413 protein-coding genes, 3 tRNA genes and 1 pseudogene (2 of these 417 cut by a window edge) are annotated in these 456,345 nt (G+C 64.4%); 221 read left to right on the forward strand and 196 right to left on the reverse strand.

The window, feature by feature from the left end; genetic code table 11:
• The 3 genes from acnA to BRA1417_RS0105700 form a co-directional block, all read left to right on the forward strand.
• Window positions 1-1,897: the 3' portion of an aconitate hydratase AcnA gene (gene acnA / locus BRA1417_RS0105690; protein ID WP_027514991.1), read on the forward strand. The gene continues 824 nt to the left of window position 1, outside the view; the window shows 1,897 of its 2,721 coding nt (coding positions 825-2,721); its start codon lies beyond the left edge, outside the window; its stop codon occupies window positions 1,895-1,897.
• A 234-nt stretch (window positions 1,898-2,131) separates the two neighbouring features.
• On the forward strand, window positions 2,132-2,908 hold the full coding sequence (locus BRA1417_RS0105695) for a thioredoxin family protein (RefSeq protein ID WP_027514992.1): 777 nt from the start codon (window positions 2,132-2,134) through the stop codon (window positions 2,906-2,908).
• 597 nt (window positions 2,909-3,505) lie between these two features.
• Complete coding sequence (locus BRA1417_RS0105700) at window positions 3,506-3,874, forward strand: DUF2794 domain-containing protein (RefSeq protein WP_007598853.1); 369 nt, start codon at window positions 3,506-3,508, stop codon at window positions 3,872-3,874.
• A 7-nt stretch (window positions 3,875-3,881) separates the two neighbouring features.
• Here the strand turns inward: BRA1417_RS0105700 and BRA1417_RS0105705 are convergent, their stop codons facing one another.
• The 4 genes from BRA1417_RS0105705 to BRA1417_RS0105720 form a co-directional block, all read right to left on the reverse strand.
• On the reverse strand, window positions 3,882-4,412 hold the full coding sequence (locus BRA1417_RS0105705) for a GNAT family N-acetyltransferase (protein WP_027514993.1): 531 nt from the start codon (window positions 4,410-4,412) through the stop codon (window positions 3,882-3,884).
• A 223-nt stretch (window positions 4,413-4,635) separates the two neighbouring features.
• Complete coding sequence (locus tag BRA1417_RS0105710; protein ID WP_007598855.1) at window positions 4,636-5,427, reverse strand: Bax inhibitor-1/YccA family protein; 792 nt, start codon at window positions 5,425-5,427, stop codon at window positions 4,636-4,638.
• A gap of 270 nt (window positions 5,428-5,697) precedes the next feature.
• On the reverse strand, window positions 5,698-8,268 hold the full coding sequence (locus tag BRA1417_RS0105715) for an ABC transporter permease (RefSeq protein WP_027514994.1): 2,571 nt from the start codon (window positions 8,266-8,268) through the stop codon (window positions 5,698-5,700).
• The gene (locus BRA1417_RS0105720; RefSeq protein ID WP_027514995.1) at window positions 8,265-8,987 is read right to left on the reverse strand and encodes an ABC transporter ATP-binding protein; all 723 of its coding nucleotides are present in this window, start codon (window positions 8,985-8,987) and stop codon (window positions 8,265-8,267) included. The genes BRA1417_RS0105715 and BRA1417_RS0105720 overlap by 4 nt, the downstream gene beginning before the upstream one ends.
• A gap of 55 nt (window positions 8,988-9,042) precedes the next feature.
• On the opposite strand from BRA1417_RS0105720, the gene BRA1417_RS0105725 reads away from it, so the two are divergent.
• From BRA1417_RS0105725 to BRA1417_RS0105780, 12 genes are all read left to right on the forward strand, one after another.
• Window positions 9,043-9,690: an arylesterase gene (locus tag BRA1417_RS0105725; RefSeq protein ID WP_027514996.1), complete on the forward strand. Its 648-nt coding sequence runs from the start codon at window positions 9,043-9,045 to the stop codon at window positions 9,688-9,690.
• A 182-nt stretch (window positions 9,691-9,872) separates the two neighbouring features.
• Window positions 9,873-10,409 carry an RNA 2',3'-cyclic phosphodiesterase gene (gene thpR / locus BRA1417_RS0105730; protein WP_007598862.1) on the forward strand — a complete coding sequence of 179 codons (537 nt, stop codon included), beginning with the start codon at window positions 9,873-9,875 and terminating at the stop codon, window positions 10,407-10,409.
• Window positions 10,410-10,519: 110 nt separating this feature from the next.
• The gene (gene zapE, locus BRA1417_RS0105735; RefSeq protein ID WP_027514997.1) at window positions 10,520-11,704 is read left to right on the forward strand and encodes a cell division protein ZapE; all 1,185 of its coding nucleotides are present in this window, start codon (window positions 10,520-10,522) and stop codon (window positions 11,702-11,704) included.
• Between the two features lie 212 nt (window positions 11,705-11,916).
• Complete coding sequence (gene mdh, locus BRA1417_RS0105740; RefSeq protein WP_007598869.1) at window positions 11,917-12,885, forward strand: malate dehydrogenase; 969 nt, start codon at window positions 11,917-11,919, stop codon at window positions 12,883-12,885.
• A 216-nt stretch (window positions 12,886-13,101) separates the two neighbouring features.
• Window positions 13,102-14,298 carry an ADP-forming succinate--CoA ligase subunit beta gene (gene sucC / locus BRA1417_RS0105745; protein WP_027514998.1) on the forward strand — a complete coding sequence of 399 codons (1,197 nt, stop codon included), beginning with the start codon at window positions 13,102-13,104 and terminating at the stop codon, window positions 14,296-14,298.
• A gap of 4 nt (window positions 14,299-14,302) precedes the next feature.
• Window positions 14,303-14,782 (forward strand): DUF1579 family protein, encoded by a 480-nt coding sequence (locus BRA1417_RS0105750; RefSeq protein WP_027514999.1) that lies wholly within the window; start codon window positions 14,303-14,305, stop codon window positions 14,780-14,782.
• 34 nt (window positions 14,783-14,816) lie between these two features.
• Window positions 14,817-15,701, forward strand: a complete 885-nt coding sequence (gene sucD, locus BRA1417_RS0105755) for a succinate--CoA ligase subunit alpha (RefSeq protein ID WP_027515000.1) — start codon at window positions 14,817-14,819, stop codon at window positions 15,699-15,701.
• Between the two features lie 137 nt (window positions 15,702-15,838).
• Window positions 15,839-18,808: a 2-oxoglutarate dehydrogenase E1 component gene (locus tag BRA1417_RS0105760; protein WP_027515001.1), complete on the forward strand. Its 2,970-nt coding sequence runs from the start codon at window positions 15,839-15,841 to the stop codon at window positions 18,806-18,808.
• Window positions 18,809-18,970: 162 nt separating this feature from the next.
• Window positions 18,971-20,215 (forward strand): 2-oxoglutarate dehydrogenase complex dihydrolipoyllysine-residue succinyltransferase, encoded by a 1,245-nt coding sequence (odhB, locus tag BRA1417_RS0105765; RefSeq protein ID WP_027515002.1) that lies wholly within the window; start codon window positions 18,971-18,973, stop codon window positions 20,213-20,215.
• A gap of 64 nt (window positions 20,216-20,279) precedes the next feature.
• Entirely contained in the window at window positions 20,280-21,029 is a 750-nt protein-coding gene (locus BRA1417_RS0105770; RefSeq protein WP_027515003.1) for an SDR family oxidoreductase, read from the forward strand.
• Window positions 21,030-21,085: 56 nt separating this feature from the next.
• Window positions 21,086-22,483 (forward strand): dihydrolipoyl dehydrogenase, encoded by a 1,398-nt coding sequence (gene lpdA, locus BRA1417_RS0105775; RefSeq protein WP_027515004.1) that lies wholly within the window; start codon window positions 21,086-21,088, stop codon window positions 22,481-22,483.
• Window positions 22,484-22,516: 33 nt separating this feature from the next.
• Window positions 22,517-23,047, forward strand: a complete 531-nt coding sequence (locus BRA1417_RS0105780; RefSeq protein ID WP_027515005.1) for a hypothetical protein — start codon at window positions 22,517-22,519, stop codon at window positions 23,045-23,047.
• A gap of 174 nt (window positions 23,048-23,221) precedes the next feature.
• On the opposite strand, the gene BRA1417_RS0105785 is transcribed toward BRA1417_RS0105780, so the two are convergent.
• Together BRA1417_RS0105785 and BRA1417_RS0105790 are read right to left on the reverse strand one after the other, a co-directional pair.
• Window positions 23,222-23,812: a DUF4337 domain-containing protein gene (locus tag BRA1417_RS0105785; RefSeq protein ID WP_027515006.1), complete on the reverse strand. Its 591-nt coding sequence runs from the start codon at window positions 23,810-23,812 to the stop codon at window positions 23,222-23,224.
• A gap of 100 nt (window positions 23,813-23,912) precedes the next feature.
• Entirely contained in the window at window positions 23,913-24,878 is a 966-nt protein-coding gene (locus BRA1417_RS0105790) for a tyrosine recombinase XerC (RefSeq protein ID WP_027515007.1), read from the reverse strand.
• A 111-nt stretch (window positions 24,879-24,989) separates the two neighbouring features.
• Between BRA1417_RS0105790 and BRA1417_RS0105795 the strand changes: the two genes are divergently transcribed.
• Window positions 24,990-27,200, forward strand: a complete 2,211-nt coding sequence (locus BRA1417_RS0105795; RefSeq protein WP_027515008.1) for a primosomal protein N' — start codon at window positions 24,990-24,992, stop codon at window positions 27,198-27,200.
• A 107-nt stretch (window positions 27,201-27,307) separates the two neighbouring features.
• On the opposite strand, the gene BRA1417_RS0105800 is transcribed toward BRA1417_RS0105795, so the two are convergent.
• Complete coding sequence (locus tag BRA1417_RS0105800) at window positions 27,308-27,817, reverse strand: septal ring lytic transglycosylase RlpA family protein (protein WP_027515009.1); 510 nt, start codon at window positions 27,815-27,817, stop codon at window positions 27,308-27,310.
• A 645-nt stretch (window positions 27,818-28,462) separates the two neighbouring features.
• Here BRA1417_RS0105800 and BRA1417_RS0105805 point away from each other — a divergent pair.
• The 5 genes from BRA1417_RS0105805 to BRA1417_RS0105825 all read left to right on the forward strand — a co-directional run bounded on the left by BRA1417_RS0105805 (window position 28,463) and on the right by BRA1417_RS0105825 (window position 33,570).
• On the forward strand, window positions 28,463-29,023 hold the full coding sequence (locus BRA1417_RS0105805) for a F0F1 ATP synthase subunit delta (protein ID WP_027515010.1): 561 nt from the start codon (window positions 28,463-28,465) through the stop codon (window positions 29,021-29,023).
• Window positions 29,023-30,552 carry a F0F1 ATP synthase subunit alpha gene (gene atpA, locus BRA1417_RS0105810; protein WP_027515011.1) on the forward strand — a complete coding sequence of 510 codons (1,530 nt, stop codon included), beginning with the start codon at window positions 29,023-29,025 and terminating at the stop codon, window positions 30,550-30,552. The genes BRA1417_RS0105805 and atpA overlap by 1 nt, the downstream gene beginning before the upstream one ends.
• Before the next feature lie 153 nt (window positions 30,553-30,705).
• Window positions 30,706-31,581 (forward strand): F0F1 ATP synthase subunit gamma, encoded by an 876-nt coding sequence (locus tag BRA1417_RS0105815; RefSeq protein ID WP_027515012.1) that lies wholly within the window; start codon window positions 30,706-30,708, stop codon window positions 31,579-31,581.
• A 52-nt stretch (window positions 31,582-31,633) separates the two neighbouring features.
• Window positions 31,634-33,076 (forward strand): F0F1 ATP synthase subunit beta, encoded by a 1,443-nt coding sequence (gene atpD / locus BRA1417_RS0105820; RefSeq protein ID WP_027515013.1) that lies wholly within the window; start codon window positions 31,634-31,636, stop codon window positions 33,074-33,076.
• Window positions 33,077-33,162: 86 nt separating this feature from the next.
• Window positions 33,163-33,570 carry a F0F1 ATP synthase subunit epsilon gene (locus BRA1417_RS0105825; protein WP_027515014.1) on the forward strand — a complete coding sequence of 136 codons (408 nt, stop codon included), beginning with the start codon at window positions 33,163-33,165 and terminating at the stop codon, window positions 33,568-33,570.
• A 193-nt stretch (window positions 33,571-33,763) separates the two neighbouring features.
• Here the strand turns inward: BRA1417_RS0105825 and BRA1417_RS0105830 are convergent, their stop codons facing one another.
• From BRA1417_RS0105830 to proB, 10 genes are all read right to left on the reverse strand, one after another.
• Window positions 33,764-34,264: an RNA pyrophosphohydrolase gene (locus BRA1417_RS0105830; protein ID WP_027515015.1), complete on the reverse strand. Its 501-nt coding sequence runs from the start codon at window positions 34,262-34,264 to the stop codon at window positions 33,764-33,766.
• A gap of 63 nt (window positions 34,265-34,327) precedes the next feature.
• Window positions 34,328-34,831: an RNA pyrophosphohydrolase gene (locus BRA1417_RS0105835; protein WP_018459848.1), complete on the reverse strand. Its 504-nt coding sequence runs from the start codon at window positions 34,829-34,831 to the stop codon at window positions 34,328-34,330.
• 75 nt (window positions 34,832-34,906) lie between these two features.
• Complete coding sequence (locus tag BRA1417_RS0105840) at window positions 34,907-36,139, reverse strand: divergent polysaccharide deacetylase family protein (protein ID WP_027515016.1); 1,233 nt, start codon at window positions 36,137-36,139, stop codon at window positions 34,907-34,909.
• A gap of 143 nt (window positions 36,140-36,282) precedes the next feature.
• A complete protein-coding gene (locus BRA1417_RS0105845) occupies window positions 36,283-37,641 on the reverse strand; it encodes a S41 family peptidase (RefSeq protein WP_027515017.1) in 1,359 nt (452 codons plus the stop codon).
• Entirely contained in the window at window positions 37,638-38,969 is a 1,332-nt protein-coding gene (locus BRA1417_RS0105850) for a murein hydrolase activator EnvC (protein ID WP_027515018.1), read from the reverse strand. Before BRA1417_RS0105850 ends, BRA1417_RS0105845 begins: the two co-directional genes overlap by 4 nt.
• 33 nt (window positions 38,970-39,002) lie before the next feature.
• Window positions 39,003-39,485 (reverse strand): 23S rRNA (pseudouridine(1915)-N(3))-methyltransferase RlmH, encoded by a 483-nt coding sequence (gene rlmH, locus BRA1417_RS0105855; protein WP_027515019.1) that lies wholly within the window; start codon window positions 39,483-39,485, stop codon window positions 39,003-39,005.
• A gap of 97 nt (window positions 39,486-39,582) precedes the next feature.
• Complete coding sequence (rsfS, locus tag BRA1417_RS0105860) at window positions 39,583-39,939, reverse strand: ribosome silencing factor (RefSeq protein WP_027515020.1); 357 nt, start codon at window positions 39,937-39,939, stop codon at window positions 39,583-39,585.
• 237 nt (window positions 39,940-40,176) lie between these two features.
• Window positions 40,177-40,821 (reverse strand): nicotinate-nucleotide adenylyltransferase, encoded by a 645-nt coding sequence (locus BRA1417_RS0105865; RefSeq protein WP_027515021.1) that lies wholly within the window; start codon window positions 40,819-40,821, stop codon window positions 40,177-40,179.
• A 20-nt stretch (window positions 40,822-40,841) separates the two neighbouring features.
• A complete protein-coding gene (locus BRA1417_RS0105870; RefSeq protein WP_027515022.1) occupies window positions 40,842-42,137 on the reverse strand; it encodes a glutamate-5-semialdehyde dehydrogenase in 1,296 nt (431 codons plus the stop codon).
• A 187-nt stretch (window positions 42,138-42,324) separates the two neighbouring features.
• Window positions 42,325-43,446 (reverse strand): glutamate 5-kinase, encoded by a 1,122-nt coding sequence (gene proB / locus BRA1417_RS0105875; RefSeq protein ID WP_027515023.1) that lies wholly within the window; start codon window positions 43,444-43,446, stop codon window positions 42,325-42,327.
• Between the two features lie 165 nt (window positions 43,447-43,611).
• Here proB and BRA1417_RS0105880 point away from each other — a divergent pair, with 165 nt between their 5' ends.
• Window positions 43,612-44,577, forward strand: coding sequence for a Bug family tripartite tricarboxylate transporter substrate binding protein (locus tag BRA1417_RS0105880; protein WP_027515024.1), 966 nt, complete (start codon window positions 43,612-43,614; stop codon window positions 44,575-44,577).
• 161 nt (window positions 44,578-44,738) lie between these two features.
• Here BRA1417_RS0105880 and BRA1417_RS0105885 read toward each other — a convergent pair whose 3' ends face one another.
• The 3 genes from BRA1417_RS0105885 to BRA1417_RS0105895 form a co-directional block, all read right to left on the reverse strand.
• A complete protein-coding gene (locus tag BRA1417_RS0105885; protein WP_027515025.1) occupies window positions 44,739-46,373 on the reverse strand; it encodes an alkaline phosphatase family protein in 1,635 nt (544 codons plus the stop codon).
• Window positions 46,374-46,615: 242 nt separating this feature from the next.
• Window positions 46,616-47,656, reverse strand: coding sequence for a GTPase ObgE (obgE, locus tag BRA1417_RS0105890; protein WP_027515026.1), 1,041 nt, complete (start codon window positions 47,654-47,656; stop codon window positions 46,616-46,618).
• A gap of 102 nt (window positions 47,657-47,758) precedes the next feature.
• Entirely contained in the window at window positions 47,759-48,238 is a 480-nt protein-coding gene (locus BRA1417_RS0105895) for a MaoC family dehydratase (RefSeq protein ID WP_027515027.1), read from the reverse strand.
• 130 nt (window positions 48,239-48,368) lie between these two features.
• Between BRA1417_RS0105895 and BRA1417_RS0105900 the strand changes: the two genes are divergently transcribed.
• Window positions 48,369-49,283 (forward strand): DMT family transporter, encoded by a 915-nt coding sequence (locus tag BRA1417_RS0105900; RefSeq protein ID WP_027515028.1) that lies wholly within the window; start codon window positions 48,369-48,371, stop codon window positions 49,281-49,283.
• Window positions 49,284-49,429: 146 nt separating this feature from the next.
• Here BRA1417_RS0105900 and BRA1417_RS0105905 read toward each other — a convergent pair whose 3' ends face one another.
• From BRA1417_RS0105905 to rplU, 3 genes are all read right to left on the reverse strand, one after another.
• The gene (locus BRA1417_RS0105905) at window positions 49,430-50,023 is read right to left on the reverse strand and encodes a GNAT family N-acetyltransferase (protein WP_027515029.1); all 594 of its coding nucleotides are present in this window, start codon (window positions 50,021-50,023) and stop codon (window positions 49,430-49,432) included.
• Between the two features lie 156 nt (window positions 50,024-50,179).
• Complete coding sequence (gene rpmA / locus BRA1417_RS0105910) at window positions 50,180-50,449, reverse strand: 50S ribosomal protein L27 (protein ID WP_007598923.1); 270 nt, start codon at window positions 50,447-50,449, stop codon at window positions 50,180-50,182.
• A 97-nt stretch (window positions 50,450-50,546) separates the two neighbouring features.
• Window positions 50,547-50,939, reverse strand: coding sequence for a 50S ribosomal protein L21 (gene rplU, locus BRA1417_RS0105915; protein ID WP_007604396.1), 393 nt, complete (start codon window positions 50,937-50,939; stop codon window positions 50,547-50,549).
• Between the two features lie 334 nt (window positions 50,940-51,273).
• Here rplU and BRA1417_RS0105920 point away from each other — a divergent pair, with 334 nt between their 5' ends.
• The gene (locus BRA1417_RS0105920) at window positions 51,274-52,419 is read left to right on the forward strand and encodes an ROK family protein (protein ID WP_027515030.1); all 1,146 of its coding nucleotides are present in this window, start codon (window positions 51,274-51,276) and stop codon (window positions 52,417-52,419) included.
• Between the two features lie 417 nt (window positions 52,420-52,836).
• Window positions 52,837-52,926, forward strand: a tRNA-Ser gene (locus tag BRA1417_RS0105925).
• Between the two features lie 44 nt (window positions 52,927-52,970).
• On the opposite strand, the gene BRA1417_RS0105930 is transcribed toward BRA1417_RS0105925, so the two are convergent.
• Window positions 52,971-53,882, reverse strand: coding sequence for a LysR family transcriptional regulator (locus tag BRA1417_RS0105930; protein ID WP_027515031.1), 912 nt, complete (start codon window positions 53,880-53,882; stop codon window positions 52,971-52,973).
• A gap of 113 nt (window positions 53,883-53,995) precedes the next feature.
• Between BRA1417_RS0105930 and BRA1417_RS0105935 the strand changes: the two genes are divergently transcribed.
• From BRA1417_RS0105935 to BRA1417_RS0105945, 3 genes are all read left to right on the forward strand, one after another.
• On the forward strand, window positions 53,996-55,636 hold the full coding sequence (locus tag BRA1417_RS0105935; RefSeq protein ID WP_245286143.1) for an FAD-dependent oxidoreductase: 1,641 nt from the start codon (window positions 53,996-53,998) through the stop codon (window positions 55,634-55,636).
• Between the two features lie 94 nt (window positions 55,637-55,730).
• Complete coding sequence (locus BRA1417_RS0105940) at window positions 55,731-56,711, forward strand: tripartite tricarboxylate transporter substrate binding protein (protein ID WP_027515033.1); 981 nt, start codon at window positions 55,731-55,733, stop codon at window positions 56,709-56,711.
• Window positions 56,712-56,890: 179 nt separating this feature from the next.
• A complete protein-coding gene (locus BRA1417_RS0105945) occupies window positions 56,891-57,751 on the forward strand; it encodes a DMT family transporter (RefSeq protein ID WP_027515034.1) in 861 nt (286 codons plus the stop codon).
• A gap of 18 nt (window positions 57,752-57,769) precedes the next feature.
• On the opposite strand, the gene BRA1417_RS0105950 is transcribed toward BRA1417_RS0105945, so the two are convergent.
• Entirely contained in the window at window positions 57,770-58,705 is a 936-nt protein-coding gene (locus tag BRA1417_RS0105950; protein ID WP_027515035.1) for a LysR family transcriptional regulator, read from the reverse strand.
• A gap of 93 nt (window positions 58,706-58,798) precedes the next feature.
• Between BRA1417_RS0105950 and BRA1417_RS0105955 the strand changes: the two genes are divergently transcribed.
• Window positions 58,799-59,653, forward strand: coding sequence for an NAD(P)H-dependent oxidoreductase (locus tag BRA1417_RS0105955; protein WP_027515036.1), 855 nt, complete (start codon window positions 58,799-58,801; stop codon window positions 59,651-59,653).
• Window positions 59,654-59,673: 20 nt separating this feature from the next.
• Here the strand turns inward: BRA1417_RS0105955 and BRA1417_RS0105960 are convergent, their stop codons facing one another.
• On the reverse strand, window positions 59,674-60,882 hold the full coding sequence (locus tag BRA1417_RS0105960) for an EAL domain-containing protein (RefSeq protein ID WP_027515037.1): 1,209 nt from the start codon (window positions 60,880-60,882) through the stop codon (window positions 59,674-59,676).
• A 545-nt stretch (window positions 60,883-61,427) separates the two neighbouring features.
• A complete protein-coding gene (locus BRA1417_RS0105965) occupies window positions 61,428-62,591 on the reverse strand; it encodes a hypothetical protein (RefSeq protein ID WP_027515038.1) in 1,164 nt (387 codons plus the stop codon).
• A gap of 340 nt (window positions 62,592-62,931) precedes the next feature.
• On the opposite strand from BRA1417_RS0105965, the gene BRA1417_RS0105970 reads away from it, so the two are divergent.
• Window positions 62,932-63,555: a helix-turn-helix transcriptional regulator gene (locus BRA1417_RS0105970; RefSeq protein ID WP_027515039.1), complete on the forward strand. Its 624-nt coding sequence runs from the start codon at window positions 62,932-62,934 to the stop codon at window positions 63,553-63,555.
• 82 nt (window positions 63,556-63,637) lie between these two features.
• On the opposite strand, the gene BRA1417_RS0105975 is transcribed toward BRA1417_RS0105970, so the two are convergent.
• From BRA1417_RS0105975 to BRA1417_RS0105985, 3 genes are all read right to left on the reverse strand, one after another.
• On the reverse strand, window positions 63,638-63,886 hold the full coding sequence (locus BRA1417_RS0105975) for a hypothetical protein (RefSeq protein ID WP_027515040.1): 249 nt from the start codon (window positions 63,884-63,886) through the stop codon (window positions 63,638-63,640).
• 123 nt (window positions 63,887-64,009) lie between these two features.
• A complete protein-coding gene (locus tag BRA1417_RS0105980) occupies window positions 64,010-64,387 on the reverse strand; it encodes an Hpt domain-containing protein (RefSeq protein ID WP_027515041.1) in 378 nt (125 codons plus the stop codon).
• Between the two features lie 158 nt (window positions 64,388-64,545).
• A complete protein-coding gene (locus BRA1417_RS0105985; RefSeq protein WP_198034912.1) occupies window positions 64,546-65,244 on the reverse strand; it encodes a Crp/Fnr family transcriptional regulator in 699 nt (232 codons plus the stop codon).
• Window positions 65,245-65,879: 635 nt separating this feature from the next.
• Here BRA1417_RS0105985 and BRA1417_RS0105990 point away from each other — a divergent pair.
• The 7 genes from BRA1417_RS0105990 to BRA1417_RS0106020 all read left to right on the forward strand — a co-directional run bounded on the left by BRA1417_RS0105990 (window position 65,880) and on the right by BRA1417_RS0106020 (window position 72,346).
• Window positions 65,880-66,302, forward strand: coding sequence for a response regulator (locus BRA1417_RS0105990; RefSeq protein ID WP_197031107.1), 423 nt, complete (start codon window positions 65,880-65,882; stop codon window positions 66,300-66,302).
• 424 nt (window positions 66,303-66,726) lie between these two features.
• Window positions 66,727-69,522 carry a hybrid sensor histidine kinase/response regulator gene (locus BRA1417_RS0105995; RefSeq protein WP_027515044.1) on the forward strand — a complete coding sequence of 932 codons (2,796 nt, stop codon included), beginning with the start codon at window positions 66,727-66,729 and terminating at the stop codon, window positions 69,520-69,522.
• Between the two features lie 30 nt (window positions 69,523-69,552).
• On the forward strand, window positions 69,553-70,026 hold the full coding sequence (locus BRA1417_RS0106000) for a chemotaxis protein CheW (RefSeq protein ID WP_027515045.1): 474 nt from the start codon (window positions 69,553-69,555) through the stop codon (window positions 70,024-70,026).
• Between the two features lie 31 nt (window positions 70,027-70,057).
• Entirely contained in the window at window positions 70,058-70,444 is a 387-nt protein-coding gene (locus BRA1417_RS0106005) for a response regulator (protein ID WP_007598955.1), read from the forward strand.
• A 59-nt stretch (window positions 70,445-70,503) separates the two neighbouring features.
• Window positions 70,504-71,385, forward strand: coding sequence for a protein-glutamate O-methyltransferase CheR (locus tag BRA1417_RS0106010; RefSeq protein WP_027515046.1), 882 nt, complete (start codon window positions 70,504-70,506; stop codon window positions 71,383-71,385).
• 2 nt (window positions 71,386-71,387) lie between these two features.
• Window positions 71,388-71,702, forward strand: coding sequence for a hypothetical protein (locus tag BRA1417_RS0106015; protein ID WP_027515047.1), 315 nt, complete (start codon window positions 71,388-71,390; stop codon window positions 71,700-71,702).
• 140 nt (window positions 71,703-71,842) lie between these two features.
• Window positions 71,843-72,346, forward strand: coding sequence for a response regulator (locus tag BRA1417_RS0106020; RefSeq protein ID WP_027515048.1), 504 nt, complete (start codon window positions 71,843-71,845; stop codon window positions 72,344-72,346).
• A gap of 54 nt (window positions 72,347-72,400) precedes the next feature.
• Here the strand turns inward: BRA1417_RS0106020 and BRA1417_RS0106025 are convergent, their stop codons facing one another.
• A complete protein-coding gene (locus tag BRA1417_RS0106025; RefSeq protein WP_027515049.1) occupies window positions 72,401-72,694 on the reverse strand; it encodes a hypothetical protein in 294 nt (97 codons plus the stop codon).
• 150 nt (window positions 72,695-72,844) lie between these two features.
• Here BRA1417_RS0106025 and BRA1417_RS0106030 point away from each other — a divergent pair, with 150 nt between their 5' ends.
• Window positions 72,845-73,480: a response regulator transcription factor gene (locus BRA1417_RS0106030; protein WP_007604420.1), complete on the forward strand. Its 636-nt coding sequence runs from the start codon at window positions 72,845-72,847 to the stop codon at window positions 73,478-73,480.
• 122 nt (window positions 73,481-73,602) lie between these two features.
• On the opposite strand, the gene BRA1417_RS0106035 is transcribed toward BRA1417_RS0106030, so the two are convergent.
• From BRA1417_RS0106035 to BRA1417_RS0106045, 3 genes are all read right to left on the reverse strand, one after another.
• Entirely contained in the window at window positions 73,603-77,199 is a 3,597-nt protein-coding gene (locus BRA1417_RS0106035) for a PAS domain S-box protein (RefSeq protein ID WP_027515050.1), read from the reverse strand.
• Window positions 77,177-77,605 carry a response regulator gene (locus BRA1417_RS0106040; protein WP_027515051.1) on the reverse strand — a complete coding sequence of 143 codons (429 nt, stop codon included), beginning with the start codon at window positions 77,603-77,605 and terminating at the stop codon, window positions 77,177-77,179. Before BRA1417_RS0106040 ends, BRA1417_RS0106035 begins: the two co-directional genes overlap by 23 nt.
• Window positions 77,606-77,805: 200 nt before the next feature.
• The gene (locus BRA1417_RS0106045) at window positions 77,806-78,522 is read right to left on the reverse strand and encodes a GntR family transcriptional regulator (protein ID WP_027515052.1); all 717 of its coding nucleotides are present in this window, start codon (window positions 78,520-78,522) and stop codon (window positions 77,806-77,808) included.
• 94 nt (window positions 78,523-78,616) lie between these two features.
• Between BRA1417_RS0106045 and BRA1417_RS0106050 the strand changes: the two genes are divergently transcribed.
• The 6 genes from BRA1417_RS0106050 to BRA1417_RS0106075 all read left to right on the forward strand — a co-directional run bounded on the left by BRA1417_RS0106050 (window position 78,617) and on the right by BRA1417_RS0106075 (window position 84,907).
• Complete coding sequence (locus BRA1417_RS0106050; protein WP_027515053.1) at window positions 78,617-79,636, forward strand: ABC transporter substrate-binding protein; 1,020 nt, start codon at window positions 78,617-78,619, stop codon at window positions 79,634-79,636.
• Window positions 79,636-80,397 carry an ABC transporter ATP-binding protein gene (locus BRA1417_RS0106055; protein WP_027515054.1) on the forward strand — a complete coding sequence of 254 codons (762 nt, stop codon included), beginning with the start codon at window positions 79,636-79,638 and terminating at the stop codon, window positions 80,395-80,397. Before BRA1417_RS0106050 ends, BRA1417_RS0106055 begins: the two co-directional genes overlap by 1 nt.
• Window positions 80,398-80,408: 11 nt before the next feature.
• The gene (locus BRA1417_RS0106060) at window positions 80,409-81,266 is read left to right on the forward strand and encodes an ABC transporter permease (RefSeq protein WP_027515055.1); all 858 of its coding nucleotides are present in this window, start codon (window positions 80,409-80,411) and stop codon (window positions 81,264-81,266) included.
• Window positions 81,263-83,002 carry an L-arabinonate dehydratase gene (araD, locus tag BRA1417_RS0106065; RefSeq protein ID WP_027515056.1) on the forward strand — a complete coding sequence of 580 codons (1,740 nt, stop codon included), beginning with the start codon at window positions 81,263-81,265 and terminating at the stop codon, window positions 83,000-83,002. Before BRA1417_RS0106060 ends, araD begins: the two co-directional genes overlap by 4 nt.
• A gap of 10 nt (window positions 83,003-83,012) precedes the next feature.
• The gene (locus tag BRA1417_RS0106070; protein WP_027515057.1) at window positions 83,013-83,732 is read left to right on the forward strand and encodes a ribonuclease activity regulator RraA; all 720 of its coding nucleotides are present in this window, start codon (window positions 83,013-83,015) and stop codon (window positions 83,730-83,732) included.
• Between the two features lie 83 nt (window positions 83,733-83,815).
• Window positions 83,816-84,907, forward strand: a complete 1,092-nt coding sequence (locus tag BRA1417_RS0106075; RefSeq protein WP_027515058.1) for an SMP-30/gluconolactonase/LRE family protein — start codon at window positions 83,816-83,818, stop codon at window positions 84,905-84,907.
• A 203-nt stretch (window positions 84,908-85,110) separates the two neighbouring features.
• Here BRA1417_RS0106075 and BRA1417_RS0106080 read toward each other — a convergent pair whose 3' ends face one another.
• Complete coding sequence (locus BRA1417_RS0106080) at window positions 85,111-87,216, reverse strand: S9 family peptidase (RefSeq protein WP_027515059.1); 2,106 nt, start codon at window positions 87,214-87,216, stop codon at window positions 85,111-85,113.
• A 305-nt stretch (window positions 87,217-87,521) separates the two neighbouring features.
• Here BRA1417_RS0106080 and BRA1417_RS0106085 point away from each other — a divergent pair, with 305 nt between their 5' ends.
• Entirely contained in the window at window positions 87,522-88,958 is a 1,437-nt protein-coding gene (locus tag BRA1417_RS0106085; protein WP_027515060.1) for an MBOAT family protein, read from the forward strand.
• Complete coding sequence (locus BRA1417_RS0106090; protein ID WP_027515061.1) at window positions 88,958-90,064, forward strand: hypothetical protein; 1,107 nt, start codon at window positions 88,958-88,960, stop codon at window positions 90,062-90,064. Before BRA1417_RS0106085 ends, BRA1417_RS0106090 begins: the two co-directional genes overlap by 1 nt.
• Window positions 90,065-90,272: 208 nt before the next feature.
• Here BRA1417_RS0106090 and BRA1417_RS0106095 read toward each other — a convergent pair whose 3' ends face one another.
• The 3 genes from BRA1417_RS0106095 to BRA1417_RS0106105 all read right to left on the reverse strand — a co-directional run bounded on the left by BRA1417_RS0106095 (window position 90,273) and on the right by BRA1417_RS0106105 (window position 94,201).
• Window positions 90,273-91,460, reverse strand: coding sequence for an alanine--glyoxylate aminotransferase family protein (locus BRA1417_RS0106095; RefSeq protein WP_027515062.1), 1,188 nt, complete (start codon window positions 91,458-91,460; stop codon window positions 90,273-90,275).
• A 107-nt stretch (window positions 91,461-91,567) separates the two neighbouring features.
• A complete protein-coding gene (locus tag BRA1417_RS0106100) occupies window positions 91,568-92,308 on the reverse strand; it encodes a thermonuclease family protein (protein WP_027515063.1) in 741 nt (246 codons plus the stop codon).
• A gap of 165 nt (window positions 92,309-92,473) precedes the next feature.
• On the reverse strand, window positions 92,474-94,201 hold the full coding sequence (locus BRA1417_RS0106105) for a hypothetical protein (protein WP_027515064.1): 1,728 nt from the start codon (window positions 94,199-94,201) through the stop codon (window positions 92,474-92,476).
• A 428-nt stretch (window positions 94,202-94,629) separates the two neighbouring features.
• Here BRA1417_RS0106105 and BRA1417_RS0106110 point away from each other — a divergent pair, with 428 nt between their 5' ends.
• Window positions 94,630-95,478 (forward strand): caspase family protein, encoded by an 849-nt coding sequence (locus BRA1417_RS0106110; RefSeq protein ID WP_027515065.1) that lies wholly within the window; start codon window positions 94,630-94,632, stop codon window positions 95,476-95,478.
• A 179-nt stretch (window positions 95,479-95,657) separates the two neighbouring features.
• On the opposite strand, the gene BRA1417_RS0106115 is transcribed toward BRA1417_RS0106110, so the two are convergent.
• The 3 genes from BRA1417_RS0106115 to BRA1417_RS45935 all read right to left on the reverse strand — a co-directional run bounded on the left by BRA1417_RS0106115 (window position 95,658) and on the right by BRA1417_RS45935 (window position 98,254).
• Window positions 95,658-96,545, reverse strand: a complete 888-nt coding sequence (locus tag BRA1417_RS0106115) for an efflux RND transporter periplasmic adaptor subunit (protein ID WP_027515066.1) — start codon at window positions 96,543-96,545, stop codon at window positions 95,658-95,660.
• A 332-nt stretch (window positions 96,546-96,877) separates the two neighbouring features.
• On the reverse strand, window positions 96,878-98,002 hold the full coding sequence (locus tag BRA1417_RS0106120; protein ID WP_027515067.1) for a beta-propeller fold lactonase family protein: 1,125 nt from the start codon (window positions 98,000-98,002) through the stop codon (window positions 96,878-96,880).
• Between the two features lie 120 nt (window positions 98,003-98,122).
• Window positions 98,123-98,254, reverse strand: coding sequence for a hypothetical protein (locus BRA1417_RS45935; protein WP_256379139.1), 132 nt, complete (start codon window positions 98,252-98,254; stop codon window positions 98,123-98,125).
• Between the two features lie 138 nt (window positions 98,255-98,392).
• On the opposite strand from BRA1417_RS45935, the gene BRA1417_RS43630 reads away from it, so the two are divergent.
• A complete protein-coding gene (locus BRA1417_RS43630; RefSeq protein ID WP_155809827.1) occupies window positions 98,393-98,569 on the forward strand; it encodes a hypothetical protein in 177 nt (58 codons plus the stop codon).
• 96 nt (window positions 98,570-98,665) lie between these two features.
• Entirely contained in the window at window positions 98,666-98,788 is a 123-nt protein-coding gene (locus tag BRA1417_RS45940) for a hypothetical protein (RefSeq protein WP_018456612.1), read from the forward strand.
• Window positions 98,789-98,859: 71 nt separating this feature from the next.
• On the opposite strand, the gene BRA1417_RS0106140 is transcribed toward BRA1417_RS45940, so the two are convergent.
• The 10 genes from BRA1417_RS0106140 to BRA1417_RS0106185 all read right to left on the reverse strand — a co-directional run bounded on the left by BRA1417_RS0106140 (window position 98,860) and on the right by BRA1417_RS0106185 (window position 109,868).
• On the reverse strand, window positions 98,860-99,219 hold the full coding sequence (locus BRA1417_RS0106140) for a hypothetical protein (protein ID WP_027515068.1): 360 nt from the start codon (window positions 99,217-99,219) through the stop codon (window positions 98,860-98,862).
• 208 nt (window positions 99,220-99,427) lie between these two features.
• Window positions 99,428-100,345: an MBL fold metallo-hydrolase gene (locus BRA1417_RS0106145; protein WP_027515069.1), complete on the reverse strand. Its 918-nt coding sequence runs from the start codon at window positions 100,343-100,345 to the stop codon at window positions 99,428-99,430.
• A 127-nt stretch (window positions 100,346-100,472) separates the two neighbouring features.
• On the reverse strand, window positions 100,473-101,255 hold the full coding sequence (locus tag BRA1417_RS0106150; RefSeq protein WP_027515070.1) for a 3-hydroxybutyrate dehydrogenase: 783 nt from the start codon (window positions 101,253-101,255) through the stop codon (window positions 100,473-100,475).
• Between the two features lie 34 nt (window positions 101,256-101,289).
• Window positions 101,290-102,462, reverse strand: coding sequence for a patatin-like phospholipase family protein (locus BRA1417_RS0106155; protein WP_035968363.1), 1,173 nt, complete (start codon window positions 102,460-102,462; stop codon window positions 101,290-101,292).
• Window positions 102,463-102,494: 32 nt separating this feature from the next.
• The gene (locus tag BRA1417_RS0106160; protein ID WP_027515072.1) at window positions 102,495-103,292 is read right to left on the reverse strand and encodes an acetoacetate decarboxylase; all 798 of its coding nucleotides are present in this window, start codon (window positions 103,290-103,292) and stop codon (window positions 102,495-102,497) included.
• A 79-nt stretch (window positions 103,293-103,371) separates the two neighbouring features.
• Complete coding sequence (locus BRA1417_RS0106165) at window positions 103,372-104,577, reverse strand: NAD(P)/FAD-dependent oxidoreductase (protein WP_027515073.1); 1,206 nt, start codon at window positions 104,575-104,577, stop codon at window positions 103,372-103,374.
• Between the two features lie 101 nt (window positions 104,578-104,678).
• Window positions 104,679-104,969 (reverse strand): hypothetical protein, encoded by a 291-nt coding sequence (locus BRA1417_RS0106170; protein WP_027515074.1) that lies wholly within the window; start codon window positions 104,967-104,969, stop codon window positions 104,679-104,681.
• 98 nt (window positions 104,970-105,067) lie between these two features.
• On the reverse strand, window positions 105,068-106,027 hold the full coding sequence (locus BRA1417_RS0106175) for an AraC family transcriptional regulator (RefSeq protein WP_198034790.1): 960 nt from the start codon (window positions 106,025-106,027) through the stop codon (window positions 105,068-105,070).
• Between the two features lie 333 nt (window positions 106,028-106,360).
• Window positions 106,361-109,024, reverse strand: coding sequence for an EAL domain-containing protein (locus BRA1417_RS0106180; protein ID WP_027515076.1), 2,664 nt, complete (start codon window positions 109,022-109,024; stop codon window positions 106,361-106,363).
• A 139-nt stretch (window positions 109,025-109,163) separates the two neighbouring features.
• Entirely contained in the window at window positions 109,164-109,868 is a 705-nt protein-coding gene (locus tag BRA1417_RS0106185; RefSeq protein ID WP_027515077.1) for a hypothetical protein, read from the reverse strand.
• Window positions 109,869-110,052: 184 nt separating this feature from the next.
• Between BRA1417_RS0106185 and BRA1417_RS0106190 the strand changes: the two genes are divergently transcribed.
• Both BRA1417_RS0106190 and BRA1417_RS0106195 read left to right on the forward strand, forming a co-directional pair.
• Window positions 110,053-111,090: a LysM peptidoglycan-binding domain-containing protein gene (locus BRA1417_RS0106190; protein ID WP_027515078.1), complete on the forward strand. Its 1,038-nt coding sequence runs from the start codon at window positions 110,053-110,055 to the stop codon at window positions 111,088-111,090.
• A 316-nt stretch (window positions 111,091-111,406) separates the two neighbouring features.
• Window positions 111,407-112,684: a Spy/CpxP family protein refolding chaperone gene (locus BRA1417_RS0106195; protein ID WP_035969147.1), complete on the forward strand. Its 1,278-nt coding sequence runs from the start codon at window positions 111,407-111,409 to the stop codon at window positions 112,682-112,684.
• Between the two features lie 102 nt (window positions 112,685-112,786).
• Here BRA1417_RS0106195 and BRA1417_RS0106200 read toward each other — a convergent pair whose 3' ends face one another.
• On the reverse strand, window positions 112,787-115,234 hold the full coding sequence (locus BRA1417_RS0106200) for an adenylate/guanylate cyclase domain-containing protein (protein WP_027515080.1): 2,448 nt from the start codon (window positions 115,232-115,234) through the stop codon (window positions 112,787-112,789).
• A 269-nt stretch (window positions 115,235-115,503) separates the two neighbouring features.
• Complete coding sequence (locus tag BRA1417_RS0106205; RefSeq protein WP_027515081.1) at window positions 115,504-117,582, reverse strand: AsmA family protein; 2,079 nt, start codon at window positions 117,580-117,582, stop codon at window positions 115,504-115,506.
• 235 nt (window positions 117,583-117,817) lie between these two features.
• Between BRA1417_RS0106205 and BRA1417_RS0106210 the strand changes: the two genes are divergently transcribed.
• Complete coding sequence (locus BRA1417_RS0106210) at window positions 117,818-118,492, forward strand: Crp/Fnr family transcriptional regulator (RefSeq protein ID WP_007599026.1); 675 nt, start codon at window positions 117,818-117,820, stop codon at window positions 118,490-118,492.
• A gap of 204 nt (window positions 118,493-118,696) precedes the next feature.
• On the opposite strand, the gene BRA1417_RS0106215 is transcribed toward BRA1417_RS0106210, so the two are convergent.
• The 4 genes from BRA1417_RS0106215 to BRA1417_RS0106230 form a co-directional block, all read right to left on the reverse strand.
• On the reverse strand, window positions 118,697-121,846 hold the full coding sequence (locus tag BRA1417_RS0106215) for an efflux RND transporter permease subunit (protein ID WP_027515082.1): 3,150 nt from the start codon (window positions 121,844-121,846) through the stop codon (window positions 118,697-118,699).
• Window positions 121,846-122,775, reverse strand: a complete 930-nt coding sequence (locus BRA1417_RS0106220) for an efflux RND transporter periplasmic adaptor subunit (protein ID WP_027515083.1) — start codon at window positions 122,773-122,775, stop codon at window positions 121,846-121,848. Before BRA1417_RS0106220 ends, BRA1417_RS0106215 begins: the two co-directional genes overlap by 1 nt.
• A 158-nt stretch (window positions 122,776-122,933) precedes the next feature.
• Entirely contained in the window at window positions 122,934-123,605 is a 672-nt protein-coding gene (locus BRA1417_RS0106225; RefSeq protein ID WP_027515084.1) for an OmpA family protein, read from the reverse strand.
• Window positions 123,606-123,759: 154 nt separating this feature from the next.
• The gene (locus BRA1417_RS0106230) at window positions 123,760-125,265 is read right to left on the reverse strand and encodes a caspase family protein (protein ID WP_027515085.1); all 1,506 of its coding nucleotides are present in this window, start codon (window positions 125,263-125,265) and stop codon (window positions 123,760-123,762) included.
• A gap of 372 nt (window positions 125,266-125,637) precedes the next feature.
• Here BRA1417_RS0106230 and BRA1417_RS0106235 point away from each other — a divergent pair, with 372 nt between their 5' ends.
• Window positions 125,638-126,444 (forward strand): N-acyl homoserine lactonase family protein, encoded by an 807-nt coding sequence (locus BRA1417_RS0106235; protein ID WP_027515086.1) that lies wholly within the window; start codon window positions 125,638-125,640, stop codon window positions 126,442-126,444.
• Here the strand turns inward: BRA1417_RS0106235 and BRA1417_RS0106240 are convergent, their stop codons facing one another.
• The gene (locus tag BRA1417_RS0106240) at window positions 126,445-126,987 is read right to left on the reverse strand and encodes a MarR family winged helix-turn-helix transcriptional regulator (protein ID WP_027515087.1); all 543 of its coding nucleotides are present in this window, start codon (window positions 126,985-126,987) and stop codon (window positions 126,445-126,447) included.
• Window positions 126,988-127,097: 110 nt separating this feature from the next.
• Between BRA1417_RS0106240 and BRA1417_RS0106245 the strand changes: the two genes are divergently transcribed.
• From BRA1417_RS0106245 to fahA, 5 genes are all read left to right on the forward strand, one after another.
• Window positions 127,098-128,726, forward strand: coding sequence for an FAD-dependent oxidoreductase (locus BRA1417_RS0106245; RefSeq protein ID WP_027515088.1), 1,629 nt, complete (start codon window positions 127,098-127,100; stop codon window positions 128,724-128,726).
• A gap of 42 nt (window positions 128,727-128,768) precedes the next feature.
• Complete coding sequence (locus BRA1417_RS0106250) at window positions 128,769-128,990, forward strand: DUF2783 domain-containing protein (protein ID WP_027515089.1); 222 nt, start codon at window positions 128,769-128,771, stop codon at window positions 128,988-128,990.
• 19 nt (window positions 128,991-129,009) lie between these two features.
• Complete coding sequence (locus BRA1417_RS0106255; RefSeq protein ID WP_027515090.1) at window positions 129,010-129,972, forward strand: MBL fold metallo-hydrolase; 963 nt, start codon at window positions 129,010-129,012, stop codon at window positions 129,970-129,972.
• A complete protein-coding gene (hmgA, locus tag BRA1417_RS0106260; protein ID WP_027515091.1) occupies window positions 129,969-131,315 on the forward strand; it encodes a homogentisate 1,2-dioxygenase in 1,347 nt (448 codons plus the stop codon). Before BRA1417_RS0106255 ends, hmgA begins: the two co-directional genes overlap by 4 nt.
• Before the next feature lie 177 nt (window positions 131,316-131,492).
• Window positions 131,493-132,767: a fumarylacetoacetase gene (fahA, locus tag BRA1417_RS0106265; protein ID WP_027515092.1), complete on the forward strand. Its 1,275-nt coding sequence runs from the start codon at window positions 131,493-131,495 to the stop codon at window positions 132,765-132,767.
• Between the two features lie 123 nt (window positions 132,768-132,890).
• Here the strand turns inward: fahA and BRA1417_RS0106270 are convergent, their stop codons facing one another.
• The gene (locus BRA1417_RS0106270) at window positions 132,891-133,202 is read right to left on the reverse strand and encodes a DUF1272 domain-containing protein (RefSeq protein WP_027515093.1); all 312 of its coding nucleotides are present in this window, start codon (window positions 133,200-133,202) and stop codon (window positions 132,891-132,893) included.
• 75 nt (window positions 133,203-133,277) lie between these two features.
• Window positions 133,278-133,757 (reverse strand): Lrp/AsnC family transcriptional regulator, encoded by a 480-nt coding sequence (locus BRA1417_RS0106275; RefSeq protein WP_027515094.1) that lies wholly within the window; start codon window positions 133,755-133,757, stop codon window positions 133,278-133,280.
• A gap of 121 nt (window positions 133,758-133,878) precedes the next feature.
• On the opposite strand from BRA1417_RS0106275, the gene hppD reads away from it, so the two are divergent.
• The gene (hppD, locus tag BRA1417_RS0106280; RefSeq protein ID WP_027515095.1) at window positions 133,879-134,994 is read left to right on the forward strand and encodes a 4-hydroxyphenylpyruvate dioxygenase; all 1,116 of its coding nucleotides are present in this window, start codon (window positions 133,879-133,881) and stop codon (window positions 134,992-134,994) included.
• A gap of 199 nt (window positions 134,995-135,193) precedes the next feature.
• On the opposite strand, the gene BRA1417_RS0106285 is transcribed toward hppD, so the two are convergent.
• From BRA1417_RS0106285 to BRA1417_RS0106300, 4 genes are all read right to left on the reverse strand, one after another.
• On the reverse strand, window positions 135,194-136,306 hold the full coding sequence (locus tag BRA1417_RS0106285; protein ID WP_027515096.1) for a CaiB/BaiF CoA-transferase family protein: 1,113 nt from the start codon (window positions 136,304-136,306) through the stop codon (window positions 135,194-135,196).
• 210 nt (window positions 136,307-136,516) lie between these two features.
• Complete coding sequence (locus tag BRA1417_RS0106290; RefSeq protein WP_027515097.1) at window positions 136,517-137,317, reverse strand: xanthine dehydrogenase family protein subunit M; 801 nt, start codon at window positions 137,315-137,317, stop codon at window positions 136,517-136,519.
• 13 nt (window positions 137,318-137,330) lie between these two features.
• Complete coding sequence (locus BRA1417_RS0106295; RefSeq protein WP_027515098.1) at window positions 137,331-139,673, reverse strand: xanthine dehydrogenase family protein molybdopterin-binding subunit; 2,343 nt, start codon at window positions 139,671-139,673, stop codon at window positions 137,331-137,333.
• A gap of 83 nt (window positions 139,674-139,756) precedes the next feature.
• Window positions 139,757-140,242, reverse strand: a complete 486-nt coding sequence (locus tag BRA1417_RS0106300) for a (2Fe-2S)-binding protein (RefSeq protein ID WP_027515099.1) — start codon at window positions 140,240-140,242, stop codon at window positions 139,757-139,759.
• A 337-nt stretch (window positions 140,243-140,579) separates the two neighbouring features.
• Here BRA1417_RS0106300 and BRA1417_RS0106305 point away from each other — a divergent pair, with 337 nt between their 5' ends.
• The 5 genes from BRA1417_RS0106305 (at window position 140,580) to BRA1417_RS0106330 (ending at window position 149,204) form a co-directional block, all read left to right on the forward strand.
• Window positions 140,580-142,619 (forward strand): methyl-accepting chemotaxis protein, encoded by a 2,040-nt coding sequence (locus BRA1417_RS0106305; RefSeq protein ID WP_027515100.1) that lies wholly within the window; start codon window positions 140,580-140,582, stop codon window positions 142,617-142,619.
• Window positions 142,620-142,804: 185 nt separating this feature from the next.
• Window positions 142,805-144,838, forward strand: coding sequence for a methyl-accepting chemotaxis protein (locus tag BRA1417_RS0106310; RefSeq protein WP_027515101.1), 2,034 nt, complete (start codon window positions 142,805-142,807; stop codon window positions 144,836-144,838).
• Between the two features lie 351 nt (window positions 144,839-145,189).
• Entirely contained in the window at window positions 145,190-146,677 is a 1,488-nt protein-coding gene (locus tag BRA1417_RS0106320) for an MFS transporter (RefSeq protein ID WP_027515102.1), read from the forward strand.
• Window positions 146,678-146,680: 3 nt separating this feature from the next.
• Complete coding sequence (gene otsB / locus BRA1417_RS0106325) at window positions 146,681-147,502, forward strand: trehalose-phosphatase (protein WP_027515103.1); 822 nt, start codon at window positions 146,681-146,683, stop codon at window positions 147,500-147,502.
• 238 nt (window positions 147,503-147,740) lie between these two features.
• Window positions 147,741-149,204 (forward strand): trehalose-6-phosphate synthase, encoded by a 1,464-nt coding sequence (locus BRA1417_RS0106330; protein WP_027515104.1) that lies wholly within the window; start codon window positions 147,741-147,743, stop codon window positions 149,202-149,204.
• A gap of 49 nt (window positions 149,205-149,253) precedes the next feature.
• On the opposite strand, the gene BRA1417_RS0106335 is transcribed toward BRA1417_RS0106330, so the two are convergent.
• A complete protein-coding gene (locus BRA1417_RS0106335; RefSeq protein WP_027515105.1) occupies window positions 149,254-149,595 on the reverse strand; it encodes a hypothetical protein in 342 nt (113 codons plus the stop codon).
• A 196-nt stretch (window positions 149,596-149,791) separates the two neighbouring features.
• On the opposite strand from BRA1417_RS0106335, the gene BRA1417_RS0106340 reads away from it, so the two are divergent.
• From BRA1417_RS0106340 to recQ, 6 genes are all read left to right on the forward strand, one after another.
• Window positions 149,792-149,881 (forward strand) — tRNA-Ser (locus BRA1417_RS0106340).
• A 350-nt stretch (window positions 149,882-150,231) separates the two neighbouring features.
• A complete protein-coding gene (locus BRA1417_RS0106345; protein WP_027515106.1) occupies window positions 150,232-151,806 on the forward strand; it encodes an amidase family protein in 1,575 nt (524 codons plus the stop codon).
• A gap of 254 nt (window positions 151,807-152,060) precedes the next feature.
• Window positions 152,061-153,362, forward strand: a complete 1,302-nt coding sequence (locus BRA1417_RS0106350) for an O-acetylhomoserine aminocarboxypropyltransferase/cysteine synthase family protein (protein WP_027515107.1) — start codon at window positions 152,061-152,063, stop codon at window positions 153,360-153,362.
• Between the two features lie 12 nt (window positions 153,363-153,374).
• The gene (locus BRA1417_RS0106355; protein WP_027515108.1) at window positions 153,375-154,376 is read left to right on the forward strand and encodes a homoserine O-succinyltransferase; all 1,002 of its coding nucleotides are present in this window, start codon (window positions 153,375-153,377) and stop codon (window positions 154,374-154,376) included.
• A 104-nt stretch (window positions 154,377-154,480) separates the two neighbouring features.
• On the forward strand, window positions 154,481-155,224 hold the full coding sequence (locus BRA1417_RS0106360; RefSeq protein ID WP_027515109.1) for a polysaccharide deacetylase family protein: 744 nt from the start codon (window positions 154,481-154,483) through the stop codon (window positions 155,222-155,224).
• Window positions 155,225-155,471: 247 nt separating this feature from the next.
• Window positions 155,472-157,337, forward strand: coding sequence for a DNA helicase RecQ (gene recQ / locus BRA1417_RS0106365; RefSeq protein ID WP_027515110.1), 1,866 nt, complete (start codon window positions 155,472-155,474; stop codon window positions 157,335-157,337).
• A 227-nt stretch (window positions 157,338-157,564) separates the two neighbouring features.
• Here the strand turns inward: recQ and BRA1417_RS0106370 are convergent, their stop codons facing one another.
• Window positions 157,565-158,578 carry a 1-aminocyclopropane-1-carboxylate deaminase gene (locus BRA1417_RS0106370; protein WP_027515111.1) on the reverse strand — a complete coding sequence of 338 codons (1,014 nt, stop codon included), beginning with the start codon at window positions 158,576-158,578 and terminating at the stop codon, window positions 157,565-157,567.
• Window positions 158,579-158,742: 164 nt separating this feature from the next.
• Here BRA1417_RS0106370 and BRA1417_RS0106375 point away from each other — a divergent pair, with 164 nt between their 5' ends.
• From BRA1417_RS0106375 to BRA1417_RS0106390, 4 genes are all read left to right on the forward strand, one after another.
• Window positions 158,743-159,207 (forward strand): Lrp/AsnC family transcriptional regulator, encoded by a 465-nt coding sequence (locus BRA1417_RS0106375; protein WP_007599137.1) that lies wholly within the window; start codon window positions 158,743-158,745, stop codon window positions 159,205-159,207.
• A gap of 45 nt (window positions 159,208-159,252) precedes the next feature.
• Window positions 159,253-160,413 carry a PLP-dependent cysteine synthase family protein gene (locus BRA1417_RS0106380; RefSeq protein ID WP_027515112.1) on the forward strand — a complete coding sequence of 387 codons (1,161 nt, stop codon included), beginning with the start codon at window positions 159,253-159,255 and terminating at the stop codon, window positions 160,411-160,413.
• A gap of 111 nt (window positions 160,414-160,524) precedes the next feature.
• Entirely contained in the window at window positions 160,525-161,085 is a 561-nt protein-coding gene (locus BRA1417_RS0106385; protein WP_027515113.1) for a carboxymuconolactone decarboxylase family protein, read from the forward strand.
• A gap of 109 nt (window positions 161,086-161,194) precedes the next feature.
• Complete coding sequence (locus BRA1417_RS0106390) at window positions 161,195-161,440, forward strand: hypothetical protein (RefSeq protein ID WP_027515114.1); 246 nt, start codon at window positions 161,195-161,197, stop codon at window positions 161,438-161,440.
• Window positions 161,441-161,482: 42 nt separating this feature from the next.
• On the opposite strand, the gene BRA1417_RS0106395 is transcribed toward BRA1417_RS0106390, so the two are convergent.
• On the reverse strand, window positions 161,483-162,418 hold the full coding sequence (locus BRA1417_RS0106395; RefSeq protein WP_027515115.1) for an alpha/beta hydrolase: 936 nt from the start codon (window positions 162,416-162,418) through the stop codon (window positions 161,483-161,485).
• Window positions 162,419-162,535: 117 nt separating this feature from the next.
• On the opposite strand from BRA1417_RS0106395, the gene BRA1417_RS0106400 reads away from it, so the two are divergent.
• Window positions 162,536-163,423 (forward strand): branched-chain amino acid aminotransferase, encoded by an 888-nt coding sequence (locus BRA1417_RS0106400; protein ID WP_027515116.1) that lies wholly within the window; start codon window positions 162,536-162,538, stop codon window positions 163,421-163,423.
• An 11-nt stretch (window positions 163,424-163,434) separates the two neighbouring features.
• On the opposite strand, the gene BRA1417_RS0106405 is transcribed toward BRA1417_RS0106400, so the two are convergent.
• Window positions 163,435-164,052, reverse strand: coding sequence for a trans-aconitate 2-methyltransferase (locus tag BRA1417_RS0106405; protein ID WP_027515117.1), 618 nt, complete (start codon window positions 164,050-164,052; stop codon window positions 163,435-163,437).
• Window positions 164,053-164,094: 42 nt separating this feature from the next.
• Entirely contained in the window at window positions 164,095-164,691 is a 597-nt protein-coding gene (gene phaR, locus BRA1417_RS0106410; RefSeq protein ID WP_027515118.1) for a polyhydroxyalkanoate synthesis repressor PhaR, read from the reverse strand.
• Between the two features lie 304 nt (window positions 164,692-164,995).
• Between phaR and BRA1417_RS0106415 the strand changes: the two genes are divergently transcribed.
• From BRA1417_RS0106415 to BRA1417_RS0106425, 3 genes are all read left to right on the forward strand, one after another.
• Window positions 164,996-166,174: an acetyl-CoA C-acetyltransferase gene (locus BRA1417_RS0106415; protein ID WP_027515119.1), complete on the forward strand. Its 1,179-nt coding sequence runs from the start codon at window positions 164,996-164,998 to the stop codon at window positions 166,172-166,174.
• A 238-nt stretch (window positions 166,175-166,412) separates the two neighbouring features.
• Window positions 166,413-167,138 carry an acetoacetyl-CoA reductase gene (phbB, locus tag BRA1417_RS0106420; protein WP_027515120.1) on the forward strand — a complete coding sequence of 242 codons (726 nt, stop codon included), beginning with the start codon at window positions 166,413-166,415 and terminating at the stop codon, window positions 167,136-167,138.
• A gap of 129 nt (window positions 167,139-167,267) precedes the next feature.
• Complete coding sequence (locus BRA1417_RS0106425; RefSeq protein ID WP_027515121.1) at window positions 167,268-168,137, forward strand: DMT family transporter; 870 nt, start codon at window positions 167,268-167,270, stop codon at window positions 168,135-168,137.
• 33 nt (window positions 168,138-168,170) lie between these two features.
• Here the strand turns inward: BRA1417_RS0106425 and BRA1417_RS0106430 are convergent, their stop codons facing one another.
• Both BRA1417_RS0106430 and gloB read right to left on the reverse strand, forming a co-directional pair.
• Window positions 168,171-168,593 carry a cupin domain-containing protein gene (locus BRA1417_RS0106430; protein ID WP_027515122.1) on the reverse strand — a complete coding sequence of 141 codons (423 nt, stop codon included), beginning with the start codon at window positions 168,591-168,593 and terminating at the stop codon, window positions 168,171-168,173.
• 37 nt (window positions 168,594-168,630) lie between these two features.
• The gene (gene gloB / locus BRA1417_RS0106435) at window positions 168,631-169,398 is read right to left on the reverse strand and encodes a hydroxyacylglutathione hydrolase (protein ID WP_027515123.1); all 768 of its coding nucleotides are present in this window, start codon (window positions 169,396-169,398) and stop codon (window positions 168,631-168,633) included.
• 108 nt (window positions 169,399-169,506) lie between these two features.
• Here gloB and BRA1417_RS0106440 point away from each other — a divergent pair, with 108 nt between their 5' ends.
• Window positions 169,507-170,253 carry a class I SAM-dependent methyltransferase gene (locus tag BRA1417_RS0106440; RefSeq protein ID WP_027515124.1) on the forward strand — a complete coding sequence of 249 codons (747 nt, stop codon included), beginning with the start codon at window positions 169,507-169,509 and terminating at the stop codon, window positions 170,251-170,253.
• Between the two features lie 71 nt (window positions 170,254-170,324).
• Here BRA1417_RS0106440 and BRA1417_RS0106445 read toward each other — a convergent pair whose 3' ends face one another.
• Together BRA1417_RS0106445 and prmC are read right to left on the reverse strand one after the other, a co-directional pair.
• Window positions 170,325-171,110, reverse strand: a complete 786-nt coding sequence (locus BRA1417_RS0106445) for a DUF4167 domain-containing protein (protein WP_027515125.1) — start codon at window positions 171,108-171,110, stop codon at window positions 170,325-170,327.
• A 462-nt stretch (window positions 171,111-171,572) separates the two neighbouring features.
• Window positions 171,573-172,469 (reverse strand): peptide chain release factor N(5)-glutamine methyltransferase, encoded by an 897-nt coding sequence (gene prmC, locus BRA1417_RS0106450; protein ID WP_027515126.1) that lies wholly within the window; start codon window positions 172,467-172,469, stop codon window positions 171,573-171,575.
• 89 nt (window positions 172,470-172,558) lie between these two features.
• Here prmC and BRA1417_RS0106455 point away from each other — a divergent pair, with 89 nt between their 5' ends.
• Window positions 172,559-172,978: an HIT family protein gene (locus tag BRA1417_RS0106455; protein ID WP_027515127.1), complete on the forward strand. Its 420-nt coding sequence runs from the start codon at window positions 172,559-172,561 to the stop codon at window positions 172,976-172,978.
• Here the strand turns inward: BRA1417_RS0106455 and BRA1417_RS0106460 are convergent.
• The 4 genes from BRA1417_RS0106460 to BRA1417_RS0106475 form a co-directional block, all read right to left on the reverse strand.
• Window positions 172,975-173,673, reverse strand: a complete 699-nt coding sequence (locus tag BRA1417_RS0106460; RefSeq protein ID WP_027515128.1) for an ABC transporter ATP-binding protein — start codon at window positions 173,671-173,673, stop codon at window positions 172,975-172,977. The genes BRA1417_RS0106455 and BRA1417_RS0106460 overlap by 4 nt on opposite strands.
• Entirely contained in the window at window positions 173,670-175,517 is a 1,848-nt protein-coding gene (locus BRA1417_RS0106465; protein ID WP_027515129.1) for an ATP-binding cassette domain-containing protein, read from the reverse strand. Before BRA1417_RS0106465 ends, BRA1417_RS0106460 begins: the two co-directional genes overlap by 4 nt.
• Before the next feature lie 11 nt (window positions 175,518-175,528).
• The gene (locus tag BRA1417_RS0106470; protein WP_027515130.1) at window positions 175,529-176,404 is read right to left on the reverse strand and encodes a branched-chain amino acid ABC transporter permease; all 876 of its coding nucleotides are present in this window, start codon (window positions 176,402-176,404) and stop codon (window positions 175,529-175,531) included.
• A gap of 99 nt (window positions 176,405-176,503) precedes the next feature.
• Window positions 176,504-177,838: a substrate-binding protein gene (locus tag BRA1417_RS0106475; RefSeq protein WP_027515131.1), complete on the reverse strand. Its 1,335-nt coding sequence runs from the start codon at window positions 177,836-177,838 to the stop codon at window positions 176,504-176,506.
• A gap of 250 nt (window positions 177,839-178,088) precedes the next feature.
• Between BRA1417_RS0106475 and BRA1417_RS0106480 the strand changes: the two genes are divergently transcribed.
• Both BRA1417_RS0106480 and BRA1417_RS0106485 read left to right on the forward strand, forming a co-directional pair.
• The gene (locus tag BRA1417_RS0106480; protein ID WP_027515132.1) at window positions 178,089-178,706 is read left to right on the forward strand and encodes a hypothetical protein; all 618 of its coding nucleotides are present in this window, start codon (window positions 178,089-178,091) and stop codon (window positions 178,704-178,706) included.
• Between the two features lie 112 nt (window positions 178,707-178,818).
• On the forward strand, window positions 178,819-179,301 hold the full coding sequence (locus BRA1417_RS0106485; RefSeq protein WP_027515133.1) for a MarR family winged helix-turn-helix transcriptional regulator: 483 nt from the start codon (window positions 178,819-178,821) through the stop codon (window positions 179,299-179,301).
• A gap of 15 nt (window positions 179,302-179,316) precedes the next feature.
• On the opposite strand, the gene prfA is transcribed toward BRA1417_RS0106485, so the two are convergent.
• From prfA to BRA1417_RS0106500, 3 genes are all read right to left on the reverse strand, one after another.
• Complete coding sequence (gene prfA / locus BRA1417_RS0106490; RefSeq protein ID WP_027515134.1) at window positions 179,317-180,402, reverse strand: peptide chain release factor 1; 1,086 nt, start codon at window positions 180,400-180,402, stop codon at window positions 179,317-179,319.
• Between the two features lie 57 nt (window positions 180,403-180,459).
• On the reverse strand, window positions 180,460-182,727 hold the full coding sequence (gene ptsP, locus BRA1417_RS0106495) for a phosphoenolpyruvate--protein phosphotransferase (protein ID WP_027515135.1): 2,268 nt from the start codon (window positions 182,725-182,727) through the stop codon (window positions 180,460-180,462).
• 269 nt (window positions 182,728-182,996) lie between these two features.
• A complete protein-coding gene (locus tag BRA1417_RS0106500) occupies window positions 182,997-184,253 on the reverse strand; it encodes an aspartate kinase (RefSeq protein WP_027515136.1) in 1,257 nt (418 codons plus the stop codon).
• Between the two features lie 150 nt (window positions 184,254-184,403).
• Here BRA1417_RS0106500 and BRA1417_RS0106505 point away from each other — a divergent pair, with 150 nt between their 5' ends.
• The 3 genes from BRA1417_RS0106505 (at window position 184,404) to BRA1417_RS0106515 (ending at window position 186,729) form a co-directional block, all read left to right on the forward strand.
• Window positions 184,404-184,871, forward strand: a complete 468-nt coding sequence (locus BRA1417_RS0106505) for a PH domain-containing protein (RefSeq protein WP_027515137.1) — start codon at window positions 184,404-184,406, stop codon at window positions 184,869-184,871.
• A gap of 14 nt (window positions 184,872-184,885) precedes the next feature.
• The gene (gene ubiG, locus BRA1417_RS0106510) at window positions 184,886-185,659 is read left to right on the forward strand and encodes a bifunctional 2-polyprenyl-6-hydroxyphenol methylase/3-demethylubiquinol 3-O-methyltransferase UbiG (protein WP_027515138.1); all 774 of its coding nucleotides are present in this window, start codon (window positions 184,886-184,888) and stop codon (window positions 185,657-185,659) included.
• A gap of 170 nt (window positions 185,660-185,829) precedes the next feature.
• Complete coding sequence (locus tag BRA1417_RS0106515) at window positions 185,830-186,729, forward strand: EamA family transporter (protein WP_027515139.1); 900 nt, start codon at window positions 185,830-185,832, stop codon at window positions 186,727-186,729.
• On the opposite strand, the gene BRA1417_RS0106520 is transcribed toward BRA1417_RS0106515, so the two are convergent.
• The 4 genes from BRA1417_RS0106520 to BRA1417_RS0106535 are packed head-to-tail and all read right to left on the reverse strand — an operon-like array spanning window position 186,726 to window position 189,203.
• Complete coding sequence (locus tag BRA1417_RS0106520) at window positions 186,726-187,211, reverse strand: DUF1178 family protein (RefSeq protein ID WP_027515140.1); 486 nt, start codon at window positions 187,209-187,211, stop codon at window positions 186,726-186,728. The two genes, BRA1417_RS0106515 and BRA1417_RS0106520, sit on opposite strands and share 4 nt — an antisense overlap.
• On the reverse strand, window positions 187,208-188,086 hold the full coding sequence (locus BRA1417_RS0106525; RefSeq protein WP_027515141.1) for a carbon-nitrogen hydrolase family protein: 879 nt from the start codon (window positions 188,084-188,086) through the stop codon (window positions 187,208-187,210). The genes BRA1417_RS0106520 and BRA1417_RS0106525 overlap by 4 nt, the downstream gene beginning before the upstream one ends.
• Window positions 188,083-188,358 carry a glutaredoxin 3 gene (gene grxC, locus BRA1417_RS0106530; RefSeq protein WP_027515142.1) on the reverse strand — a complete coding sequence of 92 codons (276 nt, stop codon included), beginning with the start codon at window positions 188,356-188,358 and terminating at the stop codon, window positions 188,083-188,085. Before grxC ends, BRA1417_RS0106525 begins: the two co-directional genes overlap by 4 nt.
• A 47-nt stretch (window positions 188,359-188,405) precedes the next feature.
• On the reverse strand, window positions 188,406-189,203 hold the full coding sequence (locus tag BRA1417_RS0106535; RefSeq protein ID WP_027515143.1) for a ComF family protein: 798 nt from the start codon (window positions 189,201-189,203) through the stop codon (window positions 188,406-188,408).
• A 64-nt stretch (window positions 189,204-189,267) separates the two neighbouring features.
• Here BRA1417_RS0106535 and BRA1417_RS0106540 point away from each other — a divergent pair, with 64 nt between their 5' ends.
• A complete protein-coding gene (locus tag BRA1417_RS0106540) occupies window positions 189,268-190,104 on the forward strand; it encodes a methyltransferase domain-containing protein (RefSeq protein WP_027515144.1) in 837 nt (278 codons plus the stop codon).
• 135 nt (window positions 190,105-190,239) lie between these two features.
• Here BRA1417_RS0106540 and mutT read toward each other — a convergent pair whose 3' ends face one another.
• Window positions 190,240-190,650, reverse strand: a complete 411-nt coding sequence (mutT, locus tag BRA1417_RS0106545; protein ID WP_027515145.1) for an 8-oxo-dGTP diphosphatase MutT — start codon at window positions 190,648-190,650, stop codon at window positions 190,240-190,242.
• Between the two features lie 139 nt (window positions 190,651-190,789).
• On the opposite strand from mutT, the gene BRA1417_RS0106550 reads away from it, so the two are divergent.
• Complete coding sequence (locus BRA1417_RS0106550) at window positions 190,790-192,145, forward strand: TadE/TadG family type IV pilus assembly protein (RefSeq protein ID WP_027515146.1); 1,356 nt, start codon at window positions 190,790-190,792, stop codon at window positions 192,143-192,145.
• 51 nt (window positions 192,146-192,196) lie between these two features.
• Here BRA1417_RS0106550 and argJ read toward each other — a convergent pair whose 3' ends face one another.
• Window positions 192,197-193,438: a bifunctional glutamate N-acetyltransferase/amino-acid acetyltransferase ArgJ gene (gene argJ / locus BRA1417_RS0106555; protein ID WP_027515147.1), complete on the reverse strand. Its 1,242-nt coding sequence runs from the start codon at window positions 193,436-193,438 to the stop codon at window positions 192,197-192,199.
• Window positions 193,439-193,541: 103 nt separating this feature from the next.
• Entirely contained in the window at window positions 193,542-194,489 is a 948-nt protein-coding gene (locus BRA1417_RS0106560) for a peptidylprolyl isomerase (RefSeq protein ID WP_027515148.1), read from the reverse strand.
• A gap of 361 nt (window positions 194,490-194,850) precedes the next feature.
• Between BRA1417_RS0106560 and secA the strand changes: the two genes are divergently transcribed.
• The gene (gene secA, locus BRA1417_RS0106565) at window positions 194,851-197,691 is read left to right on the forward strand and encodes a preprotein translocase subunit SecA (protein ID WP_027515149.1); all 2,841 of its coding nucleotides are present in this window, start codon (window positions 194,851-194,853) and stop codon (window positions 197,689-197,691) included.
• A gap of 1,587 nt (window positions 197,692-199,278) precedes the next feature.
• Here the strand turns inward: secA and BRA1417_RS0106570 are convergent.
• Window positions 199,279-199,713: a MarR family winged helix-turn-helix transcriptional regulator gene (locus tag BRA1417_RS0106570; RefSeq protein WP_007604563.1), complete on the reverse strand. Its 435-nt coding sequence runs from the start codon at window positions 199,711-199,713 to the stop codon at window positions 199,279-199,281.
• Window positions 199,714-199,891: 178 nt separating this feature from the next.
• Between BRA1417_RS0106570 and BRA1417_RS0106575 the strand changes: the two genes are divergently transcribed.
• The 7 genes from BRA1417_RS0106575 (at window position 199,892) to BRA1417_RS0106605 (ending at window position 207,467) form a co-directional block, all read left to right on the forward strand.
• Entirely contained in the window at window positions 199,892-201,079 is a 1,188-nt protein-coding gene (locus BRA1417_RS0106575) for a substrate-binding domain-containing protein (RefSeq protein ID WP_027515150.1), read from the forward strand.
• 175 nt (window positions 201,080-201,254) lie between these two features.
• The gene (locus BRA1417_RS0106580; RefSeq protein WP_027515151.1) at window positions 201,255-202,769 is read left to right on the forward strand and encodes an amidase; all 1,515 of its coding nucleotides are present in this window, start codon (window positions 201,255-201,257) and stop codon (window positions 202,767-202,769) included.
• A 96-nt stretch (window positions 202,770-202,865) separates the two neighbouring features.
• On the forward strand, window positions 202,866-203,723 hold the full coding sequence (locus BRA1417_RS0106585) for a branched-chain amino acid ABC transporter permease (protein WP_027515152.1): 858 nt from the start codon (window positions 202,866-202,868) through the stop codon (window positions 203,721-203,723).
• A 4-nt stretch (window positions 203,724-203,727) separates the two neighbouring features.
• Window positions 203,728-204,945 carry a substrate-binding protein gene (locus BRA1417_RS0106590; RefSeq protein WP_007599205.1) on the forward strand — a complete coding sequence of 406 codons (1,218 nt, stop codon included), beginning with the start codon at window positions 203,728-203,730 and terminating at the stop codon, window positions 204,943-204,945.
• Between the two features lie 6 nt (window positions 204,946-204,951).
• On the forward strand, window positions 204,952-206,058 hold the full coding sequence (locus tag BRA1417_RS0106595) for a branched-chain amino acid ABC transporter permease (protein ID WP_027515153.1): 1,107 nt from the start codon (window positions 204,952-204,954) through the stop codon (window positions 206,056-206,058).
• A complete protein-coding gene (locus BRA1417_RS0106600; protein WP_027515154.1) occupies window positions 206,045-206,779 on the forward strand; it encodes an ABC transporter ATP-binding protein in 735 nt (244 codons plus the stop codon). Before BRA1417_RS0106595 ends, BRA1417_RS0106600 begins: the two co-directional genes overlap by 14 nt.
• The gene (locus BRA1417_RS0106605) at window positions 206,772-207,467 is read left to right on the forward strand and encodes an ABC transporter ATP-binding protein (RefSeq protein ID WP_007599215.1); all 696 of its coding nucleotides are present in this window, start codon (window positions 206,772-206,774) and stop codon (window positions 207,465-207,467) included. Before BRA1417_RS0106600 ends, BRA1417_RS0106605 begins: the two co-directional genes overlap by 8 nt.
• A gap of 188 nt (window positions 207,468-207,655) precedes the next feature.
• Here BRA1417_RS0106605 and BRA1417_RS0106610 read toward each other — a convergent pair whose 3' ends face one another.
• The 4 genes from BRA1417_RS0106610 to BRA1417_RS39545 all read right to left on the reverse strand — a co-directional run bounded on the left by BRA1417_RS0106610 (window position 207,656) and on the right by BRA1417_RS39545 (window position 212,012).
• A complete protein-coding gene (locus BRA1417_RS0106610; protein ID WP_245286144.1) occupies window positions 207,656-209,200 on the reverse strand; it encodes a murein L,D-transpeptidase family protein in 1,545 nt (514 codons plus the stop codon).
• Between the two features lie 513 nt (window positions 209,201-209,713).
• Window positions 209,714-210,676 carry an acetyl-CoA carboxylase carboxyltransferase subunit alpha gene (locus BRA1417_RS0106615; RefSeq protein ID WP_007599220.1) on the reverse strand — a complete coding sequence of 321 codons (963 nt, stop codon included), beginning with the start codon at window positions 210,674-210,676 and terminating at the stop codon, window positions 209,714-209,716.
• A gap of 200 nt (window positions 210,677-210,876) precedes the next feature.
• Window positions 210,877-211,848: a site-specific tyrosine recombinase XerD gene (gene xerD, locus BRA1417_RS0106620; protein ID WP_027515156.1), complete on the reverse strand. Its 972-nt coding sequence runs from the start codon at window positions 211,846-211,848 to the stop codon at window positions 210,877-210,879.
• A 17-nt stretch (window positions 211,849-211,865) separates the two neighbouring features.
• On the reverse strand, window positions 211,866-212,012 hold the full coding sequence (locus BRA1417_RS39545; RefSeq protein ID WP_035669499.1) for a hypothetical protein: 147 nt from the start codon (window positions 212,010-212,012) through the stop codon (window positions 211,866-211,868).
• A 184-nt stretch (window positions 212,013-212,196) separates the two neighbouring features.
• Here BRA1417_RS39545 and BRA1417_RS0106630 point away from each other — a divergent pair, with 184 nt between their 5' ends.
• The 3 genes from BRA1417_RS0106630 (at window position 212,197) to BRA1417_RS0106640 (ending at window position 215,360) form a co-directional block, all read left to right on the forward strand.
• Window positions 212,197-212,820, forward strand: coding sequence for a shikimate kinase (locus tag BRA1417_RS0106630; RefSeq protein ID WP_027515157.1), 624 nt, complete (start codon window positions 212,197-212,199; stop codon window positions 212,818-212,820).
• On the forward strand, window positions 212,817-213,965 hold the full coding sequence (gene aroB, locus BRA1417_RS0106635) for a 3-dehydroquinate synthase (protein WP_027515158.1): 1,149 nt from the start codon (window positions 212,817-212,819) through the stop codon (window positions 213,963-213,965). The genes BRA1417_RS0106630 and aroB overlap by 4 nt, the downstream gene beginning before the upstream one ends.
• Window positions 213,966-214,055: 90 nt before the next feature.
• Complete coding sequence (locus tag BRA1417_RS0106640) at window positions 214,056-215,360, forward strand: HlyC/CorC family transporter (protein WP_007599226.1); 1,305 nt, start codon at window positions 214,056-214,058, stop codon at window positions 215,358-215,360.
• A 142-nt stretch (window positions 215,361-215,502) separates the two neighbouring features.
• On the opposite strand, the gene BRA1417_RS0106645 is transcribed toward BRA1417_RS0106640, so the two are convergent.
• Window positions 215,503-215,778 (reverse strand): BolA family transcriptional regulator, encoded by a 276-nt coding sequence (locus BRA1417_RS0106645; protein ID WP_027515159.1) that lies wholly within the window; start codon window positions 215,776-215,778, stop codon window positions 215,503-215,505.
• Between the two features lie 152 nt (window positions 215,779-215,930).
• On the opposite strand from BRA1417_RS0106645, the gene BRA1417_RS0106650 reads away from it, so the two are divergent.
• The gene (locus tag BRA1417_RS0106650; protein WP_027515160.1) at window positions 215,931-216,566 is read left to right on the forward strand and encodes a J domain-containing protein; all 636 of its coding nucleotides are present in this window, start codon (window positions 215,931-215,933) and stop codon (window positions 216,564-216,566) included.
• Between the two features lie 197 nt (window positions 216,567-216,763).
• Here BRA1417_RS0106650 and BRA1417_RS0106655 read toward each other — a convergent pair whose 3' ends face one another.
• Window positions 216,764-217,873: a citrate synthase/methylcitrate synthase gene (locus BRA1417_RS0106655; RefSeq protein ID WP_027515161.1), complete on the reverse strand. Its 1,110-nt coding sequence runs from the start codon at window positions 217,871-217,873 to the stop codon at window positions 216,764-216,766.
• Window positions 217,874-217,948: 75 nt separating this feature from the next.
• On the opposite strand from BRA1417_RS0106655, the gene BRA1417_RS0106660 reads away from it, so the two are divergent.
• Window positions 217,949-219,178: a citrate synthase family protein gene (locus BRA1417_RS0106660; RefSeq protein ID WP_027515162.1), complete on the forward strand. Its 1,230-nt coding sequence runs from the start codon at window positions 217,949-217,951 to the stop codon at window positions 219,176-219,178.
• A gap of 137 nt (window positions 219,179-219,315) precedes the next feature.
• On the opposite strand, the gene BRA1417_RS0106665 is transcribed toward BRA1417_RS0106660, so the two are convergent.
• Complete coding sequence (locus BRA1417_RS0106665) at window positions 219,316-219,975, reverse strand: DedA family protein (RefSeq protein ID WP_027515163.1); 660 nt, start codon at window positions 219,973-219,975, stop codon at window positions 219,316-219,318.
• A gap of 320 nt (window positions 219,976-220,295) precedes the next feature.
• Here BRA1417_RS0106665 and cobS point away from each other — a divergent pair, with 320 nt between their 5' ends.
• From cobS to BRA1417_RS0106700, 7 genes are all read left to right on the forward strand, one after another.
• Complete coding sequence (cobS, locus tag BRA1417_RS0106670; protein ID WP_007599232.1) at window positions 220,296-221,294, forward strand: cobaltochelatase subunit CobS; 999 nt, start codon at window positions 220,296-220,298, stop codon at window positions 221,292-221,294.
• Window positions 221,295-221,306: 12 nt separating this feature from the next.
• A complete protein-coding gene (locus BRA1417_RS41640; protein ID WP_051448276.1) occupies window positions 221,307-221,717 on the forward strand; it encodes an N-acetyltransferase in 411 nt (136 codons plus the stop codon).
• Between the two features lie 4 nt (window positions 221,718-221,721).
• Window positions 221,722-222,258: a DUF29 domain-containing protein gene (locus BRA1417_RS0106680; RefSeq protein ID WP_371259975.1), complete on the forward strand. Its 537-nt coding sequence runs from the start codon at window positions 221,722-221,724 to the stop codon at window positions 222,256-222,258.
• A 27-nt stretch (window positions 222,259-222,285) separates the two neighbouring features.
• A complete protein-coding gene (gene cobT, locus BRA1417_RS0106685; protein ID WP_027515165.1) occupies window positions 222,286-224,187 on the forward strand; it encodes a cobaltochelatase subunit CobT in 1,902 nt (633 codons plus the stop codon).
• A complete protein-coding gene (locus tag BRA1417_RS0106690) occupies window positions 224,184-225,257 on the forward strand; it encodes an esterase-like activity of phytase family protein (protein ID WP_027515166.1) in 1,074 nt (357 codons plus the stop codon). Before cobT ends, BRA1417_RS0106690 begins: the two co-directional genes overlap by 4 nt.
• Before the next feature lie 277 nt (window positions 225,258-225,534).
• Window positions 225,535-226,647, forward strand: a complete 1,113-nt coding sequence (locus tag BRA1417_RS0106695; RefSeq protein ID WP_027515167.1) for an NADH:flavin oxidoreductase/NADH oxidase — start codon at window positions 225,535-225,537, stop codon at window positions 226,645-226,647.
• 288 nt (window positions 226,648-226,935) lie between these two features.
• A complete protein-coding gene (locus BRA1417_RS0106700) occupies window positions 226,936-227,346 on the forward strand; it encodes a hypothetical protein (protein ID WP_027515168.1) in 411 nt (136 codons plus the stop codon).
• A 188-nt stretch (window positions 227,347-227,534) separates the two neighbouring features.
• Here BRA1417_RS0106700 and BRA1417_RS0106705 read toward each other — a convergent pair whose 3' ends face one another.
• The 3 genes from BRA1417_RS0106705 to BRA1417_RS45945 form a co-directional block, all read right to left on the reverse strand.
• Window positions 227,535-227,780, reverse strand: coding sequence for a PilZ domain-containing protein (locus BRA1417_RS0106705; protein ID WP_027515169.1), 246 nt, complete (start codon window positions 227,778-227,780; stop codon window positions 227,535-227,537).
• Window positions 227,781-228,082: 302 nt separating this feature from the next.
• Window positions 228,083-229,420: a DUF2235 domain-containing protein gene (locus BRA1417_RS0106710; RefSeq protein WP_027515170.1), complete on the reverse strand. Its 1,338-nt coding sequence runs from the start codon at window positions 229,418-229,420 to the stop codon at window positions 228,083-228,085.
• A 326-nt stretch (window positions 229,421-229,746) separates the two neighbouring features.
• Window positions 229,747-229,878 carry a hypothetical protein gene (locus BRA1417_RS45945; RefSeq protein WP_007599247.1) on the reverse strand — a complete coding sequence of 44 codons (132 nt, stop codon included), beginning with the start codon at window positions 229,876-229,878 and terminating at the stop codon, window positions 229,747-229,749.
• A 361-nt stretch (window positions 229,879-230,239) separates the two neighbouring features.
• On the opposite strand from BRA1417_RS45945, the gene BRA1417_RS0106720 reads away from it, so the two are divergent.
• The 3 genes from BRA1417_RS0106720 (at window position 230,240) to BRA1417_RS0106730 (ending at window position 231,237) form a co-directional block, all read left to right on the forward strand.
• Window positions 230,240-230,497 carry a hypothetical protein gene (locus BRA1417_RS0106720; protein WP_027515171.1) on the forward strand — a complete coding sequence of 86 codons (258 nt, stop codon included), beginning with the start codon at window positions 230,240-230,242 and terminating at the stop codon, window positions 230,495-230,497.
• A 1-nt stretch (window position 230,498) separates the two neighbouring features.
• Entirely contained in the window at window positions 230,499-230,795 is a 297-nt protein-coding gene (locus BRA1417_RS0106725; protein WP_007599252.1) for a hypothetical protein, read from the forward strand.
• A 163-nt stretch (window positions 230,796-230,958) separates the two neighbouring features.
• Window positions 230,959-231,237 carry a DUF1488 family protein gene (locus BRA1417_RS0106730; RefSeq protein ID WP_007604598.1) on the forward strand — a complete coding sequence of 93 codons (279 nt, stop codon included), beginning with the start codon at window positions 230,959-230,961 and terminating at the stop codon, window positions 231,235-231,237.
• Between the two features lie 15 nt (window positions 231,238-231,252).
• Here the strand turns inward: BRA1417_RS0106730 and BRA1417_RS0106735 are convergent, their stop codons facing one another.
• A complete protein-coding gene (locus BRA1417_RS0106735; protein WP_027515172.1) occupies window positions 231,253-231,633 on the reverse strand; it encodes a hypothetical protein in 381 nt (126 codons plus the stop codon).
• Between the two features lie 139 nt (window positions 231,634-231,772).
• Here BRA1417_RS0106735 and BRA1417_RS45290 point away from each other — a divergent pair.
• A pseudogene (locus tag BRA1417_RS45290) lies at window positions 231,773-231,884 on the forward strand (DUF1488 domain-containing protein); the annotation flags it as partial.
• 633 nt (window positions 231,885-232,517) lie between these two features.
• Here BRA1417_RS45290 and BRA1417_RS0106745 read toward each other — a convergent pair.
• The 5 genes from BRA1417_RS0106745 to rpmB form a co-directional block, all read right to left on the reverse strand.
• On the reverse strand, window positions 232,518-233,024 hold the full coding sequence (locus BRA1417_RS0106745) for a DUF4238 domain-containing protein (RefSeq protein ID WP_027515174.1): 507 nt from the start codon (window positions 233,022-233,024) through the stop codon (window positions 232,518-232,520).
• A 76-nt stretch (window positions 233,025-233,100) separates the two neighbouring features.
• Window positions 233,101-234,984, reverse strand: coding sequence for an ATP-binding protein (locus tag BRA1417_RS39555; protein ID WP_051448277.1), 1,884 nt, complete (start codon window positions 234,982-234,984; stop codon window positions 233,101-233,103).
• Between the two features lie 22 nt (window positions 234,985-235,006).
• A complete protein-coding gene (locus BRA1417_RS0106755) occupies window positions 235,007-235,531 on the reverse strand; it encodes an ABC-three component system middle component 5 (protein ID WP_027515175.1) in 525 nt (174 codons plus the stop codon).
• On the reverse strand, window positions 235,528-236,127 hold the full coding sequence (locus tag BRA1417_RS0106760) for an ABC-three component system protein (RefSeq protein WP_027515176.1): 600 nt from the start codon (window positions 236,125-236,127) through the stop codon (window positions 235,528-235,530). Before BRA1417_RS0106760 ends, BRA1417_RS0106755 begins: the two co-directional genes overlap by 4 nt.
• A 451-nt stretch (window positions 236,128-236,578) precedes the next feature.
• A complete protein-coding gene (gene rpmB / locus BRA1417_RS0106765) occupies window positions 236,579-236,890 on the reverse strand; it encodes a 50S ribosomal protein L28 (RefSeq protein WP_007604603.1) in 312 nt (103 codons plus the stop codon).
• Window positions 236,891-237,496: 606 nt separating this feature from the next.
• Between rpmB and BRA1417_RS0106770 the strand changes: the two genes are divergently transcribed.
• The 5 genes from BRA1417_RS0106770 to BRA1417_RS0106790 all read left to right on the forward strand — a co-directional run bounded on the left by BRA1417_RS0106770 (window position 237,497) and on the right by BRA1417_RS0106790 (window position 244,292).
• Window positions 237,497-238,306 (forward strand): DUF3108 domain-containing protein, encoded by an 810-nt coding sequence (locus BRA1417_RS0106770; RefSeq protein ID WP_027515177.1) that lies wholly within the window; start codon window positions 237,497-237,499, stop codon window positions 238,304-238,306.
• A 607-nt stretch (window positions 238,307-238,913) separates the two neighbouring features.
• The gene (locus BRA1417_RS0106775; RefSeq protein ID WP_027515178.1) at window positions 238,914-242,342 is read left to right on the forward strand and encodes a helicase-related protein; all 3,429 of its coding nucleotides are present in this window, start codon (window positions 238,914-238,916) and stop codon (window positions 242,340-242,342) included.
• A 22-nt stretch (window positions 242,343-242,364) separates the two neighbouring features.
• Entirely contained in the window at window positions 242,365-242,634 is a 270-nt protein-coding gene (locus tag BRA1417_RS0106780) for an RNA-binding S4 domain-containing protein (protein ID WP_084462124.1), read from the forward strand.
• A gap of 132 nt (window positions 242,635-242,766) precedes the next feature.
• Window positions 242,767-243,105 (forward strand): ferredoxin FdxA, encoded by a 339-nt coding sequence (fdxA, locus tag BRA1417_RS0106785; protein ID WP_007599264.1) that lies wholly within the window; start codon window positions 242,767-242,769, stop codon window positions 243,103-243,105.
• Between the two features lie 344 nt (window positions 243,106-243,449).
• Window positions 243,450-244,292 (forward strand): CarD family transcriptional regulator, encoded by an 843-nt coding sequence (locus tag BRA1417_RS0106790; RefSeq protein WP_084462125.1) that lies wholly within the window; start codon window positions 243,450-243,452, stop codon window positions 244,290-244,292.
• A gap of 137 nt (window positions 244,293-244,429) precedes the next feature.
• Here the strand turns inward: BRA1417_RS0106790 and BRA1417_RS0106795 are convergent, their stop codons facing one another.
• Window positions 244,430-244,801, reverse strand: a complete 372-nt coding sequence (locus tag BRA1417_RS0106795) for a helix-turn-helix domain-containing protein (protein ID WP_027515181.1) — start codon at window positions 244,799-244,801, stop codon at window positions 244,430-244,432.
• Between the two features lie 109 nt (window positions 244,802-244,910).
• On the opposite strand from BRA1417_RS0106795, the gene BRA1417_RS0106800 reads away from it, so the two are divergent.
• Window positions 244,911-245,621 carry a glutathione S-transferase family protein gene (locus BRA1417_RS0106800; protein WP_027515182.1) on the forward strand — a complete coding sequence of 237 codons (711 nt, stop codon included), beginning with the start codon at window positions 244,911-244,913 and terminating at the stop codon, window positions 245,619-245,621.
• 37 nt (window positions 245,622-245,658) lie between these two features.
• On the opposite strand, the gene BRA1417_RS0106805 is transcribed toward BRA1417_RS0106800, so the two are convergent.
• From BRA1417_RS0106805 to cyoA, 7 genes are read right to left on the reverse strand one after another with little or no spacing between them, the layout of a single operon-like run.
• Window positions 245,659-246,192 carry a response regulator transcription factor gene (locus tag BRA1417_RS0106805; protein ID WP_027515183.1) on the reverse strand — a complete coding sequence of 178 codons (534 nt, stop codon included), beginning with the start codon at window positions 246,190-246,192 and terminating at the stop codon, window positions 245,659-245,661.
• Window positions 246,182-247,558, reverse strand: a complete 1,377-nt coding sequence (locus BRA1417_RS0106810) for an ATP-binding protein (RefSeq protein ID WP_027515184.1) — start codon at window positions 247,556-247,558, stop codon at window positions 246,182-246,184. Before BRA1417_RS0106810 ends, BRA1417_RS0106805 begins: the two co-directional genes overlap by 11 nt.
• Complete coding sequence (locus tag BRA1417_RS0106815; RefSeq protein ID WP_027515185.1) at window positions 247,530-248,384, reverse strand: SURF1 family protein; 855 nt, start codon at window positions 248,382-248,384, stop codon at window positions 247,530-247,532. The genes BRA1417_RS0106810 and BRA1417_RS0106815 overlap by 29 nt, the downstream gene beginning before the upstream one ends.
• Window positions 248,381-248,773 carry a cytochrome o ubiquinol oxidase subunit IV gene (gene cyoD / locus BRA1417_RS0106820; RefSeq protein ID WP_027515186.1) on the reverse strand — a complete coding sequence of 131 codons (393 nt, stop codon included), beginning with the start codon at window positions 248,771-248,773 and terminating at the stop codon, window positions 248,381-248,383. Before cyoD ends, BRA1417_RS0106815 begins: the two co-directional genes overlap by 4 nt.
• Window positions 248,770-249,399, reverse strand: a complete 630-nt coding sequence (cyoC, locus tag BRA1417_RS0106825; RefSeq protein ID WP_007599270.1) for a cytochrome o ubiquinol oxidase subunit III — start codon at window positions 249,397-249,399, stop codon at window positions 248,770-248,772. The genes cyoD and cyoC overlap by 4 nt, the downstream gene beginning before the upstream one ends.
• On the reverse strand, window positions 249,400-251,397 hold the full coding sequence (gene cyoB, locus BRA1417_RS0106830; protein ID WP_027515187.1) for a cytochrome o ubiquinol oxidase subunit I: 1,998 nt from the start codon (window positions 251,395-251,397) through the stop codon (window positions 249,400-249,402).
• Window positions 251,398-251,408: 11 nt separating this feature from the next.
• Window positions 251,409-252,569 carry a ubiquinol oxidase subunit II gene (gene cyoA / locus BRA1417_RS0106835; protein ID WP_027515188.1) on the reverse strand — a complete coding sequence of 387 codons (1,161 nt, stop codon included), beginning with the start codon at window positions 252,567-252,569 and terminating at the stop codon, window positions 251,409-251,411.
• A gap of 182 nt (window positions 252,570-252,751) precedes the next feature.
• On the opposite strand from cyoA, the gene BRA1417_RS0106840 reads away from it, so the two are divergent.
• Window positions 252,752-254,077 (forward strand): MFS transporter, encoded by a 1,326-nt coding sequence (locus tag BRA1417_RS0106840; RefSeq protein ID WP_027515189.1) that lies wholly within the window; start codon window positions 252,752-252,754, stop codon window positions 254,075-254,077.
• A 173-nt stretch (window positions 254,078-254,250) separates the two neighbouring features.
• On the opposite strand, the gene BRA1417_RS0106845 is transcribed toward BRA1417_RS0106840, so the two are convergent.
• Window positions 254,251-255,642: a M48 family metalloprotease gene (locus BRA1417_RS0106845; protein ID WP_027515190.1), complete on the reverse strand. Its 1,392-nt coding sequence runs from the start codon at window positions 255,640-255,642 to the stop codon at window positions 254,251-254,253.
• Between the two features lie 134 nt (window positions 255,643-255,776).
• Window positions 255,777-256,541, reverse strand: coding sequence for a thermonuclease family protein (locus BRA1417_RS0106850; protein ID WP_371259976.1), 765 nt, complete (start codon window positions 256,539-256,541; stop codon window positions 255,777-255,779).
• A 336-nt stretch (window positions 256,542-256,877) separates the two neighbouring features.
• On the opposite strand from BRA1417_RS0106850, the gene BRA1417_RS0106855 reads away from it, so the two are divergent.
• From BRA1417_RS0106855 to BRA1417_RS0106870, 4 genes are all read left to right on the forward strand, one after another.
• Window positions 256,878-258,083 carry an ABC transporter substrate-binding protein gene (locus BRA1417_RS0106855; RefSeq protein WP_027515192.1) on the forward strand — a complete coding sequence of 402 codons (1,206 nt, stop codon included), beginning with the start codon at window positions 256,878-256,880 and terminating at the stop codon, window positions 258,081-258,083.
• 133 nt (window positions 258,084-258,216) lie between these two features.
• On the forward strand, window positions 258,217-259,005 hold the full coding sequence (locus BRA1417_RS0106860) for an enoyl-CoA hydratase (protein ID WP_027515193.1): 789 nt from the start codon (window positions 258,217-258,219) through the stop codon (window positions 259,003-259,005).
• A gap of 2 nt (window positions 259,006-259,007) precedes the next feature.
• Window positions 259,008-259,769 carry a hypothetical protein gene (locus BRA1417_RS0106865; RefSeq protein ID WP_027515194.1) on the forward strand — a complete coding sequence of 254 codons (762 nt, stop codon included), beginning with the start codon at window positions 259,008-259,010 and terminating at the stop codon, window positions 259,767-259,769.
• A gap of 160 nt (window positions 259,770-259,929) precedes the next feature.
• The gene (locus BRA1417_RS0106870; protein ID WP_027515195.1) at window positions 259,930-262,044 is read left to right on the forward strand and encodes an acetate--CoA ligase family protein; all 2,115 of its coding nucleotides are present in this window, start codon (window positions 259,930-259,932) and stop codon (window positions 262,042-262,044) included.
• A gap of 163 nt (window positions 262,045-262,207) precedes the next feature.
• Here BRA1417_RS0106870 and BRA1417_RS0106875 read toward each other — a convergent pair whose 3' ends face one another.
• Genes BRA1417_RS0106875 through BRA1417_RS0106885 form a run of 3 tightly spaced genes read right to left on the reverse strand, consistent with a single transcriptional unit; the run spans window position 262,208 to window position 265,284 of the window.
• On the reverse strand, window positions 262,208-263,026 hold the full coding sequence (locus tag BRA1417_RS0106875; RefSeq protein ID WP_027515196.1) for an enoyl-CoA hydratase/isomerase family protein: 819 nt from the start codon (window positions 263,024-263,026) through the stop codon (window positions 262,208-262,210).
• 15 nt (window positions 263,027-263,041) lie between these two features.
• The gene (locus BRA1417_RS0106880) at window positions 263,042-264,202 is read right to left on the reverse strand and encodes an acyl-CoA dehydrogenase family protein (protein WP_008133127.1); all 1,161 of its coding nucleotides are present in this window, start codon (window positions 264,200-264,202) and stop codon (window positions 263,042-263,044) included.
• Between the two features lie 17 nt (window positions 264,203-264,219).
• On the reverse strand, window positions 264,220-265,284 hold the full coding sequence (locus tag BRA1417_RS0106885) for an acyl-CoA dehydrogenase family protein (RefSeq protein ID WP_027515197.1): 1,065 nt from the start codon (window positions 265,282-265,284) through the stop codon (window positions 264,220-264,222).
• Window positions 265,285-265,532: 248 nt separating this feature from the next.
• Between BRA1417_RS0106885 and BRA1417_RS0106890 the strand changes: the two genes are divergently transcribed.
• A complete protein-coding gene (locus BRA1417_RS0106890) occupies window positions 265,533-266,318 on the forward strand; it encodes an SDR family NAD(P)-dependent oxidoreductase (RefSeq protein ID WP_027515198.1) in 786 nt (261 codons plus the stop codon).
• Between the two features lie 191 nt (window positions 266,319-266,509).
• Here BRA1417_RS0106890 and BRA1417_RS0106895 read toward each other — a convergent pair whose 3' ends face one another.
• A complete protein-coding gene (locus tag BRA1417_RS0106895; protein ID WP_196236584.1) occupies window positions 266,510-266,782 on the reverse strand; it encodes a GlsB/YeaQ/YmgE family stress response membrane protein in 273 nt (90 codons plus the stop codon).
• Window positions 266,783-266,813: 31 nt separating this feature from the next.
• Window positions 266,814-267,395 carry a YidB family protein gene (locus BRA1417_RS0106900; RefSeq protein ID WP_027515200.1) on the reverse strand — a complete coding sequence of 194 codons (582 nt, stop codon included), beginning with the start codon at window positions 267,393-267,395 and terminating at the stop codon, window positions 266,814-266,816.
• Window positions 267,396-267,553: 158 nt separating this feature from the next.
• On the opposite strand from BRA1417_RS0106900, the gene BRA1417_RS0106905 reads away from it, so the two are divergent.
• Both BRA1417_RS0106905 and BRA1417_RS0106910 read left to right on the forward strand, forming a co-directional pair.
• Window positions 267,554-268,555 (forward strand): 2-dehydropantoate 2-reductase, encoded by a 1,002-nt coding sequence (locus BRA1417_RS0106905; protein WP_027515201.1) that lies wholly within the window; start codon window positions 267,554-267,556, stop codon window positions 268,553-268,555.
• Window positions 268,556-268,591: 36 nt separating this feature from the next.
• A complete protein-coding gene (locus BRA1417_RS0106910) occupies window positions 268,592-268,807 on the forward strand; it encodes a hypothetical protein (RefSeq protein WP_027515202.1) in 216 nt (71 codons plus the stop codon).
• 198 nt (window positions 268,808-269,005) lie between these two features.
• On the opposite strand, the gene BRA1417_RS44650 is transcribed toward BRA1417_RS0106910, so the two are convergent.
• Entirely contained in the window at window positions 269,006-269,638 is a 633-nt protein-coding gene (locus tag BRA1417_RS44650; protein ID WP_027515203.1) for a hypothetical protein, read from the reverse strand.
• Between the two features lie 208 nt (window positions 269,639-269,846).
• Between BRA1417_RS44650 and BRA1417_RS0106920 the strand changes: the two genes are divergently transcribed.
• From BRA1417_RS0106920 to BRA1417_RS0106950, 7 genes are all read left to right on the forward strand, one after another.
• Window positions 269,847-271,364 carry an AMP-binding protein gene (locus BRA1417_RS0106920; RefSeq protein WP_027515204.1) on the forward strand — a complete coding sequence of 506 codons (1,518 nt, stop codon included), beginning with the start codon at window positions 269,847-269,849 and terminating at the stop codon, window positions 271,362-271,364.
• 26 nt (window positions 271,365-271,390) lie between these two features.
• Complete coding sequence (locus tag BRA1417_RS0106925; protein ID WP_027515205.1) at window positions 271,391-272,029, forward strand: RraA family protein; 639 nt, start codon at window positions 271,391-271,393, stop codon at window positions 272,027-272,029.
• 134 nt (window positions 272,030-272,163) lie between these two features.
• Window positions 272,164-273,087 (forward strand): hypothetical protein, encoded by a 924-nt coding sequence (locus tag BRA1417_RS0106930; protein WP_156948619.1) that lies wholly within the window; start codon window positions 272,164-272,166, stop codon window positions 273,085-273,087.
• A gap of 20 nt (window positions 273,088-273,107) precedes the next feature.
• Window positions 273,108-273,479: a cupin domain-containing protein gene (locus tag BRA1417_RS0106935; RefSeq protein WP_027515207.1), complete on the forward strand. Its 372-nt coding sequence runs from the start codon at window positions 273,108-273,110 to the stop codon at window positions 273,477-273,479.
• Between the two features lie 47 nt (window positions 273,480-273,526).
• Window positions 273,527-274,483 carry a tripartite tricarboxylate transporter substrate-binding protein gene (locus tag BRA1417_RS0106940; RefSeq protein WP_027515208.1) on the forward strand — a complete coding sequence of 319 codons (957 nt, stop codon included), beginning with the start codon at window positions 273,527-273,529 and terminating at the stop codon, window positions 274,481-274,483.
• A 97-nt stretch (window positions 274,484-274,580) separates the two neighbouring features.
• Window positions 274,581-274,657 (forward strand) — tRNA-Arg (locus BRA1417_RS0106945).
• Window positions 274,658-274,782: 125 nt separating this feature from the next.
• Entirely contained in the window at window positions 274,783-275,922 is a 1,140-nt protein-coding gene (locus BRA1417_RS0106950; protein ID WP_027515209.1) for an amidohydrolase/deacetylase family metallohydrolase, read from the forward strand.
• Between the two features lie 40 nt (window positions 275,923-275,962).
• On the opposite strand, the gene BRA1417_RS0106955 is transcribed toward BRA1417_RS0106950, so the two are convergent.
• Window positions 275,963-277,108, reverse strand: a complete 1,146-nt coding sequence (locus tag BRA1417_RS0106955; protein ID WP_018452979.1) for an acyl-CoA dehydrogenase family protein — start codon at window positions 277,106-277,108, stop codon at window positions 275,963-275,965.
• A 126-nt stretch (window positions 277,109-277,234) separates the two neighbouring features.
• Between BRA1417_RS0106955 and BRA1417_RS0106960 the strand changes: the two genes are divergently transcribed.
• On the forward strand, window positions 277,235-277,912 hold the full coding sequence (locus tag BRA1417_RS0106960; RefSeq protein WP_027515210.1) for an alpha/beta family hydrolase: 678 nt from the start codon (window positions 277,235-277,237) through the stop codon (window positions 277,910-277,912).
• Between the two features lie 4 nt (window positions 277,913-277,916).
• On the opposite strand, the gene BRA1417_RS0106965 is transcribed toward BRA1417_RS0106960, so the two are convergent.
• Window positions 277,917-278,891 carry a ketopantoate reductase family protein gene (locus BRA1417_RS0106965; protein WP_027515211.1) on the reverse strand — a complete coding sequence of 325 codons (975 nt, stop codon included), beginning with the start codon at window positions 278,889-278,891 and terminating at the stop codon, window positions 277,917-277,919.
• A 154-nt stretch (window positions 278,892-279,045) separates the two neighbouring features.
• On the opposite strand from BRA1417_RS0106965, the gene BRA1417_RS0106970 reads away from it, so the two are divergent.
• Window positions 279,046-279,852, forward strand: coding sequence for an enoyl-CoA hydratase-related protein (locus BRA1417_RS0106970; protein ID WP_027515212.1), 807 nt, complete (start codon window positions 279,046-279,048; stop codon window positions 279,850-279,852).
• 113 nt (window positions 279,853-279,965) lie between these two features.
• On the opposite strand, the gene BRA1417_RS0106975 is transcribed toward BRA1417_RS0106970, so the two are convergent.
• A complete protein-coding gene (locus BRA1417_RS0106975) occupies window positions 279,966-280,850 on the reverse strand; it encodes a LysR family transcriptional regulator (protein WP_027515213.1) in 885 nt (294 codons plus the stop codon).
• A gap of 113 nt (window positions 280,851-280,963) precedes the next feature.
• Between BRA1417_RS0106975 and BRA1417_RS0106980 the strand changes: the two genes are divergently transcribed.
• The 4 genes from BRA1417_RS0106980 to BRA1417_RS0106995 are packed head-to-tail and all read left to right on the forward strand — an operon-like array spanning window position 280,964 to window position 284,973.
• Window positions 280,964-282,328 carry an FAD-dependent oxidoreductase gene (locus BRA1417_RS0106980; RefSeq protein ID WP_027515214.1) on the forward strand — a complete coding sequence of 455 codons (1,365 nt, stop codon included), beginning with the start codon at window positions 280,964-280,966 and terminating at the stop codon, window positions 282,326-282,328.
• A gap of 33 nt (window positions 282,329-282,361) precedes the next feature.
• Window positions 282,362-283,366: an ABC transporter substrate-binding protein gene (locus BRA1417_RS0106985; RefSeq protein WP_027515215.1), complete on the forward strand. Its 1,005-nt coding sequence runs from the start codon at window positions 282,362-282,364 to the stop codon at window positions 283,364-283,366.
• 16 nt (window positions 283,367-283,382) lie between these two features.
• Complete coding sequence (locus BRA1417_RS0106990) at window positions 283,383-284,156, forward strand: ABC transporter ATP-binding protein (protein ID WP_027515216.1); 774 nt, start codon at window positions 283,383-283,385, stop codon at window positions 284,154-284,156.
• A complete protein-coding gene (locus BRA1417_RS0106995) occupies window positions 284,149-284,973 on the forward strand; it encodes an ABC transporter permease (protein ID WP_027515217.1) in 825 nt (274 codons plus the stop codon). Before BRA1417_RS0106990 ends, BRA1417_RS0106995 begins: the two co-directional genes overlap by 8 nt.
• Window positions 284,974-285,081: 108 nt before the next feature.
• Here BRA1417_RS0106995 and gtdA read toward each other — a convergent pair whose 3' ends face one another.
• Window positions 285,082-286,122, reverse strand: a complete 1,041-nt coding sequence (gene gtdA, locus BRA1417_RS0107000) for a gentisate 1,2-dioxygenase (protein WP_027515218.1) — start codon at window positions 286,120-286,122, stop codon at window positions 285,082-285,084.
• A gap of 91 nt (window positions 286,123-286,213) precedes the next feature.
• On the opposite strand from gtdA, the gene maiA reads away from it, so the two are divergent.
• Together maiA and BRA1417_RS0107010 are read left to right on the forward strand one after the other, a co-directional pair.
• Window positions 286,214-286,846, forward strand: a complete 633-nt coding sequence (gene maiA / locus BRA1417_RS0107005) for a maleylacetoacetate isomerase (protein ID WP_027515219.1) — start codon at window positions 286,214-286,216, stop codon at window positions 286,844-286,846.
• Window positions 286,836-287,348, forward strand: coding sequence for a MarR family winged helix-turn-helix transcriptional regulator (locus BRA1417_RS0107010; protein WP_027515220.1), 513 nt, complete (start codon window positions 286,836-286,838; stop codon window positions 287,346-287,348). Before maiA ends, BRA1417_RS0107010 begins: the two co-directional genes overlap by 11 nt.
• 170 nt (window positions 287,349-287,518) lie before the next feature.
• Here the strand turns inward: BRA1417_RS0107010 and BRA1417_RS0107015 are convergent, their stop codons facing one another.
• The 4 genes from BRA1417_RS0107015 to BRA1417_RS0107030 all read right to left on the reverse strand — a co-directional run bounded on the left by BRA1417_RS0107015 (window position 287,519) and on the right by BRA1417_RS0107030 (window position 292,543).
• Window positions 287,519-289,132: a benzoate-CoA ligase family protein gene (locus tag BRA1417_RS0107015; RefSeq protein ID WP_027515221.1), complete on the reverse strand. Its 1,614-nt coding sequence runs from the start codon at window positions 289,130-289,132 to the stop codon at window positions 287,519-287,521.
• Window positions 289,129-290,268 carry an FAD-dependent monooxygenase gene (locus BRA1417_RS0107020; protein WP_027515222.1) on the reverse strand — a complete coding sequence of 380 codons (1,140 nt, stop codon included), beginning with the start codon at window positions 290,266-290,268 and terminating at the stop codon, window positions 289,129-289,131. The genes BRA1417_RS0107015 and BRA1417_RS0107020 overlap by 4 nt, the downstream gene beginning before the upstream one ends.
• A 258-nt stretch (window positions 290,269-290,526) precedes the next feature.
• Complete coding sequence (locus tag BRA1417_RS0107025; RefSeq protein ID WP_027515223.1) at window positions 290,527-291,387, reverse strand: cysteine rich repeat-containing protein; 861 nt, start codon at window positions 291,385-291,387, stop codon at window positions 290,527-290,529.
• Window positions 291,388-291,541: 154 nt separating this feature from the next.
• On the reverse strand, window positions 291,542-292,543 hold the full coding sequence (locus BRA1417_RS0107030; protein ID WP_027515224.1) for an NADP-dependent oxidoreductase: 1,002 nt from the start codon (window positions 292,541-292,543) through the stop codon (window positions 291,542-291,544).
• Between the two features lie 208 nt (window positions 292,544-292,751).
• On the opposite strand from BRA1417_RS0107030, the gene BRA1417_RS0107035 reads away from it, so the two are divergent.
• Both BRA1417_RS0107035 and BRA1417_RS0107040 read left to right on the forward strand, forming a co-directional pair.
• Window positions 292,752-294,047 carry a dicarboxylate/amino acid:cation symporter gene (locus BRA1417_RS0107035; protein WP_027515225.1) on the forward strand — a complete coding sequence of 432 codons (1,296 nt, stop codon included), beginning with the start codon at window positions 292,752-292,754 and terminating at the stop codon, window positions 294,045-294,047.
• 12 nt (window positions 294,048-294,059) lie between these two features.
• The gene (locus BRA1417_RS0107040; protein WP_027515226.1) at window positions 294,060-294,980 is read left to right on the forward strand and encodes an amino acid ABC transporter substrate-binding protein; all 921 of its coding nucleotides are present in this window, start codon (window positions 294,060-294,062) and stop codon (window positions 294,978-294,980) included.
• Window positions 294,981-295,247: 267 nt separating this feature from the next.
• Here the strand turns inward: BRA1417_RS0107040 and BRA1417_RS0107045 are convergent, their stop codons facing one another.
• From BRA1417_RS0107045 to BRA1417_RS0107060, 4 genes are all read right to left on the reverse strand, one after another.
• Window positions 295,248-295,613, reverse strand: coding sequence for a nuclear transport factor 2 family protein (locus tag BRA1417_RS0107045; RefSeq protein WP_027515227.1), 366 nt, complete (start codon window positions 295,611-295,613; stop codon window positions 295,248-295,250).
• Between the two features lie 164 nt (window positions 295,614-295,777).
• On the reverse strand, window positions 295,778-296,128 hold the full coding sequence (locus tag BRA1417_RS0107050) for a RidA family protein (protein ID WP_007599359.1): 351 nt from the start codon (window positions 296,126-296,128) through the stop codon (window positions 295,778-295,780).
• A gap of 134 nt (window positions 296,129-296,262) precedes the next feature.
• Window positions 296,263-297,180, reverse strand: coding sequence for a PHB depolymerase family esterase (locus tag BRA1417_RS0107055; RefSeq protein WP_027515228.1), 918 nt, complete (start codon window positions 297,178-297,180; stop codon window positions 296,263-296,265).
• Complete coding sequence (locus tag BRA1417_RS0107060) at window positions 297,181-298,839, reverse strand: FAD-binding dehydrogenase (protein ID WP_027515229.1); 1,659 nt, start codon at window positions 298,837-298,839, stop codon at window positions 297,181-297,183. It lies immediately after the preceding gene.
• A gap of 292 nt (window positions 298,840-299,131) precedes the next feature.
• Between BRA1417_RS0107060 and BRA1417_RS0107065 the strand changes: the two genes are divergently transcribed.
• The 5 genes from BRA1417_RS0107065 (at window position 299,132) to BRA1417_RS0107085 (ending at window position 303,507) form a co-directional block, all read left to right on the forward strand.
• Complete coding sequence (locus tag BRA1417_RS0107065; protein WP_027515230.1) at window positions 299,132-299,602, forward strand: hypothetical protein; 471 nt, start codon at window positions 299,132-299,134, stop codon at window positions 299,600-299,602.
• 196 nt (window positions 299,603-299,798) lie between these two features.
• Window positions 299,799-299,993 carry a hypothetical protein gene (locus BRA1417_RS0107070; protein ID WP_027515231.1) on the forward strand — a complete coding sequence of 65 codons (195 nt, stop codon included), beginning with the start codon at window positions 299,799-299,801 and terminating at the stop codon, window positions 299,991-299,993.
• Between the two features lie 24 nt (window positions 299,994-300,017).
• Entirely contained in the window at window positions 300,018-300,608 is a 591-nt protein-coding gene (locus tag BRA1417_RS0107075; RefSeq protein WP_027515232.1) for an SCO family protein, read from the forward strand.
• 91 nt (window positions 300,609-300,699) lie between these two features.
• Window positions 300,700-301,635: a transporter substrate-binding domain-containing protein gene (locus BRA1417_RS0107080; RefSeq protein ID WP_027515233.1), complete on the forward strand. Its 936-nt coding sequence runs from the start codon at window positions 300,700-300,702 to the stop codon at window positions 301,633-301,635.
• Between the two features lie 228 nt (window positions 301,636-301,863).
• Window positions 301,864-303,507 (forward strand): lysine--tRNA ligase, encoded by a 1,644-nt coding sequence (locus tag BRA1417_RS0107085; protein WP_027515234.1) that lies wholly within the window; start codon window positions 301,864-301,866, stop codon window positions 303,505-303,507.
• Between the two features lie 150 nt (window positions 303,508-303,657).
• Here the strand turns inward: BRA1417_RS0107085 and BRA1417_RS0107090 are convergent, their stop codons facing one another.
• Window positions 303,658-304,404: a carbonic anhydrase gene (locus BRA1417_RS0107090; RefSeq protein WP_027515235.1), complete on the reverse strand. Its 747-nt coding sequence runs from the start codon at window positions 304,402-304,404 to the stop codon at window positions 303,658-303,660.
• 92 nt (window positions 304,405-304,496) lie between these two features.
• A complete protein-coding gene (locus BRA1417_RS0107095) occupies window positions 304,497-305,150 on the reverse strand; it encodes a helix-turn-helix transcriptional regulator (protein ID WP_027515236.1) in 654 nt (217 codons plus the stop codon).
• A gap of 205 nt (window positions 305,151-305,355) precedes the next feature.
• Between BRA1417_RS0107095 and BRA1417_RS0107100 the strand changes: the two genes are divergently transcribed.
• Both BRA1417_RS0107100 and BRA1417_RS0107105 read left to right on the forward strand, forming a co-directional pair.
• The gene (locus BRA1417_RS0107100; protein ID WP_027515237.1) at window positions 305,356-305,700 is read left to right on the forward strand and encodes a DUF952 domain-containing protein; all 345 of its coding nucleotides are present in this window, start codon (window positions 305,356-305,358) and stop codon (window positions 305,698-305,700) included.
• On the forward strand, window positions 305,697-306,794 hold the full coding sequence (locus BRA1417_RS0107105) for a quinone-dependent dihydroorotate dehydrogenase (RefSeq protein ID WP_027515238.1): 1,098 nt from the start codon (window positions 305,697-305,699) through the stop codon (window positions 306,792-306,794). Before BRA1417_RS0107100 ends, BRA1417_RS0107105 begins: the two co-directional genes overlap by 4 nt.
• 93 nt (window positions 306,795-306,887) lie before the next feature.
• On the opposite strand, the gene BRA1417_RS0107110 is transcribed toward BRA1417_RS0107105, so the two are convergent.
• The 5 genes from BRA1417_RS0107110 to BRA1417_RS0107130 form a co-directional block, all read right to left on the reverse strand.
• Window positions 306,888-308,270, reverse strand: coding sequence for an MATE family efflux transporter (locus tag BRA1417_RS0107110; RefSeq protein ID WP_027515239.1), 1,383 nt, complete (start codon window positions 308,268-308,270; stop codon window positions 306,888-306,890).
• Window position 308,271: 1 nt separating this feature from the next.
• Window positions 308,272-309,006, reverse strand: coding sequence for an MBL fold metallo-hydrolase (locus BRA1417_RS0107115; protein ID WP_027515240.1), 735 nt, complete (start codon window positions 309,004-309,006; stop codon window positions 308,272-308,274).
• A 78-nt stretch (window positions 309,007-309,084) separates the two neighbouring features.
• On the reverse strand, window positions 309,085-309,387 hold the full coding sequence (locus tag BRA1417_RS0107120; protein ID WP_027515241.1) for a DUF6460 domain-containing protein: 303 nt from the start codon (window positions 309,385-309,387) through the stop codon (window positions 309,085-309,087).
• 177 nt (window positions 309,388-309,564) lie between these two features.
• Complete coding sequence (locus tag BRA1417_RS0107125; RefSeq protein ID WP_027515242.1) at window positions 309,565-311,223, reverse strand: cisplatin damage response ATP-dependent DNA ligase; 1,659 nt, start codon at window positions 311,221-311,223, stop codon at window positions 309,565-309,567.
• Entirely contained in the window at window positions 311,220-312,257 is a 1,038-nt protein-coding gene (locus BRA1417_RS0107130) for a ligase-associated DNA damage response exonuclease (RefSeq protein ID WP_035968373.1), read from the reverse strand. Before BRA1417_RS0107130 ends, BRA1417_RS0107125 begins: the two co-directional genes overlap by 4 nt.
• Before the next feature lie 65 nt (window positions 312,258-312,322).
• Here BRA1417_RS0107130 and BRA1417_RS0107135 point away from each other — a divergent pair, with 65 nt between their 5' ends.
• From BRA1417_RS0107135 to pdeM, 4 genes are all read left to right on the forward strand, one after another.
• Entirely contained in the window at window positions 312,323-313,249 is a 927-nt protein-coding gene (locus BRA1417_RS0107135; protein WP_027515244.1) for a methyltransferase domain-containing protein, read from the forward strand.
• Window positions 313,250-313,363: 114 nt separating this feature from the next.
• Window positions 313,364-314,593, forward strand: coding sequence for an ABC transporter substrate-binding protein (locus tag BRA1417_RS0107140; RefSeq protein WP_027515245.1), 1,230 nt, complete (start codon window positions 313,364-313,366; stop codon window positions 314,591-314,593).
• Window positions 314,594-314,686: 93 nt separating this feature from the next.
• The gene (locus BRA1417_RS0107145; protein ID WP_027515246.1) at window positions 314,687-317,251 is read left to right on the forward strand and encodes a ligase-associated DNA damage response DEXH box helicase; all 2,565 of its coding nucleotides are present in this window, start codon (window positions 314,687-314,689) and stop codon (window positions 317,249-317,251) included.
• A 53-nt stretch (window positions 317,252-317,304) separates the two neighbouring features.
• Entirely contained in the window at window positions 317,305-317,976 is a 672-nt protein-coding gene (gene pdeM / locus BRA1417_RS0107150; RefSeq protein WP_051448279.1) for a ligase-associated DNA damage response endonuclease PdeM, read from the forward strand.
• On the opposite strand, the gene BRA1417_RS0107155 is transcribed toward pdeM, so the two are convergent.
• Window positions 317,973-318,836, reverse strand: a complete 864-nt coding sequence (locus tag BRA1417_RS0107155; protein ID WP_027515248.1) for a LysR family transcriptional regulator — start codon at window positions 318,834-318,836, stop codon at window positions 317,973-317,975. The genes pdeM and BRA1417_RS0107155 overlap by 4 nt on opposite strands.
• A gap of 99 nt (window positions 318,837-318,935) precedes the next feature.
• On the opposite strand from BRA1417_RS0107155, the gene BRA1417_RS0107160 reads away from it, so the two are divergent.
• Window positions 318,936-319,847 carry a DMT family transporter gene (locus tag BRA1417_RS0107160; protein ID WP_027515249.1) on the forward strand — a complete coding sequence of 304 codons (912 nt, stop codon included), beginning with the start codon at window positions 318,936-318,938 and terminating at the stop codon, window positions 319,845-319,847.
• Window positions 319,848-319,875: 28 nt separating this feature from the next.
• A complete protein-coding gene (locus BRA1417_RS0107165; RefSeq protein WP_027515250.1) occupies window positions 319,876-320,652 on the forward strand; it encodes an MBL fold metallo-hydrolase in 777 nt (258 codons plus the stop codon).
• A 107-nt stretch (window positions 320,653-320,759) separates the two neighbouring features.
• Here the strand turns inward: BRA1417_RS0107165 and BRA1417_RS0107170 are convergent, their stop codons facing one another.
• The 3 genes from BRA1417_RS0107170 to BRA1417_RS0107180 form a co-directional block, all read right to left on the reverse strand.
• Window positions 320,760-321,530: a TIGR02186 family protein gene (locus tag BRA1417_RS0107170; protein ID WP_027515251.1), complete on the reverse strand. Its 771-nt coding sequence runs from the start codon at window positions 321,528-321,530 to the stop codon at window positions 320,760-320,762.
• Window positions 321,527-322,444 (reverse strand): sulfite exporter TauE/SafE family protein, encoded by a 918-nt coding sequence (locus tag BRA1417_RS0107175; RefSeq protein ID WP_027515252.1) that lies wholly within the window; start codon window positions 322,442-322,444, stop codon window positions 321,527-321,529. The genes BRA1417_RS0107170 and BRA1417_RS0107175 overlap by 4 nt, the downstream gene beginning before the upstream one ends.
• A gap of 351 nt (window positions 322,445-322,795) precedes the next feature.
• Complete coding sequence (locus tag BRA1417_RS0107180; RefSeq protein WP_027515253.1) at window positions 322,796-326,272, reverse strand: tetratricopeptide repeat protein; 3,477 nt, start codon at window positions 326,270-326,272, stop codon at window positions 322,796-322,798.
• A 278-nt stretch (window positions 326,273-326,550) separates the two neighbouring features.
• On the opposite strand from BRA1417_RS0107180, the gene BRA1417_RS45295 reads away from it, so the two are divergent.
• From BRA1417_RS45295 to BRA1417_RS0107195, 4 genes are all read left to right on the forward strand, one after another.
• The gene (locus BRA1417_RS45295) at window positions 326,551-326,655 is read left to right on the forward strand and encodes a DUF2934 domain-containing protein (RefSeq protein WP_245286145.1); all 105 of its coding nucleotides are present in this window, start codon (window positions 326,551-326,553) and stop codon (window positions 326,653-326,655) included.
• Window positions 326,656-326,950: 295 nt separating this feature from the next.
• Window positions 326,951-327,349, forward strand: coding sequence for a helix-turn-helix domain-containing protein (locus BRA1417_RS0107185; protein ID WP_245286146.1), 399 nt, complete (start codon window positions 326,951-326,953; stop codon window positions 327,347-327,349).
• A 180-nt stretch (window positions 327,350-327,529) separates the two neighbouring features.
• Window positions 327,530-328,522 carry an NADP-dependent oxidoreductase gene (locus BRA1417_RS0107190; RefSeq protein WP_027515255.1) on the forward strand — a complete coding sequence of 331 codons (993 nt, stop codon included), beginning with the start codon at window positions 327,530-327,532 and terminating at the stop codon, window positions 328,520-328,522.
• A 40-nt stretch (window positions 328,523-328,562) separates the two neighbouring features.
• The gene (locus BRA1417_RS0107195) at window positions 328,563-329,366 is read left to right on the forward strand and encodes an enoyl-CoA hydratase/isomerase family protein (RefSeq protein ID WP_027515256.1); all 804 of its coding nucleotides are present in this window, start codon (window positions 328,563-328,565) and stop codon (window positions 329,364-329,366) included.
• A 12-nt stretch (window positions 329,367-329,378) separates the two neighbouring features.
• On the opposite strand, the gene BRA1417_RS0107200 is transcribed toward BRA1417_RS0107195, so the two are convergent.
• Window positions 329,379-329,963 (reverse strand): PadR family transcriptional regulator, encoded by a 585-nt coding sequence (locus tag BRA1417_RS0107200; RefSeq protein ID WP_027515257.1) that lies wholly within the window; start codon window positions 329,961-329,963, stop codon window positions 329,379-329,381.
• Window positions 329,964-330,161: 198 nt separating this feature from the next.
• On the opposite strand from BRA1417_RS0107200, the gene BRA1417_RS0107205 reads away from it, so the two are divergent.
• From BRA1417_RS0107205 to BRA1417_RS0107220, 4 genes are all read left to right on the forward strand, one after another.
• Entirely contained in the window at window positions 330,162-330,548 is a 387-nt protein-coding gene (locus BRA1417_RS0107205) for a nuclear transport factor 2 family protein (RefSeq protein ID WP_027515258.1), read from the forward strand.
• A gap of 39 nt (window positions 330,549-330,587) precedes the next feature.
• Entirely contained in the window at window positions 330,588-332,378 is a 1,791-nt protein-coding gene (locus BRA1417_RS0107210) for an acyl-CoA dehydrogenase C-terminal domain-containing protein (RefSeq protein ID WP_027515259.1), read from the forward strand.
• Window positions 332,379-332,448: 70 nt separating this feature from the next.
• Entirely contained in the window at window positions 332,449-333,657 is a 1,209-nt protein-coding gene (locus BRA1417_RS0107215; RefSeq protein ID WP_027515260.1) for an acetyl-CoA C-acetyltransferase, read from the forward strand.
• Between the two features lie 18 nt (window positions 333,658-333,675).
• The gene (locus BRA1417_RS0107220) at window positions 333,676-335,889 is read left to right on the forward strand and encodes an FAD-dependent oxidoreductase (RefSeq protein WP_027515261.1); all 2,214 of its coding nucleotides are present in this window, start codon (window positions 333,676-333,678) and stop codon (window positions 335,887-335,889) included.
• A gap of 71 nt (window positions 335,890-335,960) precedes the next feature.
• Here the strand turns inward: BRA1417_RS0107220 and gstA are convergent, their stop codons facing one another.
• A complete protein-coding gene (gene gstA / locus BRA1417_RS0107225; RefSeq protein ID WP_027515262.1) occupies window positions 335,961-336,575 on the reverse strand; it encodes a glutathione transferase GstA in 615 nt (204 codons plus the stop codon).
• A gap of 126 nt (window positions 336,576-336,701) precedes the next feature.
• Here gstA and BRA1417_RS0107230 point away from each other — a divergent pair, with 126 nt between their 5' ends.
• The 3 genes from BRA1417_RS0107230 to BRA1417_RS0107240 all read left to right on the forward strand — a co-directional run bounded on the left by BRA1417_RS0107230 (window position 336,702) and on the right by BRA1417_RS0107240 (window position 339,366).
• Window positions 336,702-337,199 (forward strand): MarR family winged helix-turn-helix transcriptional regulator, encoded by a 498-nt coding sequence (locus BRA1417_RS0107230; protein WP_027515263.1) that lies wholly within the window; start codon window positions 336,702-336,704, stop codon window positions 337,197-337,199.
• A 99-nt stretch (window positions 337,200-337,298) separates the two neighbouring features.
• Window positions 337,299-338,669: a glutamate--cysteine ligase gene (locus BRA1417_RS0107235; protein WP_027515264.1), complete on the forward strand. Its 1,371-nt coding sequence runs from the start codon at window positions 337,299-337,301 to the stop codon at window positions 338,667-338,669.
• Window positions 338,670-338,781: 112 nt separating this feature from the next.
• Entirely contained in the window at window positions 338,782-339,366 is a 585-nt protein-coding gene (locus BRA1417_RS0107240; RefSeq protein WP_027515265.1) for a PAN domain-containing protein, read from the forward strand.
• Window positions 339,367-339,372: 6 nt separating this feature from the next.
• Here BRA1417_RS0107240 and BRA1417_RS0107245 read toward each other — a convergent pair whose 3' ends face one another.
• The 4 genes from BRA1417_RS0107245 to tldD are packed head-to-tail and all read right to left on the reverse strand — an operon-like array spanning window position 339,373 to window position 342,505.
• A complete protein-coding gene (locus tag BRA1417_RS0107245; protein ID WP_027515266.1) occupies window positions 339,373-339,939 on the reverse strand; it encodes a nucleotidyltransferase family protein in 567 nt (188 codons plus the stop codon).
• Between the two features lie 8 nt (window positions 339,940-339,947).
• Window positions 339,948-340,295: an MmcQ/YjbR family DNA-binding protein gene (locus BRA1417_RS0107250; protein ID WP_027515267.1), complete on the reverse strand. Its 348-nt coding sequence runs from the start codon at window positions 340,293-340,295 to the stop codon at window positions 339,948-339,950.
• Between the two features lie 9 nt (window positions 340,296-340,304).
• Window positions 340,305-341,081 carry a signal peptidase I gene (lepB, locus tag BRA1417_RS0107255; RefSeq protein WP_027515268.1) on the reverse strand — a complete coding sequence of 259 codons (777 nt, stop codon included), beginning with the start codon at window positions 341,079-341,081 and terminating at the stop codon, window positions 340,305-340,307.
• On the reverse strand, window positions 341,078-342,505 hold the full coding sequence (gene tldD / locus BRA1417_RS0107260) for a metalloprotease TldD (RefSeq protein ID WP_027515269.1): 1,428 nt from the start codon (window positions 342,503-342,505) through the stop codon (window positions 341,078-341,080). Before tldD ends, lepB begins: the two co-directional genes overlap by 4 nt.
• Window positions 342,506-342,653: 148 nt before the next feature.
• Between tldD and BRA1417_RS0107265 the strand changes: the two genes are divergently transcribed.
• Together BRA1417_RS0107265 and BRA1417_RS0107270 are read left to right on the forward strand one after the other, a co-directional pair.
• Window positions 342,654-342,878 carry a DUF433 domain-containing protein gene (locus tag BRA1417_RS0107265; RefSeq protein WP_027515270.1) on the forward strand — a complete coding sequence of 75 codons (225 nt, stop codon included), beginning with the start codon at window positions 342,654-342,656 and terminating at the stop codon, window positions 342,876-342,878.
• Window positions 342,875-343,207, forward strand: a complete 333-nt coding sequence (locus tag BRA1417_RS0107270) for a DUF5615 family PIN-like protein (protein ID WP_027515271.1) — start codon at window positions 342,875-342,877, stop codon at window positions 343,205-343,207. The genes BRA1417_RS0107265 and BRA1417_RS0107270 overlap by 4 nt, the downstream gene beginning before the upstream one ends.
• A gap of 11 nt (window positions 343,208-343,218) precedes the next feature.
• On the opposite strand, the gene BRA1417_RS0107275 is transcribed toward BRA1417_RS0107270, so the two are convergent.
• Window positions 343,219-343,764 carry an invasion associated locus B family protein gene (locus tag BRA1417_RS0107275; protein ID WP_027515272.1) on the reverse strand — a complete coding sequence of 182 codons (546 nt, stop codon included), beginning with the start codon at window positions 343,762-343,764 and terminating at the stop codon, window positions 343,219-343,221.
• Window positions 343,765-344,212: 448 nt separating this feature from the next.
• Here BRA1417_RS0107275 and coxB point away from each other — a divergent pair, with 448 nt between their 5' ends.
• The 9 genes from coxB (at window position 344,213) to BRA1417_RS0107320 (ending at window position 351,300) form a co-directional block, all read left to right on the forward strand.
• Window positions 344,213-345,052: a cytochrome c oxidase subunit II gene (coxB, locus tag BRA1417_RS0107280; protein ID WP_007599432.1), complete on the forward strand. Its 840-nt coding sequence runs from the start codon at window positions 344,213-344,215 to the stop codon at window positions 345,050-345,052.
• Between the two features lie 87 nt (window positions 345,053-345,139).
• Window positions 345,140-346,765, forward strand: a complete 1,626-nt coding sequence (gene ctaD / locus BRA1417_RS0107285; protein WP_007605061.1) for a cytochrome c oxidase subunit I — start codon at window positions 345,140-345,142, stop codon at window positions 346,763-346,765.
• 60 nt (window positions 346,766-346,825) lie between these two features.
• Window positions 346,826-347,770, forward strand: a complete 945-nt coding sequence (locus BRA1417_RS0107290; protein WP_027515273.1) for a heme o synthase — start codon at window positions 346,826-346,828, stop codon at window positions 347,768-347,770.
• Window positions 347,767-347,943, forward strand: a complete 177-nt coding sequence (locus tag BRA1417_RS0107295) for a hypothetical protein (RefSeq protein WP_027515274.1) — start codon at window positions 347,767-347,769, stop codon at window positions 347,941-347,943. Before BRA1417_RS0107290 ends, BRA1417_RS0107295 begins: the two co-directional genes overlap by 4 nt.
• Window positions 347,944-347,948: 5 nt before the next feature.
• A complete protein-coding gene (locus tag BRA1417_RS0107300) occupies window positions 347,949-348,599 on the forward strand; it encodes a cytochrome c oxidase assembly protein (protein ID WP_027515275.1) in 651 nt (216 codons plus the stop codon).
• A gap of 78 nt (window positions 348,600-348,677) precedes the next feature.
• Entirely contained in the window at window positions 348,678-349,574 is an 897-nt protein-coding gene (locus tag BRA1417_RS0107305; RefSeq protein ID WP_007599437.1) for a cytochrome c oxidase subunit 3, read from the forward strand.
• A gap of 98 nt (window positions 349,575-349,672) precedes the next feature.
• Window positions 349,673-350,074 (forward strand): DUF983 domain-containing protein, encoded by a 402-nt coding sequence (locus BRA1417_RS0107310; RefSeq protein ID WP_027515276.1) that lies wholly within the window; start codon window positions 349,673-349,675, stop codon window positions 350,072-350,074.
• Complete coding sequence (locus BRA1417_RS0107315; protein WP_027515277.1) at window positions 350,071-350,820, forward strand: SURF1 family protein; 750 nt, start codon at window positions 350,071-350,073, stop codon at window positions 350,818-350,820. The genes BRA1417_RS0107310 and BRA1417_RS0107315 overlap by 4 nt, the downstream gene beginning before the upstream one ends.
• Window positions 350,821-350,934: 114 nt before the next feature.
• Window positions 350,935-351,300 carry a nuclear transport factor 2 family protein gene (locus BRA1417_RS0107320; protein ID WP_027515278.1) on the forward strand — a complete coding sequence of 122 codons (366 nt, stop codon included), beginning with the start codon at window positions 350,935-350,937 and terminating at the stop codon, window positions 351,298-351,300.
• A gap of 64 nt (window positions 351,301-351,364) precedes the next feature.
• Here BRA1417_RS0107320 and BRA1417_RS0107325 read toward each other — a convergent pair whose 3' ends face one another.
• The gene (locus BRA1417_RS0107325; RefSeq protein ID WP_027515279.1) at window positions 351,365-352,705 is read right to left on the reverse strand and encodes a histidine kinase; all 1,341 of its coding nucleotides are present in this window, start codon (window positions 352,703-352,705) and stop codon (window positions 351,365-351,367) included.
• An 85-nt stretch (window positions 352,706-352,790) separates the two neighbouring features.
• On the opposite strand from BRA1417_RS0107325, the gene BRA1417_RS0107330 reads away from it, so the two are divergent.
• The 5 genes from BRA1417_RS0107330 (at window position 352,791) to BRA1417_RS44655 (ending at window position 358,105) form a co-directional block, all read left to right on the forward strand.
• Complete coding sequence (locus tag BRA1417_RS0107330; RefSeq protein ID WP_008541266.1) at window positions 352,791-353,435, forward strand: response regulator transcription factor; 645 nt, start codon at window positions 352,791-352,793, stop codon at window positions 353,433-353,435.
• A gap of 558 nt (window positions 353,436-353,993) precedes the next feature.
• Entirely contained in the window at window positions 353,994-355,412 is a 1,419-nt protein-coding gene (gene thrC, locus BRA1417_RS0107335; RefSeq protein ID WP_027515280.1) for a threonine synthase, read from the forward strand.
• Window positions 355,409-356,698 (forward strand): pitrilysin family protein, encoded by a 1,290-nt coding sequence (locus BRA1417_RS0107340; protein ID WP_007599446.1) that lies wholly within the window; start codon window positions 355,409-355,411, stop codon window positions 356,696-356,698. Before thrC ends, BRA1417_RS0107340 begins: the two co-directional genes overlap by 4 nt.
• Window positions 356,699-356,738: 40 nt before the next feature.
• The gene (locus tag BRA1417_RS0107345; RefSeq protein ID WP_007605081.1) at window positions 356,739-357,326 is read left to right on the forward strand and encodes a GNAT family N-acetyltransferase; all 588 of its coding nucleotides are present in this window, start codon (window positions 356,739-356,741) and stop codon (window positions 357,324-357,326) included.
• A 104-nt stretch (window positions 357,327-357,430) separates the two neighbouring features.
• Window positions 357,431-358,105 carry a hypothetical protein gene (locus BRA1417_RS44655; protein ID WP_035969155.1) on the forward strand — a complete coding sequence of 225 codons (675 nt, stop codon included), beginning with the start codon at window positions 357,431-357,433 and terminating at the stop codon, window positions 358,103-358,105.
• A gap of 200 nt (window positions 358,106-358,305) precedes the next feature.
• On the opposite strand, the gene BRA1417_RS0107355 is transcribed toward BRA1417_RS44655, so the two are convergent.
• The 5 genes from BRA1417_RS0107355 to BRA1417_RS0107375 form a co-directional block, all read right to left on the reverse strand.
• Window positions 358,306-358,791, reverse strand: coding sequence for an ATP F0F1 synthase subunit B (locus BRA1417_RS0107355; RefSeq protein WP_027515282.1), 486 nt, complete (start codon window positions 358,789-358,791; stop codon window positions 358,306-358,308).
• A gap of 5 nt (window positions 358,792-358,796) precedes the next feature.
• A complete protein-coding gene (locus tag BRA1417_RS0107360) occupies window positions 358,797-359,360 on the reverse strand; it encodes an ATP synthase subunit B (RefSeq protein ID WP_027515283.1) in 564 nt (187 codons plus the stop codon).
• A gap of 60 nt (window positions 359,361-359,420) precedes the next feature.
• Window positions 359,421-359,651 (reverse strand): F0F1 ATP synthase subunit C, encoded by a 231-nt coding sequence (locus BRA1417_RS0107365; protein ID WP_007599451.1) that lies wholly within the window; start codon window positions 359,649-359,651, stop codon window positions 359,421-359,423.
• 53 nt (window positions 359,652-359,704) lie between these two features.
• Window positions 359,705-360,454 (reverse strand): F0F1 ATP synthase subunit A, encoded by a 750-nt coding sequence (locus tag BRA1417_RS0107370; protein ID WP_018459993.1) that lies wholly within the window; start codon window positions 360,452-360,454, stop codon window positions 359,705-359,707.
• Between the two features lie 113 nt (window positions 360,455-360,567).
• Window positions 360,568-360,942 carry an AtpZ/AtpI family protein gene (locus BRA1417_RS0107375; protein WP_007599457.1) on the reverse strand — a complete coding sequence of 125 codons (375 nt, stop codon included), beginning with the start codon at window positions 360,940-360,942 and terminating at the stop codon, window positions 360,568-360,570.
• A 376-nt stretch (window positions 360,943-361,318) separates the two neighbouring features.
• On the opposite strand from BRA1417_RS0107375, the gene BRA1417_RS0107380 reads away from it, so the two are divergent.
• Window positions 361,319-361,855 carry a hypothetical protein gene (locus tag BRA1417_RS0107380; RefSeq protein ID WP_027515284.1) on the forward strand — a complete coding sequence of 179 codons (537 nt, stop codon included), beginning with the start codon at window positions 361,319-361,321 and terminating at the stop codon, window positions 361,853-361,855.
• A gap of 170 nt (window positions 361,856-362,025) precedes the next feature.
• A complete protein-coding gene (locus BRA1417_RS0107385) occupies window positions 362,026-362,505 on the forward strand; it encodes a secondary thiamine-phosphate synthase enzyme YjbQ (protein WP_027515285.1) in 480 nt (159 codons plus the stop codon).
• Between the two features lie 61 nt (window positions 362,506-362,566).
• Here BRA1417_RS0107385 and BRA1417_RS0107390 read toward each other — a convergent pair whose 3' ends face one another.
• Window positions 362,567-364,192, reverse strand: coding sequence for an MFS transporter (locus tag BRA1417_RS0107390; protein WP_198034791.1), 1,626 nt, complete (start codon window positions 364,190-364,192; stop codon window positions 362,567-362,569).
• 343 nt (window positions 364,193-364,535) lie between these two features.
• Here BRA1417_RS0107390 and BRA1417_RS0107395 point away from each other — a divergent pair, with 343 nt between their 5' ends.
• Together BRA1417_RS0107395 and BRA1417_RS0107400 are read left to right on the forward strand one after the other, a co-directional pair.
• Window positions 364,536-365,207, forward strand: coding sequence for a response regulator transcription factor (locus BRA1417_RS0107395; RefSeq protein WP_027515287.1), 672 nt, complete (start codon window positions 364,536-364,538; stop codon window positions 365,205-365,207).
• Window positions 365,208-366,305: 1,098 nt separating this feature from the next.
• Complete coding sequence (locus BRA1417_RS0107400) at window positions 366,306-367,337, forward strand: alpha/beta fold hydrolase (RefSeq protein ID WP_027515288.1); 1,032 nt, start codon at window positions 366,306-366,308, stop codon at window positions 367,335-367,337.
• 4 nt (window positions 367,338-367,341) lie between these two features.
• Here BRA1417_RS0107400 and BRA1417_RS0107405 read toward each other — a convergent pair whose 3' ends face one another.
• From BRA1417_RS0107405 to BRA1417_RS0107430, 6 genes are all read right to left on the reverse strand, one after another.
• Complete coding sequence (locus BRA1417_RS0107405; protein ID WP_027515289.1) at window positions 367,342-370,851, reverse strand: PAS domain-containing hybrid sensor histidine kinase/response regulator; 3,510 nt, start codon at window positions 370,849-370,851, stop codon at window positions 367,342-367,344.
• Between the two features lie 149 nt (window positions 370,852-371,000).
• Entirely contained in the window at window positions 371,001-372,230 is a 1,230-nt protein-coding gene (gene hemA / locus BRA1417_RS0107410) for a 5-aminolevulinate synthase (protein WP_027515290.1), read from the reverse strand.
• A 201-nt stretch (window positions 372,231-372,431) separates the two neighbouring features.
• Complete coding sequence (locus BRA1417_RS0107415; protein ID WP_027515291.1) at window positions 372,432-373,493, reverse strand: MBL fold metallo-hydrolase; 1,062 nt, start codon at window positions 373,491-373,493, stop codon at window positions 372,432-372,434.
• Between the two features lie 94 nt (window positions 373,494-373,587).
• Window positions 373,588-375,741, reverse strand: a complete 2,154-nt coding sequence (locus tag BRA1417_RS0107420) for a methyl-accepting chemotaxis protein (protein ID WP_027515292.1) — start codon at window positions 375,739-375,741, stop codon at window positions 373,588-373,590.
• Between the two features lie 164 nt (window positions 375,742-375,905).
• A complete protein-coding gene (locus BRA1417_RS0107425; RefSeq protein WP_027515293.1) occupies window positions 375,906-376,631 on the reverse strand; it encodes an outer membrane protein in 726 nt (241 codons plus the stop codon).
• A gap of 222 nt (window positions 376,632-376,853) precedes the next feature.
• Window positions 376,854-377,174 (reverse strand): hypothetical protein, encoded by a 321-nt coding sequence (locus tag BRA1417_RS0107430; RefSeq protein ID WP_027515294.1) that lies wholly within the window; start codon window positions 377,172-377,174, stop codon window positions 376,854-376,856.
• A gap of 227 nt (window positions 377,175-377,401) precedes the next feature.
• On the opposite strand from BRA1417_RS0107430, the gene BRA1417_RS39565 reads away from it, so the two are divergent.
• Window positions 377,402-377,650, forward strand: a complete 249-nt coding sequence (locus tag BRA1417_RS39565; RefSeq protein ID WP_245286147.1) for a hypothetical protein — start codon at window positions 377,402-377,404, stop codon at window positions 377,648-377,650.
• A 106-nt stretch (window positions 377,651-377,756) separates the two neighbouring features.
• Window positions 377,757-378,059: a hypothetical protein gene (locus tag BRA1417_RS42190; RefSeq protein ID WP_084462127.1), complete on the forward strand. Its 303-nt coding sequence runs from the start codon at window positions 377,757-377,759 to the stop codon at window positions 378,057-378,059.
• A 133-nt stretch (window positions 378,060-378,192) separates the two neighbouring features.
• On the opposite strand, the gene BRA1417_RS0107450 is transcribed toward BRA1417_RS42190, so the two are convergent.
• On the reverse strand, window positions 378,193-378,402 hold the full coding sequence (locus BRA1417_RS0107450; protein WP_007605116.1) for a hypothetical protein: 210 nt from the start codon (window positions 378,400-378,402) through the stop codon (window positions 378,193-378,195).
• A complete protein-coding gene (locus BRA1417_RS44660; RefSeq protein ID WP_198034792.1) occupies window positions 378,399-378,563 on the reverse strand; it encodes a hypothetical protein in 165 nt (54 codons plus the stop codon). The genes BRA1417_RS0107450 and BRA1417_RS44660 overlap by 4 nt, the downstream gene beginning before the upstream one ends.
• Before the next feature lie 339 nt (window positions 378,564-378,902).
• Here BRA1417_RS44660 and BRA1417_RS45300 point away from each other — a divergent pair, with 339 nt between their 5' ends.
• Window positions 378,903-379,172, forward strand: a complete 270-nt coding sequence (locus BRA1417_RS45300; RefSeq protein WP_084462128.1) for a hypothetical protein — start codon at window positions 378,903-378,905, stop codon at window positions 379,170-379,172.
• 18 nt (window positions 379,173-379,190) lie between these two features.
• Here the strand turns inward: BRA1417_RS45300 and BRA1417_RS0107465 are convergent, their stop codons facing one another.
• The 5 genes from BRA1417_RS0107465 to BRA1417_RS0107485 form a co-directional block, all read right to left on the reverse strand.
• Window positions 379,191-380,810: an ABC transporter ATP-binding protein gene (locus tag BRA1417_RS0107465; protein WP_027515297.1), complete on the reverse strand. Its 1,620-nt coding sequence runs from the start codon at window positions 380,808-380,810 to the stop codon at window positions 379,191-379,193.
• A 2-nt stretch (window positions 380,811-380,812) separates the two neighbouring features.
• Complete coding sequence (locus BRA1417_RS0107470; RefSeq protein WP_027515298.1) at window positions 380,813-381,652, reverse strand: ABC transporter permease; 840 nt, start codon at window positions 381,650-381,652, stop codon at window positions 380,813-380,815.
• On the reverse strand, window positions 381,649-382,620 hold the full coding sequence (locus BRA1417_RS0107475; protein WP_027515299.1) for an ABC transporter permease: 972 nt from the start codon (window positions 382,618-382,620) through the stop codon (window positions 381,649-381,651). Before BRA1417_RS0107475 ends, BRA1417_RS0107470 begins: the two co-directional genes overlap by 4 nt.
• Before the next feature lie 199 nt (window positions 382,621-382,819).
• Window positions 382,820-384,370 carry an ABC transporter substrate-binding protein gene (locus BRA1417_RS0107480; protein WP_027515300.1) on the reverse strand — a complete coding sequence of 517 codons (1,551 nt, stop codon included), beginning with the start codon at window positions 384,368-384,370 and terminating at the stop codon, window positions 382,820-382,822.
• Between the two features lie 213 nt (window positions 384,371-384,583).
• A complete protein-coding gene (locus BRA1417_RS0107485; RefSeq protein WP_027515301.1) occupies window positions 384,584-384,895 on the reverse strand; it encodes a hypothetical protein in 312 nt (103 codons plus the stop codon).
• A gap of 177 nt (window positions 384,896-385,072) precedes the next feature.
• On the opposite strand from BRA1417_RS0107485, the gene irr reads away from it, so the two are divergent.
• Window positions 385,073-385,555, forward strand: a complete 483-nt coding sequence (irr, locus tag BRA1417_RS0107490) for a Fur family transcriptional regulator Irr (protein WP_027515302.1) — start codon at window positions 385,073-385,075, stop codon at window positions 385,553-385,555.
• Between the two features lie 7 nt (window positions 385,556-385,562).
• On the opposite strand, the gene BRA1417_RS0107495 is transcribed toward irr, so the two are convergent.
• Window positions 385,563-387,113: a winged helix-turn-helix domain-containing tetratricopeptide repeat protein gene (locus BRA1417_RS0107495; RefSeq protein ID WP_027515303.1), complete on the reverse strand. Its 1,551-nt coding sequence runs from the start codon at window positions 387,111-387,113 to the stop codon at window positions 385,563-385,565.
• Window positions 387,114-387,247: 134 nt separating this feature from the next.
• On the opposite strand from BRA1417_RS0107495, the gene mddA reads away from it, so the two are divergent.
• Both mddA and BRA1417_RS0107505 read left to right on the forward strand, forming a co-directional pair.
• The gene (mddA, locus tag BRA1417_RS0107500) at window positions 387,248-388,033 is read left to right on the forward strand and encodes a methanethiol S-methyltransferase (RefSeq protein WP_027515304.1); all 786 of its coding nucleotides are present in this window, start codon (window positions 387,248-387,250) and stop codon (window positions 388,031-388,033) included.
• A 229-nt stretch (window positions 388,034-388,262) separates the two neighbouring features.
• Complete coding sequence (locus tag BRA1417_RS0107505; RefSeq protein WP_027515305.1) at window positions 388,263-388,685, forward strand: GFA family protein; 423 nt, start codon at window positions 388,263-388,265, stop codon at window positions 388,683-388,685.
• Window positions 388,686-388,733: 48 nt separating this feature from the next.
• Here BRA1417_RS0107505 and BRA1417_RS0107510 read toward each other — a convergent pair whose 3' ends face one another.
• A complete protein-coding gene (locus BRA1417_RS0107510) occupies window positions 388,734-390,293 on the reverse strand; it encodes a winged helix-turn-helix domain-containing protein (protein ID WP_027515306.1) in 1,560 nt (519 codons plus the stop codon).
• A 383-nt stretch (window positions 390,294-390,676) separates the two neighbouring features.
• Here BRA1417_RS0107510 and pcaB point away from each other — a divergent pair, with 383 nt between their 5' ends.
• On the forward strand, window positions 390,677-392,038 hold the full coding sequence (gene pcaB / locus BRA1417_RS0107515; RefSeq protein ID WP_027515307.1) for a 3-carboxy-cis,cis-muconate cycloisomerase: 1,362 nt from the start codon (window positions 390,677-390,679) through the stop codon (window positions 392,036-392,038).
• 113 nt (window positions 392,039-392,151) lie between these two features.
• The gene (locus tag BRA1417_RS0107520) at window positions 392,152-393,408 is read left to right on the forward strand and encodes an aminopeptidase (protein WP_027515308.1); all 1,257 of its coding nucleotides are present in this window, start codon (window positions 392,152-392,154) and stop codon (window positions 393,406-393,408) included.
• Here the strand turns inward: BRA1417_RS0107520 and BRA1417_RS0107525 are convergent, their stop codons facing one another.
• Window positions 393,409-393,963: a hypothetical protein gene (locus BRA1417_RS0107525; RefSeq protein WP_027515309.1), complete on the reverse strand. Its 555-nt coding sequence runs from the start codon at window positions 393,961-393,963 to the stop codon at window positions 393,409-393,411.
• Window positions 393,964-394,198: 235 nt separating this feature from the next.
• Here BRA1417_RS0107525 and BRA1417_RS0107530 point away from each other — a divergent pair, with 235 nt between their 5' ends.
• Window positions 394,199-394,654, forward strand: a complete 456-nt coding sequence (locus BRA1417_RS0107530; protein ID WP_027515310.1) for a cupin domain-containing protein — start codon at window positions 394,199-394,201, stop codon at window positions 394,652-394,654.
• 98 nt (window positions 394,655-394,752) lie between these two features.
• Here BRA1417_RS0107530 and BRA1417_RS0107535 read toward each other — a convergent pair whose 3' ends face one another.
• From BRA1417_RS0107535 to BRA1417_RS0107555, 5 genes are all read right to left on the reverse strand, one after another.
• The gene (locus BRA1417_RS0107535) at window positions 394,753-395,802 is read right to left on the reverse strand and encodes an amidohydrolase (RefSeq protein ID WP_027515311.1); all 1,050 of its coding nucleotides are present in this window, start codon (window positions 395,800-395,802) and stop codon (window positions 394,753-394,755) included.
• A gap of 117 nt (window positions 395,803-395,919) precedes the next feature.
• Complete coding sequence (locus tag BRA1417_RS0107540; protein WP_027515312.1) at window positions 395,920-396,441, reverse strand: hypothetical protein; 522 nt, start codon at window positions 396,439-396,441, stop codon at window positions 395,920-395,922.
• 65 nt (window positions 396,442-396,506) lie between these two features.
• The gene (locus BRA1417_RS0107545) at window positions 396,507-397,322 is read right to left on the reverse strand and encodes an MBL fold metallo-hydrolase (protein ID WP_027515313.1); all 816 of its coding nucleotides are present in this window, start codon (window positions 397,320-397,322) and stop codon (window positions 396,507-396,509) included.
• Window positions 397,323-397,431: 109 nt separating this feature from the next.
• Window positions 397,432-398,958 carry a hypothetical protein gene (locus BRA1417_RS0107550; protein WP_027515314.1) on the reverse strand — a complete coding sequence of 509 codons (1,527 nt, stop codon included), beginning with the start codon at window positions 398,956-398,958 and terminating at the stop codon, window positions 397,432-397,434.
• Window positions 398,955-399,704: an ABC transporter ATP-binding protein gene (locus tag BRA1417_RS0107555; RefSeq protein WP_027515315.1), complete on the reverse strand. Its 750-nt coding sequence runs from the start codon at window positions 399,702-399,704 to the stop codon at window positions 398,955-398,957. The genes BRA1417_RS0107550 and BRA1417_RS0107555 overlap by 4 nt, the downstream gene beginning before the upstream one ends.
• A 263-nt stretch (window positions 399,705-399,967) precedes the next feature.
• Here BRA1417_RS0107555 and BRA1417_RS0107560 point away from each other — a divergent pair, with 263 nt between their 5' ends.
• The 6 genes from BRA1417_RS0107560 (at window position 399,968) to BRA1417_RS0107585 (ending at window position 406,759) form a co-directional block, all read left to right on the forward strand.
• The gene (locus tag BRA1417_RS0107560) at window positions 399,968-400,843 is read left to right on the forward strand and encodes a branched-chain amino acid ABC transporter permease (protein WP_027515316.1); all 876 of its coding nucleotides are present in this window, start codon (window positions 399,968-399,970) and stop codon (window positions 400,841-400,843) included.
• 4 nt (window positions 400,844-400,847) lie between these two features.
• Window positions 400,848-401,999 (forward strand): branched-chain amino acid ABC transporter permease, encoded by a 1,152-nt coding sequence (locus tag BRA1417_RS0107565; protein ID WP_027515317.1) that lies wholly within the window; start codon window positions 400,848-400,850, stop codon window positions 401,997-401,999.
• Window positions 401,996-402,754: an ABC transporter ATP-binding protein gene (locus BRA1417_RS0107570; RefSeq protein WP_027515318.1), complete on the forward strand. Its 759-nt coding sequence runs from the start codon at window positions 401,996-401,998 to the stop codon at window positions 402,752-402,754. Before BRA1417_RS0107565 ends, BRA1417_RS0107570 begins: the two co-directional genes overlap by 4 nt.
• A gap of 4 nt (window positions 402,755-402,758) precedes the next feature.
• Window positions 402,759-403,547 (forward strand): ABC transporter ATP-binding protein, encoded by a 789-nt coding sequence (locus BRA1417_RS0107575; protein ID WP_027515319.1) that lies wholly within the window; start codon window positions 402,759-402,761, stop codon window positions 403,545-403,547.
• Between the two features lie 94 nt (window positions 403,548-403,641).
• Window positions 403,642-405,480 (forward strand): long-chain fatty acid--CoA ligase, encoded by a 1,839-nt coding sequence (locus tag BRA1417_RS0107580; protein ID WP_027515320.1) that lies wholly within the window; start codon window positions 403,642-403,644, stop codon window positions 405,478-405,480.
• A 79-nt stretch (window positions 405,481-405,559) separates the two neighbouring features.
• The gene (locus BRA1417_RS0107585; RefSeq protein WP_027515321.1) at window positions 405,560-406,759 is read left to right on the forward strand and encodes an ABC transporter substrate-binding protein; all 1,200 of its coding nucleotides are present in this window, start codon (window positions 405,560-405,562) and stop codon (window positions 406,757-406,759) included.
• Between the two features lie 183 nt (window positions 406,760-406,942).
• Here the strand turns inward: BRA1417_RS0107585 and BRA1417_RS0107590 are convergent, their stop codons facing one another.
• Window positions 406,943-408,067 carry a lysozyme inhibitor LprI family protein gene (locus tag BRA1417_RS0107590; protein WP_027515322.1) on the reverse strand — a complete coding sequence of 375 codons (1,125 nt, stop codon included), beginning with the start codon at window positions 408,065-408,067 and terminating at the stop codon, window positions 406,943-406,945.
• Between the two features lie 96 nt (window positions 408,068-408,163).
• Window positions 408,164-408,895 (reverse strand): transglutaminase-like cysteine peptidase, encoded by a 732-nt coding sequence (locus tag BRA1417_RS0107595; RefSeq protein WP_027515323.1) that lies wholly within the window; start codon window positions 408,893-408,895, stop codon window positions 408,164-408,166.
• A gap of 387 nt (window positions 408,896-409,282) precedes the next feature.
• Between BRA1417_RS0107595 and BRA1417_RS44665 the strand changes: the two genes are divergently transcribed.
• The 3 genes from BRA1417_RS44665 (at window position 409,283) to BRA1417_RS0107610 (ending at window position 422,187) form a co-directional block, all read left to right on the forward strand.
• The gene (locus BRA1417_RS44665) at window positions 409,283-409,441 is read left to right on the forward strand and encodes a hypothetical protein (RefSeq protein WP_198034793.1); all 159 of its coding nucleotides are present in this window, start codon (window positions 409,283-409,285) and stop codon (window positions 409,439-409,441) included.
• A gap of 181 nt (window positions 409,442-409,622) precedes the next feature.
• Window positions 409,623-419,813, forward strand: a complete 10,191-nt coding sequence (locus tag BRA1417_RS39570; RefSeq protein ID WP_156948629.1) for a VCBS domain-containing protein — start codon at window positions 409,623-409,625, stop codon at window positions 419,811-419,813.
• A 142-nt stretch (window positions 419,814-419,955) separates the two neighbouring features.
• Window positions 419,956-422,187 (forward strand): CHASE2 domain-containing protein, encoded by a 2,232-nt coding sequence (locus BRA1417_RS0107610; protein WP_027515324.1) that lies wholly within the window; start codon window positions 419,956-419,958, stop codon window positions 422,185-422,187.
• A gap of 199 nt (window positions 422,188-422,386) precedes the next feature.
• Here the strand turns inward: BRA1417_RS0107610 and BRA1417_RS0107615 are convergent, their stop codons facing one another.
• Window positions 422,387-423,982 (reverse strand): ABC transporter substrate-binding protein, encoded by a 1,596-nt coding sequence (locus tag BRA1417_RS0107615; RefSeq protein WP_027515325.1) that lies wholly within the window; start codon window positions 423,980-423,982, stop codon window positions 422,387-422,389.
• Window positions 423,983-424,193: 211 nt separating this feature from the next.
• On the opposite strand from BRA1417_RS0107615, the gene BRA1417_RS0107620 reads away from it, so the two are divergent.
• From BRA1417_RS0107620 to BRA1417_RS0107680, 13 genes are all read left to right on the forward strand, one after another.
• Window positions 424,194-425,852, forward strand: a complete 1,659-nt coding sequence (locus BRA1417_RS0107620; RefSeq protein WP_027515326.1) for an ABC transporter substrate-binding protein — start codon at window positions 424,194-424,196, stop codon at window positions 425,850-425,852.
• A gap of 195 nt (window positions 425,853-426,047) precedes the next feature.
• Complete coding sequence (locus BRA1417_RS0107625; RefSeq protein WP_027515327.1) at window positions 426,048-427,001, forward strand: ABC transporter permease; 954 nt, start codon at window positions 426,048-426,050, stop codon at window positions 426,999-427,001.
• Between the two features lie 2 nt (window positions 427,002-427,003).
• Window positions 427,004-427,906 (forward strand): ABC transporter permease, encoded by a 903-nt coding sequence (locus BRA1417_RS0107630; RefSeq protein WP_027515328.1) that lies wholly within the window; start codon window positions 427,004-427,006, stop codon window positions 427,904-427,906.
• Between the two features lie 2 nt (window positions 427,907-427,908).
• Window positions 427,909-428,970 (forward strand): ABC transporter ATP-binding protein, encoded by a 1,062-nt coding sequence (locus tag BRA1417_RS0107635; RefSeq protein ID WP_027515329.1) that lies wholly within the window; start codon window positions 427,909-427,911, stop codon window positions 428,968-428,970.
• Window positions 428,967-429,164: a hypothetical protein gene (locus BRA1417_RS0107640; RefSeq protein WP_027515330.1), complete on the forward strand. Its 198-nt coding sequence runs from the start codon at window positions 428,967-428,969 to the stop codon at window positions 429,162-429,164. Before BRA1417_RS0107635 ends, BRA1417_RS0107640 begins: the two co-directional genes overlap by 4 nt.
• Entirely contained in the window at window positions 429,161-430,576 is a 1,416-nt protein-coding gene (locus BRA1417_RS0107645; protein WP_027515331.1) for an Asp-tRNA(Asn)/Glu-tRNA(Gln) amidotransferase GatCAB subunit A, read from the forward strand. The genes BRA1417_RS0107640 and BRA1417_RS0107645 overlap by 4 nt, the downstream gene beginning before the upstream one ends.
• Window positions 430,573-431,550 carry an ABC transporter ATP-binding protein gene (locus BRA1417_RS0107650; RefSeq protein WP_027515332.1) on the forward strand — a complete coding sequence of 326 codons (978 nt, stop codon included), beginning with the start codon at window positions 430,573-430,575 and terminating at the stop codon, window positions 431,548-431,550. Before BRA1417_RS0107645 ends, BRA1417_RS0107650 begins: the two co-directional genes overlap by 4 nt.
• Window positions 431,551-431,646: 96 nt before the next feature.
• On the forward strand, window positions 431,647-431,916 hold the full coding sequence (locus tag BRA1417_RS0107655; RefSeq protein WP_027515333.1) for a GlsB/YeaQ/YmgE family stress response membrane protein: 270 nt from the start codon (window positions 431,647-431,649) through the stop codon (window positions 431,914-431,916).
• A gap of 260 nt (window positions 431,917-432,176) precedes the next feature.
• On the forward strand, window positions 432,177-433,922 hold the full coding sequence (locus BRA1417_RS0107660) for a type I secretion system permease/ATPase (RefSeq protein ID WP_027515334.1): 1,746 nt from the start codon (window positions 432,177-432,179) through the stop codon (window positions 433,920-433,922).
• Entirely contained in the window at window positions 433,919-435,253 is a 1,335-nt protein-coding gene (locus tag BRA1417_RS0107665) for an HlyD family type I secretion periplasmic adaptor subunit (protein ID WP_027515335.1), read from the forward strand. Before BRA1417_RS0107660 ends, BRA1417_RS0107665 begins: the two co-directional genes overlap by 4 nt.
• A 177-nt stretch (window positions 435,254-435,430) precedes the next feature.
• A complete protein-coding gene (locus BRA1417_RS0107670; RefSeq protein WP_035968381.1) occupies window positions 435,431-436,909 on the forward strand; it encodes an AMP nucleosidase in 1,479 nt (492 codons plus the stop codon).
• A 77-nt stretch (window positions 436,910-436,986) separates the two neighbouring features.
• Window positions 436,987-437,262: a DUF1488 family protein gene (locus BRA1417_RS0107675; protein ID WP_027515337.1), complete on the forward strand. Its 276-nt coding sequence runs from the start codon at window positions 436,987-436,989 to the stop codon at window positions 437,260-437,262.
• 242 nt (window positions 437,263-437,504) lie between these two features.
• Window positions 437,505-438,881: a membrane protein gene (locus tag BRA1417_RS0107680; protein ID WP_027515338.1), complete on the forward strand. Its 1,377-nt coding sequence runs from the start codon at window positions 437,505-437,507 to the stop codon at window positions 438,879-438,881.
• Between the two features lie 21 nt (window positions 438,882-438,902).
• Here the strand turns inward: BRA1417_RS0107680 and BRA1417_RS0107685 are convergent, their stop codons facing one another.
• Together BRA1417_RS0107685 and BRA1417_RS0107690 are read right to left on the reverse strand one after the other, a co-directional pair.
• Complete coding sequence (locus BRA1417_RS0107685) at window positions 438,903-439,991, reverse strand: Zn-dependent alcohol dehydrogenase (protein WP_027515339.1); 1,089 nt, start codon at window positions 439,989-439,991, stop codon at window positions 438,903-438,905.
• A gap of 43 nt (window positions 439,992-440,034) precedes the next feature.
• Entirely contained in the window at window positions 440,035-441,819 is a 1,785-nt protein-coding gene (locus BRA1417_RS0107690; RefSeq protein ID WP_027515340.1) for an acyl-CoA dehydrogenase family protein, read from the reverse strand.
• A gap of 231 nt (window positions 441,820-442,050) precedes the next feature.
• Between BRA1417_RS0107690 and BRA1417_RS0107695 the strand changes: the two genes are divergently transcribed.
• Window positions 442,051-442,752 carry an SDR family NAD(P)-dependent oxidoreductase gene (locus BRA1417_RS0107695; RefSeq protein WP_027515341.1) on the forward strand — a complete coding sequence of 234 codons (702 nt, stop codon included), beginning with the start codon at window positions 442,051-442,053 and terminating at the stop codon, window positions 442,750-442,752.
• A 123-nt stretch (window positions 442,753-442,875) separates the two neighbouring features.
• On the forward strand, window positions 442,876-443,706 hold the full coding sequence (locus BRA1417_RS0107700) for an enoyl-CoA hydratase (RefSeq protein ID WP_027515342.1): 831 nt from the start codon (window positions 442,876-442,878) through the stop codon (window positions 443,704-443,706).
• Between the two features lie 52 nt (window positions 443,707-443,758).
• Here BRA1417_RS0107700 and BRA1417_RS0107705 read toward each other — a convergent pair whose 3' ends face one another.
• Window positions 443,759-444,382 carry a GNAT family N-acetyltransferase gene (locus BRA1417_RS0107705; protein ID WP_027515343.1) on the reverse strand — a complete coding sequence of 208 codons (624 nt, stop codon included), beginning with the start codon at window positions 444,380-444,382 and terminating at the stop codon, window positions 443,759-443,761.
• Window positions 444,383-444,462: 80 nt separating this feature from the next.
• Window positions 444,463-444,666, reverse strand: a complete 204-nt coding sequence (locus BRA1417_RS0107710; protein WP_027515344.1) for a DUF1127 domain-containing protein — start codon at window positions 444,664-444,666, stop codon at window positions 444,463-444,465.
• A gap of 110 nt (window positions 444,667-444,776) precedes the next feature.
• Between BRA1417_RS0107710 and BRA1417_RS0107715 the strand changes: the two genes are divergently transcribed.
• On the forward strand, window positions 444,777-445,676 hold the full coding sequence (locus BRA1417_RS0107715) for a transcriptional regulator GcvA (RefSeq protein WP_027515345.1): 900 nt from the start codon (window positions 444,777-444,779) through the stop codon (window positions 445,674-445,676).
• A 36-nt stretch (window positions 445,677-445,712) separates the two neighbouring features.
• Here BRA1417_RS0107715 and BRA1417_RS0107720 read toward each other — a convergent pair whose 3' ends face one another.
• From BRA1417_RS0107720 to BRA1417_RS0107730, 3 genes are read right to left on the reverse strand one after another with little or no spacing between them, the layout of a single operon-like run.
• Window positions 445,713-446,126: a Rieske (2Fe-2S) protein gene (locus BRA1417_RS0107720; protein ID WP_027515346.1), complete on the reverse strand. Its 414-nt coding sequence runs from the start codon at window positions 446,124-446,126 to the stop codon at window positions 445,713-445,715.
• Window positions 446,126-447,235 (reverse strand): amidohydrolase family protein, encoded by a 1,110-nt coding sequence (locus BRA1417_RS0107725; RefSeq protein ID WP_027515347.1) that lies wholly within the window; start codon window positions 447,233-447,235, stop codon window positions 446,126-446,128. The genes BRA1417_RS0107720 and BRA1417_RS0107725 overlap by 1 nt, the downstream gene beginning before the upstream one ends.
• Before the next feature lie 23 nt (window positions 447,236-447,258).
• Window positions 447,259-448,317 (reverse strand): amidohydrolase family protein, encoded by a 1,059-nt coding sequence (locus BRA1417_RS0107730; protein ID WP_027515348.1) that lies wholly within the window; start codon window positions 448,315-448,317, stop codon window positions 447,259-447,261.
• Between the two features lie 167 nt (window positions 448,318-448,484).
• Between BRA1417_RS0107730 and BRA1417_RS0107735 the strand changes: the two genes are divergently transcribed.
• On the forward strand, window positions 448,485-448,967 hold the full coding sequence (locus BRA1417_RS0107735; protein ID WP_027515349.1) for a CinA family protein: 483 nt from the start codon (window positions 448,485-448,487) through the stop codon (window positions 448,965-448,967).
• A gap of 57 nt (window positions 448,968-449,024) precedes the next feature.
• On the opposite strand, the gene BRA1417_RS0107740 is transcribed toward BRA1417_RS0107735, so the two are convergent.
• The 8 genes from BRA1417_RS0107740 to BRA1417_RS0107780 all read right to left on the reverse strand — a co-directional run.
• Complete coding sequence (locus BRA1417_RS0107740; protein ID WP_027515350.1) at window positions 449,025-449,378, reverse strand: nuclear transport factor 2 family protein; 354 nt, start codon at window positions 449,376-449,378, stop codon at window positions 449,025-449,027.
• A 10-nt stretch (window positions 449,379-449,388) separates the two neighbouring features.
• Complete coding sequence (locus tag BRA1417_RS0107745; RefSeq protein ID WP_027515351.1) at window positions 449,389-450,861, reverse strand: amidase; 1,473 nt, start codon at window positions 450,859-450,861, stop codon at window positions 449,389-449,391.
• Between the two features lie 227 nt (window positions 450,862-451,088).
• A complete protein-coding gene (mbfA, locus tag BRA1417_RS0107750; RefSeq protein WP_027515352.1) occupies window positions 451,089-452,060 on the reverse strand; it encodes an iron exporter MbfA in 972 nt (323 codons plus the stop codon).
• Between the two features lie 62 nt (window positions 452,061-452,122).
• Window positions 452,123-453,274 (reverse strand): alpha/beta fold hydrolase, encoded by a 1,152-nt coding sequence (locus BRA1417_RS0107755; RefSeq protein ID WP_027515353.1) that lies wholly within the window; start codon window positions 453,272-453,274, stop codon window positions 452,123-452,125.
• A 151-nt stretch (window positions 453,275-453,425) separates the two neighbouring features.
• The gene (locus BRA1417_RS0107760) at window positions 453,426-454,295 is read right to left on the reverse strand and encodes an MBL fold metallo-hydrolase (RefSeq protein ID WP_027515354.1); all 870 of its coding nucleotides are present in this window, start codon (window positions 454,293-454,295) and stop codon (window positions 453,426-453,428) included.
• Window positions 454,296-454,420: 125 nt separating this feature from the next.
• Entirely contained in the window at window positions 454,421-455,506 is a 1,086-nt protein-coding gene (locus BRA1417_RS39575) for a serine hydrolase (RefSeq protein ID WP_245286149.1), read from the reverse strand.
• Window positions 455,507-455,531: 25 nt separating this feature from the next.
• Window positions 455,532-456,143 (reverse strand): glutathione S-transferase family protein, encoded by a 612-nt coding sequence (locus BRA1417_RS0107775; RefSeq protein ID WP_027515355.1) that lies wholly within the window; start codon window positions 456,141-456,143, stop codon window positions 455,532-455,534.
• A gap of 183 nt (window positions 456,144-456,326) precedes the next feature.
• On the reverse strand, window positions 456,327-456,345 hold the 3' end of the coding sequence (locus BRA1417_RS0107780) for a fumarylacetoacetate hydrolase family protein (protein ID WP_027515356.1). Its footprint extends 824 nt past the window's final position; 19 of the gene's 843 nt are visible here — the last part of the coding sequence; its start codon lies off the right edge, out of view — the gene reads right to left on this strand; its stop codon occupies window positions 456,327-456,329.

Genomic DNA, 456,345 nt, shown 5'->3' on the forward strand with positions numbered 1-456,345 from the left:
CCTCGTGCTGACCGTGACGCAGATGCTGCGCAAGCTCGGCGTCGTCGGCAAGTTCGTCGAGTTCTTCGGCCCCGGCCTCGATCATCTCTCGGTCGCCGACAAGGCGACGATCGCCAACATGGCGCCTGAATATGGCGCGACCTGCGGCTTCTTCCCGGTCGATGCCGCCGCGCTCGATTATCTCAAGACCTCCGGCCGCGCCTCGGCGCGCGTCGCGCTGGTGCAGGCCTATGCGAAGGCGCAAGGGCTGTTCCGCACCGCCAAGTCGCCCGATCCGGTGTTCACGGAGACACTGACGCTCGACCTCGGCGACGTCGTGCCCTCGATGGCCGGTCCGAAGCGCCCGGAAGGCCGCATTGCGCTGCCGTCCGTGGCCGAGGGCTTCTCGCTCGCGCTCGCCAGCGAATACAAGAAGGCCGAGGAGCCGGGCAAGCGCTTCGCCGTTGACGGCAAGAAGTTCGACATCGGCCATGGCGACGTCGTGATCGCCGCGATCACCTCCTGCACCAACACCTCGAACCCGAGCGTGCTGATCGGCGCCGGTCTGCTGGCGCGCAACGCCGCCGCGAAGGGCCTCAAGGCAAAGCCGTGGGTGAAGACCTCGCTCGCCCCGGGCAGCCAGGTGGTGGCGGCCTATCTCGCCGATTCCGGTCTGCAGGCCGATCTCGACAAGGTCGGCTTCAACCTGGTCGGCTTCGGCTGCACCACCTGCATCGGCAATTCCGGTCCGCTGCCCGAGGAGATCTCGAAGTCGATCAACGACAACGGCATCGTCGCGGCCGCCGTGCTCTCCGGCAACCGCAACTTCGAAGGCCGCGTCTCGCCGGACGTGCAGGCGAACTATCTCGCCTCGCCGCCGCTCGTGGTCGCCCACGCGCTCGCGGGCACCGTCACCAAGAACCTCGCCATCGAGCCGCTCGGCGAAGGCAAGGACGGCAAGCCGGTGTACCTGAAGGACATCTGGCCGACGACGAAGGAGATCAACGCCTTCATGAAGAAGTTCGTGACCGCGTCGATCTTCAAGAAGAAGTATGCCGACGTGTTCAAGGGCGACACCAACTGGCGCAAGATCAAGACCGTCGAGAGCGAGACCTATCGCTGGAACATGAGCTCGACCTATGTGCAGAACCCGCCCTATTTCGAAGGCATGAAGAAGGAGCCGGAGCCGGTCACCGACATCGTCGAGGCCCGCATCCTTGCCATGTTCGGCGACAAGATCACCACCGACCACATCTCGCCGGCCGGTTCGATCAAGCTCACCTCGCCCGCCGGCAAATATCTCAGCGAGCACCAGGTGCGTCCGGCCGACTTCAACCAGTACGGCACCCGGCGCGGCAACCACGAAGTCATGATGCGCGGCACCTTCGCCAATATCCGCATCAAGAATTTTATGCTCAAGGGCTCGGATGGAAATATCCCTGAGGGCGGTCTGACAAAGCACTGGCCCGACGGCGAGCAGATGTCGATCTACGACGCCGCGATGAAGTACCAGCAGGAGCAGGTGCCGCTGGTGGTGTTCGCCGGCGCCGAATACGGCAACGGCTCCTCGCGCGACTGGGCCGCGAAGGGCACGCGTCTGCTCGGCGTGCGCGCCGTGATTTGCCAGAGCTTCGAGCGCATCCATCGCTCCAACCTGGTCGGCATGGGCGTGCTGCCGCTGACCTTCGAGGACGGCACCTCCTGGTCGTCGCTCGGTCTGAAGGGCGACGAGAAGGTCACGCTGCGCGGCCTCGTCGGCGAGCTCAAGCCGCGCCAGAAACTGACCGCGGAGATCGTCTCCGGCGACGGTTCGCTGCAGCGCGTTTCGCTGCTCTGCCGCATCGATACGCTGGACGAGCTCGAATACTACCGCAACGGCGGCATCCTGCACTACGTGCTGCGCAAGCTTGCGGCGTAAGCGCGGATTTGTGAACGGTGGCTCACTGCGAAGTGAGTAGTAGGTTACACGAAGGCGGCCTATCACAAGGCCGCCTTCACGCGTTTGCGGCAGGCTTCAGATGGGCCCGCCCGGCGGAGAACCTCACGGTTTGGACGGTTACTTTGGCGGACGAAAGTGCGAGGCCCGTAAGACTACGGTGACCATCCGGCGGTAAGATTTCCCTCTCACGAGCAACGGTGTGCGGCGTTCGACATGACAACAATGACGGCTTCTCATCTGGTTTCAAGCTGGTCCGGCGCCCTCTGGTCGGGTGCACTTGGTCTCTGTGCGATCGTCGCCGTCATTCGCCCTGCCGAGGCTGATCCCCGCGCCGTTGTCGAATTGTTTACCTCGCAGGGCTGCTCCTCCTGCCCGCCGGCCGACAAGATCATCGGCGACCTCGCCCGCGATCCCTCGATTATCGCGCTGAGCATGCCGATCGACTATTGGGACTATCTCGGCTGGAAGGACACATTGGCCGATTCGCGCTTCTCTGCACGGCAGCGTGCCTATTCGCGCATGCGCGGCGACCGCGAAGTCTACACGCCGCAGGTCGTGGTCAACGGCTCCACGCATGTCGTCGGCAGCGACCGCACCGGCATCGAAAGCGCGATCGGCAAAACCGACACGGGCACTGGTGTGATGAGCGTACCGGTGACGATGTCGCTCGCGGGCAAGCAGATCAACGTCTCGGTGGCCGCGAGCAAGGAGCCGACGGCGTCCCACGGCGAGGTCTGGATCTGCTCGATTGCGAAGTCGGTTCCGATCGCGATCAGCCGCGGAGAAAATCGCGGACAGCAGGTCATCTATCACAACGTGGTGCGCAACCTGCTCAAGGTCGGCGACTGGACCGGCCGTCCGGAAAGCTGGACGGTGCCGATCGAGAACCTCACGCGCGACGGCGTCGACGGTGCTGTGGTCTATGTCCAGGACGGCAGCCGGGAAAAGCCGGGCCCGATGCTGGGCGCGGCGTACACGTCGCTGCATTAACGCGCACACTTCGAATCTTCCGATTCAAGCACACTATCAACCCCTCATGGTGAGGAGCGCGCTCTTGCGCGCGTCTCGAACCATGAGGCCCTGCTGAGGCAGCTCGGCCTCGATCCTTCGAGACGCCGCTTCGCGGCTCCTCAGGATGAGGGGAGGGAGTGTTCTCGCTGATGAGGAAGAAGTCCGTCGAAGCAGAAACATCCCGGCACAAACAAAACCGATACAAACAAAAAAGGACCAACTCGCGTTGGCCCTCCTTGTCGTGCGAACAGACCCGATCCTGACGGCCCCGGGGGGCTGGGGGCTGAGGAATCCGGAACCGAAAGGACCGGGTCAACGCACACAAGTCTTTTCGCAATGCAGGGCGGCAGTCGCTTGGCGGAAAAGCGGCGACACTATGATTCCTGCTAACGATCCCGTGACGGTTTGCCGCGACAGAGTTCCACCGCTGCGTGTGGGCGGATGTGCTTCAGTCCAAGGGCCTTTCAAGGGCCCTTGCGGTGGGGAACAGTTGGCGCGATCATGCAACCGTCATGATCCGCGGTTCCGGGGGCGGTCTTCGCGGACGCGGTCATGCTGATGCGACAGGAGGCGCCTATGAGTCTGTCGGAGGATGCCGATCCGAGCGAACAGCGCGCGGCGGCGCGCCCCGCCGCTTCGAATGCGCAACTGAGCCGGGTGACGTTCAACCGGCTCGAGCTGCACCGTATTCTCAATCTCTACGGCCGGATGGTTGCTGACGGCGAATGGCGCGACTATGCCATCGACTTCCTCAGGGATCGCGCCGTGTTCTCGGTCTTTCGCCGCGCCTCGGAAGTGCCGATCTATCGTATCGAGAAGGATCCGCGCCTCGCGCGCAAGCAAGGCATGTACAGCGTGATCTCGGCGACGGGTCTGATCCTGCGCCGCGGCCACGAGCTGGAGCGCGTGCTCCTGGTGATCGATCGTAAGCTGGCGGTGGTTTGAGGAAGCTTTACTTCTCCGGCACCGTAGTCGCGCCCTCACCAAGATCCCGCTGCATCATCACCGTGTCGAGCCAGCGGCCGAATTTCAGCCCGACGCTGGGATGCGTGCCGATCATCTTGAAGCCGGCCCTGGTGTGCACGCCGATCGAGCCGGCATTGGCGGAATCGCCGATCACGGCGATCATCTGCCGGAAGCCGCGCGCCTCGCATTCGACGATCAGCCGCTCCAGCAGGAGAGCCCCGATGCCGCGGCGGTGGAAGGACGGATCGAGATAGATCGAGTTCTCGACCGTGAAGCGGTAGGCCGGCCGCGGCCGGTAAGCGCCGGCATAGGCGTAGCCGGCGACGCGTCCGTCGAGGATGGCGACGAAATAGGGATAGCCGCCGTCGATCAGCGTACGGTAGCGGCGCGTCATCTCGGCGAGGTCGGGCGGCTCCAGCTCGAACGTTGCGGTGCCCTCGCGGACAGCCTGTTGGTAGATGGCGGTGATGGCGGGAAGGTCGGCCTCAGTGGTGGGCCTGATATCGGGTGCGGACATGGGGCAAGATTAGAGCCTTCCCGGGACGGCTGGAAGAGGCGAACGGCCTCCGCACGTCGTCATTGCGAGCGAAGCGAAGCAATCCAGAAATGCGTCCGTGGAGGGGCTCTGGATTGCTTCGTCGCAAGAGCTCTCGCAATGACGGTGGTTGAGGGAACATCACGCCCAAACAAAAACCCCGGCCTTTCGGCCGGGGCTGGTGTCGTTCGCTCTGGTCTGACGCTTAGTCGCGCTGGCCGAGGAGCTGCAGAAGCAGCGTGAACAGGTTGATGAAGTTCAGGTACAGCGACAGCGCGCCGGTGATGGCTGCACGCTCTGCGATGTCACCGCCGGCCGAGGCGTAGCCGTAGATGTAGTCGTTCTTCAGCCGCTGGGTGTCCCAGGCGGTGAGGCCCGCGAACACCAGCACGCCGACCACCGACACGACGAACTGCAGCACCGAGCTCGCCAGGAACAGGTTCACCAGGCTCGCGATGACGATGCCGATCAGGCCCATGAACAGGAACGAACCCATTCCGCTCATGTCACGCTTGGTGGTGTAGCCGTAGAGGCTGAGCGCGCCGAAGGTCGCCGCGGTGATGAAGAACACCCGCACGATCGAGGTGTGCGTGAACACCAGGAAGATCGAGGACAGCGAGACGCCCATCAGCGCCGCGAAAACCCAGAACAGGATCTGGGCGGTCGAGGGAGCGAGACGGTTGATGCCCGCCGAGATCACGAACACCATGGCGAGCGGCGCGAGCATGAACAGCCACTTCAGGGGGCTGACGAACATCGCGTAGCCGAACGGCGTCAGGAACAGCTTGCCGACGCGGACGGCTTCCGGGGTCGGAACATCCGTCACGGCGGCCATGTAGACGCCGAGCGCGGCAAGGCCTGTGATGGCCAGGCCGATGCTCATGTAGTTGTAGATGCGCAGCATGTAGGCGCGCAGGCCGGCATCGACCGTCGCGGCGTCAACACGCCCGGCGGCCCTGCCGAAAGGAGAAGCGTAATTGCGGTCTAGGTCCGACATGGTCGAATTCCCGTTGGTTGGTCCGGTCCGGCATGAGGGTCGCCATGCCGCCGGTTCGTCAAATTCTATCTCGGATACCGATGTCTGCCGACTAAATTTTGGCTAACAATCGGGACTCCGAACCCACTCGATATGTGGGAAACTAACACATCCGCTGCAACCGTCCACGCGCGGCTGAATGTCGCCCTTCCCTGCAATCCTGGCGAGCGGACGTGGTTAATCGCTGGAATCGTGCGATTCCGCTCCCGCGCAGCCGCCCGCTACCATTTGTCACAAATTCCGCAACACCGTGGCGGGCTTTTTGTTCAACGCCAGCAGCGTGCCGGCGAGACCCAGGCCGACCGTGACGACCAAGGCAGCCGCGACCACGCCGGCTGCGCTGCCGCCCTGCCAGACGAAAGTGAGGGTCATCAGCCGGGTCACGATCATCCAGGCCGCGACGCTGCCGGCGAAAACGCCGAACATTGCGGTGGCAAGCCCGATCAGGAGGTATTCGAGGGCATAGGCGCCGAGCAGCCGCAGCCGGGTCGCGCCCAGGGTCTTGAGGATCACCGCATCGTAGACCCGGTGGCGATGGCCGGCGGCGAGCGCACCGCCCAGCACCAGAATCGCCGAGATCAGAGTCACCGCGCTGGCGCCCCGGATCGCCAGCGCAAGGTTGGTCACGACCGAGCCGACCGTCTCCATCACCTCCCGCACGCGTACGCTCGTCACCATCGGATAGGCGTCAGCGACCTCCTTGATGATCTTGCCGTCGCCGGCCGCATCGCCGCCGGCTTCCGTCAGCGTCGCGATGTGGGTATGCGGGGCGCCCTTGAATGCGTTCGGCGAAAACACGAGGACGAAATTGATACCGAGGCCCTGCCAGTCGATGCTGCGCAGATTGCTGATCTTCGCGGGGATGTCGCGGCCGAGGATATTGACCACGACCTCGTCGCCGAGCTTGAGGCCAAGTCCGTCCGCAATCTTCTTCTCCATCGAAACCAGTGGCGGGCCGGAATAATCGGCGCTCCACCACTCGCCCTCGACCACCTTGGAGCCTTTCGGCAACTCGGCGGTATAGGTCAGGCCACGGTCGCTCTGCAGCACCCACTCGGAATCGGTGCTGGGCTTGAGCTCTTCGGCGCGGACGCCACGGGCTCCGACGATGCGCCCGCGCAGCATCGGTACGTCATCGACCGTCGCGCCAGGGGCGATCTGGCGCAGATATGAGTCGAACTGCTCGGCTTGCGTGCTCGGAATGTCGATGAAGAAGAACGATGGCGCGTGCTCGGGCAGTGCCGCCAGGAACTGCCGGCGCAGATTGCCGTCGATCTGGGTGATGGTGACGAGCACGGCGAGCCCGAGGCCCAGCGACAGCACGACCGAGGGCGTCAGCGCGCCCGGCCGGTGGATGTTGGCAATCGCAAGTCGCAGCATCGGCCAGCGCGTGCGCGGCAGCCGTCGTGCGATCGTCATCAGCAGGGCGGCGATGCCGCGCAGCAGCGCGAACACGATGACAGAGGAGGCCACGAACACCGCGGCGATGCGCTTGTCGAAGGAGAGGCCAATCACCACCGCGATCAGCAGCGCGATCACGACAGCCATGAAGACGAGATAGCTCCAGCGTGGCCGATGCCATTCGGAGCTGATGGTGTCGCGGAACAGGGCGGCCACCGGCACGTCGTGCACCCGCCCGAGCGGCCACAGGCCGAAGGCAAGCGCCGTGAGCAGCCCGTAGACGAACGACAGCGCGAGTTCGTCGGCATGCACCGCCGGCACCACCGGCAGCGGCAGCAGCTTGCCGAGCAGGCCGACGATCGCAAACGGCATGGCGGCGCCGAGCGCGAGCCCGATCAGCGACCCGATCGCGGCGAGCAGGAGCACCTGGGCGAGATAGATGCCGAACACGTCGCGCCCGGTGGCGCCGACGGCCTTGAAGGCCGCGATCACCTCGAGCTTGTGGTCGATATGGGCCTTGACGGCATTGGCGACACCGACGCCGCCGACCAGCAGCGCGGCGAGGCCGACCAGCGTCAGGAACTGCGTGAAGCGGTTGATGTTGCGCTCGAGCTGCGGCGAGGCATTGGAGCGGCTGCGGACCTCCCAGCCGGCCTGCGGCGCGGCGTTGCGGGCGTCCGCGATGAAGGCGTCGGTGGCGCGCTCATCGTTGGCGATCTCCGGCAGCTTCACCCGATAGACCCAGCGCACCAGGCTGCCGGGCTGGATCAGGCCTGTAGCGCGAAGGCCCGCCTCGCTGATCAGGAAGCGCGGGCCGAAGCCGATGCCGCCGGCGAGCTTGTCGGGCTCGGCTTCGACGGCGCTGCGGATCTGGAACGTCGCAGCCCCGACTGTGACGCGATCGCCGGTCTTGAGCGACAGCCGCGCCAGCAGCGTCGGATCGGCGGCCGCGCCGAACGCGCCGTCGCGCTCCGCCAGCAGGTCGGACATCGGCAGCGGCGGCGCCAGCGTCAATTGGCCGAGCATCGGATAGGTGTCGTCGACCGCCTTCATCTCGACCAGCGCCAGCTTGCCCTCGGCCGAGCGCGCCATGCCGCGCAGTGTGGCGGCGCTCGAGACGGTACCGCGCGAACGCAGGAAGGCGACTTCCTCCGGCTTCGCCTCGCGCTGAAACAGGACGAATGACACGTCGCCGCCGAGCAGCGTGCGGCCCTCGCGGGCGAGGCCGTCGCTCAGGCTCGCCGAGACCGAGCCGACACCGGCGATCGCCATCACGCCGAGCGCGATGCAGGCGATGAAGACGTAGAAGCCGCGCAGGCCGCCGCGCAATTCGCGCAACGCATAGCGCAGCGACAGCGCGACGCCGTTGGGCTTCGCGAACGGTTCGGCAGCGATGCTCATGCCGGCGCCGACTGGGTGTCGATCCGGCCCGAGCGCAGGCGGATCACGCGATCACAGCGATGCGCGAGCGAGGAATCGTGCGTGACCAGCACCAGCGTCATGCCGCGCTCGGCATGCTTGCTGAACAGGAGGTCGACGATCTGTTGTCCCGTGGCTTCGTCGAGATTGCCGGTCGGCTCGTCGGCAACGAGGATCGCGGGATCGGGTGCCAGCGCGCGGGCCAGCGCGACGCGCTGCTGCTCGCCGCCGGAGAGCTGCGTCGGATAATGATGCAGACGGTCGCCGAGCCCGACCGAATGAAGCTCTTGCGCCGCGCGCTTTGCGGCGTCGGGATTGCCCGCAAGCTCGAGCGGCACCGCGACGTTCTCCAGCGCGGTCATGGTCGGGATCAGATGGAAGGACTGGAAGACGATGCCGACCTGGCGGCCGCGGAAGCGGGCCAGCGCGTCCTCGTCGAGGGCATTGAAAGGCGTGCCGCTGACCACCACCTCTCCGCTATCAGGACGCTCCAGCCCCGCCATCACCATCAGCAGCGTGGATTTGCCCGAGCCTGACGGGCCGATCAGGCCGATCGTTTCGCTCCGGCCGACGCGCAAGCTGATATCCTTGAGAATGTGAACGCGTGCCGCGCCCGTACCCAATGACAGATTGACGTTGGAGATGGCGATGGTGTCCGCCGAACTGTCGGCGAGCGAAGAGGAAGAGATGCGAGTGTCCATGGTCCGGTCATATGGCAACTCCGCACGCGCGGTCGAGAGGCGTTACGGATTGTTCATGCACATAGCCGTGTTGATGCTCGCTTTGATGACGGTCGCAAATCCGGCGTGGGCTCCGGCATGGGCCGAGGCGGCGAATCCGATCAAGCTGGTGGTTCTCGGCGATTCCCTGAGCGCCGGCCTCGGCCTCCCGGCCCAGCAAGCGTTCCCCGCAAAGCTTCAAAAAGCCTTGCAAGACAAAGGCATAGAGGTCGATATGACCAATGCCGGGGTCTCCGGCGACACCTCCTCGGGAGGGCGTGACCGGCTCGACTGGTCGGTCCCCGACGGAACCGACGGTGTGATCATCGAGCTCGGCGCCAACGATGCGCTGCGCGGCATCGATCCCGATTTGACGCGCACCGCGCTGACCGAGATCGTCCAGCGCCTCAAGGCGCGCAAGATCGCGGTGATGCTGTGCGGCATGCTGGCGCCGCCGAATTACGGCGCGGATTATGCCGCACGCTTTAATTCGATTTATCCGGATCTGGCGAAAAAATTCGGCGTGCCGCTCTATCCGTTTTTTCTTGAGGGTGTCGCGGCCGATGCCAAGCTCAACCAGGCCGACGGCATTCATCCGACCGCGGCCGGCGTCGACATCATCGTCAGGAATATCTTGCCCACGGTTGAGGCATTCATTGGCACGATCGCTGGGCAGCGGCGTTGAAAAGCAGGCAGCGCCGACCGTAATTCCCAGGGTTTTACCGGGGTGAGGCGCGCGATGCTTCGCAGAGTCACACAACTGCGATAGGAATTAAGGTACCGGTGATTCGTCGCCGGCTCTAAAATTTGGATATGACCTTGGGATCTTGCCCTCGGATCATGCCCAAGCATCGGGAGTGCGAAACGATGCCGCGTTTGTTCACTGGTCTGGAAATTCCGGCCGAGATTGGCCAGTCGCTTTCCAATTTGCGGGGCGGCCTTCCCGGCGCCCGCTGGATCGATCCCGAAAATTACCACGTCACACTGCGCTTCATCGGCAATATCGACGGCATGTCCGCCAACGAAATCGCCTCGATGCTGTTTCGCGTCGATCGCAAGCCGTTCGAGGTGAAGGTGCAGGGTTTGCAGAGTTTCGGCGGACGCAAGCCGCGCGCGGTGGTGGCCACCATCGTGCCGAGCAAGCCGCTGATGGAATTGCAGGCCGAGCTCGAGCGCCTGATGCAGCGGATCGGCCTCGACCCGGAAGGCCGCAAGTTCATCCCGCATGTCACGCTGGCCCGGCTGCACGACGCCACCGACCGTGACGTAGCCGATTATCTCTCGCTGCGCGGCTATTTTCCTAGCAAGGCCTTCACGGCCGAACGCTTCGTGCTGTTCTCGTCCCGCGCCTCCACCGGCGGCGGGCCCTATGTGGTCGAGGACGCCTACGAGCTGTGTGAGTAGCGAAGCTCTCGTGCCCCAAACGCTACGCAGCGCGACCGGGACACGGAACGCATAGCGCCCCGCACCAATTCACGGCTTGCAATTTCCGCTCATCTCTGGCGGTAAAGAGCATGCTCTCGACCCCCAGTTCCTCATTCCGCGAGGCCTATCAGGCCCAGATCGCGTCCGGCGCGATCGAGCCCGACGCTGCCCAGGCCGAAATCGCCGACGCCTATGCAGCGCTCGACCAGCGGCTCGCCGATTACAAGCCGGCGCGCAAGCAGGGCCTGCTCAGCCGCCTCTTCAGCAGCGACAAGGACGAGGCGCCGCACGGGCTCTACGTCCATGGCGAGGTCGGCCGCGGCAAGACCATGCTGATGGATCTGTTCTTCCAGCACTCGACCGTCGAGCACAAGCGGCGCGCGCATTTCCACGAATTCATGGCCGATGTGCACGAGCGCATCTACGATTATCGCCAAGACATCGCGCGCGGCGAGATCGCCGACGGCGACGTCATCGCGCTGACCGCGCATGCGATCTTCGAGGAGAGCTGGCTGCTCTGCTTCGACGAATTCCACGTCACCGACATTGCAGACGCGATGATCCTCGGCCGCCTGTTCGCAAAACTGCTGGAGCTCGGCACCGTCGTGGTCGCGACCTCCAACGTCGCGCCTGACGACCTCTACAAGGGCGGTCTGAACCGTTCGCTGTTCCTGCCCTTCATCAGGCAGATCACCGACCACATGGACGTGCTGCGGCTCGAGGCGCGCACCGACTTCCGGCTGGAAAAGCTTCAAGGCGTGCCGATGTGGCTGACGCCGGCAGACACCGAGGCGGACGCCGCGCTCGACCGCGCCTGGTCGAAGATGTCAGGCGGCGCCAAATGCAAATCGCGCGATATTTCGATCAAGGGCCGCATCCTGCACGTGCCGTGCTCGGCCCACGGCGTGGCGCGCTTCGCGTTCGCCGATCTCTGTGAGAAGCCGCTCGGGGCATCCGACTATCTCAGGCTGGCGCACGATTATCACACCATCCTGGTCGACCATATTCCAGTGATGGACATCTCCCAGCGCAACGCCGCCAAGCGTTTCATCACGCTGATCGACACGCTCTATGACAATGCCGTGAAGCTGATGGCCTCGGCCGATGCCAACCCGATCTCGCTCTATCTTGCCAACGAGGGCAACGAGGCCAACGAGTTCAAGCGCACCGCCTCGCGCCTGATCGAAATGAGCTCGGAATCGTATCTGGCGCTGCCCCACGGCCGCAAGGATTCCACCGCCAGCGGATCGACCAAAGGTTTGGTTGAGACCTAAAGGGTCTGGCGGAGACTTAAGTCCTATTTAGTCCTATTTGCCAGCGCTGTCATTCCGGGCTCGGCGCTTCCCAAGCCCCGGAATGACGAGGTTGCGCTTGAATACGCGGCAAGCCCGACAATTGGGCAACCCGTGACTTGAACGGGGGAGGCGAAAGGGATAACCACCCGTCTCAGTTTTCCCCTCCTTACGTGTCTAAAGGACAGGCTCACATGGCGCGCGACAAGATTGCTTTGATTGGCTCCGGTCAGATCGGCGGAACGCTGGCTCATCTCATCGGCCTGAAAGAGCTGGGCGACGTGGTGATGTTCGACATCGCCGAGGGCGTGCCGCAGGGCAAGGCGCTCGACATCGCGCAGTCCTCGCCGGTCGACGGCTTTGACGCGCACTACACCGGCGCCAACTCCTACGAGGCGCTCGACAACGCAAAGGTCTGCATCGTCACCGCCGGCGTGCCGCGCAAGCCCGGCATGAGCCGCGACGACCTCCTCTCCATCAACCTCAAGGTCATGGAACAGGTCGGCGCCGGCATCAAGAAATACGCCCCCGACGCCTTCGTCATCTGCATCACCAACCCGCTCGACGCGATGGTCTGGGCGCTGCAGAAGGCTAGCGGCCTGCCGCACAAGAAGGTCGTCGGCATGGCCGGCGTGCTGGATTCGTCGCGCTTCCGCTACTTCCTGGCCGACGAGTTCAACGTTTCGGTCGAAGACGTCACCGCCTTCGTGCTGGGCGGCCATGGCGACACCATGGTGCCGCTGGTAAAATACTCCACCGTCGCCGGCATCCCGTTGCCCGATCTCGTCAAGATGGGCTGGACCTCGCAGGCGCGCCTCGACGAGATCGTCGACCGCACCCGCAACGGCGGCGCCGAGATCGTCAACCTGCTCAAGACCGGCTCGGCCTTCTACGCGCCGGCGGCTTCCGCGATCGCGATGGCCGAGAGCTATCTGCGTGACAAGAAGCGCGTGCTGGCCTCGGCCGCCTACCTGAACGGCGAATACGGCGTGAAGGACATGTATGTCGGCGTGCCCGTCGTGATCGGCTCCAAGGGCGTCGAGCGCGTCGTCGAGATCGAGCTCGTCGGCAAGGACCGCGAAGCCTTCGACAAGTCGGTCGGCGCGGTGCAGGGTCTGGTTGACGCCTGCAAGAAGATCGCACCCGATCTTCTGGGCCGCTAAACCCAATATCCCCGCCGAAGACCGAAACCCGGTCTTCGGCGGTTTCATTTCCGGGGTCCGCCAAACCTTGTTTAAGGTTGGGGCGGGTCCTGGTCCCCAAGTCCAGAGATAGATGTCAGAGAATCCGGGTTGCAGTTCTTGTGGTATATGGTATGCCAGCCACAAGACTGAGGTGGGCCTACGAGGTCACCGCCCGCGGGTTCAGGGAGCGACCATATGAATATCCATGAGTATCAGGCCAAAGCGCTGCTGAACGAGTTCGGTGTCGCGATCTCCAAGGGCGTTCCGGTCCTGAAGGCGGCCGATGCGGACGCGGCGGCAAAGGCACTCCCGGGCCCGGTCTGGGTCGTGAAGAGCCAGATCCACGCCGGCGGCCGCGGCAAGGGCAAGTTCAAGGAAGCCTCCGCCGGCGACAAGGGCGGCGTCCGCATCGCCAAGTCGGCCGCGGAGGTTGCCGAATTCGCCAAGCAGATGCTCGGCGCCACGCTCGTCACCATCCAGACCGGTCCCGCCGGCAAGCAGGTCAACCGCCTCTACATCGAGGACGGCTCCGACATCGACAAGGAATTCTACCTCTCGATCCTGGTCGATCGCGAGACCTCGCGCGTCTCCTTCGTGGTGTCGACCGAGGGCGGCGTCAACATCGAGGACGTCGCGCACAACAGCCCTGAGAAGATCGTGACCTTCTCGATCGATCCCGCGACCGGTATCATGGGCCATCACGGCCGCACCGTCGCGAATGCGCTGAAGCTCTCCGGCGATCTCGCCAAGCAGGCCGAGAAGCTCACCGCGCAGCTCTACGCGGCGTTCGTCGCCAAGGACATGTCGATGCTGGAGATCAACCCGCTGGTCGTGACCAAGCAGGGCCAGCTCCGCGTGCTCGACGCCAAGGTGTCGTTCGACGACAACGCGCTGTTTCGTCACCCCGAGGTGCTCGCGCTGCGCGACGAGACCGAGGAAGACGCCAAAGAAATCGAGGCGTCGAAATACGACCTCAACTACGTCACCCTCGACGGCAACATCGGCTGCATGGTCAACGGCGCCGGCCTCGCGATGGCGACGATGGACATCATCAAGCTCTACGGCATGGCGCCGGCCAACTTCCTCGACGTCGGCGGCAGCGCCAGCAAGGAAAAGGTCGCGGCCGCCTTCAAGATCATCACCGCCGATCCCAACGTGAAGGGCATCCTGGTCAACATCTTCGGCGGCATCATGAAGTGCGACGTGATCGCCGAGGGCGTCACGGCCGCCGTGCGTGAAGTCGGCCTCAGCGTGCCGCTGGTGGTTCGCCTCGAAGGCACCAATGTCGAGCTGGGCAAGAAGATCATCCGTGAATCCGGCCTGAACGTGGTGCCGGCCGACAATCTCGACGACGCCGCGCAGAAGATCGTGAAGGCCGTCAAGGGAGGCTGAGGCCATGACCCAGGACCATCTCGCTGCATCATCCCCGCTGCCGGAGCACGCGCGACTTGCCGCGTTCGCCGGTGAATGGAATGGCGAGGAGGTGGTCTTTCCGTCGCGCTGGACGGAGGGCGGAATGGCGACTTCTCGCGTCGTGGCCCACATGGATCTCAACGGCTTCTATCTGATCCAGGACTCGGTCCAGACCCGCGACGGCAAGCAGAGCTTCGCCACCCACGGCATCTTCACCTTCGACCGCGAAGACCGGACCTACAAATTGTTCTGGTACGATTCGCTCGGCTACACGCCGCCCTCGCCCGCCTCCGGCGGCTGGGTCGGCAAGACCCTGACGCTGGTGCGCGGCTCGCTCCGCGGCAATGCGCGCCACGTCTATGAAATCATCGACGACGATTCCTATTCGTTGAAGATCCAGTTCTCGCCGGACGCGGAAGGCTGGGCCGACGTGCTCACCGGCGTCTACCGCCGCATCCACTGACCTCTCACTCGTTAGTTTCGCGAAAGCAGACCTCATGTCCATCCTGATCGACAAGAACACCAAGGTCATCTGCCAGGGCTTTACCGGCAAGAACGGCACCTTCCACTCGGAGGCCGCGATTGCCTATGGCACCAAGATGGTCGGCGGCACTTCGCCCGGCAAAGGCGGCGCGACGCATCTGGGCCTGCCGGTGTTCGACACCGTGCGCGAGGCGCGTGAGAAGACCGGCGCCGATGCGTCGGTGATCTACGTGCCGCCGCCGGGCGCGGCCGATGCGATCTGCGAAGCCATCGACGCCGAGATACCGCTGATCGTCTGCATCACGGAAGGTATCCCGGTCATCGACATGGTCCGGGTGAAGCGTTCGCTGGCCGGCTCCAAGTCGCGCCTGATCGGGCCGAACTGCCCGGGCGTCATGACCGCCGGCGAGTGCAAGATCGGCATCATGCCGGCCAACATCTTCAAGACCGGCAGCGTCGGCATCGTCTCGCGCTCGGGCACCCTGACCTACGAAGCCGTGTTCCAGACCACCCAGGAAGGCCTCGGCCAGACCACCGCGGTCGGCATCGGCGGCGACCCGGTCAAGGGAACCGAGTTCATCGACGTGCTGGAAATGCTGCTCGGCGATCCCAAGACCGAGTCGATCATCATGATCGGCGAGATCGGCGGTTCCGCCGAGGAGGACGCCGCCCAGTTCCTCAAGGACGAGGCCAAGCGCGGCCGCAAGAAGCCGATGGTCGGTTTCATCGCCGGTGTCACGGCCCCTCCCGGCCGCCGCATGGGCCACGCCGGCGCGATCATTTCGGGCGGCAAGGGCGACGCCGGCTCCAAGACCGACGCGATGAAATCGGCAGGAATTACAGTGTCGCCATCTCCCGCTCGCCTTGGCCACACGCTTGCCGAAAAATTGAAGGGCTGATTCACTCCTTCGTAATTTTCCGGGCGAAGTTTCGCAGCAAATAGGGTAAATGGTGCCTGTCGCGCTGGTCCTCTGCCGGGGAGCCCAGCGCCAGCGCCGTTTGTTATGCGCGAACCGAAATCGCCAGGAACTCAAGTATGTCTCGCCAAGACGCGAACGCAGCCTTTGCCCTCTCCTCATTTTTGCAGGGCACCAACGCCACCTACATCGACGAAATCTACGCCCGCTACGAGAAGGACCCGTCCTCGGTCGATGCCGAGTGGCAGGACTTCTTCAAGAGCCTCAACGACCAGCCGGGCGACATCAGCAAGAACGCCCAGGGCCCGTCCTGGGAGCGCGCCAACTGGCCGCTGACCCCGCAGGACGATCTGACCTCCGCGCTCGACGGCAATTGGGCGGAAGTCGAGAAGACGGTCGGAGCCAAGATCGCCGCCAAGGCGCAGGCCAAGAGCGGCGACAAGGGCGGCGGCCTCTCCTCCGCCGACCTGCTCCAAGCCACCCGCGACTCGGTCCGGGCCCTGATGCTGATCCGGTCCTACCGCATGCGCGGGCACTTCCACGCCAAGCTCGATCCGCTCGGCATCGAAGCCCAGCGCAATCGCGAAGAGCTCGATCCGCGGACCTACGGCTTCAGCGAAGCCGATTTCGACCGCAAGATCTTCCTCGATCATGTGCTCGGTCTCGAATACGCCAGCTTGCGTGAAATCACCGCGATCTGCGAGCGCACCTACTGCCAGACGCTCGGCGTCGAGTTCATGCACATCACCAACGCGGCGCAGAAGGCGTGGATCCAGGAACGCATCGAGGGGCCGGACAAGGAAATCTCCTTCACCCGCGAAGGCCGCCGCGCCATCCTGATGAAGCTGGTCGAAGCCGAAGGCTTCGAGAAATTCTGCGACACCAAATTCACCGGCACCAAGCGCTTCGGCCTGGACGGTGCTGAATCGCTGATCCCCGCGCTCGAGCAGATCATCAAGCGCGGCGGCAATCTCGGCGTGAAGGAGGTCGTGCTGGGCATGCCGCATCGCGGCCGCCTCAACGTGCTGACCCAGGTGATGGGCAAGCCGCATCGCGCGCTGTTCCACGAGTTCAAGGGCGGCTCGGCCAATCCTGATGCGGTCGAAGGCTCCGGCGACGTCAAATATCACCTCGGCGCGTCCTCGGATCGCGAGTTCGACGGTAACCGCATCCATCTGTCGCTGACCGCCAACCCCTCGCATCTCGAGATCGTCGATCCCGTCGTGCTCGGCAAGGTCCGCGCCAAGCAGGACCAGCACGGCGATCCGCCGGATATGCGCATCTCGGTGATGCCGCTGCTGATGCATGGCGACGCCGCGTTCGCCGGCCAGGGCGTGGTCGCGGAATGTTTCGGCCTGTCGGACCTGAAGGGCTACCGCACCGGCGGCTCCGTGCACTTCATCGTCAACAACCAGATCGGCTTCACCACCTATCCGCGTTATTCCCGTTCGTCGCCTTATCCGTCGGATGTGGCGAAGATGATCGACGCGCCGATCTTCCACGTTAACGGCGACGATCCGGAAGCCGTTGTGTTCGCGGCCAAGGTCGCGACCGAGTTTCGGCAGAAATTCCACAAGCCCGTCGTCATCGACATGTTCTGCTACCGCAGGCATGGCCATAACGAGGGTGACGAGCCGGCATTCACCCAGCCGGTGATGTACAAGAAGATCGCGGCCCATCCGTCGACGCTCGAGCTCTACGCCCGCCGTCTCATCAGCGAAGGCGTGCTGACCGAGGGCGAGGTCGAGAAGGCCAAGGCGGACTGGCGCGCGCGGCTCGATGCCGAGCTCGAAGCCGGCTCCGGCTACAAGCCCAACAAGGCCGACTGGCTCGACGGCAAATGGGCCGGCTTCAAGATCGCCGATCAGGAAGAAGACGCGCGGCGTGGCGTCACCGGCGTCGACATCGCCGCCCTGAAGGACATCGGTCGCAAGATCACCAAGGTGCCGGATGGGTTCCGCGTCCACCGCACCATCCAGCGCTTCCTCGAAAACCGCGCCAAGGCGATCGACGGCGGCACGGGCATCGACTGGGCGACCGGCGAGGCGCTGGCGTTCTGCACGCTGCTCAACGAGAACCACCATGTCCGCCTGTCCGGACAGGATTCGGAGCGCGGCACCTTCTCGCAGCGCCACTCGGTCCTGATCGACCAGGAAGACGAGAGCCGCTACACGCCGTTCAACCATCTCGGTCACGAGCAGGGCCATTACGAGGTCATCAACTCGCTGCTGTCGGAAGAAGCCGTGCTCGGCTTCGAATACGGATACTCGCTCGCCGAGCCGAACACGTTGACCCTGTGGGAAGCGCAGTTCGGCGACTTCGCCAACGGCGCGCAGGTCGTGTTCGACCAGTTCATCTCCTCGGGTGAGCGCAAATGGCTGCGCATGTCCGGCCTCGTCTGCCTCCTGCCGCATGGCTATGAAGGTCAGGGACCCGAGCACTCCTCGGCGCGTCTGGAGCGTTATCTCCAGATGTGCGCGGAAGACAACATGCAGGTGGTCTATCCAACCACGCCGGCGAACTACTTCCACGTGCTGCGCCGGCAGCTCCACCGCGAGATCCGCAAGCCGCTGATCGTGATGACGCCGAAGTCGCTGCTGCGCCACAAGCGGGCGGTGTCGCGTCTCGAGGAGCTCGCGAAGGGAACGACCTTCCACCGCATCCTCTATGACGACGCCCAGATGCTGCCGAGCGAAGCGATCAAGCTCGTTCCCGACGAGAAGATCCGCCGCATCGTGCTCTGCTCGGGCAAGGTCTATTACGACCTCTACGAGGAGCGCGAGAAGCGCGGGATGGACGACATCTACCTGATGCGCGTCGAGCAGCTCTATCCGGTGCCGCTCAAGGCCTTGGTGGCCGAGCTGTCGCGCTTCAAGAAGGCCGAAGTGGTGTGGTGCCAGGAAGAGCCCCGCAACATGGGTGCCTGGCACTTCATCGAGCCCTATCTGGAATGGGTGCTGAACCAGGTGAACGGTGTGAGCCGGCGTCCGCGTTATGTCGGCCGCGCCGCCTCCGCCGCGACCGCGACGGGTCTGATGTCGAAGCATCAGGCCCAGTTGAAGGCGTTCCTGGACGAAGCATTGAGCTGAGAAGTTTTTTGGACGTCGTCATGCCCCGCGAAGGCGGGGCATCCAGTATTCCGCGCCGCTCGTCTTTATCACGAAAGTCACGGCGTACTGGATTGCCCGCCTTCGCGGGCAATGACGTATGAAATTCCCGACCGCATTGGCGATCTCCTTAAGGAAAAGACCATGACTGAAATTCGTGTGCCGACCCTCGGCGAATCCGTCACCGAGGCCACCATCGGCCGCTGGTTCAAGAAGGCGGGCGATGCCGTCGCCGTCGACGAGCCCTTGGTGGAGCTCGAGACCGACAAGGTCACCATTGAGGTCCCGGCGCCGTCCGCGGGCACGCTAAGCGAGATCATCGCTGCAGATGGCACGACCGTCGCAGTCGGCGCGCTGCTTGGCCAGATCACCGAAGGCGCCGCCGGCGCTGCCAAGCCGGCTGCCGCTGCGCCCGCAAAGCCCGCGGCTGCCGCTCCTGCTGCCGCCGCTGCGGCTGCTCCCGCTGCGGCGAAGGCGCCGCCGGCCGATGCGCCGCTCGCCCCGTCCGTGCGCAAGCTCTCGGTCGAGACCGGAATCGACGCCTCGACCGTTCCCGGCTCCGGCAAGGACGGCCGTGTCACCAAGGGCGACATGCTCGCCGCGATCGAGCGTGCGGCCTCGGCGCCGACCCCGGTCAACCAGCCCGCCGCCGCAGTTCAGGTCCGCGCGCCCTCGCCGGCCGATGACGCCGCCCGCGAAGAGCGCGTCAAGATGACCCGGCTGCGCCAGACCATCGCGCGCCGCCTCAAGGACGTGCAGAACACCGCCGCCATGCTCACGACCTTCAACGAGGTCGACATGACCAACGTCATGGCGCTGCGTGCGCACTACAAGGATGCGTTCGAGAAGAAGCATGGCTCGAAGCTCGGCTTCATGGGCTTCTTCACCAAGGCCGTCGTGCAGGGGCTGAAGGATATTCCGGCCGTCAACGCCGAGATCGACGGCACCGATCTGATCTACAAGAACTACTACCACATCGGCGTCGCCGTCGGCACCGACAAGGGCCTTGTCGTGCCCGTGGTGCGCGACTGCGACAACAAGTCGATCGCCGACATCGAGAAGGGCATCGCCGATTTCAGCCGCCGCGCCCGTGACGGCCAGCTCAAGATCGACGAGATGCAGGGCGGCACCTTCACCATCACCAATGGCGGCATCTACGGCTCGCTGATGTCGACCCCGATCCTCAACGCGCCGCAGTCCGGCATCCTCGGCATGCACAAGATCCAGGAGCGGCCGATGGTCGTCGGCGGCAAGATCGAGGTCCGCCCGATGATGTATCTGGCGCTGTCCTACGATCACCGCGTCATCGACGGCAAGGAAGCCGTGACCTTCCTGGTTCGCGTCAAGGAGAGCCTGGAAGATCCCGCGCGCCTGGTGCTCGATCTCTGATTCCTGATGCTCTGCGAGCGCCGTCGCCCTTCGCGACGGCGCGTGTCGAACCATGGAGGCACGCGTGACCGATAGAGTCGTTGTTATCACCGGCGGCAGCCGCGGCATTGGCCGCGCGACTGCGATCGCGGCGGCCGCTCGCGGCTTCCGAATCGTTGTCGGCTATGCCAGCAACAAGCAGGCCGCCGACGAGGTGGTTTCCGCGATCGAAGCCAGCAACGGCAAGGCCATCGCGGTGAAATGCGACGTCGCCGAGGAAAGCGACATCCTGGCGCTGTTCAAGGCCGCGGACGCGTTCGGCACGCTCGGCGCGCTCGTCAACAATGGCGGTATCGTCGGGACCAGCGGCGTGCGCGTCGACGAGATGTCGGCCGAGCGCATCCAGCGCGTCATGGCGGTCAACGTCACCGGCTCCATCCTCTGCGCGCGCGAAGCCGTGAAGCGGATGTCGACCAGGCACGGCGGCCAGGGCGGCGTCATCGTCAATCTGTCATCGGTTGCTGCCAAGCTCGGCGCGCCGAACACCTATGTCGACTATGCCGCGTCCAAGGGCGCGATCGATTCCTTCACCGTCGGCCTCGGCTATGAGGTCGCCGGCGAGGGCATTCGCGTCGCGGGCATCCGCCCCGGCCTGATCGATACCGAAATCCACGCTGCCGGCGGTGAGCCCGACCGCGCCCATCGTCTGGCCCATATGGTGCCGATGAAGCGCGTCGGGACTGCCGATGAAGTCGCCAATGCCATCGTCTGGCTGATGTCGGATGAGGCCTCCTACGTCACCTCAGCCATTCTCGATGTGTCCGGCGGACGCTGACGCGCCGCGCGGACGCTGACACATCCCTCAACGCTAAACTTACGGGACTTTCTCTCATGGCATACGATCTCGTCGTCATCGGCACTGGACCGGGCGGTTATGTCTGCGCGGTGCGTGCAGCGCAGCTCGGCATGAAAGTCGCCGTGGTGGAAAAGAACGCGACGCTCGGCGGCACCTGCCTCAATGTCGGCTGCATGCCGTCGAAAGCGCTGCTGCACGCCTCCGAAATGTTCGAGGAGGCCGGGCATTCCTTCGCCAAGATGGGCGTCAGCGTCTCCGCGCCGAAGCTCGATTTGCCTGCGATGATGAACTTCAAGCAGCAGGGCATCGACGGCAACGTCAAGGGCGTCGAGTTCCTGATGAAGAAGAACAAGATCGACGTGCTCAAGGGCGCCGGCAAGATTCTCGGCACCGGCAAGGTCGAGGTCTCCGCCGACGGCAAGTCGCAGGTGATCGAGACCAAGAACATCGTGATCGCCACCGGCTCGGACATCGCGCGCCTCAAGGGCATCGAGATCGACGAGACGCGCATCGTGTCGTCGACCGGCGCACTGTCGCTGGACAAGGTCCCCGGCAAGCTCTTGATCGTCGGCGCCGGCGTGATCGGGCTCGAGCTCGGCTCGGTCTGGCACCGTCTCGGCGCCGAAGTCGTCGTCGTCGAATTCCTGGATCGCATCCTGCCCGGCATGGACGGCGAGATCGCCAAGCAATTCCAGCGCATCCTGGAGAAGCAGGGCTTTGCGTTCAAGCTCGGTGCCAAGGTCACGGGCGTGGACACTTCCGGCAAGACGCTGAAGGCCACGATCGAGCCCGCCGCCGGCGGCGCCGCCGAGACGCTGGAAGCGGACGTCGTTCTCGTCAGCATCGGTCGTGTGCCGTACACGGAGGGGCTGGGCCTGAAGGAAGCCGGCGTTGCGCTCGACAATCGTGCTCGCGTGCAGATCGATCCGCACTTCGCCACCAGCGTGAAGGGCGTCTATGCCATCGGCGATGTCGTCGCGGGCCCGATGCTCGCGCACAAGGCCGAGGATGAAGGCGTCGCTGTTGCCGAGATCATCGCCGGGCAGGCCGGCCACGTGAACTACGATGTTATCCCAGGCGTCGTGTATACCACGCCGGAAGTATCCTCCGTCGGCAAGACCGAGGAGGAGCTGAAGCAGGCGGGCGTGGCTTATACGGTCGGGAAGTTTCCCTTTACCGCCAACGGCCGCTCCAAGGTCAACCAGACCACCGACGGTTTTGTGAAGATTCTCGCAGATGCGAAGACCGATCGCGTGCTCGGTGTGCACATTATCGGCCGCGAAGCCGGCGAAATGATCCATGAGGCGGCCGTTCTCATGGAGTTTGGCGGCAGCGCGGAGGATCTCGCGCGCACCTGCCACGCGCACCCGACTCGCTCGGAGGCCATCAAGGAAGCCGCGCTTGCAGTCGGCAAGCGGGCCATCCATATGTAGGTCGCGCCCAGCGCCGAATCGGGCGGGAAACACATGCTACGCCGCCTGCTTCAACCGGTCTGGGTCCTGCTTGCGATCATCTTCCTGATCGAAGCCTGGCTGTGGGACCATCTCGAACCGATCGTTGCGCGCGTTGTCGCCATTGTCCCGCTCGCGCGGTTCAAGCAATGGCTGTCGGACCGCGTCGATGCGCTGTCGCCGGCGATGACGCTGATCGTGTTCGCCGTGCCCATCATCCCGCTGTTTCCGCTCAAGCTGGTCGGCCTGTGGCTGCTCACGCACGAATATTGGACCAGCGCGGTCTTCACCATCGTGTTCGCAAAGCTGCTCGGGGTCGGCGTCACCGCCTTCGTCTTCGACGTGACGCGCGACAAGCTGATGGAGATGGCTTGGTTCGAGCGGCTCTATGATCTGGTGCTGAAGCTGCGTGCCAAGGCCGCCGAGCTGGTCGATCCGGTCAAGCGGCGCATCAAGGAGCTGATCGCCGGCAACGGCGAAGGCTGGTCCTCCCGCACGCTCCGCCTGATCCAGCGCTTTCGCAAGAGCGTGCACGAAGCGCGCTGAGCGCTGTTGTTCAGCCTACGTTTCCACCAAATCCTCAGGTGTCGTCCCGGCGTAGGCCGGGACCCATACCCCCAGGGAAAAGTTTGGCGAAGTCTCGTCGTTCGGGACGACTACCATCCGCAATCGCTAAATCACGCGGTATGGGTCCCGGCCTTCGCCGGGACGACGGCGATCTCAATGCAAATGCAGCAGATGCGGCAACCACAGGCCGAGCCCGGTCATGACGAGCCCGGCGATCGTCAGCAGGCCGGCGACATAGGCGAGCGCGATCATGCCGGTGATGATGGTGGCTGAGGCCAGAACGATGCCGATCTGGAAGGCGGCGGACGCCAGCTCGAAGTGATGATACTTCGCTGTCGCCTCGTCGCGCTCATGCTCGGCGTGCTTGGCCTTTTCGGCCAGCTGCTCGGTGCCTTCGCCGGTCTCCGGCTCGGAGCGATAGCGCTGCGCGGTCTTCTGCCAGTCCTCGATCTGCTTCTGCACGGCCACCTTGTTGGCCTCGTCGCTCGCCGCGCCGAGGATGAGCTTGCCCTGGTCGGCCATGGTCTGCACCACGGTGCGGCGGATGCTCTTGGCCTGGAAGAAGGCCCAGAGGTTGGAAGCCTCGACGTTCTTGCTGATCGATTCGGTCTGGGCGCCCTTGCCGAGCGTTTCGGAGATCGCCAGGAAAAGCGCCAGAACGGCAATCAGGAGCGCGATCTTCTTGTTCGAGCCGGACGCGTGTTCGGCGTGCTCGGCATGCTCCATGCTTTCATGTGCGCTCATAAGTCCCTCCTGGCTCGGTTCCCCACGATTGACCGAACCGCGCGCGCCGCGCAAGAGGCATGCGTGCCGAGAGGCTTGCTATGACAGCTTCATGTCAGCATCAGCGCCGCGGATGCGCGTTGGCATAGACTTCCAGCAGCCGCTCGGCATCGATGCCGGTATAGATCTGCGTGGTCGAGAGCGAGGCATGGCCGAGCAATTCCTGGATCGCGCGCAAATCGCCGCCGCGTGACAACAGATGCGTGGCGAAGGAATGCCGGAGCGCGTGCGGCGTGGCGCTGTCGGGCAGGCCGAGCGCGCCGCGCAGCCGCTCCATCGCGAGCTGGATGATGCGCGGGCTCAAGGGCCCGCCGCGCGCGCCGACGAAGATCGGGCCTTCCGCCGGCAGCGCATACGGGCACATCGAAACGTATTCCTGCACCAGTTCGAGCACGTTCTGGAGCACCGGCACCATGCGGGTCTTGTTGCCTTTGCCAGTGACGATCAGCACGTCGCCTTCTCCGGGACGCGGCACCTCGCGGCGCGTCAGCCCCAGCGCTTCGGAGATGCGCAGGCCCGAGCCGTAGAGGAGAGCCATTACCGCGGCATCGCGCGCCAAAATCCAGGTCTCGCGATCCTCGCCGGCGCGCTCGTCGGCGTCCGCAAGACGTTTGGCCGACGCCATCGGCAGCGGCTTTGGCAGGCTCTTTGCGACTTTCGGTGCGCGGATCGCCGAGAGCGCCCCGACCTTGCCCTTGCCTTCGCGCTCCAGGAAGCGGCCGAACGAGCGCAGGCCCGCGAGTGCGCGCATCAGCGAGCGGCCGGCAATATCGTCGGCGCGGCGCATTGCCATGAAGGCCCTGATATCGGTGGCCTCCAGCCCGGCGAAACGCTTCAGCGTCACCCGCTCGCCCCAATGGCCGCAGAGGAAATTCAGGCACTGCCGCAAATCGCGGGCATAGGCTTCCAGCGTCTTCGGCGACAGCCGCCGCTCCGCGCCGAGATGCGACAGCCAGCGCGTCATCTCCTGCGCGATATCAGGGGCGGCGCTGGCGAGCTCGATCTGTGGGGCGGCCGCTTTGCTCATGCGCTCTGGACGTGGTGATTCCACTCAGTATATCGCATCACACTCGTTTATCGTTCGCTAAGGTCGCCTCAGGGCGCTAGCCTTGAAGCCCCGGGTTCCGATTCCTCCTCCATGGATCACACGTCGCGCAGCACCGCCGTTTCCGCCAACGCGACCCGCATCGTCGACGTGCTGGTGCCGGTCGCGCTCGACCAGACCTATTCCTACAAGGTGCCGCGCGGGATGGAGCTGAAGGCGGGCGATATTATCGGCGTGCCGCTCGGCCCGCGCGAGGTGCTCGCCGTGGTCTGGGCCGAAAACGCCAATCCGGATCCGCGCCTGCACAACCGCCTGAAGGAGGTCAGCGAAAAGCTCGACATCCCGCCGCTGAAGCCCGAGTTGCGTGCGGTCGTGGACTGGATCGCCAATTACACGCTGAGCCCGCGCGGCATGGTACTGCGCATGTGCCTGCGGATGGGCGAGAACCTCGGCCCCGAGCGGGTGCGCGCCGGCGTGCGCCTGGTTGGCGATCCCCCGCGGCGGCTGACGCCGGCGCGGCAGCGCCTGATCGAGGTGCTGTCAGACCGGCTGCTGCACGGAAAGTCCGAGGCGGCCAAGCAGGCCGGCGTTTCAGTCGGCGTGATCGACGGCCTCGTCGACGAAGGTACGCTCGCGGTCGAGCCGATGCCGCCGGCTCCGCCGCCGCCGGCCCCAGATCCGGATTTCAGCCGGCCGGATTTTTCGCCGCTCCAGCGCGCCGGGGTCGATGCGATGCGCGCGCTCGCGGCCAACGGCAGCTTTCACGTCGCGCTGCTCGACGGTGTCACCGGCTCGGGCAAGACCGAGGTTTACTTCGAAGCCGTGGCCGAGGCGATCCGCCGCGGAAAACAGTCGCTGATCCTGATGCCGGAGATCGCGCTCACCGGCCAGTTCCTTGATCGCTTCGCGCAGCGTTTTGGCGTGCGCCCTCTGGAATGGCATTCCGAACTGACGCCGCGCACCCGCGCGCGCAATTGGGCGGCGATCTCCGAGGGCAGCGCGCCGGTCGTGGTCGGCGCGCGCTCGGCGCTGTTTCTGCCCTACGCCAATCTCGGTCTCATCGTGGTCGATGAAGAGCACGACCAAGCCTACAAGCAGGACGAGGGCGTGCATTATCACGCCCGCGACATGGCGGTGGTGCGCGCCCATATCGCAAAGGTCCCGATCGTGCTGGCGTCGGCGACGCCGTCGGTCGAATCCGAGGTCAATGCGCGCAAGAACCGCTATCAGCGCATCGCGCTGCCGTCGCGCTTCGGCGGCCAGCACATGCCGCATATCGAGGCCATCGACATGCGCCGCGAGCCGCCGGCGCGCGGCCGCTTCATCTCGCCGCGGCTGGCCTCCGAGATCAGGACCGCGATCGAGCGGCGCGAGCAGGCGCTCTTGTTTCTCAATCGCCGCGGCTATGCGCCGTTGACGCTGTGCCGCGCCTGCGGGCATCGCTTCGCCTGCACCATCTGCGATGCCTGGCTGGTCGATCATCGCTTTCGCCAGCGTCTCGTCTGTCACCATTGCGGTTTCTCGATGCCGCGTCCGCAAACCTGTCCGCATTGCGCGGCGGAAGAATCGCTGGTCGCGGTCGGGCCCGGCGTCGAGCGCCTGCAGGAAGAGGCGGCGGCGCTGTTCCCGGAGGCGCGCACCATGGTGCTGTCGAGCGATCTCATCACCTCGATCGAGACGATGCGCTCCGAGCTGAATGACATCGCGGAGGGCCGCGTCGACGTCATCATCGGCACCCAGCTCGTCGCCAAGGGCCACAATTTCCCGCGGCTCAACCTGGTCGGCGTGGTCGATGCGGATCTCGGCCTGTCCAACGGCGATCCGCGCGCCTCGGAACGCACCTGGCAATTGCTCAACCAGGTGATCGGCCGTGCCGGCCGCGAGCAGGGCCGCGGCGTCGGCTATCTCCAGACCCACCAGCCCGATCATCCCGTGATGAAGGCGCTGATCGCCTGCGACCGCGAAGCCTTCTACGACAGCGAGATCGATTTGCGCGAACGCACGCTCTATCCGCCGTTCGGGCGGCTCGCGAGTCTGATCATTTCTGCCGGCGACCGGCCGAGCGCCGAAGGCTTTGGCCGCCACCTCGTCGCGCTCGCGCCGCGCGATGAGCGCGTGGTGGTGCTGGGCCCGGCGGAAGCCCCGCTCGCGGTCATCAAGGGCCGCTACCGCTTCCGCATTCTGGTGAAATCCGCACGCGGCTTCGACCTGTCGGATTATCTGCGCAACTGGCTGGCCGTATGTCCGAAGCCGAAGGGCAATCAAAAGCTCGAAGTCGATGTCGATCCGCAGAGCTTCTTGTAGGCCACCGCTCTCTCCCCCGCGCTAGTTCCTCGCAATGACGGCGGAGGAACAAACAAAAAGCCCGCCGTCCCCCAAAGACGGCGGGCTTGTTTCACGCGTCGAGCGTCTTAGGAAACCACTTCCGCGGTGACGCGGCCGACGCCGGCGCCGGTGAGGCCGATGGCGCGGGCAGCACCCGTGGAGAGGTCGAGGACACGGCCGCGAATGAACGGGCCACGGTCGTTGATGGTGACGATGACGCTCGAGCCGCCATGGGTGACCCGCAGCTTGGTGCCGAACGGCAGCGAACGGTGCGCCGCGGTCATGGCGTTCTGGTTGAAGCGCTGGCCCGAGGCGGTCCTGCTGCCGGACTCGTTCCCGTAAAAGGAAGCCATGCCGGAGAAGGAACGTCCGGTGCCCTGCGACGGCGTCATCGACGCATTGGCGTTACGCCAATCGGAGGACGTGTTGGCATCGTTTTGGGCCTGGTGGCGGTGATGATGGTGGGAATACCGATGGTGATGCCGGGATTTGGCGGAAGCTTCGGTGGCAGTTCCACCGATAAGGAGAGTTGCGGCAACAAAGGCGATCGCCGTACGCGGCCGGGTCACAGAGCCCAGCGTCTTCAAACAAAGCATATATTGGTCCCTAAGCTAGTATTGCCACATATGTGGCAAGTGGAGCCCCCGTAAGTTTGCGAGCGGGACCGCGTTTCGATTCCTAATGAGGCGTGAATTGGGCAGTAAATCCGTTCTGTGTCTTCATGTAATATCTTGTTACCGGCGGGGATATTCGGCCGATATTCCGTGATATTGGATTTTAACGGTTCGTTAACCTATAGACTACTTTGGAATACTGTAAAACGAAGTCATCGCTTCCCGTGTTTAGAATTGGGTAAGTATTCGGCGAGTGAAGCGGACGCGCCCGGAATCACGCCTCAGCGATCCGTGTTCATGGCCGCTATGCGCTGAGGGCAGGAACCATCGGCCGGCGTCGGCTCGGGGTGGGCTTAAGGGCTGTGGCAATTCCGCGGCGTGGCACGTCGCCGTCGCGTCGTCGTGGAGTGCGACGAACTGGCGACAGAACGTCATGCCTTTAATTTGGCGTCATGTTGCACCTGCGCGCCTGCTATGTTAGCAAAGCCGCGATTTTAACGAGCCCGGCACTTCCGTGCAGGGTCGAAAATCGAAGTCCCGCTTGAATTCCAAGGGCTTGGATCGCTAGGCGCCGCTTCGTGGCGACGGTTTTTCCCTTGCGAGTTTAACAGCAAAAAGAGCACGTCTGTGGCTGCAGAAGATACGTCCGTTTCCGGTGTGTCGGGCCGTTATGCAACGGCCTTGTTTGAACTGGCCCGCGACCAGAAAGTGGTCGACGAGGTCAAAGCCGATCTCGAGAAATTCGAGGGCATGCTGAACGAAAGCGCCGATCTGAAGCGCCTCGTCCGCAGCCCGGTTTTCGCGGCCGACGCCCAGTCCAGGGCCCTCTCGGCCGTTTTGGACAGAGCGGGCATCGCCGGTATCTCCGCCAATTTCCTGAAAGTGCTGACCGCCAACCGCCGCCTGTTCGCGGTGGCTGATGTCATCCGCGCCTATCGCGCCCTGGTCGCCAAGTTCAAGGGCGAGGCAACGGCCGACGTCACCGTGGCGGAGGCGCTCTCGGACAAGAATCTCGACGCCCTCAAGGTTGCCCTGAAGTCGGTGACCGGCAAGGACGTCGCGCTCAACGTGAAGGTCGATCCCTCGATCATCGGTGGCCTCGTGGTCAAGCTTGGCAGCCGGATGATCGATAGCTCGCTTCGCACCAAACTCAATTCGATCAAGCACGCGATGAAAGAGGCAGGCTGATGGACATCCGCGCCGCGGAAATTTCCGCGATCCTCAAGGACCAGATCAAGAATTTCGGCCAGGAAGCTGAAGTCTCCGAAGTCGGACAGGTGCTGTCCGTCGGCGACGGTATCGCCCGCGTTTACGGTCTGGATAACGTCCAGGCCGGTGAAATGGTCGAGTTCGAGAACGGCACCCGCGGCATGGCGCTGAACCTCGAAACCGACAACGTCGGTATCGTCATTTTCGGCGCCGACCGCGAGATCAAGGAAGGTCAGACCGTCAAGCGCACCCGCGCCATCGTGGACGCGCCGGTCGGCAAGGGCCTGCTCGGCCGCGTCGTCGACGCGCTCGGCAATCCCATCGACGGCAAGGGCCCGATCCACGCCGACAAGCGCATGCGCGTCGACGTCAAGGCGCCCGGCATCATTCCGCGCAAATCGGTGAACGAGCCGATGGCGACCGGCCTCAAGGCGATCGACGCCCTGATCCCTATTGGCCGCGGCCAGCGCGAGCTCATCATCGGCGACCGTCAGACCGGCAAGACCGCGATCGCGCTCGACACCATCCTCAACCAGAAGCCGCTCAACGCGCAGCCGGACGAGAACATCAAGCTGTATTGCGTCTACGTCGCGATCGGCCAGAAGCGCTCGACCGTTGCCCAGTTCGTGAAAGTGCTGGAAGAGCAGGGCGCGCTCGAATATTCGATCATCGTCGCCGCCACCGCGTCCGATCCGGCGCCGATGCAGTACATCGCGCCGTTCACCGGCTGCACCATGGGCGAGTACTTCCGCGACAACGGCATGCACGCCGTCATCATCTATGACGATTTGTCCAAGCAGGCCGTCGCCTACCGCCAAATGTCGCTCCTGCTGCGCCGCCCGCCGGGCCGCGAAGCCTATCCGGGCGACGTGTTCTATCTGCATTCCCGCCTGCTCGAGCGCGCGGCGAAGCTGAACAAGGACCAGGGCTCGGGCTCGCTGACGGCGCTGCCGGTCATCGAAACCCAGGCCAACGACGTGTCGGCCTACATTCCGACTAACGTCATCTCGATCACCGACGGCCAGATCTTCCTGGAAACCGACCTGTTCTTCCAGGGCATCCGCCCCGCGGTGAACGTCGGTCTGTCGGTGTCGCGCGTCGGCTCCTCGGCGCAGACCAAGGCCACCAAGAAGGTCGCCGGCAAGATCAAGGGCGAGCTCGCGCAGTACCGCGAAATGGCGGCGTTCGCGCAGTTCGGCTCCGACCTCGACGCCTCGACCCAGCGCCTGCTCAACCGCGGCTCGCGTCTCACCGAGCTCCTGAAGCAGCCGCAGTTCGCGCCGCTGAAGATGGAAGAGCAGGTCTGCGTGATCTGGGCCGGCACCAACGGCTATCTCGATCCGCTTCCGGTCAACAAGGTGCGCGCGTTCGAGGACGGTCTGTTGTCGCTGCTGCGCGGCAAGAATGTCGAGATCCTCAACGCGATCCGCGACAGCCGCGATCTCTCCGACGACACCGCCGCCAAGCTGAAGTCGGTGGTCGAAGGTTTCGCCAAGAGCTTCGCATAAGAGAACGGTCGCAAGGCCGGGCTTCTTGTCCCGGCCTTCCGTGCCTCACTGCATGGAAACGAAGACGTGGATGCCCGGGAGAAGCCCGGGCATGACGACTGGGATAGGCTAGCGGCTTGATCCAAGGGATCGAACCGCCGGGGTGAACGAAGAATGGCGTCACTTAAAGACATGCGCGTCCGCATCGCCTCCACCAAGGCGACGCAGAAGATCACCAAGGCCATGCAAATGGTTGCGGCGTCCCGGTTGCGCCGCGCCCAGCAAGCGGCCGAGGCGGCGCGGCCCTATGCCGACAAGATGAGCGCGGTGATCTCCAACATCGCCAGCGCTGCCGCCGGTTCGCCCGGCGCGCCGGTGCTGCTGGCCGGCACCGGCAAGGATCAGGTTCACCTGCTGCTGGTCTGCACCGGCGAGCGCGGCCTGTCCGGCGCCTTCAACTCCTCGATCGTGCGCCTCGCGCGCGAGCGCGCCCAGTCGCTGATGGCGCAGGGCAAGGAAGTCAAATTCTTCTGCGTCGGACGCAAGGGCTACGAGCAGCTCCGCCGCCTGTACGACAAGCAGATCGTCGAGCATCTCGACCTGCGTGGCGTTCGTCAGCTCGGCTTCGTCAACGCCGAGGACATCGCAAAGAAGGTTCTGGCCCGCTTCGACAACGGCGAATTCGACGTCTGCACGCTGTTCTACGCGCAGTTCAAGTCGGTGATCGCCCAAGTCCCGACCGCGCAGCAGATCATTCCGCTGACCGTGGAAGAAAAGGCGGCGAACGCGCCGTCGACGTCCTACGACTACGAGCCGGAGGAAGACGAACTCCTCTCCGGCCTGTTGCCGCGGAATATCGCGGTGCAGATTTTCCGTGCGCTGCTGGAAAACAACGCCTCGTTCTACGGCGCCCAGATGAGCTCGATGGACAACGCCACCCGCAACGCGGGCGAAATGATCCGCAAGCAAACCCAGATCTACAACCGAACCCGTCAAGCCCAGATCACCAAGGAGCTGATCGAGATCATCTCCGGCGCCGAGGCGGTCTGACGCACGAACCAAACGACGGTCGTTCAAGTAAAGAATTTCGAAGGAGAGCTTCATGGCTACAGCAGCTACCCAGGTCGGTCGTGTCACCCAAGTCATGGGCGCCGTCGTCGACGTTCAGTTCGAAGGCCATCTGCCGGCCATTCTGAATTCGTTGGAAACCAGGAACGGCAACATCCGCCTCGTGCTGGAAGTTGCGCAGCATCTCGGTGAGTCCACCGTGCGCACGATCGCGATGGACGTGACCGAAGGTCTGGTCCGCGGCCAGGAAGTGACCGACACCGGTCAGCCGATCTCGGTTCCCGTCGGTGCGGGCACGCTCGGCCGCATCATGAACGTGATCGGCGAGCCGATCGACGAAGCCGGCCCGATCCAGTCCGAAGGCACGCGCGCCATCCACCAGGAAGCGCCGACCTACACCGACCAGTCGACCGAAGCCGAGATTCTCGTCACCGGCATCAAGGTCGTCGACTTGCTCGCGCCCTACGCCAAGGGCGGCAAGATCGGCCTGTTCGGCGGCGCCGGCGTCGGCAAGACCGTGCTGATTCAGGAGCTGATCAACAACGTCGCGAAGGCGCACGGTGGTTATTCCGTGTTCGCCGGCGTCGGCGAGCGTACCCGCGAGGGCAACGACCTCTATCACGAGTTCATCGAGTCCAAGGTCAACGCCGATCCGCACAATCCGGATCCGAGCGTCAAGTCGAAGTGCGCGCTGGTGTTCGGCCAGATGAACGAGCCGCCCGGCGCCCGCGCCCGCGTCGGCCTCACCGGTCTGACCGTCGCCGAGCACTTCCGTGACCAGGGCCAGGACGTGCTGTTCTTCGTGGACAACATCTTCCGCTTCACCCAGGCCGGTTCTGAAGTGTCGGCGCTGCTCGGTCGTATCCCGAGCGCCGTGGGTTACCAGCCGACGCTCGCCACCGACATGGGCGCGCTGCAGGAGCGCATCACCACCACGCAGAAGGGTTCGATCACCTCGGTGCAGGCCATTTACGTTCCGGCCGACGATTTGACCGACCCGGCGCCCGCGACCTCGTTCGCGCATTTGGACGCCACCACGGTGTTGAACCGCGCGATCTCGGAAAAGGGCATCTACCCGGCGGTGGACCCGCTCGACTCGACCTCGCGCATGCTCTCGCCGCTCGTCGTCGGCCAGGAGCACTACGACACCGCGCGTCAGGTCCAGCAGGTGCTGCAGCGCTACAAGTCGCTGCAGGACATCATCGCCATTCTCGGCATGGACGAGCTTTCGGAAGAGGACAAGCTGACGGTGGCCCGCGCCCGCAAGATCGAGCGCTTCCTGTCGCAGCCGTTCCACGTCGCCGAAATCTTCACCGGCTCGCCCGGCAAGTTCGTCGACCTCGCGGACACCATCAAGGGCTTCCGCGGCCTCTGCGAAGGCAAGTATGATCACCTGCCGGAAGCCGCCTTCTACATGGTCGGCACCATCGAAGAGGCGATCGAGAAGGGCAAGAAGCTGGCGGCCGAGGCGGCCTAAGCTGCGAAGGGCGAGCAGGGAGTAGCGAATAGTCGCGCTGCTCCCGCTCCATTCGCAATTCGCTACTCACCATTCGCAGGTTTCCAATGGCCACCTTCCACTTCGATCTCGTCTCGCCGGAAAAGCTCGCCTTCTCGGGCGAAGTCGACCAGGTCGATATCCCCGGCGTCGAGGGTGACTTCGGCGTGCTGGCGGGACATGCGCCGGTCGTGGCCGCGATCCGGCCCGGCATTCTCACCGTGACCACCGGCGGCAAGCACGAGAAGATCATCGTGCTCGGCGGTATCGCCGAAGTTTCCGACAAGGGACTGACCGTGCTCGCCGACGTCGCGACCTCGCTGGCCGAGCTCGACCGCGCCCAGTTCGCCGCGACCGTCTCGGAGATGGAAGAGGCATTGAAGGAACACGAGGGCGACGAGTTCGATCAGGCCATCGCACGGCTCGACCACTTCAAGAGCATCCAGCACGAGCTCAACAGCACGGCGATGCACTAAGCCCCGGTGCACCGCGCCGGGGCCTAAACTGAAATCCCTGAATAAGTTCAGCGCTCGTCACGAAAGTGGCGGGCGCTGAAACTTTGCGTCGCGACGATTGTGCGCTGCCGCCGATCTCTTCCTCTTTGTAACAGCCACAGCGCATCGCGCCGGTGGTGGCTAGCTCCTGTGCATGGAGTTGTTTTTCGCGTTTTTAGTTTGCGAAGGACGCAAACTGCTGCGCCACCGCACTGTAGACGTGGCGGCGGAACGGCACCACGACGTCGGGGACACGATCGAGCCGCTCCCAGCGCCAGGCGTCGAACTCCGCGGGTTGTCCGTTGCGCGGCGTCAGCGGATCGATCTCGTCATCCTTGCCGGTGAAGCGCAGCGCGAACCATTTTTGGCGCTGGCCGCGGAATTTCGCCAGCCGATGCGTTTGCGGCCCGTCATAGGGCGGGAATTCGTAAGTCAGCCAGTCGGTCTCGCCGAGATAGGTGGCGCTCTTGACGCTGGTCTCTTCCCAGAGCTCGCGCAGCGCGGCGTCGCGCAAATCCTCGCCCTCGTCGACGCCGCCCTGCGGCATCTGCCAGTCCAAGCCCGGCAGGATGATCTCGGGTCCGTCGCCCTTGAAGCGGTGCCCGATCAGCACGCGGCCATAGGCATTGAACAGCGCGATTCCGACATTGGGACGATAGGGTTTTTCAATGCTCACGCGTGGATCTCTCGTCGTCATTCCAGGCTGTGCATTAGCATCAACCTGGACTGGCGACGCGGCCTAATCCTGCGCCAGCGCGGAAAATTCCTTCACCACGCGCTCGTAGACCGGGCGCTTGAACGGGACGATCAGCCCGGTCAGGTTCTTCATCGGCTCCCAGCGCCAGCTCACGAATTCGGCCTTGTGGCCGCCGCCGGGCTTTTCGACGTTGATCTCGCTGTCCTTGCCGGTGAAGCGGACCGCGAACCATTTCTGGCGCTGACCGCGGTAGCGGCCCTTCCAGGTGCGCCCGGCGACCGTGCGGGGAATGTCGTAAGTGAGCCAGTCCGGAACCTCGCCGAGCCGCTCGACCGAACGCACGCTGGTCTCCTCATAGAGCTCGCGCTTGGCGGCCTCCCAATTGTCCTCGCCGGGATCGACGCCGCCCTGCGGCATCTGCCAGACATGGGTGTCGTCGACATGCTCGATGCCACCGGCGCGGCGGCCGATGAACACCAGTCCGTCCTTATTGAGCAACATCACGCCGACGCAGGTCCGGTAGGGCAGATCCTCGTAACGCGCCATTCCGCCAGACCTCTCGCATGCCGTCGGTAAGGCTGAAGCAGGCCCGGCGGGCCTGTGCCGTACCAATCCGTTGATTTAGCTGGATTTTGATTTCAGCATCGCGGTTGTCAATGGCACCAAAAGGATACCTCGGTCGCCCAATGTCTTGGTCCAGGCGCCGATGCGCTCGATCGAGACCGGAAGGGCGGAGGCGGTGCCTACGGCCACGCCGCGTTCGCGCGCCGCCGCTTCGAGCTTGGTCAGGGCGCGATCGATCTCGGCCGGGGTCGGCACCGCGTCGATCGCGATATCGCCCTTGCCGAACGGCATCGCCAGGCTGCCGGCGGCCTGAGGTGCGATGCTGCGGGGCGATGAGCCGTCGTCGAAGAAGCCGAGGCCGCGCCTGGCCGCCTCGCGAATGATCGGCTGCATCGCCGGCTCCGTTGCGATGAAGCGGGCGCCCATGAAATTGGTGAGGCCGGCATAGCCCTGCATCCGGCTCAGATGCCAGTACAGGCGGTCCATGTTCTGGTCGGCACTCAGCGACGTCAGCAGCGTCTGCGGTCCCGGATCGTTGTCCGGGAAGTCATAGGGCTCCATCGGGATCTGGAGGAAGATCTCGTGGCGCTGGGCGCGAGCTCGCTCGGCGAGTTTTCCTGGATCGGAGCCATAAGGCGTGAAGGCCAGCGTCACCGCCGCTGGCAGACGCATGATGGCATCGGTGGTCTTGGCGGCGCCGACGCCGAGGCCGCCGATCAGGATCGCGACCACCGGCATCTTGGCGGCCTTGGCGCGGTCGGCATCCGCCGCATAGACGTTGAACGGCTTGAGGTCGCCGGACATCGCGGGGATCATGCCGTAGCGCGATTTCTCGAGGAGCTTTGGGTCGATGCCGGCCATGACGGGCGGCGGTGCGGAGGCCGAGGCCGCCTCGCTCTTGCCGGCGGGATCGCCGCCGATCACCACGTCGTGGCGCGTGCCGGTGGAACCGTCGATCATGGTGACGGTCTTCTGCTCGCCCGCCTGCTTCGGCGCCTCCTTGGTCTCGTGCTTCGTCTCCTGCTTGCTTTCCTGGCCGTGGCCGGAAGCGGCCGGCTTGTCGTCGCCGGCCTTGTCTACGGCATTGGGTTCGCGGATCGCGAGCCGCGTCATCGGTTCGCCGCCGAGCGGATCCTTGTTGAAGATGGCGAAGCCGGCAAAGCTGACCAGGAACAGGCCGAGCAGGACAGCGAGCAGCTGCATGGCCGTGAACGGCAGCCGCAGCCGGCGTTTCCGGCGCGGCTTGTCCCGTCCAAGCGGGGCGCTCAGATCATCGGCCGTTTCAGTCATGCGCGATCCCGAATCACTCGAGACGACGATACCACGCCGAGGTCAAGCGGCGGCAGGCCGGGATAGGCCGGGGATAGCAGGAGTTCCAAGCAAAAAGGGCGGCTCCGGGGAGCCGCCCTTTCGTCAGATCGCGATGCGCCGACCTAGTTCGCTGCTTTGGGCCTGTCGGCCGTGGCCTTGTTGTCGCCGCCCGGCGTGGGGGCCGCGGAGGCGCTGTTCTTGATGCCGTGGAGCAAATCGTCGGCGAGCTTGAGCGCCTTGTCGTCCTTGGCGTCCGGCGGAACGTAGGACTGCGAGCCGGTCTTCTCGTCGCCGTCGTTCTTGAGATGGCCGCGCAGCGATGCTTCGCCCTTGGTGTCGGTGCGCGACTTCAGCTCGTCCGGAACGTCCTGCAGCACTTCGATGTCGGGCACGATGCCCTTGGCCTGGATCGACTTGCCCGACGGCGTGTAGTAGCGCGCCGTGGTCAGACGCAGCGCGCCGTTGCCGGAGCCGAGCGGAATGATGGTCTGCACCGAGCCCTTGCCGAACGAGCGCGTGCCGACGATGGTCGCACGCTTGTGGTCCTGCAGCGCGCCGGCGACGATCTCCGACGCCGAAGCCGAGCCGCCATTGACCAGCACGATGACAGGCTTGCCCTTGGTGAGGTCGCCGGTATGCGCGGTACGGCGCTGGGTCTCCTCGGCATTGCGGCCGCGGGTCGAGACGATCTCGCCCTTCTCCAGGAAGGAGTCGGAGACGGTGACCGCTTCCTCGAGCAGCCCGCCCGGGTTGTTGCGGAGGTCGATGACGTAGCCCTTCAGCTTGTCGCCGATCTGATTCGAGAGGTTGGCGACCTCGCGCTTCAGGCCTTCGGTGGTCTGCTCGTTGAAGGTGGTGATGCGGATATAGGCGATGTCGTCGGCCTCGATGCGGGCGCGCACCGAACGGACGCGGATGTTGTCGCGCACCAGCGTGACGTCGATCGGATTGTCCTGGCCTTTGCGGATGATCTTGAGCTTGATCTTGGTGTTGACGGGGCCGCGCATCTTCTCGACCGCCTGGTTCAGGGTCAGACCCTGCACCGCTTCGTCGTCGAGATTGGTGATGATGTCGTTGGCCATGACGCCGGCGCGCGAGGCCGGTGTGTCGTCGATCGGCGAGACCACCTTGATCAGGCCGTCTTCCATCGTGACTTCGATACCGAGGCCGCCGAACTCACCGCGGGTCTGCACCTGCATGTCGCGGAAGCTCTTGGCGTCCATGTAGCTCGAATGCGGATCGAGACCGGTGAGCATGCCGCTGATCGCGGATTCGATCAGCTTGGTGTCGTCGGGCTTCTCGACATAGTCCGAGCGCACGCGCTCGAAGACGTCGCCGAATAAATTGAGCTGGCGATAGGTGTCCGCGGTGGCGGCTCGCGCGCTGGAGCCCATGAAGACCGCGCGCGGTTGCGTCACGAACAGCGTCAGCGCCGCACCGGTGGCCGCGCTGAGGAGGATAACTGAAGTCTTGCGCATCATCCGCGAACCTTCTCGCCTTCATTTGCGGCCCACCATGGGCCTGGATCGATTGGAGTGCCGTCTTTGCGGAACTCGACATAGAGCACAGGTTGACTCGCGTTCGTGGCGAGAATGGAGGCGACTTGAGAAGTCGACCCCATGGTCGCGACAGGCTCCCCCGTGAGCACAAACTGACCGATGTTGACCGAAATGCGCTCCATCCCGGCGATCAGCACATGATACCCGCCCCCGGCATTGAGGATCAAGAGTTGTCCATAGCTGCGGAAGGGGCCGGCATAGACAACCCAGCCATCACACGGCGTCGTGACCTGGGAGCCGGGCCTGGTCGCCAGCGAAATGCCCTTCTGGACCCCGCCGAGCCCGTCCGAACCGCCGAAATCCCTGATCTTGTTACCGTTAACCGGAAGAGGCAGCAGGCCCTTGGCCGCGGCGAAGGCCATCGCAGGGGTGGTCCGGGAACGGTCCTTGAAAGCGCCCGGGCCGGTCTTGGCGCTGGCGGCCGCGTTTGCAGCCGCCTTGGCCTCGGCCTGCCTGGCGGCCTCAGCCGCCTTCTCGGCCGCCTTGGCGGCACTTTGCAGATCCTGCTCCATCTTGGCGATCAGCCCCTGGAGATCGCCGACCTGTCGCGAGAGCGCGACGGCGCGCGCATTCTCGGCGTCGAGGTCCTTTTCACGCGACGCCTGCTGGCGCTGCCGCTCGTCGACCAGAGCCGCGAGCCGGGTCTGGTCGTTACGCACCTTGTCGCGGTCGGAGGCGAGCTGGTCGCGCTCGGTCGCGATGGTCTTGCGCAAGGCCACGAGCTCGCCGAGCTCGCCCGCGATCTTCTCGGCGCGGCCGCGCAATTCCGGCACCACGGCTCCGAGCAGCATCGCCGTGCGCAGCGATTGCAGGGCATCCTCGGGCCGTACCAGAAGTGCCGGCGGCGTCCGCCTTCCGGCGCGCTGCAAGGCCGCCAGCACCTCGACGATGTCGGCGCGGCGTAAATCGAGCGAGCTGCGCATCGCCTGCTCGCGGCCGTTCAGCGATCGCAGCCGGGCTTCGGCCTCGTCGATCTTGGTCTCGACGGTGCGCACATTGGCGGCGGTGTCGATCAACTGTTGATTGAGCTGGGTGCGGTCCTGGCCGAGCGAGGTGATCTCGGCCTTGAGCTTGGCCTGCGCTTCCTCCGCGCTCTTCTTGCTGGCGCGCGCGGCTTCGAGCTCCTGCTCGCGCTGCTTGATCGCATCGGGCGCGACGGCCGCAGTCTGCGGCGCAGGCGTCTGAGCTTGCGCGAGGCTTGCGCCGGCAACGCCAGCGATCAGCAGCAGGTTGAGGACAGGCGCTCGCATCGCTTTAGGCAAAGGTGCTCGTTGTGGCGCGGGTCACGCGCGGTGATAGGGGTGGCCGGCGAGAATGGTGGCGGCCCGATAAAGCTGTTCCAGAAGCATGACGCGGACCATTTGATGCGGCCAGGTCGCAGAGCCGAACGCGATCGCGAGCTTGGCCTTACGGCGCAATTCGGGCGAAAGTCCGTCCGCCCCTCCGATCATGAAGATAGTATGACCGGCACCCTCGTCGCGCCAGCGCCCGAGATGCCGTGCGAATACGGTCGAATCCAGATTTTGGCCGCGCTCGTCCAGCGCCACCAAGACCGATTTTTCGGGAACATGTGCGGAGATCGCCGCCGCCTCTTCGGCCATCCGCGTCGCGGTATCGCGCGCACGGCTTTCGGGCAATTCGTGGACGGCGAGCTCGCGGAATCCGAGCTTGCGGCCGGCCTCGTCGAACCGCTCGAAATAGCGCTCGGCAAGCTCCCGTTCGGGGCCCTGCTTCAGCCGGCCCACCGCAATGACGGCTATGCGCATGATATCTTCAGGGGTCGCGTTTTCTGGACCGCGCGCGATCTGCGCGCGCACGACGCTAGCATGCGCGTCAGCCGATTCGAAATCGGCCAGCAGCCTCTCAGATCGCCTTCGCCGCCCCTGGGCCCTGCGTGTACAATCTTTCGAGATTGTAGAACTCGCGGACCTCGGGTCTGAACACGTGCACGATCACATCGCCGGAATCGATCAGCACCCAGTCGCAATTGGGCAAGCCCTCGACGTGGATGTTCTTGATGCCGTTTTCCTTGAGGCCTTTGGCGACGTTCTCCGCGATCGCGCCAACGTGCCGGTTCACCCGGCCGGTGGTGACGATCATGTAGTCGGAGTAGGCCGATTTGCCGCGAAGGTCGATGGTGACCGTCTCTTCCGCCTTCATGTCGTCGAGGCGGGAGAGGATCAGGCTCAGCGTCTTGTCGGCGTCGGGTTGCGCCTTCAAGGCCGCAGCTTTGGTCGATGTTTTACGCGTCGGCTTGGCAACCTTGGGTAAAACAGACTTCGGTGAAGCCGTCTTGGGTGAGGCTGTCTTGGACAATACAGATGTGGTCAGGGACCATTCCTTTCACTGTATCGCGAACGCCGAATCCGGCGCTCACTGGTTACACTACATCATGTGGGGTTAAGGGTTTCAATATGCCAGAGAGCCCGAAGTCCGAACGCGTACGCACAATCTGACTCACTTCGTACCTTTCCAGCTTCCGTCCGGGTTCCGTAAGCCGGTCGACGAGAGATTCAGCTTCATACCTGTCAGGAATACCCAAGCCGGGGCGGCCCGATCCGCAAGCAATGGCGCCTCGTTCTCCGGCATCCGATAGCGCCTGAGCGCCTGGGCGGCGGGAGAGGCGAGGGCACGAAAACTCTGTGGCGGGCGGTCGATGACCGCGATCGGCACCTGATCGGCGATGCGCCGCCAGTGCTGCCAACGATGGAATTGAGCGAGGTTGTCGGCGCCCATGATCCAGACAAAGCGCAAGCCCGAGAGGCGGCGGCGCAAGGTGTTGATCGTATCGATGGTATAGCGCGTGCGAATGACGGATTCGAGACAGCTCACCTCGATCCTGGGATCGTCGGCCATTTCGCGCGCCGCCTGCATGCGCGCGCCGAGCTCGTGCAGAGCGCCGTTCTCCTTCAGCGGATTGCCTGGCGTCACCAGCCACCACACCCGATCGAGCTGGAGACGTTTCAGCGCGAACTGGCTAATCGCGCGATGGGCCTGGTGCGGCGGGTTGAATGAGCCGCCGAGCAGGCCGATGCGCATCCCCGAAGTGTGGGGCGGTATGGCCTGCGCGAAGAAACGTGGCGCGACGAAATTGTTGCTCAATGCCCCGCGCCTTGCGTCGTCTACGGCCGCGTCTGCCCGGTACCGTGAACGCGATATTTGAAGCTCGTGAGCTGCTCGGCGCCCACCGGGCCGCGGGCATGGAATCTGCCGGTGGCGATGCCGATCTCGGCACCGAAGCCGAACTCGCCGCCGTCGGCGAACTGCGTCGAGGCGTTGTGCAGCACGATCGCGGAATCGACCTCGCTCAGGAATTTTTTCGCAGTAGTTTCGTCGGCGCTCACGATCGCATCGGTATGATGCGAGCCGTGGTTCTGGATATGCGCAATCGCGCCGTCGACGCCGTCCACCACCTTCGCTGCGATGATCGCATCGAGATATTCAGTGTCCCAATCGTCCGCGCTCGCGGGCTTGACGCGCGCATCGGTCTTTTGCACGGCCTCGTCGCCACGCACTTCGCAGCCGGCCTCGATCAGCATCTCGATCAGCGGCTTCAGGTTTTTGCCGGCAGCGGCGCGATCGACCAGCAGCGTCTCGGCGGCGCCGCAGACACCGGTGCGGCGCATCTTGGCGTTGAGCACGATCGATTTCGCCATGGCGAGGTCGGCGCTGCCGTCGATATAGACGTGATTGACGCCTTCGAGATGCGCGAACACCGGCACGCGCGCTTCCTGCTCGACACGTGCGACGAGGCTCTTGCCTCCGCGCGGCACGATCACGTCGACGGCGCCGTTCAATCCCGACAGCATCATGCCCACCGCCGCGCGGTCGCGCGTCGGCACCCGCGTGATTGCGGCCTCGGGGAGGCCCGCTTCGCGCAGGCCCTGCACCAGGCAGTCATGGATCGCGCGGCAGGAGCGGAAACTGTCGGAGCCGCCGCGCAGGATCACGGCATTGCCCGACTTCAGGCACAGCACGCCAGCGTCCGCCGCAACGTTCGGCCGGCTCTCGAAAATCACGCCGACGACGCCGAGCGGCACGCGCACGCGCTCGATGGTCATGCCGTTCGGCCGTTGCCAGCTCTCGGTGACGATGCCGACCGGATCGGCAATGCCGCGCACGATGCCGATGCCCTCGGCCATGCCCTCGACCCGCGCCGGCGTCAGCGTCAGGCGGTCGATGAAGGACGAGGTGGCGTTGCCGGAGGCGCGGGCCTCGGTGACGTCCTCGGCATTGGCGGCAAGGATCGCGGCCGCGTTGTTGCGGATCGCCCGCTCCATGGCCTCGAGTGCCCGGTTCTTCTGCTCCGGCGGCGCCAGCGCCAGCACGCGCGCGGCAGCGCGGGCACGGGTACCGAGATCGGTCATCAGCGCCTGAAGATCGGCATTGCCGTCGACGGCTTTGAGGGGGGCGGCCATGGGAGTTTCAACCTTCTGCTAAGGCAGTGTCCTAGCACGGAAATCCCGCTTTTGCGAAGGGCGGGGCGGGTATGGCAGGGCTTCACGTGCCAGACGGCAGCTCGGTCAATGGCCTAGCTCCGGCGTTATGGCCGGGCTTGACCCGGCCATCCACGCTCGGCCCGCGCCTGCTCGGATGCCTTAGCGCCTACCCGCCCATCACCAGATCATCGCGGTGGATCATCTCGGACCTCCCGCTGATGCCGAGGATGGCCATCACATCCGGGGAGGAGCGGCCCTTGATCCGCTCGGCATCGTCGGCATCATAGGCGATCAGTCCGCGGCCGACCTCGCTGGTGTCGGGGCCGCGCACGATCACGGCGTCGCCGCGGGCGAACTGGCCCTCGACCTTGATCACGCCGGCCGGCAGCAGGCTGGCGCCCGCGCGCAACGCCGCGACCGCGCCGGCGTCGATGGTCAGGGTGCCCTTCGGCTCCAGCGAGCCTGCGATCCAGCGCTTTCGCGAGGTGATGGGATTGGCCGGCGTCAGGAACCAGGTGCAGCGGCCGCCATCGGCGACCGCCTGAAGCGGATGCTCGATCTTGCCCGAGGCGATCAGCATATGCGTGCCGCCGGTGGTCGCGATTTTTGCGGCTTCGACCTTGGTGCGCATGCCGCCACGCGATAGCTCGGACTCGGCGTCGCCTGCCACAGCCTCGATCTCCGAGGAGATGCTGTCGACGACGGGAATGAGCTTGGCGTTCGGGTTGTTCTTCGGCGGGGCGTCGTAAAGCCCGTCGATGTCGGACAGCAGCACCAGCAGGTCGGCGCTCGCCATGGTGGCGACGCGCGCGGCGAGACGGTCATTGTCGCCGTAGCGGATCTCGTTGGTGGCGACCGTGTCGTTCTCGTTGATCACGGGGATTGCGCGCCACTCCAGCAGCTTGCCGATGGTGGAGCGCGCGTTGAGATAGCGGCGGCGCTCCTCGGTGTCCTGCAGCGTCACCAGGATCTGGCCGGCGCCGATGCCGTGGGCGCCAAGCACCTCCGACCAGATGCGGGCCAGCGCGATCTGACCGACGGCAGCGGCCGCCTGGCTCTCCTCCAGCTTCAGCGGGCCGCGCGGCAATTTCAGGCGGCTGCGGCCGAGCGCGATCGAGCCGGAGGAGACGACGAGAACGTCACGCCCCTCGCGATGCAGCTTGGCCATATCGTCGGCGAGCGCGGCAAGCCAGGACGCACGCACCTCGCCCTTGTCGGAATCGACCAGCAGCGCGGAGCCGACCTTGACGACGATGCGGCGGAATTGACTGAGTTCGGGGCTGGCCATGTGTGTATGTGGTGCATGTATGTGCTGGAGAGCGGCGCCGGTAAGGCCTGCTTTTGCAGCAGGACGATGGCCGGCGCAAGGCGGCAGCCCGGTAAACGGCGCTTGTCCGGAGCGCCCGTCTGGCTCTAACTGTCGTCAATCAAAATGGGCTCAAAGAGGAAACCAATGGATCGCCGCAACTTCATCGCCGGATGCCTCGGGTTGCCGTTGTTGGCGCAGGTGGGCGGGTCGCAAGCACAGGCCGGGCTGACGAAAATGATCTTCCCGTTCGCGGCGGGAGCGGGCGGCGACACGCTGTGCCGGCTGATCGCGCAGGAGATGGCGCCGGCGCTGCAACGGACGATGGTGGTCGAGAACCGCACCGGCGGTGACGGCCTGATCGGCATCAAGGCGGTGAAGGGGGGAAGCCCGGACGGCAGCATGGTGCTGGTGACGACCGGGCCGACGATGTACCTGCTGCCGATGGTGGAGACGACCCCGAGCTTCGATACCGCAAAGGATTTCGTCCCGGTCTCGCTGCTGGCGCGGTTTGAGTTCGCCGTCGTCATCAGTCCGACGATCGATGCCGCGGATTTCAAGGGATTTGTCGCCTGGCTGAAGGCGCATCCGGACAAGGCGTCGTTCGGCGTGCCGAGCAACGGCACCATCCCGCATTTCATGGGCTCCAAGCTCGAGAAGGATCTCGGCATTGCCATGACGCGCGTGCCCTATCGGGGCAGCGCGCCCATCCTCAACGACATCATCGGCGGTCATGTCTCCTTCGGCATCGTCACATTGGCGGATGCGCTGCCGCAGCATCGCGCTAAGGGCGTGAAGATCATCGCGGTCGCGAGCGCCGAACGTTCGCCGTTTGCTCTGGAAGTCCCGACGCTGAAGGAGAGCGGCATCGATCTCGTCGCCGACGCCTGGTACGGCATGTGGCTTCCCGCCGGCAGCCCGCCGGAATTCGCGAGCAAGCTCGGCGCGGCCGCAAGCGCAGCGCTCGCCAAGCCCGAGGTGAAGGAAAAGCTCACCGCAATCGGGCTGATCCCGGTCGGCAGCAGCGCGGAAGGTCTGACCAAGGAGCTCGCCGCAAACACCGCGTTCTGGCAGCCGATCGTGAAGGCGACGGGATACAAGATCGAGAATTGAGTAGCTGTTTCGTCTCCCTCTCCCCGTTCTTACGGGGAGAGGGCGGGGTGAGGGGCATGCTTCTGCAAAGACGCTGAGAAATGGACTCGCGGAGAGTCCCCCTCACCCGCCGCGCTTCGCGCGTCGGCCTCTCCCCGCAGGCGGGGAGAGGCGAAGAGAACTCACAGCTTCGCGCGCTGCGCGATCCCGTCCTTGATCGACGCCAGCTCTGCCTCATCCCAGATGCCGATCAAAATGCCGCCCTTCACCTGGAGCTGGTTGTCGGCATAGGCCGCGATCTTCTCGCGCGGTGTCGTGATGTGGTCGTTGGGATGCAGCGCCCAGTCGAACAATTCTGCCTGCAGTCGCGCGATGATGCCGGCGCACTCAGGGTCGTCGCCGCGATCCAGAAACTCTTCCGGATCGGTTTCGAGGTCATACAGCATCGGGCGGAAGCCCGAGGCGTGGATGTATTTCCAGCGACCGTCGAACACCATGAACAGGCGGCAGCGTTCGATCGGCTGGTTCAGCTTCAGCCGCACGTCCTGCATGACATAGTCGTATTCGGAGAACGCCACCTTGCGCCAATCCGGCGGGCTCTCGCCGCGCAGCAGCGGCAGCAGCGAGCGTCCCTCGAGGATGTGGCCCGGCACCTTGCCGCCGAAATAATCCACGAAGGTCGGCGCGAGATCGATGGCTTCGACCAGAGCATCGTTGCGCGTGCCACGCGTCGCATCCGCCTCCTTCGAGGGATCGATGATGATGAGCGGGATCTTCGCCGACTGCTCGTGGAACAGGTCCTTCTCGCCCATCCAGTGATCGCCGAGATAATCGCCGTGATCGGAGGTGAACACGATCATGGTGGTGTCCGAGAGGCCGCGCTCCTCCAGAAACTTCATCAGCACGCCCATCTGGTCGTCGATCTGGGTGATCAGGCCCATATAGGTCGGGATCACCTTCTCGCGGGCATCGTCGCGCGCCATGTTGCGGGAGTAGCGCATGTCCATATAGGCGCCGAACACCGGATGCGGATTCTGGCGCTCGCGCTCGGAGCGGATCGCCGGAATCATATCCGATGTCGAATACATGCTGGCGTAGGGTTCGGGCGCGATATAGGGCCAGTGCGGCTTGATGTAGGACAGATGCAGGCACCATGGCCTGCCGTCGGTCTCGGCCTCGCCGATGAAGTCCATCGCGCGTCGGGTCATATAAGGCGTCTCGGAATGCTCGTCCGGCACGCGCGCGGCCTTGTCGGCATGCACGAGCAGCCAGCCGTTTTGCAGGGAGCCGTCCTCGGCCGCACCTGAATTGGCCCAATGCTCCCAGGGATTGGGCGCATCAAACCCCTGCTGACGCAGATATTCGTCGTATTTCGGACGCGGCCGCCCCGTGGGATGCAGGCCGTCGTCACGCTCATAGGGCTCGAACCCGCATTCGGCGACGTGCACGCCGATCATCGATTCCGGCGGGATGCCGAGCGCCTTCATGCCTTCGAGATCGGGCGCCATGTGGGTCTTGCCGACCAGCACGTTGCGCACACCGAGCTTCTTGAGGTGGTCGCCGAGGGTGGGCTCGCCGATCCGCAACGGCCAGCCGTTCCAGTGCGAGCCGTGCGAGCGCATGTAGCGCCCGGTGTAGAACGACATCCGCGAGGGACCGCAGATCGGCGACTGCACATAGGCTTTGCTGAACAGCACGCCGCGCTTCGCCATGGCGTCGATGTTCGGTGTCTTAAGCCGGGGATGGCCGGTGCAGCCGAGATAGTCGTAGCGAAGCTGGTCGCACATGATCCAGAGAACGTTCTTCGCGCGCGCCATACTTTCTCACTCCGGCATTTCGATCTGCCGGATGCTGCGCCATCAATGGCGCGAAGGCAACATTGCGAGCGACGCGCGAGGTCGTGGCTGCACATTCCAGCGTCGTCCCGGCGAAGGCCGGGACCCATAGCCACAGGGAGTAGTTTGGCGAAGACTAGTAGTTCGGTACTAAGACCATCCCCAACCGACAGATCACGCGGTATGGGTCCCGGCCTTCGCCGGGACGACCGTGGGGAGAGCGATCAAACCGACCACGGCTCCGCTTCGGCCGCGCTCTTCGCTTTCGCAGACACCGGGCTCTCGCCGATCACATCCGCCAATGCGCGCAGCGCTTCCTGCACGCCGTCGCCGGTGGCGGCGGAGAGCAGCAGCGGCGTCTTCTTGGCGGCGCGCTTCAGCCGCTCCTTCTGCTTCTTCAGCTCGTCCGGCTCGACTGCGTCGATCTTGTTCAGCGCCACGATCTCGATCTTGTCGGTGAGCTGTCCGGCATAGGCGTCCAGCTCCGTTCGCACGGTCTTGTAGGCCTTGCCGGCATGCTCGCAGGTGGCATCGATGAGATGCAGCAGCACGCGGCAACGCTCGACATGGGCAAGGAAGCGGTCGCCGAGGCCGACGCCTTCATGCGCGCCTTCGATCAGGCCGGGGATGTCGGCCAGCACGAATTCGCGGCCGTCGGCATTCACGACACCGAGCTGCGGATGCAGCGTGGTGAAGGGATAGTCGGCGATCTTGGGCTTGGCCGCGCTGACCTTGGCGAGGAAGGTCGATTTGCCGGCATTGGGCAGGCCGACGAGACCGGCATCCGCGATCAGCTTCAGCCGCAGCCAGATCCAGCGCTCCTCGCCGGGCTGGCCGGGATTGGCATTGCGCGGCGCGCGGTTGGTCGAGGTCTTGAAATGCGCGTTGCCGAAGCCGCCATTGCCGCCTTCGGCCAGCACGAATTTTTCGCCGACCGTGGTGAAATCGTGGATCATGGTCTCGCGATCTTCGTCGAAGATCTGCGTGCCCAGGGGCACCTTCAGCACGATCGACTTGCCGTTGGCGCCATGGCGGTCCGAGCCCGAGCCGTTCTCGCCCTTCTGGGCCTTGAAGTGCTGCTGGTAGCGATAGTCGATCAGCGTGTTCAGCCCGTCGGCGACCTCGATGATGACATTGCCGCCGCGGCCGCCATTGCCGCCGGAGGGGCCGCCGAATTCGATGAATTTTTCGCGGCGGAACGCCACGCAGCCGTTTCCGCCGTCACCGGAGCGGATATAGACCTTTGCTTCGTCTAGGAATTTCATGGGCCATAGGTAGGCCAGCCGGTCCCGCGCGGCAACCCGGATAGACCCGCAAATCGGCCGAATTTCCGCGATTTTGGGGCGTGCTTAACCCCGGGAACGACGTTAGTTGGGCCGGCGCCGGATCAGGAATTTCTGCGTGCCCTCCAGCACCAGCTCCTTGCGCTGGTTGAACACGGTGCTTTTGAGCGTCACCGTGCCGGTCGAGCGTCCCGGCACCAGCTCAATGACCTCGAGCGCGGGATAGATTGTGTCGTCGGCGAACACCGGTGTGAGGAACCGGCTGGATTGCTCGAGGAAGCCGACCAGGGAGTCCTCGACCATGAACGGAAACAGGCCCGCGCCGGGTGCGGTGTGGATCAAGGTCTGGAAACCGTGGGCGAGCAGATGCGGCATGCCGCGGCTGCGGCAATACTCCACGTCGTAATGCACCGGATGAGTGTCGCCGCTCGCGGTCTGGAATGCCGCGAACACCGCCGTCGTCTGCGTGCGGCTCGGCAGCACGAAGCGCTCGCCGACCACGAAATCCTCAAACCAGCGTTGCGCCGGGATCATGCGATGACGGGCCGGGTCGAAGTCGGTCATGGCTAAGCTCTTTCCTGGCTCTTTTGTTCGCGTGGCGCCCATCGCTACGCGACGCGAAGACTGCGACAATCCGTTCAATTCGTCCAACGCGGGCTTGTCCCGACGGCCTGCGTCATTACAACGGCGCTCAATGCCCCTTTTCAAAAATCTCTCGGCCTATGACGAACGCTCGGCGCGGCTGGCCGGGATTGCGCTCATGGTGTTGTCGATCTTCATGTTCTCGTTCGGCGATGCCATGGGCAAGTTCCTGGTCGGGACTTATTCTGTGGGGCAGCTGCTGTTCCTGCGCGCCTGCGCGGCGCTGCTGCTGCTGTCGCCGCTGGTCTGGCGGCAGCGTCACCAGTTCCTGCAGCTGGAGCGGCCGGGCCTCCAGCTCTTTCGCGTCGTATTGTCGACGCTGGAAGTGGCGGCCTTCTTCCTGGCGACGGTCTACCTGCCGCTCGCCGACGTCATCACCTATTATCTCGCAGGCCCGATCTTCGTCACCGCGATGTCGGCGATCTTTCTCGGCGAGAAAGTCGGCTGGCGGCGCTGGACCGCGATCCTGATCGGCTTCTGCGGCGTCCTGATCGCGCTGCGGCCCTCGGCACAGACGGTGAGCCTGCCGGCGCTGATCGCGCTGGGCGGCAGTCTTTCCTTTGCAACGCTGATGCTGATCACGCGCAGCCTGCGCAAGACGCCCGACATCGTGATGGCGTCGTCGCAATTCGTCGGCACGTTCTTGCTGGGTGCGGTGCTGTCGGCATTCCACTGGGTGCCGCCGACACCGGGCAGCCTCGTGATCTTCGCGCTGGCGGGATGCGTCTCGGTCACCGCGCTGTTCTGCGTCAACCGCTCGCTCAAGCTCGCGCCGGCCAGCGTCGTCGTGCCTTATCAATATTCGATGATCGTCTGGGCGGTGATCTTCGGCTTCGTCGTGTTCGGCGACGTGCCCGAAATCGCCACCATCGTCGGCGCCGCCATCATCATCGGCGCCGGGTTCTATATTTACTTGCGTGAGCGCGATCTCGGGCGCGGGGAGGTGGATGTGAATCCGCCGGCGTAATATTCCGCTGTCGTCCCGGCGAAGGCCGGGACCCATACCCACAGGGTGCAGTTTTGCGAAGACTCGGAGTGGGAGTCTTTGCGTCACGAACAGTCGTGGTTATGGGTCCCGGCCTTCGCCGGGACGACTCGCGGTAAGAGTTGGGCCTACCTCACCCTTCGCGCACTGCTCCAGCTCTTCAGCGACGCCCACACACCGCGCGACAGGCGAAAGCAGTCGACCGGCGTCGACGAGCCCAGCGCCAGGAAGCGATGCAGCTGGACGCCGCTCCACTGGAAGCCGCACTTCTCCAGCACGTTGCGCGAGGCCGGGTTGGTGACGCGCGCGCCTGCATAGAGATGATCGTCCTCGAACTCCTCGAAGAAGAAGTCGATCGCGCCGCGCGCGGCCTCGGTGGCAAAGCCCCGGCCCCAATGCGCGACGCCGAGCCAATAGCCGAGCTCGGCATTGCCGGGCGTCGAGCGGTCGATGCCGACCATGCCGATGGGGCCGCTGTCATGCTCGATCAGGAACACCGTCTCGCCGCCGGGCGCGGCGGTGGCGCGGATGAAGGCGACGGCGTCGTCCTGCGAATAGGGATGCGGGAGGCGCCTCGTGTTTTCGGCAACGCGAGGATCGTTGGCGAGGAGGGCGATGGTCCTGACGTCGGCGAGGGTCGGCCGCCGCAACGTCAGCCGCTCGGTGGCGACGACGCTGGGTCTCGCCTCCCGCAAGGTCACGCTCGAAAAATCCTGCAACATGTCCGGCTCCGTCGAAGTCACTCAAGTGAAAAGTGAGCACGCAAACGAAAGGGGAGGCCGGTTTCCCGCCTCCCCTGGAGCCTTCGATCTCTTATGATCTCAAGGACTCCGCCGGTTCGGTCTGGGACCCGGCGGACTCCAAATTTGATCCACCGTCTATTCAGCCGCCTCTGCGAGCGGGAGCACCGAGATGAAGGTGCGGCCGTTGGCTTTGGCCTGGAACGTTACGCGGCCCTCAACCTTGGCGAACAAGGTGTGGTCCGTGCCCATGCCGACATTAAGGCCGGGATGCCAGGTGGTGCCGCGCTGACGCGCAATGATGTTGCCGGGAATCACAACTTCCCCGCCGAACGCCTTGATACCGAGGCGCTTGCCCTTGGAATCGCGACCGTTGCGCGATGAACCGCCTGCTTTTTTGTGAGCCATGGCTCGTCTCCGAAATCCTGAGTATTTCTAGATCAATTCCTTGACGGAATCATTTCACAATTTCTCACGCATCACTTCGTGATGATGCGTGATCAAATTATGCGGCGGCCTCTTCGGTCGTGGTCTCCGGCTTGGCGACCTTCTCCCGCTTCGGACGCGGCCCCTTGGTGGGCTTGGCGCCGTCCGTCAGGATCTCCGAGATGCGCAGCACGGTGATCTCGTCGCGATAGCCGCGCTTGCGGCGCGAGTTCTTGCGGCGGCGCTTCTTGAACGCGATGACCTTGGGACCGCGCTTGTGGTCGAGCACCTCGACCGCGACGGAGGCGCCGGCGACCGTGGGCAGACCCAGGATCGGCGTGTCGCCGCCGACCAGGAGAACTTCATTGAGCTGCACGATCGAGCCGACTTCGCCTTCGATCTTGCCTACTTCCAGGACATCATCCGGAACGACGCGGTACTGCCGGCCGCCGGTTTTGATGACTGCGAACATCGTTGTTTTCCTTCGTGTTCATTCCCGGCCTCGCGACATAGTGTCGGGGCCGGCTTTTTGTCAGTCGCTATGGGTTTATGCGAGTTTTGTGCGGGCGGGAGTTATCCCTTTGAAAACCCACGCAAAAACAAGCGGCGCGAGAAACGCCCCGCGCCGGTTGCGGGATTTATAGCCGCTGATCCCCCGGAGTCAAGGAAAAGCCGGCGAAAACGGCCCGGATTTGAAGCATTTGGGCCCGATCCGGCCCCGCAGGCGAATTTCGGCTTGCGCCGCAACCAACAGGTTCCCCCGCCGTTGTCCCGGCGAATTCAGTCACACGGGCAAGGGGCTTACCATGGCGACAGACGAGCTGGTCAAGACGACGACGGGCATCGCCCATCACGGCGCCGAGCGGCTGCCGTCGGTGGATATCGACAGCTTCAATATCGAGATGAAGGACGAGGATGGCTTCATCGGCGACCGCGCCAGCAAGGGCGCGTTCAGGGAGATCCTCGAGCGCTGGCGCAAGCCGCTACGCAAGTCCGGCGAGGACCCGTTCGGCAAGGAGCCGTCGGACGAGATCAGCAAGAAGACGCTGGACGCCATCCTGGTCGGCGATGACACCGAGGCCTGGGCGGTGGTGCATAGCGCCATCGAGGACTTCGCCCAGGAGCTCGCGTACGTCACCCGCCGCTTCCTCAAGTCCAAGGCCTGGGCCAAGACCGAGCGCATCGTGGTCGGCGGCGGTTTTCGCGATTCCAGGCTCGGCGAGCTCGCGATCGCGCGCACCGAGATCATCCTCATGGCCGAGGATTTCAAGATCGACATGCTGCCGATCCGTCATCATCCCGACGAGGCCGGCCTGATCGGCGCGCTGCATCTGGCGCCGTCATGGATCTTCGAGGCCCATGACAGCATCCTTGCCGTCGATATCGGCGGCACCAACATCCGCTGTGGCTTGGTGGAGACCAGCTGGAAAAAGGCAAAAGACCTGTCGAAAGCCAAGGTCGTGAAGGCCGAGCTGTGGCGTCATGCCGACGACGAGCCGACGCGCGAAGGCGCGGTGAAGCGGCTCACGAAGATGTTGAAAGGGCTGATCACCGAGGCCGAAAAGGAAGGCTACAAGCTGGCGCCGTTCATCGGCATTGCTTGTCCCGGCGTGATCAACGCGGACGGCTCGATCGAGAAAGGCGCGCAGAACCTGCCGGGCAATTGGGAGAGCAGCAAGTTCAACCTGCCGGCGAGCCTGCTCGAGGGCATCCCTTCCATCGGCGAGCACGACACCGCGATCCTGATGCACAATGACGGCGTGGTTCAGGGCCTCTCCGAGGTGCCGTTCATGCAGGACGTCGATCGCTGGGGCGTGCTCACCATCGGCACTGGGCTCGGCAATGCCCGCTTCACCAACCGCCGCAAGGACAACGGCAAGGACAAGGATAACGGCAAAGACGGGGATTCCACGGGCAACGGGAAGAAAAAAGCCAAGAGCGACAAGGAGTAACCTTGACTGGTTAGGTTAAGGACCGGATTGCGTTGCGGTGCACGGGCCGCACGCTACGGTCGGAACCGTCGCCTCACCTGGCCGGCGAAGCCGCCCTTCCCAGCCAGTATTTCAATGAGCGGCACGGGACCGCCAGTGTTTACCGCGTCTGGCGGTCCCACCCCGCCTTTTGCGGGTACCAGTGATTCGGGCACCGACCTGCCGCATCGGGCTCGCGCCGGGTCAGCGGCGAACGGCTCAGGCCAATTCCGCGCAAACCGCCGCCGAAATCCGTGATCGCCCCTGATCATCACCGTGACATCGTGGGTCCAGCCGGAAAACCGGCCCGATTTTCGCGCTCCCAGCCTTGTCTGGCCCGCCATCCTCGCCTATTAACGCCCGAACCACAGGGGCCCTGCTCCTTACTTGGCGCCTTCAGGAGAGGTGGCAGAGTGGTCGAATGCACCGCACTCGAAATGCGGCATAGGTGCAAGCCTATCGGGGGTTCGAATCCCTCCCTCTCCGCCAACATCATCCGCCACAACAAAACGGCTTACAGAAAGCTCGGTAGATCAGTCTGATCTTGCCGGCTCTCGCTCCGCCAGCACCGCCCGCGCCGTCGCCACAAACGCCTGCGCGGCTGGCGACAACGTCCGACCCTGGCGCTGCAGCAGCGACACCGGGCGGGTGATGGCAGGGCGTATCAGCGGCTTTGCGATCAGAGTCGGAAATTGATCCGCCGGCAGCATCGTCGCAGGAAGGATCGCGAGGCCGAGACCCTGCGCCGTCATGGCGAGTGCGGTGTTGATCAGCGTCACTTCATAGGTTGGGTTGAGGTGCTTGCCCTGGGTGCCCAGCGCCTGATCGATCTGCATGCGAATCCGCGTCTCGCCCCGCATCGCGATCGTGGGCATCTGAGCCAACTCGTCCCATGTCAGCGAGCGGCGTGCCGCGAAGTCGGCGGTGCGCCGGCCGATGGCGCTCAGGCGGCCGCGGGTCAGCGTCTCGATCGTCAGCTCCGCGAATTCTCCCTCGACGCTGCCGATCGCGAACTCCGCATCCGTCGCGCTCAGACGCGGAACGAGATCGTCGGCGGCGACGTCACGCATGTCGATTTCGATGTCGGGATAACCTGCCCGGAATTTAGCGAGTACCGGGGGCAGCAGGGCCGATGCGGTACCGGCTGAGGCGAGAAACGCGACCCGGCCGGCGCGCGCCTGCGCCAGGTCGCGCATGCGCCGCGACAGGCCCAGCGCATCGCCCAGCATGCGTTCGGCGGCATGAACTGCCTCGTCAGCGGCCAGCGTCGGCTGCACCGAACGCGTGGAGCGATCGAACAGTTTGACGCCGAGCTGCGCTTCGAGCTGCTGGATCAACAGGCTCGCCGCCGATTGCGTGATTCCCAGCTCGCGCGCGGCCCGCGTGATGCTGCGCGTCCGGTACACGCCGGTGAAGGCCTGCAATTGCCGCAAGGTGACGTTCATAGGCAAAGCTCATGAATTGATGAGTTCTTTCCGGCTTATCACATAAGCGAGCATGCAATAAAATGCATGCCGTGGACGGTGAAGCCGCGATCGCCAAGGGATCGGAAACGAACATGAGAACACAGGTGCTGGTGGTGGGCGCCGGGCCCGTCGGATTGACCGCGGCGATGGATCTGGCTTCCCGTGGGATCGACGTCGTGGTCGCGGAGATCCGCCATGCCGGCGATCCGCCCAGCGTCAAATGCAATCACGTCTCGGCGCGTTCGATGGAGATCTTCCGCCGGCTCGGCGTTGCCGCAAAGCTGCGCGACGCAGGCCTGCCCGCAGATTTCCCGAACGACTGCTCCTATCGGACCACAGCGACCGGCATCGAGCTGTGCCGCATCGACATTCCCTCGCGCGCGCGTCGCTACAGCGCCACCGGTGGCCCCGATACCTGGTGGCCGACGCCCGAGCCGCCGCACCGGGTCAACCAAGTCTATCTCGAGCCGATCCTGTTCAGCCATGCCGCCGCTCAGTCGCGCATCACCATTCTGGCGCGCACGGAAATCACGGACATCGAGCAGAATGACAACCATGTGGTCGCAATGGCGCGCGACCTCGACCGCGGAAGCTCGCTCCGCATCGAGGCCTCCTTTGTGATCGGTTGCGATGGTAGCCATTCCCTGGTTCGCAAATCGATCGGTGCCAACCTGTCCGGCACGCCGGTGATCCAGCGCGTGCAATCGACCTTCATCGAAGCGCCGCAGCTTAAGGAGCTGATGGGCGCGCACAAGCCAGCCTGGATGGTGCTCTCGCTCAACCCGCGACGCTCAGGCACGACGGTGGCGATCGACGGTCGTGACCGCTGGCTGATCCACAATCACCTGAAGCCAGACGAGCCCGAATTTGATTCGGTCGATCGGGACTGGGCCATCCGCGCCATTCTCGGTGTCGACGAGCGCTTCGAATACCGCGTCCTCAGCAAGGAGGACTGGGTCGGCCGCCGGCTTGTCGCCGATCGCTTCCGCGACCGCAGGGTCTTCATCTGCGGCGACGCCGCGCATCTGTGGATGCCATATGCGGGCTACGGCATGAATGCGGGCATTGCGGACGCCGTCGACCTGTGCTGGCAGGTGGCGGCGCATCTGAACGGGTGGGCGCCGGCTTCGATCCTCGATGCCTACGAGGCGGAGCGTCAGCCCATCACCGAACAGGTGTCGCGCTTTGCCATGGAGCATGCGATGAAGATGATGGCGCAGCGTGGCGGAGTCTCCGCGGAGATCGAGGACGACACGCCGCGCGGCCACGCGGCGCGCGCAGCGCTGGCCAGGGCGGCCTACGATCTCAACGTGCAGCAATATTGCTGCGCCGGATTGAACTTCGGCTATTATTACGATGCCTCGCCGATCGTTGCCTACGACGGCGAGACGCCGCCGGCCTACGCGATGGGCAGCTTCACGCCCTCCACGGTGCCGGGCGCTCGCGCGCCGCACCTATTTCTGCGGGACGGGCGATCGCTCTACGATGCCTTCGGCGCCGGCTACACTTTGCTGCGGTTCGATCCGGCGATCGATGTGGCGCCATTGAAGTCTGCCGCAGAGCAGCGCGGCATTCCGCTCGCGCTGGTCGACATCGCGCCGGACGAAGCGAACGGCGCGTATGCCGAGAAGCTGGTGCTGGCGCGGCCCGATCAGCACATCGCCTGGCGCGGGCAGGCCGCGCCCGCGGACCCACAAGGCTTGCTGACGCGCATTACTGGCGCTTCGGCGTAAGGCGATTTGAAGCGGACGGTCTCGCGGCGAAGTCCGTCAGGACGTGGTTTACAAAGTCGTGGTTCACAAACAAGAACGCACCGGGGAGGATAACGTGTTTCACGTTGTAAGCCGCCGCATTTTGGCCGTGCTGACGGCCGCGAGTTTCGCCGTGCTGCCGCTGGAGGCGGGCCGAGCGGCCTATCCCGAGCAATTGATCAAGATCATCGTGACCTTTCCGCCCGGCGGCAGCGCCGATACCGTCATCCGCGCGCTCGAACCGCTGGTCACTGCCGAGCTCAAACAGGGTCTCGTGATCGAGAACCGCGCGGGTGCTGGAGGCAACATCGGCATGGCCGCGGTCGCGCAGGCCAAGCCTGATGGCTATACGCTCGGCGTCGCGCCGGCAGGTAGCCTGACGGTGAATCCGCATCTCAATTCGTCGATGCCGTTCGATCCGAAGGATCTTGCGCCGATCACCCTGCTCGCGGAAATTCCCTTCGTGCTGGTTGCGTCCACGAACGTGCCGGCGCATACGGTCACGGAAACGATCGCGCTCGCCAAGGCCAAGCCGGGCGCGTTATCGATCGGGCATGGCGGCAGTTCGACGGCCATGCACTTGACCGCGGCACTGTTCACGCAGAAGACCGGGATCGCGATGGAGCTGGTCCCCTATCGCGGGACCGCGCCCGCGACGGTCGACGTTCTCGCAGGCCATGTCCCCTTCGCGGTGCTGGATATCCCCGCATCGAGGCAACTGATCCTCGAAGGCAAGCTCAACGCCATCGGTGTGTCGTCTGCCCAGCGTCTTTCGTCCTTGCCCGATGTGCCGACACTCGCCGAGAGCGGGATTGCGGGTTTCGAATCCGTTGGCTGGTTCGGGCTGGTTGCTCCGGCCGGCACGCCAGCCGATATCGTCGGCCGGTTGAACGAAGCCTTCGGAAAAGCCCTGAAGGACCCTTCGGTGGTCGAGAAGATCCGGACGCTTGGCGCAGAGCCTGCACCGACCTCGCCCGAGCAGTTCAGCCGCTTCATCCAAAGCGAAAGCTCGAAATGGGGCAAGCTGATCAGTGAAGCGGGCATCAAGGCGAATTAAGTATAGCCCAGCCAGACGATTCCGCCCCGCGTAAGTCATTGATCCTACAGCCGCCGTCTACTGTGCATGGGGTTGTTTTCGCGCTTTTTTGTTGTCGGACCCCGGAAGGCTTACAGGTAATCGTCGCGACACCGGCTGGCCTCTCCAGTTGGATCACCACCGACAAGGGCGAGACAAACATGCAATCTTCCGCCACGGGCTGGGGCAACGGGCTTCTCGGCGTCATCATCTTCAGCGGCTCGCTGCCGGCGACGCGCGTGGCGGTCGGCGGGTTCTCCGCACTGTTCCTGACCTCGGTGCGCGCGGTCATCGCGGCGCTGATCGGCCTGGCCGTGCTCGGCCTGCTCCGTCAGGCGCGGCCTCAGCGGAAGGATCTCGTCTCGCTCGCCATCGTCGCCATCGGCGTCGTGGTCGGCTTTCCCTTGCTGACGGCGCTTGCGCTCCAGCACATCACCTCGGCGCATTCGATCGTCTTCATCGGGCTCTTGCCGCTGTCGACCGCGATCTTCGGCGTGCTGCGCGGCGGCGAGCGGCCGCAGCCGATGTTCTGGCTGTTCGCGGTTCTGGGCAGCGCCACGGTCGCGGGCTTTGCGCTGTCCAACGACGGCACCGCATCGCTCACCGGCGATCTCTTGATGGTCGCTGCGATCGTGCTGTGCGGGCTCGGCTATGCCGAAGGCGCCGCGCTGTCGCGCCGGCTCGGCGGCTGGCAGGTAATCTCCTGGGCGCTGCTGCTGTCGCTGCCGCTGATGGTGCCGGTCGCGATCTGGAGCTGGCCGTCGACATGGAGCGGCATCGATGTGCCCGCCTGGATCGGGCTCGCCTACGTCTCGGTCTTCAGCATGTTCGTCGGCTTCATCTTCTGGTACCGCGGGCTTGCGATCGGCGGCATCGCCCGCGTCGGCCAGTTGCAGCAGCTCCAGCCGTTCTTCGGTCTCGCGCTTGCAGGCCTGCTTCTGCACGAACCCGTTGCCTGGAGCATGATCGTCGCGACCGCGCTGGTGGTCGCATGCGTCTTCTTCGCGCGGCGGTTTGCCTGAGGCCGAATGGATCTGGCCTTACGTCTTGCCCGGTTGCGGCTTTTCAATGCCCGGCAGCTGCGCGATTCCCTTGGCGAGAAAATCGACCAGCAGCCGTACCCGCGCGATGCCGGACCGCTCCGGAACGAGCAGCATGTTGAGCGGAACGGAAGGCGGCGCGTAGTCTTGAAGCACGTGCTCGAGCTGGCCGGAGGCAAGAAGGTCGTCGACGAGCCAAAGATGGGCCGGCGCGATGCCTCGCCCGGCCACGAGCGCCTCGCGTGCGGCAAGTCCGTGATCCACCCGCAGCCGCCCTGCGAACGGCACCACATGGCGGCCGCCGCGGCGCCCGTGCAGCACGAGCACGTCGCTGCCGGCGATGTTCGACATCCTGACACCCTCATGGCTGGCGAGATCCTGCGGGCGCGTGGGCCTGCCACGCGAGGCCAGATAGCCCGGTGCGGCCACAAGCACCCGCCGCGACTGACCAAGCAGCCTGAGCTTCATCGAGCTGTCGGTGAGCGGCCCCAGACGCAGCGCAATATCGACACCTTCCCGCACCAGGTCGATCCGCTCGTCGGTCAGGCTGAGATCAACCGCCACGTCCGGATAGCGGTCCTGGAACGCGAAGATCAAACGACTGACGTGGAGCACGCCGAAAGCGGCGGTGCAGGAGACGCGTACCGTTCCGGCAGGCGCGCCGCGTGTGCTGCGCGCCTCGTCGCCCGCGAGTTCGACCAGGCGCAGGATCTGCACGCAGTCGGCGTAGTAGCGGCGCCCCTCCTCCGTCATCGTCACGCTGCGCGTGGTCCGCGTGAGCAGCGGCACGCCGACGGCCTGCTCCAGTTCCCGAAGGTGCCGCGTCACTGTCGACTGGCCGAGACCAAGCTCGCGGGCGACCGCGGACAGGCTGCCGCGCTCGGCGACCCGCACGAAGCTGCGCATGCGTTCGAGCGTCACGTCCGATCTATCCATATTTCGGCATGATCCTATCCATTGGCGACAACTACCGAATTGCAGCCGTGGACGCTACCTGGTGGCTCGAAATCATCAACCAAGGAGCTGATCATGAAAGTGTTGATCGTCTTCGCGCATCCCGAGCCGCGCTCCCTCAACGGCTCGCTCCGCGATGTCGCCGTCAGAGAACTTGAGGCTGAGGGACACGAGGTGCGGGTGTCAGACCTTTACGCCCAGGGATGGACATCCGAGGTAGGCCGCGCCGATTTTCCGCTGCTGCCGCCGGACGCGCGGCTGGCGCCGGCCGCCGCCTCCAAGCAGGCGTTCGAGTCGGGCACACTCACCGCGGACGTCAAGGCCGAGATCGAGAAGCTGCTGTGGGCGGACGTTCTGATCCTGCAATTCCCGCTGTGGTGGTTCAGTATGCCGGCCATCCTCAAGGGCTGGGTCGACCGCGTGTTCGCCTACGGTTTCGCCTATGGTGTCGGCGAGCACAGCGACAAGCGGTGGGGCGACCGTTACGGCGAAGGCAGGCTAGCGGGCAAACGCGCAATGCTGATCGTGACCGCCGGTGGCTGGCAGGAGCATTATTCGGCGCGCGGGATCAACGGGCCGATCGACGACCTGCTGTTCCCGATCAATCACGGTATTCTCTATTATCCCGGATATGACGTGCTTCCGCCGTTCGTCGTCTACAAGGCCGACAAACTGGACGAAGCCGGTTTCCAGGCGACCGCCGAACATTTGCGCGAGAGGATGCGAACGCTTGCGACGACATCGCCGATTCCCTACCGGCGCCAGAATGGCGGCGATTATTTGATTCCGAGCATGCAGCTCCGCGCGGGGCTTGAGCATTCCGGCGCGACCGGTTTCGCGCTTCACGTCGAGCAGGCCGAGGCACGCAGCCCGAGTGGTGCGGCGAGCTCCATGCGCTCGACGATGGATCGTTGCGCGGCAACGGCGTAATCCGTCGCGCGCGAGCGACATCACCCCATCACCGTCCGCGTCAGCGTGCTCCGCGCAAACTTCTTCAGCGGCATCGGCTTGCCGAACAGAAAACCCTGCACGAGGTCGAAGCCGAGCTCGTTCGCGGCGACCAGGTCGGCGCGGCTCTCGACGCCCTCGGCGACGGCGCGCACGCCATAGCCATGCGAAAGCTCGACGATGTGGCGGCACACCGTGCGCTTGAGGCGATCGGTGCCGCTGCCGGTGACGAAGTGCCGGTCGGCCTTCAGCTTGATGAAGGGAATTTTGCCCAAGTCCATCAGCGACGGCCAGTTGGCGCCGAGATTGTCGACCGAGAGGCCGATATTGTGCAGACGCAGTTCGCGGGCGACCTCGACCAGGAGATCGAGGTCGCGGATCGCCTCCTCGCTGTCGATCTCGATCGTCAGCCCGCCGAACGCCGGATGCGTCGGCATGCGGCGGCAGAGGTCGCGCACGGCCTGCGGCTCCTTCAGATATGACGCCGGCAAATTGATCGCGAGGTCGACCGGGCTCTGCTGCTCCAGCAGATAGTGCCAATCCTGCATGGCGCGCTCGATCACGAATTCGGAGAGGTCGCGCAGATTCGGGTCGTGCTCTTCGGGGATGAAATAGGCCGGCGGCACTACGCCCCAGGTCGGATGCCGCATCCGCACCAGCGCCTCGGCGCCGTTGCGGATCAGCGTGCGCGCGTCGATCTTGGGCTGGTACCAGAGCTCGAGCCAGCCGGCGTGGAGGGCCTCGCCGACATGCACGGCCGGGCTCGGCGCCGGCTCCTCGGGCAACAGCATGGCGACGCGGTCGCGCAGTGTCTCCGCGGCAAAGGGCGTGGTCAGCGGCGGCAGCATCTTGAGGCCGTATTCCTCGCCGACCTGCTGCACCGCCCTGACGATGATCGACTCGCGGGCGCCCACAGTCAGAACCCTGCCGTCGAAGGCCTCGCGCACCAGCGTCTCCAGAAATGTGCCGGGCTCGATGCCGTCGGCGGCGATGCCGAGCAGGATCAGGTCGGGCAATTCGCTCGTCAGCACGCTCTGCAGCTCCTCGGCGCTGGCGCATTCGGTGGTGACGAAGCCGAGATCCTCCAGCACTTCCGCGAGAAACGCGCGAAGATGGCGCTTGCCGTCGGCGACGCATGCGCGCGGCTTCACCTTTCGCCGTCCGAAGGTCTTCGGCCTTCGTTCGGCGAGTTCTACAATTTCGTCGTTCATCGCAAGCACTCCCGTTCCGTGCCGGTGTGTTAGCGACGTGAGCAGTTTCAAATATGGAAGGCTTCAGTCGATTGTCGAATTATCTGGGTAACGTTAAAGCACCCATCATGTCTAAAATTGTCCGGGTCTCGTTCGAGAAGTTTTTACCCCTGCCCGCGCATCGGGCGCAGGGTTGCGACAATCACGGGAGATTTCGCGACGTGCAGTAAGGCTGCATGCGCGCGCACTGTCCTGCAATTGGACCAAGCCGCGCGCGCCTCGCCCAATTGAATAATGGAGCGCCTCAATTGCGCGTCAAGCGCGCATTTTTCCCGGTTCGCTCGTGACGGTTCTGCGACAATGCGTCGGTGCGCGCTGGCGCCAATGTGAAGCACATCACAAGCGGATTGCTGCACGTGCGCTATTGCTCTGGGCAGCCGGTGGTGGGCTGTCGAGGATCGCAGCAATGACGTCGCGGCGAATAATGTATTGGTGGTTCAGGTTCGTGCTGTCAGGGCGATTTCTCGATCGCTTCCTGTGCCTGCCGCGCGCGCATTAGCGCGGGATCAGGTTTGGCCGATCAGCTTGCGCAACGCGGCCGCGCCGTCCTCGATCGCATCGCGTCCCTTCCAGGCCAGATAGGACAGCTTTCCACCGAGCGTGTCGTGGCTGCGCAGCCGGCGCGAGCCGAGAATGTGGCCGACGTTGGAAGGAAAGCGGCTCACCTCAGCGGCCACCAGCGTCGCGATCGCGTCCATCAATTGCTGGAGGCGAATGCCCCATTCGCAATGCTCGATGCCGTCGATCCGCACCTTGAGCGCATATTCGGTGTCGTAGATCTCGGCGAGCAGGTCGCGTGCGATCAGCACCCGGTTGTGCCGGAGCGCGATGCGCAAGGCGAGGCGCCTGTCGTCGAGCTGGTCGAGCACCATGTGAACGACGCAGGCATAGGGCGTGGCGGCGACATCGGCGGCGCTCTTGCTCGCGGCGGCCTTGGTGGCAAGGCGCACCAATTGCCAGAACGTCTTCAGCCGCCGCGCCACCAGCGTCAGCGCGAACGGCAGCGCCTCGGGATGGGCCTTCTTGAAGCCGTCCAATCGGGCGGTGATCTGGTCAACCTGGCCGTCGTCGAATTTCGCGATCTTTTCGGGCAGCTTTTCGTTGAACTTCGGCAGCGCGGCGCCGGCGCGCAGCACGTGCTGCATCTTCTTCACGTCGTCGAAGGCGGTGCGCGATGCCGTATATTGCGCGAGCTTGCCGCGCGCGAACTCGGTGCTCTCCGCTGACGCGAGGGTGCTCTCGAGAACCTTGACGACCTTGATCTGGAAGGTCGATGCGATCTTTTGCACTTCCTTGTGGTTGTTGGCGGCGACCTGGTCGCTGATCGCCTTGATGTAGTCGCGCGCCATGGTCGGCAGCAGGTCGCGGCAGATCCACTCCCAGATCGGGGTGAGGGTGTTGCGCGAGATCCGCCCCATATTGGCATGCTCGGGCGCGCCGTCGATCAGGAGCAGCTCGAGCGGCGCAAAGAAATGACGCGAGGGACTGGTGGCGCGCGCCTGGCTCGATCCGTCCTTGCGAAATTCGGCGCGCAACCGGGACTGGAGGTCGGACGAGCCCGGCATGTCGATGCCGCACAGCTCAAGCCGTTCGAGTTCGCTGAGCAGGCAGCTGCGCGACAGCGGCGTCAGCTTCTGCAAGAAGTTCGATAGCTGGTCGATCTCGTTCATGGCACGCAATCTTCCGCAACGATTCCAGCAGGCCTATCGGCTGCATGCATGGAGGCATTTGCGCGCTCTCAGTTGCGACATAGAGAAGCAAGCCGCCGTTAATATATCTGTAAAATCCGGCGCCGGAGGTATTCGGCGCGGATCGGATCGTTAAGAACGCTTCGGGTCATCCGCCCAGGATTTGAGCAGATTCATCAACCTAAGAATGTTGAGGGTCGTTGCTACTCAAGCATAAAGTGTGCCTGTGCCGGGGTTTCAGCATAAAACTGCCGAATTCACCGTAGTCTTACGGAGCGAAAAGTTAACCACAGATCGCGTCGGGTTCCGCTAAACGAGTGACATGGGGTCACAGAATGACACGGCCACTGATTCGCGGCCGTCGGAATGGTACGAAAGCAACGCCGCTCCGACTGAAGAGCTCGATGTCGTCCGTCTGAACGCCGCCCGCGCCAAGGCCGCCGACGAAATGGCCGCCGCCATCGCCCGCGAGCTCAATGGTCCCCTCACGGCGCTGCTGCTTTACATGGGCGAGATCAAGCATCACAGCGATCAGCTGGCGCCGGTGACGGGCGACCGTGCCTATTTGCAGCGGGTCGTGGAGAATGCGCTGGTGCAGACCGAGCGGGTTTGTGGCCTCGTCAAACAGCTTGCCGGTTCTACCACGGGTGGCCTGCCGATCGCGTCCAGGGCCGAGGACGCGCAATCGAAGCTCGCGCGCGCACCACAGCCGCAGCGCCTGCCGAGCGCCGAAATGCTCGGCCTGTCAGGCCAGAAGCGGCTGACCAAGCGCGAGCGCGAGGTGCTGAGGCTGATCAGCGAGGGATATTCGAACAAGCAGGGTGCGCTCCGGATGCAGATCAGCCCGCGCACCTTCGAGAGCCATCGCGCCGAGGCGATGCGGAAGCTCGGCGCGCGCAACACGGCGGACCTCGTCCGTGCGGCGCTGCTGCATTCGATCGACTGAAGGCTCTTGCGTCGGGTCACCCGCCGGCGACGAAGGCGAAGCGTGAGACGTCCCTCGAAAGGACCCGCGGCTCCGATCGTGCTCAGAAATAATCTTCGGAGAAGGGACGCGTGCGCGACGAGGGCCGCAGCGGCTTGAGCTCTTCCTTCGGTGCGTTGGGAATGATCGTGATGGTCCAGCGGGGCGGCATGCTCGATTCCTGCTCCAGCACCGAGCGCACGAAGCCGGTCACCGTCTCCTCGCCAGCGGCCACCGTTGCCATCCGGCCGTTGAACTGTGCGATGCGGAAGCGACGAACTTCTTTCTGGTCCGCGGTCTCGTAGGTGAACATGGAAACCCTCCTGGTTTCCGGCGACTATCGCTGCCTATGATTAGCCATCTGTGAACATCCCAAGCCGTAGAAGTACGGCGGGCATGCACGCGTGAGTGGTTACGGCATTTTCGGGCGAGCGCGTCAGCCCGACGGCTCCTGCGCGCGCCCGGCGGAATAGGCCGCGTCCATCAAGTCCAGGAGGTCGCGAAATCCGGCCTCGCCGAGGCTCTCCGTGGTCTTCTCCAGCCGCAGCGCCAGCGCCGCGAGCCTGACATAGCCGAACGTCCCGGCCGCGCTCTTCAGCGAATGCGCTTCGCGCGCGATCCTGCCGTGATCCTGCGCGAGCGCGAGCGTGCGGAACAATTGCAGGCGCGCGCAGGTGTCGCTCCAGAACACGTCGCGCACTTCGCAAGCACCATCCTTGCCGATCTCGCGCACCAGCGCCTGGTACGCGCCCGGCTCGCGCGCGGGCTCGGCATCAAGCGCTATCTGCGCCGGCGCGACGGTGACTTCGAACATGGTGTGGCCTGCCTTGATCACGATTGGTTTGCCGCCGGCCCGTACAGGCGCGCGCGGCACGTTGCGTGTCTACGGCATCCGGATTTCAGTTCCGGTAGCAGGACAATCCGTGTTTGCGGGCCGGGATTAGCGGCCGGTTTACCACGCCGCAACGCCGGTCAGCGCGGGCCGAGCAGCCGGTCATACTGCGCCTTCACGGTGGCGTAGCATTCGCACGCCGTCTGGCGCAGGCCGTCCAGGTTGAGGATCTGGATGTGTCCGCGGCTGTAGTGAATGAAATTCGCCTGCTGCAAGGTATTGGCGACCAGCGACACGCTGTTCCGCCGAGCGCCGATCATCTGCGCCATCGCCTCCTGGGTCAGCAGCAGCCGGTAGTCGCCGGAGAGGTCATGGGTGTGCAACAGGCAGCGCGACAGCCGCGCCTCCACCGGATGGGCGGCGTTGCATCCCGCGGTCTGCTGCACCTGCGCGTAGACCGCCAGCCCATGACGCGTGAGCAGCGTCCGCAGGGTGCCGCTCTGGTCGGCCGCGACACGCAGCCGATCGAGGTCCATCATCGAGGCAGAGCCGGGAACCAGCACGATGGCCGTGTTCAGCGCGCAGGCATCCCCCATGGTCGAGAGCGTTCCGAGCAGGCTGTCGCGGCCGATCATGGCGACTTGCACGTGCTCGCCCCTGGCGAGCTCCACCACCAGCGAGATGACGCCGCGATGAGGAAAGTAGGCGCGCTTGAGCGTTTCGCCGGTCTCGACCAGCACCGCGTCATGCGGCAGATCGCCCGTACGCAGGTGCGGGCGGATCAATTCATAATCGTCTGCCGACAGCGCGGACAGGAAGCCGTTGGAGGAACGCACCATCGTTTCCAAAGTCGCCTCCCGTCTCCCGGACCAGCGTGCCGTAGCACGCGAAACTGCTTGCCGCCCGGGCAAGTTCCATCATGTTCCCGCCGGGATATAATGGCAATTGGGACAAGTTGTCCGATTGGAGTCAGCGCCGCTGCACGTGGCCTCGCCAAGACAGATTCCCTGACCATTTCCACGGTATCGAGCTGGCAACCCAGCAGGTCCAGATCGGCCGGCTGGAGCATCGGTTCGGGGGTGTCGCGGTCATGGTTGCTCCGATCCGTTTCGAAGTGATCCGCGCCACGTCTGGTTCGTCATCTGGTTGCGCGGCAGTAAACCTTATTATAAAGGTTGTGTCACTCTGCGTATACCCGTTGGGGGGCAGACAAGCTGGCCCATTTGCGGCGGAAATGAGAATGGCACGCTGATTCGCTCATGAGCCTGCGCGCCAGCCCTGCGAGGGTTGCGCAGGTAAAAGCGGCAAGGGGGCCTTCATGGGCCGGAAGCATTGCATCGCGCCGCGTCCATCGTCTTCCCCGCTCCGCCAACGACCTTCGCGACCGTCCATGTCTCGAGCAAGGGAGAAAGGCGTGCCCCACCGTTCGGTCATTGAATCGCCGAAACAGGAAGCTCAAACGGGGACAGAAGGTCTGCGCCATATTCTCGTCGTCGACGACGACCCGATGGTCTGCATGGCCATCGAGGTCTATCTCCAGCGTAACGATTTTCGGGTGACGATCGCCGAAGGAGGGGAAGCCGGACTTCGCGCGCTCGAACACGAGCAGTTCGATCTGATGATCATCGATATCTTCATGCCGCACATGCGCGGGTTCGAATCGGTTCGGATTTTTCACGAGCGGGCGCCGGCCGTTCCGCTGATTGCGATGTCCGGCTACGCGTTCGCAAATCTGAATTCGCCAGCTCCTGATTTCCTCCGGATGGCGCTGGAGCTCGGTGCGGCGCGCTGTCTGCGCAAGCCGTTCACGCCGCACGCGCTGCTCGCCGCCATCACCGATTGCCTGGCGGAACACCGTCCGCACGGCGACCTCGCCTCGGCCGCGCGCCTGGGTTAGCGCGGCACTGACCGCAGTGGACGCCGGTAACGGTTCGTTTACCGCAGATGCGGGTCTTGCGTATCCCGGCAAAGCACCAAGCGAAAGCGGCGAGACCGCCCCGGACTGCAGGCGGCTCGATCAATTGCGCGAAGACCGCGCATATCGTCCTTCACGAGCAGGGCTTTCCCGCGCGCCTGGTCCCGCTGTTATCGGCACGTTCACCTCACGCGTCTCGCCGTTGCGGCGTGGTGCCGGTTTTGCCGAAAAACGCTGTCGCATGCGGTCGAACGGCAAACTTGTCTTCAATATCCGTATTAGCACGGAGGATGAAATTAACGGGACCGTGAAAGGGGATGTCTAACGATCCAAGGCAGGGACTTCCGTTCATGCCAAGCGCGGCTCGGGCGTCCAGGTCCAGATCCAGGTCAGTAAGGCGTAGCTCATGGATGATCTGTTGCGGGAGTTTTTGACGGAAACCAGCGAGAGCCTGGACACCGTGGACAATCAGCTGGTGAAGTTCGAGCAGGAGCCGAACAACGCCAAGATCCTGGATAACATCTTCCGCCTGGTCCACACCATCAAGGGCACCTGCGGCTTCCTCGGATTGCCGCGCCTGGAAGCGCTGGCGCATGCCGGCGAGACGCTGATGGGCAAATTCCGTGACGGCATGCCGGTGACCGGGCAGGCGGTGACGGTGATCCTGTCCTCGATCGACCGCATCAAGGAAATTCTGGCCGGGCTGGAGGCGACCGAGGCCGAGCCCGAGGGTACCGACCGCGACCTCATCGACAAGCTGGAAGCGATGGTCGAGCAGGGCATGGCGGCCATGGCGGCCGGCGCCGTGGCTGCTCCCGTGGCCGAAGCGCCGCCGCTGGTGCCGGACGCGCCGGCTGCGGTGGAAGCCGCGCCGTCCTCCGGCGTGCTGGCCGACCCGAGCCTGGAGCGTCCGCTGCGTCCGGGCGAAGTCTCGCTCGACGAGCTCGAGCGCGCCTTCCGCGAGACCGCGATCGAAGTCCCGGTCCCCGTTGCCAAGGCTGAAGTCAAGGCCGAGCCCCAGCCTGCCGCTGAAGCCCCGGTGCCTGTTGCCAAGGACGCTGCCAAGGAGACCAAGGCGCCCAAGGACAAGGCCGCGCCGAAGAAGTCGATCGCCGACGAGGGCGCCGGCGAGGGAGCCAGCATCGCCAACCAGTCGATCCGCGTCAACGTGGATACGCTGGAGCATCTGATGACCATGGTCTCCGAGCTGGTCTTGACCCGCAACCAGCTGTTGGAGATCTCCCGCCGCAACGAGGACACCGAGTTCAAGGTGCCGTTGCAGCGGCTGTCCAACGTCACCGCCGAGCTGCAGGAAGGCGTCATGAAGACGCGCATGCAGCCGATCGGCAATGCCTGGCAGAAGCTGCCCCGCATCGTTCGCGACCTCTCGAGCGAACTCGGCAAGCAGATCGAGCTGGAGATGCACGGCGCCGACACCGAACTCGACCGCCAGGTGCTCGACCTGATCAAGGACCCGCTCACCCACATGGTGCGCAACTCCGCCGACCATGGCCTGGAGACCCCCGCCGAGCGTCTCGCCGGCGGCAAGGGCGAGCAGGGCACCATCCGCCTGTCCGCCTATCACGAGGGCGGCCACATCATCATCTGCATCGCCGACAACGGCCGTGGCCTGAACACCGACAGGATCAAGGCCAAGGCGATCTCCTCAGGGTTGGTCACTGAGGCCGAGCTCGAGAAGATGAGCGAAGCCCAGATCCACAAGTTCATCTTCGCGCCGGGCTTCTCCACCGCGGCCGCCATCACCTCGGTGTCGGGGCGTGGCGTCGGCATGGACGTGGTGCGCACCAATATCGACCAGATCGGCGGCACCATCGACATCAAGTCGGTCGCCGGTGAAGGTTCCTCCGTCACCATCAAGATCCCGCTGACGCTCGCCATCGTCTCCGCGCTGATCGTGGAAGCCGCCGGCGACCGCTTTGCGATCCCGCAGCTCTCCGTGGTCGAGCTGGTGCGGGCCCGCGCCAATTCGGAGCACCGCATCGAGCGCATCAAGGACACCGCGGTGCTCAGGCTGCGCAACAAGCTGCTGCCGCTGATCCACCTCAAGAAGCTCTTGAAGATCGACGACGGCGCCGTCTCCGATCCCGAGAACGGCTTCATCGTGGTGACGCAGGTCGGCAGCCAGACCTTCGGCATCGTCGTCGACGGCGTGTTCCACACCGAAGAAATCGTGGTCAAGCCGATGTCGACGAAACTGCGTCACATCGACATGTTCTCGGGCAATACCATCCTGGGCGACGGCGCGGTCATCATGATCATCGACCCCAACGGCATTGCCAAGGCGCTCGGCGCCGCCGGCTCCTCGGCCCATGACATGAACAACGAGAACGGGACGCACAGCATTGGAAGCGGCGAGCAGACCACCTCGTTGCTGGTGTTCCGCGCCGGCTCGTCCCAGCCCAAGGCGGTCCCGCTCGGGCTCGTCACGCGCCTCGAAGAGCTGCCGGCCGACAAGATCGAGTTCTCGAACGGCCGCTACATGGTGCAGTACCGCGAGCAGCTGATGCCGCTCGTCGCCATGGAGAGCGTCACCATCGCGAGCCAGGGCGCCCAGCCGATCCTGGTGTTCTCCGACGACGGCCGCTCCATGGGCCTCGTCGTCGACGAGATCATCGACATCGTCGAGGAACGGCTCAACATCGAGGTCGGCGGATCCTCCTCCGGCATTCTCGGCTCGGCCGTGATCAAGGGCCAGGCCACCGAAGTGATCGACGTCGGCCACTTCCTGCCGATGGCGTTCTCCGACTGGTTCACCCGCAAGGAGATGAAGCCGTCGCTGCATTCGCAATCGGTGCTGCTGGTCGACGATTCGGCGTTCTTCCGCAACATGCTGGCCCCGGTGCTCAAGGCGGCCGGCTACCGCGTCCGTACCGCGCCGACCGCGCAGGAGGGCCTGGCTGCGCTGCGCGCGCAGAGCTTCGACGTGGTCCTGACCGACATCGAGATGCCCGACATGAACGGGTTCGAGTTTGCCGAGACCATCCGCTCCGATAGCAATCTGGGTGCGATGCCGATCATCGGGCTCTCCGCGCTGGTGTCGCCGGCGGCGATCGAGCGCGGCCGTCAAGCCGGCTTCCACGACTATGTCGCCAAGTTCGACCGTCCCGGTCTGATCGCGGCGCTGAAGGAACAGACCGCGGGCGCCGCCGGTGCCTCCGAGCTGAGCCGCGCAGCCGCCTAAACCCAGCGGGATGGATCAGGAGATACGCACATGACCAAGAAGACCCAGTCCGGCGAAGGCGCCATGGTCGAATACGTCACCGCGATGATCGGCGGCCAGCTGTTCGGTCTGCCGATCTCCCGCGTCCAGGACGTGTTCATGCCCGAGCGCGTCACCCGCGTGCCGCTGTCCTCGCGCGAGATCGCGGGCGTGCTGAACCTGCGCGGCCGCATCGTCACCGTGGTCGACATGCGCGCCCGGCTCGGCCTGCCCAAGCCCGAGGACGGCAAGATCCCGATGGCGGTCGGCGTCGACCTGCGCGGTGAATCCTATGGCCTCCTGATCGACCAGATCGGCGAAGTGCTGCGGCTTGCCGAGGACGGCATGGAAGAAAACCCCGTCAATCTCGACCCCCGCATGGCCAAGCTCGCCGGCGGTGTCCACCGTCTCGACGGCCAGCTCATGGTCGTCCTCGATGTCGACCGCGTCCTCGAGCTCAAGACCGAAGTGCAATTGGCTGCGTGAGCCCCAAAAACATCGAAGCCGGAGAACCAAGATGAAGACGTGTTTGGTGGTCGATGATTCCAGCGTCGTGCGCAAGATCGCACGCCGGATCCTAGAAGGCCTGGAATTCGAAGTCACGGAGGCCGAGGACGGTTCCAAGGCGCTCGAGGTCTGTCAGCACAAGCTGCCCGACGCTGTGCTGCTGGACTGGAACATGCCGGTAATGGACGGCTTCGAGTTCATGGGCCACATGCGCCGCCTGCCGGGCGGCGACCAGCCCAAGGTCGTGTTCTGCACCACTGAAAACAACGTGGCTCATATCGCTCAGGCGCTCAGCGGCGGCGCCAACGAGTACATCATGAAGCCCTTCGACAAAGACATCATCGCCGACAAATTCGCTGAAGTCGGATTGATTCCGGTCGGACAAGCCATGGTCTGAGTGTCTGGCGGAGTGTTCCGGCCAGAGTGTTCCCAGTACAGCTTCCGAGAGGCCTATCCGTGACCCCGACCGAGTATGAGTATCTGCGTAAGTTCCTGAGGGATCATTCCGGGCTCGATCTGTCCGCAGACAAGCAATATCTGATTGAAAGCCGGCTGTTGCCTTTGGCGCGCAAGGCCGGCATCTCCGGCATCGGCGAGCTCGTGCAGAAGCTGCAAGGCGCTGGCTCGGGCGCGCTCGTCACCAGCGTGGTCGAGGCGATGACCACCAACGAGACCTTCTTCTTTCGCGACAAGGTCCCGTTCGATCATTTCCGCGACACCATCATGCCGGAGATCATCAAGGCTCGCGCCGGCCGCCGCAGCGTGCGCATCTGGTGCGCCGCCGGCTCGACCGGGCAGGAGCCCTATTCGCTGGCGATGAGCCTGAAGGAGATGGGTGCGGCCCTGACCGGCTGGCGCGTCGAGATCATCGCGACCGACCTGTCGCAGGAGGTGCTCGAGAAGGCCAAGGCCGGCATCTACAGCCAGTTCGAAGTGCAGCGCGGCCTGCCGATCCAGATGCTGATGAAATATTTCAAGCAGACCGGCGAGACCTGGCAGATCAACCCCGAGCTCCGGGCGATGATCCAGCACCGGCAACTCAATCTGCTGCACGATTTCGCTCAGCTCGGCACCTTCGACGTCATCTTCTGCCGCAACGTGTTGATCTATTTCGACCAGGACACCAAGATCAGCATCTTCAACCGGCTGGCTCGTCAGATCGAGGGAGACGGCTTCCTGGTGCTGGGCGCGGCCGAAACGGTGGTCGGGCTGACCGACACGTTCAGGCCGATTCCGGAGAAGCGCGGTCTCTACAAGCCGAACGACCCGCGCGCTGCGGCCGCCAAACCGGCTCTTGCCGGCGCAGCACCGCGCGTAGCGGTCATGGCGGGACGATAGGCATGGCCGAGGATGGCAAGGGCGCGGAACGCGTGACGTTCAGTCGCGGCTATGATGTCTGCATCATGGCCATCGACGGCACTTGGCGCCGCGACTGCAAGCTCAACGCGATCTCCGACACCGACGCCGTCCTGACGGTGGAAGGCTCGATTCAAGGCTTGAACCTGAAAGAGTTCTTCCTGCTGCTGTCGTCCACCGGCCTTGCCTACCGCCGCTGCGAACTGGTGCGCGTCAACGGCGTCGAAATGGACATCCAATTCCTGCGTGGCAAGAACCGGAAGAAGCGGGCCGTCGGTGGCCGTGACGAGGCGGCGTGATCTTCACCTGGTCTCGTCGCCGTTTTCCGCGACGTTGGTTCACATTTGCTGAAACAACCGACTGAATTTGCCGTCGCGGCTTTACGTCGCCTAAGCGCGAGCCGTGTATGCATTGCCGGTCTCAATCTCAGGATACCGCAATGCCCAGAAGCTCTTTCTCACCTCTCCCGTCAAACCTGCCCGACGGCGCCGAGCGGCGCGCACTTCAGCTTCTGGTGGTCGACGACGACGCCACGCAGCGCAGCCTGATCACGGTCGCGGCCAAGCAGGCCGGCCACGAAGTCACCGTGGCGCCGTCCGTGGCCGAAGCGATCGAGAAACTCCGCACTGCGCGCTTCGACTGCGTGACACTCGATCTCGTGCTGGAGGATGGCGACGGCATCGACGTGCTGGGTGAGATGGCGAAGGCGAAATTTGGCGGCGCCGTGATCGTCGTCAGCGGCATGGATGGCAAGCGCCGCAGCGCCGCCCGCAGCTTCGCCCGTTCCGTCGGAATCGAGCTCCAGAGCCTGCCCAAGCCGCTGGATCTCGCCGCGTTGCGCATCAGCCTCGCCAATCTCAGCAAGACCGCAATGGGCCTGCCGGCGATCCACACCTGGGGTGGTGTCGCCACCGACGCGATCGTGGAGCGACACCGCGCCTGAGCCGCGGGCCTGCCATGCAGTGAAATGCGGTCGTCGCGCCGCAGCAGCCGCGATCTATACCGTGCTGCCGGTTTCCGACAGGCAATTAACGGCGTGGCCAAGAAGGCCCGCTCGGCAGGCGTCGAGAGCGGCGATCGCCATGGCATACCGGGGTGTGACGTCGTCGAGCACGAAAACGTCGGCGGAACCTTCCGGATCGCTGCCGTGTTCTTGATCCATGGCTGTGGCGGTCCGGCGCGTGCTGGTCTCGATCTGCGAGATCAGCATGCGAAGGTCAGCCGCAATCAGCTCACGGCTCTCGACTTTGGGAATTGCGGCGAGAGGCGGCGTAGCGGCCCAATTTAGCATGGATATTCTCCGTCCTCTGCAATTAGGCGCCTTGCCGCTACTTGTGCGTTAAGTCCATGTCCCGTACTAATACGGTGGGCCGAATCCGCGCCGAACGCCATAACGGTTGGGGCGGACGCGAGTCCTTCATGCCAACCGGATGTGTGGCACATGGCCGAACAAAGCTCTCGCGGTGAAATCTTCGTGGTCGACGACGACGCTGCCGTTCGCGACACCTTGTCGATGGTGTTGAAGGCGGCGGGCTATGAGGTGATCTGTTTTGCGGACGGCGCAGCATTGCTCTCCGTCGCGCGAAGCCGCACACCTGCAGCGGTCCTGCTCGACGTGCACATTCCCGGCAAGTCGGGCCTCGACATTCTCAATGAGCTGCACGGGGAAGACTATCCGGCACCGATCTTCATGATCTCTGGACAGGGCGATATCGCGATGGCGGTGGGGGCCATCAAGAGCGGCGCGCTCGACTTCATCGAGAAGCCGTTCCGCGGCAGCGAGATCGTCGGCCGGCTCGACGAGGCGATCGGTGCCTATGCACGCAGGCAGTCGGAGAACGCGGCGCCGAAGTTCGGCTCGCTGCACTTCCCCGGGCGCGAGCCGTTGACGCGCAGGGAGCGCGAGGTGCTCGAGCAGTTCGCCGCCGGCGCCTCCAACAAGGAGGCCGGCCGCACGCTCGGCATCAGCCCGCGCACCATCGAGGACCACCGCGCCAACATCATGAAGAAGCTCGGCGCGCGCAACGCCGCCGATTTGATCCGCATCGTGATGACCGCGGCCCAGCGCGCGTCGTAAATTCCGTGGGTGACATTACGTAGCCCGGACGAGCGAAGCGACATCCGGGACTTGGCTCGTAGTGTTCCCGGGTATCGCTTCGCTCACCCGGGCTACGGGTTCTCAACCGGCCCGACGCGCTATCAACTGGCCAGTGCCTTGCGGATGGCCCGCGCCAGATCCGATTTGCGATAGGGCTTCGCCAGCAGCAGAACGCCCGAATCCAGCCGGCCGTGATGGATGATTGCGTTCTCGGTATAGCCGGACGTGTAGAGCACCCTGAGATCGGGGCGCGTTCTCTGCAGTTCGTCGGCGAGCTGACGTCCGTTCATCTTGCCGGGCATGATGACGTCGGTGAACAGGAGGTCGAACGGCTTTCCGGCGGCGACGATTGCGAGCGCCTCCGCGGCGTTCGCAGCCTGCAATGTGATGTAACCGAGCGAATGTAGCTGCGCCAGCACGTAGTCGCGCACCAGCCGGTCGTCCTCGACCACAAGGATCGTCTCGTGTCCGCCCTCAATGCTCGCCGGCGTCACGCTGTCGCCGACCAACGTCGGCGTCTTGCCGGGCGGCAGATACATCTTGATCGTGGTGCCGTGGTCTTCCTCGCTGTAGATCTTGATGTGGCCCGCGGACTGCTTGATGAAGCCGTAGACCATCGAAAGCCCGAGTCCGGTGCCCTTGCCCGGTCCCTTCGAGGTGAAGAAGGGGTCGAACACCCTGGCCAGCATGTTGGCGGGAATTCCGCTCCCGGTGTCGCTCACGGCGATCATCACGTAGTGGCCCGGCGGGACGTCGTTGACGCTGGCATAGACCTCGTCGAGATAGGCCGCACCCGTCTCCACGATCAGCTTGCCGCCACCGGGCATGGCATCGCGGGCATTGAGCGCGAGGTTGAGGATCGCGGTGGTGAGCTGGCTGGGATCGACGATCGCGACGCAGTTCTCGTCCTCGAACACCGATTCGATATGGATCTGCTCGCCCAACGTCGGCCGCAACAGTTTCGCGGTGTCGATGATCAGTGCGTTGACGTCGATCTCGCGCGGCTGCAGCGGCTGCTTGCGCGCAAACGCCAGCAGATGCTGCGTCAGCTCGGCGCCACGCCCGGCGGCCTCGTCGATCATCTTCGTGATCGCGGCGAGCTCCGGCTCATTGGCCACCGCGTCGGCCAGGATCTCGATCGTCCCGGTGATGACGGTGAGGATGTTGTTGAAGTCGTGCGCCACGCCGCCGGTGAGCTGGCCGACCGCCTCCATTTTCTCTGCCTGGCGGATGCGCTCGTCGGCCGCGATCTTGTCGGTCAAGTCGCGGTAGAACGAATTGAAGAGAACGCCTTCGCGTCTCCGGAGCGCCGTGACGCTGAGCTCGGCCCTGAATTCCTTGCCGTCGCGCCGCCGCACCAAAAGTTCGCGCCGTGGATTGGCTAGCGATTGTTGCTCGGATTCGAGAAAGAGCCTCAGTCTGGCCCTGACGCTTTCGCGCTCACTGGGGGCGACGAAAAGCTCAATCGCATTCTTGCCGATTGCCTCCTCACGCGTCCATCCGAAGAGCTTCTCGGCCTGCGAGTTCCAGCTCAGGATGGCACCGGTGTGGTCTGTCTGGGTGAAAGCGTCGAGCGAGGTCTCGATGATGTTGCGCGCAAGCTGCTCGCTCTCCCGCAAGGACTCCTGTGCAAGCCTCGCCTCCGTCATGTCGCGCCCGACGAAGAAGAAGCGCTTGGCCTGGGCGGACCAGCTGGCGAGCCAGGACAGCCAGACTTCGTGACCATTCTTGTGGAAGCAGCGGGTGTCGGCGAGCCTCGGACGTTCGCCGCGCCGCAGCGCGCGCATCTCGTCGCGCGACCGGTCGAGATGGTCCGGATGAATGAAATCGGCGCCGCTGCGGCCGATCATCTGCTCCGGCGGGTAGCCGAGAATGGCCTCGCTGCTCGGACTGATCTGCGCGATGTAGCCGCGCGCATCCATCACCATGATCAGATCCTGCGAGGTGTCGAAAAGTTGCCGCCGTTCCTCGAGCTGCTGCTGTAGCGCCCGCTCGTCCCGCCGCGCCTCGGTCAGGCTGCGCGCGGTGCCGGAGGCGCCGATGATCTCGCCCGACGGGCCCTTGATCGGCGACAAGCTGAGTGAGATTTCGACCGGCGCGCCATCCTTGCGCAGGCGCACCGTCTCGAAGCGTTCGATCGCTTCACCTCGGGCGAGCCGCTGCAAATAGTCCTTGCCTTGCTCGCGTCGGTCGGGCGGGACGATGATCGAGGTGGATTTCCCGATCGCCTCATCCGCCGAATAGCCGTAGAGGCGTTCGGCGGCGGCATTCCAGCCGGTGATGACGGCGTCGAGCGATTGCATCACGATCGCGTCGTCGGAGGATTCGACGGCGGCGCTGAACAAGCGCTCGCGCGCTTCATGATGGCTTCGTGCGGCCTCGGTGCGGCGGTGCTCCTCGATCTCGCGTTCGAGAGCGGCCGTCTTCGCTCTCGTCTCCTCGACCATTTGGGCGAATGCCCTCGCCAGCACGCCTGTCTCTCCGCTTGCATCGACGGGAATATCGGCGCGCCGTCCGCTGCCGATCGCCTCCACCGCCGCGGTCAAACGCCCGATCGGCCGCGTCAATGAGCGCGCCAGCAGCACCGCAAGCAAGGCTGCGGCAAGGACGGCAAGCAGCCCCACCAGCGAGGAGGTTTTTTGAATGGCCGCCGGAACGCGGCTGAACACGGATGCGGGGGCCGTCTCGATGATAGCCAACCACTCCTTGCCGGCCAGCAGTGCCGGTGCAATCGCCGCTCCGCTCGGCCGGCCAGACCGGTCGCTCGTAAGCTGCGTGGATCCTTGCGGCTGGCCGGCCCGGGCTGCAAAGAAAGGAAAGTCCCGGCGCCAATCGTTGGCGTTGCCATGCAACGTACCGAATTCCCGCGCGCGATCCGGATGGACCAGATAGTCGCCACGCGAATTCACGACATAGATGTCTCCTCCTGCGCTCGCGGTCGAACGAACGCGGTCGAGCGCGGGACGCATGTCGATATTGGCGATGATGATGCCGAACGGCTTGCTATCAGGCGTGAACAGCGGCGTCGCGACGCGCAACGTCGGAATGTGAGGGTCCGTGGTTCCTCCCTGCCGGGTGGCGAGATCGATGGGCGAAACATAGATGTCGCCCGGCGCCAGTCGAATCGTCTCCTGGAAGTAGGTTCGTTCGCTCTTGCGCTCGAGTTCGCCGTTGGGAACAATCCGTGCTGCTCCGTTCGGGCCGGCGCGATCGACGCGGACCAGTTCGCGCTGGTCGTCGTCAAGGCCGATGATTCGAAATTGCCCGTAGCTCGGTTTTGCGTCGATCTCGGCTGCGAACCGCGTTGCGATACGCTCGCGCCAGGTTTGCTCCGAAACGCCGTCGACTGCATCGATGCCTCCACCGATATGGGCGCGGATCAGGCCATTGATGGCAGCGGCGGAGCGATAACCGAGCAGATCGCCACGGGCGCCGGCAACGTAGGATTCAAGATGGGTGGCCAGCAGGCTCGACTGGGCTTCAATCCGTTCCAGGACCCGCGGAATGACGGCCTGGGTGATATTGCGATAGCCGAGCCAGCCGACTGCGGCCACGGTGACCGCCACCAGCAGGATCATCGCGATTGCGAGCCGCGTAGCGAGTGTCATGGGGAAATGTGCACCGCTTCCTGAATGGCCGTGCCCGGGCTCGGTTGGAACAGAATGAAGGTTCTTGTCATCGGCGGCCGGTGCTGACATCCGGATTCCTCACCGATGCCGTCCGCGCCGCGTTCAGGCAGCCGGCGACCGCGGCGAGCAGCGCGTCGGCCCGGAACGGCTTCTGCAGGCTCGCCACCGCGCCGAGCTTGGTCGCCATCTTGAGGAAGTCCGGCTCCGCATGGGCGTCCGGCGTGAACGAACGGCCGGAAATGACGACGATCGGAATCGCCGGCTGCAGCGCCCGGATGTGGCGCATCGTCTCCAGGCCGTCCATGCCGGGCATGAAGATGTCGAGAAACAGCAGGTCGAACTGGCTGGCCTCGAACAGCGCAAGTCCCTTGCGGCCGTCTCCGGCGACGGTGATGTGATGACCGGCCCTCTCCAGGAGCAGCCGGATTGTCATCTGCACGGCCGGGTCGTCATCCACGATCAGGATGTTGGCCACGTCTGGTATCCTCCCGGGCCGGATGGGGTTTCCCAGCGACCGCAAATCAAACCATCAACTCTGAAATTGTTGCGCGGATTGCATCCGGCCTGCAAGCACTTCGCCGTCGATCTGACGATTGCTCGCGAAAGGCGAATCGGCTGCGTCAACTTATGCACGGTGACGTGCACAAGTGCTCGCGACGACCGCGCGCCATAGGCTTAGTCGGTCAAATATTCCGGATAGTGGCTCCGGATCGTATCGAGCTCGCTCAGCGTGCCCGACAGATGCTTGCGCAGATGCTGTTGCGCAGCATCGGCGTCGCCGGCTTCTATCGCGCGCGTGATCAGCTTGTGGTGGCGCACAATGTTCTGGGCCTTGCCGGGTGAGGGCAGATGCAGCCGACGCAGCCGGTCGATATGTCCGCTGCGGCTGCGCACCAGCGTCCAGAGTTCCTGCTTGCCGGCCGCGGCATAAAGCTGCGCGTGAAAATCATTGTCGCCGGCGATGAAGCTCTCGAAGTCTCCGGCCTTGGCGAATTGCTGCTGCAGCGCGATCGTATGGTCGAGGCGTATGACCAAAGCGTCGTCATGTTGCTCCGCGAGCAGCCGGACGATTTCGAGTTCCAGTGCCTGGCGCAGGAAATGGGCCTGCTCGGCCCGACCGACGTCGACCCGGCTGACGACGGTGGCGTGCTGCGGAAACACGTCGACCAGCCCTTCTTCCTCCAGCCGCATCAAGGCGTCGCGGATCGGCGTCGAGCTGACGCCGAATTGTGCGGCGAGATCCGTGCGCGACAGCGGCGAGCCCGGCGGCAGTTCGAGCGCGAGAATGGCGTTGCGCAGCCGCTCGAACACTTGCGGTGCGGCCTGCCGGGCCCGGTCGAGCCGCGCGCCGGGGCGGGCAGCCGCGCGGGGCGCGGGTTGGGCTGTTTCCATGCGAGGGCTCCGGCCGGCCTTGCCTTCGATACACTAATGCATTAGTGCATCAGCGAGATCGCTCGTCAATGGCGGCCGGAGGAAACGAACAACAATGATCAAGCAATTGCAGTGTGGCCTCACGGCCGTCGCCCTGATCGTCGCCACGGCGCTGGCGGTGTCGCCCGCGAAGGCGCAGCAAAAATCCGAGATCTCGCTGTCGCGCCAGCCCGGCATTTTCTACATGCCGAGCCACATCATGGAAAAGCGCAAGCTGATCGAAAAACACGCAGCTCAGCTCGGGGTCGCCGGTGTCACCACCAAATGGGTCACCTTCTCCGGCGGCGGTGCGCAGACCGATGCGCTGCTCGCGGGCGGCGTCGACATCCTCAACACCGGCACCGGCAATTTGCTGCTGCTGTGGGACCGCACCCGCGGCGGCGTCAAGGGCATCGTCGCGACCTCGGCGCAGCCGATGACGCTGATCAGCCGCGACGCCAACATCAAGTCGATCAGGGATTTCGGCCCCAGCGACAAGATCGCCGTGCCGACGGTGAGAGTTTCGACCCAGGCGATCGTGCTCCAGATCGCCGCCGCGGAGGCCTTTGGTGCCGACCAATGGTCGAAGCTGGACGTCAACACGGTGCAGCTCGGCCATCCCGACGCCTATGCGGCGCTGTCCAATTCCAAGCACGAGGTGCACACCCATTTCTCGATCCCGCCGTTCACCTTCCTCGAGCTGAAGAACGTGCCGGGCGCGCATGTCGTGCTGTCGTCGCCTGACGTGATGGGCGGCCCGCTCAGCCAGGCGCAGTTCTTCACCACCACGAAGTTCGCCGACGCCAACCCGAAAATCATCCAGGCCGTGCGCGATGCGACCAAGGAAGCGCAGGATCTGATCCGCAGCGATACCAGACAGGCGGTCGAGATCTACAAGGAGATCACCGGCGACAAGACCGCGGTGGAAGAGCTGCTCGACCTGCTCAAGGAGCCCGGCATGATGGAGTGGAATCTCGAACCGCAGGGCACGATGAAATTCGCCGCCCATCTGTTCAAGACCGGAACGCTGAAGACCCAGCCCAAGGCCTGGACCGATTACTATCTCCCCGTCGCCCACGACCTGAAGGGCAACTGATGGCGCTGCTCGACGTCAGCTCCGTGACGCTGCGTTACAAGACCTCCAGCGCCGTCGTCACCGCCACGGAAAGGGTCAGCTTCACCGTCGACAGGTCCGATCGCTTCGTGCTGCTCGGGCCGTCCGGCTGCGGCAAGTCGACCCTGCTCAAGGCCGTCGGCGGCTACATGGCGCCGAGCGAGGGCCGCATGACCATCAACGACCGCGAGATCCACGGTCCCGGCGCCGATCGCATGATGATCTTCCAGGAGTTCGACCAGCTGCTGCCCTGGAAGAGCGTGCTGGCCAACGTGATGTTTCCGCTGCTGACCGCCCGAAAATTGTCGCGCAAGGACGCCGAAGCGCGGGCGCGGGCCTATATCGAGAAGGTCGGCCTCACCCGCGTCGTCGATGCCTATCCGCACACGCTCTCCGGCGGCATGAAGCAGCGCGTCGCGATCGCGCGCGGCATGGCGATGGAGCCGGACATCCTGCTGATGGACGAGCCGTTCGCCGCGCTCGACGCGCTGACGCGCCGGACCTGCCAGGACGAGCTGCTCCAGCTCTGGAGCGAGACCAAATTCACCGTGCTGTTCGTGACCCACTCGATTGCGGAAGCGATCCGCATCGGCAATCGCATCCTGCTGCTGTCGCCGCATCCCGGTCGCGTCAAGGCCGAGGTGGTCGACGTCGACAAGGTCTCCAGTGACGATGGCAGTGCCGGCCGGCTGGAGAAGGAGATTCACAATCTCCTGTTCGCCGCCGAAGCAACGGCGCATTGAGGGAGCCTTACATGGGCGAAGCCAGAATCCTGCTACGTGAGGCGCCGGTCGCCGGCAGCGCAGCCGAAGTCGAGCGCAAGCTGAGCGTGCTCGAGCTGTTGTGGAACGATGGGTTCGTCCGCAAGACCGTCATCATCCTGTTCCTTGCGGCGGTCTGGGAGGCCTACGGTCTCACCCTCGACAATCCCCTGCTGTTTCCGACGCTGCACGACACGATCCTCACGCTCTACGATCGCGTCAAGGACGGCACGATTCCCATGCGTGCCTGGGCTTCGCTAAAAGTGCTGTTCATGGGCTATTCGGCCGGCATTGCGCTCGCCGCGATCTTCACCGTGCTCGCGATCTCGACCCGCATCGGCACCGATTTCCTCGAGACTGTCACGGCGATGTTCAATCCGCTGCCGGCGATCGCGCTGTTGCCGCTCGCTTTGATCTGGTTCGGTCTCGGTAACGGCAGTCTGGTGTTTGTGCTGATCCACTCGGTGCTGTGGCCGGTCGCGCTCAACACCCATTCCGGCTTCAAGAGCGTGTCAAACACGCTGCGCATGGTCGGCCGCAATTACGGCCTGCGGGGATTGCCGTACGTAGCGAAAATCCTCATCCCCGCCGCGTTCGGCTCGATCCTGACCGGCCTCAAGATCGGTTGGGCCTTCGCTTGGCGCACGCTGATCGCCGCCGAGCTGGTGTTTGGCGTTTCGTCCGGGCAGGGTGGGCTCGGCTGGTTCATCTTCGAAAACCGCAACCTGCTCGACATACCTGCGGTCTTCGCCGGCCTCTTGACGGTGATCATCATCGGGCTTTTTGTCGAGAACCTGATCTTCCGCGCCATCGAGCGGAACACCGTGCAGAAATGGGGCACCCAATCATGACCAAGAAGAAACTAACGCCCGACCAGCTCCGCAGCGCGCGCTGGTTCGCACCCGACGATCTCCGCTCGTTCGGCCACCGCTCCCGCACCATGCAGATGGGCTACGCGCCGGAGGAGTGGAAGGACCGCCCGATGATCGCGATCCTCAACACCTGGTCGGACGCGCAGCCCTGCCACATGCACTTCAAGTCGCGCGTCGACGACGTCAAGCGCGGCATCCTGATGGCCGGCGGTCTGCCGCTGGAGCTGCCGGCGCTGTCGCTGTCGGAATCGCTGCTCAAGCCGACCACGATGCTCTATCGCAATCTGCTGGCGATGGACGCCGAGGAGCTGCTGCGCAGCCATCCCGTCGACGGCGTGGTGCTGATGGGCGGTTGCGACAAGACCACGCCGGCGCTGCTGCTGGGCGCGACCTCGATGAACATTCCGGCGATCTATCTGCCGGCAGGCCCGATGCTGCGCGGCAATTGGAAGGGCAAGACGCTCGGCTCGGGCTCGGACGGCTGGAAATACTGGGACGAGCGCCGCGCCGGAAAAATCTCCGACAAGGACTGGCTCGACATCGAAGCCGGCATTGCGCGCAGCTACGGCACCTGCATGACCATGGGTACGGCTTCCACCATGACCGCGATCGCGGAGGCGATCGGCATGACGCTGCCGGGCGCCTCCTCGATTCCCGCGGCAGACGCTAACCACATCCGCATGGCCTCCGAATGCGGCCGCCGCATCGTCGAGATGGTCTGGGAAGATCTGACGCCGAAGGCGATCCAGACCCGCAAGGCGTTCGAGAACGCGATCGCAGTGGCGATGGCGATGGGCTGCTCGACCAACGCGATCATCCATCTGATCGCGCAGGCCCGCCGCGCCGGCCTCGACGTTGGCCTCGACGATTTCGAGATTGCGAGCCGCAAGGTGCCCGTCATCGCCAACGTGCGGCCGAGCGGGGATGCCTACCTGATGGAGGATTTCTTCTATGCCGGCGGGCTGCCGGCGCTGATGAGTCAGATCAAGCCGCATCTGCATCTCGACTGCATCACCGTCACCGGCAAGACCGTGGGCGAGAACATCGATGGCGCCGAGGTTCACAACGACGACGTGATCCGCTCGATCCACAATCCCATCTACAAGGAAGGCGCGCTCGCCGTGCTCAAGGGCAATCTCGCGCCCGACGGCTGCGTCATAAAACCCTCCGCCTGCGCGCCGCGCTTCCTCAAGCATACCGGGCCTGCGCTGGTGTTCGACGATTATCCGTCGATGAAGAAGGCGGTCGATGATCCCGATCTCGACGTCACCGAAGACCACATTCTCATCTTGCGCAATGCGGGGCCGCAGGGCGGACCGGGCATGCCGGAATGGGGCATGCTGCCGATCCCGACCAAGCTCGTGAAGCAGGGCGTCCGCGATATGGTGCGGATCTCCGATGCGCGCATGAGCGGCACCAGCTACGGCGCCTGCATTCTGCACGTCGCCCCCGAATCCTATGTCGGCGGGCCGCTGGCGCTGGTGCGGAACGGCGACCGCATCACGCTCGATGTCGCCGCCCGCACCATCAATCTCGATGTGTCGGAGGCGGAGCTCGACAAGCGCCGTGGCGCCTGGAAGCAGCCCGAGCGCCGCTTCGAGCGTGGCTATGGCTGGATGTTCACCAAGCACATCAAGCAGGCCAATGACGGCTGCGACTTCGACTTCCTCGAGACCGATTTCGGCGCGCCGATCGGCGAGCCCTCGATTTACTAGAGAGCGTGACATGACCAAACTCACCGAAGCCACCCGCACCAAGCTCAAATCCGTCTCCACCGCCACCGTCGCAACCGCGTTGTTCAAGCGCGGCCTGCGCATCCAGATGATCCAGGATGTGCACCCGCTCAGTGCCAACCAGCCGACCATGGTCGGCGAGGCCTTCACGCTGCGTTACATGCCGGCGCGCGAGGATCTCAACACCATCGAGGTCTTCAAGGACCGTTCCCATCCGCAGCGCAAGGCAGTCGAGGATTGCCCGCCAGGCAGCGTGCTGGTGATGGACAGCCGCAAGGACGCACGGGCCGCTTCCGCCGGTGCGATCCTGGTCACGCGCTTGATGAAGCGGGGCGTCGCCGGGGTCGTCACCGACGGCGGTTTTCGCGACTCGGCCGAGATCGCCAAGCTGGGTATCCCCGCCTACCACCACCGCCCGAGCGCGCCGACCAATCTGACGCTGCATCACGCCATCGAGATCAACGTTCCCATTGGCTGCGGTGATGCGCCGGTGTTTCCCGGCGACGTCATTCTCGGCGACAGCGACGGCGTGATCGTAATTCCCGCGCATCTCGCCGAGGAGATCGCCAACGAGACCTTCGAGATGACCGCGTTCGAGGACTTCGTCACCGAGGAAGTCAACAAGGGCCGCGGCATCTTCGGTCTCTATCCGGCGACGGACCCGCAGACGCTCACCGACTTCGCCGCATGGCGGAAGGCGAACGGCCGCTAAGCCCGCGCGCCGGCAGCAAATCTTACCAAGAAAACAGGCCGGCCGCAGCAAGCGCCGGCCTTAAATCACCCGGGGAGGATTCCATGAATTTCACACGACGCAATCTCTTGGCTGGCGCTGGCGCGGCGGCGGCTTCCACGTGTCTCGCCCGCGTCGCCGGTGCCCAGTCGTTTCCGTTCACGCCGAACCAGCGCTATCCCGATCCCGCCATCCAGATCCTCGATCCCGGTTTTGGAAAATACCGACTCTATTCCTCGACGCTTGAGCAGGTCGCAACCGGCATGCGCTGGGCCGAAGGCCCCGCCTATTTCCCGGAAGGCGGCTACCTGCTGTTCTCGGACATTCCCAACAACCGGATCATGAAGTTCGACGAGAAGACCGGGCAGACCAGCGTGTTCCGTGCCAACGCCAACTACGCCAACGGCAATGCGCGCGACCGCCAGGGCCGCCTCGTTAGCTGCGAGCACTCGGTCACCCGTCGCATCACCCGCACCGAGAAGGACGGCAAGATCACCGTGCTCGCCGACAAGTTCGAGGGCAAGCGGCTGAATTCGCCGAACGACATCGTGGTGAAATCCGACGACAGCATCTGGTTCACCGACCCGCTGTTCGGCATCAACGGCGAGTGGGAGGGCAAAAAGGAGAAGGCCGAGCAGGCCACCACCAACGTCTACCGCATCGCCAAGGACGGCAAGCTCACCGCTGTGCTGACCGACCTCTTCAATCCGAACGGCCTCGCCTTCTCGCCGGACGAGAAGAAGCTCTACGTCGTCGAATGGAAGGGGACGCCCAACCGCAGCATCTGGAGCTACAATGTCGGTGACGACGGTTCGCTCAGCGGCAAGACCAAGCTGATCGACGCCGCCGACCAGGCCTCGCTGGACGGCTTTCGCGTCGACCGCGACGGCAATCTCTGGTGCGGCTGGGGCTCCAACGGTGCGCTGCAATCCGAGCCGACCGAAATCGCCGGCCGCAAGGTGTATCAGCTCAAGGGCAAGTCGGAAGATCTCGACGGCGTCATGGTGTTCAGCCCCGAGGGCAAGCCGCTCGCCTTCATCAAGCTGCCCGAACGCTGCGCCAATCTCTGCTTCGGCGGCCCGAAGAACAATCGCTTGTATATGGCCAGCAGCCACTCGGTGTATGCGCTGTATGTGGAAGCGCACGGGGCGGTGTGAGGGAGATTGTGGGACGGTAACTCGTCCCACAATCTCCGTCGTCGTCCTGGCGAATGCCAGGACCCATTACCCCAGGGAGGAGTTTGGCGAAGACTCGGAGTCGTCGTGTTTTCGCGCGGTACTGACACCGATCTCTATCGGATAGATCACGCGGTATGGGTCCTGGCTTTCGCCAGGACGACGATGGGGAGGCATATGAGCGCCTACACCCCGGCCTCCGCCATCCCCGCTGCCCACAGCGCGAACGCATAGACGATCGCGACTTCATCCAGCCGGTTGAAGCGTCCCGAGGCGCCGCCATGGCCGGCTCCCATGTTGGTGCGGAGCAGGACCGGGCCGCCGCCGCTCATCGTCGCGCGCAGGCGCGCGATCCATTTGGCGGGCTCCCAATAGGTGACCCGCGGATCGGTCAAGCCGCCCATCGCCAGGATCGCCGGATAGTCCTTCGCCGCGACATTGTCGTAGGGCGAATAGGACAGGATGGTGCGGAAATCCTTCTCGCTCTCGATCGGGTTGCCCCATTCCGGCCATTCCGGCGGGGTCAGCGGCAGGGTGTCGTCGAGCATGGTGTTGAGCACGTCGACGAACGGCACTTCGGCGACGATGCCGGCGAACAATTCGCCGGCGCGGTTCGCCACCGCGCCCATCAGCATGCCGCCGGCCGAGCCGCCATGGCCGACGATGCGCTTTGCGCTGGTGTACTTCGTATCTATCAGTGCGCGGGCGCTGGCTGAGAAATCGTCGAACGAGTTCGTCTTCTTCTCGCGCTTGCCGTCGAGATACCAGCCCCAGCCCTTGTCGGCGCCGCCGCGGATATGGGCGATGGCGTAGACGAAGCCGCGATCGACCAGCGACAGCCGGTTGGCGCTGAACGAAGCCGGCATCGCCATGCCGTAGGAGCCGTAGCCGTAGAGCAGCAGCGGCGCTGCGCCATCGAGCGTGAGCCCGCGGCGATGCAGGATCGAGACCGGCACCTCGGCGCCGTCATGTGCCTTCGCCATGATCCGCGTGGTGACGTAATCGGCCGCATTGTGGCCGGATGGAATCTCCTGCCGCTTGCGCAGGGTGCGCGTGCGCTTGACCATGTCGTAATCATAGACTTCCGACGGCGTCGTCATCGACGAATAGGAAAAGCGCAAATTCGTCGTCTCGAACTCGTAGGAGCCCATCGTATCCAGCGAATAGGCCGCCTCGTCGAACGCGATGGCGTGCTCCTCGTTCGAGGCGAGATCGCGGATCACGACCGACGGCAACGCATTGGCGCGCTCCAGCCGCACCATATGGCCGGCATAGAGATCGAGGTCGATGATGTAGATGCTCGGGCGATACGGGATCAGATCGCGCCAGTTCTTGCGCTCGGGTGAGGCGAGCGGCGCGGTGACGATCTTGAAGTCGATGGCGTCGTCGGCGTTGGTGAGGATGAACAGTTCGTCGCCACGGTCGGCGAGCGAATATTGCACGCCTTCCTCGCGTGCCGCGACCAGGCGCGGCGGTGCCTCGGGGTTTGCGAGGTCGATCAGCCGCTGCTCGGAGGTTTCGTGGTCGCCGCCAGCGATCACGCAGAAGCGGCCGCTGGTGCTCTCGTGCAGATGGGTGAACCAGCCGGAATCCTGCTCTTCGTAGACCAGCGTGTCGTCGGCCTGCTTCGTGCCGAGCTTGTGCCGCCATACCTGCATGGGGCGATGATTGTCGTCGAGCTTCACATAGAAGAACGATGTCGCGTCGCTGCTCCAGACCACGCCGCCGTCGGTCTCCTCGACGACATCGTCGAGGTCCTTTCCGATCGCCCAGTCGCGCACGCGGATGGAGAAATATTCCGAGCCCTTGGTGTCGGCGCTCCAGGCCTGCAGCCTGTGGTCGTTCGAGTGCCGGCTGCCGCCGAATTTGAAATAGGTGTGGTCCTTGGCGAGCGCATCGCCGTCGAGCACGATGTGGCCCTCGCCGCCATCGCGCGGCATGCGGCCGAACAGCTCGTGCTGGCCGCCTTCGCGGAACTTGCGGAAATAGGCGAAGGGACCATCCGGCGACGGCACGCTGGAATCGTCCTCCTTGATCCGCCCCCGCATCTCGCGCACCAGCGTCTTCTGGAGGGCTGCGGTATGGCCGAGCAGGCTCTCGGTATAGCTATTTTCTGCGTCGAGATATTTGCGGATGTCGGGATCGAGCACCGCGGGGTCGCGCAGCACCTCCTGCCATTTCTCGTCCTTCAGCCAGGCATAGTCGTCGGTCACGGTGATCCCGTGCCGCGTGAAGGAATGCGGCCGGCGCGGCGCGACGGGGGGCTGGGAAGGTGTTTTGGCCTGTGTCACTCGATCCTCATCATGTCACGTTCGCGCAGCGCTCTTTCTTCACCTCGCCCCGCTTGCGGGGAGAGGTCGAATTCGATCGCAGATCGAATTCGGGTGAGGGGATACAGGTCCCTCGACAGATCTCATCCGCGGAGAGAGCCCCTCACCCCGACCCTCTCCCCGTAAGAACGGGGAGAGGGAGAAGCTGCACCGCCTTATATCGTCCCGATTTCATGAATTGCCAGCGCGACTGCGCCATTCGCCGGGTTGTTGATCGGTCCCTTCTATGCTTTAGGCTTCCTAATCCCCGCCGCCGGTCCAGCCTGATGCTGTTCAATTCCTACCCGTTCATCCTGCTGTTCCTGCCGGCCGCGCTCGCGGGGTATTTCTGGCTCGGGCGGCGCAGCAATCTGGCCCCGGTGATCTGGCTGGCGGCGGCCTCGCTCACCTTCTATGCCATCGGCAACTGGCAGTTCGTGGCCCTGTTGCTGATATCGATCGCCTTCAACTACGGCATAGGCCATCTCCTCATCGTGGCGAAGCTTGCTCCGTCGCAGCGAAAGGCCGCACTTGCCCTCGGCGTCGCCGGCGACCTTCTCGTGCTTGGCATCTTCAAATATGCCGGCTTCGTCACCGAGAACATCAATGCACTGGCCGGCACGCATTTCGCAGTCCACATCCTGCTGCCGGTCGGCATCTCCTTCTACACGTTCACCCAGATCGCGTTCCTGGTCGATGCCTGGCGCGGACAGGTCGCAGCCTACGCGTTGCCGCACTATGCGCTATTCGTGACATACTTTCCGCATCTGATCGCGGGACCGATCCTTCATCACAAGGACATGATCCCGCAATTCGAACGGGAGGAAACGAAGCATCCGCATGCGCATCTGATTCTGTGCGGCCTCATCATCTTCGCAATCGGCCTGTTCAAGAAGACGTGCCTCGCCGACGGCATCCAGCCGCTGGTCGCGCTCGCCTTCGATGCGCGCGCGCCGAGCTTCGACCAGGCCTGGCTCGGTGCACTCGCCTACACCTTCCAGCTCTATTTCGACTTCTCCGGCTATTCCGACATGGCGATCGGGATATCGCTGATGTTCGGCATCTTCCTGCCGGTCAATTTCAACTCGCCCTACAAGGCCACTAGCATCGTCGAGTTCTGGCGGCGCTGGCACATGACGCTGTCGCACTTCCTGCGCGACTATCTCTACATCCCGCTCGGGGGCAACAGGCGCGGCCGCGTGCTCCGTTACGTCAATCTGCTGATCACGATGCTGCTCGGCGGGCTCTGGCATGGCGCGGCCTGGACCTTTGTCATTTGGGGCGCGCTGCATGGCGCCTATCTCTGCGTCAATCACGCTTTCAATGCGCTGGTGCCGAATGTTCCGAAGTTGCTTGCGCGCCCAACGCGCGTCGCGGGGGCCGTGCTGACATTCCTCGCCGTCGTTATCGCCTGGGTATTCTTCCGCGCCGAACGGGTCGATTGGGCCATGCGGATTCTGAATGCGATGGCCGATCCCGGGAACATCGTGTTCGGGCGCGAGGAGATTGGGGCGTCGGTGATGGTCGCAATTTATGCCGCGCTGGTCTGGCTCGCGCCGAACACGCAAGTAATCATGGGATACGACCACGCCAATCGCAGGGTCGGCGACGGCCTGATGGCCGGACGGATGCGGCCGCTGGTCCTCTATGGTGCGTCGCTGGTGCTTGCGTTCGGGATTTTGGGTATCCAGAGCCACAGCGAATTTATCTATTTCCGGTTCTGATGCGCGGCGCGTTCACACATCCAGGGCGTCTTCTCCTTGCGAGCATCGCGTGCGTGCTAGGCGCGGCTGCGCTCACCTATGTCATCGATCCCCTGCAACTGTTCCGGCCCTCGCGCCTCGTCGCGCCGTTCTATTCCGAGGACACGCGCGTGCAGAATGCTGGGCTGATCCGCAGCCAGCCGTTCGACACCGCCTTCATGGGCACCTCGCTCGCGATCCATTTCCGTCAGAGCGACATCGACCATGCGCTTGGCGTGCACTCGCTCAAGCTGGCGATGACCGGCTCCAATTCGCGCCAGCAGGGCTTTGTACTCGAGCAGGCCATCGACCGCGGCGCAAAGCGCGTGATCTGGGCGATGGACGATTTCATCTTTGTCGATGCGGCCGACATCGAGACCGATCCTTATCTCTCCGCCGATCTCTATCGCGGGACGGCAAAGGGCATCGCGTCCTACCTGTTCAGCGCGGCAATGGCGAAGGAATCCCTGTTCGCATTGCTGCGGTCGGTTCCGCCGCTGCGGCAGCCGCTGACCCGGGCTGCGCCTTTTCTGCCCGTCAAGTTTGCGCTTGACGACGTCGACGACATCTATGCGCTGCCGCGCGATATCGACGTCGCGCGCGCCTACAATGCGAAAAGGACGCTCGCGGCCTTCACCTATATCACCGATCCCGTACGCAGCCGTTTTCTCGGCGAAGGCTATCGTTACGACGCGATGGTCCGGCATTTCGAGCGTGACGCCGTCGACCTGATCGCGCGCCATCCGGACGTGACCTTCGACATCTACTTCCCGCCTTATTCGATCCTGCAATTCGTCGCGATGCGCGACGCGTCGCCTGCGACGCTGAAGATCGTCACCGATCTCACCGCCGTCATGGCGCAGCGCCTGACGCAGCTTCCCAATGTGCGCCTGTACGATTTCCGGGCGATCAAGGACGTGACGCATAACCTCGACAATTACGGCGACGTCATCCACCATTCGCCGGTCGTCGATGCGAAGGTGCTGTCGTGGCTGGCGCACGGGGAACATCGGGTCGATCCGAAGGCGCCGCTTGCGTCATTGGACGAGTTGAAGGCGCAGGTTGAAGCGTATCGCGTGCCGCGGTGAAGCTTGGGCGGCTGCGAGGCTCGGAGTGACCACAAACTCCGCTGTCGTCCCGGCGAAGGCCGGGACCCATAACCCCAGGGAGGAGTTTGGCGAAGATTCGCAGTTAAAGCTCTTTCCGCGGTACGGACACCGTGCGTCACGGATGGATCACGCGGTATGGGTCCCGGCCTTCGCCGGGACGACAGCGGAGCGGGTTACACAGGCTGACTTACACCGCCACCTCTTCGCCGAGATACGCGACCGCCGCTTCGAGCCCGCCTTTGCCGTGCGGGATCTTCAGCGCGTTCAGTCCGACCTCGATCACGCCCAACGTGCCGAGCAGCATCGGGGCGTTGACGTGGCCCATATGGGCGATGCGGAAGGCTTGTCCCGAGAGATCGCCGATGCCGGTGCCGAGCACCACGCCGCACTTCTCCTTGCAATAGCGTTGCAGGATTGCCGGATCGTGGCCGTTGCTCATGGTCACCGTGGTCACGGTGTTGGAGCGTTCGCTGGCTTCCGCGACGTTGAAGCCGAGCACCTGGCCTTCGGACCACGCGCCGACCGCGCGGCGTGCGGCTTCGCCGAGCAGGCTGTGGCGGCGGAAGGCGTTCTCCAGGCCTTCCTCGTGCAGCAGGTCGATCGCCTGGCGCAGCGCGAACAGCAGATGGACCGGCGCGGTGCCGGCATATTTGCGATAGTGCTCGCTGCCCTCGCGCTCGCTCCAGCTCCAATAGGGCGTGCTCATATTGGCCGTCTTCTGGACCTCGAGCGCACGCGCGTTGGCCGCGACGAAGCCGAGGCCGGGCGGCGTCATCAAGCCTTTTTGTGAGCCCGACATCGCAACGTCGATGCCCCATTTGTCCATCTCGAACGGCATGCAGCCGAGCGAGGCGACAGTGTCGACCATGTACAGCGCCGGATGGCCGCTCGCCTTGATCGCCTTGCCGATCGCCTCGATGTCGTTCTGCACGCCAGACGCCGTGTCGACCTGGACGACGACGACCGCCTTGATGGTGTGCTCCTTGTCGCGGCGCAGGCGCTCCTCGACCTCGTGCGGCCGCACCGCGCGGCGCCAGTCGCCCTTGAGCACCTCGACCTCAGCACCCATCAGGGACGCGGCATTGCCCCAGCCGATCGCGAACCGTCCGCTTTCGAGCACCAGCACCTTGTCGCCGCGCGACAGCACGTTGCTCAGCGCCGCTTCCCAGGCGCCATGTCCGTTGGCGATGTAGATGTAGGACTTGCCCTTGGTGGCAAACAGTTTCGAGATGTCACTGAGCAGGCTCTCGGTCAGATCGGTCATCTGTTTGGAGTAGATGTCGATCGCCGGACGATGCATCGCCCGCAGCACCTCGTCGGGCATATTGGTGGGCCCGGGGATGGCCAGAAATTCCCGGCCCGCGCGAACGGTCATTGCTGTTGGTCCTTGTTGCCTGAGAACAGGATGGTGGGTCGCTGATTCACACTTTTACGCGGCGCTGCGGTGCAAGAAAAGGCCGGAAAACGCAGGTCTGACGTGGGTTATCTCTTAGTCTCGCGGCAGCCCGCATCTTCGGCTTCCTCCACCGAGCAGAACCAGCGCGTGCCCTTGCTGATCTTCATCTTGATCTGCGCATACCAGCGGCTGGTCGGCCGGTGATAGATGCATTCGCCGGCGGAGTTGACGTTGCCCTTGATGGTGCAGTCCGGCGAGGGCGCGACCGGGCCCGAGGCCGAAGCGAGCAGGATCGCATGCGCACCGTCGGGCGGCTTGGTGGCGCCGAGGATGATGGTCTTCTTGTTGCGCACGCGCCAGTCCCAGGGCGCGATGAAGGCGCCCTGCCACATGCCGGCCTTGGCCTCCCGCGCGGCCTTCTCGTCCGGCTCATAGTCGTGCGACATGCGGGTGTAGGCCAGCGCCCAGCCTGTGCGCACCAGCCATTTCTGGATGTCCTCGCCGCCGACATCGCAGCGCGCCACGGTGCGGCCGCGCCGGTCGATCGATCTGGCATGGCAGACCCAGCTCTTGCCGTCGGCGTATTTGGCGAGCTCGTCGCGGGCCGCGATGCCGCAGGTCCAGCGCTCGCCCTTGTTGTTGAGGCAGAGCTGGTCCACCGCGGGCGCGTCGATGCCGCCGAGCCTGATCCGCGTGTTGCCGATCATCACGGCGTCGCCGGCGCGAACCTTTGTGGTGCCGGTGATGTCGGCAGCCTCAGCCGGCGACGGCAAGCCGGTCAAGGAGAAGCCAAGCAATGACAGCGCAATCAGGAATTTTCGCAACATGCCGGTCCGCGTGTGATGAAATTGCGATAGACCTCGCAATTGTGGTCGGCTTTTGTCCGCCCTGCCAGCATATGCCTGCCAGTTGGGCTTTCAACTTACTGTCATCTTTCGTCTCCACGGCGGCAGAAATGGTGGGTTACGCTTCGCTAACCTGCCCTACGAAACCTATCCCCGCGCCATCGCCCGCTTGGCCACCGCCAACCCCATCAGCACGAACGCCGACGTGACCTCCGGACCGCCGACCAAAATCCGCGTCGGCGTCTTCATCTTGTTCCATTCATAGGCGCGGAACGGGCCGCGGCGGCCGCCTTCGCCGAGGCTCGCGACGATCACGTTCAGCGCCGGCGCAAAGGCGCGCGGGTCGGCGCCGAGATGGCCAAGCGCCATCAGGGCGAGCGCTGCGTCGAACACGTTCATCTCGGCGGCCATCAGCTCGCCCTTGACGTAGGAGAGCACGCGGTGGCGGATGAAATCGAAATCGCCGTCGGGATCGATGATCGCCTGCGCCGCCAGCGGCAGCGCCAGGAAGGCGGCGTAGCAGCGGCCGAAATAGGCGCTGTAGAGCTCCGGCAAATAGTAGATGTGCGAGCGCGGATTGGCGAAGGCGCCGCTCGCCGCCAGCCGCTTCTGGAAGCCGATGATGCGATGGACGGTGGCAAGCCGCGCCGGCGTCTCCAATACTTTCCAGCGGGTGAGGTTGCGGAAGCTGACCTCGAGAATATCGAGATTGAGGGTCGGATCGAGATCGTTGCCATAGGGCCGCTCGCCCTTGAGGTTGTCGATCCAGGTCGCAACCCCGCCCTCGTAGTCGATATTGTCGTTGATCGGCACGGTCACGCGCGGCTCGTTGATGCCGGCGCGCACCTGATAGCATGCGTAGAAATCCAGCAGCGGCTGGTCGAGGATCGGATCGGTGCAGCCGGCTTGCATCGCCGCGGAGACCGAGCACGCCGTGGTGTCGCAATCCGGCACGTAGACGCCGAAACCGAGGTCCTGCTTGATCTGGGCGAAGTAGCGCGAGAAGCGCGGATGCGGCGCCGGCGCGAGCGCGGTGATGACGTTGAACCGCGCGCCGTCGATGCCCTCGACCTCTTCGCGGCTGATGTTGACGCAGAAATCGACCATGTCGGCAATTGCGCGCTCCGCCGCCGTCTTGTCGGCGAGCGAGGCCAGCCCGGTCTCGACGTAGCTCAACAGCGCCTCGATGAAGAACGCGTCGTAATAGGCCGAGCGGTGGCGGATCTGCACCGGCTCCCACATCGGTTCGGCAATCCCTCGCCAGGGCGGATTGACGACGGCGCGCGCCGGTGATCGCGCGATGAAGACACGGGCGAGGTTGAACAGCAGCGACGAGTTCTTGTAGCCGCGCGCGTTGAGACCCGTGAGCGCCATGGTCAGCTCGCGGCCGCGGAAATCGGGATCGCCGATCAGGTTGAACGCGGCGTAGGTCGGCAGAAAACCATTTTTGCGGTACGAGCCCAGCAGATGCTGCGCGCAGTCGCGGATCACGCCGTCGATCTGCGATTGTTGCGGCATCGCGCCGGTGAACGTGGCCGGCGGCGGCCTGGGATGGTCCAGCGCGATGCTGTCGACGAGATCGGCGACAGGCTGGCCGACCGCCGCCCAATCGGGCTCGGCCTCGTCGCGGGCGCGCACCAGCGCCTGGCGCAGCCGGGCCAGTTTCCCCTCGTCGCGCAGCTCGGGCAGTCCGGCCCGGCGCAGCAGCACCCGCAACGCGGGATTGCCGAGCGCGGTCTTGTAGAACTTGGCCAGATGCGGATCGCCGCTGGCCGCAACAGACAGTACGGGATCGCAGACGTCGTAAAGCGAGGGGCCGTCCTTCCGCGCCGTCAGCGCCCGGCAGGCGGCGCCCGCAAAATATTGAAAGCTCATGAAATACCTGGTCGCGGGAATTTGGCCGGGGGCGCCGGCCGGCACGCTCCCAGCCGCGCGCCACCCCCCCTGCAAGTCGTTGAAAAAGCTACCCGGATTCGCAGGAAATACAAATGTGATGACGGTCACAGAAAAAGCCGGCACGAAGCCTGCATAATCAGCCTCCGGAAGGCTACGGGGACGCAAAAAAATCACACATTGGGCGGCCCAAATTAATTCATGTCTTCAGAGACTTAGCTCAAATTTTCGGCGATCTATTGCGGGGGAGGCGATATCCGGTTAAGGGTTTGTTTGGTGCGGCGCCGCAAATTGCGCGCAATTCGGGGGCACACCCCCGGCCAATCCCTCAAACCCAAAGACGCTATCGCGCTACTCAAACAGTGTGCGCGTGCTTGGCTGGTCTTTGGCACTGACAGGAATGACGCGAGATGAATGTAACGCAGCTCGACATTTCCCGACGCACGATCGCGGTGGCCGCAGCCCTCATCGGCACGGTCTCGCTCGTGATCGGCGCCCATGCTGCCCTCAACATGCGGGCGCTCGATGCCGCCAAGGCCGTTTCGACCGACCAGGTCACCGGCTCGATCGGCCAGGCCTCGCGTCTTGCCCTCGTCATCGGCAATGGACATTACCCCGACGCCAGCGCGCCGCTGACGCAGTCGATCAACGACGCCCGCGCGCTGTCCTCGTCGCTGCGCAAGAACGGTTTTGACGTCGACATGGTGGAAGACGCGACCAAGGACGACATGGTCCGTGCCGTCAATCGCCTGAAGTCCCGGATCAAGCGCGACACCGTCGTCATGCTGTTCTTCGGCGGCTACGGCGTGCAGGCCGGCCGCGAGAGCTACATGCTGCCGGTCGATGCCGTGATCTGGAAGGAAAGCGATGTCCGCCGTCACGGCGTCTCCATCGAGGGCGTGCTCGACATGATGAAGGAGCAGGGCGCCAAGGCCAAGCTCGTCGTGGTCGACGCCTCCCGCCGCAATCCCTATGAGCGCCGCTTCCGCTCCTACAGCCACGGCCTCGCGCCGATCAGCGCGACCGACAATGCGCTGATCCTCTCCTCGGCTTCGCCCGGCAAGGTCGTCGACGACGGCAAGGGCGAGCACAGCGTGCTGGTCAGCGAGTTCCTCAACAACCTCAATGCGCAGGGCAGCGCCGAAAGCGTCTTCAACAAGACCCGCCTTGCCATCTCCCGCGCCAGCGAAGGCGATCAGGTCCCGACCGTCTCCTCCTCGCTGCTCGAGGACGTCCATTTCGGCGAAGCCGGCGGCTAGTTTTTCCTAGCGCTGGTAGGGTGGATTAGCGAAGCGTAATCCACCCTACGATCTACGTGCTCAGCGCACATCTGCCTCTCCACCGTCATTGCGAGCGCAGCGAAGCAATCCAGAATCTTGCCGCTGAAAGATTCTGGATTGCTTCGTCGCTTTGCTCCTCGCAATGACGATCGTGGCGATTACTTTGCCGCTTCCGTAGCCATCACCGTGCGCACCGGATCGCCTTCGCGCAGAAGCGCGCCGGCGCGGGCGACGACGATATCGCCTTCGTTGAGGCCGTCGCGGATCTCGATATTGCCGCCCGACATCAGTCCGACCTCGACCCGCTTGGTCTCGACGCGGTTGCGGCGGATCACCTGCACGACGGTGCCGGCGGAGGAATACTGCACCGATGTCAGCGGCACCGCGACGTTGCAGCTCTGCCCGGACTTGATCAGCGCGCGGCCGCTCGCATTCAGCAACAGCCGCTTCTGCGAGGAGATGCCGATATAGACCATGCCCTGCTGGATGTTCGGCTCGACCGTCGGGCCGATGCGGCGCACCTTGCCGTCGATGTCGCCGGCGCCGGCGATGCGCACCGTCGCGACCTGGTTGACCGCGAGCTTGCGCATATCGCTGGTCGCGACCAGGGCGACGAGATCGTACTCGCTGCGCGCCACGATCGTGAACAGCGCCTCGCCCTTGGCGGAGGCGAGATTACCGATCTGCGCTGTCGACGTTGCGATCACGCCTGCGACGGGGGCGGTGACCTGAAGCGTGCCGCCCTCGGGCAGTGCGAGCCGCGCCAGCACCTGGCCGGCGGTGGTGGTGTCGCCGGCTTCCGCCAGCACCTCCGTCACCTTCAGGCCGGGCCGCTCCGGCCGCACCGAGCTTGCCTCGCGCGCAAGGATGGTGCCGGTGCCCTCGACGATGTCGGAGAAACAGGATTTTGCGACCTTCAGCACCGTGACCGCCGGCCCCTTGGGCGCGTCGTCATCGGCGGCGGCAGCGGGCTGTGCGGACAGCAACAGCAGTCCGGCGAGCGCAACGAGATGTCTGGAAACAGAACGCGCAGGCAATGAACGCATGGGTCATTCCGGTTGGGGCCTTGACGGCCTCATCGTTAGCAGAAGCGATCGCTGCGAGCCAATGGCACATCAGGGCCGGCCGGATGGGAATGCCGCCGCAGCACGGGCGGCGCGATGCCGCCCGTTGATTTAGTCTTCGGGACCGGCGCCAAGGTTCGCTGTCTTCCACCGTCCCCGGCGGCCATCCTTCGAGACGCCCGCCTGCGGCGCGCCCTCAGGATGAGGTCAGGCTTGGCAGCGCGATATCAGACCCTCATGGTGAGGAGCCCGCCAAAGCGGGCGTCTCGAACCATGCAGGCCGAACTCATCCCGCAGTCTCCAAAGGAGCCCCCTCACGGCAGGCTCAAGAACTCCACCCAGTTCGGCTTCTTGCCGGTGGCGTAGGATTTCAGCTTGGCGAGTGCGCCGCTGCTCTGGTCAATGGCATAGACCGTCATGCTGTCGGAGAGCTCGCCCACTGCGGCAAGGTAGCGGCCGCCGGGATCGATGTGGAAGCCGCGCGGCTGCTTCTCGGTCGGCACGCTGCCGATCGTCGTCAGCTTGCCACTTGTCGCATCGACCTTGTAGGCGGTGAGCGTGCTGGTGGTGCGCTCGCAGGCGTAAAGGAAACGGCCGTCGGGGGTGACGTGGATGTCGGCGGCCCAGGGCTTTTCGGTAAATCCTTCTGGCAAGGCGCTGGTGCGCTGGATCTCGTCCCATGCGCCCCCCTTGGCCTCATAGGCGAACGCCGCGACGTCGCCGTTCAGCTCGTGGAGGAGATAGACGAACTTGCCGTTGGGGTGGAACACGAAATGCCGCGGCCCCGATTTCTCCGGCACCTTGTGAGCCGCCGGATCGCTCGGCGTGAGCGTGCCGGTCGTGGCATCGAACGCGAAGGCCAGGATCTGGTCGGAGCCGAGATTGGTTGCGAACGCGAAGCGGTTGTCGGGCGAGGGCAGGAAAGCATGCGCGTTCAGCCCGGTCGGGATCACCTGCTTCGGCTCGCCCACGACGCCGTTGGCGAGCAGCGGATTCAGCGCGACCTTGTTGCCGCCATAGGAGGCGCTGAACAGGAATTTGCCGCTACGGTCGATGGCGATATTGGCCATGCTGTCGGCGAGCGGGCCGTTGCCGAGATGGCTGAGCTGGCCCGTCTTGGGATCGATCGCAAAGCTCACCGCGAGAAACGGCTGCGAGCGGACACCGGCGATCAGCACGCGATGATCGGGCGTGATCGCGAGCGGCGTCGAGGAGCCGGGCTTTTCGACGCCGGTGAAGGCGGCCGTCTGCACGGGCGTCATCTCGCCGTTCTCGGCCATCTTGAACACGCTGATGTCGTTGCTGTCGGCGTTGCCGACATAAGCGAAGGTCTCGGCCATGCCGGCGCGGACTCCAGAAATGAGGATGAGGAAAGCGAGCGTGGTGGTAATCGCGGCGCGGGGTATGCCGGATCTGATGCGTCGGGTCGGTCTCAGCATGGGGTCCTCCTGGATGCCTGTGCGGCATTTGCCGTTTTGCCGGGAGGATAGCGGCAGCCGCCCCGCCGCACCAAACTCCAATTGGGATCGATCGATGCCGAGATGGTATCGGTCGGAGACCTACCGTATCGCCGCTGTGCGGGAGGGCAGATGGCGCCCGGGCGGGGTGTGGGGCGGCCCGAGCACGGTCCACACGGTGACCGCGAGCAGCGCGCAGGTCAGGATCGTCCAGGCGACGAGTGGCTTCCGCATCAGGCCGTATCCGTCAGTCATATGAATGAGAATGCTCCCGGGGGCGGGCCTGGCGATCGTGCACTGCAAATCGCGGCGATCCTATGAACTCGTTCACAGCCGAACCGAACCAATGCCGCGCGAGCGCATTGAACCGGCATGCCCCGTGAAAACGATCTCGAAGGTAAGCCCGACATGGGCGGCAAGCATGGCGGTCAGGCCGGCCAGCCCAAGCTGCCGCCGCGCCCGCGTCAGGGCGAGCGCGACGAGGACGTCGTGGCAAAGCGCCACACCGGCCAAACCGATCCCAACTCCGCGCCGACCAAACCAAAATAGCACCTCGCCCGCGCCGCCCGCGCGCTGGGAACGGCAGCCTCGCCTTGCCGTTACCCTGATGCCGCGGGAGGAGCAGATCGAAACGGAGGCTGGCACGTGTTTTGGATTTATTGGGACACCGCCTGGTCGCTCATCATCAGCGGCATCATGTTCGCCACCATCGTCGCCCATCCCGACTCCGAGTTCGTCGAGATCCACGCGGCCAAGCAGGTCAAGTGAGCCCGCGCCGGCAAGGTTCGACGGCGCATGTTGGATGCTGCGCCGCGCCCGGGACATCAGAATTCAAAATCTCACGTCATGCTGCCCGGAATGAAGCAGCGGATCTTGGCGCGGCCGTTGACGTAATACGGCCAGACCATGGTGCGGCCGGCGCGGTTCGGCTCGGTGATCACGGTGTCGTCGGGCACCTCGATCCAGTCGCCCAGGAGTCTGACGCGATAGTGTCCGTTGCTCGTGTCCCAGTCGACATCGTCCAGCGCCGTGCCATCGGCGTCGGCACAGCAGGGACCGCCGCCCTTGCTGTGCAGGCTCTCGAACCAGCCCTTGAGGGGCGAGTTCGCGTAGCGACCGTCGTCGCGGGCCTGCACGGATGGGCCGATTAGGACAGCAACCGCTACGAGAGTGATCATCCTGAATGCCGCGATCGCCATGTCGCCTCGCTCGATCTCGCGCGCGCACGAGCGCAGACGAGGAGCCACCTGCGCTGCACGTGACGCAATGCTGGCTGGCGCCCGCTGATCGGGTTCCAGCCGTCTCGCAGGGCAACCGCGAGGGTCGATGTTTGATCCTATTTTCAAGGGCGCGGACTCATCGATGCCACCAGTCCGCGCCCTGCTTCGGCTCTAGCCCGGCAAGCGGTCAGTAGTCCCAGAACACCGGCACCCAACGGAAGGCGTCGCCGTCGGCTGCCACCCGGCCCACGGACGGGAACGGCAGGTGGGTCGCCACCAGCATTTCGCCGGTCTCGGCAAGCTGTCGCAACAGACGGACGCGAACGCGCGCGGCCTCCTCGGGGTCGTGTTCGAAACCGTTGTGCCAGTCGGGTTGCTCGAACCCGACGGCAAACACGGCATCGCCGGCGAATGTCAGCGCGTCGTCGTCGGCCGCCATGCGAACCACGCTGTGTCCGGGGGTGTGACCGCCGGTGCGACGGGCGACGACGCCTGGCGCAATCTCTTGGTCGTCATCGAACAGCCGCAACTGACTGCCGTACTCCTTCAGGAACTGCTTGGCGGTCGATCGCAGCGCGTCCGGAAACCCTTCCGGCATGGCGGTGCGGGAGAAATCAGGCGCTTCCCAGAACTTGACCTCGGCGGCCGCAACGTGGATCCGCAGGTCCTTGCGCAGCTGCTGCTTCACGCCGTCGACCAGCAGGCCGCCAATATGGTCCATGTGCAGATGGGTCAGCACCAGATCGGTCACCGCCGAAAGATCGATGCCGGCGGCCGCCAGGCGCCTGATCAACTGCCCGGCGCGCGGCAAGTTCAGGTTCGGGTCCGAGCCCAGTCCGGCGTCGATGAGGATGGTCTTGCCGCCGCTGCGGACCATGACGGCGTTCAGCGCCCAGTCGAAAGCATCCTGCGGCAGGAACATGTCGTGCAGCCAGGTCGCCCGCACCGCCGGGTCGGCGTTGTGCGCGAGCATCTTGGTCGGCAGCGGCAGCACGCCGTCGCTGACCACCAGCACGTCGATCTCGCCGATCTTCAGCGCGTAGCGCGACGGAACGAGCTCTTCGGGTCCCGATGACACGGGATACGAGGTGTTGTGCAGATTCATGTTGGTCTCCTGTTCAAGGGCTAGGCGCTTGGTTGGTGTTGACTCTGGCTGGTCCTGGTTGAGCAGGCCGCACCGCCAGGGAGAGCGCGGCCGTCATCGCTTGGTGGGTTAGAGGCTCGTCACGCGCTCATTGCGCGGTCCAACCGCCATCGACGGAGATCGTCGTCCCGGTGATCTGGTCGGCCGCGGCCGAGCACAAGAAGGCGACGGTGCCACCGATCTGCTGCGGGGAGGCGAAGTCCAGCGACGGCTGTTTTTCGGCGAGGAGCTCTTCGGCCGCTTGCTTCTGGCTGATGCCTTTCTCCGCCGCGATGTCGCTAATCTGTTTCTCCACGAGCGGCGTGCGCACCCAGCCGGGACAGACCGCGTTGCAAGTGACGCCGCTGCCGGCGGTTTCAAGGCCTACCACCTTGGTAAGGCCGACGAGGCCATGCTTGGCCGCGACATAGGCTGCCTTGTGGGTGGATGCGACGAGACCATGCGTGGAGGCGATGTTGACGATGCGGCCCCATCGCTGCTTTTTCATCGGGGGCACGGCTGACGCGATGCCGTGAAATGCGGCCGACAGATTGATGTCGAGAATGGCCTTCCACTTGGCGGGCGGAAACTCCTCGACCGGTGCGGTGAACTGGATGCCAGCATTATTGACGAGGATGTCGAGCCGTCCGAATTTTTTGATGGTCGCCTCGATCATTCCGCGCACGGCCTCACCATCCGACATGTCGGCGCCGTCATACGCGACGCGGACGCCGTCCTCGCGTTCGATGCCGCTGCGGATCTTCTCGATCTCCCCCGGATCGCCAAAACCGTTCAGGACGATATCGGCGCCGAGCCTCGCCAGCTCTCTTGCGATCCCGAGGCCAATGCCGCTGGTCGATCCGGTGACGATCGCTACCTTGCCTTTCAACATGAAGAACTCCTTTCGATGATGGTTGCCGGCGACGTCAATCGCGGCGGTGAATGTCGTGGGTGACGATGCCGAGTTCGGAAGGCGGCCGCTCGAGGCGCCGTCCGTCGGCCAACGTGCGGCGGATGTCGTCCCGTCCACTTTGCCAGTGCGCGCGCATCGCCTTCGGTCCGAACTCGTAGTCCTTGGAGTGACCTTCGTGGAGCCTGGACTGGTAGATCAGGTGGATGATGTTGTGGGAGCGGTGACGGGCGAGCTCGGCGATGGCGCGTATTTCGGGATCGTTTCTTGCGGCCTCCGGCAATCTGTCGATCGTCTGCTGCAGCGCCTGACGCATCTCCTGCATCCGCAGCGCCTGGTCGGTCACGGCGCGGGTGCGACTGGAATACTGGATGTCCTTCTGCCGGCTCGAAACCTCCATCATGTCGTGCGGCACGCGGCCCCGCGCCGACCATAGATCGATCTGGAACGTCAGCGTGTCTTTCGCATCGCCCGACAGCACGCGGGAGAGAGGCGTGTTGGAGACCACGCCGCCATCCCAGTAATGCTCGGAGTCGATCTCGACGGCGGGAAATCCGGGCGGCAGCGCGCCCGAAGCCATGAAGTGTTTCGGACCGAGCCGCCGCTCGGCTGTGTCGAAATACGTGAGATTGCCCGTGCGGACGTTGACCGCGCCGACGCTGACGCGCACTTCGCCCGAGTTCAGCCGGTCGAAATCGACGAGCTGTTCCAGCGTCCGCTGCAATGGCGCCGTGTCATAGAAGCTGGTCGCGGCGTCGCCCGAGAAGGGCGACCACAAGGGCGAGGGGAAGCGCGGCCTGAAGAAGCCGGGCTGGCCCTGGAACAGCGCGCGCATCGCGGCAAGCGTGTTGTGCACGGAGTTGAAGTCGAACGCGAAGGGTAGCGCACTGGCCAGTCCCTCGCCGGCAGGCCATTCCACCGGCGTTGCGCAGATCGTCTCCCAGAACTCGCGCAGCCGCGCCACGCGCTCGTTCTCCGGGGAGCCCGCGATGATCGCGGCGTTGAGCGCGCCGATCGAGATGCCCGCCAGCCAGTTCGGCCGGATGCCGGCCTCGTGCAAGCCTTCGTAGACGCCTGCCTGGTAGGCCCCGAGCGCGCCGCCGCCCTGCAGCACCAGCGCAACGACATCGTAAGGCAGCGGATTGATCGGTCGTGCAGAATCGATTTGTTCGCGTGTCACGTTGAACATGGCGACTACTCCTTGCAATGCGACCTGGTCGGTCAGCCCGCGTGTGTTTCGGTCAGGATTTCAGATCCGGCTCCACGCGATCGCGCCGCCGCGGGCCGCTCCAGATAGTCGTGCACCACGGTGCCTAATCCGAGCGTCAGGTCGGCAACGATATGCTTGGCCGAGAGCACCTGAAGAACCGGCAGCTCGGCGACCGGCGCGAGCGCGTGGGAGAAGAGATCGAGCGCGGCGGGGCCCGTCCATGCGCCTTTCACCGTCACGTCTTCGAGATGGAAGCGCACCAGCTCGCAGATGCGCGCGGTGCCGTCGACGTGCGGGATGATCTTCAGCAGGAAATTGGGCGCGATGAGCTTCCGTGCTTCGGTGGAAAGATCGAGGGCGCGATGCTTGTAGCCCATGGTGCCGGTGGCGATGCGTACCGAGCCGTAGTCCAGCGTGCCGACCAGCGTATCGGTCTCGACGGCCAGCTTCGGCTGGGCCAGCTTCTTGGGAAAGCCCCACAGCTCGCGGCCGCCGGCGATCGGCGGATGATCGTTGAGGAACATCTGGTGGACGAAGCTGCCGGTCTGGCCGCGGAAGGACACCGGGATGATCTGGCCGCTTTCCGTGTAGTCGCCAAAGCCGGTGGAATCGGGCATGCGAATGAATTCGTAATTCACCACAGGCTCGGTCAGCTCCAGCGGCTCCGGCACAATCCGGCGCAACGCCTCCGGGTCGGTCCGGTACTGGATGATGAAATATTCGCGGTTGATGAAGCGATACGGGCCGGGCGGGAAAGCCGGGTTCGTCAGCGGCATCGCGAACGCGAGGTTGCGGATCTGCTGGTTCATGCTGTGGGCTCCTGAATGATCGGTCTGCAGTGGATGGCCGCGCCCCCCGCGGGAGCGCGGCCATCATCCCGTGGGGCGTCTAGACTTCGGTCACGCGTTCCGGATCGGCCGACGCGAGCGCCAGGGCGCGCTCCGCCTTCGGCGGATAGATCCAGACGGTGTTGATCTCACGCTTGGTCTTCTTGGCGACGTCGCCGACCAGCTCGACCTTGCGCTCCCATCCGCGTGTGAACAGCGCGCCGGCTTCGCCGAGGTCGAGGCAGGTGACGTAGGCCTTCTGGTGGTAGGGCTTGGTCGGAACGCCGAGCAATTCGGCCGCGGCATTGTTGCCGGCAAAGGCGCCCATCCGCGTGGCGTGCTGGCACGACATCAGTGCGTAATTGCCCTCGTCGTCGCAGGCGGCGCGTGCTGCGTCGCCGGCCGCGAAGACACCCTGAACGCCTGACACCTGCAAGCAGCGATCGACCAGCAACCGTCCGAAATTGTCGCGCTCGGCGGGAATCTGCCCGGTCAGCGGCGCTGCACGCATGCCCGCCGCCCAGATCACCGTCTCGGTTTCGATGTGTTCACCGCTGGACAAGGTGACACCGGTCTCGTCGAGCGCGGCGACGCCGGCACCGAGCCGTGTCTCGACGCCAACCTTCCGCAAGGCTTCCTCGATGACGGGGCGGGCGCCTGCACCCATGTCGGGTGCGATCGCAGTGTTGCGATCGACGATGACGACGCGAGTCCTGGCATTGGGGCCCAGGATTTCGCGCAGCCGCGTCGGTATTTCGGTGGCCGCTTCGATCCCGGTGAAGCCGCCGCCGGCGATGACGACGGTGTCGCGTCCGTTCACGGCAGGCCGCTCCGCGAGGCCATGCAGATGCTTGTCGAGCGCAACGGCATCGTCGAGCGAATCGACGCTGAAGCCGTGCTCGGCGAGGCCCGGAATGTTCGGACGGAATAGCCGGCTGCCGGTGGTCACGACCAGGCGGTCGTAGGACAGCGTCTTTCGCGAGCCCTTCGCGGGCGTGATCTGCACCGTTCGGGCCTCGGTGTTGATCGTCTCGGCGCTGCCCTGGATGTAGTCGACGTCGATCGCCTCGAGGAGCTCGAGCAGCGGGGCCGTCAGGGTTTCCGGCTTGGGCTCGTAGAGCCGCGGACGGACCACCAGCGTCGGCTCCGGTGAGACGACCGCGATCTGCAGATCTTGCGGCGAGACGCCCCGGATGTCGCGCAGTCGCGCTGCGGAAAGGGCGGCGTACATGCCGGCGAAGCCGGCGCCGATGATGACGAGTCGCATGGATTTTCTCCTTGGTTGCTGTTCGAAAACCGCGCGCGAGCGCGCTGCTGCGTTGAGGGCAGCGTCCGGCGTCGGCGCGTGGGGTGGGTTGGATCGCTGGCTTAGGGCGCGATGCAGCGTGCCATCACCGATCTCGGCGGCTGGCCGTAGCCCAAGACGACGGGCTGAAGCTCATTTCGACTCCAGTCCTGATAGGGAAGCCCGGCGCCATTTCGGATCATGACGGAAACGGGCGGCCGTGCCGGGTGCAGGGTGTAGGCCGGAATTTCCACTTCCTCGCCCGTCGCCGACGTGAAGCGAACGGCCAGCGAGAGTCCGTACAAGGTCGCGGTCGCGAGGCTCCGGCGGCGTGATGAGATCAACCGTCGGCTGACGAAGTTTTTCCAGGTCATCTTTGGTCTCCCTCGATTGGTCTGGACATGGAGATGATGTAGCCGACCCGATTTGCCGTTGCCCCAGCGCGATTGCCGTCGCTGTCGAGAGATTGCTGCTAACGCATGCGCCTGCGCCAATCGCTCGGCGTCTCGCCCGTCAGCTTCTTGAATGCCGCGGCGAAGGCGGTCTGCGAGGAGTAACCAAGCGCCGCGGCGACCGAGACGATCGATTCGTCGCTTTCCCGCAGCATGTTCATGGCCTGCTCGAGCCGGTGCTGGCGTAACCAGGCATGCGGCGATAGCCCGGTGCTCTCCTTGAAAGACCGGCAGAAATGGAAGCGCGATAGCCCGGCATCGGACGCCAGCGCATCGAGCGAGACGTCCGCTTCGCTATCGGAGCGCAATCGTTCGATTGCACGGAGCAGGACCTTCGGCGCCAGCCCGCCCATGGTCGGCTGGAACGTGGTTGGCGATCCCGCATGCGCAGCCAAAAGGCGCGTGGCCAGAAGATCCGTGAGCTGATGCCGGAACAGCGCATCAAGGGCGCCATGGCCCTCCAGCGAATCCGCCGCGCTCAGGAGCAGTCGGGACGTGATCGTGTCGGGATGCGCCGTTCGCTCAATCAATTCGGCGGGCCCGGCGGTCCCGGCCTCGCCGGCGACGCGCTGCAGCGTTGCGTCGGGAAGGTAAAGCTGCACGACGTCGACGGGCTTCGGAATGTCCCATCGGGAGCTCGACCCTTCCGGAACGATGTTCACGACCCCCGGACGAAACGTGCCGATTGCGATCGATTTTCCCGAGCGCCGCTCCATGCGCTGCATCACGCCTTTATGCGCCATGATCACGTGGTGGCGCATGGGCTCGACGACGTCGTGCAGCGGATCGTGCTTCCAGTGCGCGATACCGGCACCGGAGGAGTCCAGCGCCATGCGAAGCGGCTCGGTCCCGAGCACGCGCGCCATCTCCGCGTCGGCGGCGCGCCGCTCGGACGTCGAGCGGTCGCCGGGCTGTGCGTCGGGTGCGGGCGGCAAGCCCTTGTGCGAGGGAGTGCGCATGAGTGCAGTGTTCCCGGTCATGGTGTGGCTCCTGCTGATCAGCTCGGGCTTTCGATCAGGCGTCCGTATTTGTACGGAATGGCACGTGTTCTATGCGCCGCGGTTGCGGTGCGTATTTCCTGAACCCGCCACGCTTTGTCCGATCCTGCTCCAAGCCGGCCCGCGCTTTCGCGAACGCACGGCGGGCGGACGGGGAGGAGAAGTGCTTCTGAGAAAAGGGGGCAGGCCGCCACACCGCCGCCACATCGGTGTCGCGATCGGGCACGCTCGTGGCGCGGGACGGCCGAAAATCGAAGTGGACAAGCCTGGTCCGGAAATCCTCCAAAGGGAGGGACCGGGACGACCGGGGCGCCGCTAGGCCGCGGCCGCCTGTGCCGACAACAGCAGCTTCAACTTCGCCGCCGGCACGGCCGGGCTGAACAGCCAGCCCTGCATCTGGCTGCATCCGAGCTGGAGCAGCACCGCGCGCTGCGCTTCGGTCTCGACGCCTTCCGCGGTCGTCGCCATGTGACGGGCGGCGGCCATGTGCACCACCGCCTGCACGATCGGCGAGGAATCTTCCGACTGACCGATGTCGCTGATGAAGCTGCGGTCGATCTTGATCTTGTCGAACGGGAAACGATGCAAATAGCTCAGAGACGAATAGCCGGTGCCGAAATCGTCGAGCGCGATGCGCACGCCGAGCTCGCGCAGCTGTTGCAGGATCGTCAGCGCCTCCTGGTCGTCGCGGATCAGGACAGTCTCGGTGATCTCGAGCTCGAGCCGTCCGGGGGCGAGACCCGACTCGGCGAGCGCGGCTGCGACCTTCAGCGCCAACGTCCGCGAGCGGAACTGCACCGGTGAGACGTTGACCGCGATGTGGATGTCGCCGGGCCAGGAGGCGGCCTCGGTGCAGGCCTGCCTCAGCACCCATTCACCGATCTCGCCGATCAATCCGGTCTCTTCCGCAACCGGGATGAAATCGGCGGGCGAGACCATGCCGCGCTCCGGATGGTGCCAGCGCAGCAGCGCTTCGCAGCCGGTGACGACGTTGGCCGCAAGATCGACCAGCGGCTGATAGTGCACCTCGAACTCGCCACGGGCCAGCGCCTGCCGTAGATCGAACTCGAGCTGGCGGCGCAGCCGCGCCTTGGCGTCGTATTCGGGCGCGAAGACGCGGAAGGTGCGGCGGCCCTCGGATTTCGCCGCATACATCGCGAGATCGGCGCGCTTGAGCAAATCGTCGAGATTGTCGCCGTGGTCGGGCGCGATCGCGATGCCGATGCTGGCATCGGTCGGGATTTCCTGGCCATTGTAGTTTACGGGCGCGCGCAGCGCCTTCAGGATCTGCTCGGCCAGCGCCGTCAGCTCGGCCTCGTCGCGGGTGCCGGCCTTGACGATTGCGAATTCGTCGCCGCCCAACCGCGCCACCATGTCGTTGCCGCTGATGCAGGCGCGCAGGCGGTTCGCGACCTGGCGCAGCAGCTCGTCGCCGACCTCGTGCCCAAGCGAATCGTTGACGCCCTTGAACTCGTCGACGTCGATATAGAGGATCGCGAACGGCTTGCCCTGGGCAAGCTCCGCGACGCGCCGCTCCAGATGGCCGCGCATCAGCACGCGGTTGGGTAGGTCGGTCAGCGCGTCGTAATGCGCCATATGCGCGATGCGCTCGTCGGCGCGGATGCGCTCGGTGACGTCGTCATGGGTCGCGAGCCAACCGCCGGCGGCACCGGGCTGGTTCTTGATCTCGATCAGGCGGCCATCGGAGGTCTCGACGATCGTGCTCTGCGTCTGCCCGGCATTGCCCAAAATGCCGTCGCAATAGGAATCGACGTCGCCGTGGAACGAACCCGTGTCGTGGCGATGCTGGATCACGTCGCGGAAATACGCGCCGGGCTTCACCACGTCCGCCGACAGTCCGTACATCTCGATGTAGCGCCGGTTGCAGACGATCAGCCGTTCGTCCTGGTCGAACATCAGGAGGCCCTGCGTCATCGTGTTCATCGCGGTGTCGAGCTGGTGCTTCTCCACGGCGAGCCGACGGGTCATCTGGCGGAAGATGAGATAGAGCGTGAGCACGAGCAGGCCGATCGACATCACGGCTACGGCCACGAAGAATTTGGTTTGCGTGTGCCATGTCGCCAGCGTCGCATCCAGCGACCTGGTTGCAACCACGACCAGCGGCTCGCCGGTCAGGAGGCGTGCGGCGACGAGGCGATCCTTGCCGTCGATCGGACTTGCGAGCTGGGTCGTGACGAAGGTGCGCTCGAACACCGCCACCTGCTCGGGCGTGCCGTTGCGGAAATTCTGCCCGATCATCGCGTCCACATGCGGAACGCGCGCGAGCAACTGGCCGTTCTGGTGGTGCATCGCGATCGAGGAGTCCTCGCCGAGCCCGCTCGAGGCGAAGAAGGATTCGAGCTGGTCCGGCGCGATTGCACGCGAGACCAGCCCAAGGAATTCGCCGTGGGGGCCGGAGACGCGGCGCGCGAACACGATCGCCGGCCCGCTGCCCAACCGTCCGGGCACCACCTCGACCTCCTCCTGCGAAGCTGGATCGTTCTTGAGGCGATTGAAATAGCCGCGGTCGGCGACCGAAACATCGGCGACCGGCCAGCGCCGCGACGAGTTGATCAGCACGCCCTTGGCGTCGAATAAATTGGCGCCGGCGACGTCCGACCAGCCGCTGGCTCTGGCGCGCAGCACTTCGTGCACGGCAAGCGTGCCCATCTCGCTGCGGAAGACATCGGCGGATTCGATGCCATGGCTTTCGAGCTCGGCGATGATGCTCTTCTGCAGCACCGCGAAGTCCTCGAACTCGCGGTCGAAATGGCGGGCGAGCAACCGGACCGCGCTCTCCAGGCTGTCGCGGCCGCTTTCGATCGCATTCTGCCGGAAGCGGTCGACGGTGAGCGCGGTGCCCACAGCCATTGCGGCCATCAGCACGAAGCCGCCTGCGATCAGCCATGTCAGCGGCGCGCCGCGCCAACGGCGCAGCAACGCGCGCATGCGCGCGCTCCATCGGATCGATGTGCCCATGCAGCCCTCCCGTGGGATGCAAGATGCGGCAAAACCGACAAGACCACGTTACCAGTAAGGGTTAGGAAAACATGAATCGGAATGGAATCAGAGGGTTGGTTCCATCGCTTGTCTGAAGGCGCGGTGGACCATGGTTCCCTCAGCGTCGGATTTCCCATCTCAACGCTTCCGCATTGGTCTTGGCGAACATCGCCGGCACGTCGAAGGTCCCGGTCTTGAGATCATAGCGGCAGCGCCAGTCGGCCAGCCCCTTCACGGCGACGTTCTTCGGATGTTTGTCCATTTCACCCGATAGCGAGATCACGAGGTAACGGTTGTCCGGCCAGTGCACGCCGAGCCCGCGATAGGCTTCTTCGGTGCCTTTCACGAGATTGGCCGAGATGTGGTAGTCGAGCTTCATCTTTCCGGTGTCCGGGCGGCTGTGGAAATAGGCCCAGGCCAAGTCGCTGAGCGAGGTCTTCGTCGCGCTGACGAAGGCGCCTTTCTCGAGACGGTAGAGATACAGGTCCTGCTCGCCGGAGCCGGTCTTCTGCATCCGCACCAGCCATTGCGAGTCGGGCGTGAAGCGGAAGCCGGCCGGATAGCCCTGCTCCGGCGTCAGCTCGGTCATCGCTTCGCCGTTCCGCGCCCAGACCTGCCATTTGATGTCGAAATCCCCGTCGTCCTTCTTGTACTGCTCGAGCCGGGTGGCTTTGTCGGGCGAGGTGAAGGCGAGTTCGGCATCGTCGGTGAGAGCGAAGCCAGGCGGCGGGCCGGACGCGGCGCGCGCCGGAGTTGCGGCCAGGATGAGGGCAAGCACCAGCCCAAGTACCGGCAATTGTGCGGGACGGCAAAATGCGTTCACGGGGAAATTCCTCGAGAAAAATGCCGCGGTGCGGCCTCGAGCATTTGACGCTGGCGGGGGTGCGCTGGTTCATCCCCGACGCCGGCGCATCATCCCATCGACCGTCTTGCTGCCGTGGCCAAAACGGCGCAACTTGCCGCCTCGATTGATTTGCCAGGTTCTTCCTGATCAAGGTTCGTTTCCGATGGTGACCGCGACCAAGGCCTTCATTGCATTCTGTCTGCTCGCGGTGGGCGGCACCGTGCTCGTGATCGGCCCCACCGAGCTGCGCCGCCTGCTGCCGATGGGGGCGAAGACCGACACCGTGGTCGCCGCCAAGCCGGAGGCTAAGGTCGAACAGAAGGTCGAACCCAAGCCGGAACTCAAGCCGGAAGAGCCAAAACTCGCCGCGGCCGCGCCGCCGGCACCAGCTGCATCTCCGGCGCCGGCCCCCGAGCCGAAGGCGGGTGCATTGGCTGAAACCCAGAAGCAGGTCACGGCCGCGCTTGCCGATCTTGCACCGGTCAAGCCGCCGCCGGCGGTTGCCGATAGCGGCCCCCGTTTCGACGTCGCACGCGTCGACGATCACGGCGAGGCAGCGGTGATCGCGGGCCAGGCGACGCCGGGCGCCAAGGTCGAGCTGCTGCGCGACGGCAAGCCGCTCGACAGTGTGGTGGCGGATGCCTCGGGCCAATTCGTGATGACGCCGCCGCAGCTTCCCGCCGGTTCCTACGAGCTGACCCTGCGGGCGAAATCGCCTGACGGCACCGTCACGCAATCCGGCCGCAGCATGCCGGTGGTGATCGCCGAAGCCGCGCCGCCGCCCGCGCGCCCTGCACCGGTCGCGAGGCAAGAGGTTAGACAAGAGACGAAGCAGGAAGCGAAGGCCGAGAAGCCCGACGACAAGTCGGATGTGGTGGCATCGGTCTCGGACCGGCCCGCGGCCCGGCCGAGATTGATGGGCGCACCGAAACCAAAGGGCGGGTCGGGGGTCATGGCGCGGACGCCCGCGGCCACGACCGTTGCATCGGCCTCACCGGCGGACGTCGTCGGCGGTGCACCGGCGGAAACAGGCGGCAGCCGGGTGATCTCCCGCGGCGACAGCCTGTGGGCACTGAGCCGGCTCGCTTACGGCGACGGCGCCCGCTTTGCCGTGATCTACAACGCCAACCGCGCCAAGATCCACAATCCCAATCTGATCTATCCCGGCCAGACCTTCGTGGTGCCGCAAAAGGCGGAGTGAGGAGAGCGCTTCGCCGCGCGCCTGCGGCCATCCTTCGAGACGCCCGCCTGCGGCGGGCCCTCAGGATGAGGGATGAGTCTGCGGCGGCATTTCAACGCAGGCGGATGTGCTGCCAAGCCTCATCCTGAGGAGGCCGCGAAGCGCTCGTCTCGAAGGACGAGGCGCTCGCTCGGGCGCAGCCGAGACGTCCTGAGCAAATACCACGACGCTTTGCCATGTGCGCTTCCGGAACATTTGGTTCCCTCGCGCGTCATTGTGATGCGACGCGATGCGCGCTTGGCGCCGGAGGAGGGCCAAGGTGGACAGGTCAGTGGTCATGTCGAGATCACGCTTGCGACCCAGGCTGGGGCTCGCGCTAACAGGCGTCGTGATTCTGGCGGTGCTGTTGCCAGGTCGCGCCGAGGCGCAGTTCGGCTTCCGCGGCGGCCCGCTCGGTGTTGCGCGCTTTGCCGTCGGCCACATGATCGGCATGTCGCGCTTGCGCCATGCCCGCATGGCGGTGCGGGGCAGCCGATACCGCTCCGCAGCACTGAGGTCGCAAGATCCTCGCGGCGCAGAGCGCGGACAAACTGCCAATCCTTACGTCCTCCGGGCCGCGATGACGGCGCAAGCCGCGCTGGCGGGCTGGCACGGCGGCCGCCGTCCGCAGGGCTGGTGGCGCCATCCCGACGGCAGCTACGGCTGGGTCGGCCCGGTGTTCTGGCCGTTCGCGCATGACGATCTCACCACTGCAATCATCCTCGGCGATACGACCAGCCTCTCGCTCTACGGCTATGGCGACATCTATGCCGCGATCTTCGCACCCTATGCGGCCACCGAGCTTGCTGCCTACACCGCGCCGCATGGCCGGCGCGGACGGCGAGTCCCGACCGCGGAGACGGTCTGCGATGCCAGCGACACCGGCGGCCTGCCGGTTGATCGCATCGCCGCTATCGTGCAGCCGAATGAATTGCAGCGCACAGCGCTCGACGAGCTCGCGACCGCGTGGGCATCCGCGCGCGACACCATCCGCGCCGCGTGTCCAACGCAGGTCCCCGCGACGGCCATGGAGCGCCTCGGCCTGATGCGCGAGCGCATCGAGGCCATGATCAAGGCGACGGACGCGGTCGCGCCCGCGCTGACAAAGTTCGTCGATCTCCTCGACGACGAGCAGAGAGCCAAGCTCGATAGCCTGGCCAAGGACCGCCGCGCCGCGCTTGCAGCGCTCCAGCAAAAGAATCCCCAGGCGGCATCGGCCTGCCAGGCGGACAGCGATCCCCGCTACGACGAGAAGCTGCAGCGCCAATACGAGCAGCTCGTGCAGCAGCAATGGCCCGCGGCCGAGATCGCCTCCACGCTCAAGCTCGACGACACCGCCCGCGCCCGCCTCGACGTGCTCCAGGACACCTCGCTGCGCACCATGGAAACGCTGAGCGCCTGTCCGTCACAACCAGCAGCGACACCGCAGGCACGCCTCACTGCCGTGAAGGCGCGGCTGGAGACGATGCTGCAGGCGGTGAACGGCGTCACTGACGCGCTCGACGATTTCGAGGCGGACCTGAGCGACGAGCAGAAGGCGGGGCTCGAGGCGATGGGGCCGAAGCGCGGGGCGTGATCACCCGCACCGCCTCCAACCAATTCCGTACCCGCGTAAGTCATTGATCTTGCAGGCCCCGGCTACTGTGCATGGGGTTGTTTTCGCACTTTTTTGTTTGGACTACCCTCTTCGCCTTGCCGCGGCGGCATCCACCACGTTCTCCACCTCCTCGCGCCACGACAGGATCTCCATCGCGAGCACGGGGTGGTTGAAGCCCTTGAGCACGAGATCGTCGAGCGCGCGGGCTTCGACCCAGGGCTCGACCATGCCGTAGACGCGGCGGCTGACGACGACCTGGCCGGCCTTGGCTTCGTCGCAGAGGCGGGAGGAAAGATTGGTGACGCTGCCGATCGCGGCATATTCGAGCCGCTGCTCGAAGCCGATCTGGCCGAGCGTGGCGTAGCCCATGGCGACGCCGACACCGAAGCCGAGCGAGTGGCCGCGGTTCTTCCACTTCTCGGTCAATTGGCCAATCACATCGCGCATCTCGACCGCCATCTTCACCGCGCGCTTGGTGTGGTCGGCAAATTGAATCGGCGCGTTGAACAGGATCATCACGCCATCGCCGGCAAAGCGATCGAGCGTGCCTTCATAGCGGTGGATCAGCTCGCCGAGCGCGGCGTGATATTCGCGCAGCACATTCATTGCCTCTTCAGGCTCGGTCGCCTCCGTAAACGAGGTGAAGCCGCGCAAATCGCAGAACACGACGGTGACCTCGCGGCGATGGCTGTCGAGCAGCGCGTCGTGGCCGTCGGACGAGGCGATCAGCTGCGCCACTTGCGGCGCGAGGAAACGTTCGAGCCGCTTGATGCGGCCGATCTCGCCGAGTTGTTTCTCGACGCGCTCTTCAAGCGAGCGATTCCAGTTGCGCAGCTGTTCGGTCTGCTCCTGGAGCTTGGCGGCCTGCTGCTGCACGGTTTGGTGCGCAGCCGCGAGCTCGCGGCCCTTGTGGTCGACCTCGGTGAACAGCCGCGCATTGCGCATCGCCAGCACGGCCTGGTTGGCAAAGGTGCGCATCAGGCCGATGATGCTGGCGGCGAACTCGCCGCTGGCGCGGCGCAGCACGACCAGCGAGCCGAGCGTGCCCTGCTGGTCCACCAGCGGCACCACCAGCACCGAATGGAAGCCGGCCTCGATCGCGACATCGCGCAGCGGCTGCTCGGAAGCCTGGTCGAGATCGGCAATCGCGATCGGCTCGCCGCTCCCGGCCGCATCGCTCAGGATATCCTGGCCTTCGTCGATCGTGACATGGGCGCCGTCGGCGGATTTGTCGATCCCGTTGGCCTCGACCAGATTGAAGCGGCGCACCTGCGCGTCATAGCCGTAGATCAGCACGGCGTCGGCATGGGTGATCTCGATCGCGCGCGCGGCGATCGTTGGCAGCACGGCGTTGAGATCGAGCGAGGCTGCGACCGCGCGGCCGACCTCTTCCAGCACCTTGAGCTCGTTGATCGACTGCGCGAGATCGCGGGTGCGCTCCTCGACCTTGGTCTCCAGGTCCGAATAGGTCTCCTGGATCTGGTCGGCCATGCGGTTGAACTGGCCGGCGAGATCTTCCAGCTCGTCGGCGGTGTGCACCTCGATGCGATGGCTGAAATCGCCCTCGCCGAGCTTGTGCGCGCCGTCGCGTAGCGCCGTGATCGGGATGATCATGCGGCGCGCCAGAAGCGTGCCGGCGAGGATCGCGACCAGCAGGCCCATGCCGATCAAAAGCGCAATGCGCACCAGCTGGTCGCGGATCGGCATCAGGGCCTGCGTGGTCGGCTGCTCGAACATCACGCTCCAGCCGAGCTTCGGCACAATGCTGGCGGCGCTCATCACTGCATGGCCGTTGAAGTCGGTGCCCGAACTGTCGGGCTCGTGGCCCGGCGCGACCGCAGCCGCGACCTGCGGCAGCTTCGACAAATCCTTGCCGACCTCGGGGCCCTTCGACGACGTCGCCAGCACGCGGCCGCGCGGATCGACCACATAGGCGAAGGCAGCCTTGCCGACCTGGGCGTCGGAGAGGTACTCGGAGAGAAAGCTGAGGTCGAGTTCGGCCACTGTGACGCCGGCGTTGAAACCGGAATGCGCCACCGAGATCGACATGAACGGCGTTCGGTCGGAGAACCAGGCCGGCGCATAGCTGACGCCGCGGGCGACGGTGTCGGTGAAGCGCATGTCGCGGGAGAGGTCGGCGTTGCTGCCGGTCGTGGTCGACTGGCGCGAGACGCGCAGCACCTCGCGGCCGTCGCCGTTGAGCTGAAACAGCTGAGTGACGACCGCGACCTGGTGCAGCAGCTGGGCGTAGTCGGCGCGGCGCTTCTCGAGCGTGTCCTGGCTCGCCCGCGTCACCCAGCTGATCTGGCGTTCGAGCTCGGAGATCGACTGCTCGATCCGCCGCGCGGCAGCCTGCGCCTTGTCCTCGAGACCGTCGGTCAGCTGTGTCTTGGTGGCGCGGTAGGAGATCCAGCTCTCCATCGCGCCGTTGACGGCGAGCACGAACACGACGAGGCCGACGAGAGAGACGACGTATTTGGCGAACAGACCCTCGCGCAGAAACCGTGTCTTGTCGTTCGCTCCTGCCATCCCGATCCTCTCGCGCCGCCATCGGCGCCGGCGCTACGGGCCTGACGGACCCTGCGAGCCTTCTAGCACAATTTAGTCCAACGGACTGTGAAGGGGCTGGTCGGGCCGCCTGACCGGCCGGTGTGGTTACCCGCCTGGACGCTGGGCAGGCGGAAGCATGGTGAATTGTCGCAGTCTCATCCCTTTGGAGGAAGCCGCCGCCGGGCCAGCCGATGTAAGGGGATGGCTTGGCAAGGGAGGGCTGGGAGTCCAGCGCTTTGGTCCTGCAATCATCGATTAAAGAGCTGCCGCAGCACGTCGTTCATCGGCTGGCTGTCCTGCTGCGCCGCCGGCGGGTCCTCCAGGCCGGGGGACGCCGGCGAAGCTTGCGGCATCAGTGTGGATGGCGCTGCAGGCAGGCTGCGGCTGCGGCCGGTGGCTGTGCCTGTGCCGGTGGCAGTCCCAGTGCCGTTTCCCGCGCCACCGGAAAGTCCCTGCTGGATCAGATTGCCGATCGCCTCGCCCAAGGGGCCGCCGAGCGGGTTGTTCTGTCCGGGCTGCTGGGTTTGCGGATTGGCATTGCCGGTCGCATTGCCGCCACCCGGCGCGGCGGTCCCTCCGAGACCAAGGCTACCCAGAATATTGCCGAGCCCGGCCCCATCAGCGCCGAACAGCCCCTTGCCCATCTCGCGCAGCTTGGCATAGGCGGCGTCCGGATTGTCCAGCATGCCGGCCATGTCAGGATAGATCCGCGGCTGCGACCAGGTACCCTGGATCATCACGGGGATGCCGAAGCCGACCGGCTCGGCGGCGCGGCCCTGGCCTTCGGTCGTCATCACCAGCTTCGGCTCGACGCGAAAGCCCATCATCTTGGTGTCGAGTGCGATCGTGCCGGCGCCGGTCACGCGGACCAGCGGTCCGGTCAGGTTGAGATCGGTCGTCACCGCCTGGCCCTTGTCGATCCGGAACGACGCCGAGAGCTGCGACAAATCCGTGCTCTGCTCCCGACCGTTGTCCTGGTTTGCCTGCCAGCCCGACAGCGTGCCCGATGTCAGCGAGCGGATCATCTGTGCGACGTTGATGCCGCGAATGGCGCCGTCCTGGAAATTGACGAAGGCCGTGCCCTGCATGTTCGCCATCAATGCGCGCTGGCTGGTGCCGGCGCTGCGCAGCGCAAGCTTGGCCTGCAGCTTGCCGTCGATCCGGTCGAATTCGGCGAGGCCTTGGAGCAGCGGCAGCGCGCGCACGCCGGCGAGGTCGGAATGCATCGCAAAGCTCGGCGCGCCGCTGGTCGCATCCAGGATCAATTCGCCCGAGACCTGGCCGCCATAGGCGCCGAGATTGGCGGTGCCGGCCTTCAGCACGCCGCCGGCGAGTTTTGCATCGACCGCCAGCGGCGCGAGACGCGCATCGCCGATCACCGCCTCGTGCGCGGAGATCCTGATTTGCGCATCGACATAGTTGAGCGCGGACACGTCGATCGGCGCATCGCTCCAGGGTTGCCCGGACGCGCCTTCCGGCGATTTCGCCAGCGGAATCGCGAGCCGCTGGAAGTCGAGATCGACCTTGACCAGAGGCTTGCTCGCGATATCGACCGAGGCCCAGCCGTTGAACGCGCCATCGCCGAGCGTGCCGCTCACGCCGTTGATCATCACGACATCGCCGCTCAGCCGCATCTCGGCATGACCCGCGAGCCGGGACTTCAACACGTCCGGCATGTCGATGGCGAAATCCACCGGAATGGTCGGTCGGTCGGCCGGCGGCGCCGGCGTGGTCGCCTTGATGTCGAACTTGGTCGGATGCTCGCCGACCCGTGCGGTGCCGGTGATGCTGATCTTGCGGTCGCGGCTGACGATCGCATCGGCATTGACGGCGCTGATGCGGCTCTCGACTCGATCGCGCACGCGCGCGAATGCGATCTCGCCATCGGTGACCTTGATGCGGTCGATGGCGGCGCCATCGGTATCGAGCGCGACCGGCTTCGACGTGCCGCCGGCATTCGGCAGTCGCTCACGCAGCAGCGGCTGGTAGAGCACGGGATGGGTGACGACGAGCTCGCTGATCTTCGGACGGCCCGACCAGACGCTCGAGAGCGACATGTCGGCCTGCACGCTGTCGATGGTCAGGCGCGTGATGCCGCTGCGGTCCTTGGGGTCGGCAAGCGTGAGGTCGTTCAGCGTCACGTTCAGCGTCGGCCACAGGCTGATTCTGATGGTGCCGTCGATCGACAAGCGATAGCCGGTCGCGCTCTCGACCCGCGAGGCAATCGTCGACGTCAGGAAGCCCGAGGGGATCCCGACCACCAGCAGGAGTGCGATCACGATGACGATTGCGGCCACCGCCGCGCCGGCGAATTTCACGGCTCTCATGTCGACTTTCCAGCGGCGAGCGATGGGCGTCGAATCCGGCACATGACCGTCATTTCCACCCGTCCTTTGCGCCTGAGTTTATCCCGGGACGGGAAGCGGCTCCAAGCACGTAAAAATAGTCTGGGGGTGCTGCAAAGTTATGTGACTTATGGCACACTTCCCCGGCGCGGTTTTACGCGATCCTGATGTTGATGGTTCCAAGCGATTTGCCAACGAAATTCACAAGGACATTGAAATGAGCAAGCAGGCCGAATTTGCGGTCATCCTCAAGATGAATGCGATGTTCGCCGATCTCGGCGCAGACGAGCTCCAGCGGCTGGCGAATCTCTGCCACACCCAGCATCTGGGCAACGGCGAGGTGCTGTTCCAGAAGGGCGACGCGGGCGATGCGCTGTTCGGCGTCCGCCGAGGCCAGGTCCGTATCGAGACCGGCGCCTCCGACGGCAGCCGCCTGACGCTGAACTTCATGGGGCCGGGCGACCTGTTCGGCGAGGTTGCGGTGCTGGACGGCCAGAGCCGCACTGCGGACGCCACCGCGGGCGAAGCCAGCGAGCTGTTCGTCTTGCGGCGCGAAGACTTTCTCGCCTTCCTCGAACGCGAGCCGAAGGTCGGGATCAAGATCATCGCGCTGCTGTGCCAGCGCATCCGCTGGCAGAGCGAGCGCATGGAAGAGTCCATGCTCCAGCCGCTGCCGGTTCGCCTCGCGCGGCGCCTTTGCGCGCTCGCCGCCGATTTCGGTTCGGAGGTGCACATCTCGCAGGAGCAGCTCGGCGTCTTCGTCGGCGCCGCTCGCGAGAGCGTCAACCGCCAGCTTCAGGCCTGGCGCAAGGAAGCCATCCTCGATCTCCAGCGCGGCCGCATCCTGCTGCGGAACATGACTAAGCTGACGGCGATCGCGCGGAACGAGTAGGGGGCCGTTAGGCTGGGTCGCTACAATCGGGGCGAAGGAGTTCGTCAGAAGAGTCCCAACTCGCGACCCACGCTTTAACGGCCTCGATCGGCACAGCACGACCGGTACGTCTGAATGCTTGGTAGCGAAGACGATCCTCCGCTATGTCGGGTTCGCGGATGGCGCTCGCTGGACTGCCTTGTGTACTTGACGCTTGTGCCATAGCTACTCCGCCGCCGGGTGCACGATGCTCCTCGGCGCTGGTGCCGCTCCCGCCGGCGCAGCTTCGTGGTGACCGGCGCCCTCGGCATCTTCGCTGTGCACGACCAGCCGCTTGGCGAAGCGCCAGATCAGGGCGCCGAGATCGTCCATCACCATGAACATCGCGGGCACGAACACCAGCGACAGGATGGTCGAGAAGATCAGGCCGCCGATCACCGCGAGTGCCATCGGCGAGCGGAACTCGCCACCCGCGCCGACCGCGAGCGCGCTTGGCATCATGCCCGCGGCCATCGCGATCGTGGTCATCACGATCGGGCGCGCGCGTTTCATGCCTGCGTCGATCATGGCTTCCTCGCGCGGTGTGCCGGCGTGAATGGACTCGATGGCGAATTCCACCAGCATGATCGCGTTCTTGGTGACGATGCCCATCAGCATCAGGATGCCGATCCACACCGGCGTCGTGAGCTGCTTGCCGGTGACCAGCAGGGCCGCGATCGCGCCGCCGATCGAGAGCGGCAACGAGAACAGAATGGTGATCGGCTGCAGGAAGGTGCCGAACAGCAGCACCAGCACGGCGTAGACCATCATCAGGCCCGCCGTGATCGCGGTAGCAAAGCCTTCGGACAGTTCGTTCAGGCTTTCGGCATCGCCGGAGGGTGAGACCTTCACGCCCTTCGGCCGGCTCTTCATGACCGGCAGGTCGTAGATCTTCTTGGTGGCGTCGCCGAGCGCGGCGGAGCCGACAAGATCGGCCGCGACGGTCGCCTGTCGCTCGCGATCGTAACGGTTGATGCTGGTCGGACCTTGGTCGAGCTTGACGTCGGCGATGACGGAGAGCGGCACGCCGCCCTTCTCGCCGTGCTCGCCGAGCGGCACGCGCAACTGTTCGAGTGTCTTCAGATTGCCACGCGCGGCATCCTCGAGCTGCACGCGGATCGGCACCAGACGGTCGCCGACGTCGAACTTGGCGAGCGCGGGGCCGACGTCGCCGATGGTGGCGACGCGGATGGTCTGCGACAGGCTTTCGGTCGACACGCCGAGCCGTGCGGCGAGATCGGCGCGCGGTTCGACGCGCAGCTCGGGCCGCTCCAGCGTGGTTTCCGAGATCACGTTGGAGATGGTGGGAATCCGCTTCATCTGCGTCGCGAGCTCGCTGGCGACGTTGTTGACGATGTTGGCGTCTGCGCCGGTCACGACCAGCGAGATGGCGCGCAGGCCGTTCTCGTCGAGGAACCAGAAGCGGATGTCCGGGATGTTCTCCAGCTCCTGGCTGATCGAGAATTCGAGCTCGCGCTGGGTGATGTCGCGGCTGTCCTTTGGCGTGTAGTTGATGATCAAAGCGGCGCGCCGGACTTCCTGGGTCCCCGGTGGAACGCGGCCGCCGTCGACGAAGATGCTCTTCACCTCGGGCCGCTTGCGCAGGCGCGCAACGATGTCTTCGGTGACCTTTTCGGTGTAGGCGAGCTGGGTGCCCGGCGGCAGCTCGAGGGCAACCAGCGAGCGCGAGCTGTCCTGCGCCGGCAGGAAACCCTGCGGCAGCAGCGTGATGCTCCAGATCGAAGCGGCGAAGACGCCGAAGCCGGCCAGCACCGTGATGAAATAGTGCTTCACCGACCAGGCCACGAGCCTGTGATAGGACCGCAGCACGCGGCCGGGCGGTGGCTCCTGGTGATTGCCATGTTTGAGGAAGTAGGCGGCGAGCACCGGCGTGACGAAGCGCGCAGCGAGCAACGAAAAGAACACCTGCACCGAGACGGTGATGCCGAACTGCTTGAAGAACTGTCCGGCGATGCCCGACATGAAGCTCGCGGGTGCGAAGATCGCGATGATCGTCAGCGAGATGGCGATCACCGCGAGGCCGATCTCGTCGGCGGCTTCCAGGGCGGCACGATAGGGCGACTTGCCCATGTTCATGTGCCTGACGATGTTCTCGATCTCGACGATGGCGTCGTCGACCAGAATACCTGTCGACAGCGTGATGGCGAGGAAACTGACGAGGTTGAGCGAGAAGCCGAGCAGGTCCATCGCCCAGAACGCCGGGAAGATCGACAACGGCAGCGAGATCGCGGCGATGATGGTGGCGCGCAGGTCGCGCAGGAACAACAGCACGATGACGACGGCGAGGATGGCGCCTTCGAACAGGGTCGAGATTGCCGCGTGGTAATTGCCGTTGGTATATTCGACCGAGGTGTCGATCACCTTCAGGTCTACGTCGGGATAGGTAGCCTTGAGCGTGTCGATGCGCTTCTGCACGGCCTCGGCGACCTTCACGTCGCTGGCACCCTTTGAGCGCTTGATGCCGAGCGCGACGATCGGCTCGCCGTTGAAGCGGGCGAAGGTGCGGCGGTCGGCGATGGTGTCGGTCACGGTGCCGAGATCGTCGAGCCGGACCTCGCCGCCGCCGAACAGCGGAATCATGGTGCCGGCAAGGTCACTCAGCGTCTTGGCGCCAGCGAGGGTGCGGATCGCCTGGTCGTTCTTGCCGATCTCGGCGCGGCCGCCGGCAACATCGACATTGGTGCCGCGCAGGCTCTGGCTGACATTGACGGCCGTCAGCCCCATCGACTGCAGGCGGTCGGGATCGAGCGAGACCAGGATCTCGCGCTCGACACCGCCGATGCGCTCGACCTGGGCGACGCCGCGCACGCCCTGCAGCGCCCGCTTGACCACGTCGTCGACGAAATAGGAGAGCTGCTCCGGCGTCTTGCCGGGCGAGATCGCGGCGTAGGTGACGATCGGCAGGCCGATGACGTCGACGCGCTGGATCAGGGGCTCGGTGACGTTCTGCGGCAGGTTGGAGCGCACGCGCGTCACCGCGTCCTTGACGTCGTTGAGCGCGCGGTCGGTGTTGGTTTCCAGCGCGAACTGGATCGTCGTCACCGACAGGCCGTCGGTGATCTGCGAGGTGATGTGCCTGACGCCTTCGACACCGGAGACGGCGTCTTCAACCGTCTTGGTGACCTGGGATTCGAGCTCGGCGGGTGCCGCGCCGAACTGCGACACCGCGACCGAGATCACGGGAATGTCGGCCGAGGGTAGCCGCGTCACCGCGAGCTTGGTGAAGGACACCCAGCCGAGGATCAGGAGGATGATGGAAAAAACGACCGACGGCAGCGGATTGCGAATCGACCATGCCGAGATATTGAGAGCCATCAGCGTACCCGCGTGCGATCGAGTTCATCGGCGAACATGGTCTTGATCTGGTCGCCGTCATGCAGCGAAGAGCCGGCGTCGGCGACGACGATTTCGCCGACGTTGAGGCCTTCCAGGATTTCCGTCGCGCTGTCCGACGACAGCCCGACCCGTACCTTGCGCGTCTCGACAATGTTGCCCTTGACGACCTGCACGGTGAGATGGTCGATCGCGGTCTTGGGAACCGCGACGCCGCAGCTTCGCTTGGCGTCGATCGAGGCGCGGGCGAACACGCCGACTTTCAGCGAGGGATTGTTGGTGACACTGATGCGCACGCGGCCGAGCTGGGTGGCGCGATCGATTTCGGGCGCGACCAGCCTGACCCGGCCGATCAGATCGGGCGCGTCGTCGCGGCTGATGCGAACGGTCGCGCCGGAGCTGAGCTTGGCCATGTGCACTGCGGGCACCTGCGCGTCCAGCTCGATCTCGTTGTTGACGGCGATACGGAACATCGGGCCAGCCTGCGGCGAGGCCGGCGCGCCGACGATGGTGCGGACCTCGGTGACGAGCCCCGGCGCAGAGGCCTTCAGCGAAACCGGACCTTGCGGGCCGGGCCGCTGCGGCTGGCCCGGGATCTGGGGCGGTGCGGTCAGGCGCGCCAACTCCTGATTGTCGGTGACGAGGGTGCCCTCGGTGACGAAGAGGTCGGTGACCCTGGATCCCTCTTGGTCAGCGACGACCACGGCTTCGCGGCGCGGCACGAAGAAGCCGGTCACCCGGACCAGGTCGGAGAAGCAGGCGTTGGTCGACTTGGTCACGATGACCAGCGCCTCGCTCGGCGTTTCCTTGGGCTCGGCGCGATGCCGGTGCTCGAATAGATAATAGCCGACGCCGAGCGCGACGACGAAGACCACCGTTCCGGCCGGCTTGAGATATTGGGAGAGGTTCATTGCCGGATCGTCCTGGCCTGGCTCACGGCCATCCGCGCGCGGCCCATGGAGAGCGTTTTCCTGAAATAAAGCAGCGTCCCGCAAGCCTGCGGGACGCGCGGTGGAAGCGAGACTTTACACCACATCACGACTTGTCACTTCAAAGGATTACGTCGTGCTCACTTCGATGCGGTGGTCTTGTTTTCCATGTTGACGACCTGCACGCGACGGTTGACCTCTGCCATCGGCTGGGCGGGGTCCTTCAGCTTGCTCTTGCCGTAGCCGACCGTGACGAGGTCGGTCGCGGAGATGCTGTATTTGTCGACCAAATAGCGCTTGATCGAATCCGCGCGGCGCTCCGACAGATCCTGATTATAGCTCTCGCCGCCGGCGGCGTCAGTGTGGCCGGCGACCACGAAGGTCGAGCCCTTCAGGTCGGGGCTGGTCAGCGCACGGCCGAGCGCCTGGACCGAGGCAAGCGATTTGGCGCTGATATTGGCCGAGTTGTAGTCGAACGTGATTTCCAGATCGATGTTCGGCTTGTCCTTGGCCGCCGACGCGATTTCTTCACGTTCGGTCGACGACAGCGAGCGTGTCGAGCGGCCGCGCACGGACTGGATCAGCTTGGTCTCCGTCGCACTCGGTGCGGGATCGGCCTGCGGAGCGATCGAGAGGCCGCGGGTCAGCGGCTTCTTCGGCGGCGGCGCCAGCGCGCGGACGATCTCGTCCTCGGTGACGTTCTTGCTGTTGCCGTCGTCGCCGGCGAATGCCAGCGGGATCGTCAGCGACAGTGCGGCGCCGACGGTGATGATGGACAGGATTGCGGTAAGTCCCTTTGCAGCCAATCTCATAGCCAGTCCCTCCTGCGCAGCCAGCTCGCGTAGTTCCAAAATCCTGCAGTAAGCCGCCCCGAAAAGGCGGGCGCGGCATCCGTTCAATTAGTCAATTAGTCTTCGCCGGGCCGCCGCGGGTTCGAGGCACATCGGCCCCGATCCAAAAAAAATATCAACGCACTCCGTAGCTTGCGAATTCCTGAACAATGTTCGGGTCCATCGCCTTGGCATTGGCGATGTCGAGCGCGCCTTCCTGGGCCGAGCCGTTGCGCTGCTTGGCGATCCCGCGTCCGAACAGCGAGGAGGTCAGGCGCGGATTGATCCTCAGGGCGGCCTCGAAATCGGCGATGGCGTTCTTGACCGCCCCCGATTTCAGATTGACCAACCCCCGGCTGTCCAGCGCGTCGACGAAGTTCGGCCGCAGCCGCAGGGCCTCGTTGCAGTCCTTCAGCGCGCCCTGGAGGTCGCCGACCACGGTGCGGGTCCAGCAGCGGTTGTTCAGAGCCTCGACGTCCTTGGGGTTGATCCGAAGCGTCTCGTCAAAATCCTTGATGGCCAAGCTGTAGGCGCCCTTGCTGGCATAGACCTGACCGCGCCGGTAAAGCGCGTTCACGTCATCCGGATTAGCCGCGATCTTGGCGGTCAGCCCCTTGATGGTGGGGTCCTCGGCGAGGGCGGCCGCACTCGGCCCGCTCTCCATGCTCGGAGCGGTCGCGGGATCGGCCGGAATCACAGGCGGAGGCGGCGGCGGTGCGGGCGGCAAGGCAGCCTCGACCTGCGGCTTCGGTGACGGAGCGGGCGCGGCCACCGTGTCGGCCGGTTTCGGCGGCGGAGGCGGTGAAGGTGCGGGCGGAGCCGGCGGCGGGTTGTTGGCGACGACCGGCGGCGGCGCGGGTGGCGGGGTCGTTGTCGGGCGCGACCCGCCGGCCCCTGGAATGAACGAGAAATCCTCGGCCAGTGAAGAGGATATCCACGGCACCTGCTCGCCCCGGGAGGCACGGGTGACGCCCATCTTGGTGCGGTTCAGCGTCTCCTCGGCCATCAGGTCGGGGACGCGGATTTCCTTGAGGAGTTCCTGGACGAACAGGCTGTGCTCGCCGCCGGCGTCCGAAACTACCGAGGCCAACGCCGCCGAATACATCACCAGCGTGCCGTTCGGCGCGATGACGGGGGTGAGGCCGGCCGAGAAGCTGCGGAACCGGCGCTCGAACGGATTGCGCCTGGAGGCGTCGACCAGCGCGATCTTGACGCCGGCGCCGCGGGTGTTGAGCTCGCCGAGCACGGTTTCGAGGCTGATTCCGTCGCGGCGCACGTCGGATTCGGTCCAGATCTGCGCATCGATGGGCAGCAAATAGCTCTGCCGCGCGGACTGGATGCCGAAGCCGCTGAAGAACACCAGTGCCACCGACCCCGGCTTGATCTTGCCGTAGAGCTTGTCGAAGGCGCGGCGCATGCCGTCGCCAGTCAGGTTCTCACCGGTTTCCACGGAAAAGCCGTCGCGCTTGAGCTCGTCGGCGACGTCGCGCGCGTCGTTGAGCGGTTCCTTCAGGGGAGCGTCGGCGTCCGGATATTTGGCGTTGCCGATCACAAGCGCAAAGCGATCGCCGGCCGCAATCGACGGAGCGGTCGGGATGAGCGACACGAGCAAGGACAGAACGAAAAGCAGGCGAATTTTCATAATTAGCGCGATCCAGCCAAAAAGGCGCCGTTTCCAGCTTGCGCCGCGGCGACCTTAACTTACGCAATGTGCATTATCAAACCGGGGAAGGGGGGCGTCAACCGCTTGCGGATTCGGCGCGATCGCGACAATTGACCGCGACGCATGGGCATGTTGCGGGGGAATAAACGGGCGGTCACGATTGCACGCGATGCATTCTGGTTGTCATTGCGGCTGCACGTTAGGGCAGCCATGGCGACAACAATGTGATTGGTCTCACATTGCGGACGGGCCTCCTTCGCAACCTCAGGTGTTTGACCTTTGCGGTGGACGATGGCTTGTTGCGATCAATCGCCCCTGAAGGTGCATCCACAAAAGAGCAAGATCAAAATCATGGGAAACGCCTACGAAATCTACGCCCTGCGCTATGCGACGATGTCACCGCGCACCCCCAACATGAACTTTCTCGCGCCCGACCCGCATGACAGCGCGGCGCAGGACCTCGACTATTTCGTCTGGCTGATTCGCGGCAACGGCCGCGACATCCTGGTCGATACCGGCTTCAATGCCGAGGAAGCGTCCGCGCGGGCCCGCAAGCTGACGCTCAATCCGGTCGACGCGCTGGAGCGCTTTGGTGTCGCGGCAGCGGGCATTCGCGATATCATCGTGACGCATCTGCATTACGACCACGCCGGCAACCTGGACCGCTTCCCGAACGCGCGCTTCCATCTCCAGGAGCGGGAGATGGCCTACGCGACGGGGCGCTGCATGTGCAACGGACTGCTGCGACATCCGTTCTCGGTCGAGCACGTCACGCAGATGGTCCGCCATGTCTATGGCGAGCGCGTCAATTTCTATTCCGGCGACGGCGAGGTCGCGCCCGGCGTCACCGTGCACCGCGTCGGCGGCCATTCGGATGGCTTGCAGGTGGTGAGGGTCGAGACCGCCCGCGGACCGGTGGTGCTCGCGTCCGATGCCGCGCATTATTACGCCAATCTCCAGCGCAGAAGCCCATTCCCGATCGTCTACAATGTCGGCGACATGGCGGTTGGCTGGGAGACGATCGAGCGTCTCGCCGGCCATCCTGACCGGTTCATTCCCGGCCACGATCCGATCGTGACCGAGATCTATCCGCGCGCCAGCGACGACGGCGATGTCTGGGCCCTGCATTTGCCGCCGTCGCGATCGTTTGCGAAGTGATCAATACGCCTGCTTGGCGTCGGCCTCTTCACTGGTCTGGATCAGGTCGAGGCTCTGTTCGATCTTGCCGAGCAGCGTCGATAGCTGTTTGCGCTCCTGCGCAGAGAGGCAGGCGAGGATCTCGTCTTCCCGCCGCAGCAATTGCGGAAACAGCTCCTCGTAGAGCGTGCGGCCTTTCCTCGTCAGTCGCAGGCGGAATTCGCGGCGGTCGGCTTCGTTCTCGACGCGCTCGATCAAACTCTGGTGCAGCAACATGGTCACCGCGCGGCTGATGGTGGATTTGTGCGTGCGGGTGCATTGCGCGACGTACTGCGCGCTGCAGGCATCGTTGCGGAAGCCGAGCGTCGCGATCACGCGCCAGGCCGGGATGTCGAGGCCGTGACGTTCCTGATATTCGACCGAAAGCGCGGCGCTGACCTCCGCCGCGAGCCGGTTGAGGCGGAACGGCACGAACCTGAACAGGTCCAGCCGTGTTTTGGGCCGCGCTGAGGCCTCATCGGCCTCGTGTGTCTTCAGCGCGATGTCGCTGGATGTCCTCGCCAAGGAGAGCGCTCCGAATTCCAGTTGACGGCCGGCCGGCTCCGGTCCAAAATAGTTGCACGTGAGACTATCTAGCAGATCAGGCCTCTCCTGACCAGAGCCGAGGTTAGCGCATGGCGCAGGCCAATACGCATCAGGCCAAAACCCAGTTCGGCTATCGCCGCCACCCCGATCAGGATCGTCCCGGGCAGGGCGCGGCCGAGCATCCCGTGGTGATCGTCGGCGCGGGCCCGGTCGGGCTATCACTGGCGATCGACCTTGCCCAGCGCGGCCAGCACGTCGTCCTTCTGGATGATGCCGACCGCATCGGCGAGGGCTCCCGCGCAATCTGCTTCTCGAAACGGTCGCTGGAATATTGGGACCGGCTCGGCGTCGGCGACCGCATGGTCGACAAGGGCGTGGTCTGGAGCGTCGGCCGCATCTTCCACGGCGAGCAGCAGCTCTACCAGTTCAATCTGCTGCCGGAGGACGGTCACAAGCGGCCGGCCTTCGTCAACCTCCAGCAATATTACGCCGAAGCCTATCTGGTCGACCGCATCAGCGAGCTGTCCGAAATCAATCTGCGCTGGCGCAACAAGGTGACGGCGCTGGAGCGCCGCAACGATTCCGTCGCGCTGACGATCGAGACGCCGGAGGGCGCCTATCGCCTGCACGCGCAATATGTCGTCGCCTGCGACGGCGCGCGCTCGTCGCTGCGGCAGATGGTCGGCGCCGACTTCGCCGGACAGGTGTTCGAAGACCAGTTCCTGATCGCCGACGTCAAGATGACCGCGGAATTCCCGACCGAGCGCTGGTTCTGGTTCGATCCGCCGTTTCATGCGGGACGTTCGGCGCTGTTGCACCGACAGCCTGACGATGTCTGGCGCATCGACCTTCAGCTCAATCGCTATGCCGACCCGATCGTCGAGAAGAAGCCGGAGAACGTGCGGCCGCGGATTGTGCGCATGCTCGGCCACGACAAGTTCGAATTCGAGTGGATCTCGCTCTACAAATTCCAGTGCCGGCGGATGGACCGCTTCGTCCATGGCCGCGTGATTTTTGCAGGCGATTCCGCGCACCAGGTCTCGCCGTTCGGCGCGCGCGGCGCCAATTCGGGACTCGAGGACGCCGAAAATCTCTCCTGGAAGCTCGACCGCGTCCTGCGCGGCGCCTCACCCGCGAGCCTGCTCGAGAGCTATCATGTCGAGCGCAGCGGGGCAGCCGACGAGAATATCCGCGAATCCACCCGCTCGACCGATTTCATGGCGCCGAATTCGCATCAGGAGGCGCGGCTGCGCAAGGCGGTGCTGTCGCTGGCCAAGGAAACGGAGTTCGGCAAGCGCATGGTCAATGGCGGGCGGCTCTCGGTGCCCTGTAGCTATGACTCGCCGCTGTCATCGCCCGATGCAGATGCGTGGCGCGGTGGACCGCTGCCGGGTTGTTCGATGCTCGATGCCCCCGTTGCGACACGCGCGGGCGAGCAAGCCTATTTGACCGATGCGTTCCGCAAGGGTGGAACGGATTTCACCTTGCTGTCGTTCAGCAACGGCGCGGCGATTGAGGCGCCTGAAGGCGTGAAGGATATTCGTATCGGCAGTGAGGATGGCCTCGCAGATCCGGCGGGGCTCACCGCAAAGCGCTATGATGCGGAACCAGGCTCAGCCTACCTGCTCAGGCCGGACGGCTACGTTGCGGCGCGCTTCCGCCACCCCACGCGCGCTGGCGTTGCGGCAGCGCTGTCGCGCGCGCAGGGCTTGAATTGAGGATTGGCTTGAATTGAGGATTGGCTTGAATTGAGGATTCGCATGCCGCTCTCGACCAGCTCCAACTTCGCGCGGCCCGACGATGCCTTTCGCGCCATCGTGGAGGCGCATCGTGGCTTCACCGACGAGCAAAGCGCCGACTTTGACGCGGCGCTGGTGCTGATTCTCGCCAACCATATCGGCGATATCGACGTGCTGCGGGAGGCCATCCTGCTCGCCAAGCGGCGCATGATCGACGGCCAGCAACAGCAACAGCAACAATAATGTCCAAAGGAACGAACTGATGGCGAAGAACTTCGCATCCACCGGCGACCTCTCGGAGAAGAAGATCACCTTCTCGGAGATCGGCACCGATCTCTACGCCTTCACCGCGGAGGGCGATCCGAACACCGCGATCATCGTCGGCGACGACGGTTGCCTGGTGTTCGACGCGCAGTCGACGCCGGCGATGGCCAACAAGGTGATCGAGCGCGTCCGCACCGTCACCGACAAGCCGATCAAATATGTCGTGCTGTCGCATTATCACGCCGTGCGCGTGCTCGGTGCCTCCGCCTACAAGGCGCAGGGCATCGTCGCCTCGCAGGAGACCTATCGCCTGATCGAGGAGCGTGGCCAGCAGGATTGGGATTCCGAGTATGGCCGCTTTCCGCGCCTTTTTCAGGACGCATCGAGCATTCCCGGCCTGACCTGGCCGACGCTGACCTTCGAAGGCGAGATGTCGATCTATCTCGGCAAGCGCGAGGTGCGCCTGATGCAGCTCGGTGCCGGCCACACCTCCGGCGACATCGTCGCCTGGGTGCCCGATGCCGAGGTGATGTTCTCCGGCGACCTGATCGAATACCACTCGGCCTGCTATTGCGGCGACGCGCATTTGCGCGAATGGCCGCTGACGCTGAACGAGATCCGCAACTTCAATCCAAAGGCGATCGCGCCGGGCCGCGGCGATGCGTTGAAGGGTGTCGCCACGGTGCGCGAAGCCATCGCGATGACGCGCGACTTCGTCACCTCGCTCTATGGCGCCGCTGAAATCTCGGTCGCCAGGGGCCGCACGCTGAAGGAATCGATGGCCGCGACGCGCGAGGTCATGGATCCGAAATTTTCGAGCTTCGCCATCTACGAGCACTGTCTGCCGTTCAACGTGTCGCGTGCCTACGACGAGGCGTCGGGAATCGACGACCCCGTGATCTGGACCGACAAGCGCGACCAGGAGATGTGGGCCGCCCTGCAAGGAGGAGGATCATCATGAACATCAATACCTCGCCCGATCAGATCATTCGCAGCACAGCCCAGGTCACACCGGGCTACATGTCCGGCTTCGGCAACAGCTTTGAGACCGAGGCGCTGCCCGGCGCGCTGCCGATCGGACGCAACTCGCCGCAGCGCTGTGCCTACGGGCTCTATGCCGAGCAGCTCTCCGGCTCGCCCTTCACGGCGCCGCGCGGCAGCAATGAGCGCTCATGGCTCTATCGCATTCGCCCGTCGGTGAAGCATTCGGGACGCTTTATCCAGGCCGATGCCCGGCTGTGGCGCACTGCGCCGTGCCATGAGCAGGAGATCATGATCGAGCAGCTGCGCTGGGATCCGGCGCCGATCCCAAAGGAGGACATGACGTTCCTTCAGGGCGTGCAGACCATGACGACCGCCGGCGACGTCAACACCCAGGCCGGCATGGCCGCCCATGTCTATCTCATCACCAAGTCGATGGTGGACCAGCACTTCTACAATGCCGACGGCGAGCTGATGTTCGTGCTGCAGCAGGGCAATCTTCGCCTCGTCACCGAGTTCGGTCGCATCGATGCCGAGCCCGGCGAGATCGCGGTCATCCCGCGCGGCGTCAAGTTCCGGGTGGAGATTCCGAACGGGCCGGCGCGCGGCTATCTCTGCGAAAACTACGGCGGCGCCTTCACGCTGCCGGAGCGCGGGCCGATCGGCGCCAATTGCCTTGCCAATGCCCGCGACTTCCTGACGCCCGTCGCTCACTACGAGGACAAGGACACCCCGACCGAGCTGTTCGTGAAATGGGGCGGATCGTTGTTCAAGACGCAGTTGCCGCACTCGCCGATCGACGTCGTCGCCTGGCACGGCAATTATGCGCCGTACAAATATGATCTGCGCAGCTTCTCGCCGGTCGGCGCGATCGGCTTCGATCATCCCGATCCCTCGATCTTCACCGTGCTGACCTCGCCGTCGGAGACGGCAGGCACGGCGAATATCGATTTCGTGATCTTCCCCGAGCGCTGGATGGTCGCCGACAACACCTTCCGCCCGCCGTGGTATCACATGAACATAATGAGCGAGTTCATGGGCCTGATCTACGGCGTCTATGACGCCAAGCCGCAAGGTTTCGTGCCGGGCGGCATCAGCCTGCACAATTGCATGCTGCCGCACGGGCCCGATCGCGACGCCTTCGAGCACGCCAGCAATGGCGAGCTGAAGCCGGTCAAGCTGACCGGCACCATGGCCTTCATGTTCGAGACCCGCTACGCGCAGCGCGTCACCGCACACGCCGCGAATTCCGCGACGTTGCAGGACGATTACGCGGATTGCTGGAAGGGCCTGGAAAAGCGGTTCGATCCGAGCAAGCCGTGACGTTCTTCCCCTCTCCCCCTTGCGGGAGAGGGTGGATCGCCGCATTGCGGCGAGACGGGTGAGGGGTCTGTCTCCGCACATGAGCCTCTCGCAGTATCAATTGTCGATGCAACCCCTCATCCGGCGCTTCGCGCCACCTTCTCCCACAAGGGGAGAAGGAAAAAGGACTGGCGAAAAGTGACAACCCACCCCAACGACCCCAGCCTCCGCTCCTTCATCGACGTCGATCCCGCCTCCGACTTCTCGATCCAGAACCTGCCTTACGGCGTGTTCTCGACCGCGGCCAATCCGACGCCGCGCGTCGGCGTGGCGATCGGCAGCTACGTGCTCGATCTCTGGGAGATCGAGCAGGATTCGCGGCTCGACGTCGGCCCGCTCGGCGTGTTCTCGACGCCGTCGCTCAATGCTTTCATGGCGCTGGGGCCAAAGGTCTGGGCGAAGACGCGGGCGCGGATCAGCGAGCTGCTGCGCCACGATCATCCAGAACTGCGCGACAACGAGGAGCTGCGCAAGCAGGCTCTGGTACCGATGCGCGATGCGAAACTGCATCTGCCGTTCGCGGTCTCAGGCTACACCGATTTCTATTCGTCGAAGGAGCACGCCACCAATGTCGGCGTGATGTTCCGTGGCAAGGACAACGCGCTGCAGCCGAACTGGCTTCATATGCCGATCGCCTACAACGGCCGTGCCTCGACCGTCGTGGTCTCCGGCACCAAGGTGAAGCGGCCGCGCGGGCAGCTCAAGCCGCCGAATGTGGAGGCGCCGAGCTTCGGACCGTGCAAACGGCTCGATTTCGAGCTGGAGATGGGCGTCGTGGTCGGCCAGCCCTCAGCCATGGGCGGCATGCTCACGGAGCAGCAAGCCGAGGAGATGATCTTCGGTTTTGTGCTGCTCAACGACTGGAGCGCGCGCGACATCCAGCAATGGGAATATGTGCCGCTTGGCCCGTTCCTCGCCAAGGCGTTCGCGACCTCGATCAGCCCGTGGGTGGTGACGCGCGAGGCGCTGGAGCCGTTTCGCCTGAGCGGGCCGGCGCAGGAGCCGGTGCCGCTCGACTACCTCAAGCAGGGCAAGCCGCAGAACTACGATCTCGAGCTCGACGTCTCCTTGCGTGCCGCCGGAGCCAACGCGCCAGCCGGTATCAGCCGTACCAATTTCAAGTATATGTACTGGTCGTCGGTGCAGCAGCTGATGCACCACGCCTCCTCCGGCTGCGCCATGAATGTCGGAGATCTCCTGGGCAGCGGTACGATCTCCGGCCCAGAGAAGAACCAGCGCGGCAGCCTGCTGGAGATCAGCTGGAACGGCACTGAGCCGGTCGAATTGCCCGGCGGCATCAAGCGGTCATTCCTGGAAGACGGCGACAGCCTCGTCATGCGCGGCTGGTGCCAGGGCCAGGGCTATCGCGTCGGTTTTGGTGAGGTCGAGGGGACGATTTTGGCGGCGGAGTAGGGCCGAGCTCTCGCCATATTCTCCGTCATTGCGAGGAGCCCTTGCGACGAAGCAATCCAGACTGCTTCCTCGGAGACAGTCTGGAGTGCTTCGCTTCGCTCGCAATGACGGCGGGGAGACAGCTCACCGCTTCTCCGGCGCGACATCGCGTATCCTCGCGCAATGCGCCGCGACGTCCTCCAGGCTGTACTTCAGATGCACCCGCTTGTCCGACGGCGCCTGCTTGGTCGTGCACACGCCCGGTCGCCATTCCCGCGTTGGCCTGATCGGGCGCGGCGCAAAAGCGCCGCCGCAGTTCGGGCAGACGTTGGAGAGTTTCGTCTCCACGCAGTCCGCACAGAACGTGCATTCATAGGAGCAGATCCGCGCATCGGTTGCGTTTGGCGGCAGGTCGCGGTCGCAATATTCGCAGTTCGGTCGAAGCTGGAGGGCCATGGCTCAGTCTCCGCAGATTTGGCGGCGATCATCGCAGATCGCGCGCGCAGCGCGAATGCCGGATTTCCCTCGATTTCAGCCGGGTTTGATTTCTTTCAGCGGCAGACGCGTGCTTTCCTTCAGCCTGTCGAGCACGATCGATGAGCGCACATGCGCCACGCTCTGGTGCGGCATCAGCACGTCGTTGACGAGATTGGAGAGACTCTTGAGGTCGCGCAGCACGGCTTTCAGCACATAGTCGGCGTCGCCCGTGAGCGAATAGGCCTCCTGGATCTCGTCGATTCGATTGACCAGCGTTCGGAAGCGCTTCGCATTGTCCGGCGAGTGGGTTGCCAGCGTTACCTGGATGAAGGCGACCACGCCGAAGCCCAGCGCTTCGCTGGAGAGATCGGCATGGTAGCCCGAGATCACCTTCTCCTCTTCCAGCCGCATCCGTCGCCGCGAGCATTGCGAGGCCGAGAGTCCCGCGAGGTCGGCGAGCTCCTGGTTGGTGAGGCGGCCGTCGTCCTGGAGTGCGGCAAGGATCTTGAGGTCGAAGGCATCCACCAAAGTCATGCGCGGTTTGCCCTTTTTCTGCACAGATCGTGCGCAAGATAGCCAAATGACGTCCCGTTTGCACGCTCATTGCAGGCGCCATGAAGGATAGTTCATGGCAGCAGCAATTTGGGAGAGCGCCATGGGTCCGTTTCCGCACGATGCACCGCCGGCCACGATCAGTGCCGACAATCCGATGGGCACCGACGGGTTCGAGTTCGTCGAATATGCGCATCCCGATCCGGAACAGCTGCACGCCCTGTTCAAGCTGATGGGCTATGCGCCCGTCGCGCGCCACAGAACGAAGAGGATCACCGTCTATCGCCAGGGTGATATCAACTACCTCGTCAACGAGGAGCCCGGCACCCACGGTCACAATTTCGTCGCCGCGCACGGCCCCTGTGCGCCGTCAATGGCGTTTCGCGTCGTCGATGCGAGGAAGGCCTATGACCGCGCGATTTCGCTCGGCGCCGAACCTGCCGATGTGTCATCCGCGCAGAAGACGCTCGATGTCCCCGCGATCAAGGGCATCGGCGGCAGCCTGCTCTACTTCGTCGATCGCTACGGCGCCAAGGGCTCGGCCTATGACAGCGAGTTCGAATGGCTCGGCGCGCGCGATCCGCGTCCCGCCGGCGCCGGCCTGTTCTACCTCGATCACCTCACCCACAACGTCCATCGCGGCCGCATGGATGTCTGGACCGGCTTCTACGAGAAGCTCTTCAACTTCCGCCAGATCCGCTTCTTCGACATCGAGGGCCGCGCCTCAGGCCTGTTCTCGCGGGCGCTGACGAGCCCCGACGGCAAGATCCGGATTCCGATCAACGAGGACGCCGGCGATTCCGGCCAGATCGAGGAATATCTGAATATCTATCGCGGCGAAGGCATCCAGCACATCGCCTGCGGTTGCCGCGACATCCACCGCACCATCGAGGGCCTGCGCGAGGCCGGTCTGCCTTTCATGCCGGCGCCGCCAAACACCTATTTCGAGCGGATCGACGCGCGGTTGCCGAAGCATGGCGAGGACGTCGCGCGGCTTCAGAAAAATGGGATCCTGATCGACGGCGAAGGCGTGGTCGACGGCGGCCAGACCAAGGTGCTGCTGCAGATCTTCTCGGCCAACGCGATCGGCCCGATCTTCTTCGAGTTCATCCAGCGCAAGGGTGACGACGGCTTCGGCGAAGGCAATTTCAAGGCGCTGTTCGAATCGATCGAGGAGGATCAGATCCGGCGTGGGGTGTTGAAGGTGGATGCGGCGTAGGCGCGCTACCTTAAGGCACGCCGCGACGTCAAAAGCAGCCGTCGTCCTGGCGAAAGCCAGGACCCATTACCCCAGCGAGCGGTTGTTGGGCGAACTGGTAACTCCGAGTGTTCGTCAAACCACGTTTGGTGGCTATGGGTCCTGGCCTTCGCCAGGACGACGGTGGAGTGTGGTGCGGCAGTGGAAAATCTTGCAGCCCCTAACGCCCGACTTGCCACGCCTTCGTCACCGCGCCGATCTCCGCCCCTTCCGGCTCGCGCACCGCTGACGGCGTCCGCGAAAAGCGCGGCGCCGGCGCCGGCTGCTTCACGCCGTGACGCTCGACAAACACCTGTCGGGCGACCATGTGCGGATGCTCGGTCGCTTCCGACATGGTCAGCACCGGCGCAAAGCAGATGTCGGTGCCTTCCATGATCTTGCACCAGTCCTCGCGCGTCTTGCTCTTGAACACCGTCTTCAGTTTTTCCTTCAGCGCGGGCCAGGCCTTGCGGTCCATCTGTGCGTCGAAGTCGGCGTCGGTCAGGCCGGCGTGCTCGCGCAGCAGCGCGTAGAATTGCGGTTCGATCGAGCCGATCGAGATGAAATGGCCGCAGGCGCATTCGTAGACGCCGTAGAAATGCGCGCCGCCGTCGAGGAAGTTCTCGTTGCGGCCTTCGGTCCAGCGGCCGAGCGTGGTCATGTCGAAGAAGAACGACATCAGCGATGCCGCGCCGTCGCACATCGCGGCATCGACGACCTGCCCCTTGCCTGACCGCGAGGCTTCCAGCAGCGCCGCAAGCACGCCGACGACGAGGTAGAGCGCGCCGCCACCGAAATCGCCGACCAAATTGAGCGGCGGCACCGGCGCTTCCTTGGTGCCGATCGCGGCAAGCGCGCCGGTGATGGAGATGTAGTTGATGTCGTGGCCGGCGGCACTGGCGAGCGGGCCTTGCTGGCCCCAGCCGGTCATGCGGCCGTAGACCAGCTTTGGATTGCGCGCGAGCACCACGTCAGGGCCGAGGCCGAGCCGCTCCATCACGCCGGGACGAAAACCCTCGACCAGCGCGTCGGCATTCGCAAGCAGATCGAGCACCTCCGCGATCGCCGTCTTGTCCTTGAGATCGAGCTCGACCACCTTGCGGCCGCGGCCTGCGACCGACTTCATGCTCTTCCTGGCGCCGACACGATCGAGCGTGACGACATCAGCGCCCATGTCGGCCAGCAACATGCAGGCGAACGGGCCGGGTCCAATGCCGGCGAATTCGACGATGCGGAAGCCTGCAAGCGGGCCGGAGGCGCGAACGGAGGAGTTTTGGGCTGATTGATCGAGCACGTGTTTGTTTCCTCGGATCCAAGGCGCATATTGCCGATGGTCGGCAAGCACCAAGGCGTTCCTCTGCGGGGCGAGTTAATTGACCGATTAACTTTTCTCGCCTTCACGCCAGCGAGGCAAGCGCATTTCATCGGCACGGCCAAAGAAAAACGGCGCGCACCGAAGTGCGCGCCGCGGAAGATTTGTGTTGAGGCGCTAAAGGCGCGATGATCAGCGTGCGGCAGCCACCGCGCGCTGCGCCATCACCTTGATCAGGTTGGCGCGGTACTCCGCCGTGCCGTGGATGTCGGCCAGCAGATTTTTCGCCGAAATGCTCACGCCGTCGATCGCCGACGGTGACCAATTCGCCTTCAGCGCCGCTTCGATTGCCGCGACCCGCATCACGCCGCTTTGCGAGGCGCCGGTGGCGGCCACCCGAACCTCGCCCGATTTCGTCTGCGCGACGAACACGCCGGTCAGCGCGAAGCGAGACGCAGGGTGGCGCATCTTTTCGTAGCCTGCTTTCGCCGGAACCGGGAACGACACGGCGGTGATGAGCTCGCCGTCTTCCAGCGCCGTCGTGAACATGCCCTGGAAGAAATCATCCGCCGTGATCGACCGCTTGTTGGTCTTCACGGTGGCGCCGAGCGCGAGCAGCGCGGCGGGAAAATCCGCGGCGGGATCGTTGTTGGCGATCGAGCCGCCGATCGTGCCGCGATACCGCACGGCGGGATCGCCGAGCACCGAGGTGAGATAGGCGATTGCGGGAATCGCTTTCTTCACATCGGCATTCTGCATGATGTCGAAATAGGTCGTGCCGGCCTTGATGGTCAGCACGTCGCCCGAAAGCTCGACGCCCTGCAGCTCCTTGATCTTGCCGAGGTCGATGACGTCGGACGGACTGGCGAGCCGCTGCTTCATGACCGGCAGCAGCGTCTGGCCGCCGGCGAGGAACTTTGCTTCGCTGCTCTTGGAAAACAGGGCGACGGCTTCGTCAACCGAGGACGCGCGATGATAAACGGTCTGGTACATCTTCGTTCCTCCCTTAAGCCGCGTGGATCGTGCGCCACACCCTGTCCGGGGTTGCGGGCATTTCCAGATTGTTCTTGCCGATCGCGTCCGTGATCGCATTGATCACGGCCGCAGAGGCGCCGATCGCGCCGGCCTCGCCGCAACCCTTGATGCCGAGCGGATTGCCGGGGCACAGCGTCGTGGTGTGGGAGAGATTGAACGAGGGAACGTCGTCGGCGCGCGGCATGGCGTAGTCCATGAACGAGGCCGTGACCGGCTGCCCGTTGGCGTCGTAGATCGCGTGCTCGAGCAACGCTTGTCCGATGCCTTGCACGAGACCGCCATGGACCTGGCCTTCGACGATCATCGGGTTGATAAGCCGACCGAAATCGTCGGCCGCGACGAAGTTGACGAAGGAGGTCTTGCCCGTACCGGGATCGACCTCGAGCTCGCAGATGTACGTGCCGGCCGGGAAGGTGAAGTTGGTCGGGTCGTAGAAGGCGCTCTCCTTCAGGCCCGGCTCCATCCCGTCAGGCAGATTGTGCGCGGTGTAGGCCGCGAGCGCGACCATCGGGAAGGCGATCGCCTTGTCGGTCCCGGCCACCTTGAACTCGCCGTTCTCGATGACGATGTCGCCTTCCGAGGCTTCCAGCGCATGCGCGGCGATTTTCTTGGCTTTGGATTCCATCTTCTCCATCGCCTTCAGGATCGCGGTGAGGCCGACAGCCGCGGAGCGCGAGCCGTAGGTGCCCATGCCGAACTGCACCTTGTCGGTATCGCCATGGACGATCGAGACCTGGCTGATGGGAACGCCGAGGCGTTCGGCTACGAGCTGGCAGAACGTGGTCTCGTGACCCTGGCCGTGGCTGTGCGACCCCGTCAGGACCTCGATGGTGCCGACCGGGTTGACGCGGACCTCGGCGGATTCCCAAAGGCCGACGCCGGCGCCCAGGCTGCCGACCGCCTTCGACGGCGCGATGCCGCAGGCTTCGATGTAGCAGGACACGCCGATGCCGCGCAGCTTGCCGTCGGCCTTCGCCTTGGCCTTGCGCCCGGCAAAGCCGGCATAGTCGATCGCCTTCATCGCGGCGTCGAGCGAGGCGTTAAAATCGCCGGTGTCATAGGCCATGATCACGGGCGTCTGGTGCGGGAACTGGGTGATGAAGTTGGTCCGGCGCAGCGCGGCCGGATCGACCTTCAACTGCCGCGCCGCCGTCTCCATCAGACGTTCGATCAGATAGCTCGCCTCGGGGCGGCCGGCGCCGCGATAGGCGTCGACCGGCGTGGTGTTGGTATAGACCCCGACCACCTCGGCATGAATCGCCGGGATGTTGTATTGGCCCGACAGCAGCGTCGCGTAGAGATAGGTCGGCACCGAGGACGAGAACAGCGACATGTAGGCGCCGAAATTGGCGTAGGTCTTCACCTTCAATCCGGTGATCTTGTTGTTGGCGTCGAACGCCATCTCGGCATGGGTGACGTGGTCGCGGCCATGCGCATCGGTGAGGAAGGCTTCGGTGCGGTCGCCGGTCCATTTCACGGGACGGCCGACTTTCTTCGAGGCCCACAGCGCCACCATTTCTTCGGGGTAGATGAAGATCTTCGAGCCGAAGCCGCCGCCGACGTCGGGTGCGATCACCCGCAGCTTATGCTCGGGTGCGATGTTGTAGAACGCCGACAGCACCAAGCGGGCGACGTGCGGATTCTGCGACGTCGTGTAGAGCGTGAAGTGCTCTTCCGCGGAATCGTAATCGGCGATCGCGGCGCGCGGCTCCATTGCATTCGGCGCGAGGCGGTTGTTGGTGACGTCGAGCTTCACCACGTTGGCGGCCTTGGCGAAGGCAGCATCGGTGGCGCCCTCGTCGCCGATCACCCAGTCATAGACCTGGTTGCCGGGAGCTTCGGGATGCAGCTGCGGCGCGCCGGACTTGATCGCGGCGTGGACGTCGGCGACCGCGGGCAGCTCTTCGTAGTTCACGACAACGGCTTCGGCCGCGTCGCGTGCGAGATTTTTGGTCTCGGCGATCACGACTGCGACGGCCTGACCGACGAAGCGCACCGTCTCCGGCGCCATTGCCGGCCATGCGCCCATCTTCATGGGGCTGCCGTCCTTGGAGGTGATAGCCCAGCCACAGATTAGGTTGCCGACCTTGTCGTCGACGATTTGCTGACCGGTCAGCACGGCGACCACGCCCGGCATCTTCAGCGCCTCGGAGGAATCGATCCCCTTCACCTTGGCATGCGCGTGCGGGCTGCGGATGAAATGGGCATGGGTCATGCCCTGCAATTTGATGTCGTCGACGTAGCGGCCCTTGCCGGTAATGAAACGCTTGTCTTCCTTGCGCACGACGCTCGCGCCAATGCCTTCAACACCCATGTCTGGTCCTCCCGACCGGAATTTATCTTGACCGCGCTTTCCCTCGAAAGCGGCGGCGATCGTTCTTGTTCGAGGCGGGCCGCTTACTCGGCCGCCTGCGAGACCTTCATGCGGCCTGCCGCGTCCAGCACGGCTTTGACGATGTTGTGGTAGCCGGTGCAGCGGCAGATATTGCCTTCGAGCTCGTGGCGGACGGTGGCCTCGTCGAGCTGGCCACCATGGCGGTGCACGATGTCGATGGCCGACATGATCATGCCCGGCGTGCAATAGCCGCACTGCAGGCCGTGATTGTCGCGGAAGGCCGCCTGCATCGGGTGCAGTTCGTCGCCCTTGGCGATGCCTTCGATCGTCGTGATGCTGGCGCCGTCGGCCTGTCCCGCCAGCATGGTGCAGGATTTGACCGCCTTGCCGTCCATATGGACGACGCAGGCGCCGCACTGGCTGGTGTCGCAGCCGACATGGGTTCCGGTGAGGTTGAGGTGATCGCGCAGCAGCTGAACCAACAGCGTGCGGTCCTCGACGTCAACGGCAACAGCCTTGCCGTTCACCGTCAGTTTGACTGTAGACACGTTGAAGTCCTCCCGGGGTCGATTTTGATTGTTTCTAATTAGAGACAGCGACCCGGAACTTTGCAACTACGATTTTGGTCGCCCGCGTCATGGAAAAGTCATTGATTCAGAATGGCCAGCGCTGATTGAGGAGGCCGAGTCGACCGGATCGGGCGCGGCGCCGGGCCGCGGCTGGGATGCCAGCCTCTGTCTAAGGGGTCCGCCCTGGCCGATAGAGCCTGAAACTCTGCGGGCGCACCGAATTTACCGCCCCTTATCGATTCTGCCTTAGTTTTGCGCAGCCAGGTCAGGGGGCGGGGCGCCACCGGATCTCGGCTGAATGAAAATGGGGGTGGGAATGTCCGGGCGTATCGCGTTGTCGTCGAAGCGCACAATAATGCCGGCCCTCAGGTTCCGCGCCAAGATCATCCTGGGCTTTGCCGCCGTGCTGGTAATCTCCGCCGGCAGCATGGCTTTCTCCTATTTTGGCTTCGAGCGGGTCTCGTCCGGGGTCGGGTCCTACCGCAGCAGCGTCACCGAGGCCGATCTCGCCCGTAATATCGACCGGGAGCTGCTGGCCTATCGCTCGGCCGTCAAATATTTCGTCGTCACCGGCAAGGAGGACGACGCCAAGACGGCGCTGGACGCCGAGACCAGCCTGAAGAGCGCCATTGACCAGGCGGTCAAGAGCGCCAAGAAGCCGGCGCGGCAGGAAAGTCTGGGCAAGCTCGCCAAGGAGTTTTCCAACTTCTCCGCGACCTTCGCAAAAGTCCTCCAGGCCAAGCGTGACAGTGCGCTGCTGGTGCAGAACCAGCTCATGCGCAACGCCAACCTCCTGAAATACAAGCTCGACGACATCGGCAACAATGCTTCCGATTCCGAGGCGCAGGCGATCGAGTTCGGGACCAAGCAGGTCAACGCCCAGTTCCAGACCGCGAACGCGGCAGCGACCAATTTCGTGCTGACATCCGACCAGGCGACCGCGACCAGCGCGCTGGCGCGGCTGAAATTCGTCGAGAACTCGCTCAACGCGGTCTATTCCATGGACGACAAAATCGTCGCGGGCCTGAAGGACGCCAAGGATTTGCTCGGTGCCTATCGGGCATCGCTGGAGAAGCTGATCGCCAATGCCAAGATGGTGGACGATCTCGTCACCGAGATGAGCGGTTCGGCCGGCGCGATCCTTCAGGGCGCCACCGCCATGAAGGCGGACCTCGTTGCCGAACAGCAGCGGCTGGAGTCCGAATCGGAAGCGACCATCGGGAAGACCGAGCAACTGGTGCTGATGCTGGCCGTCGGCGGCACGCTGCTCGGCGCGATCCTCGCCTTCCTGCTCGGCACCGGCATTTCGCGTCCGATGATCGCGATGTGCAAGGCGATGCGCGAGCTTGCCTCGGGCAATTTCGACGTCGTGCTGCCGGGCCTGGGGCGCAGGGACGAGATCGGCGAGATGGCCGGCGCGGTCGAGGAATTCAAGGTGCAGGCCGTGGCCAAGGCCGAGCGCGATGCCGCCGCCAACGAACTCCAGAACAGGGAGCAGGCCGCAAGCCGTCGTTCCGAGCTGATTCGTTTCGCCGACGATTTCGAGAGCGCGGTCGGCGCCATCGTCTCCAACGTCTCGGCTTCCGCCGTGCAGCTGGAATCGGCGGCCTCGACGCTGACCCGCACCGCCGAGACCACACAGAGCCTGTCGAGCCAGGTCGCCGACGTCTCCGAGCAGGCCTCCAGCAACATGCAGTCGGTCGCGACCGCGACGGAAGAGCTCTCGGCCTCGGTCGAGGAGATCGGCCGCCAGGTCCGCGATTCCAGCCGCATTGCCGAAGCTGCCGTGGTGCAGGCAAAGGAGACCGATAACCGCATCGGCAAGCTCTCGCATGCCGCCCAGCAGATCGGCGAAGTCGTCAAGCTCATCACGGCGATCGCCGAGCAGACCAATCTTCTGGCGCTCAACGCGACCATCGAGGCGGCACGCGCCGGTGAAGCCGGCCGCGGCTTTGCAGTGGTCGCCAGCGAAGTGAAGTCGCTCGCGAGCCAGACGGCGAAGGCCACCGACGAGATTTCCTCCCACATCACGGGCATGCAGGGCGCGACGGCCGAATCAGTTGCAGCGATCAAGGAGATCGGCGCGACCATCGGCCAGATCTCGTCGATCTCGACGTCGATTGCGAGCGCGGTGGAGCAGCAGGGCGCGGCGACCCAGGAAATCGCGCGCAGCGTCCAGACCGTCGCACAGGGCACTCAGACCGCCGCAACCGACATCGGCCAGGTCAATCGCGGCGCCGCTGAGACCGGCTCGGCCTCGGAAGAGGTGCTGCACTCGGCCAAGACGCTGTCATCCGAAAGCACCCGCCTGCGCGCCGAACTCGACCGCTTCATGGGCAATATCCGGGCAGCGTAGGGGCATTCCCGTCAATGTCGTCCTGGCGAAAGCCAGGACGACGAGACCCTGCGTCACGTAACCGCCGGTTGCGGCGCCACAAATTTACCGCAGCTTATCCTTTGCCATTTACCGTGCTCACGCGTCAGGAAGCGGGCTGCTTTCGGGCTGCGCCTGGGTTTCCGCGAATGGAATGGGGTGGGGGAATGCCCGTCAAGTCGAAGTCGACCACATCGAAGCTGCTCACCTTGCGTTTTCGCGCAAAAATTATCCTCGGCTTCGTGGCGGTGCTCGCCATCCTGGCCGTCAGCATGGCTTTCGCTTATTACGGCTTCGAACGGATCCAGGCCGCCGTGGCCTCCTACCGCTCCAGCGTCGCCGAAGCGGACGTTGCGCGGACGGTCGATCGCGAGCTGATCGCCTATCAGGGGTTGGCGCGGGCCTACACGCTGACCGGCGCGGCGGATGATGAGACCGCCGCCAAAGCGGCCGAAGAGAATTTGAGGGCCGCGATCGCCAAGTCTGCGGCGGCCACCACGGGCGCCGCGCGCCGCGAGCAGGTCGGCAGGCTCGAGGCCGACTTCAAGAGCTTTACCAAGGTGTTCGGCGAGATCATCACGTTGACGCGCGAGAACGGCAAGATCGCGACGGATGAGCTCAACAGCGTCGGCAACAAGATCCGCTTCAAGTTCGACGATCTTGCCGATACCGCGGCATTGGCGGGCCTGAACTCGGTTCAGGGCACGGCCAAGGACATCACATCGCAATATCTGGCGGTCTCCACCTCGGTCAGCGCCTTCGTCGCCAAGCCGGAGCCGAAGACCGCCGACGGCGTGATCGCCCGCATCAAATTTCTGGAGACCTTGCTGGTCTCGATCTATGCCAACGACCAGAAGATCACCGACCGCGTCACCGAGATCAGCAATCTCCTCAAGCAGTACCGCGCCTCCTTTTCAAAGCTGACCGAGAATGTGAAGGTCATCGTCAAGCTCAACGGCGACATGACCAAGACGGCCGCGTCCATTCTCAAGCTCTCGGGTGAGCTGCGCTCGGAGCTGACGGCGGATCAGCAGCGCATCGAAGTCAACGCCAATGCCACCATCAGCGAGACCGAGCGGCTGATGCTGATGATGGCGCTGGGTGGCCTTGCTGTCGGTGCTGCGCTGGCCTTGATGCTGGGCAATGGCATTTCGCGTCCGATGATCGCGATGTGCAAGGCGATGCGCGAGCTTGCCTCGGGCAATTTCGACGTCGTGCTGCCGGGCCTGGGGCGCAGGGACGAGATCGGCGAGATGGCCGGCGCGGTCGAGGAATTCAAGGTGCAGGCCGTGGCCAAGGCCGAGCGCGATGCCGCCGCCAACGAACTCCAGAACAGGGAGCAGGCCGCAAGCCGTCGTTCCGAGCTGATTCGTTTCGCCGACGATTTCGAGAGCGCGGTCGGCGCCATCGTCTCCAACGTCTCGGCTTCAGCCGTGCAGCTGGAATCGGCGGCCTCGACGCTGACCCGCACCGCCGAGACCACCCAGAGCCTGTCGAGCCAGGTCGCCGACGTCTCCGAGCAGGCCTCCAGCAACATGCAGTCGGTCGCGACCGCGACGGAAGAGCTCTCGGCCTCGGTCGAGGAGATCGGCCGCCAGGTCCGCGATTCCAGCCGCATTGCCGAAGCTGCCGTGGTGCAGGCAAAGGAGACCGATAACCGCATCGGCAAGCTCTCGCATGCCGCCCAGCAGATCGGCGAAGTCGTCAAGCTCATCACGGCGATCGCCGAGCAGACCAATCTTCTGGCGCTCAACGCGACCATCGAGGCGGCACGCGCCGGTGAAGCCGGCCGCGGCTTTGCAGTGGTCGCCAGCGAAGTGAAGTCGCTCGCGAGCCAGACCGCGAAGGCCACCGACGAGATTTCCTCCCACATCACGGGCATGCAGGGCGCGACCGCCGAATCAGTTGCAGCGATCAAGGAGATCGGCGCGACCATCGGCCAGATCTCGTCGATCTCGACGTCGATTGCGAGCGCGGTCGAGCAGCAAGGCGCGGCGACGCAGGAAATCGCCCGCAGCGTCCAGACCGTCGCACAGGGCACTCAGACCGCCGCCACCGACATCGGCCAAGTCAACCGCGGCGCCGCCGAAACCGGCTCGGCCTCGGAAGAGGTGCTGCACTCGGCCAAGACGCTGTCATCCGAAAGCACCCGCCTGCGCGCCGAGCTCGACCGCTTCATGGGGAATATCCGGGCAGCGTAAGTATCGCCGGATGCCAGGCGCCTGCGGCTGAAATCCTCGCTCTCGCCTCTCACTCCGCTGTCATCCGGGATCCGCGCTGTCAGGCGCTTCGCTCGTCCGGCACGACGGGCGGGGATGCTTCCTTGCGCGCGGCTGAGCGAGAATGTGTCGTCTTTCTGATCTGGGCCATGCGCTAACTCTTTGTGATACCGTCGGAAAGCAGCGGCGCGAACCGCTGTTGCGGCTGGAACCTGCCCTCGCCGCAGACGTTGTCGCAGGTGGCAGGCGGAATGCCGCACCCCCTTGATCGGATCGCCCCCGTCCACGTCATGTGAACCGGGGCCATGTCCATTGGTCAGATACAACAACGCGATGGAATTGCAGCGAAGCCCAGCGCCGAACGATGGACCAGTGGTCTCCACGGCGGTCGCAGCCGACCGCATCATCGAAACCAGCATTCCCGCACGACTTGACGCGCTGCCGTGGAGCGGCTTTCACACCCGCGTCGTGCTCGCGCTCGGCATCACCTGGATTCTGGATGGCCTCGAGGTGACGCTGGCCGGCGCGCTCTCCGGCGCGCTGAAGCAGAGTCCCACCCTGCATTTCTCCAATCTCGATCTCGGCGTTGCCAATTCCGCCTATCTCGCGGGCGCGGTGCTCGGAGCGCTCGGTTTCGGCTGGCTGACCGACCGGATCGGCCGCAAGAAGCTGTTCTTTATCACGCTCGCGCTCTATCTCTCCGCGACGGGCGCAACCGCTCTGTCATGGGATGTCGCGAGCTACGCGCTGTTTCGCTTCCTCACCGGCGCCGGCATCGGCGGCGAATATACGGCGATCAATTCGACCATCCAGGAACTGGTGCCGGCGCGCTATCGCGGCTGGACCGATCTCGTCATCAACGGCAGCTTCTGGATCGGCGCCGCGATGGGCGCCGTGGCGGCCATCGTGCTGCTCGATCCCGCGGTGATCGGCCCCGATCTCGGCTGGCGCCTCGCTTATCTCATCGGCGCGGCCATCGGCCTCGTCGTGCTCTTGATGCGGATGTGGATTCCGGAGAGTCCGCGCTGGCTGATGATCCACGGCCGTCCCGACCAGGCCCACGCCATCGTCGACGAGATCGAGCGCTCGGTGATCGGACACGATCAGGACACGAGCGACGGGCGCTTCGCCAAGATCCGCCTGAAAATGCGGAGTCACACGCCGATCCGCGAGGTCGTGCACACGCTGTTCTCGGTCTATCGCCAGCGCGCGATGGTCGGCCTCGTGCTGATGATCGCGCAGGCTTTCTTCTACAACGCCATCTTCTTCACCTTTGCGCTGGTGTTGACCGATTTTTACGGCATCAGCGCCGATCATGTCGGCTGGTATCTGCTCCCCTTCGCCGCCGGCAATTTCCTCGGTCCGCTGCTGCTCGGCCGCCTGTTCGATACGCTCGGCCGCCGGACCATGATCATGTTCACCTACGGGACGTCGGGCCTGTTGCTGGCGCTGTCGGGTTATCTGTTCTCGATCGGCGCCTTGAGCGCGCAAGGGCAGACCATCGCCTGGATGGTGATCTTCTTCTTTGCCTCGCCCGCCGCGAGCGCCGCCTATCTCACCGTCAGCGAGACTTTTCCCTTGGAAGTCCGTGCGCTCGCGATCGCCGTGTTCTACGCGGTCGGCACCGGGATCGGTGGCGTGATCGGCCCCGCGTTGTTCGGGGCGCTGATCGACACCGGGTCACGCACGAGCGTATTCGCAGGTTATTTGCTGGGGGCCTTCCTGATGATCGCGGCCGCGATCGTGGCGTGGCGCTATGCCATCTCGGCGGAACGCAGATCGCTCGAAGAAATCGCGCGGCCGCTTGCTTCCATGGAGTAGACTATGAAATCGGAATTGGCTGAATTGGATCAAGAGCGCACCATGGTCGACGATGAAGCGCCCGACGCGGTGCCGGTGCCTCACGCACTCGTGCCGCATCTCAATGAAACGGCGATCCTGCTCGACATCGACGGTACGCTGCTCGACCTGATGCCGACGCCGCGCGAGGTGTGGGTGCCGCCCGGATTGTCGGAAACGCTGAACCGGTTGACCGAGCGCACCTCGGGCGCGCTGGCGATGGTCAGCGGCCGTTCGCTCAACGACATCGACCTGATCTTCGCGCCCGATGTCTTTCGCGCCGTCGCCGGCCACGGCGCGGAAATGCGGCTTTCGGTGGACAACGAAGCCGATGCCGTCAGCGCGCCGCCGCTGGACAAGGAGTTGAAGCGGCGGCTCGCGGCGGTCGCCAAGCTCAGTCCCGGCATTCTGCTCGAAGACAAGGGCTATTCGCTGGCGCTGCATTACCGCCTTGCGCCGCATGCGGAGAAAGCGATCTATGAATCCGTTTCGCTGATCCGCGCCGACTTGCCCAATGCGCCGATCGAGGTGCTGCCCGGCAAGTTCGTTTGCGAGATCAAGCATTCCGGCTTCACCAAGGCGACCGGCGTGCGCGAGTTGATGAAGCACGAGCCTTTCAAGGGGCGTCGCCCGATCTTCATCGGCGACGACGTCACCGACGAGACCGTGTTCGCGATCATGCCCGACATGAACGGGCTCGCCTTCTCGGTCGGCCGCCGCGCCATGGGCGTCAACGGACACTTCGATGCCCCGAATGATGTGCGCACGTTCCTTGCGCGCCTGCTCGACGACTCAAGGTTGGAATAAGGCGCGGACATCTCGGAGCCACATATCGCGCGTGTAATTCGCCAGCGCGTCCGCTTCATCTTGCGCGTGCCACGGTTCCAAAGCCGACTTTGTGTAGCGAAATCGTCAGGTTGCCTGGAGGTAAACCGGTTCCAACGCGCACGCCCGATTTTGGTTTCAATTGGTGCAAAGGATGATCAGGAACCATATTGATGAACGGCAGTTAAATGGGGTGGAATGAAACAGGAGGGGACGACCTGTGAACTTAGTCGTCGTTTCGAATCGCGTCGCACGCGGCAAGCCCAATGAGCCCATGACGGGCGGTCTCGCGGCGGCCTTGTTACCCGTCGTGGAACATTCGGGTGCGATCTGGGTGGGTTCCTCGGGCCGTGTGCGTGACGGTCATCAAAAGGAGCCGTTCGCCGAGATCGAAGCACTGGGTTCGGGCGCGATCGCGACGCTGGATCTGCCGGCGGCGCACTATGGCGGCTATTACGAAGGCTTTGCCAATTCGGCGCTGTGGCCGGCGCTGCACTCGCGCAGCGATCTGATCCGCGTCTCGCGTGACGACTATGTCAGCTATCGCGAGGTCAACGCCTTCATGGCGCGCGCTTTGATGCGCTTCCGGAAAGCACAAACGGCGTTCTGGGTGCAGGATTATCATTTCCTCGCGCTCGGCGCGGAGCTGCGGGACCTCGGCGTCGACGATCCGATTGGCTTCTTCCTTCATACGCCATGGCCGGTCGCCGCGGTGATGCAAGGCGTGCCCAATCATCGCGAGCTGATCACGGCGATGCTGGCCTATGATCTGATCGGCTTCCAGACCAATGACGATTGCCAAAATTTCCTCGGCTATGTCGCGAGCGAACTCGGTCTCGCCGTCGAAGACGGCGTTGCGATCTCGCAGCATGGCCGAACGCGCTGCGAGGTCTTTCCGATCGGCATCGATGCCGAGAAGTTCGCGCAATACGCGGCGAAATCGGCGTCGCATCCGGACGTGTCGCGGCTGCGCCGCAGCCTCAATGGCGAGCGGCTCGCGATCGGCGTCGACCGGCTCGACTATTCCAAGGGCCTCGTCAACCGCATCAGCGCGTTCGACCGGCTCTGGACCGATCATCCGCACTTTGCGCGCAGCATTTCGCTGTTGCAGATCGCAAATCCCTCGCGCGGTGCCATCGAAGCCTATGGCAATTTGCAGAACGAGGTCGCGCGGCTCGTGTCCGACGTCAATGGGCGCCATGGCGAGGCCGACTGGACACCCATCCGCTATCTCAACAAGGGTTTTAGCCAGGCCGTGCTCGCGGGTCTCTACCGCACCGCGCAGATCGGCGTGGTGACGCCGCTGCACGACGGCATGAACCTTGTCGCCAAGGAATACGTCGCCGCGCAAAACCCGGCCGATCCCGGCGTGCTGGTGCTGTCGAAATTCGCCGGCGCGGCCAACGAGCTCGACGCCGCGCTGCTGGTCAATCCGCATGACATCGACGGTATGGCGCGCGCGATCGCGGTCGCGGCTGCGATGCCGCTCACCGAGCGCAAGATGCGCTGGGATGCGATGATGAAGAAGCTGCGCGGCCACACAATCCAGCAATGGTCGGCGGATTTCGTCGCCGAACTGGAGAAGTGCCGGACGGAGAAGGCCGCAGTGGCGCCGCTCGCCAACCAGCCGCCGCAGGCGTTGCGCTGGCTCAAGTCGGCGATCTCAGGCGTGCGGCTGATCTAGTCTCCTTCTCCCCGTTCTCTAAGGGGAGGGCAGGGCGAAGACGAGAGCCTCAATAGCAATACGACACGCCTTCCAGAATCGCGCACTGCCGCTTGTTCGGCGCGTTCGGATCGTCGAGCGGCACCATGCCCTTGCCCTGGCCGACGAACACGCCGGGCCCGACATGCACCGAGCTCTTGTTGCCGATGATGACGCTTTGATGCGGCGTCGCGCTCGAGCGGGTGCCGTCGGGCCAGAGGATGGCATCGCCCGAAAGCATCCCGCGCCGTCCGTCGTCACAGCTGACGTCGACCCCTTGCCGGGTGCAGACCTGTGCGTCGGCCGATCCGGCGAAGGCGGTGGCAAGGGCCGAAATCAGGCTCAGCGCAGCGACGGTGTTGCGGATGGTCATGGTGCCCCCGGACGTGTTTGACGCTCTTGAGTGAATCGTCGCGTCAAACCGGCCGCCGGTTCAGCGAGCGGGCCATTACGAGCGTTGGCGTGGCGCCTGATATTGTCTATAAAATACAATATCTTACGGAAAAATCACCCGATTTCCCCGCGATCCCTTGCAAAATCACCGGCGCCCCTTCAAGAGAGTGCGCTCCGGAGAGATGGCCGAGTGGCTTAAGGCGCACGCTTGGAAAGCGTGTGTGCGGGAAACCGTACCGTGGGTTCGAATCCCACTCTCTCCGCCATCAGCCCCGTGTCCGGCCAATCTATACCTCCCGTACCTCGCGCCCGTCCGCGACACCCTTCATCGGTGGTCGCTGCCGCCATGGCGATGCGGCCGCGCAGGCAGATGCTCTAGTTTGTCGCTGTCCAAATAGCCGCGTCAAAAAGCTAGTCGCGATGCGGAAATCTCGGCGGCTAGTTCGCTACGTCATTCAATCAGCATGAGGGTCATGGGAAGACCCAAAGCTCATGAGCGTCTCTCGCGCGCCGTCGGCCGCGCCAACGCGTCGCGACAGCGCGGCATGCAGAAACGCGCCTGTACACGGTCATGGAACCTCCATAACTTCCGCGGCGCAATTTGAGGAGATGCGACGTGGCGAAGAAGACGGTGACCAGGAAGAAAACTGCTGCAAAGAAAGCAGCGAAGACCTCCGGCAGGAAAAGCGCCGTTCGCAAGGGCAAGGTTGCGAAGGCTGCAACCAAGCCGGTCAAGAAGGCCGCCGCGCGCAAATCGTCCGCACCGCGCCGTCCCAAGGGCCCGGCCTGGCAATGGTCGGCAGTCGAGACCGCAGCCGCAATCCGCTCCGGCGCCATTTCCGCGGTCGAGACCGTCGAGGCGCATCTCGACCGCATGCGTGCCGTCAATCCGAGGCTGAACGCCGTCGTCGTGGATCTCTCGGAGGAGGCGCTGGCCGCCGCGCATGCGGCCGACAAGCGGCGCGCGAAGGGCGGCGAACTCGGCCTTCTGCATGGCGTACCGATCACGATCAAGGAGAATGTCGACTACGAAGGCCGTCCGAATTTCAACGGCGTTCCCGCCAACAAGGACCTCATCGCGCCGTCGGATTCGCCCGTAGTACGCAACCTGAAGAAGGCCGGTGCGATCGTCATCGGCCTCACCAACACGCCGGAATTCTCCTTCCGCGGCTTTACCGACAATCCCTTGCACGGGCTGACGCTCAATCCCTGGGATCCGGATATCACCTGCGGGGGCTCCTCGGGCGGTGCGGGTTCGGCCGTCGCCGCCGGCATCGGCACCATCGCGCACGGCAACGACATCGGCGGCTCGCTGCGCTGGCCGGCGCATTGCAACGGCGTTACGACCATCAAGCCGACACAGGGGCGTATTCCCGCGTTCAACGCAAGCGCAACCGCCGAGCGGCCGATGCTGGCGCATCTGATGTCGGCGCAGGGGCCGCTCGCCCGCCACGTCGCCGACGTCAGACTCGCGCTGGAGGTGATGAGCCAGCGCGATCCGCGCGATCCCTGGTGGGTGCCGGCGCCGCTGGCGGGGCCGAAGCCGAAGGGGCCGATCAAGGTCGCGCTGGCCAGGATACCTGAAGACATGGAGGTCGATCCGCACGTCGCGGCGGCGTTGCGCCAGGCCGCCGATCATCTGGAGCGTTCCGGCTATCGGGTCAGCGAGGTCGACGTGCCCGATATCGACGGCGTCTGGCAGACCTGGTGCGACATCATCACCAACGAGACGATGGTGATGCAGGAAGCCGGCATGTTGAAGGTGACGTCCGAAGACTTCCACAAGGCGTGGGGCGGCATGAAAGCCAAGGCCAATTTGCTCGACCTCAAGGCCTGGATGCAGGCGACCGCCGCGCGCAACGGCCATATCCGTGCCTGGCAATTGTTCTTCGAGGAGTATCCGGTAGTACTGGCACCGACCACGGTGAAGCCGATTCCGGGCCCGCGCGAGGACACTGTCAGCCCCGAGCGCGTGCGCGAGATCTTCTGGGGCGAGATCCGCTTCATCTCCGCGATCAACGTGCTGGGGCTGCCCGGCGCCGTGGTGCCGGTGACGCTGCACGATGGCAAGCCGATCGGCGTGCAGCTCATTGCCGGGCGTTATCGCGAGGACCTCGCACTCGATGCGGCAGCCGCGATCGAGAAGCGGGCCGGCGTGCTCGCCCATCGCCTATGGGAACAGATGGACTGACAGGGCAGCGAAGGTTTCACCTTCTCCCCTGCACAAGGGGAGAAGGAAAGCCACTCAGCCGGCGGCGCAAAACTTCATTAATCCAATTTGACTCGAATTTTAGCCAATTCCCCAACAACCGTTAGGGTTACTTCCTCGATCTCTAGACGAATTATTGTCCGCTTTACCACCCGCCTCTAACAGAGGGACGGCGGACAACGCACATGCCTCATACAGGCCAATAAGTGCGGCCCGCTCCACGCGGAGGTGGCACGATGCGCAATGAGACGATCGCTATTCACGCCGGCTACGAGCCCGAAGCCACCACGCACGCGGTTGCCGTGCCGATCTACCAGACCGCGGCCTACGCCTTCGACAGCGCCGATCACGGCGCGGCGCTCTTCAATCTCGAGACCGAAGGCTATCGCTACAGCCGCATCGCCAATCCGACCAGCGCGGTGCTGGAGAAGCGTATCGCCGAGCTCGAGGGCGGCGTCGGCGCGCTTGCAGTCGCGACGGGACAGGCCGCGCTGCATTTCGCCTTCGTCAATGTCGCCGATCACGGCGGCAACATCGTTTCCGTGCCGCAGCTCTACGGCACCACGCATACGCTGCTCTCGCACATCCTGCCGCGGCAGGGCATCACCGGCCGCTTCGCCGAGAGCGACAAGCCCGAGGCGATCGAAAAGCTGATCGACGAGAACACCCGCGCCGTGTTCGCCGAAACCATCGGCAATCCCGCCGGCAATGTCTGCGACATCGAAGCGCTGGCGAAGATCGCCCACGCCCATGGCGTGCCGTTGATCGTCGACAATACCGTTGCAACACCCATCCTGCTCAAGCCGTTCGATTACGGCGCCGACATCGCGGTGCATTCGCTGACGAAGTTTCTGGGCGGCCACGGCACCACGCTCGGCGGCGCCATCGTCGACTCCGGAAATTTCCCCTGGGCCAAGCACGCCGATCGCTTCCCCGGCTACAACAAGCCGGACGCCTCCTATCACGGCCTCGTCTATGCCGAGCGCTTCGGCCGCACGGCCTATATCGAGCGCGCGCGCAGCATCTATCAGCGCACCATGGGTTCGGTGCTGTCGCCGTTCAACGCCTTCCTGCTGCTTCAGGGTATCGAAACCGTCGCGCTGCGCATGGAGCGCCACTGCGAGAACGCCCGCAAGGTCGCCGAATTCCTGCGCAAGGATCCGCGCGTGGCCTGGGTCAACTACACCGGTTTCCCGGACAGTCCCTATTATCCGCTGGTGCAGAAATATCTCGACGGCAACGCCTCGTCGCTGTTCACCTTCGGCATCAAGGGCGGGATGGAAGCCGGCAAGTCCTTCTACGATGCGCTGAAGCTGATCACGCGCCTCGTCAATATCGGCGATGCCAAGTCGCTGGCCTGCCATCCGGCCTCGACCACGCACCGGCAGATGTCGGCGGAGCAGCAGCGGGTCGCCGGGGTGCTGCCGGAAACGATCCGCTTGTCGATCGGCATCGAGCATTGCCAGGACATCATCGAGGACCTCGACCAGGCGCTGGAAAAGGCCTGCCCGTCCGCGCGCCTCCAGGCCGCGGAGTAGGCGGCGGCGCCGATGACGATCCTGATCGACAGGGATCAAGCCATATCGAGCCCGGCGCTGGTGCCAGGAGCGGGCGATCTGGCGCGCGAGCACGGCGGCACCGAGCTCACCATCGGCTTGATCAACAACATGCCGGATCCGGCGCTGAAGGCGACCGAGCGGCAGTTCATGAAGCTGCTGCAAGCCGCGGCAGGTCCGCGCCGCATCCGCTTTCACTGCTTCTCGCTACCCTCGGTCAAGCGCTCGCCGGAAGCGAGATGGCATGTCGAGAGCGAATATTCGGACCTCACCGAGCTGAGGCGCCACAAGTTCGACGGCTTGATCGTGACCGGCGCCGAGCCGGTTGCGCCCGAGCTCGACCAGGAACCGTATTGGCGCGACCTCACCGAGCTGATCGACTGGGCCAAGGTCAACACGCGCTCGACAATCTGGTCGTGCCTCGCTGCGCATGTCGCGGTGCTGCATCTCGACCGCATCGAACGGCGGCCGCTCGCCACTAAATGTCACGGCATTTTCGACTGCGACGCCGTGACCGGCGATCCGCTGACGCGGGCCGCGCCTGCTCCCCTCAAGGTTTCGCATTCGCGTCTCAACGAGATCGCCGAGAGCGACCTCGCGCAGGCCGGCTACCAGGTGCTGACGCGTTCGGCAAAGGCCGGCGTCGATATCTTCGTCCGCCAATATGCCAGCCGATTCGTGTTCTTCCAGGGCCATCCGGAATACGACGCGTTGTCGCTTCAGCGTGAATATCTGCGCGACATCGGCCGTTATCTCGCGCGTGAGCGCGACAATTATCCGCATTTGCCCGTCAGCTATTTTGACGGTTCGACGGAAGAGAAGCTGGTCCGTTTCGAGAAACAGGCCAGGCACCAGCGGCACCCCGCGCTCAGTAACGAACTGCCGGCGCTGACTTTGCGTGCCGATATCGCCGCGGGCAGCGCCGCGGCGGCATTGTTCCGGAACTGGCTGCAATATCTCGGCGCGGGGACCGACGCGTCGGTGCTCGCGCGTTAGGGCGGGACGACGGGGTCGATATTAGGACTAACGAAGTGTGAAGCTTGCCTCGAGCAGCGCACGAATGCTTCAGTGAGGGGCGGGGCAGACAGGAAATGCGAGTCGTGTGGTCGGCACTCCAGGGACGCGTGAGCAATCGGCTCGCCCGGCATTTCCGCGCCGCGCCGCACCGGCTGCCCGTGCATGCGCCCATGGTGAGCTTCACCTTCGACGATGCCCCCGATAGCGCTGCAGGCGAGGGCGCCGGGCTTCTGGAGCAGCATGGCGGCCGCGGTACGTTCTATCTCGCCGGCAGCCTGGTCGATCGTCCCTCGGACCATTGGCACGGCCTGTCGAACGACGCGATCGTGCGGCTTCACCGGGCCGGACACGAGATTGCCTGCCATACCTTCTCGCACCTGAGTGCGGTCAATCTCGACGAGACCACCATGGCCCGCGAGATCGAGCGAAACCGCAGCCATTTTCGCGGCATCGATTCCTCGATCACGCTGGAAAATTTCGCTTACCCCTATGGCATCGCGTCGGTGTGGCGCAAGCCGCAGCTCGCCAAGACCTTCCGTTCGGCGCGCGGCATCCTTCCCGGCGTCAATCGCGACGTCATCGATCTCCAGTTCCTGCGGGCCTCGCCGCTGGTCGATTGCGAGATCGATAGCGCGGGCGTCGATCGCTATTTCGACGAGGCGGTCGAGAGCGGTGGATGGCTGATCTTCTACGGTCATGACGTCGCCAACGCGCCGAGCCCGTATGGCTGTACGCCGGACCTGATGCGCCATGCGCTGCGGGCGGCCGGGAAGCGCAACATGCCGATCGTGACGGTCGCGGAAGCGCTGCGAAGGATCGGGGCGTAGCTTTCTTACCTCGCCCCGCTTGCGGGGAGAGGTCGAGTTCGATCGGAGATCGAATTCGGGTGAGGGGGTACAGGTTCATCGGCAATCTCAGATGTGGAGAGAAGCCCCTCACCCCGCTCCCTCTCCCCGTAAGAACGGGGAGAGGGAGCGGAAGCAGCGGTGTAAGTCCCCCAAACAGCCTTGCCACGCCTGCGCGGTCATGCGACTGGCCTTGTGACGAATCTCACGGCCTCACCCCGACATGCCCATGTCCTCTCCTTCCACCGCTCCGCTGCCTGCGCCGGCCCACGGCCGCGATGCGCTGTCGGTGCTGCGTTCGGTGTTCGGCCTGCCCGGGTTCCGCGGCGCTCAGGGCGAGATCATCCGGCACGTCACGGACGGCGGCAATTGCCTGGTGCTGATGCCGACCGGCGGCGGCAAGTCGCTGTGCTATCAATTGCCGGCGCTGCTGCGCGAAGGCTGCGGTGTCGTGGTGTCGCCCTTGATTGCGCTGATGCGCGAGCAGGTCGCTGCCATGCTCGAAGCCGGGGTCAACGCCGCCGCGCTGAACTCGTCGCTGACCCCGCAGGAAGCCTCCGACATCGAGCGGCGCCTGATCGCGGGTGATCTCGACCTGCTCTATGTCGCGCCGGAGCGACTGGTGACGCCGCGCTGCCTGGCGCTGCTGGCCCGGGCGAAGGTGGCGCTGTTCGCGATCGACGAGGCGCATTGCGTCTCGCAATGGGGCCATGATTTCCGCCCCGAATATGTCGGCCTGTCCATCATCGCCGAGCGCTTTCCCGACGTGCCGCGTATCGCGCTGACCGCGACTGCCGACGAGTTGACCCGCAAGGAGATCGTCGAGCGGCTTCAGCTTGCAGACAGTCCGCACTTCGTCTCCAGCTTCGATCGTCCCAATATCCGTTACGAGATCATCGACAAGCGCAACGCGGTGTCGCAGCTCAAGGATTTCATCCGGGAGCGTCACGCAGGGGATGCGGGCGTCGTCTATTGCCTGTCCCGCAAACGGGTCGAGGAGGTCGCCGCCGCGCTCGACGACGCCGGCATTGCGGCGTTGCCCTATCACGCCGGGCTCGACGGCAGCGTGCGCTCGCGCAACCAGGACCGCTTCCTCAACGAGGACGGCATCGTCATCGTCGCGACCATTGCCTTCGGCATGGGCATCGACAAGCCCGACGTGCGCTTCGTCGCGCATCTCGATCTGCCCAAGAGCATCGAGGCCTATTACCAGGAGACAGGGCGCGCCGGCCGCGACGGCAAGCCGTCGGCGGCCTGGATGGCCTACGGTCTCTCGGACATCGTGCAGCAGCGCCGCATGATCGACGAGTCGAGCGGCTCCGAGGAATTCAAGCGGGTCTCGATCGGCAAGCTCGACGCGCTCGTTGGCCTTGCCGAAACGCCGCACTGCCGGCGCCGGCGGCTGCTCGCCTATTTCGGCGAGATCGTGATGGGCGAGGGCTGCGGCAATTGCGACAATTGCCTGACGCCGCCGAAAATGCGCGACGGCAAGGTGCTGGCGCAAAAACTGCTATCCTGCGCCTATCGCACCGGGCAGCGTTTCGGCGCGATGCACCTCATCGACGTGCTGATCGGACGCCTCACGGAGAAGGTGACGCAGTTCGGTCACGACAAGCTGACGGTGTTCGGCATCGGACGCGAGCTCAACGAGAAGCAGTGGCGCACGGTGCTGCGGCAGCTTGTGGCGATGGGACATTTGCTGAGTGACAGCGAAGCTTTCGGCGCGCTGAAGCTGACGGAATCGTCGCGCGGCGTGCTACGGGGCGAAACGGAAGTGTGGCTGCGCGAGGAAGCGCCCGGCGCCCGGATCCGATCAAGCCGCGCCAAGTCCCGCCGCGGTGATCTGGCGCCGGCGGCCGATGCGCCGCAGGGCGATGTTGATCCCGAGCTGCGCACGCGGCTACGAGCGTGGCGCTCGGATATTGCCCGCGAACGTGGCGTGCCGGCCTACGTCGTGCTGCACGACGCCACCATCGACGGCATCGTTCGCGCATGGCCGACCACGCTGGATGAGCTGCGCAATGTGCCTGGGATCGGCGACAAGAAGCTCGAGCATTACGGCGACGAGCTGCTGCAGATTGTCAGGACACGGTAGGGCGCGTTGGCGGTTGTTAGCGCGCCAACTCTCTCCACATCGTCATCCCGGACAAGCGCAGCGAAGTGGAGCGCAGATCCGGGATCCATACCGCGTGATTTGTCTTGGGGCACGCGCGACGACGCTCTTCGCCAAACTGCTCCCTGGGGTTATGGGTCCCGGCCCCCGTGCGCAATTGCGCACTAGGCCGGGACGACAGCGGTGAATGAGGCGCGAGGCGGGCAACCTCAGCCGTTCCTGAACGCATACCCGTAGCCGTTCAGCGCCGGCGCGCCGCCGAGATGCGCGTAGAGGATCTTTGCGCCCTTCTCGAAATAGCCCTTCTGCGTAAGGTCGATCAGGCCCTGCATCGACTTGCCCTCGTAGACGGGATCGGTGATCATGGCTTCGAGACGCGCGGTGAGGCGGATCGCCTCCTTGGTTTCTTCCGACGGCACGCCATAGGCGGGATAAGCATAATCCTCGATCAGCACGACGTCGTCGGCGACGAGGTCCTGGCCGAGTTCGACGAGCTTGGCCGTGTTCTGCGCGATCGAGAGCACCTGCGCCTTGGTCTGCGCCGGGGTGAAGGAGGCGTCGATGCCGATCACCTTTCGCGCACGGCCATCGGCGGCGAAGCCCACCAGCATGCCGGCATGGGTCGAGCCGGTGACGGTGCAGACCACGATGTAGTCGAACTTGAAGCCAAGTTCGGTTTCCTGCTTGCGCACTTCCTCGGCGAAGCCGACATAGCCGAGGCCGCCGAATTTGTGCACGGAGGCGCCGGCGGGAATCGCATAGGGCTTGCCGCCCGCCGCCTTCACCTCCTCGATCGCCTCCTCCCAGCTCTTGCGAATGCCGATGTCGAAGCCGTCGTCGACCAGGCGCACGTCGGCACCCATGATGCGCGACAGCATGATGTTGCCGACGCGGTCATAGACGGCGTCCTCGTGCGGCACCCAGGCTTCCTGCACCAGGCGGCACTTCATGCCGATCTTGGCCGCGACGGCCGCGATCATGCGGGTGTGGTTGGACTGCACGCCGCCGATCGAGACCAGCGTGTCGGCGTTCGAGGCGATCGCGTCGGGGATGATGTATTCGAGCTTGCGCAGCTTGTTGCCGCCATAGGCGAGCCCGGAATTGCAGTCCTCGCGCTTGGCATAGACCTCGACATTGCTGCCGAGATGCTTCGACAGCCGCTCCAGCTTCTCGATGGGCGTCGGACCAAAGGTCAGCGGATAGCGCGCGAATTTTTCAAGCATCGTCAGGTCATCCCGATTGGCGTCAATGTCTGCGTAAAACGCTAGCATCGCTCTGCAAAAAGGTGCTTTCAAATATGGCGGGTCTGTTGCGCGCGATCTTGCGATAACAGCGCCAATACGTGCTATTCCTTCCGGAACAGATGTTCATCACGGAATTTTCTTCCATGTCCGCCCGCCTCGATCGTATCGACCTTAAGATGTTGCGATTGCTGCAAAATAACGGCCGGCTCAGCAACGCGGAGCTGGCCGAAACCGTCGCCATCAGCCCCGCCACCTGCCATCGCCGCACCCAGCGGCTGTTCGAGCACGGCTTCATCGCCGCCGTCCGCGCCATGGTCGCGCCGAAGAAGGTCGCCAAAGGCACGCTGGTGATGGTCGGCGTCGTGCTCGACCGTTCGACGCCGGAAAGCTTTGCGATCTTCGAGCAGGCGATCACCAGGCTGAAATTCGTGCTCGACTGTCACCTCGTCGCTGGCGACTTCGACTATTTCCTCAAGATCCGCGTCGGCGACATGGAGGACTTCAACCGCATCCACGGCGAGCAGCTGATCGCGCTGCCCGGCGTGCGCCAGACCCGCACCTTCTTCGTGATGAAGGAAGTCGTCGACAACGCGCCGCTGGAGTTTTGAGCGGAAGCTATTGATGCGCGATCGGCATCATGAGAGGTTCAACTGATGCAGCCATTCCCCTTCCGCCACCTCAATGCGGCCGGACCGGCCTATCGGCGCGGATGGGTCGACGAGGCGGTCGCCGCGATCGAGGCCGACCAGTGCCGCACGGCCGACACGCATCTGATCCGGCTGATCGTGCCGGCGCTATCAGGCATCGACATCTATCTGAAAGACGAGTCGACGCATCCGACCGGCAGCCTGAAGCACCGGCTGGCGCGCTCGCTCTTTCTTTACGCGCTCTGCAACGGCCACATCCGCGAAGGCACGCCTGTCGTCGAGGCCTCGTCGGGATCGACCGCGGTGTCGGAAGCCTATTTCGCGCAGATGATCGGCGTGCCCTTCTATGCCGTGATGCCGCGCACGACCTCGGCCGAGAAGATCGCCGCGATCGAGCATTACGGCGGTAACTGCCATCTGATCGACGACGGCCGCGCGCTGTATGCGGAGGCCGGCGCGCTGGCCGCACGGCTGGGCGGCCACTACATGGACCAGTTCACCTTCGCGGAGCGCGCCACCGACTGGCGCGGCAACAACAACATCGCCGAATCCATCTTCACGCAATTGCAGGGCGAGCCGCGCACGCTGCCGGACTGGATCGTGATGGGCGCGGGCACCGGCGGCACCTCGGCCACCATCGGACGCTATTTGCGTTATCGCCAATATCCGACACGGCTGTGCGTCGCCGATGTCGAGCATTCCGCTTTCTTCGACTGCTTCAGCTCGCAGGACCGCTCCCATGTTTGCGACCGCCCCTCGCTGATCGAAGGTGTCGGGCGGCCGCGCTGCGAGCCCTCCTTCGTGCCGGGCGTGGTCGACCGCATGATGAAGATCCCGGATGCGGCGACGATCGCGGCGATGAACGTGCTATCGCGCCGGCTGCGCCGCGCGGTGGGGGGCTCTACGGGCACCAATTTCCTGGCGCTGTGCCGGCTCGCCTCGGACATGCGAAAGGCGAATCAGATGGGATCGCTGGTGACGCTGATCTGCGATTCCGGCGAGCGCTACCGGCAGACCTATTATGAGCCCGCCTGGCTGAAAGCGCGCGGTCTCGATCCAGCGCCGTTCGAGGCGGCCTTGTCGTCGTTCCTCGATACAGCGCAGCCACTGGCGCTTGAGTTCGAAGACGTCACGAATCCGCAGAACTTGCGAAATCCTGAGGCCTGATAGCTGGCGCTTCCCCGCCATTTGCAAGATTGCACGGCCGTCACGGCAACTTCACTTGCCTTGCGCGCGCGTGCGGGCGAGTTTCGCGGCTTCTCAACGAGGAGACCTGCCGTGCGCCTTCCGATTCTCGATCCGAAAAACCTGAGTGCCGAACAGAAGCCGCTCTATGACGACATGCGAGCGGGTATCAAGGACCACTTCAAGGGCTTTGTGAACATGCGCGACGATGGCGCGCTGCTCGGGCCCTGGAATCCCTGGATCCGTGAGCCTCGCTTCGGCAAGCCGGTGTGGGAGCTGGTCAAGGCGATCGCGGCGAACCCGCTGCTGCCGGCGCCGGTGCGTGAGGTCGCGATCCTCGTCACCGGCTCGCATTTCCGCTCCGGCTACGAACTCTATGCGCATGTGCTGGTCGCCGAGCAGCGCGGCCTCTCCGACGAGAAGCTCGCGACCATCGTCGCCGGACAGCGGCCGGTCGATCTCACCAAGCAGGAAGCGGTCGCCTACGACGTGGCGTCCGCATTGGTCAGCGGCGGCGTGCTGCCGGAACTGACTTATCGGGCCGCGGTCAAGGAATTCGGCGAGCACGGCGCGGCCGAACTGTCCTATCTCGTCGGCGTTTACTGCATGGTGTCGGTCACGCTGAACACGTTCGACGTGCCGGTGCCGGACTGACCGCGCTGCCCAGCTGCTGGACTGGACGGAAGCGTCACGGTACCCTGCCGCCGCCATGGCGACGCATCGCCGGTCACGATCGAAGTGCAATGAAGAGGGAACGACAGCCATGGACACGTCACGCCGCATCCTGCTCGCCGGACTGGCGGGACTCGCCGTTGCGCCGGCCGCCGCTGGAGCCGCGCCCTCGACCGCAGCCGATGACGTGACGGTCGCCGAAGAGCGCTTTGCGCGCATGATCGCGGCTGCGCATGCGCCCGACGTCACCTGCGTGCGACAGGCCGAGCGTTATGCGGACGCGCATTGGCCAAACTACGTCGCGGCGGCGCGTTCTGTCATCGAGGCGAGAGCGTGAGGCATTCTCTTTCCTCTCCCGTTGCGGGCAAGACCAGGAGCTTCACGTCCCCACCGCCCGCCTGACCTGCTCACCGATCTGCGACAGCACGAGCTGCGCCTGCGGCAGAATTGCGCCCATGGCGTGGAAATTGTGGACCATGCCGTCGTGGCAGACGTGCTCGACCGTGACGCCGGCGGCGAGCAGCTTGCGCGCATAGGCATTGCCCTCGTCGCGCATCGGGTCGAACTCGGCGGTGTGGATGATGGCGGTCGGCAGGCCCGCAAGCCGTGTCCCGCGCAGGGGCGAGATGCGGGGATCGGCAGCGTCCAGCGTCTCGGGCAGATAGTCAGCGAGATCGGCTTCGATCGTGACGCGGTCGATCAGGTGCCCCTCGGCGAACGCCTCGCGCGAAGGCGAGGCCTCCTCGAAATCCAGCACGGGGCAGATCAGGCATTGCGCGACGATGGAGAGCCCAGCTGTCTGCGCCGCCTCCTGGCACACGACGGCAGCGAGCGTTGCTCCGGCCGAATCGCCGCCGATCACCAGACGCCCGGCGTCGATGCCGAGCGATGCGGCCTCGCGCGCCACCCATTCGGTGGCAGCGATCGCATCGTCCACGGCTGCGGGGAATTTGTGCTCGGGCGCCAGCCGGTAGTCGACCGAAACGAGACGGCAGCCGGTCGCATGTGCCAGCGCCGCCGCGATGCGGTCATGCGTGGCAATGCTGCCGGCAACCAGCCCGCCGCCGTGAAAGAACACGAAGCCGGGCGCGCGATCATCGGCGCCTGCCGGTGAATAGAGGCGATAGGGCAGCGCGCCGCCGGAACCAGGCAGCATGCCGTCGGACGTCGTCACGCCAGGCGCATCGGCGCGCGCAAACTGCATCAGCTTTGCCAACGATTGCCGCCGTGCCTCCACGCTGGGCCGGCTCCGTGCCAGCGGCGCAGCCGCAGCCATCATGGTCAACAAACGCTTTGCGAGCGGATCGAGCGGCATGGTGCTTCCTTTCCCCTCCCGGGAGGGTAACTCACCATTTTCCCGCAGGGAATCATTTAGAAATTGCGCCCAATAGTGGCGCTATAATGCGGCACCACGCCAAGGGAGAGGCCGGTCATGGCCGAGATCAAAAAGCCCATCGCATATTCGCCGAGCTGGACCTTCTTCGAGGGCAAATGGCATGACGGAAATGTGCCGATCATGGGTCCGCGCACGCATGCGGCCTGGCTCGGCTCGGTGGTGTTCGACGGCGCGCGGGCGTTCGAAGGCGTCGCGCCCGATCTCGACCGCCACGTCGCCCGCGCCAATCAGTCCGCGATCAACTTTGGGCTGAAGCCGGTGGTCGATACCGGAACCTGGATGACACTCGCAAACGAGGGCATCGCGCGCTTTGCGCCGAAGACCGAGCTCTATGTCCGTCCGATGTACTGGGCGCGGAACGGCTCGGGCGGCGGCGTGCTGTTCGATCCCGAGACCACCGATTGGTGCCTGTGCATCTACGAGGCGCCGATGCCGAAACCCGTCGGCAACGCGATCACGCTGTCGCCGTTCCGCAGGCCCACCGCCGAATGCGCCCCGGTCGAGGCCAAGGCCGCCTGTCTCTATCCGAACAATTCGCGCGCGCTTGCCGAAGCCGCCTCGCGCGGCTTCCAGAACGCGCTGATGCTAGACATGCTCGGCAACGTCGCGGAGTTCGGCAATTCCAACGTGTTCATGGCCAAGGAGGGCGTGGTCTACACGCCGGTGCCGAACGGCACCTTCCTCAACGGCATCACCCGCCAGCGCGTCATCAGCCTGCTTCGTGCCGACGGCGCCACCGTGGTCGAGAAGACGCTGCATTACGCCGACTTCCTCGCGGCCGACGAGATCTTTTCTACGGGCAATTTCGCGAAAGTCGCGCCGGTGATCCGCATCGACGATCGCGAGCTGAAGCCGGGCCCGCTCTACATTCGGGCGCGCGAGCTCTATTGGGACTTTGCCCATGCGGTGAAGCTGGCGGCTTGATCCGCGCTGTCCTAGCTGCGTCGCTTGAACCGGCTGAACTGAAACGCCTGCGTCGAATTCCACGGCGTGTGGTGTGCCTCGTTGCGCGTTTCGACCAGCTCGAAGCTCGGCCCGAGCTCCGCCGCAAGGCTTGCGCTGTCATGACGCTGCACCGGCAGGCCGCTGCACGTCTCGGGACCGTCGAGCGCAAACGTCGCAATGATGACGTGGCCGCCGGGCGCAACCGCCGACCGCAGCCGCTCGATGTATGCGGTCCTGTCGCGGGAATCGGTCAGGAAGTGAAACGCCGCCCGATCGTGCCATAGGTCGTATGTCTTTGCCGGGTGCCATGTCGTGGCGTCGGCAACGATCCAGTCGACGGTTGAAGCGGCTGCGCCGATTCGCTTCTTGGAAGCGTCAAGCGCTTTGGCAGAGAGATCCAGTACAGCGACGTCGCGATATCCCTCCAGCAGGAGAGCATCGACCAACCGCGATGCGCCGCCGCCGACGTCGAGGATGGCAGCCTCGCTGCCTGGATTGGCCGCTCTGATCATCGCGAGCGAAGTCGCCGGACTGTTCTGAAACCAGCTGACCTCGGCTTCGCCCTTGATGGCGTAGACATTGTCCCAATGGGTGCTTCGGTCGGACATGGCGCGTCCTCCGGCTTGGGGGAGCCGGCGCAGAGGGACGATCTACTCGTCCTTCTTCGACATCCGCTCGAGGCGTTCCTGCATGTCCTTCATCTGCTGGCGCAGATCGTCGATGTTGCTGTCCTTCGGGGCTTCGGCGGTCGGCTCGGGCGCCGGCTCCGCGGAGCCCGCGGGGCGGGCCGCGCCGGGCGCGAAAGGCTTAAACATCGAGAAGGTCTGCTGGAACAGCTCCATGTTGCGGCGGACCTGTTCCTCCAGCGGCGCAAACGGGGTTCCGGACAGCGAGGTGGCGATCTGCTTGCGGAACTTCTCCTGCTCCTGCGTCAGCGACGCGATGGCCTGCTCCAGATATTTCGGCACCACCATCTGCATGCTGTCGCCGTAGAAGCGGATCAGCTGGCGCAGGAAGGTGGTCGGGAGCAGATTCTGGCCGGCCTTGTTCTCCTGCTCGAAGATGATCTGGGCAAGCACGGAGCGGGTGATGTCGTCGCCGGTCTTGGCGTCGTAGACCAGGAAATCTTCGCCGTCCTTGACCATGGAGGCGAGGTCTTCCAGCGTCACGTAGGTGCTCGTCCCGGTGTTATAGAGCCGGCGGTTCGCGTATTTCTTGATGGTGGTGGGTTGGTCTGATTTCGCCATGGGCTCTCACTTGCAAGACGCGGAGAACGGGAACCTGACGGGCTATGCCGCAGGGCGGGAAGAGTACGCAACGCAACAAAATAAGCATTTTCAAGGGGGTCACGCTACCGTTTTGTGCGCCACGGTTAATCGGGCAGCAAAAACGTGCTTGCGAAAGCGCCAAGAACGCTATTTTGAATGCGCTGCGGGATGAATTCGGCCGCCGGCCGATTGACATGCCTCAACGACGTTAACAGGATGCCGTCCGAGACTGGCGAGCCGTTTCCCCAGCCCCGTCTGCCCCCATACAACCCAGGAGATGCCCATGTCAGACGATGTCGTCATCGTCAGCGCCGCCCGCACCCCGGTCGGAAGCTTCAACGGAGCGTTCGCAACCCTTCCCGCCCATGATCTCGGGGCCATCGCCATCAAGGCCGCGCTGGAGCGCGGCGGCATCGAGCCCGGCCGGGTCTCCGAAGTCATCATGGGCCAGATCCTGACCGCCGCCCAAGGCCAGAACCCGGCCCGTCAGGCCTCGATCAATGCCGGCATTCCGGTCGAGAGCCCGGCCTGGGGCGTCAACCAGCTCTGCGGCTCGGGCCTGCGCACCGTTGCGCTCGGCTATCAGGCACTGCTCAACGGCGATTCCGAGATCGTGGTCGCCGGCGGCCAGGAATCCATGAGCATGGCTCCGCACGCCCAGTATCTGCGTGGCGGCGTCAAGATGGGTGCAGTCGAATTCATCGACACCATGATCAAGGACGGTCTGTGGGACGCCTTCAACGGCTATCACATGGGCAACACCGCCGAGAACGTCGCGCGGCAGTGGCAGATCACTCGCGCCCAGCAGGACGAGTTCGCGGTCGCCTCGCAGCAGAAGGCCGAAGCCGCGCAGAAGGCCGGTAGATTCAACGACGAAATCGTTCCCGTCACCATCAAGGGACGCAAGGGCGATGTCGTCGTCAGCGCCGACGAATATCCGCGCCATGGCGCAACGGTCGACGCGATGGCGAAGCTCCGTCCGGCCTTCGAGAAGGACGGCACGGTCACCGCGGGCTCTGCGTCGGGTATCAATGACGGCGCCGCCGTCGTGGTGCTGATGACCGCCAAGCAGGCCGCCAAGGAAGGCAAGAAGCCGCTCGCGCGCATCGTGTCCTGGGCGCAGGCGGGCGTCGATCCGAAGATCATGGGCTCGGGCCCGATCCCGGCCTCGCGTGCCGCGCTGAAGAAGGCCGGCTGGAACGTCGGCGATCTCGACCTGATCGAGGCCAACGAAGCCTTCGCGGCGCAGGCTTGTGCCGTCAACAAGGATCTCGGCTGGGATACTTCGAAGGTCAACGTCAACGGCGGCGCGATCGCGATCGGCCATCCGGTCGGTGCCTCCGGCGCGCGCGTGCTGGTGACGCTGCTGCACGAGATGCAGAAGCGGGATTCGAAGAAGGGCCTCGCCACGCTGTGCATCGGCGGCGGCATGGGTATCGCGATGTGTGTGGCGCGCGACTGAGATAGTGACGCGCAATTTCGCGTGCGCTGCACGCGTGGCTGAGTGCGTTGCACGCGATTAAAAAGGCAGCGGTTGCAAATCAAATATTCTTCGCAACCGTACAAGCCTCGACTAAAGAGAAACGCCCGGCTCGACGCCGGGCGTTTTGTTCTTGATGTCCGTCAAACGTCCCCCATAATCCGCACTTAAAAACAATCACTCAGAAACGTCCGAAGAGTCCAAGGGAAGGAAATACGATATGGCACGTGTTGCATTGGTGACGGGTGGTACGCGGGGCATCGGAGCTGCGATCAGCAAGGCGCTGAAGGCGGCCGGCTACAAGGTTGCGGCGAGCTATGCCGGCAACGATGCGGCGGCGGAGAAGTTCAAGGCCGAGACCGGCATCGCGGTCTACAAATGGGACGTCAGCAGTTTCGATGCTTGCGCCGAGGGCGTGAAGAAGGTCGAGGCCGAGGTCGGACCGATCGACGTCCTCGTCAACAATGCCGGCATCACCCGCGACACCGCCTTCCACAAGATGACGCTCGAGCAGTGGAACGCCGTCATCAATACCAACCTCGGTTCGCTGTTCAACATGACGCGTCCAGTCATTGAAGGCATGCGTGCGCGCAAGTTCGGCCGCATCATTTCGATCTCGTCGATCAACGGCCAGAAGGGACAGTTCGGCCAGGTCAACTATTCCGCGGCGAAGGCCGGTGACATCGGCTTCACCAAGGCACTCGCGCTCGAGAACGCCAAGGGCGGCATCACCGTCAACGCGATCTGTCCCGGCTACATCAACACCGAAATGGTGCAGGCCGTGCCGAAGGACGTCCTGGAAAAGAACGTGATCCCGCAGATCCCGGTCAACCGGCTCGGCGAACCGGAAGAGATCGCGCGCGCGGTCGTGTTCCTGGCGGCCGACGAGGCCGGCTTCATCACCGGCTCGACGCTGACCATCAATGGCGGCCAATACCAGGCCTGATGACGCCAATTCTCTCCGCTGGACGTCGCTGAGCCAAATGCCTGTAGCTTCAGGCGCAACAAGGCGATAGTGAAGACGAAAATGCCCGGCCTCGTGCCGGGCATAAGCGTCCTCAGAGCCTTTTGATCGATGACTCCCCGCACCGCAACGCTGATCGGATTGACCGCGATCCTGATGTGGTCGCTGCTGTCGGTGATGACGGTGGCGACCGGAAGGATCCCGGCTTTCCAGCTGGCTGCGATGACGTTCGCAATCGGCGGTCTCGTCGGCCTGCTCACCTGGATCGGCCGCGGCGAGGCGGCGAAAAGTCTGCGTCAGCCGCTTGCCGTGTGGACCGTGGGTGTCGGCGGACTGTTCGGCTATCACGCGCTGTATTTCCTCGCGCTGCGCTTTGCGCCGCCGGCTGAAGCCGGCCTGCTGAATTATCTGTGGCCGCTCCTGATCGTGCTGTTCTCGTCGTTCCTGCCGGGCGAGCGGCTTGCCGTGCATCACGTCGTCGGCGCCGTGCTCGGCCTCGTCGGCACCGTGCTGCTGTTCGCCGGGAACACCTCCGGCTTCACGCAGGGGCAATTGCCGGGATTGGCCGCAGCCTTCATCGCAGCGTTCGTGTGGGCGACCTATTCGGTGTTGTCGCGGCGATTGAAGGCGGTGCCGACCGATGCGGTCGCGGGATTCTGCCTCGCTACCGCGGTGCTCGCCGCGCTGATGCATAGCCTGCTTGAAACCACGGTATGGCCGGACACGACCTTGCAATGGCTGTCCGTGATCGCGCTCGGCATCGGTCCGGTGGGTGCTGCGTTCTACGCCTGGGACATCGGCATGAAGCGCGGCGACATCCGCGTGCTCGGCGCCGCGTCCTACGCGACGCCGCTACTCTCGACCGGCTTCCTCATCGCCGCCGGATTCGCCAATGCCAGCGCCAACATCACCATCGCGGCGATCCTGATCGCCGGCGGCGGCCTGATCGCCGCGAAGGACATGGTGCTGCGGAAGCGGTAGCGTCATTGCCGGTGCAAGCCGAAGCGACGGGCCTTAGGGCTCCCAGCCCTTCGGCGCGAGCTCGAACTTGGCGAACTCGAATGCTGGCGCCACGGTGCAGCCGACCAGGGTCCACTCGCCGGTGGTCTCTGCCGTCTGCCAGGCATCCGCCGGCACGATCGCCTGTGGCCGCTCGCCGTTCAACAGGTCCGAGCCGAGCCGCACCTCGTGCTGAGAGCAGCCGTCATGGGCGATGCGCAGCGTGAGCGGGCTGCCGGCGTAATAGTGCCAGCTCTCGACAGCATCGATGCGGTGCCAGTGCGAACGCTCGCCGCGCGCCAGCAGGAAGTAGATCAGGGTCGAGCGCGCGCGGCCGTTGGTGTCGGTGGTCTGATCGCGAAACGTCTCGCGATAGTGCCCGCCTTCGGGATGCGGTCGGAGTTCAAGGCGCGCGATGATCTCGGCTGCGGTCGGCATCGATTCCCGTCAGGATTTGATCTTCAGGACTTGCTCTTCAAGACTTGTTCTTGCGCTCGCGCAGCTCGCCGAACACCGCGGTGGCATCCGCGCCCTTCATGTGCAGCCTGGCTGCGATCGACGGTTCATCGGCGCGCAGGAACACGTTTGTCCGCTTCTCGTCACCAAGCAGCGAGGGAATGGTCGGCTTGTTCTCGGCCCGCAGCCTCGCCACCTCGGCCGCGCGCGCCTGCAGCGCCGCATTGTCGGGGTCGACGGTCAGCGCGAACTTGACGTTGGACGCCGTGTATTCATGGCCGCAATAGAGCTTGAAGTCGTCGGGCAGGGCACGCAGCTTCAGAAGCGAATCCCACATCATCGGATAGGTGCCCTCGAACACGCGGCCGCAGCCGATCGAGAATAGCGTGTCGGCGGCGAACAGCGCTTTCTCGGTGTCGAACACGTAGGAGATGTGGTCGAGCGTGTGGCCGGGCGTCTCCAGCACGCGCCCCAACAAGCTGCCGACCTTGACGATTTCGGCATTGGCGACACGCAGGTCGACGTCCGCGATTTTGGTGGTCTTGTCATGCGGCGCGACGACGCGGCAATTGTATTTCTGCTTGAGTTCGGCGACCCCGCCGACATGATCGCCATGATGATGGGTGATCAGGATGTCGGTGAGCTGCCAGCCCTCGCGCTCGAGCGCCCTCACGATGGGGCCGGCCTCCGGCGCGTCGATCGACGCCGTCGCCTTGGTTTCCACATCGTGGATCAGATAACCGAAATTGTCGTTTAAACAGGTGAAAGTACGAATTTCGGCGGCCATGTCATCTCCATCGCGCTCAGCTCCGTCAGACAAATATGGCGTTAACGTTGCGCAGGCAATGCAATATTCCGCGCGCGGGAGCCACCGCGTGCATGTTACATTGCGATCATGACCATTGATGTCGTCGACCTCCGCGAGTTCTACTCCCGTCGCCTCGGGATTGTGGCGCGGCAAATGATCAATCGCGGTATTCGGGAGCGCTGGCCGCGCGTCGATGGCCAGAGGGTGCTCGGCTTCGGCTATCCCACGCCGTATCTGGGGTTGTTCCGCGAGGACGCGGAGCGCTGCATCGCCTTCATGCCGTCGGCCCAGGGCGTCCTGAAATGGCCGACGGGACGGCCGGCGCTCGCCTCGCTGGTGGACGAGTTCTCGCTGCCGCTTCCCGACGCCGCGGTGGATCGCATCCTGCTGGTCCACGCACTGGAAATGTCGGACGATCCGGCCGCGCTGCTGCGCGAGGCATGGCGCGTGCTGTCGCCGTCCGGTCGCGTAATTGCGGTGATCCCGAACCGGCGCGGGGTGTGGACCCGCACCGACAGCACGCCGTTCGGTCACGGCCGGCCCTATTCGCGCTCGCAGATCACCGACCTGTTGCGCCAGACCTGGTTCACCCCGACCGCCTGGGGCGAGGCGCTGTTCATGCCGCCCTATGCCGGCGGCTGGGTGCTGAAATCCGCGCAGATGTGGGAGCGCGCCGGCGCGGCGCTGTCGCTGCCTTTTGCCGGCGTGCACATCGTCGAGGCGACCAAGCAAGTCTACCGCGCGATCCCCGCCAAGCGCGAACGGGCGCGGCTGATTCCCTCACTGGCGAAGCCGGTGCTGGTACCGTCCTCGACGACCGCGACGCGCAGCTAAAAACAAACCGTCCCGGACAGGCCGGGACGATTCAGGTTAGGGTATCTGGCGCAGGATGTCCGGCGAAAGGTTTACTCGCCGGGGGCCACTTCGTCGCTCGAGGCGGCCGGAGCGGCTTCGCGCTCGGGGCGCGGGCCATTCGGGCGGCGCCGCCGCCGCGGAAAGCGCTCGCCACCACCACCACCTTCGAAGCCGGCCTGGCCGGGTGCGCCACCGCTCACCTGCGGCTGCGGACCGGTGATGAAAGAGGGCAGGCGATCGACGCTGACGGCGTCGGCGACGACGGGCTGGGGCTGGTTCAGCGGGAGCGGTTGGGGCTGGGGCTGATATTGCGGCTGCGGACGATGGTCGCGTTCGCGATGCTCGCGCGGCTGCTGGTTGTCGCGCTGATAGTGGTTGTCGCGCGGCTGATGATCACGCGGCTGATGATCGCGCGGGCCGTCGCGGTCGCGGGTGAACGGCGGTGGTGGCGGCTGTGGGACAAAACCCGGCTCCTGGCCGAAGTTCGAGAAATTCTCGCCGTCGTCCTCGCCGTCGTCGCTGCTGTTGCTGATGGGCTCGTCGCCGCGTGGCTGCTGGTTCTGCCGGAACTGTTCCTGAGCCGTCGCGATCAGGCGAAAATAATGCTCGGCATGCTGGTAGTAGTTCTCGGCCGCAACAGGGTCTCCGGAGGAGCGCGCGTCGCGCGCGAGCTGGAGATATTTTTCAGCAATATGCGAAGCCGTGCCGCGGATCTTGATGTCGGGTCCGTTGGACTCGTAAACCCGGGTCATCGGGTTCTGGCCGCGCCGGTTATTATTGTTGTTATTGTTATTATTGCGGTTGCGCATCCGCTGCTTGTTCTGACCGTTTCTCATGTCCTGCCTTTAATTCCAGCCCTAAAGGTTGCACGCATTACTGATTGCCGAGAGTGACCTGATGACAGCGGTTCACATCGCTTGCGCGCAACCGCACGCAAGAGCGGATTGATCCCTGCCGATGTTCGTCGACCGTCGCGTTCAACAAAAGACGCGTTCCCCACCGCCAGCATCCATCGCCAGCGAACCCATTCATATCGCCTGCCGAAACAAGCCCTGCTTTGTTGCGTAAGTCTTCAAGCGCAATATCAGGCTTTCGTTCACGTTGCGGTCGGTAAGCAGCGCAGCTCAAATGGCCATCGCGCTCAACAGGACCTGCGGCTTGGAACCTTTATCAGTAAGCTCTCGCCCGAGAGCCCGGCTTTCGCCCGTAAGTCTACGGGGCCGGCACCGATGTGTTGATCGGAAGGTAGTCGTTCCCAAGGGATATTCCAAGAGGTTTTTTGCAGCCCAATCCGGCTTTTATGAGGGCATTTTCCGGGCCGAAACCGCCCGCGGGATGCCCGCCAGATCGGCCTTGGGCGGCCTGTCCACGACCAACGCGGCAGCAATCATCAAGGTTTCAATATTTCGGGCCTGGCCCTGTCCGGCCTCGACGATCAGTGCTCCGCCGGGGGCGAGACGTTCAGCCGCCTGCGGGATCAGGGCGCGATAGGCGTCGTAACCGTCATTGCCGCCGTCGAGCGCCAGATGCGGATCATGCTCGCGTACCTCGATGTCGAGTTTCGGAATTTCGGCCGACGGGATGTAGGGCGGGTTCGACACGATGAGGTCGAACGGGCCGCGGAGCGCCGTTGCGTAGGAGCAGGCGACGAAGCTGGCGCGGTCGGCGAGGCCCAGAGCCGCGGCGTTGTCTCTCGCGGTCCTGAGCGCGGTCAGACTGAGATCGGTGCCGACGCCGAAGGCGCCGGGAATTTCGTGCAGGAATGCGAGCAGGATGGCGCCGGAGCCGGTACCGATATCGGCGATGCGCGGGCGCTGTCCCGATCCCGTGAGCCCACGAAAGATTTCGAGCGCGAGCTCGACCACTGTCTCGGTATCGGGACGCGGCACCAGGGTCGCCTCGGATAGCTGAAACGGCAGGCCCCAGAATTCCCGAGAGCCCAGAATGCGGGCGACCGGCTCATGCGCGAGCCGGCGCTGCGCATATGCTTCCAGCCGCGCAGCCTCTTCGGGTGCGAGTTGCCGGGCCGCCTGCGTCACCATGCCGGTCAAATCAAGCCTCAGCGCAGCCCCGACGAGCAGGCGCGCATCGAGAGCGGGCTGCTCGATGCCGGCCGATTGCAGCCTTGCTGCAAGCGCGCGCCGCGCACTCTCGATGTTATGTCCGGGATCGAAATCTGTCGCCAATGGAACCATCCTGCCTGGCATCGTGGATAGGCCGGGCGGCTTGCTTGCGTCAACGGAAAGGAGCGCGTCAGATTGCGCCCCGCAATGAAGGAGGGTCCATGACGCCCTACGACGATCAGAACGTCTTCGCAAAGATCCTGCGTGGCGAGATCCCCTGCTTCGAGGTTTTCAGGGACGACCGTAGTCTCGCCTTCCTCGATATCATGCCGCGCTCGCCCGGGCACACGCTGGTCGTTCCCCGGGCGCCGGCGCGCGGCATCCTCGACATCGCGGATGACGACCTCGCCGCGGTCGCCCGAACCGCCAAGCGGATCGCGATTGCCGCGATGAAGGCGTTCGACGCCGAGGGCATCATCCTTCAGCAGTTCAGCGAGCCGGCCAGCGGCCAGGTGGTCTTTCACCTGCACATGCACGTCATGCCGGTCAGGGCCGGAATCGAGCTGCTGCCGGCGCAGACGCGCAAGGAGGACATGACGGTGCTCGCCGCTCACGCCAGGCGAATGATCGCCGCTCTCTAGACGCCGAGATAGCGCTGGAGCAGCTCCGGCTGGGCCTTGAGCTCCCGCGCCGGCCCCTCGTGCACGATGTGTCCGTTGTTGATGATGTAGATCCGCGTCGCCAGCGCCAGCGTCGCCGCCAAATTCTGCTCGACCAGCACGATGGTCTGGCCGGCGGCGGCGAGCTCGCGGCAGGCCTTGACGAGATCGTGAACGATGACGGGCGCGAGCCCCTCGAACGGCTCGTCCAGCAGCACGATCTTGGGGTCGCGCACCAACGCCCGTGCGATCGCGAGCATCTGCTGCTCGCCGCCGGAGAGCTCGGTGCCGCGGTTGTTGCGCCGCTCCTTCAGCCGCGGAAACATTTCGTAGATCCGATCGAGCGGCCAGCGTTTCGGTGCGGTGATGCCGGCGAGGACGATGTTTTCCTCCACCGACAGGCTGCCGAAAATGCGGCGCTCCTCGTGCACGAGCTGCATGCCGGCCTGGGCGATTCTGTGGCTCTTTCGCCCGGCGATATCAATGCCGTCGAACTTCACGCTGCCGCTACGCGGCGTCACGACGCCCATCAGGCTCTTCAGGGTCGTGCTCTTGCCGGCGCCGTTGCGGCCGAGCAGCGCCACCACTTCGTGACGCGCGACGTGCATGGCGACGTCGAACAGGATGTGGGAGTCCCCGTAATAGCTGTTCAGGCCGTTGACCTCGATCAGGCTCATGCGGCGATCTCTCCGTGAACTCCGCCGAGATAGGCTTCCTGCACGGCGGCGTTGGCCTTGATTTCCTCCGGCGTGCCGTCGAGCAGCACCTTGCCTTCCTGGAGCACCGTTACGCGTTCGACCAGCTCGAACAGCGAATCCATGTCGTGGTCGATGATGATCATGGTGCGCCCTCGCGCGATCGATTTGAGCAGCTTGACGGTCTCGACACGCTCTCGCGGGCTCATGCCGGCGAGCGGCTCGTCGAGCAGCAGCAGGCGCGGCGAGGTGGCGAGTGCGAGCCCGATTTCGAGCCTGCGCTTCTCGCCATAGGCGAGCTCGGACACGGGCGTGTCGGCACGACGAGTCAGGTTCACCAAAGCGAGCGTGTGCGCCACCTGCTCCGTCAGGCCTTGGACGCTGGAGAGCTTGCGGAATAGGTCGAGCCGGAATTTCCCGCGCAGCTCGGCCAGCGCTGCGATCGTCAGGTTCTGACGCACCGTCAATCCGGTGAAGAGCTGGTTGACCTGATAGCTCTTGGTGAGGCCGAGCTGGCAGACCTCGGTGACCTTCAATCCCGTGATGTCGCGCCCCTCGAACACGATCTGGCCGGAGCTCGGCGCGATCTCGCAGGTCAGCATCTTGAAGAAGGTCGATTTGCCGGCGCCGTTGGGGCCGATGATCCCGCGCAGCTCGCCTTGATTGACGCTGAAATCGATGTCGCTGTTGGCGACGAGGCCGCCATAGCGCTTGGTCAGGCCGGTGGCTTTCAAGATCGGCCCGGAATAGGCGGGATGCGCGACCTCCTTGGCCTGCATCGGCGCCGGTGGGGGTTGCAGCGTGGCCCCGGCGTCAGTGGCCTCCTGCTCCATCTCCGCATCCGTCTGCTTTCGCTTTCCCGAGACGAGGCGGTAGAGATCGGCAAGACCGCCGATGATGCCGCCGCGCAGGAAGCAGACCAGCAGCACGAACACCACACCCAGCACCAGCTTCCAGGCCGCACCGAGCCCGAGCGCGGACTGGAGGAAGTCCTGAAGGAAGAGCCAAACGGTTGCGCCGACCAGCGGTCCGAACAACGTGCCCCTGCCGCCGATGGCCGTCTGCATCACGAGCTGGCCCGACGTGTCGAAGGTGAAGGCGTCGGGCGGCATGAAGGCCTGGAGCACGCCGAGCAGTCCGCCGGCGAAGCCCGCGTAAGCGGCTGCGATTACGAAGGCGGTCAGCTTGTAGCCATGGATGTTGTGGCCGACCGCAGTGGCGCGTAACGGATTGTCGCGGATCGCACTCAGAATTGCGCCGACCGGCGAACGCACGATCCTGAGGGCGATGACGACGCCGACGAAGTAGCACAACGCGATGAACTGATAGAGCGACCAGCCATTGGTGAAGTGGATGGTGGTGAAGCCGAGATTGAAGCTCGGTGTCGGCACGCCGGGCAGGCCGTTCTCGCCGCCGGTGAAATCGGAAAGTGGATTGAACTCGACGAAGAAGAACACCTCCGCGATCGCCACGGTGATCATCGCGAAATAGATGCCGGTGCGGCGCAATGCGATCAGGCCGATCAGATAGCCGGTCGCGGCCGCCGCGATCATGCCGATGATCAGCGCGCCCAGCACGTTGCCGAAGCCCGCGCGGGTCAGCAGGTAGGCGGCGACGAAGCCGCCGGTGCCGTAGAAGGCGGATTGGCCGAACGAGAGCAGGCCGGTGAAGCCGAACAGGATGTCGAAGCCGAGCCCGAACAGGCCCCAGACCAGGATCCTGTTCACGGTGTTCGGCGCGAAGCCGAGATGAGGCAGCACGAAGGGGGCTGCGATCAAGCCGATTGCAGTCAGGGCTTCGATCAGGAAGGGGCGTTGCTTGAGCATCAGGTGATCGCTTACTCGCGGCCCTGGACGCCGAGCAGGCCATGCGGTCGTACCACGAGTACGAGCGTCATCGCCGCAAACAGCATCACATAGGCATAGCCGGGGTTGAACATGGAGGTGACGCTGATGATCTCGCCGGCGATCAGGCCGCCGAGAATTGCGCCGGGGAACGAGCCGACGCCGCCGATCACCACCACCACGAAGGTCTGGACCAGGATGTCGTCACCGATGCCCGGTGTCAGCGACACCACCGGCGCATTGACGATGCCGGCAAAGCCGGCGGCCATTGCGCCGATGCCGAACACCACCATGAAGACGCGATAGACATTGATGCCGAGCGAATCGACCATCACCGAATCCTCGATGCCGGCGCGCACAATCATGCCCAGCCGGGTCCGGTAGAGGACGATGAAGAGTGCGCCGAGGGCGACCGCAACGATGCCGACGACGGCGAGGCGGTAGGTCGGATAGAACATGAAGCCGAGATTGGTGATGCCCCGGAACAGGGCCGGCGGTGGCACCAGCTGCGACTGGCTCGAGAAGATCAGGCGCACGAGCTCGACGAAACAGATGCCGAGCCCGAAGGTCACGAGCAGCTGATCCTCGTGCGGGCGGTGATAGAAATGGCGGATGATGACGCGTTCCATGAGAACGCCGAGCAGCATCACGAACAGCGAGCCCGCGATCACCGCAAGGATGAAGGACTCCGTGTATTGATAAGCGACGAAGCCGGCATAGCCGCCGATCATGAACATCGCGCCGTGTGCGAGGTTGAGCACGCCGAGCGTGCCGTAGATGATGGTCAGGCCGGAGCTGATCAGCGCGAGCAGGGCGCCGAGCGCGAGCCCGTTGAAAAGCTGTGAAACGAGGTTGGGCCAACTCATCATGCGACAATCGCTGTTGTGGCGCGCGATGTTGCGCGTCAGAAAAGGGCGACGCCGCGGGACCGGAGTGCAGTCCGCGGCGTCACAGGAGTTGGCGAGATCTCAGCTGTAGTCGCCGAGATGGCAGCCGAAGGCGTCCGGCTTCTGCATCAGGCCTTCACCCGGCACGATCTCGACGACGTCGTACCAGTCTTCCTTGTTCTTCATGTCCTTCTGCTGCTTGCCCTTGACGATGATCACCGGCCGGACGCATTGGTGATCCTCGGGACGGTAATGGACGTCGCCGACCAGCGAGGGGATCGTCTCGCCCTTCTCGTAGGCCTTGATCACGTCGGGCGGGCTGAAGCTGCCGGCCTGCTCGCACATGTGCGCCCAATGCGCGAAACTGACATAGGCGTTCTCCGCGCCCCATTCCGGCTTGTAGCCGTACTTCTTCTCGAAGGCTTCGTTGAACATCTTGGCGAGCGGGAATTTGTCTTCGATGGTCCACCAATAATCGGTGGCGGCGTAGACGCCCTGCATCAGGCCGCCGGTCTCGCGCGCGATGAAAGGCACCTGGTAGGGGACGACCAGCTTCATCTTGTCGAGCACGCCGAACTGCTTGGCCTGTTGCGTCGACAGTACCGCGTCGTGGCCCCAGTTGACGTTGATCAGCACGTCGGCGCCCGAATTGGCGACGTTCAGCAGATAGGAGGAGTAGTCGGGTGCGCCGAGGGGCGCCACCTGGTTGGTGGTCGTCGTCCAGCCCGCTGTTGCGAGGAAATCCTGCATGGATTTGGTGACGGTGTGGCCGTAGGTGTAATCAGGCGTGAGATACGCCGCCTTCTTGCCCTTGCCGAACTCACGTACCATCACCGGGCCGATCGCTGCAGCCGCAGTCTGGCCGTAGAAGTTCTGGCGAAAGCCGTAGCGAACGCAATCCTTGCCAGTGGTGTCGTTCGAGCCGGAAATGCCACATACGAAAATCACATGTTCGCGCTGGGCGAGTTTGTTCAGCGCGACCGCAACGGCGCTCGATGTGCCGCCGGTGATCATGATCGCCTTGTTCTCGCTGATGAAGCGCTGCTGCGCCTGCACCGCCTCGTTCGGCTTGGCCGCGGAATCGGCGACGCCGAACTTCAGCTCCTTGCCGAGCACGCCCTTGCTGGTCTTGGGCGAGATCTTCTTGATCAGCTCGTGGCCTTCATTGATGTGCTCGATCGCGAGCTGATAGCCCTTGAGCTCGTCTTCACCCTGCACGGCATAGGTGCCGGTGCGCGGCACCGAGATGCCGATGAAGGCGGTAGAACCCGAGACTCCCGCGGGGTAGGAGCCGATCGCCGGCTTGTCCTCGGCAAACGCCGGCATCGCCGGCAGCATCGAGCCGCCGATGAGGCCCGCGGTGGTCTGAAGCAGGCCACGGCGCGAGAGGCCGCGGCGGATGAGATTGTCAGTCATGATCGTTTCCTCCGAACATCGTTCTTTTTGCAGGCAAAGCACGACCTGTCCGGCGGCAGCCGACCTCTAGGGCCTGCCCGCGCCGGGCACGTCACATCCGCGTGTAGCTCTTGGACGTAAGCATTGCTTGTGAACACCTTCTGTCAATTTCGTCTTTGGTCGAACGCCGAAAATTATCTCGTGAAAACATATCGCATCACGATATATATTAGCCTTTGTGAGTACGAGGCTGGCGGGTTCGGCGAGAGAAATGGCGCGGCAGACGACAGTGGCGGGTACCCGGAAGCGACGGTCGTGGCCGCAAGGTGCGGAGCGGCAGGAGGCGGCGTGGCCGGTGGAAGAGGCGAACGGGCAGCGGGCGACACCGCAGTCCGGCGATGCCTCGCGCATCCCCGATCCGCGCACCTGGCCGGCCGGCCGGCGCGGGCCCCTCGTCGGCCCCGTTCAGGCGAAGCGCGCACCCGGTCCGATGCAGAAGCTGAGCGTGCGCGCCCAGAACGTCCTCAAGGAACTCGCGGTCGAGCTCACTGCCGAGCAACCGCCGAAGGGGAATTGGTCGCCCTCGCGCGAATTGCTGCTTGCTCTGACAGCTGAACGCCTCGCCACCGCGCGCAATTGCGGTCCTCACACGATGAGGGAGATCATCGACTGGGCGCAGGGCTGCGGCGTGACGATCAAGCCGGTGATCCCACCCGGCGGCTCGCTGTCGCAGATGTGGGCGGAGATGATTACCAATGCATCCGCCGGTACCTTGACCAGCTCCGAGATTGCCGGCGCGCTGCAGCGCTCGATCCGGCGGAAAAGCGTCCGCATCCCGATCGCGTTCCAGGTCATCCTGGTGAAGATCCTGCTGTCCAGCTTCGAATAGATCGACGGATAGCTGTGTATCCGGAGTTCCCGCTGGTTGGTCCCCGCGCTGCTGCTTGCTACTTTGGCTGGGCTGCCCGCGTTGCCGAGTGGCAAGAACGGAGGGGCACGGCATGGTTCGGGCGAAGAAGGCGCAGCCGTCCACGGCGGCGAAGCCTGCGGGGCCTTCACGCGGCCACACAATGCGCGACTCCGACTATGCTGGGCTGGCGCAGTTCCGCTACCAGATCCGAAGCTTTCTGGCGTTCAGCGAGGCAGCCGCAGCACAGCAGGGACTGACGCCGACGCAGCACCAAGCGCTGCTTGGAATCAAGGGCTTTGTGCGTCCGGGTCCCGCGACAGTCGGTGATGTCGCCCGATTTCTGCTGATCCGGCATCACTCCGCTGTGGAACTGATCAACCGCCTCGCGAAACTCGGGCTGGTCAGCCGCATTGCCGACCCAGAAGACGCCAGACGCGTGCATCTCAAGCTGACGAAAAAGGGTGAGCAGAAGCTCCAGGCGCTTTCCCGGAAGAACCTCGAGGAACTCCGCCGCGCCGCGAGCCCGGCATTGAGTCGGCTCCTGAAGTCGTTCCGCGCCTCCAGCGGGGCCTGACGCGAGGTCAGATCCTCACGCCGCCGCGCCCTGAGCGGCGAGCTGCGCGGCCTGATGCTCGGTGGTCAGCGCGTCGGTCAGTTCGCCCAGCGCTTCGCCCGCCATCACCTGCGGCAGCTTGTAGAGCGTCAAATTGATGCGGTGATCGGTGACGCGTCCCTGCGGAAAATTATAGGTGCGGATGCGCTCGCTGCGGTCGCCGGAGCCGACCTTCTCCTTGCGCTCGGCCGAGCGCGCCGCGTCGAGGCGTTGCTGCTCCGCGTCGTAGATGCGCGAGCGCAGGATGTTCATGGCGGACGCGCGATTCTTGTGCTGCGAGCGGCTGTCCTGCATCATCACCACGATGCCGGTCGGGATGTGGGTGATGCGGATCGCCGATTCCGTCTTGTTGACGTGCTGGCCGCCGGCGCCTCCGGCGCGCATGGTCTCGATCCGCAAATCATCGTTCCGGATCTCGACGTCGACCTCCTCTACCTCGGGCATCACCGCGACGGTGGCGGCGGATGTGTGGATGCGCCCCTGCGTCTCGGTGTCCGGCACGCGCTGCACCCGGTGCACGCCGGACTCGAATTTCAGCTTCGAGAACGCGCCGCGGCCCTGCACCTCCGCGATGATTTCCTTATAGCCGCCGACGCTGCCTTCGCTGGCCGAGATCACCTCGACCTTCCAGCCCTGCAGGGCCGCGAAGCGCTCGTACATCCGGAACAAATCGCCGGCGAACAGCGAAGCCTCGTCGCCGCCGGTGCCGGCGCGGATTTCCAGCACCACGTTGCGGTCGTCCATCGCGTCCTTCGGCAGCAGCGCGACGCGGATCTTCTGGACCAGCTCCTCGATCTTCTGCGTCAGCTCGCCGCGCTCGGCTTCCGCCATGGCGCGCATCTCCGCATCGGTCGCGGGATCGGCGATCAGTGCCTCGGTGTCGGCGAGCTCCTTGGCGGCCGAACGATAGGTCTTGACCGCTTCGATCAGCGGCGTGAGCTCGGCGAGCTCACGCGTGATCTGCACATAGCGTTCGGAAGCGAGCTGACCGAGCGATTCGGCCTCCAGCGAGGCGTGATGCGCGAGCAGGACGTCCAGTTTGGCTTCGGGGAGTGACGACATCGGTTCAGGCTCAAAATGCGGGAAAGGGCGAGGCGGCGGGAAGGGGCGACAGGCCCGCTACAACGCCAGGCCTTCGGCCTCGGCAAATTCCGTCAGCTTCTGCCGGATCGAGACGCTGCCGGCGGGCGCGTCCAGCAACGGGCCGAGCATCGCTTCGGCTTTCTTGGCGTCGAGATCGATCACCATCGCTTTGACCGGGCCGAGCGCGGTGGCAGAGAGCGACAGCGAGCGATAGCCCATCGCGATCAGCGCCAGCGCGCCGATCGGCTTCGACGCCATCTCGCCGCAGAGCGACAGCGATTTCTTCGCGGCTTGCGTCTTGCTTGCGATGTCGCGCAGCGCGCGCAGGATCGGCGCCGACATGGTGTCGAAGCGCTCCGAAACTTTAGCGTTGCCGCGGTCGACCGCGAACAAGAACTGGAACAGATCGTTGGAGCCGACCGAGATGAAGTCGACCTTCTTCAGGAGCTCGTCGAGCTGGTAGAGCAGCGCCGGCACCTCGACCATGGTGCCGATGTCGATTCTTTCAGGCAACGTGTGGCCGTGCTGGCGCAGATAGGTCAGCTCGCGTTCGACCAGCGCCTTCGCCGAATCGAATTCACCCACCTCCGAGATCATCGGGAACATGATGCGCAGCGCGCGGCCGCCGCCGGCGCGCAGCAGTGCGCGGATCTGGCCGCGCAACAGGCCGGGACGGTCGAGCCCGAGCCGGATCGCGCGCCATCCGAGCGCGGGATTCTCCTCGATCACCGCTTCCATATAAGGCAGCGCCTTGTCGCCGCCGATGTCGAGGGTGCGGAAGGTGACGGGCTTCGTACCGGCGGCATCCAGCACGGTGCGGTAGAGCGCGAGCTGGTCGCTGGTGCGCGGCAGGCTCTGGCCGACCATGAATTGCAGCTCGGTGCGGAACAGGCCGATGCCGGCGCTGCCGGTGTCTTCGATATGCGGCAGGTCGATCGCGAGACCCGCATTGATCATCAGCTCGACCTTCTGGCCGTCTTTGGTGACGCAGGGCAGGTCGCGCAACGCCAGATACTGCGCTTGGCGGCGGGCGCGGAAGCGCACGCGCTCTGCGAAGGCCGCTTCGACCTCCTGCGATGGGCGCACATAGATCATGCCGGAGGTGCCGTCGACGATGACGGCGTCGCCGGGATCGGCGATACCAGGCGCGTTCGGGACTTCGCCGACCGCGGGAATGCCGAGCGCGCGCGCCACGATCGAGACGTGGGAATTGGCGGTGCCTTCCTCCAATATGATGCCGCGCAGGCGCTTGCGGTCGTAGTCGAGCAGCGCCGCCGGGCCCATCGCGCGCGCGATGACGATGGCATTGTCGGGCAATTGTTCGCGTGACGGCGCGTGATCCTGGCCGACCAGCTGCCGCATCAGGCGATAGCCGAGATCCTCGAGATCATGCAGCCGGTCACGCAAATAGGGATCGGTCGAGCGCAGCATGCGCGCGCGGGTGTCGGATTGCACACGCTCGACGGCAGCTTCCGCCGTGAGGCCGGTGGCGACCGCCTCGTGCAGCTTGTGCGACCAGCCCTGGTCGTTGGCGAACATGCGGTAGGCTTCCAGCACCTCGCGATGCTCGCCGCCTTCCGCGACGTCGCCGCGCTCCAGCATGCGGTCGAGATCGGCGCGCAGCTTGGCGAGCGCGGTGTCGAGCCGCTTGATCTCCTTCGGCAAGTCCTCGGCGATGTAGTCCTTGATGACGACGCGCGGCTCGTGCAGCACGACATGGCCGAGCGCGATGCCTTCCGACAGGATGGCGCCGACCTTCTGCGACGAATGGCGCGCCGCGGGCTCATGGCCCGGCTGGGCCAGCGCAGACAGCTCGCCGGAGGCGATCAGCTCCGCCAGCACCATCGCGGTGGTCTGAAGCGCCTCGAGCTCCTCCTCGACATAGTTGCGCTTGGCGCGGTTCTGCACCACCAGCACGCCGAGCGTGTTGCCGGCCCGCAGGATCGGCACGCCGAGGAAGGAGTGGTAGATCTCTTCGCCGGTCTCCGGGCGGAACGAGAAGGCCGGATGGCTCTGCGCATCGCTCAGGTTGAGCGGGGTTGCCTCGCTGGCGACCAGGCCGACAAGGCCCTCATGGGCGCTGAGCACGGTGTGGTGCACCGCCTCGCGGTTGAGGCCTTCAGTGGCATAGAGCTCGAGCGTGTTGTCGACGCGCAGCACATAGACCGAGCACACCTCGGCCACCATGTTGGCCGCGATCAGCACCACGATCTTGTCGAGCCGCTCCTGGGCCGAGACCTGCTCCGCCATGGTTTCGCGGAGCCGTCTCAACAAGACGCGGGGACCTCCCGACGCGCTCCGCATGAACCGTCAATCTCCTCCGTCTGCCGGGGCCGAAAGGACCCGCGGCGGCTCGCCCAGAAATCCAGAAAAACAACAAATTTGCTCGTCCGTCGCCAGCCCCGGCGGTTGCCTGGGCCGAATCAGCACCGCCTCAACTGGGGCACAGTTTCTGGCAGCCCACCCTGTTCGCCGTATAGCGAATTGGGGCTTGTTTTGCCAAGCAAAACGCCTGCCAAACGCGAAAGTGTGGAGACCTCAGCGTTTGCTGCGACCGCTAAGAGAAAATTAGCCTAAGCCTGATCGAGACCGTAGAGCGTATGCAGGGTGCGCACCGCAAGCTCGGTATAGGCGGTGTCGATCAGAACCGAGAATTTGATCTCGGAGGTTGTAATGGCCCGGATGTTGATATTCCGTCCTGCGAGGGCCGAGAACGCCTGGGCGGCAACGCCGGCATGGCTGCGCATGCCGCTGCCGATCACTGATATCTTGGCGACATCGGTCGCGGTGTCGAGCCGGGCATAATTGATCTGGCTCTTGGCCGCGGTGATCGTCTCCTTGGCCCTGGTGTAGTCGGCGGCCGGGACCGTGAAGGTGAGGTCGGTGGTCTTGCCGTCCTCGGAGACGTTCTGCACGATCATGTCGACGTTGATGTTGGCATCCGCGAGCGGGCCGAAGATCGACGCCGCCACGCCGGGCTTGTCCTCGATCTGGCGGACCGAGATCTGGGCCTCGTCCTTCGAAAAGGCGATGCCGGTGACGACGTGGCTTTCCATGATCTCCTCCTCGCTGCAGATCAGCGTGCCGGGCGGCTGGTTGGCATGCGGGTCGATGTCCTCGGGCTTGTCGAAGCTCGAGCGGACGAAAATCGGCATGTTGTGGACCATGCCGAGTTCCACCGAGCGGACCTGGAGCACCTTGGCGCCCTGGGAGGCCAGCTCCAGCATGTCTTCGAACGCGATCTTGTCGAGCCGGCGCGCCTTCGGCACGATTCGCGGATCTGTGGTGTAGACACCGTCGACGTCGGTGTAGATGTCGCAGCGGTCCGCCTTGACGGCGGCGGCGATTGCCACGGCCGAGGTGTCGGAGCCGCCGCGGCCAAGCGTGGTGATGCGGTTGGTCTCGGGGTTGATGCCCTGGAAGCCGGCGATCACGGCGACTTCCTTGCGTTCCCTGAAGCGCTTGATGATCTCGCTGCCGTCGATGCCCTCGATTCGGGCCGAAGCATGGGCGTCGCTGGTCGTGATCGGGATCTGCCAACCCTGCCAGGAGCGGGCCTGGATACCCATGCCCTGAAGCACGATGGCAAGCAGGCCAGACGTCACCTGTTCGCCCGAGGCGACCACGGCGTCGTATTCGCGCGCGTCGTGCATCGGCGAGGCCTCGGTGCACCAGGCCACCAGCTCGTTGGTTTTACCGGACATCGCCGAGACGACCACGGCCACTTCATGGCCGGCGTCGACCTCACGCTTCACATGGCGTGCGACGTTGCGGATACGTTCGATGTTGGCGACGGATGTGCCGCCGAATTTCATCACGAGGCGGCTCATGACGACGCGTGCATTCCTTCATAAGGATCAGTATGGTGGCCCGCACTGGACGGGCCTCGCGGACACCGACCGCGCGTATACATAGCGGCGGGGCCGGGGGCAAGCGGGTTCCTGCGGGGCAGGGTGCGGGGTAGTGGGTTAACCGAGATCATGGCGCGCTATATCGACGAGATCCTGCAGCCTGGCGAGAAGGTGCTGTATTCGACCAATGCGCACTGGATCTTCTATTTTCCGGCGATCCTGGCCTGGATCGTGGCGCTGGTCCTGTTCGTCCTGTCCCGGCAAACCATCGTCGAGGGGCTTGTCCTGCTCTGTCTCGTCGCGGCCGGCCTGGTGGCTCTGGCGGCGCTGTACTGGACCGTGAAGGGCTGGTTCCATCGCTTTACCACCGAGACCGACGTGACCAATTTGCGGGTCGTGCACAAGACCGGCTTCATCAAGCGCCGCACCTTCGAGATGGCGCTGGACAAGGTCGAGAGCGTCGATGTGAATCAGACCATTCTCGGACGTATTCTCAACTATGGCGATGTGACCATCAATGGCGTGGGGGAAGGTCGCGAAACCATCCGGACCATCGCCTCGCCGCTCGCCTTCCGCAGTTCGATCACCACGCGGTAGGACCGCGCGTAACCATGAGCATGCAGCAAGATACTTCCGCAACCGCAAGCCCGCAGCCGGGCTCGACCGTCGACGCCGCCGAGATCGCGAAATTCTCAAAACTTTCGGCCGAATGGTGGGACCCCAACGGCAAGATGGCGCCGCTGCACCGGATCAACCCGCTGCGGCTCGGCTACATCCGCGACGCCGCCTGCCGCAAGTTCGAGCGCAATTTGCGCAGCCTCAACTGCCTCGGCGGTCTGCGCGTGCTCGACATCGGCTGCGGCGCCGGCCTGCTCTGCGAGCCGCTGTCGCGCCTGGGCGCGCAGGTCATCGGCGTCGATCCGTCGGTCAGCAACATCGCGGCCGCGAAGCTGCATGCCGACAAGGCGCATCTCGCGATCGACTATCGCTGCACCACGGTTGAGGAGATCGACCCGCGCGAGCGCTTCGACATCGTGCTGGCGATGGAGGTGGTCGAGCACGTCGTCGACGTCGGCGTTTTCCTGAAGCGCTGCGCCGCGATGCTGAAGCCGAACGGCCTGATGGTGGTCTCGACGCTGAACAGGAACTGGAAGAGCTTTGCGCTCGCCATCGTCGGCGCCGAATACGTCCTGCGCTGGCTGCCGCGCGGCACCCACGAGTGGAACAAGTTCGTCACCCCTGATGAGCTGACGAAATACCTGCTCGACAACCGCTTGGTGATCACCGAGCAGACCGGCGTCGTCTACTCACCCTTCGCCGACAAATGGACCCTCTCGTCAGACATGGACGTGAACTACATGGTGGTGGCGGAAGGCATGGTGTGAGGCCGCGCCGCTTCCAAACATTCGGCGTCGTCCTGGATCTGCGCTTCGCTTGTTCAGGACGACGGTTGAGTTCGGCGAAAGCATCGCTCCTATGACGTGGGCGTGATTGACCTGCTTGAGTCCTGGCGGCACGTTGGCCGCAATCATTTGGCCCTCCCACCCATTTCCCCATGTTCACCATCGCCAGCCTCTGGATTCCCTTCACCGTCATTGCCGCGCTCGGCCAGGTCGCGCGCAATGCGATGCAGCGGTCGCTGACGAAGCCGCTGGGGACCTGGGGCGCAACCAATATCCGCTTCCTGTTCGGCTTTCCGTTCTCGCTGCTGTTTCTCGCGGTGGTGCTGGCCGCCACCGGCGATCATCTCGGCATGCCGCCTGGTGTGTTCTGGCCCTGGCTGCTGCTCGGCGCGCTCAGCCAGATCGTTGCGACCGGCCTGATGCTGCTCGCCATGAACGACCGCTCCTTCGTGGTGACGACGGCTTATTTGAAAACCGAGGCGATCCAGACCGCCATCTTCGGCTTCGTCTTTCTCGGCGATCACCTGACCTGGCTCAAGGTGCTGGCGATCGTGATCGCGACAATCGGTGTCGTCATCACCGCGCTGCGGCCCGGTGGCGAGAAGAGTTTTGCCGAATTGAAACCGACGATCACCGGCCTCGTCGCGGCGGCAGCGTTCGCGTTATCAGCGGTCGGCTTCCGCGGCGCCATCATCAACGTGCCTGATGTCTCGTTCGTGACGGCGGCATCGTTCACGCTGGTGCTCGGCCTGTTCGTGCAGACGCTGATCCTTACCGTCTACCTGCTCTGGCGCGCGCCAAAAGTGCTTCAGGGCATCCTCTCGATGTGGCGGCCCTCAATGCTCGCCGGCTTCATGGGCGCGTTCGCCTCGCAGTTCTGGTTCCTGGCGTTCGCGCTGACGGCCGCCGCCAATGTCCGCACCCTCGCTTTAATCGAGGTGCTGTTCGCGCAAGGCGTGGCGTACTATTCGTTCAAGCAGCCGATCGCGCCGCGCGAGATTCTTGGCATCGCGCTGATCGTGGTTGGCGTCGCAGTGCTGGTGGGAGTCTAATTCCGATCTTCCGGCAGCGTCGGCAGCGGAGAGACCTCGATGCCTTCCTCGATCAGCGACTTGGCCTCGTCGGGTGAGGCCTCGCCGTAGATCGGACGGTGCGCCTTGTCGCCGTAATGCATCGCGCGGGCTTCATTGGCGAATCGCTCACCGACATTGTCGGCGTTCTTCACGATGTGATCGCGCAGCTCTTTGAGCTTGGCACGCAGCTCGCGCTCCTGCGCCATCAACAGCGAGGTCGGTGCGGATTGCGCAGCCTCGGGCGTGGTCGTCGTGGCGGTGGGCTCAGGCGGCGGCGTGGCGCGTCCGCGGCCCTTCTTGCCGACGATGCGCGGCGCCATGATCGCCTTGTCGACCTTGGCCGAGCCGCAGATCGGACAGGTCACGAGCTTGCGCTTCACTTGAGAATCGTACGCGGCCGAGCTCTGGAACCAACTCTCGAAGTCGTGGCTCCGGTCGCAGCGGAGCGCGTAGCGGATCATGCCGATCCCCGCACCAGGTGCAGATGGTCCGGCCCCGCCTTGGGGTCGGCGACGCCGAAGCGGCGTCCGTGCTGGAGCGAGGGGATCGCGCGGCGCGCGATCTCGACCTTGGCGGGATCGATTTTCGCCATGATGATGCCGGGCTCGACATCGCCCTCGGCGAGGATCTCGCCCCAGGGATCGATGATCAGGGAATGGCCATAGGTCTCGCGCTTGTTCTCGTGCAGGCCTGCCTGCGCCGCGGCGAAGATGAAGCACCCGGTCTCGATCGCGCGCGCACGCAACAGCACGTGCCAATGCGCTTCACCGGTCTTGCGGGTGAAGGCCGAAGGTACCGTGATGAAGTACGCGCCGCTTTCGGCCAGCGCGCGGTAGAGCGCGGGGAAGCGCACGTCATAACAGATCGTCAGCCCGACGCGGCCCCAGGGCAGGTCGGAGATCACGGCCGTCTCGCCCGGCTGGTAATTGGCGGATTCGCGATAGCTCTCGCCGTCAGGCAGCTCGATATCGAACATGTGGATCTTGTCGTAGCTCGCGAGCACATTGCCCTCGGGCCCGATCAGGAACGAACGGTTGACCGCTTTCTCGTCCGAAAAGCGCAGCGCCAGCGAGCCGACATGGATGTGGATCTTCAGTTCCGCCGCGAGCGCCCGGTATGCCTTCAGCGAGGTGTCGTCGTCTTGGCTCTGGAGGTGCTCGAACAGGGCCTTGCGGTTGAGCTGCATCATGTTGCTGACTTCGGGCGTCTGCACGTAGTCGGCGCCATTGGCCGCAGCCTGGCGGATCAGCCGGGTGGCCTGCGCGAGGCTCGGCTCCGGCATCAGGCCGGTGCGCATCTGCACCATCGCCGCCGTGAAGGTCCTGTTGTCGGTCATGACTCCGCCTTGACGCTTTCGAGCATGGCGTCGAGCTTGCCTTCACGATCGAGCGCGTAGAGCTCGTCGCAGCCTCCGACATGGGTTCCGCCGATCCAGATCTGCGGGAAGGTCGAGCCCTCGCCGGCGCGATCGTACATCTCCTGGCGCCAGGACGTGTTCTTCGCGATATCGAACTCCGTGAAGGTCGCCTTCTTGCGGGTCAGCAGCGACTTGGCCGCGGAACAATAGCCGCAGCCCGGCCTCGTGTAGATCTCGACAGCAGCGGTCATCTTGTCTGGCGCTTTCATGTCATGAATTCATTGAATTATATGGGACTTCACCGGCTCTCGACAACCCGGGCAAAGACCAGCACGTCCACTTGCGCCGCCTTGGCCCGGAGCAGGGCCCGCGCACAGGCATCCAGCGTCGCACCCGACGTCAGGACGTCGTCGATGAGGACAATGCGCCGACCCTGGACGTCCGCCTGACGGTCCGGGGATACCTGGAATGCGCCCTGCACATTGGTGGCGCGCTGGGCCCGCGACAGGCCGATCTGCTGCTCGGTCGCGCGTACCCGCCGTAGCACCTCAGCCTTCACCTTCACCCCGCTCTGCCGCTCGATGATCCGCGCCAGCGCCCCGGACTGGTTGTAACGGCGGCGCCAAGCCCTTCGCCAATGCAGGGGAACGGGCACCAGCATGTCGGCGCCGGTGAGCAGCTCGCCGCCCGCGCGCGCCATCCAGCGGCCCATGGCGGGCGCTAAATCCGTGCGGTCCTGGTATTTCAGCGCATGCACCAGGGTCCGCGCGACGTCGTCATAACGCACGGCGGCGCGCGCCCGCTGGTAGGCCGGCGGGCTCGCGATCGCCTCCATCGACAGCATGTCGGGGCCGGGGTCGTACACAAAAGGAATGCCGAGCCGCGGGCAGTAGGGCCGTTCGATGAACGACAGCCGCACCCAGCACGCCGCGCACACGCCCTCGCCGTCGACCGGCTCGCGGCACGACACGCACAGCGTCGGCAGCGCGATGTCGAGCGCAAGCCGTGCCGCACGTGACAATGCGTGCTGGCCAGCCGTCCATGCGGCGCGCAGGGGGGCGGCGATGGAACGAGAAGGGGCGGCGTCGGATGCCATGGCCGAAAGCTAGCGCCGCACGCACCGGATTGCCAGAACCGTCGCGATGGGCGTAACCAGCGCCATGGCTCAAGACCCGCAAACCCCACCCGCTTTGTTCGATCGTGCTTTGTTGCACGCGCGACAGCGCCGCGCGCAGGCGCAAGGTGCCGTGTGCTTCCTGCTGGATCGGGTCGCCGAGGACATGTCCGACCGATTGGCCGCGGTGATGCGGGAGTTTCACACGGCGGCCGATCTCTGGACGCCCGGCGAGGGCCTCGCGCGGCTGCCCTCGATCGAGCGCATTGAGCTCGATGCGTCCGGTGCGGAGAAGCTGCCCTTTGCGCCGGAAAGCCTCGATCTCGTGGTCTCGGCGCTGGCGCTGCAATTCGTCAACGATCTGCCGGGTGTGCTCGCGCAAATCCGCCGCGCGCTGAGGCCGGACGGGCTGCTGCTGGCGGCGATGATCGGCGGCGACAGTCTGACCGAGCTGCGCCAGGCTTTTGCCGCCGCCGAGGCCGAATGCGAGGGCGGCGTGTCGCCGCGCGTCGCACCGTTTGCGGATCTGCGCGACGTTGGCGCGCTGTTGCAGCGGGCGGGGTTTGCGTTGCCGGTCACCGATGTCGACCGCGTCGTGGTGCGCTACGCCAACGCGTTCGCGCTGATGCAGGATATCAGGCGCATGGGCGCGGCCAATGTGCTGATCGAGCGGCGACGCACGCCGAGCCGGCGATCGACGCTGCTGCGGATGGCTGAAGTTTATGCGGAACGCTTTGCCGATGCCGACGGCCGCATCCGTGCGACATTCGACATCATCTGGCTCTCAGGCTGGGCCCCGCATGCGAGTCAGCAGCAGCCGCTCAAGCCCGGATCAGCGAAGGCGAGCCTGGCGGAAGCGGTGAAGAAGGCGGGGAAAGAGTAATCCTCATGGTGAAAAGAGTAATCCTCATGGTGAGGAGGCGCGTCAGCGCCGTCTCGAACCATGCAGGCCCGGCTCTCATCCGCAGCCATCCTTCGAGACGACCGCTGCGCGGTCTCCTCAGGATGAGGTCTGAGCTCACATCAGCAGATCAATCAAATGCGGGATCAGCGGAATGTCCGCGGGCGGCATGGGATAGTCGCGCAGTTTGTTGGCGCGAACCCAGGCCAGGGTCTGACCTTCGCGTGGCGTGACCTGTCCCTCCCAGCGCCGGCAGATGTAGAGCGGCATCAGGAGGTGGAAGGTCTCGTAGCCGTAGCTCGCGAACGTCAGCGGCGCCAGGCAGGGTTCGGCGACGGTGATGCCGAGCTCCTCATGGAGTTCGCGGATCAGGCTCTGTTCCGGCCGCTCACCGGGCTCACACTTGCCGCCGGGAAATTCCCAGAGGCCGGCCAGCGTCTTGCCCTCGGGGCGCTGCGCGATCAGGACGCGGTTGTCGGCGTCGACCAGCGCGCAGGCCACCACCAGCGTCAGTTTGAGATCAGCCATGCCTGGAATGTCGCTCGCTGAAGGTCTTTCGCAACGGACCGTTAACCCTGATATGGCCCCGGTTTCCGAGGTCTCCATAAGTCATATTTAATCCAGGGTTCCTAGAGTGGAAACGCCGAAACCATTCCGGGCCAGATCCATGCGCGCTGAGTGTCGTCCCACCTTCCGCCGGTTCCTCCGCGACCGGCGCGGCAATGTCGCGGTAATCTTCGCAATCTGCTGCGTCCCCCTGATCACGTTCATCGGCGCCGCGATCGACTACTCCCGCGCGACGCAGGTCCGGTCGAAGCTTCAGGGCGCGGCTGACGCGGCCAGCGTCGGTGCGCTCGCCAAGGCCTCGCCGGGGTTTGTCGCCGCGGGCTCGATGACCACGGACGGCACGATCACGGTTGGCGTCAACGACGCCCAGAAAATCTTCGATGCCAATCGAGCCAACCTGACCGGCTATACGCTCAACAGCGTCACCCCGACCGTCGTCAAGACCGGCTCGACCATCAACTCGACCGTCTCGTTCACCGCCACCATCAACACCATGTTTCTCAGCCTGATCGGCAAGACCACACTGACCATGAGCGGCACGTCGTCGTCGACGGCCAATATGCCGCTCTATGTCGACTTCTATCTCCTGCTGGACAATTCTCCGTCGATGGGCGTCGCAGCGACACCGACCGACATCACGAAGTTGCAGGGAAAGACGGGTGGATGCGCATTCGCCTGTCACGACACCACAAAGGCGGCCGGCACAAGCAACTACGACATCGCCAAGGCAAACGGCATCACGACTCGAATTGACGTGGTGCGCCAGGCGAGCGCGAACTTGATGGACACAGCCCAGAGCACGCAGACCTATTCGAACCAGTTCAGAATGGCGATCTACGATTTCGGCGCTTCGTCAGCGACGATCGGATTGAGAAATCTGTTCGCGCTGTCGTCGAGCCTGAGCTCCGCCAAGACGGCGGCGGGAAACATCGACCTGATGGCGGTTGCCGGTCAGAATGACGTGTATACTATCGACAAAGATACTCCCTTCACTACTATTTTTCCCGCAATCAATAGCGCAATCGCCTCGCCTGGAGCAGGTACGTCCGCGTCACCGCTAAAATATCTGTTTTTTGTATCCGATGGGGTCGCTGACGAAGCCAACTCGGGCATGACGATGTGTAGTGTCTCGTCTTCTTCGTATCCTCTCGCGTCATCGAACCGCTGTCAGTCGCCGATCAATCCGGCGCTCTGCACGACCATCAAGAACCGCGGGATCAAGATCGCGGTGCTGTACACGACATACCAACCGCCTACTGACGGCTGGTACAACACATGGATATCGCCCTTTAACCCCGGGCCGTGGGGGCCGTCTCCGAACAGCAAGATCGCGCAGAACATGCAGAGCTGCGCTTCGCCGGGATTCTATTTCGAGGTTAGCCCCACCCAGGGCATTTCGGAAGCGATGAACGCGCTGTTCAAGAAGGCACTCGCGGATGCGCGGATCTCGGGGTGATTTTGATCACCCCGCCCCCTTGCGGGTCAAGAGGACTCACCGCGAGTCCGGCTACGACCTGTAATCCCCGTTGATCGCGACATACTCCTTGGTGAGATCGCAGGTCAGCACGCGGTCGCGGCCCTTGCCGAGGCTAAGCGAGACCTTGATCGCGATCTCCGGCGCCTTCATCGCTTCCGACACCTGCGCCTCGTCATAGGACGGATCGCGCGCGCCGTTCTTGGCGACGCGGATGCCGTTGAAGGAGATCGAGAGCTTGTCGCGGTCGGCCGGCTCGCCGGCCTTGCCGACCGCCATCACCACGCGGCCCCAATTGGCGTCTTCGCCGGCGATCGCGGTCTTCACCAGCGGCGAGTTCGCGATCGACATCGCGATCTTGCGCGCCGAGGCCTTGGTCTTGGCGCCCTCGACGGTGATCTCGACCAGTTTGCGCGCGCCTTCGCCGTCGCGGGCCACCTGCTCGGAAAGATTGGCGAGCACCTGGTTGAAGGCCTTGACGAAGGCTTTCAGGCGCGGGTCGCTGGCGCGGCTGATCTTCGGCGCGCCGTGTTCTGCGGCAGCACCGGTGGCAAAGGCCAGCAGCGTATCCGAGGTCGAGGTGTCGCCGTCGATCGTGACCGCGTTGAACGTGTCCTCGACGCCGCTCTTGAGCAGCGCCTGCAGCGCGGCAGGCGCGATCGGTGCGTCGGTGAAGATGAAGGACAGCATCGTCGCCATATCGGGCGCGATCATGCCGGCACCCTTGGCCATGCCGTTGATGGTGACCTCGGCCTTGCCGAGCGTCACGGTCGCGGTCGCGACCTTCGGGAAGGTGTCGGTGGTCATGATCGCCTTGGCGGCGGCGAGATAATCGCCGGCCTCGGCGGTTTCCGCGAGCCGCCCGAGCACGCCGTCGAACTTGGTCGCATCCAGCGGCTCGCCGATCACGCCGGTCGAGGCCAGGAAGATCTCCCCCTCGGTGCAACCGACGGCCTTGGCCGCGATCTTGGCGGTCAGTGCGGTGGAGCTGCGGCCGGTCTTGCCGGTGAAGGCATTGGCGTTGCCGGAATTGACCACCAGCGCGCGCGCCTTGCCGCCCTTCAGCTTGGCGCGGCACCATTCCACCGGCGCGGAGGGGCATTTCGACTTGGTGAAGACGCCGGCGACCGCGGTGCCCTTGTCCATCACCGCGAGCAGCACGTCGGTGCGGTTTTTGTAGCGGATGCCGGCCTCGGCCGTCGCGAGACGGACCCCCGCGATCACGGGCATGTTCGGAACGTTCTTCGGGGCGAGGGGAGAGACGGAGGAGGACATCGCGGGCGCCTTGATGGGATCTGGATATGCAGATGCCCGGCGCGGGGGCCGGGCATCACAAAGGCTTAGATACTCTTCACGTCACCGAAGCGACAGCGAATTCTTACTTCTTCGCGGGCGGCGCCATCTTGCTGTCGGACGGCTTCGCATCGGCAGGCTTGGCATCGGCAGGCTTGGCCGCATCAGCCGGCTTGGCGTCCTTTGCCGCATCCGCCGGCTGGTCCAGCCGCTCGACCTTGGCTTCCGCGCGCAGTTTGGCGACGTAATCGGCCTGGGCCTTGCGGGTGACATACTGCTCGATCTGCGCCTTGACCTGCTCGAAATCCGGCGCCTTGCGGTTGCGCTTTTCCTCGACCTTGATGACGTGCCAGCCGAACTGCGACTTCACGGGGTCGGAGATCTTGCCCGGCTCGAGCGCGAAGGCGATCGCCGAGAATTCCGGCACCATCTGCTCCTTGGTGAAGAAGCCGAGGTCGCCGCCGTCGGCCGAGCCCGGATCCTTGGACTTCTTCTTGGCGAGTTCGGCGAAATCGGCGCCCTTGTCGAGTTCGGCCTTCACCGCCTTGGCCTCGTCCTCGGTCTCGACCAGGATGTGGCGGGCGTGCACTTCCTGCTCGCCGGTGATCTGCTTGGAGGCCTCCTCATAGACCTTCTTCATGGCATCCGGGGTGGTGGCGGCCTTGCCCTCGCCGGCGAGCAGGCTGTCCATCAGCAGGCGGTTGCGGGCGAATGCGAGCCGCTTCTTGAACTCCTCGCCGTCGGCGAGCTTCTTGTCCTCGGCGGCCTTGCCGACGATCTTCATGTCGATCAGGAAGGACAGGACGTTCTCGTCCTTGGTCGCCGGGTCCATCTGGGCGAGGCTCGGCCCGAGTTCCTCTTCGGCCATGGCGACGTCGCTCTTCTTGATTTCCGCGCCATTGACCTTCGCCAGCACCGGATCGTCGGCAGCCCGGCCGGGACCCGCGATCAGCGCCAGCGCAAGGCAGCCCACGAGGGCGGTGGCGAGGCCGAAGCGCAGGCCGGTTTTGGTTACCGGGAACGAGGTGGTCATGGAAAATCCTTTTGTTGAAGCAGGGGGCTGCTCGAGCGGGGCGGACACTCGCCCAATTCAGGGGGCCTTGGCAACGCGAAAAGTCTGTCAAAATGATGAATTAGCCGCAATGCACCCGCCGTTGACAAGGCCCTGACCGGGCCATATCTCTGCCCGGTCGCGTCCATGCGATGGCGTTTATTTTGCTGCGTTTTTAGCCGTTGAACCCAGACTTGCCCTACTCCCACCCATATGGCGGATGGACCCCCCGCAGTTCGGGCTCCGGCGCCCGGCAGGCGTCACGGTGAGTTGATAGGCAGGCGGGTGACAACCTCTTGGCTGCAACGCGAACGCGGTTGAATCGCGAACACAGGAACTAAGCATGATCGGCGCGCTCGCCCGCAAGTTTTTCGGCTCCGCCAACGACCGGCGGGTGAAGGGATATCAGTCCCGCGTCAACGCGATCAACGCGCTGGAGCCCGAGGTCTCGAAACTCTCCGACGAGGCCCTCAAGGCCCGCACCGTCGAGTTCAGGAAGCAGCTCGCCGAGGGCAAGACCCTGGACGACCTTCTGGTCCCCGCTTTCGCCACGGTCCGCGAAGCCGCCAAGCGCACGCTCGGCCAGCGCCATTTCGATGTCCAGTTGATCGGCGGCATGGTGCTGCACGAGGGCGACATCGCCGAGATGAAGACCGGCGAAGGCAAGACCCTGGTCGCAACGCTCGCGGTCTATCTCAACGCGCTCGCCGGCAAAGGCGTCCACGTCGTCACCGTCAACGACTACCTCGCCCGCCGCGACTCCGGCTGGATGGGCCAGATCTACGGCTTCCTCGGCCTGACCACCGGCGTGATCGTGCACGGCCTCGACGATTCCGAGCGCAAGATGGCCTATGCTTGCGACATCACCTACGGCACCAACAACGAATACGGCTTCGACTATCTGCGCGACAACATGAAGTACCGGCTCGAGGACATGGTCCAGCGGCCGCACTTCTACGCGATCGTCGACGAAGTCGACTCCATCCTGATCGACGAAGCGCGCACGCCGCTGATCATCTCCGGCCCGCTCGACGACCGCTCCGACTTCTACAACACCATCGACGGCTTCCTGCCCAAGCTCGACAAGTCCGACTACGACGTCGACGAGAAGCAGCGCACGGTGACGCTGACCGAAGCCGGCATGGAGAAGATCGAGACGCTGCTGCGCGATGCCGGACAGCTCAAGGGCGAGTCGCTCTACGACGTCGAGAACGTCTCCGTCGTGCACCACATCAACCAGGCGCTGCGCGCCCACACGCTGTTCACGCGCGACAAGGACTACATCGTCCGCGACGACGAGGTCGTCATCATCGACGAGTTCACCGGTCGCATGATGCAGGGCCGCCGCTATTCGGAAGGCCTGCATCAGGCGCTGGAAGCCAAGGAGCACGTGCAGGTCCAGCCCGAGAACCAGACGCTGGCCTCGATCACCTTCCAGAACTATTTCCGGATGTACGAAAAGCTCGCCGGCATGACCGGCACGGCGCTGACCGAAGCCGACGAATTGTTCGACATCTACAAGCTCGAGGTCGTGGAGATCCCGACCAATTTGCCGGTCGCCCGTCTCGACGAGGACGACGAGGTCTATCGCACCCAGAACGAGAAATACGCCGCGATCCTCGCCGAGATCGAGCGCGCCAATGCGCGGCTGCAGCCGGTGCTGGTCGGCACCGCCTCGATCGAAAAGTCGGAAGTGATCGCCGAATACCTCAAGAAGCACGGCTATCGGCAGATCGATTTCGGCAACGAAAATTCGATGCAGAAGCTGTACGCCGCGGCCCGCGCCGGCAAACCGGCCAAGCTGTTCGCGGTGCTGAACGCGCGCTTCCACGAGCAGGAAGCCTACATCGTCGCGGAAGCCGGCGTGCCCGGCGCGATCACGATCGCGACCAACATGGCCGGCCGCGGCACCGACATCAAGCTCGGCGGCTCGCTGGAAATGCGCATCCAGCAGGAGGCCGCTTCGATCGAGGACGAGGCCGAGAAGGCCTTGAAGATCGAGCAGATCAAGGCCGACATCGAGCACTTCCGCGAGATCGTGCTGAAGGCCGAGGAAGAGGTCGAGATCGAGCCGGCGAAGGGTTCGAAGCCGGCCAAGACCGTGAAGAAGCCCGGCGGCCTCTACATCATGGGCTCCGAACGCCACGAATCCCGCCGCATCGACAACCAGCTCCGCGGCCGTTCCGGCCGTCAGGGCGATCCCGGCCGCTCCAAATTCTTCCTGTCGCTGGAAGACGATCTGATGCGCATCTTCGGCTCGGATCGCCTCGACAGCATGCTGCAGCGTCTCGGCCTGCAGGAGGGCGAGGCCATCATCCATCCCTGGATCAACAAGGCGCTCGAAAAGGCGCAGCAGAAGGTCGAGGCGCGCAACTTCGACATCCGCAAGAACCTGCTCAAGTTCGACAACGTCCAGAACGACCAGCGCAAGGTGATCTTCGACCAGCGCGTCGACCTGATGAAGGACGACAGCGTCGCCGAGACCGTCGCCGACATGCGCCACGCCTTCATCGACGACCTCGTCGCCAAGCACGTGCCCGAGCATGCCTATGCCGAGCAGTGGGACGTCGCGGGCCTGAAGGAAGAGCTCAAGCGCGTGCTCGATCTCGACCTGCCGGTCGAGGACTGGGCGAAGGAAGAGGGCATCGCCGACGAGGAGCTGCTCACGCGCATCGAGACCCGCGCCGACGAGCACATGGCCGCAAAGGTTGCGCAATGGGGTCCCGACGTGATGCGTTACGTCGAGAAGACCATTCTGCTGCAGACGCTCGACCATCTCTGGCGCGAGCATCTGATCATGCTCGACCATCTGCGCCAGGTCATCGGCCTGCGCGGCTACGGCCAGCGCGATCCGTTGCAGGAGTACAAGACCGAAGCGTTCAACCTCTTCCAGGAGATGAGCGCGCATCTGCGCGAGGCTGTGACGGCGCAGCTGATGCGGGTCGAGATCGTGCCGCCGGAGCAGGAAGCCCCGGTGCTGCCGCCGATGGAAGCGCACAAGTTCGATCCGAACACCGGCGAGGACGAAATGGCGCTCGCCAGCGTCACGCTCGGTGCGCAGGCCACCGACGCCGCGTTGCGCGATCCCAAAAACCCGGCGAGCTGGGGCAAGATCGGCCGCAACGAGGATTGCCCGTGCGGCTCAGGCAAGAAGTACAAGCATTGCCACGGGCGGTATGCGTAGCGCGTCGGTTGCTCGGGTACACTAGACGTCCGGTCGTTGGGGTCGGGTGTCGGAGCCGGGGCGCGATCTTCGAGTGCGGCAACCAACTCGAATAGCCAGCCACTGAAGCTCGGATTCCAGACGTCTCCGTGACTGGCTATGACGTCAGCCGGGGTGCTCGCGACTATAAGCGGATTGAAGGGTTGGAAGGTCTGCCGGACCTTGTTTCTTCCATCCTTGCTCAGCTTGTCCGTCTCCTCCCTGCGAACCCTTTTGAGGCAAAGGCCGGCCCTGTCAAAGCTTTCGGAAATACCCGCTGGGCCGATCGGATCGCAGTTCGTCCCGTTGGACCGCTCCAGCGTATGTGATCGGTAAGATCTGTAATTGCCGATCGTTGTTTTTTCACGCGCGGTATTTGCGAGGTCAAGCCACTGTCCAACAGGAAAAGCCACTCTTGTCGCCCAATCGGCCTCCGATGAGATGACGACCATCAGCGGCTTCTGCTTCGATGTGAAGTTCTCGCCTGATCGCGTAAGGTCATCCAGGACAGTGTAGCGCGAAGCCTCGAATGCAGGATTCAAGAGGATCACGGCATCCGCCACACCCCGAAACGGTTCGTAGTCGCCGCGGCTATATCCAGGATGCGAAAATGCTGCTTGGTTGACGAGCCCTTGCGCCGTTGCCGAATAGAGCATTCGCGCTCCAAAACTGTGGCCTATCGCGATGAACTGGTCGTGTCCGTTTTTCCGGACGACCGCGCCAATCGAGCTGACGATCTTAGTTACCGCGCCGCCTTGTGATATGCGGTCAGCGTCCGCCTTCTTTACCCAAAATGACAGGCTTTCTAATGGTTCCGGCAAATCTGTGGAGGCGTTCCAACTAACGTAGATGCCGACCACATACTTTTCGCCCCTGTGCTTCTCTATCAAGCGATCAACGAGTTCTCCAAATTTCACCCTGTCGTCGTCGTCCTCTTTCGCGCCGTGCTTCCAGCCGTGAATGTAGACGACAGCTAGTTTCGGCAACTTGGGTGCGCTGTGATCATACTCTGCCGGGGAATGCCCAATCTGATCGTCCCGTCCCCAATTCAGCTCATATAGAACGTCGGCCAACTCGCATCGTTCAACGAACTCGCCGAGATTCGTGAGCCTTATGATCTTCAGCGAGGATGTTGGCCGCATCGTAAGACGGGGATTTCCAAACGAGCCGTCGCTCTTGCAGTGCCATTGCTCTTCACTCGCCGGTAGTTGGTTTCGATCGAAATAGACGGGAGCGAATAAATATCCGGCAATGATGATAAGCAGTGCCAGCGATAGCTTTCGGCTGCGAATAAATGAATGCAATGAAAACGGAGATTTCATAGGACTTCTCCCACACAATCTCAAAAACACAAAACAACCCTGGATTGCTTCAAATGTCAAGCCCAACGGCATGTATCGGCGATGGACGTGGGCGCGCGGCGACGCGCGGTACGCCCAGTGCAGGACCTCGATGCCTCGGGTTGCCGCTAGCCACGTGGCGGCGAATTTATCTGCTGCAAATGGGCTGGGTGCATCTACGCGACTGCTTTCGCCAGCTAGAGCCGTTGAAGGTTTGCTCGACCACGCCTCAATTCGAGCTGTCGATCAAGCTCTCCAGCAGCCGTTTCAATTCGCTGGTCGATTTGTCGCCGTAGCTCTCCAGGATGTGCTCCTCCTGGTCGACCGCGAGCGAGTTGAGCTTCTTGCTCAGCACCTTGCCGCGATCGGAGATGAACATCAGGACCTTGCGGCGATCATTCGGGTCCTGCACGCGGTAGACCAGCGTGTCCGAGACCATGCGGTCGATCATCTTGGTCAGCGTCGGATGGTTGAGCAGCACGGCATCCGCGAGCTCGCCCATCGAATGGCCGTTGCCATCCGACAGGACTTTCAGGATGCGCCACTGCTCGACGGGCACGCCTTCCTTGCTCAACCGCAGTTCGAGCTGCCGGTTGATCTCCCGGTTGGCTTGCGCGAGCAGGTAGGCGAGGTGTTCGGTGATCGGGGTGTTCGATTTTGCCACGGCTAAGACTTTGTCTTGACCCAAATGAGTGAATGTCTTGCAATCGATGCTGCATCTATATGCACTTCAATTCTTGAATATTCAATATTTTCAAAATAGGATATTGCCCAACAATAGGGCGGGTGCCGCGGCCGCCTCTCGAATGAGCTTTCAAGTCTGGTATCAGACAGGAGTTGGCGTGCGCGCGACGGTAAACTTCCCGGCTCACGGCGGTCCGGCGTTACCGCCGTCCCTGCTGTTCAGGAATATGTCGCCCGCGGCAGCGGATTTCGACCTGTCGCCGGCTGACGCGCATTTCATGAAGCGCCGCGGCGCACACAACAAGCTCCGCGTCGGGGGCTTTATCTGCTGCACCGGCTCGCCCGGCGTTTGGGGCCCGTGCGCGACAAGCAGTGCGCAGCTCGCGGTCGCCGAGATCAACAAGCGCGGCGGCATTCTCGGGCGCGAAATCGAGCTTTCGATCTACGACGCTGGCGGCCCGCTCGACGGGATTCTGAGCCGCGCCGAGCAGGCGATCGCTTCGGATGAGATCGATCTCATCGTCGGCTTGCACACCAGCGCGGTGCGTGTGGCGCTGCGCAAGGTCACCACCCGCCACAGCATCCCCTACATCTACACGCCCGTCTACGAGGGCGGCGAGCAGACGCCGGGTGTCATGGCGATCGGCGAGACGCCGCGCTGGCAGAGCCGCCCCTCGATCCACTGGCTCGCCGACGTCAAGAAGGCGGCGCGCTGGTACCTGATCGGCAGCGACTATGTCTGGCCTTGGCAATCGCACCGCGCGGTGAAGCGCTACATCAAGGAGGCCGGCGGCCATGTCGTCGGCGAAGAGTTCGTTCCCCTCGGCGAAGACAACCACGAGCCGCACCTGGAGCGCATCCGTGCCGCGAGGCCGGACGTCGTCCTGATCTCGTTGATTGGCACCGACAGCATCACGTTCAATCGCGCGTTCGGCGAATGCGGCCTCGGTGCCACGACGCTGCGGCTGGCCGGGGCGATGGACGAGACCGTGCTGCTCGGAATTGGCGCCGACAACAGCGAGAATCTGTTCTGCGCCTCCGGCTATTTCCCCGGCATCGGATCGCGGGCCAACGACGACTTCCAGAGCCGCTATCGCGCGATGTTCGGGCCGAACGGCCCGCCGATCGGCTCGCTCGGTCAATCCAGCTATGAGGGACTGCGCTTCCTCGAGGCCGTGGCGAACAAGGCGGGCACGTTGGCGATGGGGCCGATGCTCGCGGCCGGCCGCAACATCGTCTATGGCGGCGCGCGCGGTCCCGTCACCGTCAGGAACGGTCACACCCGGATGCAAATGTATCTCGCCGGGGCGGATGGCCTCGACTTCAAGCTGATCAAACCGATCTGATGCGGGCGCGGCCATCTGCAAACGCCCGAATCCAAAATAATACTTGAAAAGGAAAATATTTCCGTCTGTAATATCGAGGCGAAGCCGATGGGCCCGCGCCGTGCACGCGCGCCCATGAGGCTCCAATGCCAGGGATTCCAATTCCAGGGATCAAGAAGCCTTTGAGGAGAGCGCCGTGACAGTTGTCCTTCCCACGCCAGCCCAATTGCGCAGTGTCGCCGACCAGTGCGGCCTTTCGCTGACCGACGACGATGTCGCCTCGTTCCGCGGCCTGATGCAGGGCTCGATCGAAGCCTACAATCTGGTCGGAGCCATGCCGGACGAGGTGCCGGAGGTCAAATATCCGCGCACGCCGGGCTATCGGCCCTCGCCGGAAGAGAACCCGCGCAATGCCTGGTATCGCAAGTCGACCGTGAAGGGTGCGGCGAGCGGCAAGCTCAAGGGCAAGACGGTCGCCCTGAAAGACAACATCATGCTCGCCGGCGTTCCCATGATGAACGGCTCGGCGACGCTCGAAGGCTACGTGCCCGATTTCGACGCCACCATCGTCACCCGCATGCTCGATGCCGGCGCCGAGATCGCCGGAAAAGTCCATTGCGAATCCTTCTGCATGTCCGGCGGCAGCCACACCAATGCGGTCGGCGCCGTCCACAATCCGCACAAGATGGGCTATTCGGCCGGCGGCTCGTCGTCAGGCTCAGGCGTCGTCGTTGCGCTCGGCGAAGTCGACATGGCGATCGGCGGCGACCAGGGTGGTTCGATCCGCATGCCGTCCTCGTTCTGCGGCACCTATGGCATGAAGCCGACCTGGGGCCTCGTGCCCTACACCGGCATCATGCCGATCGAGGTGTTCGTCGACCACACCGGCCCGATGACGGCGACCGTCGCCGACAACGCCCTGCTGCTGGAGGTGCTGGCCGGTGACGACGGCTACGATCCCCGCATCAAGGCGCCCAAGGTCGAGGAGTACACCAAGGCGCTCGGCCAGGGCGTCAAGGGCATGAAGATCGGCATCCTCAAGGAAGGCTTTGAGCAGGCGACGGCCGAAGCTGCCGTGAACGAGAGCGTGCGCGAGGCCGCAAAGCGATTCAAGGATCTGGGCGCCACGGTCGAGAACGTATCGATCCCGATGCATCTCATGGGCCCCGCAATCTGGACGCCGATCGGCACCGAGGGCATGACCCAGACCATGATGTATGGCGACGGTTATGGGCTGAGCCGATCCGACCTCTATTCGACGACGTTGATGGACTTCCATCGCGGCTGGCGGCGGCAGGCGGATTCCCTGTCCGAGACCACAAAGCTGTTCCTGCTGCTCGGCACCTACATCAACAACACGTTTGGCCCGCGCTATTACGGCAAGGCGCTCAACATTTCCCGACGCCTGACCGCGGCTTACGACAAGGCCTTCAAAGACTACGATTTGCTGCTGCTGCCGACGACGCCGATGAAGGCGACGAAGCTGCCGGAGCCCACGGCCAGCCGCGAGGACTATGTCGCGCGCGCGCTGGAGATGATCTCCAACACCGCGCCGTTCGACATCACCCATCATCCGGCGATGTCGCTGCCCTGCGGCATGGTCGACGGCCTGCCTGTCGGCCTGATGCTGGTCGGCCGCATGTTCGAGGAATCCACCATCTACCGCGCCGCGCATGCCTTCGAGCAGATCGGCGACTGGAAGAAAATGTGAGCGAGGGACTCATGCAGACGGGCGGACCAGAGCGTTTTCAAGCGAAGTGGATACCGGTTCGCGTCAAGAAAACGCGTCAAAACAAGAACGCATCATATGGCTAACGCGTTCGTCGCGGTATTCGAGATCCTGAGCTTTGGCGCGATCATCGTCCTGATCGTGCTGGGGCTCGGGATCATCGCCAGCATGATGGGCATCTTCAACTTCGCGCAGGGCGAGTTCGTCCTGCTCGGGGCCTACATCACTTATCTCGCCTACGCCAAGGGCCTTCCGATCTGGGCCGGCATGGTCGCCGCCCCCTTCATCGTCGGCGCGCTCGGCTTCGTGCTGGAGGCGCTGATCATCCGACGCTTCTACGCAGCCCCCATCGTCGCCATGCTCGGCACCTATGCGCTCGGCCTGATCATCCGCGAATCCGTTCGCGGCCTGATCGGCGGCTTCTATCTCACCGTGCCGGAGCCGATCGGCGGCTCGATCGACATCGGCGCCATGCATATCTCGGCCTGGCGCTTCACCATCATCGTCATCACGGCGCTGGTGATGGGTGGCTGCTATCTGCTGCTGGCGCGCACCAGCTTTGGCCTGCGCGTGCGCGCCACGCTGGAAAATCCGTCGCTGGCACGCGCCTCCGGAATCTCCACGCCGCTGATCTACGGCGCCACCTTTGCGTTCGGCGCGGCGCTTGCCGGCCTTGCCGGCGCGCTGATCGTCCCCGTGTTCAGCCTGTTCGCCGATCTCGGCCTGCGCTTCCTGATCCAGGGCTTCGTCGCGGTGATGGTCGGCGGCGTCGGCTCCTTCATCGGGCCGGTCGCGGGCGCCGGCGTCATCGGCACGCTCAGTGCCGCGCTGCCCTGGGTGATGGCGCCCGTCGTGGCCGATGTGCTCGTCTTCGTTCTCGCCATCGTCTTCATCAAATTCCGGCCGCAGGGCCTCATTGCTGGAAAAGGGGTTTAGTCACATGTCCGATCGCACTCAGCTCTCCCGCCGCCGCTTCCTCTCGAATTTCGCCTTTGCCTCCGGGGCGGTTGCAACCGGGGTCGGCAGTTGGGTGATCCCGGCGCCCTGGGCCAATGCGGCCGAAGCCCCGATCAAGGTCGGTATCGCCACCGACCTCACCGGGCCGATCGCCTACGCCGGCAATGCCGACGCCAACGTCGCCAAGATGGTGATCAAGGAGATCAACGCCGGCGGCGGTCTGCTCGGCCGCCCGCTCGAGCTCTATATCGAGGACACCGCCTCGAACGAATCCGTCGCGGTCGGCAACGTCCGCAAGCTGATCCAGCGCGACAAGGTCGACATGGTGCTGGGCGGCATCACCTCGTCGATGCGCAACGCCATCAAGGACCCGATCGTCGCGCGCGGCAAGACGCTCTACATCTATCCGCAGCTCTACGAAGGCAAGGAGTGCACGCCCTATCTGTTCTGCACCGGGCCGACGCCGGCGCAGCAGTGTGACGAGTTCATTCCCTGGCTGATCAAGAACGGCGGCAAGAAGTTCGCGCTGCCGAGCGCCAACTACGTCTGGCCGCACACGCTCAACGTCTACGCCCGCAAGGTGATCGAAGCCAACGGCGGCGAGGTCGTGTTCGAGGAATATTATCCGCTCGACCAGGTCGACTTCTCCTCGACCGTCAACCGCATCATCTCCAACAAGGTCGACGTCGTGTTCAACACCGTCATCCCGCCGGGAGTCGGCCCGTTCTTCAAGCAGCTCTATGAAGCCGGCTTCCTCAAAAATGGCGGACGGCTGGCCTGCGTCTACTATGACGAGAACACGCTCAACATCAATCAGGCGGCCGAGATCGAGGGTCTCGCCAGCTGTCTCGATTATTTCAAGGTGCTGACCAAGGAGAACCCGTTCGACGCGAAAATCCAGGCGGCCTACGAGAAGGATTTCCCGGGCAACTTCCTGTTCGCCGCCGGCAGCGCCGCCACGGGCACCTATCGCGGGCTGAAGCTGTGGGAAGCCGCCGTCAAGGAAGCCGGCAAGATCGACCGCGAGTCCGTCGCGGCTACGCTCGACCACGCCAAGATCGCCGAAGGCCCCGGCGGACCGGCCGAGATGGTCCCGGGCAAGCGGCATTGCAAGATGAAGATGTACACCGCGGTCGCCAAGGGCGGGAATTACGAGATCGTCGGACGCAGCGACGGGCTCGTCGATCCCAAGGAGTGTTAAGCTGGAATGCTGAAGTCGATGGGCGCAGTGAAACAGGCGATCCCCGCCGAGATATGCGGGGAGGCGGACGTCGCCATGACTGAGCACGGACCAACGAAGCAAGCCGCTTCGGGCCGAAAGGTCTTGCCGATCGTGGAGGGCGTCGTGCTGCTCGCGGCGCTGTTCGCGCCGCTAGTGCTGCAGGACTATCTCACGGTGTTCGCGACGCGTGTGATCATCCTCGCGCTGTTCGCGCTCTCGTTCGATTTGGTGTGGGGCTATGCCGGCATCATGAGCTTCGGCCAGGCGCTGTTTTTCGGTTCGGCCGGCTATGGCGTGGCGCTGCTCGCGCGGGACCTCGACATCACCAACATCTTCCTGGTGCTGCCCGCGGGCACCATCATCGGGCTCACCTTTGCGCTGCTGCTGGGCGGCTTCCTGCTGCTGGGACGGCATCCCTCCAGCGTGATCTTCGTCTCCCTGGGCACGCTGACCGGATCCTACGCCGCCGATCGGCTTGCGCGCGGCTGGTACTATCTCGGTGGCCAGAACGGCATCCCCTCGATCTCCTCGATGACGCTCGGCAGTTACGAGTTCTCGGAAGGGCCGCCGTTCTATTATCTCGTGCTTGGCCTGCTCGTCGTGGTCTATCTCCTCTGCCGCTTTCTGGTGCGCTCGCAGTTCGGGTTGGCGCTCGCGGGATTGCGCGAGAACGAGCAGCGCATCGCCTTTTTCGGCTACAAGGCGCAGCACCTCAAGGCGATCATTTTTGCGATCGGAGGCGCAGTGGCCGGCCTCGCCGGCAGCCTCTACGCCTTCCACGAAGGTTTCGTCTGGCCCAACATGGTCGGCGTCGTGGTCTCGACCCAAGTGGTGCTCTATGTGCTGTTCGGCGGCTCCGGCACGCTGATCGGCGCCGTCATCGGTGCCGTCATCGTCGAGGGCGTCAGCTTCTGGCTCTCGGACAATTACCGCGAGGTCTGGCCGATCATTCTTGGCGTGCTGCTCCTGCTGGTGATTCTGTTCCGGCCGCTCGGCCTGATCAGCTTCGTGCTCGGCGAGCGCGAGCGGGTCGGCAGCTTTGGTGGCAAATCCAGGAAGACCGGGAAGGAGAAGCGCAATGCCGCTCCTTGAAGCCACCGGCGTCAAGAAGATCTTCGGTAAGCTCACCGCGCTCGATGGCGCCGCGCTGACCGTCGGCGAGAACGAGTTTCACGGCCTGATCGGCCCGAACGGCTCCGGCAAGAGCACGCTGATGAAGTGCATTGCGGGCGCCGAGGCGCCCACGCAGGGCAAGGTCTCCTTCGTCAACACCGACATCACCGCGTTCACGCCGACCGAGCGTGCCCGCGCCGGCATGAGCCTGAAATTCCAGATCACCAGCGTACTGCCGACGCTGACGCTGTACGACAACATCCTGCTCGCGCTGCAGGCGCAGTCGTCGCTGTTCGACCTCGTGTTCTCGCGCACGCGCGGGCTCCTGCACGATCAGGTCATGACCATGCTGACGCAGTTCCGCCTTGCCGACCGCGCTTTCGATGCGGCCGCGGCCCTGTCGCACGGCCAGCAGCAATGGCTGGAGATCGCGATGGCGCTTGCCGGCAAGCCGAAACTTCTGCTGCTCGACGAGCCCACCGGCGGCATGAGCCTGGAGGAGCGCCGCGTCACCGGCGAACTGTTGCAGCCGATCAAAAAACACTGCTCGCTCGTGATCGTCGAGCACGACCTCGATTTCATCCGCGACATCTGCGATCGCCTCACCGTGCTCGACCAGGGCAAGGTGCTGGCGTCCGGCACGGTGTCGGAGATCCAGGCCAACAAGGCCGTCCAGGAGATCTATTTGCGCCGTGCCTGAATTTTTGGACATCAAGCATCTCGACGCCGGCTATGGCCGCAGCCAGGTCCTGTTCGACGTCAATCTCGGCATTCCCTGGCGCGGCGGCGTCGCCGTGCTGGGCCGCAACGGCGCCGGCAAGACCACGCTGATGAAGACGATCGTCGGCGAGCTGCCGGCGTGGAAGGGCGAGGTTGCCTTCGACGGCCGCGACATCAGCCGCCGCGCGACCCAGGAGCGCGTGCGCGCCGGCATCGGCTACGTGCCGCAGGAGCATTCGGTGTTCGCGCGCCTGTCGGTGCGCGACAATCTCGCGGTCGGCTCGCTCGCGAGCAGAAAAGCTGACGCCGTTGACCACGTGCTGACCATCTTCCCAAAGCTCGGTCAGCGCCTCGACCAGCCCGCCGGCACGCTTTCCGGCGGCGAGCGCAAGATGCTCGCCATCGGCCGTGCGATGCTGGGCGATCCAAAACTGCTTCTGCTCGACGAGCCGACCGAAGGCGTCTGGATCGGCGTGATCGAGGAGATTACCGAGCGCCTGATCGAACTCGCGAAAACCATCGCCGTCATCATCGTCGAGCAGCACCTCGACCTCGCACTGCGCGTCGCCGATTACGCCTACGTGCTCGACCGCGGCCGCGTCGCGCTGCAAGGCGAGGCAGGCGAGGTGAGGGGCAATCCGGAGCTGCTGCGGTATCTGGCACCGTAGGAGAGCGCGCGTGAAGCGCGTCGCTCTCACACCGAATTCGGCTGTCATGCCCCGCGAAGGCGAGGCATCCAGTACGCCGCAGCTTCTCGATCGATAAGGGGTGCCTCTGGAATACTGGATTCCCCGCCTTCGCGGGGAATGACGGCGTCAGGCTGGGATGGATCGGAGAGATTAAGCGGAGCGCCCGCTTACTTCACCGCCCCAAACCGGCTGTCGAACGAGTTCGACTGCACCACCGGCGCGGCGCCCATGATCTGGGTCGCTTCACCTGCGCCATCCGACACCGACGGCTTCAGCGTAGGGCGGGTCGCCGCGAGGCGGGTGTCGGGCTTCGCTGGTTCGGCGGGCTTGGCGACGGCAACGGCCGGCTTCGGCGCATCCTTCGCTGCATCCTTGGACTTGTCGTGTCCCGGCACGAACCGGGTCACCGCGGCCTTCAGCCGGGACGCTGCGGTGGGCGGCGTCGTGGACGTCGCGGCCGGGGCGACGGATGCCGTTGCCTGCGGCGGCGGCGTGGTCGCGGTGGCGTCGGCGTTGCCCATGCCCATCTTGCGGCCGAGGTTGGAGAAGAAGCCGGATTTCTCAGGCGCAGCTGCGGAGGCGACGCGGGCGTTGGCGGCGGGCGCGCTGACAGCGACGACGGGTTCTTCCTGCGGCGATGGCGCGGCTGCATCGAGATTCGGCTTCGGCGGATTGACGTGTCCCGGGATCGTGCCCGGCGCCTTCGCCATCGCCAGCATCTGGAGCGTGGTACCTTCGGCGCCCTCCGACAGGCCAGTCGAACCTTCCGGAATCTTCGCGGCGAAGATCTTGTTCATGCCGCCGTCGATGCCGGTGTTCATGCGCGCAACGGGCGTGCCGCGCGAAACCAGCTTGCTGTACTCCGCCTGGTCGCGCGCATCCTTCTCGCGCACGGCGCTGGCGATCTCCTCGGGGATCACATAGGCCGGGCACTTTGCGGACGCGTCGAACACCGGATCGCGCTTGGCGTCGGGCGTCTTCGCCGCGTCGAACACGTATTTCTTCTCGCAGAAATCGACCTTCGGCTCCTGCCGCGTCACCTCGAAATGATCATAGCCTTCCTTGATCATCTTCCAGAACGGCATGTTCGGATTGTTCCGGTGCTTGGCCATGTTCACCGGAGTCATCTTGAACGGATAGGCTTGCAGCTGGAACGCCTTCTGGCCGCCGAAGAAGGATTCGCGTCCGAGCGAATAGATCTCGGCGATCTGCTCGTCCGTCATCGCGTAGCAGCCGCGCGACGAACAATCGCCATGCACCATCAGCTGCGAGCCGCTGCGGCCCAAAGCCTTGTCGAACGCGTTCGGATAGCCCGTGTTGAACGACAGATAATACGCCGACTGCGGATTCATCTGGCCCGGATTGATCGAGTAGAATCCTTCCGGCGCCTGACGGTCGCCTTCGCGCACCTTCGGGCCGAGGTCGCCCGACCAGCGACAGATCGGATAAGTCTTGAGCAGCGCGAACTGGCCGTTGCGGGTCTGCTTCCAGACCTCGAGCTCGGCCTCCTGCTTGAACAGGCGCACCAGGATCGGTGATTGCAGATCCATGTTCTTCTCGACCATCGCGGCGAGAAGTTTCGGCGGGACCGGCTGGTTGGCCTTGGCATTGGTCGCAAGCGAAACCTGGTCGGTATCGCAGCCGGCCAGCACAAAGCTGGCGGCAAGCGCCACCGAAACCAGAAACGCGCGAGCAAGCGAACGAGAAATCAAGATGGACCCCACACCGTCCAGGGCATCGCGCGCAAACCCCAATCTTGAAGCATGATCCGACCGGAGACCCGGACCCGTCGCGACGGGCTTTTTCGCAATCACGCTCCAGCGCTTATGCCCTGAAGCCATTGATTAAAATTCTAACCTCTGGGTCATGTGGTCGCAACCCGAACGGGGATCACGAGCCCGTTGGCCCAAAGGCGTGGTCAACGAAGACTTAAACTGGGCTGAAACTTGGGCCTTCCGGCCAGACCGGTACAGAGATCGCTGATTTGGGCAAAAAAAGGGTTAACGCGGGGTTACCGGGGGCGCTACGGGACGGTTTGGCCGGCCTCAAATTCAGCGTCGTTCTGGCGAAAGCCAGGACCCATTACCCCAGGGAGGCGTTTGGCGGAGATCAGTCGTTCGGTGCTCCCATCGACCGCAATCGATGGACCTCGCGGTATGGGTCCTGGCTTTCGCCAGGACGACGGAGGAGGAGTGACGCGTCCGACGGCCCAAAACCCGCCCGAATCAGCCCAGTTTCCGGCCGATATCGAGGAATTTCTGCCGCCGATGCTTGCGGATGGCGTCGCCGTCGAGACCCCGGAGCTCGTCAAAGGCTTTGGCGATGGCGTCGCCCGTGGTGGCGATCATGGCGGCGGGGTCGCGATGGGCGCCGCCGACCGGCTCCTTCAGGATGCTGTCGATCACGCCGAAGCGGAGCATGTCCTGGGCGGTGATCTTCATGTTGTTGGCGGCTTCCTGCGCCTTGGAGCCGTCGCGCCAGAGGATCGAGGACGCCGCCTCCGGCGAGATCACGCTGTAGATCGCGTGCTCCAGCATCAGGACCTTGTTGGCCGTGGTGATGGCAATGGCGCCGCCCGACATGCCCTCGCCGGTGATGATGGCGACGTTCGGCACGGTCAGCGCCATGCAGGCATCGGTCGAGCGCGCGATCGCCTCGGCCTGGCCGCGCTCTTCCGCGCCGATGCCGGGATAGGCGCCGGCGGAATCGGCGAGCGACAGCACCGGCAGGCCGAACCGCTCGGCCATCTCCATCAGCCGCACGCATTTGCGATAGCCCTCGGGCCGCGCCATGCCGAAATTATGCTTGATGCGGCTCTCGGTGGAATCGCCCTTTTCCTGGCCCATCACGCAGATGGCCTCGCCGCGGAAGCGGCCGAAGCCGGCCACCAGCGCCTCGTCCTCGCCGAACTTGCGGTCGCCGGCGAGCGGGGTGAACTCGGTGATCAGGCCCTTGATGAAGTCGTTGAAATGCGGCCGCTGCGGATGCCGCGCGACCAGCGTCTTCTGCCACGGCGTCAGGTTCAGATAGAGGTCGGCCATCGCCTGCGCCGCCTTGTCCTCGATCCGCCCGATCTCCTCGGCGATATCGCTGCCGGAGGCCGCAAGCGTCCGCAATTCATCGAGCTTGGAATCGAGCTCGGCGACGGGCTTTTCGAAATCGAGATAGCTGCGCATCTGGTCTGGCATCAACTCAATATAGGGAGAACGGGGCGAGGCGGCGAAGCGGATTCGATGTCGCGACAAGAAATGTAGGTTCGTCAATGATTTGGCCTGTGTGCTCGCTGGGAGCACAGGCCAATCATCGTGAGGCCCCGGCTCTTTCTGCGGAGATGTGGCCGAAGTCAAGGCGGTTTCGGGCTGCGGCCTGTAGCCGGGCTACAAGAGACTCATTTCTCCGCCAGCGGGTGCAGGTCGCGGACCAGGCTCTTCAGCCGCTCCTCGACCACGTGGGTGTAGATCTGGGTGGTCGAGATGTCGGTATGGCCGAGCAGCGTCTGCACGATGCGCAAATCGGCTCCGTTGTGAAGCAGATGGCTGGCGAAGGCGTGGCGCAGCACGTGGGGGGAGACCAGCCGGGCCTGCAGCCCCGAGGCGACCGCAAGCTCCTTCAAGTCGCGGGCAAAATGCTGTCGCGTCAGATGCCCGCTCTCGCCGAACGAGGGGAACAACCATTTCGAGGCCGCTACGCTATTCTTCTTGTCTGTCTTTCCGGCCTCCGTCGCCGCCAGATAATCGGCCATCGCCTGGCGCGAGGCCTCGTTGAGCGGTACCAGCCGTTCCTTGTTGCCCTTGCCGCGCACCACGATCATGCGGGCGTCGCGCTTCGCGGCCGTGCGCGGCAGTGCCACCAGCTCGGAGACGCGCAGGCCGGTGGCGTAGAGCACCTCGAGCAGGCAATAGAGTCTCAGGGCGCGCAGCCGTTTCGAGGGCGAGGCGTCTTCCGCCTCGCTCAATTCCTTGGCGCGGCGGAGCATGCGGTCGACATCCGCAATCGACAGCACTTTCGGCAGGCCGCGGCCGCGCTTCGGGCCGGACAGGATTGCCGCGGGATCATCGGTTCTGATGCGTTCGTTCAGGAGGAAGCGATAGAGATGCCGCAACGCCGACAGCCGTCGCGCGATGCTGGTGGATTTGAAGCCGCGCGTGTCGAGATCGGCGAGATAGTCGCGCAGCGTCTGTGTTTCCGCGTCCGCGAATGCATGGCCGACGCGGCCGAGAAACTCGGAGAAGTCGGTGAGGTCGCGGCGATAGGCATCGAGCGTATTGGGGCCGGCGCCCTGTTCCGCCGCGAGCATGTCGAGGAACAGGCCGGTGAGTTGTGTGTCTGAGGGCTTGCTGGCGGAAGATCTGGCACGCATGCCCGGCAGCCTAGCTGCTATTTCTTGAGAAACTTATCCGGCGGGATCGTCACCGTCATTTCCCGCGGCTTGGGATTGACGAAGTTCGCCAGCGCGAAGACCACGCCATAGACGATGCCGGCGATCACGGCGACGACCGTCAGGAAGCGGAACAGGCTGGGCATCGGCAGGATCTCGGCGGGGGTCTCGGTCAGGGGCTTGGCGGGCAAATTAACCAATGAAATCATCCAACACGTTCGCCGTTTCGTGGCAAGAGTCCTCTGGCGAGGGCCCCTGCGGGGTCGTATAGGTGGCCAAAGGATGCCGCCTTTGGCGGCAGATCGAGCGAGACCCATTCGAGCGAGACAAATGCCCGACGCCGCGTTGCCGATCCAAGCCTCGCCCGAGGCCGACATCCTGTCGGCGCTGGGGACGCGCTCGATCGTGCTCGTCGGCATGATGGGGGTGGGCAAATCCACCATCGGCCGCCGCATGGCTCTCCGGCTCAAGCTGCCCTTCGTCGATGCCGACACCGAGATCGAGGCCGCGGCCGGCATGACCATACCGGAAATCTTCGAGCGCCACGGCGAGCCGCATTTCCGCGACGGCGAGGCCCGCGTGATCGCGCGTTTGCTCGACGGCGGTCCCATCGTGCTGGCGACCGGCGGCGGCGCCTTCATGCGCGAGGAGACGCGGGGCCGTATCGCGGCGAAGGCGATCTCGATCTGGCTCAAGGCCGATCACGATGTCATCATGCGCCGCGTGCGCCGGCGCGCCGACCGTCCGCTGCTCCAGACCGCCGATCCCGAAGGAACCGTGACGCGCCTGCTCACCGAGCGCGAGCCGGTTTACGGCCATGCCGACCTCACCATCGCCTCGCGCGACGTGCCGCACGACAAGATCGTTGAGGAGACCATCGAGACGCTACGCGCGCATCTTTGCGGCGAACGGGCGTCCCCGCCACCAGCCGACGTCGCGAGTGCCGCACGATGACCGCGCCTTTGAAACATTCCGATCCCGTCAACGTCGAGGTCGCGCTGGAGAATCGCGCCTATGACATCGTCATCGGCCGCGGCGTGCTGGCCTCGCTCGGCGAACGCGTCGCGCGCCTGCGCCCCGGCGTACGCACCGCGATCGTGACGGATCGCACCGTCGCGAAATACTGGCTCGAACCCGCCGAGGCATCGCTCGCAGCCAGCGGCATTGCGACATCGCGCATCGTCGTCGAGGAAGGTGAGATCTCGAAGACCTATGCCGGTCTCGAAAAGGTCAGCGAAGCCCTGATCGCCGCGAAGATCGAGCGCAACGATCTCGTCATCGCGCTCGGCGGCGGTGTGGTCGGCGATCTCGCCGGCTTTGCGGCGGCGATCCTGCGCCGCGGCGTGGATTTCGTGCAGGTGCCGACCTCGCTGCTGGCGCAGGTCGATTCCTCCGTCGGCGGCAAGACCGGCATCAACTCGCCGCAGGGCAAGAATCTGCTCGGCGCCTTCCACCAGCCGATGCTGGTGATTGCCGACACCGCCGTGCTCGATACGCTGTCGCCGCGGCAATTCCGCGCCGGCTATGCCGAGGTCGCCAAATACGGCGTGCTCGGCGACGAGGCGTTCTTCGCCTGGCTCGAGAAGAACCATGCCGACATCTCCAAAGGCGGTTCGGCACGCGAGCATGCGATCGCGACCTCCTGCCGCGCCAAGGCCGGCGTCGTCTCGCGCGACGAGCGCGAGACCGGCGAGCGCGCGCTGCTCAATCTCGGCCATACGTTCGGCCATGCGCTGGAAGCCGCGACCGGCTTCTCCGACCGCCTGTTTCACGGCGAGGGCGTTTCGATCGGCATGACGCTGGCCGCGCAGTTTTCGGCGAAGCTCGGCATGATCGGCGACGCGGACGCCGCGCGCGTCGAGCGCCACCTCGTTGAGGCCGGCCTGCCGACGCGCTTACAGGACATCGCGGGCTTCGCGCAGGAGGGGCTTGCCGATGCCGACGCGCTGATGGCGCTGATGGCGCAGGACAAGAAGGTCGTGCGCGGCAAGCTCACCTTCATTCTGCTGGAGGCTGTGGGACGCGCCGTGATCGCGAAGGATGTCGAACCGGCTCCGGTGCGCGACTTCCTCAAGGACAAGCTCGCCCACAAGGCGTGACACGCGGTTGAACGGCGCTAAAGCGTTTTCGAGCGAAGTGGGTACCGGTTCGTCAAGAAAACGCGTCAAAACAAAAAACCAGAGTGGTTCATGGATTGGCTCGGATTCACCATCGTCATTCTCTGCCTGCTCGTCTCCGGCTTCTTCGCCGCGAGCGAGACCGCGTTGACCGGCGCCTCGCGCGCCAGCATGCTGCGGCTCTCCAAGCAGGGTAATCGCGATGCCGACGTGGTCTCGCAGCTGCTCGACATGCGCGAACGCCTGATCGGCGCGCTGCTGCTCGGCAACAACATCGCCAATATCAGTGCATCTGCGCTGGCCACCAGCATCTTCACGGCCTGGTTCGGTGACGTCGGCGTGCTCTATGCCACCGGCTTGATGACCGCACTGGTCGTGATCTTCGCCGAGGTGCTGCCCAAGACCATCGCGATCAACGCGCCCGACCGCATGGCGCTCGCGGTGGCGCGCCCGATGCGGCTGACGATGTACGTGCTGGGGCCGCTGCTGCGGATCGTGGAAGTCATCGTGCGGCTGTTGATGCGCCTGTTTGGCCTTGCCGGTGAGCATCAGGCGATCCTGTCGCCGACCGAGCGCCTGCGCGGCGCGGTCGACCTGCTGCATCATGAAGGCAAGTTCGAGAAGCACGACCGCGACATGCTCGGCGGGCTGCTCGATCTGCGCGAGCTCCAGGTCTCCGACGTCATGATCCATCGCACCGAGATGACGATGATCAACGCCGACCTGCCGCCGGAGGATCTGGTGCGCGAGGTGCTGGCGGCCGAATACACCCGCATCCCGTTGTGGCGCGAGAAGCCGGAAAACATCATCGGCGTGCTCCACGCCAAGGATTTGCTGCGCGCGATCCGCGCGGCCGACGGCGAGACCTCGCGCATCGACGTCTCCACCATCGCGCTGCCGCCGTGGTTCGTGCCGGAGATGCGGCCCGTCTCCGAGCAGTTGAAAGCGTTCCGCCGTCGAAAAACCCATTTCGCGCTGGTCGTCGACGAGTACGGCGAAGTGGAAGGTCTCGTGACGCTGGAAGACATTCTGGAAGAGATCGTCGGCGATATCTCCGACGAGCACGACGTCGTGGTCGCGGGCGTGCGCGCCCAGCCGGACGGCTCGGTCGTCGTCGACGGCTCGGTGCCGATCCGCGACCTCAACCGCGCCATGGACTGGCACCTGCCCGACGAAGAGGCAACGACGGTCGCCGGCCTCGTCATTCACGAGGCGCGCTCGATCCCCGACCGCGGCCAGAGTTTCACCTTTCACGGCTTCCGCTTCCGCGTCCTCCGCCGCGAACGCAACCGCATCACCGCACTCCGTATTTCACCGGTGCCGCGCGAGACGGAAATGGAGGAAGCCAAGCGGCGGCGGGCGGGGACGTCGTTTTGACGCGGTCGCTGTCATCGTCCGCCTTGTGCGCGCTTGCGCACTGGGGCGGACGATCCAGTACGCCGCAGCGGCTCGATTCTAGCCGCGCCGCCTCGGAGTACTGGATGCCCTCCTTCGCGGGCATGATAGCCGTATCGGCGAGCTAGCTCCCGCCTTCTCCCGGCGCTTGCGCGTGGATCGCCAGCGCGTGCACGCTGCCGGAGAGTTCCGCGGCGAGCGCCGAATTTATCATGCGGTGGCGATCAACCCGGCTCTTCCCTTTGAAGGCGGAAGACACAATATAAATGCGGAAGTGCGTCTCGCCGCTCGGCCGATGGCCGGCGTGGCCCTCATGCAAATGTGACTCGTCGACGACTTGCAGGCTTTCCGGCGTGAAAGCTTCCTGCAACTTGTTGCTGATAGTGTCTCTGATGGCCATCTGGGTCATTACGGTGCGAGATCGCTCTCCGTATTGCATAGGCCGCCTCGGGCGGTCGTTCAAGGACGCCTCAGCATAGTTTCGGCTATGCTTTTCAGCTAATTGCAATGTCAAGACTTGAAGGTTTTTGCATTGCGTAGTCAAAGTCAGCCATGCCGATCGATTCATCAAAGTTCTTCGACTCCATCCGGATCAAGCCGAAAGGCAAGCAGCCGGAAGTGAAGCCGCGCGACGCCGTGGTCAATTGCGAATGGACCGGGTGTCAGAACAAGGGCGCGCATCGTGCGCCTAAGGGTCGCGACAATCAGCGTGAGTACTGGCACTTCTGCCTGAATCATGTGCGCGAGTACAACCAGAACTACAATTTCTTCTCCGGCATGAATGCCGACGCCGTCGCGCGCTATCAGAAAGATGCGCTGACCGGTCATCGTCCGACCTGGAAGATGGGCGCCAATGGCGGCGTCAAGAAAGGTGCGGAAGCCGAGATTGACGGCGCCTTCGATCCGTTCAGCATGTTCCAGGAGCTCAACGGCCGCACCGGCTGGCGCGCCGGCCCGCAGGCCGCGCCCAAGGCCGAGACGCGCAAGATCATGAACGCCGAGCGCAAGGCGCTCCAGGTGATGGGCCTCGGCCCCGAGTCCACGCTCGCCGACGTCAAGTCCAAGTACAAGGCGCTGGTGAAGCAGCACCACCCCGACGCCAACGGCGGCGATCGCTCCACCGAGGATCGCCTGATCGAGATCATCAAGGCGTATAATTATCTGAAGACCGTGGTGCGCGAGGCGTAAGCCTCTAGCCAAATTCTCCGCTGTCGTCCCGGCGAAGGCCGGGACCCATAACCCCAGGGAGAAGTTTGGCGAATACTCGCAGTGAACAGGTCTTCACGCGGTACTGACATCTTCTATTTACCGATAAATCACGCGGTATGGGTCCCGGCCTTCGCCGGGACGACGGCGGAGCCATTGGCCCCGCCGTCATGCTCCCGCTATACGCCACTAGCCTCGGCCTCCGGCATCGCCCCCACATATGACGAGCTCGGCCGGATCAGCCGCCCCGTCCGCTGCTGCTCGCGCGCATGTGCCGTCCACCCGGCGGCGCGCGCCACCGCGAAGATCGGCGTGAAGGCCTGCCTCGGGATCGCCAGCGCATCGAGCAGGATCGCGGTGAAGAACTCCACATTGGTCTCCAGCGGCCGGTCCGGATTCTTCTTGCGCAAGGCGGCGCGGATATAGGCTTCGACCTCGCCGGCAAAGGGCAGGTCGGCGCCGTCCGAGGCCAGCGCCTCGATCGCGGTCTTGAGCACGTCGGCGCGCGGATCGCGCACGCGATAGACGCGGTGGCCGAAACCCATCATCCGCTCGCCGCGGGCGAGTGCTGCGTCCACCCAGGGCTGGATGCGTTCGCGCGAGCCGATCGCGTCGAGCATTTCCAGCACCGGCTCCGGCGCGCCGCCATGCAGCGGGCCCGTGAGCGCGCAATAGCCGGCGGTGACGGCGGCAAACAGGTCAGCCTGCGTCGAGGCCACCACGCGTGCGGTGAAGGTCGAGGCGTTCATGCCGTGGTCGCTGGCCGTGACGAGATAGGCGTCCAGCGCCGTGACCTCGCGTGGTTCAGGAGCGCGCCCGTGCAGCATGCGAAGCGTATCGGCGGCCTGGCTCACGTTCGGATCGGGCGCCACGGGATCGAGACCCCTGGCGCGGCGGACGAGCGCGCTCGCAATCACCGGGAATGCGCCGACGATCGTCGCCTCATGGGCGAGACCGTGCTCGGCGCGAAGTCCCGCGACCGCCGCGCGAAACCCGTCGACGACGCCCATGCCGCGTGTTGCCGGCAGCAGTTCGTCCAGCCGCGCAAAGGCGCGCTCGCGTGCGACGCCCAGGCTCGCGCGTACATTGGCTTCGCTCAGCGTGGTCATGCTGGCGCCGTTCCAGAGCCGGGCGGTGACGCCCTCAAAGCTCGACTGGCTCGCCAATCGGCCGACATGCTCGCCGGCGATGATCAACTCGCCGCGCTCGCCGTCGACATGGCTCAGCACGGTTTCGGCCGCGGGAACGCCGTCCAGCCCGATCTGGCTTTTGGTGAGGTGGATGTTCATGGCCCAAATCTCCTTTGCACCAGCCAAAGGTCAGGCCTCTCGACAGATTGATCAATCTTGATTACATAAATCAATATGAAAAATTCGGAAGGTCTCTACCTCTCCGCCCGGGAAGCCGCCGCCGAGCTCGCGATCTCGCCGGCCACGCTCTACGCCTATGTCAGCCGCGGCCTGGTCCGCTCCGAGCCGACGCCGGACTCGCGCAAGAACCGCTATCGGGCCGAGGACGTCCGGGCGCTGAAGGAGCGCCGGGTGCCGTCGCCGGAGCCGCGCGGCCTGCGCAGCTTCGATGCCGATCTGCCGGTCATGGACACGGAGATCTCCACCATCACCGAGGACGGCGCGATCTATCGCGGCGTCAATTGCGTCGATCTCGCCGAAAACGACACGCTGGAGCACACGGCGACGCTTCTGTGGGACGTCTCCGGCGTCGATCCGTTTGCGCCCGATAATCAGCCCGCGGTGTCCGATGAGATGCGCCTGATCGCGCAGGCGGCACGCCGCGCCGCGCCGATCGATCGCGCCATTGCCGTGCTGGCGCTCGCATCGAGCGCCGATCCCCGCGCCTTCACCCGCGCGCATGATGGACGCGCGATGGTCGGTGCGCGCATCGTCCGACTCCTGGTCGCGACCATGCTCAATACGGAGCCGTCCGCCGAGCCGCTGCACCAGCAGATCGCGAGGGCCTGGGCGCCCGACAACAAGCACGCGGCCGATCTCATCCGCCGCGCGCTGGTGCTGCTCGCCGAGCATGAATTGAACGCGTCCACCTTCACGGCGCGCTGCGCGGCCTCGACCGGCCTCAATCTATATGATTCCGTCATCGCCGGCCTCGCCGCGTTGAAGGGACCGAAGCACGGCGGTGCCGGCGTGCTCGCCTCGCAGCTTGTCAAGGCGCTGGTCGATCGTGACGTCGAGCCGATGGTCCGCGAACGCGTCGCGCTCGGCGAACGCTTTGCCGGCTTTGGTCACGGCGTCTACAAGCGGGGCGATCGGCGCGCGCAGTCGCTCCTGAATGCCCTGGCCCGCGCCGGCGCACCGCGCAAATTCACCAAGGAGGTGCCGGAGCGGATCGCGGAGGCGACCGGCGAGCTCGTCAACATCGACTACGCGCTCGCGGTGCTCGTGCACGCGTTGCGCTTGCCTGCAGGCAGCGAGCTCGCTTTGTTCGCGATGGCCCGCAGCGTCGGCTGGATCGCCCATGCGAGCGAGCAATTGCAGTTCGGCAAGCTGATCAGGCCGCGGGCAAGGTATGTGGGACCGGCGCCGGGGCGGAGGGCGGGGGTTGCGGATTCCAAGCGATGATCAAAAAACCTCATGGTGAGGAGCGCGGAACGCGCGTCTCGAACCATGCAGGCCCGGCTTTCGCCCGCGGCCATCCTTCGAGACGCCCGCCGTTGGCGGGCCCTCAGGATGAGGAAGGTGGACTTGGATACGGTCGATCACCCCCGCGGCTTCGCCACCGCGACGCCGACGCCATTCCGGCGGCGATAGATCCAGACCGCCAGGCCCAGAACGATCGCGATGCCGGCCACGCTCAGGATCCAGATGTGCTTGCCGACATGTCCATGGTGGTGCAGCCCGGCATATTCGTGCAGGGCCGAGACCGCCAAAACACCCGGCAGCACATGCGCCGGTGCCCAGAGCAGGATCGCCGGGACGTTGATGGCATAGAAGCGGGCCGGGGGCATGCCCAGCGCGCCCGCGGTGACGGGGACGAAGGCACGGATCGGCGGCACGAAGCGGGCGAAGAACACCGCCCAGGTGCCGAAGCGGTGGAAGAAATTCTCGCTCTGCTCGACCACGCGCGGATAATTGGTCAGCGGCCAGGTGTTGAGGATCTCCCGTTGCTGCCGGTGCCCGATCCAGTAGGCCGAACCGTCGCCGAGCACTGCGCCGAGCGCTGCCGCCAGCAAGACCCATTGAAGCCTCAGCTCGCCGCCCGGGACCAGGGCGCTTAGCGCCAGGATGATGGTCGAGCCGGGGATCACCGACCCCACCACCGGAACCGCCTCCAGCAGGGCCGCCAGGAACAGGGTCAGATAGGCCAGCCACGCATGGGCCGAGACGAATGAAATGAGGGGATCGAGAAAGGACGTCACGTCGTCTCTGTGGTGGGATTGGGCCTTATGGATTGGCTTGGGGTTCGGACCCTACATCGGACCCTACATAAGTAACGAGCGCCGGTAAAAGTGCCACCGGCGTGGGCAGGACCGCGCCCTTGGCACGAAATTCAGGCGTGATTCGCAGGGCAGCCTTCCAAAAATCGCGTTCCTTGCCTATCTAAATGAAAAGACAACGGAACTTTGATTGGGGGGCGGGCTTCTGCCCGCACGTTGTCTCTGATAGGTTCGCAACAGCACCCAGCCGCAGCCAACGTGCAATAACTGGTCTCGGGATCGCCCGGGACCTCGGAGGATTGATGACGACCGCCGCGATGTCTAAAGTTGAGGAAGTTTCCGGTTTGCCCGACATGAAGGTGTCGGTGCGCCAGGTGTTCGGGATCGACAGCGATCTCGAAGTCCCCGCTTATTCCGAAGTCGATCCTCATGTCCCCGAAGTCGATTCCGATTACCGCTTCGATCGCGCCACCACGCTCGCCATTCTCGCCGGCTTCGCCCACAACCGCCGCGTCATGGTCACGGGCTATCATGGCACCGGCAAATCCACCCATATCGAGCAGGTCGCCGCGCGGCTGAACTGGCCCTGTGTGCGCGTCAACCTCGACAGCCACATCAGCCGTATCGACCTCGTCGGCAAGGACTCGATCGTGGTCCGCGACGGCAAGCAGGTCACCGAATTCCGCGACGGCATCCTGCCCTGGGCGCTCCAGCATAACGTCGCGCTGGTGTTCGACGAATACGACGCCGGCCGCCCGGACGTGATGTTCGTGATCCAGCGCGTGCTGGAAGTCTCCGGCCGGCTGACGCTGCTCGACCAGAACAAGGTGATCAAGCCGCATCCGGCATTCCGCATGTTCTCGACCGCCAACACCGTCGGCCTCGGCGACACCTCGGGCCTCTATCACGGCACCCAGCAGATCAACCAGGGCCAGATGGACCGCTGGTCGATCGTCACCACGCTGAACTATCTCAGCCATGACGAGGAAGTGGAGATCGTGCTGGCCAAGGCCAAGCACTATCGCACCACGGAGGGCCGCGACATCGTCAACAAGATGGTTCGCCTCGCCGATCTCACCCGCAACGCCTTCGCCAATGGCGATCTGTCGACGGTGATGAGCCCGCGCACGGTGATCACCTGGGCCGAGAATGCCGACATCTTCAGCGACATCGGCTTTGCGTTCCGGGTCACCTTCCTCAACAAATGCGACGAGCTCGAACGTCCTCTCGTCGCCGAGTTCTACCAGCGCTGCTTCAACGCGGAGCTGCCGGAATCGGCGGTGAACGTGGCGCTCAGCTGAGAGTTTGAGACGGTGGAAGTCCGAATCGAGACGACTTACGGCGCGACGAAAAAATTCGCCGCGGCGGGTCTCGAGGCCTTCAACCGGCAGCATCAGACGGGCAGCCCGCCGAAATCGTTTGCGGTAACGGTCAGGGAGAATGAAACTGCTCGGGCCGCCCTGGTTGCCGAAGGTGTAGGTCAATGGATGGTCTTCACCCTTCTGTGGGTTGAGGACCAATATCGGCGCCGCGGCTTTGGCACCTCGTTGCTTCGCGCGGCAGAAGCCGAATCGAAGAAAAGGGGTGCGGTTGGCGCTCTGGTCGACACCTATTCGTTCCATGCGCCGGCCTTCTACAGGATGAACGGATATACCGCCTACGGGCAAGTCGATGATTTCCCCGAAGCCGGAATGACTTGGTTTCGATTCAAGAAGGCGCTTTGATCGATTGGCAGCGTTGGATTCTGCAAAGAAAGCGATTGCGATGAGCACGACCAGCAAAGTCCGATCCGGGCCGAAAGAACCATCCGCCGTGTCCGCCCGCTACGAGGACGATCTTTATGGCTGGGCTGAAGCTCAGATCGCGCTGCTGAAGGCCGGCCGTCTAACCGAAGTCGACGCGGGGAATATCGCTGAGGAATTGGCTGACGTGGGGCACGATCAATATGACAAGCTGGAAAGCGCGTTGGGCATCCTGATGATGCACCTTCTGAAATGGGACCATCAGCCGACGCATCGATCGCGAAGCTGGGTCAACACCGTGCACGAGCAGCGAAAACGCATCGTGCGCGTCCTGCGCAAGAACCCAAGCCTCAAGTCGCGCATTCCCGAGGCGACCGAAGAGGGTTACGAGGATGCACGTGATGACGCTGCGGCTGAAACCGGGATCGCCAAGAAGCTTTTCCCGAAAGCCTGTCCCTATGACTGGTCCGAGATCACGACGCGCGTCATCGAATTTGAAGATCTCCGGTCGCCGGAAGAGTAACATGATGCTGGAGCTTCGGCCGATCCCATGACCACGTCCAACTCCAAATTCCGCAACACCAAGGAAGCTCCGACCGAGCCGTTCAAGCGCTCGGTGGCGTCCTGCCTGAAGGCGATCGCCAAGGCGCCCGAGCTCGATGTCAGCTTCGCCGCCGAGCGTCCCGGGCTCGCGCCGGGCAAAGCGCGGCTGCCCGAGCCCGCGCGAAAAATGACTAGGCGCGATGCCGCGATCGTGCGCGGCCACGCCGACTCCATCGCGCTCAAGCTCGCCTGTCATGATCCAAAGGTGCATCGCAAGCTGATGCCGGGCAATCCGCAGGCGCGCGGCGTGTTCGAGGCGGTGGAGCAGGCGCGGGTCGAGGCGATCGGCGCGCGGCGCATGGCGGGCGTTGCGAAAAATCTCACCGCGATGCTCGACGACCATTTCCATCGCGGCAAGTTCGACGAGATCACCGATCGCGCCGACGCGCCGCTCGCCGACGCGCTGGCGATGCTGGTGCGCGAACGCCTGACCGGCATGGCGCCGCCCACGGCCGCCAAGAAGATGGTCGATCTCTGGCGTCCCATTCTCGAAGACAAGATTGGCAGGCGGCTCGACCGGCTCGATACCGTGGTCGAGGACCAGACCAGGTTCGGCGATGCCGTGCATGATCTGCTGACGGCGCTCGAGATCGGCGACGAGCGCAGCGCCGACAGCGAAGACAATGACGAGAACGACGAGAACCAGGACGGCGACAACGATCAGTCCGGCGCGGAAGGCTCGCCCGATTCCGACGCCGCACAGGAGATGAGCGCCGACCAGGCGCAGGCCTCGAGCGAGGAGATGAGCGAGAGCGCGATGGAGAGCGCGCAGGCCTCGACCTCCGACACCTTCGACGACGGCGAGCTCGGCGACGACGAGACGCCGGGCGAGGCGACGCGGCCGAATTCGCATGGCAAGAATGAGCCGCGCGGGCCGGAATATCACGCCTTCGCGCCGAAGTTCGACGAGGTCATAGCCGCCGAAGACCTCTGCGACCATGACGAGCTGGAGCGGCTGCGCGCCTATCTCGACAAGCAGCTCGCGCATCTGCAGGGCATCGTCGCCCGTCTCGCCAACCGGCTCCAGAGGCGCTTGATGGCGCAGCAGAACCGCGCCTGGGAGTTCGATCTCGAAGAGGGCATTCTGGACCCCGCGCGGCTGTCGCGCGTGGTGACCGATCCCTATCACCCGCTGTCCTTCATGCACGAGAAGGAGGCGACGTTCCGCGACACCGTGGTGACGCTGCTGCTCGACAATTCCGGCTCGATGCGCGGGCGCCCGATCACGGTCGCGGCGACCTGCGCCGACATCCTCGCCCGCACGCTGGAGCGTTGCGGCGTCAAGGTTGAGATTCTCGGCTTCACCACGCGCGCCTGGAAGGGCGGGCAATCGCGCGAGGCGTGGCTTGCCGCCGGCAAGCCGGCCAGTCCCGGCCGCCTCAACGATCTCCGCCACATCATCTACAAGTCGGCGGACGCCCCGTGGCGTCGTGCGCGAAAAAATCTCGGCCTGATGATGCGCGAGGGGCTGCTGAAGGAGAACATCGACGGCGAGGCGCTCGACTGGGCGCACAAGCGACTGCTCGGCCGGCCTGAGCAGCGCAAGATCCTGATGATGATCTCGGACGGTGCGCCGGTTGACGATTCCACGCTGTCGGTCAATCCCGGCAACTACCTCGAACGGCACCTGCGCCACATCATCGAGGAGATCGAGACCCGCTCGCCGGTCGAGCTGATCGCGATCGGCATCGGCCATGACGTGACGCGCTATTACCGCCGCGCGGTGACGATCGTGGACGCCGAAGAGCTCGGCGGCGCCATCACCGAAAAACTCGCCGAACTGTTCAGCGAGACCAACACCGCGCCCACGCAGCCGGCCAACCGCCCGCGTCGCAAACTGCATTCGTGAGCAACAATCGATCCCGCCGCAGCTTTATCGGCCACGCGGCGGCGGGATTTTCCACTCTCGCACTGTCTCGCCTGGCGCAGGCACAGCCCGCGCCGAAGCCGGCGCTGATCGAGCACGCCGTCGCAGCCCCCGTCGGCATCGAGGTCAACGCGCGGCCGATTCCCCATTTCGAGCCGCGCGACCGCGCGCGCACGCGGTTCGGTTCGCTGGACTATCGCGGCGGCCTGGTGCTGACCTCGCCGCATCGCGGCTTCGGCGGCCTTTCTGGGTTCCGCTTCCTCGACAGCAAAGGCGAGCGCTTCCTCGCGATCTCCGACCAGGGCACCTGGTTCACCGGCCGCATCCGCTATTCCGGGCGGAGCATGACCGGTCTCGACGACGTCGTGGCCGCGCCGGTGCTCAATGCGGAGGGGCGGCCGATCACGGAGAAGCGGCTGTGGTACGACACCGAGGCGCTCGCGCGTGACGGCGACCTCGTCTATGTCGGGCTCGAGCGCGTCAACCAGATCATGCGGTTCGATTTTGCGAAGGGCGGCACAAGCGCCCGCGGCGAGGTGCTGCCGACGCCGCCCGCGGTGCGCAAGCTGCCCTACAACAAAGGGCTCGAGGCGCTGGTGTTTGTCCCCAAGGACATACCGAAGGGGCAACCGCTGGCGGGCACCTTGATCGCGCTGTCGGAAGGCGGCTTCGATGCCGACGGCAATCTGATCGGCTTCTTGATCGGCGGCCCCACGCCGGGCCAGTTCAGCATTCGCCGCACCGACCAGCAGCTCATCAGCGACGCCGTGCTGCTGCCCTCGGGCGATCTCCTGATCCTCGAACGCAAATTCTCCTGGTTCACCGGCGTCGATATCCGCATCCGCGCGATCGCCCTGAAATCGATCGCGCCGGGCGCATTGGTCGACGGCCCCGTGCTGTTCACGGCCGATCTCGGCCACGAGATCGACAACATGGAAGGCATCGATGCCCACGTCACGGCCGACGGCGAGACCGTGCTCACGCTGGTGTCGGACGACAATTTCTCGATGCTCCAGCGCACGCTGCTGCTGCAGTTCGCGCTGGTGGAGTAGTTGTCGTCCCGGCGAAGGCCGGGACCCATACCGCGAGGTCCATCGAGTGCCGGTGGTGCTAATCCCGAACGGCCGGTCTTCGCCAAACTCCTCCCTGTGGTAATGGGTCCCGGCCTTCGCCGGGACGACGCCGAGGGTGTGACGACAGCGTGCGCCAAACCCGTACCGCAATGCATCCCCCGCGAGCCGCCATTCCCGCCGCGCGGCTGGCAATCGGCGCATCGCTCACTACACTCTCTCCAACTCCCGCCCTCCCTCCCTTTCGGAACTCCCCCGCATGAGCGCCCTGTTTTCCCCGATCAAGCTGCGCGGCCTGACTTTGAAGAACCGCGTCGTGGTGTCGCCGATGTGCCAATATTCGGCCGAGGACGGCGTCCCCACCGACTGGCACTTCACCCACATCAACAATCTCAGCCTGTCGGGCGCGGCGATGTTCTGCATCGAGGCGACCCATGTCGAGGCGATCGGCCGCATCACGCCGGGCTGTCTCGGGCTCTACAGCGATGCCGCCGAGGCCGCGCTGAAGCAGATCCTCGCCTCGGTGCGGAAACATTCCTCGACCGCGGTGGCGATGCAGCTCGCGCATGCCGGCCGCAAAGCCTCGAGCGCGCGGCCCTGGGACGGCGGCCAGCTGATCCCGCCTGACCAGGGCGGCTGGCAGACGGTGGCGCCGTCGGCGCTGCCGCACAAGGAGGGCGAAGCCGCGCCGCTGGCGCTCGACGCCGCGGGTCTCAAGCGCATCCGCGACGCCTTCGTCGATGCGGCGAAGCGCGCCGACCGCATCGGCATCGACGCGATCGAGCTGCACGGCGCCCACGGCTATCTCCTGCATCAGTTCCTGTCGCCGATCTCGAACAAGCGCACCGACGACTATGGCGGTAGCTTGCAGAACCGCATGCGCTTCCCGCTGGAGGTCTACGACGCGGTGCGCGCGGTGTTCCCGCACGACAAGCCGGTCGGCATGCGGGTGTCGTCGACCGATTGGGTCGAGGGCGGCTGGGATCTGGCGCAGACGATTGAGTTCGCCAAGGCGCTGAAGGCGCGCGGTGTCGACTGGATCGATGCCTCCTCCGGCGGCGTCTCGCCGCTGCAGAAGATCGCGCTCGGGCCCGGCTACCAGGTGCAGTTTGCCGAAGCCATCAAGCGCGAGACGGGTTTGCCCACCATCGCCGTCGGCCTGATCACCGAGCCGAAGCAGGCCGAGGAGATCGTCGCCTTCGGCAAGGCCGATATGGTCGCGCTCGCCCGCGGCTTGCTCTACGACCCGCGCTGGGCCTGGCACGCCGCAGCCGAACTCGGCGGCGAGGTCGAAGCCCCGCCGCAATACTGGCGCTCGCAGCCCTCGACGCAGAAGGCGCTGTTCGGCAAGACGACGTTCGGGGCGCGGTGAGGAAAGCAGGTGTGGTGCGAGGACCGCGCCACCTGTGTCGTCCCGGCCTAGTGCGCAATTGCGCACGGGGGGCCGGGACCCATACGCCGAGGCCGCGGTGACAGCGCAAGAAGGTCATTGCCTGTCTTAGCCAAACCGAATTCGGTGGTTATGGGTCCCGGCCTTCGCCGGGACGACGGGGAGAGGGAGGCAACATCCCGCCTCACGCATCCGTAACGCCCCTCACCTTCCACCCCCGCCAAATCTGGCCTAACCTCGCGCGCGTCCAACTCCTCGCGGAGGCCCGCCATGCGATTTCGTGTTCGAAAAGCTGCCCACGTCATCGAGCGCGTGGGGCTTGCGATGGCGGGCGCGGCGTGCGGGCTGTTTGTCGGCGCTTATGTGGGATCGGCGATCCCCGCGCTCACCACCGAGGGCTTCCTGCTGCTGATGATGGTGCTGGGCTTCGTCGGCTTCTATCTCGGCATCGACACGCCGCAATTGCCTTTCGACGAGGCCCACGGCGACATCGACGCCGCGGAACTGTTGAGCTCCGCCGGCACGCTCTGCGCCACGCTCACCGCACTCGCCTCCGTCGCCATCATCGTGCTCCGCCTTGAGCCGCACATCGCCTGGAGCTGGTTCGCCTTGTTCGGCTGGATCGCGGGGGTGGCGATGCAGATCGTGGCGGGCGCGAAGGCGCGGATGCGGAAGCCGTGAGACGAGATAGCGGCGCGACAATCTCCGCTGTCGTCCCGGCGAAGGCCGGGACCCATACCGCGTGATCTATCGGTGGTGGACGATGCTAATCCCGAACGACAAGCCTTCGCCAAACTGCTTCCTGTGGTTATGGGTCCCGGCCTTCGCCGGGACGACAACGTAGGAGGCCAGGCCAGCGCGCCTCGCTTCTAAAACACCACGCCCACTTTCGAGCCGCGCTTCCACGCTACGCGGCAGCGCTTCTTGGTGTTGACGTGCAGCAGCTCGAAGCGATCGGGAATCTTCACCTGCCCGCCGAGATCGACGCAGGCCCCGCCCGGCGAATAGTCGATCAGCGTGCAGGGGATCACCGGCGCGCGCGGGTCAGTGATGATCTTGGCCTGGCGGGACACGAGGCCCGCGGGTTTGACGCGGGCATGTCGTCGCGGATGCATTGGCACTCTCCTCCAATTTCCGCGGATGGCGCGGGTGGTCTGGGAGATGATGCCAAGGAGTTGATTCGATCCGGCTAAGGCGGGGCGGAGAATTTTAATGAAAAGTATCGGCGAATGGAGAAAGCGGCGGTAGCGGGGTGGGGCGGTGCGCATTTTGGCGTCGTCCCGGCGAAGGCCGGGACCCATAGCCACCGAATGCGATTTGGCGAAGATTGGTCATTGCCATCTCGCGCCATAACTTCTGCTGAGGAGTATGGGTCCCGGCCTTCGCCGGGACGACACCTTTTGGGGCACAAACCACCTCACCCCACCACGATCTCCCCCGCCTCCGCCGCCATGCCCACATGGGGCGGCACCGGCATCGGCACGGTCACATACTCCTTCGGCAAATTCACCGGCCGATAGCCCGGCTCCACTGCCATCCGCTTCACCACGCTCTCGTGCACATGCGCGCCTTCGGGGATGAGGCGCGGTTCGCAATCGGGGATGTACAGCCCCATAAACACCTTCCGCTCCGGCCATTCCTTGTACGTCGCGCTCTTCGGCAGATACTCCAGCACGCGCCACACCGCCGTCATCGAATCATGCAGCTCGCCGGTCTTGCCGGTGTATTCAGGCGGCACGTATTGGAACGGCGAGTTCTTGCGCTGGATGCCCCAGGCGAGCTGGTTCACCGTGCGCGGGTTGAAGTTCAGCCCGGCCTTGGTCGCCTCCTCGATCATCCAGAGCAGCGGATATTTGGACTCGCCGCTCTCGACTTCCGGATAGCCGCCGCCGACGTCGCAATGCACGCCGGCGAACCACACCTGCAGGATGTCCTGCGGCTCCTTCTTGTGGTCGGGCACGAAGCGATTGCGCCAATACTCCTGCGGCTCCTCATACTGCTTGAGGCGGAACATGCAGCGCCGCTCGTCGATCGCGATCGCCTGGCGGAAGATGTTGACGCTGGGATTGCGCAGCGTGAAGGCGAGCTCCTCGAAGCTCGGCAAATAGCCCCGGTCGGCGCGCGGCACGATCACGCTCGCCACCGTGTCCCAGACGCCGATGAAGTGGATGGTCGGCCAGCGCGACGAGGTGATGCGTGCGAACTGCGCGGCGAGATCGAACTTGTTTTTCGGCAGCGGCCCGCTGTCGTCAAAACCCTCATCGATGAGGTCGCTGACATCGTTGCCGCGCCCGGTGCCGGAATATTGCTTGTAGGCGACGAGGCCACTGCCCGCGAGGTTGGCCTGCTCCGGCGAGATCAGGCCGATCTTGTGGATCAGCCCCGCCAGCACCCGCACCGTATAGGCGCCGCGCGAGAAGCCGAACAGATAGATCCTGTCGCCGGGCGCGTAGTGCTGAACCAGAAAGCAATAGGCCGACAGCGTGTTGTCATCGAGCCCGTAGCCCGTGGCGAGCCCCAGCACCAGGTTGACGTTGGCTTTCCAGCGGTGCCACGTCGACGGCTCCGTCACCGTGCCGACCCCGGGATCGTAGAACACCATCTGCCGTGGCTTCGTCTTGTCGGTCTTGCGCAGGCAGCGATAGAGCTTCAGGACGTTGGAGATGTTTTCGGAGATCTCGTTGCCGGTGCCGTCACAGCAGATGACGAGATTCTTCGGCTCGGATGTGTGGTCGGCGTTGCGCTCGTGCTCCACGGTACTCCCCTCCCGCTGATGCTACCCGGGCGAGTATAGCTGAAAAGCGCGGGGAGAAGGAGATGGTGATGGATTCCGCGCGGCGCCAGTGTTTTGGGTGATTGGGCCGCAGACTCCGCTGCACCTCTCCCGCCTGCGGGAGAGGTCGACACGCCTCGGGCGATGCGAAGCATCGTCCCGAGCGCGGCGGGTGAGGGCTCTCTCCTCTTGGGGGTTCTCGCTTGCGGAGACACCCCCACCCCAACGCTCTCAGCGCGAGCGCAGTTCGTCGCGGCCCGCAAGCGGGAGAGGGGGCGCACCTCATTCGCGGTCGGCGTTGCCGCCCGCTACTTCTTCTTCTGACCGATCTCCGGCTGCCACGCCGCATCCTTGCGGCTTGGCGCGGCGGCGCTGGTCTTGATCTTGTCTTTCTTCGGCTTCTTGGTCTCGCGGTTGCTGCGTTGCTGTCCCTTGGCCATGACGTCGTCTCCTCCTGGGTTTCGAGTTCGTCCGCGTGCGAGATCGGCGCTGCAATGGTCGCTTGGGCAGGGCGACGAAGTACTTCTACCCGAGCCATTGAAGATCGCCGCGGCGCACACGAGGCGCGAAAGATGCAGCGCAACATCGACGCGCGGCAATTGCGTGAGCTGCGCTGACGTGGTCGAGCGTACGCCCGCGCCCTGCAGATGGCGAGGACTAAAACGCCGCGCGCGAGCGCCGCGCTTGCGCCTTAAGTCCCGGCCCGCGCTGACATAAGGCTGGCTATTGCCGCGCAAGGAGCGCATGGTCGCGACCAGCTGGCGTCGGTTGGGGCCCCTTCTTTGCGAAAGGCAGGCGCGCATGACCATCCGCTCGCGGCGAGAAACCATCACCTTCAAGCATCCATTCCACATCCGCGGCCTCGAACGCGAATTGCCGGCCGGCGCCTATGAGGTCGTCACCGACGAGGAGATGATCGAGGGCCTGTCCTTCGCATCCTATCGCCGCGTCGCCACCATGATCACGGTGCCCTCCGAAGGCGTGCGCGGTGCGACGGAGATGCTGTCGATCGGCTCGGTCGACCTGGCGGATGCCCAACGTATCGACGCGAGTGCCTGAAATGACTGACATCCCGGTCGATCTCGACAGCCACCGCGGCATGGCCGCCCAGAAGGCAACCGATCTGCGCCGCGCGCTGGCCGATGTCGAGGCCCAGGTCAGGGAGCTGCGCGAGCGCGAGGCCGAGCTCGAAAACCGCATGATGTCGGTGCCCGCCACGTCCTGGCCCGAGGCCGCCGTGAAGGCCCGCCATCTGCTCAACCTCTATGCCGCGAGCCTACCCGCCGAGGACACCCGCCACCGCGCGCTGGTCGCCGCCCTGTTCGACGATTTCGCAAGGCTCAACGGCGACGGCTGAAGGCGAGCCAACTCGCGCAGACACAGGCGTCGTCCCGGCGAAGGCCGGGACCCATAACCACCGAAGCGAATTGTTGTGCACCCTCGTGCCGCAGCCTGCTTCGACAACGCTGACCGCCGTCCCCGTGCAATTGCGCACGACGCGCGGACAAAGGAATACCCCCATGACGCTCACCAGCAGCCGCTTCATCGCCCACGACCAGGACCGCGGCATCGTCCAGTTCTCGATGCAGGACGGCAGCAAAGAGATCGCCTGCGCGATCTCGACCTCCGCCATGGACGACCTCGAACGCGGCCCGCGCGCCAGGCCCAGCGAGCGCGAAGAGCAGTTCACGCGCCTGCGCGAGCGCATCGAAGCCTGCACCGGACGCAAATATCAGGCGACGGAGTTCGAAGGCACGCCGCCGGGGATCGTGCTGCGGAGCATTGATTTTCGGGGGTAGGGGGCGCGACGACGCCTACTTCGGCGGTTCCTGGGGCTTGCCCTGGAATTGAATGTTGCACTTCTTTGCGATCGAGGCCTGCTCGACCGCGATCAACTGTCCCTTCATTTGGGCGAGTTCGGCCGCAGCCTGTTTGTCGCCGCCGACCAGGAACGCCGCGGGCCAGAACACAACGACGGCAACGCCCGTCGCGACCTGATCCTTGGTGCGCTGGCTGTCTTGAACGCCGGAGAGGGTCGCAGCTCTGGCGGATACCGACTGCGCCTCAAGCGCGAGCTGTTGGCAGTTGTACTGCTGATACTGCACCGGCGAGACGTAAGCCGCCGAGATGTCAGATGAAGACGACGCACAGCCAGCAAGAGCGGTCGCAAGGACCGCCAGGCTCAAATGACGCATTAGAAGAATCCCCCCGGAAAGGCGCACAGAAGCGCAACCAGTGCGGGAGATCAATAGGACCTTGGCTTAGCTAGTAGCACTACGGGGTGGCTCGTTGCGCGGCGGCAAGTGCGTCCGGCCCAACGACGACAAAGCCTAATTCACCCACCTGCGCGAGCGCATCGAAGCCTGCGTGGAACGGGTATCAGGCGACGGAGTTCGAAGGCACGCCGCCGGGGATCGTGCTGCGGAGCATTGATTTTCGGGGGTAGGGGCGGGGCCGTGTTGAGCTGCGAACATGTTGTTGGCGTAGTGTGGTGCCGAGACCCCTCTACTTTAGAGGCTTAGGCTCGCGACGCCTTGTCCACGTTGAGATCGTCATTCCTTTCTGCGGCGCCTCGCCGCGAGGTGCATCGGTTGCCGAAGCCTTCGAAATTGGAGCGGCTATCTTCGCCGACTGTTCCTTTTCTTGTGCCGCACGGTCGAACTTTGCCGCGACTTGTCGGTAATGCTTGAAAGGTACCTTACCGGAGCTCACCTCCTGCGTCTCCATTCGGTAGTTACGGTTCTTCTCTACAAAGGCACTAACCCAACTCTGAGCATCAGAGTAGAACACGGTATCTTCAGCGGATCGAACGAGTGACCTGTTGATTTCGATCGCCTCTTGCCGAGAAATGTGCCGTTTTACATACGAGAAATTCTCAAAACTAAAATCGGGATCGCTGTGGTTGGCGGTGGGCTTGATCCTGACCGCTAGCGTAGGCGTCAAAGGAACAATTCGATTTAGGATGAATTGGTTTTCGATTGCTCGTTCGCGACTGGAAAGTCACTTGTGAAGAATGGGCAGTCTTTGTTGTTGTTGATAAGGATTTCCCAAGAAGAGTTTCCGAATGCGGCAACGTGACTCAGGATCGAGGCAATGCCGACTGCTTGTGCACTTTCCGATCCACAACGACCTTGATACCTCCGCGGTCTAGCAATTCGGTCAGGCTATCGCCCGCTAGTTCGCTAGGTGGCGGTTCGAACGCTGCTTTAGCCTCAGCGGCTTTTGCCATTGCCTCGATATGCTCTTCAACCAGATTTGCGTTCATGCGCATGGCGGCCGGAGTGCATGTCAGTAGATAGCTTAGGAAGTCTGCAACTACGTATATCGCTTCGTTGTTAGGCTTTCCTGTCTCTAGAAGTGTAACGGCAGCATTGTATTTGCCTTCAATGGTTTTTAAGAACTCTTCAATTGCTCGAGGCTCGCTCAGGAAATCATTCGTATTTCCTTCGTCGGTTCGGCACACATCGTTCGATCTTGGTGTAAAGGTTTTAAGGTCGCTTTTGCGCGTCGCGTGCATGAGTTCATCGAGCGACGGCGAATAGAAGCGCTTCAGATGAACCTGCGAAACATAGTGATCTAGAGCCATTTTCTGTCCAGTCGAATAGCTCTTGCTTGATCTTGATCGGTTGTCCGATTTCCAGGCGCGTTCTGAACGCCGGCGTTCAGTCGAGTTTGATGCCGATTGTCTTGTCCACGTTCGTTGAGAATGCGCCCACCGTGTACGCTTCATCTTCAAGTTCGGGCTCGATCATGGCAGTAGCGAATATGATCTGATGTTCCACTTTGCTTTCTTTTGAAACTCGCAGAATCTGCAGTTGAAAATTCTGGCTACGAATGGCTTCGACACCCATATTCTCATGACTATCTATCATGCAGAAGCGCGGATGGCGGAAGAATGGATTCTTTGTTGCCGCGGCCAGGAAGCCTAGAAAGAAGCTGCTCCGCAGAATTGTCCTAGAACTGGCTGAGAAGTAGCTTTCGTTGTCGACGGTTATTTGATTGCCTTCAAATGTGAAGTTCACGCTTCTTGGGTCTTCAAACACGTCCTGTCGCCTTAGGTCCTGGACGAGTAGCTTCTTTACCTCGTCAGCGATCAACGTGTAGGCCTTCGCAAGGGTTGAGGCCTGCTGAGCTCGCAGTGTGTCGTTGATGTTGCGTAACTTTGTTATCGCTGCTTGGAGCTCCGACTTGCGGTCCGACAATTGCCGAACTGTCGCCGCCAGCTGTGCTTTTTGATCCAGATCCTCAATTTGCCGCTGCAAGTATCCAGACCGGCGATGAAGTTCTCTAAGCTTCTCGCGATCATTCGTTGATGGTAAGGATCGGAGGGCGGAAAGTCGGCGTGACGCGTCTTTCCACTTGATCTCTGTATCTTTGATTTCTTGGTCCACCGTCCGTGCTCGGTCTTCGCGCCTACTTTGCAAGAGGGTAGATTGCCTGATTTGGAGTGACGTATCCATTATCAACGCGGCTATTCTGCTGCGAGTGTGCTCTGATTCAAAAGGTGTTTTGCAAAGGTGGCACGCATGCTTTGCGAGCTCGCCATCGATCGGAGAATAGCAAGCAGGACAACATTGAAATCTTACCTCACCGATGTGATCGACGACGGCGGAGGAATCGCGTAGTGCCTCGAGTTTGTTTTTCAAGGCGGCCAAAAATGCATCCGAGTCCGCAATCGTAAGGGCTAGCGCGTCTCGATCTTGCTTTAGTCGTATCAATTCGCTTTGTAGCGTTTGAACAGCTTTATAAGCTTTTTCTTGCTGCGCAAGCGTCAGCTTATCGTTCTTAGTTGATGTGTAAAGCTTCTGTTCTGCCTCCTCGATGAGGCGCTGCGTTGCTGTTTGCTCTTGCTCGAGTGACGTTCGCTGAGCGTCAATCCACTCAAGCGTGAATCCCTGGTCTGCCTTTCCAAGCACCGAAAACAGGCTGCGAAGTTGCCCGTTTATGGTGTCGAACTCTTTCGAGAGTTCACGTATCTTTTGCTCGTTGTCATAGACAGCGCTGTCGTAAGCCCCGCACAATAATCGTCCCACGGTGTCTCGCAAGTCCGCTCGGTCGAATGGAACGGCCCTGAAGAGCTGCTCTACCGGGCTGAGTTGATCTGCATAAAGTAGGCGAAGAATCTGGTGCATTGTAATGTGCCCGGATAGATCGCTTGAGACCTCGGGGATTCCCAACAGGCCGAAAATGGCTTGCGAGAAGCTCTCTCGATTTTCGCCGCTCCTGTACGGATATCTGATCCACTGCGATCTGGGCGCCTTTATCGAATCGAGATAAGAGCCGCCAAATATTTCCATTGGCTGCATAGTGGAGGCTTCGGAGACGTCGCGGCTTAGCGTGGCTTTTTTTCCATTCAAACTGACTTCAAGGACGACTCTCGAACAGAGTCGAGCGACTGTGCTCCAGTCGGTAAGGTCGCCACCAAGCCCGTAGAATATGAAGTTAAGTACCGTAGATTTGCCTGAGGAGTTCTCTCCGCGCACGATATTTACGCCCGCATGGAACGCTGCGTCGTAAACGATTGCTTCTGAACGGTAGACGACCATTCGTGTTACGATTAATGTTGGCTCATACCGTATCATAGCGATACTCCATAAGCCCGGTTCGCGCTTTCAGGCCATTTAGTCCATCGGACAACGTGTAGTGTTCGGCCAGCGTACGAATGAACTCCAATAGATTGGCTTGAGCGGCGTTTAGTTCTTCGGCACGAGCGGAAATTGCCTCGGGCACCTTTGCGGCGGAGGTTTTGAAAATGTCATCCAGAAAGGCGTCCTTATCGATGTAGTTGTTGGCGGCTAGGGTTTCGATTGCGGCCAATTGCAGAGGGTGCATGCGTTCGAACAGGAGGGGTGGATCGGGTTGCTCGCCGTACGGCGTAAGGTGCGCGTACTCTTCAGAGAGTTTTTTGAAGTGTTGGTGGCTTTGCGCAAGTCGAATCAAGCGAATTCGAAATGGGAATAGCAGGTAGAAATCCAGAATTCGAACGTGGTCGATGGGAAGAGGCCCTGCGACTTTCAAAAGCGGTAACAAGCGTATAAGCCGGAATACGGCGTGAAATGGATCGAGCGAGGGTTGAAACACAAGCTGGCTCATTTGTGCCACCGCACGAAGCACTGCTCGGCCAGCCAGTAGACCATGCCAAGGGCCGTGTTGTGATCTATTTCAAAGACGCTGGCTCCGCATTCGCTGACGGTCGGTTCGACAATTAGTTCGTTCACGAGCGAGTTTACCTGCGCAACTCCCAAGACTGGAATTTGAGGCAAGATAATATCGTTGAAGTGCCGCTCTGCTCGCGCAAGAAGATAGACAAAGATCTGCTGGGCAGATGCGTAGAGGGACCACTGATGAAGAAGTTTGACGAACATCTCCTTCATTTCGATGGCATCGTAGTAGTTAGCCTCGCGGCCGGCATATTTCAGCTTAGCTTCAAGGCCTACGACTCCATCGAGAGCTTTATTCCGGTGATATCTCTGCAGCTTCTCGATTGTGTTTTGTGCCCTTTGATCGTTCTTTAGTTCCTCATCCAGTCTCTGTAATAGTTGCTCAACGATTCCGGCAGCCCGTGGGGCCGATCTCTCACTCAAGTTGTTAGTGATGTTATAGATGTCGCGTCCGGCAATATGGCCTTCCGCCGTGGCATTGGATTGGTCAACCGAAACAGCAACTGTTCCGCCATGCTCAATCGGCATTTGGGCGACTCATCGTCGGTTATTGATCGTGGTGTTGTCACGCCCGGCAAGATTGCCTCCTGCGCGTGCCCCACTCTGGTCAACTATTGATCCAGCTCCTGAGAGTTGGTTCTTGCGCGACATGCGCAAAGTTAGCCACGATCCGCCAGCACCCCCGGCCACGAGGCCGCCGATGAACGCTCCAATCTCCTTTGCATGATTGAGCAAGAAATCGATCACGTTTCCCCCGCAATGCAATTAATGGAATCAGCGACACAACCCAGAGTATGATTCTTGATTATCTTATCGCGGGACGGAATCCATCAAATAATGCCGATTAGCCACTCAATCTTTCGGCTGATAAGGCGCACCGCACAAAAAACGGCCGGATCTTCCGATCCGGCCGCAATGCAAAACTCTTCCGGCTAACCCTACGCCTCGCGACGCAAGCCCTCGCCCAATTCGAAAATTCTTAGCTCGCCTTCTTCGCCGGCGCGGGGGTCGGGCCGACCTTCTTCTGGATGGCGCGCTTCAGCTCGAGGGCGCGGGGCGACAGCACGGCGGCCTTGGCCTTGAGCAGGAAGGGATCGAGGCCGCCATTGTGGTCGACGCTCTTGATCGCGTTGGTGGAGACGCGCAGGCGCACGTTGCGGCCCAGCGCTTCGCTGATGAAGGTCACGTTGACCAGGTTCGGCAGGAAGCGGCGCTTGGTCTTGATGTTGGAGTGGCTGACCGTGTGGCCGACCTGGGGGCCCTTGGCCGTCAATTCGCAGCGGCGAGACATGGCAAAATCCTCAATCTTTCCCAACGATGTGCGGCCGCCATTCGGGGCGCCACGGGCAAATTCTCTGTCCTTGCAGGGAGCGGGCGGACGTATAGGGGGGAAGCGGCGGGACGTCAAGGTTTTGGCTGCTGCTTTCGCCTCTCCCCGCCTTCGGGGAGAGGCCGGAATGCGCGCGATCAGCGCGGATTCCGGGTGAGGGGGAGCCTCCGCGAAGGCGCTGCGGGTTTGAGTATACTCAATTCTCACCTCCTCCGGGGAGAGCCCCCCTCACCCCGACCCTCTCCCCGCAAGCGGGGCGAGGGGGAAGAGGTGGCGGGGTGAGGTGCGCGCTTCTGACCCGCCCCGATCACCAAAACGGCAATGATTATCGCGCCTTACCATCACATAAAGGGCGTATTCACGCCCGAAGAGTCCGGTGGAGTTCCGGACGCGGAGTGGCCCGGACGCATTGCTTGGCGCGGTTTTTGACTTAAGTAACAACCGTTCGCGCCCCGATTGGATTGTTTCGTGCTCACAACGCCTCATCTTGCGCCCGACTTGCGCTCAGCGGAGCGGCGCGCAAGGAATCCACGCGCAAGTCATCCGCGCTCTGCCGGCGGCTGGGTCATGGCGGCCCTGTTCGGGCTGGTTTTGGCGTGGGCGGCGGAGCCCGCGGCGGCGCAAGGCAAGCTCGAGGCGCAATACGAGGCGACGCTGGCGGGCATTCCGGTCGGCAAGGGCGCCTGGAACATCGACATCCAGGACGACGTGTTCGCGGCCGCGGCCTCCGGCGGCACCTCGGGGCTGCTGAAATCCTTCGCGGGCGGGTCCGGCACCGGCGCCTCGCAAGGGCGTGTGGTCAACGGCGCGCTGGTCGCGACCGGCTACCAGGCCTCCACCACCACTTCGAAGAAGACCGAAGAGATCCGCATCACGCTCGACAAGGGCAATGTGAAGGATTTTGCGATTCTGCCGGAGCCGCCGGTCGATCCCGACCGCATCGTCGTCACCGACGCGCATCGCCGCGGCGTCTGGGACCCGATGACGGCCTCGCTGGTGCGCGTATCCGGCACCGGCGACGTGCTGTCGGCGGACGCCTGCCACGGCAGCGCCGCCGTGTTCGACGGCCGCATGCGCTACGAGCTCAAGCTCGATTTCAAGCGCATGGAGAACGTCAAGGCGGAGAAGGGCTATCACGGCCAGGTCGTGGTCTGCTCGCTCTATTTCGTGCCCATCGCCGGCTACATCCCCGACCGTCCCGTGATCAAATATCTCGCCGCCCAGCGCAACATCGAGGTCGCGTTCGCGCCGATCGCCGGCACGCGCATCCTGGTCCCGTTCTGGCTGAAAGTGCCGACCCCGCTCGGGCCGGCCATGCTGGAGGCGACGAGCTTCATCACCAGCGCCCAGCCGCCCAAGGTCGCGAAGACGCAGTAGGCCGGGCGTCCCGCGCCGACCTACCCTTTTTAGCAAAAATAAACGTGAATGATTTCAACGACATGCCTACTGTGCATGGGGTTGTTTTCGCGCTTTTTGTTTGGAGGGGGGCGAGAACCTGGAATCCGTTTGACTCCTCCCCGATTCTGATTCGACTCCGCGCCGTCCCCAGCTTTAACGATTCCGCCACCGAAACGTCGCTTGTGCGGCGGGGCAAAACTCCATCTAGTGCAAACCCAATAAGCCTCCCGCGACATCTTGCGTGAACGGAACAGGACTCAAGGGGGAGTCACCGATTCGGCCGCGATTCGTTCTCAACTCGTTCCGAAGCTTAAAGCCAACGGGAAAAGCGTCGCAAAGTGAGACAGTTGCGCGGGATTTGGGAAGCTCTCTCGTCCCCCTCGCCCCGTTCTTACGGGGAGAGGGTTGGGGTGAGGGGCTGCTGCCACGGAAGCGGTGACAGACGGACTCGCGGAGAGTCCCCCTCACCCGGCGCTTCGCGCCGACCTCTCCCCGCAAGCGGGGCGAGGTGACTTCCAGGCCCTTCGCGCCACCGCCCCAAAACAGCACTGACATTCGCCCCAATCGCCATTACCTAATCCCCCAGATGCCTTTTTCCTCCTCCCCCTTCGCTTCCGAGCGGCTTCCCGGCGCCGGCGTCACTGCGGTGCTTGGTCCCACCAACACCGGCAAGACCCATCTCGCCATCGAGCGGATGCTCGCGCATCCCTCCGGCATGATCGGGCTGCCGCTGCGCCTGCTGGCGCGCGAGGTCTACAACAAGATCGCCGCGCGGGTCGGGCCCGATGCCGTCGCGCTCGTGACCGGCGAGGAGAAGATCAAGCCGAAAGCGCCGCGCTATTGGGTCTCGACCGTCGAGGCGATGCCGCGCGATCTCGACGTCTCGTTCCTCGCCGTCGACGAGGTGCAGATCGCGTCCGATCTGGAACGCGGCCACGTCTTCACCGATCGCATCCTCAACCGCCGCGGCCGCGACGAGACGCTGCTGCTCGGTGCTGCCACCATGCGTCCGATCATCGAGCGGCTGCTGCCCGGCGTCTCCATGATCACGCGGCCGCGTTTGTCGCAGCTGGAATTCGCCGGCGACCGCAAGATCACGCGGCAGCCGCGCCGCACCGCCATCGTCGCCTTCTCGGCCGACGAGGTCTACGCCATCGCCGAGCTGATCCGCCGCCAGCACGGCGGTGCCGCCGTGGTGCTGGGCTCGCTGTCGCCGCGCACCCGCAACGCGCAGGTCGCGATGTTCCAGAACGGCGAGGTCGATTACCTCGTCGCCACCGATGCCGTCGGCATGGGCCTCAATCTCGACGTCGACCACGTCGCCTTTGCCTCCGACCGCAAGTTCGACGGCTACCAGTTCCGCCGCCTGACGCCGTCCGAATTCGGCCAGATCGCCGGCCGCGCCGGCCGCGCCACCCGCAACGGCACCTTCGGCACCACCGGCCGCTGCGCGCCGTTCGAGCCCGAGCTCGTCAACACGCTGCAGAACCACACCTTCGATCCCGTGAAGGTTTTGCAATGGCGCAATTCGAAGCTGGATTTTGCTTCCCTCGGCGCGCTCCAGGTGTCGCTGAACCTGGCCCCCGGCCACGACGCGCTGACCCGCGCGCCCATCGCCGAAGACATGCGCGTGCTCGACCACGCCGCCCGCGACGCCGAGGTGCGCGATGTCGCACATGGCAAGGATGCGGTGGAACGGCTGTGGGAGGCCTGCCAGGTCCCGGATTATCGAAAGCTGTCGCCGGCCGCCCATGCGGAGCTCGTCACCACGCTCTACGGCTTCCTGATGCGGAAGGGCTGCATCCCCGACGCCTGGTTCAGGACCCAGATCGACCAGGCCGACCGCGTCGACGGCGATATCGACACGCTGTCGGCCCGGATCGCGCAGATTCGCACCTGGACCTTCGTCGCCAACCGCCCCGACTGGCTGAAAGACCCCGAACGCTGGCAGGGGATCGCCCGCGAGGTCGAAAATAAATTATCGGATGCGCTCCATGAACGCTTGACTGAGCGTTTCGTTGATCGCCGGACCAGTGTATTGATGCGCCGCCTGCGGGAGAACACGAGCTTGAATACGGAAATCGGCAAGACCGGCGAAGTCATCGTCGAAGGCCATGTCATCGGCCGCCTCGATGGCTTCACCTTTGCACCGGATGCGGCGGAAGCCGGCTCCGATGCGAAAGCGTTGCAGGCTGCAGCGCAGGCCGTGCTCGCCGGCGAGATCAACGCGCGCGCCGAAAAACTGGGCAATGCGCCGGACGAGCAGTTCGTGCTGACCTCGGAAGGCATCATCCGCTGGACCGGCGACGCCGTGGCGCGGCTGTCTGCCGCAGAGGACGCGCTGCATCCGCGCATCCGCATCATCTCCGACGAACGCCTCACGGGCGCCCCCCGCGACAAGGTGCAGGCCCGGCTCGAGCTCTGGCTCAAGACGCACATCGAAAAGCTGCTCGGGCCGCTGTTCGAGCTCAGCAAGGCCGAGGACGTCACCGGCATCGCCCGCGGCATCGCCTATCAGCTCGTCGAGGCGCTCGGCGTGCTGGAGCGCCCGAAGATCGCCAACGAGCTGAAGGACCTCGACCAGCCCTCGCGCGCGACCTTGCGCAAATACGGCGTCCGCTTCGGCGCCTATCACCTCTATTTCCCCGGCCTGCTCAAGCCGGCCGGGCGCGCGCTGGCCGCGCTACTCTGGGCGCTGAAGCAGGACAATGTCGATCCCTCCGCGCTGTCGGGCGCGCAGCATCTGGCGAGCTCGGGCCGCACCTCGTTCCCGGTCGACAAGCAGCTGCCGCGCGATGCCTATCGCGTGCTCGGCTACAAGCAGGCCGGCGAGCGCGCCGTGCGCGTCGATATCCTCGAGCGCCTGGCCGACCTGATCCGTCCGGCGCTGGCCTGGCGCGAGAACGCGTCCGGCGAAAAGCCCGCCGGTGCATTCGACGGCCGCAGCTTCGTGGTGACGCAGGCGATGACCTCGCTCACCGGTTCGGCCGGCGAGGATTTTGCGTCGGTGCTGCGTGCGCTCGGCTATCGCATGGACAAGCGCCCGCCGTTGCCGGCGAAGCCCGCCGCGGTTGTTGCCGAGACGCCTGTTGCTGAAGCCTCCAGCGAAGAGACACCCGCAACCGAAACGCCGGTCGAGGACGCCGCCGCGCCCGCGGACACCGCGATCGAAGCCGCCGCCGAGCCTGTGACCGTCGAAGACGCGCCCGGCATGGAGCAGCATGACGAGCCCGCGCCTGAAGAGCCGGCGCTCGAAGCGTCCGTCACACCGGAAGACGCTCCCGGCATCGCGCCGCCTGCGGAAGAGGCTGCGGCACCCATTGAAGCTGCTGAAACCGCTCCCGCTGAAGCTGTCCCCGCCGAAACCGCGCCTGCCGAAACTGCTGCAACCGAAGCCGCTGCGTCGGCAGATGCGGCAGCACCCGTGGAAGCCGCGGCCACGCCCGCCGAGCCCGAGCTCATCGAGGTCTGGCGTCCCGCCGGCCGTCACGACGATCGCAAGCCGCGCCACGAGCGCCACCGCAACCAGCGTCACCAGCCGCGTCCGCAGGCGGCTGCTGAAGCCGGCGCTGCGCCTGCCGAAGGCGAAGCCGCGCCTGCCGCCGACGGCGAGAAGCGCGGTGAGCGTCATCGCCATGGCGGCGGTCATCGTCGCGATTCTGGTCGCGATGGTGGCAGGGATTTCCGCAAGCCGCGCGAAGGCGGCGCCGAAGCCGCGCCGCGTCCCGAGGGACGCGACGACAAGAACCGCCGCTTCGAGGCCAAGAATGGCGGCAACAAGGACCGCGACAACAAGGATCGCAACAAGGGCAAGTTCGGTGGCGGCGATCGCGACAAGGGCCGCGACAACCGTGGCCGCGACCGCGACAAGGGCCGCGACCGCCAGGGCGGGCCGTCGTTGCGTCCCTACGCATCGAGCACCACCCCGCGCGAGCGCGATCGCCCGGTCGATCCGAACTCGCCCTTCGCGAAACTCGCTGCGCTAAAGGAGCAGCTGTCAGGGCGTAAGGAGTGAGCCCACGACCGAGCGGCAGCGCATCGACAAATGGCTATGGCACGCGCGGGTGGTGAAGGCGCGCACCTCCGCTGCCGAGCTTGTCGAGTCCGGCCATGTCCGCGTCAACGGCGCACGCGAGAAGTCGCCGGGGCATGCGATCAAGATCGGCGACGTGCTCACCGTCGCGCTCGATCGCACCGTGCGCGTCTTGAGAGTCATCGCCTTCAACGAGCGCCGCGGCGATGCCGCCTCGGCCCGTGTGCTCTACGAAGAGCTCAGCGAAGGCCATCCGAATTCTCAGCGCAATTAATTGCGTTTTGAATTCATTTCTTGGTCGATCAAGCGCATAAAGCCGTCATGATCGGCCGTTCCTGAGCTTGCGGCGCCGGGCCATCCGCGCTACGCAAGCCGCGACTTTTAAAAGAGCTTTTCGGAGCGTTGGATGACTTACGTCGTCACTGAAGCGTGCATCAAGTGCAAGTACACCGACTGCGTCGAGGTCTGCCCGGTCGACTGTTTCTACGAGGGCGAGAACATGCTCGTCATCCATCCTGACGAGTGCATCGATTGCGGCGTGTGCGAGCCGGAATGTCCCGCCGATGCCATCAAGCCTGACACGGAACCGGGCCTGGAAAAGTGGCTCACGGTCAACGCCGACTACGCCAAGAGCTGGCCGAACATCACCCAGAAGAAAGAATCACCTGCCGACGCCAAGGATTTCGACGGCATGGAGGGCAAGTTCGACAAGTATTTCTCGGCGAACCCCGGCTCCGGCGACTAATTCGGGTCAAACTTAACCCTATTAGCGGCGTTATCGCCGAAAACCAGCCCTTAAGACCCCTAAATCATTGATTTTTGCGGGAAATGTGCTATATTGGGCACATTGAGCCGAACCCTGGTTAGCCCCGTCGGCCCCATTGGGTTCCCGTGAAACCAAATGTCGAACAGGGGCGTGGCAGTTTCCGCGCGCAGGCTGTGTCACAGAAAACGCGTAAAAAGAGTACTTCAGCGAAGGCTTCCCATAAGGACGCCAAGAAAGTCGCCGCGGCCAGCCGTAGCGCATCCAAGGGTCGGACCGCGACGAAGGCGCCGGCTGCAAAGTCCTCGAAGAACAAAAGAAGCGCAATGCCTAACAAGACTGCCAAGCCGGCCGCGAAAGCGACCGTTGCCAAGCCTGTTGCCGCCAAGCCTGCCGCCAAGCCCGCTGTTGCAAAGACGCCCGCTGCCAAGGCTCCCGCTGCCAAGCCCGCCGCGCCGAAGGCTCCTGTTGCTGCTGCTCCCGCCAAGGCTCCTGTCGCTGCCGCCAAGCCGGCCGTCAAGCCCGCGGCTGTTGCGCCGAAGGTCGAGGAAAAGAAGGTCGTGACCCAGCGTCAGGGCTTCAAGGCCAACGAATTCGTCGTTTATCCCGCTCACGGCGTCGGCCAGATCCTGGCCATCGAGGAGCAGGAGATCGCCGGCGCGAAGCTCGAGCTGTTCGTCATCAACTTCATCAAGGACAAGATGACGCTGCGCGTGCCGACCGCCAAGGTCGCCAATGTCGGCATGCGCAAGCTGTCGGAGCCCGCGCTGGTGAAGCGTGCGCTCGAGACCCTCAAGGGCCGTGCCCGCGTCAAGCGCACCATGTGGTCGCGCCGCGCGCAGGAATACGAAGCGAAGATCAATTCGGGCGACATCGTCGCGATCGCGGAAGTCGTGCGCGACCTCTATCGCTCCGAGTCGCAGCCGGAACAGTCCTACAGCGAACGCCAGCTCTATGAAGCCGCGCTCGACCGTCTCTCCCGCGAGATCGCGGTGGTGCAGCACTCGACCGAGACCGAAGCGGTCAAGGAGATCGAGGCCCAGCTCGCCAAGAGCCCGCGCCGCACCGGCGCCAAGTCCGAAGCCGCCGAAGGCGAGGCCGATGCGGACGCCGAGGGCGATAGCGACGAGACCGATGGCGGCGCCACGGTCGCCGACGAGGCCGCGTAAGCCTCTCGCGCGTTCATCGCAACAGATCAAAAGCCCGGCCGGTTGGCCGGGTTTTTTGTTTTGGAGACGCTGATCGCTCTGGTTCGGGGACGGTCAGCGGGCCGAATTTCTTTGAGCCTATGCGATCCTAAACGGGATCAAACCCGCGATGCGCTTCCCGAAGCGCCGCGCCCGGTCTCGCGGCCGTCTCCACCCGCGCTAGTCGCAACCGTCGACCACCAGGCGCCCAACGCATCGATCAACGGCACCAAGGTGTGGCCGGCGGCGGTCAGATCGTACTCGACCCTCAACGGGTATCCGTCGAATTCCGTGCGGGTCACGATTCCGGCGTCCTCCAGTTTGCGAAGCTCGAGGGCGAGCATCCTGTGCGAGATGGTCGGATTGTCCCGACGCAAGTCGCTGAACCGTTTGGTGCCCTGCTTCAAATAGTAGATCAGAAGCGTAGGCCACCGGCCGCTCAGGACCTGCATCACTTCCTCGATGGGACATCTCGAAACGAGGTCTTTCATCGGCGGACTCCAGGTTACAAAAATGTTCGCAATTTACTTGATGGAGCGAGCGACTAGGGTTCGGGACCGCTGCGCAGCGTGATCATCAGAAATCACGGAGAATAGATCGATGGACCCCATCCTACTCTACGGCTTCCCGATGGGAAGCTCCATCGGACTCGTTGCAGCTCTTGAATGGCTTGGCAGGCCATATCGCCTGTGTCGCGTCGACATGCTGGGCGAGATGCTGAGCCCGTCATACGCCAGGATCAATCCGGGACACGAGACGCCTGCACTCATCACGGACCAGGGCGATGTGCTGACGGAAACCATGGCGATCGCGGCTTGGCTCGAAGCCAGGGATACCGAACGGCGCATAAGCTTTGATCAGTTGTCGCCGAAAGCCGATCGCATGCATCAGCTGATGGCGTTCGTGAATACCGGTTTCACCGGCGCGTTCGCGCCGCTTTGGGTCGCAATGGAAGGCGTGGCGATGGACGACGCCATGCGCTCGGCCTTGCGGGAGTTCGGAAGGAGAAAGGTGATCGAACGTCACGACAAGCTCGAAGCCATGATCGAGCCGGCGAGGTTCCTGCTCGCCGACCGGCCGACCCTCGCCGACGCCTTGCTGGCAGGTGTGGCGCGCTGGCTCGACTTCCACGCCATCGCGGACAGGAGCCGCTGGCCAAAGCTGTCGGCGCTGCGCCAACAACTCGAGGCCAATCCCGGGGTCATCTACGCCACCGCTGTGGAGAGCGGGAGCAATGATCCGGGAGCAGGATCGTGTGCAGGCCATATCGCGCTGGCCGACGTCATCGCGCGATATGGCAAGCAAGCCTAACCAGCGGAGAGGAGGAGCGGCTTCGATCCGCTCCTCCCTACTTCACCGGCCGCTTCTCGAGCTTCCGCGCCAGCGTACGCCGGTGCATTCCGAGCCGTCTTGCGGCTTCCGAGATGTTGAAATCGGTCTCGATCAGGGTCTGGTGAATGCGTTCCCATTCCAGCGTCTTGATCGATGTCGGCCGGGCGTCGAGCGCGACCTCGGCATTGCCTGCGGCCTTGTTGAAGGCGGCTTCGATGTCGTCGGTGTTCGACGGTTTGGCGAGATAGTGGCATGCGCCGAGCTTGATGGCTTCGACCGCGGTGGAGATGCTGGCAAAACCCGTCAGCACCACGATCAGCATCTCCGGATCGTGCGTGTGCAAGAGCTCGACGCAGGCCAGTCCCGAGGCGCCGCCGAGCTTGAGGTCGACGACGGCATAGCCGAACGATCGCTCCTCCAGAACTTTCCGCACCTCCTCGATCGAGGCGGCGAGCACGACCTCGTAGTCGCGGCGCTCGAACGAACGTTTCAGGGTGCGGGCGAAGCCGGCATCGTCCTCGACGACGATGAGCGAACGGTCAGGCGTCAAAGCTGCCTCCGATCGCGAGCGTTGCGAGCGGCAGCGTGAGGCGGACCGTGGCGCCGCGCTTCCTGTGGTTCTCGGCGGTCACGCTGCCCCCTAACTTGCGCACCACGTTCACCACCAGGAACAGGCCGAGCCCGCCGCCGGCGCGGCCCTTGCTCGACTGATAGGGTTTTCCGATTTGGGCCAGCATCTCGGGCGCGAAGCCGGGGCCGCGATCGCTGATCGACAGTACGAGATGATCGCCCTCGCGCCCGGCAACGAGCTCGACCCAGTCGCGCGAGACCTCGTAGGCGTTGTCGAGCACGTTGAAGATCACCTGCTTTAGCGCGACGTCCGAGACGATTGCGACGTCTTCGCCGAAGGTGTTGACGAAATACAGCGTGCGCGCCGAGCGCGCGTCGCGCCACTCTTCCACCAGCGCGGTGACGAAAGCCGCCACCGTCGTCGGCGACGATCCTTCGCCGCGGGCTTCGCCCGCCGACACCAGGATGCCCGTCACGATCGACTTGCAGCGTTGCAGTGACGTCTCCATCTCCGCCAGGTCCTCGGCCAGCTCCTGATCGGCGGCGAGGTCGGGCATGCGGCGCCAGTCGCCGAGGATGACCGAGAGCGAGGCGAGCGGCGTGCCGAGCTCGTGCGCCGCGCCGGAGGCGAGCAGGCCCATGCGCACGATATGATCCTGCTCGGCGGCATGCTGGCGCAGCGCCGCCAGATGCGCGTCGCGCTCGCGCAAATTCCTGTTGATGCGGGTGACGAATACCACCAGCAGCACGGCGTTGAGCACGAAGCCCAGCAGCATGCCGGCAACCGTGAGCGTGTAGGTCTCGCTCAGCGGGTTCGGCGGCAGATCGAGCGGCCGGTAGGCCACGGTCAGCCAGACGAAGCTCGCACAGGTCAGCGCGACCAGCGACCAGGTCGAGCGGCCATCGAGCAGCACCGCGCCCAGCGTCACCTGGAGCAGGAACAGCGAGGTGAAGGGATTGGTGGCGCCGCCGCTGAGATAAAGCTGCGCGGTCAGCGCGGCGACGTCCAGCATGAGGGCGACCAGCAGCTCGTTGTTGGTGATCGCGGCGCGATGGCGCACCCAGACCAGGCTGGAGATATTGAGAAATATCAGGGCGCCGATCACCGCGCCCATCCGGGTGAGCGGCAGGGGAATGCCGAGCCAGACATGCACGCCGCCGATGGTCACGATCTGGCCGACCACTGCGGTCCAGCGCAGCTGGATCAGCAGCGCCATGTTCTTGCGGTTGGTCTCGTCGTCGGTCGGCGCAGCGCCGATCAGCTCGCTGCGCGCGTCCGCCTGCGATTGCAGCGTGACGGCGTCATGCGTCCTTTCGTCAGGTGGGCTCGACGATCGTTCCAGCATCTGATCCCGTCCTGCGGGCGACAGCATCGGGGCCGCCGGCCGCTTCGTGGACGAAGCCGCTCCAGGGCTCCTTGCGACGGAACAGCCCGCCGCCGAATGTGACGATAAGTCTGCCGGTCAGCATGAACGCCAGGGCAAACCACGTCAGCGCGTAGATCAGGTGGTTATTGGGAAAGCTGATCACGGTCAATCCGCCGATTGGGCCGCCGCCGGATTGTGATCGAGCGCCGGCATCGATGAAAAAGGGCGCGACGTGATCGAGGCCGCGTGCCGCCGCAATCGCGGCAACATCCCGCGAGTACCAGCGATTGTGCTCCGGCACGTTGGTTCTGAGGAATCCGCCTTTTGGCTCCGTTACGCGCAACAGGCCGGTGATCTCGACCTGGCCTTGCGGATTGCCGTCCCGGCGCGTCGAGGCGTCGCGCCGGTCGGACGGCACGTAGCCACGGTTGACCAGGACCAGCGTGCCATCGCTACTCTGAAGCGGTGTCAGCACCCAATAGCCCGGGCCTTCTTCGGTGACGGCCTGAACCAGCGTCTCGCGGTCATGCAGGAACCGGCCGGTGACGCTGACGTGCCTGTATTCGTCGTTCGCGGCGGAGACGGTGGGCCATGTCGCCGGCGAGGGGATCGGCTGGGCCGGGGCATGAACGCGCTGCTCGACGCGATCGATCAGCGCCAGCTTCCAGGCGCGGCGCTCGACCTGCCAGACACCGAGCGCGATCAGAAGTGCAAAGGCCGTGAGGGAGAGGACCGTGAGCCATGAGGACGAGTGCGCAGCGTCGCGCCCGTTTGCCTTGCTGGTCACGGTCCCGGTCTCTGTCATTTCATGCCGGTCATCTGGTGGATCGGCATCATGTTGCTGTTGAGGTGGTTCATCACCCACAGCGAACCTGACAGGGCGATCACCACCATGACGATGGTGAAGATCAGAGCCATCATGCTCCAGCCGTTCTCGGAGGTCGTGTTCATGTGCAGGAAGTAGATCATGTGCACGACGATCTGCACGACCGCGAAGGCCATGATGACGAGCGCGGTGATCTGCTTGCTCGGAAGCGCGCCGCTCATCACCAGCCAGAACGGGATCGCGGTAAGCACGACCGAGAGCACGAAGCCGAGCATGTAGGTCGAGAACGAGCCGTGCGCATGGGCTTGGGCGTGGCTATCGCCGTGGTGATGATCGCCCGCATGGGCGGCGTGAATATCGGTGTTCATCGCAGAACTCCCAGCAGATAGACGAAGGTGAAGACGCCGATCCAGACCACGTCCAGGAAGTGCCAGAACATCGACAGGCACATCAGGCGGCGGCGATTGGCCTCGATCAGGCCGAACTTCCAGACCTGCACCATCAAGGTCACCAGCCAGATCAGGCCGCAGGAGACGTGCAGGCCGTGGGTGCCGACCAGGGTGAAGAAGGCGGACAGGAAGGCGCTGCGCTGCGGCGTCGCGCCCTCATGGATCATGTGGGCGAACTCGGACAGCTCGATGCCGATGAAGGCGGCGCCGAACAGCCCGGTGATCGCCAGCCAGATCTGGGTCTGCGCGATCTTGTTCTGCTGCATCGTCAGCATCGCAAAACCGTAGGTGATCGAGGACAGCAGCAGCATCGAGGTGTTGACCGCGACCAGCGGCAGCTCGAACAGATCCTTCGGCGCGGGACCGGCGGCGTAGTTGCCGCCGAGCACGCCGAAGGTGGCGAACAGGATCGCGAAGATGAGACAGTCGCTCATCAGATAGATCCAGAAGCCGAGCGAGGTGCTGTAGCCTTCCGGATGCGGGTGTTCGTCGGCGAGGTAGAACACCGGTTCGCCGGTTTGCGTGGGATTGACAGCGACAGTCATTTACTTGGCTCCGGCGAGCAGTTTGGTGCGCGCGTCTTCGGCCCGGATGACGTCCTCGGCCGGAATGTCGAAATCGCGGTGATAGTTGAAGGTGTGACCGATGCCGACGGCGAGCATCGCGATGAAGCTCGCGGCCGCCAGCCACCAGATGTACCAGATCAAACCGAATCCCATCGCGGTAGCGAAGCCGGCCAGGATGATGCCGGTGCCGGTGCTGCTGGGCATGTGGATCGGCTTGAACCCGGTGAGCGGGCGTTGATAACCGCGCCTCTTCATGTCCCACCACGCATCATTGTCGTGAACGACGGGAGTGAAAGCGAAGTTGTAGGCCGGCGGCGGCGAGGAGGTCGCCCATTCCAGCGTGCGCGCATCCCAGGGATCGCCGCTGACGTCCTTGAGCTGCTCGCGCCTGAGGAAGCTGACGGCGAACTGCATCAGCATCGAGAGGATGCCGAGGAAAACCAGGAAGGCACCAATGCCGGCGACGATGAACCAGATCTGCAGGCTCGGGTCGTCGAACACACGGAGCCGGCGGGTCACGCCCATCAGGCCGAGCACATAGAGCGGCATGAAGGCGAGATAGAAACCCGTGACCCAGAACCAGAACGACAGCTTGCCCCAGAACGGATCGAGCTTGAAGCCGAACGCCTTCGGGAACCAGTAGCCGATACCGGCGAACGCGCCGAACACCACGCCGCCGATGATCACGTTGTGGAAGTGCGCGATCAGGAACAGGCTGTTGTGCAGGACGAAGTCGGCCGGAGGCACCGCGAGCAGCACGCCGGTCATGCCGCCGAGCACGAAGGTCAGCATGAATGCGATCGTCCACATCATCGGCAGCTCGAAGCGGATGCGGCCGCGATACATCGTGAACAGCCAGTTGAACATCTTCGCGCCCGTCGGGATCGAGATGATCATCGTGGTGATGCCGAAGAAGGAGTTGACGCTGGCGCCCGACCCCATCGTGAAGAAGTGGTGCAGCCAGACCAGGTAGGACAGGATGGTGATGACCACCGTGGCGTAGACCATCGAGGTGTAGCCGAACAGCCGCTTGCCCGAGAAGGTCGAGGTCACTTCCGAGAAGATGCCGAAGGCGGGGAGAACCAGGATGTAGACCTCGGGATGACCCCAGATCCAGATCAGGTTCACGTACATCATCGGGCTGCCGCCGAAATCGTTGGTGAAGAAGTTGGTGCCGACGTAGCGGTCGAGCGAGAGCAGCGCGAGCACGACGGTCAAAACCGGAAAGGAAGCGACGATCAGCACGTTGGTGCAGAGCGCGGTCCAGGTGAACACCGGCATTCGCATCATGGTCATGCCCGGGCACCGCAGCTTGACGATGGTGCAGATCAGGTTGATGCCGGACAATGTCGTTCCGACGCCCGCGACCTGCAGCCCCCATATGTAATAGTCGACGCCGACATCCGGACTGTAGCCGATGTTCGACAACGGCGGATAAGCGAGCCAGCCGGTGCGGGCGAATTCGCCGATGAACAGCGAAGCCATCACCAGCACCGCGCCGCCGACCGTCATCCAGAAGCTGAAATTGTTCAGGAACGGGAACGACACGTCGCGCGCACCGATCTGGAGCGGCACGACGAAGTTCATCAGGCCGGTGACCAGCGGCATCGCCACGAAGAAGATCATGATCACGCCGTGGGCGGTGAAGACCTGGTCGTAGTGATGGGAATTGAGATAGCCCTCCGAACCGCCGAAGGCGAGCGCCTGCTGCAACCGCATCATCAGCGCGTCGGCGAAGCCGCGCAGCAGCATCACGATGCCGAGGATCATGTACATGATGCCGATGCGCTTGTGGTCGACGCTGGTGAACCACTCGCTCCAGAGATAACCCCAGACGCGGAAATAGGTCAGGCCGGCAACCATGATGAGGCCGCCGGTCGCAACCACGGCAAAGGTGCCGACGACGATCGGCTCGTGCAGGGGCAGCGATTCGAAGGTGAGCCGGCCGAAGATGAGCTTGAGAAGATCAGGAGACATGCGGGATCTCTTTACGAATCTGACTTCGGACGTTGTCCGAGGAAGAAGGACGAGGACTTCAGCGGCGTGAAACTCGGCCGCTTCAGGCCGACGCCGAGCAGCGGCGCGGTGTCGACAGGTGCCGTGATGGAGGCGGTGGTCCTGCCCTGCGGCGCCTCGGGCGTGCAGGTGCCGGCGACGAAGCTCGGCTCCGGCCCAAGCGCCGTGCCGCGGCGGGCGTACTTGTCGTAAGCCAGCGGCAGGGTGTTGTTCAGACCCTCATGGCCGAGACCGCCCTTGGCGTCGATCGCCATCATCTCGCTCTGGCACATCTTGCCGGTCTCGACGCACATGTTGAGGATCAGGCGGTAGAGATCGGAATCAACGGTGCCGTAGCGCCGCACCGGCTCGTTCTGGCTGGGTTTTTCGAGCTGGAGATATTCGGCGCGGCCGAGCGAGCCGCCGCCGGACTTGGCGCTGGCGACCCAGGCGTCAAAGCCCTTGTCGTCGAGGCCCTGGAAGTTGAAGTGCATGCCGGAGAAGCCGGCACCGCTGTAGTTCGCGGAAAAGCCCCGGTAGGTGCCGGCATGGTTCACGACGGCGTGGAGCTTGGTCTCCATGCCCGGCATCGCGTAGATCTGGCCGGCCAGCGCGGGGATGTAGAACGAGTTCATCACCGAGGACGCGGTGATGCGGAAGTTGATGGGGCGATCGACCGGAGCTGCCAGATCGTTGACGGTGGCGATGCCGTAGTCCGGATAGATAAAGAGCCACTTCCAGTCGAGTGCGACGACGTCGACCTCGAGCGGGGCCTTGGACTGGTCCACGGCGCGGTCGGCATGGATGCGGCCGAGCGTGCGATAGGGGTCGAGCAGATGCGTGCCCATCCAGGTCAGCGCGCCCAGGCAAACGATGATCAAGAGTGGCGCCGACCAGATCACCAGCTCGAGGCTGGTCGAGTGGTCCCATTCCGGCTCGTAACGGGCGTCGGTGTTGGACTGGCGGTAGCGCCAGGCGAACAGCACCGTCAGCGCCATCACGGGCACGACAATCAGGAGCATCAGGACGGTGGAGATGATGACGAGGTCGCGCTGTTGCGCTGCGATATCGCCGGCCGGCGCCAGCACGACGTAGTTGCAGCCGCTGAGCGCAACCGCCAGGGGTAGCAGCGCCAGGATCTTGAAACGGGACACGGGCCGAGCCTTATGAGAATGAGTTTCTTTTGCGGGGCCAAGGGGTAGCTGCGGCGCAGCAATCCGGACATTGGACAATTTGTCCAATGTTGCAGTGCGGGATGTTACGCCAGACAGGGCTAAATTGCCTGGCGCCTTGCCGGGCGGTCGGCTTTGGTTTTCAGGACGTTAAGGGCGCACGAATGGCGACGGCACAGACCCCCGCAATGGCAGACCACTCGGGCGAGCACGGCCACGACCAGGCCAGTCCCGGCGAGATCGCTATCGGCGTCATCATCGGCCGCACCTCGGAATTCTTCGACTTCTTCGTCTTTGCGATCGCCTCGGTGATCGTCTTCCCGCGCCTGGTGTTTCCGTTCACGAGCGAACTGACCGGCACCCTCTATTCCTTCATGATCTTCGCGCTGGCCTTCATGGCCCGGCCGATCGGCACCGTCATTTTCATGACGGTCGACCGCGGGTACGGCAAGACGGCCAAGCTGATCTCGGCGCTGTTCCTGCTCGGCACCGCCACCGTCGCGATCGCGTTCCTGCCCGGCTATCACGAGATCGGCGCTGCGGCGATCTGGCTGCTGGCGCTGGCGCGCATCGCACAGGGTCTGGCCTGGGGCGGCGCCTGGGACGGCATGGCCTCGCTGCTGGCGCTGAACGCGCCGCCTTCGCAGCGCGGCTGGTACGCGATGGTGCCGCAGCTTGGCGCGCCGCTCGGTCTGATCGTGGCGAGCGGGCTGTTCGCTTATTTCGCCGGAAATCTGTCGGCCGACGATTTCTTCGATTGGGGCTGGCGCTATCCGTTCTTCGTCGCCTTTGCCATCAACGTCGTGGCGCTGTTCGCGCGCCTGCGCATGGTGACGACGGAAGAATATGCCTCGCTGTTCGAGACCCGCGAATTGCAGCCCTCGCGCATCTCCGAGACGGTGGCGCGCGAAGGCCAGAACATCATGCTCGGTGCGTTCGCGCCGCTGGCGAGCTTCGCGCTGTTCCACATGGTCACGGTGTTTCCGCTGTCCTGGGTGTTCCTGTTCACCCGCGAAAGCCCGGTGCGCTTCCTGATCATCGAGATCGTCGCCGCCGTGTTCGGCGTCGGCGCGATCGTGCTCTCCGGCGTGATCGCCGACCGCGTCGGCCGCAAGTCGCTGCTGATGGGATCGGCGATCGCGATCGCGATCTACAGCGGCTTCGCCCCGCAACTGCTCGATGCCGGCGCGTTCGGCGAGACCATCTACATGGTGATCGGCTTCATCCTGCTCGGGCTGTCGTTCGGCCAGTCGTCGGGTGCGATCGCCTCGAACTTCAAGCAGGCCTATCGCTACACGGCCTCGGCGCTGACCTCCGACATGGCCTGGCTGTTCGGCGCCGGCTTTGCACCGCTGGTCGCCCTGTTGCTTGCGACCAATCTCGGCGTCATCGCTTCGGGTGCGTACCTGCTGTCAGGCGCGTTCTGGACATTGCTCGCGCTCTGGCTCAGCGGCCAGCGCGAGGCCGGAGATATGGACGCGGGCGGTTAGGGCTCATCCCAATGTCGTCCTGGCGAACGCCAGGACCCATTACCCCGACAGATTATGTTGCAGCCATGCTGGAGCAACCAGCGTGCCCATTCCGGTAATCTGTGATTATGGGTCCCGGATCTGCGCTTACGCTTGTCCGGGACGACGGCGGAATTTGCCGAGCTATCGCAGCCTCAATCCGCCACGACCTTCACGCGATCTCTTACCTTCACCTGCGCGTTGCGATCGAGCCCGTTGAGCACGCGAAAACGCTCGGCCGGGTGATCGACGCCGGCCATGCGGTGGGAGAGCGATTCCACGGTGTCGCCGGGCTGCACGGTGATGACCTTGATGCGCAGCGGGCGCGCCGCCTGGATCTCCTCGAGCGTCAGGCGGCGGAATGAACCGACGGTCTCGCGCGCATTGCGCTCGCTCTCGGTCGACTTCTGCCGGGCCGCGAAGATGAAGCGGTAGACGTCGCTGCCAAAGCGCAGCGCATAGACCTTGAACTGCCACTGGTCTCCCTTTGCGGTGGCGGACGCAGCCGGAAAACCGTTGATGGTGATGTCCTCGGTGGAGGCCTTCTCGACGCCCTCCATCCAGCCGGAATTCAGGTAATCGCCGAGCGACTGTTCGGCCGGCACCCGCACGACGTCGAAACGCATCGCCTGCGAGCCGCCGTCGCGCACGCCGATCACGGCCTGCGCGGTGTTGTCGAGCGTGAAATTGTCCGGCGCTTGGAAGGTGAAGCCGAGCTTCGGATGCAGGAAGCGCCGGCCGCGGACAAAACCTTCGCTGGGGTCTTCGCCGTAGACGAGATTGTCGATCGCGGCGAGATAGGTCTCGCGGTCGCGCTCGCCGCCCTCTGGCGCTGCGTATTGCCGCGCGATGGTCTGCGCGTTCTGCACGCGCTCGGGAGTTGCCGGATGCGATGAGGTGAAATCCTGTGCGCGCGGATCGAGCGAGGTCTTGCCGACCTTCAGCTCGGCATTGCGCTCCATCGCCGAGAGGAATCGGGCAGCACCATAAGGATCGAAATGGGCCTTGGCGGAAATCCCGACGCCGACGCCGTCGGCCTCGAACTCCTGATTGCGCGAAAAGCTCGCCATGGTCAGCTTGGTCTTGGCGAGCGCGAGCGCGGTGAGATCGGGATCGTTGCTCATGTCGGTGACGACGCGGGTGACGATCGCGGCCTGGCGGGCCTGGTCCTCGCGCATCGCGGCGTGCTTGGACAGCACATGCGCCATCTCGTGGCTGAGCACGGAGGACAATTCCGAGGTGTCGCTCGCCAGCGCAAGCAGGCCGCGTGTGACATAGAGCTGACCGTTCGGCAGCGCGAAGGCGTTCACCGCGCCGGAATTGAGGATCGTGACCCGGTAACCCTGGTCGGGGCGGTCGGAGGCGGCGACGAGCCGGTCGACGGTCTTGGTGACCAGCGATTCGAGCCTGGGGTCATCGTAGGTGCCGCCATAGCTCGCCAGGATGCGCTCATGCTCCTTCTCGGTGGCGGGGGTCTGCGCGACGGCCGGCTTCGGCTTGGGCATCGCTATGGTCGGCGGGGCCGCCGCGGTCTGAAACCGGCCCATATCGCCGCAGCCGGCGAGGGCTGAACCCAGCACGAGGCATAGCGCAGCCGACGCTGCCCGCAGGCGGCGGCGTTCACCTCGTCCGTGCCGTCCTAGCACCCCATTCACGTCGCTTAACCCGTGCCTGGCCCCTTTTAGGGCCTTACCCCTGTCGGCTCGTTTGCGCCCAGCAACTCGATTTGTCCCACGAGGCGTATATCGATACGCGGCCCCGTATTCCCCTCAGCCCAGCCCCGGACACGAATACGCTTATTTTCCAGAGACTTAAGGGCTATACCGGCGCTTTCGAACGCGGGTACCATGCGCTTTGAAATAGTCACGGCGAAGCCGCGTGTCCAGTTTCGGCCGAAGTTGAGGTAGGTCATTGCCCCAGCTTGCCGGACCGACAGGACTTTGCCTTCGACCACCACAAAACGCCCGATCCCCGCCAAAATATCGTCCGGACTTTCCGCGTTTTTTATGGCCGACGGGTCAGCCCAGCTGCCCTTTTTTTGGCGCCTCGCCTCGGCCTCCGACGCCATCAGGGCGGCCGCGCAGTCCTTATCGGCGATCTCGGCGGAGACGATGGCATCGCCCTGGGCGAGGAGCATCGCCTGCACGGAGATGTCACTCTCGCCGACAAAGACCAGCGCGCCTTGGCGACCATAGCGGTCGGGCGTGTCGTCGGCGCTGCGCAGGATCACGTCGCGCCCCACGAGCAGCGAGGTCAGCGCCTGCTTCGTCGTTGCGGTCGGCTCGATGCCGGTCAAGCGGATTTCCCGGCCGTCATCGAGACGCAGACTGCGCGCATCGATCGCGGTGACGCGGCCTTCGCCTTGGGACTCGAACTGGCATGGGCTCGCGAATGCGCTCTGACTCGCGATGAGAAGAATTGCGATCAGGTGAAGCCGTTGGATCACGTTGCCCGGTGAGGTTGCGTACGCGCCAGTCTTAACTCAAGCGCGGCGTGTCGCGAAGAGCCTTCCTCAGGCAGTCATTGCGAGCGCAGCGAAGCAATCCAGAATCTTTCCGCGGGGGGGACTCTGGATTGCTTCGCTGCGCTCGCAATGAAGTAGAAACATTGACCCGGACCGAGCCATTCCGTTTTGCGGAAAACGCGCGATACAAGCACGACCTGCGTCGCAGCTCGCGCTTGCTGCGCTCTTGTGCATGCGGCATGATTGCGGCAACGCTTTTAACCAAGAGCAATAACCAAGCCGCCATCAGAGTACGGCGCGATAAGGGAGGTCTTTTCCATGAAGCATATTTTGTTGGGAATTTTTGCCGCAGCGGTTGCCCTGAGTGCAAGCGCCGTGCAGGCCCAGGACAAGCCGCCACTGAAGATCGGCGGCATCCTCGACATGTCGAGCCTCTATGCCGACATCACCGGCCCCGGCAGCGAGACCGCGGCCAAGATGGCCGTGGAGGACTTTGGCGGCGAGGTGCTCGGCCGCAAGATCCAGGTGCTGGCTGCCGACCATCAGAACAAGGCCGATCTCTCCGCCAACATCGCCCGCGACATGCTCGACAATCAGGGCGTCGAGATGATCTACGACGTCGCGGCCTCCGCGACCGCGCTCGCCGCTGGCGAGATCGCGAAAGTGCGCAACAAGATCATCATTTTCAACGGCCCGGGCTCGATCCGCCTCACCAACGAGGCCTGCGGTCCCTATACCATTCACTACGTGTTCGACACCTACGGCCAGGCCAATGTGACCGGCCTTGCGGCCGTGAAGTCGGGCCTCGACAGCTGGTACTTCCTCACCGCCGACTACGCCTTCGGCCAGGATCTGGAAAAGGACACCAGCGCCGTCGTGACCAAGACCGGCGGCAAGGTGCTCGGCAGCGTGCGCCATCCGCTCAACACGTCGGATTTCTCGTCGTTCCTGCTCCAGGCCCAAGCCTCGAAAGCAAAGGTGATCGGGCTCGCGAACGCCGGCGGCGACACCGTCAACGCCATCAAGCAGGCGGCCGAGTTCGGCATCACCAAGGGCGGCCAGAAGGTCTCGCCGCTGCTTGCCTTCGTCACCGACATCGACTCGATCGGGCTCGAGACGGCCCAGGGCCTGCTGCTGGCGGAAGCCTTCTACTGGGACCTCAATGACGACACCCGCGCGTTCTCGAAGCGCTTCACCGAACGCATGAAGCGGCCGCCGACCTCCGCGCAGGCGGGCGTCTATTCGTCCGTGACGCATTACCTGAAAGCCGTGAAGGCGGCCGGCACGACGGATTCTGCCGCTGTCATCAAGCTGATGAAGGAAACGCCGATCAACGACTTCTTCGCCAAGAATGGCAAGATCCGCGAGGACGGCCGCATGTTGCACGACATGTATCTGTTCGAGGTCAAGAAGCCGTCGGAATCCAAGGCTCGCTGGGACGACTACAAGCTGCTCGCCACCGTGCCCGGCAGCGAGGCGTTCCAGTCTCTGGAGCAGTCGCGCTGCCCGTTGGTGAAGAAATAAACCTCGTCATTGCGAGGAGCGAAGCGACGAAGCAATCCAGGCTGTCTCCGCGGAAACATTTCTGGATTGCTTCGCCTCGCTCGCAATGACGAGTGTGGTGATAGACTAAGCAAAACAACAAGGGAGACGTCCCATGAACGACATGGTCCTGCAAAAGCTCGAAAGCGGGCTGCTCACCATCACCATGAACCGGCCCGAGCGGAAGAACGCGCTCAACCCGGATATGGTCGCCGGGCTGGTCGTGGCGGCACGGCGCGCGGCTGATGATCCGGAGGTGCGTGCGGTCTTGTTCAAGGGCGCGGGCGGTAGCTTCTGCGTCGGCGGCGACGTCAAGTCGATGGCCGAGGGCCGTGCGCCGCTGCCGTTCGAAGTGAAGATGGCGAACCTGCGCCGCGGCATGGAAGTGTCGCGCATCCTGCACCAGATGCCAAAACCCGTGGTGGCGCAGCTCGATGGTGCTGCGGCCGGCGCGGGTCTGTCGATGGCGCTGTCGTGCGACCTCCGCGTCGCTTCCGAATCCTGCAAAATCACCACCGCCTTCGCAAAGGTCGGCTTCTCCGGCGATTACGGCGGCACCTATTTCCTCACCCAGCTGCTCGGCAGCGCGCGGGCGCGCGAGCTCTATCTGACCTCGCCGGTGCTGACCGCGAAAGAAGCGCATGCGATCGGCATGGTGACGAAGGTCGTCCCCGACGCCGAGATCGACAGGGCCGCGCACGAGCTCGCGCTGTCGCTGGCGCAAGGACCCTCGATCGCGCTCGGCTTCATCAAGCGCAACATCAACAACGCCGAGCATCTCGCGCTGGAGGATTGCTTCGATGGCGAGGCAATCCACCACACCCGCTGCAGCGATACCGAGGATCACAAGGAGGCGGCAAAGGCGTTCGTCGAGAAGCGCAAGCCGACCTTCAAGGGCGCATGACCATGGCGCCCTATATGCGGTTGCGGCAGATCTGCCTGGTCGCGCCGCAGCTCGCGCCCGTGATCTCTGACATCGCGGACATCATGGGCCTCGCTGTCTGCTACCGCGACGGCAATGTCGCGAAGTACGGCCTGGAGAACGCGCTCCTGCCGGTCGACACGATCCTGCTGGAGGTGGTCGCGCCGTTCAAGGACGGCACCACGGCCGGCCGCTTCATCGAGAAGAGCGGCGGGCGCGGCGGCTACATGGCGATCTTCTGCTGCAACGATCCCGACGAGCGCGGTCGTAACGCCAACGCGCTGGGCGTACGCACCGCCAACGTCATTGACCACGCGCCCTATCATGGCGTGCAGCTCCATCCTCGCGACTGCCGCGCCGCCTTCATCGAGTTCAACCACACCGAAGGCAGCGACGACATTTTGGGGCCGTATCCACCGGCGGGGCCGGACTGGCAAAAATTCATCCGCAAGGACGTGACGCAGGCGTTGACGAGCGTGGAAATCCAGAGCCCGGACCCGCAAGGGCTGGCCGAGCATTGGGGCAAGATCATCGGCGTTGCGCCGAGCGGCGATGCTGACGGTGGGGCCGAGCTGAAGCTGCCCAATGCGAGCTTTCACTTCGTCAAAGGCGCCAGCGAAATCATGAGCGCGCTGGAGTTTCAGGTGACAGATGTGGCCCAGGTGCTCCATGCCGCCAAGGCCAAGGGGCTCGCGGTGGCGGGCAACGAGTTCTTGCTCGGCGGGGTAACATTCCGCGTAAGTTGATGCTTGCTTGTGATCCGTCACCCTGAGGTGCTCGCCTCTTTGGCGAGCCTCGAAGGGCGACGGCCGCCGGTGGGGCCGCTCATCCTTCGAGGCTCGCCGTACGGTGCTGCGCACCGCGCAGCTCGCACCTCAGGATGACGGTTGAGAGCCAGGATTAAACATGCCGCATCCGCTCGATAGCTTCTTCGCTCCCGCCGGCATCGCTCTGATCGGCGCCTCGCGCGATCACGAGAAGATTCCGGGCCGGCTGCTGTCGATGTTGCGCAAGAACGAGTATCCCGGAAGGATCTATCCGGTGAACCCGAACTACGCCGAGATCGACGGCCTCGTCTGCTACAAATCGATCACCGACATCGGCGCGCCGATCGATCTGGCAATCATCCTCATCCCCGCCCGCGCGGTGCTCGCCGCGCTCGAACAATGCGCTGCCGTCGGCGTGAAGAACGCCGTGATCATCTCCTCCGGCTTTGCCGAGGAGGGCGGCGAGAGCGCGGCGATGCAGGACGCGATCGCGGCGTTGGCGAGGCGGACCGGCATGCGGATTTCCGGTCCGAACGCCGAAGGCTTTTTCAGCCAGAAGCAGCGCGTGGCGGCGACGTTCAGTCCCGCCGTGGACGTCAAGCCGGGCGTGACGCCGCTGGTCGCCACGACGAAGCGGATCGGCATCGTCGCGCAGAGCGGCGGCATCGGCTTTGCCTACTATCACCGTGCCAGCGCGCTCGGCATTGCCGTGAGCTATGTCGTCAGTGCTGGCAACGAATCCGATCTCGGGGCGGGCGAGTTCCTGGATTACCTGGTGCAGGACGCTTCCACGGACGTGATCCTGCTGTTCATCGAAGGCATTCGCGACGTCGACAGATTTCTCGCGGCAGCGCGGCGGGCAGCCGAGCTGAGGAAGCCAGTCATCGTCACGAAGGTCGGCCGCTCCGGCGCCGGGATGCGCGCGGTCGCCTCGCACACCGCGAGCATGGCCGGATGGTCGGCGGCCTACGACGCGGTGTTCGCCAAATATGGCTTCATCGTCTCCAACGATCTCGACGAGGCGCTGACGATCGCAGCCGTGCTTGCGAGCAATCCGTTGCCGAAAGGCGATCGTGTCGCCGTGGTCACCGTCTCCGGCGGCGCCGGCATCTGGGGCGCCGATGCCGTGGCGCTGCAAGGCCTGCAGGTGCCGGAGCTCTCCGAAAAAATCCAGGCGGAGATCAAGGCGCTGATGCCGTCCTACGGCACGGCGCGCAACCCGATTGACGTCACTGCGCAGGGTGTGACCTCGGGCGGCCTTCAAAAGAGCGTCGATGTGCTCACCGCGTCCGACGAGATCGACGCGGTCCTGGTCGTGCTATCGCTGTCGAGCGAAGTCCGCAAGCCTTTCAAGGAAGCCGAGCTGACGCCGGCGCTGGCCCCGCAGCGCAAGCCGGTGGTGTTCTATTCCTACACGGTGCCGTCCGATTTCGCGCGGCGCGAGCTTGCCAAATCCGGCGTCGTGGTGCTCTCGGGCCTCACCCATGTCGGCGTCGCGATGCGGCAGCTCGTCGATTATGCCCGTTTCGAGCTGCCGAAGCCGACGGACGAAGCGCGGCCGCCGGCGCGCGATCTCTCCGTCCATCTGACCTCACCGGTTCTATCCGAGGCAGATAGCAAAGCATTGCTCCGCGCCGCCGGCATCGCGCTGCCGGACGAGGTGCTGGTGAAGGACAAGGGCGAACTCGACGACGCCGTCGCCCGCATCGGCTTTCCGCTGGTTCTGAAGATCCAGTCGCCGGACATCGCGCACAAGAGCGAGGTCGGCGGCGTGCGCGTCAACATCACCACAAAGGGCGAAGTATTTCTCGCGTTCGAGACGCTGCTCAACAACGCGCGCAAGCACAGGCCTGAGGCGGCCGTTCAGGGCGTGCTGGTCTGCCCCATGGCGAAGCAGGGTGTCGAGATGATCATCGGCACGATGACCGACAAGACGTTTGGGCCGATGGTGATGGTGGGCCTTGGCGGTATCACGACCGAATTGTTCCGCGACGTCATCTATCGTCCGGCGCCGGTCGGCGCGGAAGAAGCCGGCGCGATGCTGGCGCGCTTGAAAGCCGCGCCGCTGCTGAGCGGATTTCGTGGGGCGGCGATGGCGGATGTTGCGGCCGTGTCGCAGTTGATCGCCGATATCTCGGTGCTTGCGTCACAGCATGCGACGGAGATCGCGGAGATCGAGCTCAACCCGGTGCTGGTGCACGCGGAAGGCCAGGGCGTGACGATCGTGGATGCGCTGGTGGTGGGGAGGAAGTAATCCCTCTCCCCTTGTGGGAGAGGGTGGCTCGCCGCGAAGCGGCAGACGGGTGAGGGGTCTCTCTCCGCGCGTACAAGCGCGAGAGAATTGCTTGCGGAGGCAACCCCTCATCCGGCGCTTCGCGCCACCTTCTCCCACAACAAGGGGAGAAGGAAGAAAGGAGCTACCGCCCCCTGAAATTCGCGACGCGCCGCTCCTCCGTGGCCTTCACGCCTTCCTTGAAATCTTCCGTCGCGCGCAGGCGGGTCTGCTCCTCGAGCTCGTGATTGGTCGCCGCCATGACGCGATCGGCCAACCCGGCGCGCATCGTGGCGCGGGTGGAGACGAGGCCGAGCGGGGAGCATTCGGCGATTTCGCCGGCGAGCTTCAGTGCGGCCGCCTTGACCTGGTCCTGCGGCACCAGTTCGTTGGCGAGGCCGCATTTGAAGGCCTCTTCGCCGGTGACGCGGCGGCTGGTGTAGAACATCAGCTCGGCGTTGTTCTTGCCGATCAGCTCGGGCAGCGTCACGGTCAGGCCGAAGCCGGGATGGAAGCCGAGCTTGGTAAAGTTCGCGGAGAAGCGCGCTTCGGGGCAGGTGACCCGGAAGTCCGCCGAGACCGCGAGGCCCAATCCGCCGCCGATGGCAGCGCCCTGCACGGCGGCGACGATCGGCTTCTTGGCGCGGAAGATGCGCACCGCCTGGATGTAGAGATGGTTGATCGCGCCGAGGCTGTCGGCCGGATCGCCCTTGGCCGTCTTATCGGCTTCGCGCGCCTCTTGGGCCTGCCGTGCCGGGTCCTGGAAATTGGCGCCGGCGCAGAATGCCTTGCCCTGCGCCGACAGCACCGAGGCGCGAATCTCGATGTCGCGATCGAACTCGTCGAGCGCGTCCGCGATCTGGTTGATCAGCGAAATGTCGAAGAAGTTGAGCGGCGGGCGGCGGATCTCGATGGTGCCGACGTGACCCACTTTTTCGACGCCGATATCTTTATAGGTGCTCATGATGTCCTCGAATGATTAGCGCAAACCAAGCCCGCGGGCGATGATGCCGCGCAGCACCTCGGTGGTGCCGCCCTGGATGGTGAGTTTCGGCGCGGTCTTGATGGCGAAGTCGAGCTGCCGCTCCAGCGTCTCGCGGTTGGTCGCGGTCTCCTCGACGAAGGCGGCGAGATCGCGCACGCGGTGCGGCAGCTGCTGCTCCCACACCGTGCCGATGTCCTTGACGATAGACGCTTCGACGACCGGCTCCTTGCCGGCTTGCAGCATGCCCGCGACCGAGACCGACATGCGCCGCATGGTGTGGAGCTGCGCCACCAGCCGGCCGATGCCTTCGGCGCTGCGCGTGTCCGGATTGGGACCAACGGCGCGAACCAGCTCGGTCAGCACGTAATAGGTCTCCAGAAAGCGCTCGGGGCCCGAACGCTCATAAGCGAGCTCGCTGGTGGCCTGCTTCCAGGCGCCGTCGACTTCGCCGAGCACATGATCGTCGGGCACGAAGAAATCGGTGAAGACGACCTCGTTGAACTCGTACTGGCCGGTGATCTGGCCGATCGGGTTCACCTGGATGCCCGGCTGCTTCATCTTGACCAGGAACTGGGTCAGGCCGTGACGTCGGTTTTCCTTGGTCGGCTGCGACGTCCGGAAGATCGCGATCATGTAGTCGGCGATGTGCGCCGACGAGGTCCAGATCTTGGTGCCGTTGATGAGATAGCCGCCGTCGGTCTTGGTCGCGCGCGTCTTCGCGGCGAACAGGTCCGAGCCGGAGTTCGGCTCGCTCATGCCGATCGCGAAGCAGATCTCGCCGCGGCAGATGCGCGGCAGGATGTCCATCTTGATGTGTTCAGGCGCGTACTTGATCAGCACCGGCCCGCTCTGGCGGTCGGCGACGAAGAACCGCCGCGTCGGCGCGTTGGCAACGCGCATCTCCTCGGTCACGACGTAGCGCTCCAGGAAGGAGCGCTCCTGGCCGCCATATTTTTTCGGCCATGTCATGCCGAGCCAACCCTTGGCGCCGACCCGGCGGGAAAATTCCGGCGCGTCGGTGTCTTCGCGGTTGGGCTTGTGCGGATCGAAGGTGCCGGCGGCGATTTCCTCCGCGAGGAAAGCGCGCACTTCCTTGCGCAATTGCTCGCATTTCTCGGGCAGGCGGATCGGATCGAAACGGAGGGCAGCGGTCATTGTTGTCTCGTCCCTGATCAGCGCGAAGCCACGAGCGGCCACAATTCGTCGGCGCCGCGGTTGGCAATGAGCTTGCCGAGCTCGACGGCCCAGTGGCTTTCCGAACCGAAATCGTCGCGCCAGGCCAGCGCCCGCAGCGAGTAGCGGTGCAGGATGTGCTCCAGGGTGAAGCCGATCGCGCCGTGGACCTGGTGCGCGATCGCGCCGCCCTTTTCCGCGGCTTCCGAGCAGCGGATTTTTGCCGAGGCGGCTTCGAGATAGACCGCGTCGTCGAACGATCTTGCGTTGGCGATGGCATCGGCGGCCGAGGTCGCCGCGGCAAGGGCGGCAGCCGACTCGCCGGCGAGGCGGGCGAGGTTGTGCTGCACCGCCTGAAATTTGGAGATCTTCTTCTCGAAGGCGACGCGCTCGTTGGAATAGCGCACGGAGATGTCGAGCATCGATTCCAGCGCGCCCGCGATCTGAAGGCTGCGCGCGACGCCGCCCATCAGCATCATTGTGGTCTGGTCGAAGCCCTTTGGGGCGGGTTTGATGGTGACGGGCTGGACCTTGTCGAGCGTGACGGTGTCGCTGTGGTCGTAGCCGACATTGAGTCCGGTCTCGATCCGACCCCTGCCCGCATCGACCAGCGCGATCGAGGCGCCGTCCTTGCCGTGGGCCAGCACCGCGAAGTGCTTTGCCGCCTTTGCGAAGGGCACGCCGCGGGCGCGGCCGGAGAGCGCGCCGCCGGCGTCGCGGGTGATGCGATCCTTGGGCGACGCCGGCAGCACCGTCATCTCTCCTTCGGGGGATGCGATCTTCGCCTGCGCCAGCAGCCAGCCGGCCAGCATGGTCTCGGCCAAGGGAACCGCGACGGCGAAACGGCCGGCGGCGTTCAGCAGCGCAAAGCCGTCGGCTAGGCTCGCGCCGGAGCCGCCGAGATCGTCGGGCACCCAGGCCAACGGCAAGCCGGCTTCGCTCAGCGCCTGCCACAGCGGCGCCTGCCATGAATCCTTCTTGTCGTTGTTGACGGTCTGCGGATCGGCGAGATCGGCGAAGATTTTCTCCGCAGTCTCGACGACGATATTGTCACTCTCCGCCACAGCGTTCCCCGTGTTTTGCCATTGGCGCTTCCCGCCCCGTGGGCGGACGCGCAGGTTCTTCTTGCGCCCGATGATCCGAAAAAGCCATGGCCCTGACAAGCGCTGATCGCAGGTCAACCTGCGGCGCGGGCATGGGCGCAAGGGACTATAGAAGGCTAATTCCGCTTAGCGGAGTTTGCTCGATTTGCAGGGCGCGGCAAACTCGCTAAACAGAACGTCGATATTCAATCAAGGGGAAGGAAATCCGGATGGCAAAGGACAGTTTGTGCGCAATCGTGACGGGGTCCGCCTCCGGCCTGGGTGCTGCGACCGCGGAAATTCTCGCACGGAGCGGGGCGCGGCTCGTCATCAACTATTCCTCGAGCCAGAAGGAAGCGGAGGCGACCGCTGAGCTGTGCCGCAAGGCGGGCTCACCGGAAGTTCTAGTCGCGCAGGGCGACGTCTCGAAGGATGACGATTGCCGCAAGATCGTTGCGGCAGCTGGCGGCTGGGGCCGGCTCGACGTGCTCGTCAACAATGCCGGCACCACCAAGCATGTCGCTCATGCCGATCTCGATGGATTGTCGGCGGAAGATTTCCAGCGCCTGTACGGCGTCAACACCATCGGCCCGTTCCAGATGGTGCGCGCGGCGCGCAGCCTGCTCGAGGCCGGCGCCAAGGCCTCGGGGCGGCCGTCGGCCGTGGTCAACATCTCCTCGGTCGCCGGCATCAGCGGCGTCGGTTCGTCGATCGCATACGCCGCGAGCAAGGGCGCGCTCAACACCATGACGCTGTCGCTGTCGCGCGCGCTGGCGCCGCTGATCCGCGTCAACACGGTATGCCCGGGCTATATCGATACGCCCTGGTTCACCAAGGGCCGCGGCGAGGCTGGCGCCAAGCAGGTACGCGACAGCGTCGTGGCGAAGGTGCCGCTGAAGGTCGCATCATCGGCGGAAGACATCGCGCAGCTCGTCTGCTTCCTGGCGTTGCCGGCCTCCAGCAACATGACCGGCGAGGTCGTGCGCATGGATGCGGGCATGCATTTGGTGACGTGAAGTCGCGCGGCTAGCGCGGCAAATACAGGCGTCGTCCCGGCGAAGGCCGGGACCCATAACCACCGAATTCAGTTTGGCGAAGACTGGCAATTCCCGGTTTCGCGCCTCACCACCTGTTGTGGTTATGGGTCCCGGCCTTCGCCGGGACGACACCGAACTTGTGGATCGGCCACACCGCAAAACGAGTGTGTTCACCCCTTGATCACACCGCTCGCCACCAGCCGGTGCCAGATGAACAGCACCACGACGGCGCCGATGGTGGCCATGATGAATCCCGCGCCCTGGTCGGGACTGTAGTGCCCGATGGCCTGGCCGATGAAGGTCGCGAGAAACGCGCCGGCGATGCCGAGGATGGTGGTGAGGATGAAGCCGCTCGGATTGTTCGGTCCCGGCGCCAGCCAACGCGCGATGAGGCCGGCGACGAAGCCGACGACGATGATCCACAACAAGCCACCCATGCTCATGTCCGTGCTTCCCTCGTTTGACTAAACTAAATCAGACTCTGCCCGCGATCTCATGCTCGGTCGGCAGCCGTCCGTCCGGCGTCAGATGGTCGACCACCTGCGGCAGATACTGGCTGAGGCCCGAGAGCAGCTCATCACGCGACAGGCCGCTTTGGGCGGACAGGCTCTCGATCTGGTCGGCGCCGAGCGCATTGGCGAGGTCGCCTGGTGCGATCGCCTTGTTCTCGCCCTTGCCGACCCAGGTATTGGCAGCGTCGCCATGACCGCTCTGCTGGAGCTGGTTGAGGAGATCGCCGAGCCCGCCGCTGAGCACGCTGCCGGCCGCGCCGCCCGCGAGCAGGCCGCCAAGGCCGCCCTTCAACAGGTCACCGAGGCCGCCGCCAGCGCCTGCATTCACCGACGGGGGGAGATGCGTCGGCGTCGGTGCCGGAGACGGCTGCGGCGCGCTGCCGCTCTGGTTGCCGCTCAAATGCTTGAAGGCCTTCCAGGCGAGCAGGCCAAGCAGCGCCATGGTCATGGGCGACATGCCGCCGCTGGATGACGATTGTGAACTCGGCGTGCTTGGGCCGCGCGGGCCGTTCTGCATGCCGTTGAGGACGTCGAGCAAACCCATGGCGTTCTCCTTTGGCGCTTTCTTGCCGGTAACAAGCCCCGTTCGAAAACATATGAGCCTGTCATGACGGTTACAAGGCGATTGCGCCGCAACTGCGGGAATGGGCAGCAGGCACAGCCTCTGCTATCGAGGGAAGATCGTTGAGGGGGCAAGCCAAGGTGATGACGGATCGACCGATCGTGGTGGCCGGCGCAGGCGCCATCGGATGTTTCGTCGGCGGCACCCTGGCGGCTGCCGGCCGCCGCGTCGCGTTCCTGGTGCGGCCGCGGGTGAAGACCGAGATCGAGCGGTTCGGCCTGCTTCTGACCGATTTCGACGGCTTGGAGACGAAGCTCGACCCGGGCCGACTCGCGCTGTCGGAAGATCCCGCGATCTTTCACAGCGCCGGCATCGTGCTGGTCACGGTGAAGAGCGCCGATACGGCCGGGGTTGCCGACCAGATCGCGCAGCATGCGCCGCAGGACGCCGTCATCGTCTCGCTGCAGAACGGCGTCGGCAATGTCGCGGTGCTGCGCGAGCGCCTCGGCGACCGCCGTGTGCTCGCCGGCATGGTGCCCTTCAACGTGGTCGGGATGGGCGAGGGCCGCTTCCACCGCTCGACCTCCGGCGACATTCATGTCGGCGAGGATGATGCGAACACGGCCGCAGCGCTGTCGGTGCCGGGGCTCGCCATGCGCGCGAGCCGCGACATCACCGGCGTGCAATGGGGCAAGCTGATCATCAATTTGAACAACGCGCTCAGCGCCCTGTCCGACATGCCGCTCGCCGCGCAATTGGCGAACCGCGACTGGCGAAGGCTGTTCGCCGACCAGATGGCGGAAGGGCTGGCTGCGATGAGGGCCGCCGGCATCACACCAGTTTCGGCGACGCCGATCCCGTCGTCCTGGACGCCCACCTTGCTGAGGCTGCCTGATCCGATTTTCAACCTGATCCTGGGACGGACCATGAAGATCGATCCCGAGGCGCGTTCCTCGATGTGGCAGGATTTGAAGCAGGGCCGCAAGACCGAGATCGACTATCTCCAGGGCGCGATCATCGCGCTCGCCGAGCAGAACAGTGTCGACGTGCCGCTGTCGCGCCGCATTGTTGCGGTGATCAAAGAGGCTGAGGCCGCGGGCAAAGGTCCACCGCGGCTGACGCCGCAGCAGATTCGCGGGTAACGCATGAGTGCAGGCTGTGCGACGGGAGGAGCAACGATGAAGCGTCGTCTGATGATCGGATTCGCGCTGGCCGTGCTCTGCGTCGCGTCCTCAGTCGCGGAGGCCCGGCCGCCGACGGTCACGAATTCGCCTGGCTATGACAGGCGATTGCAGGAGAGCAGGTCGCAGTTGGGCAGTTCTCCGACAACAACGGCACCGGTGAATGCGCCGGTTGCAACTCCCAAGCGCAGCAAGAAGAAGCACACGAGCTGAGGCGCGGCTTTGGGCGTGAGCTGGACGGCTGAGACCACATCCTCAGCCGTCGTCCTGGCGAAAGCCAGGACCCATAACCACCGAATTGGATTTGGCGAAGACGCGTGGTTACCGGTCTCTCGCCACAACTACTCCCTGTGGCTATGGGTCCCGGCCTTCGCCGGGACGACCAGCGGAGCTTGTAGCTGCTGCCGCAACTCAGCCCTTCTTCGCGGGCTTGCTCGGCGTCGGGCTGAACAGCTTCTTGATATCGTTCAAACCATCCGACAGCCGCGGCCATTCGCAGGAGAACGAGCCCTTGGTGCAGGGTGCGCCCTTCGGCCGCGGCCGCGCGTCGCCGATGGCGGCCTGCTGGACTTTCGGCCGCTCGACCGGCACGGGCACGCGCTCGACCTCGGTTCGCAACGCGACCCGCTGGAGCTGCTGCAGCTGTTGTTCCTGCTGCTCGCGCTGCTGGCGCGCGGTGGCCTGCGCGGCTTCATTGCTGCGGCGCTGATTGGCGAGATAGGCGGTGTAGGCTTCGTCGATCTTCTTCTGCTCCTCCGGCGTCGGATTGGGGCCGGCGATGTCGAAGGTGCGATCCTGGAGGAAATCGTAATAGGAATAGCCGCCACCTGCCTTGCGCCGGCCGGCGAATTTGGCGTTGCAGTCGGCAAGCGCAGCCGTCTTCTCGGATTTGGTCGTGGCTTTCTCGGCGGCGTCGGCGCAGGCCTCGAAGTCAACAGGCGCGCGCTTCCACCATTGTGCCTGGGCATGCGAGGGCGCCAGCAGGAAAAATCCTGCTGCGGCAACCACAAGCGCCGCACGACGCGATGCAACTACGTCCGACATTCTACGAGAGCATTCCTTGCAAAACTCAACCCGAACTGAGTCGGGCTGATTTTTGCCCCTTTATGGCCTACTTGTCACCCATGGAACCCGGGAATTTCATGGCTGCGATGCTGACATTTTTTGCTTGACGTGGCGCAGGAGTCACAGCGTCACTTCATCCTGCGGTCGCCTCATTGGCGACGCCAAGAAAACGAAGTGGAAACGCCTGATGCTGCTGCCCCTGTCCGACGTGCCACGCTGGTACGCCGAGCGCAAACCGCAAGGCACGATCGCCGTCCGTCACGGGCAGGATACGCTGACATGGGACGCGCTGGAGCGCGGCGCCAATCGGCGCGCGCGGGCGTTCATGGCCAAGGGCGTCAAGCCCGGCGACTTTGTCGCGATCGGTTTGCCGAACGGCAATGCGTTCTTCGAGACCTCGTTTGCGGTGTGGAAATGCGGAGCGACACCGACGTCGCTGTCATGGCGGCTGCCGCGCGGCGAAGCCGCCGCGGTGCTCGATATCCTGAAGCCGGCGCTGGTGGTCGGCGGCGAAGCCGACTGGAACGCGCCGAACCGTCTGCCCGCGGATTTCGTGCCGGAAGGATTTTCGGACGATCCGCTCACCGCACCGGTGGCGCGCTATTGGAAAGCCATGACCAGCGGCGGATCGACCGGCCGCCCGAAGGTGATCCTCGATCACCAGCCGGCGGTGATCGACACGGCCGCCGCGCCGCCGCTCAATATTCCCTTTGGGGTCTCGCTGCTCAATCCCGGCCCGCTCTATCACAATGCGCCGTTCATCGTGTCGCACTACGCGCTGTTCACCGGCGGCCAGCTCACCGGCCTCGTCAAGTTCGACGCGGAGGAGGCGCTGCGGCAAATCGCGCGCGAGCGCGTGCAATGGGTCAATTTCGTCCCGACCATGATGCACCGGATCTGGGCGCTGCCGGAGCACGTGCGCAACGCCTATGATGTGTCGAGCCTGCAAACCGTCTTCCACATGGCAGCTCCGATGCCTCCCTGGCTGAAGGAGAACTGGATCGCCTGGCTCGGACCCGAGCGAATCTGGGAGCTCTATGGCGGCACCGAGCGACAAGGCTCCTGCATCATCTCCGGCACGGAATGGCTGACGCACAAGGGTTCGGTCGGTAAGATCGGCGAGATGGCGCGCTTGCGCATCATCGGCGAGGACGGCAACGACGTCGCGCCGGGCGAGAGCGGCGAGATCTATTTCCTCAACAATGACGGCAAGGATGCCACCTATCACTATCTCGGCGCCGAGCCGAAGCGCCGCGCGGACGGCTGGGAATCGCTCGGCGATATCGGCAGGCTGGATGCGGAAGGCTACCTTTATCTCGGTGACCGCCTCGCCGACATGGTGTTGCGCGGCGGAGCCAACATCTATCCGGCCGAGGTCGAGGCCGCGGTCTCCGAGTGCCCCGGCGTACGCTCCTGCGTGGTGGTGGGATTGCCCGATCCGGAATTGGGCCAGCGCGTACACGCCATCATCGAGCCGGAGGGCGATGCGGACGGTCAGACCATCGCCGACGGCATGGCCGATTTTCTCAAAGACAGGCTCAGCCGCTACAAGCACCCCGAGAGCTTCGAGATCGTCACCGCCCCGCCGCGCGACGATTCCGGAAAAGTTCGCCGCACCCTGTTGCGCGACGAGCGCGCGGCGTGGATGAAGGAGGGGCGCGCCTTCCGAATTCGGCCGGCGAAGGCGCGGGCGGACGCCGATTAAGAGAATTCACGGGAAGGACTGAGATTATGACCATCACCATCGCTGCGAACGCTGTGCCGAAGCCGCCGGCCGAGATCATCGAGGGTTTTCGCGGCGCGCCGACCTCGGTCATTTCGGACAATCTCGGCCGGCTGCCGGGCGCAGTGGGGCTAAAACCCTATCATCGCGGTGCCAAGCTGGTGGGCACGGCCTTCACGGTCCGCACCCGTCCCGGTGACAATCTCGCCATCCACCGCGCGCTCGAGCTGGTGGGCCCCGGCGACGTCATCGTGGTCGATGGCGGCGGCGATGAGACCCGCGCGCTGGTCGGCGAGATCATGAAGAACATCGCGCAGTGGCGCAAAGCCGAAGGCTATGTCATCGACGGTGCGATCCGCGACGTTGTGGCGTTCGCGGCCGATGACTTTCCCTGCTATGCCCGCGCGGTGATCCACCGCGGCCCCTACAAGAACGGCCCCGGCGAGATCAACGTGCCTGTTTCGATCGGCGGCAGCGTGATCTCGCCCGGCGACATCGTCGTCGGCGACGAGGACGGCGTGGTGTCGTTTGCCGCCGCCGGTGCCGCGGCGCTGCTGGACGCCGTGCGCGCCCAGGTCGCGCGCGAGGAGGAGACGCTGAAGGCGATCCGCGAGGGCCGATATCAGGGCTCGTATGGCAAATCCTGATCCGCGCGAGGCTTAGGTCAAAGCAATGGTCGAATCGATCGCACGTCGACGTTGGCCATTGCCTCTTTCGAAACTGAGTTCACAACTTTGTTTCGGTCAGACTTGCTTCGTGCTTTTTGCTGCTGGGGATACAAGTGACGAGGAATTACGCGATCGTCCTGCCTAGCTTCTTCGTTCTGTTGGTCACTGGAAGCAACGAGGTTGGTTCGTGGAAGATGCCGCTTTTTGGCTCCGGCCGCAGGGCAGCGCCCATTTTCAATCGCGATCGCGTCACTGATAATCATCTGGCAGTCAAGGCCGCTTCGACCGATACAGAGCGACGACTAACTGAAGGGGTTTACGCAAAAGCCAACGGTCTCCCCCGAGGTGAGGTGGAAAAGCGCTTTGCGGCAAGTGGAGTCCTGCGATGTCCTGGTGGAGATAGCAGCGCTCAAGTGACTGGTGCGCGCGACGTGATTACCACGGCGGCTCACGCGTTTCGCGACCTTTGCAAACCCCATACGGCACCTGACAAGTGCATCTTCGAGTACTATCTCGGAGCCGAGAGGCGTACCATTCCTCTGTCAGCGACCCTATGGATGGGCACATGCGTTGAGAGTGCGCCCAAGGCGATTGTCAGCGATTGGGCAGTGGCAAAGCTCGAGTCGGCCGCGGAGGTGAAGCCTTACGAGATCAATGAACGGACTGAAAGTGTGGTCGCGTTGGAGCGTGTCCTGGCGGTTGTCGGTTACGACATCGAAGCCACGGGAAAGAGGGACAGGTACGGCCCATTCAACAAGACGATTCAAGAGTGCCAGATACGCGACGTAAGGGACTGGTCGATATTCGAAACGAGCTGCGAGTTCACAGTAGGGGCATCAGGTAGCGCTTTGTTTCGTCTGTTGGACGGTCGAATGACTCTGTTCGGCGTCCTTAATGGAGACTATCACGACAAAGAATATTGCCCACGAGGCAGCTGCGAGTTCAAGAGCCGGCATTGGTCGAGCGTGTATGTTACCGTGAAGGGTGAGTTCAAGGACCGCCTTCTGGCCGCCGTGAGCCAGTCTGCTGCAAAATAAAGCGTAAAGGGGAGGATGGCGTGAGCCAGAAGGACGAATTCCACAATCTCGACGATACCGGCGACGGGCTGTTTCGCGAACTCGCGGCAGGCGTGACCACGCGCATCTTCTCCGGCGAGCAGGCGATGCTGTCGGTGGTGACGCTGGCGCCGCATGCGCAAGGCACGCTGCACCATCATCCCGAGGAGCAATGGGGCGTGCTGCTCGATGGCTCCGCCATCCGCGTCCAGGGTGACGAGGAGATTGCCGTGAAGAAAGGCGACTTCTGGCGCACGCCGGGTAATGTGCCGCACACCATGCGCGCCGGCCCCGACGGAGCCCGTGTGCTGGACATCTTCAGTCCGCCGCGGCCAGAATACAGAAAAGCGGGATCCGGTTTCGGAATGACCTAAAGCGCCAAGAGCAAAAGCCGGGCGCGAGAAAACAGGGGAGGGATACCATGACGATCACACGACGGACGCTGCTCGCAGCGCCGGCTATTCTCGCGATGAGGCCGGCGTTGGCGCAGGCTTCGAAAATCACGCTGGTGGTGCCGTTTCCGCCGGGCGGATCGACCGATGCGATGGCGCGGCTGCTCCAGAGCCATCTGCAAACCAAGCTCAACCGAATCGTCATCGTCGAGAACAAGTCGGGCGCCGCCGGCGCGCTCGGCGCGGCGCAGGTCGCCAAGAGCCCGCCTGATGGATCGACGTTCCTGGTCACCTTCGATTCCCACGCGGTGATCCCGTCCATCCTCGACAAGCCGCCGGTCGATGTCGAGCGCGAGCTGATGCCGGTGTTGCTGGTCGGCACTGCGCCTTACGTGATCGCCGCCGGTGCGGGCCGTCCCTACAAGAGCTTTGCCGACGTGGTGGCGGCCTGCAAGGCGACGCCCGGCGCGGTGAAATATGCCTCCGTCGGCATCGGCACGCTCGGCCATCTCGCCATGACCGTGCTCGGCAACAAGGCCGGCGTCGAGATCATGCACGTGCCCTATCGCGGCGGTGGCCCCGCGATGAACGACGTGCTCGGCGGCCATGTCGACCTGATCGCGGGATCTGCGGCGCTGGTCGCGGCCCAGCTCGGCACCAACATGCTGCGTCCGATCCTGCAGCTCGGCCGCGAGCGGCTGCCCGGCCTGCCGGATACGCCGACCGCGATCGAGGCGGGCTTTCCGGATTTCGAGACGCTGGCCTGGTGGGGCATCTTCGCGCCCACCGGCACGCCGCCGGACATCGTCGCAGGCCTCGCGACCGCGTCCAAGGAGATCCTGCGCGAGCCCGCGACCGCCGCCCAGCTCAAGGAGACGCAGCAGATGACGCTGCTGCTCGAGGATGGCCCCGCCTTCAAGACCTTCTTCGACAAGCAGGTCGCCATTTGGGGCAAGGTGGTCAAGGACAACAATATCCGGGCGTGAGATGGCCGGCAGCCCGCCGCATTGAGCAACGCGGAGGGCTTCCGATCCCGCCTCCGCTTTGATATGAAGCCCCGGTAACCCGCTCCGCGGGTTCCGCGGTCCCGTAGCTCAGCCGGATAGAGCGACGGTTTCCTAAACCGTAGGTCGGAAGTTCGAGTCTTCCCGGGATCGCCAGTTTTTCAGTGAGCAATCGTTGCGTTTGCCACGCTTGTCGGCGCAAAAATTGCTAGAAGCGCGAAGCTTCCTTCCTGGCCCGGACTGACTGCCGGCCCGCCTCACCGCACCATCCGGAGACCACAATGCCCTTCGACTTGATCCTGCGCGGCGGCCGTGTGGTCGATCCGTCCCAGAAGCTCGATGCCGTGACGGATGTCGCCTTTGCCGGCGGCAAGCTCGCTGCGATCGGCAGTGGGCTGAAGGCTGATCCGGGCACCGACGTGCGCGACGTCTCGAAGTTCATCGTGACCCCGGGGCTGATCGATCTCCACACCCATGTCTATTGGGGCGGCACGTCGCTCGGCATCGACGCCGAGGAATTTTGTCGTCTCTCCGGCGTTACCACTGCGGTCGATACCGGCAGCGCGGGGCCTGGCAATTTCGCGGGCTTCCGCAAGCATGTGATCGAGCCGAGCCAGGTCCGCATTCTCGCTTATTTGCACGTCTCGCATGCCGGCATTTTCGGCTTCTCGCACCGGATCATGGTGGGCGAGAGCGAGGAGCTGCGGCTGATGAATCCGATCGAGGCGGCCAAGGTGGCCGATGCCAACCGCGACCTCATCGTCGGCATCAAGGTGCGCGTGGGTTTGCACTCCTCGGGCACGTCGGGCGTCGTGCCGCTCGATATCGCGCTCGAGGTCGCGAACGAGGTCGGCATGCCCTTGATGGCGCATATCGATCATCCGCCGCCGAGCTACGAGGAGGTGCTGGCGCGCCTGCGCCCCGGTGACGTGCTCACCCATGCGTTCCGGCCTTTCCCCAACACGCCCGCGACCGCGCAGGGCACGGTGAAGCGGGCGGTGCTCGACGCCCGCGAGCGCGGCGTGCTGTTCGACATCGGCCACGGCAAAGGCTCGTTCGCGTTCAAGACCGCACGTGCCATGCTCGCCAACGGCTTCTATCCGGACACCATCTCGTCCGACATCCATCAGCTCTGCATCGACGGCCCGGCGTTCGACCAGGTCACGACCCTGTCGAAATTCCTGTGCATGGGCATGCCGCTGTCCGACGTCATCGCAACCTCCACTGTCAATGCCGCGATGGCGCTTCGGCGCCCCGAGCTCGGCAGCCTCAAGCCGGGCAGCGTCGGCGACGCCACGCTGATCTCGGTGAGGGAAGGCCAGTTCGACTATGAGGACGTCGTCGGCGAGCACCTGATCGGCGACCGCAAGATCGTCTCCGAAGGCGTCGTGATCGGCGGCCGCTGGTGGCATCCGAATTGAGCGGCAGGCCGCTCACGGCGGCCTGATTACAGCGATTTGATTACAACGACCTGGCGATCAACAGCTTCATGATCTCGTTCGTCCCGCCATAGATTTTCTGGATGCGGGAATCGATGAAGATGCGCGAGATCGGATATTCCTGCATGTAGCCGTAGCCGCCGAACAGCTGGAGGCATTCGTCGGCGGTCTCGACCTGCTTCTCCGAGCACCAGTATTTCGCCATCGACGCCGTGACGGTGTCGAGGTCCTTGGCGACCAGCCGCTCGATGCACCAGTCGACGAAGACGCGCGCGATCATCGCTTCGGTCTTGCGCTCGGCCAGCTTGAAGGCGGTGTTCTGGAAATCCATCAGCGGCTTGCCGAACGCCTTTCGCTCCTTGGTGTAGTCGACGGTGAGTTTTATCGCGCGCTCCATCGCGGCGACCGCGCCGACCGCGAGCGCGAGGCGCTCCTGCGGCAATTGCTGCATCAGTTGCACGAAGCCCTGGCCTTCCTCGCCGCCGAGTAAATTGTCTGGCGGGACCGCGACGTTGTCGAAGAACAGCTCGGACGTGTCGGAGGCATGCAGGCCGATCTTGTCGAGGTTGCGCCCGCGCTTGTATCCATCCGCGCCCGACGTTTCGACCACGATCAGCGAAATGCCCTTGGCGCCGACATCGCCGGTGCGCGCGACCACGATGACGAGATCGGCGGCCTGGCCGTTGGTGATGAAAGTCTTCTGTCCGTTGATGACGTAGGAATTGCCCTGTTTCCTGGCGGTGGTCTTGACGGCCTGCAAATCCGAGCCGGTGCCGGGCTCGGTCATGGCGATGGCGCCGACCATCTCGCCCGAAGCCATCTTCGGCAGCCAACGCTTCTTCTGCTCCTCCGAGCCGTAATTGAGGATGTAGTGCGCGACGATGGCGCTGTGCACGGAGACGCCTGTCGTCAGCTCCGGTACCGTGCTCTCGAGGTCGTCGAGCACGGCGGCATCATAGGCGAAGGTGGCGCCCAGGCCGCCATATTCCTCCGGCACGCTTGCCAGCAGCGCGCCCATCTCGCCGAGCCCGCGCCAGGCAAAGCGGTCGACCATCTTCTGCTCGCGCCATTTTTCGGCATGCGGGGCCAGATCCTTGGCAAGGTATTTCCGGAACTGGTCGCGGAAGATTTCGAGCTCTTCAGTCATCCAGGAGGAGCGGTAGGACATGGAAACCTCGGTTGATGCAGTGTTCCGGCTTGGTAGGCCAGTCGGCAGCGGCAATTATTGTGTTTTCAGGCTGCGCCGGTGACGCTACCAAGGCGGCCGGAGTAGCGGCTGTCGGAATGGTTGATTGTGGCTGTGAAAACTCAAGAGCTCAAGCTCGACATCGCGCGCATCGGCACGGTGTCCGCGATCCTGATGCAGCCGCATGATGCGCGCGCCTGCTACGTGCTGGCGCATGGTGCCGGTGCAGGGATGCGGCATGCATCGATGGACAAGATTGCGGAGGGACTCGCCGCTCGCGGCATCGCGACCTTCCGCTTCAATTTTCCCTACATGGAGAACAAGCTGGGCCGTCCCGACCAGCCGGCGGTCGCCCATGCCACGATCCGCGCAGCAGTCGAGGAAGCCGCCCGGCTCTGCCCCGGTGTGAAGCTCGTCGCGGGCGGAAAATCCTTCGGCGGGCGCATGACCTCGCAGGCGCAGTCCAAGACTCCACTGCCTGATGTCAAAGGGCTCGCCTTCCTCGGTTTTCCCCTGCACGCCGACAAGAAGCCGTCGACGGAGCGCGCCGAGCACCTGGCCCGTGTCGAGATCCCGATGCTATTCCTGCAAGGCACCCGCGACGGGCTCGCCGATCTCGGCCTCCTCAGGCCGGTCATCGCCGCTCTTGCCCCGAAGGCGACGCTGCATGAGATCGAAGGCGGCGATCACTCCTTCGCGGTGCTGAAAAAGTCCGGCCGCAGCAATGAAGAGGCGCTGACGGAGGTGCTTGATGCGCTCGCGGCCTGGATCGACAAGCTCGCCTGAAATCTCACGACGAATAAAGCCCTTTGTCGCGCGCTTTCTGGATCGCGAGGGCGGCGATCAGGTCGAGCGTTGGCGTGGACAGGCCGGCGGTGCGCGCGAAGGCTTGGGGCGCCTTCACCAGGACGTCGATCTCCATGGCGCGGCCGAGCTCGTAATCCTGCAGCAGCGACGGCTTGTGATTGGGGGCGGGGCCGCTGCGTGATACGCGCTTGACCTCGGGTATGAAGTGCTGGGCGATCTCGTTGGCCTCGTTCAGCATCCGCGGGATGACCTCGGCGAACGCAGGATCGTCGCGCACGCCGCGCGCGGTCTGGCCGGTGAGCAGGCACAGCACCGACAACGACATGTTGGTCAGCAGCTTTGACCAGATCGCCTCGCGGATCTCGGCGACCGGCGGCGATTCCAGCCGCGCGTCGGTGAAGACACTGCGGAGCGTCGTGATGCGCGCGCAATTGCGATCGTCGCATTCGCCGATCAGCAGGCGGTTGCGGTCGGGCGTCAGGTTCTGCACCACGCCGGGCGCGATCACCTCGTTGGAGGAGAAGACCACGCCCCCGACGATCCGCTCCTTCGGGATGCAGGCGCGCAGGCGTCCGCCCGGGTCGAGGAAGGAGATGTCGGGCGGGGTCGGGTGTCGCGGCGGCAGGCCGATCGCGTACCACCAGGGAATGCCGTTCTGCGCGAACACGATGGCGGTGTCGTCCTGCAGCAGCGGCTTGATGCTGGAGACCAGCCCCTGGAGCGCGGTGGCCTTGAGCGTCGAGATCACGACGTCCTGCGGGCCGAGCTGGGCCGGATCGCCCGACGCGTTCACCTTGGCGGAGACCTCGGAATCGCCGACGCGCAGCTTGAGGCCGTTGGCCCGGACTGCCTCCAGGTGCGCGCCGCGCATCACGCACGAGACCTCGTGGCCGGCACGGGCCAGCCTGACCGCGATATGGCTGCCGACGGCGCCCGCGCCGAAAATGCAGATGCGCATGTGATGTCCGTCCCTGATCCCTTAATGCCGACCCGCGGCAGCATGACATAAGCCGCCATGCGATGGACGCGGCTGCCCTACGCTCGAAAGATATGGATCAAGGTGCGGAGCCTCGGTCATAGTGCGCGCCAAACAAACTAGCGGAGGAACACCGATGACCGACAGCCCCGTCCTGTGGACCCTCGATGCGCGTGGGGTTGCGACCGTCACGTTGAACCGGCCCGAAGTGAACAATGCCTATGACGGCGCGTTGATCGGGGGCGTGCTCGCGGCCATGGACGATCTCGGCAGCAAGCCCAACCTTCGCGTCGTGGTGCTCAAGGGCAACGGCAAGCATTTCCAGGCCGGCGCCGACCTCAAGTGGATCAACGGCGTGCGGCCGCAATCGAGCGAGGCGAACGAGGCGGCGTCGCGGGCGACGTTCGAGGCGGTGCAGCGGCTCAACACGCTGCCGGTCCCGACGGCCGCGCTGGTGCAGGGCGGCTGCTTTGGCGGCGGCACCGGCGTGATCGCGGCCTGCGACGTCGTGATCGCGGCGGACAACGCGCTGTTCTCGATCACCGAAGTGCGCTGGGGCCTGACGGCGGCCATCATCATCCCGCAGCTCTGCGATGCCATCGGCGTACGGCAAGTCCGCCGCTACGCGCTGACTGGTGAGCGTTTCGGCGCCGAGGACGCCCGCCGCATCGGCCTCGTCCACGAGGTGGTGCCGCTCGCCGATCTCGAGGTCGCCGGCGCCAAGGTGGTCGAGCAGTTGCTTGCCAACGGACCGCAGGCGATGGCCGAGACCAAGCGGCTGGCGCTGGAGAGCTCGTTCGGCGGCATGGCGGTGGACGATGCCGCTTACAAGCGGCTCGTGCACCTGCATTCGCTCAAGCGCCAGAGCGCGGAAGCCGCGGAAGGGCTGGCGTCGTTCGCCGAGAAGCGCGCGGCGAATTGGGGGAAAGCTGAACGCGAGTAGCCCCTGATGGAGCGAAGCGCAATCCGGGGCGGACCAACCGAGTCGAGTCTCCTGACTGCCCTCGCGTGGCACGAACCCGGATTACGCTTGCGCTCCATCCAGGCTACGGACTTTTACAGCGACGCCGCCAGTGACGTTTTCAGTAGGGTGAGCAGCGCCTGCACCGCGGCTGCATTGCGTCGCCGCTCGGGGATCGCCGCCTTCACCCACAATTCCGGAATCGGAAACTCGCGTAGCACCGGCTTGAGCGCGCCGTCGCGCAAGGCGTCCGCGACGAGATAGTCCGATATCAGCACGATGCCGTTGCCGGCGATGGCGCTGCGCGCCAGCACTTGGCCCTCGTTGCAGGACAGCAGCGGGCTGACTTGGACGCTGATGCGGCCGCGCGGCCCGTCAAAGATCCATTCGGGGCCAGTCGGCAGAAAGCTGAGACAGCGATGCTCGACCAGATCACGCGGATGTTTTGGCGTGCCGTGTTTCTTCAAATAGGCAGGCGAGGCGCAGAGCAGCCGCTTCAGCGGGCACAGGGGCTCGTCGACGACACCGCCAAAGGAATGCGGGAAGGCGCCGATGGCGATGTCAAAGCCTTCGGTGACGGGATCGACCGGACGATCGAACAGCACGATATCGAGCTTCAGCCGCGGGTTCTGGGTCTGGAAGGCGGTGAAGACGTCCGCAAGCCGCGCGACCGTCAGCGAGGTCGGCGCCTTGATGCGCAGATGATCGACGAGATCATGGCCCTTCTCGCCCATGCGCGACAGCAGATCGGTGGCGTCGGTGACGACGCCGCGGGCGCGATGCACGTAGCGCTGGCCGGCCTCGGTCAGCCGCAATTGCCGGGTCGAGCGGTGAAACAGCGGCGTGCCGATGCGCGCCTCCAGCTGCGTGACGCGCTTGGCCACCACCGACGTCGAGACATTGAGTTTTCGCGCGGCCGCGGAGAAGCCGGCGGCGTCGGCGGTCGCGAGGAACGCCTGCAAGTTCACCAGGATGTCCATTTCGACCTTTCGCGATTCGAGAAAGCTGATCGTCTATTTTGGCGGATTGTAGCTCGGTCCGAGTTAATTCATAGTCCGGCCCAAGCAAGAGACTTTCAGGGACAGGACGCGCCATGCAGGCCACGACGATCGAAGAACCGGCACGCCATGTGCCGCTCTACGGCGAATATGAAGTGGTCGTGCTCGGCGGCGGTCCGGCCGGCATCGTGGCGGCGGCCTCAGCTGCGCGCGCTGGGCGGAAGACGCTGCTGATCGAGCGCTACGGCTTTCTCGGCGGCATGGGCACTGCCGCAGGCGTCACCAACTTCTGCGGCCTGCACGGCAATGTCTATGGCCAGGCCCACCGGCTGGTGCAGGGCATGGCGTCCGAGCTGCTGGCGCGGATCAACCATTTGAACGGCCTCAACGCGCCGCATCTCATCCTTGGCAAGGTCTTCGCCCAGGCCTACGACACCGCCGCCTACAAGATCGCGGCCGACCAACTGCTCGCCAGTCACAAGGTGCACATTCTCTTCCACGCGCTCGGTGCCGGGGTCGTGATGGGCGCTAACAGCCGCATCGATGCGCTGATGGTCGAGACCAAGGCGGGCCGACAGGCGGTGCGATCGGAGATCTTCATCGATTGCTCCGGCGACGGCGATCTCGCGGTCTGGGCCGGCGCGCCGTTCGAATTCGGCGACGAGCACGGCCATCCGATGTATCCCTCGATGATGCTCCGCCTCAACGGCATCGATCCCGCGAAGGCCGGCGATGCCTGGCGCACCATCCCGCAATTGATGGAGCAGGCCACCGCCGCCGGCACCCACACATTCCCGCGCAAGAGCGCGATCGTGCGGCCGCAGAAATCCGGCATCGAATGGCGGGTGAATTTCACCCAAGTGGCGCGCGAGGACGGCCATGCCATCAACGGCATCGAGCCTGACGATCTCACCCGTGGCGAGATCGAGGGCCGCAAGCAGGCGCTGGCCGCGTTCGAATTCCTGCGCACCGTGCCGGGCTTTGAAAAATCCTACATCGTCGATCTGCCGCCGCAGCTCGGCATCCGCGAAACCCGCCGCATCACCGGCGGCTATCAGCTCAGCGGCGAGGACGTGCTCGGCTGCGCCTCGTTCGAGGATTCCATCGGGGTCAATGGCTGGCCGATCGAGGCCCATGTCCCCGGCGACGTCGTCTTCACCTTCCCGCCGATCCCGGAATCGCGCGGGTATAACGAGCTGCCTTACCGCATGCTGGTGCCCGAAGGCGTCGACAATCTTCTGGTCGCCGGCCGCTGCGCCTCGATGACCCATGAGGGCCAATCGGCGGCGCGGGTCTCCGGTGCCTGCTTCGTGATGGGCGAGGCGGCCGGTTCCGCCGCAGCGCTGGCGCTCTCCGGAAACCGGATCCCGCGTGACATCCCCGTTGAAAAGCTGCAGGAAACGTTGAAACAACAGGGCGCCTTCATCGGACGGGACCAGCCCGTGCCCGAGGGCCTGTAACCGACTGCAAGATAACGACGGCGAGGAAACGAAATGACCGGAATTGTGCGGCTCGCGCTAGCTGGCCTTATGGCGATCACAGCGATGGGCACGGCCCGAGCCGAGGACGCGCTGAAGGCCAGGATCGGGGTGCTCAGGCTATCCTCCTCCGCGCCGGTCTTCATCGCGCAGGACAAGGGCTATTTCCGCGAGGTCGGCCTGGACGTCGAGCTGAAATTCTTCGATGCGGCGCAGCCGATCGCGGTGGCCACCACCTCAGGCGACATCGATTTCGGCGTCACCGCCTTCACCGCCGGTCTTTACAATCTCGCCGGCAAGGGCGTGCTCAAGGTGATCGGCGGCATGAGCCGCGAGAAGGCCGGTTATCCCCTGATCGGCTATTTCGCCAGCAACAACGCCTATGCGAGCGGCCTGAAGACGCCGAAGGATCTCGCCGGCAAACGCGTGGCGATGACGCAGGTCGGCTCCTCCTTTCACTATTCGCTCGGCCTGCTTGCCGACAAATACGGCTTCAAGCTCGCCGACGTGAAGATCGTCCCGCTGCAATCGCTGTCGAATGCGGCGGCCGCGCTGAAGGGCGAGACGGTGGATGCGGCGCTGCTGCCGATCTCCACCGCGCGAAAGCTGATGGATGACGGCGGTGCGAAGTTTCTTGGCTGGGTCGGCGACGAGACACCCTGGCAATTGGGCGCGGTGTTCGCCTCGCCGAAGACGCTGACCAACAAGGTGCTGGTGACGAAGCTGCTCGGCGCTTTGGCAAAGGCCGACCGCGAATATCACGACGTCATCCTTGCCGCGATGAAGGACGGCGTCGCGCCGATCAATGACAAGACAAAGCCGCTGCTGGAGATCATCGCCAAATATACGAACCTGCCGGTCGAGCAGGTGGTCGGCAATTGCGCCTATATCGATCCCGACGGCAAGCTGGATGTGAAGAACGTCGACAATCAGATCAAATGGCTCCAGGAGCAGGGTTTTGCCGACAAGGGCTTCGACGCGAATGCGATCATAGCCAAGGAATTTGTGAAGGCGGATTGAGAGTAGAACGCAGCCTATGGACCTGATCGCCAACCACATCACCCATCGTTTCGGCGAACTCGCCGTGCTCGACGACGTCTCGTTCACCGTCAGCGCGGGCGAGGTGGTGGCGATCGTGGGGCCCTCGGGCTGCGGAAAGAGCACGCTGCTGTCGATACTGGGCGGGCTGTTACTGCCGACCTCCGGCGCGCCCGAGCTGCGTGGATCGCCGCCGGCGGACAGTCTCAATCCTCTCACCTTCGTGTTCCAGGACTTCGCGCTGCTGCCCTGGGCCAATGTGGAGGAGAACGTCGAATTCCCGCTGCTGCACACCCAGCTCTCGGCCGTGCAGCGCCGCGCGCTGGTCGACGATGCCTTGCGCCGCACCGGCCTGACCGATTTTCGCAAAACCTATCCAAAGCAGCTGTCCGGCGGCATGCGCCAGCGCGTCGGCATTTCGCGCGCGCTCGCGGTCCGGCCGGCCATTCTCTTGATGGACGAGCCGCTCTCGGCGCTGGATTCGCAGACCCGCGAACTGCTGATGGAGGATTTCGTCCGGCTGCTCGCCGATGGCGGCATGGGCGCGGTCTATGTCACGCATAATCTCGAAGAGGCGGCGCGGCTTGCCGACCGGATCGTGGTGCTGTCGCGGCGTCCAGGCCGCATTCGCGAAGTCGTGGCGGTGCCGATGACGCGCACTGAGCGCGGTGACATTGCAGCCCGTGAAAAGCTGCTCGCGCTTCAGAACCAGATCTGGTCGCTGATTCGCAACGAGGCGATCGATGCCGAGCGCGAGGTTCAGCATGCTTGATCGCGCTCCGGCGGGACCATCTGCGAAGGATGAAGCGGTCCGACGCGTCCGCTTTCGCGGCGCCGGCTTCGTGCCGGCGAGCAGCCGCTTTGGCGGCTGGATCGCGCTCGCGCTGGTCATTGCGATCTGGCAGGCGGCCGGCAGCACCGGCCTCGTCAATCCGCTGTTCCTGCCGCCGCCATCGGCGATCGCGCGTGCGATCTACCAGCTCGCGATCTCGGGCGCGCTGTGGCAGCACCTTTCCGCGTCGCTCCTGCGCATCGGTGTCGGCTGGCTGCTCGGCACGGCGGCCGGTGTGGCGGTTGGCTTTGCCATCGGCCTGTCGCGTCTGGCGCGCAGCGTCGGCATCACCTTCATCTCGGCGCTGTTCCCGATCCCGAAGATCGCGCTGCTGCCGCTGTTGATCCTCTGGCTCGGCATCGGTGAAGAGCCCAAGATCGCGACCATTGCGCTCGGGGTGTTCTTCTCGACCGCGATCTCGGTCTATAGCGGCGTCGACGCCGTGCCGCGCAACCTGATCCGCATGGCGCAGAGCTTCAACGTGCCGTTCGCCACCATCGTGCGCAAGGTGGTGTGGCCGGGCGCGCTGCCCGCGATCCTCGCCGGCTTCCGCATCACGTCGTCGGTGGCGCTGCTGCTCGTCGTTAGCGCCGAGATGATCGGCGCGCAGTACGGCATCGGTGCGTTCGTGCTGCAGGCCGGCAATTTGATGCAGACGGATCAGCTGCTCGCGGGCGTGGTGATTCTGTCGGTGTTTGGGTTGATGGTAGGGCGGGTGATCAACTGGCTGGAGATGCGGCTGTTGCACTGGCGATGAGGTTTACTCCGTCGTCGCGAGCGCAGCGAATCAATCCAGACTGTCGCCGTGGAAAGATTCTGGATTGCTTCGCTGCGCTCGCAATGACGATGCTACCAGCAGCGCACCTCACGCATTCCCGCGATCTTCCCGAAACAGATCCAGCTTCTGCTGCACGGGCCGATCCGAGAAGCTGAACAGCACCGCGTCCATGTCAGCCTCGTGCGTCACCCATTGCCAGCTCGGCACCACGAACAAATCGCGCGGGCCCCATTCGAAGGTCGCGTCGCCGATGCGGGTGCGGCCGTGGCCTTCGATCGGACAGAACACCGTTGCGTCTGTCGCGCGATAGCGCGCGGTCTTGAAGCCCTTCGGCAGCAACTGGATGAAGGTGCCGATGGTCGGCATCGCGAAGTCGCCGGTCTCGGGGTTGCTGAACTTCAGCTTCAGCCCGTGACAGGCGTCCCATTCCTGGCTCGTGCGGGCTTTCTCCAGTGCCTCGCGCGTGTAGGCATAGGGATAGCTGAAGATCGGCGAGGTCTTCGAGCTCCGCTTCACGTCGACCGGCAGCAAATTGTGGCCGTAGCGCGCAAAGCTGTCGCCGGCGGGCCTTGTAATCTTCTGCTGGTCCTCTTTGGAGCCTTCCGCGAAGGAGCAATCGAAGAACTGCACCAGCGGAATGTCGAGACCGTCGAGCCAGAACATCGGCTGATCGGTCTCGTTGGAATGATCGTGCCAGGTCATCGAGGGCGTGATGATGAAGTCGCCGGGCTCCATCGCGGTGCGCTCGCCGTCGACCGCGGTGTGGGCGCCCTTGCCTTCGAGCACGAAGCGCAGTGCCGATTGGCTGTGCCGGTGGGCGGGCGCGACGTCGCCGGGCACCACCATCTGCACGCCGGCATAGAGCGACGTGGTGATTTTCGACTGCCCGCGCAGGCCGGGATTCTCCAGCACCAGTACGCGCCGCTCGGCTTCTTTCGCCGTGATCAGCTTGCCGGCTTCGGTCATGTAGTCGCGGATGATGTCGAACTTCCACAGATGCGGCCGGCAGGCGCTCTTCGGCTCCGGCGTGATCAAATCGCTCATGACGGTCCAGAGCGCGGTGAGATTCTCGCCGTCGATCTTCTTGTAGAACGCCTCGCGTTCCGGCGTCTTGGTCACGGCTTCCATGGTGCGGCTCCCGTCGTTTTGTTGATTGACAGTATACTTACGATCTAGGTAGCGTCAACGTGCCGAACAAGAATGAAACGGGAGGGTTCCGATGAAGCTGCACGGCTATTTCCGCTCCAGCGCCGCCTACCGGGTACGGATCGCGCTGAACCTCAAGGGCCTCGGTGCCGAGCACCTGCCGCATCACCTTCGCGAGGGCGAGCAATGCGCGCCCGCCTATCTCGCCATCAATCCGCAGGGCCTGGTGCCCGCGCTGGAGAACGATGCGGGCGCAGTGCTGACCCAATCGGTCGCCATCATCGAATGGCTCGACGAAACCCATCCCAACCCGCCGCTGTTGCCGAGGGATGCGTTGCAGCGCGCCAAGGTGAGGGCGTTCGCGTTGGCGATCGCCTGCGACACTCACCCCGTGCAGAATCTGAAGGTGCTGGCGCGGCTACGCGAGCTCGGCCTGGCCGAGGAGAAGGTTCAGGACTGGGCGGCGTGGGTTAACCGCGAGGGGCTCGCGGCCTGCGAGACGCTGATCAGAAACGAGCCGGGCCCGTTCTGCTTCGGGGATGCGCCGACGCTCGCCGATCTCTGCCTGGTGCCGCAGCTCGCCAATGCGCGCCGCTTCGGCGTCGACGTCTCCGCCTATCCGCGTCTGCTGAAGGCGGAAGCTGCGGCCAAGGCGCTGCCGGCGTTCGTCAACGCCGCGCCGGAGAAGCAGCCCGATGCCGAGTAAGCCTGCCCCTCCGATCACGATAGACGCGGTCTACGCCGCGCCGGGCTATCTGTTCCGGCGCATGCAGCAGATCGCCGTCTCGATCTTCATGGAGGAGTGTAAGGCGTTCGATCTGACGCCGGTGCAATACGCGGCGCTGATCGCGATCCACACCCATCCCGGCATCGACGCGACGCGGCTGTCCGCGGTGATCGCCTTCGACCGCTCCACGCTCGGCAGCGTGATCGAGCGGCTTCAGGCCAAGGATTTCGTCGAGCGCAGGCCGGCGCCGGAAGACAAGCGGATCAAGCTGCTCTATCTGACCAAATCAGGCGCGGCGATCCTGCGTGACATCATTCCCGCCGTCGAACGCGCCCAGGCGCGGATGCTCGAGCCGCTCAAGCCTGCGGACCGCAAGGCGTTGATGGGGCTCCTGGTGCAGCTCGTCGATCTCAACAACGAGGCATCGCGGGTGCCGCTCCGGGCGGAGGACGCGCGGGAGCATCTGGGGAAGGCGGGGTGAGGGGGGCGTCAAATACCGCCGTCGTCCCGGCGAAGGCCGGGACCCATAACCACCGAGTTTGGTTTGGCGAAGACAGGCAATGACCTTCTAGCGCCACACTGCTGCCCCGGCGTATGGGTCCCGGCCTTCGCCGGGACGACACTGAGGGCGCGGCGGCCGAGTGCGGAGGCTTACATCCGCAACAACGCCTGCCGGTCGATCTTCCCCGTGCCGGTCTTCGGCAGCTCGTCGATGAAGATCACCTCACGCGGATATTTGTACGGAAGCAGCTTGCCCTTCACGTAATCCTGCAGCCTGCGGGTCGCTTCGCTTTGATCGGCCGCGCGGCTGTTCATCACCACGACCGCCTTCAGGGTCATGCGCCGGTCCGGCAGCTCGGCGGCGAACACCGCGCATTCGCGGATGTCTGGATGGTCGGAGAGGCACAGCTCGACCTCGAGCGGGTAGACCCACTGGCCGGATATCTTGATGAGATCGTCGGCGCGGCCGCGGAAGAAGTGAAAGCCGTCGGCATCGCGCACGAAGCGGTCGCCGGTGTAGATCCAGCCGCCTTCGCGGATGGTCTCGGCGGATTTGTCCGGCCGGTTCCAGTACAGCGGCGTGTTGGAATCGCCGCGTACCCACAAGATGCCTTCCTCGTCGTCGGCGACATCGCGGCCGTCCTTGTCGCGCAGCGCGACCTCGTAGCCGGGCACGCGCAGGCCGGCCGCGCCGAGCTTCTTCCGCTCGATGCGGTTGGAGAGATAGATGTGCAGCACCTCGGTCGAGCCGAGGCCTTCGACAATCTCGAGACCGGTGAGCGTCTTCCAGCCGTTGAAAACGTCGGCCGAGAGCACCTCGGCGGCTGAGAGCGCCATGCGCAGCGACGAGAAGTCGGTCTTGTTCGCACCCTCGGCCTTGGTCAGCGATGTATAAAGCGTCGGCAGGCCGAAGAAGACCGTCGGCTTGTACTGCTCAATCGCCGAAAAGATCGCCGCAGGCTTCGGCTGGCCCGGCAACAGCAGCGTGGTCGCGCCCGCCGAGAACGGGAAGGTGATCGCGTTGCCAAAGCCATAGGCGAAGAAGATTTTTGGCACCGAGAAGCAGATGTCATACGGCGTCAGCTTCAAGACGTTCTGCGCAAAGGCGACCTCGCTATAGGCCATGTCGTGCTGGAGATGCACGATGCCCTTGGGCCGGCCGGTCGACCCGGACGAGTACATCCAGAACGCCATCTCGTTGCGATGCGTGTCGGCCTCCGCGAGCTCAGTCGGAAATTGCGGGAGCCAGCCTGCGGCGGAAACGGCGTTCGGCGCGGCGTGATCGCTCGCCGGGCCATTGACGACGATCAAGGTGTGCAGGCTCGTGTCCTTGCAGGCCTCAGCGTTGAATCGTGCACAGAACTCGGCATCCGCCACCGCGACAGAAGCGCCGGAATCGGCGAGATAGAATTGCAGCAGATCCGGCGGCGTCAGCGTGTTGATCAGCAATGGCACGAAGCCGGCGCGCACCGCGCCGAAGAACGCGGCCGGATAGGCCGGGGTATCGTCGAGGAACAGCAGCACGCGATCGCCGCGCTTGAGGCCGAGCGAGGCAAAGCCGTTACCCCAGCGGCAGGCTTCCGCGCAGAGTTCGGCGTAGGTGCGCGTGCCCGCGGGGCCAATGAGCGCGAGCTTGTCGCCGCGGCCTTTGCCGACATTGTCGAACAGCACGCGGCTGGCATTGTAGACCTGCGGAACGGAAAAGCCGATCTCGCGCGCGCCCGCGCTGTCGGCGGGCACCTGGTCGTTAATCTGCCCGCTCATGCCTCGTCCCCACCGTTCTTGGCGGCTTCGTAGCGCGCCATGAAGGCCGGCGACATCGCGCGCAGGCGGGAGTCGTCGATGCGGCCTGAGCGGGTGATGTAGCTGTAGGCAAAGTCCATCAAGCCCTGCTGCATGTGCTGAGCAAAGTGCTCGTACCAGAAAGCGCTGGTCCGCGCGGCGTTGACGAGCTTCTGCACCACCGGCTTTCGCGCGGCCTGGTAGCGATGCAGGGCGGTGGAGAGATGGGCATCCGATTCCAGCGCCTTGACCAGCGCAATGGCGTCCTCGATCGCGAGCCGCGTGCCCGAGCCGATCGAGAAATGCGCCGAGTGCAGGGCGTCGCCGAGCAGCACCATGTTCTTGAACGACCAGTGCTCGTTCCAGACCCAGGGGAAGTTGCGCCAGACCGATTTGTTGGAGACCAGCGAGCGGCCGCCGAGCGTGTCGGCGAACACCTCCTCGCAGACTCCTTTGGACTGCTCCACGTCCTTGTAGGCGAAGCCATAGGCCTGCCACGTCGCATGATCGCATTCGACCAGGAACGTGCTCATGGTCGGCGAATAGCGGTAGTGATGGGCGTTGAAGGCGCCGCGGTCGGTCTTGACGAAGGTCTGCGACAGCGTGTCGAAGCGCTTGGAGGTGCCGTACCAGACGAACTTGTTGGAGGAGTAGGACAGCGAGGTGCCGAAATCGCCCTCGAAGGCGCGGCGCACCAGCGAGTTCAGACCGTCGGCGGCAACGATCAGATCGTGGCCGTTGAGCTGGTCGATGGAGTGGATCGGCGTGTCGAAGCGCGGGGTGACGCCGGCATCGAGCGCGCGCTGCTGCAGGAATCGCAACAGCTCGAGCCGGCCGATCGAGGAGAAGCCGACACCGTCAATGGCCACGCTGTCGCCGCTCAGGTTCAGCGTGATGTTCTCCCAGCTCTCCATGTGCGGCGCGATTGCGTCGACCGTCTCGGGGTCGTCGGCACGCAAAAATTCCAGCGCCTGGTCGGAGAACACCACGCCAAAGCCCCAGGTCGCGTCGGCCGGGTTCTGTTCGAACAGGTCGACCTGATCCTCGGGGTGACGCTTCTTCCAGAGATAGGCGAAGTAGAGCCCACCGGGGCCTCCGCCAATCACGGCGATCCGCAACGTCTGTCCTCCCTGATTGACAGTATACTTACTATCTAGGGGTAGACTAATGTGCTCCGGCTTCCCGCGCCAGCGGAATTATCGGCAAAGCGCGGGCGCGCCGAAGCTCGTGCCCGGACGCGCGTTTGGCGCGTGTCCGAAGCAGTGAGTGCGAAGCATAGCCAAACCGCGCTGGCTTGGCCATCCGCACGTCAGACGCCGCACTTTGCTCAGCCGCCGTTCACCACGGTAGTGCAGCCGCCGGATGGCCACGCTCCTCTAGCGTGCAGCGAACGGCGCCAGCACGTCCTTGCAGGCGGGCGACAACGACGCGGCGTTGCTGGCAACGCATTGGATGATCCGACCGCCACCTGGCGCCACGCTGCCGCACAGCGTGCGGACATCCTCGCGACATGCGGACTGGACGATGAACAGCTCTTCGCGTGGCCGCAGCGGGCGCAGCACGATCACGGCAGGTGCCGCTGCCGGTGCTGCCGCCGCCGCAGGAGCTGCGCCCGCAGGTGCCGCCGTTACTGCCGCGCCACCGCCGCCGGCCGCGGCGCTCACAGCCTTCTCGCAGGCCGGCGAAACCTTTGCCTTGTTCTTCTCCAGGCATTCGAGCGCAGGCGCGCCGCCAGGCGGCACGCTGGCGCACACCCTGGGATAATCGGCGCGGCACGCGCTCTTGACGGCAGCGACCTGCGCGCTGCTCGGCTGTTTGGCCGCCGCGGCTGCTGCCGCCGCCTTGGGCGCGGCCGCGGCAGCCGGCTTTGCGGCGGGAGCGGATTCAGCCTTCGGCGCGGCAGGCGTGGACTCCGCCTTGGGTGCAGCCTCTTTGGGTGCAGCTTCGGCCTTCGGCGCGGCTTCGGCCTTCGGCGCCGCAGCAGGCTCGACGGCGCGAACGGCGGTTTGGCATCCGGAGGACAGGCCCGACATGTTCTTCTGCAAACATTGATACGCCTCCACACCGCCCGGCGTGACGCTCGAACAGTGCGCCATGAAGTCCGAGCGGCATGCGGAGCGGATCGCGCTCTTCTGCGCCTCGGTCGGTGTTTGTGCGAACGCGCCTGCTGCAGTTGCGAAGAGAGCGGCCGCCAGCAACGCCCCGCGTGTTGACGCATGTTTCAACGTGTTGAACATCTGAGTGAATTCCTGCCCTGTCGGCAACGCCGACGTTTTTCAAATCTGATGCAAACGCAATCATCGCGAGTGATGCCTCGCGAGCGATATCTTTGGCCGCTTTGGCTGCTACCGCAAGGAGATATGCGAGCGAAATTGCGACGTAACTAGGTCGTCAGAGCTTGACCATCCGCTTGCCGCGGTTCTCGCCCGCAAGCAATCCGATCAGCGCCTTCGGTGTATTCTCGAGGCCGTCGATGATGTCCTCCTGCACCTTCAGCTTGCCGGATGTGACCCAGGCCTGGAGGTCGGCGAGCGCGCGCTGGCTTTCCTTCATGTAGTCCATCACGATGAAGCCCTGCATGACGAGCCGCTTCACCACGATCAGACCGGGCACGCCGCGCGGGCCGTGTGCCGAGGGCGCGCCATCATATTGCGAGATCGCGCCGCAGCAGGCGATGCGGCCGTAATTGTTCATCTGCGGCAGGCAGGCTTCGAGAATGTCGCCGCCGACATTGTCGAAATAGACGTCGATACCCTTCGGAGCTGCCGCGCGCAGCGCCTTGAACACCGCGCCGTCCTTGTAGTCGACGGCTGCATCGAAGCCGAGCTCGGAGGTCAGCCAGTTGCATTTGTCGGCGCCGCCGGCGATGCCGACCACGCGGCATCCCTTGATCTTCGCGATCTGCCCGACGATCGAGCCGACCGAGCCCGCGGCCGCGGAGACCACGACCGTCTCGCCCTCTTTGGGCTTGCCGATCTCCAGCAGGCCGAAATAAGCCGTGAGGCCGGCGATGCCGAAGACGCTGAGCAGATGCGTCATCGGCTCGAGCTTCGGCATCTTCGTGAGGTGCTTGGCAGGCACTGCCGCCAACTCCTGCCAGCCGGTGTCGCCGAACACGATGTCGCCCGGCGCAAGCCCCGGCGCCTTCGAGCTGACGACCTCGGCGATGGCGCCGCCGGCCATCACGCTGTTGGCTTCGACTGCTGAACGATAGGTTGCGCCGTGCATCCAGGCGCGGTTGGCGGCGTCGAGTGAGATGTATCGCACGCGCAGCAAGGCCTCGCCGTCCTTCGGCTCGGGCACCGCACCTTCGACCAGCTTGAAGTGCTCGGGGCCGAGCTTGCCGCTGGGCTTTTCCACCAAAAGAATCTGACGATTGACGCTGCCGCTCATGATGTTTCCCCTCGGTCGTTTGACGATTATTGATGCAGCTGCCGCAAGAAAAACGTGCAAGCCGCTTTCGTTGTGCGCTGCATGAAGGCTAGATCGCGGGCGCCAGTTTCGCAACGGGAACATCCGCCCCGACGGTCGCACGCCAAGCGTGTTGCGCAGCCGTCATATCTGCGACATCATGAAGCGGTCGGTGTAGCGGGGGTGTTCAATGTCGAACAGGTTTACGCAATTCATTCTGGTGGCGATGGTGCTCGGCATCATCATGGGCGCGGCGATCTACAATTTCCTGCCCGATACGCGGGGCGATTGGGCCTCGTCCATCAACCTGATCGCCGTGATTTTCCTGCGCCTGATCAAGATGATCATCGCGCCGCTGGTGTTTGCGACCCTGGTCGGCGGCATTGCTCATATGGGCTCGGGCTCCAAGCTCGGCCGCATCTTCGCCAAGACCATGGGCTGGTTCGTCAGCGCCTCTTTCGTCTCGCTGATGCTCGGCCTCGTGATGGTCAATCTGCTCCAGCCCGGCGCGAACTTCCCCGGTACGCTGCCTGACAAGGCGCAGTCGACCGGCCTGCCGGTTTCCGCCTTCTCGATCGAAAAATTCCTGACCCATCTGATCCCGACCTCGATCGCGGATGCGATGGCGCAGAACGAGATCCTGCAGATCGTGATCTTCGCCGTGTTCTTCTCGGTGGCGATGGGCTCGATGCCCGAGCGCTCCAAGCCGATCCTGGCGCTGATCGACGATATCGGCCACATCATGCTCAAGGTGACAGGCTATGTGATGCTGTTCGCGCCGTTCGCGGTCTGGGCCGCCATCACCGCGACGGTTGCCAAGAACGGCCTGCTGGTGCTCTGGAAGCTCATCGTCTTCATGGGTGGCTTCTATCTCTCGCTCGCGCTGCTGTGGGGCATCCTGGTGGTCGTAGGCTTCATCGTGATCGGGCCGCGCTACGCCCATCTGCTGAAGCTGATCCGCGAGCCGCTGATGATCGCGTTCTCCACCGCGAGCTCCGAAGCGGCCTATCCGAAAACCCTGGAGGGGCTGAACAAGTTCGGCGCCTCGTCGCGGATATCGAGCTTCGTGCTGCCGCTCGGCTATTCCTTCAATCTCGACGGCACGATGATGTACTGCACCTTCGCGAGCGTCTTCATCGCGCAGAGCTACCACATCGACATGCCGCTCGGCACCCAGCTCGCGATGCTGGCGACCCTGATGATCACCTCGAAGGGCGTCGCCGGCGTGCCGCGCGCCTCCCTCGTCGTGATCGCCTCGACGCTGTCGCAGTTCGGCATCCCCGAGGCGGGGCTGTTGATGATCATGGGCATCGATACCTTCCTCGACATGGGCCGTAGCGCCACCAACGTGATCGGCAACACGCTCGCGACCTCGGTCGTGGCCAAGTGGGAAGGCGAGCTCGGGCCCGAGCACGAGCTTGGACCGGCCGATGCCGTGCCGGGGGACATGATCCCCGGCGAAGTGCCTGCGATGGCCGGCCATTGATCGGAGTGCATCATGCGCCTTTCAATGGCGATATCGGGCGGCCTGTTGCTGGCAGCGTGCCAGCTGGCCACGGGTGCCTCCGCCCAGACCGGTGGCAGCGAAGGGCTTAGCCCGACGCTGTCGGCGATCAAGACCGCGCACACCGTGCGGCTCGGCTATCGCGAGAGCTCGCCGCCGTTCTCCTTCCTCGACCAGGCCAACCGGCCGATCGGCTACAGCCTCGAGCTCTGCGAGGCTATTGTCGAGGAGATCGGTGTCGAGGTCGACGATCCCAATCTCAAGATCGCCTACGTCAAGGTCACCTCGGATGACCGCATCGACGCCGTGCTCCAGAACAAGATCGACCTGGAATGCGGCTCGACCACGGCCAATGCCGAGCGCGGCAAGCGCGTCGCCTTCTCGCCGCTGATGTTCGTCGCCGGCACCAAGCTGATGGTGCCGAAGGCGTCCAGCGTCCAGTCGCTGACTGATCTGAAGGGCAAGACTGTCGTGGTGACGAAGGGCACCACCAACGAGCAGGCGATCCAGGCGGCCGACAAGAAGTCCTCGTTGGGGCTGACCATCGTTGTCGGTGCCGATCACGAACAGTCATACCAGATGCTCGTCGACGGCAAAGCCGATGCGTTCGCGACCGACGACATCCTGCTGTCCAGCTTGATCGTGCGCCACAAGGCACAGGACAAGTTCCGCGTCACCGGCGATTACCTGTCCTACGACCCCTACGGCATCATGTTCCGCAAGGGCGAACCGCAACTGACGGTCGTGGTCGATCGCACCTTCCGCAAGCTCGGCTCCAACCACGACCTCGTTCCGCTCTACAACAAATGGTTCACCGCACGGCTTCCGACCGGCGAACGGCTGAACGTGCCGATCTCGCTGCAGCTGGAGGAAGCCTTCAAGGCGATGGACGATTCCGCGAGCGCGAATAACTAGCGCCTGCCCGAAAAAGGCAGGGCTATCGCATATGACGTCTCAGCGGCGCGTGAGCGAGCGCCTCGTCCTTGGAGACGACCGCTTCGCGGTCTCCTCAGGATGAGGCTCAGCTGCATCCGTCTGCGTTGAATGCTGCCGCATACTCATCCCTCATCCTGAGGGCCCGCCGCAGGCGGGCGTCTCGAAGGATGGCCGCAATCGAGCTTTCAGCCATATGCGATTGCCCCGCCATACAAGGGAGAGGGCCTGGCAAAGATCAGCGCGTGCTCACGCGCCTGCGGGCACCTGGTCCAGAAATCCCGTGATGCTCCTGATGCGGCCGTCCTTCAGCACGGCGAAATCCGTCCCCTTGATCGGGCTGTCGATGCCATCAGGACCAAGGCCCCAACTGAAGCGGACATGGTCGCCGTAGCCGTTGGGCTCGCCGATCAGCTTGAACTTGAAATCGGGGAAGCGCTGCTGCACGCCTGCGATCAGCGCATCGACGCCGTCATGGCCATCCCCCTTCATCAGGGGGTCGACATAGCTCGCATCCGCCGTCCAGTTCTGGCTCAGCAGTTCGCGCCGGCGGCCGGCTGCACGCTCGTTCCAGAGATCGATGTAGCGGCGGGCGATGATGATGGGGTCGGTCATTGTCGTCTCCTTCGATGGCGCCGTGTCGTTCGGCTGACCTGACTATCGAAGGTTTGCGCGCGCTGATCGATTACCTCGGAGGTCATGCGCATGATCCGGGAAAGTGTGAAGCGGTTTCCCGATCAGATCATGCGTCGACAAGCGCGCGCAAATGTCGCGCCAACTTACTTCGCCGCGGTGACCATGATTTCGACGGTGTATTGGGCTGCCGCGAGCTTGGCTTCGACGGTGGCGCGTGCCGGCGTGTTGCCGGGCGAGACCCAGGCGTCCCACACCGCGTTCATCTCGCCAAACGTCTTCATGTCGGTGATGTAGATCGTGGCCGAGAGCAGCTTCGACTTGTCGGTGCCGGCCTTGGCGAGATGGCTGTCGATGGTCGCCAGGATGTCCTGGGTCTGCTTCGTCACACTTTCGCCGGCGGCGTTGTTGGCGACGACTCCGGCGAGATAGACGGTGTTGCCGTGCACGACGACCTGGCTCATGCGCGGGCCGGTTTCAAGACGCTGAATGCTCATTGGGAGATCTCCTTTGAATGGTGGCCCTGTCTAGCGCAGCGGCCTGCCTCGTGCCACCCCAGGCACGCATGCGTTACCAGGCACGCATGCGTTGCCGGGCACGCATGCGTCGTCGGCGATGCCCGAGTTGCACTTCAAGGAAACTGGCCGAAGAACGTCCAGATCGTCTCGGCGGCGTCGATGTCGCCGTTCTGCGATCCGAGCAAGCTGGCGGCGACCTTCGGGAAGCGGGCATCCGGAGAAAATCCGGGCATGCGGTGACCGCCTTGATTGATGCGATAAAGCACGACGTCGTGCCCTCCAGGACAGCGCGAGGAGATCCGTGTCACCGTGGACTGGTCTGCAGGCGCCCTGTCGGGCAATTCGGTCGTGTCGGCACTATCGGTCTCGCAGCCGTTGAGCTTGCGCCAGAACGCAAGCGTCTCGTCGGTGGACCAGAACCCGTCTGCGGCGTAATAGTTCGATCCGCGGCCGCCCTCGTAGGGGACCAGCGGATCGGCGGTGCCGTTCATCAGCAGCATCGGCAGCGACCGCGACGGATGGCACGTCACTGCGGCCTCATCGGTGAGGTTCATGCTCACGCTCGCAGCGGCAGCAAACAGATCGGCCCGGGCGCAGACCAGCGTCATCGCCATGGCGCCGCCATTGGAGATGCCAGTGACATAGACGCGGCGAGGATCGGCGGTGCCGCTCGCCACCTGCTTCTCGACGAGCTTTGCGATGAAGGCGACGTCGTCGGTGCCGGCGGGCGGGCCACGGAGCGCCGGTCCCGCCTTGGTCCTCGCATCGGCCCATGCGTGGTTGAGGCCATCAGGAAAGACCACGGCAAACCCTTCGCGCTTTGCGACCTGCGGCCACGCCGTCCGCGTCATCATGTCGGCGCCGCGCTGGGTCTTGCCGTGCAGCACGACCACGAGCGGCACGAGCCGCTTCGCCGGTAGTTGCACAGTGTAGGACCGCTTCACGCCGTCGATGTCGATCGTATCGGCGGACGCAGCCGAGGCGGCGGCCAAAGCCGCAACAAACGCCGCGATGCGCATCCGCCGCATCATCTAGCCCACGGCTTTCGCCGCGGCCCGGCCTGCATTGCAACCGGAGAACAGGCAGCCGCCGAGGAACGTACCTTCCAGCGAGCGATAGCCGTGCACGCCGCCGCCGCCGAAGCCGGCGGCTTCGCCCGCTGCATAGAGGCCGGGGATGACGCTGCCCTCCTCGCCGAACACGCGCGAAGAGAGGTCGGTCTCGAAACCGCCCAGCGTCTTGCGCGTGAGGATGTTGAGCTTGACCGCGATCAGCGGCCCTTGCGCGGGATCGAGGATGCGGTGCGGCGAGGCGGTGCGGATCAGCCTGTCGCCGATATAGCGCCGCGCATTGTGGATATTCATCACCTGCGCATCCTTGACGTAAGGATTGGCGATCTCACGGTCGCGCGCCTCGATCTGCATCCTGATGTGCTCGAGCTTGAGGAGCTCGCTGCCGGCCAGCTTGTTCATGGCCGCAACGAGATCCTCGATCTTGTCGCGCACGATGAAGTCGACACCATGGCTTTTGAACGCTTCCACCGGCGCCGGCGCGCCCTTGTTGGTGGCGCGCTTGATGGTCATGCGCCAGCTCTTGCCGGTGAGGTCGGGATTCTGCTCCGAGCCCGACAGCGCAAACTCCTTCTTGATGATGCTCTGGGTCAGGATGAACCAGGAATAATCGTACCCGGTGGACATGATGTATTGGAGCTGGCCGAGCGTGTCGGAGCCGGGAAACAACGGCGCCGGCAGGCGCGTGCCGCTGGCGTCGAACCACATCGAGGAGGGGCCGGGCAGGATGCGGATGCCGTGGCGCGGCCAGATCGGTGACCAGTTCTGGATGCCTTCGACATAATGCCACATGCGGTCGCGGTTGATCAGCCGCGCGCCTGATTTCTCGGTGATGCCGATCATGCGGCCGTCGACATGCTCGGGCACGCCGGAGATCATGAATTTCGGCGGCGTGCCGAGCCGCTTCGGCCAGTTCTGCCGCACCAGCTCGTGATTGCCGCCAATGCCGCCGGACGCGACGATTACGGCTTGCGCCTTCAACGCGAACTCGCCGACGACATTGCGCGACGAGCTCTTGCCGCGCTCGACATTATCCGGGGCGAGAATGGCGCCGCCGACGCCGTCCACCGTGCCGTTGGTGATCGAGAGCGCGTCGACGCGATGGCGGAACCTGAAGCTCAGCCGGCCGCTTTTGACGGCCTCGCGCGCGCGGCGCTCGAACGGCTCGACGATGCCGGGCCCGGTGCCCCAGGTGACATGAAAGCGCGGCACCGAATTGCCGTGGCCCATCGCATCATAGCCGCCGCGCTCGGCCCATCCGACCACGGGGAAGATGCGATGGCCCATCGCACGTAGCCAGGCGCGCTTCTCGCCGGCCGCGAACGCCACATAGGCCTCGGCCCATTGCCGCGGCCAGAAATCCTCGTCGCGGTCGAAGCCGGCGGTGCCGAGCCAGTCCTGCATCGCAAGGTCGAAGGAGTCCTTGATGCCGAGCCGGCGCTGCTCCGGCGAATCGACCAGGAACAATCCGCCGAACGACCAGAACGCCTGGCCGCCCAGCGACTGCTCGCCCTCCTGGTCGACCACGATCACGCGCTTGCCGGCATCCGCGATCTCGGTTGCGGCCACGAGCCCCGACAGTCCTGCGCCGACAACGATGACGTCAGTCTCTTCAGTCATCCGTTCGGCCATATGCTTCCCCCTTCATGTGTTTCCCCTCCACAGGTTCCCCCCTGTAGTTGCCCGGATTGAAGCCGGCGGTTGCAACTGAGATCAAGAGGATGGCGCGTAAGACATCGTTAACTTGTTCCACTTCGGGAAAAAGACCGGCTGAGTGCAGCGCCGGCGCAACACTGGATTTGAATTTGTTTTGAGCGAGCCGGCATGCCTAGACAAAACCGCGGTTACGACGGACCCTAGCAGGGCATCACCACCTGACACACAGATTCGAATTCGACTGGGGCGGGGGCCAATGAAGTTTCTGACGGGGTTGCTTGCGGCGGTTCTCCTGATCGCGAGCATGGGCGCTTCTCAGGCAGTGGTTCGGATCGCGGATGACCGCGGCGGCCGGATCGGAACCTACGTCGACAAGTACCAGGACCTGCGACAGTCGGGCGACACCGTCATCATCGACGGTCTCTGCGCCTCTGCCTGCACCATCGTCCTTGGCGCCATCCCGCCCGACCGCATCTGCGTGACGTCGCACGCGACACTGGGCTTCCACGCAGCGTGGGATTTCGGCAGCAACGGCCGCGCCGTCACCAATACCGAGGCGACCCAGATGCTCTATGCGATGTATCCCTCGCAGGTGAAACGCTGGATCAATCAGCGCGGCGGCCTTACCCCGCATATGCTCTTCCTGAAGGGCAGGCAGCTCCAGGCCATGTACAAGCCCTGCTACCTCGACGCGCAGGCCTCCGCCAACAAGCCGTCGCCGCGGTAGGCCGCGGCAGGCGCTCGCTTCGTCTAACGCTGAATTTTCGTCATGGCCGGGCTTGTCTCGGCCATCCACGTTCTTGGCCCGGGCGAGATGACGGAGATCCTCCTCACCACGTGATCTCCGGCCGCCAACTGCGCTTGCCCGGCTCGGCCCCAGCGCCTATTTGAACGGGAGGGAACCCTTCACCCCGAACGTTGTCATGGCTCAACCACTGCACCCCGCCCATCCTGTATCGGACAATTCGCCCACTGCCGGCCGGATGCCGTTCGTGGTGCTGTTGGCGGGTGCTGGCGTCGGCGGCCTGGTCGTGCTCGGCGTGCTCGCGCTCTGGTTCCACTACGGCAGCCAGGTGTTCTTCGAAATGATCAGGACCGGTTTCGCCGCCTGCTTCTGATCCGCGACAGGAAGTTTTCCGCCCATGAACTCCACCGCCCGTCCGCTGGTGATCGCGATCGCCTTCGCCGCAAGCCTCATCTTCGGGCTGCTGATCGTATTCTGGGCCATGGGCGGGGTCAGCAAGGTGGCGCAGCCGGCGGCGATCGGCGGCCCGTTCCAGCTCACTGACCAGAACGGCAAGGCCGTCACCGACAAGAACCTCAAGGGCAAGCCGACCCTGATCTTCTTCGGCTACACCCATTGCCCCGACGTCTGCCCGACCTCGCTGTTCGAGATCTCGGAAGTGCTGCGCGCGATGGGCAAGGACGCCGATAAGGTCAATGCCGTCTTCATCTCGGTCGATCCCGAGCGCGATACGCCGGCGGCGATGAAGGATTATCTGTCGAGCTTCGACCCGCACCTCGAGGGCCTCAGCGGCGATCCTGCCGAGATCGCCAAGGTGATCACCTCCTACCGGGTCTACGCCAAGAAGGTCCCAACCAAGGACGGCGACTACACCATGGACCACACCGCGCTGATCTACCTGATGGACCGCGACGGCCGTTTCGTCTCGCCGTTCAACCTGAAGCGCACACCGGAAGAGGCCGCAGTGGAGTTGAAGCGGTATCTGTAGGCTCCCTATTAGCCGCAATCCGCGCTCGCGTTCCCGGCCGGATGGGCTATAAGGCCCTCCGATCCCAACGAAAATCGTTCATTTTCAGCCGATGGCTCCATCGCAACAGGCGAAATCGTCCAAATCCGCCCGTGGCTTGCTGACCGGGCTGGTCGTCGGCGTCTGCCTGCTCGCTGCTGCGCCGCGCGCGCAGGCGCAGGCGCCGGCCAAGCAGCCCCCAACGGCGCCGCAAGCCTCACCTCAGGTCGCGCCGCAAGCCGCCCCGCAGGCCGTACCGGGCTTCTGGGACCCGCGGCGGCGGCCGGAGCGGCCGGACCTGTCGCGCCTGACCGTGATCCGTTTCCTGACCGAGACGGATTATCCGCCGTTCAATTACACCGGCGCCGACGGCAATCCGGCCGGCTTCAACGTCGATTTCGCACGCAGCCTGTGTGAGGAGATCAAGGTCACCTGCACGGTGCAGATGCGCCGCTTCGAGACACTGGTCGATGCACTCGCCTCCAACCGGGGCGACGCCATCATCGCCTCGATGGCGGTGAGCCCGCAGCTCCGCGCCCGGGTCGACTTCACCGATCCCTATTACCGCGTGCCGGCGCGCTTTGCTTCGCGCAAGGACGCGGTAATGCCGGAGATCCGGCCCGAATATCTCGAAGGCAAGAAGGTCGGCGTGATCGCCGGCTCCGCGCATGAAGCCTATCTCAAGGCGATGTTCACAGACGCCGAGCTGCACCCCTATCCCAACGACGACGCCATGCGCGCCGCGCTTCGCAAGGGCGAGGTCGATTTCATCTTCGGCGACGCCATCGCGCTGGCGTTCTGGATCAACGGCACCGATTCCGGCGATTGCTGCGCCTTCTCCGGTGGTCCCTTCGTCGAAAGCCGCTTCTTCGGCGAAGGCATCGGCATCGCCGTGCGCAAGGGCAACGACGTGCTGCGCCAGGCCCTGAACTGGGCGATGTTCCGCGTCTGGGAAAAGGGCCGCTACACGGATTTGTGGCTGCGGTATTTCTCGGTGAGCCCGTTTTAGCTCTTCGCCTCTCCCCGCCTGCGGGGAGAGGCCGGAATTTGCGAGAGCAAATTCCGGGTGAGGGGGAGTCTCCGCGAGTCCGTCTCTCACCGTGATTGCGGAAGCAGCCCCTCACCCCAACCCTCTCCCCGTAAGAACGGGGCGAGGGAGTAAGAGCGGCGAAGGCCGCACCACCTTTTTGCATTCTGCCCGGAAATCGCTATTTTCCGCGGCCCGGAGGCCCCTTAGATGTCCGTTATCGATCTTGCCGCGAACCCGAGCGATCTGCGTGCGCTCGCCGAACAATCCAACGCCTGGCCGTTCGAGCAGGCGAAGGCCATTGTCGCGCGGCTGAAGAAAAGCCCGAAGGACGAGGTGCTGTTCGAGACCGGCTACGGGCCATCAGGCCTGCCGCATATCGGCACCTTCGGCGAGGTCGCGCGCACCTCGATGGTGCGGCACGCCTTCCATGTGCTGACCGAGAACAGGATCAAGACGCGCCTGCTCGCGTTCTCCGACGACATGGACGGGTTTCGGAAAGTGCCCGACAACGTCCCCAACAAGGAGATGCTGGCCGCGCATCTCGGCAAGCCGCTGACCCGCGTGCCGGATCCGTTCTCCAACGAGTACCCGTCGTTCGGGCACCACAACAACGCGCGGCTGCGCGCCTTCCTCGATCATTTCGGCTTCGACTACGAATTCGCGAGCTCGACCGACTATTACACGTCCGGCCGTTTCGACGCGACGCTGCTCAAGATGCTGGCTGCCTACGACAAGGTGATGGCGATCATCCTGCCGACGCTCGGACCCGACCGCCGCGCGACCTATTCGCCGTTCCTCCCGATCAGCAAGACCACAGGCGTCGTACTCCAGGTGCCGATGATCCGCCGCGACGTTGCGGCCGGCACGGTGACCTATCTCGATCCTGATACCAACCAGGAAGTCGAGACCCCGGTCACCGGCGGCAACGTCAAGTGCCAATGGAAGGCCGATTGGGCGATGCGCTGGGTCGCGCTCGGCGTCGATTACGAGATGGCCGGCAAGGATTTGATCGACTCGGTCAAACTCTCCGGCGCGATCGCGAGGGCGCTTGGCGCCACGCCGCCCGAAGGCTTCAACTACGAGCTCTTCCTTGACGACAAGGGCCAGAAGATCTCGAAGTCGAAGGGCAACGGGCTGACCATCGACGAATGGCTGCGCTACGCCTCGCCGGAATCGCTGTCGCTGTTCATGTATCGCGAGCCGAAGGCGGCCAAGCGGCTGTATTTCGACGTCATCCCGCGCAACGTCGACGACTACCAGCAGTTCATCGACGGCTTTGCCAAGCAGGACGCCAAGCAGCAGCTCGGCAATCCGGTCTGGCATGTCCACAGCGGCCATCCGCCGAAGTTCGATATGCCCGTCACGTTCCAGCTCTTGCTGACGCTGGTGTCGTCGTCGAACGCGGAGAATGCCGAGACGTTGTGGGGTTTCATTGGCCGCTATCGACCCGGGGTGAGCCCGCAGACGCATCCCAAGCTCGATGCGATGGTCGGCTATGCCATCAATTATTATCGCGACTTCGTCGCGCCGACGAAGACATTCCGCGAGCCGACCGAGACGGAGCGCGCGGCGCTGCAGGATTTGCGGGATGCATTATCGCAGCTTCCGCAGGACGCCTCGGCCGAGGACATCCAGAACGTCGTCTACGAGATCGGCCGCCGCGAGCCGTTCCTCGACGAGGTCAAGAAGGGCAAGGACGGCCGTCCCGGCGTGACACTCGACTGGTTCAACATGCTCTACCAGGTGCTGCTCGGCCAGGAAAAGGGCCCGCGCTTCGGCTCCTTTGTCGCGGTGTATGGCGTGCAGAACGCGGTGAACATGATCGACGGCGCGCTGGCGCGGAGCGCGTGAGTCCAGCACTCACCGTCATCGTCCGCGAAGGCGGACGATCCAGTATTCCAGAGACCGCCGTGCTCAACCGAGACGCCGCGGCGTACTGGATTCCCCGCCTTCGCGGGGAATGACATCGAGCCAGATAGCTAAGTCGCAGGGTGCCGCAGCTCAGATCGACCGCAGCACGTAGCGCCGGTTGTCCTTCTGCACCGGGCGTGCGTTCATCGGGTAGAGCTTTGCGAACGCGGCGACATCGATGGCCGACACCTGGATCGGGTTGGTCAGCAGCAGCCATTCGACCACTTCTGAGCAGGGCGGCGTCGTCAGCGAGCCGGGATAGCGGAAATAGCTGAGCTTCGTGGGCAGCATGGCGTGGGGATCGATGGTCGTATCCGCCTTCACGGCGGGACCTTCGGCGGCCGGCATGGTCTTGACGATCTTGGCGAAGGCCGGGTTCGGCCTGCCCTCGGCCATCAGCACGCCGACCACGGCGAGCCCGCCGGCCTCGTTGCGATGGACGAAATGCGCCTCCATCGGAAAATTCTTGCCGCCGATCATGTGCTCGCTCGGCCGGTGGAAATGCACCTGGAGCAGCTTGTATTTGACGTCGCCGAGCGTGAGCGTGCTGCCCTCGGCGAAGTTGAGCTGGATCGTATGCCCGTTGTTGACGATGGTGTCGGTGCTCTTGCCCCAGTTCAGCTTCAGCGCAGGCAATTGCGATTTCACCGTCGCCTCGATGTCGATCGGCGATTGTTGCAGGCCGACCGCGCAGGCCTTGTTGGCCGCGTCGAGATCGCCCCATTTTGCGCCGGCGCCTTCATAGCTCCAATGCGCACCTTCGGCGGCGAAGGCCGGCTTGCAGAGCGGACAAAGCGCAAGACCCGCGAGGGCCTTCAATGCGTGACGGCGATTCATTATATTCCCCCTGACATGACTTGCTTGGCAATGAGTGGCCGCAACCTATGCGAGAGAGATGCTGAGTCGCAAGGACGCCAAGCGAGACCCGATCACTGGCTTGCCCACACGATCCGCGCGATCCAGCCGACCTCGCTCGCCGCCATCCTGCGTTCGGCCTGGGAGGCATCGAGCGGCTGCAAATCCAGAGCCTTTGCCGTGCGGCGCTTCAGCGTCGCCACCGTCAGCTCGCCCGCCTTGCTCTTCACCACGACGCGATCCCCGTTGCGGATCGGCGCGCGGGGCGCAACCAGGATGATGTCGCCGTCGCGATAGGCGGGCGCAAGCGCTTCGCCGGAAATCTGCAGCGCGAAGCTGTTGTTGTCCTCAGCGGCGGGAAGGGCAAATTCGGTCCAGCCCTTGCCGATGGGAAGGCCGGACTCGTCGAAGGCACCGCTCGCGCCCGCCAGCGCGAAGCCGAGCAGCGGCACCGAGCGGCCGCCGCCTGCCTCGTCGGCGACCAGCCTTGCAAAGGTGTCGATCGAGGAATCTGCCGCCGCCAGCGCTTTCGCGATCGATTCGGTCGAGGGCCAGCGCTCGCGGCCGTCGGAGGTGACGCGCTTGGACTTGTTGAAGGTGGTGGGATCGAGCCCGGCGCGCTTGGCGAGGCCTGACGGCGACAGGCCGGCACGCGCCGCCAGCCGATCCAGCGCGCCCCAGATCTGGTCGTGGGTGAGCATCCTCTGCGCTTTGGCCTGCCTGACCATGGAAGGTCCAGCCCGTCGCAACTCAGGAAAACTATCCTCAAATCAATCGGTTTTCCGTTTTCGGTGCAAGAGGCGGTGTCTAAGTCTTGAGTTCGGCAGGGGTGGCCTTTACGGTCCCGCCCGGGATTTAACGACCCACGAGAGACGAAAATCCCCAGGAGACTCAAAGAGCTGTCTCCAACGGGCAAACAGGGCTGCGTAAGCGGTGGTCAAGATCTACAAAATCTGTCCGGCCTCGGCCTGGCGCGAGGCGGAGCGGCAGGGTGTCTACCGCGGCAGCGCGGACGATTCGCGCGACGGATTCATCCATTTCTCGACCGCCGCCCAGGTTCCCGAGACCCTGCAGAAGCATTATGTCGGGCAGCGCGCGCTGTTCCTGGTCGAGGTCGACGGCGATGCGCTCGGCAGCGCATTGCGCTGGGAGCGTTCGCGCAATGAGGAACTGTTTCCGCATCTCTATGGCGAGCTCGATCTTGGCGCTGTGCTTGCGGTGATCAACCTCAATACGCGCTCCGACGGCGGTCACGACGTTCCGGAGCTTGCCCCGTGATCCGCGCTTTCGACGCTCTCTCGCTGCCGGTGTTGCGCTGGCTCGATCCGGAGGATGCGCATCGCCTCGCGATCCAGGGCCTCCGCTTCCTGCCGCCGGGCAAGCCGCACGCTGACGATCCCAAGCTTGCGGTGCGTGCGTTCGGGCTCAACTTCCCCAATCCGATCGGCATGGCAGCGGGTTTCGACAAGAGCGCCGAAGTACCGGATGCGCTGCTGCGGCTCGGCTTCGGCTTCGTCGAGATCGGCTCGGTGACGCCGAAACCGCAAAGCGGCAATCCGCGGCCGCGGCTGTTTCGTCTGGAGCGCGACGAGGCCGTCATCAACCGCATGGGCTTCAACAATGACGGCGCGGAGACCGCCCTGCGCCGGCTCGCGGCGCGCGCGCAGCACGGCGGCATCGTCGGCGTCAATGTCGGAGCCAACAAGGATTCGCCCGATCGCGTCAACGATTACGTCAAGCTGATCGAGACCTTTGCGCCGGTCGCGAGCTATTTCACCGTCAACGTGTCCTCGCCGAACACGCCGGGCCTGCGCAATCTGCAGGAAGGCGCGCTGCTCGACGATCTCCTCGCCAGGGTGATCGACGCGCGCCAGCGGGTGCGTGAGAGCGCCGGCGACACGCCGGTGCTGCTCAAGATCGCGCCGGATCTGAGCCTCGCCCAGCTCGACGACGTCGTGCAGGTCGCGCGCTCGCGCCGGGTCGACGGCATGATCGTGTCGAACACCACGATCGCGCGGCCGAGCACGCTGCGCGAGGAGATGCGCGCCAGGGAGCAGGGCGGCCTGTCCGGCCGGCCGCTGTTCCGGCTGTCGACGCGGATGGTTGCCGAGACCTATGTGCGCGTCGAGGGCGCATTCCCCCTGATCGGCGTCGGCGGCGTGGATTCGGGCGGCGCCGCGCTGACGAAAATCCGCGCCGGCGCGAGCCTGATCCAGCTCTATTCGTCGCTGGTCTACAAGGGCCTCGGCCTCGTCGACGAGATCAAGCGCGACCTCGCCTCGACGCTGTTGCGGACGGGGCGGGATTCTCTCTCCGAGATCGTCGGCTCCGACGCCGCCACGCTGACGGCGGAAGACTGGCCCGGGATGTAGGCGGTTTTCTTCACCTCGCCCCGCTTGCGGGGAGAGGTCGGATTGCATCGAAGATGCAATCCGGGTGAGGGGGACTCTCCGCGAGTCCCGCCCTCACCGTCCCTGCCGAGACTCCCCCTCATCCCGACCTTCTCCCCGCAAGCGGGGAGAAGGAGAAGAAAGAAACGTCTTCCTGTACAGCGCCGGATAGCGCGCCGCCTGCAAGCCGCCGCGCGAGACATAGGAGGCGATCAGCGCGCCCCACAGCCCGGCATTGCCGAACGATTGCAGCGCCCACCAGGTGCCGAGGAAGATCGCGAGCGAGGCCAGCATCAGATTGCGCATCTCGCGCGCCCAGGTCGCGCCGATATAGATGCCGTCGAAGCCGAAGGCGAACACGCCGGGAATCGGCGCGAGTACGACGAACGGCAGGAATTCCCGCGCGCCGCGACGGACGCTTTCGCTCGCCGTCATGACATCGATCAAATTCGGCCCGAACAGCGCGAACAGCGCGGACACGACCAGCGCGAAGCCGAGCCCCCATAGCAGCACCAGCCGGGTCGAATCCGCAAATCCCCTGGCGTCGCGTGCGCCGAGCGTACGGCCGCAAAGCTGCTGGGCTGCGTTGGCAACACCATCGAGGAAGAAGGCGCTGACCAGCAGAAAGTTGTTGAGCACGGAATTGGCGGCCAGCGTGACATCGCCGGCCCGCGCGCCCTTGGCGGTGAAGAACAGAAACACGGCGATCAGCGCCGCGGTGCGGATCAGGATGTCGGAGTTCACCGCCAGCAGCCGCATCAGCTTGGCCCGGTCGAACAGCTCTGCGTATGGCACAGCGAACCCACCGTCCTTATAGCGGCGGCAGACCATCATCGCGAGCCCGAATCCGGCCGCTTCAGACAGCAGCGCCGCGATCGCAGCACCCGCGATGCCGGTGTTGTAGACCAGCACCAGCAGAATCGTCGCCGCCGCGTTGACGAGATTGATGACGACCTGGAGCGCGAGCGCCGGATTGGCGCGAGCCTGGCCGACCAGCCAGCCGAGGATGACGTAATTGGCGAGCGCCAGCGGCGCCGACCAGATCCGGATCACGAAGTAGGTTTTTGCCGCGCGCGTGACGCCCTCGCTGCCGCCCATTAGGTCGAACAGCACGGCCGCCAGCGGCAGTTGCAATGCAATCAGCGCGACGCCGATCAGGCCAGCGACGATGAAGCCGCGCACCAGGATCGCGGTCAGCTCGCGCGTCTCGCCGGCGCCGAGCGCCTGCGCCGTGAAGGCGAGCGTGCTCATGCGCAGGAATCCGAACAGCCAGAACAGGCAGTCGAAGATAACGGATGCTATGGCGACGCCGCCGAGCAGCGCGGCGTCGTCCAGCCGTCCGATCGCGGTGGTCGAGACCACGCCGATCAGCGGCGTGGTGAGGTTGGCGACCATCGCGGGGCCTGCGATGGCGAAGACCTGACGGGAGCCGATCTTCAAGTGAACGGGTGCGTGCATGTCAGAACACGAGCACCATGCCGTCTTCGGCGGCGAGATGGGCGATGTCGTCGAGGCGCGACAGCACGTCTTCGCTCATATGGGTGAGCACGAGGCGTTTTGCGCCGATTTCGGGAAGGTGCTGTTCCAAGGTCTTCAGGCTGAGGTGATTCTTGACCACCTTCTCGTACATATAGGCCTCGACGATGAAAAGGTCGGCGCCATGCGCCAGCGGAATGAGCGTCTCCGTCCATTCGGTATCGGCGCTGTAGGCCAGCGTGCGGCCCTCGGCTTCGATGCGATAGGCGAGAAACGGTCCGCCGGATTCGCCGTGCACGACCCGGTAGGGCGTCACCGTCACCGCGCCGAAGCTTTGGCTCTGCTCGGGCGCGAGCTCGACGACGGACAGCTCGAAGCGCTGTTTCGTCTTCGAGGAGTGCTCGAACAGAGCCTCCATCACCGCACGCAGCCGCGTCTCGATGCCTTTCGGGCCGGCGATCGTGAGCGGCCGCGTCCGCCGCGAGAATTGCGCGTCGAGCAGGACAAACGGCAGCCCGGCAAAATGGTCGCCGTGGAAATGCGTGATCAGGATGAGATCGATCTCGTTGCGGTCGATCTCGAGCCGCTTCAGCGCCGGCAAAGCCGACGCGCCGCAATCGATCAGGAAGTTGGCTTCGCGCCCCGAGACGTGGAAGCAGGTGTTGAGCCTGCCGCCCGATCCGAAGGCGTCGCCGCAGCCGACAAAGCGCAATTGCATCGGCTGCTGGCTCCCTAGAGCATGATCCGGAAAAGTGTGAAGCGGTTTTCCGACAAGATCATGCTCAAAACTAACGGCTTACCTGCGCGGCGTGCCGAAAACGCGCATCAGCAGCCAGATCGGGATCACGATGACAGCGCCGAGCAGGAAGTAGCGCCACAGCCAGTTCACGGTGTCGAAGCCGAGATCCCACAGCCGCTGGAACAGAAGACGAATGCTGTAGATGATATTCCAAGGATCGAAGCCGATCGCCGCCAGCACGACGCCGACCAGGATCGAGAGCAGCACCAGGCGAAACGCGACCGCCAACGGCGAGCCGCCGAGAAAGCGGTGCAGGCCGTCACTGCGGCCGGCCGGCAAATCTCTGACGTCGTGGGCCATCTCAAACTCCTCAGGGGATTCGACCCTATCATAGGGCAAGGCGGGGGACATGGGGAACCCGTGAGGGGGCGTCAATCGGCTTACGGGATTTTAATGCGGGCAAGGATGCCGCGGGCTCCCTAACCTCTCCCGCGCTTGTCCGCCGAAGCCTTGGCGGAAGCGGGAGAGGGAGCGCACTCACGCCTCAATCTCCGCCGCCTCCGCTTTCAGCATCTTTTCCAGCGTTTCCAGCCGGTCGGCCTCCCGCGGCGGCTTGTCCCAGCGCAAGCGGCTGATGCGGGGAAAGCGCATCGCGACGCCGGATTTGTGCCGTGGTGAGCGCTGTAGCCCCTCGAAGGCAACCTCCAGCACCAAGCCCTTGTCCGGCTCGTGTACGACGTGGCGGACGGGGCCGAATTTTTCGGTGGTATTGCGACGCACGAAGCGGTCGATCTGGAGCAGCTCTTCGTCGGTGAAGCCGAAATAGGCTTTTCCGACCGGCACCAGCTCGTCACTGCCCGCGCCTGCGGTCCAGACGCCGAAGGTGTAGTCGGAATAGTAGGACGAGCGTTTGCCGTGGCCGCGCTGCGCATACATCAGCACGGCGTCGATGATGTGCGGATCGCGCTTCCACTTCCACCACTGTCCCTTCGGCCGTCCCGGCAGATAGAGTGCGTCGCGCCGCTTCAGCATCACGCCTTCGACGGCGTCCGCGTCTTCGCCCGCACCAGCGCTCGCGGGATCGGCGCGTGCGGCGGTCAGCGCCTCCCAGCTTGCGAAGGGCACGGTGGGCGAGAGATCGATGCGGGGATCGTCGAGCTTGCCGATAAAGGTCTCCAGCCGTTCGCGGCGCTCCGCGAACGGTAGCTCGCGCAAATCGTTCTCGTCGTCGCCGAGCAGATCGTAGGCGCGCAGATGAATTGGAAACTCCTTGATCAGCTTCGGAGACACGAGCTTGCGGTTGAGCCGCTGTTGCAGAACATTGAAACTCTGCACGCGCCCTTCGCGCAGGATCAGAAGCTCGCCGTCGATGGCGCCGGGCAGCCGCAACGATGGAACGAGATCCGGAAAGCTTCCGGTGATGTCCTCGCCAGTGCGCGAATAGAGCCGCGCGGTGATGCGGCCGTGCTCGTCGCGGCCGGCCACCGCCTGCACGCGGATGCCGTCCCATTTCCATTCGGCGATGTAGTCGGCGGGATCGAGCGCGGCGAAATCGGTGTCTTCGATCGCATGTGCCAGCATCACCGGGCGAAACGGCGCGGGATCGCGATTGACCGGCTTGTCGCCGCGGCCTTCCAGCCAGGCGAACAGGTCGAGATAGGGTGGCGCGAGACCGGGCCAGATCAGCTCGACCTCATGCGGGTCCTTGTCGCCGAGTGCCGCGGCTGCAGTCTTGGCCAGGCGCGCGGAGATGCCGATGCGCAACGCGCCGGTGACGAGCTTCAACAGCGCCCAGCGGCCAGTCTCATCTAGCTCGTCGAGCCAGCGCTCGAGCTGTTTTGGCAGCTCGGTCTTGCCGAGCGTGCGCAGGGTGGTGACGACCTCGGTGAGCGTCGGGGGCGGTGGGTTGTTGTGGACACCCACGGCCTTCGGCCACATCAGCGCGATCGTCTCGGAGAGATCGCCCACATAGTCCCAGGATAGGCCGAACAAGACCGGGTCAGTTCGCTGGGCGATAAGATCGCGCAGCAGAGAAGGTTTTGCGTGCTTGAAGCTCAGCGCGCCGGTCAGCGCGGCCAGCGCGTAGCCGCGATCGGGATCGGGGACCTCGCGAAAATAGCTGGTGATCAGCCGCAGCTTGTTGTTGCGGCCGGGCTCGTAGGCGAGGCGGTCGAGCAGTTCGGCGAAGCGGTTCATGCTTCGGCCTCGTCAGCGAGCGGCGTCTCGGTCTCCTCCTCGTCGCCGTAGCCGACCAGATCGAGCGGCCGTGCCCGCAAACCCTTGCTTTGGCACCAATGCACCAGCGCGTCTTCCTGGCCATGGGTGACCCAGATCTCGCCGGCGCCGGTCGCTGCGATCGTGGCGGTGAGGCCGTCCCAATCGGCGTGATCCGAGATCACCAGGGGCAGCTCGATGCCGCGTTGGCGCGCGCGGGCGCGCACCCGCATCCAGCCGGAGGCGAATGCCGTGACGGGATCGGGAAACCGCCGGGTCCAGAGATCGGACGTCGCAGAGGGTGGCGCCAGCGTGATGGTGCCGGCAAGCGCCGCCTTCTTCACGCCCTTCACCGGCCGCAACTCGCCGAGCTCGATTCCGCGGCTCTGATAGTAATGCGTGATCTTCTCCATCGCGCCATGCAGATAGATCGGCGCATCGTAACCCGCCTGGCGCAGCAGCGCGATCACGCGCTGCGCCTTGCCGAGCGAATAGGCGCCGACGAGATGCGCGCGCTCCGGAAACAGCGCCACCGACGCCAGCAGCTTCTTGACCTCGTCGGCGGCATCGCCATGGCGAAACACCGGCAGTCCGAACGTCGCCTCGGTGATGAAGACGTCGCAGGGCACCAGCTCGAACGGCGTGCAGGTCGGGTCAGGCGCGTCCTTGTAGTCGCCGGAGGCTACGATGCAGGTGTCCTTGCAGCTGACCGCGACCTGCGCCGAACCGAGCACATGGCCGGCCGGATGAAACTTCACGCTGACGTCGCCGAGCCGGATCTCCTCGCCATAGCGGATCGCCTGCGTCGAGCCGGCAAAATTCTCGCCATAGCGCAGCCGCATCATGTCCAGCGTTTCCTGCGTCGCCAGCACCGCGCCGTGGCCGGCGCGGGCATGGTCGGAATGGCCGTGGGTGATCACGGCCCGCTCGACCGGGCGGACAGGGTCGATATGGAAGCCGCCCGGCTTGCAGCATAGGCCGGCGGCAACTGGCAGCAGGATGTCTTGCGGACGCATGCCTGTTATATAGGTTGCGACCCCGCATCTTCGAGTCACCCGCCCACTTCGCTTCCTGGTTCCCAATGCCCCTGCGCCTGTTCCTGACCTCCGGCGATCTCGTGGCCGACCGCCGCTTCGAGTTCGCGCGCGACCTCCAGCTCAAGGGCGATCTGGCGGCCGCCGCCGACCTGCTGGAGCAGACCGTCGAGCTTGCGCCGAATTTCACCTCGGCCTGGTTCACGCTCGGCGAAATCCGCGCGCAACTCGGCGAGCGCGACAAGGCGATTGCGGCCTTTCGCAAATCGCGCGAGTCCGACCCCAGCGATCAACATGGCGCCCATTTGCATCTGATACGCCTCGGCGACGCGCAATTGTCCGAGATGCCCAAGGCCTATGTGCAGGCCTTGTTCGATCAATACGCGCCGCGCTTCGAGCACGTGCTGATCAACGATCTCGGCTATCGCGCGCCGTCGCTGATCTTCAAGGCGGTGGTGGCGGCCCGCGTCGCCGCGAAGAAGCCCGCCCTGTTCAAGCGCGCCATCGATCTCGGATGCGGGACCGGGCTTGCGGCCGCCGCCTTCGCAAAACAGGTCGACCAGTTCATTGGCATCGATCTGTCGCCCGGCATGGTCAAGGAGGCACGCGCAACCGGGCTCTATGCCGAGCTCGAGGTCGCCGACATGATCGAAGGCCTGCGCAGCAGGAGCGATGCGAGCACGAACCTCGTCGTCGCTGCCGATGCGTTCGTCTATCTCCCCGATCTCGCCCCGGTGCTCGGTGAAGCCAGGCGCGTGCTCGCGCCCGGCGGCGTGCTTGCGTTCACGCTGGAGACCCATGACGGCAGGGGCATCGTTCTCGGCGAAGGCCTGCGCTATGCCCATTCGGCGGAATATGTGCGCGATGCGATGGCGCAGGCCGGCCTCAAGCTCCTCACATTGGAGCAGGCCTCGCCACGCACCGAGAACAACGAGCCGGTGCGCGGCCTCGTCGTGGTCGCCGAGAAAACTTGAGTCTAGGCGCTATATGCGGCGCTTTAAGCGTCATTGCGTCGCAAAGCCGTGACTTCCCACTTGCGAGCCGTGCAGCGATGCCAGCACAATGCGCGCACCAGGGAGAAACGAATAATGACGAAGAATCCATCGCGGCGCGATTTCAGCGCCGCCGCGCTCGCCACCATCGCGGCATCCACCTTGCCCGCGCCCTCCGTCTGGGCGGCGGAGAAGAAATACGATGCGGGGGCCAGCGACACCGAGATCAAGATCGGGCAGACCGTGCCGCATTCCGGCCCCGGCTCGCTCTACGGCGTGCTCGGGCGCATCGGCGAAGCCTATTTCCAGATGCTGAACGAGAAGGGCGGCATCAACGGACGCAAGGTCAAATTCCTCACCATGGACGATGCCTACAGCGCGCCGAAATGCGTCGAGGCGACGCGGCGCCTGGTCGAGCAGGAGGAGGTGCTCGCGCTCTACGGCTCGCTCGGCACCGCGCCGCAGACCGCCGTGCACAAATACCTAAACTCGAAGGGCGTGCCGCAGCTGCTGCTGAACACCGGCGCGTCGAAGTGGAATAACCCGAAAGAGTTCAAATGGACGATGGCGGGCCTGCCGCTCTATCCGACCGAAGCGCGCATCCTGGCACGGCACGTCGTCAGCGTGAAACCGAACGCGAAGGTCGGCATCCTCTACCAGAACGACGATTTCGGCCGCGATTTCCTCGGCCCCTTCAAGAAGGTTCTGGAAGATGCCGGCGGCACTGCCAAGGTGATCATGGAGCAGACCTACGATCTGACCGATCCGACCGTCGATTCCCAGCTCATCAACCTCTCGAAATCGGGCGCGGACGTCTTCTACAACATCTCCACCGGCAAGGCGTCGTCGCAGTCGATCCGGAAAGTGGCCGAGCTCGGCTGGAAGCCGCTGCAGCTGTTGTCGGCCGGCTCGACCGGCCGCTCGATCCTCAATGCCGCGGGCCTCGAGAACGCCGCCGGCATCGTCGCCATCCGCTACAACAAGGAAGTCGGCCTGCCCAAATGGGAGAAGGACCCCGACGTGATGGCGTTCGAGGAGCTGCGCAAGAAGTACACGCCGGCGATCGATCAGGACAACACCATCGCCTTCGCCGGCTACGGCCAAGCCGTCACCATGGGCGAGATCCTGCGCCGCTGCGGCGACGAGCTTACCCGCGCCAACGTGCTGAAGCAGGCCTCCAACCTCAAAGGCTTCCACTCGCCTTATTTCCTCGACGGCGTCACCTACGACTACACGCCTGACGATTACACGCCGATGAAGACGCTCTTCATCTCCACCTTTACCGGCAAGGACTGGGACATCTCCGACAAGCCGATGTCGGAGTAGAGGGCGCACCGCTGTCTCTTCCTCTCTCCCCGGCGGGGAGAGGGGAAGTACACCCCCTCGACGAACCCACCCCCACGGCTTACCTGTGATGCCGTGCCGCCCCGCATCCGCAAAATCCCGGCCGCGCCTGCCGCGCTGCTGCCCGACCACTTCAAGGCGTGGTTCGCCGCCCGCGGCTGGACGCCGCGTGCGCATCAATTGGCGCTGCTGGAGAAGGCGCGCGAGGACCGGTCCGCACTGCTGATCGCGCCCACCGGCGCCGGCAAGACGCTGGCGGGATTTCTGCCGACGCTGTTGGAGCTGAGTTCTGCGCCCAAAGCTTCGGCGAAATCGGTGATCTCCACCGGCCGCAGCCTGCAACGGACCGGCGGCCTGCACACCCTCTACATCTCGCCGCTCAAGGCGCTCGCCGTCGATATCGCGCGCAACCTCGAGCGTCCCGTCGCGGAGATGGGGCTGCCGATCAAGATCGAGACGCGCACCGGCGACACCCCAACATCGCGGCGGCAGCGGCAGCGGCGCTATCCGCCGGACATTTTGCTGACGACACCGGAACAGCTCGCGCTGCTGCTGTCCTCCGACGACGCGCCGTTCCTGTTCTCCTCCTTGAAGCGCATCGTGCTCGACGAGCTGCATGCGCTGGTGACGTCCAAGCGCGGTGATCTTCTGTCTCTTGGGCTCGCGCGGCTGTGGCGATTGGCGCCGCAGATGCGCGCCATCGGCCTGTCGGCGACCGTGGCCGAGCCGGAATCGCTGGCGCGCTTCCTGGTGCCGCAGCCCGGCGGCAAGGAAGCGGCGGCCGACATCGTCATCGCCGGTGGCGCGGCAGCGCCGCTGGTTGAGATGATGGACACGCGCGAGCGCCTGCCCTGGGCCGGCCACAGTGCGCGTCATGCGCTTCCCGAGATCTACGAGCTGATCAAGGCCAACAAGACCACGCTTGTTTTCGTCAACACCCGCAGCCAGGCGGAGATGCTGTTCCAGAATCTCTGGAGCATGAACGACGACAACCTTGCCATCGCGCTGCATCACGGCTCGCTCGACGTCGCCCAGCGCCGCAAGGTCGAGGACGCGATGTCGGCGGGCAAACTGCGTGGCGTGGTCTGTACCTCCTCGCTCGATCTCGGCGTCGACTGGGGCGACGTCGACCTCGTCGTCAATATCGGCGCGCCCAAGGGTTCCTCGCGCCTGATGCAGCGCATCGGCCGCGCCAATCACCGGCTCGACGAAGCCTCACGCGCGGTGCTGGTGCCGGCGAACCGCTTCGAGGTGCTGGAGTGCCGCGTCGCGATCGACGCCATCGCCGAGAATGCGCAGGACACGCCGCCGCTGCGGATCGGGGCGCTCGACGTGCTGGCCCAGCACGTGCTCGGCTGCGCCTGCGGCGAGCCGTTTTTCTCCGACGAACTCTACGACGAGGTGCGCACCGCCGCGCCCTACGCCGATCTCACGCGGCAGGATTTCGACGACGTGGTCGATTTCGTCGCCTCCGGCGGCTACGCGCTGAAGACCTATGAGCGCTTCGCCCGCATCAAGCAGGACAAGGAGGGGCGCTGGCGCGTCGCCAATCCCAGGGTGCGGCAGAGCTACCGCATGAATGTCGGCACCATCGTCGAGGACGACATGCTGAAGGTGCGGCTGGTGCGATCGCGCGGCGGCGGGGCGGGGTCGACAGGCGTGATCTCGCGCGGCGGCAGGCTGCTCGGCGAGATCGAGGAAGCCTTCATCGAGGGCCTCAGCCCGGGCGACACCTTCGTATTCTCGGGCGAGGTGGTGCGCTACGAAACCCTGGTCGAGGACCAGGTCTATGTCTCGCGCGCCAACGACAAGGACCCGAAAGTGCCGTCCTACATGGGCGGCAAGTTTCCGTTGTCGACATATCTTGCCGAACGCGTTCGCCGCTTGCTCAACGACGGGCGCGCGTGGGGCGCCTTGCCGGAGCAGGTGCGCGACTGGCTGTCACTGCAAAAGGACGTCTCGCGCGTGCCGGCGGTGCGCGAGCTGCTGGTCGAGAGTTTTCCCCGCGCCAACAAGCATTACATCGTCTGCTATCCCTTCGAAGGCCGTCTCGCGCACCAGACGCTCGGCATGCTCTTGACGCGGCGGCTGGAGCGCGCCCGCGCCCGGCCGCTCGGTTTCGTCGCCAACGAATATGCGATCGCGGTCTGGGCGCTCGGCGACATGTCCTCCATGATCCGGGACGGCAGGATCGACCTCGACGCGCTGTTCGATCCCGACATGCTCGGCGACGATCTCGAAGCCTGGCTCGCCGAATCAGCGCTGATGAAGCGCACCTTCCGCAATTGCGCGATCATCTCCGGCCTGATCGCGCGCCGTCATACCGGCGAGGAGAAGAGCCGCCGCCAGGTGCTGTTCTCGACCGATCTCGTCTACGACGTCTTGCGCAAGCACCAGGCCGATCACGTGCTGCTGCGCGCCGCGCGGGCCGATGCCGCCACTGGCCTGCTCGATCTGCGCCGCCTCAGCGACATGCTCACCCGCATCCAGGGCCGCATCACGCATCGGGAACTCGACCGCGTCTCGCCGCTGGCCGTCCCCGTGATGCTGGAAATCGGCCGCGAGTCAGTCTATGGCGAAGCTGGAGACGAGCTCCTGGCGGAGGCCGCCGACGAGCTCGTCAAAGAGGCGATGGGATAACAGCAGGTTTTGACGTGACGGCAGGCGCGCTGGGTTCAGGGGATATCGAGGACATGCGCGTTTCGAATGTCAGCATCAGCAGCGTGACGTTCGCGGCCGATCTTTCCGGCGCGCTGTTCTGGGAAGAGCAGCGCCTGCTCGTCGTTTCCGATCTGCATCTGGAAAAAGGTTCCAGCTTCGCCATGCGCGGCGTGCTGCTGCCGCCTTACGACACCATCGCGACGCTTGGCCGGCTCGCTGCTGTCATCTCCCGCCATAATCCGCGCGTGGTCATCGCGCTCGGCGACAGTTTTCACGATCGCACCGCGCATGGACGGCTGTCGGCGGAGGATCGCGACGCGGTCGCCGCCTTGCAGGCCGGCCGCGACTGGATCTGGATCTCAGGCAATCACGATCCGGCGCTGCCGCGTGATATCGGCGGCACCGTCGCCGACGAAGTCGCGATCGGTCCGCTCACTTTCCGCCACGAGCCGACCGGCGCGAGCGGCGAGATCGCCGGCCATCTCCATCCCAAGGCCCGCGTCTCCGCGCGCGGCCGCTCGATGGAGCGCCGCTGTTTCGCCTGTGACGGGATGCGCGCCGTGATGCCCGCCTTCGGCGCCTATGCCGGCGGCCTCAGCATCCGCGATGTTGCGTTTGCAAAGATCTTTCCAAAGAACGGTTTTGTCGCGCATCTGCTCGGCGACCGCCGCGTCCACGCGATCGCCGCGTCGCGGTGCAGCTAAGCCGCCTTCGCCTGCACATCGTCGCAAAACTCCGCGAGTCGATCCGCCAGCCGCAGCGTCGCGGGGCTTGCGCCGGGCGCAGCCATCAACGCGACTTCGGTCCGGTTGATCGGCGCAAAGCCGTCCTTCGCCGTCAGCACGCGATGGTCGGACTGGATCGCCATCTCCGACAGGATGCTCAAGCCCATGCCGGCGGCGACCGCGGCCTGGATGCCGGCGAGGCTCGATGAGGTATAGGACATGTGCCAGATGCGGCCCGCGCTTTCCAGCGCATGAATGGCGCCGGCGCGGTAGAGGCAGCCGAGCGGAAAGCCGATCAACGGCACGGAGGCGACATCGGCGTGGATCGGATGGCTCTTGCTGGTCACCCAGTGCACCTGCTCTGGCCACACCGCAATCGCGCCCTTCGCGCCGGCCTCGCGCTTGTAAAGCGCCAGGTCGAGCTCGCCGCGATCGAGGTCGCGCGACAGGTTCTTGCTCTGATCGGCGCGCACATCGAGCCGCAGGCCCGGATGCGAGCGCGAGAAGGCGCCGAGCAGTTTCGCCAGCCGATACGCCGCAAAATCCTCGGGGATGCCGAGCCGGATCGCGCCTTCGCCGTCGGGCTGGCGCAGCACGTCGCGGGCCTCTTCCGCAAGCGACAACAGCCGCCGCGCATAGGACAGCAGCCGTTCGCCGGCTTCGGTCGGGCGTACGTCCTTGCCGTCGCGATGCAGCAGCACCTGGCCGACATCCTCCTCCAGCCGCTTGATCTGCTGGCTGACGGTCGATTGCGTGCGATGGACGCGCTCGCTGGCGCGCGTGAAGCCGCCGGCATCGACCACCGAGACGAAGCTGCGCAGGAGCTCCAGATCGAGCATGGCCGTCTCCATTTAAAAATCCACTGGCTGGAAGTTAATCATTTAATTTCCAAATGACAAGCCGGCTCCCTAGATCAAGGGCTCAGGAGAATGTCCCTCATGTCGCTCGCCCCCTCGCTTGCCGTTCCCCGCAGCCGCTTCAACACGCTGCCGCTTGCGATCGGCCTGTTCTGCCTGCTCTGGAGCTACGCCTTCGTCGCCGGCAAAATCGGCGTCACCCATTGCCCGCCGCTGATCCTGCTCGCCGCGCGCTTCTCGCTCGCCGGCATTTTGATTCTCGGTGCCACGCTGGCCCGCGGCGACGACTGGTCGCTGTCCTGGCGCGATGCCGCGATCTTCGCCGTGCTCGGCGTCGCCAACAACGCGCTCTATCTCGGCCTCGGCTACACCGGGCTGCAATCGGTTTCCGCCGGCCTCGGCGGCCTGATCGTGTCGGCCAATCCAGTGTTCACGGCGGGGTTCGCCGCGCTGCTGCTCGGCGAAGGCATGACCTGGCGCAAGGCGAGCGGCCTCCTGCTCGGGATCATCGGCGTGACCTTGGTCGTCTGGCACCGCCTGTCGGTCGGCACCGACTCGCTGCACGGCATCGTGTTCACGCTGGCCTCGCTCGCCTCCCTCGTCGCCGGCACCATTTTGTTCAAGCTGCTTGCGCCCAAGGGCTCGCTGTGGATCGGCAATGGCGTGCAGAATCTCGCCGCCGGCATCGTGCTGACGCCGGTCGCGCTGACCTTCGCCGACGTCCATGCCATCGACGTCACGCCGGGCCTGATCGGCGCCTTCGCCTTCCTCGTGCTCGGCGGCTCAATCCTCGCCTACTGGCTCTGGTTTCATCTCCTGAAAGTGTGTGGCGCGACGGCTGCCAGTGCCTATCATTTCCTGATGCCGCCGCTCGGAATGCTTTTCGCGTATCTGGTGCTCGGCGAGCATGTCGAGGCGCGCGATCTACTCGGCATCATCCCGGTCGCACTCGGCATCTATCTAGTGACGCGGCCCGCCAAGTCCGTCTCGTAACAAGTCCGTCCCGTAAGAGGAGTCCATCATGCCCATTTCCATCACCCTGATCGGCGGTCCCACTGCCCTGATCGAGATCGATGGCTTTCGCCTGCTCACTGACCCGACCTTCGATGACGCGCACACCGCCTATCAGCTGCCGCATGTAAAACTGGAGAAGACGATGGGACCCGCGCTGAAGGCCGACGCAATCGGCCCGGTCGACGCGGTCCTGCTCAGCCACGACCAGCATTCGGACAATCTCGACAATTCCGGCCGCGACTATCTGCTTAAAGCGCCGCGCGCGCTGACGACCGAGGCCGGCGCCAAGCGCCTGGGCGGCCATGTCGAAGGCCTCGCGCCATGGAGCACGGCGCATCTGAAAGATCGTGACGGCAACTCGCTGGCGATCACCGCCACGCCCGCGCGTCACGGCCCGGCCGGCATCGAGCCGCTGTCGGGCGACGTCATCGGCTTCGTGGTGTCGTCGAGCCGCAAGGATACAACTTCGGTCTACATCAGCGGCGACACCACCTGGTTCGACGGCGTCGCCGAGGTCGCGCGCCGCTTCAAATGCGGCGTGGTGATGCCTTTCGCCGGCGCCGCGCAAACGCGTGGGCCGTTCCATCTCACCATGGACACCAATGACACCATCGAGACCGCACGCGCCTTCCCCGATGCGATGATCGTGCCGGTGCACACGGAAGGGTGGGCGCATTTCCGCCAGAACAGCGAGGATCTGCGCAAGACGTTCGATGTGCTGGGCTTCGGGACCCGGCTGCGATTGCTGGAGCCCGGCGTGCCGACGGTGGTGCAGGCGCCGTAGCCCCAACGTCGTAGTTTTGCAGTGTCGTGGTTTTCTAACGTCGTCCTGGCCTTCGCCAGGACGACAGCGGAGAACGCGTCGTGCACCTGGGCCCGCAATGACGAAGGTCAATCCTTCCTGAACACGATCGAGGCCATCCAGCCCGTCATCAACGCCATCGCCGCCGTAACCAGCCCGTAGATCAGGCCGTTCTGCCGCGCCGTCGTCGCGACGAACTGCTCGAAGCCGACCTTGACGATCTCGAACGCGGTCTCGGTCTTGCCGATGAACGCGCCGTCGGCAAACAGCTTGATCTCCACATCATAGGTGCCGATCGGCACCTCCGCCGGCAGTGGAATGCCGGTGCGGAACAGGGTCGGTGTCAGGAACGTCACCGCGCTCGGATCCTCGCGGTAGAGACCGCGCTGGGTTCGTAGGCGGATGAAGGCGGAGCGGAACGCGTCGTTCGGCACCACGTCGGCATAATCGCCGCTGACGCGCTGGGTCAGCAGCACGTTGTTGAGCCCGATCTGCTGGCGCCGCGCGATCTCGGGCGAGGTGATGACATCGAAGGAGCGGTTGGCGAACAGTGCGAGATAGCTCGGCACCTCCAGGAACTGGCGGTAGTCGGTGTTGATCCAGATCCCGAAAGTGCGCTCCTTGCGCCGCGTCACCATGTCGGCGCGCGGGCCCATCACGGTGACGACGAGATCGTAGGTCTTGCGGTCGGCGGGCGTGGAGGCGTCCTTCTCGACCGAGCCGAACAGCACCAGCTCCTCGCCGGAATAGTTCGGCGTCACGGTGACGCGATGGTTGGAGACCGACACGATCAGCCGCTCGGCGCGTGCGACGGAGCCGAGCAGCACAACGAGCAGGACCGCGAGAGCTGCGCGCATCATCCGTTCACCCCCAGCTCGCGGATGGTGAAGAGGTCTTCGGGCCGGATCACCAGCTCGATCGCGAAACGAACGCCGACCGAGAGGATCAAGAGGCCGAGCAGCAGCCGCAGCTGCTCGCCACGGATCTTCTGGCCGGCGCGTGCGCCGAATTGCGCACCGGTGACGCCGCCGACCATCAGGATCAGCGCCAGCACGGCGTCGACCAGGTGGTTGGTCACGGCATGCAGCAAGGTCGCAAACAGCATCGTGACCAGCGTCAGGACCATCGAGGTGCCGATCACCGTCGAGGTCGGCACCCGCAGCAAATAGATCATGATCGGCACCAGGATGAAGCCGCCGCCGATGCCCATGATGGCGCCGATGAAGCCGATCACGATGCCGACGATCACGACCGGAATGACCGAGAGGTAGATCTTGGAACGCTTGAACCGCATCTTCAGCGGCAGGCCATGAATCCAGTTATGGGTGCGTCGTGGCGCCAGCGCGCCGCGCCGGGTCCGCATCAAAGCGCGCAGGCCTTCGGAGAACATCAGGCTGCCGACGGTGGTGAGCAGCACGACGTAGGACAGTGCGATCATCAGATCGAGTTGCCCGAGCGCGCGCAGCTGCGTGAAGGTCCACACCCCGAGCGCCGTCCCGGTGACGCCGCCGCACAACAACACGCTCGCCAGCGCTGGGTCGATCGCGCGTCGCCGCCAATAGGCGAGTGCGCCGGAGAAGGATGAGGCCGCGATGTGGCTCGCGACGGAGGCGACCGCGACCGCCGGCGTGATGCCGATGAAGATCAAAAGCGGCGTCATCAGGAAGCCGCCGCCGATCCCGAACATGCCGGAGACGAAGCCGACCGCGGCGCCCATCGCCAGCACGAGGAAGACGTTGACCGGAAGATCGGCGATCGGGAGATAGAGCTGCATCGAGAGACCACGCTTCCCGCGAGACGGATCGATTGCGCGGAATGCTCGCAGGAGGGCAGAACGATTGCCGCGTCCCTCAATAGCGGAATTCGGCGGCGGGCGGGACCAGGAATTTCGGGCGTGGTGAATGGCTGCGGTGAGAGCGTGATGAGATTGGGTTCGCTACCCGCAAGGACAAAGGTGCGCTCCCTCCCCCGCTTGCGGGGGAGGGTTGGGGAGAGGGTGTGGCCGCGGGCGAGAACCCCCAAGAGGTGAGAGCCCTCACCCGGCGCTACGCGCCGACCTCTCCCGCAAGCGGGAGAGGTGCACCGAGCCCGCGGCTCGCTTGGTTCGATCTAAAGCTATTCGGTTCTAGCGCACCGCCGACGCCGCGCGCTTGGCGGCAACCGGCTTCGGCGCAGGCTTCGCGTTGGCCTGCGGGGCGCTGTCCCAGCCGCCGTTCGGGGCCGCAACATTGACGGCGTCGTCGGGCTGCGGCTCGGCGCTGAAGGTCTGGATCGCGAGCTTGGCGGCGGCGAGCGATTGCGGGTCGAGCCGCTTGGCGACGTCGTCGCGCTTGGTTGCTGCGTCGGCGTCACCCTGGGCGGCGGCGAGGGTGAACCATTTGTAGGATTCGGCGAGGTTCTGTTCGACGCCGATGCCGCGGGCATAGAGGATGCCGAGGTTGAACTGGCTGTCGGCGACGCCGCGATCGGCGGCCTTCCGGAACCACAGTGCCGCGCTCTTGTAGTTGGCGCCGCGTCCGCCGCCATCGGCGTCGAGCACCGCGAGATTGTGCATCGCCTTGGCGTTGCCGCGCTCGGCCGCCTGCGTGTAGTAGCGGCGGGCGATGTCGGCGTCCTTCTTCACGCCGAGACCCTTTTCGTAGAGTGTCCCGAGGCGGAAGGTGGCGGGCACCACGCCGGCCTGCGCCGCGCGGTCGTACCATTTGGCGGCTTCGTCGTAGTTTGCGGCGACGCCCTTGCCCTCGGCAAAGCGCACGCCAATCTCGTAGGCCGCGGTCGCATCGCCCTTCATCGCGGCGGTGCGCAAGCCGGGGCCACCGATGCCGTCAGGCAGCTTTTCGGTCGGCGGCACCTGGATCATCGCGAGTTTCGCGCGGCTCGTGCCCGACAGCGCGCCGGTGACGTCGCCGGAGGCCGGCTGCGGCGCTGCGGCAGGCACCGGCGGAATTTCGACCGAGGCCGAGTTGCCCGAACTGGCGGCGGGCGCCGGCGCGGCATTGTTCTGGGATTGCCGCCCGATCGGGGTCGGCGAGGTCATTGACGGTGTGACCTGCTCAGGCGTGGCGGGCTTGTTCTCGACCGGCGGCGGTGCCTGCGGCGCGGGTGCGGGCGACGAATTCTCCATCGCCTGCGGCGACGGCGACGAGCTGCCGCCATCGAGCAGGTTCATCGCCATCTTGAAGGTGCCGAGCACGATCACGACCACGCTCGCGCCGACCAGCAGCGAGCGGATCTTCGAGGTGATGGTCGAGCCACCTTCCTGGCCCTTGTCCTTGGCGCGGGCGATTGCAGCCTTGGCGCCACGGGCCGGCTTCTCGGGCGGCTGCGCGGCGGCGGCCTGCGCGGCGCGGCGCGCGGCGGCGATGAAACTCGACGACGACACCGGCTCCTTGGGCGCGGCCGGGATTTCGCTGATTGCGCTTTCGGACGCGGCGATGCGCTCGGACGGCGTGGCGATGCGTGCACCCGGCCGTGTGCCCGGCTCGAGCGGATGATCCGGCGGCAGTTCGGGCGCAAGCGCGGCGCGCGTGGGCGCCGTATGCGGCTCCAGGATTTCGCTGATCGCGCGTGGCGGAACCGGCGGTGCCATCGGCATCTGCGGCGGCATCGGCGGCGGCGCTGCCGGCGCGGCGGCATGGAATTCGCGCGGCGCGGCCGCGAAGGCGGCGTGCGCCGCCTGCGCGGCGGCCGGATTGGGCAGCTCGGGCTTCGGATCGTATTTCGGGTGCTGCTGTTGCTGCGGCCGCGGCTCGTGCGCCATCGGCGCGGGCTCCATGGGAGCGGCCATCGGCATCGGCATCAGCTGCGGCGCAGGGGCGGGCGGTGCGGTGCGCACATTGCGAAGATCGCCCTCGATCATCGAGAGACGATCGACGACGTGACCAAGGGCGTTGTGGACGGCTTCCAGCGAATCCTGGGTGGTCCGGTTGGTCTCGGCCTGGCTGAAGCGGATGTCGGAGAGCTCGCGCTTGACCAGATCGACCATGCCGGAATCAGAAGGCGGCGTGGAGTTGCGGCTCTCGGCCAGCGCCGAATAGGTCGCCTGCTGCCGCTCCAGGTGGCGCAGGATGTCGTGCAGCCCGTCCTCGACGCGGCTGAAATTGCCGTTGCGCGGATCGGAGGCGGCCTCGAGCCGCTCCAGCAGATACGAGACCCGCTGCTCGAGATGAGCAAAGGTCGAAGCCGAATCGTTGCCGACCTGCATGCGATCGAAACGGTCGGACAGGGCGCGGATCGCGCTTTCGAGATGCTCGCTGCTCTCGGATGGCCGAGGGCGCTCGCGCGTTTCCAGAGCGGCGGTGAGCGCCGCGATGCGCTGCTCCAGCACCGCAAAACTGTCGCCCTGGCCGGACGCGCGGGTGACCTGGTCGACCTTGGACGACAGCAGCTGCACGTCGTCCGAGAGCCGTGCCAGCGCTTCGTTGGAGGCGACGTTGGAGACGATGCCGCGCAGTGCCGAGATCGCGCCTTCGAGCTGGCGGACCGTCGAGGGATCGTCATTGGCGCGCAGGATCAGATCGAGCTTGGCGCCGAGATTGCGGATCGCCTCGTCATAGCCGGTGAGCTGCTCGGCCGGCGTCAGCGTGCGGAGCACCTGCTTGATCTCGGACAGCGCGTGCTCGATGCCGGACAGGACCTGACCGTCGGTCCCGTTGGAGCGGGTTTCGTCGATGCGCCGATGCAGCGAGCGGATCTCGTTCTCGATCGATTCGATCGCGCGGCGCGGCATCGCCTCGGTGATGGCGTTGCGGATCTCCGCAAGCTCGCTGCGGAAGGTGTTGATCGCCTGTTCGGTATTGTCAGGCCGCTGCAGCGATTCGATCTGGCTCGTGATCTTGAGCAGATGGCGCTCGAGCGCAGAGAAATCCGGCCCCGGCTGCGGTGGCGGCGGAGCATAGGCAGGCGCGGATGGCGCCATCGGGGGTGCGTAAGGAGCTGCCGCAGGCGCGATCGGCGGCGCGGCGCGCGGCGGCATCTGCCGGGGCGTAAAGCCGTCGAGCTCGCTCTGCCGTGCCGTGATCTCGGCGACGGCAACGTCGAACGACGCGGGGCTCAGCGGTGGTGAGTTGCGATAGACCTGTGCTGCCGCGCGCTCGACCGCATCGGCCTGGCGCTGGCGCGTTTCAACGGGGGCCTGTCGCGGTGCGGGAGCCTGCTGCGGCTTCGAGATTTGCGACAGCCGGGCATCGAGCCGCGAGATCGCGTCGTTGAGCTGGCGCGCAACGCCCTGCTCGCGCGAAACGTCTTGTCGCGGAGTATCTTGTCGTGAAGGATCTTGGCGCGAAGAATCTTGGCGCGGCGCGGGTTTTGAAATCCGTTCGATCTGCTGGGTGATGGCGTCGAGCCGCTGGTGGATGTCGGCGACTTCGCGGCTTTCCTGGCTCGGCACGTGACTCGGGACTTGGCTCGGCAGTTGACTCGGAACGTGCTGGGCTTGCGGACGCTGGTCGTAAAGTCCGCGAAAGTTCGGCGGGGCGGTCTCGCCGAGCGTGGAGTTCAGCCAATCGTTGAGTGACATGCCGGCGCGACGCGCAGCAGCTTCGGCCCGCTCCCGGACGGATGGATCGATGCCGTCAACACTCCACGATACGCGCGAATTCATGACTCTGTCCGGTTCCGACTCCGGCGCCCCACCCGGCGCCTCCAGTCTCCCCTCGCGTGCCGGTTGAAAGACAATCGGATTTGGCGCGGGTCGTCTGCCTCGAAAACCGACTTTTGTCTGTTACGGTAAATAACGGGTTAAGGAACCCGTTGACGGTGTCTTAAAGTTGGGCGGGGCGCTGTGCTCCCCAGCCCGTCGGATGCGATCGGAATCTCGCAATGCCAGGAACTCTCCGGTGCTAGTAGCTCGGAACTTCAGCGAGCAAAGGATGGCTCAGATTGGCTGGTCTGACCGAACAAGAAGTTCGCAAACGCGCTTATGAGATCTGGAAAGGTGCCGGCGAGCCCAGCGGGAAAATGGACACCTTGCTGGTACTAGGCTGAAAGCAACTTCTCGCCGGACGCTCGGAGCAAGGCGAGGCGCCGCCCGGAATGACCGACAATTTGCCGGTCTAGGTGCTGTACCCAAACCGTCAATGACATTGGACTTAGATCCCGATCGGTGTCCAAAGAGACGCGGCAGGAGTTTGTGACACCCTTGTCGGTTATCGCATAGGGCCTTAATTCCTGCCCAGGCGACACCGGCGAAGGAGATCAGTCCATGCAGCGGAAAAGTTGGGCCTCGTACGAGTGCCCCATGGCCCGCTCCGTTGACGTCATCGGCGACTGGGGCAGTTTGATGATCCTGCGCCAGGCCTTCGGGGGCACGACCCGATTCGACGATTTCCAGAAGGAGCTGGAGATGTCGCGGAATCTGCTGACCGCCCGACTGAAGAAACTCGTCGCCTCTGGCATTCTCGAACGCCGGCCCATCGCCGAGGAAGCGCGGCGGCACGAGTACGTTCTGACCGAGATGGGCGAGGATCTCTTTGCGACCATCATCGCACTCCGCCAATGGGGCGACCGATGGCTATTCCGGCCCGATCCGCCTCCCATTCGAATGCTTGACGGCATCGACGGCAGCGAACTGGAGCCGATAAAGGTTCGCTCCTCCCTTGGGCGCGAGATCACGCTTGGCGATATTCGCTTGCGCCCGCGCGCCACGGCCAAGCAGAAGGCTCGGGCCGGCAATCTCTAGAGCTTTTTCGGCTCTAGAGTCTCATTTGACGCGTTTTCTTCACGCGAACCGGCCTCCATTTCGCTCGAAAACGCTCTAGTTCACGGCGCCGCGACGGGGGCTTGCCAACAATCATTCATGCGCGTAAAAGTTCAATAATGAGACTAACGGGTCAGGCGACCTAGCGCGAGGAGAATGAAAATGCGGGCAGCGTACATCACCGGCTACGGCGACAATTCGGTCGTCACCTACGGGGAGGTCAGCGACCCCGTCCCGGGCGCCGACGAGGCGCTGATCGAGGTTCGTGCCGCCGGTGCGAATCCCGTCGAGATCGCCATGCGCCAGGGTCTGTTCCATGCCGCCTTTCCATTCACCTTTCCGCAGGTGATGGGCTACGACGTCGCGGGCGTTGTTGTCTCCGCGCCCTCGGGTGCGGCGTTCAAGGCAGGTGACGAGGTTTACGCGCGCCTGCCTAACCGGCGTCCCGGCGCCTATGCCGAGCGCGCAGCCGTTCCACTGAATCTCCTGGCCCACAAGCCGCGCACCCTTTCCTTCGAGGAGGCGGCGAGCCTGCCGACCGTCGCCTTGACCACCTGGCAGGCATTTGTGGAGCGCGCCCGGCTCAAGGCCGGCGAAAGCATCTTGATCCAGGCAGGGGCGGGCGGCGTCGGCGCCTTCGCCATCCAGCTCGCCAAGCACCTGGGGGCCTACGTCGTTGCGACCGGCGGACCGAACAGCCAGACGTTCATGGCCGGGCTAGGAGCGGACCGCACGATCGACTACACAACCGAAAGCTTCGAGGCTGCCGGGCCGTTCGACGTGGTCTATGACGGTGTGTGCGGTCCACTGACCGAGCGTGGCATCGACACCCTGCGCGAAGGCGGCCGCTATGTCGGTCTTGTGCGCACCGCCGACGCCCAGAGCTATCGCGAAATCGGCTTCCCGCCTCCCGTGGCCGAGCAAGCTTCGGCGGCCGTTCGACCGTTCATCGCGCGCGCCGCTGCCCGCAAGGCGGAGTTCCACGGCCCTCTCACCCGGCCGGACGGCGCTCAACTGGCGGAGATCGCGGCCCTGATCGACACCGGCGCCATCCGCGCTTCCGTGAGCGCGGCCTATGGCTTCGACCAGCTCGCCGCCGCCTACGAGCTTCTGGCCGGCCGACATACGCGCGGGAAGCTCGTCATCGTCCCCTGAGGCAAGGCTCCTTCAACAAGTCCGCGGAACGGAGGCAACCATGAGCGACATCCCCAGCAGGATGAACATCGACAAGTCCACGCCGGGATATTGGCGCGTGACCTTCAACAACCCGCCGATCAACGCGATCGACGATCGCACCTACGACGAGTTCTACGACCTGGTGGAGGAGATCGACGCGGACGATGCGTTGAAGGTCGTGACCTTCGAGAGCGCCAACCCGGACTTCTTCATCGCTCACTACAGCACAGCCGAGCCCCGCAGCCGGTTCGGCGCGCCACGCTGGATCGAACCGGCCACCAAGCTGGCTCAGAGTAACGTCCTCAGCATTGCAGTGATCCGCGGCCGGGCGCGCGGCGGTGGAAGCGAGTTTACCTTGGCCTGCGACATTCGCTTCGCCAGCAAGGAAAAGGCGATCTTCGGCCAGCCAGAGGTCGGATGCGGCCTCATCCCAGGCGGCGGGGCGCTTCAACGCCTGCCGATCCTGGTGGGCCGCTCTCGCGCCATGGAGATCATCCTCGGGAGCGACGATTTCGATGCAGAGACCGCCGAACGATACGGCTGGATCAACCGCGCCATCCCCGAGGCCCAGCTTGATGAGTTCGTCGCGAATTTCGTGCGGCGCATCCTGTCGTTCGACAAACAGGCGCTGAGCACCTGCAAAGCGACGATCAACCAGCACGGGCTGCCGGACCCCGCTCAGCTGCAGGCGACGCAGGACGCCTTCTTCAAGACGTTCGGCTGGCCAGGCGCCGCAGAGCGCATGTCGAAGCTGCGCGCGCGAGGCATTGGGTCCGCCGGCGACTTTGAGCTGAACCTCGGTCGCGAAGTCGGGAATCTTTAGACGACAGCGGCCTCAGCCCTCGCGCTTGCCATCCTCGAGCGGCACCACGGTGCCGCTTGCGCTCATCGCCGACAGGGCCTCGAGCGCCTCTTCGCAGAAATCAGCCACCATCTGCTCGTGCCGGGCGCCGAGCTGAAGCAGCAGCAGGTTACCGAGGTCGAGCACGCCGGACGCGGCCCCTTCCGGGAAGCGCTTCTTCAGGATGCGCTCGTAGTTCTCGTGGCGATCGCGGTGGTGCTCGAGCCGGGCCATCAGGTCGGTGCGCATGGGCTCGAGGCCGATGCTGTCCAGCGCGTGCAGCCGCACCAGGAGGTCGTCCTTGATGGAGGGGGGCGTGCTTGGCCGCGCGGCCCAGTGCCGCAGCGCTGTTCGGCCCTCCGGAGTCAGCGTATAGATCAGTTTATTGGGTTTGCCGGTCTGCACGACCTCGCGGCCCTGGATGTAGCCACGGTCGCGCAGCTTGGAGAGCTCGCGATAGATTTGCTGGTGGTCGGCCTTCCAGAAGAAGCCGATCGAGGAATCGAATGTCTTGGCGAGCTCGTAGCCCGTCATCGGACGTTCCGTCAGGCATGCGAGGATTGCGTCGCCCAGTGCCATGACCGGTCCTCCTGTTATCGACCTTGACCAATTGGCTTGACTTTATGCGCATCGGCGCATATGCGTCAATGTGCATATGAGGCGACCCAAAAACGAGGGCAAACACCGCCCCGAAAACCCCAATGGAATCAACCTTCGCGCTACTGTGCATGGGGTTGTTTTCGCGTTTTTTGCCCAAGCCTTTAGGGAGGCAGCTGAATGACCGGCCTCGAGTCCTGGTACGGCTACATGAAGTCGCATGACCGGGCAGCGCTCTGGGACCTGCTCCATCCCGACGCCGTCTTCGAAAGCCCCGTCGTGCATTCGCCGCAGCGCGGACGCGACATCACCTTCAAATATCTGGCCAGCGCCGAGAAGGTGCTTGGCGGTCCCGGCTTCATTTATGTCGGCGAATGGAAGAGTGAGAGCGGCGCCGTGCTCGAATTCAAGACCATGATCGACGGCATCGAGATCAACGGCGTCGACATCATCAGCTTCGACAACGAGGGACGCATTACGCATTTCAAGGTGATGGTGCGGCCGCTCAAGGCGATCAACATGCTGCACCGTCTGATGGCGGAACAACTCGCCGCCGCTCAACCCTAAGCCAACACCATCACTTAAAAGGCCTGCCGGGAGACCACCATGCCGATCTACAAAGCCCCCGTCGAAGATGTGAACTTCCTGCTCAACGACGTCTTCCAGATCGACCGCTACGACAATCTGGCCGGCTTCTCCGATGCGTCGAGCGACGTGCGCGAGGCCATTCTCGGCGAAGCTGCCAAGCTCGCCGAAGAGGTGCTGCAGCCGCTCAACCGCGTGGGCGATCTCGAAGGCTGCAAGCGCGCCGATGACGGCAGCGTCACCACGCCCAAGGGATTCAAGGAGGCGTTCAAGCAGGTCGCCGAGGGCGGCTGGCTCGGTCTGTCGGCGCCGACCGAGTTCGGCGGCCAGGGTCTGCCGGTGACGCTGAGCCAGGCGGTCAACGAATTCCAGATCTCCGCCAACATGGCGTTCTCGATGTATGGCGGCCTCACCATGGGCGCGACCGCGGCGCTGATCGTCCACGGCACGCCGGAGCAGAAGCAGACCTACGTGCCGAAGATGGTGGCGGGCGAGTGGACCGGCACCATGAACCTGACCGAGCCGCATTGCGGCACCGACCTCGGCATGCTCCGCACCAAGGCGGTGCGGCAGGCCGACGGCAGCTTCAAGATCACGGGCACCAAGATCTTCATTTCGGCCGGCGAGCATGACCTCGCGCCGAACATCATCCACCTCGTGCTTGCCCGCATCGAGGGCGCGCCCGCCGGTATCAAGGGCGTGTCGCTGTTCGTGGTGCCGAAATTCATGGTCAATGCCGATGGGTCGGTGGGGCAGCGCAACGGTGTGGTCTGCGGCTCGATCGAGCACAAGATGGGCATCCACGGCAATTCCACCTGCGTGATGAACTACGACAACGCCGTGGGCTGGCTGATCGGCGAAGAGAACAAGGGCATGCAGGGCATGTTCGTGATGATGAACGAGGCCCGCCTCGGCGTCGCCGTGCAGGGTCTCGCGCAGTCGGAAGTGGCCTATCAGAACGCGGTCGCCTATGCCCGGGATCGCATCCAGGGCCGTTCGCTCACGGGTGCCAAGGCGCCGGACAAGCCGGCCGATCCGATCCTCGTGCATCCCGACGTGCGCCGCACGTTGCTGTCGATCCGCGCCTTCAACGAGGCCGCGCGCGCCTTCGTGATGTGGACTGCGCTGAAGAGCGACGTCGCCCATCGCTCCGAGGATCCCAAGGACCGCCAGGCCGCCGACGATCACATGGGCCTGATGACGCCGGTGCTGAAAGGCTTTCTCACCGATTACGGCTTCGCCAATGCGGTGCAGGCGCAGCAGATGTATGGCGGCCACGGCTACATCGCCGAGCAGGGCATGGAGCAATTCGTGCGCGATGCCCGCATCGCCATGATCTACGAAGGCGCCAACGGCATCCAGGCGCTCGACCTCGTCGGCCGCAAGCTGCCGCGCGACGGCGGCCGCGCCATCATGGCGTTCTTTGGCGAGGTCATGGCCTTTGCCAAGGAGAACGGCGGCGACGAGGCGATGAAGCCCTACGTTACTCCGCTGTCGGCTTCCCTCGGCCACCTCCAGCAGGCCACCACCTGGCTGATGCAGAACGCGATGGCCAAACCCGACAATGCAGGCGCCGCCGCAACCGATTACCTGAATCTCTTCGGCTTCGTCGCGCTCGGCTATATGTGGGCGAAGATGGCGAAGGTGACGCAGGCCAAGATTGCCGAGAGCGGGACCACGCCCTATCTCTCGACCAAGCTCGTCACCGGCCGCTTCTTTATGGAGCGGATGCTGCCGGAGACCGCCGCCAATCTCGCGCGCATCCAGGCCGGCTGCGCCACCATCATGGAACTGCCGGCGGAAGCGTTCTGAAGATTTCCGCCCCACGAATGATAGTGACCGCGCGGCGGTCGTAACCAATAACTGCAATCAGGAGGCTCCCATGGCAGATGCCTATATTTACGACCACGTCCGCACCCCGCGCGGCCGCGGCAAGGCGGACGGCGCGCTGCACGAAGTCACCGCGCTCGCGCTCGCGACCGTGCCGCTGAAGGCGCTCAAGGACCGCAATAACCTGCCGGAAGATTCCGTCGATGACGTTATTCTCGGCGTGGTCGATCCCGTCGGCGAAGCCGGCTCCGACATCGCGCGCTTTGCCGCGCTGAAGGCGGGCCTCGGCGAAGCGGTGCCGGGCGTGCAGATCAGCCGCTTCTGCGCCTCCGGCCTCGATGCCGTGAATTTTGCCGCAGCCCAGGTGATGAGCGGCCAGCACGAGCTTGTGATCGGCGGCGGCGCGGAATCGATGAGCCGCGTCGGCATCGGTGCCTCCGGCGGGGCCTGGCCGATGGACCCGTCAATGGCAGTGCCGGCCTATTTCATGCCGCAGGGAATCTCGGCCGATCTGATCGCGACCAAATACGGCTTCTCCCGTGACGACGTCGACGCCTATGCGGTGCAAAGCCAGCAGCGTGCGGCGAAGTCCTGGGATGAAGGCCGCTTCGACAAATCGGTCGTCCCGGTGAAGGACATCAACGGCCTCACCATCCTCGCCAAGGACGAGCATATGCGTCCTTCGACGACGATGCAGTCGCTGGCGCAGTTGCAGCCGGCGTTCACGATGATGGCGCAGATGGGCGGCTTCGATGGCGTCGCGGTGCAGTCGCATCCGGAAATCGAGCGCGTCAATTACGTGCACCACGCCGGCAATTCGTCGGGCATCGTCGATGGTGCCGGCGCGGTCTTGCTCGGCAGCAAGGAAGCCGGCGGCAAGTACGGCCTGAAGCCGCGCGCAAAGATCCGCGCATTTGCCAATATCGGCTCCGAACCCGCGATGATGCTGACCGGCCCGGTCGACGTCACCGAAAAGCTGTTCGCGCGCTCCGGCATGAAGAAGTCGGACATCGACCTGTTCGAGCTCAACGAAGCCTTCGCCTCCGTCGTGCTGCGCTACATCCAGGCCTTCGACATCGACAACGCCAAGATCAACGTCAATGGCGGTGCGATCGCGCTCGGCCATCCGCTCGGCGCGACCGGTGCCATCATTCTCGGGACCGTGCTCGACGAGCTCGAGCGCACCAACAAGTCGACCGCACTGGTGACGCTGTGCATCGGCGGCGGCATGGGCACCGCCACCATCATCGAACGCGTCTAAGGGTAGGGAGCAACCAGCATGGCTTACAAGAATTTCAAGGTTGAGACCGATTCCGACGGCATCGCGCTCGTCACCTGGGACATCCCGGGCCGTTCGATGAACGTGCTCGACGAGACCTCGACCAGCGAGCTCGACGCGATCGTCAAGGCGACCACGGCGGATGCTACGGTTAAGGGCGTCGTCATCACCTCCGCCAAGGAAGCGTTCTGCGCGGGTGCCGATCTGTCCATGCTCGAGGGCATGAACCAGTCCTACGCAAAGGTCTTCAAGGAGCAGGGCGAGACGGCGGCGAACCAGATGCTGTTCGAGCAGAGCCGGCGCTTCTCGCAGGTGCTGCGTTCCATCGAGACCTCCGGCAAGCCGTGGGCGGCGGCGATCAACGGCCTCGCGCTCGGCGGCGGTTTCGAGATCACGCTGTGCTGCCACTATCGCGTGGCGGCGGAGAATCCCAAGACCCGCCTCGGCCTGCCTGAGGTCAAGGTCGGCCTGTTCCCGGGCGCCGGCGGCACGCAGCGCGTGCCGCGCCTGGTGCCGCCGCAGGACGCGATGACGATCCTGCTCAAGGGCGATCCGGTCACGATCGAGAAAGCCAAGGCACTGAATCTGATCCACGCCATCGTTCCCGCCGCCGATCTCGTCAAAGCGGCAAAGGACTGGATCAAGGGCGGCGGCAAGGCCGTCGCGCCCTGGGACGAGAAGGGCTTCAAGCTGCCGGGTGGCCCGGTGTTCTCCAAGGCCGGCATGATGATGTTCCCGGCCGGCAACGCGATCTATCGCCGCGAGACCTACGACAATTATCCGGCCGCGCGCGCGATCATGAGCTGCGTCTATGAGGGCCTGCAGCTGCCGATCGACGCCGCATTGCGCGTGGAATCGCGCTATTTCACCTCGGTGCTGCGCTCGAAGGAAGCGGCCGCGATGATCCGCAGCCTGTTCCTATCGATGCAGGAGCTCAACAAGGGTGCACGCCGTCCGAAGGATGTGCCGCCGACCAAGGTGAAGAAGATCGCCGTGATCGGCGCCGGCTTCATGGGCGCGAGCGTCGGCTATGTCTCGGCCCGTGCCGGCCTCGACGTCGTCCTGATCGATCGCGACCAGGAGAGCGCCGACAAGGGCAAGGCGCATGCGCAAAAGGTGATCGAGGAGCAGATCAAGAAGGGCCGCGCCAAGCCCGGTGACGCAGAAGCGCTGCTCGCCCGCATCACGCCGACCGCGGACTATTCCGCGCTGAAGGACGTCGATCTCGTCATCGAGGCCGTGTTCGAGGACCGCAAGGTCAAGGCTGATACCTTTGCCAAGGCGCAGGAGCATATGAAGCCGGACGTGATCTTCGCGTCCAACACCTCGACGCTTCCGATCACCTCGCTGGCGGAATCCTTCAAGGACCAGGGCAGGTTCGTCGGCATCCACTTCTTCTCGCCCGTCGAGAAGATGATGCTGGTCGAGATCATCCAGGGCAAGAACACCGGCGATCTCGCGATCGCGACCGCGCTGGACTACGTCCGGCAGATCGGCAAAACGCCGATCGTCGTCAACGACAGCCGCGGTTTCTTCGCCAATCGCTGCGTCGGCCGCTACGTCGCCGAAGGCAACGAGATGTTCCTCGAAGGCGTGCCGCCCGCGATGATCGAGAACTGTGCCAAGATGGCCGGCATGCCGGTCGGCCCGCTCTCGCTGTCGGACGAGGTCGCGCTCGACCTCGGGCTCAAGATCATGAAGGCGACGGAAGCCGATCTCGGCCCCAATGCCATCAATGCCGATCAGAAGAAGCTGATGGTGGAAATGGTCGAGAAGCAGGGCCGTCTGGGTCGCAAGAACAGCAAGGGTTTTTATGACTACCCCGAGAAGGGCAAGGGCCAGAAGAGCCTGTGGCCAGGCTTGTCCGCACTGCAGCCCAAGCAGCTCGATCCTGATACGCTCGACGTCGAGGAGCTGAAGCAGCGCTTCCTGGTGGTGCAGGCGGTGGAAGCCGCGCGCACGGTGGAGGACCACGTCATCACCGATCCCCGCGAGGCGGATGTCGGCTCGATCCTCGGCTTCGGCTTCGCGCCGTTCACCGGTGGCACGCTGTCCTACATCGACTTCATGGGTCCCAAGAAGTTCGTCGAACTTTGCCACAAGCTGGAAGCGAAATACGGCTCGCGCTTCACCCCGCCGAAATTGCTCGAAGAGATGGCCGCGAAGGGAGAAACCTTCTACGGCCGCTTCGCTCCGAACAAGGCGGCGGCGTGATTCTCTGAACCCCTAGCCGGGATGAAAAATACGAAAGGCCGGATTCTCGATCCGGCCTTTCGCATGTGCGCTCAGGCAGCCTGAATCAGCCCTTCTTTCTTCATCGCTTCCTGCACCTGCGGCCGCGCCGCGACGCGGGTCTTGTAGGCGGCAAGGTTTGGCATCGCCGAGAGGTCGAACTTCATCCGGTCGCCCCAGGTCAGCATCGTGAAGAGATAACCGTCGGCGACCGTGAACTGCTTGCCCATGAGGTAGTCGCGGCCGGCGAGCTGGCTGTCGATGTATTTCAGCTTGCCCATGACGCGGTCCTTGAAGAAGGCCTTGGCCTCGTCGTTCAGCGTCGGCGCGAACATCGGGCCGAAGCTCTTGTGGACCTCCGAGGTGAGGAAGTTCAGCCATTCGAGCAGCTTGTAGCGCTCGGAGCTGCCGTGGGCCGGCGCCAGCGCCTTTGCTGAGGCCTGATCGGCGATCATCTGGACAATCACCGGGCCTTCGGTCACGATCTCTCCGCTATCGAGGCCCAGCGCAGGGACCTGGCCCTTGGGGTTCAGCTTCAGATAATCCTCACCGTTTTCGAGCTTCTTGGCCCGGATATCGACCTTGACCAGTTCATAGGGCAGGCCGGCTTCCAGGAGCGCGATATGGGGGGACAGCGAGCACGCACCGGGCGAATAGTACAATTTCATGGAATTTCCTCCTCTTTTTGCTTGGTTCAGGCGAAAGACCCACTACATGCATCTGCTTGAAATAGTCAAGATTGATGCAGGTGCATCGAATAGGGTAAGAGACGGGCGACGAGCTTGAGCGGGACCATGAAACGCAAACCATCGACCGAGGCGACTTCCGCCTGGATCCGCTTGATGCGGGTGCAGAGCCGCGTGCTCAATTGCGTCGAGCAGGACCTGAAGAAGGCCGGCTTCCCGCCGCTGGCATGGTATGACGCGCTGCTCGAACTGTCACGGGCGCCTTCGGGCGAACTCCGGCCGGTCGAACTCGAACGGCAGATGCTGATCCCGCAATATTCGACATCGCGGCTGATCGACCGCCTGGTCGACGAAGGCCTCGCCTCGCGGCGCGAATGCAAGATCGACAAGCGCGGCCAGTTCGTGGAGATCACGGAAGCCGGCCGCGAATTGCAAAAGCGGATGTGGGGCGCCTATTCGGCCGCGATCGAGAAATATGTCGGCTCAAAGCTGTCCGATGCAGATGCCGTGAAGCTCAGCGGTCTGCTCGACCGTCTGGGCTGCTCGTGCGGCGAGATGAAACTGCCGCCCATCGTCCACGCCAACGAAACCACGCCGTCGCGATGAGCGCGCGGCACACTAGCTCGTCCGTGCGCCCGATGGGTTCGCGGACCATCCCGTCACCCGCGCGCCTTCGGTCGAAGCGCCTTTTGATTAGAGTTTGATATGGCGCGAGACCAGATCGATATGACGCCGTTGCAATCGCGCGACGAGCTCGTCAAGTGGTTCGAGGAAGGTTGCAAGGACCCGTCCGAATTCCGCATGGGCACCGAGCATGAGAAGACGCCGTTCACGCTCGAAGGCCACCGCCCGGTGCCCTACGAAGGCCCGCGCGGCATCGGCGCGCTGCTCGAAGGCATGAAGCTCCTGCTCGGTTGGGAGCCGATCATGGAGAAGGGCAACATCATCGGCCTCTACGACGTCACCGGCGGCGGCGCGATCTCGCTGGAGCCCGGCGGGCAGTTCGAGCTTTCGGGCGCCCCCGTCGAGAACGTGCACCAGACCCAGAGCGAGCTGATGGCGCATCTGGCGCAGGTGCGCGAGATCGCAACGCCGCTCGGCATTGGCTTCCTCGGGCTCGGCATGACGCCGTCCTGGTCGCGCGCCGACATCCCGGTGATGCCCAAGGGCCGCTACAAGATCATGACCAATTACATGCCGAAGGTCGGCCAGTACGGCCTCGACATGATGTACCGGACCTGCACGGTCCAGACCAATCTCGACTTCTCCTCCGAAGCGGACATGGTCAAGAAGCTGCGTGTCTCGCTCGCGCTCCAGCCGGCCGCAACCGCCTTGTTCGCCAATTCGCCGTTTACCGAGGGCAAGCCGAACGGCTTCCTCTCCTTCCGGTCCGAGATCTGGCGCGACACCGACAACGCGCGCGCCGGCATGATGCCGTGGGCATTCGAGGACGGCATGGGCTTCGAGCGCTATGTCGACTACGCGCTCGACGTGCCTATGTATTTCGTCAAGCGCGATGAGGATTACATCGACGTCTCCGGCTCCTCGTTCCGCGCCTTCTTCGATGGCCGCAACAACAATCTGCCCGGGGAACGTCCGACGCTGTCCGACTGGGCCAACCATCTTTCGACGATTTTCCCGGAGGTGCGGCTCAAGCGCTATCTCGAGATGCGCGGCTCCGATGGTGGTCCTTGGGGCCGTCTGCCGGCGCTGTCGGCGTTCTGGGCCGGGCTGCTCTACGACGATGTGTCGCTGGATGCTGCCTGGGACCTGGTGAAGCACTGGAGCGCGCATGAGCGTCAGGCCCTGCGCGACGACGTGCCGCGCTTCGGCTTCAAGGCGCGGATCAAGGACCGCTATCTGTTCGAGATTGCCAAGGAGTGCCTCGTTCTGGCACATGCGGGCTTGCGCCGGCGCGGCCGGATCGACCAGCTCGGCCGCGACGAGACCAGGCATCTGGAGCCGCTCGATCGCATCATCGATTCCGGCCGCACGCCGGCTGAGGAGATGCTCGACAAGTTCAACGGTCCCTGGAACGGTTCGGTGGAACCAGCCTACGCGGAATACGCTTTCTAGACCAAGGGCCCAACGATCGGGACCCGAGCCGTTCATCGCCCGTACAGGTTTGCGGCGATCAAATGGCCGGCTGAAAAACCCGAGCGTCGTCAATAACTCGAAAGCTGTTCCGATGGGGAAGGGCCGCCTGGCCGTCATGGCAAGGGTCCTGACAAGGGTCCTGGCAAGCGTCCTGGCCTGCGCCGCGCTGCTTTTGCTCGTGTTTGCGAGCTGGCCTGCGCGCGCCCAGACGGCGTTCGATCGGCCTGGCGGAGACTATTTCAGCACCCCGGTCACGTCGGGCGATCCCGAGGATTGCGCGCTGCTGTGCGAGCGCGACCGCCGTTGCCGCTCGTGGAGCTTCAGCTATCCTGATGTCGAAGGCGGCTCGGCGGTGTGCTGGCTGAAGAACACGGTGCCTGCGCGCGTGCCGGGAAGCTGCTGCATCTCCGGTGTGCGTGGCGCCGGCGTGATCGAGCCGCGTGTCGAAGGCGTGGAGACCTCGATCGACCGCCCCGGCGGCGATTTGCGCAATTTCGAGATGAAGGACGGCGAAGGCGAAGAAGGCTGCAAGGCCGCATGCACCGCCGACAACAAATGCCGCGCCTTCACCTATGCCCGCCCCGGCTACACCGGACGCGAAGCGCGCTGTTTCCTGAAAAAGGAAATCAAGCCGCCGCGGCGGAAGGCGGGGTTCACGTCGGGCGTGGTGAGATAGCTCGGATCATTCCGGCGCAATCACCGTAAGCTCCGGCCACAACGCCCTCCATCTCGCGGCCTTCACCGCGTAATTCGCTGCGGAGAAATTCGGGCCTGGATTGGGGCGCGCAATCAAGCCCGCGACGTCATCGAAGCCGTGCGGCGCATAAACATCGAAACCGTTGTCCGTGCGCCGCACGCCCACTTGGGTGTTCTGTGTGAGGAAACGGTCGATGCCGTCAGTCGAGCACGACAGCGGCGGATAGGGCAGGCCGTGCTTGGCCGGGTACCACAGATGCACGCGTGCCTGGTTGCGGGTCTCGATCTTGACGCCGAGATGATCGAGGCGCGCTTGAAGCTTGCGGATCACGACGTCCTCCGCGTCCCAGGAGGTGTCGGGGTCGAAGTAGAAGACGTCGTAATCGGCGATGCCGTGATCGATCGCGCGGCCGGTGAGCACGTTCCAGACCGATTGCACGAGACATCCCGAGACCAGCCACGCATCGGGCAGCGCGAGCTGGTGGAGCTCATCGAGGAGCGCGACGTTGATCGGGTTCTTCAGCGCCAGCGCGAGGAAGCGGGCCTCATCCATGATAGTCGTCACGCGCTCACGCGTGCATCATAATCCGCTCGCGCCGCCTTCGAAGCCAGCGTGCGCCAACGCCGCCGCAGCAGCGGCTCCACGATCGCGCGCTTTGCCTTGGACAGGCGGATCAGCACGATCGGGTAATCGGCGTAGTGATCGGTGAAGTAGAAGGTTTTCGGCTGGCTCTCAACCAGCATCGTGCGCTCGTCGATCGGGACGTTCGGCATCACCAGGCTGTCGCCATCTTCCTTCAGACGCGCCAGCATCTTCCTCCGCACCTTCAGTGCAGGCGTCCCGTAGGAGGTGCCGTCCTCGACCTCCGGCCACGTCAGTGCGAATTTTCTGACGTCGTCGAAGGTCATGAGGTCGGTTCAATGCACGGCGGTGAAAAAACGCGCCATGCGAAATCCGGACAGCCAGGTCCACACCGGCTGGCCCCGGATGCCGAGATCCCAGGATCCGAGCACGGCATCCGCGCGGCCGACCAGATTGTCGATCGGCAGCATGCCGACGCCGCCGGAGCGCAGCGGCACGCGGCTGTCGGCGGAGTTGTCGCGGTTGTCGCCGAGCACGAAGAGATGGCCGGCCGGCACCGTCACTTCCTGCGTGTTGTCGAGCGGACCGTTGTCGCGCATCTTGAAGATCAGGTGCGAGACGCCGTTCGGCAGCGTCTCGACATAGCGATAGGCGGGTTCGCTGCCGCCATTGTCGTCCTCGGCGGCGCCAACGCCGTCCGGCTTCAGCTCGGCGGGGCGATCATTGACGAAGAGCTGGCCCTGGCGCAGCTGGATGCGGTCGCCGGGCAGACCCACGACGCGCTTGACCCAGGCCTGCGAGCGGTCGCCGGGCCAGCGGAACACCACGACGTCGCCCTGCTTCGGCGTCTCCGCGAACACGCGGCCGCTCTCAGGCAGGTTGATCTGGATCGGCAGCGACGAGGTGCCGTAGCCGTAGGGGAATTTCGAGGCGATCAAGGCGTCGCCGATCAACAGCGTCGGCTCCATCGAGCCCGACGGCACGTAGAACGGCTCGGCCAGCGCACCCTTGGCGATGAACACCGCGGCGACGATACCGGCGAGCTGCACGAGCTGGCCTGCCCAGCCGCTGCTCTTCCGCTTGGTAGTGACAGTTATCTTCTCGACACTCATCCGCCTGTTCCACCCACCGTAATGCGTTCCATCAACAGCGACGGCTGGCCGACGCCGACCGGCACGCCCTGACCGTTCTTGCCGCAGGTGCCGATGCCGGTATCGAGCGCGAGGTCGTTGCCGATCATGCGGATGCGATGCAGGTCGGTCGGCCCGTTGCCGATCAGCATGGCGCCCTTCAAGGGCGCACCGATCTTGCCGTTCTCGATCTTGTAGGCCTCGGTGCACTGAAACACGTATTTGCCCGAGGTGATGTCGACCTGGCCGCCGCCGAAATTCGCGGCGAAGACGCCGTTCTTCACCGACGCCAGGATCTCGGCCGGATCGCGGTCGCCCGAGAGCATGTAGGTGTTGGTCATGCGCGGCATCGGCACATGGGCATAGCCCTGGCGGCGGCCGTTGCCGGTCGGTTTCATGTTCATCAGGCGCGCGTTCTGGCGGTCCTGCATGTAGCCGACCAGGACGCCGTCCTCGATCAGCACGGTGCGGTTGGTCGGCGTGCCCTCGTCGTCGATCGACAGCGAGCCGCGGCGCGAGGCAATGGTGCCGTCGTCGACCACGGTCACGCCCTTGGCCGCGACCTGCTGGCCCATCAGGCCGGCAAACGCAGACGTCTTCTTGCGGTTGAAGTCACCTTCGAGGCCATGGCCGACCGCCTCATGCAGCATCACGCCGGGCCAGCCGGCCCCGAGCACGACGTCCATCTCGCCGGCGGGGGCGGGAATCGATTCCAGATTGACGAGGGCCTCGCGCAGCGCGCCGTCGGCGGCGTCGCGCCAATTCTTGCTTTCGATGAATTCGGCGTAGCCGGCGCGGCCGCCATAACCCTTGCTGCCGCTCTCCTGGCGGTCGCCCTGACCGGCGACGACGGAGACGTTGACGCGCACGAGCGGGCGGATGTCGCGATAGCTTTCGCCGTCGGGCCGCAGGATCTCGACCACCTGCCAGGTCGCGCCCAGGCTGACGCTGACCTGCCGCACCCGCGAATCCTTGTCGCGCAGGTAGGCGTCGATCTCGGCGAGCAGTTTGACCTTGGTCTCGAAGCCGGGGGCATCGAGCGGATTGTCGTCACTATAGAGCCGCACGTTGGTATGTGCAGGAGGCGCGGCGAAGCTGCCGGAATAACCGCCGCGCACGGCCGCGACCGCGTCCGCGGCGCGAATCAGCGCCGGCAGCGACATGTCGGAGGAATGCGCGTAGCCGACCGCGTCGTCCTTCACGGCGCGCAGGCCAAAACCCTGCGAGGTATCGTAGGTCGCCTGCTTCAGCCGTCCATTGTCGAACATCAGCGCTTCGGTCTGGCTGTACTCCAGGAACAATTCGCCGTCGTCGGCACCGGCAAGCCCGCGCGCGAGCTCGTTGCGAACCTGGTCGCGGTCGAGATTGGCGCGGTCGAGCAGGGAGGTTGTGGCAGGGTTGGTCATGCGTCCGTCCATTATCGGGGGATGTGAGGCAAGATAATGGTTTCCCGGCAGTTCCGCGAGGGGCTTGGCCGTCACATTACCGAAACGATAGGAAGGGTCGGAAGCAAGGGGCCCTGACGCGGGTGCCGATCGATGCTATGCTAGTTTCATGAATTACCGAGAGATCATCTCGATCGAACCCGGCAAGCGTGGGGGGCGACCCTGCATCCGCCGCATGCGGATCGCTGTGGCAGATGTGCTCGGCTGGCTGGCTGCTGGCCAGACCCACGCTCAGATCCTCGACGACTTCCCCGAACTGACCGAGGACGATATCCGCGCTTGCCTGGCCTATGCCGCCGACCGCGAGAGGCGATTGGTGACCGCACCGATATGAGGCTGCTGTTCGATCAGAATCTCAGCTTCAAACTTTGCCAGATGATCGCCGACCTTTTTCCGGATTCGAATCACGTCCGGTCTCATGGCCTGTCCGAAGTCGCCGACCGTGCGCTTTGGGAGTTTGCAAAGGCAAATGGTTTTGCGATTGTGACCCAGGACGTCGATTTTGCCGAGCTGGCGGGCCTGTTGAGCGCTCCACCCAAAGTGATTTGGCTTCGGGCTGGCAATCAAACGACCGCGACGATTGCGGCTCTGCTTCGCCGGCACGCGCAGACAATTCAATCTTTCGAGAGCGATGATAGCGCTGCGTGCCTTGAGATTTATTAAGCCGGTATAGCCTACGGCAGCTTGTCATATCCCTCGCCGAGCCCGTTCAGGCTGAGCGGGAAGCCGATGCCTTCTTCCGGGGTCTCGAAGATGATGAAGGTCGCGGTCTTGGCGGTGCGGAGCTGGCCGAGCAGCTTGTCGTCCATGACGACCTCGGCGACGCAGCCATTGGGCAGGCAGCGGACAAAGCCGGCGCGGCCGACATCCTGGTTGTCGAGCTTGAGGCCGAGGCCGGAGGGCAGGAGAACGCCAAGGGGGGCGACGACCCGCATCAGGCGGCTCTTCTGGTCGGCGGTCTTGAGAACGATCACGGTCAGGCCGGCGTTGGAGCGGTCTTCGGCCACCACGCTCTGGATCAGGGCGCATTGCTCGGACTGGGCGCCCGGCGGGGTGTCGCAGCGGATCTGCCAGTCGCCATGGACGGAGCGCACCGCGCCCTGCGCATGGGCGAGGCCCGGAAGCGCTAGGACGACGACCGCCGCCAGCAGGGCAGCCAGCATCGTGGGGCCGCCAGCCTGGCTTTTAGCCCGCCTTGCCATGGATCTCGAAAACCCCATCGGGTCGGTCCCTCTGCTCGCCTGGGTCGCTCGCGCCAGGCGGACTGATACGGGAATGACGGCGTCTTGAAGGCGATTCGCAAGCAAATTCCACGCCGCCACGGCCGCCGTCGCCCGCACGAATCAGGTTCCTGTGCGGCTGTCCGCCAGTGCCTACCGCGGGCAATTCCGCTGTCAAGCGGCAGCATCCCGGGAAATGGTATTTTTGTCTGATGTTACTAGGAAATATCTTGCGGGTGATGGCTGACAGACGAGGCTCAAGACTGCATTGCGATAGATCAAGAATTATGGTTTGAGAGGCTTGATTTCGGCGTTCTAGCGATCTGGCCCCAATTCCTCTTAGAGGTATTCTTGCGCGGCGGTTTGTCAGACGGGGGGATCGAATAAAGCGTTTCCCGAAAATAGGGGAATGCACTTGGGGTGATTTCGTTAGGGGAGCGCGAACGGCATGAAGATGTCGATGGGCCCGGTGGGCCGGCACTTGCTGGGATTGGCCGTGGCGGGTCTGACGCTGGCGACGGGCGGTGCGGCATTTGCCGAGCTCGGGCAGCCGGCTGCGTGGGAGTGGACGCTTCAGCAGTCCGGGTCCCCGGTGATGGACAACATCGTCTGGTTCCACAATTTCCTGTTCGTGCTGATCACGCTGATCACGCTGTTCGTTCTGGCGCTGCTCGTGATTGTGGTCGTCAAGTTCAACGCGCGAGCCAATCCGGTGCCGTCGCGGACCACGCACAACACGCTGATCGAGGTGGCGTGGACTCTCGTTCCGGTGCTGATTCTGGTCGGTATCTCGGTGCCGTCGTTCCGCCTCCTGTTCCTCGAACTCGACGTGCCGAAGGCGGATCTGACCATCAAGGCGACCGGCAAGCAGTGGTACTGGTCTTACGCCTATCCAGATAACGGCAAGTTCGAGTTCGACTCGCTCATGGCCCAGGACAAGCAGCCCCGCCTGCTCGGCGTCGACAACGAGATGGTGGTGCCCGTCAACAAGGTGGTCCGGGTTCAGGTGACCGGGGCTGACGTGATTCATGCGTTTGCGCTGCCGTCCTTCGGCGTCAAGATCGACGCCATTCCGGGCCGTCTCAACGAGACCTGGTTCAAGGCCACCAAGACCGGCATGTTCTACGGCCAGTGCTCGGAATTGTGCGGCAAGGACCACGCCTTCATGCCGATCGCCATCCGCGTGGTGAGCGACCAGGAGTTCGCCTCCTGGGTCGAGACGGCGAAGAAGAAATACGCGAGCGGCGGCACCAGCACCTACGCCTCCACGGCCGGCCCGACGCAGTAAGCGCCGGGCGAAGGGTTCGAGGAAACTGAAAGCGACATAAGGCGGGACCTCCAGAGGTCCGATCGGGACGCAAGGCAGGATTAGAAAATGGCAACGAGCGCAGCGGCACACGGCGATCACGCGCAAGACCACGGACATGACGAGCACGCCCATCCGACCGGATGGCGGCGCTACGTCTATTCGACCAACCACAAGGACATCGGCACGATGTACCTGATCTTCGCGGTCATCGCCGGCGTCATCGGCGCCGCGATGTCGATCGCGATCCGTGCCGAGCTGATGTATCCGGGCGTGCAGATCTTCCACGAGACGCACACCTACAATGTGTTCGTGACCTCCCACGGCCTGATCATGATCTTCTTCATGGTCATGCCCGCGATGATCGGCGGCTTCGGCAACTGGTTCGTGCCGCTGATGATCGGCGCGCCCGACATGGCGTTCCCGCGCATGAACAACATCTCGTTCTGGCTGCTGCCGGCGTCGTTCGCGCTGCTGCTGATGTCGACCTTCGTCGAGGGCGAGCCGGGCGCCAATGGTGTCGGCGCCGGCTGGACCATGTACGCGCCGCTGTCGAGCTCGGGCCATCCGGGCCCGGCCGTCGACTTCGCGATCCTGTCGCTGCATTTGGCGGGCGCCTCGTCGATCCTCGGCGCCATCAACTTCATCACCACCATCTTCAACATGCGCGCGCCGGGCATGACCCTGCACAAGATGCCGCTGTTCGTGTGGTCGATCCTGGTGACGGTGTTCCTGCTGCTGTTGTCGCTGCCGGTGCTCGCCGGTGCGATCACGATGCTGCTCACCGACCGCAATTTCGGCACGACGTTCTTCAACCCCGAAGGCGGCGGCGATCCCGTGCTGTTCCAGCATTTGTTCTGGTTCTTCGGTCATCCCGAAGTGTACATCCTGATCCTGCCCGCCTTCGGCATGGTCAGCCAGATCGTCTCGACCTTCTCGCGCAAGCCCGTGTTCGGCTATCTCGGCATGGCCTACGCCATGGTCGCGATCGGCGGCATCGGCTTCGTGGTGTGGGCGCACCATATGTACACGGTCGGCATGTCCTCGGCGACGCAGGCCTATTTCGTCGCCGCCACGATGGTCATCGCGGTCCCGACCGGCGTGAAGATCTTCTCGTGGATCGCCACGATGTGGGGCGGCTCGATCGAGTTCCGCGCGCCGATGATCTGGGCGGTGGGATTCATCTTCCTGTTCACCGTCGGCGGCGTCACCGGCGTGGTGCTGGCCAATGCCGGCGTCGACCGCGTGCTGCAGGAGACCTACTACGTCGTCGCGCACTTCCACTACGTGCTGTCGCTCGGTGCGGTGTTCGGAATCTTCGCCGGCTGGTACTATTGGTTCCCGAAGATGTCGGGCTACATGTACAATGAAGGGCTCGCCAAGGCGCACTTCTGGGTCACCTTCATCGGCGTGAACCTGGTGTTCTTCCCGCAGCACTTCCTCGGCCTGTCGGGCATGCCGCGTCGCTATGTCGATTATCCCGACGCGTTCGCGGGCTGGAACCTGGTCTCGTCGGTCGGCTCCTACATCTCCGGCTTCGGCGTGCTGATCTTCCTCTACTGCGTGATCGACGCCTTCGCGAAGAAGGTGCCGGCTGGCGACAATCCGTGGGGTGCAGGTGCGACCACGCTGGAATGGACGCTGCCCTCGCCGCCGCCCTTCCACCAGTTCGAAGTGCTGCCCCGCGTGCAGTAAGCCAACGCTCGCGGCGCCCGTGACGGGCGCCGCAGCTCGACAACGAAGCGAGTCAGTCTAGTGTCCGTCCTCGACCACAATGCCATCGACCTCAATCCCCGCATCTCTGAAGCGGAGGTCGGCGATTACATCGCGCTCCTGAAGCCGCGGGTGATGTCGCTGGTGATCTTCACCGCGCTGGTCGGAATGGCGATGGCGCCCGGGCATTTCCACCCGGTGCTGGCCTTCACCTCGCTGCTCTGCATCGCCGTCGGCGCCGGCGCGTCCGGGGCGCTCAACATGGCGCTGGAAGGCGACATCGACGCCAAGATGTCGCGCACGGCGAACCGGCCGATTCCGCGCGGCCGCATCACCCGTCCCGAGGCGATGACCTTCGGCATGACGCTCGCCTTCTTCTCGGTGATGACGCTCGGCATCCTCGTCAACTGGATCGCGGGCGCGCTGCTCGCCTTCACCATCTTCTTCTATGTCGTGATCTACACGATCGGCCTGAAGCGCTGGACCGCGCAGAACATCGTGATCGGCGGTGCCGCCGGCGCGCTGCCGCCGGTGGTGGCCTGGGCCGCGGTCACGGGCACGGTCGACGTCGAGCCGCTGCTGCTGTTCGCCATCATCTTCTTCTGGACGCCGCCGCATTTCTGGGCGCTGGCGCTGTTCCGCTCCGACGACTACGCGCGCGCCGGCATTCCGATGCTGCCCAACGTCGCCGGTCCCGACGCGACGCGGCTTCAGATCCTGCTCTACACCATCGTGCTGATCGCGGTCGCGGCTGCGCCCTGGGCGCTCGGCTATTTCGACGCCATCTACGGCATCGTCTCGCTGATCCTCGGCGCCGGCATGCTGGCGTTCGCCATCAACGTCTATGTCCGTCGCGAGCGCAGCCAATCGCTGCGGGCGACCCGCAAGCTGTTCGCGTTCTCCATCCTTTATCTGTTTGCGCTGTTTGCGACCTTGCTGGCCGAGGTCCTGTTCCGGGCGCTTGCGCCGATGGTAGGGGGCGCATGATCGTAGGAATGGCCGACAAACCCGAGAGAGATGGAATCGTCCTCACCGAGGCGCAGAAGAAGAGCCGTCGTCAGCGCTCGATTGCGATCGCACTCGCGCTCGGCGTGCTCGTGGTGCTGTTCTTCGCCGTGACCATGGTCAAGGGGCCGGCCGTGCTCGTCCGGCCGATGTAGGAAACATGGATCAGAAGCCGATCATATCGCGGGATCAGAGCCGGACGGCCACCAAAGGCCGCAGGCCTGCCAAGGGGCTTGGCCGCGACGCGGTGGTCGCCTCGATCTGCGGCGGCGTGGTCGCGCTGATGGTCGGCGCCTCCTACGCGGCGGTGCCGTTCTACAACTGGTTCTGCCGCGCCACCGGCTTCAACGGCACGACCCAGGTCGCGACCTCGGCGCCGGCCAGCGGCCCGATCGCACGCAAGATCGCGGTGCGCTTCGATTCCAACGTTGCGCCCGGCCTGCCCTGGAAGTTCGAGCCCGAGCAGAGCGAGATCGAGGTCAATATCGGCCAGGTCGTGACCGTCTTTTACACGGTGACCAACCAGGCCGCGCGGACCACCGCAGGCCAGGCCGCCTACAATGTCGCGCCGCTGACGGTCGGATCCTATTTCCAGAAGATCAACTGCTTCTGCTTCACCGAGCAGACCATGGCGCCCGGCGAGAAGCGCGAGATGCCGGTCGTGTTCTACGTCGATCCGTCGATTGCCGACGACCACGAGAACGATGGTCTCAACACGATCACGCTGTCCTACACGTTCTATCCGGTGAAGGATCCGGTGGTGAAGCCGCTCGCGGCCAGCGAAGACGACAAACGCAAGGGAAATCTCTGATCTCCGGGCTCACGCGCCGGGATTGGAAATAAGGGGATAAGTGCCTGACAGGCACGGGATTGAGGAGCGAGACCGCAAATGGCAACGGCGCACACCAAGCATCACGACTACCACCTGGTCGATCCCTCGCCATGGCCCGTCGTCGGCTCCATCTCAGCCTTCATCATGGCGGTCGGCGCGATCACCTGGATGCACCACATGTTCTCGGCTGCGCCGATCATCTTCGGTGTCGGCACCGTCGGTGTGCTCTACACCATGGCGAGCTGGTGGGGCGACGTGATCAGGGAAGCCCAGTACAAGGGCGACCACACCCGCGTCGTGCAGCTGCATCACCGCTACGGCATGATCCTGTTCATCGCCTCGGAGGTGATGTTCTTCGTCGCCTGGTTCTGGGCCTATTTCAACGCGGCGCTCTTCCCGGCCGACGCCGTCCACGCCACTCGTGATGCGGTGTTCGGCTGTGGTCTCGGGACCGCGGCCGGCGCCTGCGCCGTGCCGGGCACGTGGCCGCCGCACGGCATCGAGACCTTCGATCCCTGGCATCTTCCGCTCCTCAACACGCTGATCCTGCTCACCTCCGGCACCACGGTGACCTGGGCCCACCATGCGCTGCTCGAGAACGATCGCCAGGGCCTGAAGTACGGCCTGATCCTCACCGTCGTGCTCGGTGCGCTCTTCACCTGCGTGCAGGCCTATGAGTACAGCCACGCGGCCTTCTCCTTCGGCGGCAACGTCTACGGCGCGACCTTCTTCATGGCGACCGGCTTCCACGGCTTCCATGTGCTGGTCGGCACCATCTTCCTGCTGGTGTGCCTGTTCCGCGCCTATGCCGGCCACTTCACGCCGACCCAGCATCTCGGCTTCGAGTTCGCCGCCTGGTACTGGCACTTCGTCGACGTGGTCTGGCTGTTCCTGTTCCTCTGCATCTATGTCTGGGGACACGGCGCCGAGACCATGGCCCACGGCGCGCACTGAGCGGGCTGACTTCGGATCGAGAAAGGGCGGCCTCGGGGCCGCCCTTTTGCTTTTTGCGCGCAGGGGTTTCGGCAGAAACTGTGATAGACCCTGTCGTCATGAACAAGGCCGACGACACGTCCGACCCGCAAGCCACCGTCCTGCAGAGCGCGCTGCGCGGGCTTGCCTGCAAATGCCCGCGCTGCGGCCAGGGCAAGCTCTATGCGGGCTTCCTGACGCTTGCGCCGTCCTGCGAGCGTTGCGGCCTCGACTATGCCTTCATCGATTCCGGTGACGGTCCGGCGATCTTCATCATCATGCTGGCCGGGGCGATCGTGGTCGGCTGCGCGCTCGTCGTCGAGGTCAAGTACCAGCCGCCGTACTGGCTGCACGCGGTGTTGTGGCTGCCGCTGATCCTCGCGACCACCCTGCTGCCGTTGCGCGCGATGAAGTCGCTGCTGATCGCACTGCAATTCCACCATAAGGCGGCGCCGGGCCGGCTGGTCGACCGCGCGAAATGAACGAGACCGCGCGCAAGCCCCGCGTGGCCGGCTTCGCGCTGTTCACGCTATTCCTGACCGCGATCTGCGTCGTGCTCGGTGTCTGGCAATTGCAGCGCCGCCTCGCCAAGCACGAGCTCATCGCCGCACTCACAGAGCGCCTCGCGGAGGCGCCGGTCGCTCTGCCGCCGCCGGCACAATGGACCGCGCTAAGTCCCGCGCGCGATGAATTCCGCCGTGTCAGCTTTACCGCGACCTACGCGCCCTTGCCTGATGCGATGGTCTATTCCCCCGGATCCGCCGTGCGCAAGGATGCGTCGGGCCCCGGCACCTGGGCATTCCTGCCGGCGCGGCTGCCGAGCGGCGAGACGGTGGTGATCGATGCGGGCTTCGTCGAAAACACCATGCAGGATCGCAGCGTCGAGGATCGCGCGGTCAAGAAGCTCGTCACGGGGCAGGAGGTCTCCTTCACCGGCTATCTGCGCTTCCCCGAGACACCTGGCTGGCTGACCCCGGCGGCGAACCGCGACAAGCGGCTGTGGTTCGTGCGCGATCACGTGGCGATCGCGAGCACGCTGGGCTGGGGCGCGGTCGCGCCGTTCTATGTCGATCTCGAGCAGCCGGCGCCCGAGAACGACATTCCGCGGCCGGGGCCGCTCGACGTGCATCTCAAGGACGATCACCTGCAATACGCCATCACCTGGTTCACGCTTGCAGGCGCCGTGCTCATCGCCTTCGCCGTGTGGGCAAGAGGGCGGCGGGGTTGAGCTCCGTAGATCCACCTAGGGAACCCGGTATCGCCCGGGGTTTACCATTCAGCGCACATTCACGAGTGTGGTCCTAAGCCGCCATCGTTTTTTCGCGGCAGACAGGATTGCAGCGTGAGCGATTTCGACCAGATGGGAATTGTCGTCGACTGGGTGGATGCCTGCAGGAAGGGCGACCTCGCGACGCTTCTCGACCTCTATGCGGACGATGCCCAGGTCGAATGCACGTGCAACGGCACGCAGCACTATCGCGGCCGGAGCGAGCTCGAAGCCTATTGGCAGCCGCGGCTCAGCGCTTTCTCGTCGGCCGGTTTCGGGCTGGAGGAAATCCATCCTGCGCCCCACGGCATCGATCTCGAATATTCCGTCGCCGGCGCGCTGCGCATCCGCGCCTCGTTTTGCTTCAGCCCGGACGGCAAGATCCGCGCCACGCTGTGCGAACCAGCGCGACAGAACGCGCAGCTTGGCTGTGCTTGCTAGAGACTCCAGATTCTTGTTTTGACGCGTTTTCTTCACGCGAACCGGTATCCACCTCGCGAAAACGCTAGCCGGTGACCGGCGCCTCGCGTGCCGGTTCGACGGGAAGGCGGCAGCGCACATAGGTCCGGTCGTCCACGCGCAGCAGTGACAGCGATCCGCTGAGCGCGCGCACGCGCTCGTGCATGCCGGTCAGACCTCGGCCGAAGATGTTGCCCTCGGGAAAGCCGCCGCCGTCGTCGGAAATCTCGATGACGACCGCCTCGCCGGCGAAGGTCGCCTGCACATGGGCATTGCTGGCGCCGGCATGACGCAACACGTTGGTCAGCGCCTCCTGAATCACGCGATAGACGGTCTGAGCCAGCGGCCCGTCGATCCCGTTGAGATCCGGATCGATCGTGTCCGTCAGGTCGACTGACGGCGCCTGCTTGCGAAAATTCCGGAGCAGCGTCTGCACGGTGGTCTCCAGACCTAATTCCTCGATGTAGAGCGGTCGCAACCGGTCGAGGATGCGGCGGTTGGTCTGCTGGAGCGCCTCGACCGATTGCAACACATCCTGCGCCGAACTGCCGGGATTTCCCGCCCGGGGCGAGGCGTCGGCCAATGCGATCGTGCCGGCGCGGATGCTGAACAGCAGCGGACCGAGTTCGTCGTGCAGTTCGCGCGCGAGATCGCGCCGCTCGTCGTCCTGGAGCGACACCAGGCGGTGCAGCAAGTCGCGATTATCCTGGCTCAATTGCGCCAGCGTTTCGGCCAGCGCATTGGCCTGTTCGCAGCTTTGCCGGATTTCCGGCGGTCCTCCGGCCGGGATCGGCGTTGCGTAGTCGCCGCGTCGCATCCGCGTGAGCCCTTCGCCGAGATCTTGCAGCGGGCGCAGGGCCGATCCCGCGAAAACATAGGCAATGGTGCCGGTGAGCACCATCAGCACGGCAACCAGGACGGTCAGCGCGAGAAAGCCGATCCACTTCTCGAACAGGTCGGCCGACAGGTCCGGCCGGAAGACGAGATCGCCGACACGCTTGTCGCCGATGGTCACCGGAGCTGCCGCCTCCATGTCCGGAATGGTGAGCAGGTCGACAAACCAGTGCGGGACGCCATGCGGCTTGCGCGGGCCGTCCCTCGCTGAGGATGCGGGACCCATCTCCGCGGCACGGAATTGGATATCGGAGGAGTTGTCCAGGGAATGGACAAAGGCGTCGAGCGTCTGCCGCGGATTGTTCGAGGTGCGCAGGGTGTTGTTGAGCGCGGCGGCAACGGTCTGGATCGAACGCCGCCCCGGCTCGTTCTCGTCCGCCAATTGGTCGGTCGCGAAGATTTGGAGCAGCACGCCGCTCATGATCAGCGCGGCGAGGAAGCTCAGGCCGAGCGGCAGAAACAGTTGGGTTCGGAACGAGAGGCGTTGCCACATTAGGTCAATTCTAACGCGCATCGGTCGGATTTGCTCTTTCCATTTGTTCCCGTCGGTTTATGAGTCGAAAAACTAGAGAGTTACAATGCAAGATACTGCCAAGCCGGCGACCCGCGTCCTGATTGTCGACGACCATCCCGTGGTACTGTCCGGTTGCCGCACCCTGTTCGCCTCCGACCATTCGATCCGGATCGACGAGGCGACCGACGCCAAATCCGGGCATCGCGCCTATGTCAGCAAGCGGCCCGACGTCACTGTGATCGACATCAGCCTGCCCGACGTCTCCGGCTTTGAACTGATGCGACGCATTCGCAAGGACGATCCCGACGCCAAGATCATCATGTTCAGCATGAACGACGATCCGGCCTTCGTGGTGCGGGCGGTGGAGCTGGGCGCGCAGGGCTACGTCTCCAAGGGCGACGATCCCCGGATCCTGCTCAAGGCTGTGCGCAAGGTGGTTGCGGGCGACAATTTCATCTCACCGCAGCTCGCGGAAGCCGTGACGTTTTCCGGCGCGGCGATCAAGGCCAATCCCGCCTCGCAGATGACGCCGCGGGAACTCGAGATTCTCCGCCTGCTGGGGCGAGGCGACAAGATCGTCGAGGTCGCCGAGGCGCTCGGTATCTCCTACAAGACCGTCGCCAACACCACCTCCCTGCTCAAGCAGAAGCTAGGTGCCAAGAACCATTCCGACCTGATCCGGATCGCGGTGGAAATCGGGATGAACTGACGCCCCGTGGGGCCGAACCGGCTGCTCCAGGATGCCGCCGGTTCGGCGGGTGGACCGGTCTCGGCGCTCAGCCGGGCAATGCATGGATAGCGCCGACACCGTCCGCCGACACAATGAGCCGCCTCCTGGTTCGTTCCTGAACCGTCTCGTCGTTCGGGAGATATTGGCAATCCGTGACGCGAAACCGCGTGCGAACGTTCGCCAGCGCCGAAACGGGTCGGGAAAAATAGGAACATTTTCTCGCACATCCCGTTTTGACCCTTGACGATCTCGTGACAGGCGATGAAAGCTTGCGCGAACAGTTTTTGCGGGTCGGTGACCCCAAGAGGCCAAACCGGTCTGCACACAACGACAGACCTTCCAAGAGAGGGCTGCGGCATTGCCGCAGCCCTTTTCATTGGCAGCGCTTTTCCTTGGATGGCTCCAGGGCGCGAAGCGGTTTCCTGATGCCGCAAAACACTTTATGGTGGCTCAAAGCCTCTGGCTGTTAACAAGTAATTTCGTAAAATCAAAGGCTTGCGGATCGAGTCCAGGCTCGGCCGGCCTTTGGAGGGCAGTTTGACTCGTTATATCTCGACCCGGGGCGAGGCCCCCGAACTCGGCTTCTGCGACGTGATGCTGACCGGGCTCGCCCGCGACGGCGGCCTGTATGTGCCGGCCATCTGGCCGCAACTCTCGACTGACGCCATCGCCGGCTTCTTCGGTCGTCCCTATTGGGAGGTCGCGGTCGAGGTGATCCGCCCCTTCGTCGCCGGCGAGATCTCGGACGCCGAGCTCGGCCGCATGGCGAACGAGGCCTACGCCACTTTCCGCCATCCAGCGGTGGTGCCGCTGCGCCAGATGGCGCCGCACCAGTTCGTGCTGGAGCTGTTCCACGGCCCGACGCTCGCCTTCAAGGACGTGGCGATGCAGCTGATCTCGCGGCTGATGGACCACGTGCTCGCCAAGCGCGGCCAGCGCACCACCATCGTGGTCGCGACCTCGGGCGACACCGGCGGTGCTGCGGTCGACGCGTTCGCAGGGCTCGAAAATGTCGATCTCATCGTGCTGTTTCCGCATGGCCGCATCTCCGAGGTGCAGCGGCGGATGATGACGACGACGGGCGCGGCCAACGTCCATGCGCTCGCCGTCGAGGGCAATTTCGACGATTGCCAGGCCATCGTGAAGGCGATGTTCAACAATCATCGCTTCCGCGATGTGACCTCGCTGTCCGGCGTCAATTCCATCAATTGGGCGCGCATCGTCGCCCAAGTGGTCTACTATTTCACCTCCGCCGTTGCGGTCGGCGCACCCGCGCGCGCGGTGGACTTCGTCGTGCCGACCGGCAATTTCGGCGACATCTTCGCCGGCTATGTCGCCAAGCGCATGGGTCTTCCGGTGCGGATCCTGGGCATCGCCGCCAACGTCAACGACATCCTGGCGCGCACGCTGAAGACCGGGATCTACGAGGTGCGCGAGGTCCACGCGACGGCGTCGCCGTCGATGGACATCCAGATCTCCTCGAATTTCGAGCGGCTGCTGTTCGAGGCTGGCGGGCGCGATGCCGCCGGCGTGCGCCGTCTGATGGAGTCGCTGAAGCAGTCCGGCCGCTTCGTGCTGCCCGATGCGACGCTGGCCGCGATCCGCGAGGGATTCGACGCAGGCCGGGCCGACGAGACCGAGACCGCGGCTGCGATCCGCGCCGCCTGGCGCGAGGCGGGCGAGCTGGTCGATCCTCACACCGCGGTCGCGCTTGCGGTCGCCGACCGCGACACGACGGACAGGACGGTTCCCAGCATCGTGCTGTCCACCGCCCATCCGGCCAAATTCCCCGATGCGGTCGAAGCGGCCTGCGGCCAGCGGCCGCAACTACCGGCCTGGCTCGATGGTCTGATGACCAAATCCGAACACATGAAGGTGATGAAGAACGACCAGGCCGAGGTCGAGCGGTTCGTGCTGTCGGTCAGCCGCGCCGCGAAACAGGGAGTTGCCGGATGAGCGTCGAGATTTCCAAGCTTGCGTCCGGCCTGACTGTCGTCACCGACAAGATGCCCCATCTCGAGACCGCGGCGCTCGGCGTCTGGGCCGGCGTCGGCGGGCGCGACGAGAAGCCCAACGAGCACGGCATCTCGCATCTCCTGGAACACATGGCGTTCAAGGGCACGACGAAGCGCTCCTCGCGCGAGATCGTCGAGGAGATCGAGGCGGTGGGCGGCGACCTCAACGCCGGCACCTCGACCGAGACCACGTCCTATTATGCGCGGGTGCTGAAGGCCGACGTGCCGCTCGCGCTCGACGTGCTCGCCGACATCCTGGCCAATCCCGCCTTCGAGCCCGACGAGCTCGAGCGCGAGAAGAACGTCATCGTGCAGGAGATCGGCGCGGCGCAGGACACGCCTGACGACGTCGTGTTCGAGCACCTCAACGAGCTCTGCTATCCCGACCAGCCGATGGGTCGCTCGCTGCTCGGCACTGCGAAGACCTTGCGTGCCTTCAGCCGCGACTCGCTGCGCGACTATCTGTCGACGCATTACCGCGGGCCGGACATGGTGGTGGCGGCAGCCGGGGCGGTCGATCACAAGCAGGTGGTCGCCGAGGTCGAGCAACGCTTTGCCAGTTTTGAGGGGACAGCGGGTCCCAAGCCGCAACCCGCACAGTTCGGCAAGGGCGGCACCAAGGTGGTGCATCGCGAACTCGAGCAGGCGCATCTGACCTTGGCGCTGGAGGGCGTGCCGCAGACCGATCTGTCGCTGTTCTCGCTCCAGGTCTTCACCAACATCCTCGGCGGCGGGATGTCGTCGCGGCTGTTCCAGGAGGTGCGCGAGAAGCGCGGCCTCTGTTACTCGATCTACTCGTTCCACGCGCCCTATACCGACACCGGCTTCTTCGGCCTCTACACCGGCACCGATCCGGCCGATGCGCCCGAGATGATGGAGGTCGTGGTCGACATCATGAATGATTCGGTCGAGACCCTGACCGAGGTCGAGATCGCGCGGGCCAAGGCGCAGATGAAGGCGGGGCTGCTGATGGCGCTGGAGAGCTGCTCCTCTCGTGCCGAGCAGCTCGCCCGCCATGTGCTGGCCTATGGCCGGCCCCAGACCGCCGAGGAGCTGGTGGCCCGGATCGACGCCGTCAGCGTCGAATCGACCCGTGATGCGGCGCGTGCGCTGCTTTCGCGCAGCCGCCCTGCGGTTGTCGCATTGGGCAGTGGCAGGGGTCTGGACACGGCGGTGTCTTTTGCGGAAGGATTGACCCGGGCACGCGCCAAGGCGCGGCTGCATTAGGAGCCGCGCACGGGTTGATCCGCCCCCGGGAAGCATCACCATGGCCCTCTTCCGCCTGCCATCCAGTGGACCCGCCGCTCTCGCGCCGCGCGGCAACGGCCTGTTGCTACGCGCGCCGCAGATGTCGGACTTCCTGCAATGGGCCCATCTGCGCGAGTCCAGCCGCGATTACCTGACGCCCTGGGAGCCGATCTGGCCGTCGGATGATCTCACCCGCTCCGGTTTCCGCCGTCGCCTGCGCCGCTATTCCGAGGACATCGCCGCGGACCGGTCCTATCCCTTTCTGATCTTCCGGGAGCTCGACGGCGCCATGGTCGGCGGCATCACGCTCGCCAATGTCCGCCGCGGCATCGTCCAGGCCGGCACCATCGGTTATTGGGTCGGGAAGCCTCACGCCCAGCGCGGCTACATGACGGCCGCGCTGCGGGTGCTGCTGCCGACGCTGTTCGGCGAGCTCAATCTGCACCGGGTCGAGGCCGCCTGCATCCCGACCAATGCGCCGTCGATCCGGGTGCTGGAGAAGTGCGGTTTCTCCCGCGAGGGGCTGGCGCGCCGCTATCTCTGCATCAACGGGATCTGGCAGGACCATTTGCTGTTCGGCCTGCTGCACGAGGATTTCCGCGGCTGAGCCGTTCGTGGATGTGACCAAAGTCTCCTGTGTGCCTGCCTTGGGTTCGCCGGTTTTGACGATATAACGGCGCAAGCCGGCCGGTGATCGGCCGGGATGTCGTCATGGAGTATGGGGCGTTGAGGGTGCAGGAGCTTCGGTCATCGCGGAATGCGTTGCGGCGGGGGGCAGCGGTCGCGCTGGCGTTGTCGGTTGCGCTCGTCTCCGTCTCGCCGGCCGCGGCGCAGTCGCTGACCGATCGATTCAAGGGCCTGTTCGGCGGCAAGTCGGACGAGCCGGCCCAACCCAAGCCGGCGCCTGCGCCAGGCCAGCCGGCGGCTGATGACGATCTTGACTGCCCGCAGGTCACGGTGCGTGCCGGAGCCTCCACCTACGCGGTCGGTGCCACCGGCAAGCCGGCCGTCGGCAATGAGATCCGCTTCCAGGCCACCATCACCAAGATGGCGCGCGAATGCGCCCGCAATGGCGGCGACGTCACGGCCCGGATCGGTATCCAGGGCCGCGTCATTGCCGGTCCCGCCGGCGCGCCTGCGAGCGTGGAGGTACCGCTGCGCGTCGCCGTGGTGCAAGGCGGCGTCGGCGAGAAGGTGATCGCTTCCAAGGCCTACCGGACCACGGTCGGAATGTCGGAGGGCGGCAGCGTCCCCTTCACCTTCGTGGCCGAAGATCTGGTCTATCCGATGCCTTCGGCCAAGGACGCCGATAGCTACATCTTCTATGTCGGCTTCGATCCGCAGGCGCTCTCGCCCGAGCCGAAGGCGCGGGCGAAGAAGAAGTAGCCACGTAAAGATAGTCGTCATGCTCCGCGAAGGCGGGGCATCAAGTACGCCACGGCTTCTCGATCCATCAGGGCTGTCTCTGGAATACTGGATCGCCCGCCTTCGCGGGCCATGACATCAGATTTGCCGATGCCGTGCCCGCCAAACAAAAAAGCCGGCGCTCATCGCGCCGGCTTTTTGATGGGTGAAGGCGAAGCCCCTCAGTTCAGCTTCTGCCGAACCTCGGTGATGCCCTTGGCGAGCAGATCGTCGGCGACCTGGCCCTTGACCGACTGCGACAGGATCGTGGAGGCGGCCTGAACGGCGGCTTCCGCGGCTGCGGCGCGAACATCGGCCACCGCCTGGGCCTCGGCGAGCGCGATCTTGCCCTCCGCGGTCTTGGTGCGGCGAGCGACGAAATCTTCCACCTTGGCCTTGGCCTCGATTGCGATGCGCTCGGCTTCGCTCTTCGCGTTGGCGATGATGTCGGCGGCCTCGCGTTCGGCCGAGGCGGTGCGCGCCTTGTAGTCGGCGAGCACCTTGGCGGCTTCCTGCTTGAGGCGCGTCGCGTCGTCGAGCTCAGCCTTGATGCGATCGGCGCGATGGTCGAGGGCAGTCATGGCCTTCTTGAAGACCCCGAGATAGCCAAACCCGACCATCAGGATCACGAAGGCGATGGCGACCCAGGTTTCAGGATCGAAGAACATATCGATTAACCCTTCAAGGACGCATCAACGGCGGCATTGACCAACGCCGCGTCCGGAACCACGCCGGTGAGCTGCTGCACGATGGAGCCTGCCGCATCGGCCGCGATGCCGCGGACGTTGCTCATGGCGGTCGCACGGGTCGAGGCGATGGTCTTCTCCGCCTCGGCGAGCTTGGCCGCCAGTTGCTCTTCCAGCGCCTTGCGCTCGGCGTCCGCCTGCGCATTCGCCTTGTCGCGGGATTCGTTGCCGATGGCCTGCGCGCGCGAGCGTGCCGAAGCAAGCTCGCTTTCATAGGCCTTCAGCGCCGCTTCGGACTGGTCCTTCAGCTTCTGCGCTTCGGCGAGGTCGCCCTCGATCTTGTTCTGACGCGCCTCGATCGCACCGCCGACGCGCGGCAGAGCGAGCTTGGACACGATCACGTAAAGCGCGACGAAGAAGATCGCGAGCGACACCAGCTGCGAAGCATAGGTGCCGCTCTCGAACGGCGGAAAACCGCCACCGTGACCGCCTTCGGCCCCGGTGTGCGCGCCCGCCGCCGGACTTTTCGCCCCGCCATGACTTTCAGCCATGGATTACTCCTGTTGCAGCCATGCGCGTCGCTTCGGTCGAAGCGGCGCGAAAAATCGTCCTCAGAGCGGAACGAACAGCAGCAGCAGCGCGATCAGCAGCGAGAAAATGCCGAGCGCTTCGGTCACGGCGAAGCCGAAGATCAGATTGCCGAACTGGCCCTGAGCGGCCGAGGGGTTGCGAACGGCTGCGGCGAGGTAGTTGCCGAAGATCACGCCGACGCCGACGCCCGCGCCGCCCATGCCGATGCATGCGATGCCCGCGCCGATAAGTTTTGCTGCTGCCGGATCCATTTTAGACTCCTTGGAAGAAAGATTGGGTTTTGGGTGGAAATTCCCCGGACCGCTCAGTGTCCCGGATGAATGGCGTCGTTGAGGTAGATGCAGGTCAGGATCGCAAACACATAGGCTTGCAGGAACGCGACCAGAATCTCGAGAGCGTACAGCGCGACCGTGAGCGCCAGCGGCAGCACGCCGCCGACCCAGCCAAGGGCGCCGAGCGAGAAGCCGAGCATGGCGACGAAGCCCGCGAACACCTTCAGCGCGATGTGGCCGGCCAGCATGTTGGCGAACAGACGGACGCTGTGGGAGACCGGCCGCAGGAAGAACGACAGGATCTCGATGAACATCACCAGCGGCAGGATGTAGCCGGGGACGCCGTGCGGCACGAAGATCGAGAAGAATTTCAGGCCGTTCTTGGCAATGCCGTAGATCAGGACCGTGAAGAAGACCAGCAGCGCGAGTGCGGCGGTGACGATCAGATGGCTCGAGATCGTGAAGGTATAGGGGATGATGCCGACCAGGTTCGAAACGCAGATGAACATGAACAGCGAGAAGATCAGCGGAAAGAACTTCATGCCTTCCGCGCCGGCCGTCGAGCGGATGGTCGAGGCCACGAATTCGTAGGAGATTTCGGCGACCGACTGGAGGCGCCCCGGAACCAGCTGCGTGCCGCTGGCGAGCATCAGGATCGAGATGATCGCGACCGCCACCAGCATGTAGAGCGACGAATTGGTGAAGGCGATCGTGTGGTTGCCGATATGGCCCAGGGTGAAGAGAGGCTCGATGTTGAACTGGTGGATCGGATCGATTTTCATCAGCGCGGCATCTCTTGGTCTGCCGGGCGATGCCGGCGGGTCTCGGTCTGCCGGTTGGCCCGGCCCGTACCGGCACGAGCCGGCACGATCATTCCTCTCCTGGTGTGGACCGCCTAAGAACCACCGCGCCTGTTTTGACCCGCGCCTGCCGTTCTCACCACATTCACCACGCCGGCGACGAAGCCCAGCAGCAGGAACACGATGAATCCGAAAGGCGACGTCGACAGCAAGCGGTCGAAACCCCAGCCAATCCCCGCTCCGACAACGACCCCGGCGACCAACTCGGAGGATAACCGGAAACCAAGCGCCATCGCCGAGGCTCTGGCCGCTCTGTCCTCACCGTCACCTGCGGGTTGCTCGGTCTTGACGTGGCGGCCGCGAAATTCGGACAACCGCTGATCAAGATTTCCGAGCCGATCGGAAAGCGCAGCTTCCTCGGGCGATCTATCGCGATCTCCATTCTCGCCGTGTCCCGTGCCCTGTGTCATGCAACGAAGACCCGAAACGCCGCGGCTGAATGGAAATTGCGCCCGCCACCCTCAAAAGCCGCGCGGACCATACTGATGGCCCATAATCAAGTCAAGCCAAGTCACGATTGTGTCCATTCCCGTTATGTATATGATTTCTTTGGAAATATCGACGCGGGCGGCAGCGCTGCACACAGCGTGACGCCGCACCGCAGCAGGTCTCCGCTTGGTCGGCGGATGCCGTCGCCATTTCGCCCGGCTGCCGGGATCAAAGGGGGCGCCGCGATCGTTCATGTCAAAGGCGCGTTTTGGGCGACGGATCGCCTCGCCGGGGTGTAGAATTGGCGAGAAGTGCCACCTTTGGAAGTGCTACCTGCGCATCGTGGCGGAGAACGCGATGAGACCAGCGAATTCATCCACAGCATCATGGCTTGCGGCGGCGTTGTTCGCCGCGGCGATGGCGGTCAGCGCCGGCGGCCTGGCCGCGCAATCCGCGCCCGACAGCGAACACGGCCGCTACAGCATGACCCCCATCCCCGAGGGCGTGCTGCGGCTCGACAGCCGCACCGGCACGGTGTCGACCTGCACCCGGAGCGGCGCCGGCTGGGCCTGCTACGCGGTGCCCGATGAACGTGCCGCGCTCGACGCCGAGATCGGCAGGCTCCAGGCAGAAGTCGAGACGCTGAAGGGACGGCTTGCGGCGGGGCCTACCGTTTCGGGTAAGATCGATGAGGCGCTGCCGAAATCCGATCCGTTCAAGAAGGTGGAGCCGCAAGCACGAGAACCAAAGGCCGCCGAGGGCGAGCGCAGGATCGAGATCCCGCTGCCGAGCGACCAGGACGTCGATCGCGTGATGTCATTCCTGGAAAAGGCATGGCGCCGGCTGATCGACATCGCCAACCGCGTGCAGAAGGACGTGTCGGGGAAGATTTGAGCGGGCCCCTCGATGTCGTCTTGGCGGAAGCCAGGACCCATACGCCGCAGCCCCTCTGTTTTTCCCAGTGTGCGTGGCCGACTTCTCGTCATCACGAGCATTTGGGGTAATGGCTCCTGGCTCGCGTGCGCAATTGCGCACTAGGCCAGGACGACATAACGGGAGTCCTCATGACATCAGGCAAATCCGTAACCCGCTCAGCACCATCGACTGTGCAGGCCACCACCGTCGCATGGTCGCTGCTCACCGTGCAGACCTCAGGCTGCGGCTTCATCGATCTCACGACCGAAGCCGCGAAGTTCATCGAGGACGTTCATGCGCGGGACGGCGCGCTGACGCTGTTTATCCGCCACACCTCTGCGTCGCTGACCATCCAGGAGAATGCCGATCCTTCCGTGCTCGTCGATCTCACGACGGTGCTGGCGCGGCTCGCGCCGGACGATGAAGATGCAGGCTGGACTCACGACACCGAAGGTCCGGACGATATGCCGGCGCACATCAAAACCATGCTGACAGGGACCTCGTTGCAGGTACCGGTCCTGGGTGGCGCGCTTGCGCTGGGCACCTGGCAGGCGATCTATCTGATCGAGCATCGCACCCGCCCGCATAGGCGCGAAATCGTGCTGCAATTCATCGGCTGCGATCAGTAGGGCCAAAACAAAACCGGCCGCGGAGACCGCGGCCGGTTGGTGTTGTCGATCGGTGCGTCGATCAGGTCGACTTGATATCGACGTCCTTGGTCTCCGGCAGGAAGAACAAGCCGATCACGACGGTAATCGACGCGAAGATGACCGGATACCAGAGGCCCGCATAGATATCGCCGGTCGAGGCCACGATGGCGAAGGCGGTCGCCGGCAGCAGGCCGCCGAACCAGCCGTTACCGATGTGGTAGGGCAGCGACATCGAGGTGTAGCGGATGCGGGTCGGGAACAGTTCGACCAGCATCGCGGCGATCGGGCCGTACACCATGGTGACGAAGAGCACCAGGACGAACAGCAGTCCGACGACTGCGGCTACCTGCGGACGGAAGATGTCGAACGGATGCGCCATCTTCACGATGCCCGCATCGCCGGCCTTCGGATAGCCGGCTCCCTGCACGGCGGCGAGGACCGCCGGATTGCCGTCCTTGGCGTTGGCGTAGGGAACTTCCTTGCCGTTGACCATCACCTTCACGCCGGAGCCTGCCGCACCCGGCGAGGTCGAGTACTTGACCGACGACTGCGACAGATAGGCACGTGCGGTGTCGCAAGGCGAGGTGAAGACGCGGGTGCCGACCGGGTTGAACAGGTCGCCGCAGCCTGCGGGATCCGCCACCACGTCGACCTTGACCGACTCGATCGCCTTTTCCAGCGCCGGGTTGGCGTTGGTGGTGATCATCTTGAAGATCGGGAAGAAGGTCAGCGCCGCGATCAGACAGCCGCCGAGGATGATCGGCTTGCGGCCGATCCTGTCGGAGAGCATGCCGAACACGATGAAGAAGCCGGTCCCGAGCAGGAGCGACCATGCGATCAGCAGGTTGGCGGTGTAGCCGTCGACCTTGAGGATCGATTGCAGGAAGAACAGCGCATAGAACTGGCCGGTGTACCAGACCACGCCCTGGCCCATCACGCCGCCAAGCAGCGCCAGCAGCACGAGCTTGCCGTTCTGCCAGTTGCCGAAGGCTTCCGTCAGCGGGGCCTTCGAGCTCTTCCCCTCGTCCTTCATCTTCTGGAAGATCGGGGATTCGTTGAGGCGAAGCCGGATCCAGACCGAGACGCCGAGCAGCAGCACGGAGACCAGGAACGGAATACGCCAACCCCATGCCGCGAACTCGGGTTCGCCGAGCGCGGAGCGCGTGAACAGGATCACCAGCAGCGACAGGAACAGGCCGAGCGTCGCCGTGGTCTGGATGAAGGAGGTGTAGTAGCCGCGCTTGCCGTTCGGAGCATGCTCCGCGACGTAGGTGGCAGCACCGCCATACTCACCGCCGAGCGCCAGGCCCTGGGCGAGACGCAGCGCGATCAGGATGATCGGGGCCGCGATGCCGATGGTCGCAGCGTTGGGCAGCAGGCCGACGATGAAGGTCGACAGACCCATGATCAGGATGGTGACGAGGAAGGTGTATTTGCGGCCGACGATGTCGCCGACACGACCGAACACGATCGCGCCGAACGGGCGCACCAGGAAGCCCGCCGCGAAGGCCAGCAGCGCGAAGATGTCGCGGGTTGCCGGCGGATAGGCCGAGAAGAACTGCGCACCGATGATGCCGGCCAGCGAACCGTAGAGATAGAAGTCGTACCACTCGAAGACGGTACCGAGCGAGGAGGCGAGAATGACGAACCGTTCGTCCTTCGTCATCCCTCCCGCGCCTGCTTGAGACACAGCCATTGTCGACATGTTGAGTCGCTCCCCGAAAAATCGTTTCCTCGCGCCCTGGATGTCCGGTCATGCCGGATCAACCCAAGCCTTGCCCCCAAGGTAACATTGGCGTGAAACCCGCCCCAATACGACTTTCGGCCTTTCGCACTGACGCGCACCTGACGTCGCGGGCGTTCCATTCGGCAACATAGTGCCGGCCTGTGGATTAACCCCGTTGCCGCAAAGGGATAATGTCCACTTGCATGCCACGGCTGGTCGGGAAACAATTGACCAAGGCCCCGCGCCGGCCTACTGGCCCGGTGCGATTGCCAGCAAGAGAACGATGAACGCTCCCTCGACCCATCTCGTCATTGCCGATGACCATCCATTGTTCCGCGCCGCGCTGCGGCAGGCGGTGGCGGGCGTCCTGAGCTCGGCCAAGATCGACGAGGCTGGATCGTTCGAGGATCTGACCAAGCTCTTGGAACAGACCTCCGACGTCGACCTGATCCTGCTCGACCTCTCGATGCCCGGGATCTCCGGCTTTTCAGGCCTGATCTATCTGCGCGCGCAATATCCGGCGATCCCGGTGGTGATCGTCTCCGCTTCCGACGACAGCGCCACGATCCGCCGCTCGCTTGATTTCGGCGCTTCCGGTTTCATTCCGAAGCGGTTCGGCGTCGAGACCTTGCGCGACGCGATCCTCAAGGTGATGGAGGGCGACGTCTGGGTTCCCGCCGACACCGATCTGTCGGCGGTCGCCGATCCCGACATGACGCGCCTGCGCGACCGGCTGGTGACGCTGACGCCGCAGCAGGTCCGGGTCCTGATGATGCTGTCGGAGGGGTTGCTCAACAAGCAGATCGCCTATGAGCTCGGCGTCTCCGAGGCCACCATCAAGGCGCATGTCTCGGCCATCCTGCAAAAGCTCGGCGTCGAAAGCCGGACCCAAGCCGTGATCGCCGCCGCAAAGATCGCCGGCGGCCAGTGGAAGCAGGGCACCCCGACGGGGTGAGCATGGAGCGAGGGCCTCTCGCAGCCTGTAGCCCGGATGGGCGAAGCGACATCCGGGACCGCGAGTGCGGCTAGCTAGCAAAAACTCCGGATATCGCTTCGCCCATCCGGGCTACGGGACCGCATCTGTGTCGCGCGTCTGTCAATCCGTCGCCGCAAAAATATTCCGCTTTACCGAAATTCGGTTTTGGCGTATGTGTCGTCCATCCCGGCTCATCCTTGAGGGGCGATCTTGTGGTCGTCATGTTCGCGAGCCGGGCTTGCGGTGGACGCGGTAGCGTTCGGGTGCGAGGAATCGGGCAGGGCGGATTGCTCTCCGTGAGCCCAAAACTTCGTTCCGACGAGCGGCGCTGCTAGGCTTCGTCTCGTCTGTAAGTTTCCGGCTCCGTCGACAGGGCTGGGAAAACTGCGGCGAAATGGCGGGCCGTGCGTACGGCAAAACCGTGTGGTCCTGGCCGTCGTTGCTACGGTCAAGCCCTGGCGAATGCGGCATCTGCGTCAACCGGCGCTGTGTCGGTGAATTTCGCGAAGGCGAGGGAGGCCAAAAGGAACTCGGCTCCCGGGAGAGCACGGCATAAGCCGTCCAACCATCGCGCAGGGAAGGCCGAGTGATTGGCTACACCTGTATGCTGCTGTGCGGTTTCCTTGCGCTACATCTTCGCGCAGCGGACCGCGGGTGCCAGCCGGCACCCGGCCTTCCCTGCGCCCTCTTGGCCAAGAGAGTGGTGTGACGAAGCAAAGCTCGGGCGAAATCAGCCGCGAGAACGCGAAGGCATGTCTGCCGCCTCGCGCTCGGTGTCATCGTCCGCGCAGGCGGACGATCCAGTATTCCAGAGCCGCCTGTGATGGAATCGAGACGCCGCGGCGTACTGGATTCCCCGCCTGCCGCCTACGCTAAAGCTTCGGCGCCTCTGGACCTCAACCCCCGGCGTAGCCGGGTCGCGGGAATGACAGCGCTGGTTGGAGAAACAGTTTGCCGCCTCACAATCGGGGCGCAGGTGCGGGAACCGCAACCTCACAGCCTCTCACAACTCCAAGCGGGTGTTTCGCGGTCCCTGCTGCTAGTCAGTGTACGACCGATCAACGAGGGAGCAGCACCATGAAACAGACCATCGATCAGCACCGGCGCCAGTTTTTCGGTGTCGCCGCGGGAACCGTCGCCGCCGGCCTTGGCGTGGTCGGCCTCGCCCGCGCCGAACCGGAAGCGCCGCGTCCCGCCGCAACGAACGCGTCGTTCGGTGCGATCAAGCAGATCGATGCCGGCGTCCTCCACGTCGGCTACGCGGAGGCGGGTCCTGCGAACGGCCCCGTCGCGATCCTGCTGCACGGCTGGCCCTACGACATTCACGCGTTCGTCGACGTCGCGCCGATCCTGGCAAAGGCCGGCTATCGCGTCATCATTCCCTATCTCCGTGGTTACGGCTCGACCCACTTCCTCTCCGCCGAGACGCCGCGCAACGGCGAACCTGCAGCAATGGCCGTCGACATCATCGCACTGATGGACAAGCTCGACATCGAGAAGGCGGTGGTCGCTGGCTTCGATTGGGGCGCACGCACCGCCGACATCATCGCCGCGCTTTGGCCAGAGCGCTGCCGCGCGCTGGTGTCGGTCAGCGGCTATCTGATCTCCAGCCAGGCCGCGGGCAACGCGCCGCTGCCGCCGTCGGCCGAGCTGCTGTGGTGGTACCAGTTCTATTTCGCGACCGAGCGCGGCCGCGCCGGATACGAGAAGTACACGCATGATTTCGCAAAACTGATCTGGAAGCTGGCCTCGCCGCAGTGGAAGTTCGACGACGCCACTTTCGACCGCAGCGCGGCGGCGCTGGATAACAAGGATCACGTCGCGATCACGATTCACAATTATCGCTGGCGGCTCGGGCTCGTCCAGGGCGAAGCCAAATACGAGGAGCTCGAAAAGAAACTTGCGGCGGCTCCGGTGATCGGCGTCCCAACCATTACGATGGAAGGCGACGCCAATGGCGCGCCGCATCCCGATCCAAGCGCCTATGCCAAGAAGTTCTCGGGCCGGTACGACTACCGCCTGATCACCGGCGGCGTCGGCCACAATCTGCCGCAGGAAGCACCGCAAGCTTTTGCCAAGGCCGTGATCGACGCCGACGGCGGTGCCTGACCCGCTATTCCGCCGCCACCATCTGCTGCGTGCGCCACTGGCCGAGCAGGGCGCGGAGCGAAGCCGGCTTGACCGGCTTGTTGAGCACCGCGACCTTTTCGTCGCGGGCCGCCATTTGCACGGCGGGGCTGCGGTCGGCGGTGATCAGGATCGCGGGGATGCCGTCACCGAAGCGGCGGCGGATGTCGCGGATCGCCGCGATGCCGTTGCCGCGGTCGAGGTGATAATCGACCAGCAGGCCGGTCACGCGACGGCCGGCAGTTTCGATCGCGGCGATCGCGCCCTCGGGATCGGCGACCGCGATCACTTCGGCGTCCCACGCCTTCAGCAGCGTGCGCATGCCGTCGAGGATCGCGGCGTCGTTCTCGATGCAGACGATCAGGGTCCCCGAGATCGAGGTGCGTGCGAGCGGCGTTGCGCTGGTCACTGCCGCGGTGTGGGTGATCGCCTTCGCCGTCGGCACCGTCACCGAAAAAACCGAGCCGCCGCCGACATTGGAATCGATGGCGATGTCGTGCTTGAGCACGCGCGCCAGCCGCTCGACGATCGACAGGCCAAGGCCGAGGCCGCGGGCGATCCGCGCGCCCTGCTCGAGGCGGTGGAATTCCTTGAAGATCTCGCTGCGCTTGACCGTGGGAATGCCGACACCGGTGTCGTAGACGCAGATCTTCAGCGAGGCGCCGCGGCGGCGGCAGCCGACCAGCACGCGCCCGCGCGGGGTATATTTGATCGCGTTGGAGATCAGGTTCTGGAGCAACCGTCGCAGCAGGAGACGGTCCGACTCGACGGGCAGCGAGCACGGCACGAAGACGAGCGCCAGATTCTTGGCGCGTGCGATCGGCGCGAACTCGATCTCCAGCGAGCGCATCAGATCGGCCATCTTGAAGCTCGAGATCGAGGTCGTCATCGCGCCGGCGTCGAGCCTGGAGATGTCGAGCAGCGCGCCGAGGATCTCCTCGATCGCCTGGAGCGATTCGTCGATGTTCTCGACCAGCCGCGTCTCCTCGCCGCTGTGCTGGCGCTCGACCAGGCTCGTGACATAGAGCCGCGCCGCGTTCAGCGGCTGGAGAATGTCGTGGCTGGCGGCGGCGAGAAAGCGCGTCTTGGAGATGCTGGCGTCTTCGGCCGCGCTCTTGGCCAGCGCCAGCTCGGAATTCAGCCGGGTCAGCTCCTCGGTGCGGTCGCGCACCCGCTTCTCCAGCGTCGCATTGGCGCGCTCCAGTGCTTCGGCCGCCTCGAAACTGGGCGTGACGTCGGTGAAGGTGATGACGAAGCCGCCGCCGGGCATGCGGTTGGTCAAGATCTCGATCACCATGTGGCGGTCGGGCAGGCGCTCGAGATAAGGCTCGCCGTCGGTGGTGTAAGCCACCAGCCGGCGCTCCAGCATGGCCTCGCGCTCGATTGGATCGGCCGGCTCGCTCACGCCCATGAATTCCAGGATTTCACGGAGCGGCGTGCCGAACTGGATGAAATGCGGGGGAACGTTGAGGAGATCGCCGAACTGCCGGTTGGAGCAGATCAGTTGCAGATCGGCATCGAACACCGCGATGCCCTGGCGCACATGGTTGAGCGCGGTCTGGAGGATCTCGCGGTTGAAATGAAGCGCCGCATGGGAATCGTCGAGCAGCTTGAGCGCAGCCTTCGCCGACACCGTCCGTTTGCGCAGCAGCAGCGACATCACCAGACGCGAGGAGGCCGCACCGATCGAGGAGGCGATCAGGTGCTCGGCATGCTGCAGCAGCTCGAAATCGGCGGGCGCCCCGGACTCCAGCCGCACATTGCGCCGCGCGGAGAATGCCTCGAACGAATGCCGCGCGCGGTCAGGCCCGAGATATTGCGCCACCGTGGTCTGGATGTCCTGCACCGTGACGGTGGTGCGCCAGCGGCGGAAATTCGGCGAGATCGGCGCCAGCGTGTTGGGGACGAACAGATCGGCTTGCACCAGCTCGATCGACGACGGCCGCCGCGCCAGCGACAGCAGCACATAGGTGAGGATGTTGAGCGACAGCGACCAGACCACGCCGTGCATCAGAGGCGACAAATCGGCGCCGAACAGCGCCTGCGGCCGCAGTGCCTCGATCCCGAACGGGCCGTGCTGGAGCAGGAGGATGCCCGCCGTCGAAGTATCCATGAAGCTCGGGATGAACAGCGTGTAGAGCCACACTGCGAACCCGACCAGCATGCCGCCGATCGCCCCGCGCGCGGTCGCGCGTCGCCACAGCAGTCCGCCGAAGAAGCTCGGTGCAAGCTGGGCGATGGCGGCAAAAGAAAGCAGGCCGATCGCCGCGAGCTGGGTGTTGCCGAGCGCGCGGTAGTAGAAATAGGCCATCACCATGATGGCGAAGATCGCGAGCCGGCGCGAGCGCAGCAGGAAGTCGCTGAAATCGGCGCCGCCGGTGCGCCCCTCGGGCCGTCGTTGCAGCACCAGGGGCACCACGAGATCGTTCGAGACCATGATGGAGAGCGCGACGCATTCGACGATCACCATCGCGGTCGCCGCCGACAGCCCGCCGACGAAGACGGCGACGCTGAGCAGATCCGCGCCGCCCTCCATCGGCAGCGCCAGCACGTACATATCAGGATCGGCGGCGCCGAACGGGAAGCTGACGAGGCCGGCGAACGCGATCGGGATCACGAACAGATTGATGGCGACGAGATAGAGCGGGAACAGCCAGCGCGCGCGGCCGACCTCGGCGTCCGAGGAATTCTCCACCACGCTGACGTGGAACTGGCGCGGCAGCAGCATGATCGCGCACAGCGACAGCAGAGTCATGGTCAGGAAGTTGCCGATCGACGGCGAATAGTTGATGACGCGCACCGCCTCGGGCGTCTTCATCGCGCGCTCGATCAGTTCGTGCGGCGAGAACATCCAGAACGTGACGAAGATGCCCGCGGCGAGGAAGGCGACCAGCTTGATGATGGATTCGGTCGCGACCGCCAGCATCAGGCCGTGCTGGTGCTCGGTGGCGTCCGTCTGCCGTGTGCCGAACAGCACAGCGAAGGCCGCCATCGCCAGTGTCACCATCAGCGCCACGTCGCCGACGATCGGGATGTGGGAGAAGGCCTGGTCTTCGCTCAGGATGGTTTCGAGCGAGGAGGCGACCGCCTTGAGCTGGAGCGCGATGTAGGGCACCGAGCCGATGATGGCGATCAGCGCGACGGTTGCCGCCACCGCCTGGCTCTTGCCGTAGCGCGCGCCGATGAAGTCGGCGATCGAGGTGATGTTGTGGGCCTTGGCGAGCTGGATCACGCGGCGGAGCACGCCGGCCCCTAACCCGATCATCAGGATCGGGCCGACATAGATCGCGAGGAAGTCGGTCGAGGTGCGGGTGGCGAAGCCGACCGAGCCGAAGAAGGTCCAGGAGGTGCAGTAGATCGCCAGCGATAGCGGATAGATCAGCCCCGAGGCGCGGCCGCGCCCGGCCCGCGAGCGGCGGTCGCCATGGCTCGCCACCAGGAACAGAAAGCCGATATAGCCGAAGGCGGCGGCGATCACGCCCCAATCGTGCAGCATGGCGAGCGTGCTTCTCCCAGGGCGCGCGCACTGGCCGCGCCCGATCTCATTTTCCCTGTAAATCTAGCGCGTCGGACGGCCGCAGGCGACAGCGAAATGCCGTGCGGGTGCGGGAACTGGGAGTGTCGTTAAGCAGGGCGACCCGAAGCCTACTCCGCCGCCAGCGACTTCTCGCGCAGCGGCAGACCGAGGCGATCCCACACCTGCAGCAGGGCTTCGGCGAGCTGATCGATCAGGCCGTCGTCGTGATAGGGCGAGGGCGTGATGCGCAGGCGTTCGGAGCCCTTGGCGACCGTCGGATAGTTGATCGGCTGGATGTAGATGCCGTGCTGTTCGAGCAAGAGGTCGGAAGCCTGCTTGCACTTCTCGGCATCGCCGATGAACAGCGGGACGATATGGGTGTCGCTCGACATCACCGGCAGGCCGGCGGCGTTGAGGATCGCCTTGACCCGGGCGGCGCGGTCCTGGTGACGCTCGCGCTCCCAGCTCGACGTCTTCAGATGCTTGATCGCGGCGGTCGCGGCCGAGCAGATCGCCGGCGGCAGCGCGGTGGTGAAGATGAAGCCAGATGCATAGGAGCGCACCGCGTCGATGATCTGACCGTTGGCGGCGATGTAGCCGCCGAGGCAGCCGAACGCCTTGGCGAGCGTGCCCTCGAGGATGTCGATGCGATGCATCACGCCGTCGCGCTCGGCGATGCCGCCGCCGCGCGGGCCGTACATGCCCACGGCATGGACCTCGTCGACATAGGTCATTGCGCCGTACTTCTCGGCGAGGTCGCAGATCTTGGCGAGCGGGGCGATGTCGCCGTCCATCGAATAAAGGCTCTCGCAGGCGATCAGCTTGGGCCGGCTCGGGCCCGCAGCCTGCAACAGCGCTTCGAGATCGGCGAGGTCGTTGTGGCGGAACACGACCCGCTCGCAGCCGGACTGGCGGATGCCCTCGATCATCGAATTGTGGTTGAGCTCGTCCGACAGGATCAGGCAGTTCGGGATGAGCTTCGCGATGGTCGCGATGCCGGTCTGGTTCGAGACGTAGCCGGACGTGAAGAGCAGCGAGGCTTCCTTGCCGTGGAGGTCGGCGAGCTCGGCCTCGAGCTGCACCAGCGGATGATGCGTGCCGGCGATGTTGCGGGTGCCGCCGGCGCCGGTGCCGACGCGGGTCGCGGTCTCGACCATCGCGCCCACCACCTTCGGGTGCTGGCCCATGCCGAGATAATCGTTCGAGCACCAGATCACGACGTCGCGCCTGCCCTTCGGCGAGTGCCAGAGCGCATGCGGGAACCGGCCGGCGATGCGCTCGAGATCGGCGAACACGCGGTAGCGCCGCTCGGTGTGGAGACGATCAAGGGCGGAATTGAAGAACTGGGCGTAATCCATCGTCAAACCTGCAGCGGAACCGACCAAAGACCCGCATATCCTTAGAGCTTTTCCAGCTCCAATGTCTATGCGCTATCCCACATTTGGACCTGCGGGGCATTTGGGCAAAATGCCCTATCGTGCGATTTGAAACTTGATCCGGATCAAGTTCGCGCGAGATGCAATGTTGCTCTGCACCATCCGGTGAATTGAGCGCAGCCCTCAGGTCGTCCTGAACTGCAGCACGCCGTCTTTCATCTCCGCCGTCAACCGGCCTTCCACGATCATGTAGTTGACGTGGGCGACCAGTTCGCCGGCGGCGAAACCCATCTGATGTTCGTCCAGCACGTGCTTGTTGAACACCACGGGCACCAGGGCGCGCGAGGTCTGCGGCACCTCGCGGCAGGCTTCCGCGATCAGGCGGCAGCGCTCCTCGTGGTGATCGGCGAGCTGCTTGATGCGGGTCTTGAGCCCGTAGAACGGCACGCCGTGGCCGGGCAGCACCAGCACGTCATAGGGGAGAGTCGTGGTGAGGCTGGCGAGCGAGGCCAGATATTCGCCGAGTGAGTTCTGGTCGGGTTCGACCGCCCACACGCTGACGTTCGGCGAGATCTTGCTCAGCACCTGGTCGGCCGAGAGGAACAGCTTGTCGTCGGCGCAATACAGCATCACCTGGTCGAGTGCGTGACCGCCGCCGGTGATCACCTTGAAGCGCCGCGTGCCGATCACGACGTCCTCGCCATGCGAGATGCGGCGGTAGGACGGCGGCAGCACCGAGACGCGCTTGAGATAGTCCTGGCCGCGGCCGAGCAGTTTTTCGGTGAGCGACTCGTCCATGCCGTGGCGGCGGAAGAATAGCCGCTGTGCTTCCTGCCGCTCCTCGGTGCCGCGGTTCTGGTGATAGACCGATTGCAGATATTCGACCTGCGACATCACCAGCGGGCAGTTGAACCGCTCGACGATCCACCCGGCCAGACCGACATGATCGGGATGGGAATGGGTCACGATCAGGCGCGTGATGTTGACGCCCTTCAGCGGCCCGTCGAACAGCTTCGTCCAGGCTTCGATCGTCTCCTCATTGCCGAAGCCGGCATCGATCATGGCATAGCCGTCACCATCGGCGAGCAGGTAGATGTTCACATGGTTGAGGCGGAACGGCAGCTTCAGCCGCGCCCACAACACGCCGGGCTTCACCTCGACGACCTGTTCGGGGCCGGGATGCTGTTCCCAAGGATAGCGCAGGGCGTCGGCGGAGGACTGCACGGTGTCGGTCTTTGCGTTCATCCTACCGGCTTAAACCCACCTCTCCCGCCGCGCCAGCCGAAAAAGAACGCTGGCGGGCCCGCATAGCGGTCATTCCGGGTTACGGAACGGCGACTTACGCCGCCCGCATGTTGTTGAGGAACGCGTCGATCTCTCCGCGCAGTATGTCGGCCTCGCGGCGGAGCGCGTCGGAGGCGCCGAGCACTTCGTTCGCCGCTGCGCCGGCCTCCGCCGAAGCCGTGGAGACGCCGACAATGTTGCTGGAAACCTCGCTGGTGCCGCCGGCGGCATGCTGGATGTTGCGGGCGATCTCGCGGGTCGCCGCGCCCTGTTCCTCGACCGCGGCGGCGATCGTCGTGGTGACGTCGTTGATCTCGCCGATGATCCGGCCGATGCCCTGGATGGCGCCGACGGCCGAAGTCGTCACCGACTGCATGCTGGCGATCTGGCTGCGGATCTCCTCCGTCGCTTTCGCGGTCTGGCTCGCGAGGCTCTTCACCTCGGAGGCGACCACCGCGAAGCCGCGACCGGCTTCGCCCGCGCGCGCCGCCTCGATGGTGGCGTTGAGCGCCAGCAGATTGGTCTGCGAGGCGATGGTCTGGATCAGGTCGACCACGACGCTGATGCGGCTCGCGCTGTCGGCGAGGCTCTGCACGGTGGCGTCGGTCGCGCCGGCTTCGTCGACCGCTTTCCTGGCGATCGCGGCCGAGGTCACGACCTGCTTGCTGATCTCCTCGATCGAGGACGAGAGCTGCTCGGTGCCTGACGATACGGTCTGCACGTTGACCGAGGTCTCTTCGGCTGCGGAGGCAACCGCGTTCACCAGCGCATTGGACTGGTCTGCCGTGGTCGACATGCTCTGCGCAGTCGTCTGCATCGAATTGGCCGACTGCGCGAGATTGTCGAGCGCGGAGCGCACCGTACTCTCGAATCCGGCGATCTTCGCCTCCATCTGCGCGGCACGCTCGGCCTTGGCGACGCGATCCCTGTCCTGCTCGCTCGCAAGCGCCCGGGCTTCGATCATGCTGTCGCGAAACACCGTCAGCGTTTCCTTCATCGCGCCGATCTCGTCGTTCTGCCGGGAGCGGACGATCTCGGTGTCGAGGTCGCCGGCCGAGAGCAACTGCATGGCGCGTTGCAGCTCGCGAATGCGGCGCAGGATGTTGCGCCCGACATAGAGCCAGACGAACAGCGCCGAGCCGACCAGCGTCAGTGCGCCGAGTGCCAGCATCGCGGTGGTCGCGAGCGAGATCTCCTGCCGCGCCTGGAAGGTCGACGCGTTGGTCTCCTTCTGCACGCCCTCGACCAGCTGCTGCACGCTGATGCCGAGGCCGACATTGAGCTTGCGGGTCTCGTCCAGGATGGTCTGGCCGTAGTCGATGGCGTCGAGCTCTTTCTGGCGGATCTTGAACACGCCGGTCTTGCCCTCACCGAAGGCGAACAGCTTTTGCACCGTGTCGCGCACCGCCTGCATCGAGGCCATGTTCGGCAGGTCCTCGAGGTTCGACTTGACGCGGTCGCGCGTCGCCTTGAACTCCTTCTCGATCGCCTCCAGCGTATCGCTGTTGTTGGCCGACAGCGCCGCCATCATGTCGGCAGCCATCAGATTGCCGTTGGCGGAGATGGTCGCGACCTGGGAGACGGTGCGGGCGGCTTCGGTGGCATCGTCGGCGGAAACTTCCGCCGCGCCGAGGATCGCGTTCAGGCGCGTTTGCGCATCCAGCATGGCAGGACCGGCCGCACCGACGAAGGTGAGCTGCGCCTTGCGGAGCGCTTCATATTGCTTGTCATGCAGTGCGCCGGTATCCAGCCGTTCGCGCGCGGCCGACACCAGGCTCTGGGTCGCCTCGTCGATGCTCTTGGCAGTGTCGCGCAACGCGGTTGCGATCTGCTTGTCGGCGCCGAGCTCGATGATCTCGCCGAGCTTGGCCATGGCGAGCTGCTGGATCTCCTGCACCTTCTTGGTGCGTTCGTTCAGCGCCTCATCGGACGGCGACGCCAGGAGGCCCGGCCCCTGTGCCGCGAGCGTTGCGCTTTGCGATGCGAGTTGAAGGCTGGCGGAAAGGCGCGGGATGTCGCGGCCGCTCAGGTCCATCATGGTGCTGCCGAGATGGTTGAAGACGAAGCCGGCGCCGGCTGCAATCACGAGGCCCATGCCCGCGATCACCGCGAAGGCCGTGAACAGGCTGCCGCGCACGCCCCATGTCGGCATTTTGAAACGAGGCCGGATACGACCAAGTAAACGGCCAAGGCCCAGACGGATCGCCATCGAAATTCCCCCACGCGTGATCTTTATGTTTTCGCCGCGGAGTATCCTCGGGCCAGGTTAAAAAATCGCAAGTCGCTCAATCGGTTGCGCGCGTTCCGCACAGCGAAAAAAGAAAGGCCGGCAACGATGCCGGCCCTTCATCATGATAAGGACTTGGTAACCGTTCAGTAGCGCGCGACCGCCGAGTTGGCCCAGTTGAAGCGGTAGTTGACGCCCGCCTTGATGGTGTGGTCGTCGGTGGTGAAGTTACCGGTGCCCGCCAGCGGACCGCCGGTGAAGTGCGCGTCGCCGAAATTGTAGTACTGGTACTCGGCCTTGGCCGACCAGTTCGGGGCGAACATGTATTCGAGGCCGGCGCCGACGGTGTAGCCGTTGCGATGATCGCCCGTGATGACGAAGGCCGCCGGCACGCCGCCAACAGTGACCTTCTCGTTGTTGTCCGAATAGGCGTAGCCGCCCTTCACATAGAGCAGGCCCGGACCCCAGGTGTAGCCGACGCGGCCGGTGATCGAGCCGAGACCACGCTGGTCGTTGGTGTAGGCGACGCCGCCCGGGAACACCGCGCCGACGCTGCCGGAGAGCCAGGAATACTGGCCTTCGACGCCGACAACGAAGTTCGGGTTGAACTGCCAGTCCGCACCGGCCTGCAGGCCGCCGAGGAAACGGCCGTTGCCGTTGTTACCGGTGGAGAGGCCGCTGAAATTGTTGTCGCTGGAGAACGCGCCGCCGACATGGCCGCCGATGTAGAAGCCGGTCCAGTTGTAGATCGGTGCGGCATAAGCGGGCGCGGGCGTCTTATAATAGTTGCGGTTACCGAGATCGGCACCGACCGCCGGCGCAGCAGCGCCCACCACGAGCAGCGCAACGGTCGCAAACAGAATCTTCTTCATCGTCCAAACTCCAACACTTGGTCCCCGGCAGGCGCGCTTTCCGCGCCGTCGTTGGTTTTGCAGATAGCTCGCTTTTGACGAAAATGCTGTCACATCCATGGCACAGCGGCAGCCAACGTAACTTATTGGGCTGTAAATGGTTTTCGTACTTAATGGCGACTTAAGAAGCGGTGAAGGAAGGCTTAACTCGGCGCTATCAGGGTAACTTGCGCGCGCATCTCGTTAACCAAGACGGCGCCGCGCCTCATCGCGCATCTGTTCGCGGAATGCAGCGCGCTTTGCGGGCCGGTCTTCCTCGCGCACGTCATGACGATCGAAAACGTCGAACTTCTCCAGGATCGGATAGCGCTCGTTCGCCATCGCGAGCACGCGCAGCACCTTGGTCGCGGACGGTGTCGGGCCGCTCACTTCCCAGCGCCGGATGGTGTCGGCGCCGCCCTTCTCCGGCAATCCGCAAAGCCGGGCCATGTCGGCCGCGGTGAGCTTGCGCTCGAGGACGTCTGAGAGATCGTTGCGGAGTTGCTTCAGTTCGGGACCGGTCATGTCGCCTCAATACGCGAAGTCGATGAGGTGAATGCACTAGCGCTGATTCGGGTCCATCCGAAGGCGGGGCATGCGAGCGGGCGGGCGTGCTAGTCTCCCGCCCGCCGGGCTCAGCCAGGAAAGGAAAACCGCATGCCGGTGTTCAAGCTGCCTCTGTCGGGGGACGTCGTTCAATCCATAACCCGATCACGTCGTTCTTCAGCCCGGCCGGCGGCCAGTTCGGTCTCGTGAACATCACGGTGGGCCAATCGGCGCCCGATGTCGAGAAGGACCTGCTGTCGGATATCGGCAGTTACGGCAAGCAGAACGGTCAGGTTGCGGATGCGCTGCTCGTGGTCATTGAGCAACTGGAAGCGCTCGGTGACAGTGCACTCGGCGACGACAAGGCAGTCGCGGCTTTCAAGGAGCTGATGCACTCGGTTGCGACCGTCAAGGAGCGCCACAACCGCAAGGCCTGTCGTCCGCGGCGGCGCTGATCATGCCGGCGACCGGTCCGCGGCACCTTCGCCCGCGCACGAAGTTATGAATGGGGTGCCCATGGAAATCCGCCGCTGAATGACCAGATGCCAAGGGGGCCGCAGAATGAAGGGATCTGCCGTGAGCATCAAATCCGCCATTGCCGCCCTCGTCACCATCGGGCTGCTTGCCGCGCCGTTCGCGGCTGAAGCCAAAAAGCACCGGTCAATCCGATCTTACAGCACCGGCGTGGTGGCTCCGAATTATGGGAGCGCCGGATCGTTGGTAGCACAGCCCAGAGCCTACGGATCGAGCGGACAGTCGGTCGGGACGGTCACGGCGCCATCGATCGGTACGTATAATTGGCCATCCGTCGGCGTGACCAACGCAGTCCCGACCTGGAACAACACCAACCCGCCCATCCGGTAGGCGCGCCTGTCCGGCGAGCCAATCCCGGTCTCCGCCTGCCGGTCGCAATGCCAGAGAAGATCAAGCGCGACCAGCAATGATCATGGCGGTGGACCAGGCATTTCGGATCGTTCAGGGAGAGCGCAGCCCGATCCTAAATTCCCCGGCCGGCCTGTTGGCCGATCACGCAGCGCCATCCGGCGAGACGCTCGGCCGGATGCTGGTTCATCCATTCGGCGAGTTGCGGCGCGCCCATCAGGCACGATTGCATCGAGACGTCGGCGAAGTCGGATGTGGTGACGGTTTGCTCATGACAGTTCGCTGGAGAGGCGAGGTTGCAGAGCACGGCGATGATCTTGATCACGCGAGGTTGCCTCCGTCGCTGCGATGCGCAGAGGCTCCGCTTGATCTCTCGCTCACCGGATCAGTCGGCGGGAAGATGCTGTCGTAGATCGCGCGCGCTTCCTGGATGAGGCGAATGCGCTCACGCTCGGATTTCGAGACAAACTCAATAACCTGGCCCATGTCGGCTCCAATAGATCCTCAATCCATCATCACATGATGGAAATCATTTCATGCGGATGTGGGGTGCCGGCTTCGGCTTTGCAGCCGTGCTGGCGGTCACGAGGGATAAAAAGCCCGTGAGTATTCCGTTCCTGAAGTGGAGCGGGATACCTTCAGCGATGCGCCGGTCTCACGGCGCATCTGATCGGGCCGTGACCGCTTCGCAGCATCGTGAGGACGAGTTGAGCCCCGCTGGATGATGGCATTGCGGCACATTTTCTCGCGCGTGGAGTTGTAAGGTCGCACTCAGTGCACGCGAACGGCATTGCGATTGAGAGACCGCGCCCGAAAGGATCAGCCATGACAACAACGAAACGCTCCATTGCTGCACTCATTGCTCTCGGATTGGCTGCAGCGCCACTCGCTGTCAACGCACAGACATCCGCGAGGGGTACACCAGGCAGCACGAGCGGACGCACCGGAGCGCCGGTACAGCAAGGGACTATCGGAAGTTCCGGGCAGACCGTCGGGACGGTGACAGCGCCGTCGATCGGAACGTCCAACCAGCCATCGGTCGGCGTAACAAACTCAGTCCCTACCTGGAACAACACGAATCCCAGACCGAAGTAGAAACCGCGATCGGCTGACTTAAGCCGCCGGCGCGCGCTCGCTCTGACCCGGCACCGCCGCGAGCAGCTCGCGCGTATAGGGATGTTCGGGCATTGCGAAGAGCTGCGCGGTAGGTTTCAGCTCGACGATGACGCCGCGCTGCATCACGGCGATGCGGTCGCAGATTTGCGCCGCCACGCGTAGATCGTGGGTGATGAACAGCATCGAGAGGCCGAGGCGGGCCTTGAGGTCTTCGAGCAGCCGCAGGACTTGCGCCTGCACGGAGACGTCGAGCGCGGAGACGGCCTCGTCCGCGACGATGATCTCGGGCTCGAGCGCGAGCGCACGCGCAATGCCGATGCGCTGGCGTTGGCCGCCGGAGAATTCATGCGGATAGCGCTCGAGCGCGCCGGCATCGAGCCCGACCATCTTGAGGAGATCGCGGGCGCGGTCGAACGCGACTTTCGGATCGGTGCCGGCCGCGATCGGGCCGTCGGCAATGATATGACCGACCTTGCGGCGCGGATTGAGCGAAGCGAACGGGTCCTGGAAAATCATCTGGATGCGGTGGCGCTCGGCGCGTAGGGCCTTGCCCGCGAGCTTTGTGAGATCGGTCTCGCCGATCCGCACGGTGCCGCGATCGGCCTCGATCAGCCGCATCACGAGCCGGGCCACCGACGATTTGCCGGAACCGGATTCGCCGACGAGGCCGAGCGTCTCGCCCTTGAAAATCGTGAAGTTGACTTCGCGCGCGGCATCGACGCGGCGGTCCTCGCGAAACCAGCCGCCCGAGGTGACGTAGGTCTTGTCCAGTCCGATCACCTCGACCGCCTTGGCCTGGTCGTCGAGGGCGCTGCGGGCGGGCGGGTCCATCGAGGGCACGGCGGCGAGCAGCGCCTTGGTGTAGTCGTGCTGCGGCGCGTTGAAGACCGCCGAGGCGGGGCCTTCCTCGACCACCTTGCCATGGCGCAACACCACGACCTGGTCGGCGATGTCGGCGACCACGCCGAAATCATGGGTGATGAACATCACCGCCATGTTGCGATTGCGCTGGAGGTTACGGATCAGTTTCAGGATCTGCGCCTGCGTGGTGACGTCGAGCGCGGTGGTCGGCTCGTCCGCCACCAGCACCGCCGGTTCGAGCGCGAGCGCCATCGCGATCATCGCGCGTTGGCGCTGGCCGCCGGAGAGCTGGTGCGGATAGGCGCGCACGATGCGCTCGGGATCGGGGAGGCCGACCTCGCGCGCGAGCGACAGCGCCTTTGCGCGCCGCTCCCTCGGCGTGAGCAGCCCGTGCGCCTCGAACATCTCCGCCATCTGGTCGCCGATCCGCATCAACGGATTGAGCGCGGTCATCGGCTCCTGGAAGATCATCGCGAACCGGCGGCCGCGTAGATCGCGCCAGCCGTCGTCATCGAGTTTGAGCAGGTCGCGGCCTTCGAACTGGATCTCGCCGGAGGTGACGGTGACCGTGTCAGGCAACAGGCCCATCAGCGCATGCGCGCACATCGATTTGCCCGAGCCGGATTCGCCGACGACGCAGACGATCTTGCCGGGCCGCAAATCGAGCGAGACGCCGTCGACCGCGAAGGGACGTTCGGCGCCCTTCGGCAATGCGATCCGCAAGTTCTTGATGGAGACGGCGGGCGGTGCGGTCATGATCAGCGGCCCTCCCGCGACAGCCGCGGATTGAGCGCGTCGTTGAGGCCTTCGCCGATCAGATTGAGGCCGAGCACCGAGATCAGGATCGCGACGCCGGGAAACACGGTGATCCACCAGGCCTGGCGGATCACGGTACGGCCGGCACCGACCATGTAGCCCCAGGAGATCAGATTGGGATCGCCGAGGCCGAGGAACGCCAGCGAGGATTCCAGCAGGATCGCGGTCGCCACCATGAGCGAGGCCAGCACGATCACCGGCGACAACGTGTTCGGCAGGATTTCGCGCAGGATGATCCAGGTGTTGCTCTGGCCCGTGACCACCGCGGCCTGGACGTACTCCCGCGTGCGCAGCGACAGCACCTCGCCGCGGACGAGGCGCGCGACCGGCGGCCAGCTTACCAGCGCGATCGAGGCAACGATCGAATAGATCGAGGGCTGCAGGATCGCGACCAGCACGATCGCGAGCGCAAAGCTCGGAATGGTCTGGAAGAACTCGGTGAAGCGCATCAGGGCGTCGTCGACCCTGCCGCCGAAATAGCCGGCCATGGCGCCGATCGGCACGCCGACGACCAGCGCCACCAGGGTGGAGACCATGCCGACCAGCAGCGAGACGCGTGCGCCAAAGATCATGCCGGCGAACACGTCGCGGCCGAGTGCATCGGTGCCGAGCGGCACGGTCGCGAGCGTGAACGGCGGCAGGAACGGCCGTTGCACCATGCGCCAGGGCGAGTTCGGGAACAGCATCGGACCGAACAACGCGACCGAGATCGCAAGGAGCAGGATGATGAGCCCGATGATGCCGCTCGGGCTCCTCAGCATCGATTTCCAGAACTGTTTCATGTGGTGAATTCGATGCGCGGGTCGACCAGGCGATAGACCAGGTCGGTGATGAGGTTGAAGATCAGGACCATGGCGGAGCAGATCACGAAGACGCCGAGCAGCAGATTGTAGTCGCGCTGGAGCAGGGCGTCGTACATCAGGCGTCCGATGCCGGGCCAGGCGAACACGGTCTCGGTGATGACGGCGCCGCCGATCAGGGTGCCGGAGTGGACGCCGGCGAGCGTCACGACGGGGAGCAGCGCGTTGCGCAGGACGTGGCGACGCTGGATCACGGCATCGGACAGGCCTTTGGCGCGCGCGGTCTTGACGAAGTCGAGACGCTTCACCTCCAGCATCGAGGCGCGCGTCATGCGGGTATAGGTCGCCATGAAGAACAGACCGAGCGTCATCGCCGGCATGATCAGGTGCTTTGCCACATCGACGGCATGGGCAGGGCCGGAGAGGTTGGCGCCGACCGTCTCGTAGCCGAAGCTCGGCAGCCAATCGACAGTGACCGAGAACAACAGGATGCCCATCAGCGCCACCCAGAAGATCGGCATGGCGTAGAAGATCAGCGCGAAGATCGTGATGGCGGTGTCCAGCCAAGTCCCCGCGAAGCGCGCCGCGAAGGTGCCGAACAGGATGCCGAGCACCAGTGAGATCGCGAACGCCGTCAGCGTGAGTAGAAGTGTCGCCGGCAGCCGTTCCAGAATCAGCTTGGCCACCGGCGCCTGCTGGCGGAAGGAGAAGCCGAGGTCGAGCATCACGACGCCCTTGACGTAGACGAAGAGCTGCTCGGGCAGCGGCTTGTCCAGGCCGAACTTCTCCCTGAGCTGCTGGACGAAAATCTGGTCGCTGGCGCCGGCCTCGCCCGCCATCACGACCGCGGGATCGCCGGGCGCGAGCCGGATCAGGAAGAAATTGAGGACGACGATCGCAAGCAGGACGATCACGCCCTTCGCGACACGCTGAGCGACAAAGGAGAGCATTGTTAGGTGGCGATCAGATCAGGTTGAACGCAGCGGTAGTTGCGGTGCGCCCCCTCTCCCGCTTGCGGGAGAGGGTGGGGGAGAGGGTATTTCCGCAGAGGGATTGCCAAGTGGAGAGAACCCTCACCCGCTACGCTCTTCGAGCGTAGCGACCTCTCCCGCAAGCGGGAGAGGTAAGGGAAGCCTGGAACGCCTGCGCTCACTTGTCGAGCCATGCGTCCTTGAAGCCGTCATTGACGCCGATCCCGGTCGTGATCAGGTTCTTGACCTTGCAGCGCATGATGGTCGGGAATTGCAGCTCGAGCATCCAGGCCACCGGCACGTCCTCGACCAGGATCTTCTGCGCCTTCTCGTAGATCTCCTTACGCTTCGAGTCGGGCGTTGCCACCGCGCCGTCGGCGAACAGCTTGTCGATTTCCGGGTTGGAGTAACCCTCGACGTTGTTGAACACCTGGCCCTTGGCGATAGCGCTGGAGACGTAGTTGCGGCCGACGCCGAGTGCGGGATCGCCGTACTGGTAGAGATAGGTAAAGGCGATGTCGTAATCCCAGTCGCCGATCTTCTGGTTGCCGCCGGCGACGTCGGTGGCGATGGTCTCGATGTTCATGCCGACGTCCTGGAGGTTCTGCTTCACGGCTTCACCCCAGCGCTGCCAGGTCTCGCCATAGGCGAGCGGCAGAAGGCGGATCTTCTCGCCCTTGTAGCCGGCTTCCTTCAGCAGCGCCTTGGCCTTGGCGGGATCGTAAGGGTACTTCGGCACGTCGTCGGTATAGTATTTGATGGTCGAGGCCGACGGGCCGGTTGCGACCTTGCCGAGCCCGTTCCAGATCACGTCCTTGGCGAAGTCGCGGTCGATCGCAAACATGACCGCCTGCCGCACCCGCTTGTCGGCGAGCGGACCCTGGCGGTTGTTGAGCCACAGCCAGGCCAGCGGCGAGAAGAACTCCCAGCCGGCGCCGGTGACGCAGGTGTCCTTCAGCTTGGAGAGCCGGGGCACGTCGAAATTCTCGACCGAGCCGCCGGGCAGCACGTCGACCTTGCCGGTCTCATACGCCACCGAGCGCGCCGCGGCATCGGGAATGATCTGCCAGTAGATCTCGTCGAGATAGGGCTTCCCCTTCTCGTAATAGTTCGGGTTCTTGACCAGGCGGATGAATGAGCCCTTCTGCCATTCCTTGAACATGAAGGGGCCGGTGCCGACAGGGGCGTTGTTGTAGGGATTGGTCTTCCAGTCGGTGCCTTCATAAAGATGCTTCGGTACCATCGGCATCGACCCGACCTCGAAGATGCCGAGGAACGGGCCGAACGGCTGCTTCAGCGTGAACACCACCGTGTAGTCGTCGGGCGCCTCGACCTTGTCGACCTGTGCGAGATTGTTGCGGGCCCGCGCATGCGTCTGTTTCAGCATCTCGAGGGAGAACAGCACGTCGGCGGCGGTAAAGGGTTTGCCGTCATGCCAGGTCACGCCCTTCCTGAGCTTGAACGTGTAGGTTTTTGCGTCCTCGCTGACACTCCAGCTCTCGGCGAGCTCCGGCTGCGGTTCGAGCTTGGGGCTGTAGCGAAGCAGGCCCTCGAAAATGTTGCCCGACACCATCTGCACCGGGCCGTTCTGGACCATCGCCAGCATCAGGCCGGGCGGCTCGGGCTGAATCACGGCATTGATCGCTCCACCCGCTTTCGGCTCTTCTGCCAGCGCCGGGGCCGCGAGGCCGCAAGCCAGGAGGACGCCAAGCAACACTCGTTTTGACATGTCGTATCTTTCTCAAGCGAGACCAGCCGCAAACGCTTCGCACGTCGTGGCGCGCAAAGCTACGGCCGGCCCATCCCAGTCCCCATCCGGGATCGAGGCTCACACGGTCTCATTCGGCGCCGCAAGATGAAAGTCTCGACAATGTTCGCACAAAAAATGCACAGCGCGTCCGGTTATGGCGTCTGGCGGCCAAGACGGCGCCGCCGCGCCGCTTCACGAGGGCCGCAGCGCCCGTTGCAACTCGGCAAGCGCGTCCGCGAGTTGCTCCCGGTGCGCGATGTCGTCCTTGGGGATGGCCGCGACACTGCCGGCGAGTTCGCGCAGGATCCCGGCGAGCAGGCCAAAATTGAGGTGCAGGTGCACCGATTTGCGTTCGTCCGCCGTGCCCGGATGCTGCAGCACCAACGCAACGCCGCTGCCGTCGAGACGTGCCTCGAACCGCGATGAATGCCCGAACGTGCCGACATAGAACTTGTCGGGATATTCGAGCGCGATCTCTGCCTTGTCGGGAACCGGCTTGGACATGTGAGCCTCATTGATGTCAGGCTATTCTGGCCGGGAATAAACTCGACCGCCTTGCGATAGGTCAGAGGCGGGCTCGTTCCGGATTTGATCAGGATCAAAGCCGGGCTGCCGCTTCTGCGATCTGATGGCAGGACGCGTGAAGCCCCGCGTGCCCGGTCAACTGCGAGTGCATCGGCGATGAACGTCCACTCCACCCCACCCGAAGCGGATTCAGACGATATCGCCATCTCCTTCGCGGACGAGGCGTCGGCACGTTGCGCGCAATTGCTCGGCGAAGCCGGCCTCAGGCTGACGCGCCACCGCCTGGCGCTCGGACAAATGCTGTTCCTCTGTCCGCATCGTCATGTGACAGCCGAGGGGCTTTATGAAGAAGCGACGGCCGCCAATCTGCGGCTGTCGCTTGCGACCGTCTACAACACGCTGAACCAGTTCACCGAAGCCGGCCTGTTGCGCCGGATCGCGGCCGACGGCATCAAGTCGTTCTTCGACACCGATACGTCCGTGCATCCGCATTTCTACCTCGAAGGCGAGGATGTGCTGGTCGACGTCACCGACGGCCTGACCTTCACCAAGATGCCCGAGGCGCTCCCGGGGCACGAAATCGCGCGGCTCGACGTCGTCGTCCATCTGCGCCGGAAACGCGACGCAGGCTCGGTATGAGGATCGTCTAGCGCAAGCCCGCCCGCCGGAATCCTTCCAGATAGTGCTCGCGGTCGGCCTCGTTGGCCCACGGCAATTGCGTCGAAATCCAGTGCAGCGAGATGTTGGGCTGGGTACGGCGGAGCTCGCCCAGCGCCATCTCCGCAAGCACGGCGTCGCCGGTCATGCCGGCAGAAACCGCGAGCACGCGGTAGGCGCCGGTGAGATCGCCGCGGTGGCGGATTGCCTCGCGCGCGAGCGCGATGGCCTCGCCGTAGCGCCGCTCGGTGAAGCGGGCATAGCCGGCGATGCCGTGATAGATCGCCAGGGATGGATCGCGCGGCGAGAGCCGCATTGCCCTCTGCGCGGCCTCGAATGAATCCTTCGGTCGCCCGGCATAGGACAGCGCCAGTGCGTAATAGCCCTGCGCCAGCGAGAAGTTCGGATTGAGCGCGAGCGCCTGCTCGAACTCGGACAGTGCGTCCGCAAGCCTTCGCGTCGAGAAGTAGACGCTGCCGAGCGCGGCGTGCGCCCAGGCATCCTCGTGGTCGCAGCGCACCGCGGCGAGCGCGGCGGCTTCGGCCACCGGCGCCACCAGCGCAAGCTCGACCCAGCCGAGATGCACGCCAAACATGTGGTTCGCCGCGAGCACCGACAGCGCCTGGCCGTAGTTCGGGTCGATCCCGATCGCGCGTTCCAGCAGCGCCCGCGCGGTCTCGTGATCCCGCCGCGTCACGCGCCAGTAATGCGACAGCGCCCGCATCAGGAGATCCCAGGCATCCAGGCTCGCGGGGGGCTTGCGATGGGCGCGAAAACTTTCCGCCGCATGAATCTGCGGCTCGATCGCCGCCGCGATCGCGTTGGTGATCTCGTCCTGCACGGCGAACACGTCGATCAGCTCGCGGTCGTAGCGCTCGGCCCAGAGATGGCTGCCCGTCGTGGCGTCGTTGAGCTGCGCGGTGATGCGCACACGGTTGTCCGACTTGCGCACGCTGCCTTCGACCACGTAGCGCACGCCGAGTTCCTCGGCGATCTGCCGGATGTGGACCGCGCGTCCCTTGTAGGTGAAGGACGAGTTGCGGGCGATCACCATGAACCAGCGCTGCTTCGACAGCGCGGTGAGGATGTCCTCGCTGATGCCGTCGCCGAAATAGTCCTGTGCGGGATCGCCGCTCATGTTCTCGAAAGCGAGCACCGCGACCGCCGGACGGTCCGCCAGGGCGCGCGGCAGGACAGCGACGGGTTGCGCAGGCGCCGTTGCGGCTGCCACTTCTTCCCGGACTTCGCCGACGAAACGAAAGCCCTTGCGCGGAATGGTCTTGATCAGCCGCTGGCTCGCACCGTCGTCGCCGAGCGCCTTGCGCGCGGCGTTGATCCGGCTGTTCAGGGCGGAATCAGAGATGATCCGATCGCTCCAGATCTGGCTGATCAGGTCATCCTTGCTGACAACGCGGGTGCGCTGCGCCACCAGATAGAGCAGGAGATCGAACACCTGCGGCTGCAACGGCACGGCGGCGCCGCTGCAGGTGAGTTCCCGCAGGTCGCCGTCGAGCACGTTGTTTTCAAAGCGAAATCGCACGTTTCTGTCGTCTCAAGCAAAAATCAAAGTCGTCTCAGGCGAAAATCAACCGTCCGCGAAAGTCTTGAGACCTCCGGTGCGGCATGGTGCAGCGACCAATGAAGTGCCGGCGTTTTGGCACAACGGAGCTGTTTATGACCCAAATTGATCATCAGGTTCATCCTATCGGCCCGGTTGCGGGCTCACGCATTTTCAAGTTCATCGCATTTCTGTACGGAATTGCGGCGTATCTCGTGTTTTTCGTCACCATTCTCTACGCCATCGGCTTCGTCATGGGGTTGGTGGTGCCGAAGACCATCGACACCGGGACGGATACGCCCGTGGCCGAAGCCGTCATCATCAATCTGCTCCTGATGGCCCTGTTCGCGGTCCAGCACAGCGTGATGGCGCGGCGGCAATTCAAGGCCTGGTGGACGCAGTACGTCCCCAAGCCGGTCGAGCGCAGCACCTATGTGCTGTTTGCGAGCCTGTCATTGCTGCTCCTGTTCTGGCAGTGGCGTCCGCTGCCCGCGGTCATATGGGACGTCGCGAACCCGGATCTTGCTGTGACGATCGTCACGCTGTCGCTGGTGGGCTGGGTCCTGGTGTTCACCTCGACCTTCATCATCAATCACTTCGAGTTGTTCGGCTTGCATCAGGTGACCAATCATCTCGTCGGCAAGGAGGCGTCGCCGCCGCGCTTCAAGACGCCGCTGCTCTACAAGTTCGTCCGTCATCCGATCTATCTCGGCTTCATCATCGCGTTCTGGGCGGCGCCGGTCATGACCGCGGGCCATCTGCTGTTCGCCGCCGTGACCACGCTCTACATCTTCGTCGGCATCGCGCTGGAGGAGCACGACCTCATCGATCTCTTCGGTGACGAGTACCGGCAGTACAAACAACGGGTCTCGATGCTTATTCCCTGGCGCAAGTCGGTATAGCTTGCGCGTCGTTCGGCCGCGTCCGCCGAAAGGAGGATGCGCGGCGGCGCCGAGGCGCGTATCGGAGCTTGCCGGACGCAACCTTCAACGTTTCTCGGGGTGAATCCCCTCATCCCGACGCTATCAGTGCGAGCGAAGCTCGTCGCGACCCCCGCATTCGTTTTTGCCGAGTTATCGGCAAACAGGAGCGGGGAGAGGAATCTAATCAATCATCAACGGAGACGACCTAATGAAACATGTTGGAAACTGCTTCTGTGGCGCGGTCACGATCGAGGTCACAGGCGCGCCGGAGGCGATGGGCTATTGCCATTGCAGCTCGTGCCGCTCGTGGTCGGGCGGGCCGGTGAACGCCTTCAGCCTGTGGAAGCCCGAGGCCGTGCGCATCACCGAAGGTGCTCAGAATGTCGAGACCTTTGCGAAGACGCCGCTCAGCCAGCGCAAATATTGCAAGAAGTGCGGCGGCCATCTCATGACCAACCATCCGCCGCTCGGCCTGGTCGACGTCTTCACCGCCACCATTCCCACGCTCGCCTTCGCGCCCGGCGTCCACGTCAATTACGCCGAGACGGTGCTGCCAATGCGCGACGGCCTGCCCAAGCTCAAGGATTTCCCGGCCGAATTCGGCGGCAGCGGCGAGATGATGCAGGAGTGATGCGCTTTCTTCTCTCCTCTCGCCGCAAGCGGGGAGAGGAGAGATTCGCTATGTCATCCCCGCGCGCCGCAATCCCTCGAGGTAATGTTCGCGATCCTCGTCCCGCAGCATCGGCAGCTCGCGCGTGATCCAGGCCAGCGAGATGCCCGGTTGGGCGCGGCGCAAGCCTTCCAGGGCGGAAGCCGCGCGCGCAGGATCGCCCGACATTCCGGCGGCGGCCGTCAGCACGCGATGCGCGCCGACGAAATCGGCGCGCTGCCGCATCGACTCGCGCGCCATCTGTGCGGCGCCTTCGTAATCGCGGCCGATGAACCGGGCATAGGCCGCAACGCCGCAATAGATCGCCGCGAGCGGGTCGCGCGGGCTCAACCGCAGCGCGCGGCGCGCAGCGACATCGCCGTTCTGCCATCGTCCCGCGTAACACAGCGTCACGCCGTAGAAGGCATGCGCCATCGCAAAGTTCGGATTGAGGTTCAGCGCCAGCTCGAATTCCGCCAGCGCGTCGTCGAACCGGCGGCGGAATAGATAAGTATAAGCCAGACCATGATGAGCCCAGGCATCCTCGCGATCGGCCTCAACCGCCGCGAGCGCGGCGCGCTCGGCGACCGGCACGGTCGGGGCCATGTCGGACCAGCCCATATGCGCGCCGAAGATGTGGCTGGTCGCGAGCAGGCCGAGTGCCTTGCCATAGGCGGGATCGAGCGCGACGGCCTTTTCGAGCAGTCCCTGCGCGGCCGCATTGTCCTCGCGGGTGATGCGCCAGTAATGCGACAATGCGCGCATCACGAGGTCCCAGGCATCCAGACTTCCCGGCGGCTTCTGCTGGGCGCGAAAACTCTCGGCGGTATAGAGCTGCGGCTCGATCGCGGCGACGATCGCTTCGGTGATCTCGTCCTGCACCGCGAAGATGTCGGCAAGCTCGCGGTCGTATCGTTCGGCCCAGAGATGGCTGCCGGTCGAGACGTCGTTGAGCTGCGCGGAGATGCGCACGCGATCGCCGCTCCGCCGCACGCTGCCTTCGAGCACGTAGCGCACGCCGAGCTCGCGCGCGACCTCGTTCATGTGCACCGCGCGGCCCTTGTAGACGAAGGAGGAGTTGCGCGCGATGACGAAGAACCAGCGCAGCTTCGACAGCGCGGTGATGATGTCCTCGCTGATTCCGTCCGAGAAATAATCCTGCTCCCGGTCGCCGCTCATGTTGGTGAAGGGCAGCACCGCGATCGCGGGGCGGTCCGGCAGCGGCAGCGGGGCCTGCAGAAGCTTGGCTCCGAAGTCGGATTCCGGCGCGGCCGCTCCGCGCTTGGTCTCGACGTCGCCGACGAAACGAAAACCCTTGCGAGAGATGGTTCGGATCAGCGCCTGGCTCGCGCCGCTATCTCCGACCGCCTTGCGTGCCGCATTGATCCGGCTGGTCAGCGTGGATTCGGAGACGCTGCGCCCGTGCCAGATCTTGTCGATCAGCTCGTCCTTGCTGACCACCCGATCGCGGTTCTCCATGAGGTGGACGACGAGATCGAACACCTGCGGCTCCACGGCAACGGGAACCTGCTCGCGGCTCAGCTCGCGCAAGTCGGTATCGAGCAGGTGATCCCGGAACAGAAACTGCACGTCGAAAACTCAGACCTCAAGGCAACATCGGGCAATGATGAAAGCAAAACGGATTTCGGCTGATTTCTGTGAGTCCGCCGAGGGGCCTGCCCGGTTCACCACGATCGCGTGATAGCAGCCATGCGATTTACGGGCAGGAATGCAACCTGGGTTAGAACGTGGCCGGTTCGGCCGGATTGTCCCGGTCTCCTCGCTGGACCTCATCTTGCTGCGCGCACAGTTTGTCACCGTCACCCTGAGGCGCCGTAGCGAAGGCTCGCACGTCAGGATGACGGAGCGACAGTTTAGACGTCCGAAAACTTGACGAACGGTGAATGTCCATTGCCGAACAGTTCCGTGTGCGTAAGGTGCCCTCACACAACCCAAGCAACGAAGTAACGCCTATGCCCGCTTTTCATGCCTCAACCACCGTGCTCGATTCCATGCTGTTCCGCGATGCGTTCGGCACGCCGCAGATGCGGGAGGTATTTTCCGATATGGCGACGGTCGCGCGCTATGCCGAGGTCGAGGTGGCGCTGGCGAAGGCGGAAGCGAGATGCGGGGTGATTCCGCAGGATGCCGCCGACCAGATCGCGGCGCGGACAGACGTTGCCGCGTTGGATTTTGATCTGTTGCGGCAGGAGACCGATGTCGTCGGCTATCCGATCTTGCCGCTGGTGCATCAGATGGTGAAGCAATGCGGCGATGCCGGCCGCTATGTGCATTGGGGTGCGACCACGCAGGACATCATGGACACCGCCGTGGTGCTGCAACTGCGCGCCGGGCTCGAGATCGTCGAGCAGGACATCGCCGCACTGCGCACAATCCTCGCCGACCTCTCGAAGCGCTACCGCGACACGCCGATGGCGGGCCGCACCCATCTTCAGCAGGCGCTGCCGGTCACCTTCGGCTACAAGACCGCGATCTGGCTCGCTATGTTCGACCGCCACGCCGAGCGCCTCACTGAATTGAAGCCGCGCGTTCTGGTCGGCCAGTTCGCCGGCGCCGCCGGCACGCTGGCCTCGCTCGGCGACAAGGGGTTCGAGGTGCAGGAAGCGCTCTGCGCCGAACTGAAGCTCGGCGTCCCCGCCTCGACCTGGCACGTCGCACGCGACGGTTTTGCCGAGGCCGTGAATTTCCTGGCGCTCGTCACCGGCTCGCTCGGCAAGATCGCGCTCGACGTCATGATCATGGCCTCGACCGAATTCGCGGAGGTCTACGAGCCCTTCGTCAAGGGACGCGGCGCTTCCTCGACCATGCCTCAGAAGCGCAACCCGATCTCCTCGGAACTGATGCTTGCGGCGTCCAAGGCGGTGCGCCAGCACGCCGGCCTCATGCTGGATGCCATGGTGCAGGATTTCGAGCGCGCCACCGGGCCCTGGCACGCCGAATGGATGGCGATCCCCGAGAGCTTCGTGCTGACCGCCGGCGCGTTGCATCAGGCGAAGTTCGCGCTCGCCGGCCTCATCGTGGACGAGAGCAAGATGAACGAGAATCTCGCCGTCAGCCGCGGTCTGATCGTGGCCGAAGCCGTCATGATGGGGCTCGCGCCGCAGATCGGGCGGCAGGAGGCCCATGACGTGGTCTATGACGCCTGCCGGCTCGCCAATGAGAAAGGTCTTACATTGGCGGACGCACTGTCGTCCGATTCCCGCGTCTCTGTCAGAATCGATCGTGCCACGATCGAGGCGCTGACATCACCGAAAAATTACCTCGGCCTTGCTCCCGCCATGGTCGACCGGGTGCTGAAATCGGCAACGCGTTGAAAACCAAAATGCGCGAAACTGCGTATCTTTGGGGTGTCGCAAGGCACTCGCGCACTTGTGTCTCGCGATGCTAGACTTAAATTGGGCATGAGACGTTCGGCAGAGGATTCGGCATGACTGATCAACGCATCACCTCTACTCCCATCGATCCCGTGAAGCTCGACCGGCTGGCCGAGGTGGCGGTGAAGGTGGGCCTGGGCTTGCGGCCGGGCCAGGATCTGCTCTTGACGGCGCCTGCGATCGCGTTGCCGCTGGTGCGGCGGATCGCCGTGCATGCCTACAAGGCCGGCGCCGGCATCGTGACGCCCATTCTCTCCGACGAAGAGATGACGCTGGCGCGCTATCGCCACGGCCACGACGACAGCTTCGATCGCGCCGCCAACTGGCTCTACGAGGGCATGGCCAAGGCGTTCTCGAACAACACCGCGCGTCTCGCCATCGTCGGCGACAATCCGATGCTGCTGTCGGGCGAAGATGCATCCAAGGTCGCGCGCGCCAGCAAGGCCAATTCGATGGCCTATCAGCCGGCGCTGGAGAAGATCGTCAATTTCGACACCAACTGGAACATCATTGCCTATCCGAGCCCGTCCTGGGCCCGGCAGGTGTTCCCCAATGAACCCGAGGAAATTGCCATCGGCAAGCTCGCAGACGCGATCTTCGCGGCGTCCCGCGTCGATCGCGACGATGCGCCGGCCAATTGGGCGAGCCACAACGCGGTGCTGCGCGAGCGCACCAACTGGCTCAACGGCCAGCGTTTCCGCGCGCTCCAGTATTCAGGACCGGGCACCGACCTCACGATCGGGCTCGCCGACGGCCATGAATGGGAGGGCGGCGCCTCGCTCTCCAAGAACGGCATCAGCTGCAACGCCAACATCCCGACCGAAGAGGTCTTCACCACGCCGCATTGCCGGCGGGTCTACGGCCATGTCGTGAGCTCGAAGCCGCTGTCCTACCAGGGCACGCTGATCGACAACATCGCGGTGCGTTTCGAGGACGGCAGGATCGTCGACGCCAAGGCTTCGCGCGGCGAGGAGGTACTGAACAAGGTGCTCGACACCGACGAGGGCGCGCGGCGTCTCGGCGAGGTGGCCTTGGTGCCGCATTCCTCGCCGATCTCGCAGAGTGGATTATTGTTCTACAACACGCTGTTCGACGAGAACGCGGCCTCGCACATCGCGCTCGGCCAGTGCTACTCGAAGTGCTTCGTCAACGGCGCGCAGCTCACGCCGCAGCAGATCGCCGCGCAAGGCGGCAACCAGAGCCTGATCCATATCGACTGGATGATCGGCTCGGCCGAGACCGACATCGACGGCATTCTGGCCGACGGCAGCAAAGTGCCGGTGTTCCGCAAGGGCGAATGGGCGAAGTAACTACGCCGCCGCGTTGCACAGCATCGGGCTGTTGTCGATGCTGAAGCGGTTGAACAGCGTCGTGAACGGGCTGCCGTCGGTAGCCCGCACGACGGCGTCGGAGGCCGCCACCGCGTCGTAGAGCGCACCGACCGGATCATTCGCCTTAGGCAGGTCGAGACCCCCGCGGATTTGCTCGCGGGCCTCGTTGACGTCGTCCTCGTCGTCGAGTGTGGCCTCCAGCGCGTCGGCCGCCCGCCGCATCTCATGGAGGTCACCGCCGGCGGAAAATTTGAGGATGTCGAGCCAATAGGGGCGCGCCACGACGAGTTGGACGAAAGCCTCGAAGCTCTCCGCGATGATTCCCGCGCGGCCTTCCGATGAGACGTAGAGCACATCCTGCGACGGCAGCAGCACGAACGCGCCGCCAGAGCCGTCACTGCCGATCTGCCGGGGACTTTCGATGCCGTCGACGGTGAACCAGGGCTCCTCGTCGGTGGCGAAGGAGACATCAAGGCTGCCGAGCCAGGCGATGACCTCGCCTTCGGCTGTCAGAACCTCCGGGGTGAGGGGCATCGGCATGGCTCCTTTCAGATAGCTTCGCGCACTTTGTCGCACCCCGGAAAAGAAGGGTTCATGTGCGCGAAATTGCAGGGAAATTGCGATGTTAACCGTTTCGCGCCTGCAACTTGCGGCTGATTGTCGGGCCCTGCGTAAGAAAGAATTAAAAACCGGCTACTAGCGTTCCCGCCATCTTTGAACAATCCGGGGCGAAACCCGGCGGATCATATTTTATCCCCTGGGGGAACAGATGTCGCGCACATTGATTGAAATCAGCAGTTGCAATGTAGATCTCGAGCTGCGGCCGATCGAACCGTCCTGGATCATCGAAGGCAATCCGGTGTCGCGCTCGCACGTCCTGTCCACCAGCGCCGACGGCACGGCTTCGACCATCATCTGGGCCTGCACTGAAGGGCGCTTCAACTGGTACTACGATATCGACGAAACGATCATGATCATGGAAGGGTCGATCGTGCTCGAAAGCGACGGCATGCCGCCGAAGCGCTACGGCCCGGGCGATGTCATCTTCTTCCGCGACGGCGCGCATGCCAAATGGCATGTCGAGGGCCACGTCAAGAAGATCGCGTTCTGCCGCAAGACCAATCCCGTGATGATCGGCTTCCTGATCCGCGTCGTCAACAAGCTCAAGAAGATCTTCGTCTCCACCGGCGAGCGCCGTCCGGCCTCGCTGATGGGCGCCGGCTAGAGTTCAATCAGTTTCAAGGACGCTTCCCAGCGGTCACGACGGAACAGGGGCCGGGATCAACATCCCGGCCCCTGTTCTCGTCGTGACGGCAAGCCTTTTTAAGGCAAATCGAGCCGGTAGAAGTTGCTCGCGGTTTGCGAGAACAACGCCGTCTTCTCGGTCTCGCTCAAGGACGCCGCGATACGCTTGAAGGCGTTGAAGATCACCTGGTAGCTGCACTGGCCCTTGTCCGGCGGGAAGTTGCTCTCGAACATCGCGCGCCTGGCGCCGAACGCCTCGATGCAGGTCTCGATATAAGGCCGCCACGCCGCGGCAAGCTCCTCGGATGACGGCGGCCTCTCGCGCAAATGGAAGTCGTAGCCGAGCAGGCACATCGCGAGCCCGCCGAGCTTCACCACCACGTTCTCGCATTTGGCGATCTCCTGGATCGAGGCGCGCCATTGCGGAAACACCTCCTCGCGTTGCCCGGCAAAGCGGCCGATTCCGGCCGGGCCGCCGCAATGGTCGAGCACGATCCTGGTGTCGGAAAATGCGCGGGCGAGTTCGGTCAGCTCGCCGATCTGCGGATGGAACAGCCAGGCATCGAAGCTCAGATTCAGCGGCGCGAGACAGGCGAAGCCCTTGCGGAAGGTCGGGTCCTGCAGCAATCCCTGCGGCCGGTTCGCATACATGCCGGCGACAGCAGGATCCGGGTCCCAGGCCGAGGAATGCCGGATGCCGCGGAAGCGACCGTTGCCTGCCGCGATCTCGGCCTCCAGCACCGGCTTTGCGGCATCGCCGAGCAGCAGGTTGACGTGGCTGACGATGCCGGCGCAGATCGCGGCCTTGCCGTAACCGCCACTGGCGCTCATCGCGGCGACGCCATTGGCAAACTCGACCTCGCCGACCGGCCGGAACGCCTCGGGCCCGTGCGCGCGATACATCGAGCGGCAATCGACATAGACGGTGGCGATGACGTTGTGGCCGGAGGCGATGTCATCAGCCATCTCCTCGATCAGATAGCGGTGCCCGCGATCCCAGAGATGGTGATGGGGATCGACGATCGACCGTAAGGGATCGATGATCTCCTCCCGATGCAGCGCGAGCCAGTCCTCGCGCGGCTCGACGAATAGCCCGCTCGTGTTGGCGGGCAGACCGCTTGCTGCCATCCGTGTTCGCTCCCTTGATGTATGCTTCTTGTTCGGGGAGCCTAACACCTCGTTCTCGCGCGCAGCAGCGCGCGTTGCGCAACCGCACCCTTCATCTCAGGGACAGTGGCCCCGTCGTCAACCCTTGCGCCGCCTCGCCCTTACATCGACCATCAGCCGCCAAACGGTTGCCGTGGCCGGTTTGACCTCGCCGAGCCAATGGAAGAAATCCTCGGTGATTTCCGTAAAACTCCAGCGCGTCAGTTCGCCGGCTTCGGTCGTGCCTTCCTGCACGATGTCGGCATTGCGTGGACGGCCGATCTGCTGGCGGAATATGCAGCGGCCGGGATCGAACCAGGAGATCCGCCAGGCATCGATGGTCGGATCGTAGACCCGCAGCGTCGTGCCGTACCAGTTGCCGGCGATCGGCAAGGCCGGGCCGCCGGTTGGGCGCGGAATGATCCAGACGTCCTGCACGGCGCGGCCCTCCAGCACCCAGCCGAAATGGATTTCGCCGGAGGCGGTGTGCTTCGTTCCATCGGGTCCATGGGCGGTGATCTCGGCGTCCCAATCGCCGACGAAGCGGCCATAAAGCTGGAGCGCCGCCGCGTGCTCGGGGTTCGGTCCGTCCGCGTGCAATAATCTCGCAAAGTCGGTCATGTCGATCTCCTATGCTCAGGAGATCAGCACGACCGGCCGATAGCCGACTTGGAGAAAATTGCGCGTCATACCCCGTCGAGGATGATCACCGTCGACTTCGACGGCAACGCATCCCTCGAGATCCGGAAACTTCGTTCCATGCGCCGGTCGATCTCGAACTGCTGGCCGATGCGTTGCACGAAATCGTCGAGCGGGGTGGCAAAGCGGTGCATCGGCAGCACCACCGAGGCGCGCAGCCGCTTGGTGATCTCGGAGACGCCGTCGAGCGACATGGTGTAGGTGCCGTCGATCGGCACCATCACGATGTCGAGCCGCCCGATCTGGGCAAAGTGGCTGTCGTCGAGCTTGTGGTGAAGATGGCCGAGATGACCGATGCAGAGGCCCGCGACCTCGAAGATGAAGATCGAATTGCCGTCACGGATCATGTCGGCGCCGGTATCGTCGCCGAAATAGCGACGGATGTCGGTCGTGACGTTGCGGATGAAGGTGTCGCCGATGCGCTCCGACACGATGGCCGCCTTGCCGTCCTCGCCCCAGCCATGCAGCACACGAGGAATGCGCTTGTCGGGAAATAAAGAGTAGTGCGTGCTGTGGGCCCGGTTCATGGTGACGATATCGGGCAGCCGGCCCACCTGATAGGCCCCGCTATAGTCGGTGGCGATGCGCAAGCCGCCGGGCGTGTCGATGAAATAGGTGGAATGGCCGGCATAGGTGATCTGGACTTCAGCGGAGGCTGCGGCCTGCCGAAACGCGACCGGCGTCACGCGCGGCGCCGCATTCGCCATCGCCAGGCATTCGCTGCGCTGAGGTGATTGCTGTGCGAGGGCAGGTGAGAGGAATGCGCCGAACAGCGCTAGAGCCGCCGAAACCAGTCGCCGCATGAATCCATCCCCGATGACTTCAGGGGAAAGTCTAGCGTGCAATGCAACGCGTGGCCAACAGCGCGCGATCAACAGCGCGTCAGTGTCGCACCCTCACGCCGGCCCATTGTCACTCCCGCCGCGGGCTGAACTTCCAGGTGATGGCGACGAGGCCGGCGGTGATCAGGCCGCTGACGAGACCGACGATCGGCAGCGTGAGCACTAGCGCGGCGCTGGCAGCCCAGCCGATCGAGGAGAACGCCTCGGCGAAGGTCGCAAGCCGTGACGAGGTCTGGCGGCGGCGGAATTGGCTACGCCGGGCCTGCACCCGGAACCAGAGCTGGATTGCGGTGGCGGAGGCCGCGCTGACGATGACCGCACCGGCGCTGACCGCGGCCTGGAACGCCGAGGCGAAAGCGAGCGCCGCAATCAGCGGGCAGAAGATGACGGCGATCGCGATCAGCACCACCTCGATCTTGGCGCGGATGACGCTGGACGGCGTCAGCGGCGCGGTCGCAACCAGATCGGGCGCGTCCTCGCCCGAGATCGTCAGCCAGGCAAGCCCGCCGGCGAGTTGTCCCGCCGCCATGACGATGACGGGCGTGATCAGCGTCAGCGCCGCGGAGCTGTCGGCAAAGTTGCGCCAGAGCAGCAGCGCCGGCGGCGCCAGATAGAGCAGCTGCATCAGCGTCTGCGAGATCAGCCAGGGATCGCGCCAGAGCAGCGAAAATTCCTTACGCCGCAGGGCATGCTGCCGCGATCCGCCGCGGAAGGGGCGCTCCTTCGCGCTGCGACGGCCGGATGTGCCAAAGGCGGCGGCATCGATCGCCGTGTCGGCAAAACGGCCCGAGAAGATCGCCATGACGCTTCCGAGCAGCACGAGCCCGAGCGCCAGGAGCAGCAGCAGCGCTTCGGCGTCGCCCATCGCCGCCCGCGCCGGCCACCACCAAATGCTGTCCGCATCGGGCGCGTAAGCGGCCAAGCTACCCGAGGTCAGGATGGTGAAGCGCGACAGCGTGCCGTAGGACATGATCGCCGCGACCTGGAGCGCGATCACGAAGCCGGCGCCGATGATCGCGGCGAGGATCTGGGCGACGAACCGTGTCCGCGCCGGACCGATCAGGCGGAACAGCAGGATGGTGACGGCGATCGCGACCGCTGCGGCCGATAGGCCCATCGCGACGACGACGCCGAACGCTGCAAGCCAGCGCGCGCCGCCCCCGAATACCAGCACGTCGATGAAGGGCGTCGAGAACAGCAGCGCCATCACCGTGATGGCGAGCGCGATCGCGGCGATGCGCACCGAGAACAGATTGGCCAGCGTCGCGGGTGAGGACATGATGAGGTCGAGATCTGCGCGTGCGTAAAACACCCGGGTCACCGATTCGATCGCCTGTGACAGCATCAGCGTCCAGGCGAGAAAAATTGTCGCCGAGATCACGATCAGCGAGGATTTGTCGAGCGGCAATTGCAGGTCGGCGAAGCGGCCGATCACCGCCCAGGCCGGCACGTGCAGCAGCACCGCGAAGAACAGCACGCCGATCACTGCGGCACGCGTTCGTTTGCGCCGCCCGCCGGTCATCATGGCGAGCCATTCGCGCCAGGCGAGCCGGAGCTCGTGGCGGGCGAACCAGGACAGCGCGGTGGCCGAGCTCATGCGGCGTCCTGGAGCGTCACCAGTGCGATGAAGAGATCTTCCAGGCTGGTATCGGCGTGCCCGTTTTGCTGGCGCAGCTCGGTCAGCGTGCCCTCGGCCACCAGGCGGCCGGCTGCGATCACGCCGATGCGGTCGGCCATGCGTTCGGCGACCTCGAGGATATGCGTGGTCATGATGACGGTGCAGCCGGCGCGCACGCGCTCGCTGAGGAGTCCCTTGACATGGCGGGCGGAGACGGCGTCCAGTCCCGTCAGCGGCTCGTCGAGGATGATGAGGCGGGGATCGTGCACCAGGGCGCCGGCGAGGGCGACCTTCTGGCGCATGCCCTTGGAAAACCCCTCGCAGCGTTCGTGCCGGTGCGGATCGAGCCCGAGCGAGTTCAGGAGCTCCGCGGCGACCGGTTCCGAGACCGATGGTGCGATGCCCCACAGACCGGCCACGAATTCCAGATATTCGAGCGGCGTGAGCTTGTCATAGATCATGGGCTCGTCGGAGACCCACGCCATCACCTGCTTGGCGGCGACGGGGTTTTGGAGCGCATCGATGCCGAAGATGGAGACTGCGCCGGCATCGGGCCGCAAAAGGCCTGCAACCATGCGCAAAGTGGTGGTCTTGCCGGCGCCGTTGGGGCCGACCAGCGCATAGAATTCGCCGGCATGGATGGTGAGATCGAGGTTATCGACCGCCAGACGGTCAAAACACTTCGTTAACCCCATGACTTCGAGCGCCGAACCGTCCCGCTTCATCACGGCCACACCTTGCGGTTTTGCATCGCTCGCGACCATGACCCGAAGATGTTTCGGCACCGTGAATCGCGCTGCCGCAAATTCCGTCATCCGGATTGGACTAATGGCAAGTCACCGTTTGTTGACAGCGCTTGGCGGTTCAGGCTGAATTGGCGAAGGGACGAATGGCGTGAACGCAGCGAAACGACTGCGTAGCGACTGAACACAAGATGCGGCAAGGCGGTCAGGAAGAACCGCCGGTTGTATCGGGAGGATGCGCGACGATGCTGGATTTCGTTCAGCAGCTGGTCAGCGGTGTTGCGCTCGGCTGCGTCTACGGCCTGATCGCGCTCGGCTTCGTACTCGTCTACAAGGCCACCGAAGTCGTCAATTTCGCCCAGGGCGATCTGATGATGTTGGGCGGCTTCTTTGCCTTCACCTTCATCGGCATGATGGGGCTGAACTACTGGGTCGGCTTTGCCGGCGCGGTGGCGGCGATGGCGCTGTTCGGCATGCTGGCCGAGCGCGTAGTGGTGCGGCCGATCCTCGGCTATCCGCAATTCTCCATCATCATGGCCACCATCGGGCTCGGCTATTTCCTGCGCTCGGTCTCCGGCATGATCTGGGGCACCGACGATTTCAAGATCGACACGCCGTTCAGCCAGGGCGTGCTGCGGATCGGTTCGCTGGTGCTCGCCCATGACAAGCTCTCGGTGATCGCGGCGACGGGCATCCTCTGCGCGCTGCTCTGGCTGTTCTTCAACAAGACCACGCTCGGCACCGCGATGCGCGCCAGTTCCGAGAACATGCTGGCGGCCTATTACATGGGAATCCCGGTCAAGCGGGTGGTCTCGATCGTCTGGGCGATCAGCGCGGCGGTTGCGACCTGCGCCGGCGTGCTGCTGGCGCCGATCACCTTCATCCATTCCAATGTCGGTCTCGTGCTGGGCCTGAAAGCGTTTCCGGCCGCCGTGCTCGGCGGCTTCGGCTCGATCCCCGGCGCCGTCGTCGGCGGCGTCCTGATTGGCGTCATCGAGAGCATGGCCGGCTTCTATCTGGCCGAGGGCTGGAAGGACGTCGCGCCCTACATCGTGCTGCTCGCCGTGCTCTTGCTCAAGCCCGAAGGCCTGTTCGGCCTTCACGTCCGCAAGAAGGTCTGAACGCATGCGCTTCCTGTTCAAGACCGACTATGAGGACGACATCAGGCTGTTTCCGCATTCGGGCTATTACGTCTCATACGGTCTCCTGCTGGCCGTGCTGCTGATTGCGCCCTATGTGCTCTCCAGCTATCTGATGAGCCAGCTCGTCTTCGTCTGTATCTACGCGACCGTCGGCGTGGCGCTGCTGATTTTGACCGGCTTCACCGGGCAGGCCTCGCTCGGGCATGCGGCGTTTCTCGCGATCGGTGCGTATACGGCGGCCTATTTGCAGAAATATGGTGTGCCGTTCCCGGTCTACTTTCTCGCCGCCGGGCTCCTAACCGGGCTGATCGGTGCGCTGGTCGGCTTCCCCGCGCTGCGGCTGCAAGGCATTTATCTCGTCATCGCCACCATCTCCTTCGCCTTCATCGTCGAGGAGATTCTGGCGCGTTGGGAGAGCGTCACCAATGGCAACGAGGGCATGCGGATCAAGGCGGTGTCGCTGTTTGGGGTCGCCGTCTCGCGCGACAGCCCCACTTTCTATTTCCTGTGTCTCGCCGTGCTGGTGCTGACCATCGTCGGCACGCTCAATCTGCTGCGTTCGCCGACCGGACGCGCCTTCGTCGCGATCCGCGACAGCGAGACCGCTGCGCGCAGCATGGGCGTCAATGTCGCGCTGTACAAGGTGAAGTCCTTTGCGATCTCCGCGGCGATCACCGGCTTCGCCGGCGTCCTGTTCGCGCACAAGCTCTCGTTCATCTCGCCGGAGATGTTCACGCTCCAGCTCTCGATTGAGTTCATCATCGTGATCCTGATCGGCGGCACCTTCAGCCTGCACGGCGCGGTGCTGGGGGCCATCTTCATCGTGATGATCGATCCGTTCCTGACCTACCTCAAGGACGACATGCCCGGCATCATCGCCGGCATTGCCGCGACCTTCGGAGCGGGCACGCAAGCGGCCGCCAATGTCCAGTCCAAGGTCGCGGCCTTTGCCTCGCTCAACGGCCTGAAAGGCGCGATCTACGGCATCATCATCGTGTTGTTCGTGCTGTTCGAGCCGCTCGGGCTTTACGGCCGCTGGCTCAAGATCAAACTCTTCTTCCAGCTGTTCCCGCTTTACAAGCGCGCCACCTTCAAGCGGCAGAAGATCTACGTGAAGTCGGAGCGCAACCGATGAGCTATTTTCGCGCCGAGAGCTTGTCGCTGCATTTCGGCGGGCTGAAGGCCGTCGATGCGGTGTCGTTCGCGGTCGAGAGGGGCGAGATCCTCTCGATCATCGGGCCGAACGGCGCCGGCAAGAGCTCGATTTTCAACCTGATTTCGCGGATCTACCGGCCGACCTCAGGTCGCATCTTCTTCGAGGATCAGGATATCACGGAGCAGCCGCCCCACGACATTGCAAGGCTTGGCATCGCCCGCACGTTCCAGAACATCGAGCTGTTCGAGAATGCGACGGTGTTGTCGAACCTGTTGGTCGGCCGCCACCGGCATTCGACCACGCAGCTTTGGCAGGAGCTGTTGTTCCTGCCGGGCGTACGCGCCGACGAAAAGGTGCATCGCCGCAGGGTCGAGCAGGTCATCGAATTCCTCGATCTCGAGCCCTACCGCGACAAGCTGATCTCGGGTCTGCCTTACGGCGTGCGCAAGGTGATCGAGCTGGCGCGCGCGCTGTGCTCGGAGCCGAAGCTGATCCTGCTCGACGAACCGTCCTCCGGCCTCAACGTGGAGGAGACTGACGACATGTCGTTCTGGATTCGCGACCTCAAGAGCGAGCTCGGCGTCACCGTGCTCATGGTCGAGCACGACATGTCGCTGGTCAATCGCGTCTCCGACCGCGTCATTGCGCTGAACTACGGCCGGGTGCTGGCGATGGGCTCGCCGGCCGAAGTGCAGCAGCACCCAGATGTCGTCGCCGCGTATCTGGGAGCCTGACGTGATGGATGCCGTGTCGACACCGGACATCATCCTGAAACTCACGAACATCGAGAGCTATTACGGGCCGATCATGGCGATCCGCGGCATCTCGCTCGAAGTGCCGCGCGGCCGCATCGTCACGCTGCTGGGCGCCAACGGCGCCGGCAAGACCACGGTGCTCAAGACGATCTCGGGCATTCTCGATCCGCAGAAGGGCGCCATCGAGTTCATGGGCAAGTCGATCCAGCGCATGGAGGCGGACAGGATCGTGCGGCTGGGCCTCAGCCATGTGCCGGAGGGACGCGAGGTGTTCCCGTTCCTCTCCGTGCGCGAGAACCTGATGATGGGGGCCTATCCGCGCAAGGATCGTGGCGGCGTCGCGGACGATCTGGAGCGCGTCTATGGCTATTTCCCGCGCCTGAAGGAGCGCATCAACCAGCCGGCCGGACAGCTCTCCGGCGGCGAGCAGCAGATGCTCGCAATCGGCCGCGCGCTGATGAACCGGCCGACGCTGTTGCTGCTCGACGAGCCCTCGCTCGGGCTGTCGCCGCTGCTGGTGAAGGAGATCTTCGCCATCATCCGTCGCGTCAACGAGGAGCAGGGCATGTCGATCCTGCTGGTCGAGCAGAACGCCAAGGTGGCGCTGGAGACGGCGCATTATGGCTATGTGCTGGAGATCGGCCGGATCGTGATGAACGACACCTGCGACCGCTTGATGCATTCGAAGGACATCCAGGAATTCTACCTTGGCGCCAAGGAAGCGGGCGCACGAGGCGAGCGGCGCTGGAAAAAGAAGAAGACTTGGCGTTGAAGCAAGATTTGGCGTTAGATCGGAGACCCGTCCGCAACAACAGACCGCCGGCAAGGCAGGCAGCGGAGGGGAACGCGACAAGGAGGAGACGTGAATGGCCCGACCGGCGGTGCTGACGGTCGCTGATACGATCGCGAAGAGCTTTTTGCGCGCCGCGGAAACGCGGGGCGACAGGCCGGCTATACGCGAGAAGAAATTCGGGATCTGGCAGCCGACCAGCTGGCGCGAATGGCTGGAGATCTCGAAGCAGATCGCCTACGCGCTGCACGCCATCGACCTCAGGCCCGGCGACGTCGCTTCCATCATCGCCAACGCCGTCCCCGAATGGGTCCATGTCGACATGGGCATTCTGTGCGCCGGCGGCGTCTCTTCCGGGATCTATCCGACCGATGCCTCATCCCAGGTCGAATATCTCGTCAACGATTCCCGAACGAAAGTGATCTTCGCCGAGGACGAGGAGCAGCTCGACAAGGTCCTGGCCTGCCGCGCACGCTGTCCGTCTCTGCGAAAGATCATCGTGTTCGACATGGAGGGCCTCAGCGGCTTCTCCGACGACATGGTGATGTCGCTGGACGAGTTCCGCGCGCTCGGGCGCAACCACATGGCCGGCCGCGAGACGCTCTGGCAGGAGATGGTCGACAGTCGCGGCGCGAGCGATCTCGCGGTCCTCGTCTATACATCCGGCACCACGGGTCCGCCCAAGGGCGCCATGCACGCCAACCGCAGCGTCACGCACCAGATGCGGCACGCCAACGATTTCATTCCGGCGCGCGAGAACGAGGATCGGCTGATTTTCCTGCCGCTCTGCCACGTCGCCGAACGGATCGGCGGCTATTACATCTCGGTCGCGCTCGGCTCGGTGATGAACTTCGCCGAGAGTCCGGAGACCGTGCCGGACAATCTGCGCGAGGTGCAGCCGACCATCTTCCTCGCGGTGCCGCGGATCTGGGAGAAATTCTATTCCGCAACCACCATCGCGCTGAAGGATGCGACGCCGCTGCAGCAATGGGTCTACCGCCGCGCCATCGACATCGGCTATCGCATGGTCGATTGCAAGATAGAAGGCAAACCGCCGCCGCTGTCGTTGCGCATCGCCAACAGCCTCGCTTACCGCCTCGCCTTCCGCAACATCCGACGCATGATCGGGCTCGATCGTTGCCGCATCGCCTTCACCGGCGCGGCGCCGATCGCGCCGGAACTGATCCGCTGGTATCTCGCGCTCGGCATCGACATCCACGAGGTCTACGGCCAGACCGAGAATTGCGGGGTCGCCACCATGATGCCGGCGGAACGCATCAAGCTTGGCTCGGTCGGCAAGGCTGTGTCGTGGGGTGAAGTGGCGCTGTCGCCCGACGGGGAGATCCTGATCAGGGGCGACTTCCTGTTCATGGGCTATCTGAACCAGCCGGAGCGGACAGCCGAGACCATCGACCATCGCGGCTGGCTGCATACCGGCGACGTCGGCACCATCGACAATGAGGGTTTCGTCCGCATCACCGACCGGATGAAGGACATCATCATCACCTCGGGCGGCAAGAACATCACGCCGTCCGAGATCGAGAATCAGCTGAAATTCTCGCCCTACATCTCGGATTCCGTGGTGATCGGCGACAAGCGGCCATACCTCACCTGCCTCGTGATGATCGACCAGGAGAATGTCGAGAAATTCGCGCAGGACCACGACATCCCTTTCACCAACTATGCCAGCCTGTGCCGCGCGGCGGAGATCCAGGACCTGATCTGGCGCGAGATCGAAGTGGTCAATGCCAATTTCGCCCGCGTCGAGACCATCAAGAGATTCTATCTGATCGAACGCCAACTCACTCCGGAGGACGAGGAGTTGACGCCGACCATGAAGCTGAAGCGCGGCTTCGTGAACAAGCGCTATGCCGCCGAGATCGACGCCATGTATCCGACGCGGGCGGTGGCTTGAACAATCCTGTTTGAATAACAGCGAAGGAGTGATGGCCCCACCCTTCGCATCATAAGGGCCCCAAGGAGAGGAGACGTCAATGTCGAGATCGTTGAGAACGTTCGGCTTTGCGGCAGGCGCGGTGGTGCTCACCTGTCTGCCTGCCGCGGCGCAGACCAAGGTCACCAATGAAGGCATCTCGGCCTCCGAGATCGTCATCGGCACCCATCAGGATCTGTCGGGGCCGATCAAGGTCTGGGGCGTGCCGGTCTCCAACGGCATGAAGATGGCGGTCGAGGAAATCAACGCGGCCGGCGGCGTCAATGGCCGCAAGATCAGAATGATCCTCGAGGATAACGGTTACGATCCGAAGAAGGGCGTGCTGGCGTCCCAGAAGATGGTGGAACGCGACAAGATATTTGCCATGATCGGCTCGATGGGATCGGCGCCGACTCTCGCCGCGCAGGACATCCTGTTCGATGCCGGCGTGCTCCAGCTCTTCCCGCTGACCGCCGCCGAGTTCACCTTCAAGTTCGACCCGGCCAAGCCGCAGGAGCGGCTGAAGTTCAACAACCTCCTGCCCTATGTCGAGAGCACGCGCGCCGCGCTGAAATATATGGTGGAGTGGAAGAACTTCCAGAAGCCCTGCATCATGCATCAGGATGACGAGTACGGAAAGAACGTGCTCGACGGCTTCACCCAGCAATTGACGGCAATGAAGCTGCAGCCGGCGTCGGTGACGAGCTACAAGCGGGGCGCCTCCGATTTCAGCGCGCAAATCGCCAAGATGAAGTCCGACGGTTGCGACCTCGTCGTGCTCGGTACCGTGATCCGCGAGACCATCGGCGCGATGACGGAGGCGAAGAAGCTCGGCTGGGACGTTACTTTCCTGGGGGCGACGCCGACCAACGTGCTGGAAGTGCCGGCGCTCGGCAAGGACGCCGTGGAGGGCCTTTATGCGGCGAGCGGCTTCGAGATTCCCTACGAGGACACCGCCAAGGGCAAGGTCCACGACTGGCTCATCAACTACAAGAAGATGTTCAACACCGATGCCAACACCCAGGCGATCATCGGCTACAACGCGGTGACGACGTTTGCGTTCTACGCCAACAAGGCGGGCAAGGATCTCACCGGGCAGAAGATGCTGGACGCGTTGGAATCGGGCGACAAGTTCCTCGACATCTTCAACTCGCCGCCGACCAAATTCTCCAAGACCGACCACCTCGCCAACACCATCACCCAGGTGCAGCAGGTCAAGGGCGGCCGCTGGGTTCTGGTGAAGGACAATCTGATGTTTTGATTTCTTCCCTCTCCCCGCGTGCGGGGAGAGGCCGGAATTTGCGCAGCAAATTCCGGGTGAGGGGGCTCTCCGGGAGTCTAACTGTCACCGGATTCGCTGAAGCAGCCCCTCACCCCAACCCTCTCAGCGCGAGCGAAGCTCGTCGCGACCCCGTAAGAACGGAGCGAGGGAGAGGACACAGCCCTACGATCCCCCACCCGCCGTGCCTGAATTCACCGGGGCCAGCTCGTCTTCCCGGCAGCGCCAGCCATCGCCGGCTTTGACAAACGCAAACGTGCGCTGGATCCGCAGGCGGCGTGTGACGTTGAAGGCGTCTGCGGAGCGCTCCTTGTTGCCGACGCCAGGCTGCGGACGACCCGTTCTGGCGTCCCAGCAGGTGCCCGTGCACGTCGTGGCGACCTTGCTACAGGTGGCGAAGGGTGCCAGCACGGCCATCTCGATTTCGCCCGTGACTTGCGCCTCTTGCTCGCCCACCTGGCTGTCGAGCGCGTAGACGCGGTTGATGCGGAGGAAGTTGCCGCAGGAATTGGCCGCGTGGATTCGCGCGGCGCAGAAATCGACGGCATCGGTGTCGGGCGCGCGGGCTGCGACCTGCCGGCCAAACACCTTCTTCGGATCGCCTTTCGCCGCGCCAATCTCGTCGGCCTTGTGCTTCAGATAGCCGGCGAGACAGTCCTCCGCGGACTCGAGCTCCCCGAGCGGCACGTTCTCCTTGCCGACCAGATTGCATTTGCGGTCGCGCTCCCGCGTCCACCGGCCATATTCGGCGAAGGCAAAGCGGGCCGCGGTCGGATCGAGCTTGCCGATCAGGCCGAGAACCTCGCTGTTCAACTCGGTCTCGGCAAGCGCCAGCGACGGGTCCGCACAGATCAGCGCGCCCGCAGCGGTGTTGGCGGCGAGACAGTCGAAATCCGGATCGCGCACGATCGCGGCGCGCTCATCGGTCACCTTGAGAAGACATGCCTTCACCCGGTCAAAATCGTCGGTGCGGATCGCGGTCTGGCCGACGATGCCGCAACCGAGGTTGCGCTGGCGAACCCAGATCGCGTTCTCCTCGATCCCGGGCAGGCGATCGGGCAGGCGGGCAAGCCGCGCCTCGATTCCCGTGCTCAGCTTCTCGGCGGCGGCGGCAAGCTCGGCATCACCGCAGAACAATTGATTGCCGGGATCGCGGATCTGCTGGCAGTTGTTCCTGACGAACAGCGGCAGCCTATCGGCGACGGAGCGGTCGGACGGGCTGGATTGCGCGAAGGCTGGAGCGGCCGGCGAGGCCAGCAGCGCAAGCATAGTCAGCACGATGAACCGCATTCCAGTCGCCCCCGCATAGCCGTGGCCATGCTAGCGTCCCGGATCGCGCGGCGAAATGGCTTTGTGATGGGCGGTCAAACTATGAGACCAGTACGATCAATGCGCCTCGTTGCCGATCATCGAGAACCGCACGGGTTCGTCGACATATTTCATCACGGCCGACCTGTAGAGCACGAACAGCGGCTGGTAGGTCCGCGCAGCGTCGTCCTCCACCATTGCCATGCGGCGGTTGTCGAGCATCAGCCAGTGGCCGTCGAGCCGTGCAGCGACAACCGCATGCTCTTCACCGGCCCTGACGTCGCGCACCACGACGATGCGGAGATCTTCGGCGGCGACGCCCGCGAGCTTAAGGGCGGCGAGCTTGGCAATGGCATAGTCCTCGCAATCCCCGGCGCCACGCGCGAAAGTCGCGAGCGGCGAGCTCCAGATGTCCTCAGAGCCGTCATCGGCGGCACGGATGGCAAGGTTGATGGCGCGATTGGTTTCGCCCAGCAGGGCACGGCCGTGCCGGCTTCGGGCCTGGTCGACGACGGCGAGCAGTTTCAGTGCAGCGGGCGAAGCGCAATTGTCCCGGTCGCCGTCGCACAGCGCGAGCTGCACCATGTCATCGTCGAGCCTGGACCTCAGCGCGAGCCATTTCTGTTGCAGGCTGCCGGCGGAGATGGCGAAGGCGAACACGCCAAACGGCTCGGCGGATTTGCGCACGAGGACGCCGGCTCCCGGCGAAAGTAGCGTGCCAGCGCGAAGCTCGGCGGCCGATCCGAGCAGGATCAATCCGCACAGCACAACGATTGCGCGCCAAGCGCGCGAGCGAGCAGCGGTCTCCATCTGACATCCCCTTCCGGCTTCGCCAGGTCCCCCTCGACCTGGACGTGCCGGGCTTTGTTGCTTTCGCGGAGATAGTGCGAGGCGGCCGGTTTTGTTCTGCTTAACGCGCCCGGCTGGGGTCCCAAAACCGGGCAACAGGCTGAAACGGGCCTGCTCAAATTGCGTAAAATTTTACGATTCGCCGGCTAGGAGGACGGCAGTTGCCGCGAAGACGGACCAATTGCAGGCACAAGTTGTCGTGGAACTGATTCTGCGCCTTATGGCTAACGGCCCGCTATTTCACGGCTTCTGTTAGTTGGATCACAGATTTGGCCCCGTATTTGCCGCAGGGTGCTGCGGGGATCCACGAACAAAAGATGACAGAAGTATCTATTGTAGGATTCTACAATGGAATACATGGGGTTACTGGAAATGAGCGAAAATAAGCGCTACTTTACTTATGAGTATTTCAAAAATTACTTTGGCTTCTCTGCAGGCGCCCAGCCGCCTGAGAGCATCGACCGCTTGGTGATGCCAAATCACACAAGCAATAGGTGGTTTCGCTAAGGACTTGGTAATGATATGCAAGTTTAGGCGAGCGATACTTACTTAGATTTTAACTCCTTTTTTGGTGCCCGGATTGAATTACGCTGGCAAATTTGACGCCGCGATTTCCTTGGACGGCTTGGGTTCCCGATCGCCCGCCGATGGCCATGTTGATTCCTTTACCGCCAAGGCACACGGCCACGTGCCTGATGGCGCCTACGTCGTTCCCGACCCGAACCTGATCTTCAACGGCGATTTCAAGCGCGCCGGTCTCGACCTCGTGCTGTCCCATGATGGACACGATTTCGTCGTTCACGATTACTTCAGGGGCGACAAGCGCGCGGCGATCGCCTCGCCCGATGGCGCACACCTCACCGGCGACGTCGTCAACGCACTCACCGGCCATGTGCAATACGCGCAGGCCGCTTCCGGAATTGCCGCCGCGCAGGTCATCGGCCACGTCACCAAGCTCTCCGGCAGCGCGACCGCGGTCCGTAACGGCGTCTCCGTCATCCTGAACAACGGCGACAATGTCGAGAAGGGCGACGTGGTCTCGACCGGTGGCGACTCGACGCTCGGCATCACGTTCATCGACGGCACGGTGTTCGGCCTGTCCTCCAATGCGCGGATGGTGCTGAACGAGATGGTCTACGACCCCAACGGGTCGAACAATTCCTCGCTGCTCAGTCTGGTCGCGGGCACCATCACCTTCGTCGCCGGCGAGACCGCCAAGCACGGCGACATGAAGGTCGACACGCCGGTCGCCACCATGGGCATCCGCGGCACGGCGGTGCTGAGCCAGATCAACTTCGTCGTTCCCGCCGGCGGCGGCGATCCGCAGCCGCAGGCGAGCTTCCAGGTGCTGGTCGAGCCGAACGGCACGACGGGCTCCTACATCCTGTTCGATAAGGTCACGCTGCTGCCGATCGCGACGGTCAACCAGGCCGGCCAGATGATCCAGATCAGCGGCGGCAACGTCTCGATCTCCAATGCGCTGATGTCGCCGGACATCCAGAAGCTGATCACGGACGTGTTCACGCTGAAGTTCACGGACAACAACAGCAACACCAAGCTGACCCAGAACTTCACCGACTCGATCACGCAGACCGGCAACATTGTCTTCATCAAGACGGATACCGGTGCCACCGCGACCGCGACCTTCACGCATCTCCCTGAGCCGACATCGCAGGGGCCCGGCCATGATCCGGCGACCAGCACCCGCATTCCCGGCCCGCCTGCCCGTCAAAGCCTCGATCTCAACGGCAATGTGAAGACGGCGTTCGGGATGATCGAGCGCGCGGACACGACCGGCGACACAACCCACTACGATACCATCTCCGGTCGCATCACCTTCGTCGATCAAAACCTGGCCGATCTGCCGACGGTGAGCATTGACCTCGGCGATGCACCGAACTTTGTCTACAAGAACGCCGGCCAGCAGGATGTCACCGGCGCGCTCTCCGCACTCCAGAAGCAGGACATCGCGGCAACGCAGATCCAGATCAGCGTCGCCGCAGCCGCCGGTAACAACAACAACGGCTCGGCGGTCTGGACCTACACGATTCCCGACCACGTCTTCGACTTTCTCGCGGCGGGTGAGACGCTGACGCTGACCTACAAGGTCCGCGTCAACAATAATTTCTCGGTCAATCCCGAAGCGTCGACCATCGACATCACCATCACGATCACCGGCACCAACGACAAGCCGGTGATCACCACCAGCGTTCCGGTCATCATCTTCGAAGGCGGCACCAGCGTGCCGGGTGGCCCGCTCACCAGCGAGGTGCCGACTTCGGGCACGCTGACCTTCAAGGATGTCGACCTCACCGACACCCACACGGTCGCGGTCAAGCTGACCAGCGCGACCCTGCCTGATGGCACCGTTCCGCCGGGCCCGCTCGCGGCGTTCCAGAGCGCGATGTCGGTCGCGATCGCGGCGGGTGCCGACAGCACTGGGGACGGCACCGGCAACATCAGCTGGTCGCTGGCCAAGCTGCCGGTCTACCTCGCCGACTTCATCCCCAAGGGTGAGGTGCTGACGCTGGTCTACACCGTGACGCTCAAGGACGCGCAAGGCGCCACCTCGCAGCAGACCATCACCGTCACGATCACCGGCACCGACGCTCCCGCCGTGGTGTGGATCGCGACCGATCATGCCGGCGCGCCCGCCGGCGGCTTCTGGAAGGACGCGGCCAACTGGGAAACCGGCACCGTTCCGACCATCAATGACGACGTCATCGTCATCACGGATCAGTTGCACGGGCTGACGCCGTCCTATCCGGTGACGATCGACGCGGCTGCCTATGCCAAGTCGATCACGATGAACGACTACGACACCACGGTCGGCCACACGGCACCGGAAGTCATCAACAAGAGTGCGTTGACGATTGCGGGCGAGGTTAGCCTCAAGGCCGATTCGAAGCTCACCAATTTCACGGCAAGCACGATCTCGGTTGGTGGCAAGGCTGAGTTCTTGGACAGTAGCGTCCTCACCAACGCCGGGTACCTGACGCTCAAGGGCGGCGGCGATTTCGCCAACGGCACCACGATCACCAATTCCGGCACGATTGAGCTGTTCGGCGGCACGCTGAAGACGCTCGCCGGAATTAACAATGCCGGCGGCACGCTGAAGGCGGATGCCGGCACGACGCTGATCGTCGACGCCGCCACCATCAGCGGCGGCACGGTCACCATCGCCGGCACGCTGGAACTCGACGGCACCAGCGTCCTCAAGAACGGCACGCTGAATAATTCAGGAGCGGTCAACGTCAAGGGCACGGCGGATTTCGCCCATGAGACCGTGTCCAACACCTCCGGCGGCACGATCACGGTGCTGGCGAATGGCTGGCTAACGATCGACCAGGGCTCGACGGTTGCGAATACCGGCAACGTCACGGTCGATGCCAACGGCAAGCTGACAGTGAACGGGGCCACGATCAGCGGCACCGGCACGGTCACAGGTAACGGCGAGATCGACCTGACCGGCGCTGCGGTGCTGAGCGGCGGCATCCTGAACAACAATGCGGCCTTCAAGGCCAGCGGCACCGGCAACGCGCTGGACCACGAGACGGTCACGAATGCGACGACCGGCACGATCGAAGTGCTGGCGAATGGCGCGCTGACGATCGACCAGGGCTCGACGGTTGCGAATGCCGGCAACGTCACGGTGGACGCCAACGGCAAGCTGACGGTGAACGGCGCCACGATCAGCGGCACCGGCACGGTCACAGGCAACGGCGAGATCGACCTGACCGGCGCTGCGGTGCTAAGCGGCGGCATCCTGAATAACAATGCGGCCTTCAAGGTCAGCGGCACCGGCAATGCGCTGGACTATGAGACGATCACGAATGCGAGCACCGGCACGATCGAAGTGCTGGCGAACGGCGCGCTGACGATCGACCAGGGCTCGACGGTTGCGAATGCTGGCAACCTCACGGTCGATGCTAACGGCAAGTTGACAGTGAACGGGGCTACGATCAGCGGCACCGGTACGGTTACGGGCAACGGCGAGATCGACCTGACCGGCGCTGCGGAGCTAAGCGGCGGCATCCTGAATAACAATGCGGCCTTCAAGGTCAGCGGCACCGGCAATGCACTGGACCACGAGACGGTCACGAACGCGAGCACCGGCACGATCGAAGTGCTGGCGAACGGCGCGCTGACGATCGACCAGGGCTCGACGGTTGCGAATGCCGGCAACGTCACGGTCGACGCCACCGGCAAGCTGACTGTCAACGGCGCCACGATCAGCGGCACCGGTACAGTCACCGATAACGGCGAGATCGACCTGACCGGCAATGCCGTGCTGAGCGGCGGCGTGCTGAACAACAATGCGGCGTTCAAGGTCAGCGGGACCGGCAACGCGCTGGACCACGAGACGATCACGAATGCGACCACCGGCACGATCGAAGTGCTGGCAAACGGCGCGCTGACGATCGACCAGGGCTCGACGGTTGCGAATGCTGGCAACCTCACGGTCGACGCCACCGGCAAGCTGACAGTGAACGGGGCCACGATCAGCGGGGCCGGCACGGTCACCGGCAATGGCGAGATCGACCTGACCGGCAGCGCCGTGCTGAGCGGCGGCATCCTGAATAACAATGCGGCCTTCAAGATCAGCGGCACCGGCAATGCGCTGGACTATGAGACGATCACGAATGCGAGCACCGGCACGATCGAAGTGCTGGCGAACGGCGCGCTGACGATTGACCAGGGCTCGACGGTTGCGAATGCCGGCAACCTCACGGTCGATGCTAACGGCAAGCTGACGGTCAATGGCGCCACAATCAACGGTGCCGGGCCTGTCACCGGCAACGGCGAGATCGACCTGACCGGCGCTGCGGTGCTAAGCGGCGGCATCCTGAACAACAATGCGGCGTTCAAGGTCAGCGGGACCGGCAACGCGCTGGACCACGAGACGATCACGAATGCGACCACCGGCACGATCGAAGTGCTGGCAAACGGCGCGCTGACGATCGACCAGAGTTCGACCGTTGCCAACACCGGCAACATCACGGTCGATGCCAACGGAAAGCTGACGGTGAACGGGGCCACGATCAGCGGCACCGGAACTGTCACTGGCAACGGCGAGATCGATCTCACCGGCGCTGCCGTGCTGAGTGGCGGCACCCTGAACAACAATGCGGCCTTCAAGGTCAGCGGCACCGGCAATGCGCTGGACGGCGAGACTATCACCAATACCGGCACGATCGAGGTGCTTGCCAATGGCGTCTTGACGATCGATCAGGGCTCGACGGTCGACAATTCCGGCGGCAACCTCATCGTCGATGCCAATGCCACACTGAGGCTGGACGACGCCACGATCAGCGGCGGTGCAGTCAAGGGCGGCGGCACGATTGACGTTACCGGCGCCAGCAAGATCGACGGGGGAGCCACCCTCAGCGTCGCCGCCGTCAGCGCCGACGCCGAGTTGACTCTGGATGGCGTCACAGTGTCCGGCACGGTCATCACTGACAAGTCCAGTATTGCGCTCGATAACACCGTCAAGCTCAAGGACGGCGCCACGATCAAGGGTGCCTCGACCGCGTCCAAGGGCGCGATCACCAACAACGGCATGCTCGAGATCGCGGGTGCCGCGACGCTGCTCAACGGCGTCCTCACCAACACCGGCCACATCGTCAAGATCGACGACGGCCAGACGCTGACGCTGTCCAGCACCGAGGTATCAGGCGGCACCATCAATAACCACAGCGGTACGATCGACGTCACGGGCGATAGCAAGATCGGCGGCAATGCCACGCTGAACCAGGGCGCTGTGACGGTCGAGAGCGGCGTCACGCTGACGCTCGACGATACGACGGTTGCGGGAGCCACGATCAGCAATGGTGGCACCGTCAAGGTAGATGCGAGCAAAAAACTGACCCTGTCGGGCGCGACCATCGACGGCGGTACGGTGACGATCGCGGGCACGCTGGAATCGACCGGCACGAGCGCTGTCGACAGCGCGGATGTCACCAACAGCGGCACGATCTCCGTCACCAGCGGCGCGCTGACGATCGATCCCGGCATTCTCCACGCCATCACCAATCACGGCCTGATCGAGGCGGTGACCGGCGGCGCGTTGAAGCTGACGACCGCCACAGTCACCAACACCGGCGCAACGATCGCGGTCGACGGCACATCGAAGCTTTATCTGTCGGATGTTTCGATCAACGGCGGCAGCCTGAGCAATTTGGGTAACCTCTACAGCGTCTCCGGCCTCAACACGATCACGGCTGGCGTCACCAACACCGGCGCCATCGAAGTCCAGACCGGCACGCTCAACCTCGCCGGTGGCCTCAGTGGTGTCGGCTCGGTGATCATCGACGATGGTGCGACGCTCGAGCTCGCGGGGGCGACGGCGCAGACCATTGCCTTCGCCGGTGGCGTCGACACGCTGCAACTCGACAAGGTGGCGGGCCAGAGCTTCACCGGCACCATTGCCGGCCAGTCGACGAAAGCCGGCACGTTCACGATCAAGGGCGCGGCCGATATCACGACAGCGAGCGGCGATGCACTCGACTTCACTGCATCGGGCGGCACATCTGCAACGCCCGCCGACATCGTTCTCGCGCCCACCGGCGCACTGACTGGCGCGGCCAACGGCGTCGCGGTCACCCAGAACGGTACCGGCGATATCTCGTTCACGGCGACCGGCGACATCAAGGGCCTCGCCGGCCACGGCATCTGGCTGCGCGACAGCGCGACCGGCGCGGGCGATATCACTGTCAACAATCTCACCGGCAAGGCGACCGGCACCGGCGCGAATTCGGTCGGCGTTCTTGTCGAGAATTTGAACAGCGCCAGCGTCGGCGGCATCTCGATCACCCAGCTCGGCGGCGCTGTCGGCGGCGCATACGGCATCGACGCGACCACGCAGGGCAATGGCGACATCGCCATTGACGCCGGCGGTGCCATCACCGGCAGCTCCGTCTACGGTATCCGTGCGCGTAGCTATGGCAGTGGCAGCGAGACCGTCACGACCGAGGCCGGCAGCGTCGTCACGTCCGCGAGCTCGGCCATCATCGCGGTCAATCGCGCAAACTCGATCGACGCGTCGGACGGCAGCAGCATCACCGTCACGACCTACGGCACGATCAATTCCGGCAGCAGCCTGAACCAGAGCGGTAACACGCCGGCGGGCATCCAGGCCGGTTACACCGGTGCCACGACCGGATCGACCGCCAATACCAACGTCAACGGCACCGTCACCATCAGCAATCACGCCAACATCAACGCCGCGGCGGGCTATGGCATCGACGCCTACAATTACGGCAATGGCGACGTCAGGGTGACCAGCTTCGCCGGGACCACGATTTCGGTCTCCGGTACCCAAAGCGTCGGCATCAACGCCTCGGCATTGAGCGGCGGCACCGGCGACGTGACGGTCACGCTTGGCGAAAATGTGACGATTTCGGGTGCGACGAGCTACGGCATCAGGGCTTACAGTATCGATGCGGGCGATGTCAGTGTCACCATGGCGAACGGCGACAGCATCACGTCTGGCAGCACCGGCATCGTGGCGGTCAACTACGCCACTGCGATCGCTGGCGGCCTCGGCAGCACGATCTCCGTCGAGGCCCATGGCACGATCCACTCCGGCTCGACCTCGAATAACGACGGCACCACTCCCGGCGGGATCATCGCCGGCTACAAGCCCGGCGGGATCGGCACGTTCTCGAATGCCGTCAAGGGCGACGTCACCGTTACGAGCGATGCAACGATTATCGCTGATGCGGGCTACGGCATCGAGGCGTTCACCTGGGCTGCCGGCAACATCACGGTCACGACCGGCGCGACATCCTCGATTGCCGCCGCGGGTACCGCGATCGGCGCCTTCGATCACGGTGGCGGCGACGTCAGCGTCACCAATAATGGCTCCGCTACCGGCGCGGTCGGCGTGTCTGCCATCGCCAACGGCAGCGGCGACGTCACCATTGTCAATCACGGTGGTATCACCAGCACGAGCCTCGCCGGCATCAGCGTGACGCAGAACGAAGTCGGCGCGACCGGCTCGACCCATATCACCAATACCGGATCGATCGTGGCCCCGAGCGCCTATGCGGCGATCTTCATCCAGGAAAATACGACCGGCTCGGCGACGATCGACAATTCCGCCACCGGAACGATCGGACCCGCCGTGGCCTCGACCGTGACCGCCGCGACCTACGCCATCGTCGAGACAGGCGGCGCTATCACGATCAACAATGCTGGCCACATCAACGGCAATCTCTCGGTTGCTACCGCGACGTTCAACAACGAGCTGGGCGGCACCTGGACGGTCGCCGGCAGTGGCGTCTTCGGCAACGCGTCGTCGATCGTCAACCACGGCGCCATCGATCTGCATGGCGCGTCGATCTCCGGGACCGGGCTGAACGTCGAGAATTACGCGACCATCGACAGCTGGGGCACGGCGTCGATCACGGGCACCATCGCCAATGTCGGCAGCATCGAGGTCCATGACGGGGCGCTGACGCTGTTCGGCTCGCTGTCGGGCTCGGGCTCTGTCACCGTCGATGCTGGCGCGTGGCTGAAGCTCGAGGGCACGGTGGCGGCCACCCAAACGATCACACTCGACGGCGACGGCGCCCATCTTCAGATCGATACATCGGCCTTTGGCGGCTCTATCGGCGCGCTGTCCACGAACGACACAATCAATCTGTCGACCATCAAGTACGGGCTCGGTACCAGCGCGGTCTATGTCGCCAACAGCAATCCCTCCACCGGCGGCGTGCTGACGGTGACCGATGCGGACGGCAATCACATCAGCTTGACCCTGTCCGGTGCCGACTACAGCAATGCCCATTTCGCCGGGAGTGACGACGGCACCGGCCACACGCTGATCACGATGACCGATGACCACGCGCCGGCCTTCACCGCGGGCGGCGTGCTGGCGGGGGACGTCTCCGAGCAGGCGGACGCCACCGGCGACTTCGCCACGTCTGATACGTCAACGCCCGCAACCGGCGCGATTGCCTTCACCGACATCGACCTGACCGACCTGCCGACGGCACAGATCACCGGCCAAGCCGTGACCTCGCTTGGCGCCGATCACAACACTAATCTCACCTCGTCGCTCACGCTTGACGAGATCGCGGCGCTCAAGAGCGGACTGACGCTTCTGCCGCAGGCCGGGCTGAACAATGGCACCGTCACCTGGAGCTATTCGATCGCCGACGGCGCGCTGGATTTCCTCGGCGAGAACCAGAGCGCCAAGGTGGTCTCTACCGTCACCCTTGATGACCACCAGGGCAAGACCGGCACAACCGACGTCACGATCACGATCACCGGCAAGAACGACGCGCCCGCGATTACTGCGGAAACGAACGACCATTCCGGCGCGGACCTGCTCGAGACGAATACGCCGCTGGTGAAGCATGGTACGCTGACGGTTTCGGATGCCGATGCTACCGATCACGTCACGGTCGTGGTCGATCATCTCGATGTCTATTTCGACGGCGTGCCCCAGACCGACTATGTCGGCGAGCCCTCGATCCCGACGCTGCTCAACTATCTGACCGTGCAGTCCGGGGACATTCTCGATGGCACCGCCACGCACGCCACGTTTACGTGGGATTTCAATTCAGGTAGCAAGGCCTTCGACTTCCTTGCCGCCGGCCACACGCTGTCGCTGCAATACACGATCGTGCCCGACGACAGCCACACGCCGACCGGCACTGGCAACGGCGTCCTCACCTTCAACATCGCCGGCAGCAACGATGCACCGACTCTAGGTGACGCGACGCTGGCCTCGGTCAGTGGCGATAACACCGATCCGGGTGGGACCGCGGTCAGCGCTCTCTTCGGCGGGAAGTTCGACGACGCCGACGACGGCGCGAGCTTCCGAGCCATCGCGGTTAGCGCGGATAGTGCCACCTCGGATCAGGGCGTCTGGCAGTACGAGCTCGCCGGCACCGATCAATGGGTGGATATTGGGTCCGTCGCCGATACGACTGCGCTGGTGCTGAGTCCGGATACGCTGATCCGGTTCGTGCCAGCCGACGGCTTCACCGGGGCGCCGGATGCGCTGGGCGTGCATGCCCTCGACAACACCTATGTTGGCGACATCACAAATTCCTCGTCGCCCGCGACGATCGACATCATCGCCACGAGCACCGGCGGCACCGCGCCGGTGTCGGACGGGGTCACCACCATCGGCACGGAAGTCACGGCTCCATCCGGCGGCTCCGCGTCCGCGACCGGTCCCGTCATCGACACCGAGCACTTCCAGGTCGAGCACGTCGTCGAGAACAGCAATGAGATCATCACCGATCTCGTGGTCACCGACATCGATTCCGGTGCTGCGACGGATACTTTCACTGTCACGCTGGCGACCGCGCATCCGGATGTCAGCAGCGTCAGTGTTTACCCGGCGACGGGCACGCTCGACCAGATCAACGCCAGCCTCGCGGAAGGCGCCGGTATCACCTACGATCCAACCGGCGCCAGCACCGATGACTACCCGGTGCCGCCGGACACCGACCAGATCACGGTGACTGTGACGGACACGACCACGAACCTCTCCGACACCGTGAACTTCATCTTCGTCGAGGGCGGCAACAGCCAGGGCGTTATCCTCGAGGGTACCCCCGGCAAGGACGTCATTTTCGCGACCGAGTCGAGTGACACGCTGATCGGTGGCGCTGCCAAGGACCAGTTCGTGTTTGCGCCGGCGTCGTCGCAGGATACGGTCCAGCACACTGTGAACGACTTCCAGGCCGGCCTAGACAAGATCGACCTGCGGCAGTTCGGCAGCATCAGCTCCGTGAGCGATCTCTCCGCGGCCGAGCAGGATGGCGATACCTTCCTCACGCTGGACAATCACGAGACGATCGTGCTGAAGGGCGTGGTTGCTCAAAACCTGCAGGCCAGCGATTTCATCTTCCACGTTTGATCGTCGCCAGGGCCTTCCGGCCTGCAGCTTGACCGCGGAAAAAATCCGCAAATCTCAACATCTAAGGAATGGCCAATCGTGGGCCGGCGCGCCATGATCGGCGCGCACGGCGCGGTGCGGGTTTGCAGGAAGTCCTACTGAAATGAAACGTCTCAAGATCCTGCGGCGGTGGTTTGCGCGGAAGCTGGGGTTTGCGCGGCTGATGTGCCTTGCGCTGCTGGTCCTGTTTGCCGGCGCTCGCCTCTGGGATCCGCCGCCGATCCAGGAACTGCGGCTGCGCACCTTCGACATGTTTCAGTTGCTCGATCCGCGCCACAAGACGGCGCGGCCGGTTACCATCGTCGACATCGATGACAAGAGCCTCGCCAAGCTCGGCCAGTGGCCGTGGCCACGGACGCGGATCGCCGACCTGATCCAGAACCTCACCAGTCACGGCGCGGTCGCAATAGGCTTCGACGTGGTGTTCTCGGAGGCTGATCGGCTCAATCCTGATCTTGTCGCGAGCCAGATGCGCTATCTGGACGACGCCACCCGCGCCAAGCTGCGCGAGCTGCCGAGCAACGACCAGATTCTCTCCGAAGCGATCAAGCGCTCGCGCGTGGTGCTGGGCGAGACCGGGCAGCGGGCGATTTCGACCGAGGTCGACAAGTCGCTGCCCTTCACCGGCGTCGCAACGGTCGGCGAGGAGGGCGCTGAGCGCTTCCTGTTCGAATTTCCCGGGCTGTTGCGCAACGTGCCCGAGATCGAGAAGGTCGCGGCCGGCCGTGGCCTGTTCTCGATCAAGACCGAGCGCGACGGCCTGATCCGGCGCGTACCGATGATCATGCGCGCCCAGGGCATGGTCATGCCCTCGCTCAGCCTCGAGATTTTGCGTGTCGTCACGGGCACGCCGACCTTGCTGGTCCGGACCGACAAGACGGGCGTGCGGGCCGTGCGTCTCAAGGGCGTGGAGATCCCAACCGACAGGAACGGTCAGCTCTGGGTGCATTACGCCCGCCAGGATCCCTCGATCTACGTCTCGGCCGCCGACGTGCTCGACAACACCGTTGCGCCGAACAAGATCGCCGGCAAGCTGGTGCTGGTAGGCACCTCCGCGGTTGGACTCAATGACATCAAGACCACGCCGGTGTCCTCGACCATGCCCGGCGTCGAGATCCACGCCCAGGTGCTGGAGAGCGTGCTGAGCGGCGCCGTGATCTCCCAGCCGAACTACGCGCTCGGCGTCGAGCTGCTCGCAGCGCTCGTCATCGGCTTGCTCGTCATCATCTTCACGCCGAACCTCGGACCGGTTCGCCTCGTGCTTGCCGGCGCGACCTTCGCCGCAATCCTGATCGGAGTGTCCTGGTTCTTCTATGCGCAACACCGCTATCTCATCGACTTCACTTATCCGCTGCTCTCGACCACCGCGATCTATCTGACGCTGATCTTTGCCAGCTTCGTGCGCGAGCAGCGGCAGCGCGTGCAGATCCGCGGCATGTTCGCGCAATACATGTCCCCGGTGCTGGTCGAGCAGCTCGCGCAGTCACCGGAAAAGCTCGTCCTCGGCGGCGAGGAGCGCGAGATGACGATCATGTTCTCCGACGTGCGCGGCTTCACCACCATATCGGAAACCTACAAGCACGATCCGCAGGGCCTGATCGCGCTGATGAACCGTTTCCTGACCCCGCTGACCGACGTGATCATCGATCAGAAGGGCTATATCGACAAATATATGGGCGACGCCATCATGGCGTTCTGGAACGCGCCGCTCGACGATGCCGAGCACGAGGTCAACGCCTGCGAGGCGGCGATCCAGATGCTGGAGAAGATCGACGCGGTGAACAAGGACCGCGAGCAGGAAGCCATTGATGGCGGCCACGTCTACATCCCGCTCAATGTCGGTATCGGTCTCAACACCGGCATCGGCGTCGTCGGCAACATGGGCTCCGACCTGAAAAAGAACTATTCGGTGCTCGGCGACAGCGTCAACCTGGCCTCGCGCCTGGAGGGCCAATCGAAGGAATATGGCTTTCCGATCATCGTCGGCTCGAGGACCGCGCTCGCCGCCAAGGACCAGTTCGCGATCCTCGAACTCGACTTCATCATGGTCAAGGGCAAGACCGAGCCGGAAGTGATCTACGCCATCGCCGGCCGCGCGGACGTGATGCTTTCGGGCGCCTTCCAGCGCCTGCGCAACGTCACCATCGAAATGCTCGCCTGCTATCGCAGCCGCGACTGGCAGGGCGCGCTGGACGCGATCGAACGCGGCCGCAGGAGCGAGGATGCCGACACGCTGGAAAAGCTGTTCAAGCTCTATGAAGTGCGCATCAAGGAATTCCAGGTCAATCCGCCGCCGGAGGATTGGACCGGGGCCTATGCGCTGCTGACGAAGTAGGAGGCAAATGTGTGGTTTGAAGCTAACCACACACTCGCTGTCGTCCTGGCGAACGCCAGGATCCATTACCCCAGGGAGAAGTTGTTGCGGCGAGCGGCCAACCACCAATCTTCGCCAAACGAATTCGGTGGTTATGGGTCCTGGCCTTCGCCAGGACGACGGTGTGTTTGCGGAAGCTGAGTGCCGCCGGCCTTGAGCCTCACTCCGCCCCGATCGTCGTGAGGTCCTGGAACCAGTGCTGCGCCTGGACGAACTGCTTGACCTTGGGCGACAGCGCGTGCGGGTTGGTGTCGTGCACCACCCACACCAGCGTGGCGTCGTCGACGATCAGCGCGTGCGCCTGCGCCAGCAGCTCGTCCTGCTTGGTGCTGTCGAATGTCTGCTTGGCCTCGTCGATCAGCGCGTCGACCTTCGGGTTCTTGTAGCCACCCCAGTTGACGCCGACCGGCGCGATCTGGCTCGAATGGAAGAAGCGGACGATGGCGTAGAGCGGGTCGGAGGTGACGTAGGCGATGTTGTTGGCTGTGATGCCGGCGTTCATCTCGTCGGCCGCGCCCTTGCGCCAGTGCGTATAGAGCGTCTCGAGCTCCACGACCTTGAAATCAATGTCGATGCCGATCTCCTCGAAGCTCTGCTGCAAAAATTCGTTCATCGGCAGCGACAGCATCTGGCCGGTGCCGCCCTGTGCGATGATGAAGGTCGCCTTCAGCGGCTTTGCCTTGGAGTAGCCCGCTTCCTCGACCAGCTTCTTCGCCGCGGCGACATCGTATTTCAGCTCGAAGCTCGGCTTGCCGAACCACGGGCTCGACGGATCGACCTGTCCCTTGGCGGGTTTTGCGAGGCCGTTCATCAGGCCCACCACGGCTTCACGATCGATCGCGAGGTTCAGCGCCTTGCGCAGGCGGATGTCGATCCAGGGCGAACCCGGCAGCACGCTCAGATGATAATTCCAGACATGCGGCGTGACGTTGTCGACGAGCTTCATGCCGGCGGCCTTGAGCTGCGGCACGGCGTCCGGCGCCGGCGTCTCGATCAGATCGACTTGCCCGGCGAGCAGCGCATTGGTACGCGTCAGCGCTTCCGGCATCGGCACCAGCACGAGCTTGTCGACCTTGGGAATGCGCTTCTTGTTCCAGTAGTCCGGGTTCCTGGTGAGCTCGGCGAGCTCGCGCGGCACCAGTTTGGTCAATTTGAACGGGCCCGTCCCCGAAGGCTGGCTCGCGAACTTGTCCCAGTCCTTGCCGAGCTTTTCGTATTGCGCAGGGCTCGACACCAGGAACCACAGCATCTGATAGGGAAAGAAGGAATCGACCGTCTTGGTGGTGATCTCCACCGTGGAGTCGTCGATCTTGGCATAGCTCGCGACCGAAGGCAGGCGGGTCTTGACCTGGGCGCTCTGGCGCTTGTCGAACTGCGGCGCCTTGTCGTTGAGCACCTTGTCCAGATTCCAGATCACGGCATCGGCGTTGAACTCGCTGCCGTCGTGAAACTTCACGCCCTTGCGCAAGGTGAAGCGCCATTTGGTCTTGTCGGTATCGTCGACCGTCCATTCGGTGGCGAGCCCCGGCACCAGCTTTCCCGGGCGGTCGGCGACGTCCATCTCCCACGCCACCAGCGGATCGTAGATGGTGTAGGCCGTGAACTGATAGGCGCCGGCGCCGCGATCGGGCTGGCCGGTCGTCAGCGGGATGTCCGCCATCGAGATGCCGTAGCGCAGCACCGTCTCGGCGCCCGCGGGAATCGCGGACAACGCCAGTGCAAGCACGGCGAAACAGGTCGATAGTCGGATACGCATGGGCCAAAGCTCCAGGGAAAGGCTTCAAGGACAATCGGAGCCAAACCTGCAATCTTGATGCCAGAATAGGCAGCGAGGTGCTTTCACCGAGGCGTCATCACAAGGACTTGTCGTCGCAGGGGCAATTTGCAGAATAAGTTTCCCCATTGGCATAGGCATTGCATACGATTGCATCAAAATTAGTCATCGAAGCCGGAAAAGGATTGAGTCAATGCTTATCAATAAGAACAACACCCGCGCGGCGCTGATCGCGTTGCTGGCGCTCAGTAGCGCGGCTGCGTGGCCGCGCGCCGCTAGTGCCGAAACCGTGCTGCGCATCGCCATGACGGCTGCCGATATTCCGCGCACGCTGGGCCAGCCCGATCAGGGTTTTGAAGGCAACCGCTTCACCGGCCTCACCATGTATGACGCGCTCACCGGCTGGGACCTTTCCTCGGCCGACAAGGCGAGCGTGGTGATCCCCGGACTTGCCACCGAGTGGAAGGTCGACGATGCCGACAAGACCAAATGGACTTTCAAGCTACGCCCCGGCGTCACCTTCCATGACGGCTCGCCATTCAACGCGGACGCCGTGGTGTGGAACGTCGAGAAGGTGCTGAAGCAGGATGCGCCGCAATTCGACGCCAGCCAGGTCGGCGTCACGGCCTCGCGCATGCCGACGCTGGCGTCGGCGAAGAAGATCGACGACATGACGGTCGAGCTCACCACCAAGGAGCCCGACAGCTTCCTGCCGATCAACCTCACCAATCTCTTCATGGCGAGCCCGGCGAAGTGGCAGGCCTTCTACGACAAGGCGGAAGGCGCTGACGCCAAGGCGAAGTCGCAGGCCGCGTGGACCGCGTTTGCCAAGGACGCCGCGGGCACCGGCCCGTGGAAGATGGCCGCGTTCACCCCGCGCGAGCGGCTCGAGCTGGTCAAGAATGCGGGCTACTGGAACAAGGACCGCGTGCCCAAGGTCGACAAGATGGTGCTGTTGCCGATGCCGGAGGCGAACGCGCGCACCGCGGCGCTGCTCTCCGGGCAGGTCGATTGGGTCGAGGCACCGGCGCCGGACGCGTTGCCCGAATTAAAGCAGCGCGGTTTCAAGCTCTACGCCAACGAGCAGCCGCATGTCTGGCCGTGGCAGTTCTCGCGCGTCGAGGGCTCGCCATGGAACGACATCCGCGTGCGTAAGGCGGCAAACCTCTGCGTCGATCGCGAGGGCCTCAAGGACGGCCTGCTCGCCGGGCTGATGGTGCCCGCGACCGGCACCTTCGAGCCCGGCCATCCGTGGCGCGGAAAACCGACCTTCGAGATCAAGTACGACAAGGCGGCTGCGCAGAAGCTGATGCAGGAGGCCGGCTTCGGCCCGAACAAGAAGCTGACGGTGAAGACCCAGACTTCGGCGTCCGGCTCGGGCCAGATGCAGCCGTTGCCGATGAACGAATATCTGCAGCAGGCGCTGGCCGAATGCTATTTCGACGTGCAGCTCGACGTCATCGAATGGAATACGCTGTTCACCAACTGGCGCCGCGGTGCCAAGGATCCCAGCGCCAACGGCTCGAACGCGACCAACGTCACCTACGCGGCGATGGATCCGTTCTTCGCACTGGTGCGCTTCCTGCAGTCGGGCATGGCGCCGCCGGTCTCGAACAATTGGGGTTTCATCAACAACCCCAATTTCGACGAGCTGGTGAAGAAGGCGCGGCAGACCTTCGATCCCGCCGCGCGTGACGCCGCGCTCGCCGAACTGCACGCGGCCTCCGTCGACGACGCAGCCTTCCTCTACGTCGCCCACGACGTCGGCCCCCGCGCCATCAGCCCGAAGGTGACAGGCGTCGTGCAGCCGAAGAGCTGGTTCATCGACTTCTCGCTGGTGTCGATGCAATAGTTCGCGCCGCATACGCAGTGCACCCTCTCCCCTTGCGGGAGAGGGTGGCTTCGCGGATAGCGAAGCCGGGTGAGGGGTCTCTTTCCGCGAATGCGGACCTCTCAACCGACGCAGTATCATCCGCGGAAACAACCCCTCATCCGGCGCTTCGCGCCACCTTCTCCCACAAGGGGAGAAGGGAAGAAAAGAAACAACGTGCTCGCCTATATCGCCAGACGCATCGTCTACGTCATCCCGATCGTCATCAGCGTCGCGCTGGTGTGCTTTCTGCTCGTGCACATCACGCCGGGCGATCCGCTCGTCGCGGTGCTCCCCGCAGACGCCTCGCAGGAGCTCGCCGCGCAGCTCCGCACCGCCTACGGTTTCGACCGCCCGCTGCCGGTGCAGTTCGGGCTTTGGCTGCTCCGCGCGCTTCACGGCGATCTCGGCAATTCCATCGCCACGGGCCGCCCGGTGCTCGCCGAAGTCATGCGTGCGGTCAGCAACACCGTCACCCTGGCGATTGCGGCGGCCATCATCGGCTTCACCATGGGCGTCCTGCTCGGCCTGATTGCCGGCTATTTCCGCGAAACCTGGATCGACAAGCTGGCGACGTCCTTTGCCATCGCCGGCGTTTCGGTGCCGCATTACTGGCTTGGCATGGTGCTCGTCATCATTTTCTCGGTCCAGCTGAACTGGCTCCCCGCCGTCGGCGCCGGACCCGGCGGCTCGGCCGCCTGGGCCTGGGACTGGGCGCATTTGCAATATCTCGTGCTGCCGGCGATCACGACCTCGGTGATCCCGATGGGCATCGTCACCCGCACGGTGCGAGCGCTGACCGGCGACATTCTCAGCCAGGACTTCGTCGAGGCGCTGCGTGCAAAAGGCCTGCATGAGCGCGGCGTGTTCCGCCACGTCATCAAGAACGCCGCGCCCACCGCGCTCGCGGTGATGGGACTTCAGCTCGGTTACATGCTCGGCGGCTCGATCTTGATCGAGACCGTGTTCTCCTGGCCGGGATCGGGCTTCCTGCTCAATTCGGCGATCTTCCAGCGCGATCTGCCGCTGCTCCAGGGCACGATCCTGATCCTGGCGCTGTTCTTCGTCTTCCTCAATCTGCTGGTCGACATCGCGCAAGCCGCGATCGACCCGCGCATCAAGCGGGGCTAGCGATGAGCGAGCTTCCGTTGTCCGTCACCAGCGATGCGGCACTTCAGTCCGCGCCCGCGACCAAGGCGCGCGGCTATTGGGCGACCGTCGCCCGCCGCATCCGGCGCGACAAGGTCAGCATGGTCTGCGCGCTGGTGCTGCTGCTGATCTTCCTGTCCGCGATCGTTGCGCCGTGGTTGGGTCTGGAGGATCCCTACAAGGGCTCGATGATCCGGCGCCTCCGGCACATCGGCACAGTCGGCTACCCGCTCGGCACCGACGAGCTCGGTCGCGATATGCTGGCGCGGCTGATCTATGGCGGTCGGCTGTCGCTTCTCATCGGCATCTTGCCTGTGATCCTCGCCTTCTGCATCGGCACGTCGCTCGGCCTCGTTGCCGGCTATGTCGGCGGCAAGCTCAACACCGCGATCATGCGCACGATCGACGTTTTCTATGCCTTTCCGTCTGTGCTGCTGGCAATCGCGATCTCGGGCGCGCTGGGCGCGGGCATCCTCAATTCCATCGTGTCGTTGACCGTCGTGTTCGTGCCGCAGATCACCCGCGTCGCTGAAAGCGTCACGACCGGCGTGCGTAACATGGACTTCGTCGATGCCGCACGCGCCTCGGGCGCGGGACCGTTCACCATCATGCGCGTGCATATCCTAGGCAATGTGCTGGGTTCGATCTTCGTCTATGCCACCAGCCTGATCTCGGTTTCGATGATCCTCGCGGCGGGCCTGTCCTTCCTTGGCCTCGGCACCAAGCCGCCTGAGCCGGAATGGGGCCTGATGCTGAACACCTTGCGCACCGCGATCTATGTCAACCCCTGGGTCGCCGCGCTCCCCGGCGCGATGATCTTCGCGGTCTCGATCTGCTTCAACCTGCTCTCGGACGGCCTGCGCAGCGCCATGGACATCAGGAACTAGCCATGAGCGAAACCAACGTCTCCGTCGCGATGCTGGACCCGGTCGAGGACCGCGGCGGCGTCGCCCAGCCGCTGCTCCAGGTCAACGGCCTGACCAAGCATTTCCCGGTTCGTGGCGGCTTGTTTGCCGCAAAGCGTACCGTGCGTGCGGTTGATAATGTCTCGTTCACCGTCGCAAAGGGCGAGACCGTCGGCATCGTCGGCGAATCCGGCTGCGGAAAATCAACTACCGCGCGGCTGCTCATGCATCTGATGCCGCGCGACACCGGCGACATCATCTATGACGGCATGAGCGTCGGCCAGTCGCTCTCCTTGCGCGAGCTGCGCCGCGGCATGCAGATGGTGTTCCAGGATTCCTACGCCTCGCTCAACCCGCGGCTGACCATCGAGGACTCGATCGCATTCGGCCCGAAGGTGCACGGTATGGCGGACGGCGCCGCGCGCGCGCTGGCGCGCGAGCTGCTCGGGAAGGTGGGCCTTGTCCCTGCAAATTTCGCCAATCGCTACCCCCACGAGATCTCCGGCGGTCAGCGCCAGCGCGTCAACATCGCGCGTGCGCTGGCCCTGTCGCCGCGGCTGGTGATTCTGGACGAAGCGGTCTCCGCGCTCGACAAATCGGTCGAGGCGCAGGTGCTCAATTTGCTTGCCGACCTCAAGAGCGAGTTCGGCCTGACCTATCTCTTCATCAGTCACGATCTCAACGTCGTGCGCTACATCAGCGATCGCGTGCTGGTGATGTATCTCGGCGAGGTCGTCGAGCTCGGCCCGGTCGACCAGGTCTGGGACCAGCCGGCGCATCCCTACACGCGTGCGCTGCTGGCTGCGATGCCTTCCTCCGATCCGGACCGCCGCACCGAGACGCCGCCGATCACGGGCGATCCGCCCAATCCGATCGATCCGCCCTCGGGCTGCCGCTTCCACACCCGTTGCCCGTTTGCGGAGCCGCTCTGCGCAAATGCGACACCAAAACTCACCGCGCTCGATAGAATAGGCCACGAGGCCGCGTGCTACATGGCGATCCCGGGTTCAGGCCATAGCCGCGCGCCGAAGGAGGAAACCGCATGACGAGACCGACGACCAAAGAGATCAAGGCGACGGCACAGGTCGCCGGTGTTCCCGTCGACGACGAGATTGCGACGCGCATCTCCAACTCCATTGGACCGGCCTTCGAGGGCTTTGCGGCCATTGCCGGCACGTTGCCGTTCGACCTCGAGCCCGCGCTGTATCCGATCGCGCAGACGCAGAAGGGGTCGAAATGAGCACCGAGCCGGAATTGATGACGCTCACCGAGGTCGCGCGCGCGATTGCGATGAAGCAAGTGTCCTCACACGAGGTGACGCGCGCGCTGCTGCATCGTATCGCGCAGTGGCAGCCGCACCTCAAGGCCTTCATGTCGATCGAGGCAGAGGCGGCGCTGAAGGCGGCCGAAGCCGCCGACGCCGAACTCGCCAAGGGCGAAGTCCGCGGTCCGTTGCACGGCGTTCCGCTCGCGCACAAGGACATGTATTACGACGCAGGTCACGTCGCGACCTGCGGCTCGCTGATCCGCCGCGATTTCGTTCCGACCGTCACCTCCACCGCCTTGCAGCGGCTGAAGGACGCCGGCCAGGTTCGCCTCGGCACGTTGCATCTGGCCGAGTTCGCCTATGGCCCGACCGGCCATAACGCCCATTATGGTCCGGTTCGCAATCCCTGGAACGTCGCGCACATCACCGGCGGCTCGTCGTCGGGCTCGGGCTCGGCGGTCGCGGCGCGATTGACCTATGCCGCGCTCGGCTCCGACACCGGCGGCTCGATCCGCATGCCCGCGCATTTCTGCGGCGTGACGGGATTGAAGACCACGGTCGGCCGGGTCAGCCGCGCCGGTGCGATGCCGCTGTCGCAGTCGCTCGACACGGTCGGCCCGCTCGCCCGCACCGCCGAGGATTGCGCGCTGCTGCTGGCGCTGATGGCCGGCCCCGATCCCGAGGATTCGACCTGCAGTCATGAGCCGCTGTCTGACTATGTCGGCGCGACCAAGGGCTCGCTGAAGGGCCTCAAGGTCGGCGTCCCCTCGTCCTTCTATGTCGATGATCTCGACGGCGAGGTCGCGCGCGTGCTGGACGAAACCATCGCGGTGCTCAAGCGCGAGGGCGCCGACATCGTCACGGTCGAGCTGCCCGACCAGCGGCAATTGTCCTCGGCAAGCCAGCTCGTGCTTGCAGCCGAAGCCGCCGCCTTCCACAAGCGCTGGATGATCGAGCGGCCGCAGGATTATGGTCCGCAGGTGTTGATGCGGCTTCAGAACGGGCTCGCGGTCCCCGCCATCACCTATCTCGAGGCCATGCGCTGGCGCGGACCGGCGCTCGCTGCGCACAACGCTGCGACATCAGGTGTCGATGCGATCATCGCGCCGGCGTCGCCGGTGCCGGCGCCGACGATCGAGGAGAGCGACGTCGGCGGCGGGCCGAATGCGCCGGCGCTGTTGCAGCGGCTGACGCTGTTCACCCGTCCGGTGAATTACCTCGGCCTGCCGTCGCTCACCGTGCCCTCGGGCTTCACCAAAAATGGTCTTCCGATCGGCATGCAGCTGATCGGCCGCTCGTTCGATGAAGCGACGCTGCTCACAATCGGCGCCGCATTCCAGCGCGCCACCGACTACCACGACAGGCTGCCGAAACTTCCGTCATGACAAAGCTCGTAGAGATCTCAGGCCTCAACATCCGCTTCACCGGCGAGCGCACGGTCTATGCCGCGAACGATCTCAGCCTCTCGCTCGGCGACGGCGAGGTGCTGGGCCTGCTCGGAGAGTCCGGTTCGGGCAAGAGCGTGACTTTGCGTGCACTGATGCGGCTGTTGCCGAAGAAGCGCACGCAGATCACGGGCAAGGTCAACGTCATGGGCCGCGACGTGCTCGCCATGAACGACGAGCAGCTGTCGTCGTTCCGCGGCCAGACCGTGTCGATGATCTTTCAGGAGCCGGCGCTCGCGCTGGATCCGGTCTACACCATCGGCGCGCAGATCGCCGAAAGCGTCGTGCGCCACGAAGGCAAGTCTTATGCGGAGGGCAGGGCGCGCGCACTCGAAATGCTCGATGTCGTGCGCATTCCTTCCGCAAAACGCCGGCTCGATGCCTATCCGCACGAGATGTCCGGCGGCATGCGTCAGCGCGCGATGATCGCGCTGGCGCTCGCGTGTCGTCCGAAGATATTGCTCGCGGACGAACCGACCACCGCGCTTGATGCCACCGTGCAGATCCAGATCCTGCTGCTGCTGCGCGAGCTGCAGCGTGAGTTCGGCATGTCCGTCATCTTTGTCACCCACGACATCGGCGTCGCCGTCGAGATCTGCGACCGGGTCGCGGTTATGTATGCCGGCCAGATCGTGGAGCAGGGCACGCTTCGCGACATCGTCCGCGCGCCGGTGCATCCCTACGCCAAGGGCCTGCTCGCCTCGACCGTCCACGGCGCCAAGCGGGGACAGCGGCTCGAGACCATCCCCGGCACCCCGCCCTCGCTGGGCGAGAGGCCGCACAACTGCTCCTTTGCGCCCCGCTGCGCCGCTGCCCAGCCGCGCTGCCTGGAGCAACTGCCAGGGAGCGTGGAGGTCGGGCCGGGCCGGGCGGCACGATGCGTCCTGGCGGAGCCGGTCACCGCACTGTCCTGATATTTGGACCGCGACCGGAAACCGGGGAACAGCATTCACACCTCGTTCATCCCGGTTCCGCTTCCATGGAACCATTCACGGAGAGGGACCTCACTTATGTACATTTCCAATGAAGGCCTGCTTGTCATCCTGTTCGTCGGCCTGGTGGCGGGTTGGCTGGCCGGCAAGGTGGTGCGCGGAACCGGATTCGGCATCATCGGCGACATCGTGGTCGGCATCGCCGGCGCGCTGGTGGCAAGCTTCCTGTTTCCGAAGCTTGGCATTCACATCGGCACCGGGATGATATCGGAGATCATCTATTCCGCGATCGGCGCGGTCATCCTGCTGCTGGTGGTGCGGCTGGTCCGCGGCGGCGGCCGGTTCTAATGGCGCCCGAGTTCAATTGACCGAACTTTTGACCTCTCCCCGCCCGGGGAGAGGTGACATGTCTGCAAGAAAAAGCCGCAAGTTCGTGAGATTCCGGACTTGCGTGCAGGGCCGGTCGGGGGTGATGTGGGCCATAGGGGTCCCGGGTATTCGACTGCGTTGGGCGATGAGCGCAAACGCGATGTTAATCCGGGTCAATTACTCCTGAATTTGCCTTTGAAATCAGGGACTTTGGCCCCTACCCGAAAGAGATCAGACTGATGGCAGCCGTTCCCGGCGTCCGCCGCTCAGAGCTCGGTGATGCGCTGCGCGCCTGTCGCACGGCGTTTGTCGGCGTCGGCTTGATGAGCTGCATGATCAACCTGCTCTATCTGACCGGATCGATCTTCATGCTGGAGGTCTATGACCGGGTGCTGCCGAGCCGCAGCATTCCGACCCTGGTCGGCCTGATCGTCCTCGCCAGTTTCCTCTACATGGCGCAGGGCGTGCTGGACATGATCCGGAACCGGATCCTGGGCCGGGTCGGCACCGCGCTGGACGAAGCCTTGAACAAGCGGGTGTTCGACACCATCGTGCGCCTGCCGCTGCTGGTCGGCAGCCGCAACGAGGGGCTTCAGCCGCTGCGCGATCTCGACAATGTCCGCTCCTTCCTCGGCGGCATGGGACCGAGCGCGTTCTTCGACCTGCCTTGGCTGCCGCTCTATCTCGCCATCTGCTTCGCCTTCCACGTCATGATCGGCGTCACCGCGCTGGTCGGCGCCGTCATCCTGGTCGGGTTGACGCTGGTCACCGAGTTCATGTCGCGCCAGCCGGCGAAGGACGCGATGGGCCTTGCCGCCCAGCGCAACGATCTCGCCCAGGCCAGCCGCCGCAATGCCGAAGTCATGGTGTCGATGGGCATGGCCGGCCGGATGAACGCGCGCTGGAGCGAGGCCAACGAAAAATATCTCGACGGCAACCAGCGTGCGAGCGACGTCGCCGGCGGTCTCGGCGCGGTCGCAAAAGTGCTGCGCATGATGTTGCAATCGGCCGTGCTCGCGGTCGGCGCCTATCTCGTCATCCATCAGGAGGCGACCGCCGGCATCATCATCGCCGGTTCGATCCTCTCGGCGCGAGCGCTCGCGCCGGTCGACCTCGCGATCGCGCACTGGAAATCCTTTGTCGCGGCACGCCAGAGCTGGCACCGCCTGACCCGCCTTCTCGAGCAGATGCCGGCGCAGACGATGCCGACCCAGTTGCAGGCGCCCACCAGCCGCCTCTCGGTCGAAAGCGTCGCCATGGTGCCGCCGGGCGACCAGCGCCTCATCGTGCAGGACATCACCTTCGCGCTCGAAGCCGGCAATGGCCTCGGCGTGATCGGACCGAGCGGCTCCGGCAAGTCGTCGCTGATCCGCGCGCTGGTCGGCGTCTGGCAGCCGGTCCGCGGCAAGGTGCGGCTCGACGGCGCGGCGCTCGACCAATGGTCGTCGGACATGCTTGGCCGCCATATCGGCTATCTGCCGCAGGACGTCGAATTGTTCGGCGGCACCATCGCGCAGAACATCAGCCGCTTCGATCCCGAGGCCACGTCTGACGGCATCATCGCCGCCGCCAAGGAAGCCGGCGTGCACGAGATGATCATCAAGATGCGCGAGGGCTACAATACCCAGGTCGGCGAGCAGGGCACGGCGCTCTCCGCAGGCCAGGCGCAGCGCGTGGCGCTGGCGCGCGCGCTCTATGGCAATCCGTTCCTGATCGTGCTCGACGAACCCAATTCCAATCTCGACACCGAAGGCGACGAAGCGCTGACCCGCGCCATCCGCGCGGCGCGCGAGCGCGGCGCCATCGTCGTCGTGGTGGCACATCGCCCGATCGGCGTGGAAGCGGTCGATCAGATCCTGGTGCTGCGCGATGGCCGCATGCAGGCCTTCGGGCCGAAGGAACAGGTGCTCGCCCAGGTGCTCCAGCCGCGCGTGACGCCGCCGGCGCCGATCAAGATCGTCAGCGAAGGCGGAGCCAAGGCATGAGCACGATGGCGCTCGGCGGCGCGAAGCCCGCCGCGAAGAAGACCGTACGGCAGTCGATCCGGTTCCACCTCAAGCTCGGGCTTGGAATCGTGCTGGTCCTCCTGGTCGGCCTCGGCGGCTGGGGGTCGACCGTGCAGATCTCGGGCGCGCTGATCGCGCCGGGTCAGATCGTGGTCGAATCCAACGTCAAGAAGGTTCAGCATCCGACCGGCGGCGTCGTCGGCGAGGTGCGTGCTCGCGACGGCGACGTGGTCAAGGCCGGCGACATCGTGGTGCGGCTCGACGACACCGTCACCAAGGCCAACCTCGCCATCGTCACCAAGAATCTCGACGCGGCGCAAGCGCGTGCCGCGCGGCTCCAGGCCGAGCAGCGCGGGATCGACAGGATCGACTACCCGCAAGCGCTGCTCGATCGCGGCAACGATCCCGACGTCAAGGCGCTGCTCTCCGCCGAAACCAAGCTGTTCGACGTTCGCGTCAACGGACGCGCCGGCCAGAAGGCGCAGCTGCGCGAGCGCATCCAGCAGCTCAACGAGGAGATCGAGGGCCTCTCCGCGCAGGAGCGGGCCAAGGACAGGGAGATCTCGCTGGTGCAGCAGGAGCTCGTCGGTGTCCGCGATCTCTATGACAAGCACCTGGTGCAGATCTCCCGCCTGACCACGCTCGAACGCGATAGCGCCCGCCTCAACGGCGAGCGCGCGCAATACATCGCCTCGCGCGCGCAGGCCAAGGGCAAGATCACCGAGACCGAGCTCCAGATCATCCAGGTCGACAAGGACATGGTCAGCGAGGTCTCGAAGGATCTGCGCGAGACCAACGACAAGATCGGCGAAATGATCGAGCGCAAGGTCGCCGCCGAGGACCAGCTTCGCCGCGTCGATATCCGCGCGCCGCAGGACGGCATGGTGCTGCAATCGACTGTGCATACCGTTGGCGGCGTCATCACCGCCGGCGACGCCCTCATGCTGATCGTGCCGCAGGCCGACGATCTCCAGGTCGAGGCCAAGGTCAATCCGGTCGATATCGACAAGCTGCAGATCGGTCAGAAGACGCTGCTGCGCCTCTCCGCCTTCAACCAGCGCACCACGCCCGAGCTCAACGGCGTCGTCAGCCGCGTCTCGCCTGACGTCACCACCGATCAGCGCACCGGCCAGAGCTACTACACCATCCGCGTCTCGCTGTCCGCAGAAGAGGTCGCCAAGCTCGGTGACTCCAGGCTGATCCCCGGCATGCCGGCGGAAGCCTTCGTCCAGACCGGCGACCGCACCATGCTGTCCTATCTCATGAAGCCGCTGCACGACCAGTTCATGCGCGCGTTCCGGGAGAAGTGACGCGCAGAGCGCGTCATCGCCTCCTTTCGTCATTGCGAGCGTAGCGACGCAATCCAGGTTGCCTCCGCGATGAGATTTCTGGATTGCTTCGCTACGCTCGCAATGACGGGCGGCTTCTTTCTTGCTTTAGTTTTCTTGCTATAGTTCGATTCAGCCCCAGCAACCCGGCGTCGAACAATGCAATCCATCCAATCTCCACCCTCCGTCGCCACCGAATCCTTTTCCGACGCTGGCCTCGCCGTCGCCCGCCTCGAAGAGATCTACGAGCGCAACACGAAGTTCCTGCGCGACCGGTTCGAAGCTTACGTCAACGGCGAGGCAATCACGACGCGGGTGCGGGCCTTCTATCCCTTTGTCCGTGTCACCACCGGGACGCATGCGCGGCTGGATTCGCGTCTCGCCTACGGCTTCGTCGCCCGGCCCGGTGTGCACGAAACCAGCGTCACGCGTCCGGACCTGTTCCGGACCTATCTCACCGAGCAGATCGGGCTGTTGATCCAGAACCACGGCGTCCCGGTCGAAATCGGCGAGTCCAGCGAACCGATCCCCGTTCACTTCGCCTACCGCCGCGACATCAACATCGAAGCCGCGATCACCACCAGCGAAAATTCGCCCGTGACGCGGTCGCTGCGCGATGCGTTCGACGTGCCTGATCTGGCCACCATGGACGATGCCATCGCGGACGGCACTTTCGAGCTCCAGCCCGGCGCGCCCGAGCCGCTGTCCCTGTTTCGGGCGGCCCGCGTCGACTACTCGCTGCGCCGGCTCTACCATTACACAGGCACGGACCCCGAATATTTCCAGAACTTCGTGATCTTCACCAACTATCAGTTCTACGTCGACGCCTTCGCGCAACTCTGCCAGCAGCGGCTTCAGGCTGGCGAGGCCGACCTCGATGCCTTCGTCGCTCCAGGCAATGTGATCACGCGCAGCGGTGGCGCGACGACGGGCGTTGCGCCCCCGCGTGCGCCGCAGATGCCGGCCTTCCATCTGGTCGCGCCCGGTTATCGCGGCATCACCCTGATCAACATCGGCACCGGTCCGTCCAACGCGCGCAACGTCACTGACCATGTTGCCGTGCTGCGGCCCCATGCCTGGCTGATGCTCGGCCATTGCGCGGGCCTGCGCAACACGCAGCGGCTCGGCGACTACGTGCTCGCCCATGGCTATGTGCGCGAGGACCATGTGCTCGATCGTGAATTGCCGCTGTGGGTGCCGATCCCGGCGCTCGCGGAGATGCAGGTGGCGCTCGAAGAGGCCGTCGAGGACGTCACCGGGCTCGAAGGTTTCGAGCTCAAGCGCCTGATGCGTACCGGCACCGTCGCCAGCGTCGACAACCGCAATTGGGAAATCAGCGGGCCCGATGTCATTCGCCGCTTGTCGCAATCGCGCGCGGTTGCGCTCGACATGGAATCAGCCGCGATTGCCGCCAACGGCTACCGCTTTCGCGTCCCCTACGGCACGCTGCTGTGCGTCTCCGACAAGCCTCTGCACGGCGAGATCAAGCTCGCAGGCATGGCCAGCGAATTCTACCGCCGCCGCGTCGGCCAGCATCTCGAGATCGGTTTGAAGGCGTTGGAACGGCTCAAGCAGCAGGAATCCGAGCGGCTGCATTCGCGAAAGCTCCGCAGTTTCGCCGAAGTTGCGTTCCAGTAGGCGAAGCATTGCCTTTGCTGCTGACAAGCAGCGGGGTTTTCGGCATTTTCGGCGCGGGGGTCGACCGGGACGACTTGATGCCACTCATGCGCGACAGGGTCATTGGCCATGATCTCGAACGGCTCGCCTTTCGCTTCACCATGCTGAACGACGGCGAGGTCGTGCAGTGCCAGATCAGCGACGCCGCGATGGACGAGCTTGCCGGCATGCAGGGCACCGAGAGCAGCGCGCGGCAGGCCCAGTTCCTGTCGCTGCGCGAGACCATCGAGCGGCTCGCCTCAGACCTCTACGACGAGGCGCCGCGGGTCAGGGGTCATGTGGTGCGGATCTTTACGCGACATTTGCAGCGGTAGATCCGCTCCAGCCCCCGCAATCATGCTCCGGGGCAGTTCATCGGTTGGTCAAGATCTGCTCTTTGCCGGCTTAGCTTCCTGCTGGCAGCCATTTCGATCCAGCGTCAATTCCTCTAAAGCATTCGCTAACCAAGCAATCGTTTCGCCGCAATCTTAAGGCCTGCGAAACCAGACGTTATGCAACTGTGAATTGATGGTCCGTAGAGATTAGGTCACGAAAATGGAGCCTCACGAGTGCTCGCGTGACAAAAGTGATTGTTGGAAGCAACGCGATCCGCGGGCGCGATCATGACGTCAACCCGGACAGGACGCTGCCAAAGAATTGGCGGCTCGCAATTGCGATAGCGATCGGATGCGGGCTTTTGGGCCTTGCGCTCCGCTACGTCGCCCGGAAGCACGCGACCGACGACGCCATTCAACATCTGATCCCCTGGTATGTCTTTGCGCGCGATCACGGAGTCGCCGGGCTGGCCGAAGCCTTTACCAACTACACGCCGCTCTACAGCTACCTCCTGCTGATTGCCGCCCGATTTGATTGGCTGGGCGATCCACTTTCCCTCGTGAAAGCGATCTCGGTAGTCTTCGAGTTGGGCTGCGCGATCGCCGTGGCCCAGATCGTCTGGAGAGCGACAAGGCTGCCATTGCGGGCCTCCCTGGCCTTCTGCGCTGTCTGGCTTGCACCGACGGTGATCTTCAACGGTGCAATGTGGGCGGAGAGTGATTCGATCTGGACCTTCTTCACGCTGGTTTCCGTCGCGCTGTTCATGCGGGACCGAAACGGCATTGCGTCATTTGCGATGGCCTTTTCGGTGAAGGCTCAGGGCGTGTTCCTGGGACCGTTCGTGCTCGGCATGATTCTGCGCCGCAGGATCCACCCGGCATGGCTCGCCACCGTTCCCGGAATCTATGTGGCGCTCGCCATTCCGGTTCTCGTCGCCGGCAGATCCTGGGCTTCCGTGTTCGCGGTCTATTTGGACCAGGCTCACACCTTCAATCGCCTCACCATGAACGCGGCGAATATCTGGGTGCTGGCTGGCGGAATGCCGTACGCAGTCGGAGTCGCCGTCGGCATGGTGCTCGCGGCGGCGAGCGGGCTCGTGTTGTCGATTTTCATCGCGCGCTCTCGACGGATGGGGCCGGAGTTTATTCTGCTGGCCGCATGTGTATCGCTGATGCTCATGCCGTATCTGCTCCCGAAGATGCACGAGCGGTACTTCTACGCATTCGAGGTTGCGTCCATCGCCCTGGCCTGCCTCAATCCGCGCTATGCGCCCTTCGCCGTGATTGCCCAGGTCAACGGCGTATTATCCTATCTGGCGTTTGAAAGCGAAATTGTCCTGGGCGTGCTGCCGGCGGCACTCTGCAACACCATTCTCGTGTACTACCTCGTGCTTGATCTTTGGCGCGGCGAACGTGGATTTCGTTTTCCGAGCCTTGCCTGGCTCGGCTTCATCGTGTCGACCGCGGGACTGTTCGCCTATCTGGTCTTCGAGGGGCCCGGTTTGAACATATCGCCCGTGTACCTGCTCACTACCGGTCTCGTCACAGCTGCGGCGCTGCTGCTCCTGAAAGAGTCGCGTTGCGACCTAGCCGGTCCGGACCAGTTGCCTCAATCCTGAGCGTCCCGCCTCATCCAGCTATCAGCTGTCGAACATGATCACGCTGCGCAGCGTCTTGCCGGCTTTCATGTTGGCAAAACCTTCGTTGATCTCGGAGAGCTTCAGCTTGGCCGAGATCCAGTCTTCCAGGTGCAGCCGGCCGCGCAGGTAGAAATCCACCAGCCGCGGCATGTCGACGCGAAAGTGGTTCGAGCCCATCGATGAGCCCTGGATCCTGCGCTCGCGCAGGAAGTCGAAGCCATGCAGCTCGATCTTCTGGCCGAACGGAATCATGCCGACGATGGTGGCCGTGCCGCCCGAAGCGAGCATGCCGAAGGCCTGCTCGGCGGTCTCCTTGCGGCCGAGCACCTCGAAGGAATGATGCACGCCGCCATTGGTGAGATCGCGCACCTGTTTCACAACGTCGCCGTCTGCGGGGTTGATGATGTCGGTGGCGCCAAGCTTGGTCGCGAGCTGGAGTTTTGCCGGATTGGTGTCGATGGCGATGATGCGGCCGGCGCCCGCGATCTGCGCCCCGTTGATCGCGGCCATGCCGACACCGCCGCACCCGATCACGGCCACCGTCTCGCCGGCCGTCACCTTCGCCGTGTTCACGACCGCGCCGTAACCGGTAATGACGCCGCAGCCGATCAGCGCCGCAAGATCGAGCGGCATCTCCTTGCGGATTTTGACGATCGCGTTCTCGTGCACCAGCATCTGCTCGGCGAAGGACGACAAATTGAGGAACTGATGCAGCTTCTCGGAGCGAGCCCATTGCATCCGATTGGACACCCCCGGCAGCAATTTCACCGTGGTGTCGGTGCAGAGCACCGTGCGGCCCGTCGTGCAATTGTCGCAGGTGCCGCAGAACACGGACAGGCAAGTGACGACATGATCGCCGGGTTTCACGTAAGTCACGTCGGAGCCGACCTGCTCGACGACGCCGGCGGATTCATGCCCGAGCACCGCGGGCAGCGGATGCGGATAAAGGCCTTCCATGAAGTGCAAATCGGAGTGGCAGAGACCTGCGACCGAGGTCCGGATCAGAACCTCGCGCGGGCCGGGCTTCGGCAGGCTGACATCCTCGATGACCAGAGGCTTGTTGACTTCATGGAGGACGGCGGCCTTCATCGAGCACTCCCTGTCGCTTTTTTGCTTTGAACGCGGGTGCAGCCTACGCCGCCAGGACCAGTTCGCCAACCTCGCTGATGCTGCCTGCGCGATCGCCCAGCAGCAGTGCGGCGATCTTCTGCTGCACGGCATTTTCCGTCAGCCGGAACGGATCGCTCGGCAACACCCGGTGATCGATCACCAGCCGCGACAACAACAGCCTTCGCGCATCGCCGCGCATGTCGTGAATACGATGTGCCTCCCAGGCGAGCGCCACGGCACTGGCGACATGATAGAGCAGGCTGGTGGCGCGGCGCGCATCGGCTTCGTTTTCGGATTTGGCCGCGACCTCGCGCGCAAAACCGACCGCGCGATCGGTGAGGGTGTGTAGCCGGTCGCGCCAGGCCTGCGGCACCGAGGGGCTGTCATCGAGGCGGGCGTGCAGATCGGCGGCGAGCGCGGATTCGGCGCCGTGCCGGCCGACCGCGCGCCGGAGCGCATCGATCGCGACGATGTTGCCGGTGCCTTCCCAGACCGAGCCGAGATGCGCGTCGCGGAGCAGGCGGGCGGTCGCGAATTCCTCGATAAAGCCGATGCCGCCGCGCATCTCGAGCGCGTCGCCACAGACCTTTCGCGCATCGCGGGTCGCGCGGAATTTCAAGGTGGGCGTCAGGATGCGCAGCAGTGCGGCTGCATCCTGGCTGCCGGCCTCGGCACGGTCGAGCGCGTCCGCAGTGAGAAAGCTCATCGACAACGCCTGTTCGACCGGCAGCATGATCTTCAGCATCTGGCGCCGGCCCAGCGGCAGGTCGATGATGCGGTTACCGAACACCACGCGGTTCTTGGCGACCGTCATCGCGTCATGGTAGGCGCGGCGCATCAGCGCGGTGGATTTGACGCCGTTTGAAAGCCGCGACGAGTTCACCATCTCGGCCATCTGCACGAAACCGCGGTCGAGCTTGCCGACCGCGTAGGCGATCGCGCCTTCGAGCTTGATTTCACCAGAGGCCATCGAGCGCGTGCCGAGCTTGTCCTTCAGACGCACGATCCGGTAGTGGTTCTGCGAGCCATCGTCGAGAAAGCGCGGCATCAGGAACAGGCCGACTCCGCGCGTGCCGGGGCCGGCGCCTTCGGGGCGCGCCAGCAGCATCACGATCTTTGCGTCGGCGTTCGAGCAGAACCATTTTTCGCCGGTGAGGCGCCAATGGTCGCCTTCCTGCACCGCCGTCGTGGTCAGCGTGCCGACATCGGAGCCGCCTTCCTTCTCGGTCATGAACTGGCCGCCTTGAGTCAGCTTGCTCATGTCGGTCTGGGTCAGGCCGTCGAGATATTTCGCCTTCAGCGGCTCGCTGCCGAAACTCGCGAGCAGCTTGGCGCAGCCGTCGGTGACGTTGATCGGGCAGCCCATGCCGAATTCGGTCTGGTTGAACAGGAAGGTAAAGGCGTGCTTGGCGACGACGGGATATTTGTCCGGCCAGCGCATGATGCCCTTGCGGATCGAGAGCGCGTGGATGCCGAACTCGCCGAAGGCTGCCTTCTCCAGCTCGCGATAGGCCGGGTGGTATTCGATCCACTGCACGTCGCGGCCGAATTTGTCGCGCTGGTGCAGCACCGGTGCGTGCCGGTCGGCGAGCCGCGCGCAATCGTCGAGATGTCCGCCGGCGAGTTCACCCAGGCGATCGAGATGCGGCTCGATGTGACGGAATAGCGTGTCCGGCAGATGAATGCGCAGGAGATCGGTGAGTGCCTGATCGGCGCGGTAGAAATTCATGCCGGTGGTATCGGGAGCCAGCAGTCCGGATGGTGCGGCCGCGACCTGTTTTGGCTGCGCGGGGGCCGGCTGTCGCATGATCGTCCTCTTCGTTTCCACCTTGCGGTCATTTTACGCTGATTTGGCGCTTGCCGCTTGAGATGATGTCGATCATGCTCCAGTCGCGAAAGCGGATAAAGCCGCAAATTGTCAGGGAGGCATGATCGCCGCGTGGGAGCAATTCGCTCTGCGGAATTGTGATCGTCCCGGGTGATTGTCCGTGCGGACCGTGCATAGATCAGCGGCTTCCCGTCTTCGAGAGATCACGTCATGGAACACCCCAAATACAAGATCGCCCTCATCGTCGGCGCCGGCGAAGGCCTGAGCGCCTCGCTGGCGCGGCTGTTGTCCGCCCAGGGCATCCGCGTCGCACTGGCCGCGCGAAAAATCGAGAAGCTCGGCGCGCTCTGCAGCGAGACCGGCGCCAAGGCCTATGCCTGCAACGCCACCGATCCTGATGAGGTCGAGCGCCTGTTCGGCCTGGTCGAACGCGAGATCGGTACGCCCGATTTGGTCGTCTACAACGCCAGCGGCCGCGCGCGCGGGCCGTTCGTCGATCTCGTTCCGGCCGACGTGGCGAACGCCATTGCGGTCAGTGCCTATGGCGGCTTCCTGGTGGCGCAGCAGGCGGCCAGGCGCATGCTGCCGAACCAGCACGGTGCGATCCTGTTCACCGGCGCCTCGGCCAGCGTCAAGGGCTATGCGCAGTCCGCACCGTTCGCGATGGGCAAGTTCGCACTGCGCGGGCTGGCGCAGAGCATGGCGCGCGAATTGTCGCCGCAAGGCATCCATGTCGCGCATTTCGTGATCGATGGCGGCATCAGGAGCGCAGCGCGCGCGGAAGCGCCGGAGAGGCCGGATTCGATGCTCGATCCCGATGCCATCGCAGCGAGCTACTGGAATGTGTTGCAGCAGCCGCGCAGCGCCTGGAGCTGGGAGCTGGAGCTGCGGCCCTGGGTGGAGAAGTTTTGAAGGCGATAAATTCACAACGACCGTCATTGCGAGCGAAGCGAAGCAATCCAGAATGCCTCCACTGAAAAAGGCTGGATTGCTTCGTCGCTTCGCTCCTCGCAATGACGAAAGAGAGGGAGCGGCATGACCACGGAAACCACCATCGATACCGGCACCAATGAACTCCTCTGCGTGATCCGCGATCGCGTCGCCGTCATCACGCTGAACCGGCCCGAGGCGCGCAACTCGCTGTCGGACGCGCTGACTCCGGCGCTGCGCACGATGATCCGCTCCTGCGGCGAGAACCCCGATGTCGGAGCGCTGCTGATCACCGGCGCGGGCGAAGCGTTCTGCGCGGGCGGCAACGTCAAGGGCATGGGTGCGCATCGCGACCCGAAGAAGCTGGAAATGTCCTTTGACGACAAGGTCGCCGATCTCCAGGAGCGGCAGCGCCTGCTCACCGGCGCGCTGGTGTCGGTGCGCAAGCCGACGATCGCGGCGCTGCCGGGGCCGGCGGTCGGCGCGGGGCTCGCCATCGCCATGGCCTGCGACATCCGCATTGCCGCACAGTCGGCCTTCGTGGCCACCGGCTATGCGCGCATTGCGCTCAGCGGCGATTATGGCATCGCGTGGCTGTTGACGCGCCTCGTCGGCACTGCGCGGGCGCGCGAGCTGCTGTTCACCGGCGATCGGGTCGATGCCGCCAGGTGCGAGGCCATCGGCCTCGTCAACCGCGTGGTACCCGACGACAAATTGCAGGCGGAGGCCTTTGCACTGGCAAAATCCCTCGCTGGAGGTCCGCGCCTCGCGCTGCGCTACATGAAGGACAATCTCGACGAGGCCCTGCTGTTCGACTTCGAGACCGCGCGCGACCATGAAGCCGAGCGTCTGGTCCGCCTGACCACGACCGCCGATCACAAGGAAGCGGTGCAGGCGTTCATCGAGAAGCGCAAGGCTGTATTCACGGGGAAGTAGCGGCGAAAAAAATGCCCGGCTCTGGTTTTCACCAAGCCGGGCACGAGTGGTGTCAGGCCGAGGCTGAGGGGCTATCGGCCTGACGGGAAAGCGCGACGAGACGCCAGCTCGCGCAAGGAATGTCTTTCGGTGCGACGGAGATCTCCTTGTCGAAGCGCACCAGCTTCCAGTCGTCAGGATGGTTGACGAAGGCGAAGTCCGATTTGCGTGCGAGCGAGATCATGGCGGCGTTGGAGCGCAGCGTGTCGCCGAACATGTGGTCGGCGCCAAGCGCGGCCGCGCGGCATTCAAGATTCTTCATCAGCACGGTGGCGATGCCGTGGCCCTGCCAGCGGTCGGCAACCGACAGGCCGAATTCAAGCGTCGCGGTTTCGGCATGCAGCGCATAGCGCGCTTCGGCGACGATGGTCTCGAAGCCGTCGACCATCATGGTCGCGACCACGGTGAAACGTTCGCGCTCGCCGATTTGAAGGAATTCGTGCAGCAGGCCCTGCGGCAGTTCGCTGATCGCGCCGAAGAAGCGGTTGTAGCGGGACCGCGTCGAGAGCGAGCGAAAATAATGCTGGAGCTCCTCGGTGTCGCGCGGCTCGACGAAGCGAACGCGCAGCGCCTCGCCGTGTCGCGTGCGCAGCGTGTCCGAATATTGCTTCAGATCTTCCAGGCGAAGGGTGCTCATGACACGCGCCCCCAAGGGGACCAAAGGGAAAAGGGACCGCCGGCGCCCCCACAGTCAGGCGGCGCCGGCCTGGCGGCCAATCAGGCCCGCCAGAAGGGTTTGTCGGCCTCGTAGGCCACATCGCTCCAGGACAGCCCGACGTCCTGAAGGTCGCGCGCGGACCAGTGGGTGAGCTCCCGCCGGGTCCGGTAGCGCTCGTGCCAGACGTGAAGGGTCTCGCCGATCTGATGGATCAGCCCTGGCGCATGATGATTTGTCATCGAATTCTGGGTCAAAGTAGACATTGTCAGCTCCTGGAGCTAAGTTGACCCCTAATATCTGCTTGCGGGTGCATTGCGACAAACGACAATTTGTACTCTTTCGCATGAAATAACGTCATGTATCCTGCTGCCATATGACTGCCAGATTGCCCTCCCTGAACGGATTGCGGGCCTTTGAGGCCGCCGCGCGCCATCTCAGCTTCACGCTGGCGGCGTCCGAGCTGAATGTGACCCAGACCGCGATCAGCCATCAGATCCGCAGGCTCGAGGAGGAGCTCGGCATCCGCCTGTTCGTCCGGCAGAACCGCGCGCTGACGCTGACGCCGGAGGCGCGCGACTATCTGCCGGGCGTCCGCGCCGCCTTCAACGACCTTCGCCTTGCCACCGACCGGCTACTGCGCAAGGACGACGACAAGGTGCTGACCGTCTCGACGCTGGCCTCGCTGGCCGCAAAATGGCTGCTGCCGCGGCTGACCGATTTCCAGGAGCACCATCCCGGCATCGACGTCCGCATCACCACCTCGACCAGCCTCGTGGACTTCCAGCGCGACAATGTCGATGCCGCGATCCGTTACGGGCGCGGCCAGTGGGCGGGTTTGCGCGCCGACTGGCTGATGGCGGACGAGCTGTTTCCGGTGTGCAGCCCGTCTCTGCTGCGCGGTGACAAGCCGCTGCGCTGTCCCGAGGACCTCAAGAGCCACATGCTGCTGCACACCTCCAATGCCAACAGCGACGACTGGCGGCTGTGGTTGACGGCGGCGGGTCAGCCGGCCGACATCGCCAGGCAGCCCGGCATCACCTTCGACATGATCTTCATGACCATCCAGGCCGCGATCGACGGCATCGGCGTCGCGATGGGGCGGACCTCCTACGTCCAGGACGACATCGCCAAGGGCCGGCTCGTCGTTCCCTTCAAGATCGCGCTGCCGGCCGATGCCGGCTTCTATCTGGTCGCGCCGGAGGGTCGCCGCGAGGCGCCGAAGCTCGCGGCATTCCGCGACTGGATGATCGCTGCAACGCAGAATAAAGCTTGAGATCGTGCCGGCGCAGTCCGCGCCACCTGCTACTCGCTACAACTCCACCACGACGTAATCGCTCTCGACTTTCACCGCAATCGTCTCAGCAACGTACGGCCCCTTCACCACGCTCGCACCCGGCTCGACATGGGCCGGGTAGGCCTTGACGCGGAAGCGGCGGGGGTCGCAATAGGACTGGCCGGTGCGGATGTCGAACTCCCAGCCGTGCCAGGGGCAGCGAATGATCTCGCCGAGCTTGGTGTATTCGATCTCGCCCGGATCCTTCGATTGCGCGAGTCCGATCAAAGGTCCCTCGCACAGCGCTGCGCCCTGATGCGGGCAGCGGTTCATCAGGCCGAAATATTCACCCTTGATGTTGAAGATCGCGATCGGCCGTCCGTCGATCTCCAGAAATTTTCGCGTGCCGGGCGGAAACTCATCGACCGCGGCAATCACATGCCGCGCCATCAAGCGATCCCGTACAGCTTCTTCGCATTGCCGAGATAGAAGGCCTCGCGATCATCGTCGTTGACGCCTGCGGGCAGCACGCGCGACGGCTCGTCGTAGTCCCAGTGCGGATAGTCGGTGGCGAACAGCAGCCGATCCCAGCCGATCCACTTGATGACGTCGAACAGATCCTCGCGGCGCTCCGGATCCTCCATCGGCTGCGTCGTCCACCACACCTGCTCGCGGATATATTCCGACGGCGGCCGCTTCACATGCGGCACCTCGCTGCGCAGGCGCTGCCAGACCTTGTCGAGCCGCCACGCCAGCGACGGCGCCCAGCCGAAGCCGGCCTCGATCATCACCATCTTCAATTTCGGGAAGCGCTCGAACACACCCTCCAGCACGAGGCTTGCGAGCGCCGATTGCTGACACTGCGAGTGGCCGACCATTTCCTCGATGTAATAGGAAGGCCAGCCCGACGGCGTGATCGGGTTGCCGCCGAAGCCGAACGCGTGGACGCCGACGGGAAGGCCGGCCTCTTCCGCGGCCTGATAGATCGGCCAGTAGCGACGCTGGCCGAGCGGCTCAACATTGCGGCTGAGCAGCAGCACCTGCACGAAATTCTTGTCGCCGGCGCGCTCGCGGATTTCGGCTGCGGCCGACAGCCCGTCCTCATTGCCGACGACGATGGAGGCCTTCAGCCGCTTGTCCTTGCTGGTCCATTTGTCGATCTGCCAATCGTTGATCGCCGAGCACAAAGCGGCCGAGAGCTCGTGATTGCGGATGCCCTGCCCGGTGTTAAGCGGATTGAGCACGCCGAGCTGCACGTTGTTGGGGTCGAGCAGCTGCTTCTGCATGAAGGACAGCGATGAGCCCTGCGGCCCGCCTTCCGGCGGATAGGCGTCGCGGCGCGAGGCGTTGGGCTGGGCCTTCGGATAGGGCGGACCTTCCATCATGCCCTGATAGGCATGGACGCCGTAGACTTCGAGATGATGCTGCCAGCGTTTGGCCAGATAGGGATAGAGCTCGGCGCGGGTCGCGCGTGCCGGATGGATGTCGCAGTCCGCGATCGCGGCTTTGACGGCCAGTGGGGAAGCGGCTTCGGAGCTTTCGCGGAATTGAATATTCATCGCCTTGCCTCCTTTGGCAGCGGCTAGGTCAGGCGGGGATAGGTCGCATGCGGATTATCGATCATGATCTTGCGCACGAGATCGGGGGTGAGACCTGCGGGCAGCGCCTCCTGGCCGTCGAACTGCCAGTGCGGATAGTCGGTGGAGAATACGACCAATTCGTCCGACTGCATATGATCAAACAGGCGAATTAATGTCGCCTCATCCGGCGGCGCGTCGAATGGCTGCAACGAGAAGCGGATGTTGCTGCGCACAATGTCCAGCGGCGCGCGATCGACCCACGGCGTCTCCATCCGCACCCCGCGCCAGAACTTGTGCAGGCGCCACAGAAAGGGGGAGATCCAGGACACCCCGGATTCCAGCATCACCATTTTCAGCCGCGGATATTTGGCGAACACGCCCTCGACGATCAGGCTGGTGAGCTGGGTCTGGAACGCCTGGGCCTGACCGGCATAATCCTCGATGTGGTAGGACCCCCAGCCGACGGCGGTCGGCGGATTGTGATAGGCGGAACCGGCATGAATGCCGATCGGGAGTTCCAGCCGTTCTGCCGCCTCGTAGATCGGCCAGAGCGCGCGCTTGCCGAGCGGCGTGTCGCCCATCACCAGCATCAGCACCTGCACGAAGCGGCGGTCTTGCGCACAGCGCTCGATCTCGGCGACCGCCTTCTCGACGCTTTGGGTTGGGATCACAATGGAGCCGCGCAGCCGCGGATCGCGATCGAGCCATTCTTTCGCGAGCCAGTCGTTCAGCGCGCGACAGAAGGCGGCCTGCAGATCCTCGGAAAACACCATCTGCACGCCATAGAGCGGATTGCAGATGGCATGCGAGAGCTGAAAGGGATCGAGCACGTGGCGCTGCATGTCCGCCAGGCTCTCGCCCGGCTTGCCGCTTTCGGGGCGCCAGTCGGGCCGCGCCGTGATCGGCGAGTTTTGCGGGTAGGATTGCGAGATGAGATCGACCATGCCGCGTGTCGTCACCTGATCGCGCCAATAGTCGTTCAGGTAGGGCAGCAGGCTGGTCAGATGCGGCACGGCCGGATGCACATCGCAATCCACCCCGCCGGCGATCAGGGACGCCATGACGTGTCCTTCACGTTTCCTCGTCGCGTCGTCTCGCGGGCGGCGCTTGGCCGCTCCGCCTTTGGCCGCCATTCAAGCAGGCCTGCCCGTTGGCTGCAACTCGGCCAACGGCGCTGTCATATGCTAGAAAGGCCGAGCTCGGTTGCGAAGGCATAAGGGGTCAGGGAATGAAAGAGCTCGTTAGCATTGCGGAACAGGTCGCCGCAAAACTGATCGCGCGCAAACAGACCATTGCCGTGGCGGAATCCTCGACCGGCGGACTGATCTCGGCCAGCCTGCTCGCGGTCCCCGGCGCGTCCGCCTATTTCCTCGGCGGGGCCGTTGTCTACACCCGCGATGCCCGGCGTGTGCTGATGGATATTTCGGACGAAGGAATGAAGGGCTTTCGTTCCTCGTCGGAGCCCTACGCGCAGCTGCTGGCCGAGCGGATGCGCAGCCGCTTCAACTGCAACTGGGGCCTGTCCGAGACCGGCGCGTCCGGTCCCACCGGCAATCGCTACGGCGATGCGGCGGGCCACAGCTGCATGGCGGTCGCCGGGCCCGCAGTCGAGGCGATGACGCTGGAGACGGGCAGCAACGACCGCCTCGCTAACATGCAAACCTTTGCGGCGACAGCGCTGAAATTGCTGCTGAAGAATCTGGAGCGCTGACCTCGCGGCCTCCCGAATATCTGGCTGTGCCGGAGAATGTGTGGTGTGACGCGCTCTTTACCGCGACACGTGCGCCGACACTGCCAGCCATGTCCCGTTCGTCTTCGCCCAGCAATCGGTATAGCGCCCGGTGGCCTGCTGGCCGTCCGCATTGGTGTAGCTCGTCGTTGCGTGGATGATGGCGAAATCGCCCATGATGCGGATGATGACCTCGTGCTCCCTCAGATTCCGCATCGCTATCGGACGCGCCGTCTGCTTCAGGAAGGCCTCGCGATCGACCAGCGTCTTGTCGGGATTCGAGCAGTAGAACTCCGGCGCTAAAATCTCGTCGAAGCGCTTGACGTCGCAATTCTGCACCGAGGCGACATAGTCGCGGTTGAGCGCGGTGAGCTGTTCGAGGTCGTTGCTCATGAGATTTCTCTCAGTCATTGAACAAGGGCGGCGCCACGAACCCGCCGAACTCGCGTTCGATCAGCTCGGCGAGCTTCAGCGGCGTGCGGTCCTCGAGAAAGGGCCCGATGATTTGCACGCCGACCGGCAGTCCGTCCTTCGATAGACCGAGCGGAACAGCCGTTGCCGGCAGGCCGGGAAGCGTCGCAAGACCGGGCCAGGCGAGCTGATCGGAATACGGATAGTCCTTGCCGTCGATGTTAATGAGTCGCAGGTTCTGCTGCGGCGAATGGTCATGCGGAAAGGCCGGCGTCGGCAGGATCGGGCAGATCACCGCGTCGAAGCTCTTGAACAGCGAGCGCCATTGCGCGCGCAGGCCGGCGCGGGCGCCAGCGTCGAGTACCCAGGCTCGGTGGCTTGCGGTGATGCCGCGCAGCCGCTCCGCACTGAGGCTGCGATCCTCGGGCGCAAGCTGGCTCGCCCGGGTCTGTGAATCCGCAAACTCCTCCGGCGGGAAGAATGCGCCGAGAAAGCTCAGCAGCATGCGCATGTAGAGCCGCGACGTCTCCGCGAAGTCCACGAACTGGACGCTCTCGCGGGCGATCGTCACGCCGACCTTCGACAGGTCGGTGGCGAGCCTATCGATCGCGCCACGGACGTCCCGGTCGGTTGGCAGCAGCGGGTGGCTGTCGATCATCAGGACACGAAAGTCCCGCAACGATTGATGTCGTGCAACGGGCAAGTCGAGATTGTAGGCGACACCGGCATCCAGCGGATCCGGTCCGGCCATGACGTCGAGCAGCAAGGACAGGTCTGCTGCCGTTCGTGCCATCGGACCGATGACGGCGAGGTCGCCCTCGCGCGGAATTGCTGGAAACGGCGGCGGGGTCTCGCCGCGCGCCGGGCAGAGATTGATGGTCGGCTTGTGGGCGAAGATGCCGCAATGAAAGGCCGGCACACGCAGCGAGCCTCCGATGTCGGAGCCGGTCGCGAGCGCGCAATAGCCCGCGGCGAGGGCTGCCGACGATCCTCCGGAGGATCCACCCGGTGTGCGGCCGAGATCATAGGGGTTGTTCGTGGTGCCATAGATGTCGTTGTAGCTCTGCCAGTCGCCCAGTCCCACCGGCACATTGGTCTTGCCGAGGATGACCCCGCCGGCCTGCCTGATACGCGCGACCGCCAGGGCGTCTTCGGCGGGCTTGAAATCCTTCTGCGGCACGAATCCCCAGGTCGTGGGCAGGCCGGCGATGTTGAAGGATTCCTTGATCGTCATCGGCAGGCCGAGCAGCGGCTTGCGCTCGCCGCGGGCCAATGCGGCGTCCGCCTCACGTGCGGCGTCCAGCGCACGGTCGAAATCCCGGACGCAGATCGCGTTGATCTTTTCGTCGTGTCGCTCGATGCGGGCGATCGCATCCTGCGTGAGCTCGACCGCGGAAACCTTCTTGGCCGTCAGTGCCGCCGATAGCTCGACCGCGCTCTTGAAACTCCATTCGGATTTTGCCACGGCGCATCTCCTGTTCAAGTCGTCAAACAATGATGCGCAGTTTGGCCCAGCATCGCAACCGCCGTTTGACCGCGATTGACATGTGAGCAAGACGGAACGCGGTGAGCCGCAACCACTCGCAGTCATCGCCCGGCTTGACCGGGCGATCCAGTATTCCACCGGCGCCGATCGGACACGGAGGTCGCGGCATACTGGATGCCCCGGTCAAGCCGGGGCATGACAACGTCCTACGCCGCTCCGATCAGTATCCCCACCGCCAGCACGATCGCGCCGCCGAGCACGATCTGGAACACGGCCTGGAGGAACGGCGTGTCCATGTAGCGCGCGCGGATGAAGGCAATCGCCCACAATTCGAAGAACACGACGATTCCGGCAATTCCGGTCGCGATCCAGAATGCGTTGGCCCAGGTATCGGGCACGAGATAGGGCAGGGTGTGCCCAAGCCCGCCGAGCGTCGTCATCAAGCCGCAGGTGAGACCTCGCAGCCAGGGCGAACCACGCCCGGTCAGGGAGCCGTCGTCCGACAGCGCCTCCGCAAAACCCATGCTGATGCCGGCACCGATCGAGGCGGCGAGGCCGACCAGAAACGTTTGCCAGTTCTGATGCGTGGCGAAGGCAGCCGCAAACAGCGGCGCCAGCGTCGAGACGGAGCCGTCCATCAGGCCGGCGAGACCTGGTTGCACATATTGCAACACGAACATGCGCCGGTTGGTGCGGTCTTCCTCGGCGCGCACGTCTGAGCTCAGGATCTGGTCCGTCAGCTTCGCCGCCACCTCTTCGTGGCCTTTCTCGGCCTCGGCCAGATCGCCGAGCAGGCGGCGCACGCCGACATCCTGCGCCTGTTCGGCGGCCTTCACGTAAAAGCGCTCGGCCTGCAATTCCATGGTCTCGACTTCCCTGCGGACGGTGTCGAGCGGCAGGTTTTTGGTGAGCCAGACCGGACGACGGCGCAGGAAGCCTTTGACGTCCTCGCGGCGGATCGGGGGCAAATGCGGACCGAAGCGCTGCTCGTACATTTCCAGCAGCATGTGACGATGGCCGCGCTCTTCCTCGGCCATCTGCTCGAAGATTTTGGCCGAGTCCGGATAGCGCTCCTTCAAGTCCTCGGCGAAGCTCATATAGATGCGGCTGTCCTCCTCCTCGGAGGAGATCGCGACAGCAAGCACCTCGCGCTCGGTGAGATCGGCAAAATTCTTCACGGCGGCCCTGTCTGATTAGTTTAGAATAGTTCTAAACTATATAGGGCGCCGAAGTTCCCGGGTCAAATCACGCCGCGGCTCTTCGCCAGGAAATCGAGCAGCAGGCGGCTCACCTCGGCCGGTTGCTCCTGCTGCACCCAGTGACCGGCGCCGTGGACAAGGTGGCAGCCGAGCAGCTGCGTGCAGGTCCGCGCTTGCATAGCCTCGAACACGCCGGGGCGCTGATAGGTGCCCCAATCCTGCTTGCCCGAGATGAAGCAGGAGGGGACGTCGATGGTGCGGCCGGCCAGCAATTCGAGCTGGCTGTTGAATGCACCCGACGTGCCGCAGCGATACCATTGCAGGCCGCCCTGGAATCCGGTTCGGCCATATTCGGCGCTGTAATAGGCGATCTCGCGGTCGGGCAGCCATTGATTGGCGGCGATCGCGGCCGGCGAGGGCATCTCCTTTGCGACCGTCTCGGCCATGGTCTCGTTCAGGTCCATCACATAATAGGTCGGCAGCTTTGCAAGCTCATTCGCCGACCAGGACTTCAGCGGATATGGCTTGTTGTCGGTCCAGTCAGCGCTCTTGTGATGATAGTAGGCGCGCAGGAAATCATGCACGCCTTGCGGCGCGCGGTGCATATCGGCATTGGCCCGGCGTGTCGCATAGTACCATTGATAATGCTTGCGTGGGCGCGGCAAGGCGGCGAGCTCGCGATGCACGGGGTCTTCGGCCGGTGGCTTTGCCGGCGCGTCGACCGTGTTGAACGGCAGCGGCGGCGCTCCGCCGAACGGCGCGCTCATCATCGCCACCGAACGAAACACGTCGGGCCGCATCAGCGCGCACCAGGCCGCCACCGGACTGCCGAAATCGTGTCCGACCACATCGACCTGCCTATAACCGAACGCCGACACCAGCCCGAGCGCATCCCGCACCAGGTTGAAGAGCGAAAAGGGCGCGAGGTCGCCGTCGTACTCCGCGCTCCATCCCGTCGTCCGGCCATAGCCGCGCTGGTCCGGCGCGATCACGTGATAGCCGGCCGAGCTCAGCGCCGGCATCACCTTGCGCCAGGAGAAAGCGAGCTCGGGAAAGCCGTGCAGCAGCAGGATGCACGGCCGCCCCTTGGTCTCGAAGCCGGCCTCCAGCACATGCATGCGCAGGCCGTTGATATCGTCGACATAGCGTGAGCGGATGCCGGCGGGGAGCGGGATGTCGGGGAGCGTTGTCATAGGTGTTTCCTCGTCATGGTCGGCGAAAGCGCGAAGCCCGTCTCTCCAAATCCCGGCCATCCACATTCTTCGTTGCGGCTGATTGTAAGAACGTGGATGCCCGGGACAAGCCCGGGCATGACGAAAACCGAGAGTGTTGATTGGCGATGCACTACACCGCCGCGCAAACGAAGCCGCTGCCCTTGCGCCGGATCTTCCCCACCGACGGCGAGGGGAAATGCGCGGTGCAGCACAGCGTGTCGGTGTCGCAATAGCGTTCCAGGAAGCTGCGGCGCGTCGTTGCTGCCCTGGCCTGATCGAGGTCGAACTTGACCGACAGCTCCGGATAGAGCGTCTGGATCGGCGAATGCATGAGATCGCCGGAGAACACGGCGTCGTCCTTGCCGTGGCCCATCGTGATGGCGATATGGCCCGGCGTGTGGCCCGGCGTCGGCAGGATGCGGACGTGATCGCCGATCTGGTGATCGTTGCCGACGAGCTCGTGGCGTTTGGCCTCGACCACCGGCAGCACGCTGTCGGCGAAGGGCGGCACCTCCGCCTTCGCGTTCTGCTCGGTCCAGTGATCGAACTCCTGCTTGGCGAAGACGTAGCGCGCCTTCGGGAAAGTCGGCACCCAGCGGCCGTTCTCCAGCCGCGTGTTCCAGCCGACGTGATCGACATGCAGATGCGTGCACATCACGAATTCGATGTCGCCGACCGAAAAACCTGCGGCGGCGAGACCGCGCAGATAGGTGTCGTCAGTCTTCATGTTCCATTTCGGCCGCTGCGGCCGGGGCTTGTCGTTGCCGATGCAGCTGTCGACCAGAATGGTGTGGTGCGGCGTCTTGATCACATAGGACTGGAAGCACAGCATCAACGTGTCGCTGTCATCCAGGGCTTTCGCCTCCCTCATCCAGGCGCGGTTCTCGGCCAGCAGCTCCGGCGTCAGCCCCGGCAACATCTCCAGTGCCGGCACGAACGAGGTTTCCTGCTCGATGATCCGATGGATGGTGAGATCGCCGACCGCGTATTTCAGGCTCATGCTCGCTTCCTTGCACTCATCGTGCGTCACGCACGGACGGAATGACGATGTTGGAGAGGACGTCGATCGCGGCCAGCCCTTCCTTCGGCTGGCCGTATTGGGCAGCGGTGGTCATCATGACGAGATCAAGCTCGGGCACGATGAAAATGCGTTGTCCGCCCCAGCCGAAGGCGCCAACCCATTTGATTTCCCTTCCGCCGGCCAGCGAGCGGCCCATCCACCATTGATAGCCGTAGAACAGCGTGCTGCCGAAAAAGCCGATCGCCTGGAATTCGTGGCGTGGTCGATTGTGCAATCCAATCGGCCGAGACGATTTGTTGGCCGTTCCACTGGCCGCGATCGAGCACGAGCTGGCCGAGCTTGGCAGCATCTCGCGGACGCAAGCGCAGGCCGGCGGCCGCAGCGATCTTGCCGTTCTTCGGGTAGGCCTTCCACTTGGAATCGGTGATTCCGAGCGGCTGGAACAGCACCTCGCGCGCAAACGCCTCTAGTGGCTTGCCCGAGACGCGTTCAAGGATGTTGCCGAGCAGTTCAGTCCCGCCGCCATTATAGGTCCAGAGCACATCCGGCGGCGCCGCGACCGGCCTTGCGAGCACATAGCCGATCGGATCGACCTCAAAGCCGAGATGCGGCTCGTCGTTGTTCGGATCGGTCCAGGCCCGCGCCTCGTCCCATTTCATTCCCGAGGACATCGTCAGGAGATGGCGGAGCGTGATGACCTCCCAGCCTGCCTGCTTCACCGCCTGATGGTCGGGGAAGAATTTGAGCACAGGTTCATCGACGCCTTCGATCAGCTTGCGATCGATGGCGATGCCGACGAGCAGCGAAACGACGCTCTTCGATGCCGAGCGCATGTCGTGCTTCGTCGTCGCGGTGAATTCGCCCTGGCCTTCCGGCTGTCCCCAGGGTTGGTCGTAGCCGGCGAAATATTGCTCGAAGACGAGCTGGCCGTGGCGCGCGACGACAACCGAATGGACCGAAGTCGCGCGTTGCCCGAGTCGCGCAGCGATGCCGCAGAGTTGCGCGCCGTCCATGCCGACGCTGTCGGGCGACGCAGTCGTCCAGCCGTCGTCGGTTGACGATGGCGGTTCGCAGGCGAGGTTTCGCTGTCCAGGCACCATGCCGTCGGCTTGCGCGGAAGTGGTTGAGATGGTCAACGCAAGCACGAGGCTCGCGCCGAGAATATTGAGGCGGGGGAAGCGATCGCGCATCATCCTTCTCCCCGCCGTCGCGATACTACGCCGCGGGCGGCACCGAGATCTTCACGGAGGGCCGCTCCAGCATCTTCTGGTGGAAAGCGTCGAGCTTCGGATAAGCCTTGCGCCAGCCGCAATCGGCGAAGCGGAAGTCGGCATAGCCGAGCACGCAGACGAGGCCGATCTGCGAGATGTCGAAGGGGCCGTTCAGCACTTCGGGCATATTCTCGAAGCGCGCCATGCCGGTCCAGGCCCGATTCCAATGGTCGTCCGACCACGCCTGCCATTGCAGGCCCTGCGGTCGCACCATCTTCTCGTAGCGGCACAGCAGCATGGAATCGAGCATGCCGTTGATCAGGGAATGATTGGTCTTGGCCTTCCAGCGCCGCGGACCGTAATCGGGGATCAGGCTGCCGCCGGCCATCTCGTTGAGATATTCGACGATGACGTACGAGTCCAAAATAACATCGCCGTCATTGGTGATCAGCACCGGCAGCTTCTTCAGCGGCGTGATGCGCGAATAGTCCTCGTTGGCCTGCCCCGGTGCCACCGCTGCCGGCGTGAACTCGATCTTGTCGATCAGCCCAAGCTCGATCGCGGCGATGCGCACCTTGCGTGCAAAGGGCGAGGCGGGGGAGAAGGTGAGCTTCATGGGAAATAACCTTTATCCAGACACACAGTCCTCATCCTGAGGAGCGCGCCGCTTGGCGCGCGTCTCGAAGGATGGCAACGGGAGGCGCTCTCTCGTCACCCGGCGCGAACGTCGGGCGACCGTGGTCTTGGCACATCCTTCGAGACGCGCGCGTTGCGCGCTCCTCAGGATGAGGTCGGCGGCTTACGCCGCGACGATCTCC

Source organism: Bradyrhizobium sp. WSM1417 (genome assembly GCF_000515415.1).
Taxonomy (GTDB): Bacteria; Pseudomonadota; Alphaproteobacteria; order Rhizobiales; family Xanthobacteraceae; genus Bradyrhizobium.

Coding starts and splice junctions, on each gene's coding strand:
- BRA1417_RS0105695 (WP_027514992.1), top strand. CDS start 2,132: ATGACAACAATGACGGCTTCTCATCTGGTTTCAAGCTGGTCCGGCGCC.
- BRA1417_RS0105700 (WP_007598853.1), top strand. CDS start 3,506: ATGAGTCTGTCGGAGGATGCCGATCCGAGCGAACAGCGCGCGGCGGCG.
- BRA1417_RS0105705 (WP_027514993.1), bottom strand. CDS start 4,412: ATGTCCGCACCCGATATCAGGCCCACCACTGAGGCCGACCTTCCCGCC.
- BRA1417_RS0105710 (WP_007598855.1), bottom strand. CDS start 5,427: ATGTCGGACCTAGACCGCAATTACGCTTCTCCTTTCGGCAGGGCCGCC.
- BRA1417_RS0105715 (WP_027514994.1), bottom strand. CDS start 8,268: ATGAGCATCGCTGCCGAACCGTTCGCGAAGCCCAACGGCGTCGCGCTG.
- BRA1417_RS0105720 (WP_027514995.1), bottom strand. CDS start 8,987: ATGGACACTCGCATCTCTTCCTCTTCGCTCGCCGACAGTTCGGCGGAC.
- BRA1417_RS0105725 (WP_027514996.1), top strand. CDS start 9,043: ATGCACATAGCCGTGTTGATGCTCGCTTTGATGACGGTCGCAAATCCG.
- thpR (WP_007598862.1), top strand. CDS start 9,873: ATGCCGCGTTTGTTCACTGGTCTGGAAATTCCGGCCGAGATTGGCCAG.
- zapE (WP_027514997.1), top strand. CDS start 10,520: ATGCTCTCGACCCCCAGTTCCTCATTCCGCGAGGCCTATCAGGCCCAG.
- mdh (WP_007598869.1), top strand. CDS start 11,917: ATGGCGCGCGACAAGATTGCTTTGATTGGCTCCGGTCAGATCGGCGGA.
- sucC (WP_027514998.1), top strand. CDS start 13,102: ATGAATATCCATGAGTATCAGGCCAAAGCGCTGCTGAACGAGTTCGGT.
- BRA1417_RS0105750 (WP_027514999.1), top strand. CDS start 14,303: ATGACCCAGGACCATCTCGCTGCATCATCCCCGCTGCCGGAGCACGCG.
- sucD (WP_027515000.1), top strand. CDS start 14,817: ATGTCCATCCTGATCGACAAGAACACCAAGGTCATCTGCCAGGGCTTT.
- BRA1417_RS0105760 (WP_027515001.1), top strand. CDS start 15,839: ATGTCTCGCCAAGACGCGAACGCAGCCTTTGCCCTCTCCTCATTTTTG.
- odhB (WP_027515002.1), top strand. CDS start 18,971: ATGACTGAAATTCGTGTGCCGACCCTCGGCGAATCCGTCACCGAGGCC.
- lpdA (WP_027515004.1), top strand. CDS start 21,086: ATGGCATACGATCTCGTCGTCATCGGCACTGGACCGGGCGGTTATGTC.
- BRA1417_RS0105780 (WP_027515005.1), top strand. CDS start 22,517: ATGCTACGCCGCCTGCTTCAACCGGTCTGGGTCCTGCTTGCGATCATC.
- BRA1417_RS0105785 (WP_027515006.1), bottom strand. CDS start 23,812: ATGAGCGCACATGAAAGCATGGAGCATGCCGAGCACGCCGAACACGCG.
- BRA1417_RS0105790 (WP_027515007.1), bottom strand. CDS start 24,878: ATGAGCAAAGCGGCCGCCCCACAGATCGAGCTCGCCAGCGCCGCCCCT.
- BRA1417_RS0105795 (WP_027515008.1), top strand. CDS start 24,990: ATGGATCACACGTCGCGCAGCACCGCCGTTTCCGCCAACGCGACCCGC.
- BRA1417_RS0105800 (WP_027515009.1), bottom strand. CDS start 27,817: ATGCTTTGTTTGAAGACGCTGGGCTCTGTGACCCGGCCGCGTACGGCG.
- atpA (WP_027515011.1), top strand. CDS start 29,023: ATGGACATCCGCGCCGCGGAAATTTCCGCGATCCTCAAGGACCAGATC.
- BRA1417_RS0105815 (WP_027515012.1), top strand. CDS start 30,706: ATGGCGTCACTTAAAGACATGCGCGTCCGCATCGCCTCCACCAAGGCG.
- atpD (WP_027515013.1), top strand. CDS start 31,634: ATGGCTACAGCAGCTACCCAGGTCGGTCGTGTCACCCAAGTCATGGGC.
- BRA1417_RS0105825 (WP_027515014.1), top strand. CDS start 33,163: ATGGCCACCTTCCACTTCGATCTCGTCTCGCCGGAAAAGCTCGCCTTC.
- BRA1417_RS0105835 (WP_018459848.1), bottom strand. CDS start 34,831: ATGGCGCGTTACGAGGATCTGCCCTACCGGACCTGCGTCGGCGTGATG.
- BRA1417_RS0105840 (WP_027515016.1), bottom strand. CDS start 36,139: ATGACTGAAACGGCCGATGATCTGAGCGCCCCGCTTGGACGGGACAAG.
- BRA1417_RS0105845 (WP_027515017.1), bottom strand. CDS start 37,641: ATGATGCGCAAGACTTCAGTTATCCTCCTCAGCGCGGCCACCGGTGCG.
- BRA1417_RS0105850 (WP_027515018.1), bottom strand. CDS start 38,969: ATGCGAGCGCCTGTCCTCAACCTGCTGCTGATCGCTGGCGTTGCCGGC.
- rlmH (WP_027515019.1), bottom strand. CDS start 39,485: ATGCGCATAGCCGTCATTGCGGTGGGCCGGCTGAAGCAGGGCCCCGAA.
- BRA1417_RS0105870 (WP_027515022.1), bottom strand. CDS start 42,137: ATGGCCGCCCCCCTCAAAGCCGTCGACGGCAATGCCGATCTTCAGGCG.
- proB (WP_027515023.1), bottom strand. CDS start 43,446: ATGGCCAGCCCCGAACTCAGTCAATTCCGCCGCATCGTCGTCAAGGTC.
- BRA1417_RS0105880 (WP_027515024.1), top strand. CDS start 43,612: ATGGATCGCCGCAACTTCATCGCCGGATGCCTCGGGTTGCCGTTGTTG.
- BRA1417_RS0105885 (WP_027515025.1), bottom strand. CDS start 46,373: ATGGCGCGCGCGAAGAACGTTCTCTGGATCATGTGCGACCAGCTTCGC.
- obgE (WP_027515026.1), bottom strand. CDS start 47,656: ATGAAATTCCTAGACGAAGCAAAGGTCTATATCCGCTCCGGTGACGGC.
- BRA1417_RS0105895 (WP_027515027.1), bottom strand. CDS start 48,238: ATGACCGACTTCGACCCGGCCCGTCATCGCATGATCCCGGCGCAACGC.
- BRA1417_RS0105900 (WP_027515028.1), top strand. CDS start 48,369: ATGCCCCTTTTCAAAAATCTCTCGGCCTATGACGAACGCTCGGCGCGG.
- BRA1417_RS0105905 (WP_027515029.1), bottom strand. CDS start 50,023: ATGTTGCAGGATTTTTCGAGCGTGACCTTGCGGGAGGCGAGACCCAGC.
- rpmA (WP_007598923.1), bottom strand. CDS start 50,449: ATGGCTCACAAAAAAGCAGGCGGTTCATCGCGCAACGGTCGCGATTCC.
- rplU (WP_007604396.1), bottom strand. CDS start 50,939: ATGTTCGCAGTCATCAAAACCGGCGGCCGGCAGTACCGCGTCGTTCCG.
- BRA1417_RS0105920 (WP_027515030.1), top strand. CDS start 51,274: ATGGCGACAGACGAGCTGGTCAAGACGACGACGGGCATCGCCCATCAC.
- BRA1417_RS0105930 (WP_027515031.1), bottom strand. CDS start 53,882: ATGAACGTCACCTTGCGGCAATTGCAGGCCTTCACCGGCGTGTACCGG.
- BRA1417_RS0105935 (WP_245286143.1), top strand. CDS start 53,996: ATGAGAACACAGGTGCTGGTGGTGGGCGCCGGGCCCGTCGGATTGACC.
- BRA1417_RS0105945 (WP_027515034.1), top strand. CDS start 56,891: ATGCAATCTTCCGCCACGGGCTGGGGCAACGGGCTTCTCGGCGTCATC.
- BRA1417_RS0105950 (WP_027515035.1), bottom strand. CDS start 58,705: ATGGATAGATCGGACGTGACGCTCGAACGCATGCGCAGCTTCGTGCGG.
- BRA1417_RS0105955 (WP_027515036.1), top strand. CDS start 58,799: ATGAAAGTGTTGATCGTCTTCGCGCATCCCGAGCCGCGCTCCCTCAAC.
- BRA1417_RS0105960 (WP_027515037.1), bottom strand. CDS start 60,882: ATGAACGACGAAATTGTAGAACTCGCCGAACGAAGGCCGAAGACCTTC.
- BRA1417_RS0105965 (WP_027515038.1), bottom strand. CDS start 62,591: ATGAACGAGATCGACCAGCTATCGAACTTCTTGCAGAAGCTGACGCCG.
- BRA1417_RS0105970 (WP_027515039.1), top strand. CDS start 62,932: ATGGGGTCACAGAATGACACGGCCACTGATTCGCGGCCGTCGGAATGG.
- BRA1417_RS0105975 (WP_027515040.1), bottom strand. CDS start 63,886: ATGTTCACCTACGAGACCGCGGACCAGAAAGAAGTTCGTCGCTTCCGC.
- BRA1417_RS0105980 (WP_027515041.1), bottom strand. CDS start 64,387: ATGTTCGAAGTCACCGTCGCGCCGGCGCAGATAGCGCTTGATGCCGAG.
- BRA1417_RS0105985 (WP_198034912.1), bottom strand. CDS start 65,244: ATGGTGCGTTCCTCCAACGGCTTCCTGTCCGCGCTGTCGGCAGACGAT.
- BRA1417_RS0105995 (WP_027515044.1), top strand. CDS start 66,727: ATGGATGATCTGTTGCGGGAGTTTTTGACGGAAACCAGCGAGAGCCTG.
- BRA1417_RS0106000 (WP_027515045.1), top strand. CDS start 69,553: ATGACCAAGAAGACCCAGTCCGGCGAAGGCGCCATGGTCGAATACGTC.
- BRA1417_RS0106005 (WP_007598955.1), top strand. CDS start 70,058: ATGAAGACGTGTTTGGTGGTCGATGATTCCAGCGTCGTGCGCAAGATC.
- BRA1417_RS0106015 (WP_027515047.1), top strand. CDS start 71,388: ATGGCCGAGGATGGCAAGGGCGCGGAACGCGTGACGTTCAGTCGCGGC.
- BRA1417_RS0106020 (WP_027515048.1), top strand. CDS start 71,843: ATGCCCAGAAGCTCTTTCTCACCTCTCCCGTCAAACCTGCCCGACGGC.
- BRA1417_RS0106025 (WP_027515049.1), bottom strand. CDS start 72,694: ATGCTAAATTGGGCCGCTACGCCGCCTCTCGCCGCAATTCCCAAAGTC.
- BRA1417_RS0106030 (WP_007604420.1), top strand. CDS start 72,845: ATGGCCGAACAAAGCTCTCGCGGTGAAATCTTCGTGGTCGACGACGAC.
- BRA1417_RS0106035 (WP_027515050.1), bottom strand. CDS start 77,199: ATGTCAGCACCGGCCGCCGATGACAAGAACCTTCATTCTGTTCCAACC.
- BRA1417_RS0106045 (WP_027515052.1), bottom strand. CDS start 78,522: ATGGAAACAGCCCAACCCGCGCCCCGCGCGGCTGCCCGCCCCGGCGCG.
- BRA1417_RS0106050 (WP_027515053.1), top strand. CDS start 78,617: ATGATCAAGCAATTGCAGTGTGGCCTCACGGCCGTCGCCCTGATCGTC.
- BRA1417_RS0106055 (WP_027515054.1), top strand. CDS start 79,636: ATGGCGCTGCTCGACGTCAGCTCCGTGACGCTGCGTTACAAGACCTCC.
- BRA1417_RS0106060 (WP_027515055.1), top strand. CDS start 80,409: ATGGGCGAAGCCAGAATCCTGCTACGTGAGGCGCCGGTCGCCGGCAGC.
- araD (WP_027515056.1), top strand. CDS start 81,263: ATGACCAAGAAGAAACTAACGCCCGACCAGCTCCGCAGCGCGCGCTGG.
- BRA1417_RS0106070 (WP_027515057.1), top strand. CDS start 83,013: ATGACCAAACTCACCGAAGCCACCCGCACCAAGCTCAAATCCGTCTCC.
- BRA1417_RS0106075 (WP_027515058.1), top strand. CDS start 83,816: ATGAATTTCACACGACGCAATCTCTTGGCTGGCGCTGGCGCGGCGGCG.
- BRA1417_RS0106085 (WP_027515060.1), top strand. CDS start 87,522: ATGCTGTTCAATTCCTACCCGTTCATCCTGCTGTTCCTGCCGGCCGCG.
- BRA1417_RS0106090 (WP_027515061.1), top strand. CDS start 88,958: ATGCGCGGCGCGTTCACACATCCAGGGCGTCTTCTCCTTGCGAGCATC.
- BRA1417_RS0106095 (WP_027515062.1), bottom strand. CDS start 91,460: ATGACCGTTCGCGCGGGCCGGGAATTTCTGGCCATCCCCGGGCCCACC.
- BRA1417_RS0106100 (WP_027515063.1), bottom strand. CDS start 92,308: ATGTTGCGAAAATTCCTGATTGCGCTGTCATTGCTTGGCTTCTCCTTG.
- BRA1417_RS0106105 (WP_027515064.1), bottom strand. CDS start 94,201: ATGAGCTTTCAATATTTTGCGGGCGCCGCCTGCCGGGCGCTGACGGCG.
- BRA1417_RS0106110 (WP_027515065.1), top strand. CDS start 94,630: ATGAATGTAACGCAGCTCGACATTTCCCGACGCACGATCGCGGTGGCC.
- BRA1417_RS0106115 (WP_027515066.1), bottom strand. CDS start 96,545: ATGCGTTCATTGCCTGCGCGTTCTGTTTCCAGACATCTCGTTGCGCTC.
- BRA1417_RS0106120 (WP_027515067.1), bottom strand. CDS start 98,002: ATGCTGAGACCGACCCGACGCATCAGATCCGGCATACCCCGCGCCGCG.
- BRA1417_RS45935 (WP_256379139.1), bottom strand. CDS start 98,254: ATGCGGAAGCCACTCGTCGCCTGGACGATCCTGACCTGCGCGCTGCTC.
- BRA1417_RS43630 (WP_155809827.1), top strand. CDS start 98,393: ATGCCCCGTGAAAACGATCTCGAAGGTAAGCCCGACATGGGCGGCAAG.
- BRA1417_RS0106140 (WP_027515068.1), bottom strand. CDS start 99,219: ATGGCGATCGCGGCATTCAGGATGATCACTCTCGTAGCGGTTGCTGTC.
- BRA1417_RS0106145 (WP_027515069.1), bottom strand. CDS start 100,345: ATGAATCTGCACAACACCTCGTATCCCGTGTCATCGGGACCCGAAGAG.
- BRA1417_RS0106150 (WP_027515070.1), bottom strand. CDS start 101,255: ATGTTGAAAGGCAAGGTAGCGATCGTCACCGGATCGACCAGCGGCATT.
- BRA1417_RS0106155 (WP_035968363.1), bottom strand. CDS start 102,462: ATGTTCAACGTGACACGCGAACAAATCGATTCTGCACGACCGATCAAT.
- BRA1417_RS0106160 (WP_027515072.1), bottom strand. CDS start 103,292: ATGAACCAGCAGATCCGCAACCTCGCGTTCGCGATGCCGCTGACGAAC.
- BRA1417_RS0106165 (WP_027515073.1), bottom strand. CDS start 104,577: ATGCGACTCGTCATCATCGGCGCCGGCTTCGCCGGCATGTACGCCGCC.
- BRA1417_RS0106170 (WP_027515074.1), bottom strand. CDS start 104,969: ATGACCTGGAAAAACTTCGTCAGCCGACGGTTGATCTCATCACGCCGC.
- BRA1417_RS0106175 (WP_198034790.1), bottom strand. CDS start 106,027: ATGACCGGGAACACTGCACTCATGCGCACTCCCTCGCACAAGGGCTTG.
- BRA1417_RS0106180 (WP_027515076.1), bottom strand. CDS start 109,024: ATGGGCACATCGATCCGATGGAGCGCGCGCATGCGCGCGTTGCTGCGC.
- BRA1417_RS0106190 (WP_027515078.1), top strand. CDS start 110,053: ATGGTGACCGCGACCAAGGCCTTCATTGCATTCTGTCTGCTCGCGGTG.
- BRA1417_RS0106195 (WP_035969147.1), top strand. CDS start 111,407: ATGTCGAGATCACGCTTGCGACCCAGGCTGGGGCTCGCGCTAACAGGC.
- BRA1417_RS0106200 (WP_027515080.1), bottom strand. CDS start 115,234: ATGGCAGGAGCGAACGACAAGACACGGTTTCTGCGCGAGGGTCTGTTC.
- BRA1417_RS0106205 (WP_027515081.1), bottom strand. CDS start 117,582: ATGAGAGCCGTGAAATTCGCCGGCGCGGCGGTGGCCGCAATCGTCATC.
- BRA1417_RS0106210 (WP_007599026.1), top strand. CDS start 117,818: ATGAGCAAGCAGGCCGAATTTGCGGTCATCCTCAAGATGAATGCGATG.
- BRA1417_RS0106215 (WP_027515082.1), bottom strand. CDS start 121,846: ATGGCTCTCAATATCTCGGCATGGTCGATTCGCAATCCGCTGCCGTCG.
- BRA1417_RS0106220 (WP_027515083.1), bottom strand. CDS start 122,775: ATGAACCTCTCCCAATATCTCAAGCCGGCCGGAACGGTGGTCTTCGTC.
- BRA1417_RS0106225 (WP_027515084.1), bottom strand. CDS start 123,605: ATGAGATTGGCTGCAAAGGGACTTACCGCAATCCTGTCCATCATCACC.
- BRA1417_RS0106230 (WP_027515085.1), bottom strand. CDS start 125,265: ATGAAAATTCGCCTGCTTTTCGTTCTGTCCTTGCTCGTGTCGCTCATC.
- BRA1417_RS0106235 (WP_027515086.1), top strand. CDS start 125,638: ATGGGAAACGCCTACGAAATCTACGCCCTGCGCTATGCGACGATGTCA.
- BRA1417_RS0106245 (WP_027515088.1), top strand. CDS start 127,098: ATGGCGCAGGCCAATACGCATCAGGCCAAAACCCAGTTCGGCTATCGC.
- BRA1417_RS0106250 (WP_027515089.1), top strand. CDS start 128,769: ATGCCGCTCTCGACCAGCTCCAACTTCGCGCGGCCCGACGATGCCTTT.
- BRA1417_RS0106255 (WP_027515090.1), top strand. CDS start 129,010: ATGGCGAAGAACTTCGCATCCACCGGCGACCTCTCGGAGAAGAAGATC.
- hmgA (WP_027515091.1), top strand. CDS start 129,969: ATGAACATCAATACCTCGCCCGATCAGATCATTCGCAGCACAGCCCAG.
- BRA1417_RS0106270 (WP_027515093.1), bottom strand. CDS start 133,202: ATGGCCCTCCAGCTTCGACCGAACTGCGAATATTGCGACCGCGACCTG.
- BRA1417_RS0106275 (WP_027515094.1), bottom strand. CDS start 133,757: ATGACTTTGGTGGATGCCTTCGACCTCAAGATCCTTGCCGCACTCCAG.
- hppD (WP_027515095.1), top strand. CDS start 133,879: ATGGGTCCGTTTCCGCACGATGCACCGCCGGCCACGATCAGTGCCGAC.
- BRA1417_RS0106290 (WP_027515097.1), bottom strand. CDS start 137,317: ATGTACCAGACCGTTTATCATCGCGCGTCCTCGGTTGACGAAGCCGTC.
- BRA1417_RS0106295 (WP_027515098.1), bottom strand. CDS start 139,673: ATGGGTGTTGAAGGCATTGGCGCGAGCGTCGTGCGCAAGGAAGACAAG.
- BRA1417_RS0106305 (WP_027515100.1), top strand. CDS start 140,580: ATGTCCGGGCGTATCGCGTTGTCGTCGAAGCGCACAATAATGCCGGCC.
- BRA1417_RS0106310 (WP_027515101.1), top strand. CDS start 142,805: ATGCCCGTCAAGTCGAAGTCGACCACATCGAAGCTGCTCACCTTGCGT.
- BRA1417_RS0106320 (WP_027515102.1), top strand. CDS start 145,190: ATGGAATTGCAGCGAAGCCCAGCGCCGAACGATGGACCAGTGGTCTCC.
- otsB (WP_027515103.1), top strand. CDS start 146,681: ATGAAATCGGAATTGGCTGAATTGGATCAAGAGCGCACCATGGTCGAC.
- BRA1417_RS0106335 (WP_027515105.1), bottom strand. CDS start 149,595: ATGACCATCCGCAACACCGTCGCTGCGCTGAGCCTGATTTCGGCCCTT.
- BRA1417_RS0106350 (WP_027515107.1), top strand. CDS start 152,061: ATGCGCAATGAGACGATCGCTATTCACGCCGGCTACGAGCCCGAAGCC.
- BRA1417_RS0106355 (WP_027515108.1), top strand. CDS start 153,375: ATGACGATCCTGATCGACAGGGATCAAGCCATATCGAGCCCGGCGCTG.
- recQ (WP_027515110.1), top strand. CDS start 155,472: ATGTCCTCTCCTTCCACCGCTCCGCTGCCTGCGCCGGCCCACGGCCGC.
- BRA1417_RS0106370 (WP_027515111.1), bottom strand. CDS start 158,578: ATGCTTGAAAAATTCGCGCGCTATCCGCTGACCTTTGGTCCGACGCCC.
- BRA1417_RS0106375 (WP_007599137.1), top strand. CDS start 158,743: ATGTCCGCCCGCCTCGATCGTATCGACCTTAAGATGTTGCGATTGCTG.
- BRA1417_RS0106380 (WP_027515112.1), top strand. CDS start 159,253: ATGCAGCCATTCCCCTTCCGCCACCTCAATGCGGCCGGACCGGCCTAT.
- BRA1417_RS0106390 (WP_027515114.1), top strand. CDS start 161,195: ATGGACACGTCACGCCGCATCCTGCTCGCCGGACTGGCGGGACTCGCC.
- BRA1417_RS0106395 (WP_027515115.1), bottom strand. CDS start 162,418: ATGCCGCTCGATCCGCTCGCAAAGCGTTTGTTGACCATGATGGCTGCG.
- BRA1417_RS0106400 (WP_027515116.1), top strand. CDS start 162,536: ATGGCCGAGATCAAAAAGCCCATCGCATATTCGCCGAGCTGGACCTTC.
- BRA1417_RS0106405 (WP_027515117.1), bottom strand. CDS start 164,052: ATGTCCGACCGAAGCACCCATTGGGACAATGTCTACGCCATCAAGGGC.
- phaR (WP_027515118.1), bottom strand. CDS start 164,691: ATGGCGAAATCAGACCAACCCACCACCATCAAGAAATACGCGAACCGC.
- BRA1417_RS0106415 (WP_027515119.1), top strand. CDS start 164,996: ATGTCAGACGATGTCGTCATCGTCAGCGCCGCCCGCACCCCGGTCGGA.
- phbB (WP_027515120.1), top strand. CDS start 166,413: ATGGCACGTGTTGCATTGGTGACGGGTGGTACGCGGGGCATCGGAGCT.
- BRA1417_RS0106425 (WP_027515121.1), top strand. CDS start 167,268: ATGACTCCCCGCACCGCAACGCTGATCGGATTGACCGCGATCCTGATG.
- BRA1417_RS0106430 (WP_027515122.1), bottom strand. CDS start 168,593: ATGCCGACCGCAGCCGAGATCATCGCGCGCCTTGAACTCCGACCGCAT.
- gloB (WP_027515123.1), bottom strand. CDS start 169,398: ATGGCCGCCGAAATTCGTACTTTCACCTGTTTAAACGACAATTTCGGT.
- BRA1417_RS0106440 (WP_027515124.1), top strand. CDS start 169,507: ATGACCATTGATGTCGTCGACCTCCGCGAGTTCTACTCCCGTCGCCTC.
- BRA1417_RS0106445 (WP_027515125.1), bottom strand. CDS start 171,110: ATGAGAAACGGTCAGAACAAGCAGCGGATGCGCAACCGCAATAATAAC.
- prmC (WP_027515126.1), bottom strand. CDS start 172,469: ATGGTTCCATTGGCGACAGATTTCGATCCCGGACATAACATCGAGAGT.
- BRA1417_RS0106455 (WP_027515127.1), top strand. CDS start 172,559: ATGACGCCCTACGACGATCAGAACGTCTTCGCAAAGATCCTGCGTGGC.
- BRA1417_RS0106460 (WP_027515128.1), bottom strand. CDS start 173,673: ATGAGCCTGATCGAGGTCAACGGCCTGAACAGCTATTACGGGGACTCC.
- BRA1417_RS0106465 (WP_027515129.1), bottom strand. CDS start 175,517: ATGCTCAAGCAACGCCCCTTCCTGATCGAAGCCCTGACTGCAATCGGC.
- BRA1417_RS0106470 (WP_027515130.1), bottom strand. CDS start 176,404: ATGATGAGTTGGCCCAACCTCGTTTCACAGCTTTTCAACGGGCTCGCG.
- BRA1417_RS0106475 (WP_027515131.1), bottom strand. CDS start 177,838: ATGACTGACAATCTCATCCGCCGCGGCCTCTCGCGCCGTGGCCTGCTT.
- BRA1417_RS0106480 (WP_027515132.1), top strand. CDS start 178,089: ATGGCGCGGCAGACGACAGTGGCGGGTACCCGGAAGCGACGGTCGTGG.
- BRA1417_RS0106485 (WP_027515133.1), top strand. CDS start 178,819: ATGGTTCGGGCGAAGAAGGCGCAGCCGTCCACGGCGGCGAAGCCTGCG.
- prfA (WP_027515134.1), bottom strand. CDS start 180,402: ATGTCGTCACTCCCCGAAGCCAAACTGGACGTCCTGCTCGCGCATCAC.
- ptsP (WP_027515135.1), bottom strand. CDS start 182,727: ATGCGGAGCGCGTCGGGAGGTCCCCGCGTCTTGTTGAGACGGCTCCGC.
- BRA1417_RS0106500 (WP_027515136.1), bottom strand. CDS start 184,253: ATGAGCCGCCTCGTGATGAAATTCGGCGGCACATCCGTCGCCAACATC.
- BRA1417_RS0106505 (WP_027515137.1), top strand. CDS start 184,404: ATGGCGCGCTATATCGACGAGATCCTGCAGCCTGGCGAGAAGGTGCTG.
- ubiG (WP_027515138.1), top strand. CDS start 184,886: ATGAGCATGCAGCAAGATACTTCCGCAACCGCAAGCCCGCAGCCGGGC.
- BRA1417_RS0106515 (WP_027515139.1), top strand. CDS start 185,830: ATGTTCACCATCGCCAGCCTCTGGATTCCCTTCACCGTCATTGCCGCG.
- BRA1417_RS0106520 (WP_027515140.1), bottom strand. CDS start 187,211: ATGATCCGCTACGCGCTCCGCTGCGACCGGAGCCACGACTTCGAGAGT.
- BRA1417_RS0106525 (WP_027515141.1), bottom strand. CDS start 188,086: ATGACCGACAACAGGACCTTCACGGCGGCGATGGTGCAGATGCGCACC.
- grxC (WP_027515142.1), bottom strand. CDS start 188,358: ATGACCGCTGCTGTCGAGATCTACACGAGGCCGGGCTGCGGCTATTGT.
- BRA1417_RS0106535 (WP_027515143.1), bottom strand. CDS start 189,203: ATGGCATCCGACGCCGCCCCTTCTCGTTCCATCGCCGCCCCCCTGCGC.
- BRA1417_RS0106540 (WP_027515144.1), top strand. CDS start 189,268: ATGGCTCAAGACCCGCAAACCCCACCCGCTTTGTTCGATCGTGCTTTG.
- mutT (WP_027515145.1), bottom strand. CDS start 190,650: ATGGCTGATCTCAAACTGACGCTGGTGGTGGCCTGCGCGCTGGTCGAC.
- BRA1417_RS0106550 (WP_027515146.1), top strand. CDS start 190,790: ATGCGCGCTGAGTGTCGTCCCACCTTCCGCCGGTTCCTCCGCGACCGG.
- argJ (WP_027515147.1), bottom strand. CDS start 193,438: ATGTCCTCCTCCGTCTCTCCCCTCGCCCCGAAGAACGTTCCGAACATG.
- BRA1417_RS0106560 (WP_027515148.1), bottom strand. CDS start 194,489: ATGACCACCTCGTTCCCGGTAACCAAAACCGGCCTGCGCTTCGGCCTC.
- secA (WP_027515149.1), top strand. CDS start 194,851: ATGATCGGCGCGCTCGCCCGCAAGTTTTTCGGCTCCGCCAACGACCGG.
- BRA1417_RS0106585 (WP_027515152.1), top strand. CDS start 202,866: ATGGCTAACGCGTTCGTCGCGGTATTCGAGATCCTGAGCTTTGGCGCG.
- BRA1417_RS0106590 (WP_007599205.1), top strand. CDS start 203,728: ATGTCCGATCGCACTCAGCTCTCCCGCCGCCGCTTCCTCTCGAATTTC.
- BRA1417_RS0106595 (WP_027515153.1), top strand. CDS start 204,952: ATGCTGAAGTCGATGGGCGCAGTGAAACAGGCGATCCCCGCCGAGATA.
- BRA1417_RS0106600 (WP_027515154.1), top strand. CDS start 206,045: ATGCCGCTCCTTGAAGCCACCGGCGTCAAGAAGATCTTCGGTAAGCTC.
- BRA1417_RS0106615 (WP_007599220.1), bottom strand. CDS start 210,676: ATGCCAGACCAGATGCGCAGCTATCTCGATTTCGAAAAGCCCGTCGCC.
- xerD (WP_027515156.1), bottom strand. CDS start 211,848: ATGCGTGCCAGATCTTCCGCCAGCAAGCCCTCAGACACACAACTCACC.
- BRA1417_RS39545 (WP_035669499.1), bottom strand. CDS start 212,012: ATGCCCAGCCTGTTCCGCTTCCTGACGGTCGTCGCCGTGATCGCCGGC.
- BRA1417_RS0106630 (WP_027515157.1), top strand. CDS start 212,197: ATGCCCGACGCCGCGTTGCCGATCCAAGCCTCGCCCGAGGCCGACATC.
- aroB (WP_027515158.1), top strand. CDS start 212,817: ATGACCGCGCCTTTGAAACATTCCGATCCCGTCAACGTCGAGGTCGCG.
- BRA1417_RS0106640 (WP_007599226.1), top strand. CDS start 214,056: ATGGATTGGCTCGGATTCACCATCGTCATTCTCTGCCTGCTCGTCTCC.
- BRA1417_RS0106645 (WP_027515159.1), bottom strand. CDS start 215,778: ATGGCCATCAGAGACACTATCAGCAACAAGTTGCAGGAAGCTTTCACG.
- BRA1417_RS0106650 (WP_027515160.1), top strand. CDS start 215,931: ATGCCGATCGATTCATCAAAGTTCTTCGACTCCATCCGGATCAAGCCG.
- BRA1417_RS0106655 (WP_027515161.1), bottom strand. CDS start 217,873: ATGAACATCCACCTCACCAAAAGCCAGATCGGGCTGGACGGCGTTCCC.
- BRA1417_RS0106660 (WP_027515162.1), top strand. CDS start 217,949: ATGAAAAATTCGGAAGGTCTCTACCTCTCCGCCCGGGAAGCCGCCGCC.
- cobS (WP_007599232.1), top strand. CDS start 220,296: ATGACGACCGCCGCGATGTCTAAAGTTGAGGAAGTTTCCGGTTTGCCC.
- cobT (WP_027515165.1), top strand. CDS start 222,286: ATGACCACGTCCAACTCCAAATTCCGCAACACCAAGGAAGCTCCGACC.
- BRA1417_RS0106695 (WP_027515167.1), top strand. CDS start 225,535: ATGAGCGCCCTGTTTTCCCCGATCAAGCTGCGCGGCCTGACTTTGAAG.
- BRA1417_RS0106700 (WP_027515168.1), top strand. CDS start 226,936: ATGCGATTTCGTGTTCGAAAAGCTGCCCACGTCATCGAGCGCGTGGGG.
- BRA1417_RS0106705 (WP_027515169.1), bottom strand. CDS start 227,780: ATGCATCCGCGACGACATGCCCGCGTCAAACCCGCGGGCCTCGTGTCC.
- BRA1417_RS45945 (WP_007599247.1), bottom strand. CDS start 229,878: ATGGCCAAGGGACAGCAACGCAGCAACCGCGAGACCAAGAAGCCGAAG.
- BRA1417_RS0106720 (WP_027515171.1), top strand. CDS start 230,240: ATGACCATCCGCTCGCGGCGAGAAACCATCACCTTCAAGCATCCATTC.
- BRA1417_RS0106725 (WP_007599252.1), top strand. CDS start 230,499: ATGACTGACATCCCGGTCGATCTCGACAGCCACCGCGGCATGGCCGCC.
- BRA1417_RS0106730 (WP_007604598.1), top strand. CDS start 230,959: ATGACGCTCACCAGCAGCCGCTTCATCGCCCACGACCAGGACCGCGGC.
- BRA1417_RS0106735 (WP_027515172.1), bottom strand. CDS start 231,633: ATGCGTCATTTGAGCCTGGCGGTCCTTGCGACCGCTCTTGCTGGCTGT.
- BRA1417_RS0106745 (WP_027515174.1), bottom strand. CDS start 233,024: ATGGCTCTAGATCACTATGTTTCGCAGGTTCATCTGAAGCGCTTCTAT.
- BRA1417_RS39555 (WP_051448277.1), bottom strand. CDS start 234,984: ATGGTCGTCTACCGTTCAGAAGCAATCGTTTACGACGCAGCGTTCCAT.
- BRA1417_RS0106755 (WP_027515175.1), bottom strand. CDS start 235,531: ATGAGCCAGCTTGTGTTTCAACCCTCGCTCGATCCATTTCACGCCGTA.
- BRA1417_RS0106760 (WP_027515176.1), bottom strand. CDS start 236,127: ATGCCGATTGAGCATGGCGGAACAGTTGCTGTTTCGGTTGACCAATCC.
- rpmB (WP_007604603.1), bottom strand. CDS start 236,890: ATGTCTCGCCGCTGCGAATTGACGGCCAAGGGCCCCCAGGTCGGCCAC.
- BRA1417_RS0106770 (WP_027515177.1), top strand. CDS start 237,497: ATGGCGGCCCTGTTCGGGCTGGTTTTGGCGTGGGCGGCGGAGCCCGCG.
- BRA1417_RS0106775 (WP_027515178.1), top strand. CDS start 238,914: ATGCCTTTTTCCTCCTCCCCCTTCGCTTCCGAGCGGCTTCCCGGCGCC.
- fdxA (WP_007599264.1), top strand. CDS start 242,767: ATGACTTACGTCGTCACTGAAGCGTGCATCAAGTGCAAGTACACCGAC.
- BRA1417_RS0106790 (WP_084462125.1), top strand. CDS start 243,450: ATGCCTAACAAGACTGCCAAGCCGGCCGCGAAAGCGACCGTTGCCAAG.
- BRA1417_RS0106795 (WP_027515181.1), bottom strand. CDS start 244,801: ATGAAAGACCTCGTTTCGAGATGTCCCATCGAGGAAGTGATGCAGGTC.
- BRA1417_RS0106800 (WP_027515182.1), top strand. CDS start 244,911: ATGGACCCCATCCTACTCTACGGCTTCCCGATGGGAAGCTCCATCGGA.
- BRA1417_RS0106810 (WP_027515184.1), bottom strand. CDS start 247,558: ATGCTGGAACGATCGTCGAGCCCACCTGACGAAAGGACGCATGACGCC.
- BRA1417_RS0106815 (WP_027515185.1), bottom strand. CDS start 248,384: ATGACAGAGACCGGGACCGTGACCAGCAAGGCAAACGGGCGCGACGCT.
- cyoD (WP_027515186.1), bottom strand. CDS start 248,773: ATGAACACCGATATTCACGCCGCCCATGCGGGCGATCATCACCACGGC.
- cyoC (WP_007599270.1), bottom strand. CDS start 249,399: ATGACTGTCGCTGTCAATCCCACGCAAACCGGCGAACCGGTGTTCTAC.
- cyoB (WP_027515187.1), bottom strand. CDS start 251,397: ATGTCTCCTGATCTTCTCAAGCTCATCTTCGGCCGGCTCACCTTCGAA.
- BRA1417_RS0106840 (WP_027515189.1), top strand. CDS start 252,752: ATGGCGACGGCACAGACCCCCGCAATGGCAGACCACTCGGGCGAGCAC.
- BRA1417_RS0106845 (WP_027515190.1), bottom strand. CDS start 255,642: ATGGGCCGGTTTCAGACCGCGGCGGCCCCGCCGACCATAGCGATGCCC.
- BRA1417_RS0106855 (WP_027515192.1), top strand. CDS start 256,878: ATGAAGCATATTTTGTTGGGAATTTTTGCCGCAGCGGTTGCCCTGAGT.
- BRA1417_RS0106860 (WP_027515193.1), top strand. CDS start 258,217: ATGAACGACATGGTCCTGCAAAAGCTCGAAAGCGGGCTGCTCACCATC.
- BRA1417_RS0106865 (WP_027515194.1), top strand. CDS start 259,008: ATGGCGCCCTATATGCGGTTGCGGCAGATCTGCCTGGTCGCGCCGCAG.
- BRA1417_RS0106870 (WP_027515195.1), top strand. CDS start 259,930: ATGCCGCATCCGCTCGATAGCTTCTTCGCTCCCGCCGGCATCGCTCTG.
- BRA1417_RS0106875 (WP_027515196.1), bottom strand. CDS start 263,026: ATGAGCACCTATAAAGATATCGGCGTCGAAAAAGTGGGTCACGTCGGC.
- BRA1417_RS0106880 (WP_008133127.1), bottom strand. CDS start 264,202: ATGACCGCTGCCCTCCGTTTCGATCCGATCCGCCTGCCCGAGAAATGC.
- BRA1417_RS0106890 (WP_027515198.1), top strand. CDS start 265,533: ATGGCAAAGGACAGTTTGTGCGCAATCGTGACGGGGTCCGCCTCCGGC.
- BRA1417_RS0106895 (WP_196236584.1), bottom strand. CDS start 266,782: ATGAGCATGGGTGGCTTGTTGTGGATCATCGTCGTCGGCTTCGTCGCC.
- BRA1417_RS0106900 (WP_027515200.1), bottom strand. CDS start 267,395: ATGGGTTTGCTCGACGTCCTCAACGGCATGCAGAACGGCCCGCGCGGC.
- BRA1417_RS0106910 (WP_027515202.1), top strand. CDS start 268,592: ATGAAGCGTCGTCTGATGATCGGATTCGCGCTGGCCGTGCTCTGCGTC.
- BRA1417_RS44650 (WP_027515203.1), bottom strand. CDS start 269,638: ATGTCGGACGTAGTTGCATCGCGTCGTGCGGCGCTTGTGGTTGCCGCA.
- BRA1417_RS0106920 (WP_027515204.1), top strand. CDS start 269,847: ATGCTGCTGCCCCTGTCCGACGTGCCACGCTGGTACGCCGAGCGCAAA.
- BRA1417_RS0106925 (WP_027515205.1), top strand. CDS start 271,391: ATGACCATCACCATCGCTGCGAACGCTGTGCCGAAGCCGCCGGCCGAG.
- BRA1417_RS0106940 (WP_027515208.1), top strand. CDS start 273,527: ATGACGATCACACGACGGACGCTGCTCGCAGCGCCGGCTATTCTCGCG.
- BRA1417_RS0106950 (WP_027515209.1), top strand. CDS start 274,783: ATGCCCTTCGACTTGATCCTGCGCGGCGGCCGTGTGGTCGATCCGTCC.
- BRA1417_RS0106955 (WP_018452979.1), bottom strand. CDS start 277,108: ATGTCCTACCGCTCCTCCTGGATGACTGAAGAGCTCGAAATCTTCCGC.
- BRA1417_RS0106965 (WP_027515211.1), bottom strand. CDS start 278,891: ATGCGCATCTGCATTTTCGGCGCGGGCGCCGTCGGCAGCCATATCGCG.
- BRA1417_RS0106970 (WP_027515212.1), top strand. CDS start 279,046: ATGACCGACAGCCCCGTCCTGTGGACCCTCGATGCGCGTGGGGTTGCG.
- BRA1417_RS0106975 (WP_027515213.1), bottom strand. CDS start 280,850: ATGGACATCCTGGTGAACTTGCAGGCGTTCCTCGCGACCGCCGACGCC.
- BRA1417_RS0106980 (WP_027515214.1), top strand. CDS start 280,964: ATGCAGGCCACGACGATCGAAGAACCGGCACGCCATGTGCCGCTCTAC.
- BRA1417_RS0106985 (WP_027515215.1), top strand. CDS start 282,362: ATGACCGGAATTGTGCGGCTCGCGCTAGCTGGCCTTATGGCGATCACA.
- BRA1417_RS0106990 (WP_027515216.1), top strand. CDS start 283,383: ATGGACCTGATCGCCAACCACATCACCCATCGTTTCGGCGAACTCGCC.
- BRA1417_RS0106995 (WP_027515217.1), top strand. CDS start 284,149: ATGCTTGATCGCGCTCCGGCGGGACCATCTGCGAAGGATGAAGCGGTC.
- gtdA (WP_027515218.1), bottom strand. CDS start 286,122: ATGGAAGCCGTGACCAAGACGCCGGAACGCGAGGCGTTCTACAAGAAG.
- maiA (WP_027515219.1), top strand. CDS start 286,214: ATGAAGCTGCACGGCTATTTCCGCTCCAGCGCCGCCTACCGGGTACGG.
- BRA1417_RS0107010 (WP_027515220.1), top strand. CDS start 286,836: ATGCCGAGTAAGCCTGCCCCTCCGATCACGATAGACGCGGTCTACGCC.
- BRA1417_RS0107015 (WP_027515221.1), bottom strand. CDS start 289,132: ATGAGCGGGCAGATTAACGACCAGGTGCCCGCCGACAGCGCGGGCGCG.
- BRA1417_RS0107025 (WP_027515223.1), bottom strand. CDS start 291,387: ATGTTCAACACGTTGAAACATGCGTCAACACGCGGGGCGTTGCTGGCG.
- BRA1417_RS0107030 (WP_027515224.1), bottom strand. CDS start 292,543: ATGAGCGGCAGCGTCAATCGTCAGATTCTTTTGGTGGAAAAGCCCAGC.
- BRA1417_RS0107035 (WP_027515225.1), top strand. CDS start 292,752: ATGTCGAACAGGTTTACGCAATTCATTCTGGTGGCGATGGTGCTCGGC.
- BRA1417_RS0107040 (WP_027515226.1), top strand. CDS start 294,060: ATGCGCCTTTCAATGGCGATATCGGGCGGCCTGTTGCTGGCAGCGTGC.
- BRA1417_RS0107045 (WP_027515227.1), bottom strand. CDS start 295,613: ATGACCGACCCCATCATCATCGCCCGCCGCTACATCGATCTCTGGAAC.
- BRA1417_RS0107050 (WP_007599359.1), bottom strand. CDS start 296,128: ATGAGCATTCAGCGTCTTGAAACCGGCCCGCGCATGAGCCAGGTCGTC.
- BRA1417_RS0107055 (WP_027515228.1), bottom strand. CDS start 297,180: ATGATGCGGCGGATGCGCATCGCGGCGTTTGTTGCGGCTTTGGCCGCC.
- BRA1417_RS0107060 (WP_027515229.1), bottom strand. CDS start 298,839: ATGACTGAAGAGACTGACGTCATCGTTGTCGGCGCAGGACTGTCGGGG.
- BRA1417_RS0107065 (WP_027515230.1), top strand. CDS start 299,132: ATGAAGTTTCTGACGGGGTTGCTTGCGGCGGTTCTCCTGATCGCGAGC.
- BRA1417_RS0107070 (WP_027515231.1), top strand. CDS start 299,799: ATGGCTCAACCACTGCACCCCGCCCATCCTGTATCGGACAATTCGCCC.
- BRA1417_RS0107075 (WP_027515232.1), top strand. CDS start 300,018: ATGAACTCCACCGCCCGTCCGCTGGTGATCGCGATCGCCTTCGCCGCA.
- BRA1417_RS0107080 (WP_027515233.1), top strand. CDS start 300,700: ATGGCTCCATCGCAACAGGCGAAATCGTCCAAATCCGCCCGTGGCTTG.
- BRA1417_RS0107085 (WP_027515234.1), top strand. CDS start 301,864: ATGTCCGTTATCGATCTTGCCGCGAACCCGAGCGATCTGCGTGCGCTC.
- BRA1417_RS0107090 (WP_027515235.1), bottom strand. CDS start 304,404: ATGAATCGCCGTCACGCATTGAAGGCCCTCGCGGGTCTTGCGCTTTGT.
- BRA1417_RS0107095 (WP_027515236.1), bottom strand. CDS start 305,150: ATGGTCAGGCAGGCCAAAGCGCAGAGGATGCTCACCCACGACCAGATC.
- BRA1417_RS0107110 (WP_027515239.1), bottom strand. CDS start 308,270: ATGCACGCACCCGTTCACTTGAAGATCGGCTCCCGTCAGGTCTTCGCC.
- BRA1417_RS0107115 (WP_027515240.1), bottom strand. CDS start 309,006: ATGCAATTGCGCTTTGTCGGCTGCGGCGACGCCTTCGGATCGGGCGGC.
- BRA1417_RS0107120 (WP_027515241.1), bottom strand. CDS start 309,387: ATGGCCCACGACGTCAGAGATTTGCCGGCCGGCCGCAGTGACGGCCTG.
- BRA1417_RS0107125 (WP_027515242.1), bottom strand. CDS start 311,223: ATGAACCGCTTCGCCGAACTGCTCGACCGCCTCGCCTACGAGCCCGGC.
- BRA1417_RS0107130 (WP_035968373.1), bottom strand. CDS start 312,257: ATGCGTCCGCAAGACATCCTGCTGCCAGTTGCCGCCGGCCTATGCTGC.
- BRA1417_RS0107135 (WP_027515244.1), top strand. CDS start 312,323: ATGCCCCTGCGCCTGTTCCTGACCTCCGGCGATCTCGTGGCCGACCGC.
- BRA1417_RS0107140 (WP_027515245.1), top strand. CDS start 313,364: ATGACGAAGAATCCATCGCGGCGCGATTTCAGCGCCGCCGCGCTCGCC.
- pdeM (WP_051448279.1), top strand. CDS start 317,305: ATGCGCGTTTCGAATGTCAGCATCAGCAGCGTGACGTTCGCGGCCGAT.
- BRA1417_RS0107155 (WP_027515248.1), bottom strand. CDS start 318,836: ATGCTCGATCTGGAGCTCCTGCGCAGCTTCGTCTCGGTGGTCGATGCC.
- BRA1417_RS0107160 (WP_027515249.1), top strand. CDS start 318,936: ATGTCGCTCGCCCCCTCGCTTGCCGTTCCCCGCAGCCGCTTCAACACG.
- BRA1417_RS0107165 (WP_027515250.1), top strand. CDS start 319,876: ATGCCCATTTCCATCACCCTGATCGGCGGTCCCACTGCCCTGATCGAG.
- BRA1417_RS0107170 (WP_027515251.1), bottom strand. CDS start 321,530: ATGATGCGCGCAGCTCTCGCGGTCCTGCTCGTTGTGCTGCTCGGCTCC.
- BRA1417_RS0107175 (WP_027515252.1), bottom strand. CDS start 322,444: ATGCAGCTCTATCTCCCGATCGCCGATCTTCCGGTCAACGTCTTCCTC.
- BRA1417_RS0107180 (WP_027515253.1), bottom strand. CDS start 326,272: ATGAATTCGCGCGTATCGTGGAGTGTTGACGGCATCGATCCATCCGTC.
- BRA1417_RS0107185 (WP_245286146.1), top strand. CDS start 326,951: ATGATCCTGCGCCAGGCCTTCGGGGGCACGACCCGATTCGACGATTTC.
- BRA1417_RS0107190 (WP_027515255.1), top strand. CDS start 327,530: ATGCGGGCAGCGTACATCACCGGCTACGGCGACAATTCGGTCGTCACC.
- BRA1417_RS0107195 (WP_027515256.1), top strand. CDS start 328,563: ATGAGCGACATCCCCAGCAGGATGAACATCGACAAGTCCACGCCGGGA.
- BRA1417_RS0107200 (WP_027515257.1), bottom strand. CDS start 329,963: ATGGCACTGGGCGACGCAATCCTCGCATGCCTGACGGAACGTCCGATG.
- BRA1417_RS0107205 (WP_027515258.1), top strand. CDS start 330,162: ATGACCGGCCTCGAGTCCTGGTACGGCTACATGAAGTCGCATGACCGG.
- BRA1417_RS0107210 (WP_027515259.1), top strand. CDS start 330,588: ATGCCGATCTACAAAGCCCCCGTCGAAGATGTGAACTTCCTGCTCAAC.
- BRA1417_RS0107215 (WP_027515260.1), top strand. CDS start 332,449: ATGGCAGATGCCTATATTTACGACCACGTCCGCACCCCGCGCGGCCGC.
- BRA1417_RS0107220 (WP_027515261.1), top strand. CDS start 333,676: ATGGCTTACAAGAATTTCAAGGTTGAGACCGATTCCGACGGCATCGCG.
- gstA (WP_027515262.1), bottom strand. CDS start 336,575: ATGAAATTGTACTATTCGCCCGGTGCGTGCTCGCTGTCCCCCCATATC.
- BRA1417_RS0107230 (WP_027515263.1), top strand. CDS start 336,702: ATGAAACGCAAACCATCGACCGAGGCGACTTCCGCCTGGATCCGCTTG.
- BRA1417_RS0107235 (WP_027515264.1), top strand. CDS start 337,299: ATGGCGCGAGACCAGATCGATATGACGCCGTTGCAATCGCGCGACGAG.
- BRA1417_RS0107240 (WP_027515265.1), top strand. CDS start 338,782: ATGGGGAAGGGCCGCCTGGCCGTCATGGCAAGGGTCCTGACAAGGGTC.
- BRA1417_RS0107245 (WP_027515266.1), bottom strand. CDS start 339,939: ATGGATGAGGCCCGCTTCCTCGCGCTGGCGCTGAAGAACCCGATCAAC.
- BRA1417_RS0107250 (WP_027515267.1), bottom strand. CDS start 340,295: ATGACCTTCGACGACGTCAGAAAATTCGCACTGACGTGGCCGGAGGTC.
- lepB (WP_027515268.1), bottom strand. CDS start 341,081: ATGAGTGTCGAGAAGATAACTGTCACTACCAAGCGGAAGAGCAGCGGC.
- tldD (WP_027515269.1), bottom strand. CDS start 342,505: ATGACCAACCCTGCCACAACCTCCCTGCTCGACCGCGCCAATCTCGAC.
- BRA1417_RS0107265 (WP_027515270.1), top strand. CDS start 342,654: ATGAATTACCGAGAGATCATCTCGATCGAACCCGGCAAGCGTGGGGGG.
- BRA1417_RS0107270 (WP_027515271.1), top strand. CDS start 342,875: ATGAGGCTGCTGTTCGATCAGAATCTCAGCTTCAAACTTTGCCAGATG.
- BRA1417_RS0107275 (WP_027515272.1), bottom strand. CDS start 343,764: ATGGGGTTTTCGAGATCCATGGCAAGGCGGGCTAAAAGCCAGGCTGGC.
- coxB (WP_007599432.1), top strand. CDS start 344,213: ATGAAGATGTCGATGGGCCCGGTGGGCCGGCACTTGCTGGGATTGGCC.
- ctaD (WP_007605061.1), top strand. CDS start 345,140: ATGGCAACGAGCGCAGCGGCACACGGCGATCACGCGCAAGACCACGGA.
- BRA1417_RS0107295 (WP_027515274.1), top strand. CDS start 347,767: ATGATCGTAGGAATGGCCGACAAACCCGAGAGAGATGGAATCGTCCTC.
- BRA1417_RS0107300 (WP_027515275.1), top strand. CDS start 347,949: ATGGATCAGAAGCCGATCATATCGCGGGATCAGAGCCGGACGGCCACC.
- BRA1417_RS0107305 (WP_007599437.1), top strand. CDS start 348,678: ATGGCAACGGCGCACACCAAGCATCACGACTACCACCTGGTCGATCCC.
- BRA1417_RS0107310 (WP_027515276.1), top strand. CDS start 349,673: ATGAACAAGGCCGACGACACGTCCGACCCGCAAGCCACCGTCCTGCAG.
- BRA1417_RS0107315 (WP_027515277.1), top strand. CDS start 350,071: ATGAACGAGACCGCGCGCAAGCCCCGCGTGGCCGGCTTCGCGCTGTTC.
- BRA1417_RS0107325 (WP_027515279.1), bottom strand. CDS start 352,705: ATGTGGCAACGCCTCTCGTTCCGAACCCAACTGTTTCTGCCGCTCGGC.
- BRA1417_RS0107330 (WP_008541266.1), top strand. CDS start 352,791: ATGCAAGATACTGCCAAGCCGGCGACCCGCGTCCTGATTGTCGACGAC.
- BRA1417_RS0107340 (WP_007599446.1), top strand. CDS start 355,409: ATGAGCGTCGAGATTTCCAAGCTTGCGTCCGGCCTGACTGTCGTCACC.
- BRA1417_RS0107345 (WP_007605081.1), top strand. CDS start 356,739: ATGGCCCTCTTCCGCCTGCCATCCAGTGGACCCGCCGCTCTCGCGCCG.
- BRA1417_RS44655 (WP_035969155.1), top strand. CDS start 357,431: ATGGAGTATGGGGCGTTGAGGGTGCAGGAGCTTCGGTCATCGCGGAAT.
- BRA1417_RS0107355 (WP_027515282.1), bottom strand. CDS start 358,791: ATGTTCTTCGATCCTGAAACCTGGGTCGCCATCGCCTTCGTGATCCTG.
- BRA1417_RS0107360 (WP_027515283.1), bottom strand. CDS start 359,360: ATGGCTGAAAGTCATGGCGGGGCGAAAAGTCCGGCGGCGGGCGCGCAC.
- BRA1417_RS0107365 (WP_007599451.1), bottom strand. CDS start 359,651: ATGGATCCGGCAGCAGCAAAACTTATCGGCGCGGGCATCGCATGCATC.
- BRA1417_RS0107370 (WP_018459993.1), bottom strand. CDS start 360,454: ATGAAAATCGATCCGATCCACCAGTTCAACATCGAGCCTCTCTTCACC.
- BRA1417_RS0107375 (WP_007599457.1), bottom strand. CDS start 360,942: ATGACACAGGGCACGGGACACGGCGAGAATGGAGATCGCGATAGATCG.
- BRA1417_RS0107380 (WP_027515284.1), top strand. CDS start 361,319: ATGAGACCAGCGAATTCATCCACAGCATCATGGCTTGCGGCGGCGTTG.
- BRA1417_RS0107385 (WP_027515285.1), top strand. CDS start 362,026: ATGACATCAGGCAAATCCGTAACCCGCTCAGCACCATCGACTGTGCAG.
- BRA1417_RS0107390 (WP_198034791.1), bottom strand. CDS start 364,192: ATGACGAAGGACGAACGGTTCGTCATTCTCGCCTCCTCGCTCGGTACC.
- BRA1417_RS0107395 (WP_027515287.1), top strand. CDS start 364,536: ATGAACGCTCCCTCGACCCATCTCGTCATTGCCGATGACCATCCATTG.
- BRA1417_RS0107400 (WP_027515288.1), top strand. CDS start 366,306: ATGAAACAGACCATCGATCAGCACCGGCGCCAGTTTTTCGGTGTCGCC.
- BRA1417_RS0107405 (WP_027515289.1), bottom strand. CDS start 370,851: ATGCTGCACGATTGGGGCGTGATCGCCGCCGCCTTCGGCTATATCGGC.
- hemA (WP_027515290.1), bottom strand. CDS start 372,230: ATGGATTACGCCCAGTTCTTCAATTCCGCCCTTGATCGTCTCCACACC.
- BRA1417_RS0107415 (WP_027515291.1), bottom strand. CDS start 373,493: ATGAACGCAAAGACCGACACCGTGCAGTCCTCCGCCGACGCCCTGCGC.
- BRA1417_RS0107420 (WP_027515292.1), bottom strand. CDS start 375,741: ATGGCGATCCGTCTGGGCCTTGGCCGTTTACTTGGTCGTATCCGGCCT.
- BRA1417_RS0107425 (WP_027515293.1), bottom strand. CDS start 376,631: ATGAAGAAGATTCTGTTTGCGACCGTTGCGCTGCTCGTGGTGGGCGCT.
- BRA1417_RS0107430 (WP_027515294.1), bottom strand. CDS start 377,174: ATGACCGGTCCCGAACTGAAGCAACTCCGCAACGATCTCTCAGACGTC.
- BRA1417_RS42190 (WP_084462127.1), top strand. CDS start 377,757: ATGAAGGGATCTGCCGTGAGCATCAAATCCGCCATTGCCGCCCTCGTC.
- BRA1417_RS44660 (WP_198034792.1), bottom strand. CDS start 378,563: ATGGGCCAGGTTATTGAGTTTGTCTCGAAATCCGAGCGTGAGCGCATT.
- BRA1417_RS45300 (WP_084462128.1), top strand. CDS start 378,903: ATGACAACAACGAAACGCTCCATTGCTGCACTCATTGCTCTCGGATTG.
- BRA1417_RS0107465 (WP_027515297.1), bottom strand. CDS start 380,810: ATGACCGCACCGCCCGCCGTCTCCATCAAGAACTTGCGGATCGCATTG.
- BRA1417_RS0107470 (WP_027515298.1), bottom strand. CDS start 381,652: ATGAAACAGTTCTGGAAATCGATGCTGAGGAGCCCGAGCGGCATCATC.
- BRA1417_RS0107475 (WP_027515299.1), bottom strand. CDS start 382,620: ATGCTCTCCTTTGTCGCTCAGCGTGTCGCGAAGGGCGTGATCGTCCTG.
- BRA1417_RS0107480 (WP_027515300.1), bottom strand. CDS start 384,370: ATGTCAAAACGAGTGTTGCTTGGCGTCCTCCTGGCTTGCGGCCTCGCG.
- BRA1417_RS0107485 (WP_027515301.1), bottom strand. CDS start 384,895: ATGTCCAAGCCGGTTCCCGACAAGGCAGAGATCGCGCTCGAATATCCC.
- irr (WP_027515302.1), top strand. CDS start 385,073: ATGAACGTCCACTCCACCCCACCCGAAGCGGATTCAGACGATATCGCC.
- mddA (WP_027515304.1), top strand. CDS start 387,248: ATGACCCAAATTGATCATCAGGTTCATCCTATCGGCCCGGTTGCGGGC.
- BRA1417_RS0107505 (WP_027515305.1), top strand. CDS start 388,263: ATGAAACATGTTGGAAACTGCTTCTGTGGCGCGGTCACGATCGAGGTC.
- pcaB (WP_027515307.1), top strand. CDS start 390,677: ATGCCCGCTTTTCATGCCTCAACCACCGTGCTCGATTCCATGCTGTTC.
- BRA1417_RS0107520 (WP_027515308.1), top strand. CDS start 392,152: ATGACTGATCAACGCATCACCTCTACTCCCATCGATCCCGTGAAGCTC.
- BRA1417_RS0107525 (WP_027515309.1), bottom strand. CDS start 393,963: ATGCCCCTCACCCCGGAGGTTCTGACAGCCGAAGGCGAGGTCATCGCC.
- BRA1417_RS0107530 (WP_027515310.1), top strand. CDS start 394,199: ATGTCGCGCACATTGATTGAAATCAGCAGTTGCAATGTAGATCTCGAG.
- BRA1417_RS0107535 (WP_027515311.1), bottom strand. CDS start 395,802: ATGGCAGCAAGCGGTCTGCCCGCCAACACGAGCGGGCTATTCGTCGAG.
- BRA1417_RS0107540 (WP_027515312.1), bottom strand. CDS start 396,441: ATGACCGACTTTGCGAGATTATTGCACGCGGACGGACCGAACCCCGAG.
- BRA1417_RS0107545 (WP_027515313.1), bottom strand. CDS start 397,322: ATGCGGCGACTGGTTTCGGCGGCTCTAGCGCTGTTCGGCGCATTCCTC.
- BRA1417_RS0107550 (WP_027515314.1), bottom strand. CDS start 398,958: ATGAGCTCGGCCACCGCGCTGTCCTGGTTCGCCCGCCACGAGCTCCGG.
- BRA1417_RS0107555 (WP_027515315.1), bottom strand. CDS start 399,704: ATGAAGCGGGACGGTTCGGCGCTCGAAGTCATGGGGTTAACGAAGTGT.
- BRA1417_RS0107560 (WP_027515316.1), top strand. CDS start 399,968: ATGCTGGATTTCGTTCAGCAGCTGGTCAGCGGTGTTGCGCTCGGCTGC.
- BRA1417_RS0107565 (WP_027515317.1), top strand. CDS start 400,848: ATGCGCTTCCTGTTCAAGACCGACTATGAGGACGACATCAGGCTGTTT.
- BRA1417_RS0107570 (WP_027515318.1), top strand. CDS start 401,996: ATGAGCTATTTTCGCGCCGAGAGCTTGTCGCTGCATTTCGGCGGGCTG.
- BRA1417_RS0107575 (WP_027515319.1), top strand. CDS start 402,759: ATGGATGCCGTGTCGACACCGGACATCATCCTGAAACTCACGAACATC.
- BRA1417_RS0107580 (WP_027515320.1), top strand. CDS start 403,642: ATGGCCCGACCGGCGGTGCTGACGGTCGCTGATACGATCGCGAAGAGC.
- BRA1417_RS0107585 (WP_027515321.1), top strand. CDS start 405,560: ATGTCGAGATCGTTGAGAACGTTCGGCTTTGCGGCAGGCGCGGTGGTG.
- BRA1417_RS0107590 (WP_027515322.1), bottom strand. CDS start 408,067: ATGCGGTTCATCGTGCTGACTATGCTTGCGCTGCTGGCCTCGCCGGCC.
- BRA1417_RS0107595 (WP_027515323.1), bottom strand. CDS start 408,895: ATGGAGACCGCTGCTCGCTCGCGCGCTTGGCGCGCAATCGTTGTGCTG.
- BRA1417_RS44665 (WP_198034793.1), top strand. CDS start 409,283: ATGGAATACATGGGGTTACTGGAAATGAGCGAAAATAAGCGCTACTTT.
- BRA1417_RS0107610 (WP_027515324.1), top strand. CDS start 419,956: ATGAAACGTCTCAAGATCCTGCGGCGGTGGTTTGCGCGGAAGCTGGGG.
- BRA1417_RS0107615 (WP_027515325.1), bottom strand. CDS start 423,982: ATGCGTATCCGACTATCGACCTGTTTCGCCGTGCTTGCACTGGCGTTG.
- BRA1417_RS0107620 (WP_027515326.1), top strand. CDS start 424,194: ATGCTTATCAATAAGAACAACACCCGCGCGGCGCTGATCGCGTTGCTG.
- BRA1417_RS0107630 (WP_027515328.1), top strand. CDS start 427,004: ATGAGCGAGCTTCCGTTGTCCGTCACCAGCGATGCGGCACTTCAGTCC.
- BRA1417_RS0107635 (WP_027515329.1), top strand. CDS start 427,909: ATGAGCGAAACCAACGTCTCCGTCGCGATGCTGGACCCGGTCGAGGAC.
- BRA1417_RS0107640 (WP_027515330.1), top strand. CDS start 428,967: ATGACGAGACCGACGACCAAAGAGATCAAGGCGACGGCACAGGTCGCC.
- BRA1417_RS0107645 (WP_027515331.1), top strand. CDS start 429,161: ATGAGCACCGAGCCGGAATTGATGACGCTCACCGAGGTCGCGCGCGCG.
- BRA1417_RS0107650 (WP_027515332.1), top strand. CDS start 430,573: ATGACAAAGCTCGTAGAGATCTCAGGCCTCAACATCCGCTTCACCGGC.
- BRA1417_RS0107655 (WP_027515333.1), top strand. CDS start 431,647: ATGTACATTTCCAATGAAGGCCTGCTTGTCATCCTGTTCGTCGGCCTG.
- BRA1417_RS0107660 (WP_027515334.1), top strand. CDS start 432,177: ATGGCAGCCGTTCCCGGCGTCCGCCGCTCAGAGCTCGGTGATGCGCTG.
- BRA1417_RS0107665 (WP_027515335.1), top strand. CDS start 433,919: ATGAGCACGATGGCGCTCGGCGGCGCGAAGCCCGCCGCGAAGAAGACC.
- BRA1417_RS0107670 (WP_035968381.1), top strand. CDS start 435,431: ATGCAATCCATCCAATCTCCACCCTCCGTCGCCACCGAATCCTTTTCC.
- BRA1417_RS0107675 (WP_027515337.1), top strand. CDS start 436,987: ATGCCACTCATGCGCGACAGGGTCATTGGCCATGATCTCGAACGGCTC.
- BRA1417_RS0107685 (WP_027515339.1), bottom strand. CDS start 439,991: ATGAAGGCCGCCGTCCTCCATGAAGTCAACAAGCCTCTGGTCATCGAG.
- BRA1417_RS0107690 (WP_027515340.1), bottom strand. CDS start 441,819: ATGCGACAGCCGGCCCCCGCGCAGCCAAAACAGGTCGCGGCCGCACCA.
- BRA1417_RS0107695 (WP_027515341.1), top strand. CDS start 442,051: ATGGAACACCCCAAATACAAGATCGCCCTCATCGTCGGCGCCGGCGAA.
- BRA1417_RS0107700 (WP_027515342.1), top strand. CDS start 442,876: ATGACCACGGAAACCACCATCGATACCGGCACCAATGAACTCCTCTGC.
- BRA1417_RS0107705 (WP_027515343.1), bottom strand. CDS start 444,382: ATGAGCACCCTTCGCCTGGAAGATCTGAAGCAATATTCGGACACGCTG.
- BRA1417_RS0107710 (WP_027515344.1), bottom strand. CDS start 444,666: ATGTCTACTTTGACCCAGAATTCGATGACAAATCATCATGCGCCAGGG.
- BRA1417_RS0107715 (WP_027515345.1), top strand. CDS start 444,777: ATGACTGCCAGATTGCCCTCCCTGAACGGATTGCGGGCCTTTGAGGCC.
- BRA1417_RS0107720 (WP_027515346.1), bottom strand. CDS start 446,126: ATGGCGCGGCATGTGATTGCCGCGGTCGATGAGTTTCCGCCCGGCACG.
- BRA1417_RS0107725 (WP_027515347.1), bottom strand. CDS start 447,235: ATGAATATTCAATTCCGCGAAAGCTCCGAAGCCGCTTCCCCACTGGCC.
- BRA1417_RS0107730 (WP_027515348.1), bottom strand. CDS start 448,317: ATGGCGTCCCTGATCGCCGGCGGGGTGGATTGCGATGTGCATCCGGCC.
- BRA1417_RS0107735 (WP_027515349.1), top strand. CDS start 448,485: ATGAAAGAGCTCGTTAGCATTGCGGAACAGGTCGCCGCAAAACTGATC.
- BRA1417_RS0107740 (WP_027515350.1), bottom strand. CDS start 449,378: ATGAGCAACGACCTCGAACAGCTCACCGCGCTCAACCGCGACTATGTC.
- BRA1417_RS0107755 (WP_027515353.1), bottom strand. CDS start 453,274: ATGACAACGCTCCCCGACATCCCGCTCCCCGCCGGCATCCGCTCACGC.
- BRA1417_RS0107760 (WP_027515354.1), bottom strand. CDS start 454,295: ATGAGCCTGAAATACGCGGTCGGCGATCTCACCATCCATCGGATCATC.
- BRA1417_RS39575 (WP_245286149.1), bottom strand. CDS start 455,506: ATGCGCGATCGCTTCCCCCGCCTCAATATTCTCGGCGCGAGCCTCGTG.
- BRA1417_RS0107775 (WP_027515355.1), bottom strand. CDS start 456,143: ATGAAGCTCACCTTCTCCCCCGCCTCGCCCTTTGCACGCAAGGTGCGC.